This is a genomic window from Aliiglaciecola sp. LCG003 (assembly GCF_030316135.1).
GTDB lineage: Bacteria > Pseudomonadota > Gammaproteobacteria > Enterobacterales > Alteromonadaceae > Aliiglaciecola.
Genome location: NZ_CP128185.1, coordinates 3,806,318 through 4,267,690, shown reverse-complemented (window position 1 = coordinate 4,267,690; position 461,373 = coordinate 3,806,318). Strand labels below are relative to the sequence as shown.

Here is a 461,373-nt window from a genome sequence, read left to right as displayed (position 1 = left end):
TGCGGATATATGTACCAGACCATCCTGATGAACACCTACATCAACGAAAGCTCCAAAGTTGGCAACATTGCTGACGACGCCCTCGAGGATCATGCCCGGTTTTAAATCAGATATTTTTTCTATACCTTCTTTGAAACTGGCGGTTTTAAACTCAGGTCGAGGATCGCGACCAGGTTTTTCAAGCTCTTTAATAATGTCGGTTACTGTGGGTAGACCGAAATTATCATTAGCAAAAGTTTCTGGATTTAATTTCTTCAATACATCACTGTTGCCAATCAAATCATTCACCGCACAAGCGGTGGTATCAACAATTGCATTCACAACTGGGTAGGCTTCAGGATGCACCGCTGAGGAATCAAGGGGGTTTGTACCATTAACAATCCGTAAGAATCCTGCTGCTTGCTCATATGCTTTGGGACCAAGTCTCTCGACTTTGAGTAGTTCATTACGCTGGCCAAAGGCCCCATTTTTGTCTCTAAACATCACTATATTATGGGCTAGGGTACGATTTAATCCCGACACATGCGACAGCAGCGCGGGTGAAGCCGTGTTGACGTCTACTCCCACCGCGTTTACACAATCTTCGATTACCCGTTCCAATGACTTGCCAAGATTACTTTGACTTACGTCATGCTGATATTGGCCTACCCCGATTGCTTTAGGTTCAATCTTCACCAATTCAGCCAAAGGGTCTTGTAAACGGCGGGCAATTGAGACCGCACCACGTATAGATACATCCATATCGGGTAATTCATTGGAGGCTAATTCGGATGCCGAATATACCGAGGCTCCAGCCTCACTAACTACAATTTTGCGTACCGCTAACTGTGGATTGGCTTTGATCATTTCAGCTACCAGCTTATCGGTTTCCCGTGAGCCTGTGCCATTACCAATACTGATCAACTGCACTTTATGTTGGGTGCATAAGGATGTCAGAGTTCTAAGTGCTTTGTCCCATTGGTTTTGGGGGGCGTGGGGGAATATCGTATTAGTCGCAACCACTTTACCGGTCGTATCCACAATGGCTACCTTTACGCCGGTGCGTAGGCCGGGATCCAACCCCATGGTAACTTTAGCCCCGGCTGGAGCGGCCATCAGTAAATCATTTAAATTACGCGCGAATACTTCTATGGCTTCTTCTTCAGCTTTGTCGCGCAACGCGCCAAACAGTTCGGTTTCCATGTGCAGAGAAACTTTTACCTTCCAGGTCCATTGCACTACTGTTGCAAGCCATGCATCTGCAGGCTTGTTGTTGAAGCTTAGGTTAAAGTGGTCGGCAATGATTTGCTCACAGTAAGAGCTGCGATCGCTTTCGTCACGCTCTGGGTCAGCATCCATACTTACCTGCAAAAACCCTTCGTTACGGCCTCTAAACATGGCTAAGGCGCGATGTGAAGGAACCTGACTGATTTTTTCATTGTGGCTGAAGTAGTCACTATATTTAGCGGCTTCGGCTTTTTTAGCTTCAATAAGTTTGCTACGGATGTGAGCATTTTTGCGTAAATGTTGACGTACTTTTTGCAGTAGTGCCGCATCTTCAGCAAATCGCTCCATTAGAATATATTTTGCACCATCCAAGGCTGCTTTTTCATCGCTAATACCAGCTTCAAGATTGATGTAGTCTTTTGCAACTAATTCAGGATCCAGTTGAGGGTCGCTGAACAATGCATCTGCAAGGGATTGTAAACCCGCTTCAATAGCGATTTGTCCTTTGGTACGACGCTTTGGTTTATAGGGTAAGTACAAGTCCTCTAACTCGGTTTTGTTTTCTACCGCTTTGATTTGTGCAGACAACTGCGGGGTTAACTTACCCTGTTCATGGATAGATTTTAGAATCACATCCCGACGTTCCTGCAATTCACGCAAATAGCCAAGGCGTTGCTCTAACGCACGTAATTGAATGTCGTCTAAGCCGTCGGTCGCCTCTTTCCGATAACGGGCGATAAAAGGCACAGTAGCTCCGCCGTCTAATAAATCTACAGCAGCTTGAATTTGTTTTTGCGCAACCTTTAGTTCGCTGGCAATTTTTTCGATGATCATATTTGACCCTTGACGTGGCCCTTTGGCCGAATAAAAAAGGCATATCTGCGGGATATGCCACTTCTGTACAATATGGCGCAACTTTACCAGTGCTGTAGAGGATAAAAAACAATAATCTTCAGCTTATTTGGCATATTCGATAGATTTGATCAGCCATAGGAACTCGCCGGCTTCAGTTCGCACTGTAGCCTCATCATCTACTTCTTTTTTGAGCAGTGCTCGTGCCATTGGAGAATCGATGGAGATACAATCTTTTCGAGCGAAGATTTCATCGTAACCCACTATTTGTAGACGCAGAGTCTTATCTTGTTGGTTGGTAATTTCAACCCAAGCACCAAAGAAAACTTTACCTTCCTGCTGCGGCGAGTAATCGACTACCTTGAGGTTTTCCAAGCTTTTTTGTAAATAGCGGATTCGACGGTCAATTTCCCTTAAGCGTTTTTTATTGTACTGATAATCTGCGTTTTCACTTCTATCGCCAAGACTGGCGGCCCAAGTGACTTTTTTTGTGGTTTCAGGCCGGTCTACACGCCACAAATGATCAAGTTCTTCACTTAACTTTTGATATCCACTGCGAGTGATAAGAGGTGTTCTCAATGCCATAAACCTTTTTGCGTAGTTAACAGCCGACCATCTTACAACAAAGTGTCAAATAAGAAACTTAGGCCGCAAAGTTCTTTCGTTGGTTACTGGGCCCATTTCGGCGTCGAGGCATATTAATACTCTAACGCGAGTGGGATTTTTCCCTAATATATAGCAGGCCAGAAGATAAACCAGATAGCCAAAAATCAGTATTCAACCATTGAAATCCTATAATTGATTTATGAATCAATTGATTATCAATTGCGAGTGAGAGAGCGAATTAGCCTGTTAAAAAAAGAAAGTATAAACGCTATTTTATTAGTCCAAATTGTTCCTAGAAAGAGGCTACTTTGACAGGAAATATTCACAGCTTGCGCTAATATTAAGTTTAGTTAGACGACAACATGGTTAGCCAATTTCGCGCTGATAGTGTCGTTTAAAAAGCGCACTGCATCTGGCATTGCTGCCGACCAATTTGCAGTGATTTGTTATACAACGCTAAGTTGAACACTAACCCATTTGTTAGTTATTAAACTCTCAGCAGACGTTCGGATTGATCAACCACCGCGCGTTACCGTATACAGATAGGCAGCTTTATCTAAACAAAACCCGGAATATTTCTGGGCCTTAAGGTCAAATACGAAGACCAATAAAAGAGTGGAATTAGGTTCAGCAAGGATAGAGCTGATTAGAGTTTATAAAAGTGCTTTAAAAAAAGCCGGTAGACATCTGACTACCGGCTTTTTTATGGACCTTTTGTGGCGCTTAATTTGTAGCAGGCTTGCCAATAATATCCAATAATTCAACTTCAAAAATCAGGGCTGAATTACCTGGGATTTTACCCGTTGAACGCGGGCCGTATGCCAATTCTGATGGGATAAAGAATTTGAACTTAGAGCCAACATTCATTAGTTGCACGCCTTCAGTCCAGCCTGGGATCACTCGGTTTAAAGGGAATTCTGCTGGCTCACCGCGGGAGTAGGATGAATCGAATTCTGTACCGTCTAACAATGTGCCACGGTAGTGCACTCTAACTTTATCTTCAGCGACAGGCTTATCACCTTCTGCCTCGACTAGCACTTGATACTGCAGACCTGAATCGGTCACAGTAACCCCATCTTTTTTAGCATTTTCAGCTAACCAATCAATGCCTTTTTGAGTGTTTTTTTCTGCCTGCACCAAACGGGCTTCTTTGACTACTTTATCAAAATCACTGTTGAGTTGGTGAAGTGCCGTTGCGTCGAATTGCGATTTGCCCTGCATGGCTGCGATAAAGCCTTTAACAACTAGCGCGTTATCTAAGTCAATTTCTAAACTTTTGTTTTCGGCCAGTTGCTTTTCAACAAAAGAACCTACGCTTGCACCGTATGCGTACGCTTGTTTTTGCTGCTCTGTGTCAAGAGTAACCTCTGTTACAGCTAACGGATCTGCGTTTTGCTGCTGACAAGCAGTCATGCCGAATACCGATGCGACGACTAATGCAATTGCTGCCTTTTTCATTATAATTCTCCAAAACGTAAATAAATCAATAAGTTTGCTGCTCAGTTGAAGCAAATTGTGATTAGGTATTGTTATTTTAAAGGGCTTATACTAAACGAACTGAAGTAATACTCAAAGTCTGATTCACATTCAAAATTTAACTGGGGTAAAGATGAGATGACAGCATATAAAAAAGGCTTACTACTTTTTGCTGTACTGTGCTTGTTCAACTGCAGTGGTTCCGTTAGTACGCCGGTTGAATCTGTGCGCCATGCCGAAGTGGGTAGCTATGCAGCGGCGATTTCCAATGACAGCAGTCTAAGTGTGGTGTCCACTGCCCAGCAAGGGATTTTGGTTTGGGACATTATAAATAACCAGCAGATGTATACTTGGAGTCATCAAGCCGAAAAGGGCAACGAAGCTGGCAACTCAGTTGGCTTGGTCAACATTGCCCCAGATAATAGCCATGCGGTTACCGCAGACCGAGATGCATTTGCCATTTGGAGCTTAACTAGCGGCGAACCTGTTGGATTTTGGCGCATTGATGAATCCAGTATCAGAGATATAGCCGTTGCAAATAATGGCCGTGGTGTGTTGGTGGGGCGTGGCAATGGCAAGGTAATGTTCTTTGAGCCTGAATCGGGAAGACGCATAGAATTTCTAGGCCACCAAGAGAAAATCAATAGCGTGGATTTATCGCCGAATGGATTTTATGCCTTAACCGGGGGGAATGATTATATTGCCTACTTATGGGATACCCGAACGGGGCAGGTTATTCATCGCTTTAGTCATACCAGCCGTGTCACTAAAGTAGCCTTAGATAGTCAGGGGCGTTTTGCGTTTACCGCAGATAGCAAAAGAGACGCTCGGATTTGGAATGTACAGACCGGTGAGGAAATTAGCAATTTACGTTATCTGCAAAGACAAAAGATATTTAGCAGTGCGAAATTCTCCCCCGATGGTAAATATTTAGCCACAGGATCGCCCGGACGAATTATTAATCTTTGGTCACTAAGTGATGGTCGCGAAGTGGAAGAGTGGCGTGTCACCCCCAAAGAAGGCACCCAACCTCAAAGTGCTGTGGTATATGCATTGGGTTTTGTGAACGAAAATCAGTTATTATCGGAAAGTAGCAGCGGATTGGCCGAATTTTGGCAGATCTCCACAGATTAATCAGGACCCAACAGCAATATGAACGACGAATTACAGCATCAACTAGCAGATTTACAGACGCAAGTGGCGTTTCAAGAAGACACCATAGAGCAGTTGAATCAGGCTTTGGCTGACCAACAATTACAAATAGATCGGATTACTTTTCAGCTCAAGCATGTCACCCATAGGGTGAAACAAATAGAACCGTCTAATATTGCAGACCCTTCCGAAGAAGCCCCACCGCCTCATTATTAAACGAGCCATTTTGCAATTCGGCTGATTATTGCGAGAAGCCCGGCTGATGTTTGGCGGCTGAGCCAAGCTCTAGCCAGCTTGGCTGTTCTTGACAAAAAATATTACTTTGCGGCAAATGCAGAACCAGTGATTTGTTGGCATTGCTTACAGTGACAAAAATGAAATTGTTGAAAGTCATCTTTTGCACAAAATTTTACTGCGCCGCATAGGCACTGGCCGCTTATATGCTGATGCATAGTGAACTCCTCAACGAATAGGCTGAACTATTATGCTGTTCAATAGCTAAGACTTAGTAGAATGCTGAGTTATAAAAAACCGGACGACGCATTTTCAAAGCTAGCCTCGTTCTGATTCCCTATGGTTTAAACACTCCAATCACACTTTCATTGGCTCGTTTTGCTTGGTCTACTTTGTCATCTGTTTGCGTATCATGGTAATCACAGTTTACGCATTCGAGTTTTTCCACATTGTTTTCGAAAAATAGCATTATGGTGTCTTGGGCTTTACAAGTTGGACAGATAGCTCCGGCTACAAAGCGCTTTTTAGTTCTTTTAGTCATGTAAGTATTTACTCTGGTTCTGAACAAATGGTTTTCACGGGCTTGGCGATGGTATACTACGCCAATTATGGTGTATTTGATTAGTTTACCCTTCAGATGATTCAAATTTCTGACTTAACGTTGCTGCGCGGCAGCAAAATTTTACTTGAGCAGGCAACTGCAACAATTTTTCCTGGCCACAAAGTTGGTCTGATAGGCTCTAATGGTTGCGGCAAGTCTAGCTTGTTTGCGCTGCTACGCCAAGAATTACACCCTGATGCGGGTGAGTGTCAGATCCCGAAAAATTGGCAAATTGTGTCAGTGGCACAGGAAACCCCAGCTTCGGATCGCAGTGCATTAGATTATGTAATTGATGGTGATATTGCCTATCGTCAGTTACAGCAAAAATTATTGGTTGCCGAACAGCAGCACAACGGCGAGCAGATTGCGCTGTTACATAGTCAATTGGAACATGCAGGGGCCTACGATATGGAATCCCGAGCCGCGACTATTTTGGCCGGCTTAGGTTTTAGTCATGAAAAAATGCAGCATCCAGTAACGGATTTTTCCGGTGGCTGGAGAATGCGTTTGAATTTAGCACAAGCGTTGTTGTGCCATTCTGACTTGTTACTGTTAGATGAACCAACTAACCACCTGGACTTAGATGCAGTGATTTGGTTGGAGCGTTGGTTGGCTCGTTACACGGGCACCTTGATGTTGATCTCTCACGATAAATCCTTTTTGGATAATACCGTTGATGAAATTGTTAGTGTTGAGCAGCAAAAACTTATCAGTTATACCGGCAACTATGCTGCGTACGAGCGACAGCGTGCTGAGAGATTACGCTTGCAAGACCTCGAATATCATAAGCAACAGGCTAAAGTTGCGCATCTAGAGTCTTTCATTAATCGCTTCAAAGCCAAGGCTAGCAAGGCTAAGCAAGCCCAGAGTCGTATCAAACAGTTAGAGAAAATGGAAGATCTGCTGCCAGCTCATGCTGAATCACAGTTTTCATTTGGATTTTTCACACCCCCTAAACTGCCTAATCCATTGGTTAAAATGGAGCATGTTCGAGTCGGTTACGATGGCACAGTGATCATTGACAGCTTGCACTTAAACCTAGTTCCTGGCAGCCGGATTGGATTGCTAGGACGAAATGGGGCGGGTAAATCCACCTTAATAAAATTGCTAGCCAATGAAAAGCAGCCGATGAGCGGAGAATACATGACCTCTGCTGGCTTGCGTATTGGCTACTTTGCCCAACACCAATTGGAATTTTTACGCCCACAAGATTCGGCCATTGATCATTTATACCGTTTAGACAAAAAAGCCACCGAGCAAACCTTGCGCGACTACCTTGGTGGTTTTGGTTTCAATGGTGATCAAGCGTTAGGCAAGGTTGCACCCATGTCAGGTGGCGAAAAAGCACGCCTAGTATTAGCCTTATTGGTCTATCAAAAACCGAACTTGCTGCTACTTGATGAGCCCACCAACCATTTGGATTTGGAGATGCGTCATGCTCTGAATTTAGCCTTGCAGAGCTTTGAAGGCGCTATGGTATTGGTATCCCATGATAGATTCTTACTCACCTCAGTATGCGATGACTTTTACTTGGTTGATGATGGCAAGGTTGAACCCTTCCAAGGGGATCTAGACGACTACAAAGATTGGCTGCTAAAAGACTCATCAAAGCGCGCCCAAGGCAAAGACAGCTTAGATGGCGCTGCTAGCGAGAATGGCACAGTCAAGTTGGACCGAAAAAATGTGAAGCGACTTGAAGCGGAATTCAGGCAAGCCACACAGCCGTTGCGAAAAGCTATTCAGTCTGCCGAAAAACGTATGGAGCAATTAAGCCAGAAATTGGCTTTGGTGGAGCAGCAACTTGCGGAACCAGATTTGTATAGTGACGATAATAAAGCTAAGTTGAAAACCTGTTTATTGCAACAAGCTGAATTGAAAGGTGCGTTAGCCGACGCGGAATTGTTATGGCTCGACAGTCAGGAACAACTAGAAGTTAAACAACAAGAATTTAGTCAACAGCATGTTGCAAGCTGAACAATTTTGGCGCTATTCACTGAGGGTTTACGGGGCTAGCGATGTTAAGCAGCTTTGTTTGTCGTTGCAGGACCAACATGGCCTCAATGTCAATATGCTGCTGCTGTGTGGATTTTTGCATCAAGCTGATATTAGCTTGTCAGTCAAACAATTTGAGTCTCTAAACGCTGGAATGTCGCAACTAAATGCACAAACAAAAGCGTTGCGTAGTGAGCGTCAGAAAATTACTGATAAATCAGCCGTCGCTTACAAATCGTTATTAGCGCAAGAGTTATCGTTGGAACAACGACAGCAACATTGTTTAATTGAACAATTGAATGGGTTTTCCTTTGAACAGCATATGGGCAGTAATTTTGAGGTGTATGCACAAAGTTCAGGGCTACTCCTGTCACAAGCCTTGCAAACTAGTTTGTTATCCCTTCAGAAATTGTTATCACCACTAGAAGATCAGAATCGGGTACCTACGGACACATGAGTACAAAGCCAGCAAAGATGACTATAGCAAACGAAAATCGTCCCTCTAAAATCATTAAAAGTGATTATCAAGCGCCGTTTTGGGCTAAAAACAGACATCTTCAAACCCTTTGGCCTAGATTTATCAAACGCAGATTACCCTTGGCGGTGCGCTCTGAAAGTTTTGAATTACCTGACAACGACAGTATCAAATTAGTCTGGGGAAAACCTGAGAATATCCAAGCTTGTAAAGGTGTGGCAGTTATTTTCCATGGTTTGGAAGGCTCGGTAAAATCACATTATGCTAATGACATGATGGCACAACTGCAAAAAAATGGCTGGCAGACTGTGTTAATGCATTTTAGAGGGTGTGGCGGTGAGCCAAATCACACATCTAGGGCGTATCATTCAGGTGAAACCGCAGATCCTAGTTATTTTCTTGATTGGCTTGATAAAAAGTTTCCTGAGTTGCCTAAAGTCGCAGTGGGTTTCTCGTTGGGGGCCAATATGCTACTCAAATTATTAGGCGAGAACCCCAAGCAACGATTTTTGAAAGCGGCCGTGGCCATCTCAGCCCCCCTTCGCTTAGACGAATGCGCACGTAGCATTAATCAAGGCTTTTCAAAGGTGTATCAAAATTACCTATTAAAAAGTATGGTCAGCACACTGCGCACTAAAATGCGCTCAATTGATTACTCAGGGTTAATTCACATAAAAGATGAGCAAGTTGCCAAGTTGACTAACTTTCGTCAATTTGATCAGCACGTGACGGCCCCATTGCACGGCTTTAGTGGCGCAGAAGATTACTATCAACAGTGCAGTGCGATTCATTATCTGAAACATATTATTACCCCCACGCTAGTGCTGCATGCTGCCGATGACCCTTTTATGAATGAGGCGGTTATTCCGGTTGAAGATGAATTATCTGAAGCCGTGCAGTTCGAACTCAGTGAACGTGGCGGCCATGTTGGATTCATGCAGGGTACGCCTTGGAACACCACGGTTTGGTATCATCAACGTGTGGCACGTTTTTTCGAGCCTTTCTCTCGCTTTAAATAAGTTGAAACTATGATTATTCCAATTTCTGAAATAGCCAGCGATACCTTACACAGTTTAGTGGAGGCCTTTGTCTTGCAAGAGGGCACTGAATACGGTGAAGAAGACTTTAGCCTAGCGCAAAAAGTTAACCATGTGATGCTGCAATTACATAATGGTGATGCCGTTGTGCAATACTCAGAGCTACATGAGACCGTCAATATTGTCACCAAGGACCAGTTGGCTCACAATCAGCAAGCTCCCAATCTATGAGTTTGGGAGCGTGAAGCTCGCCCACCAGCTAGGCTGCGGAGGCAAATATAACTGAAAAAGTAACAGGCACGGTTAAACTGATACTAGTTAAACCGGCAAGTTTTTGCAGGGTTTCAATGCCAGTCACTAAGTTATGCTTGTTGGCGTCAATCAGTATCGGTGTGGAGGTGGTGGCCGCAAAACTACCGTCATTATTTTTGCTAATAGTTAAGCCAATCTTATAAGCTGCACTGGTATTTTTTATGCTGATATCGGCGTCTAGATCAAGGTGGATGGTTTCTCCACTTTGCATGTTCAAAACTGCTTTAGGTAACTGTGCGTTAAGCGTTGCCTGCGGGGTCTTTGTCACCTCAAACAACTGTGCTTGCATGCGTTCATCCCGAATCGGAATATTGGTGTTAACGGTTTTAAGGTCTACGCTAACCTGCACTGCACCGCTGTTAGATAGAGTGCCAGACAATGCTCCAAAATTGTGGAGCTCGCTTACGTTAACATTTTTGGTCGACACAAAATTCAGTTTTGATTCGCTATTATTAAGCTCCCAGTCGGCTTGAGCATGCAAACTCAATCCCATTAGTACTGCGCTAAGAGCTGTTATTCGGCTAAGCTTCATATATCTGTTCCTAGTTCATATTTTACGATATTTTGCCAATCAACTTGGCGATCCCCGAGGACGACAAAATTGGGGTTCTCGGTACTGTCACGCTGGTTGTAAGTTAAGGGTGTGAAATCTACCGATACAATATTTCCACCGGCTTCTTCCACTATGCATTGGGAAGCGCCAGTATCCCACTCTCCAGTTACTCCGATTCGCATAAAGACGTCGGCTTTACCTTCTGCAATGAAGCAAGCTTTTAGGGAGCAACTACCCAAGGGCAGAGTTTGGTAAGTGCGAATGTCACTCATCCGTGACATGACCTTTTCTCTGGATTGGCGACGGCTGATCGCAATCATCACCACATCTTCTTGAGGGTAATCAAATTGACGCACATGAATTTGTTTGTTTTCAAGAGGACTGGACTTAAATGCGCCGTAACCTTTGCTGGCATAATATAAGGTTTCGCCCGGTGGCCAATAAATCACCCCTAACACGGGCTGATTATTTTCAATTAAGGCAATGTTAACTGCAAAATCACCACTACGGGCAATAAACTCTTGGGTGCCGTCAATTGGGTCAATTAACCAATACTGCTGCCAGTCTTTGCGATGATTCAAATCGCCGTTATTTGATTCTTCTGACATGATTGGGATATGCGGGGTTTCTCTTTGCAATATCTCCAAGATGATTTCATTAGCTTTATAGTCTGCCGAGGTAACTGGAGAATCGTCGGCTTTTTCGTAAGCGGTAAAGTCGCCACTGTCGTATATACTTAAAACTACTTCGCCAGCTTTAATTGCCGCTTTTTTAGCTATTTCTAACAAGCTGTGGCGGGGATCATCTGCCATTAGTTTTCCTTTTTACGCGCATCGGCGAAATACTTTTGAACTAAGAAAAGAGCCGCAATACAGCGGGCTTCAACAAAATCTGCTCTTGCCAGTAATGCATCGATATCGTGAATAGACCAATGTATGACTTCCAAGGGTTCAGGTTCGTCTCCTTCTAATTTGCACGGATAGAGATCTTGAGCCAGTACTATATGCATTGTAGCATCGAAAAAGGTCGGTGCCATTTGTACGGTATGAACTTTTTCGAGTTGCCTAGCTCCAAAGCCGGCTTCTTCTTTAAGCTCACGCTGAGCTGCTTGCAACGGCGATTCGCCTGGGTCAATCAAGCCTTTTGGAAAGCCAAGGTGATAAGAATGGGTACCCGCTGCATATTCACGGATCAATACAAAATTTTCGTCATCAATGAATGGCACTATCATCACCGCGCCTCGCCCCGAACCAGCCATACGCTCGAACTGGCGGGTCGCGCCATTGGAAAACTCTAAATCCACACGTTCAATTCGAAACAGTGCGCTTTTTGCAACGATTTCGGCTTGATGTATTTGAGGCAGCAATTTGTTCGGATCTATTTTACTCATTAACCTATCACGTTAAACTATAAAAATTCTGGCAGAGATAGCATATGAGTGCCATTCTGCTTATTTGTTCGGCTACTTTAACCTAAGGACAACTACCTTGTCACTTCTACCCTGGACTCAGATTGAAACCGTTTTACTTGATATGGACGGAACTCTACTAGACTTGCATTTTGACAATCATTTTTGGTTGCATCATATACCGCAAAAAATTGCGCAAAAACGAGGTATTAGTTTAGACCAAGCGAAACAATTTATTCAATTGGAATACCAACAAGTGATAGGTACTATCAACTGGTACTGCCTTGATTTTTGGGCTGAAAAGCTTGATATGAATATTCTTGAAGCGAAGCGTGAAATCGAACACTTAATTAGCTTGCGAGAGGATACGCTACCCTTTTTAGATGCTTTGCATCAAAGTGGTCGCAAGGTAGTTTTAGTCACTAATGCCCACCCAGATAGTTTATCGTTAAAAGTAGAGCACACTCACTTAGACAGCCATATCGATTCGCTGATATCGACACACGAGTTCGGTGTGACCAAAGAATCACAACTGCTGTGGGAGAGATTGCACAACAGACTCAAGTTTAATCCTGCCACTACCCTTTTTGTGGATGACAGTCTAAATATTTTGCAGGCAGCCAAAGATTTTGGCATTGAACATTTACTAGCAGTGAAAAACCCAGATAGTAAACAGGAAACACGTCATATAGATGAGTTTCCTGCTATCGAAGACTATCGTACGCTTTTGGGCGAGATCACCACCCAACCTTTTAGAATTTGATTGTGTAGGAGCCTTGCGAACAGTGATCTAGCTCTACCCGCATTAGTAGATTAAATAATTGCAGTTGCCCAGTTTTTTAGCTTAAAACACTAAATACTAGGAAAACATAGTGCAAATATTCACGGAATTGGAATATGATGGGTAAATTAAACTTTAAAAATTAATTTGGTTTGAATGGTACTTAGGGTTGCAGGCGAGAGAATACATTTTATAGCGTCTGAGATCCCATTTGAATGGTAGATTGCACACTCTTTCCACTCAGGTATTCGTTGCTTACTAGGTTGGTTAATCTAGCTACATTTATGTGCATTCCCCCGAATTTCGTTGACATACTCGTCTACAACTTCCTAGAAGAGCCCGCGGACGTCCACTCATCAAAAATATTATCTTGAAGGTAAAACTGTGAATTTAGTACTCGTAGAAACATTAAAAAATGGCCAAGTCACACAAACCTTGCTGAGTGAAGTTCAAACTTTGCAAGTTAATCCTGAAGCGAGCTATAGCGTATTTGATCAAGCTACTATGGAGCCGCCAGAGGGTTTAACCATAAAGCGTAAAGGAAATACGCTGGAAGTAGAAGTCGAGCAGGAAGTTGTGCTCCAAGTGGAAGGTTTTTACGATGATGCTAGCCATGCTGTTTACAGTATTGACGGTTCTGTCAGCGAAGGAGTGATGCTCGACTCAACGGCAGCCTCGGTTGGTGTAGCCGGAGCTAGATCTGATACTGAATCATGGCAAGCTCCTGATGGTTCATCGCAAATTTTGAATGGCGCCTTGGTGTTTGGCGGAGCGGCTGCCATGTATGCCATTGGCAGCAACGATGATGACTCGACACCAGTAGTTAATACTAGCAGTTATACCGTCAGCGTTGTTGCTACGGCATCTCCAATATATTCAGTTGCGACCGTAGAAGTCTATGATCAAGAGGGGAATTTGCTAGCCTCTGCTGAGCATGATTTCTCCACTGGCCCGTTCGTGCTAACCATTGATAATGGCTACGAGGGACCCTTGTTGGCTCGCGTAGTGGATATCAACGACACTAATGATGACTTCATCAATGAAGCCAATGGTCTACCAACAAGTCTTGGCAGTGAAATTCGTGCAATGGCCACCGCCAATGGTGACGATAATGTGTCGATTAATGTGACTCCTTTAACCGAATTAGCTGTGCAGTTAGCAGAGATCACGGATAATCAAATCACCTCAGAAAACGTTGCGGTAAATCAACAGGTGGGTGAACTGTTTTCTGTCGATGATATCACCGGACCTGCGTTGACAGTATTAGAAGACGAATATGACGACAGTGACGGACTAAGCCCAGCGGAACAGTATGGTAATGTGCTGGCGGCCTTAGCCGGTGCAGATACTGAGTCTGGCAGCCTGTCAGAAACGCTGCAGACGTTAAAAGCAAACCTAACAGCAGATGAAGATGGAAAACTTAGTTTTAATCCAGTCGCGATTCAGTTACTGATTGCCGGTATCAATGCTTTTGAGAATGGCCCAAATGCTGATATAGCGATCCCGTTGAGTTCTTTCAATCTGGACAGTGAAGCCCCGGTTATCAGCTCGTTTTTCTCCTCCACGGCCGACGGCAGTTATGATTCGGGACAAGAAATCAGCATCACCGCGACTGTGAGTGAAACTGTTCAATCAGGCAGCAGTATGACGGTGGTTTTGGACACTGGAGCGAGTGTGCAATTGGTTGCGGCTGCTAACGGAAATACTCTGACAGGCAGTTATACAATTCAAGATGGAGATTCTAGTCAGGATCTTACGGTTAGCAGTTATACCGTAGGTTCGGTAGCGGACACTTCGGGTAATGTGATGACCAGTACGGCGCTGCCGGCCAGCAACATATCCGATACTAGTGAAATTTTTATAAGTACAGCCCCAACCATCAGTGCAGTGAGTATTCCGAACGCCGCAATGAACGTGGGTGACGTTGTTACTGTGTCAATCACTGCTAGCGAAGCAGGTTTGAGTTTAGCCAGCGGTACGATTAATGGCGTGGCCGTCACCGGTTTTACCGATAATGGTGGCGGCAGCTACAGCGCTACCTATACGGTGGCTGAAGGTCACACTGATATTGCAGCCGGAGCCGATATTCCGGTTTCATTTGTATTGACTGATGTAGCCGGTAACCCCAGCGCGGCCTTCACCACGGCGATTAGCCAAGCAGGCGATGCTATAGATGCTAATAGCCCAACTATAAGTGCTGTGAGTATTTCGAATGCAGCGATGAACGTCGGCGATGTGGTAACGGTATCTATTACCGCTAGCGAAGCAGGTTTAACTTTAGCCAGCGGCAGCATAAACGGTGTGGCAGTCACCGGTTTTACCGATAATGGCGGCGGCAGCTACAGCGCTACCTATACGGTGGCGGAAGGGCATACTGATATTGCAGCCGGAGCAGATATTCCGGTTTCATTTGTATTGACTGACGCAGCCGGTAACCCTAGCGCGACCTTCACCACAGCAATAAGCCAAGCAGGCGATGCCATCGATGCCAATAGCCCGACCATCAGCGCAGTGAGTATTCCGAATACAGCAATGAACGTGGGTGACGCTGTTACTGTGTCAATCACTGCTAGCGAAGCGGGTTTGAGTTTAGCCAGCGGGTCAATTAACGGCGTTGCAGTCACCGGCTTTACCGATAATGGCGGCGGCAGCTACAGCGCAACCTATACCGTGGCTGAAGGCCACACTGATATTGCAGCCGGGGCAGATATTCCGGTTTCATTTGTATTGACTGACGCAGCCGGTAACCCCAGCGCGACCTTCACCACAGCAATAAGCCAAGCAGGCGATGCCATCGATGCCAATAGCCCGACTATAAGTGCTGTGAGTATTCCAAATACAGCAATGAACGTGGGTGACGTTGTTACTGTGTCAATCACTGCTAGCGAAGCGGGTTTGAGTTTAGCCAGCGGCAGCATAAACGGTGTGGCAGTCACCGGCTTTACCGATAATGGTGGCGGCAGCTACAGCGCGACCTATACCGTGGCTGAAGGTCAAACTGACCGTGTAGCCGGGGCAGATATTCCGGTTTCATTTGTATTGACTGACGCAGCCGGTAACCCCAGCGCGGCCTTCACCACGGCGATTAGCCAAGCAGGCGATGCTATAGATGCCAATAGCCCGACTATAAGTGCTGTGAGTATTCCAAATACAGCAATGAACGTGGGTGACGCTGTTACTGTGTCAATTACTGCTAGCGAAGCAGGTTTAAGTTTAGCCAGCGGGTCAATTAATGGCGTGGCTGTTACCGGCTTTACCGATAATGGCGGCGGCAGCTACAGCGCAACCTATACGGTGGCTGAAGGCCACACTGATATTGCAGCCGATGCCGATATTCCGGTTTCATTTGTATTGACTGACGCAGCCGGTAACCCCAGCGCGACCTTCACCACAGCAATAAGCCAAGCAGGCGATGCCATAGATGCTAATAGCCCAACCATCAGCGCTGTGAGTATTTCGAATGCAGCGATGAACGTGGGTGACGCTGTTACGGTGTCAATCACTGCTAGCGAAGCAGGTTTGAGTTTAGCCAGCGGGTCAATTAATGGCGTGGCCGTCACTGGTTTTACCGACAATGGCGGCGGCAACTATAGCGCCACCTATACAGTGGCAGAAGGTCACACTGATATTGCGGCCGGGGCGGATATTCCTGTTTCATTTGTATTGACTGATGTAGCCGGTAACCCCAGCGCGGCCTTCACCACGGCGATTAGCCAAGCAGGCGATGCTATAGATGCTAATAGCCCAACTATAAGTGCTGTGAGTATTTCGAATGCAGCGATGAACGTCGGCGATGTGGTAACGGTATCTATTACCGCTAGCGAAGCAGGTTTAACTTTAGCCAGCGGCAGCATAAACGGTGTGGCAGTCACCGATTTTACCGATAATGGCGGCGGCAGCTACAGCGCTACCTATACGGTGGCTGAAGGTCACACTGATATTGCAGCCGGGGCAGATATTCCGGTTTCATTTGTATTGACTGACGCAGCCGGTAACCCTAGCGCGACCTTCACCACAGCAATAAGCCAAGCAGGCGATGCCATCGATGCCAATAGCCCGACCATCAGCGCAGTGAGTATTCCGAATACAGCAATGAACGTGGGTGACGCTGTTACTGTGTCAATCACTGCTAGCGAAGCGGGTTTGAGTTTAGCCAGCGGGTCAATTAACGGCGTTGCAGTCACCGGCTTTACCGATAATGGTGGCGGCAGCTACAGCGCGACCTATACCGTGGCTGAAGGTCAAACTGACCGTGTAGCCGGGGCAGATATTCCGGTTTCATTTGTATTGACTGACGCAGCCGGTAACCCCAGCGCGGCCTTCACCACGGCGATTAGCCAAGCAGGCGATGCTATAGATGCCAATAGCCCGACTATAAGTGCTGTGAGTATTCCAAATACAGCAATGAACGTGGGTGACGCTGTTACTGTGTCAATTACTGCTAGCGAAGCAGGTTTAAGTTTAGCCAGCGGGTCAATTAACGGTGTGGCAGTCACCGGCTTTACCGATAATGGTGGCGGCAGCTACAGCGCAACCTATACGGTGGCTGAAGGTCACACTGATATTGCAGCCGGGTTGGATATTCCGGTTTCATTTGTATTGACTGACGCAGCCGGTAACCCCAGCGCGGCCTTCACCACGGCGATTAGCCAAGCAGGCGATGCCATAGATGCTAATACACCTAATGCGCCTTCTACACCAGATCTTGCTGCTAGCTCTGATACAGGCATTTCTGCTACAGATAACTTAACTAGTGATTTTACGCCAACCTTTAACGGTACAGCGGAAGCCAATGCCGTAATTGAGGTATTCTCTGGTTCATCGTCACTTGGCACAACAACAGCCGACGGTTCGGGTAATTGGAGCTTTACTACCCCAACTCTAGCTGACGGGGGGCACAATATTTCGGCAACTGCTACTGACGCCGCGGGCAATACAAGTGCGGCTTCATCCGCATTGGCAATTACCATTGATAGCAGTGCGGCCAGCATCAGTGCTGTTAGCATCCCTAATGCAGCGATGAACGTGGGTGACGCTGTTACGGTGTCAATCACTGCTAGCGAAGCAGGTTTAAGTTTATCAAGCGGTACGATTAATGGCGTGGCCGTCACTGGTTTTACCGACAATGGCGGCGGCAACTATAGCGCCACCTATACAGTGGCTGAAGGCCAAACAGATATTGCGGCAGGGGCGGATATTCCAGTTTCTTTCGTGTTAGAAGACAGTGCAGGTAACCCCAGCGCGGCCTTCACCACGGCGATTAGCCAAGCGGGCGATGCTATTGATGCTAATACCCCCACTGTGGCTACACCAGATCTTGCTGCTAGCTCTGATACAGGCGCTTCTGTTACAGATAACTTAACTAGTGATTTTACGCCAACCTTTAACGGTACAGCGGAAGCCAATGTCGTAATTGAGCTTTTCATTGGTTCAACCTCAGTTGGTACCACAACAGCCGACGGATCTGGCAATTGGAGCATGACTCCAGTATCTCTAACTGATGGAACCTATAATGTTTCGACAACTGCCACCGACGCCGCGGGCAATACCAGTGCGGCTTCATCCCCACTTGAAATTACCATTGATGCCAGTGCACCCAGCATCAGTGCAGTCAGTATTCCAAATACAGCGATGAACGTGGGTGATGTGGTGACAGTGTCAATCACTGCCAGCGAAGCGGGATTAAACTTGACTAGTGGCACCATAAACGGTGTGGCAGTCACTGGCTTTACCGATAATGGCGGCGGCAGCTACAGCGCGACCTATACGGTGGCTGAAGGTCACACTGATATTGCAGCCGGGGCAGATATTCCGGTTTCATTTGTATTGACTGATGCAGCCGGTAACCCCAGCGCGGCCTTCACCACAGCCATCAGCCAAGCGGGCGATGCCATAGATGCCAATAGCCCAACCATCAGCGCAGTGAGTATTCCAAATACAGCAATGAACGTGGGTGACGCTGTTACTGTGTCAATCACTGCTAGCGAAGCGGGTTTAAGTTTAGCCAGCGGCAGCATAAACGGTGTGGCTGTTACCGGCTTTACCGACAATGGCGGCGGCAGTTATAGCGCTACCTATACGGTGGCTGAAGGTCAAACTGATATTGCAGCAGGGGCAGATATTCCGGTTTCATTTGTGCTAGAAGACAGTGCAGGTAACCCTAGCGCTACCTTTACCACAGCCATCAGCCAAGCAGGCGATGCCATAGATGCTAATACACCTAATGCGCCTTCTACACCAGATCTTGCTGCCAGCTCTGATACAGGCATTTCTGCTACAGATAACTTAACTAGTGATAGCACGCCAAACTTTAACGGTACAGCGGAAGCCAATGCCGTAATTGAGGTTTTCTCAGGTATAACGTCACTTGGCACAACAACAGCCGACGGTTCGGGTAATTGGAGTTTTACTACCCCAACTCTAGCTGACGGGGGGCATAATATTTCGGCAACTGCCACTGACGCCGCGGGCAATACAAGTGCGGCTTCATCCGCATTGGCAATTACCATTGATAGCAGTGCGGCCAGCATCAGTGCTGTTAGCATCCCTAATGCAGCGATGAACGTGGGTGACGCTGTTACGGTGTCAATCACTGCTAGCGAAGCAGGTTTGAGTTTAGCCAGCGGGTCAATTAATGGCGTGGCCGTCACTGGTTTTACCGACAATGGCGGCGGCAACTATAGCGCCACCTATACAGTGGCAGAAGGTCACACTGATATTGCGGCCGGGGCGGATATTCCTGTTTCATTTATACTCGAAGATGCAGCCGGTAACTCTAGCGCGACCTTCACCACAGCAATTAGCCAAGGTGGCGATGCTATAGATGCTAATACACCCACTGTGGCTGCACCAGATCTTGCTGCCGGCTCTGATACAGGCGTCTCTGCTACAGATAACCTAACCAATGATTTCACGCCAACTTTTAATGGTACAGCGGAAGCCAATGCCGTAATTGAGCTTTTCATTGGTTCAACCTCAGTTGGTACCACAACAGCCGACGGATCTGGCAATTGGAGCATGACTCCAGTATCTCTAACTGATGGAACCTATAATGTTTCGGCAACTGCCACCGACGCTGCGGGCAATACAAGTGCGGCTTCATCCGCATTGGCAATTACCATTGATAGCAGTGCGGCCAGCATAAGTGCAGTGAGTATTCCTAATGCAGCAATGAACATTGGGGATGCGGTGACAGTCTCTATTACCGCCAGCGAAGCGGGTTTAAGTTTATCTAGCGGAACGATTAACGGCGTGGCAGTCACCGGTTTTACAGATAATGGCGGCGGCAGCTATAGCGCTACCTATACCGTGGCTGAAGGTCACACTGATATTGCAGCAGGGGCGGATATACCAGTTTCATTTATACTCGAAGATGCAGCCGGTAACCCTAGCGCGACCTTTACCACAGCCATCAGCCAAGCAGGCGATGCCATTGATGCCAATAGTCCAACCTTTAGTAGCAGCTCACCCACCGACAATGCTACTGGCGTAGCCCTTGACGCCAATATCGTAGTTAATTTCAACGAGAGCATTGCGCTAGGTAGTGGCAACATTGTGATCAGCGATGGCTCACAAACCATCACTATCGATGTCGCGTCCCACGGCGGGCAGCTTTCAATCAGCAGTAACCAATTAACCATTAATCCATCTGTAGATTTTGCCAATACCAGTGCTAACTACAACGTCCAGATTGCATCAACAGCCATTGTTGATAGCTCAGGCAATGCCTATGCCGGGATTACAGATAGCACCACCCTTGACTTCACTACCGAAGCGCCACCAGTAGACACAACCATAGTCGTTTTCGATATGATCGCCGGTACGTCATCGAATCATTCTGGCAGAACGTTTGCAGCTGGTGTCACCTATGACATATATATTATAGTCGACTCGGATTCTCATTTGATGAGCCAATCTTCCCCTTGGGCTGGGGCAGATTTTCTCAGCAGCGACGATACCATACACCTTGTGGGTAATGGCAGCCCCATAGTTGGAGGGGCAAACGGCAACATCACTAGTACTAGAATTACAGCTAGCTCCATAACATACTCTACTGGTTTTGGTAGTTACGCCGTTTACATTCCAATCTCCGGCTTGATGCAACGCGCAGCCAACGGAGGCTTCAGCACTGTTGATATCTACGCTGGCATAGGATCTCATGGTAATATCGGAGCTGTTACTGCAGTCAATACGCTGCCCACCTCCATTGCGGCCACACAGGTTCTAAGCTAAGGCCACTATAGTGAACAACAGCTTAAGGTTGCTTAGGAAACTGGCGGATCAGCAGCAATATAGCGAGTTACGGGAATTGAGTCAGAGCATCTGGCATGAAACCCAAGACCCAGCGGTATTGCCGCTGTTGGCGCTGTCCCATGGTCTGTTGGGCGACACCCTCCAAGCTGAGCAAACCTTCGAACAGGCTCAGCTTTATCAGACAGAGCTTGACCTTGACAGTTTGGTGGATCTGGCCGCGGTATGTATTTTGATGCAACAGTTGGACAGCGCAGTTGCCCTGCTTGATCATGTCGTCACGCAACAGCCAGAGCATGCTTTAGCATTAGCGCGCTTGGGTCAGTGTCGTATGCATGAGGAAAACGCCGAGGCAGCGCAAAACCTATTTAAGCAAGCCTTTGAGCTTGAGCCCCAGCGCATTGCGGTTGCCATTCTTCTTATCCACTTACAGTTAGATGACTCACACTATGAAGCCGCACAAGCGACTCTGCATCAAGCATATGAAGCACTTGCACAGATTAGCGCCGAGTTGCCAGATGGGTTAAATCAACAGCATCTTCAGCAACTGCAAGACTTGCAGATCAGGCTCTGGGTTGAGCAGCAAGAGTATGCCTTTGCGGAAAGGTGGCTGCAGGAGCAGTTTGCAGCGCTGCAACAAGATGAGATCAGCAAAGCTGATTTTATTCATCGACTAAGTCACTACGCCCAACTATTAGCTGGACATGACTTACACCAGCAAGCGGAAGAAATCTTACGCGAATATTTAAAATCTTTACCGCACAATATTAGCCTGTGTATGCAGTTGTCTGAATTGTATCAGGTGCAAGGTCATTTTGTACAAGGGATCAATCTCGTCCGAAAAGCGCTTAAACTAGAGCCGGATAATATTGGCTTGTGGGTCAAGCTCGCACTTATCAGCATGCACAGGTTCGAAGGAAAAGCACGACACGCGGCGCAAAAAGCCGTTGCGCTGGCCGAAGTATTGCAACCTAATGAAGCCCATCCCGTTGAAGCAATTAGCCTGCAACAAGCTCAAGCTAGCAATGCCTTAGCCATGGTGGAAAGCCAAGAGCAAAACTTTGAGCTGGCAGAGCGCATGTTTCGCAAGATATTAATTGAAAGAAAAAACTTTATTCCTGCATTACAGGGTTTAGCTCAACAGCAGATGCAACGTGGCCAAATAGACGAAGCCATCGAATTATTCGAACGTGTTAAACAACTCGATCCAATTAAAGGCTATGCCGGCCTAATTAACGCAAGGCGTTTTCCAGAAGATGAAAGCGTGCTCGATAAACTCGCTAAAGCGGCCAAAATGCCAAGTTTAGAGGGCCCACTGTGCTCTGGTTTATTGTTTCAACTTGCTGCCGCGTGGGAGAAGCGGGGAGATTACCCACAAGCTTTCGAGTTTGCTAAGCAAGCAAATCAGGCCAGCAAAAAGTTCCTGCCCTATGATGCCAAGGCTCACCGCAACCAGTGTGCACGTATTCGCTACGGATTTTCTAAAGCGCTATTTGAACATCGTAGGGAACATGGGGTTCAAACTACCTTGCCGGTTTTTGTGGTAGGTATGCCACGCTCGGGAACGACCTTGGTTGAGCAGATTATTGCTAGCCACAGTCAAATCTTCGGCGCAGGGGAATTAGGCTTGATCCCGCAGGTGGCACAGGGCTTGAACCGTTGGGAGCGGCATGTGGGCTCGGGGCGCAGTTATCCAGATTGTGTAGACGATTTAACCCCTGAAGTCAGTGCGGGCATTGCGAATAACATATTAAAAGAAATGCAGGAGCTTGCCCCAGACGCCAAGCATGTGGTGGATAAATTACCGCATAATTTTGAACATATTGGTTTGATCAAATTTCTGTTCCCAAACGCCAAAATTATCTCAGTTCGCCGTGATCCGCGAGATATTGCTATTTCTAACTATTTTACGGACTATCAGGCGAAGCATGGCGGAATGGGCTTTGCTTATGATCTCACAGACATTGGCGAACAATTAGCTGATCACAACCTGATGATGCATCACTGGCAGCAGTTGTTTACTGGCGATATCTTAGAAGTAAATTATGAAAATGTGGTTGACGAGCTAGAAATTCATGCGCGTAAGATGTTGCAATTTATCGGGGTTGAATGGGAGCCTCAAGTGCTTGATTTCAACAAGCTGGATCGCACCGTAAAAACCGCTAGTGTATGGCAAGTTCGCCAGCCCATTTACAAAAGTTCCAAAGCGCGCTGGGTTCGTTATAAGGATTATCTTGCGCCGCTGATAAAAGGCACCAACGCCAAGTGTCAGCCTGATCCGATTAATGATATGCTCAGCTTGCCCGAGCCGGGCTTTCTTACCAATGGTGTTGAGCTATTTCATCAAGGAGACTTGGATGGGGCGGAGCTGAGGTTTAAAAAGATGCTGCATCACAACCCTGAACATGCGGCCTGCCTCTATATGACGGGTTTGGTGTACTTGCAAAAAGGTCATATGCAAGATGGCATTGCAATGATTGAAAAGGCCCTCGCCAAGGTGCCCTGGCAGCAAGAATGGCGGGATAACTTACAACGTGCGTATCGTGAAGTGGGTGAGCATGACAAGGCCAATAAACTGGACTCTAAAGCTGCCCGTCGCGCTCCCCTTGAGAAAACTTCGATAAAAGATAATGAGTACTGGCAAGATGACACGGCCCAAATCGGGGAGCCATTGTAGGCTCTCTTTACAGCACTTCAGGCAAGATGCCTTTAGCGTGAATCAATTTAATAAAAGGCTGCAAAAATTGTTGTTGAAGTGGCGTGTTTGGCACAAGGTGTTACTACTTATTCTGTTGGTATGGAGCACTCTGTCAGCAGCTGCGGAGCAAGATATGCAGCAGGGCTTGATTACTGCTTTGCGTGCTACCCTCAACCATCACCCCTTAGTCAAAAGCAAACAGTCTGAGTTAGATGCACAACATTATCGAGTAGATAGCGCTAAAGCTGGGCGCTACCCAACCCTATCTTTGCAGGCTAATAACCTCGATAACGAATATGATCGAGGTGTCCTGCGCTTACAACAACCCGTATGGACCTTTGGCAAAATTAGCAGTGCGATTGATTTAGCCGAGGCTGGCTTTACTGCACAGCAGTTAGAATTGTTACAGGTACAGCGTCAGTTGATGGAAGAAACCGCCGTGGTCTATGCCAAAATAGAAGGCATAAACCAACGAGGGTTAGTGGCTGATGATAATGTCGAACAACATCAAACTTTGTTTCAGCGTATTGAGCGCCGACAAAAGGGCTCCTTAGCCACCGAAGCAGACGTAAAACTGGCTCACTCCCGTCTATTGCAGGCGCAAGTTCAGCGCCAAAGTATCGGTGGCGAACTACTGGTGGCCTTATCCGAGTTACAGGGGCTAACTCAAATTTATGTAACTACAGATACGCCGGTTGATCCTCTTTTGGCCGAACTTCCTAGTGCGCAACAGGCCCAAACCCGTGCAATTAATAATAGCGCCGACCTTGAATTGAAGCGCCAGCGTTGGAACGTGGCAAAATTGGAAATTCAGAAAGAAAAAGTCGCCTCAACGCCGAATATCTATTTCCAAGTAGATCACGATATTGGCAGCTCACAGTTAAATCAAGATAGAACCCGTTACGGTCTGAATTTTGTGGCGAACTTCGATGGCATGGGCTTTACGTCACGCGGTCAGGTTAAAAGCGCTATCGCTCGCTCAGAAGCGGCTAAATTCGATCTTTATGCCACAAAGAGTGATGTTAAGCGACGAGTCAGTATATTGATGCTGAATCGAAAAGTGCAGGAAGATTCAATCGTGTCACAGCGTGAAGTGGTCGAATCATTAAGCGCAACGATGGCGTCTTTTGTGCGGCAGTACCAAAGCGGCCATAAAACATGGGTCGAAGTGCTAAATACACAACGAGAATTAACCCAGCAACGCATCCAACTCACGCAAATCGAAAATGACTGGCTGATCTTGTCACTACGGGTAGCGACCTTGATTGGCAAGCTTGATCAACTAGCAGGTATAAACACGTTATGACAACAAAAATAGCCCCTTCACAACCTACTGAAGCGGGGACAGCTTCTGATGATCTGCAACAACCGCTATCTGCTGGGGTGTTGAAGTTATTGTTGAAGCGTATCGGTGTTTCAGTTCAAGACGGGGCATTAAATAAAGCTTGCGGCCAAGTTGAACAAGAGATGCAAGGGGCGACTGCAAGCAAGCGTCTAACCGCAGTGATAAAAATGCTACAGCTAAAAGGCGTACAGGCCGCGCAGTTGAATTGGAGCCGTTTTGACCAACGGCGTTTACCTGCTATGGTGCTGCATCAGCAGCAATGGCAGTTAGTCGAAAAATCCGTTGATGGGTTACTGTTAGTCACCAATGCCAACGGCGATAGTAACGAGCTACAAAGTGAAGAACTAGATAACCAGTTATTACTTTGGTTGCGCAGTACGCCGCAGGCTCAACAAAAATCGGCATTTTTTTCTCGAGGTAATATCGCCGCGCGCTTGGTTCTGAACGAGGTGTTTAAAGAACGACGCTGGTTGCGTGACACACTGATCGCTTCTTTGGTGGTGAATATTTTAGCTATCGCTACCCCCGTTTTTGCCATGCAAGTCTATGATCGCGTGGTGCCTACTTTAGCCTATGCAACTTTGCATACTCTGGTGGCAGGTATGGTGATCATTATAATATTGAATTGGTTGTTGAAAACAGTGCGCGCAAGGATCCTCGACAGCGTATCTTGTGCGGTAGACAAGGCTGTTTCCCAACAGGTATTTGACCATGTAATGGGCTTGCAGTTGGACACTCGGCCGCGCAGTTTAGGTACACTCGCCGCGCAGGTTGGTGGGCTGGACCAAGTCAGACAATTTTTCACCTCCAGTGTGGTCTTCTCGTTAGTTGATCTGCCATTTGCTGTAATGTTTATAGGCTTCATTGCCTTAGTGGGTGGCCCTATAGCTTGGGTTTATGTTTTGCTACTGCCGGTGGCAATTCTTCTGGGATGGATGACCCAGCGCCGTTTGCGTCGACTAATGCAGCAGCAAATGATGCGCACCAATGAACGTCAAGGTTTGTTAGTTGATGCCATTCAAGGTGCAGAGTCTATTCGTAGTAACAATGCTGGCTGGCGTTTTTCCGAGCAGTGGAAAGATATAACCAAAACCATTTCACAGTACAATATTCAACAAAAAGCAATCAGTAACCAGGCTATGGTAACCACCAACAGCCTAGCGATGATAGCCTTTGTGAGTGCCATCGTAGTAGGCGTAGGGCAGATTGAAGCGGGTAACCTTACTATGGGCGCATTAATTGCTTGTAGTCTTCTAGGCGGACGTGTGATTGCGCCGATTGCGCAAAGTGTGCAGTTTTTCGCTCAGTGGCAGAATGTTAGCCAAGCACTGCAAATGGTCAATCAGGTATTGTTGCAAGAAAAAGAACGACCCTTGGGTAAAACATTGTTGTTGCCTGATCAAGCGCCGGATCAAATTGAACTTGAAGGGCTAACCTTCTCTTATCCACAGAGTCCAATAAAGCAGCTAAGTATTAGTCAGTTGAGTTTTAAACAAGGTGAACGTGTTGCGCTGCTGGGTCCTGTAGGCTCTGGCAAATCAACCTTGCTCAAAGTGCTGGCAGGTTTATATCGTCCTTCAGCAGGCCGAGTGCGATTGGGCAACGCTGACCTTTGGGAAATTGATCCCAATATTGTCGCTAACCATGTGGGCTATCTTCCCCAATCTGTGCATATGTTCAAAGGCACCTTGCGTTCTAATCTGGATTTATCTGGTGTGGCGGGTGATTCTCATTTGCTACACGTCTGCGAATTGTTGGGTATTGACAAGATTGCAGCGGACAACCCCTTGGGTATGGATTTAGAAATCAGCGAAGGCGGTGAGGGTTTATCCGGCGGTCAACGCCAGTTAGTCGGTCTTGGGCGGGTACTGCTTGGACAGCCCAAAATTTGGTTACTCGATGAGCCGACGTCATCGTTAGATGTTGAAACCGAAAAGCAGGTGTTTGAGGCCATTCAATCTCAGCTTAAGCCAGAGGATATTTTAATCCTTTCTACCCATCGCCCGGGCTTAGCCGCACAACTGGCTAATCGCGTGGTGGTAGTTAATCGGGGTGAAGTGATTGAAGATGGTAAACCCGACACTGTGATCCCGAAGCTAATGGCCAAGCAAAGTGCAAAAAGAGCCAAAAACCAGCAGGCAACCCATGCAAAACTGGCGCAAATGAACAAGGGATTACCGAATGTTATTTGATAGTTTTTTCCCCCTTGATGGTGAAGCAAATAAGAACGCGGTTGCGCATCTGGAGAATTACCATCGCCGCAAGTTTTCCGCTGTTTTATGGTTGCTGTTGCTTGGATTAATTATCTTTATTGGCTGGGCGTCTATCTTCCGTATTAATCAGGTGGCCCGAGCCACCGGTGAAGTTATTGCCAGTAGTCGCGTACAGGTTATCCAAGCCGTTGATGGTGGGGTATTGGCCAGTATTAACGTGCGCGAAGGTGACCGTGTACAAAGCGGACAAATTCTCGCTCAGTTGGATCAAACACGCCTGGGCGCAGCGGTTAAAGAAATCGATGTGCGGCTTTCCGCTCTAAAAGCAAAAGCGACCCGTTTACGGGCAGAGGTGATGGAAGAGCAACAGCTGACTTTTGCGCCAGATGTGCTGCGCTTTCCTGAACTGGTCAATGTTGAACAGGCATTATTCAAACAGCGGCGGGTTGGTTTGGCCGAAGAATTAAGAACCCTAACCGTTGCGGTCAATTTAACACGTGAAGAAACCGCGCTAATTGAAAATTTGGCTAAGTCAGGGGATGTTAATCAATCGGAAGTGATACGTGCTGCACGGGCCCAAAATGACGCTGAAGCAAAACTAATAAATAGACGCAATCAATATCTAGAAGATGCGCGTATCGAGCTAACCAAAACAGAAGATGCTATTGCGCAGAATATCCAAATATTGACCCAACGCCAGCAGCAACTCGAAGACAGTGTATTTACAGCCTTAGTTCCGGGTATTGTCAAAAATGTCCGCGTAACTACTGTAGGTGGTGTGCTGCGAGCGGGTGAAGAATTAATGCAGATCATTCCGGTTGGGGATGATTTAATTGTTGAAGCTAAAGTGCGCCCCGCTGACATTGCTAATGTGCAACCCGGTTTGGAAGCGACGATTCGCTTTGACCCATTCGATTACACGATTTTTGGTGCCGTCATCGGTAAAGTGGTGTATGTGAGTCCAGATACCCTTAAGAATGAAACTGCGCGGGGCGAAGAAATTTACTATCGCGTACACATTTCAACTTTTAGTTATCCGGCGATGACTACTGCAGGTAAAGAGTTGGCCATTTTGCCTGGCATGACCGCTCAGGTAGATATACGTACAGGCGATCGTACGGTAATGGAATACTTACTTAAGCCTTTACGAAAAACAACCACCGAAGCATTTGGTGAGCGTTAGTTGAGGTCACTTGGGGCTTCTGTTCAGATGCCCCAAAGTCATTTGTCATTATGTTTCTGCTGATTGCAAGAAATCAACCATCGTTTAGAATTTGATTGTGTAGTAACCTTGCGCATCGGTACGGCCGAAGAATTTGGCCGCTTCTTTGACTTGCTTTGGTAGGCTATCGTCCGGTTTGAACTTGCCATCGATCGACACTTTTAAGCTTTGCGGTAACCTAGCATCGGCAGACAGATTGAAAATATTTTGCGGGTCAATCGACACTAATACATCGTTTTCAATACAGCCTAACTGGGCACTGAAATTGCCTAAGGTGAGCGGCTCAGATAAGCCGACAATGCCATCCACACCAGCATTTAACCATTGGCCAGTGCCTTTTAGTGTAGTGCAAACGCTGGGGTAATCTAATTCGTCTATTTGTAGTTTAAAGCGCCCCTCTGCATCTACATAAATGGGCAATTTAACCTGAGCTAAGATCATACTGGCCGGCATATAAATCGAGAAGTTTTCCGCCTTTAAATGATTTTTATCTAACAAGTTGACGGTTATTGGGCCCTTGGCGGATATTTTATCGCTGGCTCGCATATCACCTGCGTCTATGTCCAGATGCAGATTGGCCGTCAACAAAGACCAGAATGACAATTGCCATTTGACGTTATCAATGGCGACATTATTAACCAAAACTTGGCTAGCTTTACCTTGCCAGATGGTGCCCCGCACTCCCACAATCGAAATATTTTTGGGTAACTCAATTCGATTAACCAATTGCTGGGCAGGCATTTTGGCAATTAGAAAACATAGATACGCGGCTATGCCTAGCACGGCCCATTTTAAAAACTGAATCATGACTTCCCTAGTTGTAAACTTCTAACTTTAACCATACCCGGCGCATTGGCTTCGGATAAATCGACATTGATAATCTTAATGCCTGAATTCTCCATACTTTGTAGCCAACTGATCACATCGTTGAACGGTGCTTGGTCAACCCAGACTTTGAGTTCATCGCCTTGAGGCTGCATACGTGATATTGCAATATTAATGCGACTGGCAGACTGGTTGACTGCCTGGGGTAAGGAGCCCGTAAATACCGATTTACTGCCTCCTGAGCCTCGCAGTTGGATAGCACGATTACTATTTTTTTCTATCCAGGCCATGTCATCTCGTTTACCTTCTACCGTTTTTTGGTGGGTAGCGAGTGCTGAGTTTATCGGTGACCACACCAACAGATAAAATAAAACGATGACAATGAGAACGACGGACGTCACGACTAGTATCTTCTCGCGATCAGTAAGCTGATGATATTTTTCTAACCAAATTTTCATATTAGCTCCTGATAGTTAACGAACCAATTAATTGGTTGTCTTTGTTATTAATAGCGCCTTGTTGGATTTCAAAGCCCTTTTCTTCAGCCAAACGTTTAAAGCGCTCTAATGCCTCGAAGTTTTTAGCCGCAACCTGCATGCGCAGTTCAGAGCGGTTGCTGTCGAAACGCAAGGTTTGTGGCTTGACCTGACTGCTCTCAAAGGCATCGCCTAGTTGGGCCAACATAGTGACCATTGAAATAGTGCCGCCACCGCTTTCTAAGCGTGTCATGCCTTTTTCCATCGCGGCTTTAACAAAACGAGGTTGCCCAGCATTAGGGAACGCGCGCTTGTACTCGGCTTGCATCTTAGCTGTTAGTGCTTTGCTTTCTTGCTGTAACTGCGTTAACTGCAAACTTTTATCTGTCACAGTGACGATTAAAGCCAATATGGCTAATACCGCGGCAACCTGCCATTGTCGCCAATTTCCGCTGCTCTTCTTCTTAACTTTAAAGTCCCCTTGCAACAAATTGAATGGGCTTTTGAGCGCGCCGGTAGCGAGCAGTTGCATAGGCATATCAAGTTGTTGGGGTAAATCTTCTACATTGGCTAAGTGAGACAGACTTTGGTCGCTATGATTGGCAATTTTTAAAGGGGTGGCTTGTTGTTTAGCATAGTGTTCAACTGCTGGCAATAACCAACTGATGTCACCCTGTAAGCCTTGCCATTCATCTTGCCGAATGATGCCCTGTTGACCCATGGTCAGCAAACTCCAGGTGTCTGCTTCAAACGGCACCGCCAATACGTCAGGTAGCAATTTATCGCAATATAAGCCTGCGTCTTTAATCGCGCTTAACCACGCATGCATTTTCTGTTTGTTGACTACTGCTACTGCTTGTAGAATGCCCTTTCTGTCACCCAAAGCAAAGAACTGTTGGCTGATATCGGTGCTGAGTTCCTCTTCTAAGATATAAGGAATGGCGCTGAGTGCCTTTCGTGATGCTTTGGCGGGCATGGTCACCCACTTGAGTAGCACATCGCAACCGGGAATTAATGCTGTGATAGGCCGTTGTCCTGCTCGCTCTGACAAAGAGGCGAGTTGGCTCGCATCATCCAATACCCCAGATGCAATAATTTCTTGTTGCTGAGCCGACCAAACCACCCAGTGTACATTATCACTGGGTGTCGATCCCAAGCGGATAACAAGATTTTCCATTAATGAACTCCTCCAAATTCTCGCCTGATCACGATCACTTTCTCATTGCTCTCTAGTTTTAATAGGGATGTCATGGCAAATGTGGCGTTATTGTAGCGGGTCTTGGTGTGTAATAAAAAGTATTCTGTTTTTACATCAAACCACTTCAGTTGGTCATCGCTCAAAGGGTAGTTGGCAAACAGACTTTCGCTGGTAAATTCTGCAATTGTTTTATAACCACTGGGCTGGCGATTATTGATAAGGCTTTGAATGTCTGATAACGGCGCGCCGGTTAACGCCGCAAGAATCGGCGCTTGTTCTGGTTTAAACGTGTTCACGTTAACTCTCATCTCGCTCAACTGAGGGATGACGCAGACAAGTGGTATCAATGAGTTTATCCATTGAGGTTGTACACCATTGACTAAGCGTAGCTCAGATTTACTTACCATTAATGAGTTTGCGGCCAAGTAAGGGCTCACTAAAGCAGAGTAATCCGGGTCTTCAGCGCCACTTTGGCTGAGCCTATCATCTTCATCCAACCAGTCTATTAATGAGTCGCGAACAACCTCTTTAGAGTAGTTATCTAAATCAGGAACCGCTTCATCTAGTAATCGATAAAACGCCAAAGCACTTTCTGACACGGCACCAACTTGGGCCCCACCACCGCTATTATTCTTGTTGTCATCTGAACCATTGGATGGGTTATTGTTAGGGCTTTTGATATTGCCATTCTGCTCGGAGGTATTATTTTGACGAGTGCTAAGGGCATTCAGATTGAAACAGGTTTGCATATCTGTAAGCTGAGCCTGAATGCCTCCGCCTTCCAATGGAAATGTAAATTCTTCAGACCAATCGCCTTCTAATGAAACCACCTCAGCGTCTTTTTTGATTAACTCCAAAATAGATTTTTTAGCAAATTGTTCGGCGCCCATAGCGTACCAATAGGCTTGGTTATTGTCTTTTATATTGGTGGCTCGAGACACCTGAAGTTGCAAGCGGCTGCCCATTTCCGTGGCGATAATAGCGACTAACGCAACAATCATGAGCACTATGATTAAGGCTACCCCCTGTTGCTTATAAATTGGTCCAGAAGTCTTCATCAATCTTGTGAACCCAGAATAAATTTACGCTGAATGAGGCCAAAATCTTTGCTATCAATAGTCACAGTTATGGCAATGGGTAGAATATTGCCAGAGTAGCTCTCTTCCCAATTTTCCGAATCTGCTGGATCTTCACCACTGTCGGTTAAAAAGGCCAATTGAAAATCATTGATTTCTGTTAGTAGCACCCTAACTTTTGGCTCAAAACCAATAACGTTGTCAACATAGTTACCATATAAGCGCTCTAAGCGGCCTTCTTGCATGCGGTAAGCAACGCCTTGCAAGGTACTGCGATGCAACATCAATTGCGGGTTTTGCCATCCTGCCCGAACAAAGCCAAGGCCATAGGCTTCGCTTTCGAACAGATTTTTCTGTCCGTTCATGACAATTTGGTTCTGCTGACCTTCAATACGAATCGCTCGAGGCACGGCCTGCAGTAAATCCCTTTCTATGATTAGCATGGCACGTTGCAAGGTTTGTAATTTATCAAAACGCTGTTCAGATAGTTTGTCACTATCGATTACCGCAGTCATCACACCAGTAGATGCCATGCCGATCAGGGTGAAAATGGCCACGGCGATTAATATTTCAATCAGGGTGAAACCCAGCGATGGCCGTTTCATCGGGTGGTGGCCACTTGTGGTTTGGTTAAGTAACTGGTGACGCTGGTCACGCTGCTTTGATACGTTTCATCAAGCCCAACGGTAATATCTATGCCGATGAGATCTTTATCTTGAGTTTTCAGGGTTTTCTGCTGCCAGTACCAGGTTCTACCAGCCATCTCTTCTGAGCCTTTGAGGTTATCTCTTGGTGGCCAAGTAGTTTGTATATTAAGTAGTGTAAGTCGATTATTGGCCACCCAAGTTGCAAAAGTGATGTCCTCAATCTGGGCAACGCCGGCTAGATGGTCGGTTGCTGCCTTCATTATGGCGGTGCCAGTGATGGCAAAAATTAACAACGCCAACATAACCTCCAGCAAGGTAAAACCTGAGGTGTGATGTGACTTATTCATCGGGGTTTCTCAGTGGTCCTAAGCGTTCGATAGGGGCACTATCTAAGGCATTGAGCTTGTAATATACGGGGTCATCTTCGCTAAAGTCTGGCTCATACATCATCAGTAAACTAAAAGGCGTGATATCACCACTGGAGAGCAACATGATTTGTGGTGGCGGTAGCTTTTTGTTGGTTTCATCCTGACCGATTTCGACTCGGTTCTGATCAAAGGACAGGGTTTCGTTAAACACTCCATCGCTAAATAAATTGTCTTCTTCTACCCAAGGTAAGTCTTCAAGTTCTAACTCAAGTTTAAATTTTTCAGGTAATTGGTAAGCAGAGAAAACTTTCTCTCCCTCTAGAAGTTGCCAGTTTTGTTCATCATCGAGCCACATAAATAGATATTCGTTGGTTTTAGGTTCAATTCTAATACCAAGTTCCTGCTGATTGAGAACAGCGAAATCCGATGCCATATCCACCACAACTTGAAAACGCTTAGCTTGCTTATCCAAGTCTTCAGCGGCAGAAGTGCCGAAATTACGAAAGGTCACCAGACTGACAACCAACCCCATAATAGCTAACACCGCCATGATTTCTATCAGGGTAAAACCCCGTTGTTGATTGAGCGCGCGTGTTAGCTTAGTCAAAGGTTTGATCCTAGTTAAGATATTCGCCTAAATTCCAATTGCCGATATCATCGTCTGTCCCTGGCTCGCCATCAGGTCCGTTAGAAAAAATATCGATAACACCCAACTCACCCGGACTGACTAATTGATACGGGTTATCCCAAGGATCTTTAGGTAATCGGGTAATATAGCCGCCATTTGGATAATTGCGTGGTATAGGATCAATAGTTGGAGCGCTAATAAGCGCCTCTAAGCCCTGCTCTGTTGTAGGGAATCGGTTATTGCTCAGCTTGTAGCGGGTTAATGCACTTTCAAGTGATTGAATATCGACGGCCGCGGCCTTACGCTGGGCTTCTTCTTGGGAACCCAGAATTTGCGGGGCCACCAGACCAGCCATAATGCCGATAATTAACAGTACCACCATCACTTCAATCAATGTGAAGCCGCGACTGAATGCGCGACGCGCCTGATTCATTGTTTTCATTACATATTCACCATGTTGTTTAATGCTAAGATCGGTTGCAAGATTGCTAATACGATGAACAGTACAATGGCTGCCATCGAAACAATTAATATTGGTTCAAACACCTTCAATGAGACACTGACTAAGGCCTCAAATTCCCTGTCTTGATTATCGGCTGCGCGTTTTAACATTTGTTGCAGTTCACCGCTTCGTTCACCAGATGCAATCATATGCATCATCATAGGAGGGAACATCTTGGTTTTATCTAGTGCCGCGCGCAAACTTGAGCCTTCTTTTACGTTGATTGCGGCCTCAGCTACGGCCTTCTTGATATGCAGGTTCTCCAACACATCACCAGCGATGCGCATCGCTTCCAATAGGGGGACTGCACTGGCAGTTAGGATACTCAAAGTACTGGCAAAGCGGGCGGTGTTAAGACCTTTAGACAACTTACCGATTAACGGTAGGGTTAAAATAAAACGATGGTAGCGCATCTTCATGGCCGGTTTTTGTAACAATCTTTGGGCGAGGACGACCAGAAGAATAATCACTACAAACATGATCAAGCCATAGTTCTGTAACCAATTACTAATAGTGATCATTATATTGGTAATAGTGGGCAGTTCTTGGCCCATATTATCAAACTGGCCAATAATTTTGGGTACTACTACAGTTAACAGCAAAAATACTATGCCAAAGGCGAAAAACAGCATGATGGCAGGATAAACCATCGCTTGAGTGATTTGGCTTCGGGTTTGTTGACGTTTTTCGGTGTAGTCTGCGAGTCGATTGAGCACGGTATCAAGGTGGCCGGATTTTTCTCCCGCTGCAACCATGGCACGGAATAACTCGTCAAATACATGGGGAAATTCTGCCATCGCATCTGCCAAAGAATGCCCTTCGACAACTTTACTGCGTACCGCCATCATCATATTTTTATGGCGGGGCTTTTCACACTGCTCTGCTACAGCTAACAATGCCTCTTCTAATGGTAAAGCCGATTCAACTAAGGTGGCTATCTGGCGAGTCAATAAAGCTAAATCGCCGGCAGATATGCCCCGCTTTAACCAACTAAAACTGGCTTTGTTAGCGGCTTTTTCTTTTTCACTGACCTGCTCAACCTCTAATGGGATTAGATCTGAGTCGCGGAGTTGCTGGCGTATGTGTCTGGCATTGTCCCCTTCTAGGACACCGCTTTTACTTCGACCATTTTGGTTGAGCGCTTTATAGGCAAAGGCTGCCACACTTAGTCCTCCCGCGTAACACGTAACACTTCTTCTAGTGAAGTGATACCAAGAAGTACTTTATCGCAGCCATCTTCACGGATACTAGGGGTGTTTTGTCGTACATATTTTTCGATCGCCTGCTCACCATGGCCATTGTGAACTAGGTCACGTATGGGTTCGTCGACAATTAGCAACTCATGGATACCGGTTCTTCCACGATAGCCCGTTTGATTACATGCTGCGCAACCCTTAGGGCTGCACACTTGACGACTTTGGTCATTTGGTTCAATCCCTAAGGCGACACATTCAGCTGCGGTGGGCAGGTGTGATATCTTGCAATCCGGACAAAGGGTTCTCACTAAGCGTTGGGATAACACCGCCAGCAAACTAGAAGATAAAAGAAAGGGTTCAATCCCCATATCTTCAAGGCGGGTAATTGCGCCGGCCGCGGTATTGGTGTGTAATGTAGATAAGACTAAGTGCCCGGTTAAACTGGCTTGCACGCCAATCTGGGCGGTTTCTAAGTCGCGAATCTCACCTATCATAACCACATCAGGATCCTGACGTAATATGGCCCGGAGTCCGCGGGCAAAGGTCATATCAACTCGCGGATTAACTTGGGTTTGCCCAATGCCCTGCAAATCAAACTCGATAGGATCTTCAACCGTTAAGATGTTCCGATCTTTGGAGTTAATCTCGGATAGTCCGGCATACAAAGTGGTGCTTTTACCTGAGCCCGTGGGGCCGGTTACTAGAATAATACCGTGAGGTTTACGAATGAGTGAGGAAAAATGCTTGCGGTTTTCAGCTGTCATCCCTAAATCAGTTAAATTTAGTCGCGCATTATTTTTATCCAGCAAACGTAAAACAACTCTTTCACCATGACTAGATGGCATGGTGGACACCCGCACATCTACCGCCCGTCCAGCAATCCGTAACGTGATACGTCCATCTTGCGGTACGCGTTTTTCAGCAATATCCAGTTTAGCCATTACTTTGATACGGGATACTAACATGGATGATAATTTACGATTTGGCCGCAAAATCTCTCGTAATACACCGTCGACTCGAAAGCGCACAATTAATTGGCTTTCAAAGGTTTCGATATGAATATCCGACGCACCTTCTTTGATGGCTTCGCCTAACATGGCATTGATGAGCTTGATAATCGGGGCGTCATCTTCATTTTCGAGCAAATCTTCGGTATCAGGCAGCTCTTCAGCCAGCGCAAATAAGTCACTTTCGTTACCGATATCTTCCATTAACTGCTTAGCGGCAGACGAATCTCGCTGGAATGCGCTGGTTAGTAACCCTTCAAATTTTTCTTCGGGTATTTCGCGCAATTGAAAGTCTGCACCTAGGAACCTGCGCACTTCAACAAACACTGAAAAATCGGTGCTCGGGGTATAGTACAAAACAGCCGGTTGTTCACCGGTATCCAATAGTACTTTGTGACGTTTGGCAAAGCCAAACGCCAACTGCTTATGCTGGTCTTCTTCTATCGGGGTGTCTAAGTCTAATTCCGGCTCGATTAGGTCAGAGTTTAGCGCTGTTTCATGTGCCGATTCCATCGTTATCAATCCTTGCTTTCCTGATCTTTCTTCATCAAATACTCTTCAAATGAAGGGGGAAGCTCTAGCGCTTCATTCCATTCAGGTAAAACTGGACTTTCCGTAAAGGGCATCAAAGAAATACCCTCTGATTGGCGCTTCAACTGCTCTGCACGGATAAAGTTATATTTTCTATGACTAATGGTATTCATGGTTGCACCGTCACGAACAATTGTCGGGCGAATGAAGACCATTAAATTACGTTTACGTTTGCTGGTGGTGGTCGATTTGAACAGGTTACCTAAAAACGGTATATCGCCAAGGAGAGGCACTTTGGAAATACTTTCCTGTACATCTTCATCGATCAGACCACCTAAGACTATAGTGCCGCCATCATCGACTATTACTGTGGTCTTTATTTCACGTTTATTGATAGCGATATCCACTGATGTCGCGCCGCTGACACTAGATACTTCTTGCTCAATCAGCATTTGAACTGCATCACCTTCGTTAATTTGCGGTGTGACTTTGAGTTTGATACCCACTTCTTTACGCTCGATAGTTTGAAATGGGTTGGCATTATTTGAGCCCGTTGAGGAACCAGTAATAATAGGTACTTCCTGACCCACAATGAAGAAGGCTTCTTCGTTATCCATGGTGGTAAGATGAGGAGCAGACAGTACATTTGAGTTTGTGTCTGTACTCACGGCTTGCAACACGGCTCCCCAACCATCTTTGACTACCCCGACCAAGAAACCGTTCACGCCGCCCAATAGAGACGCCAGACTGGTTAAGTCACCGGTAGTTGTGGTGTCATAAGAGTAGGGTTCGCCGTTATCATCAAAACCCGTAGTTGAAGTGGTCTTGTCTTCTGCTTGGTCTACAGCTACAGCTAAAGAACCTATGCCGACTACACCGTTGGTGAACTGTTGAGCGCCAAACTTCTCGCTGCCCCACTGCACACCTAGCGTAGTGCCGTCACCTTCAAATACTTCGACGATAATCGCTTCTACGGTAACTTGGGCGCGGCGAATGTCTAACTGGCGGATCACCTCTTCTAATGAGCGCATCATATCGGGTTCAGCTGTGATAACTAGCGCATTGGAGTCTGCGTGAGCGTCGATACTGACTTCTCGGTTGTTAGAGCCTCTGCCTCGGCTAGTACTTGCCGCTGCGCCTTGCTCTTCTGCTTGAATACTGGCACTGACACCCTGTAGCACTTTTACTAACTCTTCTGCCTTGGCGTAATTCACAAAAATTACCCGGGTATTACCATTGCTTTCCAGCTCTTGGTCCATTTTGGTGATCAGTTTAATTAGGCGCTGACGGGATTTGTTGTCGCCACTTACAATCACACTGTTGGTACGATCATCAGCCACTACTCGCGGGTCTGACTTGCCAGTACCAGCTTGTTTATTAGAGGATTTGTTGATGTTATCAATGATCCTGACCATTTCACCGGCAGAGGCATATTTAAGTTTTACTATCTCAACTTCTTCATCACCAGCTTGGTCAACTCGTTCGATAATCTCCACCAAACGATTCACAACAGCAGCTCGGCCGGTCAACATCATCACGTTCGATGGATCGTGACTGACGACGTTACCGCCGCCTGCTTGGTCATTAAGTTGACGTAGGATAGGCGCAAGTTCGCGTACCGGAACATTGTAAACAGGTACCACACGGGTGATCATTTCATCACCGTCAAAGGGCGTACCTTCAACTACTGGAATATTTGATGTTTTGGCGTCTTTAGAGCGCACGACTTTGAGAATTCCACTGGGCATTTCAACTACGGCAAAATCGTAGACCTGCAAAACGTTCATAAAGAATTGGTAATATTGCTCTTCCGTCAACAAGTCGTAACTGCGAACACTGATTTTGCCTCGCACGTTAGGGTCAACAATAATAGTTTTATTCAAGTTCCTACCGACGATATTAATAAACTCGGTTATTTCGGTATTTTTAAAGTTGGGTGAGTATTCCGCAGCACTCAAGTTTGCGGAAACTGACAAAATAGCTGCGCATGCTGCTAAACATAAGCCTTTAAATATACTGCGGCTTGTTTGCCTCATAGAGTTATCCTTATATATCCTGTTCATTGTCTTCCTCTGCTGGGAAGTCCAAATACAAAGTGAGTAATTCCTCACCTCGATTAATTGTCAATTGGAGTGCCTGAGCTTCGCTAAGTTCAGCCATTGCTTCTAAAGCTTGTTGTGGGTCGGTCAAATCTAAACCATTGATTTCAGTAACAATGTCACCCGCGACAAATCCAGCGCCTTTAAATAAAATTGGGTTCTTACCGGGTGCGATACGGTAACCGACTAATTGGCCATTTGGTGTGTGCGGAGTGATTTGGATGTAGTCCATGAAACTAGTCGGGCTACGTTGTAATTCTCGTGTTGATTCGGCAATCTCTGGTGAGAGTAACTTATACTCTTCTTTATCAATGGTTTCACCATCGGCGATACTGGTCATAGGCGGTTGAAATACTGGCTTCTCAGAGCCGTATTCTATGCCGTCTAACATTAAGGTTTCTCGGCGCGGACCGTTCTTAATAATAACGCGGTCTGCATAGACTTCATGTAATGTAGCATTAGTGCCATCGATTTCGTCCTCGATGCCGTAGGTATTCTGTAAGCCTTTATTTTGGATAATAGCCGCGGAGATGTTCGCGTCGTCGCTGGCAACTACACCGGTTAGAGTTAGGTTTAATTTGGTTTCAGGCGCGTCTGTCACCTCTTCCTTAACCTCTTCTGGCGTTGCAGTTAGATCACCAAACAAATTGAGACTCTTTAATTGGGCTAAATTAATTCTACCGTTATCGGTTTTCTTCTGCGGTAAGTTTGTATTTGTTTGGGTCGATTGTGCAAATGAGGATTGCGGGCTAGGGATAAGACGCCAAGTCATATCTGCAAGGAAGGCCAGAAGATATAAAACTAGCAAAATTACCACCACAAGGCTTAATTGTGATTGATATTTACTAATTTGCAGCCATATATGGCTAAGGTTGGTACTACCGACAGTCATTCTTTGTCACTTCTGGGTCATTATATGCACGGTTAATCAGGTCAATGATAACCAGTAGACTAGAGGGCCACAACTATTAAACACTAAAATTACATTTGAAAAGTATGAAAAACGTTAAAGATAACCAATCAAAAGAAATTATCAGGTTGGATAAGTGGTTATGGGCCGCCCGATTTTTTAAAACTCGTTCCGTTGCACGAGACATGGTGCAATCCGGTAAGGTGCAATATAATGGGCAAAGATGCAAGCCAAGTCGCAATGTTGAGTTAGGTGCGACTATCATTTTACCCTCAGGTTATGACAGTAAAGAGGTCGTAGTAAAAGAGCTCACTGAACACCGACGGGGTGCGCCTCAAGCGCAAAATCTCTATGCAGAGACCGAACAAAGTATTGCCCAGCGAGAGAAAAATGCGCAAGCACGCAAACTGAGCGCTTTTCATAGCCCTAAGCCTGATACGCGGCCGGACAAAAAAGCACGGCGTAAAATCATTCAATTTAAACAGCAGTAAGAGAAAATTATGTCTCATTTTGATCAGCTACACCGCTATGTATTTAATAAAGCTAATGTTCGCGGTGAACTTGTGCAGTTACAAGAAAGCTTCGCCGCGATTCTAGCCTCTGATGATTATCCTCCAGTGATCCAAACCCTACTCGGTGAATTAATGGCAGCTACTTCATTATTGACCGCTACTCTAAAATTTAAAGGTGATGTCGCGGTTCAGCTGCAAAGCGAAGGGGTGGTCAAATATGCCGTGGTCAACGGTACCGAAGATCAAAAGCTACGTGGTGTGGCGCGCTGGGACCGTGCGATTACAGAATTGCCTGAATCATTAGCAGAACTGATGCCTAAAGGAATTTTGGTGATTACTATCACGCCCACCGAGGGTGAACGCTATCAGGGAATGGTTGCACTAGACAAACCCACCTTAGCAGAGTGCTTAGAGGGCTATTTTAATCAATCTGAGCAATTGGCCACTCGGGTTATTCTAAAAACCGACATTAAAGGTGACAAGCCAAGCGCCGGTGGATTGTTCCTGCAAGTTCTACCAACTAGTAGCGAAGCCAGCCAAGTCGCTATGCGCCCAGAGTTTAGCCATTTGGCTACTTTGAGCGAAACTATCACCACAGACGAATTGTTGCGTCTGCCAGCTAGTGAAGTGCTGCATCGACTCTATCATCAAGAAGAAATAGAACTGTATAAACCACAAGGGATCCAATTTAAGTGTACCTGTAGCAAAGAGCGCAGCTCCTTGGCCATTGCTAACGTTGATAAGCAAGAGTTGTTAGATATTGTCGCGCAAGAGGGAGCCGTAAAGCTCAACTGTCAGTATTGTCATCAGGAATACAGTTTTGATGCCATTGATATTGAGTCGATTCATAGTGGGGCTTACCCTCTGCCTGACCAAGCCCAATAGGAGCAGCTTAGATATATGAGAGTTTGAGTCATCATTTTAACCAAGCTGATGGCTCAGACTATATTTAGTGTATGCCTTGCCAATAATTTAAAGCTTTCCCTCCAATATTCGACTAGCTTGCACAGCCTGAGTCGCTGTCCAGCATTAATGAAAATTTTACATGCCGGCTTAACCATATGACAAAAAACGTCCGTTCATTAAATTAGATTGCCCAGAGTTTCTTAGTGAAACCTGCATTTTTATTGGGCTGGATGCAGAATCCTCAAGTGGTATAGGTGTTGCTTGTTTAAATGTGAATCAAACGGCAGTTTCGATGAATCATATTTGACTGCATAACCGGAGGAATCATGTCAAACAGTACAATGTTAAAGAATAAAACACTGGCAATTATTGCTACTAATGGTTTTGAGCAAAGTGAATTGCTAGAGCCAAAACGTGAGCTAGAGGCACGTGGGGCTAAAACCCAGGTTATTTCAATTAATGGAAATGACAGTATCCGTGGATGGGATGAGAAAGATTGGGGCGATAGTGTGAGTGTCGACAAACAAATTGAAGATGCGAACCTTGCTGATTATGACGGCGTGATTCTTCCGGGTGGGCAGATGAATCCGGATATTCTGCGTACCGATGAAAGCGTTGTCGCCTTTATAAAATCCGCAGCGCAGCTGAGTAAAATCAAAGTGATAGCCTCTATTTGTCATGGACCTTGGCTTTTAGTTGAAGCTGGTTTAGTAAAAGGCAAGCAAGTTACCTCTTATCCTAGCATCCGTACTGATTTGAAAAATGCGGGGGCCAATTGGCAAGATAACACTGTAGTGACGGATGGAAAGCTGGTGACCAGCCGTAACCCTGATGATATTCCAAACTTTGTCGATGCTATCAGTCAAAAATTAACCAGCTAATCTAGGCTGGATTAAGGATAAATCGAATGAACGATGAAAAAGTAGTATTGATCACTGGGGCCTCAAGCGGCATAGGAGCCGCTACTGTTGATAAAGTCATAGAAGCCGGTCACAAAGCTGTTATTACAGCTCGCAGCACCGACAAACTCAACGAAATAGCCCAGCGTTGGGGTGCAGATAAGGTATTGCCAGTAACGGCCGACGTGACTATTCTTGAGGAAGTTGAAAACGTAGTTGCAAAGGCCAAAGAAAAATTTGGTCGTATCGACGTGGTTTTTGCCAACGCAGGCACGGGTGCCAAAAGTGCAGGTATTGAAGAGGGCGATCCACAGGAGTGGAAGACAATGTTGGACGTCAACATCAACGCCCTATTGTTTACTGCCAAAGCGAGCTTGCCGTTGTTAAGAGAAGTGCAAGGTCACTTTATTATTACCAGCTCTATTGCTGGTAAAGTAACTCTAAAAGGGTCTGTATATGGTGCTTCAAAGTGGTTCGCCTATGGATTTGGACAAAATCTGGCAGCAGAAATGGCTCAGTGGAACGGACGCTGCACAACGATATGCCCTGGCATGGTAAACACGCCTTTCTTTGACGAACCTAAGCCTGACAAGCTAGATCCTAGCGATATAGCTGATGCTGTTGTCTATGCCATTTCAGCAAATCCTCGATGTGATGTAAGAGAGATCACTTTGATGCCCACAGGGTAGAATGGAACAATAGCAAGGTTTTCGATTCACCTCGCCCGAGCGCTTGTATACAACAAGTGTTCGGCAATTTTTAACAAGTTAACATTCATCAAGCTCCAATCACCAACCGCAAAGCTCTATTAAGTGATTGGTGATAGTTCTAATCGCCTAGACTAAAGCGCTATAAAAGCGGCGCAACCTTAGATGTAAAAACACCTACTTTTGGCTAGAGCTTGTTAGGTATTATCTGTGTGCTATTGAAGTGGTAAATAAACACAGGCTTCGAGTCCGCCTTCGGGATGATTGCTGAGTTTTATGCTGCCGTTGTGCAAACTAACAATGCGCTTGATAATCGCTAAGCCCAAGCCGGAACCGACGCTTCCTCGGGCTATATCACCTTGGGTAAAAGGTTGAAACAGGTTTTCTATTTGATCTTCAGGAATACCCTTCCCATAATCACGCACACTAAAGAAAATCTTTTGATGGGCTTTATCCACACCACTGCTGATTAAAATGGTTTTGCTACCATATCGAAAAGCGTTTTCGATCAAATTGTCTAACACTCGCTTAATTGCTACTTTCCTGATCATGATGTTTGGCATGGGCGTTAAAGCCGTGTCTATGTGGTGATGCTCTTCAATGTTACGGGCTTGTACCACATCTTCTATCAGCTCGTTGAGGGGTAATTTCTCCCGCCTCTCCCTTGTATCTTGTCGGACGTAATCAATAAACTGATCGATAATGTCATTCATATCTTCTATATCGTGAACAATACCGTCTTTGATCCAATCCTGTTCTTCCGGCAGCATCTCAGTGGCCAGTCTAATCCGGGTTAAAGGCGTACGTAGGTCATGGGATATTCCCGCGGTGAGCAATGCGCGGTCATTCTCAAGTTGTTTAATTCCTTTGGACATTTGGTTAAAAGCACTGGTCACCGCTATGATTTCAGTTGAGCCCTGTTCAGCAAGTGGTGCAGGAACATTGCCTCTTCCTACCTCCAAAGCGGCGACCTGTAGGGCATGTAAGGGCTTATTTAAACGTCGCACAAAAATCCAGCCGCCGGCCACACTCAAAATACCAATAACTAATAAGTAAATGGTAAGCGGTGAAATATCTCCTTCGGTGGAGCTGACCATGGGGATACTGATCCATATATTTGGGTCTTGCGGTGGATTCACCCAAATTAAAAATGGCTCGGTTGCAGAAATGCGCACATCGGCTTCGCCACCCAAGTGCTCGGATATCTGTCGAGATACAAACTGATAATAGACTGCCTGTTGCAAGCCATTTTCGATTGCTTCTGAGTCTGAATAAATTTTAATCTGGGTGGCTGAGTATATGTGCCTTTGCGTAGCAGGATCGTGGTAATCTACCTCATCCAGAAAGACCATATTGATTTGATTAGCAATTAGCGAATTAATTTGCTGGTAGTTTGGGCGGATGAAATAGTAAGTTACCGATAAATAGGACACTACCTGATTAATCAGCAGCAAAATACCAATCAATAAGACCGTTTGACCAAAGGCACTTTTGGGTAACATTTTCACAAGCTAAATCAGGCTGTCAGGTTACTGGGCTTCACCATCGGGCACAAATACATAACCCAAACCCCATACCGTTTGAATATAGCGAGGGTTAGCCGGATCCACTTCTAGCATGCGTCTGAGTCTAGATACTTGAACATCAATACTACGCTCCAAGGCACTGTAATCGCGGCCTCTTGCTAGATTCATAAGTTTATCCCGAGATAAGGGCTCACGAGGATGGGTGACCAAAGACTTTAACACGGCAAACTCGCCGCTGGTAAGAGTGATAAGTTCACTACCAGACATCATTTCGCGAGTAGCTAGATTAAGTTTGTATTTACCGAACTCAATAATTTGCTCTTCCATCGAAGGAGCACCGGGCGCTTCATTCACTTTGCGGCGCAGTACGGCTTTGGCACGAGCCAGTAATTCCCGAGGATTGAACGGCTTGGGTAAATAGTCATCTGCACCCATTTCCAAGCCAATAATACGGTCCACTTCATCGCCCTTGGCGGTCAGCATAATAATCGGGATTTCATTTTCTTTTTGGCGTAAACGACGGCAAATTGATAAACCATCTTCTCCGGGTAACATTAAATCTAGAACTAGCAAATGAAAATTTTCACGCTCGAGTAATCGATCCATTTGTTCAGCATTTGCGGCACCACGCACTTGGTAACCTTGTTCTGCAAGGTAGCGCTCTAGCAGACTACGTAGACGCATATCATCATCTACCACCAATACCTTTTGTGTCTCATGTCCCATTGTGTGCCCTTTACAAATACCATTGTTATGATTGCACTATAAATCAAACAATTGGAATTCAAAAGGCTAGACATTCAGATTCCCTTGATGCTTTGTTACAAATTGTAATCGGTTAATATCGACAAATGCTTGCGAGATAGCAAGCTGCCTTTAGTGGTTGGGCGAAAGGCAGCATGGTGTAAATGCAATGGTTCGACTATCGCTGTATTTGTTGTGGTTTATCGGTGGCGCTATTTTCCTTAGGGTTAGATTCAAGCTGCTGTTTTCTTTCCAATAACAGCTGTTTGTCATATTTTAATCCTTCAGCTGTAAAGTTGTATTCAGGTGCCTCATAAAAATGCGGGTCATCCTCTTCGTCATAGGCTCCTATTGCCTCATTTAATGCCACGTCGGCAACGAAGCCTATGGCAGTGCAACCAGTTAAACTAAATCCAATTGGGGTCATTAATAAAAATAGCGCTATAGATTTTTTCATTTTAATTTTCCTTTGCCAAACAATGTTAGACATACTATCGGGAAACGTTTCGACGAACTGTTCGAGTTTGTAGGGCATTCTTAACAATTGTTTACATAATCATTGGCTTATTGAGCTTATGTAATTTATAAATGAGCAGCAAATACGGCAGAAAGAGTGATACCAATGAAATATAAGAGTCTACCTCCCAGCTTTTTGGAGTTACTACGTACCCTGATCCGTTATCCTAGTGTGGTGAGTGCGGAGCATGCATTTTTTCGAGTTTTACAACGAGAGTTGGAAGAGCGAGGGGCCAAAGTGAGCTGGTACGAAGGTGTGCTGGTGGCCCAGGGTAATGATCCTATGTCGACCATGTTTTCTGCCCATATCGATAGGCATGGGCTTATTTGTACCGGTCCAAATGAATTTCAATATGCCGCTTTTGTTGCTGGAGCACGTTCTGATTTATTAGGAAATTCGGTTAGCGAAATGCTGATGCAAAAAATAGTCGAACGCTTTGATACCGAAGACGTGTTTGCTTATGAGCCTTGGTCTGGGGTATATCGTGGTAAGGGAATGATTGATGGTGCTTATATATGCCCATACCGAAACAACCTAATATTCTCAGTCACTGGCTTAGAGCACATGGTCGCTGGCACCCCTGTGGCATTTACTGACAAACTAACGGTGACAGATAATGCACTTGTTGGACAACTTGATAATGTGCTTACCGCTGCGGCCTTGGTGTATATGTTTGAACGAGGCTTCCAAGGCACAGCATTTTTCACCGCCCAAGAAGAAGCTGGCAAAAGTTGGCGTTACTTGTTGGAGTGGTTTCGCCGGTTTGGGGGCTCTACTAACCAACTTTTTGTGGTGGATACTAGCCCTTACCCAGATTTTCACACCGCTTCCCAACAGGATTTGGTATTGCGCAACAAGGATGCCAATGCAGAATTTAATCCGCAACTTAATCATAGATTAGTGGAAGTGTGTCAATCCTTAGGGTTTAGCTATCAATTCAAAGATAGCTACGTTGATGAACAAAACAGGATGCTTCAGGAAAAGGGCTTACCGCTGGCGTCGTTAGGCTCGACAGAAATGGGCCGGATCATAAATGCATCCAACGAATTAGTTGATGGTACGACCCTACAAATTCCCTCTTCTGGCTACCATACCATGTCAGAATCAGCGCCATTAAAATCGGTAGCGGCCTTTTTAGCTGTGTTGGAGCGTTTAGGGAATATTACCTAAAGGCGATTTAGTCAGAAAAAAGTGAGTAACTAGGATAAAGGATTGAGAGGCCACCTAGAGGTTTATGGAATGAATTACAATTGCTGTTGAAATTTCACCACAAAACCTTGATTCGTGGTGGAGCTTACGCTTACCACCAACTCGTTATCTTGGTTAATGTGATATTCAAGAATCTGTGGAAAATCATGCTCGAAATTAACAAACTTAGCGGTGCGCGACTCACAACTTTCGAGTTTAAAAGCAACGGGTAGGTTATTACTTGGGACTTTGGCCAAGTAAAATATTTCGCCGTTCATGTTGATTAAGCGAAGCTGCTCTTGATGAATGGCAGCGGCAGAGTGGGTTTCACCCTTGCCTTCAAAGGTGTTATCGGTGGCCCGCTGCCAAGTTTCCCAAGTTTGATCTTTCTCGGTTTGGCTGTGCCAGGTACCCAAGATCCAATCCAGCGAATCTAATGAATTACATTGAGCTTGAAGATCAGATGTGATTAGTAAACACAAAAGCAGGGAAAATCGGAGGGCCATCAATCTTACCTATTTAACTTGGTTAGTCGTGAGTATAGCATCCATTACCCAACTGGTATGCGCGGCGCTTTGGCCAAGACTCGGGTGAGCATGAATACCCGCTAAGTGATCGGCTATAGCTTGCACAAAAGGCAGTTGAATAGGTGTGGGCTTGGGCATTTGCGCGCTTGCACATCCATCTTGAGCGAGTAAGCTAGCAGGCATATCAGAGAAAATACCAAAGCGGATGCTGCCTTTGGAGCCGAGGATTTCCATTTGGTCCTGATAGCATTCACTGGCAAAATTCCAACTTCCTGAACCAGTAGCACCACATTCAAACAACAGGCTCGCCACTATAGCGTCAGATGCACTGTAGAGTGCTTGTTGATTGGTGGCAAAGCCCTGAGCTTTGCGCACATTCCCCAGTAAAAACGTCATGATATCAATACCATGGCTGGCTAAATCATCAAAGTATCCGCCTGGCGCTACATGCTTGTCAGTGCGCCAGTTTGGCCTGCCGTCCAAGTCAATCTGGCTAGGGGGCCGAGAGTAGCGCCAATCGATATGTCTGACTTCTCCAATTACACCCTCGGTAATCCAGTTTTTTATTTGCACAAAGCCAGGCAAGGAACGGCGATAGTAAGCGACAAACAAGGGTAAATTGTTAGTGCTAAAAGCATCTAAAATTTGTTCACACTGTTGATGGTTGACCGCCATAGGTTTCTCAATACAACAGATTTTGCCAGCGTTAGCGACTTCTAGGGCGAGCTCTAGATGGCTATCTGGCGGCGACGCTATGTAGACAGCATCTACGTTAGGATCATGTATTAGCTTGCTGGAGTCAGTATAATAGCAAGGTACATGGTGTCTTGTAGCAAAGTCTTGGGCCTTGCCAGGTGTGCGAGCACTTACTGTATGCAATTCAAAGCCGGGAACTTGTTGATAAGCAGGACCACTTTTAACTTCGGTAACGTCACCGCAACCTATTAATCCCCATCTAATCATGTTGCACCCTAATAGCTATTTTTCAGTTACCCAATCCATTTGAAAACCCGCTTTACGCTTACGTTCAAGTAAATCTTCAAGTAATGGCGACAAAATCAATTCCATAGCTAATCCCATTTTTCCACCAGGTACCACAAGGGTGTTAATCCGAGACATAAAGGCACCGTCAATCATCGTCAACAGGTATGGAAAGTCAACATTTCGCATTTCACGTCGGAATCTAACTACCACGAAACTTTCATCTTGGGTGGGAATTTCTCTGGCGCTAAACGGATTCGATGTATCAACAGTGGGCACCCGCTGAAAATTAACGTGAGTATTGGAGAATTGCGGCGTGATGTACTGAAAGTAATCATCCAAGCTACGCACAATACTACTCATCACCGCTTCGCGGGTGTGACCGCGGTCTGTGGTGTCGCGAATGATTTTTTGAATCCACTCTAAGTTAACTATGGGTACCATGCCGACCAACAAATCAACATGCTTGGCCACATCGGCTTCAGGTGTGGTTACACCACCATGTAATCCCTCATAAAATAATAAGTCAGTGTTTTCAGGTAAATCTTGCCATGGTGTAAAGGTGCCGGGCATTTGATTAAAGGGGACGGCTTCATCAAAGGTATGTAGGTATTGGCGATGCTGGCCTTTTCCCATTTCACCATATTGTGCAAACAACTTTTCAAGCATCACAAAATCATTAGCTTTGGGACCAAAATAGCTAATGTGCCGACCCTGTTCTTGGGCTTTGCGGATCTCTACTTCCATCTCTGGACGGGTAAAACGGTGAAAACTGTCACCCGCCACAGAAGCAGCATTGACATTTAAATTGCGAAAAATATGTCGGATCGCATTTGTAGTGGTTGTTGTGCCAGCACCAGAAGAACCGGTGATCGCAATAATGGGATGTTTAATTGACATAGTGAACGCTTTGCGGCAAAAAGAGCACTAGTTATAAGCAAGCCCAACACAATGGTCAAGCGATTTGCTACTAAGTTTGCATTAAAAGCCGGTTGTGGAATGGTTATTTAGTTGCTGAAAATGGGTTATTTAAGCCGACTTTTGCCCCAAGTGGAAATCATCAACTCTACTAAAAATGCGGTATTTAAACCGAATACAATAAGGCCGTTAACTGCGCTCAACGAACCTAGTATGCGCCATTTTTCGCTCATCAAAATATCGCCATAGCCCAAGGTTGTAAAAGAAGAGATGGCAAAATAGACTGCTGTTTCAATATCAGCAAATTCACCTATATAGATGAATGTTAAGGCCCAAATCCAAGTGTTAATGGTAATACCTAACACCAGCCAGAGTACCGAAACCACCATAATCGTAATATTTCTGATACTGCGAGTCACATCGGATACAGCATGTTTAACCCGCGCAAAAAAATATGCCAGCACACCTAAAATAACGACCTGCACGATGATGGTTAGGGTAATAATGGCTGCACCGAGTAAAAGTTGGACTAACATAGGGGCATGGATTCTCCATCTAAGAGGTGCTGAAATTTAGATAAACACTTAGTCATTTGAAATGACTTAAAGTCTTCACTATAAGTCATTGTATTAGCAATGCAACCCTTTGCAAAAGAGCAATTTGGACAGGTTATGGCAACCTAATATTAGCCGCCAACCGTCTAGGAGATACTGGCCTTTGATGGGAATGCTTTGTGGATATAAATTAGCCTGTGCAGTCTAGACATGACTGCCCAGTTATTTGCAAAAGGTTGACAGGTACAAGGCCTCTACTTTCTCCCGTGCCCAAGGTGTGCGACGTAAGAATTTCAGACTGGACTGAATACTGGGGTCATGGGTAAAACACTTTATTTTTATCCGCCAACCCAAGCCCTCGAATCCATAATGGTCGTGGAGCTTTTCGAGCATCACCTTTAATGTGATCCCATGTAGGGGATCACTATGGGCACCATTGCTACTATCAGATTGTTCAGTCATACCGATTTCTACTTGTTTTTTTGTTCACGATCAACTGCGCGATAAGCAATGTCATGGCGATAAAACCCGTCATTCCAGCTGATTTTTTCAGCCAGTTTGTAAGCGTTCTGCTGCGCTTGGGTGACCGACTCTCCTAGCGCTGTAGCACACAATACGCGTCCGCCATTGGTAGTTACCTGGCCATTTTTCATTATTGTACCAGCATGAAATACCTTGCCTGGTAATTGAGCCGCTTCGACCAACCCATGAATCGGGTCACCTTTCGCATATCCAGCAGGGTAACCGCCTGCGGCTAAAACAACACCCACAGCCGCTTGAGAACTAAATTCAATTTCTGCTTGGTCTAATTTTGCCTCAGTGGCCAGTAAACACAAATCGACTAAATCAGATTGCAAGCGCAACATAATGGGTTGGGTTTCCGGATCGCCGAATCGACAATTATATTCGATTACCTTAGGCGTACCGTCGGCCATAATCATCAAGCCAGCATAAAGGAACCCTGTGTATGGATTGCCCTCGGCAGCCATGCCGTTCACCGTTGGATAAATGACTTCGTTCATGATGCGCTGATGAATTTGCGCTGTGACTACAGGTGCGGGTGAATATGCGCCCATGCCACCGGTGTTTGGACCTGTATCTCCATCCCCAACTCGTTTGTGGTCTTGGCTGGTGGCAAAAGGCAAAACATTTTTACCATCAACCATCACGATAAAGCTGGCTTCTTCACCATCCAAAAACTCTTCGATGACCACGCGACTACCGGCATCACCAAAAGCATTGCCAGCTAGCATATCGCGAATGGCGGATTCAGCTTCTGCTTCGCTCATTGCTACAATCACACCTTTCCCAGCCGCTAAACCGTCGGCTTTTACCACTATAGGCGCGCCTTGTTGTTTAACATAAGCCAATGCAGGTTCGATTTCAGTGAAATTCTGATACTCCCCTGATGGGATCTTGTGTCGTGCCAGAAAATCTTTAGTAAATGCTTTAGAGCCTTCTAATTGTGCGGCAGCCTGAGATGGGCCAAATATGCGTAAGCCTGCGGCTTGAAATGCATCAACCACGCCCAATACCAATGGGGCTTCAGGGCCAACAATGGTGAGGTCAATAGCATTATCTTTGGCAAATTTTAGTAGGCCAGTAACATCTTCAGCCTGAATTTCGATATTGAAAACTTTGTCTTCTGTTTGCGTGCCGGCATTTCCCGGTGCAACAAAGACTTGTGTTACTTGATTAGATTGGGCTGATTTATACGCTAGGGCATGTTCGCGGCCACCGCCGCCGATGATAAGTATTTTCATAAGTCGGGAATTTTCTGACTAGTTGGGAACGCTATAATGTGGAGATAGATTGTACAGAATAATTAGTCAAAAAGCGTGTTTAATTGACACGCTTTTAGGTCTGTTTGTCAGCAAGTTAAGATTGATGGTCGCTTTTCAATTTCGACAACTCTTGGTTAAGCTGATATTTGTCATCTGTGACTATCGCTTCCAAGGTGTTTAAACGCTCTTTCACCGCCTGCAACTCTTTGGCAAGGTCGTCGACTTCTGTGGAACCAGATTGTAATTTAATTTTGGCTTCAGCCATTTTTTGTTTATGACTAAATACCATACCAATAATGACTATCGGCAAAACAAAAACGATCAAAATGGGTAATGCATCTCCCATAGAATTTCTCCAGTTATTAGTTGAGTACAAGCTAACTTGTTAATTTAATATGATTGAAGCAAAAAGAATACCAAATATAAATGCTTAAAAAACAGTAAGTTAAACAATCAGTGTAAGGTTAAGTTGGTTATCCCAACCATTGATTGGTCAAAAGTACTATCAACTAAAGGTTTTTGCAATTTAACGGTGGTAAAGAGTTTAAGGATAAGTGATTTGTAGATAGAGAAGTGACGTTACTGCAATGTAAGGGGGATGGCACAGGGAGATGCAGGTAGAGGCTAAAGGGGCGCACCCACGGCATCATGTATTACAGTGAGCGCTCTTGCTGTTAGCTCAAAAAAAGCCCGGCTAAAAATAGTGCCGGGCGAGTTGAACGATATGTTAGAGCAGTAAAGCTTAGTGTCTGAAATGGCGCATGCCAGTAAACACCATGGCAATATTGTGCTCATCAGCAGCCGCTATAACTTCGTTATCACGCATCGAACCACCGGGTTGGATAACCGCAGTAATGCCCGCCGCAGCCGCGGCATCAATGCCATCTCTGAACGGAAAGAAGGCATCAGAGGCCATCACCGAGCCCTTGACTTCAAGGTTTTCATCAGCGGCTTTAATGCCAGCAATCTTGGCTGAATAAACGCGACTCATTTGTCCAGCACCCACCCCAATCGTCATACTATCTTTGCAATATACGATTGCATTTGATTTAACATATTTGGCAACTTTCCAGGTAAAGAGTAAATCTTTAATCTCCGATGGAGTTGGTTTGCGCTTACTAACAACGGTCAAGTCTTCTTCATCCACCATACCGAAATCGCGTTCTTGAACTAACAAGCCACCATTAACCCGTTTGAAATCAAAGCCGTCGGTAAGCTGACCGTGCCAATCACCACATTCTAATAGGCGAACGTTTTGTTTCGCAGCTACAATGTCTACAGCTGCTTGGCTAACGGATGGGGCTATGATCACCTCAACAAACTGGCGGTCAACAATAGCTTGAGCTGTCTTGGCATCTAGTTCACGGTTAAACGCGATGATTCCGCCGAAGGCCGATGTGGGGTCGGTTTTATATGCCCTGTCATAGGCGTCAAACAAATTGTCACCCAAAGCAACCCCGCAAGGGTTGGCATGCTTGACGATGACGCAAGCAGGCTGGTCAAACTCTTTGACGCATTCTAAAGCGGAATCCGTATCGGCAATATTATTGAAAGATAGCGCTTTGCCCTGTAGTTGCTTAGCGGTAGCCACAGATGCTTCTTGAATGTCATTTTCAACATAAAATGCCGCTTCTTGATGACTGTTTTCACCATAACGCAAGTCTTGCTTTTTACTGAACTGCATATTAAATGTGCGAGGAAACTCACTGTGCTGATGACCACAATCTGATTCACATTCTGAAGAATCAATACGGGCGCCAAAGTAATTGGCAATCATACCGTCATATTCAGCTGTGTGTTCAAATGCCGCAATGGCTAAATCGAAGCGGGTCTTGTAACTGACAGAACCTTGGTTGGTAGACATCTCGTCAAGCACTCGGGTGTAGTCTTTGGCGTTAACTACAATAGTCACGTCTTTGTGATTTTTCGCCGCTGCACGAACCATAGTCGGACCGCCGATATCTATGTTCTCAATCGCATCTTCCAGATCACAGTTTTCATTGGCAACAGTGGCAGCAAAAGGGTAAAGATTAACCACTACTAGGTCGATCGGCTGGATGTAATTTTGCGCCATTACAGCTTCGTCAATACCTCTGCGTGCTAAAATTCCCCCATGAACTTTGGGGTGAAGTGTTTTAACCCGACCATCCATGATCTCAGGGTGTCCCGTGTAGTCAGATACTTCAGTTACCGTCAGGCCAGCATCAGCCAGTAATTTTGCTGTACCACCAGTTGAGAGTAGCTCCACACCTAGTTGGGAAAGTTGGGTCGCGAATTCAACGATACCGGATTTATCAGAAACACTTAGCAGTGCGCGACGGATAGGATTTGCAGATGTCATGCTTATACTCGCAGTAAAATATCTAATTTGTTGACCAAATAGTCAGGTGTCTTCTAAACGAAAAGAGCACCCTAAGGTGCTCTTTCAATGCCTGGGAATTCCCAAACAATTAATTCATGCCGTATTGCTTTAACTTCTTGCGAAGTGTACCACGGTTGATTCCCATCATGATAGCTGCACGAGTTTGGTTGCCACGTGTGAAAGTCATGATTTCTTCCAACAAAGGTGCTTCAACCTCTGCCAGTACTAATTCATAGACATTTTCAACATCAGTGTTGTCCAACTGCTTAAGATATTTATTAACAGCTTGTTTAACGGAGTCTCTCAGAGGCTTTTGAGCCTGAGTTTGAGAAGGCGTAGTCACCGTAGTGGTGAAAGGAGAAGTCACATTTTGATCGAACATAAACATCGTGCTCTTTAGTTAATAAAAATTATGCAGCAGGTGGAATCGAAAGATTCGAATTACCCTCTGCCAGTTGCTCAAAATAGGTATTCAACACATCGACTTGCTGTTGGGCATCCTCAATGGCATTGAATCTGGCTCGAAACACACGCTCCTTGTCGTGATCCGCTAAATACCAGCCCACATGTTTGCGGGCAATTCTGGCTCCCATGAATTCACCATAGAACTGGTGAACATTACTGAGATGTTCGAGTAACATATCTCGAACCTCAGCTATTTTTGGCGCGGGTAGCTCTTCGCCGGTTTGCAGATAATGTAATATTTCACGGAATATCCAAGGGTTACCTTGGGCACCGCGTCCAATCATCAGACCATCTGCTTTTGTGTACTCCAATACCTGCTTTGCTTTAACAGCACAGGTAATGTCACCATTAGCTACCACCGGGATAGATATGGATTGCTTAATGAGCGCAATCGTATCGAATTCGGCTTCACCTTTATACATACAAGCTTTTGTGCGGCCATGCACGGCTAAGGACTGAATACCATTGTCCTGAGCAATCTTAGCGATTTCGACACCGTTTCGATTGTCTTGGTTCCATCCTGTACGAATTTTAAGTGTTACTGGGACATCCACAGCCTTTACCACTGATTGAATAATCTCTTCCACCAGTTTTGGATATTGTAAAAGTGCTGAGCCGGCCATTTTCTTGTTGACCTTTTTAGCAGGGCATCCCATGTTGATATCAACAATCTGGGCACCGTTACTAACGTTTAACTGTGCAGCTTGCGCCATAAGATGAGGGTCAGCCCCCGCAATTTGCACCGAACGAATTCCAAATTCGCCCGAATGATCCATGCGTTGACGTGATTTTTCCGTATTCCAAACTTTCGGATTAGACGACAACATTTCTGACACCACAAGCCCAGCGCCTAAGCGCTTACACATTTGCCTAAAAGGTCTATCTGTGACACCTGCCATAGGTGCCAACATGAGATTATTGTCTAGTACATATTGACCAATCTGCATGAGCTTAATAAGACCTTAAAATAGAACAAAAAATGTTCAGCTAGCCAAAACGGCCGCTATATTACGGTTTTTTGAACGCTTTGAAAAGGCTATTATTTAAACAAATTTGTCTTTTATTTGCTTCGCAGGCCTTGACAGCCGTGGATTCACATGGTCTGAGTGCTAACTGTCCGAATTTTAAGAAAATTGTAACAACAAATAATCATATAAATAACATTGTGTTATCTTTAGTAACACTGTGCTACGAAAATCGACTAAATTGTTTTTTTCTGTCCGGACACTCTTGCCCACTCACCCTCAATCGCAATAGGTTGCATGACAAAGTCTTGGGCATACAGTAGATTAATCTCTTCGGCTTGATTAGCAAGAATGCCTGACAGCACTATCAAGCCACCGGGCTTACAATAATCTGTAATAACTGGGCGCAATTCTCTTAAAGGGCCAGCTAGGATATTGGCTAAAACCACGTCCGCTTGGGTTTGCGGTTGATCTTTGGGTAAAAAAACAGTCAGTCGGTCAGCAATATTATTGCGACCAGCATTGTCCATGCTGGCAAGTAGAGCTTGAGGGTCGATATCAATTCCAATCACAGATTCGGCACCCAACTTTAATGCTGCGATACCTAAAATACCTGAACCACAACCAAAATCCACTACCGTTTTATGCTCAAGTTGCAGGCCATCTAGCCATTGTAAACAGAGTGAGGTAGTGGGATGGGTGCCAGTACCAAAGGCAAGGCCAGGATCTAACATAACATTGACTGCATTTGGGTCAGGGACATCTCTCCAGCTAGGGCAAATCCACAGGCGCTTACCGAATTGAATAGGATGAAAATTCTCCATCCACTCTCTTTCCCAGTCTTTATCTTCCAAGGGATCCATCTTGTGAGTAAAGTTTTTGCCCAAGATCTTAGATTTTTCTAGTTGAGAAATGACCCGTTTCATGTCAAATTCAGCATCATATAGACCCACCACCTGTGTATCTGGCCATAACATGACTTCACCGGGTTTAGGTTCATACATCGGAGTATCTTTAGCATCGACGAATGTGACTGCTTGGGCACCATTTGCAGATAGCATGTCACCTATTTGCTCGGCAACTTCTGCTTGGGTATTAATTTTTAACTGGATCCACGGCATAAGATATTCCTGATTTATAGAGGGGCAATAGTATCAAAAAATTCCTAATTCGGCTTGCCAAAAAGTATTTTATCCTTGTATTTAGGGTCATAAGTCGAATCAGCATTGGGCGGAAGTTCCTTGGGGTAAGCTTGTTTTTATTTGCTAGCCCAATGGTCTTGGCCAAACCAGAGCCGGTTTTGGTTGCAGTAGGATGGAATAAGCCCCCTTATGTTATTCAGCAAACCCAAAGCGGGTTTGAACTAGAGCTTGTCAGCGCGGTGCTAAAACAAATGGGTTACGAAGTGAAATTTGTTTTTGTACCCTACGGCCGTTCTTTTGAGTTGCTCAGGCGCGGAAATGTCGACGCGGCTATTACCATGAGTGACAAAATAGCGATGGAAAACGTGTTCTTGACTGACCCTTATGTTGCCTATCAAAACGTCGCAGTAAGTTTACTCGAAGAAGAATTAACGATTCATGATGTGGATGATTTAAGGCCCTATTCAGTGTTGGCATTTCAAAATGCGCAAAGCTTGCTAGGAGATAAATTTTTTATGATGGCAAGCAATAACCCGTTTTATTCAGAAGTACCGGATCAGCTTCGTCAGGTGAAAATGTTGTTCGGTCAAAAGGTTCAGGTGATTGTGTTAGATGTCAATATTTTTAGCTACTTTAGCCGTCAAAAGTCCCTTTCTAAGCAATTTCGGAAAGTCTCAATCCATCCGCTTTTTGAAATCAATCGCTATCGAGTGGGTTTCGGTAAGGCCGTTTTACGTGATCAGTTCAATTTGGTCCTGGCAGCTTACACCCAATCTCCGGAATACCGTAAGCTGCAGGAAAAATATTCGTTCTAAAGCTTTACTGGGTTAAAAACTCGCGGATGTCTTTGACTAAAGCTTCTAATGAGGGTTGATGAATATACATCATGTGCCCTGCTTCGTAATATTTCATGGTGACGCGGTTTAAATCAATGCCATTGTGATTCATTGAATGCTCAGTTGCGAAAAATGGTGTAGCTAAATCATAGTAACCGTTGGCCACGAACACCCTAAAATCTTTGTTTTGGCGCATGCCCGTTGCAATGAAGGGTGTGACATTTAAAAATCCCTGACTGCGGGCCGAGCCACCATATAGCCAATTCCAATTACTAAACACTTCTCCACTGAGGATATTATAGGGTTCATCCCGTTTAACATTGATTTCATTGGCGAAGTAATATTGGGTGGCTGCGGTATAAGCGCCATCTATTGCATAGGATGAGGGGTCTGCTTCCATACTATCGGAGACCGCATCTGCATCTTCACCCAGATAACGACTATCCAATCGACCAATTACTTTGCCTTCATCTCGGAGTAGCTCTTTCATAAAAAAGAATTCTTTGATACGCAGATCGGTTTGGCGAATGTAACTTTTTTTCAAACCGGTGAATGAATGCAGCTTTTCCACTACGTCATTCACTTGCTGTGTGGTGGCTAACGCGCCTTTAAGTAAGACGCTGGCATATTCGTTCAGGGCAAAATCACGACTATCCTTGATAAAAGCATCTAAGGTTTGCCATTTGGACTTATCTGGTACTTTTCCATGATACCAGGCCGTAGCGGCATAGGTAGGTAGAAAGGTCACATAAGGTAAATCGTTGCCTGGAGTAAAGTCGCCGGTTTGGAAGTCAACAATGGAAGAAATAAGCATAATGCCGTTCAGATCAATTGATCCCCAACCTTCTTGTAGTTCTCTGACCATAGCCCCTGCGCGGGTAGTGCCATAGCTTTCACCAACTAAATACTTAGGAGAATTCCAGCGATTATTCTGGGTGATATAAATGCGGATAAACTCAGACATAGCTTGGGCATCTTCTTTCACTCCCCAAAACGTCTTGCCTTCGTTGCTGCCCAAAGGCTTTGAATAACCTGTACCAACGGGATCGATAAAGACTAGGTCGGCACTATCTAATATACTCAGTGGATTGTCGGCTAAATTAAAGGGAGCCGCGCCTACACGCTCTGCATCACTTGGTAGGACTACACGTTTGGGACCGAAAACACCCATATGTAACCAGACAGAAGACGATCCTGGTCCGCCGTTGAAAACGAAAAGCAAAGGTCGACTGGTGCTATCTTTAGCGTTAGTTCGAGTGTAAGCAACATGGAAAATACTGGCTTTAGGCTTGCCTTTAGCATCCTTTAAATAAATGTCTCCAGCGCTAACCTGATAACTTACGCTGCTGCCATTAAATTTGCCTTTGTGGTCCGTCACACTTATGAGCGGCTCGGGGATCTCAAGTTCCACTTTATTTGCTTCATCTGGAGCGCTAGTGGCGGCGGCGCTAATCAACAGCAGTAAACTTAGTAGCAGAGCAGGATATCTCATTGTCTTAACCTTTATATAGACATGCGTAGGCACGTTTCATCAAATTAATACACCAACAGCACGCCCGCTTGTAACGACCTATGATGAGGTGAATGGCATCTGAATGTATAACATCACTCTAAGGAAGCGACAACTAAGGAGCGATATGTCGTGCAAAATTCGGGGCAAAACATCATTCGCCCCTGGTTGACGCAAGGATTTACTGTGCCGACGTAGTGGTAAAACGGTTTTTTTACGGCTGTAAAATACAGGATGGTAAAAATAAACACCTTTGAATTGGCAAGGTGGAAACGCTGAATATTTCTTGTTGGAGTTGATAATGTCAATAATTTCATGTCGTTAGGTGTATTTTGGGGGTAAAGGATCCAATAATATTGTCAGATATTATTTAATTATTTGTAAAAATTAGTTTGACTCTAGCTGAAAGTGGTGTATTCTTCGCCCCAGCTAAAGAAAGCCTAGTTACAGATCTCCATTTCGTTGTTATATCGTTGTTCTTCGTCCTGTAGTTTCTAAGTCCCGGTCTATTTTATGCTAAACCCGCCAAATTTTTGGCAATGTTAAATTAATTACAGGAATATACACATGTCTGATAAAGTTGTAGGAACAGTTAAGTGGTTCAACGAAGATAAAGGTTTTGGTTTTATTGAGCAACAGTCTGGTCCAGACGTTTTCGCTCATTTCCGTTCAATCGTTGGTGACGGATTCAAAACTCTTAAAGAAGGTCAAAAAGTTGAGTTCACTATTGGCCAAGGCCAAAAAGGTCCTCAAGCTGAGAACATCCAAGTTCTTTAATTAAATATTTTAACTGATTTATCAGTTAGTATTTAAGACAAATTCTTAAAAAAGGCAATCCATGGGTTGCCTTTTTTTTATGCTTTGAAAATCCCTTATTTAGCTAACCAACACACTAAAGTCACCGTCCAACGCTGAATATTATTTCCGTATAGTCTGCACTGCATAATCATTGTGCCATCCCAGTCCTGAGTTATTTACACTCAGCTTGATTTATACACACACCTTCGCGATTAATATCAATGGATGCCTTGGCTATTTAGAATTCTAGCACTAAGGCCCAAGATGAGCTTTGCCCCAAATGTGGTACTTGCCCATGACAGCCATTTTAAGTGTGTTGATCAGTTTCAGGTGATTCAACATTGCGGTTTGAAACGGCAAGAATTGTTTGCTGCTAGTATTGAGGTTGTTTAGCCAGGTTTTTGATAAGCCTGCCAGTGGTTAAACCGGCAGTCTAAGGGGACTATGAAAACGGCGGTCCGTTTCGAAATCCTTAAGTCGTATATAAGTATGGTTACTTAAGCAGCACAAACGGATGTATAGCCCATATTTATGCTGGCTTGAGTTCTAATAGGTTATCTAACAGTTGCATAACAGAACGGCTAGCGTTCTCCATTGCTTTTAGATGTTCTATGCCTTTACTAAGATTTCCAGCCTGAACCTCTTTAATAGCAGCAACACCATTTCGATGGACTTCTGAATGAGGCCTATCGAGATCTCTAAATGCTTGATTGTTGCTGAATTTTGATCGACCTTCGGTCTGATACCATTCACCTAGTCGACACATAGTGTGATCGGAAAAATCATCGGCAGATTTGTTATTTGATCCAAATAGCAAACCGTATACATCACTTTTCCAGACGATGTGATCGAGTTTAACGGTTTGGATAAAGGAACGATGTGATGAATCTGTAATTGCTGATTTCATGATCGTGCTGAAATCAACTATGGACAGGTAGTATTCGTTTAACTGATTGACGTTTAGGGAAAGTTGTTGATTGTTATCTTTTATTTCATCAACTGAGCCAACCGCTTCTTTGGTCGATTTGATGATATTACTAACTAATTCTGCGACTTCGCTGGCAGACTTGTTGGTTTCATTGGCTAACGAACGAACTTCATCGGCTACCACGCTAAATCCTCTACCGGCATCCCCAGCCCGTGCAGCCTCAATGGCAGCATTTAGGGCTAGTAAGTTGGTTTGGTCTGAGATGCTGGTAATAGTAGTCACAAACTTATTGATGCTATCGGCAGTATCGGACAAACCAGCAATGCTGCTTGTCATCCCGCCCATCTTTACACCCATTCCATTCATGGCCTGAACTATTTCATTCAAGGAAACCGATGAAATATCGAATAATTCATTCATTTTCTGAATAGATTCGGATTCCTGTTCAACTTTTTGAAACGACTCTAAAACAGTTTGTCTGATCCCTTCAACCTGTGACAGTGAATCAATGGCGCATTGTGCCAGCAAAGTTTCATATGTGTCACCGCCTCTATCACTGTCTTTTTGGGCATCAGATCGCAACTGGTGATTTTCTGCTGTTAAGCCATCGACTTGCTCTAATAACTGCTCAACGCGCTTTTCTAGCGTCTGTTTTTGTTCTTCACATAATTTATACTTAGTGGCCATTACGAACATGTTTTTTGTCCTTGAGGTTCAGGGTTCTATTGGGAACAATTTGTGATATAGATTACCAGCCTTGAAGGCTTTGTCCAATTATGCTTCGCATATTAGTTAACCCTTGTGAACTTTAACCTGATTGGGAATATATTTTTCGATCTTTTGCCATACTTCACTGGGTTCAAAACGAGATTTACTGCCCACTACACAAAAAAGTCCTGGGCATTGGGAAGAAAAGCTTCTAGCGGTATCCCAATTTTCAAAGGGATGTGAGTCATGTACTAACAGTAGTTGAGGATGGGCTTGAGAGCCAGCAGTAACATGATATTGGCTGAGATTTTTGTGCTTCATTGAGGATAAATAATACAAAGAGTATTCAGTCCATTTTAGTTGAAGAAAGCGAGATATACGCCAATTTTTAGGATGTCTTGGATTGTGAAGAGAGCAGATGGTGTCGACCCAATTCCCTTTCCACAAGCTGGCTATTTCTTCTGTCAATTGCTGCATCAAATCAGTTGATAGTATGGCTGGCGTAACATGCATACCTTTTTCCGTATCACCCACATTAGGTGACATTTTTAGCAGGCGGGCAGATGACTTCCACCATTTAGGATGGAAACTACGGGGCTCGTACTGTAATAATGCTTTGCCATCTATGATTAATTTGTCCAATGTAATTGGTTTCAAGCAAATAACATCTGCATCAAAGGTGAGATAAAAGGCATCTGAAAATTCTTTATATGCGGCAATTTTGACAATTTGTTGTTTACGCCAGCCACGCATTTTGGGGTACTTCTTAAGCTCTGGGACCAGTTCATCTTCAGACATGACCACTGGATTTAAATGAGCCCAAGGTTGCATCCGTTGCCGCACAATCTCTACTTCATCATCAGGAGTGACGACTAAAAATTTAGAGAACATGCCAGGTTCAGAAAAGGCGCTTAAGGTTTTGAACAGAATTTCTGTTCTACCTAAGTCGTCTACATCGTAACTGCCCCGCACACTCAGCGGTAACACTGCGCCAATTGTCATTATTGTCCTTTGTCATATTGGTAGTTTGTATTGGGATAAAAGTGTACCGAGAGTACTGCACTTTTGCCATCAACTTGAGTCGATTGCGCGCCTATATTTGTCATATCAGCTTACCAGAAGCACCAATAAGTCACATCTTGCTGTTCAAGGAACGCCTCGGCATTGTGGCCATGTAACAGAGCTAAAGTTGCCAGTAAGCCGCTTTGAATACATTGTGGTGCTGCTACCGTGACTGATCTAGGCCCTTGCATGATGGGATACCCGGTTTTGGGATTAAGAATATGTCCGTAGCGTATACCGTCTTTTAATAAAAAGCGGTTTGCATCGCCGCTGGTAGCCAATCCTCCCGCAGCGATGTTGACTACAACCGTATCTTTGCTGGATTGGCTGGGGTCTTCTATTCCTACTTGCCAATATGCATGCTTAGCTCTGGGACGAGTCACCTGAATGTCGCCCCCAAAGTTGACCAGAACCGAGACATCTTTAGCAATCTGTTGGCACTGTTGGGCAACACTATTAACCGCATACTCTTTGCCAATTCCACCAAAATCTAACTCAAATCCGATGGGCAAGGTGATCTTTTCTGCGTCGAACTTAACCTGCGGCCAGCCAATAAAGGGTAACAATTCTGTGATTTGCTGCTTGCTGGGCAGCTTATCTGATTGATCAAATCTCCATGCTTTACGCAATACACCTGAGGTGATGTCGAACATGCCATCGCTCAGTTGATAACAAGTATCGGCAAAGGTCAGTAATTTATAGGTTTCATCATCAATTTTAATGGACCGACCCTTGCTGTTATTGATACCTGCCATTAAATTGTGTTGTTGATAGCGACTAAATTTATTTTCAATCCGTTTGGCTTCAACAAAAGCGGTTTGACATAACTCAGTCGCCAGGTGAATATCTTGGCTATCGACTAATATCTCGCAAAGACTAGCCATTGAACGAAAGCGACCACTGATGTGATCGCCTTTTGGCTCTATACTGACTTGAGGAGATAAACTCATTTATGTTTAATATGCGCTATGGGATTAAAAGCTATAGCTTACCTGCGCTATGACTGCTTTAACAGATGGATAGAGTTCAAGATTAGCCAAGGCACCCGGTGCGTCAAATCCAGCATTGTCTGAATCCTGTTGATAATACTCAATCCGAAAAGCCAATTCATGGCCATTTTGTAATTGCATACCATATTTCAACCCTAGGGTGATGGCAGACATTTCACCTAAACGATAGTCAGCACTTGCAAACTCGGGAAGTGGCGCACCTTCTATTAAAAATGGACTATAGAAATCTGCTTCTGTCTGCTGGTAATATCGAAAGTGAGGCTGAATATAGCTGGTTTCGGATAAATTATAGCGAAATCTGGTGTCAAGGGTATGGGAGTTGATATCCCAGTCATCAGTGGCAAAACGGTAAGACACATCTACCACTCCAGAATCCAACGCATACTTTGATTGCAAATAAACACTGTGCTTGGATCGCTCAGTAGGCCGCGATTCATGCAATATGTCCTGGGTTAGCCCTTGTTGATTTACTACGCTGAGCACTTTATACGGGTCATTGTGATAACCATCCGAAGTTGAGAAGCTGTAATTCAACTGCATTAACATACGCTTATTGATGATTTGAGTTACACCTAACAACAAATCAATCGTATCCTTATCCTGACTGCCACTAGTGCGAGTGGCATCAAAATCTTGTCGATATGCTTCATCAGTGGCGTATTGCCCACGGTCAATGATCATGCTTGTAAAATCAACCGGCGCGCCGCCCACAGGATCGATAGTATCTAATGCGTAAGATATTCCTGCTGAAAGTGTCGTATTCTTTTTGTTGAAGTCATAGGCCAATGAGCCGTTGCCCACAATAGACAGGTAGTCGTATTCTTTTGAAACTTGCAAGCCGGTGCTAGCGCGCATATTTTCTGCCAAAGGTTGAGTCCATTGACCACTTAGTTGAACTCGGGTATCACGGAATGTATCGTCTAGTGGGGTTTCTCCAGCGCTGACGGTGTAGCTTGCATTGCCCGATGGGCGAGTAAAAGTTTGCACTCCGGGTTGGGCGACTGCACCGGAAGCTGATGCGCCGGTTAGCGTATCGATTACCATTTTTCCATTGAAGATATTTTCGTCGCCAAAGTCTTTTTTAGCATTGAATACCCCTTCGACCAATTGAACTCGATCTGACTCTCCATAATATAAGATTGCGGTGTCAAACTGCCATTTCTCCGCATTTTCATCTGCTTGCACTGTTGTGCCTAACAGGGCGCAAGATGCAGCTGCCAGCAAGGCGGTTACATTTGTTTTAGGTGTTAATTGCATCCGCAACCTCCACCGGCAAATGAACGCCCGCCACTGGTGGCTTCTTTACTAAAATAGATGTGGTCATCTAAACCTATGTCAACGCCTTCTGAATCCAACGCCATAGATTCTTGTGCCAGCAAATCTCGCTCCCAAGGTTCAACACCCAATGAAGCGCATCCGGCTAATTGCACTACCGTAAGGGTGACCAATATATTTTTCATTTTGCAATTCATCTGTTAGTTCTCCTATTCTTTTAACAGCGAAACGAGTTCACTTTCATATTGTTGGGTTTTATCCAAATGGAAACCTTTGTGAGCAACGCGTATTTCGCCACTCTTATCAATGATGTAACTAGATGGCATGCCGGGAAGTTGATATTGCTTTGCAATACTTCCGTCTGGGTTATAGACGATTTGGAACTGCGCGGGGATTTTGGCTAGAAATTGATTTGCTAAAGTCGCATCACTGTCTAAGTTGACCGCAATGACCTTAAGACCTTCAGTGCCGTATTTTTCGGTCATCCGATTCATCCAAGGAAAAGACTTCCTGCAGGGTTTACACCATGAGGCCCAAAAATCCAGATAAATAACCTGTCCTTTTAAATCACTCAATTGTTTATCGCCCACAGAGAATTCAGGGGCCGGCAAAGCAGTGCTCAAGCCACTGAAGAACAGACAGAAAACACATAAAATTAAAGACTTCATACCACTCGCAATTCAGACTATTTTGTAAAGCATAAATCGCGAAACTTAAGTGAACCTTAAAAGAGCGGAATTGAATGAATAAACAGCAGAATAGATACTGGGCTAGAATTCGTATTCTAAGGCAAAGCGCAACGTATGATCTTTGCTATGGCCATTCAGGCCAACAATAAAACCTAACTCCCATTTTAGCTGCTTTTGTCCCTGATACCTATGTATCCCCATGAATGCAGGACCAACGCCAATGAAATCTTCACCGGTGTAAACTTCAACGGCGGGTTGCAGCCAAGGTTGCCAGCGGTAGCGATACTTCAGGCGGAATTGGCTTTCAAATTCGTTGCGCACATCATTGCCATATACATAAGTGAGCAGAAAGTTAGTGGTTAAACTAGACTGACCAAACTCTTTTTCCAGTAACAAGCCCGAAGTTGCTTCCCAAATATCGGCGTTGTGTTGTTTGTCAATTTCAAACAATGCTCCCCAATCCGCCCAATATTGACCTTGTTCGGTGATCATCCAGCGGGCTTCTAGTTCATAGCCTTGCAGGCCAAAATCGTCGTTGCTATCTCTTGCGCCGATAAAGTAGGCTTCCACGGTTACACCTTCAGAAATAGCATGACCAAATGCGATTCGTTGGGTGAGTAAATTGCCTTCATCATTTTGACGGGAAGCAAAGCGCCATTCCACTTCCCGTTCATTGGGCAACACATAAGGATGGTAGACCTTATCTACCGCGCCTTCATTTGCAAATGATTGCAGCATCGGCAGCATCCATAAAATAGTGCAAAAAAAGAATTTAAGCCTCATAACCTAGGTTCCAAATTAGTGTGTGTTGTTCGATTTAGCAAAAGGCTAACAATTAAGGGCGCAATCAAAGCAATCAGATAGATAGATAAATAAGCACTGGTTGGAGATGATTCATAGCCGAATAAGGTTGCTAAAAACTCTCCCACTTCATTTTCATCCGATATTATCTGGCTACTATTCCAAAGTTGTTCTGAGGTGATCCAATTAATTTGTTGCAGCAAATTGGCTATATGGGCCACCTGACCGCTAACAAATAACAATAAAAGTCCTTTGCTAACAGTGAAGCTGGTGAGTGGCTTGAGTAAAAGTACTAACAAGGTAGCGATACTGGTACAAATACCTACACCCAATGCAAGGCCGATAAACAAGGAGGAATTATTGCCATCTAGTCTCCAGAAACTAGAGAAAAATACCATCGCATTTGTAGTGTTCAATACAATTATACAGGTGGATACCGCTGCAGCCATTAACAGTAAGCTAGTCTTGTTTTGCGTGGTATTAACGAAGCAATAAATGCCAGCAAATATAAGGTAACTCAATATATGCAAACTGATTTGGAAAAATTCGTAGCCATTTCCGTCGAACCAAGAGGAGACAGTGCCAATCTCTTGAAACACTAAGAAACTTAAAATTAGGCCAACAATGGAGCCTGGTACCAGCCACTTAGGCCATTTAGCAATTAGCACCACTAAAAGTGCCAATGACCAGAAAATGGGCAACGCATCTCTTAAAAACAACACCACAGCATTACTCAGCATCTAAGTTCTCCACAACCTGCACGAAACCGACCGCGCTGTTTGGGTGATACTCGCCGAAAAAGCGGTAGCGTCCGGCCTTCAATGGTCCAACAAAGATGCTCGCGCGACTGTTACCAAATATTACTTTTTCACGGTTTAGGTCAAAACTATCAATTTCTTCTGGTGTAGCATCCTGATTTATAAAAGTTACTTTAACTTTTTGATGTGCAGGAATTTGTATTTCTGCGGGATAAAAAAGATGGTCTTTAATGTAGACTTCAACTTCTTTCATCGCGTAACTGGTAAAAGGCAGTAATCCTATAACCAGGAATAAAGTCGCTTGCACGGCGACTAGCGCTGGGAGGTTAGTGATTAGTCGAGTCATAGCGGATTCAACACCACGGATACATGCAAGCCGCCAAGTTCAGAAGTGCCCAAGCTCAAACGTCCTGTATGCATTCTAACAACTTGTTCCACTATGGATAAGCCTAGCCCGCTACCTTCTATCTTACTTTTGTTGTGAATTTTACCGCGAAAAAAACGCTCTGTGGCAAGGGCCCGTTCATCTTCTGGCATACCAGGCCCTGAATCTTCCACGTCTATCATTAAAGCTCCATCGATGAGCTGGATTTTGCAGTGAATTGCACCATTCTCAGGTGCATATTTATTGGCATTCGCGATTAGGTTTTGCAATAAAGTATAAAGTGCAAACTCACTGCTTTGGAAGTTATCAGCTCCCCCATTCAGTTCAATCACTTGGTTTTTTCTGTCAATATTAGGATAAATATCAGAAATCACTTTTTGCGCGACGTTATAAGGATTGCAGATCTCAAAATCTGTTTTGGTTAGTTCTGGATTGGTCCGACTGAGCAACAGTATCTGATTAACCACGTGGATCATTCTATCTGTATCTGCTTGTAGTTGAGTAATGTCATCATGATGATCTAAGCAAGCCTGCTGCAAATTATGCAGATTGATCTTTAGTACACTCAAAGGTGTGCGTAATTCATGGGCGGCATGACTGGCAAATTGTTTTTCTCTGGCAAATGCAGCATTCAAACGGTGTAAAAGCGTATTTAGGGTGAAAACCGCTGGTGCCAATTCCTTCGGAGTACGAGACAATATGATAGTGCTGAAATCATTGTCTGGGCGTCGCGACAACTGTTTGGTTAGCTCTCGAAGAGGAGCAAGGCCATAGGTTACCAAGGCAAATATGGCCAAGGCTAAAAATGGAATGCTCACTAACAGGGGAGTCATCGCTGCAAACATCATCTCTTCAGTTAATTCAAAGCGAGTTTTCAACGGCTGAGCAACGAATACCCATTTACTGGTTACATCATCGAAAGAAGCATACACCCGCCAACGTTGAGCATTGAAATTCTGATCAGAATAACCTTGGGAAAAACCACTGATTGGTTGCTGCGGGGCATTGCTGGTGCGCACCAGAAGAGTGTCATTATTCCAGTGCTGAATAGCCAAATCCTCGTTACTCGCCAAAATTGTCTGTTGTTCGGTATTGGGCAAGGAAGACATACTTTTTGCAATGGTTCTGAGTTCGGCATCGAATAAACGTGAGGACATTTCCATGCCTGAACGATAACCCTGCAACGCGGCAATAAAGCTGATAAGCGCGATGGCTGAAATCAGCAGCAAGGTAAGATATTGACGAATAGAGCTCATTAAGCGGTATAGGCCCGTTGATTTACGCTATAGCCAACGCCCCGTACTGTTTTGATGAAATCCGCCGGTAGTTTTTTGCGTAAGTTATGGATATGGACTTCTATAGTGTTACTCGCAACTTCATCACCCCATTCATACAGCTTGCTCTCAAGTTGATGTTTAGATTGGATTCGACCCACGTTTTCCATCAGTGATTTTAACAGGGTAAATTCTCGTCTGGAGGTTTCTACAGACTCTCCATCGATTAATAACAGATGATTTGTCGCATCTAATCGCACTGGGCCGCATTCAATGACGGATTGTTGTGAGGTGCCTAAACGACGTTCCATTACTCGTAATCGAGCTAATAGTTCGTCCATATCAAAAGGTTTAGCTAAATAATCGTCGGCGCCTTTATCCAACCCTTCTATCTTGTCTAGTAAAGTGTCTCTGGCGGTTAAGATTAAAGTGGGTATGGTATTTTTGTTACGGCGAATGGTGTCCAGTAACTTCAATCCATCCATATCGGGTAGCCCCAAATCGAGCACCAATAAGTTACTTTCATTGTCAGCCAGTGCTAGCAAAGCATCTTTACCATTGTGGACGCAATTTACCGCATAGTTTTGCTGGCGCAAAGACTTACTCAGCGCTTCGGATAGGGCTAAATCGTCTTCAACTAATAGTATTTTCATGATGTTGCTAACCCCTGGTGACGATAAACAGATTATATTATTAAATTGCATCTAATATAACCTTGTTTACCTTAAGGCTTCCTTAATTAGCACGGGTTTTATTGACCCAATGTTTTAAGTTCCAGTTTTCGTATAAGGTCCATATATGGTTTTCAGTGGACGTATCGCGCAGCATATGTAATTTTTGATCTTTTAAGCGTGACATAAAGCGGTCAAATTCCCGTTGGTTGGCAAATTCCATCACCAACATATGTTGCCGTGAATTCCCCTTAATACTGCGGACTGGATTGGTACCAGAGCATACCGGCCTAGCATCAAGATCAATAAGTTGTTGGGTGGCAAGTTTGACATATTGCCGATATGTATCTTCTTCACCCTCGACAATGTCATACAGGTTTAAGGCATATATCATTATGGTATTCCAATTCTGATGGCTAATTATTAGATCTGTTCGTAGTATTTGGGGTAAATACACGGAATGAACTTAGCCTTCAATATAAAATGGCTAAATATAACAAGAGTATAGGTTAAATAGCGCTTGGCGGCTAAAATAGAAAAAGGCGCCGCAGCGCCTGACATTTTAATTATTAGCAGATTAAAACTTATAGCCAACGGTTAATGAATATACAAAGGGATCAATATCAACATCTACACTGCCTTTGCTTCCGTTCAAGTCGAAAGTTGCCTGTGTATTTATGTCGATATATCGCACCGATGCATTTACTAGCCAATTGTCATTTAATATATAATCAAAGCCCGCTTGGGCAGACAAGCCGAAGGAGTTATCTAATTTCAACTGACTGAAACCAGCCTGTCTGTTTGCTCCGGTAAATTCCTCATCAAAGAACACCGTATAATTTATGCCTAAGCCGACATAGGGTTGGAAGCTATCCATTGCAGACCCAAAGTGGTAGTTGGCGGAAAGTGTTGGAGGTAAATGCTTACTACTACCTAAGGATCCTACTGTATCTAGGGTAATGTCATGCTCGAAGGGTGTTGCAGCAAGTAATTCAAGTGCCCAATTAGGGCTTAAAAAGTAAGCGATATTCAATCCCAATTGGGTATCATTGTCGACCCCTACTCCTACACCTAAATCACTGTTGGCGACATATACATTGGAGCTAGACTCATCCGGTGCAACAGTGGTTAGACCGGCCCTAACCACAATGTCGCCAGTGTTGTATGCGCTGGCGATGGGAGCAGAAGCTGCTAAGGCGCTTGCTAATAATAAGGTTTTTCTGTTCATGTATTTCTCCAAGCTAAATGTGTAAAAGTTCAATACCCATAGCTTATAGAAATGATTGCTGATGATATTGATCTGGCGCAACTTCGAATCAGCAAAAGATTGATGCAAATCAATTGAATAGCTTAATCAGTCTTTTATTACCCCGAAGTGAATTTGAGAACTATTTTTGTCACCACTAAAATGATAATTACCGTAAAATACCTTTATGACAATTGAATGGAAGTAGAATGGATCTTTTATCTGAGCAAATAGAATTTATCAATGAGTTGGACAAACTAAAAGCAGTGCAACGTAAAACCTTGGTTCAATCCGCTGATAATCGCCAAGAGAACAGTGCCGAACACAGTTGGCATATAGCTCTTGTTGCTCAAGTCTTTGCGGAACATGCTGAAGTAGGCACGGATATGCAGCGAGTTGTGTCGATGTTGTTAATCCACGACATTGTTGAAATTGACGCTGGTGATATGTTTGCCTTCGCCCATGATGATCATCACCAGGAGCAGGCGTTAAAAGAAATAGCAGCGGCTAATCGCATTTTTGGCCTACTACCAGATTCTATGGCAGAAACTTTTAAATCCCTGTGGTTTGAATTTGAGCAGGCAACTAGCGTAGATGCTCGTTTTGCCAAAGCAATGGACCGGGTCCTGCCAGTTTTCCAGAACATGTCAAATGGCGGTGGAAGTTGGAAAATACACGGTGTGGCAAAACAGCAAGTGCTAAAACGAAATGCCTATCTGCAAGACAGTGCTCCAGCCCTTTGGGACTATGTTAATCAACAATTGGATTTGGCCGTTTCGAAGGGCTGGTTAACTGAGTAAGGACTTACTAGTTGAATGGGGTGCAACAGTCAAATTTGTCCAAAAAAAAGCCCGAATGATTCGGGCTTTCAAATCTACTACGTCGACTAAGTTTCACTCAGGCCTAATTTCTTCTCTAGATAGTGGATGTTAGTTCCACCGTTAAAGAAGTTTTCATCCGCCATAATACTTTGTTGTAAAGGAATATTGGTTTTTATTCCTTCTATCACCAACTCATCTAATGCATGACGCATTCGGGCGATAGCAACATCACGATTTTCTCCGTAAGCGATTAACTTACCGATCATCGAATCATAATGCGGTGGTACGCTATAACCAGCATAGATATGAGATTCCCAACGAATTCCGAATCCACCTGGGGAATGGAACATATTGATTTTTCCGGGACTTGGCATAAAGGTCTCAGGATCTTCAGCATTAATTCGGCACTCGATGGCGTGTCCGCGCAAGTGCACATCTTTTTGCTCAATGGACAAAGGTTGCCCTGCGGCTATGCGCAGTTGCTCTTTAATTAAGTCAACGCCGGAAATCATCTCAGAAACCGGATGTTCCACCTGAATTCGGGTATTCATCTCAATAAAGTAGAAATCGCCATTTTCATATAGAAATTCAAAGGTCCCGGCGCCACGATAGCCAATTTCGATACAGGCTTTACGGCAACGTTCACCAATTCTTTCCCTAGTTTCAGAATTAATTCCAGGTGCCGGGGCTTCTTCCACCACTTTTTGGTGACGGCGCTGCATCGAACAGTCCCGCTCTCCTAGGTGAATCGCATTGCCTTGACCGTCTGAAAGCACCTGTATTTCGATGTGCCGTGGATTTTCTAGGAATTTTTCCATGTATACCACATCATTGCCAAATGCCGCACCCGCTTCAGCTTTCGTCATAGCGATGGAGTTGATCAGTTCTTTTTCAGACCTCACCACCCGCATCCCTCGACCACCACCACCACCGGCAGCTTTAACGATAATCGGATATCCAATACGTTTAGCAATTTTTTTGTTACTTTCAGCATCTTCAGTCAATGGACCGTCAGAGCCTGGAACACAGGGCACACCGGCTTTCTTCATGGAGTTTATAGCTGAAACTTTGTCGCCCATGAGCAAGATAGTTTCTGGCTTTGGACCAATAAATATAAAGCCGCTTTTCTCCACTGCCTCAGCAAACTCGGCATTTTCGGCTAAAAACCCATAGCCAGGATGAATCGCCACAGAATTAGATACCTCGGCGGCAGCAATAATTCTAGGAATATTGAGATAGCTTTCGGTGGCTGAAGCACGACCGATACAAATGGATTCATCGGCCAGCAACACATGTTTGAGATCTTTATCGGCAGTTGAATGAACCGCCACTGTCTTGATACCAAGCTCTTTACAAGCTCTTAGAATTCGCAGTGCTATTTCACCACGATTAGCAATTAAAACTTTATCAAGCATGATAATTGGCCCGCTTATTCAATGACAAACATTGGCTGATCGAATTCTACAGGTTCTTGGTTGTCGACCAGAATCTGCTTCACTACACCGGCTTTATCTGCTTCTATTTGGTTCATCATTTTCATCGCTTCGATGATACATAAGGTATCACCAACATTGACTTTCTGGCCTACTTCAACAAAAGCTTTTGAGCCCGGTGATGAAGAACGGTAGAAGGTACCCACCATAGGTGACTTAAGCACGTGACCAGACACTTCTTCAGCAACTGGTGCAGCAACTGCTGCGGCTACAGGTGCTGCCGCAACTGCAACCGGTTGAGGTGCATATTGCATTGGCGCGGCAACGTGTGAACTACCGCGATGTATGCGAACTGATTCTTCACCTTCGGTAATTTCTAATTCAGAAATACCAGACTCTTCAACCAGCTCGATTAATTTTTTTATTTTACGAATATCCATTAATACTCTCTTTTAACTGTGTTTAAGTTATTTTTCACAAAACCGTTTAGCTGCTAACAATGCAGCTTCGTAACCATATTCGCCCAATCCGCAAATGACGCCTTTGGCCACATCTGAAAGATAGGAGTGTTGTCTAAATGCTTCTCTGGCATGGACGTTTGACAGGTGTACTTCAATAAAAGGAATACTTACACTTAATAATGCATCGCGGATAGCGACGCTGGTATGTGTAAATGCGCCCGGATTTATCAAAATAAAATCAACTTTGCCCATAGCTCCATGGATAGCATTGATAATTTCGTGCTCAGCGTTAGACTGAATATGCTGCAAAGCAATATTTTGCTGCTGCGCTATACTGGTCAGATGCGCCACAATATCAGCTAAGCTTCTGGAGCCGTAAATCTCAGGCTCTCGCTTACCTAACATATTTAAATTAGGACCATTGAGTAATAAAAATTTCACGAAAATGCCGCTATCTTCTGCTAAAAACTACATATGTGTACTTTTCACCGATTTTTCTTCAAAGTCAAATTATAACCGTTCAAAAAAGCATCAGCTGAAAGCTTCTTTTTCCAATTATAATGAAAGTTAGCGAATTAGCAGCAAAATACTGGTCTTATCAGCGACGATTGGCGATATTGGCTGTGATGAGATTTGTAACATGTTTATTTAATTCATATCGGTATAAACTTATCTATAACATGGGTTTACCATTGCGGACAATCGATTGAATTATCTTGCGCATATCCACTTAGGGCATGTCACTGCCACCAGTATGCTGGGTAACTTTTTGGGTGACTTTGTAAAAGGTAGTGACCTTAGTTACTTGCCCGAGAGCATCCGGCACGGAGTGTGGATGCATCGAAAAATTGATTCATACACAGACAGGCATCGCCTAGTAAAACAGTTGAAAGCTAGTTTTCCGCCTAACATTAGAAGGATGGCAGGGGTAATCATCGATATATATTTTGACTTTTTACTTTGCAAGCACTGGTATAGATACTGTGTAACACCCTTGTCGCATATTTTAGATAGGTTTTATCAGCAACTTGGCCAACAACCGTTAGCGTTAATTGGCCGCTATAATGCGGTGAGAGACAGCCTGTTAAGTAAACGTTGGCTGGCTGAATATCAGTCCCTAGAGGGCTGTGTTCGTGCCTTTAAGCAGATCGAAGCTCGCTTAAACTATAGAATTAAATTCTCGGAAGATGCACGGCAGTATCTCACTATCAATGGGGACCATCTTGAACAACAATTTTTGGAATTTTATCCAGAATTGCTAGAATTTACGCAAACTATTAATCGAAATTCAATATAGGTAGCTCGAAAATGTCGATACATGAAATAAAACATCCACTAATTCTGCATAAGATAGGCTTGATGCGAGCCGCCGGGGTGAGTAGCAAAGACTTCCGTGAGCTAGCCAGTGAAGTCGGTAACCTTTTAACCTATGAAGCGACCAGAGAACTTGAAACCGAAGTAGTGAATATTAAGGGTTGGTCAGGAAAGCAAATTAAGACCAACAAAATTAAAGGCAAAAAAATCACTGTTGTGCCTATTTTGAGAGCTGGCCTTGGCATGTTAGATGGTGTGCTAAGGTTGATTCCAAATGCCAAAATCAGTGTGGTTGGCCTGTACCGTGATGAAGAGACCCTGCAGCCGGTGGCATATTTTGACAAAGTGGTAAGTGATGTATCACAGCGAACGGCACTTATTGTTGATCCTATGCTGGCAACTGGAGGCACCTTAATCGCCACTATTGACTTACTCAAAAGTAAAGGATGTAAGCACATTATGGGCTTGTTTTTGGTGGCTGCACCGGAAGGAATTGAAGCGGTCACTAGTAAACATCCCGACGTAGATATTTATGTCGCGGCAATAGATGATAAATTAAATGAGCATGGCTATATACTTCCCGGCCTCGGTGATGCTGGTGACAAAATATTCGGTACAAGGTAAATCATTTAGGGACTTATCCATAATAATCACTCAAGACTAATTAGCGATCCCTTATTTATTAGGTTAATCAGTCGGTTACTCTTTGGTTTTAGCTAGATTAGGTGTAAGCTGAATACTTCCTGCGCACAGCTATCTAATAATAGTTGAAACGAATTTGACAGTATCATTTTTTGGAGTGCTTTTTAATTTTGTTTGAAAAGCTAAGTTTTTCGTTCGTGTTAAATCGGTTCACATGCTGCAAATGCATGTGGATTTCGATGCTTTTTATTTGGACACTATTCGCCAGTGCGCTAGCTGCACCGCTTATCAGTGAACCTAAGTTTATTCAATTATCTACCTCGCAAGGTCTTTCCCAAGACACGGTGAATGATTTATTGCTAGATACTAATGGCTTTTTATGGATTGCCACGGTTTCCGGCTTAAATCGATTTGATGGTTATCGAGTAAGTCAATTTGATGGAAATCAGCAGCAATTAGCTGACTTATCAATTGAAGTGGTGTTTGAGGATATCGATGGCAACATCTGGGTAGGCTCGTCCCATCTAGGTCTATACAAAATAGACACCTCAACTGGCAATACAATTTTGATTGAGCCCTTTGCTGAGGAAGGTGCTGATAGATCAGATCCCATCACCAGTATCAGCCAATTCTCTTTCAATCAGTTGTTGGTAACGACCCAAAGAGGCGTGGCGCTAGTTAATACCGATGTGGCTACGGTATCCTATTTGTATGTCTTACCAGAAGCACAGCAAAAGTCTCGGTTTAGAATCAATCAAGCGCTGTTTGTGGATAATAAATTACTATTAGCCCGGCAAAATGGCTTATTTTGGATTGACCTGCAACAGCAAACTGAGCAACAAATTACTTTGGCTAGATTGTCACAGGCTGAACCTGTGCATAGCTTGCTACTAAAACAAGATGGTCAAATATTAATTGGCTCTCAGGCGGGTTTGTTCAGTACCAATGTATCCATGTTAGCGAATAATCAAGTTGAAGAGCATGCCTTAAATACGGCGGTGCTGAGTATGCATGATAGCCCGTCAGGCCTTTATTTAGGCACAGAAGATGGATTATACAGTTATGATCTAGCCTCCCAGCAATTACAGCACTTCTTCAGACCAAGTGATAGCCGCTACTACTTGTCTTCGGACAATATTTCTGCAATGCAACTAGATAAACGAGGCAATTTGTGGCTCGGCTCGCAGTTTGAAGGAGCGTTATATTGGTCAACGAAAAGCGTAAAGTTTGAGAATGTCAGGCAGCGACCAGATGAAGAAAATCAATTAAGTAGCAACAGTGTCACCAGTTTTGCACAATTTGATGACGAAGGGTTATGGGTTGGCACTCAAAACGGATTAAATTATTATGATTTTGCTGAACATGAAATAACTGGTTACTGGATGTTGGCGAATGAGATCGGGAGGGAGCATGCGCTGATCCGCCATCTGGTCAAATGGAGCGAAAACTTATTATTAGTTAATACGGCAAATGGCCTGTTCTCGTTCAATATCAATACAGGTAAAGCTAGTTTACCCTCGGCAATAGATGCAAATACTGCCGATATTCTATCTCGGCGGTTGACCAGCTTTGTCAAAGGTCCTTCAAATAGTATCTGGCTGAGTAATCCAAAAGGATTCTACCAGTACTCACCTGATACTGGGCTGCTCAAATCACTCGATACCCTGAATGAAAAAATCGCCAGTAAGCTTGCCTATGGATTCATCGGGGTAAGCGAAGTGCACCCAGAAGTATTGTGGATAAGTGATCAGGAACAATTATGGGCATATAACGCTAATACAGGTTCTCTGCAATCTGTTCACACTTTGAACCGCGCTAGCATGGGTCAACCCGTTTACCCAGAAAGTGTATTACAGGATAAAAATAACATTTTGTGGATTGCTTACCCAGGGGCAGGTTTGATTGGCGTAGACGCCACGATTTACACCCCAGTGTATACAATAAATAAAGACTCGTTGTTACCCAGCGATGTCATATATGGTTTGAAGCAAGATAACAGTAACGCAATTTGGTTAAGCTCCCACGCGGGCTTATTAAAATTTGATCCAACTGGACCCTACTTACAACAATACGGTATAGCCCAGGGGCTAGACGGCAAAGAATTCAATACTCGAGCACACTTAACCCTGCAAGACAAACGGCTAGTGTATGGTTCACAAAAGGGTTTTACCATTTTTAACCCTGCTGAATTTGAATCATATGAAGGTGTGCCACCAGAAGTTGTTATAACCTCTATTAAACTTTCTCAGAACAACTTGTCTTTTCCTTTAAAAAACTTAGATATGTCGACAGTTAATTTGGGTTATAAAGATGTAGGCTTGACCATAGAATTTTCGACCATGGCATTTGAACATCAAGCTTCAACTCAATATCAGTATCGTTTAGAAGGTCCCAATAGTTATGTTTCCCCTGCCACTACCGATTCCCAAGTTACATTTCCAAAATTAGACCCCGGCGATTACGTGTTTTCTGCGGTGGCGTTTGATCCCATTACAGGAACAGAAAGCAAACCAGCCAAAATTTTTATTCAAGTACAGTATGCGCCTTGGTTATCACCCATGGCATATGCGGTATATATTTTAAGTTTTGTGTCGATAGTTTTGCTGTGGTGGTATCGACGCGACATTCAGAACAAGCAAGTATTGCAAGCCCATTATCAAGCACTGGCAAGTAAAAATAGACTGTCACTGGCACTCAAAGCCAGTAACAGTAATGTGTGGGAATGGACAGCAAACACTGGTAAATTTTACTATCCTCGCTTGGCCGATGAGTTAGGGTATAAATTTGACGGAAATTTTATTGATTATGAAGCACATTTGTCGCTTATTCATGCTGAAGACAGAGACATGTTTAATGCCCATTGGAACGCTTTTATTAGCAAAGACAACGACGGACTTGATGTTACTTATCGTATAAAAGCAAATGATCAGCGTTGGTTTTGGTATCGTGATGTAGGCAGCGAAGTGGTTAGCCAGACAGATCAGCAAAGCTCTGTAGTAGCTGGGACTTATAGCAATGTAACTGAAAGTGTCGCCGATCGCGAGAAAGTTAGATTATTCGGTGAGGCATTTAAACACACTCGCGATTGGGTGGTGATCTTTAATACTAAGATGCTCCCCGTTGCGGTTAATCCAGCATTTTCCGATGCATTTAACATCGATGAAAGTGAGGATTTAGCCGATCAACTGGTCCGTCTCTTTAATCTAAACGCAGAGTACCCCCCGAAATTCTGGAAAAGGTTATCTGAGCTCCACAGTACTATCCATTGGAAAGGCCAAGAACAACTCGTTTTAGATGACGGTAAAGTGCTGAATGTATTAATTAATATGACTTCCGTGGCCAGCACCCGTGCCCAAGGGGAAATTGATTATTTCCTGATGATCATGACAGATATCAGCGAACAAAAAGAAGCAGAAAATGAGTTACGTAGACTGGCAAATTATGACAGTTTAACCAACTTGCCAAATCGGACTCTGCTGCTTGACCGTATTAAACATGGAATCGACCATGCCAGTCGGCACAAAAGCAAATTAGGCTTATTCTTTATAGATTTAGACCGCTTTAAACAAGTGAATGATAGTCTCGGTCATAAAGCAGGGGATGAATTGCTAAAAGTGGTAGCGAACCGCCTGACCAATTTACTTAGACAAGATGATACTGTAGCTCGCTTGGGCGGCGATGAATTTGTCGTAATGGTTGAAGAGGTTAAGTATCCAGATCGATTAAGTATATTGGCTCAACAATTAATAGAAGTGCTCGAAGCGCCTATCCAGTTAGGCAATCAAACCGTTAGTGTGTCATCCAGTATTGGCATAGCTATTTTCCCGGGGGATGCGAATAATTCAGAAGAGTTACTGCGCAATGCAGACCTCGCCATGTACCACGCAAAAGAGCAAGGGCGCAGCAATTTTCAATACTTTACTGAGCACATGAATGAAAAGGCCCAGCAACGTTTGCGGATGGAAAACAGACTGAAAAAGGCTCATCAAAGTAAAGTTTTCATCAACTACTATCAACCCATAGTTAACAGTTCGACTGGATTACTGGAAGGTTTTGAGTTGTTGATGCGTTGGCCGGATGAGGGAGGTATGATTCCTCCAGATCAGTTTATTCCCATAGCTGAAGAACTTGGCCTGATTGAAAATATGACTTGGGATGCACTAGAACGGGCAATGTTAGTGCTGAGTGAATGGCAAACTAAAGAGCGACAGGTTTACTTATCGGTCAATTTATCCGCCCGCCATTTTGAACGACAAACCTCGATTGATCATATCGTTTTATTGCTAGAACAATATGGATTGCCGGTGTCAGCTCTGCGTTTTGAGATAACTGAAACGGCATTAATGAAAGATTATGAAAGAGCATTGGAATACATGCAGAACATGCGCAAACATGGCTTTGTGATCGCACTGGATGATTTTGGCACCGGCTATTCTTCATTAAAGTATCTGAAAGAATTCCCCATTCAGGTACTCAAAGTTGATAAAAGTTTTGTAGATGATATTGGCAAGGATAAAAGTAATGAGGCTCTGGTGCTGACAACCCTCAGAATGGCTGATTGTCTCAATATGTATTGCGTTGCAGAGGGGATTGAGCATGCAGAGCAAATCGAATTTTTTACTTTGCATGGTTGTAATCATTTGCAAGGTTACTATTATTCAAAACCTGTTCCTGCCGATAAAACGCAATTACTTATTGAAAAAAATTGGTTAAAGTAAGCTAAAATAATCATAAACTTAAAGATTTTTGGCAAGAATTAATTAAATACATGGCAGTTAAGAAAAGAACATCTAAACTAAATATGACTACTAGATTTGGATAATATGGAAATAACTTTAAAACAAAAACTTACAGAGTTCCGTCAGCAGTTTGTACAAGATTACCCTGACATGTTGGCAAAATTAGTTAAGTTATGGCAAGCCGCCAGAGTTAGTGTGCAAGTCGAACCGATTGCAGAATTTTTATTTGAATTAAACAAAATGAAGGGGGCAACAGCAGCCCTTAATTTTTTAAATTTAAGTGACCGGTTAGCTATCATTGAACAGGAACTCGAAGAAAGCAAGCATGCTATTGCGCAGCTAAGTGCTGAACGCATACGCTTCGTCGATCGACACATCAACGCGTTGGCTAATTCTGCTAAAAAACGACCTGATCCTGTTCTGCGTATTGTTCAGCGAGACAAAATAGACCGCTCACAGGAGGTGTCCTCTTATCCGCCTATTGAAGTACTAAAAAGCAAGCGTTATACAGCTAAAGATAGTTACCATGATATTCATATTGCGTTAGTAGATTCAGATGTCGCATCGGCTACAGCGTTGCAAAAGCTATTAGACGGATTCGGTTTTAAAGCAAAGATTTTCAATTCAATGGATAATTATCTCAGTCATACTAACCCTAAAGACTTCAATTTAGTGTTGTTAGAAGTCGACAAAGATGACGATGATTACTTGGCTATATTTGTCGTTGCCGCTGAGCTAGTAAGTAAAGGCATAGCTGTATTTATACTTTCGAATTGGAACTCGTTTGAACCACGTTTACTAGGGGTAAGAGCTGAAGTAAGTGAGTATTTACTCAAACCTGTTGATATTGCCTCCTTAGTATCAAAAATTAGAAGCACATTCAATTTAGATACAGGTGATACCTACAAATTAATCGTCCTTGATGATCAAAAAGTAGTGGGAGAATTTTACAAAGCCTTATTTGAGAACAAAGGCATTGAAGTCAAAGTCTATACTGATGCGGTCCAACTGATGGACGAATTGGAATCATTTTATCCAGACGCCTTTTTACTCGATATGCACATGCCAGACATTAATGGCTTAGAAGTGGCTAAAGTGATCAGGCAACAGTCAAAGTATAATTATGTGCCGATTATTTTTCTAACTGCCGATACCGACATGCAAATCAAGCTCAATGTGCTGCAATGCGGTGCGGACGACGTTATCCACAAAGACACCTCTGCAGGTATGATAGTGGAACAGGTACAAAGTCGTATTGAAAGGGGTCAAGAAATTCGTTATCTGGCATCGCGAGATAGCCTCACGGGTATCCTCAATCATGGTCAAATAATGGATGCAGCCGGCCAAGCATTTCGCTTAGCGCAAAGACACGATTCTACTGTAGTAATCGCAATGGTTGATTTGGATAACTTCAAAGAAGTTAACGATGAATGTGGTCATTCTTGTGGCGACAAAGTGTTGTTATCTGTTGCGCAGTTAATATTGAACTCCATCCGTGATACCGATTACGTCGGCCGCTATGGTGGTGAAGAGTTTATGGTTGTATTCGGTGACGGCCAAATGGATGCCATTGAGAGTAAAATGCAGGATATTCTAGATGCCTTTAACAAGATTGAATTTAGCGATAATGATCGAATTTTTCATTGCAGTTTTAGTGCGGGTTTGTGCAGCTCTGCAGATTTCGACAAGTTGAGTCTACTAATTGGTGCTGCGGATAGAGCCTTGTATAGAGCTAAGGATGCTGGTAAGAATCAAATATGTATTAATGGTAAAGATTGAACTTAGCCACGGTAAAACCAGTATACCGTGGCTGTCATTATTGCGCTGATTAGAATATTTGTTTTACATGCTGTGCAAATGGCTCTGCGCCCATAAAACCTGTCACTCTAGCAGACGAAAGCTCATTCCCCTGCAGGTCAAAAAACATGATAGTAGGTAGTCCGAGTACTCCAAACTCATCTTGAAAAGCCAGATTAATTGGGGTGTTGTCTGTTAAGTCAATTTGCATCCAAACCGTGTTGCTCAACGCATCAATCACCGCCGCATCAGGAAAGGTATATTTCTCAAATTCTTTGCACGCCGAACACCAGTCAGCATAAAGATCAACCATCACCGTTTTGCCCTGAGCATTGGCGGCAGCTAACTTGGCACTAAAATCATCTAGATCTTTAACTACCATGAATTCAGGATGACCGGCTTGATGCTGTGCGCTGTTATAGCTGGTGGCCGACGAATAATTAACCGAATACTGGTGATAAGCGTAAAATGCTGAGGCGAATAAACCCATAAAAATGAATAAGCTACGAACACCTTTCCACAGGCTCACTGGACTATTTTGATTCATCACAAACAAGTATGTGAAGGTGGATAAGCCCAAAGCAGCCCATGCAAACTCGAGCCAAATACTAGATACTATGCGTTCTACAAACATCAGTGCAACGGCCAACATCATAAAGCCAAATGCCACTTTTACCACGTTCATCCACGCGCCAGCCTTTGGCAATAATTTTCCACCTGTGACCCCAAACAGAATAAGCGGAATACCCATCCCCAGGCTCAGTGCATACAAAGCAGAGAAACCAAGTAACATATCTCCTTGCTCGGCTAAGTAGAGCAAAATAGCGGTCAGCGGGGCAGTAGTGCAAGGCGATGCTACTAAGCCTGAAATCGCACCCATCAGCAATACGCCTATGTAGCTGCCGCTTTTCTGATTGTTGCTGACATTATTTAGTTTCTCCTGCCATTTAGACGGCAGCTGTAACTCATAAGCACCAAACATCACAAAAGCAAGCAGTACAAAAATACCGATCAGAACCGATAGGATAATAGGATTTTGGAGATAAGCAGTAAACTGCGCGCCAGCCGAAGCTATTACCAAACCGAGCAAGGAATAAGTGATCGCCATTCCCTGCACATACACAAATGACAGGCTCAGCGCCCTAGACATAGTGATTGACTTACCTTGACCTACTACAATGCTGGATAAAATCGGATACATAGGAAATACACAAGGGGTGAAAGCCAGACCAATACCTAGTACCACAAAAGCGAGCAATTTTAAGCCCAAGCTGTCATCGCCAGTGAGCATTTCAAGCAACTGAAATTGTTCAGAAACTGCTCGTTTGGCCCCGCTTTGTTTCACACTGGCATCGAGGTTTTGTTGTAGATCGGATGGTGCTTGTGCCACTTTATCCAAATACACTACTTGAGTCGTGGGTGGATAGCACAAACCTGCTTCGGCACAACCTTGAAATTGCAGTTTCAACACACCATCTTGCTTTGCCCAAATCACCGGATAAGTGATGTCTACTTGCTGATAAAATACAGGTTGCGGCTCATCAAAAAATTCATCTTCCTTAATTTTTGCCTCAGGATAAATGGGTTCAGCAACCTCAGCATTTTTGACCACTGTTTTGAACTGGTTTTGATATAAATAGTATCCATCGGCAATCTTAAAACTCAGTATTAGTTGATCACCTTTTTGGTCAAAGTCGAATTGAAAAGCCTGCTCTACATTTAAGAATTCAGTTTCGTTGGAGAAAAGATCTTGGAAGGCGTCATTGCTCTGCGCCATGCATGACCATGGAAATGCGATACAGGCGACAAATAAAAATAATACTAGGTTTTTAAACTTCATTGCAGGCTACTTTTTATCCAATTCAAATAAGACGGACTGCCAGATACAGAATCCAGCACTATCCATTGAGGTATATCATACGGATGTAAACTTAAAGTCAGCTTAAATGCTGCGTCAAGTTTGTCTTCCATGGTTTTTATTATGACCTGCATTTCAGCATCAGTCACAATCTCATCTTCCCAGCGGTACACCGAAGTTACCGGTTGGGAAATCTGTACACATGCCGCTAGCTTAAGGTTGATCAATTCTGCAGCTAATTTTTCAGCCTGCTTTTTGGTCGGGCAAGTGGTCAACACAATACAAAATTCACTGTTCATTCGTTACCTTAAACGTCTGGCCATACTGGACCTACATAATAGAAGATGTATTTCATTAAATAATCAGTTTTTCTACTGCCAGTGTATGAATTTCAATACTTGCTGCGGGTTTCTTGATTGGCGCAACGGACTTGTCTTGCTATTACCAAAGGAAATACCCAATCATGCAAAATGACATCACTAGTTGCATCTTTCCTTAGTATACTGTTATCCATAGCGAAGGATTTGAATTATCTTAACCCTAATAAATTTATAAGGCGCTTTTTTTCCTAGTCAGGGTTAAACATTCTGAAATTACCCTTGTGATATGGGTGAAACACCCCAGATCTACTTTTTGAGGAGTGAAATGTGTTCGGAAAACTATTTATTCTTTTTGCGATTTTACCTATCGCAGAAATCGCATTATTAGTAAATGTCGGTGAGCAGATTGGTGGCTGGAATACAGTGGCTATTGTTATACTGACTGCATTTATTGGAGCTTACTTGGTTCGCCAGCAGGGGATTTCAACCCTTCTGCAGGCCCAACAAAAAATGCAATCAGGTGTCATGCCAGGCCAGGAAATGGCCGAGGGCCTGTTACTAGTTGTGGCCGGTATATTACTTGTTACACCGGGATTCATAACAGATTTCTTGGGCTTTATGTTCTGTCTGCCTATCACTCGGCCCTTTATAGCCAAAGGTATCATGAAACATATCAAAGTAGGCGTGGTAGCAGGGCAGCAGGGATATTCTCAACAACAGGGGGCAGCGCAGCAATGGTCTCAGTGGCAACAATCTAACCGAGATGGTCAAGATGGAGATGTAATCGAGGGCGAGTATGTTGATAAAGATGCATCAGATGCTAGAAAAAGACTGGATAATGAGTCGCCAAAAGACTAATACAAATTAGTTAAATAAGCTTGGCGTTAACGTACTTTGCTAACGCCAATTTATAGACTCAGTCTAGGTTTTTTTGGCCTTGACCCCACCGGTCAACGCGATGCGCATAGCTTCTTCAACGCCTATATCGAGCTTAGTTACTTGCGAGCGATTTACATACAAAGTGTATCCTCCTATTTGATAGCTCAGCGGAATATACACACCGATCTTATCTGCCTGCTTGAAAAGTTCGGTAGCAACCTGATCTGCGGTAACAAAACCGATTAAGTGCATATCGGGTTTAATTTCCACCGACACCACAGCTTTACTGCTGTCTTTTTCACTGATTTTGAACACCGTCATAGTATCTCTGATGGCGCCAAAAATAGACTTAATTAGTGGGATCTTTTCTACCTGACGGTTTGCTGTGGCAACTATCCATTTTACGGCATAAACATTAACCAATAGCCCAGTAACTAAAAATACTCCTACGGCGGTCAGAATCCCTAAGCCAGGGAAATAATATTGTTGGGGTACATATGGGATTAACAGACTTTCTGCCCCTGTCATAAACCAATAGATGAAATACAAGGTTAGCGACAACGGTAAAATAGCTGCCAGGCCTTGAATAGATAGTGAAATGATCTTCTTTAACACAAAGGATACCGATACGATTAAACAGATACGCGCTATAATGACAGCCTCAGGCAATAACAATCAATGTATTTATAGGTGAAGTATGAAGGCGGGAGTCTGTCATATATTAGTTAAAAGTAAGCCATTGGCAGAAGATCTAAAACGCCAATTAGATAAAGGCGCTAATTTCCAGCAATTAGCCAAACAGCATTCGTTATGCCCTTCAAAAAAGCGCGGGGGCGATCTTGGTGAAGTTAAGCCGGGGCAAATGGTCAAACCGTTTGAGAATGTAGTGTTCAAAAAGCCACTTCTCACCGTGCATGGTCCAATCAAAACTCAGTTTGGATTTCATCTAATCAAGACGCTCTATCGCAATTGATTGCTTTTTTGTGATTTAAATCAAAAATATTCACTTTTTTTCACTCAATGCCCTTGAAGTCAGTAAGGCTATCCCCATCTTTGCACGCAGACATTATTTTGAATCGGTGTCTGTGATACCGGCTCTTACAACTTCCCTATTACTTGGGAATATTAACTTTATCATTGGAATTTTCAGGAGATTTGAAAATGGCAATTCGTCCTTTACACGATCGCGTTATCGTTAAGCGCCAAGAACAAGAAAGCAAGTCTGCTGGTGGCATCGTGCTTACCGGTTCTGCGGCTGAGAAATCAACTCGTGGTGAAATTGTTGCTGTAGGCAACGGCCGCGTTTTAGACAATGGCGATGTGAAAGCGCTTGATGTAAAAATCGGTGACATTGTAATTTTTAATGATGGTTATGGCGTAAAAACCGAAAAACTAGATGGCGAAGAAGTGCTTATTATGAGCGAAGGCGACATCCTAGCGGTTGTAGAATAATAGCAATAATCAACATAGACAGAATAAGAGGAAATTAAACATGGCAGCTAAAGAAGTACGTTTTTCTGATGACGCTCGCACAAAAATGCTTGCAGGCGTAAACATTCTTGCTAACGCAGTAAAAGTTACATTAGGCCCTAAAGGTCGTCACGTCGTTTTAGACAAGTCTTTCGGTTCTCCTACTATCACTAAAGACGGTGTATCCGTGGCCAAAGAAATCGAACTTGAAGATAAGTTCGAAAACATGGGCGCGCAAATGGTTAAAGAAGTGGCATCTAAGGCAAATGACGAAGCCGGTGATGGAACGACTACTGCAACGGTACTTGCACAAGCCATAGTAACTGAAGGTTTGAAGTCAGTTGCCGCTGGTATGAACCCAATGGATCTTAAACGTGGAATCGATAAAGCAGTTGCGGTAGCGGTGGAAGCCCTTAAGTCTCTTTCTACTGAGTGTGCTGACAGCAAAGCGATTGCACAGGTTGGTACTATCTCTGCAAACTCTGATAGCGAAGTTGGTGATTTAATCGCTGAAGCTATGGATAAAGTTGGCAAAGAAGGTGTTATCACTGTTGAAGAAGGCCAAGCACTTCAGAACGAACTTGAAGTGGTTGAAGGTATGCAGTTTGACCGTGGTTACTTATCTCCTTACTTCATGAACAACCAAGAAAATGGCACTGTTGAACTAGACAGCCCTTACATCTTATTGGTTGACAAGAAAGTGACTAACATTCGTGAGTTGCTTCCAACTCTTGAAGCTGTTGCTAAAGCCTCTAAACCTCTACTTATTATTGCAGAAGATGTTGAAGGTGAAGCACTAGCAACTTTGGTTGTAAACAACATGCGCGGCATCGTTAAAGTTGCAGCGGTTAAAGCACCAGGTTTCGGCGACCGTCGTAAAGCTATGTTGCAAGATATCGCTACATTAACTGGTGGTACTGTTATCTCTGAAGAGATTGGTCTAGAGCTTGAAAAAGTTCAGTTAGAAGACCTAGGTACTGCTAAGCGTATCGTTATCAACAAAGACAATACTGTTATTGTTGATGGCGCTGGTGATGAAGACGCTATCAAGGGTCGTTGTGCACAAATTCGCGCACAAGTTGAAGAATCTACTTCTGACTACGACAAAGAAAAACTTCAAGAACGTCTGGCTAAACTAGCTGGCGGTGTAGCGGTAATTAAAGTTGGCGCTGCGACTGAAGTTGAAATGAAAGAGAAAAAAGCGCGGGTTGAAGATGCACTTCATGCAACACGTGCTGCGGTAGAAGAAGGCGTAGTTGCTGGTGGTGGTGTTGCTTTAGTTCGCGCAGCTGCAGCAGTTGGCAATCTTCAAGGCGACAACGAAGACCAAACACACGGTATCAAATTAGCCCTACGTGCAATGGAAGCTCCACTTCGTCAAATCGCTGCTAATGCCGGTGCAGAAGCATCTGTAGTGACAAACGCAGTGAAAAATGGTGAAGGTAACTTCGGTTACAATGCTGGCAACGACACTTACGGCGATATGCTAGAGATGGGTATTCTTGACCCAACTAAAGTAACTCGCAGTGCCTTGCAATTTGCAGCATCAATCGCAAGTTTGATGATCACCACCGAAGCTATGATTGCCGATGCGCCAGTAGATGCATCAGCTGGTCCTGGCATGCCTGATATGGGCGGCATGGGCGGCATGGGCGGCATGATGTAAACGCATAGCCGTGCATAGCATTGCATAAGCTTGCAATGTGACACTTTTAAAGCCCGCAGGTTTTTAAACTGCGGGCTTTTTTAATGGATTAAAGTAAGTCAAAATCTTATTTTCTCTTTGTTTTTTTAAGATTCATCACTGCGGTTAACTAGCTTAGTCTCGCCTGAACTCAATAATCTATATTCCGAAATATAAGTAGTTAGATTCCGTAATTTACGTTAGTCTAATCCCAAATTAGCGCGAAATGTTATTGTGGATAGACTAGATATGTATTCTCGACTCATCAAGCCTCGTTTACTCGAAGCACAGCAAGATACACCCGTTACTTTACTAGCAGGACCGCGTCAGGCTGGTAAAACAACCCTAGTTAAGCAAATAGCGGTTGAGCAGGGAATGAAGTACATGACATTAGATGATCAGTTAACACTTCTTTCCGCTAAAAACGATCCGGTAGGCATGATAAGAGACTTAGATAGAGCTGTTATTGATGAAATTCAACGCGCTCCAGAATTGCTATTAGCGATTAAAAAGAGTGTAGATGAAGATAGGCGTACAGGACGATTCTTGCTTACAGGCTCTGCAAACATAATGGCAATGCCAAAGGTTGCTGATTCGTTGGCCGGACGAATGGAAACGTTATCTTTATTACCTCTGTCTCAAAGCGAAATAGAGCTACAAACTGCTAATTGGATCGATAACGCGTTTAAAGGGCACATTCTCGAGGCTGCACAGCTATCAGTTGGTGCTGAGCTTATTGATCGTGTTCTAAAAGGTGGTTATCCAGAATCGGTGGCACGACAAACAAGTCGCAGACGAGCTAAATGGTCACAACAGTACATTGACGCTATTATTCAGCGGGATGTTAGAGATATTGCTAATATTGATAAGCTTGATCAATTACCTCGTTTTCTAAGTGCGCTGTGCCAGACCGTGGGCCAAATGTGTAATTATAGTAAGCTTGGCGGTCAAGTCGGCCTTGATGGCAAGACAACATCCAGATATATCGGCATTTTTGAGCAAATGTATTTACTAAAACGAATAGACGTTTGGTCTCGTAATCGGCTCAATCGTGTCGTCAAAACCCCAAAGCTACAATTTATTGATTCAGGTTTGTTGAGCACACTGCTTGATTTAACAACAGATGAAATTCAACTAGATAAAACTCGATTTGGCAATGTACTTGAAACATTCGTTTTTGGCGAACTTCTCAAACATACTACAAATTCTGACGGTAATTATCGCATTATGTATTACCGAGATGCTGATAAAGTTGAAGTAGATTTTGTAATTGAAAATACGATAGGAGATATTGTTGGGGTTGAAGTCAAAGCGTCTGCTACTGTTACCGAGAAAGACTTAAGAGGATTAAAAAAGTTGGCAGGGCTCGCTGGTAATCGTTTTAAAACAGGCCTGTTGTTATATGACGGTACCGAAACTATGCCACTCGGTGAAAACATTTGGGCAGCACCGTTATCATCGTTATGGGGTAGATAGTCTAATGTGATAGGTACTTTATTGCCAGATTTGCATTATCATCAGGTTGCATTATTGAAGGGGGTATAAAGCGGGGTACCGTTTCCAAAGCTTTATGTTTTTCATTTATTATCAATGGTATACATCCCAATGGGCGGCATGATGTAGTAGAGTTTTCACGCTACAGTTGTAGCTCCAGCCATTTAAATAAAAGCCCAAAAAACAATGTTTGGGCTTGTTTATTCTATTTTTTACTTATCTATTTCTTTTTTTCCGCATAATTAAGCGCGTCTTTTCAGTTATCTCTAATTGAAGTGCTACCTAAATGAATATCTTGTTTAAATCCTTTATGGATTTCACCATTAGTTAGTTAAATTCAGCACTATCTGTAAATACTTCAGCTAATAAAATTTTAACTATCTGAATTTAAATGGTTTTATTGTGGCGTCATATTTGCTTTGTAATATCATCTTGAATTATAAGGGAAGTACAACGTTGTTGGATATTCAATCACTAAGCCATCAATATCAAAGTGGAAAAAATTCTAAATTTGCAATCAAAGCTCTGTCGATGCAAGTTGAGCCGGGAATTTTGGGTTTATTAGGTCCAAATGGTGCAGGAAAATCTAGCCTGATGCGTATTCTCGCAACAATAACAAAACCCACTCAAGGCAACATCCTCTGGCAAGGGCAAGATATTGTTAAATCAGCGCAAATATTGAGGGAAGAACTGGGTTACTTGCCACAATATTTTGGGGTATATGATCAGTTATCAGGCATCGAATTTTTGCAATACATCGCTAGCTTAAAAGGATTAGATAAATCAGCTGCGGATCAGAAAATAGAAGACTTACTGAACAAACTCAATCTAACCCACGCTGCACATATGGCACTTAAAGGTTATTCTGGCGGTATGAAGCAGCGTATTGGCATTGCGCAGGCTTTACTAAATGATCCCAAGTGACTTATTATTGATGAACCAACGGTGGGTCTTGACCCACAAGAGCGTACTAATTTTCGCCAGTTATTAACCGAGTTGGCAGGTGAACGATGCATACTATTCTCAACTCATATAGTGGCTGATGTTGAATCCATTGCAGACCGCATTGTTATTATGCATTCAGGGCATTTAATTCAATCAGGATCACCACGTGCACTGCAAGATAAAATATCTAATAAATGCTGGAAACTAACCGCCAATATTAGTGAACTTAAACATATTCAGCATAAATTTATTGTTAGCCATAGTGTGCGTAAAGAAACTATGGTTGAACTAAATATTGTTGCTAATGATTGTCCCGATGCAAGAGCGGTGTTGAGAGCACCATCATTAGAAGATGCTTATCTGTATTTTACTAGCACCTTGCAACCTCAAACGGACTTTGAGAGGGCAAGCTAATGAGTCAAGTTTGGCAATGCATTATCGCTGATTTTAAACAAAGAACGCGCCAGCAAAGTTTTGTAGTAACACTTCTGGCAATGTCAGTATTAACCTTACTTTTTTTTCCTTCACCCGATGCCCATTATCAAACACTGGTGATTAATGGTTATCGTGGCATCTATAATAGCGCTTGGATTGGTGTATGTTTAGCCATGTTAAACGTTTTATTTTTACCGCTTATCTGTTTTTATCTCGTAAAAAATGCCCTTGAATTAGACCGACAGTCAATGACCAGTGAACTCATCGCTGCAACGCCTATTAGCAAGCTGATTTTTTTGTTTGCAAAATGGTGTACTAGTGTCGTTATTTTGGTTTCTATTGTGTTGGTGATGTTATTAAGTAGTATTTTGATTCAATTTTACTATGGCGAAAGTTATCAAATAGATCTTTGGGCGTTAGTTTGGCCACAATTAGTTTTCGTATTGCCTTTGCTGTTAGCAATTGCTGCTATTGCATTAATGTTTGAATCAATAACGTGGCTCAAAGGGGGATTAGGTAACGTTGTTTATTTTTTCTTGTGGATTGGCTCCATAGTTCAAACCATCGAAAGTGTTACTGGGGTGGGAGCAATACTCGAACATTTGGAAGAGGAAGTTGCAGAACGTTTCCCATTGAACCAAGGTGGCACCAATATAGGTGTGAGCATCAGTAATGAAACAAATGAAATAAATACTTTTGTGTGGCAAGGGATAGAGCCAACAATGATGCACCTGCAGGGAGCATTACCTTTACTTTTTATTTGTCTAAGTTGTTTAGTGCTAGCGTTTATATTTTTTGATCGTTTTAGCAAAAACGCTGTTCCTGAAAATAAACGTACTTTATGGTTAACTTTTCCATTAAAAACTAAAGTCGATAGCCTACTTGATACCTATTTTGTTGCATTAACCAAGCATTTTGCTTTTACTCGTTTACTACGATTAGAATTAAAATTAATTCTTAAAGGCCGCTCAGCGTATTGGTTTATTGGTCTGCTGGGGTTAAACATTATTCAATTGTTTATCAGTCAGAATTTACTTATCAGTCTATTTTTACCCATTTCATGGTTGTGGTGTGTTTTAGTAATTTCACAATTAGGTCAATTAGAAAAACAGTCTAATACTAAAGAGTTAATTATTTATAGTAAGCAATCTCCAATTTTACAAAGCTTGGCCAGCTATAGCGCAGCGTGGATTTTATTAGCCTTAGCAAGTATCGGCAGTGTGCTCCGTTTTAGCGGAAGTGCGCAGTGGTTGTTACTTGTTCAATTGATTATCGCCATTTTATTTACAGTATCACTTGCTTATTTTTGTGGCACTTTTACTGGAATAAAACGAATGTTTGAAGTGCTTTACCCTGCACTTTGGTACATAGGACCAATTCAAAGCGCATTGTATGTAGATTTTTTTGGCGTTAATAGCCAACTAAGTTGGGAGGCAGGCGTACCCTATTATTTTCTGGCAATTTCAATAGGTTTGTTAACATTAGCAGTTAGAGCTAAAAGTACAGGCTAGCGTAGCCACATCAATATGATAATCAGACGGTGGCCGGAGAAAGTTTATTTTTTCTACTCGGACGTAAATGAGACCTGACTCAATGTTTTGTGAGGGTATAAAATGGGGGCACCACTAGCTCCGATGGTATTAATTTACTAGAAGCAAATGGTTTAAGGCTGCGTGCAATGAATGATGTAATCATCAACCGGCTTCATAGCCGGTTTTTGATCACTATTTAAGGTAAGCCAGCCCAACAAATTTAGTGGTCATTCAAATATCCCGAATATAGCTTATTAATGAGATTATCAATTCAAACCCAATTAACTAGCTAGCTGCATATTCTCGAGGGCGGGCAATTATCCGTCAAATTAACCTAGCATAATTAATTACTGAATTTGCTTAAGCTTGGTCAAGTTAATCTGACCCTTTTGATTTTACAAAAAAGCCCAAATGATACCATTTGGGCTTAGTCTAAGTCGGAGGTAGCGGGTTGGGTAGAGACTACATAAACCTGACAGCCATTAAGATCATCTGGGTTAGACTCATTGAAGAGCTAGAACATTGCTTGTCATCCTTATCAGCAAAGGCTTCTTTGGATACGCCTAAACCAAACAATGTTGCCAGCACAGCTGGGCGTTTGAGAACTAAATCTCTCTGAAGTTTCAAGGCTTCGCCACGTTTGGCTGCTACAAAGCGGTCGACCTGATACTGGCCGCTGCGTTGCAGCATGATTGTTTTGTGATGACCAATTAACTTTTCTTCCAACCAATCAATCATTTTCATCCTCCAAACCTATTTCTTTACTGCTTTGCATAAATAATTGTAGCGCGCGGTTCATGGTGATCTGCTGACAAACTCGTTTGAGAACCTTCCAACAAATCATAACTGCGACTACGTCTAAACAAAATAAGGCTAGAAACACTAAAGCGAGATGGACTCCAAGAGTGTATAACCCCACACCAATGGCTACATTGACCAGCACAAAGGTGGTTGACAGCACAGCGCATAACAGTAAGCCCAGCAGCAAGGACATTCCCAGTGAGCGCTTGGTCAAACTCCACTCTGCTCCTACAACGTCCTTACCCGCGGCGTATTGCCTACGTAGCGATAACAACCACTCCTCAGCTAGAGGCGCTAAATGTTTTAGCTCCTCTAGCGTAGATGTGGTTTGTTCATCTGGTTTATTAGTGTCCTGCTGTGCTTGCATAATTTAGCCTCATCCCTTAGCGGCGTATAATTTTACCGAAAAGTGCACCGGCAAGAAATACCATGCCAGCTGTGGCAACTGGATTTTCAATAGCATACTTACGGATTGAAGATGCTTCCCAACTGGCCTGAATTTGCTGTTGTTTCTCAGTAAGCGTTTCGGCAGAATGGGTCGCTCCGCTACGAATGGCTTTTTCAGCTGATTCTGCACTATCTGCAAATTTGTCTACTGTATTGTGCAAAGAGTCTTTCAACTTTTCTGCAATGGGTGTCTGAGACTGACCAGCTGTATTGGCTGTTGTCGATGACTTAACATTTGTAGGTTGAGTGGTGTTTGCGTTACTCATAATCTAACTCCTTTTTACTTGCTAAAAGACATCAGGCTCCGTGTGAGCAGCACTGATATTACTTATGTTGCTATTCACTAATCATTACAGCAATACTGATGCCATAAATTAACTCATTGAAATTGATGGTAAAAATATTTTTTTGCATGTATCTGAAGATTTATTCAAGTAAGATTTTCACACTATGTACAAATGTTACATTGGCGATCCATTTGCAGTCGCATGGGAATATCAATTTCGCTGAATAGCTTGTAGGATGCAGAGACATAATTTTTGTGGGGGGCTTAATCTTTGATTTAGTTATATTAATTGGTATTTAAGTGCTGTTTTTTTTTAATCATATGGACTAATCTAATGCTCTTCATAACAAGGAGTAACTAACTATGGAAAACAACGAAAATAGTCCTTATCAAGCACCCGAAGCCGATCTTACTGCTACCACAGAGACAAACGCCCTATTTGCTTACACTGGCCCGAAAAATGTTGGCGCTGGCGCCGGGTTAGAGTGGATTTCAAAAGGCTTTAGTCTTTTTAAACAAGATGTCGGTATGTGGATAGTGACCATGATTGTGGGCTTTTTAATCATGCTGGTGTTTAATTTCATCCCATTGGTTGGTCCCATTGCCAGCATGTTCCTTACTTACGTTTGGCTAGGCGGGTTGATGTTGGGTTGTCAGGCCGCGTCTGAGGGTAAACCATTCGACGTAAAATATCTTTTCGCTGGGTTTACGTATAAGTTTGGAAGCTTGGTATTATTGTCCGTTATTGTAGCCGTGGTGTCGGTGGTTATTATGCTATTAACCATGGGCTCTACCTATTTCAGTTTGCTAACCTCTTCTGGTGATCCTAGCGGCATGCCAGAGATTGGAACCGGCTTTTTCTTGTCTTTCCTAATTGCGATAGCGTTAATGCTACCCTTAGTGATGGCTGCATGGTTTGCTCCTGCCTTGATTGTTTTACAAAACATGCCAGTAGTTACAGCGATGAAAGAGAGTTTTAGCGGCTGTTTGAAGAATATGATCCCGTTTTTAATCTACGGTATTATTATGTTTGTACTCTACATACTTGGTGCCATTCCGTTACTACTTGGTTTATTAGTAGTAGTACCGTTGGTTTTTACATCAATGTTTGCATCCTATCGCGACATTTATTTAAATCAAGACTAAATCTTACCATTCGAACTGGAGCGCTAAGCGCTCCAGTTTTTTGTCTCACTCAATATTTCTTACCCTGCGATAGCCATTGTCGTGGTATCTCATACAACGGTTAATCTATAGCCTTTGTAACTGCTGGTTAGTCATACCGCTCAAACGGACAGACTGACAAACAGCGTTATGGCAATGATTATTAAATGAGGCCCCAAAATGGTAGGCGATAAACCGCTTTTAAGGTAATCGGCAGTTAAACCAAATGCATTCGGGCGATTCGCTAACCAAGCGGTATTGTATTGCATTGGGCTTTGAATTCGCGACCCTGCAAGACCGGCCTCGATAATTAGCAGACGTTGCGAAATTCGATGTTGGAAGGTCTTCCAAATAGCATCTAGCATCCATAGTAAGGTGCATAAAGCACTAATGATTAAATCTAATTTTTGATGGAAGACGAGTAGGCTACATACCGCGACACTAAACAACTTGATTAGCATTGAATATTTTTCGTAGCTGTCGTATTGATTTTGCAACGTGATCCATTCACGTTCGAATCGGTTGGTGTCGTATTTTTCCATGGGGGGCGTCCGTTAATATGTTAACCGACAGTATTGCAGACAAAAAAACGGCTCGCAATGGAGCCGTTCAGTACAAATTGAGTATTTAGACTGTTTGAAGGTCTAGTCTGGCTTAGATGCGCTCGTTTAGCACAGATGCGATAGGAGAATCCATGAAGCCATTCTCAGAAACCCAAGCACGTAAAGTCTTGCCATCACCTTCAGGTGCATTCAACTGACTCTTAGGCATTTTTTTGACTAACAAAGTGCCAGACTCAACTGCGTTGCTCTTAAATGCAGTACGGATCAAGCTCTCACCACCACAAGACACACCTGTGTAGTAGTCTTGCAATTTCAGTCTGAAATCAGATTCAACAAGTTTCATTTTTTTACGTAATTCGCTCTTATCATCCGCTTGTACGATAGTGCAGATATTTTGTAATGCATCGTTCACGTCAGCTTGCGCTTGACCAGTATAGATGAAAGAAGCAGTAGCGATTAGGATAGAAGTTTTAACTATTTTCAACATGGTTATTTCCTCAAAATTTAAATTAAATTGGTGTCGTTCGATGGAGCGCATTAGACGGGATTTTTGAATACTTGGATATAATTTGGTCGATACAAGGGTATGAATTCATGTACCTAAAAAATTAGTTATTGGCTTTTAAAGCTAGGGGATGTCTGTTTAAGATAGTCAGCATTTTTTCTAACAAATTGTTCTATATAAAGTTTTTATAGAGATAAATCTTGGTATTAGACAATAGTATAAGAGCAGTAGTGATATAGAATAATATGGTTTGATTATTATTTAACCGGCCTGTTTTTGAAAAATAATCGACTAATGACTCTGCTATTGATTGGTATATTTTCAGTTTTTTATAGGGAGGTGATAGAGATGGATGAGGATTGTTAGTTTGCATTCGAAACTGATCTACCGAGGGTGCGGCCAATTTCTTGGACGGGTTTATATGACATAACCTGAAGCCTATCAGTACGGTATTGTTCGGACATCTGTTACGAAAGAATGCAAACTGCTGCTGAGTAACCAATGCGAAGTCCTAGCCGGAAAACGGGGTTTGAATAAGCTTAACGGGAGAGCCTAATGCCTGAAGAGGGCTAGCAAAAGTTTGCTGATTAGATTGTGGATGTGAATGAATTTAAACTTGTTCGTGTCTGACGTGGCGATAACCCAACTGGAAATATGTTAACTAACCATATCCAAAACAAAAAAACGGCTCGCAATGGAGCCGTTCAGTACAAATTGAGTATTTAGACTGTTTGAAGGTCTAGTCTGGCTTAGATGCGCTCGTTTAGCACAGATGCGATAGGAGAATCCATGAAGCCATTCTCAGAAACCCAAGCACGTAAAGTCTTGCCATCACCTTCAGGTGCATTCAACTGACTCTTAGGCATTTTTTTGACTAACAAAGTGCCAGACTCAACTGCGTTGCTCTTAAATGCAGTACGGATCAAGCTCTCACCACCACAAGACACACCTGTGTAGTAGTCTTGCAATTTCAGTCTGAAATCAGATTCAACAAGTTTCATTTTTTTACGTAATTCGCTCTTATCATCCGCTTGTACGATAGTGCAGATATTTTGTAATGCATCGTTCACGTCAGCTTGCGCTTGACCAGTATAGATGAAAGAAGCAGTAGCGATTAGGATAGAAGTTTTAACTATTTTCAACATGGTTATTTCCTCAAAATTTAAATTAAATTGGTGTCGTTCGATGGAGCGCATTAGACGGGATTTTTGAATACTTGGATATAATTTGGTCGATACAAGGGTATGAATTCATGTACCTAAAAAATTAGTTATTGGCTTTTAAAGCTAGGGGATGTCTGTTTAAGATAGTCAGCATTTTTTCTAACAAATTGTTAAATATGATCTTTTTTGGGTAAATACAAACCGGCCGTAACCCACGCGTTGGGGCTCAGCCTTTTTGTGTTGACTAAGAGTTAGTGTTATTTTTAACCGATACTGGTTTTATTTCAGTATCAATGGTTGAGTTTGCGACCTATAGGCGGCATAACAGCTGAAGATAAACACCAATACGAGAATACAATGCAGCTTAATGCGAATTTTAGCCAGCGGGTGATTGTGCACACTAGTCAGCAGCCTTGGCAACCGTCTCCTATTAAAGGAGTTGACAGGCGACCTTTGGATCGAGTTGGAGACGAGGTTGCACGTGCTACTAGTGTAGTGCGTTACGCACCGGGTAGTCAGTTCGCCCCTCACGTACATAGAGGTGGAGAAGAGTTTCTGGTCCTTGAAGGAATTTTTCAGGATGAGTTTGGAGACTATCCAGCCGGCACTTACGTGCGCAATCCTCCCAATACTAAACATCAGCCAGGTTCAGCGCAGGGATGCGTCATTCTAGTCAAGTTGTGGCAATTCGAACCCGACGACAATATACAACTGGTTATGAATACTCGAGATGCATCATATAGTGCTGATGCTGAGCAATTAGGCGTCGAGACGGGCAACCTATTTGCTAGTGATTATGAACAGGTTCAGGTTGTGAAACTCGCGGCCAATCAGTCATTTCAGCTATCAACTCCAATGGGGGCCGAGCTGCTTGTATTACAAGGTGAATTTATCGAGCAACAGCAAAACCTGAACCAGTATAGCTGGCTGCGCACGCCAATAGGGGATGAAATCCAAGGTGTATCCGGCGGCCAAGGGGCAGTTTTTTGGCTGAAGTTAGGCCATTTAGGTCAGGTAGAGAAGCAGTTACAACGCTTGGGGATGTTGGACTAATTTTGTACATTTAACGCATTTTCAGATCTGTAATTATATACAGTATGTGCTATGCTAATGTAATACATCGCAGATGATTAATGATCATGTTCAAAAAAACCTTAGCCGCAATGTTTATTCTTATAGTGGGTAACGAACTTGCTGCTGCCAACGATATGGTACAAACCCGTTCAGGAGAGCCAAGCATGCAATCAATAAAAGGTAGCTTTGAAGTCAGCATGTTACCGCAACAAGATAACGAATTTAGTGTTGGGCGAATGACCTTGGATAAACAATACCAAGGCCCAATGGATGGCAATAGCAAAGGGCAGATGTTGAGCTTTATGAGCGGTGTAAAAGGCTCTGCTGGCTATGTGGCGATAGAAGTATTCACTGGCAAAATAGCGAATAAACAAGGCTCTGTGGCTTTGCAGCACTTTGGGAGAATGGATAAAGGTGCCCAAGCCTTAACGATTAGCATCATACCTGACTCAGGAACAGACCAACTTACTGGTATATCCGGAAGCATGGAAATCGAAATAGTCGATGGTAAGCACCTTTATAATTTGAACTATCTGATAAAATAACCCTCAGTTGCAAATACTGCCTAAATATAACTACTTGTCTAACATGTTGATTTTATATATAAGTAGTTATATAAATGATTATGTTGATTGAGGGTTTAATATAACAGCTGACTTTTTGGATGAATTGGGTGAACTCGCGCTAGGCAGTCGCTTGAAGCGCATAAGTGAACGCATGCTGGCGGAGGCTGGTTTGGTCTATCAGCATTACGCTATGGACGTGCAACCCAAGTGGTTCACCTTGTTGGCGCTGCTGGATAATAAGCAACAGGTGAGTGTGGTGGAGGCATCAGAATACTTAGGATTAAGTCAACCTGCTTTAAGCCAGTTTTGCCGTCAACTTGAAAATAAAAAACTCATCAGTTTAACAACCAGCAGCGTGGATTCACGGAAAAAAGTCATAGCTTTATCCGACTTGGGTAAAGAGCAAGTTGCGCGTATGAAGCCTATATGGAAAGCGGTTGATAGTGCAGCCAAACAACTATGTGAAGCCTACGACAATCAGTTTTACCAATCCCTTTTACAATTTGAAAAAGCCCTTGATGAGCAATCATTGTTAGCCCGTACCCATCACTTTTACAATGCCGAGCAGGACACGACTATGCAGCCAAACCGTATTTCGATTGTTGACTATACCCCCCAACGTGCGGCCTTCTTTGAGAGTATTAATACGCAATGGATCGAAGCTATGTTTGTGTTGGAAGAGGTTGATAAACAGGTGTTGCGTGATCCGCAAAAATTTATCATAGACCCAGGTGGTAAAATTTGGTTTGCGCAACACCCAGAATTTGGCATAGTTGGGGCTTGCGCGTTGCTTAGTAAAGGCGAAGGGGCTTACGAGCTTACTAAAATGGGCGTGCTGGAAAATGCCAGAGGCCTCAAAGTAGGCGAAATTTTACTCCAGTACGTTATACAACAGGCCAATAATTTGCCACTGGACTGCCTATTTTTGTTAACCAACAAGAAGTGCGAAGCAGCCATTCATTTGTATGAAAAAAATGGCTTTGTACACGATGCTGACATTATGGCCAAATATGGAGCCAGTTATCAGCGATGCAATGTTGCAATGCGCTGGGTAGGCTAAATGAGCCTAGCTTCAGGCTGTCCCACTTAGGTTGCTGCGCCATTCAGCTAATTCTTTTACCACAGGTTTATTGTGTTGGCCAAGAAAATCCAAAAATGTACCTGCGTCGCGATTAACAATTCGCTCTAACGGAAAACCAATTCGCTTAGCATGGGAAATACTTTGGCCATACTCGCCCAAATTGTAAGCGATATGAGCGTCACTTGAGAACACCACTTTCCAATCTAGCTTGTCGATAAGCTCCATTAATTCGATACAATGGGGCTCACTGCCTAAACGAGAGTGTGTGAATGAACTATTATTAATCTCCAATAACACATTGTTATCTTTGGCGGCGATAATCACTTGTTCAAAATCAATGGGATAATTAGGGTTGCCAGGATGCCCAATGATTTGGCACTCACCGGCTTGAATAGTGTTAATAAGTGCTTTTGTATGCTGTGCCCGACTGGTAGGCGGAATTACCGGTTCGTGGAAACTGGCAATAATGAAATCGAGATAGGGCATCATGCCTTGGGGCACATCTAAACCGCCATCGGGGGGCATAATGTTGGCTTCAATGCCTCTTAGACAAGCTACATTGTCAATTACTCTGGGGATCACATGGCGGTTGCCGAAATGCCATGGATGAGGAGAGTCCGGCATTTCGGGCCCATGATCTGTAAGTGAAAACATTTGCATGCCCTTCTCTTTTGCCTGCACAAAGTAATCATGAACGTTACTGTAGGCATGAGTACTTGCAATGGTATGAGAATGGGTATCTACCAGTATTTTCATAATTAACTGTTTCACTCCTCTTATTATGAATGGTTTTTGAGTCCACGCACTTCAATTTGTTTATACCAGGCCATTCTATCAAAAGTAGCTAAGCAAGAAGCTAATTTATTCGAGAGTGCTGATGTTGGATATCATTCGGTTAATTTTAATCGACTACACAATATACGCTGAATACAACAAACCAGTCTGAGCTATTTGATATTTCTGTCGATTAAATCCTTATCTGCTAGGTGTATCATACTGCCTGGCTATGGTACTTTTGTTATGGTCTGCTTTAATCACCTTGCTGCTACCACTGAATATATTCTGTAATAAGCTAGGCGCGATATTCTGTACACAGCGGTGTAACAAATAAGTAATCATCATCGGTTACCCTTCAAATAAAAAAGGAGTGATATTTTGGACATTTTTATGCAAGCAGCCATCGACGAAGCAGCAAAAGGCCGAGATGAAGGTGGTATACCCATAGGTTCGGTTATCGTCTATCAAAATGAAATTATTGGACGGGGTCATAATCGACGGGTTCAATCCGGTAGTCCGATTTTACATGGTGAAATGGACGCTTTCGAAAATGCCGGTCGCCAACCGGCTCATGTATACAGAGAATGCACTTTGTACACTACGCTATCCCCTTGTTCTATGTGTTCAGGGGCAATCTTATTGTATGAAATACCTAAGGTAGTGATAGGTGAGAATCAAACCTTTATTGGTGAAGAAGATTTACTCAGACGCCGAGGTGTCAATATAAAAGTATTACAAGATCCCACCTGCATAGCAATGATGGAAAAATTCATTATCAATCAGCCAGAATTATGGAATGAAGATATAGGCACAGAGTAATACACGCTATAATAGTTATAAATTAATAACATAATGTTAATAATATTTGACATGATGTTATTTGGAGCATACATTTGTCTTTCTGTCACATGGAGGACACAAAATGGACATGTCATTTAAAGAAAAAAGCACTTGGATCTCATTGATCAGCACCTTGGCTATTTTTGGCAACTACTTTTATCGTGTCTTTGAACTGCAAGGCGTACCCTTGGAAATAAGCAAAGTTGCGATCGTCGGTTTAATGATTAACACCGTGGTTTTAATCATTATTGTCGAGGCGCTGTTTCACTCTATGTTAGCCGCAACCAATTATAAAGCGGCTAAAATGGGCGCTGACGAGCGAGATAAATTGATAGAATATCGCGGTAATAGCATTGGCTACAGTGTATTAGTTGTGGGCGTGCTAGCAACACTAATTCGAATGATTGCGACCGAGTACAACCCCGAAATCGCCAGCAATGAGCATTCATTCGGGATCCCAATGTTGACGGCTCATATCTTAATGCTGACGTTTATATTGTCGGAAGTTGCTCGATTTTCTGGTCAAATATTTTACTATCGCAGAGGTTACTAGCGATGGCTGCTGTACCAATTATTAATAAGGTCAAAGAGAAACGCTTTTTTGCTGATGAGATGACCCAACAAGCATTGGCAGATTTGGTTGGTGTTACACGGCAAACCATAATGGCGATTGAAAAAGGCAAATATTCGCCTTCATTGGAAGTGGCTTTTAAAATAGCCCATGTATTTAACACTAATTTAGACGATATATTTCAATATTCGCCTGAAGATCCAGTAAAGGGCTGTTAAAAAAGGTACACTTTATTGTCATCTGCCAAGTATAATAGCTACAAATAGAGAATACATTTCAATAGGGCAATTCATTTAGAATTGCCCTTTTCAATTAAATAGCAATCGGATGCGCTCACCGGAGTATATGAATGAGTAATAGCGATACATGGTCAATTGACGATGCCGAAAAATTATACGGCGTCAAACGTTGGGGTGGCGGTTATTTTGAAATTGGCCCTAATGGGAATTTGCATGTTACGCCTGATGTTAACAATGAGAAGATGCGCATTGATATCAAAGATGTGATTGATGAAATTCAGCAAGAAGGAATTCAGTTTCCAATCGTGCTGCGTTTTCACGACATATTGCGTTCTCAGGTGGCCTTGCTAAACGAAACATTCATTAAAACCATCAAAGATGCTGACTATCAAGGCAGTTATCGAGGGGTTTATCCGGTTAAAGTTAACCAGATGCGTGAAGTGGTTGAAGAAATTGTCGATGCTGGCCAGCCTTATAACTATGGATTAGAAGCTGGTTCAAAAGCCGAGTTGTTAACCGTGTTGGCATATAATACCGATCCCGAAGCCTTGACTATTTTGAATGGATATAAAGACGAAGAGTTCATTCGTTTGTCTTTGTTGGCACGCAAGCTAGGTCGCAAAATCATTGTGGTCATCGAAAAATTCTCCGAACTGACCATGCTAATTCGATTATCCAAAGAATTAGACATAGAGCCGCTTATTGGTCTGCGTTCAAAAATGACGGTGAAAGGAAGAGGAAAATGGGAAGGATCCGGCGGCGATAAAGCTAAATTCGGACTGACCATTACTGAAATTATTAATGCCGCTCGTTTGCTCGAAGCCGAAGGCATGGGCCACTGTTTCAAATTATTGCACTTTCATATTGGCAGCCAATTGACCGATATCCGTGCGGTAAAAGAAGCCATCAACGAAGGCGCAATGATTTACGCCGAACTGCATCATTTAGGTTTTAAACTTGATTACGTAGATGTTGGTGGCGGCCTGGGCATAGACTATGACGGCAGCAAATCGACTAACGATTCGTCGATGAATTACAATATTCAAGAATATGTGGCCGATATTGTGTTTGGCATGAAAGAAGTCTGTGACTTAGAAAAAGTGCCTCACCCGACTTTAGTTAGTGAAAGTGGTCGAGCGATCACTGCACACCATAGTTGTGTTATTGCTGAAATTGTTGGCGAGATCCGCTCCAACAGTTCACAAATGGATACTAGCGTCGTTGATGATGAGCATATTCTACTTAAAAACATGCGTTATCTAACTGAAAGCATTGAGAAGCAAGAAAATCTGCAAGAGATTTTCAATGATGCGGCGCAATACAAAGAGCAGGCTATCTCAGCATTTAAGCTACGGGTTATTAGCCTGGAAGAATTAGCCAAGATAGAAACATTATATTGGCAAATCATGGAAAGCTTGCAGGTGCTTATGCAAACGGCAGAGTTTGTGCCAGAAGATATGCGTGAATTAGACTACGACTTGTCGTCTCAGTATTTGTGTAACTTTTCGGTATTCCAATCTGCTGCGGATACTTGGGCAATCGATCAGGTTTTACCCATAGTGCCATTAACTCGAATGAATGAACGCCCTACGGTGAACTGTTCTTTGGTTGATATTACCTGTGACAGTGATGGTAAAATTGATCAATTCGTTTTGGAAAAAGGTATTTCCGACGTATTGCCGATAAATAAAATCAACAAAGGTGAAGAATACTTCTTAGGAATGTTTCTTACCGGCGCGTATCAGGACGTGATGGGCGATATGCATAACCTGTTTGGTCGTTTAAATGAAGTGCATATCTTTAGCCATGATGATGACCCATTGGATTTCTACATTGAAGAAGTGGTGACAGGTTCATCGGTAAATGATGTGCTGTCCATTATGCAATATCATCCTAGTTCTATGGCTCAAGCTGTGAAGAAGTTGATTGATAGTAATATTGCTAAAGGCAATATGAAGCCTCGTGAAGGGGTGAAGTGGACTGACTTTTATGAAGATTGTCTGAAAGGCTATACTTACCTAAAAACTTCCAAATAAATCGCTATGGCTAGATGTAACCAAAAGGGCGCTATTTAGCGCCCTTTTTAATGTTTTTTTGCGCCGTCAGCTGTTGCTGATTATGATTATTGAAATACTGTTGCCAAAATTGCGCGGTGAAACCATTGATCAGATTTGATTCTGCATTCATTAACATTGCATAACCTACTTCTTCATCTGGCGCGAAAGATACATCCGCTCGATAGCCTTTAACCCAGCCACCATGATAATTCAATTTATGCCCGTCGAAATCGTAGATCCGCCAACCCATTCCATAATGAGCATCTTTTAGAAACGTACGCCAATCTCTTCGTCGCAATTCTTTAGTGGTTTTGATTTGTGGCGTAGTCACGGTTTCAACCACACTGGGGGGGACAACATTTGGGTATTCTCCCAACATGGCTCTAATCCAGATTGCCATGTCAGCGATACTGGCGTTTACGCCTGCTGCTGGGGTGAAACGATAGTAATCATCTTGTACTTTGGTTTCCCGCCACTTCCTACGAGAGATGGCGACATGGGGTTTAGCCCATTTTTTAGAATTCTGTAAATTCAGCTTACCAGTACTGGCGTTTGGCATCCGCAATGGTTGGATTATTTGGCTTTTAAGCACATCGCTATAACTGCTATGTTGATTGAGATAATAATCTTCCAACACACCAAATAACGCATTTTGATAAGTGTAACACTTGCCGGGCTCGCACAATGGCTCTAATTTGGCTAACTGCCCTAGCACTCGCTTTACAGAGTAATTAGCTTCAATCAGATTATCGTAGGAATTAGGCATGTAGCCACTGGATTGGCTCATGAGATGGGCTAGGGTAATCGGCTTAGGCTCTAAGCGGTTAAAGCCATATTCAGGGGCGATTTCTAACAAAGGTGTTTGCCAGCTTAAATCGGTTTGCTCAACCATTTTTGCCATTAATACACCAGCGAAGGTTTTGGATACCGACGCCAAACGAAAAACCGTGTCACTATCAATCGGCTCGCCACGTTTTTCGGTGCTACCAAAGCTAACCACTTTGGCGGTTTCACCTTTGCGTACAAAGACGAAGATGTATCCGGGAATATTGTGTTTCTGGGCCTGCGCTTGAGTCTTGGCTGCAAAATCATATAGCCAAGTTTCGTCACTGGCAGCGATCCCCGAGCAACTTAAAAAGGTGAGGCAATACAGCCAGTTGGATAATATTTTTTTCATAGGTTGCAGAATAGTAAACAACTCAGCCGCTTTTGGCTACTTTTCGCCAAGAATTTACGAGTATTCACTTCCGTTTTCCGCGCGTTTTTAGGCTCAAGACAGAGTAGACTATCGCTATTCAATAGAGCATAAGAATGCAACATGACGGATACGCAATTATTCCAACAAGCCCGACAAGCCCGCGATAGCAGGTTTGATGGAGTGTTTTTTGTGGCGGTGAAAAGTACCGGAATATTTTGTCGACCTATTTGCCCAGCCCCAGCGCCTAAAGAGCAAAATGTGGAATATTTTTCGTTGGCACCTCTGGCGATTCAAGCCGGCTATCGACCTTGCTTACGTTGCAGGCCAGACAGTGCGCCTGGCTCTTATGCGTGGAAAGGGGTTGACACTACCGTAGAACGAGCCGTCACATTATTAACCTCTTTTCCTGAGTTGACTGTGATACAAATATGCGAAAAATTAGGTGTCAGTGACAGGTATCTACGAGATCTATTCATTCGCAAACTGGGTATCGCACCGAAGAAATTTCGCCTTTATGATCAGTTGTTATTTGCTAAAAACTTGTTGCATAACAGTGGACTCAATATTGAACAAGTTGCGCAAGCAAGTGGTTTTTCCAGCGCTAGACGTTTGCAAGATAACCTTAAAACAAGTTTGCAATTGACCCCGTCGCAAATTCGCAAAAGTGATAATAGTGATTTGACCCGGATAAAACCTACCAACTTACAGCGGCTTTCTATTCGCCTAGCCTTTAGGCAACCCTATCACTGGCCACATTTACGAGATTTCTTAGCTATTCGAGCGATACCCGGTGTGGAAGAAGTCACACAGGGAAGCTACGCCAAAAACTTTAGTTTAGAAGGCGTACAAGGGCATTTTACCGCGATATTTGAGGCGCAAAAAAACAGCTTCTTAGTAGAATTACAAATAAGTGATTTACGTCAAATTAAGGCCGTGGTCTATCATATTCGGCGGGTATTGGACTTGGATTGCGATCCGGATTTGATTCGACAAGGATTATTACAAGCGGGTATCAAGCCCGAGGATCTTCTCGAAGGTATTAGGCTGCCAGGGGTTTGGAGCCCATTTGAAGCGGGTTGCAGGGCAATTCTTGGACAGCAGATTTCAGTCAAAGCAGCTATCAACTTAGTCTCATTGTTAGTGCAGAAGTTGGGTATTCAAGCTGATAGCCTGCTGTACTTCCCCTCGCCACAAGCGGTGGCAGAGTCCGATTTAAACTTTTTAAAAATGCCGGATAAGCGGCGGCAAACATTGCGTGATTTTGCCCGCTATCAGATAGATAATCATGAGCAGTCAGATTTGTCCCAATGGTTAAGAATTAAAGGCGTTGGCCCTTGGACTGTTGCTTATGCACAGATGCGCGGTCAATCTCAGCCCGATATTTGGCTTAATACTGACCTGGTTGTTAAAAAGCAGATAGTTAAAAATGCCCTCAACGATGAGCAAGCTGCACCTTGGCGAAGTTATTTGACATTTCAACTCTGGAGTATGGCATGAGCGAAATAAACGCTTTATATTACCAATATATAGGTACACCAATTGGTGAGTTGGAAGTGTGCAGTAGCCAAACTGCTATTCGGTCTATCTATTTTGTTGATAGCCATCGCCAGCAACAAGAGAATGATATTACCCAAGAAGCGTGTCGTCAGTTACGGGCATATTTTGGCGGCGCATTGACCTGCTTTGACTTGCCGCTTCAGGCCCAAGGCACACCATTTCAACACAAGGTGTGGCAAATGTTAGCGAAAATTCCCTATGGCACCACCTGCAGTTATGCAGATATTGCTCAGCGAATGGATAACCCTAAAGCGGTTCGCGCCGTTGGAGCAGCCAATGGGCGCAATCCATTATCGATTGTGGTTCCCTGTCATCGTGTCATTGGTGCCAACGGCAAACTCACCGGCTATGCAGGTGGATTACCGCGAAAGTCGTGGTTATTAAACTTAGAACACGCTCAACAACAAGGTAACTTGCTCTAATGAGATTACAAGACATCTTCGAATTGGTATTGCTGGCTAGTGTCTGGGGAGCATCGTTTTTGTTCATGCGCTCGGCCACGCCTGAATTTGGTGCATTTGGCTTGGTAATTGTGCGCACAGGGATCGCCGCGTTGTGCTTACTACCCTTATTACTTATTAGTCGTAAAACCGCTATTGTTAGACAACATTGGCGGCCAATATTATTTGTTGGGCTGGTAAATACCGCCATTCCATTTTGTTTATTCAGCTATAGCACAGTGCTGCTGGGTGCAGGGTTAGCTTCTATTTTAAATGCCACCGCGCCAATGTTTGGTGCCATAGTGGCGTATTTATGGTTGAAAGAAAACTTATCCAGCTTGGCTGTTTTTGGTTTGTTGCTGGGCTTCTGTGGTGTGGCCGTTATTAGTTCGGTGCGCACCGGAGTTGAGGTGACAACCGCATTACTGCCGGTCGGTGCGGCGCTGTTGTCAACCTGCGCGTACGGTATTGCAGCCTGCTACACCAAGCAGTTTTTATCAGGGGTGAACACTCTGGCTATCGCAACGGGCAGTCAAGTTTTTGCCACTTTGGCGTTAGCGCCCTTTGCGCTTTATTTCTGGCCAGACACTATGCCGTCCAATGATGCCTGGTTGCAAGTAATAGCATTGGGGGTGTTCTGCACCGGCTTTGCTTACATCTTATACTTTCGCTTAATTGCTAATGTTGGCGCAGCTAAAGCAATTACAGTCGCTTATTTGGTACCGGTGTTTGGCGTGCTGTGGGGCGTGGTATTTCTCAGTGAAGCTGTGTCGCCGCTCATGTTTGTGGGTGCCATGCTGATTTTACTCGGGGTGAGTTTAACCACAGGTGTGGTTAAATTTAGATTGAAAGTCGCTTAAAACAGAAAACTAACAACTTCTAAGCGGCTTTACTCAGTTGCATTTTGACCATGTTACGACCATCTCGTTTAGCTTGATACAGCGCATCATCAGCATAAGCTAACACATCGGTTAAAGGTTTATCGACAGCAGTATGAGATACTCCAAAGCTGGCGGTTACTTGCAAATTTACTGAGCCAGTCGATGCTGTCATGCCGGCTAATCCAGTACATAATTTTTGCGCAACTTCAAATGCTTGTTCAGGTGTGGTGTCCGGCAACAGTAATACAAACTCTTCTCCACCCCAGCGTCCAACGACATCACCGTCACGAAGGTGAGATTGTAGAAACTTGGATATCTGCCTTAACACATCGTCGCCGGCGTTGTGTCCATAGTTATCATTGACGCTTTTGAAATGATCGATATCAATCAAGACTAAACCCACATGACGCTTTTCATCTAACATTTCTGAATAGCGCAATTCTACTTTGTTACGGTTGGGTAAACGTGTGAGGGGATCAGTCTGAAAATTCTTTTGCATATCTCGTTTGAAATAGTAAAGCAGGTGATAAATCATCAAAAACAGTACAAAGATAATAACCAGCAAGGTAACCACACTGATAATGAAACTGCGGCTGATTTCGGTTTGTCTGGCCTGCAGTGGTGTCAGTAAATACATGGTCCAACCGAAGGGATCTACCCCAACCTCAGCAACCAGTACGTCTTTGCCGGCAATGGTTACCAAAGCATTGTTTAGTGACCCGCCGGGTAACTTACTGACATCAAGACTTTGATACCAATCGAGACTCTGTAACGTTTTAAAGGTAGTTTCATCGACGATCAAATCAGGATCCGATGAAAGCGCTATGTTGTCGTCTTGATCGACAAAGATAAAGTCATACCCGTAGCGGCTTTTGTACTGGTCAAAGATCTCTACAAAGCTGTCAAGACTCTTACTGACGCCAAAAAAGCCTAAAAAATTACCATTATCGTCATATACTTTTAAATCGATATAAAAGTGAGGGTCTTCCCATTGGCCGATATCGGCAATGGCATCTTGCTGCCAATCTTTGTATCGGAAATACCAGTCTACCTTTGCCGGATCCAAAACTAATTTGCTGCCATTTGAATTGTATTGCATGCGGCTAATGTCGCTGGCGAAGAAAAACGCCATGGAAAATTCCCGCTCAAGACGTTTTAGCATAGTAAAAACGGCTTGCTCATCAATTTCCTTATATTTCATTAATTCTTTGAGTTCTTTTGCTTTAGCCAATGTTTCAGAAACATGTAGCGGCTTGAGTAATTGTTCGCCAATCAGGGTAATCGCAGGGGAAATGGATTGTTGTTGGGCGCGGCTTTGTTCCGCAACAATCTTAGAAACACTGAAGTGCACCAGAGTGACAATAGAAATGACTACTACACCAAACAATATCAGAATACTACGGTGTAAAGATCGAAAGGCGTTCAAGAGATTTCCATTGTGTATAAATTCCTGCCGTTATATTAACTGGATGAGAGAGAGACTTCTATGCCTAAAATTCAAACATATTTGTAAATTTGAATTTAATTTTAGTCATATTCCAAAACCCGTTGAGAAAACTACTCGCAGAGTACCCATCTGCCCTAACAGGCCTTCAGATAGGGCTTACACATTGGCTGTAATAAACTCTAGATTGGCGTTTAAACTGCCTGCTCAATTTGACTTGCGACCATCTAGTACTTCAACTTTAGTACGTTATTTGAGCGTATTTGGTTTGGCAGGGTTTAATTAAGTTTAAATGTTGAATGACTAAAGTGATTTACGACTAATAAAAATCACTGAAAACGCCTGCTTAGACTAGACCTTTTTGGCGGCTAACGTAGAATAGCCTAACTTTTTTAATTTTAGGATTTGACATGACGTTATCAGTGGTAGTGCTGGCTGCAGGAAAAGGCACACGAATGAAATCAGCGCTCCCTAAAGTGCTTCACCCTGTTGCAGACAAGCCTATGGTGCAACATATTATCGATACGGTGACCACGCTTGGTGCCAGTCAAATTCATCTCGTTTATGGCCATGGTGGTGACCAACTGAAATCAGCTTTGGCTCACAACCAATTGAATTGGTGTTTGCAAGCTGAGCAGCTAGGTACAGGGCACGCGGTGCAACAAGCGGCCCCTTTCATTAAAGACGATGAAGATGTTTTGATTTTAGTCGGTGATGCGCCACTGATAAAACCCACTACTCTGCAACAACTAATAGATGTGAAACAGCAAGCGGATTTGGCCTTACTGACGGTTGAACTTGAGGATCCAACCGGTATGGGCCGGATTGTACGTTCAGGTGATCAGGTGCAAGCGATAGTCGAGCATAAAGATGCCAGTGATGAACAACGTCAGATAAAAGAAATTAATACTGGAATGATGATCATGGGCGGGGCCGATCTTAAGCGGTGGCTGGCAGCCTTAAATAGTGACAACGCCCAAGGTGAATTTTACCTTACCGATGTGATTGAAATGGCCGCCAAAGAAGGCAAGGTTATTAAAGCATCCCATCCTGCTAGTGCTGTTGAGGTTGAAGGGATTAATAATCGTAAGCAATTGGCAATGATTGAGCGAGCTTATCAATTAGATAAAGCTCAAGAATTGTTGATGGAAGGTTTGTACCTACCGGATCCTAACCGCTTTGACTTACGCGGTGAAATTGAGTTTGGCCAAGACTGTAGTATTGATGTGAATGTGATCATCAAAGGAAAGGTCAAATTAGGTGATAATGTGGTGATTGGTGCCAACTGTATTCTAATTGATTGTGAAATTGGCAGTCATTCAGTAATTGAAGCCAATTCGATTATTGAGCAAGCACAGTTGCATCAAAACTGCACCGTAGGACCATACGGACGCCTAAGGCCAGGGGCGGTGATGCATGACAATTCCAAAGTCGGCAACTTTGTCGAGATGAAGAAATCTATTCTTGGTAAAGGCTCAAAAGCCAATCATCTTAGCTACTTGGGCGATACCCAAGTTGGTGAAGGCGCCAATATCGGTGCTGGCACTATTACGTGCAACTATGATGGAGTGAATAAGTTCAAGACTACCATTGGTGATGGAGCCTTTATCGGTTCAAATAGCTCTTTGGTTGCACCAGTAAATATCGGTAATATGGCCACAGTAGCGGCTGGCTCTGTGGTAACCAAAGATGTAGTGGATGCAGAGCTTGCCATTGCGCGGGGCAAACAGCGAAATATCGAAGGTTGGCAGCGTCCCCAGAAAAAATAATCGTTAGAAGATGCCGTTACAGCATAAGGACTGCGCCATGGCTCAGTCCTTTGCTATGTGAATTGGAGGGTGGTTCATAGGGGCAATCCCTGCTTTAACCCAAGGTGCAAAAGCTATTTTGTGCTGCACTAAGGCTTCAATCCACGCTTATGCCATTCACCGCATTCCAAACTGTGGCTAAAATATACCCAATCATGAAAAAATATACTTGCTTTTCGAAATTTAATAACTAGAATTCCTTTCGATTTGAAATTTAAGGCCTTTCGATTTTGCAGAAACGAAACACTCAACAGCGTCGCAGAGCGATTATTGAACGATTAAATGATCGTCATGAAGTGGCTGTTGATGAATTAGCCAAGCTATATTCTACTTCGGAAGTCACTATCCGTAAGGATCTCGCCGAGTTAGAGAATAATGGCTTGTTACTCCGTCGCTTCGGCGGGGCGGTATTGCTGCCTGCAGAATCTTCAGAGCTTTCAAGTGAAAAGCTTTCGAGCCGAAAGAAGGCAATCGCTGGTTTAGCCGCAACCCTTATTCAAGATCACAACCGTATTATTATCGACAGTGGCAGCACTACCTCGGCGTTACTTCCCCATCTTCCGAAAAAACTTGGGTTGGTGGTAATGACCAATTCCTTACAGGTGGCCAATGTACTCTTGGAAGGTGAAAATGAACCCCAGGTGTTAATGACCGGTGGCACTTGGGACGCACAGTCCCATTCGTTTCAGGGGCAGATGGCCGAACAAATGTTGACCGCATATAATTTCGATCAAGCTTTTTTAGGCGCGGCAGGGATTGATATCAACCGAGGTTCGACTACTTTCAATGAACTAACTTCATTGAGTCGCACTATGGCTGAAGTGTCCAAGCAAGTGATAGTGCTGGCAGAATCAGAAAAATTACAACGTAAAATACCCAATATAGAGCTGCCGTGGTCGCAGATTTCTATTTTGGTCACAGACGATGGCATCGAAGATGATGCCAAACGTCAAATCGAACAACATGGCGTAACTGTACTTTGCGCCACAACGTTAGAATCAGTTTAGGAGACAGGTATGTGTGGGATCGTAGGCGCAATAGCCGAACGTAATGTAGTAGAAATTTTGCTCGAAGGACTTAAAAGACTAGAGTATCGTGGTTACGATTCAGCAGGCGTGGCTTTGCTTGATGGTGAAGGTAACCTAACCCGTGAACGTCAGGTGGGTAAAGTGCAAGCGTTGCGTGACGCAATTGAAGCTAACCCTGTGAAAGGCTTCACCGGAATCGCTCATACCCGTTGGGCAACCCACGGCGGCGTGAATCAAAAGAACGCCCACCCACATTTTTCTGATGAGCGTATTGCGGTAGTGCACAACGGCATTATCGAAAACTACGAAAGTATCCGCACTAATTTGGTAAACAAAGGTTATGTGTTTACTTCAGACACTGACACTGAAACTATTGCTCATACCGTGCACGAAGAAATCAAAAAAGGTAAAGATTTACTCCAAGCTGTAGTCGATTCAATTAAGCAATTCCATGGTGCCTATGGTACTGCGATTATGGACAAAGAAGATGCGAACCGCGTAATTGTTGCTCGTTCAGGTAGCCCACTGGTAATTGGCTTAGGCATTGGTGAAAACTTTATTGCCTCTGATCAAATGGCTTTATTGCCGGTAACGCGCCGCTTTATGTTCCTTGAAGAAGGTGATGTTGCAGAGGTCACCCGCACCAGTGTGACGGTTTATGACAGCAACGGTGATGTGGTTGAGCGTGAAGTGTTTGATTCTGAAATCGAGCATGACGCAGGTGATAAAGCCGGTTATCGCCATTACATGTTAAAAGAGATCCACGAACAGCCAACAGTAGTGCGTAACACCCTAAAAGATCGCTTGGGCGAGCACGATTTGGTTGAAGGAATATTCGGTGCTGGCTCAGAAGAGATTCTAAAAGGCATCAAGCACGTGCAAATCATTGCTTGTGGTACCAGTTATCACTCAGGAATGACAGCACGTTATTGGCTAGAGCAGTACGCTAATGTGTCGTGTAATGTAGAAATTGCGTCTGAATTCCGTTATCGCAAATCAGTGGTTCATCCAAACAGTTTATTAGTTACTATTTCCCAATCTGGTGAAACTGCCGATACCCTTGCTGCCCTTAGATTAGCTAAGCAACAAGGTTATACGTCAAGCTTAACCATTTGTAATGTGCCGGGCTCCTCTTTAGTGCGCGAATCTGATATGGCGTTTATGACCCTTGCAGGCGCTGAAATTGGTGTTGCCTCGACCAAAGCCTTCACTACCCAGTTGACCGCCTTTTTGATGTTGACTCTAGCGCTAGGTAAATACAATGGTATGTCTGCGCTAGATAAAAAATCGATTATCGATGGACTACACAGCTTGCCAAGCAAATTGGAAGAAACGTTAAGTTTAACCGCCGGAATCGAAGATTTGGCCGAAGAGTTTGCCGACAAACATCACAGCCTGTTTTTGGGTCGTGGCGATCAATATCCGATTGCAATGGAAGGGGCGCTTAAGTTAAAAGAGATTTCCTATATCCATGCAGAAGCCTACGCCTCCGGTGAGCTAAAACATGGCCCATTGGCGCTGATAGATGATGAGATGCCGGTTATCGTTGTTGCGCCTAACAACGAATTGCTAGAGAAACTCAAATCTAACGTAGAAGAAGTGCGTGCCCGTGGCGGTATCATGTATGTGTTTGCCGACAAAAATGCCCACTTCGCCAGCGATGAAACCATGCGAGTGATCAACGTTCCTCATTGCGAAAGCCCAATAGCGCCCATCGTCTACACGATCCCGCTACAATTGTTGTCCTACTACGTGGCCGTAATAAAAGGCACCGACGTAGACCAACCACGTAACCTAGCTAAATCCGTTACGGTTGAGTGATGAGGTAAGGGCCGTAAGGCCCTGTTGTGGTATTCAAATAATGTTGGAACTTCTCAAATAAAGATGGAAATTCTTAAATAAAGTTGGAAACTGGCTTAAACTTTTAAAACCCGCTTTTGAGCGGGTTTTTCGTATGACTGTTTTATTTGAGAGAATTCAATCTCAAAATTGTCACCGTCCCATAAGATTATTTTTCCAATCCAATCTTTTTTGGGATGGAACGTATTGCCGAGATTGGTGGCAGCCCCCCCCCCTGACGCAACAATTTCTGGTTTCTTTGTTTTAGCAATAATCGCCCTCACTGGCAGGTTGCCTTTATCGGCCAATGTAATATTACGAATAAACTCCGTATTACCTGCTCCTTGCCATCGAGAAACTCTGTTGACATATGTCATTGTGTTTTTACTTCGTTTCTCAAAAAATTGTTCCCAAAGGCTTGCGACCAACTCTCCATTTTCGGTGATTGCAGAGACCGACCATTGGACGTTTGTTTGAGTAGCTTTAAAAAAACTGAATGCTTCAGAAATTAACATTTTCATCATTTACCTTGCGATCAGCGTATTTAAAAAATCAGATATCTCAGCGAAATCAGAAGAGACTTGTATTCGATAGGCTGCGCCAAATGGCTCATTCGATTCAAGTTCCGGGCAATCTCCAACGTTATCAAACAACTTATAATTAGAACTTGAGATATAGCGGGTGGATTTTCCAACACTAATGCTGATATTGTCCGAAGTGTCTATTGTCTTATCGACTTTCAAAGCTAAATCGGGGTGGATAACCACCACCATCTGACCTTTAGTTAATCCTGTTTTTCTGCTGATGTAACAAAGAATATTGCTGTTATTGAAGACAGCTAACTCTTTTGAAGATCTCTTTGTTACTGACCCTGTTGTCAATCCTAAGGTTTCAATAATTTTATGTAATTTTCGTTCATTATGATCCGAAATAAACCCATCTGCTGAAGTTAGGTTATTTCCCGACTTTGCTGCTTTGGGTAACGTTTTACTTGGTGCTTTTTTACCTGGTTTCATTTTTGTCTCTATAGAAGTAGTACTAGATTTCAGTAGTACTTGGTTTTCAGCAGATGATGAGTTTGGGGACAAATTTGGCACAGCATTAAACAGAGCTGTTTTCAATTGCTTGGCATTCAATGCATATGACTGATATTTGGGCTTAGCTTTTAAGATAGCTTCAAATTCCTCTTCAGAACTACAAAATAACTCTCGTTGCTGAAAGTTTTGTGCAAAATGAGGGAAGTTTAAGACTATTTTCCCTTGAGATTCTAGGTATTCCTTAATGGTTTGCCCGTTTAGATAGATACCATTTATTGCTTCCCAACTTGGTTGGCCAAATAACGCTATAAACCGAATTGAAAGATATTTATTTAGGTCATTTAAAAACTTGTTTTTTATACAATACACAGCCTCTTCTGATTTTAAAATGTCAGGCGCTTTATAGAGATAAGCGCTTTTGCGCTTTAAACAACATTTAACGAGTGATGTTGTAAAAATAGCTTCTGAATCATTGATATCACCAGAGAGATCAATACCAATCGAATTAGCAAAACCATGAGCACTCAGCATTTTTTTTATTACATTTTGCGCTCCAGCAAAAGCAGCCTGTTTTGCCGCTTCTTCAATCGACGTTGTTTTAAGTAATTTCGCAAATTCAGTGGATTGACTGCCCGGTGTTATACCAACCACCGCAATAATTGGCGCAGATGGTCGATTACCCAATGGAGAAAATATAAGCTCTCCATCAGCTGTTGATTTAAGGATCAGATCCTTGTCCTCAAAACGAGATAGATCGAGATTGAGTCCTGTTGCCTGACAACAGTATTGTTAATTTTCCAACTTCAAAGCCAAATTCCTTGAATGTCATTTTTGGTATCGACTTGTTAACAATATTAACCGCAGCCTGCCCACTAATAATTCCGTGATCGCTATGCGCTATAGCGTTACTGCAGATCATCACACTGCAAAACGCTAAGACAGATAGTAGTTTTTTCATTCTTTCTCCAATTATTGTTATTTTGCTTATTGTTTAAGGCCAATCACTTCATACTGACCTTTCACCATGAGTTGCACAGCGACGGGTTTGGCTGATTCATTTTTCCAATACCAGCCATGAGAACCATAAAAGGGCGCAGTAAAGCTGCCTTTCATTTCACTTAGGCTTGCAATGGCATAGCTTTCAAAATAGCCACTGGTATCGCCCTGCGGCTCTCCGTGTAAATCAAAATACAGCGAATCACCATCGGTCAGCCATTCATAAGTCATTTTGTCATATTGTTGCATACTGAATTTATACTCAACTCCCCGCATGGGAGGTACTATAACCTCAATAATCTGGAATTCATCCGTTCCAATTTGTACTGGTATATTTGGAGTTTCAGCTTCAGATGTTGTGGCGAGTACCGTTAAGCCTAGCTTGTGCCCAATACCTGTGGGATCAATGTTGTACTCAGCAGGCAAAATGAGGGTAACCAAAGCTACGATAGCGACTAGGATGGCTGATGCTGCAGCTTTTATGAGTGTCTTACTACTTACAATGTGTTGCATTTTCTTCTCTTTCTAATTAATTTATGACAAAACCAGCGAGCTGATAACCCATGAGCATCAGCCCACTACTCATCAATAAAGTATTGGTTAGGGTGGAAAACCTTTGGAAGGATGGAAGTTTTCGCCAAGCATTAATGGCAATGAGAATAAAAACCAGTGCCGCGAATTGTCCCAACTCCACTCCTATATTGAATGCGATCAAGTTAGTAATTAGGCCTTCATTGGGAAGCTGGAACTCCTGCAATTTTGTCGCTAGACCAAAACCGTGGAACAGCCCGAAAATCAGCACTGCCCATTGAGTATTCGGTTGCCAATTAAAACAACGTTTAAAGCCACCTAGATTATCAAAGCCTTTGTACACCACCGACAGGCCAATGATTGCATCAATTAAATAAGCATTGACCTGAATATCGCTTAATACCCCCAACAACAAAGTTGCACTGTGACCAATAGTAAACATGGTGACATACAATAATACGTCACGACTTTTGTATAGGAAGAAGATCACTCCAACCAGAAACAACAAGTGGTCATAACCGGTGATCATGTGCTTAGCACCAATGTACAAGAAAGGTATAAATTGAACGCCCGTATTCTGCTGCAAAAAAGCACGGGTGTTATCATCTACACCATGAGCAACTACATCGCTGCTTAAGCCCATCAAGCACAACGAGAAAGTAACTAAGCTAAATTTCAGTAAATTAGCTAGCATTAGATGACCCCAACAACTCAGACTTAGCCAAAATTGCTTCCGTTTCTTTATGTAAAATACGATATAACGCAGGTATGACAAACAGAGTTAATAGGGTTGATGAAATAATTCCCCCAATAACCACGGTAGCCAATGGACGTTGTACTTCAGAGCCTATCCCCGTATTAAGTGCCATTGGTATAAACCCAAGTGCGGCAACCAAGGCAGTGGTCAATACTGGTCGTAGACGGGTTGTAGCCCCTTCAAAGATGGCTTGGTTCAGCGAGACATTATCTTTACGAAGTTCGCGTATGAAAGATACCATGACCAGTCCGTTCAAAATGGCAATACCGGATAAAGCAATAAATCCAACAGCAGCTGAAATCGAGAACGGAATATCTCGCAGCATCAAGGCGGCAATCCCCCCGGTTAGCGCCAATGGCACGCCGGCAAATATAATCATGGCGTCTTTAAATGAACCCAGTGCTAATACAAGCAAACCAATGATCATAACTAACGTTATTGGTACCACAACACTGAGTCGCTGCGATGCTGATTGTAACTTTTGATAGGTGCCACCGTACTCCACCCAATTGCCTGCTGGCACATCAACATTGTCGCCAATAGCTTGTTGAACATCCGCTACAAAACTCCCTAAATCACGTCCTCTGACGTTTGCAGTAACCACTATTCGGCGTTTTCCGTTTTCACGGTTTATTTGGTTAGCACCATCAACCAAATTTAGCGTGGCGAGTTCTTGTAGTGGTACGGCATGACCATCAGGTAATTGAATAGGTAAATAAGCCAGTCCATCTAAATCTGTTCGCAAGTCTTCAGCCAAGCGAACAACGATGTCGGAGCGAATATCTCCTTGGTAAAACTTACCTGCTACAGTACCGCCCATTGCAGTGGCTAATTGTGTCTGTATCGCAGCTTTGCTTATGCCGTACTGAGCAAGCTTTTCAAGCTTGGGTTCAATACTCAACATGGGCAATCCGGTCGTTCGCTCTACTTGGATGTCGGCAATACCCGTCACGTTACTTATCGCAGACTCAATCTCTGCTCCTAACGATGTTAAAGTGTCAAAATCATCACCAAATACCTTTATGGCAAGTTCTGCACGAACCCCTGCTAGGATTTCATTAAAACGCATTTGTATCGGTTGCAGGAATTCATATCGATTACCCGGAACTGGGGCAACCATAGCCGCTAATTCTTCCACCACTTGCTCTTTAGATTTATTAGGATCAGGCCACTGCTCACGTGGTTTAAGAATAATGAAGTTATCTGCCACACTTGGCGGAACAGCATCTGTTGCTACATCTGCTGTGCCTATTTTTGCAAAAACACGTTCTACTTCCGGCATCTGCTTAATTTTTTCTTCTAATACCTCTTGCAATACAATGGCCTGACTCAGTGATGTCCCCGGTATCCGTAAAGCATGCATCGCTATGTCGCCTTCATCTAAATTTGGCGCAAACTCACTACCTAAACGTGTCGCCTGAAATCCAAATATGATGACCAGTAGACTCGCCGCAATTACTATTAACCATCGACCTTTAAGCACCCAAGTAAGCGCAGGTTGATAAATAGCAGTTGCACCTCGAATGATAAAATTATGTTTTTCTTGCACTGGCTTTTTGAAAAGCAAAGCAATCATGGCAGGCACAAAGGTAATTGATAAAAACATGGCGCTAAGTAAGGCGATCACTACCGTTATTGCCATTGGATGAAACATTTTACCTTCAACGCCTTCGAGGGCAAAAATAGGCAAATATACAGCCGTTATGATGAGTACACCGAATAACGCAGGCCGAATAACTTCCCGTGTTGCGTCAAATACCAACTCCAAACGTTCTTTTAATGGCAAAGTGTGGTTTGCTGAACCGGCCTGACTCAAACGACGTAAGCAGTTTTCAACAATGATAATGGCACCATCAACTAGCAAGCCAAAATCAAGTGCCCCTAGGCTCATAAGATTGGCGCTGACATTGCTCTTCACCATACCAGTAATAGTCATCAGCATGGCGAAAGGGATGACAAGTGCTGTAAGAAACGCCGCCCTGAAATTACCCAATAATACAAACAATACAACGATGACTAACAATGCACCTTCAAGCAGGTTGGTCTGGACGGTGTGTAATGTTTTATCTACTAACTTAGTGCGGTCATATACAGCGGTTGCAACAATCCCCTCAGGTAAGGTGTTATTAATTTCCGTAAGCTTTTCGCCAACTGCATTTGCAACGGTACGGCTATTTTCGCCAATAAGCATGAATACTGTGCTCATCACCACTTCGCGACCATTTTGTGTCGCAGCCCCGTTTCTAAGTCCCTTACCGTTACTGATATCAGCAACATCCTTGATCCGTATTGACGCACCACTATTACTGCGCAAGGGGATTTGACCTACACCTTCCAAGTCTTCAATCTGACCGGGCATGCGTAATAACCATTGAGCACCGTTTTGTTCGATAAAACCTGCTCCCTGATTACTGTTATTTTGTTCAATTGCTGTAATTACATCCGCCTGCGTCAACCCATAGGCCAGTAATTTGTCAGGCTTAAAACCCACTAATATTTCTCGCTCATAACCGCCGATCGGGTTAACTTCCACAACGCCCGGTACACGCATTAATTGTGGGCGAATAGTCCAGTCATGCACGGTACGTAAATCCATTGGTGTGACTGGGGTGCCATCATCGTTGGTTGCGCCCGGCTCTGCATCCACGGTAAACATGAATATCTCGCCCAAACCTGTTGCTATAGGGCCAAGTTGAGGCTCTAGTCCAGAAGGTAATTCAGCACGAGCAGCAGACAAGCGTTCGTTGACTAACTGGCGAGCAAAATAAACATCAGTGTCATCATCAAAGATGGCGATAACTTGTGACAGTCCATAGCGAGACACCGAACGCGTGTAAGCAAGTCCAGGTAATCCTGCTAGGGCATTTTCCAAGGGAAAGGTCACTCGTTGTTCTATTTCCAGCGGTGTATAACCTGCGGCCTCAGTGTTTATCATGACTTGTACATTGGTAATATCAGGCACTGCATCGATAGGGAGTTTAGTGAAATTCCATATCCCAAGGCCTGCAAAACTCAATACCATTACCATAATGAGCAAGTTCCGCTTTATGGAAAAGCGTAAAATCGATTCTAACATTACGTGCTCCTAGTGGTCGTGGGATGCGCCAGACTTTTCAATGTCGGCTTTTAGAATGTAACTATTTTCGCTAACGTACTCAGTGCCCTGATCTAAGCCACCTAATACTTCAATCCACTCTTTATCCTGACGGCCTAACTCCAGCATCCGTACTTCATATTGCTCACCTACTTTGGCATACACCACAGTGAAATCACGGAAGGCCTGTAAACCAGTACGCTTAACAGCTAGCGGCACATTAATAGTAGCGATTTCAATCGCAGCGTTAACAAAACTGCCTGATGTTAACCGTCTTTTTTCATCGTCAACATATACCCACACCAGCCTAGCTTGGTCGTCTCGTACCGCCGGTTCGATATAGGCGATGTTGCCACTAAAAGCCGAACTATAACCGTCGATATTCAAGGTAACAGGTACGCCTACTGACACCTTTTGGTAGTCAATGGAGTAGACGGCTAGCTGTGCGATATAGCGTGAAGTGTCGGTAATAATTAGTAAGGTGCGTCCGCCAGTTTGTTCTCCGGCATTTGCGTGTTGTGCAGTAATAAGTCCATCTGAGGGAGAGGTAATTTGGAATGACTTCAAGCTCTCGTTACTTTCAACGGTAAATAACAATTGCCCCTTTTTAACTTTATCGCCTTGTTTTACGTGGAGCTGTTTGATTTCGCCTTCAAATCTCGCTTTGATAATACGATTCGCACCGGGTGGTAATATTAATGTACCGTATGCGGGAATAGTTTGGTGAAGTGTGACCGCGCTAGCAATATCGGTTTTAATTTCCATAGCATTAGCAACTGCCTGCTCAATGGTGGTGCGTCCTTCGAAATTGTCATATTCCCAGCGATGGGTTTTCCCCTGATGCTTGGCGGTTATCGTCACCACAAAGGAATGTGGCTCGTAAATCACCATATCACCGCGCAATAAATCATTTTGTTTAATGAACTGAATATCATCCACTATGCCCCCAAGTCGGGTGAGCTTTATATTAAGATCAACTTTATCTGGTGATACCGCTTCTCCTTTATATGTTACCCAAACTCGAAACTCTGGCGGGACACCAGTTTCAAAAATAGCTAACTCTATCGCAAATTCATCGTCACGCAACATGCGTCCACGATGGGGACCTTTTTCGGGCTCGGCCTGTTCATTCGCAGGGCTTGATTCTGCTAATGCAGGTAGTGATGATAAAAAAGTTAGCCCCAATAAACAGGCTGTAATTACTGAAATGATGTTTTTGTTTTTCATAAAATTTCTCATTGGGAAATGGATGAACCAGTCAGTCGTTGAATTTCAATATGTTGCAGGTGCAAACTTTCATAGGCGTCTAATAAGCTTGATTTAGCCGCCAGTAACTCCTGTCGAACATTGTTCCATTGGGTATAATTGAGTTGTCCCATGTCATAAGCATGGGTTGCATCAGATAGGGCATTTTCTAAAAGCGGTACAATGCGTTGCTGCATTGTGTCGATAACATGTCGTGAATGCTCCATCTCTTGAAGAAGAACATAGAGTTGTGCATCAAGCTTTTGTAACAATGCGTTGGCCTCATCGGCAAACACATCTTGCTGTGCTTGTAGTGCGGCAATCTTACCAGCATTGCGGTTGTCGCTTCCCAAAGGGATCGAAATCCCGGCTACCAAACCAAAATCATCAGTCGCTTCATAACGGCGTACACCTGCCGATAATTGCCATTGTGGTTTAGCCTCAATACGAGCCAATTCTATTTGAGCTTGAGCGATGCGTTGTTGTGTCGCAAATTTTGCCAATAGAGGCTGTTTTTTAAGACGCTCTAGTTGTGATTCAACAGATGGATTCGCAGGTAAAGCCATTAAATCGCCACTAACATGATAGCTTTTACCCGCCTCGCCCCACATGGAAGTTAATTGATAATAACTGGCTTTTAATTCATGTTCTAAATCCTCAACGGCCAATTCTCGACGTACCTGTTCTGCTTGAGCTTGCAATTTTTCAACGTTTGAGCTTTTCCCTGCATCAATTCGCTCGCTTATGGCTTTCACCACATCTTGTGCTTGTTGCAGCGCTATTTTGTTGAGTTTTAAGCGCTCTGTTTTAATGAGAATTTGAATGAATTTCTTTGCTGTATTGGCTGCTAAATCTAGCGAGGCTATTTGCTGCTCTATCTTAAGTTGTGCGGCTTGAGATTTTACGGCGGCTATACGGCTATCTATCTGCTCTTGTTGTAGTATCCATGCATAAGTCAAGGTTGTTTGCATGTTTCGCAAAGCACTATGTTCTCCATTACCCAAGGCATCTTCAATGATCAATCCCACCTGAGGACGCTCCCCAACCCCAGCCTGCTGAACGTAACCTTGTTGCGCCATATTGCGAGACACAAAAGCTTTAAACTCTGGATGCTGTTTCAGCGTTAATGATACAGCCTGCGGCAATGTTAATACCTGAGGGGACGCTTGGAAAATCTCCGCCGTGGCGCAAAAAGTCAGTGAGAGACTCAGTGCCCCAGCACAAAACCGACTGGCGGTCGGTTTTCTTTGTGTGCTTTTTAAATAAAATGGCTTCATGCCCAATCCTTATTTAGTGGGTAAAAATGGTTTCAATAAAATGGTGAAAACTATCTACAGTAGATGCAGCTATAAGTGGTGCACCAATAAATGCGACTATTGTAATGATTAATATCAATACAGAAGGTTTTTCAAGTGTAGAAATTAGTCGGTGAACTCGCTGGCTTACTTGCTCATTTCCAAAATAACTGAGTTGAGTCCCATTACAGTTAATGGGAAGTTTTTGGTGCAATCTAGCTACGTTTATCAAGGTCTGTGCTATATCCAAGTTGTCGTAATAATAGGTAGCCGCACTATCCGCCATTTGTTCGATCAAAAGGCTATAGTGTTGCATTAAAATATTACTGATTGGCTTTGGATAGAAACGACAAAACACGCTAAATATCACGTTAAATAAGGGATCATAGGCACGTACATGGGCAAGTTCGTGTTGGATGATTATATCTAGTTGCTGCTGATTCATTTGCTTCAATAAAGCAGAGGTTAAATAAACCTTGGGTGACAACATGCCTGAAGTAAATGCTGAAGGTATATTTGATTGAAGTAAATAAACCTTGTGACTCATATGATTTTGGAGTTTTTGTGTATTGGAAAGATCTAGCAGGCAGCGCATAGAAAGAGACTTTTTCCAACTCTGAACTGAAATAACTATCAGTAACCAAATTAAAACTAAACTACAAACTAATAAAGTTAAGCCATGCCAACTGGTAAAATTAAATAGGTTAGCATGATGCCAATGGGCAAAATTTGCAATCCAAGAAAGCGATAGTTCACTCTCCATACGAGGCCAAAATAACGCAACACAAATTGCTCCGATCCACCAAGGACCGGTCACCAACAACCAAAGTGAAAACTTACGAGTAGCAAAGTTGAAAAAGCTCAATTTAGGGAAGAGCACAGGAGTCAGCAATGAAAGTAACACGAGCCCAATAAAACAAGCCAGTAATGCCACACTCGTGAGGTTCAATGCAATTGCCAAATTACCTGCGAACATATTTATTGCAGTCCTTTACGCAGTTTTCGTTGTTGCTCGATAAGTTGTTCCAATTTATCGAGTTGAGCATCATTCAAATTTGCAGACGCTGAACTAAATGCCGCAATCAAACTATGTTCACCTTCCTCAACAAAGTCACTAGTGACATTGGTGATCAATTTGGCGAGTAAGGCTTCACGATCAACCTTCGTTCGGTATAAATAAGCATGTCCTTGCTTAGTTCGACTCAACAAATCTTTTTTAAACAATCTGTCTAAGGTACTTTGTATAGTATTTACTGAAATACCACGAGTTTCACCAAGTACGTTATGTACTTGTTTCGCATCTGCTTCTATACCTGCCCACAAATAGTGGAGCACCAATTTTTCCAATTCACCTAGCTGCATGAAATATTTCTCTTAACTCTATGGACATTATTGTGTCAAAATAAAAACCGATAGGCAATCGGTTTTATTTAAATTAAAGATAAAGGCAATTTATGACATGGTTAATAACCAAATATTTGTTCACCGCAGCTATTGTTGTAGCGGTTTCTGAAATTGCGAAAAGAAGTGATAAATTAGGCGCACTGCTTGTGGCATTGCCGCTAGTTACTATTTTAACTATGGTTTGGCTGTACATCGAAAAACAACCAATAGAAAAAATTGCCAATCACGCATGGTATACATTTTGGTATGTAGTGCCCACACTGCCGATGTTTTTGATATTTCCTGCATTATTAGAGAGATTTAGCTTTTGGCTCACTTTGATTATTAGTGCAATGTTTACTGTGATTTGTTTTTGGCTTTTTGCCTTAATTGTTAAGAGCTTTGGAATTGACTTGCTGCCATAATTGCGGAGTAATGGGGTCGGGTTGAATTGATATATTGTTATCAGATTTCGGCGACTGAGGCATAAGCTGAACCCCAAACATGGGTGACTAAGAGGCCAAAATTCAACTTTAAGATTAGAGCAATTTTTGAAATTATCGGGTTGATAAATAATCATGTTCGCAACTGCTTAGCTCGCCACCTCAGCATTATTAAGTCCATTGGTAAAGGCGATTTTTTCACCTTATATTTCTGAACTATTTCATCCTAAAGCCAGAGCAAATCATTGTTGTCGAATTAGTACGGAGTGGTGATCTCGACTGAGTTCACAGTCTTAAGAACGTAAAAGTTATGCTAATTGTGTCGTTGTTTTAACTGTCGTTGTGAGTATTTTTGCGCATATCACCTATGACTTGTTCACAACATTTACACTGCTGCAAAATTACCGTAAAGGCGTGCTTAATTTCCTCAGTGCTGGCCTGGTTTTCGATGAGCATTTTACCTAACTCGGCATGTAAAGAGATGCTATTTAATGGATTTCTGACACTGTGGATAAATTGGTTAAATTCCGCTTCTTCAATACTTTTCATGGTGCTATTTGCCTAGGATTTCTGAGATACTTCTGTGTTAACCGTAACCTGGCTAACACAGTTTTTGCCACTATGTTTGGCCACATACAATTGCTTATCGGCTTGATGAATAAATTCTTCTAAGCTTATCTCCTGATGATCGCAAGCTTTCGCTTCGAATACCGCCAACCCTATGCTGACGGTGACTATTTTGCTAGTGGGGTTACCACTATGTTTGATGTTCAAATCCCGTATACGTTTTAGTAATTTGTTAGCCACCACTAGGCCTCCCTCCACATCGGTGTCAGGTAAAACAACGGCAAATTCCTCACCGCCGTATCGGCCCACTATATCGGTTTCTCTACGCCTTACCGACATAATAGTTTCAGCAACTTGTTTCAAACACTGATCACCTTGTGTGTGCCCATAGGTGTCGTTATATAGTTTAAAATTATCAATATCGATCATTAGCAGGGCCAAGCAATTACCGTATCTGATGGTAGATGCATAATGCTGTAGCAACATGGTGTCTAGTTGCCGACGATTAGAGGCGCCAGTTAAGCCATCGACGCAGGATAACACTTCCAATTTTTTACGATAATGGACTAACTCCATATGGTTTCTTACTCTTACCCGCAAAATGGAAAGATTCAATGGTTTGACGACATAATCAACCGCTCCAAGCAAAAGTCCTTTTTCCTCTTCGTCTGGACTATCGGCGGCGGTAACAAAAATAATTGGTATATGCGCAGTCATCACGTTTGACTTAAGTACCGTACACGCCTCATATCCATTCATTTCTGGCATATCCACATCCAACAGTATTAAGTCCACGTCTTGTTGAATTGCATAGTTAATGGCGTCTTTTGCGTTGTCCTTTAGTACCACTTCGTATTGATATCCAAATAGGGCGTTCATGGCGTCTAAATTACTCTGGTAGTCATCCACAATCATAAGGGTTTGTTTTTTCAATTCACTGTTGTCAATTGACGTCCCTAAATTCCATTGCGAATGTGCGCTGGATAATTCAGGATTGGGCATATAAGTACTCTCCATGATAAACGCTGACTATTATGATAGGCTTTTAGTTAATAACCTTACCTTAAGCAGATAAAGTACCAACTTTACGGAAATATACTAACAATATGATTACTATAGCTTTTAATAATTATTTGCCGAATATTGATGGAAGCAATTTAACTTTGTATAACATTCTGTCGGTAAGCAGGACATGCTTAGTGTAGCCTTTACAAAATAGTTGATACAGGTTGAATATTCTTTATTCAAAATATGCGCTGACCTATTGTAAGATTTTTGACAGTAATAAAATCTATGCTTCGGCTTACAGGGTTGCAGTCAAACAGCAACCCTATGGAATATATTCCTTTATATCACCGATAAAATTTAGGAAAATGTTGCCAATTTCTTACTTCAGAATTCAGTCAATTGTTGGAAAGCCTTACTATGCCTGACGGGTTTAGTTGCACACGTGAACTTACCGGACCTCTTGCAACCTATCAAGAGCAATTGGGCGGCAAGCTTGTTTATGATTCATCCCAACTGCCAGCTATAAAAGCGTTAGATTCACTTTTTCTGCAGTTGTGTGAGCAACACGCAAACCCAGCTGAGCCCATCAAAGGGTTATACCTTTGGGGTGATGTAGGCCGTGGTAAAACATTTTTGATGGACTTGTTTTACCACTGCTTACCGCAAGAAGGGAAACTAAGGCTGCACTTTCATCACTTTATGGCTCGCATTCACAAGGCCCTCGAAGCTCATTCTGGTCAACAAGATCCTCTTGTGATAATTGCTAAAGAGCTAGCCTCAGAATGCCGTATATTGTGTTTTGATGAATTTTTCGTGTCTGATATAGGCGATGCCATGCTTTTGGCGGGTTTGTTTGATTGCTTATTTAAACAAGGGGTGGTGCTAGTTGCTACTTCGAATATTCCAATCCAGCGTTTATATGAAAATGGTCTCGCCCGACATAAGTTTTTACCCTGTATTGCTCTGCTGCAACGGCATACACACAGTTTGCACCTTGATGGTGAGCAAGATCACCGTTTACACCTACTTCATACAGATCCCCATGAAACTAGGATTAAGCCAAGATCTAAATATGTGGGTATCAGTGGTGAATTGGATTTTTCGACTATTTTTACTGAGCTAACCAAAAATACTCCAGCAACGGTTATTCGCGAAAACAGTATCAACATCTGCCATCGTGATATCCCGGTGATCCGCGCCACGGACATCCACAGCGAAGACTCCCTTGTTTGGTTCGATTTTTACGCTTTGTGTGAAGGCCCCCGTTCGCAACTAGATTATATGGAAATTGCTGCTAGCTTTAACACTGTGATGCTAAGCGGTGTGCCGCAACTCGGCGGGCAAGTAAGAGGGTGGATCAAGGCCCGTGGCACTGAAGATGGGATAGGTGACAACCAGGCTGCCAGCACTGGTGAACGTATTGTATCTTATGCGGTTGATGATGACATGGTTCGGCGTTTTATTAGTTTAATCGATGAGCTATATGAGCAAAAAGCAAGCTTGTATTTAACTTGTGATGTGCCCTTGGCAGAGTTGTATTTAGAAGGTGCACTGATATTTGAGTTCCGCCGTACATATAGCCGCCTAATTGAAATGAGTCAATATCAAGACCCATTATCTAGCAGATAATAACTGAATCACTGTCACTTACAGGCCAACTGCAAAACATTCAAAACTCTATAGCCGATTGGTTAACTCATTCTGCTGGGATAGAAAATGAATATTGATACTGCAAGTAATCGTTGCCGAGATTCTTTATGAAGGGGTTTTCGAGTTCAAGTACGTGCCTATTTTGCATTTGTAGCTTTTCAATGCCTTCTGCATAGTATTCATTCCATAATTTGATAAAACTACCATCTTCAAAAGCTAACTTGAGACCAGTTTCAACTCGTTCGGCATTGGTTGTATTATCTTTATAGGTTACAAAAAAGCGAGGTAGCGGATAGTGCACTAATAGACACGGCTCCAGAGCGATTGACGGGTAATTATTCTTGATCAACTCCATTTCAACATCAATTTCGTTTATGCCCCGCAGAAACAGGTCAATTCTATTTTTATCCACCATGCCAAACATCTGCTGGTATTCGGAAATATCATAAACTTTGAGCCCGTTATATTTCAAAATATCAGTGTCCAGCCAGCCAATACCCTGCACTATGCTGAACTTTTTCAATTGATTTTTATTTGTGACAGGGCAGAATTTACGAGCCACACTGCTATGCACGAAGGCTACGCGATAGCCTGTAGCTCCCCGGTCAACCGGAAAGGGAATAACGTGATATTGCTCTAATAATTCATCGGTAATCGACATTTTAAAAAAAATATTAGGATAGAGTTTCTGTTCCATTTGCAGCGTTAATCTGCCGACATTTACATTTGGAGCTGTCGGCTTTAATTCATAATCGCCGTATTCAGCGCGAGTCTTTTCTAACGCCAACTCCAATACTCTTTTAACATAATACACGCGGGGATCAGCATTGGACTCAGGGCCAATGTAAGTGAATACAGTCTTGCAATACGCACTGCTGAAGCTGACAATCAAGGTAAAAAATAATATGTATTGCTTGATTTGCATAAAATACAACCAGTCCGATATAGTCTTTTGCCGGTATTATTTTGGCATTATAATGATCAGTATAAAGGATTTTTGTGAGGTTAAAAGTCCCCGAATCAACCAATAGCATTTTGTGGGGCGTTATACATTATATTGGTCTTGAAGAAGCGAACACCGGGAAATATTTAAAACCATATCTGACACCCGGTGAAAAGCACACAACAGGTGAAAGCCATTCCTTTTTTTCTTAACTTCCCTCAGATATTTTTTGCAACAATGATTTGAGCTGTTGATAATCAATAGGTTTGGTTAGATGTTCATCAAACCCTGCATCCTTGGCTAATATTTTATCTTTTTCTTGCCCCCAGCCAGTGGTGGCAATGAGGAAGATTCTTTTGCTCCACTTTTTTTCGCGGATCCGCTGGGCTACTTCATATCCATTGATGTCTGGAAGGCCAATATCCAGCAATATAACATCAGGACTAAATGCATCTGCGACTTTAACAGCAGTCAAGCCCGAGTGAGCGTTGCGGGTAATATGACCACTGTACTCTAACAAAACCGCTAAGCTCTCTGCAGCATCGATGTTGTCATCAACCACTAAAATACGTTTGCTATCAGCCACCTCAGAAGGCGTGGGTTGTTCAACTGGTACGGTTTCTACCTGAGAGTTGGAAATCGGTAACCGAACGGTAAATTCACTACCTTTACCTTCACCCTCACTATGAGCAACAATAGTTCCACCATGTAACTTAACCAGGCCATACACCAATGCCAGTCCAATTCCTAAGCCACCTTGCGCGCGTTCAAGGGCAGGCGTCAGCTGGGAAAACATATTGAAAACGTTGGAGAGTTGCTCTGGGGGAATACCGATACCGGAATCCACAACCGATATCACCGCTTCGTCGTCATCTTCGACAATGCGCAAACAAATATTGCCGCCGTTTGGTGTATATTTAGCGGCGTTGGTCAGCAAATTAGACACTATCTGGATGATCCGAGTGGAGTCAGCATCAATAATAATCGGCGTATCAGGGAGCTCCACCGTGAAGTTATGTTGTGATTCTTGCATCACCGGATGAGATGATTCAATCGCATTTTGGACTAATTCGACAATATTAATGTGCTGTTTTCGTAGCTCTAAACGCCCGTGAGAAATCCGCGATGCTTCCATCAAATCATCCACTAGGTGGGTCATCTGAGATATATGTCGCTCGAGCATTTCCCGAGACCAAAGTATAAAGGAGTCATTGCTTTCCTTTAAGCGCATAATCTCCAGTACATTGCGCATTGGTGCTAATGGATTGCGAAGTTCGTGGCCGAGGGTTGCCAGAAATTCGTCTTTACGGCGACTGGCAATCGATAGCTGCTGATTTAATTGTTGTAATTTTTTCTCTGCTGCTTTGCGCTCAGAAATATCAATAAAAATACCAAATATTGAAATCACTTCACCGTTATCAGCATAGGTAGCATGCCCGCGTCCTTCCATTGTTAGCCACTTTCCGCTTACATGCTTAAGGCGAAACTGAGTGTCGTAGTCTGATATTGTAGCAATTGCTTTATCTAACTCGGCAGTAAAATTATTGCGATCATCAGGGTGGATCAAAACTTTAAAGTCTTCTGCTGTCGCCCAGTATTTACGCTCAATTAAGCCTGTCAATTGCTGCAGTTCCGGGCTCCACACGACCTGATTAGTTTTCAAATCTTGTGACCACACACCCATTCGCGCACTGCGGATGGCAATACTCAAAAAGTCACGGCTTTCTTGCAGCTTTTTTTGGGTGTTGCGCAAATCAGTTAAGGACTCTTCAACTGATTTGCGGGCAGAAATCAACTCACGCTCATAGTTCTTACGATCCGTAGCAACGAAGAACGCCAGTTGGTCATAACTTGTATCGCCATGTTGTTGTCGCACAACGTTGACAAGCATGGGTAATGCTTCGCCACTGCTCGCCACTAAATCCATTTGAACTTCTGCGACAGAACCCTGCAGTTGCAGCAACGGAGCCCAGTGGGTGTGATGGAAAAATCGTCCACCAACGGTAAACAGTTGCTGGATCTTTTTCTTGCCAAGCAACTCAGTAGGGTCGAAACCTAGCCAATTACAAAAAGTTGTATTTGCTCTGACGATGGTGCCGTTAGTGTCAGTGGTAACCAAACCACAAGCGGCATGTTCAAAGGACGATAATGGGTCTGGAATAGTATCCATTATCGCTTTATCTTAACCATCACTGCTGAGATAGTTCTCGATGGCTTTGGTACTTGCATCAGGAGAACTAAGATGAGGACAATGGCCCACATTATCAATAATGCAAAGTTCTGCATCAGCCATTGTATCGTGCATGTACTGTCCGACCGTGCAAGGTGCAATGAAATCATCACTGCATTGGAGTATTAACGCTGGAGTGGTGGATTTTGCTAAAGCATCTCTATGGTCGGATAAAAATGTGACCCGTGCGAAATGTTTGGCTATTTCCGGATCGGTTCTGCAAAAACTATTGGTTAGCTCAACGCCAAGCTCTGGTTGATCCGGCGCGCCCATTATTGCTGGCGCCATGCTGCTTGACCAACCTAGGTAATTGCTATCAATGGTATCGCAAAGCTCTTCAACATCGGCACGTGAAAAACCACCAATATAATCACCATCATTGATGTAGCAAGGAGATGGGCCAATCATGATCTGACATTTAAATTTTTCAGGGGCTTGCACAGAGGCTAGTAAGCCTATAGTCGCGCTGACGGAATGACCTACGAAAATCACTGGCTGATCGGTAACCTCTTCAATGATTTCAATTAAATCAGTTGCATAGCCTTTTAAAGATGAATATTTTTCGAAATCATAAGCGGTCAAATCGGATTTGCCGCTGCCGACAAGATCAAAAAGTACAATCGTATACCTATCTTCAAATGATGGAGTGAGATAACGCCACATATTTTGGTCACAGCCAAACCCATGTGCAAACACTATGGGGACAGGGCCCTTACCAAGAACTTGAATGTTATTACGTAAGTATATGCTCATAATCGTTCCGTCAATTTTCAGCACGCGCTAGTAAAATTATCGATTTACTAATTGGCAAATAAATGGGTAATTGACACTAGGCTGAATATATTTTGTTAAAGGTAAAGTACAGTTAAATCACGCTGATGTACATAAGTTGAGCTTTGTTCGAGAAAACTGCAGGTGCGCAACAGTTCAAAGCTCAAAACTAAATATTGTTTTTACGCTGATTTCAGTTAATTAGGCCTGAATCTTCGAGGCGGGTCAATTTATTCTAAGGGAAATTTGCAGTTTATTCGGGGCCTACGGATAAAATGGACGAGTGTTGGTGCAGCCACGCCTGTAAGAGGTCAAGATTTTCAATATGAATCACCCCATAGGCGGTTTTAATCAACTGTAACTGTTGGATCTTTTTTAAGGCTTTATGTGCCGATAACGTGGTAACACCTAGCAGTTGTGCGCATTGATTCTGTCGCAATTTAACCGTTAGGCTTTGTTGTTGTTGACTTAAATTAAACAGTATCTTGGCTAAGCGGACATGGGTCGGTAATCGTTGTATGTCATCTAATCTTTCGAGGGTCTGATGTAGCTTATGAGCCAAGCCTACTAATAATATTTTTTCGGCTTGTGGAAAGGCCTTGATAAAGGCGTTGTACTGAATCAGGTTCATTTGGATCACCCGAGTTTGGTTAACGGCTTCAGCATTGTGGGTGCGGGGTAAATTGGCAAACAAAGTAAATTCACCAAAGGTTTCACCTTCTCCTAAAATAGCGGTCAATTGGTAACGGCCATCAAGTCCATAATTACCTACTTTTACCTGCCCAGAATAGACAATAGATAGGCCGGTTAATAGATCGCCACGGGTATGTATGGTTTCATTGTCTTGATATTCAATGCAACGACCAAAGGCTAATGCGCTATTTAATAGGTCGGAATGAATGGTCATAAAATATACAATAAAAATTTAAGGTAAAAATATATTAGTATATTTTCATTCCGTTCGCACCTTGCTAATTTGTCTTTATTGTAGTCATTTACCTATGGCAGCTTCGATGAACTATCAGATCGTTATTCTTATTGTATTTGCATTATTCGCGTTAAAAGAGGCGATACACTTTGGGCTATTTAATAAAGCAAGTGAGGATCGCTCAGATGGAATTGTGGAAATCGCTAGTACTATTTTGTTGTTTGCATTTTCACAGCCGCTAATCTTGTTTCTCGCGGCTTTGTCAATGAACGTGATATTTCCTGAATATGAAGGTGCACTAGCAAATACTGCTATCGGCATACAAATATTACTGTTGCTTATATTTGACGATTTAACCCAGTATTGGTGGCATCGATGCTGCCATTCATTCCGCTGGTTATATAATTTACATCGAGCTCATCACAATGCTAAATATATGAGTGTGCGGATTGTGTTTCGCAATAACTTTTTTTATTACGCCATCATGCCGTCTCTATGGTGTTCTGGGATATTGATTTATTTAGGTTTAGGCTGGGTATACACCTTTTATCTCGTGGTAAAACTAACCGTAATAATAGGCGCTCATGCTGAGTGGAAATGGGATAAAGCCTTGTACCAAAATAAATATACCAGCAAACCCATGTGGCTAGTGGAGAGACTCATCTCAACACCATCTACCCATAGCTCCCATCATGGTTACAATGATGAAGATGGCATCACAACCTACAAAGGTAACTATGGTAATTTACTGTTTTTTTGGGATGTGTTGTTTGGCACGGCTAAAATTACCCGCGGTTATCCTAGTCAATACGGTGTTAAAGGAATGCTTAAGGCAACTTGGCCGGAACAACTCTTCTGGCCTGTAGTGCCATCAGCCCTGGACAAAAAGAAGCGTTTGGCTAAGCAAGCAGAAACCATCCAATAGCGCTTTACACTTCCAAATAACAGCCCTGTAATCTGATTGATCAGAGGGCCAAACCCTAAGATTATTTTGATTGCTGCAATAATTGTTGGACGGCGCTGGCGACAAAGATATAGCTGGCGCCAACGTTAATCACATATTCATTTTGCCCCCATAGGAACGGCCAGTCTTCTTTGTTTTCTGGTAGATCTGGTTTGAGGATCAGCACGCCTGGCACAACGGCCCCAGAGATAAACGAAAAGTCAGCACGGTTCATCCCATAAGCCACTTTTTTAGAAACGGTGCCGACATTGGATACAAAAGAGATATCAGAGTCAGGATGGGTTCCGTACAGATAATGTAGTGCTTGAAAGACTAACTCAGCTTCAAATAAATCGGGGTAGGCTTGGTGTAAATAGTAATTGGTCATTGCCATATTCAAGATAGTACCGTTGCCTGCCCAACCGCCTTCTGTAATCAATACGCCATAGGGATTATTACTGGTGATTTCACCGTACTGCTGGCGATATTGCTCTGCTAGCTTGCGCAAGGTGGCGCGATAACTTTTTTCCATAAAGGGTAAGGCCCGTAGAGCCATAACCGCACTTTGTGAAAAGTGTTCGCTGATCTCGGGCAGCAAAGATGTCACGGCTTGGGCAAAGCGTGGCTCGCCGGTAGTAACCAATAACTCTACGGCTGCTTTGAGTTTCTCTGCCTGTAAACGACCGCCAGTGGTATTGCCGTGGCGAAACACTAGGGGGCCTGTGTCTTGTTCTGTTTGCCAAGCTTGCAGCGCGGTATCAAGTGCTTCTTTAGCCAACGCATCGTTGTAGCCTTTTAGTGCCCGGCTGGCCGCAGCGAGTGCCGCCATAGAGCCATAATCTAATGCTGAAGATTTACTGGTAAACGCCCAGCGGTCATCAAATTTTCCACTGCGGATGCCATCGGATTGGTTAACCTTCATTTTGTCGCTATAAATGAGATTATCCGTCATCGTCAGGCCATCACCTAAATGGGTGTATTGTGAAATATCCGGAACAATAATGCCCGGAATGGCATGGCCTACCGCCCGATATTGGGCCAATAACGCCAAACTACCATGTTCAATTTGTTGTAGTAAATCTGGCTTGCCATCAGGCACATGAATATCAACATATTTGGCGTCATAGTCTACCAAGGTGGTATCTCGCTTGGGGGCAAAGTTGTCCCACACGGCAACTAAGTTTTGTACCGTTTGATATTGGGTTTGGGTGCGAATATCGTAGTCGCCCGCGTCATACCAGCCGCCAATATTTAACCCAGGTATATGCTCACCGGGTTGGTACTGAGTATCTGTTGTTGGCCCTTGAGCGTATAAATCAAAATGCTCAATATCAACTGGGGCCTGCAGTGCATCATCAAGGTGAGAGGCACCGTGCCACACACGATATGCTTCATTTATCAGCATGTGATCCATTTGCACCGGAAAATAATGATCCAATGTAGGATGCCAAGCCTGAGCATAAACCTCTGCTGAAATACTGAATGCTGCCGTGGTGGTATCACCGTAGCGCAACAGATAAACACCCGACTCGGTGACTGATGAGAAATCAAAGCGGCCATACTGGTATCTGGTGTAGTTTCCCCATAGTTCAGGTTTGGCGGATTGAACGACCTGTTGAGAGCCGTCGGAGTTTACTCGGATCAATTCGGCTAAGTGGTCGAACTTTGCATGTTGGTCCAATTCAATCACAGCGACTTTTTGTTGTTTTGGATGATAGCCCACCTGTGAATGGCCGATGACTGGCGAACGCTGCCACTCTTGAACAGTAGAAGCTGAGAGTGACCATTTTAACACTTCTCCGCTTTTGCCTTCAGGCAGCAGACCACGCACCACGAACCAACCATTTTGTGCTTTACTACGTCCATCAAACAGGGCGATTTGACCGCTTTTAGTTGAAATAGAAACCCGATGTTTTTCATCTTCAGGGGCCAATACCAGATGTTGTCCCGCTGCCAATGGTGGGGCCGTTGTTTGTCCATTAACTTCTTTTATGCCTGTGGGGTATAGCGGGAAATGACCAGGAGATTGGTCAACAATAAATGATTTCTCGAAGTAAGTAGAGGGTAAGAATTCCAGATTTAGCCCGGCTTTGCCACTTAGCGCTTGTGGCAAAGGTTGTGGAAGATTTACCGTAATATCAACGCCCTGTGCAGTAGGTGTAACTTTTATTGAGTAGTTAAATTTATGCTCGGGGTAGTGCAAAAAGGCTTCAATACTATTGTCGCTGGAATGTACTTCTCGCTTGATAAACGCAGGTATTGCGTCCCACTGCTCAGGGGTGTCGTTTAATCGCACATCACCATTGGTAACCGTGCGCACACCATGGTGCACCAGCTCAATTCCGCTAATTTTTGAGTCGCTAAACAGACCGTTATACCAATTGTTAAACACCAATACGTCTAAGCCAGGCTGTGACAAGTACTCCTTTTCTGTCATTTTCAGCGGGCTATTCTCAGCGCTATATGACACTGAGGTAATTAACATCGAGCTTAGTAGTATGAGCAAACGCAACTTCATAAATTAACCTATTTACTGATTGTCAAAAAATACACAACTGCAGGCTAGCATGTTAAATAAATATTAAAATTATGGTTTTGCCGCTAACAATTATTGAATTTGCCAGCATCCTTTAATTCAACATCTAACCATCACAATCTATTGATTGCGACTCTATATGTAGCGCGGGTAAGAGCAAAGTTAATCCAGTTCATCTGGATTTAAAGTACTAAATCGAGTGGTTAATTCCTGCTCACCTCTTCGCTATACCCACTTCAGCGCAAAGCCATATCTTAATTTAAGTATGTAGGGCTATGCTGGTATTTGTTAAACGGATGTTAAAACTAGGTGGCGTCGATATAGCCTCACCGTTAGTAAAAGTTACCGCTAAAGATGAAATTTATCTTAGGTACCTTGCGCTAGCCATTGGAGCTTATTTGCGCAGGGAACAATCTGTCGGGTCTCTTAAAACTGGAAAAATGGTTATGAACAAAATAATGAAAACCACTATCGCTGTGTTGGCACTGTCTAGCACCCATGCCTTTGCTGCGATGATCTCAAATGGCGACTTTTCATCCTGCGACTATAGCGGTTGGCAAAAAGACACCGATGGGTTTGGCGATATTTCCTTGGGCAATGACTTTGCTATTGATAATAATGCCGGTAACTGCCGGGCCGCGATTAATGTTGATCATTTTGACCCTGCAGGCGACCTTGCCGGTGCGCCTGTGGACGAGGCCTTTTTTGCCAATACATTGTTTCAGCAATTAGATTTTTCTGGCTCTGGCACAAAGGGTTTTACCCTTGAATTTAGCTATGCGGTAAGTAGTGAATTATCCAGTCAAGATCCGCTATTTATCGCAGATTACTTTCTGGTTGGGCTAAATGATGGCAGTGGTAATTACTTTAATCAAAATGGTGATTTGGGGTTTTTAATAGAGCCAACCGAGATTGACGGTCAATTCGCACAAACCATCAGTTTTGAGCTGGATAGTTCTTTTGCTAACCAAACCAATTGGTATCTGGATTTTCAGCTGAACATAGGTACGGACATAAATGGTTTACCCGATGCCTTTGGCTCAAGTCTATTTATCGATGACATCTCGCTGAGTGAAATTGGCGGTGATGTGGATGTTAATGAGCCTGCTGTTATGTTTCTGTTAGCGGCGGGTTTACTTGGCTTTAGAAAACGAAAAATCAATTAATCTAAACACTCGCGTTGCGCTGGTGGTCTTCACGCTTTTCTGGCGTTTTGTCAGCGCACCCAATTAATCTTAAGTTATCATCCTGCATAGGTATCCCATGAAAAATGTTAACCTCATCCGGGGGTTGTGTTTTACCCTGTTTACACTTATCACCCTCAATTGCCAAGCCGATTGGCAGAATATTCAAGCTGACATTCGGGTGAGCCAATCCCGACCGGCGCTCGATCGAGTTAACCGTGTATATTTCTCCTATCTGACGATTGAGAATATGAGCGATCAAACCAAAACCCAATCCATGCGGGTGCTGATTGCGAATTCCACATTACCTGTGCTGAACGCCGCAGGCGAAGATGCTCAAGGTCAGCCCTACTTTTTGTTGGGCGACTCCGAATTTGCACCGGGTGCGAGTGTTAGGGTCAGAGTTGATTTCGCCTTACAGCGGGCTCGTTTGTCATTCGACTCACAGATTCAGCAACTCAGTCCGTGGGATTTGGTCTGGCAGGATGAATTTTCCAGTAACGTCATAGACCAAAGTAAATGGTCCTATGATATTGACTGTAATGGTGGGGGCAATCAGGAGAAGCAGTGCTACACCGATGACCCTGAAAATGCCTTTGTCGATAACGGTATACTCAAAATTGTGGCAAAACCTGCCGACGGCCAACCCTTACCCTATAGCTCTGCTCGCTTGGTTACCAAAAATAAAGCCGAATGGACCTATGGTCGTGTGGAAGTCCGCGCTAAAGCGCCCCGTGGACAAGGTGCTTGGCCAGCAATCTGGATGTTGCCCAATGACAATGTTTATGGTGGATGGCCACACTCGGGTGAAGTTGATATTTTTGAAGCGGTCAATCTTGGCGTTCCTCGCACACCTTCTTCAGATCAAATTCAAACCGATGTGTATGGTACTTTGCATTATGGTCAGACTTGGCCGAATAACGACAGTTCAGGATTAAACTATCTGTTGCCTGATAATCAAAATCCAGCCGATGATTTCCATGTTTATGCTATTGAGTGGGAAGAGGGTGAAATTCGCTGGTACGTTGATGGTGTGCTGTATCAAACACAGCGTCAGTCGTTAACCGATTATGATCAAAACGGTAATCCTGATGGTTTGATCCACAAAGGTTGGTACACCGAAGTGGATGGACAACTGGTATGGACCAGCGCGCCGTATGATGAAAGGTTCCATCTTATTCTGAATTTTGCAGTCGGGGGGAGCTGGCCTGAAGGAGTTAATTTAGGTGGTATTGACCCCAGTGCATTTCATGCTAATAACCCATTTGAGATTGATTATGTCAGGGTGTATGAATGCTCGGTTGCCCCTGCTAGTGGTCAAGGCTGTGCAACTGTCCATACAGGCTATGATGAACTTATTGCCGATGGCGGCACACTCAATTTAGGTAAAGCGCCTATCCCAGTTCCGCCTTCGGATGGGATCCCAACTGAGCTTATCGTGTTTGACAATAGCATTAATCCAAGTTGGCCGGCATGGGATTGCTGTGGAGGCTCCACGCCGAGTATTGAACTCGATGATGCACAGCACAATGAAGTGGTTGAGTTTAGCATTGGTGCCACACCAACTGTGGTGGGTTTCAACACCAATGAATCAGACTCTCCGCAACTTTATGATGGTTCGCCACTGCTGGCCAATGGTGTTTTAGAATTTGACTTAAAATTGGTCACAGCGGCTAACAATGCAGATGCAGGTTGGAATTTGAAAGTTGAGCAAGGCGGTGCCAGAACCGAGGCGGTGGTTTCAATTGCTGCACCAACTGAGCAGTGGCAACACTATTCCATCCCACTGCGCACATTGCGTGGAGCTGGACTGGATCTAAACGGCATAGATGTGGTGATGATATTCCCAGATTGGGGACAAGGTGAAGGAGCTGTTTTTCGGGTCGACAATGTTATCTTCAAGCAAGGTGATGAAACACCGCCTAGTGAGATGCCAAATTCACGAGTGCTGGTAGATTTCGAACAAAGCCCAGATAACTATTCCTTTGTAAATTTTGATGGTGGCGTGTCAACACTCGTTGCCAATCCTGATGTATCGCCTAATAACAACAGTGCACAAGTGGTGCAAATGCAGAAATTCTTTGGCCAACCATGGGGTGGTTCAACTTTAACCTTGGACTCACCAATGGATGTACAAGACAGCCAATTTAGCATGAAAGTGTGGTCAGACCGTCCGGTTAATGTGCTGTTTAAATTAGAAGGTATGAACGTCGAGCGCAACGTTGTGCACACAGGGTCTGGATGGGAAAATTTGTTATTTGATTTTACCGGAGATGTCGGAACAGGCGTGTCTCAAGTCACCATTATTTTTGATTTGGGCGTGATGGGTAATGCAGCCAATGATCCTGAAAACTGGACATTTTATTATGATGATATAGGTATTGTTGAGCCGTTAAATTCGGTGGATTTTGAAGGACCAATGGATTCCTACTTGTTTACTAATTTTGATGGTGGTGTGTCTACTGTGCTGGCCAATCCTGTGCCAGCAGGCATAAATACCAGCGCTCAAGTGGTGCAAATGCAAAAGTTTGCAGGCCAACCCTGGGGCGGCTCTACGTTTACTCTGGACGCTGCAATAGATGTGGACAGCACGGTTTTCAGTATGAAAGTGTGGTCCCCAAGAGCAGTCAATGTATTGCTCAAATTAGAGGGCATGAATGTAGAGCGCAATGTTGCTCATAGCGGCGCAGGCTGGGAAACCTTATCTTTTGATTTCAGCGGCGAAACCGGCACAAATGTATCTCTGATCACCATTATCTTTGATTTAGGTGTGATGGGCGACGCAGCGGGTAATCCTCAAGATTGGACTTTTTACTACGATGACCTTGTATTACCGAATGAGTTGGATATTCCTGACGAGCCTGAAGAACCCACGCCTAGTGCTCTGCTAATTGATTTTGAGGGTGCCATCGAAAGTTATGCCTTGGGTAACTTCGATGGAGGTCTTTCTACTGTCCTATCAAATCCACATCAAAACAGCCAAAACGATAGTGCTCAAGTGGTACAAATGCAGAAATTTTCTGGCCAGCCATGGGGCGGTTCAACCTTAGCATTAAGCGCACCCATCGATGTTGATAGCACAGTGTTCAGCATGAAGGTGTGGTCTGCTCGTGCTGTCAGCGTGTTATTCAAGTTAGAAGGAATGAATGTTGAACGTAGTGTGATTCATGGCGGCACGGGATGGGAAGTTTTATCTTTTGATTTCGCGGGCGAAACCGGCAGCGCTGTTAATCAAGTGACGATTATTTTTGATTTGGGCGTAATGGGTGACGCAGCCAATGACCCTGACTATTGGACTTTTTATTATGACGATATCAGTGACCAGGATATGTCTGAGCCGCCATTTATCACCGAAGGCTTTGAGAACCCTGCTGAGCAATATAGTTTTAATAACTTTGATGGGGGTCAATCAGTCATTGTGAGCAACCCTGATAGCTCAGGTATTAATACCAGTGCGCAAGTTGTGCGCATGCAAAAATTTGCGGGTCAACCTTGGGGCGGCTCTACAATTACCCTTGATAGTCCTATCGACGTGGATGGCACTAGTTTCAAAATGAAGGTTTGGTCAAACCGCTCGGTTAGTGTGCTGTTTAAGCTCGAAGGTATGAATGTCGAGCGCAACGTTATTCATTCTGGAGGAGGCTGGCAAGAGCTAGTGTTTGATTTCAGCGGTGAAGTTGGCACAAATGTCAGCCAGATCACGGTAATATTTGATTTAGGTGTGATGGGAGATGCTCCAACCAGAAAGGGAATTGATTTTGATAGCCAAGCCGGACAGATTATTCGTATTGATCCGATAAGCGGTACAGTCAGTCTGGTGCTTGACGGGTTAACCGCACCAACGGGTATTGCGCTGGCAGCGGATAATATCCTTTATATCTTAGAGTTATGCGCGGACTTCCTCGAGCCTTTGCAAAACGACGACGATACGAAAGCATGTTTGCATGGCGGCTTTCAACGTCATTCTGGCAGACTGTTAACCTGTAACCTAGACAGTATCGAAACCAAGGAGATTATCGATAAATTGGATACGCCTTCGAACATCGCAGTGCATCACAATCAAATCTATATTAGTGAAGGGATGGGCATGCCCGGCCGGACTATCCCCGATGAAAATGGTCAGAAAACGGTTGTAAATGGCTTTATCCGCCGCTTAACGATTCAGTAGTTCCGATTAGACCGCATATCTGGCTAAGAACATTTTAGCGGTTTCTGATGCTATCATTTGCTTTTGACTAGTCGATGGAGGTGATTCTACTTGCAGCAGCACTGGCCAGAAACAGTTGCCTTTAATTAACTTATGCAGTTGCTCGGTGGCAAATTCTATATCGTCCACTATTACTTTGCCACTGTCGATAGCGCTTTTTAACCAACGATCTATGATGGTTTCTTGAGCGGTAATTTGGTCAACGTGTTTTTTTAGCTCTTCCGGATGATAAAAATAGTAACCCAATGCCATTCTGGCTAGTTCAATATAGTCCTTGTCAATCATCAGCTCGATTTCTTGTAAAATAAGCGGGGTTAACTGCTCTTCCAGGGAGGCGAGTGGGTTATAAACTGCGTCTACTTTTACTAAGGTTTCTGTCCATTTATCTGTGAGCAAAAACATTACTAAGTCTTGTTTGGTGGCGAAGTGGTTGTATACAGTACGCTTAGAAACTTGCGCTAACTCTGCTAATTTGTCCATGCTAGTCGCTTGAACACCATCGGTTAAGAATGCGGTTTTTGCTGCGTTAACAATAGCCTTGCGTTTTAATTCACTGCGAGACATCTTCTTTTCTGTCATTGGATTGCAATCTACCTCTGCTAAAAACAAGGTAACTTTACACTAAGCAGTTTACTTTTTCCATGAACAAAGTAAACTGCACTGGTCAGTATACTTTTTTTGCTGGATGGCGAAAGAATCACCCCAATGAGCTCGCATTATTCTCATCCAATCACTAAATTTACTGATGCGTATACATTTTTTACGTTAGTCATTAGCAAAATCCGAGAGACCGAAACTAGATGAATAATTATTTTTGCATTCCAACCCGTGCACTTCTGCCATTGTTACTTGTTACTTTATTGGTCGGCTGTAGCCAACCTGAAGCCCAAATGGAAAAAGAAGTTGCCCCTACGGTAGTGAAGTTAAGCGAAGTCATCGCTATTCCCGAGCTAAATGAGTTCACCTTCCCTGCAGTGGTTTCAGCGGTGAAAACCGTGGATGTTCGGTTCGAAGTTTCCGGTCGTATTGTGCAAATGGATATGGTGGCGGGTAAGGATGTGAGCAAAGGTCATCTGCTTGCTACTATCGATCCACAGCCCTTCAAGCGTCGTGTGCAAGAGCAACAAGCACGAAGAGACCAAGCTCAGCGTGATATGCAGCGCACAGCTCAGATGTTTGAAAAGGGCTTGGTGGCTCAAAGTAGCCTCGATAGCGCTAAAACAGAATTTGAACTTGCCGATCTGGAACTGGGTAATGCATTACAAGATTTAAGCTATACCAAACTTTCTGCTCCTTTTGATGCCCAGGTATCGCAACGTTTAGTTGAAAACAACAGTTTTGTATCCAAGGGTGAAACTATTGCAAAACTGCAAGACGTCTCGCGTATTTTCTTTACAGTTAATGTGCCCGAACGTTTAGTCACAGCCAATGCAGGACGAGGCATCGACTCTGCCAAAGCCGCAATTTTAACCATGCCTGATCAATGGTTCGATGTGGAATATGTTGAATATTCTGCTCAGCCAGACCCTGTTACTCAAACCTATGAAGTGAAATTCGCCATGGCCCCGAATGACGAATTAAACTTGACCCCAGGTGCCAGAGCGGTAGTTAAAACGAGCGTTAATTCAGAGCTGAAAGATTCGGGTGTACTGATCCCAATTAATGCTTTGGTAGGTAACAATGACCAAGGTTTTCATGTCTGGAAATACACACAAAATCAACAGTCTGTGATAAAAGTCGGCGTAGATGTATTACAGATGAAAAACGAACTTGCTTTGGTCAGTGGCGAACTGATGCCGGGCGATTTCTTGGTCTCGGCTGGCGCATCTAAAATGTTTCAAGGTATCAGTGTTAAACCCTATACGGCGGAACAGTAAGCATGGATTTCGCACGATATTCGATTAAAAATCCAGTCAATGTATGGTTGCTGGTTGTAGTCTTTTTGATTGGCGGTGCAATAGCGCTGAGCAACATAGGTCGGCTTGAAGATCCTGCATTTACTATCAAACAAGTCAAGGTGATCACTCAATTTCCTGGTGCCGGCGCTCAGCAGGTTGAAAGGGAAATTACCGAACCGCTAGAAATTGCGATTCAACAAATGCCACAGCTTTATTTGATTACGTCTGTGTCATCTCCTGGTGTGTCAGAAATCACTGTAGAAGTGCAGTCCCATTATGATAGCAATCTGCTCCCGCAAATTTGGGATGAGTTGCGTAAAAGGCTAAGGGACGCAGCGCCAAGCTTACCCACGGGTGCCCAAGATCCGGTGGTTTACGATGATTTTGGTGATGTGTTTGGCTTATATTACGCATTAAGTGCCACTGAATTTAGTCCCCATGAAATGCGTGAATTTTCTCGTATTATCCGTCGTGAATTATTGACCACAGATGGCGTAGCCAAAGTAGAAGTCAAGGGTGTACTACAAGAACAAATAGTAGCCTACATTAACCCGTACCAAATCGCCGGATTGGGTATGTCATTTCCCGATTTAGTTGGCTTATTTCAGGACAATTTACGTCCGTTTAATGGTGGCCGAATTTTAGTCGACGGTAAGCAGATACGTTTATTAGTGGAAAATCCTGCCGATCGAATTGATGAATTAAGTAACCTTTCTCTGGTTATGCCTGGCACCAATCGCTCAATTAAAGTCAAAGATGTAGCGGAATTGAAATTGGAGCCGGCGGACATCCAACCTTCACTTATTCGCTATCAAGGCAATGATGCAATCACATTGGCTGTGTCTGCTCTTGAAGGGGTCAATATTGTTGAGGTTGGTCAAAATGTTAACAACAAGGTAGCCGAATTATTAACGAAACTGCCGGTAGGTATTACATTGACTCCTATCTACGATCAAGCAAAAATTGTTGACGAGTCAGTGGATGGTTTCATTCTAAATTTAGTTTTATCAGTTACAGTGGTGACCTTAACCTTATGCCTGTTTATGGGTTGGCGCTCGGGAATCGTTGTGGGCTCAGTTTTACTGGTAACTGTGATGGGAACGGTACTATGCATGTGGTTGATTGACATCCAACTGCAACGTATCTCTTTAGGCGCTATGGTAATTGCGATGGGGATGCTGGTGGACAATGCGATAGTCGTGGCTGAGGGCATGATGATCCGTATGAGTCAGGGAAAAAGTGCCAAAGAAGCGGCAAGTTTTATCGTTAAAAGAACCCAGTGGCCGCTGCTCGGGGCCACTATCATTGGTATCGCAGCCTTCTCTGGAATTGGCTTATCAGATGACTCTACCGGTGAATTCCTTTATTCACTATTCGCCGTTGTGTTGATATCACTAATGTTAAGTTGGATATTGGCAGTTAGTGTTGTACCCCTGCTAGGCTCCTATTTTTATAAGCAATCGAGTGACAATCAACAAACACCTAACCCTTCTCGTTTTCAGAAGGGATTTGTAGCTGTCTTGGGATGGGCGTTGCGCTTTCGATGGATCAGTATTGCTGCGTTATTGTTGATTACTATTGTTGCGTACGCCAGTTTCGGGATGGTCAAACAAGGTTTCTTTCCTTCTTCCAACACGCCAATTTTCTTTGTTCACTACTGGGGACCTCAAGATCGCGATATCCGCTACACAGAGCAACGAGTCAAAGATGCCGAACAGCGTATCCTTAAACACGCTGAAGTTGAGGCATTAACTAGTTTCATCGGACGGGGGGCGGATCGTTTCACCTTAACTTACGGCCCACAAACTGCTAATGAAAGTTATGCATTGCTGATGATAAAAGTAAAACAAAAAGACCAAATCAATGGGCTTGCCCCTACCTTACTGGCAGATTTAGCCGATGTTGACCCTGATGCGAGTTTTTATATAGAGCGTCTGCAATTTGGACCTGGTGGTGGGGCTAAATTAGGTGCCAGATTTTCCGGTCCTGATGCAACTGTCTTGCGTGGATTAGCCGATTCGGCTGAAGCAATTTTGCGTGAGGACGGAAACATCCGTGACATTCGGCATAACTGGCGGGAGAAAGGCCTTGCCCTCAATGGGCATTATGATGAGCTAAATGCGGGAGTGTCAGGGGTAACTCGCTCCGATTTCAGTGATGCCATTCAATATGCTAGCAACGGTTTGAAGTTGGGCAGTATTCGGGATGGGGATTATTCATATCCGATTAAAGCGAAGATGTCAGTGACAGGTGATTCCACCATTGATGCCATCACTAATAATCAAGTTTGGAGCTCGCAACAACGTCGCTATATACCTTTTCAACAGATATCCAAAGGAGTTGAGCTAGTTAATGAAGAAGTGTTAATCCACCGACGTAATCGGGTTCGAAACATCACTGTGATGGCAGAACCAGGATTTGACGAAACTGCAGCGAATGCGTTGGCGCGTATCAGACCTCAGATTGAAGCCATCGAACTACCTGATGGTTACAAACTTGAATGGGGTGGGGAGTTTGAAAATGCTAATAAAGCTCAAGCGGCACTGGGTAAAAGTCTGCCGGCGGGATTCTTAGTGATGTTTTTAATCTCGGTGCTGTTGTTCGCAAAGGTTCGCCAACCGCTGATCATCTGGTTAGTTGTACCCATGGCTGTAGTGGGCGTGGTGTCAGGATTACTCGTCACTGACATGCCATTTGGCTTTATGTCGCTACTGGGCTTCCTCAGTCTATTCGGCATGTTGATCAAAAATGCCATAGTATTGATTGAAGAAATAGATTTACAAATAGCCGAAGGATTGGTGGCTAGAAGAGCGATTATTGAAGCAACCCTAAGTCGTCTGCGGCCCGTAGCCTTGGCGGCAATTACCACTATTTTGGGGATGGCACCGTTGTTATTTGATGCATTCTTTGCCGATATGGCGGTCACTATTATGGGCGGCCTTACCTTCGCTACCTTATTGACCTTAGTCGCTGTGCCGGTGCTATATAGCATTTTCTATGGGGTTAGTTTTAACGATAAAAGTACCAGCTAAGCCACGCTCTCATATAACACTGCTTTTGATATTCGCAATATCTGAGGTTAGGATTCTCTAGCCTCAGTGTCTTAAATTATTGCGAGTAATTATCAATAACAAAACTCTACCTGTTAGTGTTAAAGTGTCACTATCCCAGATTTCCCCGTACGATGAATGAAATTACGCGGCAACAGTTTGAGTAAGCATAACTGGCTGGTGATTTGTAAGCTAACCCTTTATTAGCATTGGAATAGGAACAAGTACAACTATGTATAGCGACTTTACTGGCAGCGCAGTTGAGCTCATTCAACTTGCTTTAACCCCGGTGTTTTTAATCGTCGGTATTGGCCAAATGGTTAATGTGGTAACTGGTCGCTTAGGCCGAATTATCGATAGAGCCAGATGGTTTGAAGATCTGAAATATCATAATCCGCGGCGAATTGATCAGGCCAGTATGTACGAATTGAAATCGTTGAAAAGACGTATGCGCTTGGCAAATTGGGCAATTACGTTTTTAACCGCAGCGGCGGTAATGATTTGTTTGAATGTAGTCTTGCTGATCACTAATGGATTAGTGGAGTATAATTTAGATCCGCTGATACTCACCATGTTTATTATTGGCGTGAGCTTTATCACTGGCGGGCTGATCGGGTTCTTTTTAGAGGTCAGTGTGGCGACCGCAACACTGAGAATTATGCCTTATCATCTTAGCAATGATCACGATATTGAAGATTAGACTTTCTCGCTATTCATCACTCTCAAGACGCTAAATTAACCATTTTGGTAGCTAGCGATAGCCTTCAAAGCCTATCGCGCGCCACCTTACTCATAACTCGATTAAAGCTTGCTCTCAACTTTTTGTAATAACTCGTTAATTTCCCCTTGTCTACCGGTGTCTGCTAACGGACGCTCAGGTCTAGGCGCTGCTTGCTTAGCAATTAACAAGCGCTCTTTAGCTTGGGAATATTGTCTGTCATCGTATAAGAACTCAGCATAGAAATAATTAGCATCAATACCTGTAGGGTTCAGCTCTAAGGATTTCTTCAATAGCTGCTCGGCCTTCTTATCACTGCCAAAGCTGATGGGCCAGCCTGGTAATTTATGATAAAGCACACCCAAACTGGTCATCGCTGAACCTTGCAATGCATGGGAGTCAATACGCATGGCTGCTTCAAAGTGTTTTTTAGCCGCCTTAGCATATTTCAGTGCGCCAACGCCGCCTTTTGCCCCTGCCATACTGGATTGCACAATACCAAGCCAAATATGCCCTTCGGCACGGTCTTGATGTTGTGTAGTAAGTTTTTCAGCCTGCTTAATTAGGCTTTCAAATGCATTCTCTTTATTATCCTTTGGTAGCTGATAATTAACCACTGCCCACTGCTGTTGGACCATTTTCAGTTCAGGCCAATTTATATCCTGCGGATCTTGCGCAGTGGCGTTGAACGCCACTGCAGCACTTAAAAGTATGCCGTAAAATAATGATTTCATGAGATCGCCTCCTTTGACGAAGTAGCTGCAAAGCGTTTGATAATTGGCAGCTTTTTAAAAAGCGCACTGTCTACAAGGTGTGGAAATGCACCGTTAATTTTGACAAATAATTTTTCAGGAAAGCCTAGAAACATTCGAGTTTGTCGCTTCTCGATTTGTTTGAGCAACTGCTTAGCTACCCACTGTGGATCGTCTGTTTTATTGCTCAGAGCACGATTCATTGCCACTACCTTGTCTGAATTAATTGCTGTATTGGTGGCCCGTGGTGCGAAATAGAGCACGTTAATGCTACTGCCTTTAAACTCGCGCTGAAGGGATTCCGTAAAACCCCGTAAGCCGAATTTGCTGGCACAATATGCACTGTGACAAGCAAAGCCAATACTGCCGAAGGTAGAGCCAATATTGATGATATGGGCATTCATGTTTTGCTTTAATAACGGCAACAACATGCGCGTGAGCAATATCGGCGCGGTTAAATTCGTTTCAATCAGGCGTTGTAATACAACAGTGTTAGAGTGTTCGAATTGATTAAATTCAGAGATCCCAGCATTGTTGATCAACATAGTGAGGCCTCCCCAGTTACCGATGTGTTTTACAATGCGGTTTCGATCGTTTTGGTTATTAATGTCTCCAACCAAAATGTCATGCTGCCCGGGCAAGCTGTTAACCAGTTGAGTTAATTTCTGTTCATTACGGCCTTGTAAGATGAGACGCACGCCTTTTTCGGCCAACTGTTGAGCGATTGCTTCACCAATCCCTCCTGTTGCCCCTGTTAGTAAACAAGTTTGCTGTTGCCAATTCATTGATTTCTCCTTATGCGACTAGCGCAAGGCCATGTTCAGTGCTGAGTTCACGAAAGATATTGGCATACAATCTGAAGAACATATTGGCACTATGAATAATCAAATCTTGCTCAGCTCTATCGTCTATTTTATTCATTAGATTTTGATAAAACACTATGTGTTCTTGATCGAGTGACCCGTGGGAGCTCAGATAACTAAAGGCCTTTTTAGGTAAGTTAAGTTTTTCGGCTATGGTCAGCGCAGCGTTGTCGGCTAAGGCAATACTGGTGCCTTCCAACACAAATACCATTCCAAAAAAGCACAAAGCATCCTTGCGTCTAATGCAATCATAGGCATAGGCAATCATTAATTCTGTTGCGGCTGAAGGTTGGCTACGCCGGGCACTTTGTTTGTCGACACCACAAGCGGCCAAGTCATTTAGGATCCACTCTTGATGGCCCATTTCCTCGTCAATATATTCACCTACCGCTTCGCGTAACCATTCTTTACTTTCCGGTAGCTCGCTGCCGGTAGCCATAAGCAACGGAACCGTGTGCTTCACGTGGTGATAGGCCTGTTGTAAAAACGCGATGTAATCATCTAAGATAATTTCGCCGCTGAAGCATCGCTGTATGACCGGAGAGCTAACTAGATAGTCTCGTTGGGACTGGGTCTCTTGTTGCAAACGTTGATATAAATTCATCTTAATACTCCACTTCAAATTGATTATCAGACTGATAAAGTGATTCAACTAATCTCTGGTACGTGTGGCTAATGTTAGCTCTTTGCAGTTTTCCATTGGCGGTCAATAGGCCTGCTTGGTAAGTCATAGGTGAGATGCAAGACCAGGCTTTTATCTGGCCATAATCTGGCAGTGCTGCGTTGATTTGGCCTATTGCAAAAGTAATTTGGGCTTCGCTAATTTGCTTGGAGATAGGTACCAAGAGCGCTACACAATGTGGCCGGGCTTCACCAAGTACTATGGTTTGGGCAAATAGGCCACTGGCGATAAGCTCCGCTTCAATCCACTCTGGTGAGACATTACGCCCAAATGAGTTGATAATAAGGTGCTTAGTTCTTCCCTCCACATACACATAGCCATCCTCTACTCGACCACGATCACCGGTGAGTACTTGTTCGGGATGGAAGGTCTCAGGTTCATCCAAGTAGCCCAGAAACAAGTTACCCCTTACCACAATTTCTCCTGATTGTTGGGTGATTTGGTTGTGTGCTAGGACCTTTCCTACCGATTGAAAGATGTCATGTTTAGCTGTATTTAGCGCAACAACCGAGACACATTCGGATAGCCCATAGCCTTGATAAACCGGCAATCCTGCTTGCTTAGCTTGATTCAACAAACTGGCTGAAACCTTTGCGCCCCCCACGGCAATAAACTGCAATGAAGCTGGCACCTGCCAACCCTGCTGGCAGGCTGATAGCAACACTAAGAGCAGTTCTGGAACCAAAATGAGGGTATTAGGCTGACTGTGTTGGATCAGTGCCAGCATGGCGGGTATATCGGTCAATCGACTGCCTTTAAAACCCCGTTGTGCGCTTGTTGCTAAGATAACGGTTCCACCGGCAAGTAAAGGGGCGTATACCCCCGCGATGTTCTCTAATAACGTTGCAAGAGGTAATAAACACAAGTGACGAGGTTGCTGTATTCCTATGGTCTCAACCAGAGACTGAGCAACCACATGTTGGGAATGATGGCTCAGACACACCCCTTTCGGCGTGCCGGTTGAACCTGAGGTAAAGGTGATTTTTCCGGTATTATTTGGCATAGCACAAAGCTGCTCAATAGGATTCAACTGATAATAAATATCAGTAAAGGGCGTGTTGTGTAATTGCTCAGCGGCAACATCACTAATTAGCAAATCGGCTCCACTTTTTTGTAACAGATGAGCCTGCTGAGCGGGGCTGAAAAAACCAGGAATCGGAATGATGCATATATCTGCCGCTGTACAAGCCAAGTCGAAATAAACCCATTCCAAACCATTATCGAGCGCCATTGCCAGCCTTTCGACGCCATTGGCTTTAAGCCAGTTAACTCGCACAGTGATATTGTCACCAAGTTGCTGGTAAGAAATCTGATTTTGGCCACAAACCAAAGCGATTGCAGAGGGCTCTGCGGAGCTTAAAATTGTTTCTATCATAAACACCTCAATTGTTGATGAACGCTGGTTAACTCGCCGTCCAATGAGTCAAACAATGCGCTCAGTGCGGGTCGCGCCATAATGGCGGCAATCACATCATTGAGGTTGGCTAACATGACTATGGGATAAGCCGAGTAATAGCTTCCCCAATCATCTTTGCCTTGTTCTACTTTTGCTTGCTGGGCTTGAGCAAGGGCGGTTAATTCGACTCCGTAGGAGGTTAGAATGTCATTCACTTTTGGCGTACCTGTGAAGATTAAGTGGGTGTAATCATTCATAACCAGAGCCAGCGCAGCACTTATCATTAACGGGATAGAAAACCGCTGAGAAGTACTGTACAGGTTACCTATTTCTGCCAGTTTTAGTTCGGCAGATTGCAAGTTGCGCTGGGCTAGCACTTGTTCTAGAGGTTGCTCAAAATATTGACTGACAAAAAAGCCACTCTGTGCATTTCTAATCCCTAGGGCTGCATGAATCTGCTGGCTTTGAGCGGCTAATAGAATAGGTGCAAATGAAGTAACCTGAGCTTTATATGAGCGGTAAAACCCCTCTGCTATAAAAGATTCCACTTCTTCACGGCGCGAATGTATCGCACTCAGTGCAATAGTGTTTATCTTATTCGCGCTTGATACGCGCGCTTTTGGTAGCGTGATGCTGGACGGATTTAGCCATGCCTGTTGCATATTTGCTCACTTATTTAAATGAAACCAAAAAGGGTTTCCTTATCGTGAGCGTAACTTTAATTGATTAAACTTAACGCAATCTTAAATTGAGGATTTAAATTTTTAGCTACATAATTGCCCATCCAAGCACCAGCATATTCGCTACTCTAACGCCTTAGTGAATAAACTTGGCAATGCTCAACCCATATCATTCACCACTTTAGGACGAAGATGTACATACCAAAAAATATGCAGCTCAATGACGATGAGGTCATTGTCCGCTTTATTCGGCAATATAGCTTCGGTCAACTTATTACCAGCACATTGGATGTGACTTATTTGCCTCTAGTATTAGAGTCGGATGAGGCTGAAAAAGGCGTGCTTTATGGGCATATGGCCAGAGCCAACTCACAGTGGAAAAATCTTCAGGATCAGCGGGTACTAGTTGTATTCAATGGTCCCCATAGTTATATCTCACCGACTTGGTACCAAACCACTCCGGCGGTTCCCACCTGGAACTATGCTGCTGTGCATTGTTATGGCAAGGTTGAGCTACTTGATGACACACAAAGTAGCATTGCGCTGGACAAATTGGTCGCACAATTTGAACCTGCACTACTGCAAAATACTGAGGTTATGCCCAAAAGCTATCAGCGGAAATTAGATCAGGCGATTGTCGGTTTTAAAATAGTCATCGATGACATTCAAGCTAAAGAAAAGCTCGGTCAGCATCGCAGTGCCGCAGACCAGAATAGTGTTTTTACTGCGTTGCAGACAAGTCCTCACGCTGATGCGAGGCAATTAGCCAGTTACATGCAGTTGCGTAACTTGGGTACTGGCAGCGAATAGCATGATTGGGTTTATTTATTACCCGCAAGTGTGTAATTATATCCAAAGTTGAATGTCGCCATTCCGAAACAGGTTCTATTCAGTGCGTACTATTTACCCAAAATCTAATTAATTTAAAGATTTAAATCAAAAAGTTATGTCGAAGGATGATCGCATTTACAAAAGCGTTTACTATCCTCATCAAGTTAACTCTTCAGCTTCTGTATCGAACAAAGATTCGGTACTTACAAAGGAAAAATGTGGTGAATTTAAAGAATATTTTGTGTTGTGTTGCGCCTTTGTATGCCTGTTCACTGATGGCTCAACCCGAGATAGAAACCCTCCAAGTAACGGGAACGCGAATTGCCAAACAAAGCCAAGGCAGTTATTCGTCGCTTTCTAGAAGCCAAATCGAAGCCTTCAATCCTGCGTCTACTTTGGATTTGTTGCGTCGTATTCCTAACATTATTATTGCTGAAAATGGCGCCGCTGGTGGAATTCCTTTTGTCTCTTTACGAGGAGGAGAATCCAATTTCACTCTGGTATTAATTGACGGTGTTGCGGTCAATGATCCAACCAATAGCCGGGGTGGTGGTTTCGATTTTAATCAAATTAATCCCAGTGCTATCGATCGAATCGAAGTCTATCGTGGCGGCATTAGTGCGGTCTATGGTGGGGAAGCCATCAGCGGTGTTATCCATATAGTTACCCGCAGTTCTGCGCCCCAGTCGATTGGGGTTGAATTTGGCACCGATGAGCAATTAAATGCCAGCGGAACATTTTCCACCAGTTTAGATAACGGCGTGGATTTATTAGCCAGTGTTTCTAGTCGTAAGCGTAAATCATCTGATTTCGCTAGCATTGATACTCAGCAAGGCTTATTTAAGCTTGGCTTTGATACTGAAAAAGTCAGTAATGAGTTGCTGATAACCTTTAGCAATAGCGACAATGTTGGCTTTGCCGAAGATTCCGGTGGAGAAGAATATGCGCTGCCACAAATTGCAGAAACCCGTGACAGTGAACAATGGTTGGTGGGCCTCAGGCATGTCTATGCGTTGTCTGACAAAACTAGCCTCAGTGGCAATCTTTCTTGGTTAAATCGTCAAGAGTCTTCCAATAGTCCAGGTATTGCAGAAGGCGTGCTGTCTGGCGTGCCTGCTAGCATGGTGGATTCTGAATTTGAGCGCTTCGAGGTAGAAGTCTTCGCCAAGCATCAATTGAATCAATCCACTACCTTGGTGTTTGGAGTGAATGGTCGAAATGCAGAGGGCCGCAACGATGGTTCAATTGATTTTGGTTTCCCTTTGCCAGTAGATTTTGTGTTGCAGCAAGATACCCGCAGTGCATTTGCCGAAGCGCAATATGAGCAAGCAAATTATACCCTTGATATGGGCCTCAGATATGATAAATCTGACAATTTCGACAGTGAAACCTCATTGCGGATCGGTGCCGATTACGCCGTGTCCGAAACAATCCAGTTGTTTGCGGTTTATAACGAAGGGTTTAAGTTACCGAGTTTCTTTGCATTAGCTCATCCACTGATTGGTAATGCTGATTTGAAACCTGAGCGCAGTGAAAATGCCGAAGTCGGGATGAAAGTAGCCTCACAAGATAGTCAATTTTCCATACTCTATTTTGATAACCACTATTCAGACTTAGTTGATTTTGACGCCGAATTATTTACCTCAGTGAATCGCAGTAGCGTTGATGCAACCGGGATTGAACTCAGTGCCTTTGGCAAAATTAATCAGTGGTTAAGTCTATCTGCTGATGTTACCTATACTGAGCTTGAAGTTGATGACGGCCCAAGTCAGCTGCGACGCCGCCCTAAATGGTTTGGTGGTGTGGCCTTAGATGGAAGTTGGGACACTGTTACCCTTAGCCTGTTTGCGGACTTCAGAGACAAGTATTTAGATAGCTCAATAGCTACAGGTTTGGTGGAATTAGGCGGTTATGCAAAATATGGATTGTCAGGCCAATGGCAAGTGACCGAACAATTGACAACCTCATTCAACATTGAAAACCTGTTGGCCAAAGAATACCAAGAATCAGTCGGTTTCGTGAATGATGAAGCCAACATGCGTATTGGCATGCAATATACTTTTTAAGGCTAGTTGCGTATCTAACTTAAATTGAACATAACATTCGACTCAGTGACAACAGGCTTGTTGTCACTGAGTCTTTTTATATGGTTTTGTAGCCGCCACAAAAGCGCACATATACTGCTCAACTAAATTTACTAAATAACCCGTTTACTTTGCGCACCATCCATCGCGGATAATGGGTAGCCCATTGCACCAATAATTTATTGGCTAACTTATCTAAAAATACCACTTCACCTTTCATCAGCGCGTTATATGCTTCGCTGGCTAGACTATCAGGGTGTGCCTTCAAAAATCTTGGGATATACTTTTCAACACCTTGGGCCTGATGCAACATATTGGTTTGGGTAATACCGGGACAAACACAGGTAACGGTCACGCCTGTGCCGTTTAATTCTTCTGAGATGCCTTCTGAAAAGGAAAGAACAAAGGCTTTGCTTGCACCGTAGGCACTGAAATTAGGGGTAGGCATAAAGCTTGCGATTGAACCGACATTTAGCACTTTACCAGCCTGTCGAGCCACCATGGGAGGAACAAATTGACGAGTCATATTCACCAGGGATTGAATGTTGAGTTGCAACAATTGATTGAGCTTTTCGGTATCTGCCAAATACAACTTCTCTATCTGCATCATGCCTGCGTTATTGACCAAGATGTCTATTGGGATTTTATCTTTGGTCAATTGAGAAAATAGCATCTCGGCCGAATCTACTACACTCAGATCCGTTGGGTAGACGTGGCAAGTTACTGCATATTTGGCATTTAAATACATCGCCAGCTCATTCAATTTTTGCCGATTGCGCGCCACTAGAATGAGTTCATGGTTATGCTTGGCAAATACTTCAGCCAAGCTACGCCCGATGCCCTCTGAGGCACCGGTAATTAACACATTTTTCAAAAAAGACATGATTTTTCCAACGGGTTCATCTAGCAAGATTAGCAGTTTGTTACCATTTAGCGAATCTGTGAGGGTTAAAGCTAAGTCGCCGCTTTACCCACAAAGCGTTTCAATAGCGCTGGCAGTAGAGTGGAGTCTGTCAACAGTGCTATTAACATGGCTAAACCCGTTAATAAACCAAATAAAATGCTCGGTACAAAGTCAGAAAAGCTAAGTAGCGCGAAACCTATGGCGATGATTAAGGTGGTGTATAGCAACGCATAGCCAACACTATCAAAAGTATTGCGTACCGCTTGTTCGGGGTCTTGATGGGGTGACTCTTCAAGATAGCGATGCACAAAGTGAATAGTATCATCCACCGCTATGCCCATGGCAATAGCCGAAATTGTGATGGTCATCAAGTCTAGTGGAATATTCAACCAACCCATCACACCCAAGATTATTAAAGTGGTGAGTATATTAGGGGTGACCGCAATCAAAGCCACTGTAAACGATTTGAAGATAAAGAATAGTACTGCAAATAAACCAATATAAACCAGTCCTAATGTTAGGATTTGCGAGCTGAACAAACGCTGTAAAATGTCCTGATACAAGACGAATAAATTGGTCAAAGAATACTGATCCTCCTTAACGTTTATGGCTTGCATATCTGCCCGTAAGGTTTCTAGAAATTCGGCGCGATTGAACTCAGGAGTGCTGTCTTGTATTCGCGTACTAACTCGCAGTTGATGAGTGTCGGGATCAAAATATGCGCCTAGCAATTTGTCTTTTAGCGAATCGTCTAACAGGGTGTAAATTACGGTTAGTTCATACTCGGTCAAAGGCTTGTTATTGTTGATTTTCATCGCCAGTTCGGTGAAATTGAACACCGAAGTGATATTTCCTGTGGCTTCGTAGCTGCTTAACACGGCATGGATCTTTTGCAGGGTTTGTACCGTTTCGGCGCTCAAAACTAATTGTTTATCTTGTTGCTGTTTAGGAATGCTGAAAACCAGATCAAGAGGGGTCGAGCCGCCGAATTCTTGGTCAATGAAGGTTAATTCCTGACGAACTTTGGTTGATTCCTTAAAGTAGTTTAAGAAGCTATTCTCTACGTCTAAACGCAGGATACCCAAAACCGATATAACGGCTATGACAGCTGCGGCAGCAAAAATTGATTTACTGTACCCCAGACTTATGGCGGTGAAGCGTTTAACCATCCAAGTCGTGATGGATGTCGCGACCTTTTCTTGTTTATGCTGCAATAACGTCATGAAAGCTGGAAACAACAACAGACTTACTAAGATGGAAATTGTCATAGCAACTATCATCATCCAGCCGAAGCTTACTACTGGCTGAATGCCACTGAATATAAGCGATGCAAAACCAACCGAAGTTGTAAGGCCTGCATATAAACAAGGTTTAAACTTCGAATTGAGTGTTTTTTCTAACAATACAGCTTGGCTGTCTTGCTTATTCTTCAAAGCAAGCTGTCGGTACTCAACAATCAAATGAATGACTACCGCCAAAGTTAAAATTAATTGCAGGGCGACAAAGTTGGAAGAAATAACGGTGGTGCGCAAATCCAATAGACCGAATATTCCGATAGTTATCAGTACACTAAGGGAGCAAGCCAATACCGGTAATACGACCCAGCGAAGGCGCTGAAACAACAGAAACAACATGATGACAATGGCGGCACCAATAGCACTGCCAAAAAACAACAAGTCTTGGGTAATAATTTCGATCATTTGCTGGCCCAATACATAAGCCCCGCCTAAGTAAAAGTTTGCGCGACTCTCATACTCTTCAGTAATTTGATAGATTTTATCAATCTCTTGTTGGCGTTGTTGCTTTAGCTGTTGCTCGATAGGGTCGGCCTGGGTTTTAAGTTGTTCTATTTGCGCTTGTTGCTCATCAGTCAACTCTTTGTCTAAGGCAAGTTGTTGAATTTCGATGATTTGATCATTTATCTTGCTTAGTGCAGCATCCTTTTTAAAGACAATTTGCAGGGCTGTAGCGGTTTGGTCTTTGTTAACTAACAAGTCGGTAAATAATGGATGCTGGTCAAAAAGTTGCTGCATTTTTTGCGGGGAATACTGTTGATTTAACCAAGTGAAGTTGTCAGCATCCACATTGGGGCTGAGCTCTGAGGCGTTACCGAGCAGCGGGACATTCAATATATGAGTAACAGATTTGACTCGCGGCAAAGCGGCGAAGGCCTTGCTCAGTGATTGCAAGTCATTGAAAGTAGTTTCGGAAAAAACATCATGTTGTTTGGGTTGATAAGCCACCAAGATAAATTCGTCCGGCGAAAAGCGTTTGTTCATCACCTGAGTCTGGATGTACATCTTGTTGTTCTTCAGTAATAAGGTTTCTGCTGATGCATCTATCTTAAAGCGCTGAGCAAAATATATTGATGCTACGGCAAGGATTGTAAAAAGAACCAGAATTAACTTAGCGTGGCGTATAACCATTGCGGCGTAGTTATTTTTCACGACTTATTGCTCCTGCTCGTCATCTTGCTTAGCTTGGTTTTCATTGACTTTGTTTTTGTTGGAGTGCTTGCCCTTTACATTTGCGGGCGAAGGCGAAAGTTGCTGGGGGGCGCTTTGAAAGTCAGCATCACGCTTGAGTGATTGCAGATAGAGGTTTCTAAAAAATGTATAAGGATCGTCTGATTGTGCTTGTAACTCTTCATAACTCGGGGCGCTAGGTGCAAATTCGTTAAATCCATCCAAACCTTGCAAATAAGCGGTTTGCGGTGCGTCAGAGATCACCCGAACAGGGCTCAATATAGACTCACCGATGGTGGAAAAAGCATTACGAAAATCTGATTGGCCTAAGATTGGTAACACAAGATAATTACCGTAGCCCACTTGGTAAGATTCTAAGGTATCGCCGATGGTCGCGGTGTCTTCTTCAATATCAAACCAAGCCTCGGCAGGATCGAACAGTCCCAACAGACCGATAGTTGAATTAATCAAAAACCGAGAAAGATTGGTTCCGGACTTTTTACCTTCCCCTTGTAAGGCATGGTTTATCAGGTTCAGAGGTTCACGAATATTGCTAAAAAAATTGCCGATGCCGGTTTGTACCGGGTCTGGAATGACTGCGGTATAGCCTTTACTGACTGGGATCATCACATATCGATAGAGCACATCATTAAACGCGAAAATCGGACGGTTAATAAATTCAAGTGGATCTTCAAAGGTTTCAGGATCATAAGTGACAACTGTAGGGCTCAACGTTTGTGTACCTTGAGAGGTGGTAATAGTAATCGCCTTATTTGCCTCCGGCGGCTGTTCATTAGCAACTTGTTGGGTGCTATTGTTTGTGCTGCATGCCGTTAGCATAATCACACTCAACATCATTAACATTGTGGCACTGCGAGTGGTAACACTTTTCATAATGGCTTCCTGAAATCTCGATAATTTGAATTGTTAAATGGCATGCCCAATTTGGCCGACACAATGATAATTCGACACCAGTACAACACAATTCTGCACACTCAAAAATATATTTGTCATGGTGAAAATTTATTCACTTGTGTTGATTGACCATACGGTGACATTTTGTAGTTCTGTGAACGATTCTGTCATCTACTAAGCAAATAGGTTGCCATGTCTTTGGGCGGCCCTATCATAGTGTCCAATTGAAAGAGCTCAGGTATCAAAAGACTATTTTCCGCTGTTAGCATTTTGCCTGTTTTTAAAGGTCTTCAGGGGATTTATGCTCTCGAACAACAAATATTCGATGGTCGTGATGGGATACTCGGTTTATCATGTTCAGCCAGAAAGTAAGCCGCAAAATTACTTGCCATCTATCATGCAGAACTGCAAAAACGACACTGGTGAATGTAAATACTACTTGTTTGGGCGAACACAATGACTACCCAAAGTACCTTTATAAAAATTGTCGGCGGGGATGTTAAATCTCTAAAATAACCCTGGATAGCTGTTTTAAAGCCTATGTATAGCGCCTATAGCATTTCCTCAGCAAGGGACAAGTTTTAATAGTCATCCTATTAATCTAGTTAAAATTGCTATGTGGCGCATACATTGCTTAGCTCGAAAGTATCAATATTTTTCAACGTGAATTTAGAGCATTATGGGTACAAAACATGTGATTATGGGAATAGCCAGAATTGGATACGCAGCCAAGTGTGTGGTGTATTGTATTCTTGGAATGCTAACCTTGTATGTTGCTTTTACCGCTGCTAATACCGAACAAGTGTCTAAAAAATCTGTCTTTCAAGAAATACTCAACTCTCCTTTTGGCTCAATCTCTTTAACTGCGATAATTGCGGGGTTTAGTTGTTATGTTGTCTGGCGGTTTGTGCAAGGGATCACCAATCCAGATGATTTAGACATGTCCAAAGTGAAAGATGTACTGATACGACTATTCTACTTCTTTTCAGCAATCGCTTACACGTCAGCGACCTATGTTGCATTCAAAGTACTAATGGGGTCGCCAGACGATCAGCAGGACAAAAAACAGCAAGTGGGAGACAGTATCATGCAGGAGACATGGGGCGTGCTGCTTGTCGGTTCAATCAGTATCGCTGTGGTGGTGTTTGCGTTTACTCAGTTTAAGCATGCAATTAAAGGCGATTTTATGGATAAATTGGTCAATGACATGTCTCACACCCAGCAAAAAATAGCCAACCTGTGTGGAAGAATCGGCTTTACCGGTAGAGGTATCGTCTATTTGCTGGTGGGCGGCTTTTTCATGAATGCATCATTAACGCAAAACTCGGAAAAAGCGGGCGGACTGTCAAAAGCCTTATCAACCCTTCTGGTACAACCCTTTGGCCCTTGGATGGTGGGAGCGGTTAGCGTGGGGTTGATAGGGTTTGGTATTTTTTGTGGGTTTGAAGGCAGATATAGGAAAACTAATTAAATTCCAGTAAGTATATGTATTTTTACTTACTGGGCCAGCGACACCGATTAAAAATAACCATAATTCACTACGTCTGCTGCAGCTAGTTCGCTAACTATATTGATTAGTTACTGCACTATTTAAACTATGTGTGCGTACATTTGGTTATTCTTACATCACAGACAATCAATCCAATCGAATTTAATAGTTCGCTTCCCAATTGCTGAAAGAATTTTACTATTTAATATCAGAAGCTTAATTAAACATTTTGTATAAATGTCGCGCTTAAAATTTATTGGCATTATATTTGCTTTAATGGTGCATAAACTACAGGTTAACTGATTCAATAACATCAGTTCGTCTTACACCCCTTAATAGGGCAATAAGACATTAACTTTTCTTTGTACTTTTTCGGAGTGAAAAAAGAATGAACAGTAATATGACATCCGCTACTAGAGCGCAAAATTCCAAATCAGATAATTTATTAAAACGAACATCTCACGACGCTTTATCGTCTAAAGTATCAGTACTGGGTCGCTTTAAACTAACGGGTTGGTTAAATCTTGATGCTGTAGTGTTTGACCAAAATTCGTGTATCTCTCAGATTGGCTGTGAAAGGAATCAATAGCCAACCTGAGGAGATAATTCTCTATGGGCTCTGAGTACTTTGATTTTTTTCTTTTAACTGTTTATTAGTGGGCAGAAATTCAGCTAAGAATGACTCCACTTCAGTGTAGATATCTTCGATGTCTTGCTTATATTTGAATGCACTGTGTCCGGTTTCTTTTAAGGTGATCATACGTACCCATTTACCCTGATCTTCTAATGCATCGAACATCATTTCAGACTGATCATAAGGTACGACTTCATCCTCGTCGCCATGGATAAGCAGCACTGGGATGGTGATTTTGTCTGCATGTAACGCCGGAGAGCGTGCTTTTAACATGGCCATGTCGGTGGCCGGATCGCCAATACTATCTTTGATATAAGTTTGCAGTCTCGCAGATTCAAACTTGTCTAAATCAAACTCGACTTGATCAGGCAGGTGAGTCACGCCGTTGATGCTGACACTGCACTGATACATGTCGGGGGTTTTTACCGGACCCATGAGTGCGGCGTACCCGCCATACGAGCCTCCTATGATACAAACCCGTTTTTTATCAACCAAGCCTTCACTAACTAAAAAGGTCACTAGATCTTCTAAGTCTTCCTGCATTTTGCCGCCCCACTCTTTGTAACCGGCTTCTTCAAACTTTTTACCATAACCGGTTGAGCCGCGGAAATTCGGTTGCACCACGATATAGCCACGGGTGGCAATAAATTGAGCAAAATCATCGTAACCTAGGAAATCTCTTGCTTGGGGTCCTCCGTGAGGCATGACAATTAAAGGCATAGCAATCGACCCATCGAATTCGTTGGGGAGTAAAATATATGAATTGATTAGGGTTTTATCACGGGCTAAATATTGAATTTTTAAACCTGTGGCTAGCTTTTCTTTTGGTAGGCTGGCGAAGGAATAGCTCAGCGGAGTCATAGTATCTGTTGTCATTTCATAGGTGAAATAGGTTACGGGGTTATTCGGACCGAAAGATTTTATAACGGCGCGCTCTCCATTTTCTGAAATGTTGCTGAAGTAGAAGTTTTCCCCTTCAAAATGTTTAGCTGCCGCATCATATTTGGCTTGACGTGTCTTATCAAAATAGTGGGAACGATATATGTCCGTAAGGGTGCGATAACCAATTACTTCATTGTTGATACCTTTGGTCAAGACACCGACGATATCTTTGTTTGGAACGCTCACTAGCACTTCTTGCTTACCTTCATTTAAGGTTAACAGTTCATGATAGCCTGATTCATCGTTAAGCTTACGATAAACCAATTTACCTTCATAAAGGCCAACTAAATCTTCTAATTCAATCTTGTTTTTGCTTTCGTCGTCTTCATCAAAATAAAATTCATCGACAAGATTCCAGTCTTTCTCATCTGTATATTCAAATATCTCAAGTAGTTTAGCGATGGGTTTATAATCGTAACGGAACAACACTTTGCCATTGTCGTCATTTATAAAAGCGATAGTGAATTTGCCGGCGGTGACAACCAAATCAGATTGTCCAGTGTTCACGTTGACTTTGAAAAGAGAGAGTCGCTCATTGCGAATCGACGACATCAAAATATGCGCTTTGTCATTAGGCAAATAATGTGGAATACGGGCAAGGTTGACGTTACGCTTGGCTGAACGTTCATCGTTCATCAGTTCTACCAAACTATCGCCTAAGATATCGGTGGACACGATGCGACCAAACATGAAGTAATCGTCTATATCAAAATCATCTTTGGTCCGAGCATCACGTCTGACCTGAGAGGTTTTATATGGGACTAATAACTTCACTAATAGACGTTCGTCATTTGCCCAAGATGCGTAATAAGGACGAATAATATTATCGCCAAATTTGTTGACCACTTGGTTCTCATCGAGGTCGTAAATCATTACGGTGCGCTGATCTTCTAGGTTCCAAACGGTAGCAACATGCTTGCCATTGGGGGAAATGTTCGCTGAAATTAGACCAGGTTTGGCTAAAAAATCCTGAAGGGTGAGTGAGTTAGCGAGAGTTTTATGACTTTGGGAAAATAAACTGAATAGAAACAGCACAAAAACAGCGCTAAGTGACTTTGGCATATCAGTCCTTTGAAATTTAATTACGACCATAAAATTACCCGAATTTAAGCATAAATATTGTAACTTGTAAAAATTAGCTAGGTGATTATCAAGATAGAGCGTTATTTTCTGCAGAAAATGATTGAGGGGAGCACCGAAAAAATACTTTCTCAGAGGTATTCCTATGAGTTTATAGCTTAACAATAGGCTATGGCTCTGTTCATGCCATTAATTGTTCGAAACTTGAGCAGGGTCAAAGTTGTAGGTAACTACTCATTTAATATCCTGAAGGTATTGACTTGCCATATTCTAAAAAGATTATTCGGCAGGTTGAGTTTCCAACGAGTGGGGGATGCGCTTTGAATCAATCTAATTTTTTACCGCTTTGGTCGGTGCATAGAGGTAGTGGTCCTGTGTTGGCAACTGCAGTCCATGCAGGGCACGAAATAAGAGCAGAACTGGAAAGTATACTAGCCCTCGAAGAGGCTGATAGACTCAGGGAAGAAGATCCTTACACGGATGTTTTCACCAAGGTGGTCGAAAATAGAATTATTCCGATTCGTTCACGATTTGAGGTCGATTTAAATCGACCTCGCGATGAAGCGGTTTATGTATCGCCCGAAAACGCTTGGGGTTTACAGGTTTGGGAGCATCCACCGGATAAGAAAATGATCGAGCGTTCTTTACGTGAATTTGACCTTTTTTACGCAAAAACTAAATCATTGCTCACGCAGTTGGAAACTGAGTACGGTCAATTTGTGGTTTTCGATATACACAGTTACAACTATCGTCGAAACGGACCGAATGAAGCTCCTGCAGATCCAATTGACAATCCCGACATCAATATAGGTACAGGCTCTATGGATCATGATAGATGGGCTGATTTGGTTGCTCATTTTATCCGGGACCTCAGAGCATTCGACTACTTAGGGGGACATCTAGATGTGCGTGAAAACATTAAATTTAGAGGACGTCAGTTTGCTTTATGGGTCCACACGCATTTTCCGAAAAGTGGTTGTGTTCTTTCAATTGAATTAAAGAAAATCTTTATAGATGAGTGGACTGGTAGAGTAGACATTAAGATACTGCACTTACTCGTAGACGCTTTGAAATCGACTCTGCCTGGTATTGCGGAGGAGTTGCAACGGTTATGACTACTAAAAATGCCAAGATTGATGAGCAATTTATTCAAAACGTGTGCAACGCCTTGGATAGCGAAGGTCCGGTTAAACGTATGTTTTCGCCTTGGGGAAGGTTACATATCGATAGACGTTTGCCGTTTATGTGTATTTATCGAAAACCAGATGATGTTGAAGACAAAAAAACGGCCCATTTATTGCTCGGCCAAGCCAGCTATATCATTGTAAGAGAGCAGGATGCAAATCACCCTTGTTTACGGCTCCTACTTGAGCAGATAGCCAATAAGTTGCAAAAACTATTTGGCAGTTTTTTATTTTTCGAAATGTGGACTTCGAGATCCACTATTTCCGATATTGAATCCCATGCCAAACTGCAATTTGATATTAAAACCTCTGAGCGCAATCCGCCGCTAGATATTCTCGAAGAAATGGAAAATGCCTTATTAGATATTGATTTAGGTGAAATTGACATACAACTGAGCCTAGATTATGCGGGTCAACCTCATGCTGAAAATATGTCAGTTTTGCTACCTAAAATTCAATCTAGCACTTCCCATCAATATTGGCTGGGTTTAGCGGTTAGTCCTGTATTTAGGCAGCAAGGCCGTGTTTTGCCTTACCAATTAAGGTTGCTTCAAGCCGGTTTGACTAAAGCGCTACGCAGAACCTTTTTTGCTTTCATTCGGCAGTATACCAGCCATGCCCCGGCGCATTTTCATGAACTTGGGCATCGCTCTATTACACCCCAAGTACTTGAGATAGATAAAAAAATTGCTTCGGTTAAAGACCAGTTTGATATCTTGTTTCATGTTACACCGGTAAACTCAGATGAGGCGTGGCAAGACTTTAGTGATAATAGTTATCGTAAAATTCCCACGTTTAAATACCGTCCTCGTCCAATAGATCCAGATCTACTTAAACGTCAATTATATGCAATTGAAATTGAGCAATTAGAAGACCCTACATTAGTACATATTTTTCAAACCCAGCGCGATGAAATAAGTCGCCTGCTAAGTATGATAGATGATCGCGGTACGGCTAACTTCTTATATGGAAGCATGCAAGTGTATGGTGGAGTAGATAGCTCACTACTGTTAGCTGCAAGATTGATTTTGCAAAATTTGGATGTATCAACAGAAAGTGAGCAAAGCCCTAGAGTTTCAGCTGATGAATTCGCCAATAGAGCACGAGCTTTGATTAAACGTTATCAACAGCAACACGCTGAATTTTGTTATGAGGTTGAGTTGCGTACAGATATTCCTGGCGTGCTGGTGTCCAACGGTAAATTAATGATAGGCCATGCCGCTGTTTTTTCACAAAATACCGTGGACGCGACCTTGGCACACGAAATTGGCACCCATATGGTTACTCATTTCAATGGTAGTGCGCAGCCGTTTCAGCAGTTTCATTCGGGTATGCAGGACTATGAGCCTTTACAAGAAGGATTGGCGGTGTTGTCTGAGTATTTAGTGGGGCAACTTCATGCCAGTAGATTGAGAACTATCGCTGCAAGAGTATCTGCAGTTCATGCGTGCATTCAAGGAGCAGATTTTATCGAGGTGTTTACTATGCTGCACCTTGAGTATGATTTTAGCCCTGAAAATGCATTTCGAATTAGCATGAGAGTGTTTCGTGGTGGAGGGTTTACAAAGGATGCTATCTATCTTAAAGGTTTGTTGCAGGCTACTGAATACTTAAAAAATGGTGGAGACATAGGCATTCTCTTCATTGGTAAAATTGCCTTAAAGCACCTTTCTTTAGTGGATGAACTCAGGTGGCGAAAAATGTTAAAAGAATCCTTAGTAGTACCACATTTTTTGCTCGACAAAATGTACCCCAAAAGAATTAATAACCTGAGAGAAATAAATACTTTTACTGATTTGGTAAATGGAGATAGATAGTGAAGTTGGGATTGTTAGTAAATGATATATATACGGAAAAAGTTAACTATAGCACCACATTAATTGCAATGACTGCCACTAACATGGGACATGAAGTCTGGTATATCAGTCTCGAGCAGCTTTCTTATGCAGTAGAGGATTACGTTTATGCCAAAGCGGTAAGAGTAACGGATAAAACCTATCGAAATTGCAGCACCTACCTCAAAAATTTACACAGTAAAAAAGCTTTTCAGCAAACCATTACACTAGATCAGCTAGACGTTTTAATGCTAAGAAATGACCCAGCTGAGGATGCCAATAACCGGCCTTGGGCGCGGCTGGCGGGTATTAATTTTGGTCGTCTGGCGATGCGCCATGGCGTGTTGGTGTTAAATAATCCAATGGGACTCAACGAAGCTGTCAACAAAATGTATCTGCAGTATTTCCCCGAGGAAGTCCGTCCGCGAGCAATCATCACGCGAAACGCCGACGATATTAAGCACTTTATAAAGCAAGAAAGGGGATATGCGGTACTGAAACCGTTATCAGGCTCAGGAGGACGGAATGTATTTTTAATTCAACCACAAGAGCATGCCAATTTAAACCAGATTATAGAATCCGTATCACAGGATGGGTTTATCATCGCTCAGGAATACTTACAAGAAGCTAAAAATGGTGATGTCCGTTTATTTCTGCTAGACGGCAAGCCATTAGTGGTTGACGGTAATTATGCTGCAATTCATCGGTTTCGTTCAAATGAAGAGGACATGCGCAGTAATTTAAGTTCTGGTGCTATAGCAAAAAAAGCAAAAATCACTCCTGCCATTCTTGAGTTGGCAGAAATCATTAGACCCAAACTGATACGAGACGGAATGTTTTTGTCAGGTTTAGATATTGTTGATAACAAATTGATGGAAATTAATGTCTTTAGCCCCGGAGGATTAGTAGGGTGTGAACGCCTGCATAAGCTAAATTTTGGTAAACTGATTATTCAGTCCCTAGAACGCAAAGTAGAATATATACATCATCAAAATCGCCATTTTGACAATGCGGAAGTGGCAACATTCTGAGACTAACAAATATTCAAAATCGAAGGCTAAACACACATTTATTTGATTTGAGTCAAACTTAACTAATCCAAGCGATTTAACATAAAATTATAAATCACTTTGGAATTCAATTATGCGAGTCGGCGATATTTGCGAGAAAAGATTCATATATGCCTCACAAAGTGAGTCATTGTTAAATGTTGCCAAACTAATGCGGACTCAGCATGTAGGCTCGGTAATTATAATAGATGGCACAGATGGGAAAATTAAGCCTGTCGGCATTATCACTGATCGGGATTTAGTAGTTGAAGTATTAGCAGCAAATATAGATGCAGCAACCCTAACCGCTTTAGATATTGTCAGTTCAGATTTGGTTAGTATTAGTGAATCTGAAGAATTAAGAGATGCTTTGAATCATCTACGCTATTTCGGTGTTAGACGAGCACCTGTAGTAGATCATGAGGGGCACTTGGTAGGAATATTTAGTATTGACGATTCGTTGCCAATATTGTCGGAAGAATTCAGTGAAATTGTAAAGTTAATGAGTAACGAACTTAGCAATGAAATAAATCAAAGAGGAGATTCTTATGACTACGAACAAGATTGAAGCCACACAATGGTCTGACTATTTCAATCAGCTTAGTAAGGAGTTTTCAGGTAGAAAAATTGAAATAGAAGTTGATAGCCTTGAACTAGGCTCACAGGTTCAATCCAAATCGTTATTACTTAATGGTATTACTTTTGATAGCAAAGACAATGCACTGCAAATAATGACTAAGAATCTAGTCCATGTAATCCAGCAGCCATCGGCAATTTATGTGGAGAGTGACGGCGAAATTTTATTTCATATTGGCGTGCTTTCAGAAGATGGAACCGAGCAAATCATTAAATTTTTAGCGCCGTTGGCACTAACCCATATGAAGTAACTTTCAAGGACAGAATTTTCATGGACGAACTTTCATGGACAGGCACTAATCAATCCAGAGAAACACGAACTTTCATGGACAGACACTAATCAATCCGGAGAAAGGCATTAAACACGTATTTTGCATGTGGAAATTTTTACAAGATTGGTTTTTAGTTTCTGCCTACAATAAAAAGAGGCTGCGCTGGAAGCGCTATTTTTAATTGTTGCAGGTAGAATTATTCGGTTCTTTCTCTTCAGCTGGTTGGAAATATAGACCCGTACTTACGTGGTGATAAATGAAGTGACTTAATTAAAAAGTAGTGATTTTCGTATGTTTTTCATCTTCTTTCGGTTGGTCGATTCCTTATACTGTTCCATAGACATTGTTTGACCTGCAGCGACGCTAAAAAATTTTTCAAACCCGCGGCTTAATTGTGACCAATTTTCTTCGTTTAGGCCTAGACGCTTTATTATAGGCGATTGATTAAAATCAACACCAAGGTGTTTCTGAGAATTAATACTGCCAGCTGTTAGTTCCACTAATTGAATATAATCATGTAAGTCGAAATTCAGACCTTTAGATTGAGTTTGATGACCTACAAAGGGCATAAGTGTTTGAGTCTGACAGCCTTTTTTTAGATCTAGTATGCGCCGTTTGATACTGGTATGTTCAGAATTGTCTATTGTCGAAGCTAGCTTTGCTCGGATTGGATTTAGGTCAACATATACCAAGCAAGCTGCTAATGCATGCTTGTCCAACAAAGCTTGTGATTTAAATCGCCCTTCCCAAAAGTGCCCTGTGCATTGATCCTCTGCGTTGGCTTGGCGTGCTATTGGCTCGTTCAATTCCTTCATAAACCAACTAATGTCAAACAATCGTTTACGGTACACTTCAATACTAGATTTTAGAGTAGGCAATTCATCCTGTCCTACCGATTCGAGTTTTGACTGCGCGAACTGCTGAATGAGCAAGGTTCCTTTATGCAGTTTTTGCCATCGCCTAACAACCTCTTTGTCTGACCAATTTTGAGGTGCGTCACAATCAACATGCAGTACAACATGTATATGATTACTCATAATTGCATAGGCACACACGTCAATAGCAAAAGTGGTACACAGAAACAGAAATCTATCCTCAATCCATTGCTTGCGATGCTCAAAACTTTTACCACTAATTTTATCTGTGCCACACAAAAAAGTTCGTCTGACGCATCTTGAAATACAACGATAATAAGTTGTATCAGTTAAACTTATTTGTCTTTTTCTAGCAAGAGGCATGTCTATTCCTTAATAATCGCCATTTAGACAGTATAAACACTGGAAAGTAAGAGGTAGTACAGTTTTTGCCCTATTTAGGTGCCTGTCCATGTAACACCTGCGTAAAGATGCCTTTCCGCGTATCAGTTTCATCAAAATCGTAGTGGTGCCTGTCCGCATATCAATATTAATGCTATTTGACGCACGTCAATTTTAATTTACTCAGTCCCGATATTATCAAGCACGAATATTTTTGCAGTTGCTTAAATGAGCAAAACTAAATGTTAAAAACCAGTAAATTCTTAATGATGCTTGCGGCAAGTGCTTTATTCGTGCTTTTACTATTGGGTATTTTGTTTGGAATGGGCTTTCAATATGAGGTATTGGAATTGCTCAGATGGGTTGACTCATTAGGGTTATGGGCTCCCTTAATATTTATTGGTATCGACTTACTATTAATGATTTTTTTGTTACCTAGCATTTTATTTACCCTTGGTAGTGGTTTTCTTTTTGGATCAATAAATGGTGGAATTTATATCATTATTGCTACTAGTTTAGGCAGTTTATGTGCGTTTTCGATTTCACGATACTTTTTTGGCCTGCGAATTCGTAATTACTTAATTAAACATGAAAAATATCAATTCGTTAATAATGAATTATCGGCTCATGGTTGGAAAGCCATTTTGGTCTTACGTTTAATTCCATTTTTTCCACTTAAGCTTTCTAACTACTTTTTAGGCTTAACTAATTTTTCTGCTAAGCATTTCCTAATAGGAACTATTTTAGGAATTGCTCCAAATACATTTTTGATTACTTATGCAGGTTCATTGGCTGCAGATTTGACCCTTTTGGCAAGTGGACAACTGCTGCGTTCTCCCTTTATGTGGGCACTGTCAATATTAGGCTTTGTTTTGTTGCTAATCTCGGTGGCTTATATCATGCGTTTAGCTCAGGTAGCTATGAACGAAATTGATCCGAAACATAAGCTGGATAATACATAGGATATTGCTAATATGCGACTTACATGGCTGCCTTGGAAATTCTTTCTAACCCGTTTTGCACGCGCTCACGGCTTTCTGGATCCAATAGTGTTACTTGAGCAGTTACAGCGTTTTTTACAACCATCAGAAATCAATGAGCCAATTGAATTATTGAGAGCTGGTGCCCATATGCACGCAAGAGGACTCATTAACAGTCGCGTCATACAGCACAACCTCGATTGGGTTTGGCCTTACTGGATTGAGTGTCAGTTTGACCCAAGTAATAAGGCGTTTATTCCTCGTGCATTTTCGTTAACTCACATCAACCTCACTCATCGCAATTGGACTGCAGTTGGACTTCCTGATTATGCCAATTTACCTATTGTTGACCCTCGTGGTTTGGTCACACCATTTATTGATAAATGGTCGTTAGATTTCTGGCTTGTAACAGATAGCGGGAAGTCAATATTACCTTCAAAGTGTGACTCTACGATTCAAAGCATTCATTTTGACCTAGGCCTAAGCGTGAAAACTATCTCACAAAATGATGGGCTAAATGTAGCGGTGACTGTTGAAGTCATATCAGAACTAAATCAACCAGTTTTGAGTATTGATATTGAGGCCCAAAGCAACGAACCCGCGTGGCTCGCTGTTGCACTACGCCCATATAATCCAGAGGGTATTAGCTTCATCTATCAAATGCAATTTGATGCACAATCATCGACTTGGACAATTGATAATCAACATAGTATAAAATTTAGTGAGCCTCCCGACAGGCATCATATATCTGACTTTCGGCATGGGGACGTCTTTATTCACTTGCTGGAACAAGCCCAACAGTTAGAGGGGGAATGTCATATTGGCATGCTAACGGCTGCCGCTTTATTTGAAGTGAAAGGCTCGCAGGCCAAGCGCCTTGTTAGATTAGAAATTCCTTTAGAAAAACCCCAGAAGTTAAAAAATTTGTATTCATGGGAGCATCACCTGCAAAGTATTAGTAATTTACAACTCCCAAATGCTACCTACACATTCTTGTATGATGCGGCCATTCGGACCTTGCTACTTCATTCTTCTCAAGAAATTTATCCCGGACCATTTACCTACAAGCGGTTTTGGATTCGTGATGCGGTATTCATTATAAATGCAATGCTCTGCGCTGGTTTACATACGCGCGCAGAGGAGGCTATTGACAACTTTTCCAGTAAGCAAAAAGCATCAGGTTATTTTCATTCTCAAGAAGGAGAGTGGGATTCAAATGGTCAGGTTTTGTGGATATTAGATCGCTTCTGTTTGCAAACCAATAGTGCTCCAAAACAAAGCTGGTTAAAAATGATTATTGCAGGGGCTGATTGGATCTTAGATAAACGCTTAACATCTAGACAAGATGAACGACATCAGGGCTTGCTACCTGCTGGATTCAGTGCCGAACACCTTGGACCGAATGATTATTATTATTGGGATAATCTATGGGCGATTTCAGGATTATTTTCCGCTTCGTCAATGTTAAAAAAACTAAACCGGCCTGAGCTCGCCGAAGTATATTACAACAAGGCAACCAATTACTTAATTACAGTGAAGACCTATTTGGCTGCCTCAAAGCACAGGAAGCACCAACATGCTATGTCCGCTTCACCAAACAGGCGTTTAGACGCAGGGGCCATAGGGTCTCTGGTAATGGGGTTCCCTCTACAGCTTTGTCATGAACAAGATTCGTGCTTAATCGATACTACTAATTATTTATTGGAATACTGTTGTTACGACAACGCTTTTTTTCAGGATATGACCCATTCCGGTATAAATCCCTACTTGACGTTGCATATGGCACAGGTGCTGATGCGGGCAGGTGATTGTCGTTTTCAAAACCTAGTTGATAAGGTGGCAAGTTTGGCCTCTCCCGCTGGGCAGTGGCCAGAAGCTATCCATCCTCACACTGGAGGTGGTTGCATGGGTGACGGGCAGCATGTGTGGGCTGCAGCCGAATGGATAGTGATGATGCGGAATAGTTTCGTTCGTGAGGAGAGCGAATGCCTAGTTTTAGCGGCGGGGATTTCCCAAGATTGGCTTGATGCGTTACAACCTATGAAATTTGGCCCTGTAGCGACAGAGTTCGGAAAGATAGAGATCCTTATTGAACCCCTAACATTTGATGGCGTTTCTCAGCAATGGCTCATTAGTTGGCAAGCGCAGTGGTTTGGTCTTCCTCCGAAAATAGAAATCCGATTGCCAGGCAGGGCAACCATGCGGCCCGAAAAGGACGCTAATCAACATCAATTTGCGAATCAAATATGAATATTTTGATGATGACTAATACTTTTACTCCTCATGTTGGCGGCGTGGCCCGTTCAATTGAGTCATTTACCAAGCATTATCAGCAACAAGGACATAGAGTACTCGTTATTGCCCCTGAGTTTAGCGAGATGCCGGAGAATGAGCCTCACGTGCTGCGGATACCAGCAATGCAAAAATTTAATGGTAGTGATTTTTCAGTCATGATCCCACTTTCCCGTTTTTTGGGAGATGAAATAGATGCATTTGAACCCGACATAGTGCATTCCCATCACCCGTTTCTAGTTGGTTCTGTCGCTATCCGCGTGGCACAGACTCACAAAATACCACTAGTGTTTACACATCACACTATGTACGAGCAATATACCCATTATGTGCCAGGTGATTCACAAGTCATGAAAAGCTTTGTCATGAAATTGGCAACTGCATATGCAAATATGTGTGATGCCGTTATTGCACCCAGTCAGAGTATTGCCGAGGTGCTGGCCCAAAGAGGTGTTACTGCATCAATCTGTGTTGTTCCTACAGGCGTCAACGTTAAGGCTTTCTCAGTAGGAAGTGGGAATGGGTTTAGAGCTGCAATGGGTATACCTGAAAATGTATTTTTAGTGGGCCATATAGGACGTCTTGCAGCAGAGAAAAACCTAAAATATTTGTCTCAAGCCTTGATTCAAGCGATGCAAAAAAATAAACAAATACACTTTTTATTGGTTGGCTCTGGCGATTTACAATCCAAAATGATGGATTGGTTTTTACACGCTGATGTAATGGCTCAAGTCCACAGTTTAGGGTTTTTAGAACAACCTTTGCTTGCCAGTGCTTATCGTGCGCTAGACTTGTTTGTTTTTGCGTCTAAAAGTGAGACCCAAGGCATGGTGATTACAGAAGCGATGGCGGCATCAGTGCCGGTTTTTGCGTTGGATGCACCTGGGGTACGCGAGGTGGTGATTGATAATGTTAATGGGCGTCTGCTAGATACCAATATTAATTACCATGTTTTCGCCAAGGAGTTACTTCTTTTCAAAGCTCAGTTGGAACAAAATAATCTTCAATACAAACAGGCAGCCATTAAAACTGCGAACCAATTTTCAATTGAAAATAGTACCAAAGCGGCTTTGAAAATATACACAGATCTTTTAGGCAAAGATTATGTTCACCGTTCAGCAGAGCAACAACGTTGGGCCGATTTACTGCCGTTAATTCGGTCAGAATTTAAAATTATCAGAAATTATCTTCAGTCCGCTGCAGATGCAATGAGTGAATAGCGAGTCATGACAAGCTATTTGGGTGCAATGCGTGCTGCATAAAATTGAATTTTCAATTAAGAAAATCTTATTATTATTTAGCCGCAGCGAATGGCTGTTGCGCTTGCTGTGTCGTACTAAATTGGATACTCAGGGAACGGAACCTGGGCTAATCATTATTCAAATAGACGGGCTGTCTTTAGCTGAATTGCGAAATGCATTCAATAAACATCAAATGCCATATCTTGCCAAACTTATACACTCTGAACATTACATTTTACATTCTCTATATTCAGGATTGCCTTCCAGTACACCAGCGTTTCAAGGGGAGTTATTTTATGGTGTAAAAGGTATTGTTCCGGCTTTTAGCTTTATTGATCGCGATGATGGAAAATTGGTTCGTATGTATGAGCCCAATGCTGCTATTAAAATTGAAAAAGAGCTAAGTAAACAAGCAGAAGGTTTGTTAAAAGAAGGTAGTTCCTACTCCAATATTTATACCGGTGAGGCTTCGGAAGTGAATTTTTGTCCAGCATCAATGGGTTGGGACAGTTTATTTAACAATGCGAATCCTTTCGCTATTGTTGCCTTTGTAATACTAAACTTATATAGCTTTATTCGAGTGCTGGTCTTGTTACCACTAGAGTTTCTCATTGCCTTTATTGATTTCTGCCGAGGTATTATTGCGCGGAAAGATTTTTTAAATGAGCTTTTGCAAATCCCTAAGCGTGTGGGAATTTGTATTTTATTGCGCGAGCTTATTGTTATTGGGACTAAATTGGATATTGCCAGAGGGCTACCGATAGTGCACTTAAATCTGCTGGGTTATGATGAACAATCCCACCGTCGAGGGCCTAATTCAGCGTTTGCTCATTGGACTTTGAAGGGCATCGATGACGCGATTTCACGAATTTCAAATGCTGCTTTTACCTCTCAATCTAGAGACTATGAAGTATGGATACATTCTGACCATGGCCAAGAGACCGTCACCCCCTACGCTAAAAAATTTGGTAATGAAATTGAAAGTGTTGTGGCCAAGGCTTTTGAAAATGTACGAGTGGATATTCCTGTGGTCCAAGCCTCAAGTCACGTTACAGGCGTCCAAGCCCAAAGGTTTCTATGGCTAAGTGATTACTTGAGACGTAAGTTCTTAACTCAATCTGGCACCTCTGCAATTGAGCATAAAAAAGATGTCCACGTGACTGCGATTGGCCCAATTGGTTTTATTTATTCACAGGATTTATGTGATTTAGCACAACGTGATAAGATTGCTAAATGGCTGGTGAGCTATGGTGACATTCCATTAGTGCTAGTAGCAGACGGTAAAGACAAAGCCAAAGTATGGTCCAAATATGGTGTGTTCCAACTGCCTAAGGATAAACAAAGTGTATTTGGGGCGGTTCATCCTTTTTTAGAAGAAGTTAGTATGGATATGATCGCACTATGCCAGCATAAGAGCTCTGGGCAGATGGTCTTATGTGGTTGGTGTAATGAGGAGGTAAATGTTAGTTTTGCTACAGAAAACGGTGCGCATGCAGGACCTGGGAAATTTGAGACCCACGGATTTGCTTTACTTCCTAAAGATGCACAGGTTGAATCGGCAGACCACACATTCCTCAGAGCTAAAGACCTCTATAAAGTAGCCAAACAAAAGTTGGGAAGGTCAAGTGTCAAAACATCTACTGAGTACGTATTCAGTCTAAATAACAAAATTCGTCTACTAACCTACAATGTGCATAATTGTTTAGGTATGGATGGAAAAGTCTCACCTCGTCGTATCGCCCGAGTAATAGCTCAATACAAGCCTGACATTATCGCTCTGCAGGAATTAGATATTGGCAGACAGCGAAGCTTTAATGTGAATCAGGTTAGAATAATCAGTGAATACCTCAATATGTATTTTCATTTCCATCCTTCGATGCACTTTGAGCAAGGAAGTTATGGCAATGCTATTTTAACTCACTTACCAGGTAAGTTAATCAAAGCCGAGGCCCTTCCTACATGGCATTCAATTAGAAAATGTGAGCCACGTGCGGCAATCTGTGTATCAGTTAACGCAGGTGGGCGGATTGTGAATATAATTAATACCCATCTGGGCCTGCAATCCGCGGAGCGAGTGGCACAAGCCAAAGCGCTAATGGGACATGAATGGTTAGGCAATTCGGCACTAAAAAAAGACACTACCATATTGTGTGGTGACTTCAATGCTTCTCCGCGCTCAGTCGCCTATAACCTGTTCACAAAATATTTGCATGATGCACAGACCCAACTTATCGGCCATCATCCTAAAAAAACTTTCTTACCCCGCTTTCCGATAGCTCGGATTGATCATGTTTTTGTGCCAAATGATGTAATTGTCAAAGAGGTTAGAGTACCTCGGACACAGTTAACGAGAGTTGCCTCAGACCACCTACCTCTCATTGTTGATTTGTATTTGAAGTCAGACAAAGAGAGTTTTGCTGTGACACTCTAGCCTAGCCTTTTTAGGTAATTCAAGTACAAGGCATCTCTTGCTATTTGAGTGAATTTTCAGAACGTTTGAGCTCTTATTAACATGCCGTCCATGCAAGTATTTAAGTCAAAATGTAAGCTAAAGGTGCCTGTCCATGTAAGTCAAAATGTAAGCTAAAGGTGCCTGTCCATGTAAGTCACCAACTCTAAGGTTGTGCGAAAAATGTGCGTTTGACTATAAGCCCATCAGGTAATCCCCTATAAACAAAGTGAATTAGTTTTGTCATTATTTGAATCCGGATTGTTGTCATCAATTCCTTAAGGAGCTGATGATAGTCAGTAACAGGAAATTACAATGTCGAGAATAATACCGCTTAGACAAACTAAAGCATGCCAGAATTGTGTTATAAAAAGTGTCTGTCCATGCAAGTCATCAGTTGCTCCTCTGCCAAGTAGTCGAACTGGCTTTATATTATCTTCAATTAAACCAGTTCAGAGAATATATCATCGACGCGAAGTTTTATTCTCTCCTGGGGATGATTTTAGAGGATTATATATTTTACATTCCGGCTCAGCCAAAACCAGTATCATTACCGCTGATGGAGAAGAACAGGTTTCTGCTTTTCTTAGACCGAATGATTTAGTCGGATTTGATGGCTTCGATCGAGGAGTTCACGCATGCCAGGCTAGTATTCTAGAAACCAGTTGTATATGTTTTATTGATGCTAATAGTTTACATAATGTATTAGGTGAATCGGAAGATTCAGGTAAACAATTGCTGCAAAAAATTAGCCATGCGTTAGTGACTGAATATTATACAAGGTTAGACTTAAATAATCACAATGCCGAGCAACGATTAGCCGCATTTTTACTCAGTCAATCCGATGCTGCAAGTGCTGAAGGATTGAAAAATAATAGGTTTTCGCTGAGTATGACACGCAGAGATCTCGGGAATTATTTGGGCATGGCTATCGAAACAGCTAGTAGGCAACTCAATAAGCTACAATGTGAAAATATTATTAGAGTTAACCACAGAACCATTGAAATTCTTGATATGGATAGCTTGAAACGAATCTGCATGGATAGAATTTTACAGGATAAAACTGGCTGAAAAATCATCCGTGAATCCAAAACCAAATCTGAGCGCTTTCAGGTTTGGCATGCAAAGCCGTGCTACATCCTGACGAACTACTATAGTCTGCAGCTAATTTCAGTGCCTTTTTTTGTAGAGCTTATTTCTAAACGAGCATTAATGGCAGATGCCCTATAACGCATAATTTTAAGGCCAATTCCCCCTTGGTTAAGTTGTTTGCCAACATCAAACCCTTTTCCATTGTCTCGTATAGATAGGGCTGGGCGGCCCTCGTTATAGGATACTTCTAGATCAATTTCAGTGGCATTTGCGTACTTAATCGCATTATTAGTCGCCTCCTGAGCGATTCGGTAAAATTGAATTGCTACCACACGTTCTTTGATTTTGACCCTAGGGTCACATTTGAAACTTGCCAATAAACCAGCTTGCTCAATTTGGTTGGTCAGTGCACTTAATGCAACTGGTAAACCCTGTGGGTTAAAGGTCAAAGGCGCGAGTCCATGGCAAATGTTGCGAATATCACCAATTGTATTGCTCAACTGGCCAACGATGTGATCAATATTCGTGCCTAGGTCGCCAGCCCCATTATTAATTTGGCGTTTGAGATTTCCTGCAAGCAAGCTAATACCGGTTAATTTTTGGCCTAAACTATCATGTAATTCAATTCCAATTTTTTCCTGTTCGTAGGAGCTAATATCGACGATCGCTTTTTTTAAGGCTTTTTGTTCAGTCAAATCTTGCACAGTAGCCAAATAAGAACCCGTATCGTCAATCTTAGCGATCAATAAATCCAGTGGGATTTGCCTGCCATTTTTACAACATCCGGTAAATTCTCGAGGAAATTTGCGTTTATTTGTTGATCGAAAAAAGTGATTCAGCGAATAGGTGTCTTTTTCACTGAATAACTGGCTAAGTGGCTTACCAATGATTTCACTGTGAGCATAGCCAAAGGTACTCTCTGCGGCCACATTGAAATCGGTAATTATTCCCTGCTTGTCTAATACAATAAGCCCTTCAAAGGCAACTTGCATAATAGACTTGAGGCTCTCTTGGTATAAATATTGTTCCTTGGTTTTCTCCGCAACCTTTTTCTCAAGTTCCCGTCGCTGGTTGTGCAAATGGGTGACATCAGTAAAGGTGACTACAACACCTTCAATCTGATTTTTAGCGGTACGATAGGGCACAATACGCCGCAAAAATATTTTCTGGTCATCGACTCCTCCGCGTTGTAAAGATACTTCACGATCTATCGCTGATAAATTTTGAATAACCTGCCTGCAATCATCCAGCAAACTCTTATCCTCAAATTTAAAAGAAAAGTCACTAATCTGCCGACCTATATCATTTTTTTGTAAACTGAGTAACTGGGTCGTCACTGGATTAAACAAGATAATTCGCATATCTATATCCAGAAAGAGTGTGGCTATATCGGTACTACTGAGAAGGTTATTAACATGGTCGTGACTTTTTTCGAGTTCTTCAACTTTCCAAACAAGTTCAGTATTAACCGTATTGAGCTCTTCATTCATAGACTGCAACTCTTCTTTAGAAGTTTCTAATTCTTCATTGGCAGATTGCAGCTCCTCGTTCATTGACATAACTTCTTCGTTTGAAGACTTTAAATCTTCATTAGATTGCTCTAACTCTGCAATCGATGTTTGCAGCTCATCGCTTGTGGCATTTAATTCATACTCAAGTTGTTCAATAATCTTGTTAGTTTCCTGAGAGCCAGTAAGGGATACTTCAGCAGAATCAGCAAATGGCGAACCGTCAATCTTCAGTGGCTGCTTTTTTTCAAAGGTAATTAAGAAGTATTGCTCGTTATTACGGGAGTCGGAAATCGGTCTAACAGTTAAGATACAAGGCTTGTAATGACCTTCAATTTTAACTCTTGCATCACTATCTATATAGGTACTTTTATCTTCAATGGCACGATGAACAGCTGTTCGTACTCGAGTGCGTAAGCCATCTCTGAGCAATGTTAAAAGATCATTAGAAGGTGCACCTTTTGGAAACTCGAGATAGTCAGATGCAGGCCCATGAAATTGCAGTATATGATAAGCGCGATTGATCAGCACTGCAGCGGGGGCGTAAGCATCAATCAATTCACGTTGAAACAAATTGGCAAAATTTGTAGGTAAATATGATTTCGTTCGACTTTCTTCCATTCCAATTCCAGATAATGAGGTAAATGCGCCATTTAACAGCAAATTGAATGGCTTCTTTTTGCTCGTGGCGACATGTTGAAATATCCGCCATTTTTTGGAGATAACTTGATAGTTTTCACTATGTTGCCCAAGTGACTCAGAAGGGCCTAAAACTAAATAACCTTGTGGATTCAAGGAAAAGTGAAACACGTCCAGTACTTTTCTTTGGAGTTCTGGTTGCAAGTAGATTAAAAAGTTCCGGCAACTTATTAAGTCGAGCCGTGAAAATGGCGCATCTGCAATAATATTTTGACAGGCAAACACTATATTTTCACGTAAAGAATTAATTATTTGATACCTGTTGTCATCTGTCTTTTGAAAAAAACGTTGCCGTCGGCTTGAAGATATTCGTGACATTGCCTCATAGGAGTATGTGCCTCGACGGGCGCGATTTAACGATGCTTTATCGATATCACTGGCAAAAATATGAATAGCTAACTCTTTTTGCTGCTTTTCGATTTCTTCACAAATTAATATAGCAAGACTATAAACCTCTTCCCCACTTGAACAGGCAGGTACCCAAATTCTAATTGAATCCCCATTTTTTTTGTTGCTCACCAAATCAGGTATCACCCTTTCCTCGAGTACCGAAAAGGCGTCTTTGTCACGAAAAAATGCAGTCACACCTATTAATAATTCATTGCTTAAGGCATTTGCTTCATTAGGGTGATTGGATAAGTAGTGAGTATATTCGCTAATAGTAGCACTGTCGGTTACATGCATGCGCCGCTGGATCCTCCTTAGCAGCATGTTTTTACGGTAGCCGCTAAAATCATATTTCACAACTGACTTAAGTATTTCTAAAATCGGCGAGATATTTTCATTGACTAATAGAGTCTCATTTTTGCCAGTAATATTTAGATAGGGATGGCTTATGTAACTCAATATGGTAGAAGGCATTTTTTCCGGAGCAAGCACCATGTCAACTAAGCCTGTATCAATTGCACATTCTGGCATTTGGCTAAATTTCGTGGTTTGCGGATCTTGCGCAATGATCATTCCACCTGCTAATTTTATTTCTTCGAAACTTAAGGTGCCGTGATTACCTGTCCCAGACATGATTATTGCAATACAGCGCTCGCCATATGCAATTGCCATTGAAGTGAAAAAGCGATCAATTAACAACCACTGCTGTTCGTTTTGGTCTATAGATTTAAGTTGAAGCAGCCCATTTTTAACGCTCAGTTGCTTGCCCGGTGGCAGGACATATACATTGTCTCCTAGCAGAGGCATATTATTAACAATTGTATTTACTCTTAAGCTAGTTTGCTTAGCAATCAAAGAGGTTAGAATGCTAGGGTGATCTGGGGCTAAATGGGGGAGTAAAACAAATGCAATATGGGAGTCATTTGGCATGTTTTGGAAAAATGTTGTAAATGCCTCCAGACCACCAGCGGACGCGCCAATGCCAACAACAGCTACGGGTGATCTATTTTCTTGATTCGGCATAAACGGCATTTCAACTTTAACTATGGAGACTAATTAATAATGCCACTTTTATCCACCCAGAGCACCACAAAGTAGGAAACTTATTATGATCTATTATCAACTTTCTACTGACCACAGAATGGCGGCCCGAGTTAATTCCTCGCCGGATTGTAAATTCAGCTTTCTTTTAATATTACTTTTATATGTCTCAATTGTTTTAATGCTAAGATTCAGATCTGCAGCAATAACTTTAGTTTTTTTGCATCGACCTATGCCTTCGAACACTTGCAACTCTCGATCTGATAAAGACGTTAATGGGGACAGGGAAGTACAATCAGTTTTACCGGTAATCCTTCTGAGTAACCTCTCGTTAATCAAGGAACTAACGTAAATTTTATTGTTGAGGACTTCTCTTATTCCTATAAGTAATTTTTCCGCCGAATTTTGCTTGTTAATATAAGCAAGCGCACCAAAATTCAGAGCCCGTTCGGCAAATAATTCATCATCATGCATTGACAGCACTATGATGGGCATTGCGGGACGCCAGCGGCGCAATTGTTTGACTAAGTCAAGTCCATTACCATCAGGTAAGGATATATCAACAATAGCTAGATCGGGTTTCACTGTTTTTTTTAACTTGGATACTTCTTTCACACTGGCGGCTTCTGCGCAAACTTGCAGATCCGGCTCACCGTTTATTAGTTGTTTTAACCCTTGTCGTACTAGTTCATGGTCATCTATCACAAACACTTGTTTTTTGGTTTGTTCCATAATTTGACACTCCAGATATAATGAGTGACAACACCATTTATCCACAGATTGAGTTGTTCTTAATTTTTCAGCTTAACTCAATTAACTGCTCAAATAGTGTAACGATTGGAACAAGTATCATAATTTACTTTGCTCAGCAGATAGTTGACCTACATCAATTTACTCAACTATATAGCAATTGTATGTTGTGGAAAAGACAGGGCTTTCTTATCAAAACGCTAATAAAGAGCTTGTAAATGACTTGCAATAACCGGCAACGCAATTGCGCGAATCTATTATTAAGCAGATGATAGTCTGCTGTATGTTCAGCTACTGCGCCTAGTTAAGTAACTTAGCACCTGTTCATCGTTGAGTTGGGGAAAAGACTGATACCAATTACCTACAGCTTGAAACATCTCCGGAACAGCCAAGCATATGACTTCATCAACTTGCTTTTCTACCTGTTGCAGAGCCGAATCTGACGCCACCGGAACTGCGATTACAATTTGCCTGGCCAGTTGTAATTTCAGCGAGGAAATTGCGGCTAACATAGTCGCTCCAGTTGCGAGGCCGTCATCAACCAAAATGACCACTTTGTCATGTATATCCGGTGCGGTTGATCTACCTCGATATAATTTTGTACGCCTACTTAATTCATCTTCCGCGAGTCTTTTTTGATGGTTCAGTTCGCGCTCGCTGACTCCAAGAGATTCAATTAGTGAAGAATTAGCAAAGAATATTCCTCCTTCGGCAACGGCGCCTATCGCGAGTTCGCTTTGGTATGGGGCTGATATTTTACGCACTAAAATAATATCAAGTGGAGCCGTCAGCGCTTGAGCTACCTCAAAGGCGACTGGCAGTCCGCCACGAGGCAATGCAAGCACTAGGGTGTCAGGGCGGCCAGCATGGGACATGAGTTGCTTTGCCAATAATCTACCTGCTTCTCCCCTATTTACGAAAGGTAATGATATAGTTTCCTTGGAGTTGTTTTTATGTTGTTGTATCAATGTACTTTACCTTTTGCTGAGTCAAAGCAATCAGAACGCCAAATACAATCGAGCTGGTCACAGATTCCCGATTGCGCGGTCGCAAAACAGTCGAAGTTACCTTCATTTAATTGAATTGCCTTAATTAGTCGTGTTTTACTCATTTTTGTACGAGAGATGCCACGCTCTTTTGCTATCGCAGTAATGTCTTTTATTTTCATTTTTCGATCACCATCAACACATTAATCATTGAACATTATTGCGCTTATGTGGCAAATACATTTGACTTCGGTCAAGTTATTGTTGGGATTTTCGGAACTCCTAGTTTTGCTGATAGGTGATTAGGTTTAACAATAGGAAATAAAGGAAAACGAAGATTTTTAACTCATTCATTTTACAGAGATATGAGCTCGGTGGTGAAAAAAAGCATTGCCCAAAATGTTGTGGCGGTAATAAAGATCTGTACCAAGAATCCTCTTTTGGTCTTCGCGGGTACTAATATCAACCAGCCAATCAAACACCCAGTCAAAAGAAGTTGTTGTGTAAATATAAATAAATTCATATCTTCCACGCTAGCATTCAGTGACTTTACATTCGGTATATTTAAACTTCATGGTTTTGATTCGGACAAGGAAAAATCTTTCACCCATTTAACAATATCCTCGGTTGTTGCTAACGAATTGGAACGCGCAACCTCGTGGTTATGATGAAATATTGTGATAGTGGGAGTCGTTTTTACACCTAGCAACCAGGCCAGTTCTTTGTCTTTATCAATATTTACCTTTGCAAGCCGAATATAGGGCTCTAAAAAGCTAGCACATAAATCATAAGACAAAGATATATTCTTTTTTGGGTCACTTTTTGGGGCGTAAAAAATGATCACAATTGGCATTTCATTGCGCTCTAAAAACATCAGGATATTCAAAGACGACAGGCTTAGCGGTTTACCATTAAATAACTTGGTATTACACCTTCCACACATTGGCGAGTGTTCAACGAGTGCCAGTGGAACACGATTCACGCACCAACATGCAGGACAAACTAAGTGAGTTTTTTCGCGCATATGCTTATGTCCTATCAATCAAATTAAACTGCTATTAGATAACAACCTAAAGAGGCTTTTGGCGCTAGGCTCGACTGATGTATCGTCGGCTTGTTGGTATGAAGGTATAGTGTATATCTGAAACAGGTTTGACCGAGGTCATGTTTTTGACGTGTTTCAACTTAGCGGGAATTTGCTCTTGGTACTCACAAGTCCCATTGTTACCATAAGCGTAAGGAATGTGAGGAAGCTTGATTTTGTTGTGCTAGTGCAGTATTTATTTACCTAGATATCGTTTTATTTGGCGCAGAGATAAGGTGTTCAAAATGTCTGCTTTTTCCAGCCAACCGCGTCTCGCTTGACCAATGCCAAGGGATAAATAATTCAACTCTGCGACGTGTTGTGCGTAAGAACTGACGCATATTTTCACGCCTTCACTTTTGGCCATTTGGCAGTATAATTCTGAAAGATCTAATCTATCAGGATGAGCGCTAAGCTCTAATGCACAACTTTGTTGCCTAGCATGCTTGATGATTTTGTACATGTCAGCATCGAAGGCTTCACGTTCTTTTAGCAGTGCACCAGTTGGTTGAGCCAATATAGAAAAATGCGGATTGTCCATCGCTTTTACTATTCTTGCCGTTTGCCTTTTTTGCGACAAATTAAAATGCTCATCAATCACGGCTATCACAACATCAAATTTAGCTAAGGTGGAGTCTGACATGGGAAAGGTGCCATTTTCCAATATACCTATCTGTAACGTTTTTAACAGTGTGACGCTATTTGTTTGATTAATAATGTCAATTAATTCTAGCTGTTGGTCAATGAAGTATGGATCAGTTTTTGTGTGCTTCAAAACCGCCTGTGCGCTTAGGGCCAAACCTAAAAAGTTGAAATTTTGTTTGCTAGCTTGCCTTGTCATCTGGTTGATATATTGATGATCGAGTGGCACCGTTGGACAAATATGCATGTCACCTTTAAGTTGGTTAAAATCAACTAACACTGGCAGTTGTTTTTTCTCAGCCGCTTCAATTTCTCCATTATTCTCGCGCAATTCAGCTGGGATCCACGGTAAGTTAACGGCTTTTAGAATGGATGATTCCGTTTTTCCGGCGATTTTCTTTCTCCCCTTGAACACGCCATATTCATTTATTTTAAGCCCAAGTTGCTTTGCCCGCTGGCGTAGCGCGATATTGTGGGATTTTGAACCAGTAAAGTGGTAGAGCGCTGAGCCATAGCTATTTTTATCAATGGTACGTAAATCAACTTGTATTTTTTGCTCCAGAACAACACTGCAGCGCTTAGCGCCCTTCGATAGCACTTGGCTCACCTTAGGGTAATGCACCAATTTGTCTATCACCTTTTCAGGTTGCTCGGTGCAACTTAGAATATCAATATCATGAATACAGGCCTTCTGGCGTCGATAGCTGCCCGCGATGATGACATTTTCAACAATCCCGGATTGCTGCAGATAAGCTAGCAATGGCTCAGCATAGGTCGCTGCTAATGCTAGCTTGAAGCTTGGTTTATTGCGCAGGTTGGCTTCCAGGGTATTGATAAGCGTCTTTTCGCTTTTAACCCCAAAGCCAGGAAGCTCCCGTACCTTGTTGTCTTTCGCCGCCCTTAATAACTGTTCAGGCGTATGCACACCTAATTCATAGTATAAAGTATGAATGCGCGAGGGCCCCAAACCAGGAATATGCAATAAATCAATTAAACCAAGTGGAGCGTCTCTTAGTAACTGGGTGAGCGTATTGCACGACTCGGTTTCAAGTATTTCGATAATCTTATTTGCCAAGCTAGCTCCGATAGTGGGTAAGGCTTTAAGATCTTTTCCCTGTATCACATAGGCCCTGATATCCTGTTTAAAATCGGATAAAAATCTGGCTGCACGACGATAAGCCGTTACGCGATAGCTATTCTCGATTTCCACACTGAGAATATCTGCAATCTGATTGAATATTTTTGCAATTTGTAAATTGTGTTCAAACATGTTTGTGTCACTATAAGTAAGCAATGTTCACCTTAGTAACTGATTATCTGCAAACTTTTTTGATAGCCGTCAATGAAAAGGTCAAAAATGCTGTTTATTTCTATTTGATAGAGATCAAATTATTGAACATATACTTGCTTATTATTAGAGAGGTTTTCGTGAGAGCTCACTAATGAAATTATTGCTGATTTTGGGAAGTTTAATTGGTCTAATTATGCCTTTGCCAGTTAGCGGGCAAAGTCAAGCTACTGACTATAAAGCTCAAGATCAATGTTTTACCGTTGAGGTGTTTTCAAAAAAATCCTGTCCTCATTGCCAAGATGCCTATCAATTTCTTGAAGATATAGCGAAAACTTACCCTCAGCTAACCGTTGTCAAGCGGGATGTCGAAGACAATCAGGACAATTTACAGCATTTTATCTGGCTTAACACTCGTTACCAAATAGATATGCCTGGGGTACCTTCGTTTTATGCTTGTGGGCAGTTTTGGGTTGGCTTTGAGCCGTCTGTTACCCTGAATAATCTGCTTCTTCATACCGATCTTGCTGGCAAAGCGCCGCTAAATCAGCACAGCAATCCAGAGCAATCCATTAGCCTGCCTTTTATTGGCCAAATAACGGCGGGACAATATGGATTACCGCTATTTACGCTAATGACAGGATTGCTAGATGGGTTTAACCCCTGCGCAATGTGGGTGCTGATGTTTCTTCTTTCGTTGTTAGTTAACGTCAGAGATCGCAAACGTATGCTTTTGATTGCAGGTACCTTTGTGATAGTCAGTGGCGTGGTATATTTTGCGTTTATGGCCGCGTGGTTAAACCTGTTCCTGATTATCGGTATTTCAAGAAACATCCAAGTTGTGATTGCACTTGTCGCACTAATTGTGGGAAGTATAAATATTAAAGACTACTTTGCTTTCAAACAGGGTATAACCTTGGGGATCCCTGAATCATCAAAAGCAGGATTGTATGAAAAAGTGCGGGGTATTGTACAGGCTAAAAATATATCCACTGCGCTGTTCGCAGTGGTGGTCGTAGCAATACTTGTAAACTTACTTGAATTGATTTGTACCGCTGGGTTACCGGCAATATATACCCAAGTTTTAACCTTGCAACAATTGCAACCCATGCAATATTACGCCTATTTACTGTTGTATAATCTGGCCTATATTTTTGACGATGCATTGATGGTGGGTGTTGTGGTATTTACTTTACAAAAATACAAATTATCTGAGCGACAAGGACGCTGGCTAAAATTAATTAGTGGCTGTTTTATTTTGGCGCTAGGTGGATTACTGTTATTAAAACCTGAATACTTATTTTAATGCTAGCTTAATTTGCCAGCTAAAAACCAGCCTCGCAAATCAAAGTAATGGCTAGCATCTGGTGGATAAAGTCAGTTTACATGAAGGCGGGGAATAGAGGGGTGTTAAATAATTAAAGCTCTAACAACCCTCAATTATGTTGATTATGACAATAATAAACTAGTAATAATATTTGACAGAAACTCCTATTCCAAAATCTGGACTGCTGTCACTTAAGCCCGCATAAGAGTAAGCCGAAATTCCCCAGGAATTTTCAAGTCGATGATAAACAAATGCACTTAGTTCGCGAATGTGTTCACCATCATAAAAAGAAGATTGTCTAAAATCAAATGCTAGACCTACCTTTGTTTTACTTGAATAAAGATATACCGCTCCTACAGATCCAAACCATACGTCTTCAAGGTCTAATCCATCAGGCTCTCCTCTAACTTTGTATCCAAGGGTACCGCTGAGATAGTAATCATCATAAAATTTAAACAAATTAATTTGCAGTGAATAGTCTGTTTTTCCCGTTCCTAAGCCTTTTTCTTCGTCTGCTGTTCCGAGTTTGATCTTTGCTCCTAAATCTACTGCAATGTCTAAATCATCATTTCTGTAAACGTCAAAAAAGGTTATTCGGCCGATAATGTCTCCTATCCCACTTTCGGTGCGTTTTTCACCGCCACCAATAACAATCTGTCCATCGGTGTCAGTAACCACAGTACCTTTTGGCGCACGCACCGAAAGATAAGGTATCGTAACTCCGTAACTCATCGTATCTCCAACATATTTTAGCGTAACGGGGACATACCATTCTTCAATCGTTTGATCACCTCCATAGTCACCATTTGAATAATCCGCACCCGTAGAAAAAATTAGATTATTATCTGTGGCCAAACTGCAGGTGCTGCCGCAGACAAGAGCAACTGCCAGGGCAACCTTGAAGGAGTTCTGAAGTGAATTCATGTTAAACCTCCAATTATGGTTGATTTAAAGGAGATTTATCTGATAAACGTTTTTGCATTTGTTGTTGATGCTCCATCCGAATCTGATTTCGCTGTTGTTCAGATGTCGCTGATTTGAGCTGCTCTCTATAGCGATTACGCTCTTGCTCAGTCATTTGATTTCCAGCAAAAATAGTACCTCCAATGCCATCGTCAAACTGCGGGTCATTTTGTTGTTTCGCCTGAATACGCCGCTGATGCTCCATTCGAATTTGATTTCGTTGCTGCTCAGATGTTGCTGATTTGAGTTGTTCTCTATATTGATTTCGTTCTTGTTCTGTCATGGCTTCGGCACCGTATATCATACCGCCCATACCATCATTAACGTGATCTCGGTCCCTGTCTCTGTCGCGCTCTCGGTCTTGATCTCCATCTCTATCCATTATTCTGTCGCGATCTCTGTCTTGATCGCCATCTCTGTCCATAATTCTATCGTGATCTCTATCTCCTTCTCGGTCACGATCTGATTGATGCTCTCGGTCAACTTGACGAACAGTATCGCGGTCTCGATTTTGATTTTGAGAAAAAGCAGGTAAAGAGGTGCTTACTACTAGGGCTGCTGCTATCGCTAAAGAAATATGTTGGTGTTTCATAGTTATCTCCAGATGTAATTAAAGCTAAAATAGCGTGCGTACGTCTTAGGATAAAATCACATATTTAACGCTTTGCAATTTGACTAGGGTCAAATTAGCTATAAATAGTCATACAGTAGTTGACCAATTCATCTGTCATGGGTTGGAACAATTGTCGTGTTTAGTGGGTTTTAACCGTCAAGTTTTAAAAGTGAATTTTGATGCTGAATTCTCCTTGCAATGGGCTATTTACCAGCAATGGAGAATAGAGTGGAAGTTAGCTCAAATTTTTTGAACTTAAAGTTCAAAATTGTCCGATTTCGATTACTTAAAAATATCAATATACTCATCATAAATGTAAGTAAGCAGCTTCTCAAATGGGGTTGTGAAGCTTTTTGGTTCAAAAATTTTGAGGATTATGTTGTGAATAAATTATTTTTAGGAAAGGTATTGGCTTCTGATGCGGGGTTTGGCCCATTGGCGTTACGTGTTCCGGTTGGAATTATATTTATCGCCCACGGTGCGCAAAAATTATTTGGTGCCTTTGGTGGGTATGGATTGGAAGGTACAGGTCAATGGATGGCATCCATTGGCATGCAGCCAGGATATTTGATGGCATTGCTTGCCGGTAGCGGCGAGTTTTTCGGTGGCTTATTTATATTGCTGGGATTGCTAACTCGGCCGTCGTCAGTAGTACTAGCGATCACTATGTTAGTGGCTATTTTTAGCGTACATTTTCAACATGGTTTGTTTATGTCTAACAATGGCTATGAATATGCCTTAGCCCTGCTGGCTGCTTCCGTTTCTTTAGTCTTCTCAGGCTCAGGAACGCTAGCATTTGATAAATTCATCGCAGATAAAATTAATGCATAGGAGGTTGTAATGATTACGCTCAGAAAAGCCAGTGAACGCGGTAAAGCCAATTTTGGTTGGCTCGACAGTAAACATACTTTCTCTTTCGGTTCCTATTATGATCCACAACACATGGGGTTTTCGGTTTTGCGGGTGATCAACGACGATGCTGTAGCAGCAGGCGCAGGTTTTGGCACCCATGGGCACCGTGATATGGAGATTATTAGCTATGTGACCAAGGGCGTAATTGAACATAAAGACAGTATGGGGAATGTGCAGTCTTTGCCTAAAGGTGAATTCCAACTGATGTCAGCTGGTCGCGGCGTGCAGCACAGCGAATACAACGGTTCTAAAACCGACGTGTTAACTTTTTTACAGATTTGGATAGAACCAAATGAGAAGGGCGGCGAGCCAGGCTATCAGCAAAAACAGTTTGGTAACAACCCGGGTCTTACGACTATTATCACGCCTACGGGTGAAAATGGCACCTTGAAAATTAAGCAAGATAGCCGTTTGCATCAAATTATTTTGTTGGCGGGTGAGACGCTTACCTTTGCTGCCAACGAGGGGCGAAAATACTACGTGCACCAAGTCGAAGGTACCATGTCGGTCGTTGGTGAAAGCCTCGAACAAGGAGATGGCGCCAAAATAGAGCAAGAATCGGCTCTTGAGTTGTTCAATCACTCAGCACAAACGGCTAGCGCATTGCTATTTGATTTACCTGCGTAGGCCAGCCTAGCTTAGTGAGTTGTGTAAAGTGGGGAGTTTGCTTAGTATTGGGTGGACTCCCTTTTTTAGTATCGAGTAATGTTAAATGCATCATGCCATCACACTGGACGCCTTGCGTGTGTTAAACGCTATTCAGCAAAAAGGTAGCTTTGCTCAAGCGGCCAAATCCCTTTTCAAAGTTCCCTCAGCTTTAACTTACACCATGCAAAAACTCGAAACGGATTTAGGGGTTGAGCTGTTCAATCGAAACGGCCAACGTGCCGTGCTGACCGAGGCTGGTGAGTTATTGCTTGCTGAGGGGCAAACGTTACTTGCGGCAGCCTCAAAGCTTGAGCAAAAAGTACGACAAGTTGAATCCGGCTGGGAGACCAAGTTGGTAATATCCAAAGATACTATTATTGCCAACCAGCCAGTGCTGGATGTTATGCAACGGTTTTGCTTAATGGACAAACATGTGGAGATCAGTTTGTTTGAAGAAGCCTTGGGCGGCGGTTGGGATGCTTTGCATTCACAACGCTGTGATATTGCCATTGGGGTAACCGGTGAGTTGCCCAAAGGCCAATACGAAGTGCATAAAATGGGTGAAGTAGAATTTGTATTTGCGGTGGCTAATCATCATCCTTTGGCGAATTATGTCGGCGTACTGGAAGCCGAACAGATGTTTGATTTTCCGGCGGTGGTGGTAGCCGATAGCGCGCGTATTTTACCGGCTCGATCCCATGGCCTATTTGAAAGTAAGCAAATTATCAGAGTGCAGAATATGTCCGCAAAGATTGATACGCAAGTGTCAGGTCTGGGTATAGGCTTTCTGCCGCGGCATTTAATTCAGCAGCAGGTCGAACAACAGCAATTGGTTATAAAAACCACCTATCTGCATCGCCCACTAATACCCGTTTATATTGCATGGAACAAACAGCAACCGGGCAAAGCCCTTAACTGGTTTATCCAACAATGCAAACAGCAAGATTGGTTGCTATAACGGGTTGATTGGAGTCTATGTCTTGCGCTTCAACTGACATCAGCTATCAAAGCTGATAGTGACCTCAACACCTGTTTTATCGGCTTGATTGTTGATGCGTATGGTACCCTTGTGATATTCAGCGATGATTTTAGCGATATATAAGCCTAGCCCTAAATGTGTTTCTCCGGCGTCTTGTTGGCGACGCACAGATACCATGGAATCGAGCAACTGTTCGTGCATATTCTCTGGTAGTAATGGGCCTTGATTGGCAATGCTAAGGTAAACTTGGTTATGTTTAACCGTTAAGCCGATGCTTATAGGCGAGCCAGGTGCGCTAAACTCAACGGCGTTGGCGATAATTTTATCTAGCATCTGCGAGAAAAGCTCCGGTGAACCAGTTAGCTTATGTTGAATATTGCCAAAAGAGGTTTCAAACTGATGTTGCGGGTACGCAGCGCCATAGCCTTCGCTGCAACCTCTCAATAATTCACTCAATTCAAATTCTTCCCTATCACTATATTGAATCGCTTGCTCTAAACGAGTCGCTTCACTCATGTTACTGAGTATTTTACTTAGCCGATTAATCCCAGTTTGAGCCCGTTCAATATATTGCTGTTTTTCATTATCGTCATTGGCGCCATTGGCGCCATTGGCGCCAGATTGTTCTAATGACAGGTTCTCTAAAGACGATTTAACAATGGCAACAGGGGTGCGCAACTCGTGGGACAAACGAGCGCTCATGTTTTCTAAGTAGCTATTATATTGTTGTAATTTGTCCAATACAGTATGGAAGGTTCGAGACAGATCACCGATTTCGTCTTTGGTTTCGGAGCGGGGAATATTGGTTAAAATTTTGCCATTTTCGTCTATCGCAGACTCGGTTTGATTGCGTAATTTACGGATCCGAAATGAAATACGGGATGCGAATAAAAATAAAGCGCTCGTGCCTAAAAATACCACCGCGAGTATCACATGAAAAAGTTGCTCCAAAGCTCGATTTCGCAGCGTCCGAATACCGTGAGTGGTCTGTTCAACCACCACTGCGCCCATCACGGTGTCATCGATAAATATTGGATGAGCCGCTGACAAAATCACCGCCTTGTTGTCAGGTGTGAGTCGCCATTGAGAGCTGGCCTTGCCTGTTAGCGCGTCCGCTAGATCCTTACCTTTTAACGCATAAGCATTTTCAAGCTCATCAACAAAATCTGCCGGCGGCTTGGTTAAGACGTGGTAGTAGAGGGGAAATAACCAATTTTGCTCAAACCGTTGCCACCAATCATTTGTGCGACCATTTACCGGCGCTGATCGTACGCCTGTTGCGGCCTGAATACTGCCAGAACGAGCCAAAACCCGCATGTGCTTGTCTACTACCCACACTCTGGCGTTTGAATATTTTAAGCCTTTGAGTATTTTTTCAATCTCTGGAGAAGGAATTAACACCGTCCCCAAGGAATCCGGTTGATTGGGGTTGGCGGTACCAATAATATATTTTCTTTCACGGCTTTGCAGCGTATCTACATCAGTGATGGCAAAGGCTATTTTGCTAGACATGATATCTAGTGGAAAACGCAGTTCTATGTTGTATCCGCTGGGCGTTTGTTGCCAAAAACCTTGAATGGCGGTTTCTAGATTTTGGGGCCGATAAGATTCGGGATTGTCATCGAGTAAGTAAGCGTTCACCCAACCCGATTGTTGTGGGGCTACAATATAGCGACGAAAAACCCCAATAGGGTCGGTCACAGCAATCAGTAAATAGTCATTGCGGTCAACCCGCAAGCTATTGTTGGGTCGGTAAATCAGCGTGTCATCGGTGACTTCAAACATGGCATACAAGTACTGGTTGTATTGCCCAACCATATGCTCGAACTGCAAGCTTTGCGGGTCATAAGCAGTAGTTTGCTCAATTAGTTGCATTTGAGCATAGCGCAAAGACAAGTGACGGTAATCTTGCCAATCATCAAGTTTGCCGTCCAGACGGATCGGGTCGATTATTTTATGGGCATACAGATCCGTGCCCGGTTTCACATCTTGCAAATAGGAAGATTGGCTATCAAATAACGACGGGCGTTCGTGCAGGGCGGTAGCCACCGCTCTAGCAGTACCTTCCATGGTTTGTTCTTGGCCGATACGTAAGTAACTTTCTAGTTCCCAGACATATTTGTATCCTAGCCAGGGAATCGCGAATAAAAACAGCGACAAGAATAATAGTTTAAGGCGAATACCAAAGCGTAAGCGAAACATGAGCTATTGGGCTTTCCAGCGGTAACCCATACCATAGACAGTTTCGATCCGGTCAAACTGAGAGTCTATCTGCACAAATTTTTTGCGTATGCGCTTTATATGGGAGGTGATGGTGGTGTCGTCGACCACCATCTTCGATTCATCCATTAATTGCTGGCGACTTTTCACGTGTCCCGCGTATTTCGCGATGGCATGTAGCATCCAAAACTCGGTTACAGTCAATTCGATTGGTTGCTGCTGCCACCTTACTGTCATGCGGTTACTGTCCATTAGCAAATGCCCTGATTCAATCAAGTCGCTAGCGAGTTGCGGTTGATTAAGCAATGCAGTGCGGCGAAAAAGCGCGGCAATTCGTGCTAGCAAATGCGGTAAGCTGATATCCTTGGTGAGGTAGTCATCTGCACCCATGCGCAGACCGCAAATGGTATCGTAATCATTATCTCTGGCGGTAAAAAAGATGATTGGCAGCGTTTTGGACAAAGATCTTAGTTGCTGGCACAACATAAAACCACCATCTATTTCTTCGTTCAAACCTATATCCACAACTGCCAAGTCGGGTAAGCGCTGGGTAAACGCACGCTCAGCATCAATTCGACTGCTATAAGTGAGTACTTCATATCCTTGTTTCTGCAGAGCAGATGCATAATTTTCCCGAATGGCTGGGTCATCTTCCACAATGGCTATACGTTTTGACATAGGACTACCGCTTAAGTTGTTATCAACAACTATATCGTAAAAAATTCTTCAACCCATGCCCTTTTGTCGGCTATGCGGTAATTTCCATTTTTTCGCCACATTTGCTCACCACATTGCCATTATTGCTCCCACAATTCGCCAGAAAATCGCGTTTTACTTATCTGCAGTGAAACAACAACGATATCTTAATCCCTGCCTACCTTTGGAGAACACTAATGAAAAAACGTATTATATTGCCACTGACCCTGCTGGCATTAAGCCTGTCAACATCCTCTTTCGCCTCTTCCGCGAGCAAAGAAGAACAAACCAATCAGATGTTCGGATTCGGATCCGGTGCGGCTGCGGGCGCTCTGGTCGGCGGCCCCGTTGGTGCAATTGTGGGCGGGATAATGGGTATTTTAATCGCTGAAGATGTCAATAATGATGAAAAACTTGATTCTGCGGCCGTTGAATTGGCCCAAACCCATGCCCAGTTGTCCCGTCGAGATAGCCAACTAGTGGCATTGCAACAACAATATGAACAGGCACAAAGTGCTAGTCAAATGCAGTTAGTCGCGATGGATCACGAAATTGAACGAGTGATGCAGGATATCGAGTCAAACATTCAATTTCGAACCGGTTCCTATGTTTTGGAAGAACACTTCAAAGGTCAGTTAGATTTGGTCGCTAAGGGTCTCAACGGCAATCCAAAGTTGCAGGTCACCCTTACAGGTTTCGCTGACGCTCGTGGTGACGATGTTTACAATCAAGGTTTGTCCCAACAGCGAGTATTGAGTGTCAAAAGCTATCTGGAAGGTAAAGGAGTGAATGGTAAGCGGGTACTTACTTATGCTATAGGTGAGGCACAGCCGGTATCTGCCCAATCATCTAACGAAGACTTCTTTTTTGACCGCCGTGTATTAGTAAGAATTGCTCAGGGTCAGGTTTCAATGACTGCAGCCAATCAGTAGGGGAAGGACCGTGATCAAGCGCATGAGGTTTGTCATTGTGCTGTTGTTATTATTGTTAATCGGGGCATTGCAATATGCAATGCCGCTGTTACTTAACAATGAAAACAAAGCGCAGGATTCGTCCCAGTCTAAATTAAATATCAACCTTTCCTACGAAGCCTTTAATGGGCATACAGCACAACAATCTCTACCAAATGTATATGTAGAAAACTATCAGCACGTTGAGCAAGGTAGTATGTTTCTTCAAAAAGAAGGTCAAGCAGGGTATTTACTCTCGCCGTTATTAGATACGCGTGTGGATATCAACATTAGCGGTTTGGTTGCACGGGCAACGGTGACGCAAGTATTTACCAATACCAGTGATGATTGGGTAAATGGTATCTATGTATTTCCGCTGCCTGAAAACGCTGCGGTGGACCATCTGCAAATGCAGATAGGTGAACGCACTATAGTTGGACAGATTCATCCTAACAAAAAAGCCAAAGAAATTTATAAACAGGCCAAGCGCGAGGGCAAAAAAGCCAGTTTGTTGGAACAACAACGGCCGAACTTGTTTAAAAACTCGGTGGCCAATATTGGTCCGGGTGAATCGATACAAGTGACTATCGAATATCAACAAGGGGTTCAATATCAAGGGGGGACGTTTAGTCTGCGCTTTCCAACCACGATCACTGAGCGCTATTTGCCCTCCAATGAAACGGCTAGTGATGGTGCTGAAATCGGTCATAGCGGGTGGGCATTAACCCAGCCAAGTTATAAATCCCCCTCCACAACCGGCGTGGCGAATGAGGATCATATTGAAAGATTAAACAAGGTATCGATAGATGTGCGGCTTAACCCCGGTTTTGAGCTTGAGCAGATTGACAGCGAATTCCATCCTATACACACCGCAGAGAAAGGACAGGGCCGTTACGAAATCTCATTGCAGCAAGATATGATAGCTAACCAAGATTTTGTGTTGAGCTGGCAGCCAAGCCCTAGTCAATTGCCTAGAGCAGCGCATTTTATACAGCAAGGAGAAGACGGATTTTATGGCATGGTAATGATGATGCCTCCCGATGTTGATGCTCAGGATACCAGTATCGCCAGAGAGGTTATCTTTGTGATTGATACTTCAGGCTCTATGTCTGGAGAATCAATGCAGCAAGCCAAGCAAGCGCTTTATTATGCGGTTGAACACCTACCAGAAACTGACAGTTTTAATCTGGTGCAATTCGACTCTACAGCGAGCAAAATGTGGAATTCGGCTAATTTTGCTAGTACGGAAAACAAAAAGCGAGCACTTACTTACATTAATGCTTTGAGCGCTGATGGTGGTACTGAAATGTTGGCTGCGCTGCAATTGGCATTAGGTAATCAGCCCGAGCAAACAGAGCGAATTCGCCAAGTGATATTTATTACCGATGGCTCTGTGGGTAACGAAAATCAACTATTTGAATATATTCATGCAAATCTACAAAAAAGCCGCCTGTTTACGGTTGGCATAGGTTCAGCGCCAAATAGCTTTTTTATGACTGAGGCCGCCAGAATGGGCAAGGGCACTTTCAGCTATATTGGCTCTATCGATAATGTGCAGCAAAATATGCAGCAGTTATTCAGCAAATTGACTCACCCTGTGCTGGCAGACCTATCGATGAATTTTTCTACAAACGTAGAGGTATATCCGAGCAACTTACCTGACTTATATAAAGGCGAACCTGTGATGGTGAGCTATAAATCGGCTCTGCCGTTGGATAATCTCAAGCTCACTGGCAGTTTAAAACATCAATTTTGGCAGAAGAGCTTGTCGTTGCAACAAAGTGCCAACCAAAGGGGGTTAGATGTTCTCTGGGCTAGGCGCAAAATAGCTCAACTTGGCAGGGATAGAGTATTTGGAGGGGAAGCAGAAGCTATAAATCAACAAATTGAACACCTTGCCATGGCTCATCATTTGGTCAGTGAAATGACCAGTCTGGTGGCGGTAGATGTGACCCCAACAGCATTAGATATCAGCCAAGACACTACGGTTAAGTCCCATCGGCCTAAAGGCCAACTTCACGCTGTAGGGTCGTTGCCACAAACTGCTACATCAGCGCAACTGCAATGGATGTTAGGTCTATTATTATTGAGTATGGGTATATGTACGGTCATTTTCACAAAAAGCCACTAAGGGTTAGACTTCGGCAGGGCATGTGGCGTTACAAATGGGCGCTGTGCTGCTTTGTCGCCAGTACATATTTGTTTGCCGCTAGCGGCTACATTCATGTCAAAGCAGTGCTTGCCCAATATTTGATAGAGGATGCTTGGAATCAAAGTCTTGCCTCTGGCCAGCCGGTATCCCCTTGGGCGTGGGCCGATACCTATCCGGTAGCTAAACTAACTCTGGCGCAGGAAGACTTCTATGTATTGTCGGGAGCATCTGGACGGGTTTTAGCTTTTGGTCCCGGTCATATGAGCAGTACTTCGATGCCTGGAGAACAGGGTAATGCGGTAATTTCCGGACACCGTGACACCCACTTTGCGATATTACAAAAGCTACAAGTGGGCGATGTGATCACGACCGAAACCGCCAAGCACAAAAGTCGTTATGAAGTTGCCGATATTCGCATCGCCCATCAAAGCCAAGTGGAATTGACTGAATCCACAGGAGATAACGTGTTGACCTTAATTACCTGTTATCCATTTGCAGGTATAGAGCCTAACCCAGAACTCAGGTACGTGGTGAGGGCCGTTCTGTTGTGAAATAATGCCAATGTTGTTAGGTCATCCCAACTGTTTTGCTGGGATGACCTTCGGCGTTACTTTTGGCGTTCTAATAGATAATCTAAGCCACCAACAATGGCGGCAACTTGCGCGTTTATGCAGTTTTCAGCATCAGAATTTGGACTGTCAGGATAAACTTCGGTGGTGGTAACAAAGTCACCGCCAGCAAATCCGCCACACAAATGTAGCTTCCGTTTGTCATAATTAATTACGCCATGTTGGGCCAATTCAACTCCGATTAACTTACCATCAGGATCCGCGGGCGCAATATGGGTTACTTTCGCCACGGAATCAATAATGGCTTTTTGAAATTCAGGAACAGGATTGCTGGTATCCCCTACGCCATAGAAACCATCAGGAATATTCCAATTGTGATTGGTCACACCGTCGCGGGCTGCTAGTGCCGGGCGAAATTCAGAGTTATCTGAATCAGTGGTTTCATGTAAGTCAAAATGGGCCAGTAGTTCAATATCCAGACTCTTCACATAGGCCATTGCTAACGCGGATTCTGGTGCCGGTGAGTCGGGATAAAATGACCGGTTGGGATCCAGCGCATAAGGACCCCAACGGTTTATGGTTTCATAACCCCAAGGGCTAATACATGGCAAGATGACAAAATTAAATGCTGACGAATAATGCTGAACTTGAGTTAAAGCGAAGCGAATTGCACCTTGAACACCACTGGTTTCATAGCCATGAACGCCGCCGGTAATCATGATATTTGGTTTGTTCGTGTCCCAGTTGGCTGATATGAGGGCAAATACTGGATAGCGCGATTCATCATAAGGTAAGGCACCATATTGAACCATTTTAAGTTCACTGGGCAGATTTGTTAGCTTGTCTAACACTTCTTGTTGATACTCACGTTTAACTTGCTGGGCCGCGAGCCATTCGAGTTTGTTCTGTTCGTCCCAGGCTTCGCCTAGGGTACCGATAGGGTATTGAGTCATGTTTCACCTTGAACTGCTATGAAGTGGAATGCCGTATTGAAGCTATGCGCGCTCAATCAATATTATATACGTTATCTGGCTGCACGTTAACATTGTCATGCTGAGGTTATCAAACCTAAGTCGTGACTTGAGTGCAGACAAACCCAAAAGATCACTGCTCCATGCAACACATTCACTAACACAGGTTCATTCAGACTTGATTTATGGCAAAATGACGCCACATGTACAGCAAAAATAAAATCCACTATTGGGAAGTTAAATGAAAGCTTTGGATATAAGCGGCCTTACCAAAACCTATAAGGGTGGTACCAAGGCGTTGAAAGGTATTAATCTAGAAGTGCAGGAAGGGGATTTCTTCGCCTTGCTCGGGCCTAACGGTGCTGGGAAATCAACCACTATTGGTGTGATTAGCTCATTGGTCAATAAGTCTACGGGAACGGTCAAGGTATTTGGTCATTCACTAGATGACGCCTTAGTAGAGGCCAAATCTTGCATAGGCTTAGTGCCACAAGAGTTTAACTTCAATCAATTTGAAACCTTGCTGCAAATCGTGATTAATCAAGCCGGTTATTATGGGGTACCCCGTGGTGTGGCTAAACAGCGCGCGGAAAAATACCTCAAGCAATTAGATTTATGGGAAAAACGCAATGAACCTGCCAGAGAGTTATCTGGCGGTATGAAACGGCGCTTGATGATCGCCCGAGCATTAATGCATGAACCCAAAATGTTGATCCTCGATGAGCCCACCGCAGGTGTCGATATCGAAATTCGTCGCTCCATGTGGACATTCTTGAAAGAAATTAATAAGCAAGGCATAACAATCATTCTAACCACCCACTATCTGGAAGAAGCCGAAATGCTATGTCGCAATATTGCCATTATTGACAAGGGCATCATTGTAGAAAATACCAGTATGAAAGCCCTGTTATCCCAATTGAATATGGAAACTTTTGTACTTGATTTGCCGGTGCAAAGCACACCGCCTAGTTTAACGGGCTTTGAATATCGCAATGTCGACGATCACACTATGGAAGTAGATGTAAAAAAAGATGTTGGCTTGAATGACGTCTTTAGGCAATTGACCGAGCAACAGGTTTCGGTTCTGAGCATGCGTAACAAATCTAACCGATTAGAAGAGTTGTTTGTCAGAATGGTTCAATCAGGCAGAAAAGAACAGGCAGGAGCAGCATAATGGCAAGTCGCAATTTTACCGCATTACGCACTATTTGGATAAAAGAGTGTACTCGCTTTCTGCGCATCTGGATCCAAACGTTGGTACCTCCAGCCATTACCATGTCATTGTACTTTGTGATTTTCGGAAGCTTGATTGGCAAGCGAATCGGCGATATGGGGGGCTTTTCCTATATGGAGTTCATTGTCCCTGGACTGATCATGATGTCAGTGATCACTAACTCCTATGCGAATGTGAGTTCGTCTTTTTTTAGTGCTAAGTTCCAGCGCAATATCGAAGAGTTGTTAGTCGCACCCGTACCTAATTGGATCATCGTGTTAGGTTTTGTTGGCGGCGGTGTGGCCAGAGCTATTCTGATCGGGATTATCGTCACTTGTGTGTCTATGTTGTTTGTGGATATTCAGATATACAACTTAGCGATCATTATTGTCACCCTGATTCTGACTTCATCCTTGTTTGCCACTGCAGGTCTTATCAATGCCGTGTTTGCCAAAACATTTGACGACATCAGTATGGTTCCGACATTTGTCCTAACACCCTTAACTTATTTGGGCGGTGTGTTCTATTCGTTAACTTTATTGCCAGAGTTCTGGCAGATGGTTAGCAAAGCCAACCCTATAGTGTATATGGTGAATGGTTTCCGTTATGGGTTTTTAGGTGTTTCTGACGTGGATTATATGACGTCATTGGCATTGTTGGTTGGTTTTAATGTAGTGCTATTTACGGTCGCATACCAACTGATAAATCGCGGTGTGGGTATTCGTAGTTAATGAAGAGTATTTACTAAATGAGCCACCACAGCAATGAAAGTGGTAATTCACGTAGGATTACCACTAACCAGCTTGGACCCCATGAAAAAATTCCACAGTTGGTTAATCGTCATCTGGCAAACACTAGTCAGAAGCCATTCAATCAACATACGATGGAAGCCTTCAAACAAGTGGTAGCGTGGCGAGATAAAATCGACCCAACGGCCGCACGGCCATTGATTTTCGATTCATGTTGCGGGGTGGGAGAAAGTACCGCACGCATCGCAGAACGTTTTCCCGACGCGCTAGTGGTCGGCATTGATAAGTCGGAGCTACGAACCCTTAAGCATGATCACTATGCACAGAATACCGCCAACTACATGGTCGTTCGAGCGGACGTGAATGATTTTTGGCGTCTAGCTCATCAAGCCAATTGGCAGTTGGCACAGCACTTTTTGCTGTATCCCAACCCTTATCCAAAGTCAGCACATGTGCAGCGCCGCTGGCACGCCTGTGCAGCGTTTAAAGACATTATTTTACTGGGCGGTTGTTTGGAAGTTCGCAGTAATTGGGATATGTATGTGCAAGAGTTCGCTATCGCATTACAAACCGCCGGTTTTCCGGCCACTACGAAAGAATACAGTGGCGCCAAAGCGGATACGCCATTTGAGCGTAAATACTGGGCTAGTGGCCAACAAAGCTGGCGTGTTACCTGCCAATTATCACCACTGGACCAATAACGGCAGAGTTATATAGATTGAGCCTCGGGTTTTGGTTGGCTAAAGTAAAAGCCTTGCGCATAGCGTATACCCATATCTTGGATTTTATCCAGAGTAGCTTTGTCTTCCACATGCACGGCAACGACAAAAATACCTTTTTTATTGGCCAATTGGGTTAAATGGTCCACAAATTCGTAAGTTTGTTGATTTTCCATCAGTTGGCTAATTAGTTTGCCGGCAATTTTGATCCCGTTCACCGGTAAATTTAGGATGCTATTGATATTTCCTGGCGTGGCGCCAAAGTGATCAATGTAAATTCCCATATTCATTTTTTGACATCGTTCAGCAAAGTGATGAAACACCTCAAGGTTGTCCAATACTACCGCAGCGGTCAACTCTAAACTTACCCGGCTTGGGTTTGGGTAAAACTGTAATACCTCGGCGAGGTTATCAAGTAAATTGGGGTTGAGAAGGTCTTGCACACCAATATTAATATTCCAGGCTGCATTGATATTGCGAAAATAAGCGGCACTTTGATTGAAAATAGTCTCAGTTAAGCGCTCGACTGACTGATGGCGCTCGGCAAGATAGAGGAACTCACTGGGTAAGAAGGTTTGTTCACAGGGTGTGACTAGCCGAGCAAGGCATTCGAAACGCCACACAGTATCATGGGAAATATCCATTATGGGTTGGAAAAACGGCACAACCCGGTCCAAATCAAAATGCTCGGTTACTTCTTTAATTTGCATCTCTATCCTCACAGCCTAGTATCATTTAACCATAGCACTTCTTTACCCTTGTGGAGAAACAATTAATCCTTAGTAGCGCGGTTTTCGGCTATTTTTACCGGTGTAACGGGTAACATTTGCCAGGCCCATAGGGTATTAGTTGGCCCAAAGGCAGAAGTGGGTTAAAGTCCGCCCCTGAAAGTTTTCAACCGAGGTTACGAAGAGTGGGAAAAGCCTCTGCCAGTATAGAGCATTTATACCGAGTATTTACCAAGCCAGAAGGTAAAGATTCAAAACTTGCGCAAATAGAAGAACATTTATCAGACAATTTGTCTGATTTTTTGTCTCAGCATGTGGTTACAAAAGCCAAATCGCTAGAAGATATCGAAAAGCACTTTTGTGATTATCAGGTTCCCGAGTCGCCGGAATTCGTATCCGAGCACGCGGAAAAGTTGTTAGATAAACTCGTTGCTCACTCAGTCAATACTTATTCGCCAACCTTTATTGGCCATATGACCTCTGCACTGCCATATTTTCATCTGCCGTTGGCGAAATTGTTAGTTGGGTTAAATCAAAACCTAGTAAAGATTGAGACCTCCAAGGCGTTTACTCCCCTTGAGAGACAAGTTCTAGGAATGACCCATGAATTAGTCTACGGTCAATCAGAAGTGTTTTATAATCAATATTTACACAGTGCACGTCAATCTTTGGGGGCTTTCTGCTCTGGCGGCACCATCGCTAACATTACTGCTTTATGGGTGGCTCGGAATAAAGCCCTGCGTGCTGAAGGTAAATTTAGAGGTATTGCACAACAAGGTTTAGCTGCTGGATTAAAGCATTACGGTTATCAGAGCTTAGGTATTTTATCCTCCAAGCGGGGCCACTATTCGTTATCGAAGGCAGTTGATATTCTCGGTATTGGCCGCGAACAAATGCTGATGATTGATTGTCCTACCCAGCGCCTATCACCAGAGAAAGCTTTGGCTTTAGGTCAAGAATTTCAACAGCAAGGGAATAAGTTACTTGCCATAGTCGGCATTGCTGGTACGACGGAGACGGGTCATATTGATCCCTTGGATGAATTAGCTGATGTGGCAAAGGAACTGGACTGTCATTTTCATGTTGATGCTGCATGGGGTGGAGCGACCTTATTCTCTAGACAACACAGGCAAAAACTAAAAGGTATTGATAGGGCCGATTCAGTCACCTTAGACGCCCACAAACAAATGTATGTGCCTATGGGCGCGGGCATGGTGGTGTTTAAGGATCCAGGAGACAGCAACGCGGTACGGCATCATGCTCAGTACATTTTACGGGCAGGCTCTAAGGACTTAGGTGCGACCACATTAGAAGGGTCGCGAAACGGCATGGCAATGATGGTGTATGCCTCATTTAATATATTTGGTCGCCAAGGCTATGAGTTGCTAATCGACCATAGCATCAAAAAAGCTAATATATTTGCCGAGATGATAGAACAGCATCCTAATTTTGAGCTGGTTACGGCCCCCACATTGGCGCTGTTAACTTATCGTATCAAACCAGAGTTTGTGGTTGAACCCTCTGAGGCAGAAAATGAGATTTTAGACCGGTTAACCGTGATTGTGCAGAAACAGCAGCGTGAAGCGGGTAAGTCTTTTGTATCGCGAACGCGCTTAGCAGTTGAAAAGTATGGTAGCCAGATTATAACGGTCTTTAGGGTCGTTCTCGCTAACCCCTTAACCACCAAGCAAGATCTGAAAAACATTTTACAAGAGCAGTTAGATTTTGCGAAAAAAACCAAAGCGTGGAAAGAGCTAAAAGCGGGCCGAGATTTGATGGTTGATGACAAAAAGCAGTCTGTCGGTTAGCCGCCAGACTGCTGATATGCATTTATACGTTGAGCGATATTTGGATATTATCGATTAATCGCGTGCGGCCCAAAAAGGCGGCGGCAAGCACTACCAGTTCAGTTTCTTCATGGCCAGGACTGAGTAATGTTTCTATCGAGCGGATCTCAATATAATCCACTTTCATATCAGCTTCTTTGAGAACTTGCTTTGCCTGTTCAACTAGCACACTGAAATCTCTGCGTCCTAACTGAATACTCTCGCGCAAACCTTGTAATACCTGATACATCGCAGGTGCTTTGAGGCGCTCTTCAGCGGTCAAATAATGATTCCGTGATGACATAGCAAGGCCGTCTGTTTCGCGCACTGTGGGTACACCGAAAATTTGCAAATTCATAGAAAGGTCAGTGACCATCGCTTTGATGACTTGTAACTGTTGAAAGTCTTTTTCGCCAAAAAACGCCATGTTCGGCTGCACCATATTGAACAGCTTACACACTATAGTGGCAACGCCTCGGAAATGACCTGGGCGACTCGCCCCACATATCATGTATGACAAACCTGGTACTTCTACATAGGTTTGCTTTTCTAAACCGCGAGAGTAAATATCGTCTGCATGAGGCGTAAATAGCACATCCACGCCCAATGCTTGCAACGAAGCTTTATCTTGTTCCAATGTTCGTGGATAGGCGGCTAAATCTTCATCAGGACCAAATTGTAGTGGATTCACAAAAATTGAGACCACTACTATTTCCGCGTGCTGCTTGGCTTGTTCAACCAAGTGCAAATGGCCCTGATGTAAATTACCCATGGTGGGCACGAAAGCAATAGTTTTGCCGCTGATTTGCCACTCACGGCGCAATTCACGAAGGGGGGTTATATCACTAATTTGCTGCATCAAATTTCCTTTATTCAAAGTGCTAATTGAAGCTGTGCAGCTCGCCAGGAAAGGCGCCAGACTGGACTTCTTCGATATAAGATTTGACGGCTTCGCGCATATCGCCAGTTTGCTCTAAATAATTCTTTGAAAACTTTGGCATATAGTTAGCGCTGATGCCAAACATGTCATGCATAACTAGAATTTGGCCGTCAGTTTTTGCCCCCGCACCTATTCCAATGACTGGAATATTTACCGCTAGAGTTATTTTTTCAGCCAAACTGGTTGGAACACATTCCAATACTAACATTTGAATACCGGCATGGGCTAAGGCTTGGGCTTGCTCAAGTAGTTGCTCGGCTTGCAAATCACCACGCCCTTGGACTTTGAATCCACCAAAAACATGTACAGATTGAGGGGTAAGCCCTAGGTGACCACAGACTGGGACGCCACGTTGATTCAGCCCTTTAATGGTTTCTAGTAACCAGTCACCGCCTTCTACCTTCACCATACTTGCGCCAGCAGCCATCAATTTAGCTGCATTATGGTAAGTTTGCTCTGAGTTGGCATAGCTCATAAAAGGCATGTCAGCTATCACAAAAGCTCTTTGTGTGCCTTGTCTGACGGAACGTGTATGGTAAACAATGTCGTCCACAGTAACAGTTAGTGTGTCTTCACTACCTTGTAAAACCATACCCAGAGAATCACCAATCAACATCACATCGATGCCTTGTTCATCGAACAATTTTGCAAAACTGGCATCATAAGCGGTTAGCGCAGTGATTTTTTGACCTTGTTGCTTCATGCTTAACAAGGTTGATGTGGTTACTTTTTTATTCATCTCTTATCACCTTTTGCTAACTCAAATAGCGCAGTGTCCATAATTAGGAGCTTACTGCGAACCTATTTCATTCCCAAGTTACATCCTGTTGGATAATTTGGAGTCCATTCCTAGAAATATTGTTTAGTACAGAAATCAATGAATTACCACAAGGCAATAGCAGTTGTGGATTGATTTCGTGCAGTGGGTACAGTACGAATTCGCGCTCTTTCATACCATAATGTGGAACTGTCAGTAGAGTAGAATTAATCTGTTGTTGGTCGAACAACAAAATATCTAAATCTAAGGTACGTGGCCCCCAATGTTGATTTTTCCGTTGTCGTCCTTGCTCATGTTCAATTTTTTGCAAGGCTTCTAATAATTCAAAGGCCGTTAACTGGGTATGGATCTCTGCCACTGCATTGACGTAGTCCGGTTGATCTTGCGGGCCCATCGGCTTGCTAGCGTAAAATGACGAACATTGGGTCAGTTGCGTCTGCTCAAGCTTAGAAAGCGCGCTTAACGCCTCACGCAATTGTTCTGTTGGCTTGGAGAGGTTGCTGCCCAAGCCAATGTAACTAATATGAGGGGTCATTGCGGCGAAGGATTAGATGCTGTTGATTTCGGTTTTTTATTAGTCCGCCGTTTACGCGGACGACGGACAGCACCGCCTTCTTCATCTCGTAACTTAATTAACATGGTTTTACGCTGTTCGACACTCGCTTCTTGGAAACTTGTCCACCAATCGGCTAGCTCAAGTAATTGCCCACCTTCGATTTGACCTCGCAATAACAGAAAATCGTAGGCCGCACGGAAGCGCGGATGCTCTAACATTTGATAGGCTCTGCGACCAAAACGCTTGGGTAGACGCAATTGCAATTGCCAGATTTCACGCATGGTCGTGGTAAAGCGTTTAGGGATCATGATGCGCTGTACTTGGCGATGTAACACATCATTGATGGCAATATTGAATGCATCAAAATGATTCAACCCAGCTTCATCCATCATTTTCTGACAATATTCTTCAATCGGATACCACAAAAATGCGGCATATAGAAAGGCCGGTGTAACGCGCATGCCAGTATTAATGCGGTTGTCAGTATTGATCAACACCTGGCGGATAAATTGGCTTTCTCGACTCTGCGCATCGACTAGTAAAGGGGCTAATTGTGGTAGCAAAGGTTGAATAAGGTCGTATTTATTCATCAAGTCATAGGTTTGTAATCCTTGACCTGAAATGAACAGTTTAAGGACTTCTTCAAACAGCCGTGCTGGTGGGATATTACTTAGCAATGAGCCTAAACGTCTGATTGCTTCAACAGAATCATCGCTAATGGTCATATCTAGTTTGGCTGCAAACCTTACCGCTCTTAACATTCTGACGGGATCTTCGCGATAGCGAGTCTCAGGATCACCAATCAATTCAATGCGCTTATTTTTGATTGCATCCATACCATTGGCAAAATCAGTTACAGTAAAATCCGTCACGCGGTAATACATAGCGTTAACGGTAAAGTCACGGCGTTCGGCATCTTCTTCTATACTACCGAACACGTTGTCTCGTAAAATCTGCCCTTCTTGGCTTTGTTTGCCCAGAACTTCCTTATTAGATTTTTTGTCTGATTTTTTATCGGATTTTTCTGGTTCGCTTTGGTGGTGTCCGCGAAAAGTGGCTACTTCGATGATTTCACGACCAAAAACCACATGGGCGAGGCGAAAGCGTCGACCTATTAAGCGGCAATTTTTAAATAGCTCTTTTACTTCATCTGGCGTGGCATTGGTTACCACATCAAAATCTTTAGGGTGTAAGCCGACGATCAAATCTCGTACGCAACCACCTACCAGATAAGCCTCGAATCCGGCGCTATTAAGACGATATAAAACTTTAAGGGCATTATCACTAATCCCTTTTCTGGAAATACCATGCTCACCGCGGGTCAATACTTTAGGATTAAGCAAAGTAGATTGCGGTTTTTTATTATTTGCAGTCAAAGCACTTTTGACTTTTTTGATCACGCGGGAAATGATTGTTTTGACTCCTGACTTTCCAGCCCATATTAATTCTGGTGGTTTGGCGCGCAATAATATACTGGATAAAGACTATTTTCTATCTATTGGCTCAGCAAAAATGCTTTGTATGCCATTTTTCTATTGCCCAGTGTAATACTTCATTGACGCCTGAGTGAACGATTTCAACTGGAACCTGAAGATTTAGGTAACTCAATGCTTCAGTTAGATTCTGAGCTGCACAGTTGTTATCCAGCGCTGGTGCGTAATTTTGCTTACTAAACTTACGGCCATCTGCAAAGGTAACTAGCGGCAAATGCATGCATTGCGGAGGTGTTTTTTGTAGCGCTCGAAATAAACTCCATTGGCATGCTGTCGGTAACAGTAAGTCTTCGCCCCTGACAATTTCGGTTATACCCATGGCAATATCATCTGCGACTGAAGCCAGATGATAGGCATAGAGGCCATCTTTCCGCTTCACAATGAAGTCTTCTCCTGTGGCCACTGGGTCGGTGGAAACTGTCCCAAGTCTATTATCCTCAATTGAGCAGACGCCACCGGGGTTGTTAAAGCGCACAGAATAGGGAGGAGTTAGGTTGGTTTTATATTTGCAAGTTCCAGCATAGTAGGGCCCTTTAGCTTTGATTTGCTGACGAGTGCATTCACAAAAATAGACTAAACCTGATTCGCTAAGTTGATGTAAAGCTTTCTGATAGCGTTGCTGATTATGGCTTTGCATAACAACCTCATCCTGCCATAGCAAACCGTGGGCAATTAAGCTGCTTTGAATAGACTCAACTGCGCCAGGCACAATTCGTGGCGGATCGATATCATCTATTCTAAGTCGCCATATACCATTGTGAACTTTAGCTTGCAGAAAACCACCCAGCGCTGTCACCAATGATCCCATATGCAGAGGGCCGGAGGGGCTAGGAGCGAATCTACCTATGTATGAAGAGGTTGGTTGCATAGTGAACTCTAAAAAACGACAAAAGCCGCTACAGCGGCTTTTGAATTACAATTTAGCAGAAATTAGCCCTGCAATTGTTTTTCTTTGATCTCAGCAAGTGTTTTACAATCGATACATAAATCGGCAGTAGGGCGCGCTTCAAGGCGGCGTACACCAATTTCGATTCCACAGGCATCACAAAACCCGAAGTCGTCATCTTCAATACGTTTTAGGGTTTTCTCTATCTTTTTGATCAACTTCCGCTCGCGGTCGCGGGTACGAAGTTCAAGACTAAACTCTTCTTCTTGAGCAGCACGATCGACTGGATCAGGGAAGTTAGCTGCTTCATCTTGCATATGGTGCACAGTGCGGTCAACTTCTTCACGTAGTTGCGAACGCCATGCAGACAAAATTTTACGAAAATGCTCCATCTGAGCTTCGTTCATGTATTCTTCGCCAGGTTTTTCCTGATATGGAGTCAAACCAGCGAGTGCCATTAACCCTAATGCTTTTTCTTTTCCTGTTGGCATGTGCCAAATCTCCTACACTACGACGCAAACAGTGCTTACTAGGAATCCATCTAAAGAAGAAGGTGATAAACCTAGTAAACCTAGCCTGGTCGAAAATATGCAATGACTGTTATTACAATCTGTCAAAGTCGGTACGATTCTAGCCGACTTGCCCTACAAAAATCTACGTGGCTGTTTTTTACGACTGGCAAACATAGGCTCCTAAAATAAAAAATCAACCCTTTTTTTTGCAAATGAATTTTAACTCTTGATTTAGCTCGACTTTTTGTTGACTAATATGGCAGCCATAAGCGTAAATTTCCACTCCTACTTGTTTAGCTGTGTGTAAAGTCTGAGCATATTCCGGATCTATCTCTGCTGCGACCCGCACTGTACTGATAGCAGAATGTTGTACGCAATAGAGTAAAACAGCGCGTTTTTGTTGTTCGACAATCTGCATTAACTCCCGTAAATGTTTACTTCCCCGCGCCGTTTTGGCATCGGGGAAAAAGCCATCTTGCCCTCTTGCTAAAGTGACAGATTTAACCTCGACATAACAATCTGCTCGATCTTCGCTTTGGAGCAGCAGATCGATGCGACTATTTTCCGCACCGTATTTCACTTCTGCTGTACAACTGGAATAGCCACTGAGTTCGCTAATGCGATTGTCATTTATGGCTTCGCTAACCAGCTTATTGGCGTTATGGGTATTTACCCCAATCCAATCACCACCAAAGGTTTGTGCTAACTCCCAAGTATAGCCAAGTTTACGTTTAGGGTTAGTTGAAGGGCTCAACCAAACTGTATATCCGGGTTCAGCGCAGCCCGTCATGGCACCTGTATTGGGGCAATAGGCAGTGACCAGTTCTCCATTCTCTAACTCAATATCGGCTAAAAATCTTTTATAGCGTTTTATCAGTGTGCCCTTGATAAGTGGTGTCTGGAACTGCATATTACCTCTATTACCTGAAGCTATTAACTTAATAGCCTTTCATCTTGGAGCGTTGAACAGTGCAACGCTGTGACCCATCTAATCGAATTAGGAATGACTTAGTATGCCACATCTTTTAGTCGAACTCAGTTATCAAACTGCAGCACATCATTGGGGCGACCCTGCTCTGCTTAGCTTTGACGCAGACAAAGCCACTATTCACCTGGACCCAAATCAATCGTCTGACGAGCAAAATATGGCGATTCAAAAAGCAGCTAGAAAGATAGATGGATTAGATTTACAAGGCATTAAATTTGCGGGTGAATGGCAATTAGAGCAGCAATGGATGTTCGCCTTTAGTTTCCGTAGGCCCCGTAATGCACAGCCAGTTGTGTGGCTAGACAACGACGATAAGGAAACTTTAGAACAGCGCTATGCTGCTCTAGAGTTCACCCGTGACATGGTCAATGCCACGCCAGAAGAACTCTCGCCAGAAGCCCTGGCTAAACGCAGTATAGATTGGATCACTTCGTTGGCTAAAGACGCGGTAAGCGTCAAACAATGGGTTGGCGAAGAACTGGCTGACGCTGGTTGGACGGGGATTTACAATGTCGGCCGAGGCAGTGTTAGACCACCGGTATTGCTAGAACTAGATTTCAATCCTGGTTTGAACGATCAAGAACCAGTGGCCGCTGCACTGGTTGGAAAAGGGATTACCTTTGATAGCGGTGGCTACAGCATTAAAAGCAGCGAAGGCATGCTCAATATGAAATGTGACATGGGGGGCGCTGCAACTGTAACTGGCGCACTCGGTTTGGCGATAATGCAAGGTTTGAATAAACGGGTTAAATTGTTTCTATGCTGTGCGGAAAACCTGATTAGTGGCCATGCCTATAAACTTGGCGACGTACTAACTTATAAAAATGGTGTGTCGGTAGAAATAGTCAACACTGATGCCGAAGGCCGACTCGTTCTGGCGGATGGTTTGTTAGCCGCAAGCGAAACCAAAGCCCCAATTATCATAGATGCAGCGACACTTACTGGCGCCGCTGTTGCTGCTACTGGTGGTGATTACAACGCCTTGTTCGCCTTAGATAAAGCCGCTTTGAAAAACTTTATGGGTTGCTCAGAGCAAGAAAATGAAATGGTCTGGCCGCTACCTCTTGAAATCTGGCATCAAGACAAATGTCCTTCAAATTTTGCAGACACGGCTAACAGTCGAGCGCAAAAAGGAGGTGGCGCAGGCGGTGCATCCAATGCAGCTGGATTCCTGTCTCGTTTTGTAGCCAATCAAGGCGATGGGTGGGTACATGTGGATTTGGCAGCCGCATACAACTCAAATGCTAATGCTTTCTTACCTGCAGGTGCCACAGGCATTGGTTTCCGTGGAATTGCCAAAGTGCTACTTGACGCTTAAAAAACTGATGTGGGTCGACCAAGTTGTCGATCCACCTGTCAATTTTATCAATTCATTATGTTGTGAATTGATTAAATACCACCAATGCGTTCTGCAAATTCTTTGTATTTTTCAACATCAGATTTGTCGAACAAAGGCTTACCCTCGGCATCTTTGTCTTTAGATATAAGTAGGCTCTCTCGTTCCAATCTCTCTACACGTAGCTCTTGTACGCCCAAAAACTCAGCGACTTCTGTTACTGACATCAAACTCATCAATCTTTCCTCTTAGTTACTTTTAGATATTTTCGTTCTGCTACTATTAAAGCGCAACTTGCTTAGATTGCTAGTTTCGAAGCTACTTTATATGCAAATTTTTATTTGAGCATCTAAAGTAAATTAACTCCTACCTTGGTGCAAGTAATTGATTTAGCTTTTATTCTAGATAGGGTTATGGAATTAGTCGGATTCGGTTTACAATTCCACGGAATTTATTAATGGAGGTGGAATGGATATTTGGTCTGCGGCAGTCATGTTATTTTTAATTATGGACCCTTTGGGAAACCTGCCAATATTTATGTCTATTCTGAAATCCATAGAGCCTAAGCGTCGTCGAATTGTGCTGGCAAGAGAGCTGATATTTTCTCTGCTAATTATGTTTTTGTTTTTATTTAGTGGTCAGGCAGTGCTTGATTTTCTCAACGTCAAACAACAAGCAGTAAGCATTGCCGGTGGAATTATCCTATTCCTGATTGCCATACGGATGATCTTTCCGCAAAAGGGGCATCATGACGATGACATAGGAGAGCAGGAACCTTTTATTGTACCTTTGGCGATCCCGATGATTGCCGGCCCATCTTTGCTAGCCGCATTGATTCTATTGGCCAATCAGGATCCGTTAAGAATGTTTGATTGGTCGATTGCCGTGGCATCAGCATGGCTGGCATCGGCTGCTATTCTAATGTTTTCAGGGTTATTGTTTAAAATTTTAGGTGAGCGTGGGTTAATTGCTATTGAACGTTTGATGGGTATGATTTTAATCATGCTAGCCATTCAAATGTTTCTTGATGGCGTGGGTAATTATTATGCGTTTGGAGCGAGTAAGTGAACACTAAGCTAAACACCTTTCAACGAGTTCGAGAACTTACCGGTTGGCATGCGGTGGCATTTGCAGCCACCTTAGTACAGCGTATGCAACCCAATTATCAGCTTTTTTGTCAAGCGACGGAATATTCCGATGCCGAACAGTTTCGAAAATCATTGGAATCTATTTGGCAGTGGTTAGGCCGTAGCGGAACGAAAATTAATTTTGCTTTGCAACTGGATAAAGTTGAAGAGGCGACTCCGGATGCCGCAGATTTTGATAATTATGGTGTCTATCCTGCAATTGACGCAGCAATCTCCTTGGCGGCGACTATATCATTGATTATGAACGACGAGCCGCAAGGTGCCGTAATGGTCAGTAAACTCTCGCAAGGCTGTGTGGAAGCCTTTGTAGAGGCTGTCGCGGGTGAATCCTTGTCGGCAGAAGAGATTAAACAACATCCTTTGATGGCCTGGGAAGTTGAATTTCAAACTGAGCTATTAGACGCTTTACACAATATGTCCCCCTCATCTGACAGTATCAAGCTGCTTAAAAAGCTGGCCGTTGAAGAAGGTGTTTCCAATATAGGCATCGAAATCTAATCTTGGTTTAGCGCAGTTACTTGAAAAACACGGCTACTGACTTGCTGGGTTTGTTTGTCCTTAATACACTGCCAATTGGCTGGCACCGCATAATTGGCATTTTCTCTTTCACATTCGATATAAATTAGACTGCCTGAATTGACCAATTCGGCCGCCACTAATTGGCTAATAGATTTCGCTACTAGCCCTTGGTTGAAGGGCGGATCGATAAAAATGATGTTGAAATTATTTTGTAACTTGGCGCTTAGTGTAAGCGCATCACCATGCAGGACAACGGCAGCATCGGCTGAAACCGACAGGGTTTTGAGGTTAGTTCGGATGACCTCGCATGCCGCTTTATTTTGTTCGATGAAAGTGACATGTGCGGCATATCGAGACAAGGCTTCGAGACCCAAACTTCCGCTACCTGCGAACATGTCCAAACAGCTACTGTCAGTCAAATAAGGCATCAACCAATTATACAAGGTTTCCTTCGTTCGATCTGTCGTCGGCCGAAGACCCTCGACATCGATTACCGCTAATTTACGGCCACGCCACTTGCCACTGATGATCCTCAGTACCCCTGTTGGGGAAGAATGCTTTTTTACGCCTCGCTTCATGAATCCAAGAAATGCTATGATTGTCAAAATTGGTTGATAGTGTAAACCTTTAGGCGTTTTTCTGCACTCGTGAGTTTTGAAAGGCGCAGTGAAGTATTAAATTTGAGTAATTGAGAGAACAGAATTTCCCATGTCTAAATTTTTCCGTTGGTTTAATAAAAGCAAAGAAGAACAGCAGGAAACGCCCACCCAAAGTGACGCGTTGCCAGATGATAAGACGCTGCCTGTTGAACAAAAGCCCACTTCTAATCAACCGCAAGAGCGACAAGATGATGCAGTTGAAGTTGAATCAACCCAAGAATCCATAGCCGAAGTAGTTGTGCAACAGCCTGTTGATGTGCAGGCGGATATTGCAGCAGAACTGACTGCTGATTTAACTGAAGTGAATCCACAAGTAAATTTAACCGTGGACACAGAAAAACCCCTAACAGACACTCTTAGAGAGCCAGAGCCAGAGCCAGAGCCAGAGCCAGAGCCAGAGCCAGAGCCAGAGCCAGAGCCAGAGCCAGAGCCAGAGCCAGAGCCAGAGCCAGAGCCAGAGGGGTTTTTCACTCGTCTCAAGCGTGGCTTATCGCGAACTAAAGAAAACCTCGGTAGTGGGATTATCAGTCTATTCAAAGGTAAAGCCATTGATGATGAGTTGTTCGAAGAGCTTGAAACCCAATTGCTGGTTGCTGATTTGGGGATGGATACCACCAACAAAATTATTACTAAACTGACCGAGAGTGCTAAACGTTCCCAACTCAAAGATGGTGATGCGCTCTATCAATTGTTGAAGCAGCAAATGGCGGATATATTGGGCAAAACCAGTCAACCGCTGGCTATTGAGAAAAGTGACGGCCCTTTTGTCATATTGATGGTCGGTGTGAACGGGGTGGGTAAAACCACCACAATCGGTAAGTTAGCCAAGCAATTTCAGCAGCAAGGTAAAAAAGTGATGTTAGCGGCCGGTGATACTTTCCGCGCGGCGGCGGTTGAACAATTGCAGGTTTGGGGAGAACGCAACAATATACCTGTTGTGGCACAGCAGACAGGTTCAGACAGCGCTTCGGTTATTTTTGATGCGTTTCAATCTGCCCAAGCGAAGAATATAGATATCTTGATTGCTGATACTGCTGGTCGTTTGCAAAACAAAGAGCATTTGATGGAAGAGCTTAAAAAAGTGGTACGGGTGATGAAGAAAATCCATCCAGATGCCCCTCATGAAATCATGCTAACCTTGGACGCAGGCACTGGCCAAAATGCGATAAGCCAAACTAAACTATTTAATGAAGCTGTGGGTTTGACTGGGATAACCTTAACTAAATTAGATGGTACCGCTAAAGGTGGCGTTATATTTGCCATTGCTGATAAATTTGACATTCCTATCCGCTACATAGGTGTAGGGGAAGGCATAGATGATTTAAGGCCTTTTGACAGTGCCCAGTTCGTTGAAGCATTGTTTCAAGATGGTGAGACTAGTCCTCAGTAGAGGTCAACGATGTAGGTAAAATATCCGGTGATAAAGTTTGACAAAGTAAGCAAAACTTATGCTGGTGGCCAACAGGCGCTGCGTAAGGTGAGTTTTCACATTGAGCCAGGCGAAATGGCCTTTCTCACCGGCCACTCTGGGGCGGGCAAAAGTACATTGCTCAAGCTGATTAGCATTATGGAGCGTCCAACTGTAGGACAGGTTCTGATCAACGGTCACGATCTGAATAAGATCCAGCGCCGACAAATTGCTTACATCAGGCGCGATATTGGAATGATTTTCCAAAGTCACCAATTATTGATGGATAAAACAGTATTCGACAATGTCGCCTTACCATTAGTTATTGAAGGCTATTCACACAAAGAAATCACCAAACGAGTGCACGCAGCGCTTGAGATGGTGGGGCTCAGAGATAAGATCCGCAACCTACCGATTATGCTATCCGGTGGTGAGCAACAGCGGGTTGGAATCGCCCGTGCCGTGGTAAACAAACCTCCGCTATTGTTGGCCGATGAGCCCACCGGAAACTTAGACCCGAAACTATCGATGGAAATTATTCGCTTGTTTGAAGACTTTAATCAAGCAGGCGTATCAGTGTTTATTGCTACCCATGATCTTGGCTTGATTGCACGCATGAAGTACCGCACCCTAACCCTCAAGCAAGGCCAAATGATCACAGATGGTTTAACCGATGAATGGGACGGGACATCACCCAAGGAGTACAGTCTCTAATGAGTATTCTGTTTACGGGCCGTTCTCATGGCGCACAAACCACTCAAGTCGGGCTTGTACAGCGCATCTTAATGTTTTTTGTTAGTCATGTGCGTCAAGCGCTTAGCAGCCTAGGCGAGTTGTGGCGAGCCCCTGTGGCATCTTTAATGACTATAGGGGTGTTGGGGCTGAGTATAACCTTACCCAGCACCTTTTATATTCTGGTCAAAAATGCTGAGCATATTGCTGATGGGTGGGAGCAAGCATCTGAGATTACCTTGTTCTTGCAAAAAGACATTAAACCAAAAGATAGCGCTCAACTGGTCACACGACTGGGTCTGTGGTCTGAAATTGACAGCGTAAGCTTTATTCCTGCAGACCAAGGTCTCAAAGAGTTTCAACAGCTATCAGGCTTAGGGGACGCGTTAGATTACCTATCTGAAAACCCGCTACCCGATGTGGTGCTGGTTAAACCTCTTGCGAAATATAGCTCGCCGACGGCCGCTAAGCTGTTGCTCGAAAAACTGCGCAATGAGCGGTTCGTTGAACAAGGAAAATTGGATATTAAGTGGCTTGAAAGATTGCATGGTTTCTTGTCTATAGCTAAAGAGCTGATATATGCAGTTGCCTTGCTATTATTTCTAGCAGTTGTGCTGATCATTGGCAACACCATCAGATTGAATATTCTCAGTCGTCGCGACGAAATATTGGTCATGAAGCTAGTGGGGGCAACGGATGCTTTTATCCATCGTCCGTTTATGTATACCGGCTTCTGGTATGGTTTGTTGGGCGGCTTGATGGCGTGGTTCGCGGTCCTAATCTTACTTTGGTGGATGGGCGGCAGTATCGATGCACTCACGGCTAAATATGACAAAAATTTCGATCTCACTGGTATGAATCTAGAAGCCTTGCTAGTGATGTTGGGGGTCTCCGTATTTTTAGGTTTAGCAGGCTCGATGATTTCAGTTCACCGCCATGTTAGAGGTATTGAGCCAAAATAACTCGCGCTCTTGAGCAATACCTCTGTGCATGGCAGTGGACCGCTAGGGTAAATTAAGCGACGGTTCTTGGATAATGCGGCGAAATGGAATGTCTGACGCCGTTACCCCACAAAATCGCTTCATTGAATAAACCATGTACAAACTTTTGCTCCAGCTTGAGGGCATCACAGATACGTTTTACTTTCAGCCAGGTACCACTTTCAAATGCTCTGGCTAACATAATGTAAAGTAGCAAATCGTTCTGGCCGCCGCATAAAGCAAATTTCACTTCATCAACAATTGGCATTTTTGTGACCAATTGCTGCATTTCTTGGTCTAGTAATGCATCCAGTAAGGAAAACAACCCAGTCATAAAGCCAGTGGGTGGATTGTCACCCACCTTACGCTCTTTGGCTAACAAATCACAAAATTTAGCCCGTACCAAAGACATATGGAGTAATTCCATCGGTTTGTCATCCGCTAAATTTGCAATTGCCAGCAGGGCTATAAATTTCTTAACCTCCACTTCACCCATGTAATTTAACGCATGTTTTAAAGAGGTAATTTTAAAGCGCTTGTTGATCATGGGGTTATTGATGAAACGCAATAACATATACGATAGACCCACATCCCGCTCAATGATGTCATTGACCCGATCGATTGCAAAATTATCATTATTGGTCTCACTAATGAGTTCAATCATTGACAGTTTGTTTACAGGCAGGGGAGATTGGGTAAAGGACTCAGGCTTGGAAAAGAAATAACCTTGAAAATAATCAAAACCCATTTCACTAAATTGTTGAAAGCTCTGCTGAGTATTAACGTTGTCTGCTACCATTTTAACGTTTGCGTTATTAAAGCGCGGTACTTGCTTAGCAATACTCGGAATAGCGTGACGCAAGGTATCAATTTTGACGATATTGACTAAATTGAGTAGATCACTGCTGGTGGTTAATTTAGGTTCGGCTAAGGCGATCTGAAAACCCATTTCACGAATGTTTTCACAGGCTTTGACGAGATTCATGTCTCCTACGTCGCCATCGGATACTTCAACTACCACCGTTTTAGGGTCTAAACTTTTCGGAAGGCCTTTGTACAAGGTTTCATTAGTAAAGTTGATGAAGGAAGTCTTCTGACAAGAAATATCGTCAAGGGCGAGTTTTTGCGGCGAATAATTCGCCGTTGATGGTTCATCAGCATCTATATTATATTCTGGAAAGCAGTTCTTTATACCGTCTCTAAATAGCAGCTCATAGGCAAACACATCCTTTTCTCTGTCTAATATCGGTTGCCGAGCGACGAAAGCAAACATTTATTAATCCTCAATTTTGATTTTAGTTTTTTAGAGTTAAATCAATATATGGCTATTTTTTAATAGAATCTGTCATTGATGCGCCCCAATTCATCGCCTCATTATAGAAACTATGCAACAAGCGCTGATCTAGTTCAAGCTTTGTAGCAAGCTGTTTAACGCCTTTCCAGTCAGTATATTCGAATGCTCTGGCCAGTGATAAATAATCTCTAAGTTGAGATTCTATACCACATAAAGCATTTTTTAGGTCATCTATCAGTGGTAATTTCTCCATCAATTGCTGCATTGATTGGTCTAACAATGCGTCTAGCAACGATAACAAGCCCACCAAAAAGCCCATGGGGGGATTGTTTGCCGCTTTTTTCTCATTACCCACTAGTTCACAAAATTTAGCTCTCACTAAGGATAAGTGCACAAGCTCTGGGGGTTTATTTTCTGCCATATTGGCTAATGCGACCAAGGCGATAAATTTCCTAATTTCCACTTCACCCATATAGGTTAGTGCGTGGTTCAATGAAGTGATTTTATTGCGCTTGTTGAGAATGGGGTTGTTGATAAACCGTAGCAACATATAAGACAAGGAAACATCTTTGGCAATAATGTTATGGATTTTTTCAAAATCAAATAAAATTCCACTGCTCGCACTGATAAGCTCAAGCAAGACCAACTTTGAAGAAGGAATATTTCGGTGTTTAGTGATTTCAGGTCTGGCGAAATAGTAACCTTGGTAAAAATCAAATCCTATAGCCTTACAGCGCAGAAATTCCTCTTGTGTTTCAATTTTTTCAGCAACTAATTTAATTCCCATTTGCTGATATTTTGGAATTAACCGCTCAACTGTAGCAAATTCCACTTCGGCCAAATCAACCTTTATTATGTGAATATAAGGCAGTAGTGGATCCCATTTAGGATCAAAGTCGTGATCGTCCAGCGCGACCTTGTAGCCCAAATTGGAAATATGTTTACATGCCGCGATAAGTTCTGAGCTGATGTCGACCGTCTCAACAACTTCAATCACCACATTTTGTGGATTTAATGAGGTCGGGAAGCGATAAAGAAGCGTATCAGTATGGAAATTTATAAAGGCTATTTTGCCAGCCGTTATCTCCTCTACACCCATAGATAGATGACTACCGGTGATCAGTTTAGAGGTTGCCTCATCAGGTCCGATTTCAGGGAAACAATTACTTTTTCCGTCTCTAAAAAGTAGCTCATACGCATATACTTCAGAATTATTATCAAAAATAGCTTGTCTTGCGACGTATGCAAACATCTAAACCGGCCCTATAATATAAAAAATATTTATGTTTTCTAACCTGAGTTGAAATTCAGCAAACCTGAGACTTTTCAACCTCTCTAGCTAGTTTTATAATCAGCGTTGGCATTCTGGAACAAAAACTTAACAATTCATATCTTTAAATGTTTAGATATGCCCCCATTAAGCTCTATTGACTAAAAATAACTAGTTTTTATAAAATTTATTGAATTATTTGGTCGTTCTGACGGTCTTACAACGTATAGACGAGTAGCGTCACCCAATAGTCTTTGGTAGACTACCAGGTAGTAACAAATTAAGGGGTTTACATGAGCACAAATATGCGAGCTTTAGCATTGAGCGTCCCTCAAAGTGGAAGCATCGAAACCTATATTCAAGCGGTCAGCACTATTAATATGCTGACGGTTGAAGAGGAGCGTGCGCTTGCCGAGCGTCTTCAGCAAGATGATGACTTAGAAGCTGCACGTAAACTGGTTATGTCTCACTTACGTTTTGTTGTCCATATAGCTAAATCTTATTCTGGCTATGGATTGCCACAAGCGGATTTAATTCAAGAAGGTAATATCGGTTTGATGAAAGCGGTTAAACGTTTTGATCCAACAGTTGGTGTTCGCCTAGTCTCCTTTGCTGTGCATTGGATTAAAGCCGAAATTCATGAATTTGTCTTAAAAAATTGGCGCATAGTGAAAGTTGCAACCACTAAAGCCCAACGTAAGTTATTTTTCAATCTACGTAAGAATAAGAAGCGTTTAGGTTGGTTTACCCACGATGAAGTGCAAAAAGTTGCAAAAGAACTGGGTGTGAGTACCAAAGAAGTACTGCAAATGGAAGCTCGTATGAGTAGCCAAGATCAGGCTTTTGACCTATCAGCTGATGATGATGAAAGTGGAAGCTTTGCTCCCGTCCAATTTTTGGAAGACAAATCTGCCGATGTTGAAAGCGAAGTATTGGATGCCGACTATGATAAAAACGCTAGTAAGCGTTTATACTCGGCGATCAAAACCTTAGACGAGCGCAGCCAACATATTATTCAAACCCGTTGGTTGACTGACGATAAACTTACTTTGCAAGAACTTGCTGATAAATACCAAGTGTCAGCTGAGCGAGTTCGTCAAATTGAAAAGAATGCAATGAAGAAATTACAGTCAGCGATGGTTGCTTAATATCCTTCAGAGCAAAAAAAGCGCGTATATCGCGCTTTTTTTTATATCCGTAATTTGGGAGTAGCTTAACCCTCGGCTTTAGCGCTAGGTAACACCCAAAATACGCCTTTGAATTCAGCCACTGGCATTTCGCCATCAAGAATGTCCACTTGCAGTTTGATGGCAGTTTTCTTGTCACGCTCGAGTAATTCAAACTTCCCTTCTAGGGTTTCTATGTTGCATTTGGCTCTAGGTTGCATGGTGATGGGTTTGTGATAATGAATGTCACCGTCCCCCAAAACTATCTCACCTGACAATGATTTTTCTTTTAACTTAAGGTGGATCATGCCCCAGCCAGTCAAAGTAGCCAAAGAAAATATACTGCCGGCGAACATGGTTCCGTGAAGATTAATATTTTTGTTTAACGACGCTCTGGTTTCGAGAGTCTTGCCTGTATATTGATAAAGCTGAATGCCCATTTGCTCACTGATCGGAATAGTTTCATACCATGTATTTTGCAATTCCTGACACCATTTTGGGTGGAGCATTACTTGATTAACATCAGAGAGTTTTTTGATCATTTGGGTGCGCTTAAGCTTACCCATTTCGGCAGAGACTTCTTTTTCTATTTCAAAACCGCAGGCAGTAAAAAACTCGATAGACACTTTACGGCTGTTTGTGACTAGACGTTTTGCGCCCTGTTGGCGAGCTACCTCCTCCAGCGCGGAATAAATTAACTTACCCACTCCTTTGCCTTGATGCTCTTTAGAGACCGCTATATGGCGAATCTGCGCTTCTTCAGCCATGTTGAGATGTACACGGCCCACAGCGATGACCTTTCCTTGGCTGTCGACTACCATACGATGTTCTCCCACTTGCTCATATTCATCTTTCTCTGAGCCAAGCGGATGATTCCAAGGTTTTCTGAGCATTTCCCAACGAAATAGGAAATAAGCAGCTAACTGTTCATCGGTTTTTGGTATTTCAATTCTGTACATAAAAGTTTGGATCTCTTGTTATCAATCGTCTTTCGTTTGCTATCTATGCATACATATGGTGTCACATCATGGATGTGGGAGTGCAGACAACGCTAACCATTAAAACCTAATCAGAAACAGGGCACAATAGACAGACTAATTTATTTGAAGGTGGAAGGTGACCGGACCATCATTGACCAGTGACACTTGCATATCTGCACCAAATTGACCGGTTTGACAATTAATCCCAGCTTGTCGGCAGTGCTCAACAAATGCTAAATACAGCGATTTCCCCTGCTCTGGGGAAGCTGCATTTGAAAAACCGGGTCGATTACCTTTTTGGGTATCTGCTACTAAAGTGAATTGCGAAACCACCAATATTTCGCCTTGGGACTGACTGATGTTCAGGTTCATTTTACCGTCGCTGTCATTGAATATACGCAGCTTGGCAATTTTACCCATGAGTTTCTGAGCTGTGGCCTGGGTGTCAGACTTCTCCACACCTAAGAGCACCAGCATACCCTGTCCAATCTGACCAACTGTTTGCTGATCTACTCTTACCTTTGCTTGGGTTACCCGTTGAATTAATGCAATCATCTTTAGCTTTCTTGCAGAAACTTGGCCATAGCATCAGTTGCATGACAAATAGCCTCACTGATATTTGGGTCGGAGGTACTGTGTCCCGCTTCAGGTACAATTAACAATTGGCCAGCACGCCAAGATTGACTTAGTGAATAGGCGTTTTCTAGCTTGCAGACCATATCGTAGCGGCCATGGATGATAGTGCCAGGAATGCTATTGATCTTATCGATGTTTTGCAAAATGTAATCTTCGTCAATAAAACAATTATGTTTGATAAAGTGACACTCCAACATCCCCAGACTGATGGCTCGATTTAAGTTTTGACTCATATCTTGCTCGATGATTGAATTGTTCATCAAAGATATTCGTTCTTCCCACATGCACCAAGCCTTAGCTGCATGAACCTTGGTAAGCTCATCACCTTGGGAAAAAATTTGATAAAAAGCCTCCGCCACCGACATCTTGCCCAAACGGTCTTTTACAATTTCTATAAATGAAGCATAGTGGTCTGGAAATATTTGAGCCGCACCACCATTGCCGTGCAAAAACCATTGCATATCTTGCTCACGGGCTAAGAATACCCCTCTAAGTACAATCGAGCTGACATGTAAAGGATATTCAATGGCGCTTAATAGAGCCAGGGTGGTGCCCCAAGAGCCGCCGCAAAGCATCCACTTGGAAATCTGCAAATGTTCCCGTATTCGTTGGATATCCGCGAGGATATGCGCAGTGGTATTGTTAATTAGGCTGGCAAAAGGAGTAGATTTTCCGCACCCGCGCTGATCAAAGCCTATAATTCTATAGATGTTGGGATCAAAAAAGCTACGGTAAGAGTCAGATAATCCAGCCCCTGGGCCACCGTGTATATATAACACGGGAATGCCGTCTGGGTTACCAGATTGTTCAAGATATAATGTGTGTCCGTCACCTACATCAAGCAATTCAGAATAGTATGCTTTCAGAGGCGGATATATATGATGCATAAACTCCGCTTTTTTGTTTGTGAATTCCATCGCTTTGCTTTAATTTAGCACTTAATACTTGAAAATAAACATTTGTTTCCACAAATCGATTTAAATGGAGAAAGTTATGGCTGGACAAGGTTCAGGCGGCAATGTGTTAGCCGCGATTTGCAGTTTTTTTATACCTGGTTTAGGACAATTGGTGCAAGGGCGTATTTTCAAAGCACTGTTGTTCTTTGTAATTGCAACGGTAAGTTATGCGTTGACGGCTACTGTTATCCTCTTTTTCATGTGGATAGTGGGCGCAATATTCCATCTATGGTCAATCATCGATGCGGCTACTTATAGAGGAAATCAGCTATGAAAAGCCTTGTTATCGCTTTGCTTACATTGTCATTATTCGGCTGTCAAAGCGCTTATTATGCAGCCTGGGAAAAACTCGGGGTGGAAAAACGCGATATTTTGGTCGACCGCGTGGAAGACGCCAAAGACTCCCAAGAAGATGCTCAAAAACAGTTTGCTTCTGCATTGGAAGAATTTAGCCATTTAATCAATTTCGATGGTGGGGATTTGCAAGATGTCTATGAAAAGTTAAATAGTCAGTTTGAAGCCAGTCAGGCTGCTGCAAATGACGTTAGCAATCGGATCGATAAAGTCGAAAGCGTAGCCGAAGCATTATTTGACGAATGGAATGATGAGTTGGAAAAGTACAGTAACGCCAAGCTCAAAAATGATAGTAAAAGACAGCTAAACGACACCCAAAAACGTTACAAAACGTTAATTACCGCCATGCGCAAGGCTGAATCTAAAATGGCTCCGGTATTAACGGCTTTGCAAGATAATGTGTTGTATCTTAAACATAATCTTAATGCCAATGCAGTGGGTGCACTGCAAGGTGAATTTAATCTCATCAAGAAAGACATTGATTTGTTGATTAAAGAAATGAACAGTGCAATAGCTCAATCAAATGACTTCATATCAAGCATAAAAAGTTAATTGTTGAGGCAAACATAAAGTCCTTCCATTGACCCAGACTATTCCTCTGGGTCAATGATATTTCGCTCTTTTCCAGTATCTTCTTCCGGCAATAAACGTTCTAAAGCTCGGGTGAATTCTGCCCCTATTAAGACTAAAATCCAGCTTAAATATACCCAAACAAATAGTATGGGAATGACTGCTATGGCGCCGTAGATCATTTGATAGGACGGAAAGTGTTCAATATACAAGGCAAACATTTTCTTAGAAAGCTCGAACATAGATGCGGCGAGCAGCGCTCCGCTAATGGCATGCTTAGGACTAATGCGTTTATTAGGCACCACCATATACAGAATAAAAAAGGCGATGACGGAGGTCACAAAGGGTACAATTTTAAGCAGTATGGTGGATATGCCAGGGGTGTATTCCTCTGCATAATTAGCCAAACCAACCAAATAGGTGCTGACCAACACACTTACACCAATTAGCAATGGTGCCAAGGTAAGCACCATCCAATACACTGCAAAAGTATAGATCCGTGGCCTTTCGCTTTTCGCTTGCCAAATATTATTAAGGGTTTTATCAACATTGGAGATAAGTGCTAGCGCTACGGCCACTAAGAAAAGGATACTCACTGCACCCATTTTGGATGCATTGGCCACAAATTGAGACATGTGCTGCTGCAACACATCGCCGGAGGTAGGGATCAGATTGCTGAATACAAATCCTTGCAATTGTTCTCGGACTTCGGAGAAGGCCGGGAAGGCTGACAAAATACTGAAAAAAACTACGATAAAGGGAACGATCGATAATAACGAGACATAGGCTAGATGCCCAGCAGAGGTGGTTATCTTATCTTTTTGGCAATGGTGAAACACATTGCTTAGCAGCGCCCCAGTATGAGCCAGGACGCTTTTAATTTTTTCCAGCGCAGAGATTTGAGTCATAACACCTACTATCACTATACATTGGTGTTTAGTTTATAGGGTTTAGCCGCGAACGCCTAGTAAATGACAAATTGCATAGCTTAATTCGCTACGATTTAAGGTATAGAAATGGAAGTCTCGAATTCCCTCTTTAGCCAAAACCTTGACCATATCCATGGCAATACTGGCGCCTAATAGATTTCGTGTTGTTTGATCTTCTTGGTCAAGCCCATCATACATTTTGTGTAACCAACTGGGCACATGTACGTTTGTGAAGCCGGCAAAGCGTTGTAATGTTTGATAATTGGTGACCGGTAAAATGCCGGGAACTATGTCTAGGTCTATGCCTGTCGCTGCCGCTCGGTCGCGAAATCGTAAAAATACTTCGGCATCAAAAAAGAACTGACTAATTGCCTGAGTCGCACCGGCCTCCGCTTTACGTTTCAGGTTGAGTAAATCAAATTGCGCATTGGGCGCCTCAGGGTGTTTTTCAGGGTAAGCGGCTACTGATACATCAAAATCAGCCACGTCTTTTAGCAGAGCAACTAAATCGGCAGCGTACATATCTGTTTTGGTCATGCCCTGAGGTAAATCCCCCCGCAAGGCTACAATTCTGCGAATACCACTATCCCAATAGTCTTGTGCGATTTGCACTAGTTCTTCGCGACTGGCGTCTACACAGGTCAAATGAGGTACGGCGGCCACACCGGTTTCCGCCTGAATACGTTTGACCACATCATGAGTCCGATCTCGTTCACCACTATTCGCACCATAGGTAACTGACATATATGCGGGCTTTAGCGGCGCTAGACGGTTAACCGATTTCCACAGGGTTTGTTCCATTTTCTCTGTCTTGGGAGGGAAAAATTCAAAAGACACATTTATTCCACTTAATTCAGCCATTGTCTGGTTAAGCGATTCAATACCCTGGGCGTAAGACACCATGTAACACTCCAAAATTCAATATAGTAAACAATTAGCCGTTTAGACGTCTAAACTAAACTGAGTTGGCTAAGCCGTCAAGATGTTTAGACATCTAACTGACTTACGGTTAGAATTTCCGTTTATAAGAAAGATTAAAAAGAGCATCAACATGGCAGAGTGGAACGGAAAATACATACATCCCTACGCTGAACACGGTAAAAAGAGTGAGTTGGTAAAGAAAGTCACGGTCTCAATTCCACTCAAAGTGTTAAAAGTATTGACGGATGAACGCACTCGTCGTCAAGTCAACAACTTACGGCATGCAACCAATTCAGAATTATTGTGCGAGGCATTTTTGCACGCATTTAATGGCCAACCCTTGCCCGATGATGATGATCTACGCAAAGATAACCCAAATAGAATTCCAAAAGTAGCCCGTGAACTGATGGAATCAATGGGTTTGGAGATTAAAGACAGTGAGGAATAAGCTGTAAAAGGATGTTTGTCGCACACGCTCCTGCTTATAAGGGCAATCAACAAGATTCAGAGCACTGCACCATAGTCTCATAGCACCACACCCCAAAGTGGTGCAAAAACTAGTCTTATCTCGGGTAGACTTTAGCCCGAGTTGAGATTATTGAGTATTTTCAAGCTTAACTTCATACTTTGGTCATTTTAGTCCCATACTATTATCTGGCAAGTACTTTGCATTTTATATGTAGCGAGTACCCGGACTATATTTAAGGATTATTTAAATGAGCAAAACGCCACGCATTCCCCGTAACACCATGAATGATTACAGTAACGAGTGGGCGCAAAAACGCAGAGAGTATCTCACTCAACAGACCGGCACTGAATTACCTCACACAGGCCACTACTCCATCGACCCCGCAGCCCTGCCTGGCAATATTGAAAACTTTATTGGCGTGGTACAAATGCCTGTAGGTATTGCAGGTCCAATTCAGGTCAATGGTGAATACGCCAATGGTTTATTTCATGTGCCATTGGCAACCACAGAAGGTACCTTGGTAGCCAGCTATAGCCGTGGTATGCGGGTGGTCAATGAGTGTGGTGGGGTGAATACCACAGTGGTTGAACAATTTATGCAACGAGCCCCAGCGTTTATTTTTGACAATGCTAGACAGGCGAGAGACTTTGGCGCTTGGGTAGTTGAGAATTTTCAAAAAATTAAGCAAGCTGCTGAAACCACTACCAGCATCGGCAAGCTAGACCACATCATGCAGTGGTCAGTATCTAAAACACGTTACTTGCGGTTTAACTACACAACCGGTGATGCCGCAGGACAGAACATGGTGGGTAAGGCCACCTTGGCAGCTTGCGAATGGATTTGCGCGAACTACCCAGGTGGTTGTCAGTACTTACTATCTGGCAATATGGACACGGATAAAAAACACTCTCATTTAAATATGCTGCACACCCGGGGTAAACGAGTAATAGCTGAAATTGTCCTCAAAAAAGAAGTGCTTAAAAAAATAATGAAGGTGGATACCAAGATGCTAGCTAAGGCAACTGTGTTGGCCAACACGGGGGCGTTAATGGCGGGCGCTGCGTACAATGGTCCCCATTCAGCTAATGGGATTGCTTCTATATTTATTGCAACGGGTCAAGATGAAGCCAATGTTGTAGAGTCCCATGCCGGGTTACTTTCCCACGAATTATTGGACAACGGTGACTTTTACTTATCGATTACTTTGCCATCTTTGATAGTGGCGACGTATGGCGGTGGAACCGGATTACCAACTCAAAAGGAATGTCTAGAACTAATGGACTGTTACGGTAAAGGCAAAGCTAACAAGTTAGCTGAAATCGTTGCTGCCACCGTGTTGGCCGGCGATATTTCGCTTGCTTGTGCTGTGATTGGTGGGCATTGGGTCAGCAGTCATGACAAGCTTGGGCGCAATCGAGACTAATGCAAAGTTGTTGTGTGGTAAAAGCTGCTTGGTAGGGCGAGTCTTACACCCTGCCAGCAACTATTGAACCGTCATAACTTGTCTAAATAATTAGCCGGTAAGCGGTCTAGCCGTGCAACGCCAGAGGCAATCGCTGCTTGTGCTACAGCAGTCGCGACTCGCTTGCAAAGTCTCGGATCCATAGGTTTGGGAATGATGTATTTGCGGCCAAACTCCAAAGCATCGATTTGACTTGCAGCCAAGACCTCTTGCGGGACGAGTTCTTTGGCGATGGCACGAATAGCTTCTACAGCTGCAACTTTCATCTCATCATTTATGGTTGAGGCTCTGACATCAAGGGCACCACGGAAAATAAATGGGAAACATAAGACATTATTAACCTGATTAGGATAATCAGAACGGCCAGTCGCCATTATCAAGTCATCACGCACTTGATGGGCCAACTCTGGTTTTATTTCCGGATCTGGATTTGAACAAGCAAACACTACCGGATTATCGTTCATTAGTTTCAGTGTTTCAGGGGGCAGTACATCTGGTCCAGACACGCCGACGAATACATCCGCATCTTCCATTACATCCTCTAAAGTACGTTTGTCGGTATTATTGGCAAACAATAATTTGTGTGGAGTCAGATCGTCTCTTCGGGTATGGATCACACCTTTACGGTCTAGCATATAAATACGCTCTCTTTGCGCGCCACACTTAATCAATAATTCCATACAGGCAACGGCTGCAGCGCCAGCGCCCATGCACACGATAGTCACGTCGTGAATAACCTTACCTTGGATTTCCAGCGCATTAAGCATACCCGCAGCGGTCACAATGGCGGTACCGTGTTGGTCATCATGAAACACTGGGATGGAGCAACGCTTGATCAGCTCTTGTTCTATCTCGAAGCACTCCGGAGCTTTGATGTCTTCAAGATTAATTCCTCCGAATGTATCAGCAATGTTAGCAACCGTATTGATGAACTCTTCGGTTGTACGGTGCTTCACTTCGATATCAATGGAATCAATGCCAGCAAAGCGCTTGAACAATAACGCTTTTCCTTCCATGACAGGTTTGGATGCTAAAGGCCCTAAATTACCTAAGCCAAGAATGGCAGTGCCATTGGTGATGACAGCCACTAAGTTGCCTTTGCCGGTATAGGTGTATGCGGCATTAGGGTCAGCAGCAATTTCTCTGACGGGTTCCGCAACACCAGGACTGTACGCCAAGGCCAAATCGGTGACACTTTCCGCTGGCTTGGTAAGCTCTACACTGATTTTTCCCGGAACGGGTTTAGCATGATAATCCAACGCTTTTTGACGAAAATCAGACATACGTGTCTTATTCCTTAATTTGTAGGGTGAGTATGTTGTTTTTTTGTTAGTGGTTTATTGTTTTTATTTTGGCCACTGCAGGCAAATGTAACATAGGCTTAGGCCGAAGACATATCAGACAAGAGAATAAATAACATTCACCAAACGCATGTTTATCTGCCATCTTATTCAAAGTACTGATATTCAACAGTAAACAAACACTGGATGCTGTGGGCAATAATGTCAGTTTAGCTGTTTTTTAGTGTGCTGGATGGCAGAATGAGGCTGTGATTATTTAATATTTAGCAGGTATAAAAAAAGGCGCATAATGCGCCTTTTTAACAATAGATTGACTGGACTTACTTCTTGCCCAATGCACCAAAACGTTTCTTGAACTTGTCAACACGACCACCGGTGTCAACGTTACGTTGCTTACCAGTGTAGAATGGGTGACAGGCTGAGCATACGTCAAGGTTGATGTCTTTACCTAAAGTTGAACGAACAACAATTTTATTGCCACAAGAGCAAGTTGCTGTCATTTCATTGTATTCTGGATGAATATCTTGTTTCATATGGATTACCTCATTTCTGGGCCGTATCGCTATACAGCCCGAAGCTGCACACCATACGCAAATTAAATTAAATAGCGGCTTGCCGCAAAGAGGCGCGCATATTAATGTAAAGAGCGAGACGGATCAAGGAGTTTTGCTTGATTGTTAACCAAAACCATTGCTTTGATATATAAAAATAGCCGGAATAGCCAAATTTAAACCATGCCGATTTATCAAGTTGCCCTAGCGTTACCCAAACGACAACTTTTCGATTACCTGAGTGATCAAACTGATATTCAAGTAGGATGCCGCGTGCGTGTTTCTTTTGGACCACGTTCGATGGTCGGAATAGTGACCGGAACTGTCGCTAGTTCGCCGCATTTTGCCAAGTTAAAAGCTATCTCACAGTTACTTGATCAGCATCCGGTATTGGACGAGTCATTATTATCTCTGTGTCATTGGATGGCGCAATACTACCATCATCCCATTGGTGAGGTGCTGCATGCTGCCTTACCAGTTGCTTTGCGCAAAGGTGAGTCAGACCAACCAAAACCAATTGACTATTTGCGTCTATTAGATGAAAGCCAACTGGAGGTGCCAGAGGCTATTAAGCGCGCCAAAAAACAAGTCCATTTGTTTCATGCCCTCCAAGAGGGGCCGCAATCCTTGACCGGACTTAAGCAACACTTCAGCGATAGTGTGATCAAGGGCTTGGTTGATAGGGAGATTGCCAAAATAGAACCTATCGCGGCTGAGATACAGACAAATTTGTGGCTCAAACTTGAGGTTGGGGACAAGCCTACACCCAATGTGGAACAAGCACTAGCAATCACTGCGATTACCCAAACTTTGGGACGTTATGCCTGCTTTCTACTCGAGGGTATTACTGGAAGTGGTAAAACAGAAGTTTACCTACAAAGTATTGAAGAGGTGCTATTAAACAAGCAACAGGTTCTGATATTAGTTCCTGAAATTGGTTTAACCCCCCAAACGGTCAAGCGTTTTGAAAAGCGTTTTGGCCTGGAAGTCGGGGTCTTGCATTCAGGGCTCAGTGACAATGAACGTTTAGTGGTGTGGCAAAAAAGCCGACGGGGTGAAGTGGCTATTGTGATCGGCACCCGCTCCGCTATTTTCACGCCTATGCTCAATCCCGGCATGATCATCGTAGATGAAGAGCACGATTCATCATACAAGCAACAAGATGGCTTGCGTTATAACGCGCGGGATTTAGCCGTACTAAGAGCAAAAGCGCATAATGTCCCACTGGTGTTGGGATCCGCCACTCCTTGCTTGGAAACATTGAACAATGCCCTCACCAATAAATATCAGCATTTGCAACTGATTAGGCGGGCCGGCAATGCGTTGCAAGCAAAGCAAAATGTATTGGATATTACTAACCAGCCTTTGGTTGCTGGCTTAGCTCAGGGCATGCTGCAGAGGATGGAGCAACACCTCAATGCGGGCAGCCAAATCATGTTATTTGTGAATAGACGGGGCTATGCCCCTGCTTTGTTGTGCCATCATTGTGGTCATATTGAAGAGTGTAAGCGCTGTAACAAGCCTTATACGGTGCACAAAGCATTACATAAAATACAGTGTCACCACTGTGGCTCCGCCCGCTCTTTGCCTTCTTCTTGTCAATCGTGCGGCCATCATGAGTTGGTTACCCATGGCGTCGGCACCGAGCAGTTAGAGCAAAGTCTTAAAAAGCGCTTTGCGCAATTTAGTTCAGTCCGAATAGACAGTGATAGTGTGCGCGGTAAAACCAAATTGAATGATTTACTGGAAGAAATCAATCGAGGCACCCATCATATTTTGATTGGTACCCAAATCCTCTCCAAAGGACACCATTTCCCTAATGTGACCTTGGTGGTGATCCTCGATGCAGACGGAGCCTTATTTAGCGCCGATTATCGTGCCCCAGAGCATCTAGCCCAACTTATCACCCAACTCTCCGGCCGCGCTGGCCGAGCGGAAAAACCCGGGGAGATGTGGCTGCAAACCCATCAGCCAGGACATCCACTGCTGCAAGACTTAATTCACAACGGCTATGGACATTTTGCCCGTCATGCCTTGTTAGAACGTAAACACGCTGGACTACCACCATTTTGTTTTCATACACTGTTTCGAGCCGAAGCCAGTCACATTGAGTTGGCCTTCGAATTTTTGTCCCAAGTGGGGTTAATGCTGACCTGCCTAGGGGTCAAAGTTATCGGCCCAATTCCTGCCATTATGGAAAAGCGTCAGGGCCGCTATCGTATGCAGCTGTTGCTGCAAGCCAATAGCCGTTCGTTGTTAAATAAAGTCATCGCCAGTCAAGTTAATCAGATTGAGTCTTTACCTATCACGCGCAAAGTACGGTGGTCGATTGATGTCGACCCGCAAGACTTCATGTGAGATGAAATAGGCCAGCGAGGTGAACCCCCAGTTGTGTGACTCAAGTGTCAATTGCCATATCAATAAACAAGCCGCCTATGCACTTTTCATCTTGGTTTCCATAGCCTATTCGCGTTACTATTTGGCTTAACTACAATCCTGATGTCAGATAGCATCAGGTCTTAAATGTTAAACGGTTTGACATAACTTCGCACCTCAGCAGTTTGGGTAAAAAAGCAATAACATGGCTCACAAAGATTTTGTAAAACGCGGCCAAGTGCCGAAAAAAAAACCTCAATCGAAAAACGCCCCAGCGCAGGTGAAATTGCCTTGGATACGTATTGTAGTGACCGTCTTATTGGTGGTGGGATTTGTATATTTTTTATGGTCAATAAGTCGCACAGATGTTGAAATCTCTGTGCCTGAGGCTGTCGAATCAGCGACTCCTGCCACAGAGCAAGCCACCAGCACAGATGATATAGAGCCGTTACCAGACATGCCTATTGAACGTTACAGTTACCCTGAAGAATTAAAGCATGGCAATGTCGAAATTGACCGCAAAGAGCAACAAAAGTCTGAGCGTCCCTACCTTATGCAGTGTGGTTCGTTTCGCAAGCAAACTCAAGCAGATGAAATGCGCGCTAAACTGGCCATGCAAGGCCTCGAATCTCAAGTGAGACGCAGTGAAGGTAAGAATGGTCTGTGGTATCGGGTGGTCTTAGGACCTTATGACTATAAACGTGATGCCGAGGCTGATCGCCATATTATCCAAAAAGTTGGTATCGGAAGCTGTCAAATCTGGTATTGGGATCTATAACAATACTGACTATGTTTTGTCCCAAGCCGATTAAAAGCTTGAAAATTTCGCGCCACTCCCCACATATACTTCATTGAAGTGCCAGCGACCCAGTTCTAGGGTGCTGGCTTACCCTATCGAGATCAAGGAGTCGCAGTGACTACAATTGTATCAGTACGTCGCAATAATCAGGTTGTCATCGCTGGAGATGGCCAAGTTTCATTGGGCAATACCGTTATGAAAGGTAATGCTCGTAAAGTACGTAGGCTATACAACAATAAAGTAATTGCCGGTTTTGCTGGTGGCACAGCTGACGCCTTTACGCTATTCGAACGCTTCGAAAGTAAACTCGAAATGCACCAAGGGCATCTAACAAAAGCCGCAGTTGAGCTAGCCAAAGATTGGCGCACCGACCGGATGCTCAGAAAATTAGAAGCATTACTGGCGGTGGCAGACCACACAGCCTCATTCATAATTACCGGAAATGGCGATGTGGTGCAGCCAGAACAAGATCTTATTGCCATTGGTTCCGGCGGTCCTTATGCACAAGCTGCCGCAACCGCTTTGTTAGCAAATACCGATTTGTCTGCTAAAGAGATAGCTGAAAAAAGCCTGAGCATCGCGGGCGATATCTGTGTGTTTACCAATCACAGCCAAACGATCGAAACACTCGAATACTAATTTTAATCGATAGTTGCATCACCGAATTATCGATAAACATGAAACAAGGTTGAGCCTATGTCAGATATGACCCCAAGAGAAATTGTCCACGAATTGGATAAACACATTATTGGCCAGCAAGATGCTAAACGTGCCGTATCTATAGCATTACGAAATCGCTGGCGCAGAATGCAATTACAGCCTGAGTTGCGTCAGGAAGTTACGCCAAAAAATATTTTAATGATCGGTCCTACAGGTGTGGGGAAAACCGAAATTGCCCGTCGTTTAGCCAAGCTTGCCAATGCGCCTTTTATAAAAGTCGAAGCGACAAAGTTCACTGAAGTGGGCTATGTGGGCAAAGAAGTTGAAACCATTATTCGTGATTTGGCTGACATCTCAGTTAAAATGACCAAAGAACAAGAGACTCAAAAGGTTAAATATCGTGCCGAGGAAGCGGCCGAAGAACGTATCCTTGATGCTTTGTTGCCACCTCCAGAAAATGCTTGGGGTGAAAAAGAGAAAGTTGAAGATAAAGGGACTCGCCAAGCATTCCGTAAGAAATTACGCGAAGGTCAGTTGGATGACAAAGAAATCGAAATCGATGTGGCATTACCTCAGGTTGGTGTAGAAATTATGGCTCCTCCTGGGATGGAAGAGATGACTAACCAGCTTCAGGGGATGTTTCAGAATCTGTCGGGTTCACAGAAAAAGAAGAAAAAGCTTAAAATCAAAGAAGCTTTTAAACTACTTATCGAAGAAGAAGCATCTAAATTAGTTAATCATGAAGAGCTCAAAGACAAGGCCTTATATAACGTCGAACAAAACGGCATTGTATTTGTTGATGAGATTGACAAAATCTGTAAACGAGAAGGTTCAGGCAGCGCCGATGTGTCACGAGAAGGGGTACAACGAGATTTGCTACCATTAGTGGAAGGCTCTACTGTTTCGACTAAGCACGGCATGGTCAAAACGGACCATATATTATTTATTGCCTCAGGCGCGTTCCAAATGAGTAAGCCGTCTGATTTAATCCCAGAGCTACAAGGCCGTTTACCTATTCGGGTTGAATTGTCAGCGCTGAGTGTGGGCGATTTTGTGCGGATCCTAACCGAGCCTAGTGCATCGCTAACCGAGCAATATATTGCCTTGTTAGGCACTGAGGGGGTAAGTGTAAGCTTCACCAATGATGGGATCAAACGTGTAGCAGAGGCTGCTTGGCAAGTTAATGAGCGAACTGAAAATATCGGTGCTCGCCGTCTTCATACTGTGATGGAACGTTTGATGGAAGACATTTCCTTTGATGCCAGTGAAAAGCATGGAACTGTCATTGAAATAGATGAGGCCTATGTGAACGAACATTTGGAACGACTAGTTGATAACGAAGACTTGAGTCGTTTTATTCTTTAGAATTTCGAGCCAATTTAATTTATAAAGCGCGAACTATTTCGCGCTTTGTTATCAATTTAACCGCAAGATAGGCTCAATTAGGGTCAGGATAATCCCGTCTTAATTGTATAAAGTCATCGATATTTTCTAATAAAGCATCCACCAGTTTCGGCTCGAAATGTTTACCCCGTTGTTGGGCCAACAGATCTAAAATCTGCCGAATTGACCAAGCTTCTTTATAGCAGCGTCTGCTGCCTAAGGCATCAAAAACGTCTGCTAGCGCCGTGATCCTAGCGGCTATGTCAATTTGGTTAGCTTTTAACCCTTGAGGATATCCACTGCCGTCCCATTTTTCGTGATGTTGATGGGCAATGGTCGCACCTAGCTTTAATATTGGATTATCTGATTTAGCTAGCATTTCATAGCCAATCATAGAATGAGTCTGCATGATTTCCCATTCCTGGGCAGTATGCTTTCCGGCTTTATTTAAAATCGCATCAGGAATACCTACTTTGCCCACATCGTGTAGAGGGGAGGCAAGCTTTATCATCTCGGCCTGGTGTTCAGGTATACCAATGTTTATCGCTAGCATATAGCTTGCACAAGCCACGCGCCTCACATGACTACCGGTCTCTTTACTGCGCATTTCAACCGCTTCACCGATGATATATGAAAGCTCTTTTTGCGATTCTTTCACGGTGTCACGTAGTTTTAGATTTTCATAGGCTACGGCAATGTTATTAGCAAAGAATTCTAATAAACTGTGCTGTACCGGCTCAAGATGTTGTTGATGAGAAACGTAGAGTAAATTTTCACTACCTCGTTTAGTGGTAAAGTACCCCACAAAATAGTCTTTCTCATTTACCGATTGCTTGATCCGTAATGCTTGCTTGAGTCGCGAGTTTACTTCTTCGGTGAGTATTTCATCGGCGTCATTAAAACAGCCTTTCTCGTTGTAATGATTGATGGCCAGAATATTAACTTTGTAATTCTGCTGTGCGGTATCAGTTGCTGCGGCGCAGCATATAATTTCTTCTTCGTCGATGCCCAGCACCAATACAACTTGCTTGAGAATGGTGGAAGCAAATTGCGGTAGCGTATCGCAGGCGATAAATTCTGAAGACGCAGCGATTATTTTTTCCAGACCTTGTCGATGTTTATCAATAGTGACGATGTCACGATAACTGCGTAACGAAGAATAGATGGAGGTCTTTAAGCGCAGAGCGGTCAGTTCGGTCTTATTTTTGTAATCATTAATATCATAATCACGGATTACACTTTCTTCTGGCGCTTCGCCGGGTTGTCCGGTGCGAAGTATCAGGCGAATCTGATGATTATTTAACTCTTCTCTGACCCACTTTACGAATTCTAGTCCCGCATGGTTGGTCTCCATCACCACGTCCACTAAGGCGACTGCAAACTGCTCATCGGTCTCGAGCATGATTTGCTTTGCTTCTTTGGCTGAGAACGCACTGTTAAATTCTACCGAGCCATTCTCAAAACTAAAGTCACTTAACACCAAGCGAGTGATATTGTGCACTTCAGGCTCATCATCAACCACCAGTATCTTCCACTTGGTGGCCAGAACTGGGGTGTCATCCTTAGTGTCTTCAGCAAAAATAAAAGTATCGTTCATTGTGAATGAAAATATTGTTAGGCATTGAGACTATAAAGATAGACCAATAACCCCAATATAATGAACGAAGTATCTGAAAAAAAAGATAAATTAACCCGAACATCTTTAGGTTTGTTCTTTGTAGGGTCACTAATCTTGGCGAAATCAAAGCCAAGTTGCTGCCAAACCTATTGAGTAGTGCACCCTACTGAGCCCCGTGCGGGTTCTAGGTGAGGCAGACTATGTTCGGCAGCTTCAAATTTGCCGTGGCGCATCAAAGATGCCAATTCACTTTAGTTCTGGGTCTTCTTTTTGCAACGAAATAGGGATTGGCTTTGACGCTTCACCTGAGTACAAACTCAAGTGAGGGAAAGGTATTTCAATGCCATTTTGGTCAAATGCCTCTTTTATAGTTTGATAGATTTCGTTTTTTAATAATAAAAAATTCTCTCTTTTTGACCAAACAGAAAACTGGATATCTACCGAGGAAGATCCAAATCCTAACAAAATAAAAAGTGGCGCTGGCTCGCTTAAACATAGCGGATTTTTATCTGCGATTTCGGTCAAGATAGCTTTTACTTTTGCGATGTCTTCTTTATAGGCAATACCGACTTTTAGATCTGCCCGCCGGATCGGAAATTTTGTCAATGTAGTGACTTGCGTCTTTATCATTGATTCGTTTGGCACTCGAACAAACAAATTATCAAAGGTTCTGATTTTTACCGACAACAAATCAATGGAGATAACTTCTCCTGTAGTCTGATCAATCTTGATCACATCGCCAATTGAAAAAGGTCTTTCCATCATTAAAAACAGGCCACTAATCAGGTTCGACGCGGAAGTTTGAGACGCAAATCCAATAGCGACGCTGAGTATACCCGCAGCGCCTAACACAACGCTAAGGTCAAATCCTAGTTCACGTAAAGCGGACATAAACATTAAGACCATGATGCCGTAAAAGACGCCTCGTCGAACTAATACCTGACTATGATTGGACATATTGGCCAGATTAAAGCGCATCACTAAATTGCTAAAAAATTTGGCGACAAAATACCCTACTATGAGAATGAAAAGAGCTTGGCCGATATCGAACACATGCAGCCTTTCTAATAGGTCTAAGGTTTTACTTTCTTCGTTCATTGGTACAGGTTCTCACTGTTAAACTTAATCTACTAGGCTTTTGATCGAGGACAAAAAGGATGATTTTTTACTCAGTTCTCGTGATTCTGATACTTGCAGCATGTTCTGAATATCCTCTGGTGGGGTATGGCGAACGTGTGAAACGGATTTTGCGTGTTCCATCCTCTGCAGAATAGAAATCTGATCGGTCCAAAATTCACCATCTTGGTCAACATACAGCTTGAGAGCGGGAACGGGTAAATTCAGTCTTTCTATTTTGAGAGGTTCTTCTTGGGCATTTTTCAGAATAACCATGGTCGAGGCTCTATGGGAGCGTTTTTCAAGTAAACTGCGATCCATTTTTGCATCGGTGTATTTTGAATAGCATATATCTCCTTTCATAGTATTGGGCCCAAACCAAGAATCAGAGGGACGCCAAAATGGAATGTCAGCGATTGGAACTTCGCGGTGCGGGATCAATATTGTCATCCATAGTGGTGTACTTACATATATCTTAATTTCTTCTTCCGGCATGATAATAAAGGGTCTACTTGGCCTAGCGACCATGGCTCGATCGGCTAAAGAAGGCTCAATTATGAGCGTTTCGCTGGTGTTGCTTAACATATATCTATTAAAGTCAACGTCTTGAAATGATTCTGTTGCCTTAGGTGCACCGGTTAAAATCGGTTTATCTAATTCAAATTCAGTTTCTTTATTCCAAATTGTCCACTCGTGACCACTGCGTTTTATCGCAATGACACGCTCAGCAATTCGCCAACACCTGGTCTGTGCTAGGTTGAAGTTAAACTCTCCCCACCAATCTTTTCTTTTAGTCATAGCCTATTTTTTATCTTATCTATCATATGTTTCAGAAGTATATTGCGATTGAAATAGTGCAGCGCTAGATTCTAATTACGCCTCGCAGACGAGAGGATAAAAAATATTTAACTAGTGTCAACGAAGATTGAATGCAACCTTGCCACAACCCGCAGTCTTGATGCTAGCAGCTATACATTCAAGCACATAGAAAACTTTTAAATAACCGATGAATAGCACGATTTTTCGCAAAATTGTCCTGTCGGAATGCTAAATCTAGCCTAATATCAATGGTGTAATTAGGCTTAATTTTTAAACCAAAGTCTTGATGCGTAAAAATTTCTGTCAGTAACTGTTTGATTATTTTAATCTGAAAACTTGATTCAGTTAGCTCGCAATGCCAGCTATTTTCCGCATAAGTTTAACCCTTTGTGACTAATAGAGTATGAAGCTCGTCTAAGTAACTATAAACACCATACAGGAAGTCAAAATGAAAATAGCAATTTTATCTAGAAACAAGAGGCTCTACTCTACTCGCCGCTTAAAAGAAGCAGGCCAAGCACGGGGGCATGAAGTCGATATTATCGATACGTTACACTGTTATATGGACATTACCAGTAGTCGACCCGTGGTTCGATATAAAGGTGCTGAGCTGCCGCAATATGATGCCGTTATTCCCCGAATAGGCGCATCCGTTTCTTTTTATGGTACGGCGGTGGTTCGACAGTTCGAGATGACAGGTAGTTTCTGTGTTAATGAATCTGTTGCTATTAGTCGTTCCAGAGATAAATTACGCTCCATGCAGTTGTTATCCAGAAAAGGCATAGGTTTACCCCGAACTGGTTTTGCCAATCGCCCTGACAATATTAAAGATCTGATTAAAAATGTAGGTGGTGCACCATGTGTGATTAAATTACTTGAGGGTACTCAGGGAATTGGCGTGGTACTAGCGGAAACGTCCAAAACAGCAGAGGCTATTGTTGAAGCATTCATGGGTTTGGAAGCTAATATTTTAATTCAGGAATTTATCAAAGAAGCAGGCGGTGCAGACATTCGTTGCTTTGTGGTTGGTGATAGAGTTGTGGCTGCTATGAAACGACAAGGTGCTGAAGGTGAGTTTCGTTCAAACTTACATCGAGGAGGCTCGGCAGTATTAATAAAACTTACTAAAGAAGAACGAGCAACTGCGGTTGCTGCCGCCAATATTATGGGCCTAAACGTTTGTGGTGTGGATTTACTGCGTGCTGAACGAGGTCCGGTTGTGATGGAAGTTAACTCTTCACCAGGTTTAGAAGGGATTGAAACCGCAACCAAAAAAGATGTGGCAGATCTAATTTTTCAATTTATCGAAAAAAATGCTCGACCCAACAGAAACCGCACTCAAGGTAAGGGGTAGTCCTAAATAGGCTGTTAATTGAACCACGCTTATTATTACAAGCGTGGCTCGCTACAATCTACCTTCGGCAAAATATACCAGTAGGAAAAACAGATGACAGATTGGGAAGTCGCACTCACGACAAATTATGAACAATTAATGGGTTATCTGGTGGCCTATGTTCCACAGATCCTGGGCGCATTAATTCTACTGATAGTGGGCTGGATTATAGCTTGGATCGTTTCGCGACTGACACATTCTTTAGTTTCTTTTGTCGGTCGTTTACTGAATAAATTAAGTAGTAAACTGTCTCTAGATAAACGTATTAATATCAAACCCCATCATTCGGTGCTCATTAGTCGCGCGACGTTTTGGGTCATTATGGTGTTCTTCTTTGCTGCGGCAATGTCCAGTCTCGGCGTTGATTTTATTGCTTCATGGCTACGAGAGTTGCTTGGATACTTACCCAATATTCTGGCAGGGATTATCATAGTAGTAGGTGGCTTTTTTATTGGCAATATAGCCAAAACGATGACAGAAGCCGCCGCGCAAACCACAGGTTTGAAATACAGTAGCCGCATTGGACTCTTCGTCAAGTGGTCCATTGTGGGTATCGCGGTGGTTATTGGTATTGAACAACTGGGCATGAATATTCAATTTGTTACTACCTTGGTAATAGTTGAATTAGCTGTATTCAGTTTTGGCATTGCGCTGGCTTATGGCCTGGGAAGCAATGAATTGGTTAAAAATTTAGTTGGTTCGCGACAAGCTATTAAGCATCTTAATGTGGGCGAAAGAGTCAGAATTGCCGGATTTGAAGGAAAAATTGTGGCTTTCACCCAAAGCTCGTTAGAACTGGAAACCCAAACAGGAAAAGTCTTTGTCCCCGCTAAACTCTATACCGAAACCCCTTGTGTTGTATTGGCGGAGTTAGAGCATGAAAAAGATCTGTAGAGCAGGCTTGTACTGGGGAGTACAATGAATCAGGTTCATTATAACTTAACCCTACATTTTATCGCCTCAGAGCCAATAGCTGCGGCGCGTAAACTTGAACTGGTTGACCCGGAGCATGCGGCGGCAATTCTTAAATCGGCCCCTATCTCGCCTGCGGTAAAGGTTTTAAAGTCGATGATCCCTAGTGTATCAGCCAAGCTTTTCAGCTTCTTTACCGAAGCGCAATGTCTGAAATTAACCGAGTATATGGATATTGCAGATTTAGCTGCTATCTTGCGACACGTCGATGCAGACACTCGTCAATCCGCAATCAAGCTGTTACCTTTGCGTAAACAAACCCTGTGTAAGATGCTGATCACTTATCCTGAATATACCATAGGCTCTATGGTCGAAACGGATGTCCTTATCGTTGATAACCACATGGAAATTGCAGAAGTGATGTTTCGTTTGAAAAAACGCTCCTACTCTTATTTGCAATCGCTTTATGTAGTTAATCAAGCTCGCCAATTCGAGGGCAAAGTGTTCATTGGTGACCTCCTACGTGGCGATTCGAATAGCGAAGTGACATCGCTGATCATTAGTAGTCAGCAGGAAGTCTGCAATGCCAACTCTGATATGATTGCAGCGATGGAGTGGGATCTATGGAACCACACAGACACTCTAGCGGTAGTGAATAAAAAGCACGAATTTGTAGGTGTGATCCACTACAGCCGGTTACGTCATTTCATGTCTATTCGGCACGCTCATGAATCAAAAAATGGCTCAGTCTCTTCGGACTTACTTGAAATATATGGTGATACCATAGTTAACATGGTCGACCTGATCCAACCCTTGGATACAAACAACTAAGGGGCGAATGCATCATAATTGGGAAAATCTATGTCAGTTAATAATATTGAATTGCGAGAAACGACTCAGAGTATCAATAGCGAATATTTGGCAAATTATCCTTACAAAAGTGTCAGGTACCTGGAATCTATTCCTGCAAAAGGTGCAGCGGAGATACTCAATTCTCAACCCGTTCCTGTAGTTGTTGCACTGTGGAAGTATTTTACCGCGGGGGTATCTGAAAGAATCCTCGCTGCGTGCACAGACCAGCTGGCGGTAGAGATTATTAAAGGGGTTGATAGTCATATCGCGATAGCCCTGTTAAGCAGGTTGGCAGAGAATGATTTCAACAGAATTATGCAAGTTTTCCGTCAATCTGATCATGAGTTAGCCAAAGAGTACACTGATTTATTGACCTATCCCGAAGACACTGCCGCTCGAATGATGACCACTCGTGTAAGCGCCTTCTACGCTGATACCGAAGTAGAAGATGTACTGAGGAAGCTCAAGCAGCAAAAAATCAAAGCCGAAGATATCATTTACGTTATCGACGAAAAGCAGAGCTTGTTGGGTGAGGTAACGCTATCCGAATTGGTCAGCAGCCAACCAGAAAAAACACTGATATCTATTTCCCGTCCCCTGCGCACTGCCTTTAGCGCATTGGACAGCAAAGATATGGTCATTGAGAAATTTGAAGGATACAGAAGCAGCGCCATTCCGGTGTTAGACCTGCAAAATCAGCTCATAGGCGCCATTCACTTTTTTGATATTTACCAGTCGACTAAAGAAGATTTAGCCACCGACATGCAAACCATGGTGGGTGTGAGTAAAGAAGAGCGAGCTTTATCCAGTAGTATCTTTGCGGTTAAAAAAAGGCTTCCATGGCTGCAAATTAATCTTCTCACTGCCTTTGCTGCGGCAGCAGTGGTAGGGGCTTTCGAAGGGCTAATTTCCGAAATTACCGCCCTTGCGATCTTATTACCTGTAGCCGCAGGACAATCCGGTAATGCAGGGGCGCAGGCACTGGCGGTTACCATGAGGGGATTAACCTTGCGAGAAATTACAACTCGGCATTGGGCAAAAGTGATGACTAAAGAATTACTTGCCGGAACCATGAACGGCTTAGCTATTGCGGTGACGTGCTCCATAGCCGTTTATTTCTGGAGTGGATCTTTTGGTTTGGCCTTGGTGATTTCTTTGGCGATGGTGTCTTCTCTAGCTATCGCCTGCACGGCTGGCGCTATAGTGCCGATAGCACTGAAGAAATTCGGCATGGATCCCGCTCAATCATCTTCGATTGTGTTGACCACCATAACCGATATTGCCGGCTTTATGTCATTTTTGGGGATCGCGACCTTACTATCGGACATGCTTCCTAGAGGGTAGTCGCGCAGGGCAACCATGTTCCCTGAGAACCTAATACCAATAAGTTATTAATCAAACAACCTACTAGCCTCTATCGGTGCAGTTGCACACGAATAGAACCTAGTAGGTTTGATAAGCCGTTAAGTAAGAGTAACGTACTCTTCTGCACTTGTTGGGTGTATTGCGACACAAGCATCGAAATCTGCTTTAGTAGCACCCATTTTCATTGCTACAGCAAACCCCTGCAAAATTTCGTCCATGGCAAAACCAATGCCGTGTAAACCGACTACTTTTTGTTCCTTACCCGCGCAAATCAACTTCATCTTTGTGGTTTGTCTATGCTGAGTGACTGCGGTATACATAGCCGCAAAACTGGAGTTGTACACGATGATATTGTCTTCTCCGTACTTCGCGATTGCTTCAGGCTCGGTTAGGCCAATGGTGCCTATTGGTGGGTGACTAAAGACAACAGTAGGGATTAGATCATAATCCATATGTGCATCTTGTTGGCCGTTAAACAAACGTTCTGACAATAGTCGCCCGGCTTTTACCGCAACTGGAGTGAGTTCAACCTTACCGATACAATCGCCTACCGCGTAAACATTCTCTACATTGGTATTTTGGTACTTGTCAACTTTGATATAACCTTTGTCATCTAGTTCGACACCAATTTTTTCCAAACCTATGTTATCATTGGCTGGTCGCCGCCCAATGGCCCATACCAAACAGTCAGTTTCAATTTGTTCGCCACCGGTCATCACCACACAAAGACTACCGTCTTCATTCTGTTTAACTTCTTGGATAACATGGTGGGTATGTAGCGTCGGTCCTTCTTGCTCAATGATTTCAGCGAGAGTTTCACTCAGCATAGGGTCGAAGTTACGCAGCGGCGCGTTATTTCTAACTAACAAGTGGGTCTCACTGCCTAGGCTATGCATCACCCCAGCAAGCTCCACAGCAATATAACCTGCGCCGGCTACAACGACTCTTTCAGGCTGCTCTTGTAATCCAAAAAAGCCATCTGAATCAATCCCCAATTCGGCGCCTGGCACATCGTCTTTGTTGGGACGGCCACCCGTTGATACCAAAATATGGTCAGCGCTGTAGTGCTTGTCTCCAACGGCAACGGTATTCTTATCGATGAAGGTTGCAAAGCCTTTGATCACAGTAATGTTGTTATTACCTAATACCCGATCATATGACGCGTGTATCCGTTCAATGTAGGCATCTCTACTGGCGATTAATTTTTTCCAATCGAACTTGTTTACCGTGACATCAAAACCATAATCTGGCGCGTACCTATGGATGGCTTCAGCTACCTGCGCGCCATACCACATGGCTTTTTTAGGGACGCAACCTACATTTACACAGGTACCGCCAATATCCTTCGCTTCAATAATTGCGACTTTCTTGCCATATTTGGCTGCTCGGTTAGCTGATGCGATTCCACCGCTACCTGCGCCAATACATATATAATCAAAATCTGCCATTTCTAATCCTGTTTTTTTACGCTTGCGATAACCCTAGCACAATTGTCGCTGTGAAAAGTATTCTAATCCTAAGAGCTTTTTTAAACAGAGCTACTAAAACGCAAGTTAATTTCAAGAGGAGGGCAAAAGGTGTAATTTTATTGTTTAACACCTTGCTTTTGTGCGGTTTTGCCCTTACCTAAGTATTCTAAACGTGAACATGGTCATCGGGACAGGAATTTATGAATCTAGATAATAACGCGGCTACAAAATCAGATATTGCAATATTGCCGCAATTTTCAAAAATTGATATTGAACAAGTAGCGAATAGAGTTAAACAAGCCATAGAGACCTGTAAGCATACAATCGATGAAGTATTGAAGCAGCCGGACCATAATTGGCAATCTGTGGTTGAGCCAATAGATGAGGTAGATGATGCATTAGGACGGCTTTGGTCTCCGGTTTCGCACATGAATTCAGTGGTCAGTAATGACAAACTGCGAGAAGTCCATGATGCTTGTCTGCCCCTGCTATCTGAATACGGTACTTGGGTAGGGCAACACAAAGGGCTATTCGACGCATACTGCCAAATTAAGCAATCGGCAGAATTTTCCAAGCTATCTATTGCTCAGCAAAAAGTCGTAGACAATGCTATACGTGACTTCACCCTCTCTGGCGTGGCGCTAGAAGAGCAGAAAAAACAGCGTTACGGTGAAATACAAAGTCGGTTATCGGAGCTGTCTTCGCAATTTAGCAATAATGTGATGGATGCAACTCTTGCTTGGAACAAACATGTTACTGACAAAACCTTGTTGTCGGGATTGCCGGAATCGGCTTTGGCTGCGGCCGAGCAACTGGCTAAAAGCAAAGAGTTAGAAGGCTGGCTATTTACTTTAGATATTCCTAGTTATTTACCTGTGATGACTTATGCAGATAATCGTGATTTGCGAGAAGAAATGTATGTGGCTTATAGCACGCGTGCTTCAGAGCAAGGGCCTGATGCGGGTAAGTTTGATAACTCAGAATTAATCGACGAAACCTTGAAGTTACGTCATGAAATCGCCAACCTATTGGATTTCCCAAACTACGCGCAGCGTTCTTTAGCCACTAAAATGGCTGAATCCACAGAACAAGTTACCGGTTTCTTAACCGATCTCGCGAGCCGCTCCAAACCTCAAGCACAGCAGGATTTAGAGGATATTCGAACCTTTGCACAACAGACTTTTTCGGTAACTGAGCTAAGTGCGTGGGATCTAGCCTACTACAGTGAAAAACTCAAAGAGCAGAAGTACGCCATTTCCGATGAGCAGTTACGACCTTACTTCCCCGAACAACAAGTAGTTGCTGGCTTGTTCCGTGTGGTGAAACAGCTTTATCGAGTGGACATCGTACCTAGAGATAACGTAGAGGTATGGCACAAAGATGTTAAGTATTTTGACATTCTCGATGAGCACGGCAAGTTACGTGGTAGTTTCTATTTCGACTTGTACGCCCGAGAGCACAAGCGCGGTGGAGCTTGGATGGACGAGTGTCAGGTAAGAAGAAAGCGTAGCGACGGTTCGATGCAATATCCCGTAGCGTACTTAACGTGTAACTTCAATGGCCCGGTGGGAGACAAACCAGCGTTGTTTACCCATGATGAAGTGATCACCTTGTTCCATGAATTTGGCCATGGTATTCATCATATGTTGACACAAATAGATGTGGCCGGGGTGTCTGGCATAAATGGTGTTCCTTGGGATGCAGTAGAGTTACCTAGTCAGTTCCTTGAAAACTGGTGCTGGCAACCAGAGGCACTAGCCTTTATCTCAGGTCACTATGAAACAGGGGAGCCATTACCCCAAGAGTTGCTAGACAAAATGCTAGCGGCTAGAAACTTCCAGTCTGCTATGCAAATGTTGCGGCAGCTTGAATTCAGTTTGTTTGACTTCAAACTGCATGAAGACTTTAACCCTGACACTAAGGTTCAAGCTGTATTGGATCAGATTCGAGAGCAAATCTCTGTGATCAAGCCGCCTAGCTTCAATCGTTTCCAAAATAGCTTTGGACATATTTTTGCCGGTGGATACGCGGCCGGCTATTACAGTTATAAGTGGGCAGAAGTGCTCAGTTCAGATGCCTTCAGTCGATTTGAAGAAGAAGGCATTTTTAATCCCGAAGTGGGGGCGGATTTTTTGCGTCACGTTCTAGAAATGGGTGGCAGCAAAGAACCGATGGAATTGTTTGTAGCTTTTAGAGGACGCGAACCCAGCGTTGACGCACTATTGCGCCATTCTGGTATAGCAGCTTAAATCCTAAGTAAAGGGGGAATTATCTTGGCACATCTTGAAACGTTTTCGCATTTATATCAGCGGGCCTGTGAGCGCAAAGGCGGCCCAAAAAGCGTCGAAATGTTGTTGAGTAAACCCCTTTCGCCACAACGTCTTCAACAAATTGGTGATGATCGTTTCTTGGCTGAATTTAGCAAAAAAGTCTTCCAATCTGGCTTTGTATGGAGAGTGGTGCGAGATAAGTGGCCGGGTTTTGAGCGAGTATTTTTTAACTTTGATATTGATAAAATCCTGTTGATGCCAGATGAAATGCTTGAAAGTAAGGCGCAAGACCCAAGCATTATTCGAAATTACAATAAGGTTAAAACCATTCGTGACAATGCACTGATGATAGATTCGGTCCGTCGGGAACAAGGTAGTTTCAGCAAGTTTGTGGCCGAGTGGCCAAGTCATGACATTATTGGCTTGTGGGCCTATTTGAAAAAACACGGTTCACGTTTAGGTGGGAATACTGGCGCTTATGGGCTAAGGGCGATAGGCAAGGATACCTTTATTCTCAGTCAAGATGTGGTGGCTTACTTTAGCCAGCGAGATGTTATCAGTGGTTCCCACAGCTCAAAGCGCAGCATGAGAGCCATTCAAGACGCCTTTAATGAACTTCATCAACAAAGTAATCGCTCATTCCAGGAGTTAAGTCAGATAATCTCTTTGAGCGTGGGAGATAACGCTGTGCAGGTGGAGCCCCAATAGTTTTTAGTGCAGGGCAATAAACCTGTCATTAATAGGGTTATAGAATAAATCTGCCAAGCTGACAAACACATTGTTGAGAACGTTGCCGGAGTGAATGAAAAGGTTTGATAGCTGATAGCGCTTAATTGATAAACCGGCTGCCGCAGGCAGAACTACGACTAAATGCAATTAGTGCGTTGGTAATCTATAGCTTTAACAAATATCTGAGTTTGGCTCTGTCGGTGCGCTTTAGAATTGGGTAAACTGCCCTTAGAAATTTGCAAGGAACGAAAATGAGCAAAAGGCAAGAACCAACTCAACAACAAAGCGAAGCGTCCTCATCAGAAGTCAATCAGACCCATTTTGGCTTTAAACAAGTAGCCACTGAGCAAAAAGCATCGATGGTGGCGGAAGTATTTCACTCGGTTGCTGCAAAGTATGATGTGATGAACGACCTTATGTCAATGGGTATACACCGTTTGTGGAAACGTTTTACTATCGATTGCAGTGGTGTACGAGCAGGCCATAAAGTATTAGATTTAGCTGGTGGCACAGGTGATTTAGCGGCTAAATTTTCTAAGATGGTCGGTCCAACAGGTAAAGTGGTTTTGGCCGATATTAACAATGCTATGTTGACTGTTGGTAGAGATAAACTTCGCAATCTTGGTTTGGTAGGAAATCTAGAATACGTGCAAGCTAACGCCGAAATGCTGCCATTCCCAGACAACACTTTCGATGTTATCACTATTGCTTTTGGTCTGCGCAATGTGACAGACAAAGACAAAGCCTTGGCCTCAATGTATCGCGTACTCAAACCCGGCGGTCGTTTGCTTGTGTTGGAATTTTCAAAACCGCAGAGTGAACTATTAACCAAAGCTTACGATTTGTATTCCTTCCACCTGTTACCCAAAATGGGCCAGTTGGTGGCCAATGATAGTGAGAGTTATAAATATTTAGCCGAATCTATTCGCATGCACCCTGATCAAGAAACCCTCAAGGGAATGATGGATGCAGTTGGATTTGAACAAACAAGCTTCCATAATTTAACTGGCGGGATCGTAGCCTTGCATCGCGGGTTCAAATTTTAATGCCTAGCGCGCAATTAGCCTCAGCAGCGATTGAACTGGTACTTAACCGTCTATTATCCTTAGATCCGTCTTCCTCCACGGATCTGCATAAAATCAATGGAAAACAACTGCAAGTCACAATTCGTGAGCTACCTTGGCCATTGATTTTTCATTTTTCAGATCGTATTGATGTGCTCATTGCCCAAACTGGCTTGACCAATGAGGTGGATTGTAGCCTTGTATTGTCCTTGGCAACCTTACAGAAATTATCGGACAGCAGCCAAATCACTCAACTTATTCAAAGCCAAGAGTTGCATCTGCAAGGTGATATCAATGTGGCCCAGGGATTCAGCCAGGTACTAACCAATTTAGACATAGATTGGGAAGAGCAGCTTTCGGTATATTGCGGTGATGTGCTGGCCCACAGTGTATTCTCAGCGGGTAAGTCAGTGATTGCGAAAACCAATCAAGCCGCCAAGCACTTATTCAAAACCTTGGCTGAGGGCGCAATAGAAGAGAAGAAATTGGCGCCTCATCCGATTCAGGTTGCCCATTATTGTAATCAGGTTGGTGTGCTGCGTGGCGATACCGACAGGCTAGAGGCTAAAATCAAATTGTTAGAACAAGAGTTCGCCCAAAAATGAATTTCAACAGATGGATGGTTAATTAAGTGCGAGCGCTACGCCTATATAAAATCAATAAAGTTTTGTTACAGCACGGGCTCGATGAACTGATCCCTGCTAAGTGGCTGCCTTGGTATGCCAAAGTAGGAAGACGTTGCCAATTTTGGTTGAGAAACCAACACCCGGACAAGTCGCAAGGCGCAAGAATTCGATTAGCGCTACAAACATTAGGACCAGTATTTATAAAATTCGGACAAATGTTGTCCACAAGGAGGGATTTGCTCTCTCCTGATATTGCTAACGAATTAGCTATGCTACAAGACAAAGTCCAGCCCTTTGATAGTGATATTTCAATCCAAATTATCAAAACATCCTTAGGCCTTCGCGATCTTGATGAACTATTTGATGACTTTCAGTCCCTCCCTTTAGCGTCCGCTTCGATTGCCCAAGTGCACAGTGCAGTTTTAAAAAGTAACCAGCAAGAGGTTATTGTTAAGGTAATACGTCCGGATATCGCCCGAACTATTCATGCCGATATTGAATTAATGCAAGCGCTAGCCGTTGTGGTACAAAAAGTATTGCCAGATGGCAAGCGCTTACGTCCCGTAGAGGTTGTTGAAGAGTACAAGAAAACCATAGTTGAGGAATTAGACTTACTTCGAGAAGCGGCTAATGGAATTCAATTAAAGCGCAATTTTGAAAACTCGGAATCTTTGTATATTCCTCATATTTACAGTGACTACTGTGCCAAAAATGTCATGGTTATGGAGCGTATATATGGTTTGCATATTTCCGACGTGGCTGGCTTGGCAGCGCAAAATACCAATATGAAATTGCTCGCCGAGCGTGGCGTGGAAGTGTTTTTCACTCAGGTGTTTCGAGATAGCTTTTTCCATGCCGACATGCATCCGGGCAACATTTTTGTATCTCAAGTTAATCCGCAAAATCCCAAATACATTGCCATTGACTTCGGCATTGTGGGTACCTTGAATCGAGAAGATAAACGCTATTTAGCCGAAAATTTCATTGCTTTTTTCAACCGTGACTATCGAAAAGTGGCTGAATTACATGTGGATTCGGGTTGGGTGCCCGTGGACACAGATATTGAAGCCTTCGAAGTGGCAATACGTACTGTCTGTGAACCTATTTTCCAAAAGCCGTTAGCAGAAATTTCGTTCAGCAATGTGCTATTGCAACTATTTAATACTGCCCGACGATTTAATATGGTGGTACAGCCGCAACTGGTATTGCTGCAAAAAACTTTATTATATATTGAAGGGCTAGGCCGACAGTTGTATCCCCAACTTGACCTGTGGCAAACCGCCAAACCTTTTTTGGAAAAATGGATGAAAGAACAAATTGGTTTCATGGCGATGGTAAGAAAAATAAATAATAATCTGCCGTTTTGGTCTGAAAAGCTGCCAGAGATTCCGGATCTTATCTACGACAGCTTGAAACAAGTGAAGCAATTACCCGCATTGCAACAAAAGCATTTTGAGCAGCAACAGCTTCAAATGAAACGCGCCTATAAGAATCAATTTTATACTCTTATTGGCTCAACATTATTTGTTTTAGCAGCAATACTTCCCCTATATAGCCTAAACATTTTGCCAAGCATATTGCTTGCCTCTGGTGGTGCTGTGTTGTGGTTGGCTGCATGGGCACGGCATTAGCAGCAGATATAGGGTGACACACTATCTTGGTGTCACCGCAAATTAAGCAAATTTTCCAGACTGATAATCTTTCATGGCCTGACGAATTTCCTCTTCTGTATTCATAACAAAAGGTCCATATTGGACTATGGCTTCGTTTATTGGCGCACCGGCTACCACTATGCAGCGGCTTTCGGCGTGACTGCTTATTGTGACGGTCTCTCCATCAGTTAATACGCCAAGCTGGCTCTTTTTCAAGGTATCAGCTTGGATATTGATTTCCCCCTCATAACAGTAAATGAAGCTGTTGTGGCCAGCAGGTATGGGGATATCCAGAGGTTCTTCTCCGTGCAATTTAATATCTAAAAATATTGGCTCAACGGCTTGGGTGGATACTGGCCCTGTGTGATTAGCAAAACTGCCGGCTAACACTTTAACTTCTGATCGACCCACATTAACGATAGGTACATCGGATGCGGGAATGTCCTGATAATTCGGCTCTGACATCTTTTCATTGGCGGGTAAGTTCACCCACAATTGAAATCCGCGCATTGCCACCTCTGAATGTTGTGGCATTTCTTCGTGAATAATCCCTTTTCCAGCATTCATCCATTGTATCCCGCCTTTTTCAATCAGGCCTTTGTTACCGACAGAATCTTGATGCTGCATTTTGCCATCCAGCATATAAGTGACTGTTTGGAAACCGCGGTGAGGATGGGGAGGAAAGCCCGCCAGATAATCGTTAGGGTTATCTGATCCAAATTCGTCCAACATGAGAAATGGATCGAGGTTACGCAGAGCGGGTTGACCTAACACACGCTTTAATTTAACCCCAGCACCGTCTTGCGCGGCGATGCCATTGACAACTTGCTTGATCATTCTACTTTGCATGAGTTTTCGTTCTCTCAAAAATTATGTCGATTATGCGCTTTGGTTAAATCCATGGCTGGTCCAGCTGGGATTACTTGGGACGGATTTATCATCTCGTGACTAAAATAATAATGGCGTTTTATGTGCACGAAATTAACCGTTTCGGCGATACCGGGCTGTTGGTAAAGTTCTCGTAAATAAGCAGATAAGTTAGGATAGTCCGAAATACGCTTAATGTTACATTTAAAATGGCCCACATAGACCGCATCAAAGCGGATTAATGTGGTAAACAAACGCCAATCTGCTTCAGTTATTTGTTTGCCAACTAAATATCTGTGCTTACTTAAGTGCAGCTCTAACCAATCTAGGGTTTCAAAAAGCGGAATAACGGCATCTTCGTAGGCCATTTGATTAGTGGCAAAACCGGCTTTGTAAACACCATTATTAACATTGTGGTAAACCCGATCATTCATGTCATCTATTTCAGTGCGCAGCTCAGCTGGGTATAAGTCAATAGAGTTGTTAGTTAACGAGTTGAATTCACTGTTGAAAATTCGCATAATTTCAGCAGACTCGTTATTCACGATACTATTGGTTTTGCTGTCCCATAATACCGGGACGGTAACGCGAGTCGTTACTTTAGGATCGGCTTTAGTATAAACTTGATGCATATAATCAAATGCGAATAGCTTGTCACCAGTAGCATCTGGAAAATCAGCAAATTCCCATCCATTCTCAAGCATGTCAGGTGCAACGATTGAGACGTCGATATGTTGTTCTAAGCCTTTAATTTTACGCATTATCAGCGTTCTATGCGCCCACGGACAGGCTAGTGACACATACAAGTGATAGCGGTTGGACTGGGGTTGATAGAGGCTCCCTTCTTGCTGGCTAATATTGTCTCTGAATTTAGATGCCTGACGCTCAAATTTGCCACCGCTTGCGCTGGTGTCATACCATTTATCTTGCCATTTCCCGTCAACTAATAAACCCATTCAATTATCTCCTGCTGATCAATCTGTAAGGCTTATACGTACTTGCAAGCAGATTGGATTCCGAGCTGGTGCACAATGACGCAAATCTTGGTGTCCCAAGGGTTAGCGCTCCCCGAAAAAGCCCTCAACTCTCAATGCCACACCGAATGAAGCCGAAAAGCTTTCTTCTCGACGCCATACAATAAAGGGTTCGAGATCAAAATATAACCATTGCCTAAAGGCATTTTTGCGCAATTTAACACTCAGTAAATATTTTTCCAGATGGTAGCTTGGCCGACTTAAACCCTCGATATAGTAGCCGAGGATCATCGCACTGCTGTCATCAATTTGATGCAACATTTGCCAACTGTGCTGCCATAGCCAATCGTCAGATTTTTCTCGAAAGTAAAAACGATTGTCAAAACGCAGCACAGTTTCTGGGCTGTAATCATAATTTAATGCAAGTCCCAAGTCGGTACCGAATTTATCTCTATTATAATAGTAAATCGAGGCATCGTAGCGCATCTCTAGGTTTTCATTGATATCTACTGCGTCCCGATAGCGAGACTTAGTAAAGTATTGGAATCGGCGGCCAAAACCAATCCTGTGTGAAAAACCACTGTCAGGCTTAGTCTTGTATCGCAGTGCCAATGAAAAGTTATCTTTGCGATCACGGCCATTTACTCGGCCCGCTCTTATTTTGTCTTCATCAGCATCGTCATAGTCAGACAGAATTAAATCGACTCGATTTTTCAAGTTAGGCAATTTTACGCGGATCCTGAGTTTTGCCTCAAACTCATCTAATTCTCGAGACCTAGGTTCCCAACCTAGTCTCACACGAATTTCGCCAAGGGCTTTTTGATCTTCCTGCTGGTTTTTAAGTGCAAAAAAGTTATCAAACCACTGGGCTGAGTCCATGACTGATTCTGAGATACTTTGATGCATGGTATCGAGCCATTCATCTTGCTTTTCTTGAGCTTTACAAGAAAGAGCAAATCCGACAACGGTGACAGTTAACGCAATAATTCCGATTTTTTGCAAACTAATAGCTCCAAATTAGGTCTATAAATCATGCTCTTTTTTTTTGATTGGATCAAATCCAGTGACGTTTGTGATTTGCTACGTATAATAGCCTTAATTATTTGTATGGAGTAAGAAAATGGGAAACATAGGTTGGGCACAATTACTGATAGTGCTAGTCATAGTGCTGCTGTTGTTTGGTACTAAAAAATTGCGTTCATTAGGCGGTGATTTAGGCTCGGCAATCAAGGGTTTTAAAAAGGCTGTTTCTGATAAAGATGCTGATTTTGAGGATGAATCCAACAAGAAAGTTGAAGATAAATCAACACAGGCGCCCATTCATCAAAAAGAAACTCCTAAACAGACACAAAAGCCGGAATAACTTGGTTGGTAAATTAAACTATGTTTGATATAGGTTTTCTTGAAATTATTGTTGTCGGTGTACTGGCCCTTTTAGTGCTAGGCCCAGACCGTCTGCCCGGCGCTATGCGCAGTGTGGCTAAGACCTTTCGCAGTGTGCGTAATATGGCGTCTGGCTTTAAGCAAGAAGTTGAAGAGCAGTTGCGGGTCCATGAGTTACATGAAAATCTCAAGAAAGCAGAGCAACAAGGGATGAAAAATTTATCTCCCGATTTGCAAAAGAGTGTCGATGAGCTTAAAAGTGCTGCTGAATCGGTGAAAGAACCTTATGACAAAGAAAAAATTTAATGTCTGAAACAAATAGTTTTGTCTCTCATTTACTAGAATTGCGCAGTCGAATTTTGAAGGCGTTATTAAGTATTCTGGTATTCTTTGTGCCCATGGCATTCTTTTCCCAAGATTTGTATCACCTGTTAGCTACTCCATTGCTAAATGCAATGCCAGATAATTCACAAATGATTGCAACCGACGTGGCTGCGCCATTTTTTGCGCCCTTTAAGCTGACCTTAGTGTTGTCTTTTTTCTTGGCTATTCCATTTGTGCTTTATCAAGTATGGGGGTTCATCGCGCCAGGATTGTATCGCAACGAAAAAAAGTTAATCGCTCCGTTGTTGTTGTCTAGTACCTTGCTGTTTTATCTTGGTATTGCCTTTGCCTATTTTGTGGTTTTTCCGGTGGTGTTTGCTTTTTTTGCCGGCATCGAAATTACTGGGGTGGCATTTACTACTGATATCAGCAGCTATTTAAACTTTGTGCTCAAATTGTTTTTTGCGTTTGGGATGGCATTTGAAATTCCCATCGCCATCATACTCATGTGCTGGGCCGGTATAACTGATGCCGCTACCCTGCGCAGTAAGCGGCCCTATGTGGTGGTAGGGGCGTTCGTGGTAGGCATGTTACTGACTCCCCCCGATATTATCTCGCAAACACTACTAGCGGTTCCAATGTTGATTTTATTTGAAGTCGGTATCCTTATTGGCAGTCTATATACCCGTAAATCTGAAGAAGAAGAACATCAGGAAGTTTCATGAAAAAAGTAAAAATTATTTTAGTTTCAATTTGTTTGATAGCTGGCGTTACGGCCGTAAATGCACAGGCTGAAAGTATTTCAGAGGCTATGAAAAATTGTGGTCAAGTACAAAATAGCCTCAAGCGTCTAGTGTGTTATGACAAGATTATAAATGACATGAACCGTTACGGTGGTTTAGATGATTTGATGAGTGTTCCTGCACCCTTACCCTCTCGCAGTAGCACTAAAATCCCAGAAAATGTTTCCGATGCTAAAGTTGCAGCGGTTGTTGCTCCTGTGGCAGAAAAAGATGACTTTGGTATGGAGCATCGACAGACAAATGAAAATAACCCTGACAAGATTTATGCAAAGGTTACTGGGCTTTCAAAAGGCGCCTATAAAAAATATGTTATCACGCTCGATAATGGACAGGTTTGGAATCAAACGGAAGGTGGTTCATTTTCGTTAGAAGAAGGCGAAGCGGTTTATATTGAACGCGGTGCACTTGGATCTTTTTACTTGAGTAAAGATGATATCAATCGCCGTCTTAGAGTAAAAAGAGTCAAATAATTTTGCCTCATTGGTTTGATATTGGCGTTAATATTCCAGACAGGCGTTTGCCTGTCGAGGAGACTATCAGCAGCGCCCTAGAATTAGATGTTACCGGATTAGTCAGTATCGGAACATCAATAGCTCAATCAGTAGAATGTGTAGCACTTGCCAAACAATTTCCCCACAGGATAGTCGCAACCGTTGGGGTACATCCGCATAATGCCAAAGATACCCAAGCCGGTTTTATTACTCAAATGAAGCATCTGGCTTTACAAGATCAGGTGGTGGCCATTGGTGAATGCGGTCTGGACTTTAACCGCAATTTCTCCCCAGCGGACACTCAGCAAATAGTATTCGAGCAGCAACTGCAGCTTGCATGCGAGCTGAATTTACCGGTGTATTTGCATGAACGGGATGCGTTTGAAACTCAAATAGCATTGCTTAAGCGCTATTCTGATGATTTATCGGGTGGTGTCGTGCATTGTTTTACCGGCAATCAACAGCAATTAGAACAGTATTTGGATTTAGGTTTCTATATTGGTGTAACCGGTTGGGTCTGTGATCCCAAACGGGGACAAGATTTACGTGAGGCGCTCCACTACTTGCCATTAGACAGGCTGTTGCTAGAGACCGATTCCCCTTACCTTAGACCAAAGAGTTTAAAGGGTAAATCTAGTAGTAATCATCCGGCAAATTTACCCCACATCGCCGAGTATATTGCTAATTTACTGCAACTGGATTTACAACTGCTGAAGCAAGCAAGTTGGTGCAATACTATGGCTGTTTTCGGACTGGAGGCACGCTTTGCTGATTAAAGGTCGATCGATTCGCTATCATCAAACGTGGTCCATCGCGGCGATTTGTATCGTGGCACTGCTGACTATATTAAGTGTTTCCAAGATAGGCACAGCGTCAACTTATTTGTATGAAATCAATAAGGGCACTCTGGTTTTAAAGGATTATGACGGTCAATATACTATAGAAACTATACAGAGCATTGATGACAGCCAATGGCAAATGGAAACAAGTGACGTTCTATCCTATGGCATGTCAACGCACCCATTTTGGTTCAAGTTCTCCATTCCTGTCTTTCCCAGTGAGAAATCGCGTTTATTAGAAGTCGACTACAGTATGCTGGATGAGGTGGATGTTTGGTTTTACCAAGGTGATCAACTCCTTTCAGAATATCATGAGGGTGACAGTTACGAGTTTGAACATCGTAATATCAAAACCGAACGATTACTTTTTGCCATCCCTACTTCGAAGCAGTCGCTGAATGTCATAATCCGCATGCAAACAGCTGGAACCGCTAAGCTACCTGTAAGGGTTTGGGGTGAAAGTGAATACTTACTCTATAATGGAGAGCACAATCTTATCTTAGGATTGTTTTTTGGCTTTATGGCAGCCATGACATTGAGTAACTTATTTTTCTATGTGACCACCGGCTCCCAGACATTCTTAACATACAGTTTATATGTTGTGTCTATGGCGGTCACACTGGCAACCCTGCACGGCCTTGGTTTTAAATATATCTGGCCAGATTGGGTTTGGTTGCAGAGCAAAAGTATCGGAATTTTTGCCACCAGCACAATCTTGTTCGTTACCATATTTAGTTTGCAACTATTGAATGTCAAAGCCAATAGTCAATTTATGTACAAGGTACTTAAGGCCCAAGCTTGGGTACTTGCATTGGCGTTAATTGGCAGTCTGGTAATTAGCTATTATCTATATATCAAGATCTTTTTGGTCCTGCTGTGTCTGTCTGTCACCATAGTATTTGCCACTGGCATCTTGTTGTGGATTAAAGGGGTTAAAATAGCCCGCTTCTATTTACTAGCTTGGTCTGCGCTGTTGGTCAGTGGGTTTTTATCTAGCTTCGAAAGCGCCAACATTATCAAAGTAGACACGGCGGCCCATTATATGTTGATGTTAGGGGCGGCAATTGAAACCTTCATGCTTGCATTCGCCCTAGCTATTGTTTATGGGCAGCAGCGTGACGATCTGTTTAAGAAACAAGAATTAGCTTTGATCCATGAGCGGGTCAAACGTGAGAATCAAGAAGCGACCATCAAACGCAAGGAGGAAGCACAAGAAGACCTAGAATATAAGGTTCAGGAACGCACACTGGAATTAGAAATCGCCTTGAGAGAATTATCGGAAACTAACAATGAGTTAGAGCAACAAACACTGACTGACAGTCTCACTGGCATCCGTAATCGCAAACATTTTGATAAAAAATATCAAGCCGAAGTAAGGCGATGTCGACGAGAGCAAACAGAGCTTTCCGTGGTTATGCTAGATATTGATCATTTTAAAAAGATCAACGACAGTTACGGTCACGTGGTGGGTGATGAAGTGATTAAACACGTTGCCAGTGCGTTAAAAGCAAACTTAAAACGGGTGACCGATGATGCTTGCCGTTATGGCGGTGAAGAATTTGCATTGATATTACCTAATACTGATTTAGACGGCGCCATGCAATTGGCGGAAAGGGTTCGGCAGCAAATTTTTGATATGGTGATACAAGCCGATGATCTCAACCTAAATGTCACTGTTAGCGCCGGTGTGGCGACTACAGTAGTGACAAGTAATGAAGATGAAATGGGCTTGCTCGAAGGCGCCGATAAAGCGCTATATCAAGCCAAACGAAATGGTCGCAACCGAGTTGAAGGCTTTCACCTGCATGCTCGCGACAGTATTTAGTAAATAAGGTTACATCTGTATGTTCAAGCCACAATATCCAGCTAATCGCATGAGACGTATGCGTCAACATGAATACACCCGAGCAATGATGGCTGAGAGTGCTCTTAGTAGCAAAGATCTGATTTATCCTATGTTTGTATTAGAAGGCAACAATCGCACTGAAACCATTGAGTCAATGCCCGGCATCGAGCGCATGTCGATTGATCTATTGGTGAAAGAGGCCCAAGAATTGGTCGCCCTGGGTATTCCCGCTATCGCTATTTTTCCTGTCACCGCGATGGAGCTAAAAACAAACTGTGCCAGCGAAGCATTCAACCCTCAAGGGTTAGCGCAAAAAGCCGTGAGAGCACTTAAACAGTCAGTACCAGAGCTAGCGGTTATCACTGATGTGGCATTAGACCCTTTTACCTCTCACGGCCAAGATGGTTTAATCAACGAGCAGGGCTATGTGTTAAATGATGAAACTTGTGAAGTGCTTGTCAAACAAGCTTTATCTCATGCTGAAGCCGGCGCAGATATTGTTGCGCCATCTGACATGATGGACGGCCGCATAGGTATTATCCGCAATGCCTTAGAACAAGCAGGACATATCAATACATGTATAATGGCTTACTCCGCTAAATATGCTTCAAGTTATTATGGTCCTTTTCGAGATGCGGTGGGTTCAGCTGCCAACATCAAAGGGGGAAACAAAAAAAGCTATCAAATGGACCCGGCCAATTCGGATGAAGCGCTACGAGAAATTGCGCTAGATATTGAGGAAGGGGCGGATATGGTGATGGTGAAACCGGGTATGCCCTATCTGGATATTGTACGACGGTGTAAGGATAATTTTAAGGTACCAACCTTTGCCTACCAAGTGAGTGGGGAATATGCCATGCACAAAGCGGCATTTGAAAATGGCTGGCTTGAAGAAGAGGCTGTTATTATGGAATCACTGTTGGCTTTCAAACGAGCTGGTGCTGATGGAATATTGACTTATTTCGCAAAACAGGCAGCGCAAATTTTAGCAAAAAAATAGTGCGGCAGCAGAAGGTCAATGCACCTTCTGCAATTTCACGCTTTGAATCAATCCGAGCAACATAAAAAAACCCATTAAATAAATAATTTGCTCGCCCAACAACTGGTATATAAGGGCGTAGATGCCTCCTATTGTAAGTAAACTTAAGCCAACACAAGTGTTTGCCGCGGCGACATATTCGGTTCTATTGCTGCGTTCTGTTATATCCAGCAGATAGGTTTTACGGGCAGTACGGATGCCCGCATGGCCTAGCATCAAAATAAAAAATAGCAATAAGATCATATTGTCTGACAACTGGCCGAGACCATAAGCAACGACAAAACTGCTGATTGTGCAAATAGTAGCAGCTACTCGCAGGGTCAAAAGCGCCCCTTTATCTGCCAACACGCCCCAAATAAAGGAAGACAATAACGAAGCAAGGGCCGACAGGCCGATGAAATAGGGTAATGTTGATGGGGTGTCGCTGCTATCTCCCATAGAGGAAGCCGCAACCACATAGGGTACGATTAGCGCGCTATTCATCAGCAGGACGCGACTAATGACTATGTGTCTAAGGTTTGCCTCTTGGCTCAATAACGTTCTGAAACTGATAGGCTTATCTTTGTCTTGGGACTTTATCTGATATTGCACATGCAGCGGCATTGAAAGGGCGATGGAGGTGAGAAACAGACACCCGCCCAGCAGCAATATACTGTAAGCAAGAAGGTGGCTCTGAACATCGTTGATGAATACGAAAATCAAGGCCGAGATCAGCGTCAAGCCGCCTGATAAGGATGAAGCCAGTCCGATCAGCCGCCCTCGCCGACCTTTATCTATGGTCTCTGCTTGAATATCTTTCATGGTTAATGAGCAAATCGAGCGGCCGAAACTTGTTAGGAGTAGCAAGCTAAATACCGACCATGCCATGATGTTGCCTTGCAGCAGGGCGATCACCGGCACTAAACTTAAAATGCCAAGGCCTTGCATTGCTGCTCCGATGCGCCAAAACTGACTACGGTTTTCGAATTTATGGGAAACCCAAGTTTTAAGTATCCACTGAGGGATCATAGAGCCTGATTCTTTCACTGGGACCAGAATGGATATCAACCAAGAGGGGGCGCCGCTGGCGCTGAGAATATAAGGCAGTGTAGTTTTTGACGATGCCAACAAGTCAGCTAGCTTGGTGCAACTGGCGATACTTAGCAATAATCGAAAGGCGTTTTTGCTTGAGGTGTTTGGTTTGCTCAAAATAGTCACTCATGAGGTCGAATAGGGTTTATGGTCACGGCACCGAACAGAGCCTAAAAGGTTAACTAAAATTACGCAATCATGTGGCTTTTAGATCCCTGACCATGTGATTTTAGTGCATTGGAAACAAGACACAACAAAACTACCTTTTCAATCTACTTTTGGCTAATATTTAGACGAGCGAGTTGGACAGGGGCAATGTGATGGATCAGCGAAAAAAACAAGCAGTTGTATTAGTGCATGGCATTGGTGAACAAAGACCAATGCAAACGGTTAGAGAATTCGTCAAATCGATTTGGGTCAAAGATACCGAATTAAGTAATACACGTTTCTGGAATAAACCCAGTGAAGTGTCAGAGTCCTTTGAACATCGCCGATTAACCACAGATTATGCAAAAATTAAGCACAGTTCTGCGAGTAAAACCACATCTCGGGTTGATTTTTACGAATACTATTGGGCCCACCATACCGTTGGCACAACCATGGAACATTTGAAATCCTGGCTGTTTACCCTTTTGGCTCGTCGTCCGGCGGAATTTCCCAAGGCCCTCCAGCCTCTTATTTTCCTAGTCTGGGGCTTAATTTTTGCGATTTCATTTATCACATTTTTGATCTTAATAGGGTCAACAACAGGCGCCGAGTCGCAGCAACTAGAATATATGAGTTGGGCGCATGTTAAGAGCATCATTTACATCATGATAAAACCCTTATTACTAGCAATACTGGCTTGGGTATTGTGGAAAGTTGTGCGCTATTTGGGTGATGTGGCCCGTTATATCACTGCTTCGCCATCGAATATTAAGGTTCGCCAAGCGATTCGAGACGGCGGTGTAACCTTGCTTGAAAGTATTGTTGCCACAGGTAACTACGATCGTATTGTTTTAGTCGGCCATAGTTTAGGCTCGGTAATCGCTTATGATATATTGAGCCAGTATTGGGCTAGAAGTAATAAATTTAAAAATCAAAATGGCAAGGGACTGGCATTGACCGCTGAGGCACTGAACATTATTCATCAGATGGAGTCGATGGACAACCAACCCAACGCGCAGCAGTATCGCAGTTTACAAAATCAGCTATTCAACCAATTGCAAATAGATTGTGCCATGGCTGATAAGGCTAAACTTAAACATACACCATGGTTAATTTCAGATTTGATTACCTTAGGCAGTCCATTAACCTATGCTGACTTCTTGCTGTTCGAATCTAAACATGAATTTAATGATAGGAAGCTCGACCGCCAATATCCAACTTCCCCACCAGTTAAGGAAAATGAGCACTATTATTATCAAACAGACAAAGATAAGTATTTGCATCATGGAGCCGTGTTTAGCTTAGTCCGCTGGACGAACATTTATTCTAAAGCGTTCAAAATATTTGGCGGTGACTTAGTCTCTGGACCGGTCAGTCGCGCTTTCGCCAATCCTCAAATTACCGCAACTAGTCAGCAGTCTGAGGCGCAACCCGATACCCCCATAATGGATATCAATGTGCAGGCCGCCTACCCGGGGCGGTATCCAAGACTCTTCACCCATACTCATTACTGGCGCTGGCATACAGAGTTTGAATCTGCCTGTCCAGACCATATCACGGCATTACGTGAGGCCATTAATTTGAAAGGGCATATCGGTGTAACCAAGCTGAATCAATGAGATTTTATAAAAACTTCAGTTGAATCCCTAAACCTATGCGTTGCTGATGGCGGTTATAATCTATCAAGGAGTCACCATAGCCGTTAAAGTATTGGAGGATGACATCATATCGCTCAGATAGCGGGTAAGAAATGGTTAAGTCGATACTACCCTTATTGTCAGCTTTTAAATTGTTACGCAGTAACGCCAAGATATTGAAATTACCAACTTTTTTGCCATAACCGATCTCAAAATGACCGAGGTAATGGGTGATGTCGGGGTTGTCGTCTCCGTTGGCACTATTAGGATCGACTTTGTCGTCCTCTTTTAATCTATACCAAGTCTTTAAGTAATAGATTGAGTCCTCGTCACTGAACAAAGCCGATGCATACAGACGATTCCAACTGCGGGACCTCAATCCACTTTGGCCATTAGACTGGTGATTCAATCCAAAGTGGATCTGATTAAACTTAATGCCAAAGAAGCGGTAATTTGTTTGCCACGAATAGAACACTTCAGGTTCATAATTGGTTTCCCGGAAAGGTTTAGAAATTTCGCTGTTGTAAACCTGCCAGAATGATACAGCGGTAAAACCCAAGTACATCCCCGACGCATTTTCTTGATTAACATATATAGGAAGCTTCACGCTAATTTGGTATTTGGCCTCAATATTATCGATACTGTCAGGGTCTTCCTCGGCAAAACCTGATGGATTAGGGTCCTTGATATAGGATATTGGCACTAGGTAATTCAATCTATATTGAGAGAGAGTATAGGGGTCTTTGAGCGCTAGAGAATCGGACTTTTGCCGTTCTTCAAGGACGGTGACCATAGCCGCATAAGGCTGTTCTACAGCTTCTTTTACCTCTTCGGGGTCATCTGCTGAGGCGTCTTGGGCGAAAGCCATTGCAGAAACAATGCTCAGGATTAACATTAGTATGGTTAAGGATAAGTTATTAATAGATTTCACCCGTTGATCCTTGTGAGCGGAATTACGTTGATATTAGATAGGATGATTTCATTTATCCTGCTCCTTTAAAAGTAAATAATGTATCCATTTCAGCCTAAACGAGAATTAATTGTGAAAAAGTTCTTCATTTCAATGTTAACCGTGATACTTGCCTTCGTTATATTGGATGGTATCTGGCTGGGACTATTGGCTAAAGAAACGTACCTGCAAGCGATGCAAGGGTTGATGCGTGAAGACGTTTTGGTCGCACCCTGGGTTATATTCTATTTGATGTATAGCGCAGTGATCGTGTGGTTAGTCGTCCTACCTGCTGCTAACAAATCAGCTTGCAGGGCATGTTTCGATGGGGCATTGCTCGGTGCAGCCGCATACGGTGCATACAACATGACCAATTATTCTTTGCTTGAGGGTTGGCCCTTGGCTATTTCACTTCAAGACTGGCTGTGGGGTATCTGTGTGACTGGATTGTGCAGTGTGGCCGGTTGGTGGGGATTGAAAGCCTTTAACAATATATGCACTAGGGCCAATTAACCGGTTATTCAGTATCAAAACCCATTAGAGTCATGACACTGAATAAAAATTGTTTAGCGGCTATCTACTTGGATTCTTTGTCCGATGATTGCTTCGTTGTATCCCGTTCACCTAAGCTAAATTGATACTCGATTTTGACTTCGTCTTCAGCCCCACTGATAGCTTTTAAATATAAGCTAGGTAGTAACTGATATCTAAGACTTACCTGAGAGGTGGAATCGAATACGTTAACGCCGTAGCTTAATTGTACTCCTGGTGCGATATAGCCAGTAATGGAAACTTGAGTACCATTTTTATCATCACTTGAGGTGCCCAGCGCCAGATCTTCAATACCGAACTTTCGACCCAATTGATCGACTTTATTTTCGCTGCCTTTTAGACCCGCGCTTAGCAATACCGAGGCGAGCAGCTGGTCGTCTGCACTTTGCCCTGGTGCTCCTAAACTTTGTCCTCTCAATAGGTAGGATAAAGCCTCACTTTGCACCATAGTCGGTTCTGAATATATCTCTACTGATGGTTGTTCCGAGGGGCCATAAACTTTAATTCCGGCCAGTACACCATCCTGAGTTTTTTCCGGATTGCGAATGGCGATGATATCTAGGGTGGGGCTATCCATAGGACCGGAGAAGAGGATTTCACCTTTTTGGATAATTAAATCCTGGCCATAGGCACGGTATTTACCGTTAATTAAGCGTAAATCACCTACGCCTGTAAATTTATTCTCATATTGTTTAAGCTCCAGTGAGCCGCGTAAATCTGTCTTCAAACCAAAGGCTTCGAGCTTCACATCGTCTCTTCGCTGGGGATCAATATTGACTGTTAGACTGAAATCAAGCGGACGTCCCTCATCAACTTTTTTCGGTTGGTTGACGATAACTTCATCATCAGAAGGAGTTTGCGCATCCGGTGGTAGTTCCTTGACTTTAATTCTGGCGTAAAACACGTCAACTTTCCCATCAACTTTGATAGACTCCGGCTGCAATAACAGCTGAATTTGCGGAGAAAAACGTGCTCTGACGGTATCTCGATATTCAAGTTCAAAATTATCACCGGTAAGGCCGATATCACCGATCAATTGTTCAGACCAATCTATTGAGCCGGAACTTTTGCCTTTACCTTTGCCAAACAAAAATTCACCATTGAGTTTGGCTTTTTGACCGGCAAATTCCACTTCTTGTGTCCAGGCGTCAATTCTGCCGGGCAGAGCATCCCCTGCTAGCACTACATCTTTAACCAGTAGCTTTCCATTGAGCAGCGGTTTATCTAGGCTACCTGAGAGTGCCAAGTCGCCCTGAATTACGCCGTTTAGTTCTGTTAATTGTGGTACTAGCTCTTTATATGGACTCAAAAGCCAGTTATTGATACTCAGGGAGCCCTCTAGGCCTTTCGTTTGGGTGAGGTCCTGCAAATTGGCAGTCAGCATAATACTGCCTGACTGTTGAGTTCTAAGCTCAAAGGTCGATACGACTTGTTGGGTATCCGAGGTCAGATTGAATGCAAATTTCTGCATGTCAATCGGTCGCTTGAAACCGGTAAAGGTCAGTTGTGATGGGGTCAGATAGCTATCAATTTGAGCATTGGGCAATTCACCTTGGCGCCAGTTACCTTTGGCGTTAAAAAAGAATCGTGTATCTGAACTGATTTGTTTTACCTCAGGCAGAAATTGGCTGACTATTTGTAGTAACTCGAGCTTTTCTCCTGACAAATCGAACCTTGCCTGCTGATCTACAAATTCGGCTAAGTTCACACACAATTGGGCATCATCATCATGCCAACAATGGGGGGCAAGGCGATAAATTTGCTGGTGCCAATCAGCCAGAATCTGCGTGTCAGCCTGATTGAGCACATAACTGCCCCATTGGCTTTTAAAATGGCCTTTTTGCCACTCTCCTTGCCATTTACTCTCAAATAACTGACCACTTATCTGAGACTCCAACTTGATCACTGCAGAATCAATTTTAGTATTTAAAGTGTGCTGCTCGGCATTGCCCTGCAATGCAATTGAAATCGATTCTATGACTTCTTGATTGATTTGTAACTCGGATAACGCCAAAGCGATATCTATTTGTTTATCCTCGTCCCAGTTAATATCGCCTTTTCCGGTAACTGCCTGCAATGATATTTGCTCAAACCTAAGATCATGAGCAGCCAATTTATAATTTATTTGCGGATGTGCCACACTCCCAGTTATTTTGGCGTTTAACGAGGTTGTACCCTGAATGCCGGGGTATAACTGAGCCAAGTCATCACCATTGAACTCAATTTCTGCTTCAATTTGTTGGGAAGTATCCATCTTAGCAGTGACCGCAACACTATTATCTCCATTTGAAATCGTTAATTGCGGGATCTCTAGTCCTTTGACTGAGTCATATGAAGCCGTTCCTAATGCTTCCAGCGGGTAACCTAACCATTCGCCATTACCTGCTAACTGGGTTACATCAACCTTGAACCCTGTGGCCGAATATTCACCGTTGTGCTGAAGATTGCCGTTGATCACACCTTGCAATTGGGGCCAGAACGCATCGGGCTTCAATTTCGTTATCTGCGTCTTTGATTGCCAGACTAATTTGTTAGTCAGTTGCAGCGAACCTAGGCTATCTATCTGACCATTCAAGGTATGCACCGTGGCCTGACTGAGCTGAATATTGCGGTTATTGCCATCGGCTTTAAGATTGATTTTTACATGGGGCAAATCTGCTGTTTTGACACCTGTTTGCAAATCCAAGTTATAGCTATTTAGATCGCCGACCAGGGTCAGATTACCTGGGTCTATGCTTAGTTGCTGCTTGGCACTGTCATCACCGAATTCAACTTTTTGCCATTTGATTTTTATATCCGCGGGGAGGCGCGGATTGGCAAGTTGTAGACTGGCATTGACGCTACCAGCAATGTCCCCCTGCAACTCGGCACGCAATGACAATTGGTTTAGGTCACCATTAATAGCTGCTTTGAGTTCAATTGGCTGGGTTCCTAACAATGAAATACCAAAGGGAGCAGTGTTGGGATTATCTTTTTGTCCGCCACTTTTTAGTCGAATATTTGCCTTGGTAAGGTAATTGGAGCGTAAATCCAAATTGCCTTCGAGCCACCCCGTAGGATGATTAATCGTCAACTCAGAAATCTGAATATGGCTATTCACTACCGACAATTTCGAGGTTAATTTGTCGAATTCAAATTGAGTTTGCTGTTGTTGTGATACTTTCGCCTTAGTTATCAACATAGAATCTACTGATACATTCAGTGGAATTGTCAGTTTTGGCAAAACTAATGGCTCATATTGCCACTGCGAAATAGCGTTAATATCTAACCTGGGTTGCTGATTCTTAGTCGCGTCAGTAACTTTTACCGGCGCCAACACTATGCTTGGTTCGGTCAATAGCAAACGTTTAATCGCCAAGCGTTTGTGCATGCTAAAATCAGTTTGAAGTGATGACCAACTGATTTTAGCCACCTCATCAATGTTTACATTGACGTTGCCGATAGAGATATCGGGGCTGGAAACTGCGAACGGCAGTGTGATTTTTTCAGTAGCAGTGGATTGCTGTTCCGCAGTTGGCGGTTGTTGGCCCACAACTACGGTTACTTTACCGACGTGGAGTTTGTCTAAGCATAATTGATTAGGAAAACTGCACAGCCAACTAAGTTTTGTAATTATGTTTTGTGCTTTAACCTCAGTGCCTGGTACTTTCCACTTGACTGAACTTAGCTTAAGTTCACCCCACAGACCGCCAGAATCATGTTTGATTTCTAATCCATCCACTTGCGAATTCAAAATAGATAAACTTAGTGAGGTACCCCACGGAGAACTGACGAAAACCATTAGGGTTAGCATCAGTAAAAAGGTGTAACTGGCTATCTTAAGCCATTTCATAATACAGGGCCCATGGCAAAGTGGATCCGGTTAGCCGTACCATAATCACCAAAACCTCTGGCTAAATAAATCCGTATAGGTCCAACAGGAGACATCCAACTCCCCCCCACACCTACGCTGTAGGCCAGTTTTTCCAGTGGTTTGTTACTCGCGCCCCCGACATCGGTAAATACTGCTGCTCGCCATTTGTCAGCAACTGGATAGGAGTACTCTAAACTGGCTACATTCAGATATTTAGCACCGAGCAGTTCCCCTTCCACACCGTTTTCGTCGATTTCTCTTGGCGCCAAGCTTTCATAATCAAATCCACGCACACTTTGGTCGCCACCGGCGAAATATCGCAAGTTGGGTGTCACTTGATCGAAATTACTGCTGGTTAAGGCACCCACTTCTGCGCGGAATAGAAAACGATGTTCGCCTAGGCTACGTAACCATTTTGTTTGAAAGGTAATGCGCGCTAAATCGATGTCAGAAAGTAACGACTCGCGGGCAACTTCAATGGTCAGCATTTGTTGGTCGCCCCAGTTTACATCCAAGCCACCCCTTGTTCGGTGACGACTAAGGGTAAAACCTGGGATCAATAACCCAGTGGTTTCTCTAGGTAATTCCGCTTGCTGGAAGTGGGTAAGCTCATAACGTAAAAATGCAGTTTTGTTCCAATCCAACGCCTCAGAATCAGACCAATGACGCTGGGTGGCAACGGTAAAGGTTTCGAAATTGGAATCGTTATTATCTTTTGCTTTAAATCCTGTCTGGATAGAAAAGTAGTTATTCAAGGGATCTTCCAGCGGAATCTTATATTTAAAGCTTACGTCTTGTTCGGGAGCTGATACTGATATGTCGGCGCCTACGCTGTGACCAGCATTATTTACCCAAGGACGCTGCCAGTTCAAAGTTAACTTGGGGCCTAGGTTAGTCGAAGCGCCCACACCAACATTAAAAATATCTCGAGGACGACTTACGGCAATAATTTCGATGGGAATTTGATGATTTGTGGATTTTTGTAATAGTGGACGGGCGACAATTTGTTGAAAATAACCGGTCTGCCCAAGGTTCTGATTGAACTCGCCCAATTTACTGGCTAAATAGACTTCTCCAACTTTAAAGGGTAATACCGATGTGATTAATTCTGCAGCCCTTGAATTATCGGGCATAATCAATTCCCCAAAACGATAACGGGGGCCAGTGTCATATTCAAGATTAATAATCGCGCTGTTATTGAGTACGTTGACCACGATTTCACTGGTGACAAACTTGCTGTCAAAGTAGCCGCGGTTCAATGCCATGGAGTCAAAGCGACTTTTGCCGGTTTTATATGCGCTGTGTATCAGCGGCTGCTCAGCTTTTAAAGGAAAGCTCGCCAGCAACTCTTCAAATTTTCGGTCAGATTTGCCATCCCCTGTAATCTTTACATTTAACTCAGAAATCTTTACCCGTGGGCCCTCCTCGACATGGATGATGAGCTTGTCGCAATCTTTGCTGTCACTAAATGTAATCGAATCAACTTTTATTTGATAATAGCCCAAGGCTTTGGCTGCCAGCGCAATTTTACTCTCGATAGTATCTTGTGCATCGTTAGACAAACTGCATTGTTTAGGGGTCTCTAGCGCACTTAAATGAGCCTGTATATTATTTTCAAGCTCGCCGTTTTTTACCCCATGCAGGGTCGCATTTAATCCAAACACAGCAAAGGGGACTAACAGTAAAAGGGATATCGCAACTCGCAACAAATCTAATCTCACATCTTCAATGAATCGATAAAAACATCATGACTAAAGCAAAAATCGTGACACATCCAGCCAAGCAGGTCTGCTAAACGAGAAAAATAGAACCTAAGCCTAAAAATGCCACAAAGCCAACGATGTCAGTTACCGTGGTTAATACCACAGAACCGGACAGTGCAGGATCCAATTTAAGCTTATCCAACATCACAGGCACACCCACACCAGCCAGCGCCGCCGCACAAATGTTGATCAATATGGCGATACCTATGACTATTCCGAGCATGGCACTTTCGAACCAGAATGATGCGACTGTTGCAATAACAATAGCCCAGATCACACCATTGAGCCCACCCACTTTTAGTTCTTTGATCATTAAGGCTTTTAGGTTGGCCGAGGTCACCTGACCAAGTGCCAAACCTCTGATTATTAGCGTCAGTGTTTGGCTGCCAGCGATTCCGCCCATACTTGCCACTACAGGCATTAGGACAGCAAGGGCTACAACTTGTTGCAAAGTAACCTCAAATAAACCAATAAACCATGAGGCTAAAAATGCAGTAAGCAAATTAATTCCCAGCCAAAGGGCTCTGTTGCGGGCGCTTTTACGTACCGGTGAAAACAAATCTTCGTCTTCATCCATACCGGCACCCGCCATCAATTGACGTTCGTAAAATTCATTCATTAATTCACTAGCTGCGCCTATATCTACTCGCCCTAAAAAACGATATTCGTCATCGACTAATGGTAGGCTGGTATATCCAGAACGCTGTACGGTAAGCGCCGCACTTGCGCACTCTTCACTGGCTTTTATCGCACTAATATCTTCTTCGGCTAGATCCACCAGCGGGGTGTGATCTGGCGTTGAGTATATTTTGAATAATTTGACCGCTTCTGAAAATTGTCCGGCCCGATTGACCAGATAAATACAATCAGTATAAGTTGGCACTTCACGACGCAAAAATCGCTTAGCATCGCTGACTTTGGCAGTTAGCGGTAAGATTAGATTGTCACGATTACCCCAGTGGCCGATTTGCTCTTCGCTGTACTGATTCGCACCGGCAAAGTGAAGCTGCTGCTTCTTGTCCATCGCATCAACAGCTTTGTCGATAAGCTTGCTCGACATAGAATCAGACAGTTCAAGTAGGGTTTCAGCGTCAATGTCATTAAATAACTCATCCAAATCTTCATCTGAGGTGGCTTCTAATAATACTTCCCGAGGATCACCCCGCATCTCCACCAGTACTTCAAGTCGTTTGTGACGGGGTAATGTGTGCCAAATAGAAAGACGCTGCTCCAAAGGCAATGATTCGAGTAGTAGGGCGATATCGATAACATCTTGTACCGCTATTTTGTGACTCAGTGATTCTTGATCGATAGGATCGTCAGCGTTGACGACTTCTTGAATTAAATCTGAAAATTGCTCTGACATAATTAGCCTTTACATAATACTTTTAAGCAAGGGAGTCGAAAGCGGCTATAACCACTTTTTCCACATCATGCCTGCTAGCATAAGAATAGATACAATTACCATACCGGTAACTAGGTATTGGAATGCCTCCGGGTCTTCTGTGCCGGGTAAACCAGAAACATTCATTCCGAAGACGCCAGTTAAAAAAGACAAAGGTAAGAATATCGCGGTGACGAGAGACAGGACATACATGCGCATGCCTTGCTGCTCTGCTATTCGGTTACGCAGTTCATCTTGAAGCACCATGGCGCGTTCTTTGGCTAAATCTAAATCTTCCACGTAACGAGTCATGCGATCGGCAAGATCCCGCAGCTCATACGCCTGATTTTGGTTAAACACCCCAGGCATCCGATAAAGGTTGTCTAAAGCGTCACGTTGAGGGGCAAGATAGCGCCGCACTGCCGCAGCTTTACGTCGGACTAAGCTAAGTTGAAAACGGGCACTATTATCGATGCCCCCTTCAGCTTCAAATTCAGTCAACTCATCATCCAAGGCATCGACAACTTCACTGATACGGCTAGCAATCTTCGCAATAAGTAGCAATATAAGATTGCTGGACGATATCGGGCCCTCATTATTGTCGAGCAGTGCCTTAGCGTCCTGGACCGAGAGTAATTGTCGATTCTTTCGCCTAGCAGATATAACCGTGTGTTCATTGAACCAGATCCGCAAGGATACCATGTCTTCAGGATCAGCATCTGGATTTAGATTGATACCTCGTAGGTAAATCAAGATACCGCCGCCGATTTGTAGGGTGCGAGGACGAGTCTCTAGCGCTGATAATGAATCACAGATAGCATCAGATAAGCCTAATGATTTCATGGTGTCCCAAGCATCAGGTGTATCTGACTGCAAGTGCACCCATGAATAGCCCGTTTGAAGTGGCTGGGATAAAACATTTTCGTGGGCGCCGGGTGCAGTTTTGCCCTGTTGGTCGATTTGCAATGACCATAGCAAACTGGACGCGTTATTATTCATCTGTGCACTATTTTGTGTTGTCATAGTTTAGTCTCAATTAGGGTCTGACTGAACGGGATAGCTTAATTTCGCCGTCAATGTGCACATCTTTTTGTGGAAAGGCAATGACAACTTCATGTTGATTAAACAGTTCGTCAATTTTAAAGCGAATATTGCTTCTTATACTGCGTAGATCCCGCTCAACGGTAGCGTTTATCCAGAAAAATACTTCAAATATTAACGCGCTATCGCCAAAATCATCGAAAATGACTAATGGCTTGGGCTCGGTTAATACTTCATGTTGAGCAACAGTGGCCTGATAGATTAGTTCTTTTACTTTTGGGCAGTCTGAACCATAGGCCACTCCCACTCGGATGGATGTGCGGGTTAGCTGGTCGATTAACGTCCAGTTAACCACGGTATTTTCCAATAACTTACTATTGGGTATGAGCATGTGCACGCCATCTACTCGACGGACGCGGGTTGAGCGAGTGTTAATGGCTTCTACTCGTCCTCGTGCGCCGTCGACTTCTAGGAAGTCTCCTATGCGGATAGGCCTTTCCCACATTAATATCCAACCACTGATGAAATTATTAATGATGTTTTGTGCCCCAAAGCCAAACCCAATCGCGACTGCGCCAGATAAAAAAGCGAATGCAGTGATGGGCACATTGAGCATATCTAAAGTGGTAACGGCGAGCACCAGCAGGGCAAGTATGTATAGGATGCGCTTAATCAAATGCACGACATCCGGACTCGCCCCCTTGGCGATTAACCGAGTCACAATGAGTCGAATTAATTTGCGAGTTAGCCAAACGCCTCCAAGCAGCAGAATAGGCACGAAGAACAGTTCAAAAAACGTGAAACTATACTTGGCGAAAGTAAACGCCGGTGAGTTTAAAAATGAAATAATGTCGTTCATCTTGAGCCTTGACTGTTACCTTTGAAGCTAGCGCTTCGACACTACATGACCTATACCAATCGTGATAATTATCACGATTGGTATTATTAGTACGTAATCACTAATGATGCTGATAACATACCCTAACGGCGTATATTTTGCATTACTAATCAACCGCGCCGGGCAGTTTTAGAGTGGTATGAATTAAGCTGTTGGAACATCATTTATAGCCTAAATTGGTATTAACCCTAGTTATCTACAACGAGGACATAATGTGAGTCATATATTGGTTAAATTAAGTTTTTTAAGTTTATTGGTATGCTCGTTTAATAGTTTCGCGTTCGTTTTCACCATATCCGAAAAACAACTCAATACCATGCTGAATCTGACGTTTCCCATTGTGCGAGAGTACCAAGGGGTGCAAGCAACGTTTTCAGATCCCATGGTTAAACTTGATGCTTTAGATGACAAAGTAAGTATCTCAAGTACTATCACTGCAATCCAAAACGGCAAAGTCTTGCGAGCAATTGGCACCATTGAGGGGGAGTTTGGTTACCACCCCATTACCCAGCAATTACGCTTTGAAAAGCCAGAGTTGCAAAGTTTAAAGATCATCGAAAATCAATTTGATGGTACTGATGAGGTGGTGAGAACATTAAAACAAAGCATCGGTCGAAATTTGCCGATTATTATTCTGGTTGATTTTAACCAGTTCAATTTTGGCTTCGGTGATATTGCCCCAAAAGAAATTGATATCACGCCTTTGGGGCTCTCGATAACTTTGTAAGCTGGTTAATATTTGAACTCTTGTGGTTTATTGAATTCGGTGAACCACAGGTCCATAAACGACGCAATAATCTTTTGTTCAATTTCCAATGCTCTTTCGGTTGGACAAAAAATTGTGCAGCGAATTTGAGTATGGCCTACATCGTTAGTGGATACTTCAATGCGAGGTTCTGGCCCTTCGATTTTTACATCTAGTCGACGTTCAATAATTTGATTATATCGAGCTGCAACATCATAAAAATCAGCGCATTGTTCTTTTGCCCGTTGGCGTAGTTGCTCGATAATTAAATAGGGGTTAACGTCTTCATCGCGGGTAATAGTGAAATGGTGGGTGACGTAGCGCTTTAAGAAATTTAGATTTTTAATCGGGCTGGAAATTAACTTGTTGTTAGGGATGAAGAGGGTTTTTCCAGTATAGTGATAACGACTTAAATCCACCTCTAGCAAGGTGCTCTTGATCCAATCGGTAGCAGAAACCTCGCCAGCAAACCCATCCACTTGTATCCAGTCGCCAATGCGGAAAGGTCGGGTGGACATCAAATAGAAAAATCCAATGATGCACTGTATAAACTCACGAGTCGCCAGTACAATAGCCACGGCAAAGGCGGCGATTGACAAAGCAAAATTCTGAATTTCGTTTATCCAGAAACTTAATAACAAAACGATTAAAACAAAGTTGAGCAAATTTTTAATATTGCTGACTAAATAACGCTTGTCTTGCTTTTTCTTTTTAGCCCGTGAACGAACAAAACTTACCAAGGAATATTTGACTAAGATCATCAAGGTGGTTAAAGCCAGTGTCGACAGCAGTCGATTTTGATAAATAAGCTCGATCATGTTTTTGTTCGATTATCCTGTATTTACGCGCGAAAGTGCTTTGTGGTTTGCGTTTTGCTAAGTAGTATTAATAGTAACAATTTAACTGGAAAACCAGTATGAAAATCGCAATTTTATCTAGAAATCCAAATCTTTACTCTACCAGACGTCTGCGTGAAGCAGGTGAAGCCCGTGGTCATACGGTAGATATTATCGACACTATGCATTGTTACATGGACGTCACTAGCAGTCGACCTTCTGTGCGCTACAAGGGCAAAGCGTTACCTAAATATGATGCAGTCATCCCAAGAATTGGGGCATCGGTGACGTTTTACGGTACGTCAGTGGTGCGTCAATTTGAAATGATGGGAACCTTCTCTATTAATGAGTCGGTTGCGATTAGCCGCTCGCGAGACAAACTACGCTCATTACAATTACTTTCTCGTAAAGGTATTGGCATGCCGCGCACTGGATTTGCCAATCATCCAGATCGAATTGATGATTTGATTAAAAATGTCGGCGGCGCCCCTGTCGTGATTAAGTTATTGGAAGGAACCCAAGGTATCGGCGTGGTCTTAGCCGAAACTCAAAAAGCCGCGGAATCCATCATTGAAGCCTTTATGGGACTCAATGCCAGTATCCTAGTTCAAGAATTTATTAAAGAAGCAGGTGGTTCAGACATTCGCTGTTTAGTGGTGGGTGGCAAGGTGATTGCTGCTATGAAACGTCAAGCTGCTGATGGTGAGTTTCGCTCGAATTTGCACCGAGGAGGAACGGCGAAAATAGTCCGATTGTCACCTCAAGAGCGAAAAACTGCTGTGGATGCTGCAAAAACCATGGGGTTGAACATGTGTGGCGTAGATTTGCTCCGCTCTAACCACGGCCCTGTTGTGATGGAAGTAAATTCTTCGCCTGGTCTTGAAGGGATTGAAAATGCCACAGGTAAAGACATTGCCGGCATGGTAATGGAATTCATTGAAAATAATGCTAAGCCGCACAGTAATAAAACACGAGGTAAAGGATAGTGGATGTCTTAACCATTGGGGGGGTAGATATCAAGCCTGGTGAAAGCAAAAAAGTTCAGCTTGAAATGCCTCCATTGTATACGGATACGCACATGTCTATTCCTGTTTATGTGCAAAGAGGCAAAAAGCCAGGACCGACTTTATTTGTCAGTGCTGCCATTCATGGCGATGAGTTAAACGGTATTGAGATTGTCAGTCGATTGATTCGTTCTAAGTCAATTAGAAATCTACGTGGCACTTTAATCGCGGTGCCTATGGTTAATGTGTATGGAGTATTGAACCAAAGTCGCTATCTGCCTGACCGTCGTGACCTGAATCGGTGTTTTCCCGGTAGTAAAAAAGGCTCATTGGCCGGTCGCATCGCGCATACCTTTTTGACCGAGATTGTGGCCAAATGTGACTATGGCGTTGACTTACATACAGGCGCCATACATCGCAGTAATCTTCCTCAAGTAAGAGCTAACCTTGATGATGAGCAAACCCTAGTGCTGTGCAAAGCTTTCGGTCTGCCGGTGATGTTAAATGCAGATATACGTGACGGCTCCTTGCGCCAAGCTGCTGCCGATCTAGGCGTAAGAGTCGTGTTATATGAAGCTGGGCAGGCACTAAGATATGATGAATTTTCAATTCGCGCCGGTTTAAAAGGTGTGACTAACATCATGCGCGAAATTGGTATGCTGAATAAAAGTCGTTCGAAAAAGTATCACAGTATTGAGCCTTTCATCGCGCGACAAAGTGGCTGGGTGCGCGCCCATGAAAGTGGTTTAGTTCATCATATTGCGAGTCTAGGTGACCATGTGGTTAAAGATGGTGTGTTGGCTATTATCTCAAATCCTTATGGGGAAGAATTAGGTAAGGTGACATCGCCCGCTGAAGGTATTGTGATTGGCAAACAAAACATTCCTTTGGCCCAAGAAGGGGAAGCCATGTACCACATTGCCTATTTTAAAAAGCCCGATACCGTAGCTGAAAATATGGGATTGCTGCAGGATAATATGGTGCAGGATGACTTGGTGCAGGGCAACGCTCCTATGGTGTATTAATAATTGAATTGGTTTATTTCAAGGTGACAGAGTTATGCAAAAGTACCTAAGTAAAGTCATTGTAGGCTCATTAGAGCTATGTAACTTGCCGGAGTTAGGAATAGAAAACCTCAATATTCGTGTAGACACAGGGGCTGCGACATCGTCTTTGCATGTTGATAATATTGAAGAGTTCGAGAAAAACGGTGAATCATGGGTGAGTTTTGATATTCACCCAGACATTCATGACGTAAATGAAATTGTCAGATCCGAAGCCAAGATAATGGCGGTGCGTAAAGTTAAAAGTTCTACTGCAACACGGGAACATCGATATCTTATCGAGACACCAATAGAGCTTGCTGGAATGACCTGGAGTATAAATTTAACCCTGACAGATAGATCTGAAATGACCTATTTGATGTTGCTCGGTCGAGAAGCAATGAATGGCAGAGTTGTGGTCGATCCTGAATTAGAATATGTGATTCGGAAAAGCTAATTTAAGGTACGAATTTGATACCCAAAAAGTATTTAAGGTGACATAAATGAGCAGTAAAAAAATTTCATGGTTAGTTTCTGCTATTGTTGGATTGAGTTTGGATACTGCTTGGGCCGAGCAGAAAATTCGGGTGGTGAATCAAGATGGGCAGCCAGTCGCGAATGCGGTAATAAGCATCCCATTAACCCCCAAAATGACAACAGATAACTCATCTGTTGCCATTATGGATCAAATTAACAAGCAGTTTTCACCCCAGGTGTTAGTGGTCAATAAAGGTCAACAGGTCCGCTTTCCCAATAGTGATAATATCCGCCATCATGTTTATAGTTTTTCCGCCATTAAACCTTTTGAAATTAAACTATATAAGGGCTCTCACGAAGCCCCAATTGAGTATGATAAAGCGGGAGTGGCAGTGCTGGGATGTAACATTCATGACAATATGGTGGGTTATATTTACGTGGCTGAACGTGAATTGGCTAAAGTAACCGACGCTTTGGGACTGGCAATGTTTCAGTCTGAGCTCCCTGAGACCGTCACCATATGGCATCCGCTACTTAGTCTTAAACAAACGGAACGTATGCAGGTACCGGTAGAGCTGCATGCTGGTGAAGCTGTTGCACAGGTAATGCTGCTGAAAAAACCACCAACACCCTCCAGTACATTCGGTTCTAAGAAATTTGGTCAAAAAGGTTAAGCAGATGGCGATACGCTCACTTAACCAACACATTTTTAGACTCTCTGCAGGTTTAGTGGTGTTATTTGCTGTGGCCACACTGATTAATGTCTGGCTTTCCACCACCGAACAAGCAAAAGCTCAGCTCGCAAGCAATTTGCAGATTGCTCAATCCGTATTCACTCAAGCCTTAGAATCCAGGCAATCTCAGCTATTTAATTCAGCCGAGGTGCTGACTGCGGATTTTGGCTTTAAAGATGCGGTCAATAGTCAAGACAGCTTGACCATAGATAGCGTGCTGGAAAATCAGGGCGCGAGAATATCCGCCGATTTAATGGCGCTTATTTCACTCGATGGCATCACCATTAATAGTACCTCTGAGGTGTTAAAGGTGGATAGTCAATTTGCCTACAATAATCTGCTGGAGCAAACGTATTTCGAAGGCGGTGCAAACGCTATTTTGCTGTTGGACGGAAAGTTATACCAAACAATATTGCTGGTGGTGAACTCTCCCACACCCAGTGCATACGCTCTAGTCGGCTTTGAAATAGATAAGTTCTTGTTAGATAGAATGAAGAGTATCACTCAACTGGATGCAAGTATTCGGGTCAGTGACAAGCAATCTAAAAACCTATCGGATAAGTACATAGCGTCTACCTTAGATCATGCCACCATGCTAAAAGCAGTGCAGCAGACTGAAGTGGATATTTCTTGGTTTGATTTTACTTTGCACTCAGATACACGCTATATATCAAAGGCCTTTTTATTAGAAGAAACCGCACAAATTAAAATTTGGGTGGTACTTTCGGAAGATGTTGAGAGGCTCTTTGGTGAGTTCAACCAATTGCAAATCGAAGTGACTGTTATTGCGTTGTTGTCAGTGGCGTTATCTTTGCTGCTTGGTGCGTTAGTGGCCAAAAAATTGTCAAAGCCGTTAAAAAAACTGTCTCGAATCGCGCAAACTATAGCGTCAGGCGATTATGATCAGCAAATTACTATTGATTCCAGTACCACTGAAATTGATGAGCTATCGTCCTCTTTCGAGATTATGCAACGTAAAGTTCGAGAACGTCAGAGCCAGATTGCTTATCAAGCCAGCCATGATCTACTCACTGAGCTAAATAACCGCTATCAGATTAGCCATTTGATTACTGAAATGTTTAATCACGGCAAGGCATTTCAGGTCGTAGGTGCGAATATATTAGGTTTCCGCGGGGTCAATGATATTTTTGGCTATCACAATGGCGATCTATGCTTACAAGTTGTAGCGGCTAGATTCAAGCAGCTTGGTGGTATCAGCGCCCGTCTAAATGGTGGAGAATTTTTGTGGATCCCCACTAAGACATATACCGTGGAGCAATTAGTCGAAATCCAGCATCAGATTGAACTGCCTATTATTATCGAAGACGTGGTGATGAATGTTAAAATTGCCATGGGGTTGTTGACCTGTCCGCAAGATTGTGAAAATACCGAACAGGTACTGCGCAGATTAAATATATCCTTGGATGAGGCCCGTTCATCTCCAGATCTACTGGTGACTTATCACCAAGATTTTGAATTGCGTTATACGCGGCGGTTGGCGATTATCACTCAATTGAAAAAGGCCCTATTGGCTCATCATGATGAGTTGAAACTGGTGTATCAGCCTAAGTTAGAATTACACACAGGTGCGATAACCCACGCAGAAGCGTTGATTCGCTGGAATAATCCTTTGTTGGGATTTGTCCCACCAGATGAATTCATCGGAATTGCCGAACAAGCTGGTTTGATTGGGCAGGTCACAGAGTATGTCATTAAGACTGCAGTGAGAGACGCTAAAGCAATACAGTTAGCTGGGTTAAATATTTGTATAGCAGTTAACTTGTCTGCTAAAGACATACTTGACCCTAAAGTGTTGAAAACCATTCTGCGGCATGTGAAAAATAACAACTTGTCGGCCGCTTGTTTATCATTTGAAATAACCGAAAGTGACCTTGTGGCAGATCCAGTCAAGGCCGTCGTGGAGCTAGATAAATTTCGTGCTGCGGGATTCTCTATAGCAATTGATGATTTTGGAACAGGCTACTCATCCTTGGCGTATCTTAAAGAGCTGCCGGTAACCGAGCTTAAAATAGATAAAAGTTTTATTTTAAACTTACACGAGCAAGCCAGCGACCAAAAAATTGTGCAAACAATCTTAGAGCTGGCCAACAACTTTAATCTTGGAGTCATTGCTGAAGGGGTCGAAAATCAGCAGTCGCTTCAATTGCTGCATGATTGGGGATGCCGCTGGGTGCAGGGCTATCATGTGTGTCGTCCAATTCCAGTCGAAGATATGCTTGACTGGTGCAAAGACAATTTAGCAACAGAGTGGTTTGAACAATGAAATTAGCCAGCCGGATTTGTATTTTAATCATGTATTTGAGCGTATCAGCTGATCTACTAGCGGCAGATGGCAAATTAATTGGTACCGCAGGCCTGATACAAGTTGAAGGCAGTGGCGGCGGAGGCATAGTCCCGTGGGCCACTATCGCTGGTTATGACAGTCGAGATCAAATATCGGTTAACGTGGCCATAAGCCAAGTGGATATTGATGATTATCGCCTCAATACGCTAGCGGCGTCGGTATCTTTTTACGATAGATTGGAAATGAGTGTGGCACACCAACGCTTTGATTTGAAAACCTTAGGTGGAGATATTCGGCAAAATGTGGTCGGATTGAAATATCGCGTATATGGTGATGTGGTTTTTTCTGCTTGGCCCCAGGTGAGCGTGGGGATGCAACATAAACGGCTTGAAGATGGAGCCATTGCTGAGGCACTCGGAGCTGACTCATACTCTAGCGGCACTGACTTTTATGTCGCCATGACCAAAGTGCATCTAGCTGCCCTTGCCGGCTACAATGCGGTCTGGAACCTAACGGCCCGTGCCACTAGAGCGAATGAAATGGGCCTACTAGGATTCGGCAGTACGACCCAAAATGGGCATGAAGTCATGTTGGAAGCCTCAGCAGGGATTTTGTTTTCGCGGCATCTAGCCGTTGGCGTTGAATATCGCCAAAAGCCTGATAATCTTGGTTTGGGCGAGGACGATTGGTTTGACGTTTTTGTTTCTTACATCCCCAACAAAAATATCAATTTAACCCTGGCATGGGTTCAGCTAGGCTCGATTGCAGGGGCACAAGATCAATCTGGCCTCTATTTATCGGTCAATGGTCAACTATGGTGATTGGAATGAGAACAGTGATTTTACTTTTATCATTAGCAACGATACTAAGTGGCTGTGCCACCCAGCAACAAACCGTTTATCAACAGCTTGGAGGCAGTGACAAGGTGGCTGAAATTGTGGACAATTTTGTCACTGAAATCGAATATGACCCCATTATTTTAGGGTATTTCGAAGGCTCAGACATCGACCGTTTCAAAAAAAAATTGACCGAGCAAATATGTGTATTGACCGGGGGGCCATGTCAGTATTCAGGCGACACTATGGAACAAGTTCATCAGGGGATGAATATAACCGAAGGTCATTTTAATCGCACGGTGGATTTATTGATAAAGGCGATGGATAAAGCCGAGGTTTCCCATCCCATGCAAAACCAAGTACTCAAAGTGCTAGCGCCGACTCGCAAGGATATGTTGTACCAGTAGTTTTGACTTGACTGTATGATGACTACCTTAGTTAGGTGCTTATTTTAAATTCTATTTTTCAATTTTCCTCTTCCCTAAGGGACTATTTACGAGCCAATATTTGCTTGGATAGAATCGTATTCTTTTCGTGATACTTTTGCGATATTTGAGATCCACACTAAACCTCGTTGACTAACTAAATATTCTAAACGAGGGATTAACATGAAGAAAATTACTAGACTAGTTTCATCGACCTTACTCATCGCTGCAGCACAGCAAGCATCGGCAGCAGAGTTGACCATCGAAATTCAAAATTTAACACAAGGCATCTACTTTACGCCGTTGCTCGTAGCAGCGCATACCCCTGATGCCAGTCTGTTTGAACTCGGTGAAGCGGCCTCTGCAGAGATTGAAGCAATGGCTGAAGGCGGTGCGCTTGATGGTCTAATGACCATTGGCACTTCAATTAATGCCGATATGGTGGCTAATTCTGCTGGTGGTTTGCTAGTTCCATCCGCATCAACCTCTACCATGCTCACAAACGATAGCAGTAATTCAGTATTATCTATTGTAGGTATGGTGCTTCCCTCCAATGATGGGTTTGTAGGTTTGGGCAGTTGGCCCATACCGAGTGAGGTGGGCACCTATACCATTTACCTCAACGCTTATGATGCAGGCACCGAAGCGAACGATGAATTGCGCACCAGTATGCCAGTACCACCGCCACTAGATCCGCTCTTAGGTAACGGAGGCTCAGGGGTAACTAGTACCGAAACCAATGCAACTGTGCATATTCATCGAGGCAACTTTGGTGATAGTGATATGGCCGCTGGTAGCAGCGACATGGTAAACAGCGTACATCGTTGGCTGAATCCTGTCGCAAAAGTGGTCTTAACGGTAAACTAGGAGGTTATCATGTATAACTACACAAAAAGATATTCTTACCATTTTGCCACTGTTGCAGTTTCTACTTTACTGTTAAATGCCTGTGGCAGTGACGATGACAATGTCACTCAGCCTCCTCCAGCGCCAGTGAATTATAGCTATGAAGTGACAGTGACAAATCTAACCAATGCTCAACCCCTATCACCACTGACACTTGTGTTACATCGCGACGGCAACCTATGGATGGTGGGAGAGTCTGCATCTGAAGCACTCGAAATGATGGCCGAAGGCGGAGATAATTCTGCCTTGCTAGCGCTACCTATGGTCGACGCAGGCGCGTCTGGCGCAGGTATTCTTGCACCGGGAAGCACTGAGTCAGTAATGGTAACCATTGAAGACATCGATGATGCTAAATTATCACTCGCCACTATGTTAGTGAATACCAATGACGGCTTTACCGGTCTAAATGCTTGGCAGCTAAACCAGCTTTCAGTGGGACAGTCTTGGTCAACTCCATTGATGGCCTATGATGCCGGCACTGAAAAGAACACTGAAGCTAGTGGCTCTATTCCTGGACCAGCTGATAGCGGGGTTGGATTCGACGCTGCTCGTGATGATTTGGATTTTGTTGCTGATCATCCAGGTGTGGTTACCGCTGCTGATAATTTGATTACCTCAGTACTTGATGCCCAGCATACGTTTGATAATCCCGTGGCTATACTTACGGTGAATCGAATTGAGTAATTAGTTCAACCTCTCACTTTGGCCGGCTTGTACACAGTGAGAGTTTTAAATTGATAAGGTAAATAATGGACAATGTGTTAGTGGTTGAGGATGATTTAGACATTGCGGAATTGATCCGGGTTAATTTGGCCGAACTGGGCGTCGAAATAGTGCACTTTGCTAGTGGCGAACCAGCATTAACCTCAGCTCTTGAAGATGATTTTGCGCTAATGCTACTCGATGTGATGCTGCCAGGAGTCAATGGCTTGGATATTTGTCGTCAGGTCAGAGAAAAAAAGCCGCAACAGGCCATCATTATGTTAACCGCGAAAAGCTCAGAAACAGATCGGGTATTAGGTCTTGAACTCGGTGCTGATGACTACATCACCAAGCCTTTTAGCGTCCGTGAGTTACAGGCCCGAGTGCGTTCTCAATTGCGCAAAGCCAATAGTTTAAAACAAGTGTATAGCCCTCAACTGGCAAATGCGGATACCCCGTTAAATATTGGCGCTTTACAGATCAATCAGAAGAATCATGTGGCGACCTTTAAAGGTGTGATTCTAGACTTAACCGCTACTGAATTTGAGTTACTGCTGCATCTAGCCAGTCATCCTAATCAGGTTTTTACCCGCAGTCAGCTACTTGAGTCTGTATGGGGGTATCACCACAGTGGTTATGAACATACGGTAAACTCTCACATCAATCGACTTCGGGCGAAAATTGAAGATGACGCCACCAGTCCATCTATAGTTCAAACCGTTTGGGGAGTGGGATATAAATTCAACCCAGCAGGCGTTGCGTAAATTCAGTTATTTAATTTTTTGCCTCTCCTAGCATCTAGCCAATAGACTCGCTGTAATCCTATTCCTTAATGGGATTGTGTTAATTTTGCGACTACAAAGCATACCAATTTTCGTGAATTGCGGCATACTATAGCGCGATTAACATACAATGCTGGGGAGATATACTGTGGGGCAAACGTTACTGGTGGCGCTAGCTATGGTGTTCGTCATTGAGGGAATTGGACCCATGCTTTTCCCCAATAGCTGGAAAAATTACCTGAGTCAAGTGGCCTCTCAACCAAGTGAACAGCTACGCACAATTGGTGGAGCTATGGTAACAATAGGCTTGGTAGCATTGTTCTTCTTATTGCCTGAGTAGTCAGCTTTACAAACATTAATAGTCTCTCTAAGCCCTTGCTAGGCAGAAAGTCTGATTGCGACTCAGGTTTTGGATCCATCCGTACCTGTAGAGAAAATCGGCTATGAGTATAGATAATTCGATAGGTTGTTATCTAAACAACTAACTTTGTTGTTGTGAAATCTCGTTCAAAGCGCCTTTTTAGCCTATTGTTCAGCTTTTATTCTATTTTGGCATGAATAAAGTGAAAAAACGGGTGATCTAGTGGGCTGCTTTTTGATAGAATCCTCGCCTAATTTTCTGACAGTTTTTATTCATGGCTAAAAATGTAGTAGTACTCGGCACTCAATGGGGTGACGAAGGAAAAGGTAAAGTAGTAGACTTACTTACGGATCAGGCAACCTACGTTGTGCGTTATCAAGGTGGTCACAATGCTGGCCATACATTGGTAATCGATGGTGAAAAAACCGTCCTGCATCTAATCCCCTCTGGCATCCTGCGCGCGAACGTTACCTGTGTTATTGGTAATGGCGTGGTATTGAGCCCAGAAGCTTTATTAACTGAAATGCGCATGCTTGAAGCTCGCGGTATTCCAGTACAGGAAAGACTGGTAATCAGTGAGGCCTGCCCGCTAATTCTGCCTTATCATGTTGCGCTAGACGTTGCTCGTGAAACCGCTCGAGGTAACAAAGCGATCGGTACCACCGGGCGCGGCATTGGCCCCGCCTATGAAGACAAGGTTTCTCGACGTGGTTTGCGTGTGGGCGATTTATTTGATGCTAAAGAATTCGCAGTTAAGCTGAAAGAAATTCTTGAATACCATAACTTTGTTCTGACTCAGTACTATAAAGCAGACCCTGTTGATTTTGATACAGTATTGGCGGATGCATTAGCTGTCGCTGACTTGCTTAAATCTATGGTAGTAGATGTGACCGATGAGCTAGATAGAGCTAGACAACGTGGTGATGCCATCATGTTTGAAGGGGCTCAAGGTACACTCCTTGATATCGACCACGGTACTTATCCCTATGTCACATCGTCAAATACCACCGTTGGCGGCGTGGCCACAGGCGCGGGTTTTGGACCTTTGCACTTGGATTACGTACTAGGTATTGTTAAGGCTTACACCACTCGTGTTGGAGCAGGTCCATTCCCCACGGAATTAGATTGTGAAGTGGGCCAGCATCTTGGCGTTAAAGGTCATGAGTTTGGTGCCACTACAGGCCGTAAGCGACGCACTGGTTGGTTTGATGCTGTTGCAATGAAGCGTGCGGTGCAAATTAACTCAATTACCGGTTTTTGCCTAACCAAATTAGATGTGTTGGATGGCCTTGAAGAGCTGAAAATATGCACTGGCTATAAGCATGCTGACGGCACCATTAAAGACGTGCCGCCTATGGCCGCTGATGGCTATGATATTATTACGCCAGTTTATGAAAGCATGCCTGGATGGAGTGAAAACTCCTACGGTGTAACAGTCTATGAAGACTTACCGGTAGCAGCGAAAAATTACATTAAGCGTTTAGAAGAACTGACAGGGGTACCAGTAGATATTATCTCAACCGGGCCTGACCGCAATGAGACAATAGTATTGCGTCATCCCTTCGAAGTTTAATCCTAACCTTCATACTAAATAAAAAAAGCCGCTAAAAAGCGGCTTTTTTGTTTTTCTAACTCAGCTCAAAACCCTTCTCAGCAACTCAATTTGTGTAATAATGATTTTAGATTATATGCCCAAGGTGAATTATGAGTGATCTAAGCCCGACTGTTGAACAGCCTTCAGAACTATCGCAAATCGCAACTATCGTCGCGGGTTTACGGGATACCTTTTCATCAGGATACCCCCGTGAGTACTCGTGGCGTGTGGAACAGTTAAATCAGCTCAAGCGCATGACATTGGAGCAACAAGATAAGATATTGGCTGCTTTGCATGCTGACTTAGGCAAATGTAAAAGTGAATCTTGGCTATCCGAGATCGGTTTTATTGTCGGAGATATCGAACACACACTTAAGAAATTAAAAAAGTGGATGAAACCTCGCAAAGTCAGCACGCCTATAGCGGCGCAACCAGGCTGCAGTTATCAACTGCCTGAGCCATTAGGTACTGTATTAATCATCGGTGCTTGGAATTATCCTTTTCAGTTAGTTTTTGCTCCTCTTATCGCGGCTATTTCGGCTGGGAATTGCGCAGTGTTGAAACCTTCAGAACTGGCTTCCCAAACCTCTAAATTAATAGCCGAAATTGTGCCCCAATACCTTGATAGCAATGCTATCGCTGTGGTTGAGGGTGCGGTAGATGAAACCACAGAATTACTCAAACAGCCTTTTGAACATATATTTTATACTGGCGGTGAAACGGTAGGTAAGATAGTCATGCGCGCAGCAGCGGAGCATCTAACGCCTGTCACTTTGGAGTTGGGCGGAAAAAGCCCTTGTATCGTTGAATCCAGTGCCGATATTGAGGTAACTGCCGCTCGGATTGTTTGGAGTAAGTGGATGAATGCTGGGCAAACCTGTGTTGCTCCTGATTATGTTCTAGTGGAAAAGTCACTCTCCAGTCAATTAATCGCGGCAATACAGAAAAAGCTCCAAGCCTTTTATGGGCAAGATATTAAATCTAGCAAAGACTATGGCCGTATCGTAAATCAACGCCATTTTGCAAGACTAAGTCACTACTTAGAAGGTCAAAATATCGTATTTGGTGGTGAACAAGATTTGGATAAAAAGTACTTTGCTCCGACTATCGTACTTGACCCGGCACTCGATAGTGAATTGATGCAACAGGAAATATTCGGCCCTATTTTGCCGATTATCACCCTAAATAATATCAATGAGTCAATTCCCTTTGTGAATCAGCGAGCGAAGCCATTAGCACTTTACGTCTTCACTGCAAACAGTCAATTTGAACAAAAAGTACTGAATCAAACATCCGCAGGCAGCACCTGTGTCAATGATGGATTCATGTTTATGTTGAACCCAGAATTGCCGTTCGGTGGTGTGGGGCATAGCGGAATGGGTAACTACCATGGAAAATTCGGCTTTGATACCTTTAGTCACCTTAAAACAGTAATGAAACGCAGCTTTAAGTTTGATGTGAGTTTACGTTATCCGCCGTTTAGTGCACTCAAATTATCCATTCTTAAAAGGTTGTTGTGACAATGACTGCAAATATTCAGCCTTTTCATTTAGCTATTCCGGTAGATGATTTACCTGCAGCCGAAGACTTCTATTCCAAAGTGCTTGGATGCGCACAAGGTCGTAGTTCAAGCCATTGGATTGATTGGAATTTTTTTGGTCATCAGTTGGTAACCCATTTAGTCGCTGATATGCCAAGTCAACCCGCCCCCAATGAGGTAGACAATAAAGCAGTGCCTGTCCCACATTTTGGCGTGGTACTTGAAATGCATGATTGGCACTCACTGGCACAGCGAGTCAAGGCCGCTGGGGTTGAATTTGTAATTGAACCTTATGTTCGTTTTGCCGGACAAACTGGTGAACAAGCCACTATGTTTTTTCTTGACCCTTGCGGCAACGCCCTTGAATTTAAGGCGTTTAAAGACATTAAACAGTTATTTGAAAGTTGATGAGTGGATATCTTTGTTGACGTATTCAGTGCAAACCTTTAGGTTTTAGCTCAAGTTATTTGGCGGTATTTAACAAACTATCGTCAATATCGGCTTGAACCTCATCACTTTTTACATCTAATGGTTTTTTAACATTCCCTGCCTGATAACGGCCGGGTTTATGATTGACTGCAATCAGTAGATTAAGCGTGATCGCCCCAATCACTGACAGCATGACTAATTCAAAACTAAAAATGAATATCGATCCCGTCATTATAATTGAGTCCACTAACAAACCAAAATTACCGGCTCGTATCGTATATTTATTTTGCAGGTAGAGTGCCAAAATACCCAAACCGCCCAAACTTGATTTGTGCCTAAACATGATAAGCAAACCAACGCCTATTAGCATTCCGCCAACCATTGCAGAAAACAACGGATGGACCTGCTGAATTTGAATGACTTGACTCATCTGTTCGGTCATCAATGACACCATAGTGACTGAAATAAAGGTATTGATAGTGAAGCGCTTGCTCAACTGAGACCAAGCAAGGTAATAAAACGGAATGTTAACCACAAAAAACATGATACCGAAATTTACCGATGTCAGATGACTGCCAATGATAGCAATGCCTGCAGTGCCGCCAGTTAACATTCCTTGGTGATCAAATAGAACAATACCTAATGACACCATCGTACAGGCACAAAATAGTGCTAAAACATCTTCGTAAAATCGGTGTGTGGGGAATGGCATGCAATACAACCTTTTGCTGGCAATCAATTGGAAAATAACGGTCGCGGAGTGTAACGGAATGACGCTCTTGTGTATCGCTGGCGGGATTGAAAATAACCCCTGCGCAGCCGCTGATAGTAGTGCTTTCTTTACGAGTCTTTAGCAGTGAGTGAATAGCCTGTTACAGAGTTGTAAGCACAGGCGTAAATGGTGGCAAGCGGGTTAAATCTAGCTGGCTGATTAGTGTTGATTTTCGAGGGGCAATACTGCCGTTAAGCAGTGTATCGCGACATTTTTTACAGTCATAAATTTTACTTTTTAATCCAACGAACATACTCACTAGGCGACATGCCATACCAGCGTTTAACTGCTCTATTTAACGAAGCTTGTTCACCGTAACCCAGTAAATCCCCCAACATTTGTTTACGCATTGTATGTACAAATTGTTGAAAGCGTCTTTTGCGCTCATCATCAAGCAATTGGCTAAAGCTCATGTGATTTAATTTTAACCGCCTTTGTAGTGTTCGAGTCGACATGCAAAGCACTTCTGCTAGGGTTGATAAAGTCAAATTGTGTAGATCGGCACTGTGCAGCACAGGTTGTAATTGGCTCAACCAACCATGTTCATTAACATAAAGCTGTTTTGCTTCTTTTGTGGCTAAAAGTAAGTGACTATTTACTAATTCGTTGCGAGTGAGAATCGGCGTGTCTAATAATGCTATATCAAACTCTATGACATTGCAGTTTCTTGAACCTTTGACCACACAACCAAACCAAGCTGCTAAGGTGTTTAATTCATGAGCAGTGAAATTATCTTGTAAGTTGACGCATCTGGGAGTTACCAGTTTGCCGGAAACTCGACGAACTGTTGCTAGCCATGCTGTCATATTACGTAGCACCGCATGACGGTTATGGAAATAAGGCTGCCATATCAAAGTTGCCACCTTACCATTGTGGTTAAATTGGGTTTGACCGATATCTGCAACGGTTTTATCAAACTGCAACAAAGCTTCTAGGGCCGCTTGCAAGGTATCACATGATTCAACCAAGTAACCGAGCAGCCCATACTCCGCACTCGTTATACCTTTGCCGATATTGAAGCCCCATAAACTATCTTGGTTTGCTTTTGCTGCTGCATCTAAACCTTGTAGATAAACTTCCATCGGCACACGCAGATGCTCTTTCCACATCGACGGGATGTAGGCTTCAATTACGTGGCAATACTCACGACTGACGTCTGACATGATGGCGCCCTAAGACAAAAAAATGACATATTCAGCCAAGTATGCCCCGATAAGAAAGGTTAAGCTAGAATCACTTTTCATTGTCATAACTTACCCACATGCCTTTATTAGATATAACAATCCAACTTCCTCAGCATACGAAATTCAATATGCAACGGCTCACTGACTGTACACTATTAAGTAAGATCTTCGCTGCAGAGATTATTGAACTAGAAAAAAGCGGCGGGGACCGGCGACGTTCGGTCAACATGCGGGGCCATCAGTTTATCGAAAGAATTACTCATCTAAGTGATACCGAAATTGTTTATCAAATAGAAGGCAATGGCCCGGTAAAAAATCATCAAGGGCAGATTGTATATATTGAAAGTAGTGATGGACCCTATTTACATTATCAGATCCATGGTCAAAGTAATTCGTGGGTGCCTACATGTTTACTAAAGGTTGTGATGAATTACGATTTTAAACTGGCTGCAAAACGACTGAAGGAATCCCTAAGTGAGCGTTGAATATATATTGTTATTGTTGAGCCCGTTATTTCTTATTGCAATAGCGGTAGAATTGCTTAAGAAAAGAGCAAGTTATTCAATAAAAGAGTTTAGCTTAAACCTTGGCTTAGCCTTATCTCACCAAGCGACCGATATCATCGCGATGCTGGCACTTATGCCACTGTTTTTGTGGGTGCATACATCCTTTGCGCTATTTACCTTTGAGTTAACTGCTTTTATGGTGTTCTGCGCGTTTATCTTGCAAGACTTTTTATATTACTGGTTTCATAGGGCTAGTCATCAGTGCAACTGGCTGTGGGCAGCGCACATTGTTCATCACAGCTCTATGAATATGAATTTTTCTACTGCGCTTAGACAAAGTCTTTTTTATCCAATCGTTGGCATGTGGGTGTTTTGGTTACCCTTAGTCATTTTAGGTTTCCCGCCTGAGTTAGTATTTGCCACTGTGGCAATAAATTTAGCCTTTCAATTTTTTGTGCATACCGAACTGGGTCCAGAATTCAAACTGCTTGGAAAGGTTTTGAATACGCCTAGGCACCACTGCCTTCATCACGCCAGTAATCCACAATATATTGATAAAAACTATGCTGGGGTGTTGATCATTTGGGATAAACTATTTGGCACTTTTGCCCAATTCGATGGGGAAGCCCCGCGCTATGGTGTAGTTGAGCGTCACTACGAACTATCTTTTCTTGATGTGGTATTTACCCCTTGGCGCATATTGTTCAAGAATCTAAAACAGCAACCAAACCTTGCTTCTGCGATAAAGTTGTTATTTAACAAACCTAGTAAATTAAGGCCATGATCGCAGTGGCAGGGCGAAATAAATATAGCTATTTTTGTACGTCTTTAATTTTGAATGCTATATTAAATCTATCGATTTAAAGGACTAGGCTTCAGCGGTATTCTCACAGGAATTGATCTAGCATAAACAGCTTATAGGCGAGCCTTTATGACTAACACGCTCTTAACTTCAGACATCAATATGGTAAGGGTAACGAATATGCTTCGCTCTGCCTGGCAGGTGATTCAAATTTGGTCTGACCTCATTCTCGTTATGCTACTACTGCTGCTTTATTTTGCCTATGGTGAGTATCAGCATCAAAATCGAATGCAACTTATCAATGAGCCGAAAATCAATGACTTCTACTTTGTAGACTATCATTTGATTGAGCCTGCTTCAGACGTCAGATTTCGTTATATTCCGCTAAAAGTATCTTCTATTGATGGTGACTTAATTACTTTCAAACTTGGCAATATTGGTCATTCTACCCAAGTCTCAGCCACTGAGCATGTCAAATATGATATGGCATTAAAGCGTATATTTTTTAGACCAGACGATCTAGTGGTGAGTCGCCAAACTATATTTAATTGGGCTGATGAAGGAATAATTTACGATATCGCCAGGCCGACTAATATCTTCATTAATGGTTGGATAGTGATGAACCTGAGCGATTTATCAACTGATTAAAACTGCAGTAGCAGACTACTTAATTGATGTCTAAATAAAAGCCTCCGCATTTGGAGGCTTGTAGATGAAGAAATGGAGCTATGCCTGCCTGTCATGGCCCCTAAAAATTTATTTTTTGTTTCTTTTTATTCTTACAAAGCCAAGCAAGCCTAAACTTAATACCATAAGTGTAGATGGTTCAGACACTGCTACTCTGTCACTCCAAGACCACTCGCTACGCGTGTAGTCGTTGCCGTCCCATGTATAGCCAATTGAAAACTCACTACGCGGAAAATCCCATATATCCATTGTTTGATAATCAAAATTACTACCTGATCCATCAGAAATTCCTACAACACCTTTATCTGGATCTTCATCAGGATCTACACCATCTATTGATAAGAAATTAAGTTGGATATCACCATTTGCAGTAATAATAGCTTGAAAGGTGTTTAACAAGTCATTGTCTTCATAATCTGGAACTTCGAACCAAGTAAAAATATAGGCATCTTGACCACCAAAGACTCCCGAGTTTTGATAAATGCGAGCATCATAATTTTCTTCTAGGTCCAAGTCACTCCAAAATGCAGCAATGGATACACCATAATCATCCTCAAAATCGTCTTCAACATCATACTCATCGTTGCTGTAAGTGAAATTTAAAGAGCCATTTGTATTGACCGAAACACTGTTATATAAGGTACCGTACACACTCATTGATGGGCTTAAGGCAACTTCTTGATTATCATCATCTTCATCGGTTAGATCGGCTAGTTCTGCACCAAAGTCGCTATACTAGTTTGGGATTACGCCCGCGTGTGTGTTTAAACTTAGTCCCAAAAATACAGTACTGAGAATAACGGCTAACTTTTTCTGTCGCATATTTTACTCCATTAAATGTTCTATTTTTCATTCGATAAAGCGAAATTGAAGCCAAAATTAAACTGTTGATTTTAATGGGTAAACTAAGATATTTGTGAGGGGAATATATTAGGTGTTAAAAATATGGACATTTATTCTACTTAAATAGAATAAAAAGAAGGTCAAATTAATCTGACCTCTTTTGCTGATTGACGAGACTTGGTTAATCCCGTTCGAGACGCCTATTCAGTCTAAGCCTCGTCATCAAATATATCTTCGATCGACATTTTAAACAGCTTCGCTGCTTTGAATGCCAAGGGTAAGCTAGGGTCAAACTTACCTTTCTCAATGGCATTCACCGTCTGTCGAGAGACATCCAATGCTTCAGCTAGATCAGCTTGTGTCCAATCTCGTTCTGCCCGAAGTACTTTTAAACGATTCTTCACATGTACCTCCGATGACCCAAAGCAATACCGATACCGTATGATATACCCATCACAAACAACAAGTTTGAGGGTTCAGTTTCTGAAGAGATCAGTCTGATATGGTCCATTAAACCGTAGATGGCACCAAAGACCATGCTTACCCCTAAAGATAATGCCATTGCTTCCAATTGGATACGACGTTGCAATTCATCCATCACTTGCAGGTGGTTTTTATTGGCGATTATCATTTTTGCACCAAAACCAATGTTTACAATTGTCATGATAAGGGTGATGTTGGTGTTGAAGTCCCACCAAAATTTGGGACCAAAGGCCACCACCGCTAAGCTTATAAGCCAGCCAAATGTCCAAATCATTAAACTTTTTGAAGTTCGTCTAGTGCGTTCACACAAATTTTCTGATTTTATATTTTCATCTGTCATAAGTCTTCATCCTTTGTCATAAAGTAAAGTTATATTTACTTTATGGAAAGGTTAGGTGTCTTTTTGTTTCATGTCAAGTGTATCTTACAAAAAGGATCTGAAGCTTTACTTTATGTCGACTTTTATGCTCTTTGTAAGCCACAAAGTGGTAGTGGGGTGAAGCGTTGATAGGTGTTCTTGAGCATAAAAAAGCCCAGCGATAGCTGGGCTTTTTAGTTACAAATTTGGCATTAAACCCGTTCGAAAACCGTCGCTATACCTTGGCCTAAACCTATACACATGGTGGCTAAACCAACAGATTTGTTGTTCGCTTCCATGAGATTCAGCAAGGTGGTAGAGATACGCGAACCAGAGCAACCCAATGGATGTCCTAAGGCAATCGCACCACCGTTTAAGTTCACTTTATCTTCATAGGTATCTAACCAGCCGAGCTGCTTGATACAAGATAAAGCTTGGGCGGCAAACGCTTCATTGAACTCAGCAAGCTCAATATCAGCCATGGTCATACCCGCACGTTTCAGCGCTTTTTGGGTGGCAGGTACAGGGCCAAAGCCCATAATAGCGGCGTCACAACCGGCAACTGCCATTGAACGGATTTTAGCTCTTGGCGTTAAGCCTAGTGCTTTTGCACGCTCGGCAGACATCAACAACATGGCTGAAGCACCATCTGAAATTGCCGATGATGTACCTGCGGTTACAGTGCCGTTGACCGGATCGAAAACCGGACGCAATGCAGCCATTGTTTCGACAGTAGAATCAGGACGAATAACTTCATCGGCCTTGATCAGTTTCAGCACGCCATTAGCATCATGGCCCTCGATTGGAACAATCTCATTATCCCATCGACCTTCTAGATGCGCTTTGTGGGCACGTTGATGAGAGCGAGCTCCAAAGGCGTCTTGCATTTCGCGAGTGATACCGTTTTGGCGACCAAGCAACTCAGCTGTCATACCCATATTACCTGAGGCTTTGGCGGTATGTTTTGCCAGACCAGGATGAAAGTCTAAGTTGAAGTTCATCGGCACATGGCCCATATGCTCAACACCACCTATCATGTACACATCGCCTTGCCCCAGCATAATGCCTTTAGCGGCATCATGTAGTGCTTGCATTGACGAACCACATAAGCGGTTTACGGTTACAGCAGCGGTAGAACGAGGAATATCGGTCAACAGTTGGGCGTTACGCGCTATGTTGAAGCCTTGTTCTTTAGTTTGTTGTACACAGCCCCAAATAATATCTTCTATCTCAGCAGGATCGACATTTGGATTGCGTTCCAGCAACTTAGTCATTAGATGTGCAGACAAAGTTTCTGCACGAACGTTACGGAAAATTCCGCCTTTAGAACGACCCATAGGGGTACGAATGCAATCAATAACGACTACTTCTTTCATGTTTATCTCCTCGGGTCTGAATTAAGCGGATTGTGAAAAATAAGATTTACCTGAAGCGGCCATCTCGCGCACGCCATCAGAAATCTGATAAATCGGACCCAAATCAGCATATTTGTCAGCTAATGCGACGAAATTGCTCAAACCCATTGTCTCGATATAACGGAATATACCGCCTCTAAAGGGAGGGAACCCAAGACCATAAAGCAATGCCATATCGGCTTCTGCAGCACTAGCAACAATGCCCTCTTCTAAACAACGGATGGCTTCGTTCGCCATAGGTACCATCACTCGCGCAATAATTTCTTCGGCATCGAAGTCACGTTTATCGGCACAGTGCGGTGCAAATAATTCGTAAGCTTCTGGCGCAGGAGTTTTGCTGGGACGTCCGCGTTTGTCGACGCCAAAGTTATAGAAACCTTTGCCATTTTTCTGACCAAGACGATCTGCACGATATAAGCAAGTTACCGGATCATTATCAATCTTTTGCATGCGCTCAGGAATACCATCGGCCATCACGCTAGATGCGTGATCAGCTGTATCCATTCCCACTACATCGAGTAAGAATGCGGGTCCCATCGGCCAGCCGAAAATTTTCTCCATAACCTTGTCAACGGCTACAAAATCGGCACCATCAAGGATTAGCTTGCTGAATCCAGCGAAGTAAGGAAAGAGCACACGGTTAACTAAGAAGCCTGGGCAGTCGTTTACTACGATAGGGGTTTTACCCATTTTCAAAGTCGCAGCAACAACTGCAGAAATAGTTTCTTCTGAGGTGTTTTCACCACGAATGATTTCAACCAAAGGCATCTTATGCACAGGGTTGAAGAAATGCATGCCGCAGAAGCGTTCGGGTTTATCCAAACTTTTTGCTAACTGGTTAATAGAGATAGTTGAGGTGTTGGAACAAATAATGGCGTCTTCTGCCACATATTGCTCAGTCTCTTTCAATACAATTGCTTTAACCTTAGGGTTTTCCACAACCGCTTCGATGACTAAGTCAGCATCTTTGATGGCAGAATATTCTAGCGTAGGCACAATATTGTTAAGAGTAGCAGCCATCTTGGCGGCATCTACCTTGCCACGTTGCATACCTTTACCAAGGATTTTCGCAGCCTCATTTAGGCCTAAGTCCAATGCAGGTTGGGCGATATCTTTCATGATAACGGGGGTGCCTTTAACGGCAGACTGGTATGCGATGCCACCACCCATGATACCCGCGCCTAACACTGCAGTTTGCTTAATTTGCTTGGTTGCAGCTTTAGCCTGTTTTTTACCTTTACTCTTAACAATTTGATCGGCTAAGAATATTCCAACTTGGGCTTTAGCAGCATCAGATTTGGCTAGTTTGGTAAAACCTTGATTCTCAAGTGCAAGGGCAGCGTCACGATCTAATCCAGCCGCTTTCGCTACTGTATCGACCATGATATGCGGGGCAGGGTAATGTTTTCCAGCTTGCGCGGCGACCATCGCCTTAGCTGTGGAGAAACTCATAGTGGCTTCATTCGGGCTAAGGGTTAGCGGCGCTTTTTTCTGTGCCCGGCGAGCTTGCCAATCAAAATCGCCAGCAATAGCATCGGTTAGCATGCCGATGGCTGCGTCGACTAAATGTTCTGGGGCTACCACGCTGTCAATTGCACCTTCAGCTAGGGCTTTGGCCGCTTTGCGATCACGTCCGGTAGTCATCCATTCTAATGCGTTATCAGCACCAATCAGTCGTGGTAGTCTTACTGTACCGCCAAATCCTGGCATTAAACCTAATTTAACTTCTGGCAAGCCGATGCTGGCATTGGTGTCTGCAACACGTAAATCACAGGCTAGGGTCATTTCACAACCGCCACCTAATGCGAAACCGTTTATTGCAGCGATAGTCGGAAATGGCAGATCTTCAAATTTATCAAAAACCTGAGACGTTTTAGCAACCCAAGCCAAGACTTCTTCATCTGCTAATGCAAATAAACCGGTAAATTCGGTAATGTCAGCGCCTACTATAAAAGTAGATTTCGCGGAGCGAACTACCACACCTTTAACGTTGCTGTTAGCAGCAAGTTTTTGAGTTGCTTGTTCAAGTTCAGAAACGGTCTGCTGGTCAAATTTATTCACCGAACCTTGTGCATCAAACACTAATTCTGCTATACCATTGTCCAGTAATTTTGCACAAAGGCTTTTGCCTTCAAATATCATTATTATCTCCTTCAACTGAGTAAGGATGGTGTGTGAGACTATAATATAGTCGAGACACATTTGTAGGGGATTTAAATATTGTTGAACAGATTTGAAAGCGCAACCTAATTTCAACAGAATTTAACAAGAAATATGGGTAGATAAGTCAGTTTCAAGTGAAACTTGTCAACTAAGTCGCCGTCTAACCCTGTATCATAGTGTGACTATCTTCAATCTAGAGGGCCCGTTTGTCAGGATGATTGCCGTTGTTTCTTAATAAAGCCAAGATATTGTCAGTTAAATTATTAATATTATGCTCTCTGCTTAACCACAGCACAGTGGTATGGGCCACAGTGGGTGATAAACCCAGTTCCCCATCGGCCCAACAACGAGAAGCGTTCGAAAGGCTAGAATTGTTGGTTTCCAAGCCAAACTCGACTGAATATAAAAAGCTGCGGGAACAAATAAGGGGTTATCCGCTAGAGCCATATATCGAACAATTGACCCTTAGAGCTTTTCCTTATAATGGTAATCAACAAAAGATAACTGAATTTCTTCGCCTCTATGAAGGCACCCCGCTAGATTGGCCGCTAAGGCGCACTTGGCTAGAGCAATTAGCAAAAAATAATGATGCAGAGCGATTTATTCAGTTTTTCAAGCCTACCGCTAACGTAGAGCTGACTTGTCAATTTCTGTCTTTTAAATTGCTACGTAAAGACGACATCCAGAGCGTCTACAATCAAGCTGAAAAACTTTGGGTGGTGGGTGAATCTCAACCTAATGAATGTGATCCTGTGTTCAAAGCTTGGACTCAAGCCGGTTTGCGCACTGAAAAGCATGTCTTAGCGCGATTAGCCTTGGCGGCGGACGGTGGCAATCATACCTTGATCCCGTATCTTAAGACGTTGCTCAGTGAAGATAAGCAGTACTTAGCTGATCTATGGCTCAGTGTGCGTCGAAATCCCGGTTATGTCAGCCGTTTATCGAAGTTTCCTGGCACTCATAAAGAATTAGAATTAGCCATTTTGCAATATGGTTTAACGCGCCTGATTTGGCGTGATGATGATTTAGCCTTGAAAAGTTGGCAGAAAGTATTGGCCAAATACAATGTGCAACCTACTAGTCAACTGAAAATGGCGGAGACATTTGCCATTGCATTAACCATTAATGAACATCCAAAAGCGTCGGAGTGGTTAGAAAAAGCCAGTCATGAAAACGCAGAAGAACAGTTATTTCGCTGGCATTTGGCCTATGTAATTAAGTCGGGCAATTGGCAACATGCGTTGGAAGTGATTGATTTGTTACCTAGCCAAATAGCCCAAGATCTGAGTTTTCAATACTGGCAGGCGAGGGCGTTCGAACAAATCAATGAATCCAACAAAGCCAACTTGCATTATCAGCAGATAGCTAAAAATCGTCACTATTATGGCTTTCTTGCCAGCGGGAAGTTAGCACTTACTCCTAATATGGTAGACAAACCGTTGGAGTTTGATCCCATGACATTGTCTCAAGTGGCCAACATGCCTGCGGCTAAACGCGCCCATGAATTTTTGCAACTACAGCGCTATACAGAAGCTCGTCGAGAGTGGTGGTACTTACAATCTCAACTGAGCCCTCAACAAGAATTGGTATCTGCAGTACTGGCTGACAGTTGGCAGTGGCATGATCGTGCAATTACCGGTTTTTCAAACACCGGATACCTCGATGATATAAAACGACGGTTTCCGATGGCCTATAAAGATCAGTTGTTAAATCATGCTCAAGTTAATCAAATTGACCCGGCATGGGCGTTTGCCATTGCTCGTCGCGAAAGCTCATTCATGTCAGACGCGAATTCAAGCGCTGGTGCTAAAGGTTTAATGCAATTGTTACCAGGAACCGCTCGATATTTGGCCAAGAAAAAAGTGAGTAACCAAGTGTTATTTGATCCTGACAGTAATGCTGGCTATGGCACTCAGTATCTGCGTTACCTCATGGATAAAATGGATGACAACCCAGTGTTAGCGACAGCGTCTTACAATGCTGGTTGGCGACGAGTACAAAGTTGGGTGCCTCGGAAGCAAAGTATGCCCGTCGACATTTGGATTGAGACGATTCCCTACAAAGAAACTCGCAATTATGTCAAAGCAGTACTGGCATATCGCCAAATTTATGCCCAACAATTAGGCCAGTCAACAGGTCTGTTTGAAGACCTAGTGAATATGAAGTTAGGTGGCGTGGTGATTGAACCCCCTGCCACCCGGAATTAGCAGCACTTGGGCGGGGTGAATAGGTCGTTAATCACAGCTTAAACTTGACGTTCAATAAGTGGCTAGTTCGGTGTAACTATTGACGATACCCCCTTATTCCATGATAGTGTAATGCCCATAAATACTCATGTTTTAGTAATTAGTGGTGCTATGCAAACCTTACCGAATCTATATCCACAACATATTGAAGAAATGCAAACCCGTACCAAAGAAGCGTTATTGAGAGAAGGGATTGAAGGTCTAATTATTCACTCTGGTCAAAGCAAACGCATGTTCTTGGATGACAATCACTATCCTTTTCACGTGAGTCCCCAATTTAAAGCCTGGGTTCCGGTCATTGACAATCCGAATTGCTGGTTGGTGGTAAACGGTGTTGATAAACCTAAGCTTATTTTTTATCGACCTAAGGATTTCTGGCATAAAGTACCGCCAGAGCCCTATGAATACTGGGCGAAGGAGTTTGATATTGTTTTACTTTCTCAGGCTGATGCAGTGGAGAAACATTTACCCTACGACAAAGTAAAATACGCTTATATCGGCGAATACCTTGAAGTAGCCCGCGCCTTAGGTTTTGATTTGGTCAATCCAGACCGAGTGTTGCATTTTCTGCACTACCATCGAGCTTATAAAACTGACTATGAGTTGAGCTGCATGCGCGAATCGAGCAGTATAGCTGTTGCAGGACATCAAGCCGCAGAGCAAGCATTTAGGCAAGGGTTGAGCGAGTTTGATATTAATCTAGCTTATTTAAAAGCTACCCGCTTAGGTGAAAACCAGGTTCCCTATAACAACATAGTTGCGCTGAATGAAAACAGTGCCATCTTGCACAATATGATTACGGAAACTCAGGCTCCGGCGGAATCCCGCTCTTTCCTTATTGATGCGGGAGCGACCTGCAACGGTTACGCGTCTGACATTACCCGTACGTATAGCGCTAAACAAAATGAGTTTGCTGCATTAATTGATGCCATGGACAAGGTCACCCTAGATCTAATTAACATGCTTAAACCTGGTGTTCCTTATCTTGATATTCATTTGGCGGCGCACGCTCACATTGGTCGACTTTTGAACGAGTTTGGAGTGGTTAATTTGTCTGCAAACGATTGTGTTGAAATGGGTATTACCAAAACCTTTTTCCCCCATGGGATTGGCCATTTCCTTGGCCTGCAGGTACACGATGTAGCGGGTCATGCTGCAGATGATCGGGGCACACCGAATCCACCACCGGATGATCATTCCTTCCTTCGCACCACGCGTACAGTGGAAGCCAGACAAGTGTTTACCATAGAGCCTGGTTTGTACTTTATTGATAGTCTGTTGAGGGATTTAAAGAGTACTCCCGAGTCAAAATTCATCAATTGGAATATTGTTGATCACTTTAAACCCTTTGGTGGTATACGCATTGAAGATAACATCATTGTGCATCGTGATCGTAACGAAAATATGACGAGGGATTTGGGTTTAAATTAGAAGCTAAATCAGCGCTTAATTTTTAAAATGAACAGGCTGGTATGGCATCACTTGTTGGTGCCTGAGCCTGAAGCTTATCTATCTGATCTACAGAACTACGCAGGGTTAAATTCTCAGGCCACTTATTGATAGATCGTTGCAAAATTAACTGTGCTTGCTCAAAACAACCCGCATTAGCCAATGCATAACTGTAGTTATTCAGATACTCCGCATGCTCAGAACCGCTTTCAAGCCCTCTAGTGAACCACTGCAGCGCCATCTTTTGGCTGTGTGGGTCATCGCCAACTTGCATGTAGTAGTTTCCCAACAGGAAATATCCTAACCACTCATCAGGCCATTGGGACGTGGCGGTCTGTAGGCCGTTAACGCCTTGCTCGGTTTTACCAATAGTTATCAGTTCATGAGAGGCTTTGATATACAGGTAAGAATCAAACTGCTCACTACTTTGAGTAGGGGGTTGCAATGCCAGTAACCAGTAGTTGCCCCTTTGCCAAGTGCGTTCAAATACTTCAAAGCCAACTTTTAGATTAGCCGTTTCACCGCTATGCAAGATCAATTTGTGTTGAGTTAAATCGTAACCTATGACAACCGCATAATGCCAAGCAGGTATCCAGGATATCCCTAAATTTTGAAATACAATAACCGGTTTATTTTCGCCAACTAAACGTATTAATTGCTCCAATGTACCGCGTTGAGTGTAGGGTACAACGCCAAAACTTCTAGCGGTTGATACCATCTCAAGTTGCAAGGTGCCATGGCGCTTAGGAATGACAGTATGAGCTGCTATATCATCCGGACGGGTGTTAAATTGATAAAAATTGAGTACCTCTGCAAGCACAGTCGGGCCACAGTAATACTCTTGCTGGGGATAAAAGGGAACGTCAGTAATTAGATGCTGTGCTGCAATATCCTGGGGTGGATTATTAACTAGCGCCTGTGTCTGTTGCATAGTTTGACAACCTTGTATCAAAACTATGCAACCGACTAGCAGGCACATCCTGACGATGTGCATCACTGAAAATTACTCACCTACAGGACGGATAAACGGGTAGGCATCAGTAACACCTAGTAAATCTAATACCGCCACCACTACCAACACAGTAACTACCACACCTATAAGACCGGCACCTGCTGGGGCATCATTGAGTTGCTGGTTCAAAGCATTCACTTCATCGGGCGTCATGTTGTTGATTCTAGCAATCGCATCTGCTTGACTAACACCTAGGCTAGCCAACTTGTTTTGGACTTCCGTATCAGACACCATGGCTAGTATTTGCTGTTTGTTATAAGCAACACCACGCTCGGCCAATATTGAGTCTGACGTGACTACATCCGCGTGAACAAAAGGGGCGGCAGTTAGTGTCAAACCGACAGCAAAAGCAATAGATTTAGTATAATTTTTCATGGCTTACCTCATTAATGAATGTATCCGCATTAGTTGCGAATTTGTATTATTGATAATGCTAATGCAAATATTGGACCAGATTCTACACTTCGGCTTGCAGGCCTTTAAAAATAGCACTTACATTGTTAATGAATATCTGTTCACTAAATCTTTAAACCATTGTCAGTTGTAATCTGTGTAGTAATTTCACGGTATACATGAACATTTTTACCTGTACTTGCTAGTTGTTCGAATCTCAACCGGCTAGGACCCATTGCACCAATGAAAACCTAAAAACATTCAAGATTATTAGATAGATGTCGATAACATTAGCGATAATAATGAGGAAATGAAGTATGTTTGCTAATGATCAAGAAATATTTTCAGCCGAAAAAGTAACGCAACAGTACACTGAGAATGAAAAATCAAACACTGCTGACTTACCTATTTTATCAGGTATGAAAGATGCCTATAATTCCAGTTTAGATTTAGGCTTGAGTAAAGAAATGTTGGATAAATTACGCCAATACTGCGCTTAGCTTAACCTCATCACCATAGTGCCGCATCCCTGCAGTCACCATTAAGCTGCTCGCTCAACTGAAATATGTGCAAGACTGATCAAGGCGTCTTTATAATCTGAGTCTGGTAGTATTTTAAGGGCATCTATGGCTTTGTCGGCCGCATTTAAAGCTTGTTGGCGGGTGTAGGTTAACGAACCCGTATCTTCCATTGCTTGCAAAATCTGATCTAGATTTTCCATACCATTATTGTGCTCTATGGCATCTTTGATCAAAGTTTGCTGCTGTTGTGAACCCTTCCACATTGCGTAAAGTAACGGCAACGTAGGCTTACCTTCGGCCAAGTCATCGCCCACATTTTTGCCCATCTCTTGGCTATCAGCCGCATAGTCTAGAATGTCGTCGACTAATTGAAAAGCGGTACCCAAATATCGCCCATAGTCTTGCATGGCTGATTCAATTTCTGCTGGTTGATCGGTTAGCACCGCGGCAAGCAAAGTGGCAGCTTCGAACAAGCGTGCAGTTTTGCTGTAAATTACCTCCATATAACTTTCTTCACTGGTGTCAGGGTCATTGCAATTCATTAACTGCAACACCTCACCTTCGGCAATCACATTTGTGGCATCAGAAAGAATCTCCATCACTCGCATGCGTTTTAAATCAACCATCATTTGGAAAGAACGGGTGTAGAGAAAATCGCCAACTAAAACACTGGCTTGGTTGCCAAAAACTGCATTCGCTGTTTCTCGACCGCGGCGCATGGTGGATTCATCTACCACGTCATCATGCAGCAAAGTTGCAGTGTGAATAAACTCAATAATGGTCGCTAATGTGTGATGCTGGTCTGATTGAATACCGACTGCTCTGGCAGCTAAAACTGTTATCAGGGGTCTAATTCGTTTACCGCCACTGTTGACGATATAAAAACCCAATTGATTGATCAGAGCAACATCGGAATTAACCTGTGCTTGAATGAGTGCGTTAACTGCTTGCATGTCAGTGTCAGCAAGGCGACGGATCTGTTCTAAGTCCATTATTCGGAAACTGGCTCTGTGTCGAAGTAAGTATGTGCGCGCAATTCTACATAAATAACGCTATCTATCCAATCAACACATGGATTAAAATAGCGATATTGGTACTTAAGTGTGAATTTACAATAATAATTTGCGTTTAGGGGTTGCTTGGATAGGTCAGTTCACGTACAATTCGCGCCCTGTTTTTGAATTGTAGCGCCGTGGGCGCAGAGCGGAGTTAAATATGTACGCGGTTTTCCAAAGTGGTGGTAAACAACACCGTGTGGCCGAAGGTCAAACCGTTCGTCTTGAAAAAATCGAAGTCGCACCAGGTGATGCTGTTGAATTCGATAACGTCTTGATGGTTAGTAATGGTGATGATGTTAAGATCGGTATGCCTTATGTTGATGGTGGCAAGGTAACTGCTGAAGTAGTTACTCATGGTCGCGGTGACAAGATTAAAATTGTCAAGTTTCGTCGTCGTAAGCATTCTCGAAAAACTCAAGGTCATCGTCAGTGGTTCACAGAAGTGAAAATCACTGGCATTAGCGCTTAATAGGAGTACGAACTAATGGCACATAAAAAGGCGGGTGGTAGTACTCGTAACGGTCGTGACTCAGAAAGCAAACGTTTAGGTGTTAAACGTTTTGGTGGTGAGTCCGTATTAGCAGGTAATATTATTGTTCGTCAGCGTGGAACTCGTTTTCACCCTGGAGACAATATGGGTATTGGTAAAGACCACACTCTTTTTGCATTGTCTGATGGCAAAGTGCAATTCGACGTGAAGGGCCCTAAAAACCGCAAATTTGTAAGCATCGTTGCTGAATAAGAACGAGCTTAACAAGCGTTACAAAAAAGCCCCGCTTTAGCGGGGCTTTTTATTGCTAGAGAAAAAATCTGTGTCGGAGTAAACTGAGGACAAGAGGGGTCAGAGTAAATTAAAATTTTAAGTTATGTGTGGTAACTTGTCTTTAGCAACTATTATTTAATTTACTCTGACCCCTTTTTAATAATCCTTTATTAGAGGTATGAAATGAAGTTTGTAGATGAAGCTGAAATACGCGTTGAAGCCGGCGACGGTGGTAATGGTGTAATTGGCTTTCGCCGTGAAAAATATGTTCCTCGTGGTGGTCCTGATGGAGGTGACGGTGGAGATGGCGGCAGTGTCTATTTAGTTGCCGACGAGAATCTAAATACGCTTATCGATTATCGCTTTGAGCGCTTTCATCGCGCTGAACGTGGGAAGAATGGTCAAGGTAGTGATTGTACCGGACGTGCTGGAGAAGATCTCGAGCTTAAGGTCCCTGTCGGAACCCGTGCTACTGACAAAGATACTGGTGAGCCACTAGGTGACTTAACCCATCACGGTATGCGCTTAAAGGTAGCCCAAGGTGGTTTCCACGGCCTAGGCAATGCTAGATTTAAAAGTAGTACTAACCGCGCACCTCGACAAAAATCAAATGGAACACCTGGAGAGATCCGTTGGTTGTCGTTAGAATTGATGTTGTTGGCTGATGTTGGTCTGTTAGGGCTACCTAATGCAGGTAAATCCACTTTTATTCGCTCGGTTTCTTCTGCCAAACCTAAAGTGGCCGATTATCCTTTTACCACTTTGGTACCTAATTTAGGGGTAGTGCGCCAAGACGCTCAACGCAGTTTCGTCATTGCAGATATTCCTGGTCTAATTGAGGGTGCCGCCGATGGCGCGGGTTTAGGTATTCGCTTCTTGAAGCATCTGGAGCGTTGTAGAATTTTACTCCACATGATCGATTTGTTGCCCGCGGACCAATCTGACCCTGTCGAAAATGCTAAAGCGATTATCAAAGAGTTAGAAAAATACAGTCCAAAACTTGCCGCTAAACCACGCTGGTTAGTGTTCAACAAGATAGATTTATTGTTGGAAGATGAAGCTCAAGAAGTCTGCGATAGTATTATCGAAGCCCTTGAGTGGGATGGTCCGAGCTTCCAAATATCAGCATACCAGAAGAAAAATACGGATGGATTGTGTCGTGAAGTAATGAACTTTATTGAGACACTGCCAAATGATATGGAACTGTTAGCTGAATCTCCGGAAGAGATAGATTTCAAGTGGGACACATATCACAGTAAATCTCTTGATGAGCACTCGAGTCATGAAGACTTTGAAGACGACCTTGATGATGAGGACGACGACGATGATGATTATGATGTTGAAGTGATTTATACTCGCGAGTAATTAATTTTTAGGGCTTACCCACAGGTAGGCCCTTTTTATAGCCAAAAGAACCGACTCTATGCTTATATCTATGATTGCCGCAATGGCAAATCAGCGCGTTATTGGCGCTGATAACAAGATGCCTTGGCATTTACCCGCTGATTTAGCTCATTTCAAACGTATTACTTTAGGCAAGCCTGTAGTCATGGGCCGTAAAACCTATGAATCAATTGGTAAGGCGCTGCCTGGGCGTTTAAATATCGTGGTTAGTCGAGACCCAAGCTATAGTCTAAAAGACGCTACCGTGGTGCTAAGCTGCGAGGATGCGATTGACGTTGCAGGTACAACAGAAGAATTGATGATCATCGGTGGCGGAACCCTCTATCAACACTTTTTACCATTGTGCCAACGCCTTTATCTGACCGAAATTGGTTTGACTACTGAGGGCGATACCTACTTCCCTGACTATTTACAATCAGGCAACTGGCAACAACTCGAAGTCGTCTCTCATCAAGCTGACGACAGAAATCCCTACCCGTATACATTTAAAACCCTGCAAAGAATTATTTAGATCGCCTAAACCAAGTTAGCCAACTTAGAGGGTAAATTGGATGAAATATTACAATTTGAGGCCGCAAGTTTATTTGTCACTGACCAACGCACTTTCAGCATCCCTAATTTTAATTTTACGAGCAGTAGAGTCCATTCCGGTTAAGGCGATATATGGGAATATGGCTAAATAGTATATTTATGCTAACCAAGTGAGCGATTCATACTGTACTTTGGTTATGCAGGTTTACAGTTAATCTACCACTGCCTATTGTTTGGTCAATCGTTTCATTGATTGGATCAAGCCATGAAAGCAATTTTTCCATTATGTTTACTACTTTCGAGCGTATTTGCACATCAGGCACAGGCAGGTAAAGCGATAGAGCATAGCCTACAAGCCAGCAAACATTCTGTATTGGCCGTTGCAGATGGGGTCGGGTCAGTTGCTGTTGTGGCTTCAGCTGTGGTTGCTGTACCTATTATTATCGCAGGACAAGCGGTCGCCGCCAGCGGCCAATTTGTGGGGGGCGCTTTGCAACACGAGCATACATACCCATCATCAAAACTGGTCATCACCGAACTTATTATTACTGCAGATCCCGCACCTAATCGGGTAATTGAGCTGACAAGCCAAACGACTAAAGCTAACTAATCTGGATTAAAAGGAGAGAGATGATGAAAGTACTGATTCTGCTAATTGCGACCACATTTTTGGCTAGTTATAGTTTTGCTGGTAGTCCGGCTCAAACTGAACCAAAAATAGCCGCGGATCGGATTATGAAGTTCGCTAAAAATGTAGAAAAGTATGCCGCAGCCAATGGGGCAAGAGCCTTTATTTTGTCCCGAGTGGGGCGGCCGCAAAAAGACTTACCTAAATGGATTGAATATACCCACACTGCTATAGCAATCTATTCTGATATTCAGTTGGCTGATGGAAGCGAGGTGCAAGGTTATGCGATACATAACCTTTATCAAGATAGCAACCGTCCAAATCGGAGCGTGCTAGTGACCGATTATCCGGTGGATTTTTTCTGGGGGGCCTATTCGCTTAAAACGGGCATTATCATCCCCACCGAGGAAGTGCAGACCAGAATAATTGACTTGATTGCCAATTCAAAAGATCAAACATTGCATAATCAGCGCTATTCAGTGATATCAAATCCGAATAACTCGCAATTCCAAAATTGTACCGAATATACTTTGGATATTGTCAATGCAGCCATTTACCAGACAACGGATATAGAGCGGCTGAAACTCAACGCTCAGGCATATTTTTCGCCGCAACGACTACATGTCAGCAGATTAAAGCTAGCGTTGGGCTCGATATTCAGCGACGAGCTAACCACCAAGGATCATAATGGCAAAGTCTACACCGCCACCTATGGCTCAATTCGTCGCTATATGCAGGAGTATCAATTAGCCAGCGCTAGCATGACCTTATTCGAGGATGGCTCTGTGGTGTTGGATTGACCAGCATATTTGTTCCGTTTTAGGCTTTTTGAATTGCTTGCTTCGTGATATTTTAAAGCAACAAATTTAGTTAAGAGAATAGCAATGCCAAAAGCAAGTGAAATCAAGAAAAATGCCGCAATCGAACACAATGGTAAAGTGTATTTGGTCAAAGATATTAGTAAGCTGACGCCAAGTGGAAGAGCCGGCGCAAGTTTGTATCGGATGCGTTTGTATGAAGTGGCAACAGGCACCAAAGCCGATGAGAGCTTTAAAGCTGATGATATGGTTAATACAGCTGAGTTTTATCGTCGCAAAGTGATGTTTTCCTATGTGGATGGCACTGAGTATGTCTTTATGGATAACGAAGACTACACCCCTTATAGCCTTGATAAACAGACTATTGAAGACGAATTGTTGTTTATTACTGAAGAAACCAGTGGCCTGCAAATCTTAATTGTAGATGGTAAACCCGTTGGCATTGAGCTTCCAGCATCGGTAGATTTGGTTATTACCGAAACTGATCCTTCAATTAAAGGCGCGTCTGCCAGCGCAAGAACTAAACCAGCAACCTTGTCTACTGGTTTAGTCGTACAGGTACCTGAATACATCGCTAGTGGCGAAAAAATTAAAATAAACACTGTTGAACAAAAATTTACTAGTCGTGCATAAACTAGATCCAACCTTGGTTTAGGCTTGTGACCAAGGTTGGATTATCTGTCGTTTTTCATTGATGCAGTAGCGGAAGGTGCGCTAAATAATGCCACTAATCCGTGATACCAGGCCAGCATTTGGACTGTTCCATGTCTTTGTTTCGGAAAATAATCGGAATAAACGTGGAAATTGTCAGATCGAATAGCATTTAGTCTGGCGATAAACCCATTTCCCCATGCACGATTAGCTACCCCATGCTCACCAATATGGTCGTTATTGGCTAAGGCTAGATACACACTTAGACGCTTTTGTTTAAGTCTTTCGATCTGCCCAAGGGCGATTCGATTGAGGTAATTGTCATCCCATACATAGGTGGCATCAGCAATCAAATAGTGACTAAACATCTCGGGCCTGGTTAACAATGCGTGACCGGTAAACAAGCCGCCAAATGACATCCCAACCAACACCTTAGTTTGGTTCGTACGATAACTTTTTTCAATTTGTGGCATCAATTCGTTTTGAATAAAATTTAGAAATTTGTCTGCCCCACCGCTACCTGGGATTTTTGCTAACTCTTTGCCTTTATAAATTAAGTCAGTTTGGGTGGGTGTTAGGTCTCTGGAGCGATTTGTATTGGGGATGGCAACAATTATAAATTGCGGGATTTGATTTTCCAACTCTTCGGTACTTAAGGCTTGAACAACACCACTGATACTTAATAGTTTCGATTGATCACCATCCAATACATAGATAACAGGGTAAGACTGTGTTGAGTGTTGCGTATAAGAAGGGGGTAGATAAACACTATATTCCCGCTCTTCGGCCATGATTTTAGATGGGTAAGTATACTGTTTGGCAAATTCAACAGGCGTTGCTGAAAAACAGCAAAAACTGAATAAAATTAGTAATGAGCCGCATAGACTAACGAAGGGATAGGGCATAAATAATTTCCTTTTAGACACCTTATTAATGAGTCTATGCTAGTCAATCAATGTCAGCCCATCCTCAAAAATACTAGACTAGCATAAGGCTTAGCTTTAGGAACAGAGACTAGACAAGGCTGTTAGTCTTTATAAGTAGAATAAATGTGTAGCTAAAACCATAAATGGCAAAGAATAAGATGCTACGTGCTACCGTAAGACACAGATTCGAGGTCTGGTCGAGTAAACCTGAAATACCTAAGGCATAGGTGGCCACTAATGTAATAGTGGCACTCAAAGTGCTTTGCACTATCGCGCAAAGCAGCACCGCACTAGCATCATTAGAGACCCTATTATTAGCGCCGCTAAAAACCAAGGTGCATGGGATGATATAGATTAAAAAATTTCAGTTTGGCTAGGATTTAAACTGCTAATTATTTGTAACTTAGACCTTAATAGTTTAACCACTGTTCCATTAACGCTGATCCTTTAACAATATATATGTCTATAATGTATGCTCAATTCAGTTGATTATTACAATGGAGTATCAGATGGCAAAAGTTACCTTACAAGGAAATCCTTTTGAGACAGTCGGCGCTTTACCTGACGTAGGTTCAAAAGCCCCAGAATTTGATTTGGTCAAAGTGGATTTGTCCACAGCGTCTTTACATGATTTTGCAGGCAGTCGGGTCATTCTTAATATTTTTCCTTCAGTCGATACAGGCACTTGTGCGACATCGGTGAGAAAGTTTAATGATAAAGCGAGCAAATTAGATAACACCAAAGTGATCTGTGTATCTGCAGACTTACCTTTCGCGGCTGCGCGTTTTTGCGGTGCAGAAGGAATTGAAAATGTAATCACCGGTTCAAGTTTCCGTTCAAGTTTTGGAGATGATTACGGAGTCAGCTTTAAAACCGGACCACTAACGGGCTTATTATCTCGCTCAGTAGTAGTGATTGATGCCGATGGTAAAGTAGCTTACACCGAGCAAGTTGCAGAAACGGCTGACGAACCTGATTACGACGCGGCCTTAGCAGTACTATAAGCACCGAAAATTCGGTTTGCAGTACAAAATAAAAAGCCTCATCTAAATATTCCTAGTGTGCGGAAATCATTTACCTGAGGCTTAGCTGCTGCTACTTAATCGATCTTATTAAATAGAGCTTCAAGGTTTAAACCTTGATGTCCCAACATATCTCGCAAGCGACGTAAGGCTTCAACTTGAATTTGCCTTACTCTTTCACGGGTCAGTCCAATTTCAGCACCAACATCTTCAAGGGTCGATGGTTCATAGCCCATTAAACCAAACCGTCTGGCAAGCACTTCACGTTGTTTAGGGTTGAGTTCTTCTAACCAGCGCACAATACTGCACTTAATGTCTTTATCTTGCAGATCCTCTTCGGGGCCATAGCCTTTTTCATCGGCAATAATATCTAACAAGGCTTTGTCATTGTCACTGCCAATCGGCGTATCCACAGATGTAATGCGCTCGTTTAAACGCAACATTTTAGTGACATCTTCTACGGGCTTATCTAAACACTCAGCAATTTCTTCTGCTGTGGGCTCGTGATCAAGCTTTTGAGCTAATTCTCGGGAAGTTCTGAGATACACATTCAGCTCTTTTACCACATGGATAGGAAGACGAATTGTGCGAGTTTGATTCATAATGGCGCGTTCGATGGTCTGTCTAATCCACCAAGTCGCATAGGTTGAAAATCTGAAACCCCGTTCAGGATCGAATTTTTCAACTGCTCTTATCAGGCCTAGGTTGCCTTCTTCAATTAAGTCTAACAATGCTAATCCGCGGTTGTTGTATCGGCGTGCGATTTTAACCACTAAGCGTAAATTGCTGACAATCATCCGTTTACGGGAGGCTTCATGTCCTTTAAGGGCGCGGCGGGCAAAATAAACTTCTTCTTCGGCTGATAGTAGTGGCGAGAAACCAATTTCTCCCAAATAGAGTTGGGTCGCGTCAAGATTTTTGTGAGTTTCTTCCTGATTGGCTAAAATTTCTTCCATGGAACTTTTATCATCAGCTTCAATTTCAGAAAGTTCTGCATCGATATTTTGATCATCGTCTTTTGTATTACTTTGTTTAGCTTCGACGGTATGTGTAGCACCCATAACTGCGTCTCCTGTATGGATTTGTTTTTACCTATAGTTCACCTCAATTTCCTTTTTTATAATTATTTATTGTTATTATTGGGTAGGCAGATACTTCATAGGGTTAACAGATTTACCCTTGTACCTAACTTCAAAACGAAGCTTAACTTGGTCGGTCCCAGTACTGCCCATCGAGGCAATCTTCTGCCCCGCTTTGATCCACTGCTGCTCATTAACAAAAACAGCATCATTGTGTGCATAAGCACTCAAAAAAGAGTCAGAGTGCTTTATTATGATCAATTGACCATAACCTCTCAAAGCGTTGCCTGTATAAACGACTTTTCCATCCGCAGCGGCAACTATGTCGTTACCTCTATGTCCACCGATTTCTATGCCTTTATTGCCTTGCTCTGATAGTGAAAATTGCGATATTAACTTACCTTGTGCCGGCCAGATCCATTTATTGATTCTCTCAGGGAATTCAATGGTTTTTGACCGCTTGTCATCTTTGTTAACACCTTTGTTACTTTCACCATACGCCTGCTTTTGAGGCCGGTCAACAGTCCTTTTTGGTTTTATATCCTTGGTCTGACCAGGTGATTTTTGTGTTCCTTGTGCATAGCTAGCATTATCTTTTTCAAGTAATAACTGTTGGCCTGGATAAATTGAAAACGGCTTGGAAATACCATTGATATTTGCAAGGTCACGGTAATCATTGCCTGTATACCAAGCAATAGAAAATAACGTATCTCCTTTTTGTACCACATAGTGCTTACCGTCAAAACCGTCTTTCTTAAAGTCGTAAAAATCCTTGCCTTGATATAACTCGACCACAGGGGCTGGAGTTGGACGACTAGTGCATGAGATGCAAAATTGGCCCGCTACCAAAAGCACTAAACTAACCTGCAGTGCAAACTTGGTGGGCTGCATTCTCGTGCAAGCAATAAAGGCCGTTAACCGTTCGGCAATCATTACTTACTGACCTGTTTTATTACCTAGTTTTTCTAATAATAACACCATGATTACACCAAAAAACATTAGACCTATGGATAACACTATATGTGTCGGTTGGTTAGTTGCTGACTCAAAAGTTTGGGGGAACACATTGCTTTGAACCAAGGGGACTACTTTGCCATGGCGATCAGTGATGGATTCTAAAGTAAGCTTCCAAGGCCATACTTTATTCAATGAACCAAGCATAAATCCTCCTAGCAGGGCTAGAGTTAGGGTCTTATACTTCTCGAACATCCAATTTAATACTCTTGAAAAAGACAGCAAACCCACAACGCAACCAGCTGAAAAAATGGCTAGTGTCTGAAACTGCAATGCTTTTACCGCGTTTAGCATCGGAGCATACATACCCAACAGCAATAAAATAAAGCTGCCAGAAATGCCGGGTAGAATCATTGCGCAAATGGCTATCATTCCGGATAGAAAAACAGTCAAGGGGGTAGCTTCAATACTCGTTGGGGTAATAATAGTGACGTAGAAAGCTATAATAGCGCCCATAGCAAAAGCCGCCATGACCCCAATTGACCAGCGCTCGATATGCCGCACTACTGACCAAACTGCCGCCGCGATGAGTCCAAAGAAAAAAGACCAAAGTAGATCTGGATAATACTCCAATAAATATACGACAAAGTGTGAAATAGTCACAATACTGGCGATGATGCCGCCGAAAACACATAATAAAAATGTACCATTGATGTGCTGCCAAGCCGCCTTAACCCCATCAGAAAATAATATTTTTAACGCTAAAGGACCGCACTGTTTGAGGGAGTAAATAAGCTCTTCATAGATACCCGTCATAAACGCAATAGTGCCGCCTGAAACGCCAGGAACAGCATCCGCCGCACCCATCAGTAGGCCTCTTAGGCCAAGCCCTATATATCCTTTGCTATCCCGCTGTGTTGGCTTCAAGTTAGTAACATCCTAGGTGTAATGAAAATTAAATAATATCACCAGCGACAAGAGGCACGAATCTTACCGCCTCAATCACTTGGCTAGTAAACTCGTCACCATGACGGGTAACGCAGTGTAGTTTTTGTTCGTCGGTGCCAATCGGGATCACCAGCATTCCGCCATCGTTTAATTGCTGGTACAAGTCAGTTGGCATGTGACTGGCTGCAGCGGTTACTATAATGCCGTCAAATGGTCCCTTGTTGGCCCAACCTTTCCAGCCATCGCCATGCTTCATAGATACATTGTGCAAATCGAGTTGATTCATACGGCGTTTGGCCTGAAATTGTAAGGCTTTGATCCGTTCAACACTGAATACTTTGCTGAAGATCTGCGCCAAGATGGCCGTTTGGTAGCCAGAGCCCGTGCCTATTTCTAGTACTGACTGATTGCCAGCATCAGAATTGAGTAGTAACTCGGTCATTTTAGCCACTATATACGGCTGCGAAATGGTTTGACCTTGGCCAATGGGGAGCGCAGTATTTTGGTATGCCTTATGATGTAATGCATCCGGCAAAAATAGCTCTCTTGGTGTGGCAGCAACAGCCTGCAGCACCCGCGGTTCTTTTATCCCTTCTGCTTTTAGTAACTGGGCGAGGGATTCTCCTTTTCTGGTCACGCGAGTCATAGCTGTCCTTGTGGTTCGTTAATAATATTCATATGTTTAACTTTTAATTTTCTTATTTAACCAGTTTTTCATTTCTTCAAGGCTATGATAAGCCGTCATGTCCACGCTCAATGGTGTCACTGAACACTGTTGATGAGCAATAGCATGAAAGTCTGTGCCTGGGCCGGCATCTTGCTCAAGTCCCACTGGACCGTACCAATAAATGTCATTACCGAATGGGTCGGTATCTTTTATCATGGATTCTGCGCGATGGCGACGACCCTGACGGGTGACTTCTATGCCTTGAATGGACTCATAAGGGAGATCAGGTACATTTACATTCAGAATTTGGTTCGCTGCGAGCGGGTGTTGTTGCAAGTGTTTGACTATATCTAACACTATGCGTGCCGCACTATCGAAGTTCTCACAACTATCCCCCGCTAGCGATACTGCGATGGCCGGTAAGCCCATGTAGCGTCCTTCGGTTGCGGCGGCAACTGTGCCCGAGTAAATCACATCATCTCCAAGATTTGGGCCATGATTAATACCCGATATCACCAATGCAGGGTCTGTTTGCATAAATTGATTAATGCCTAAGTGCACACAATCTGAAGGTGTTCCGTTAACTGAATAAAAACCATTCTGTTGCTTTTCGATACGCAGCGGTTTGCGGATAGATAAGGCATTGCTTTGCGCACTGCAATTGCTTTCTGGGGCGATAACGGTTACGTCATAATGTTGGCTCAATTGGGCATATAAACTCGCTAAACCCTGTGCGAATACGCCGTCATCATTACTTAATAAAATATGCATAATTAACTCGTCTCAGCGGTATTAATGACTTCGCGCAATACGGATGTTGCAAAACATCCTGCGGGTAACATAAATTGGACCTTTAGCGTATTCGACTCAATTTGCCATTGCAAATCTTGCGGTTTAAGTACTATGGCCCGCCGCTCTTGTTTAAGTCCCAAATCAGCTAGTGCACTACAAACTTCGGGGTATTTAGCAGCTACCCCTAGCTCATATTGCTTAGCCTGCTGCTCACTGGCCAATTCACCAGCTCCCCACATCGGCGCTGATAATTTTATATCGTCGCTAGCAAGCCTTGCAGCAATATCGGTGTCTTGTTGCTGGACACAAAAAAAGCTATTACTGCCGGATAAAATACACACATCACCTAGCAATGCTTGATCTAATTTATTTTCACTGCGTCGCTGTTCGACATACTGATTAAATAGCCAAGAGCGCAAAGCTGAAATTGCCATTGAGCGTTTATTGCGATTACGTACGGGTTCCCCGTTGAGCATGCCTTGTGCAAGGGCAAGATTTCCTCCTTGTGAATGATGGCGTGTCTCGCCAAAACGCTGGGGTCCGAAGTAATTAGGCACGCCATGCTGTGCGATAGTTTCCAGACGCTGTTGTATTTGGTCGTCACTACTTAGGTCACGCACAGTTAACTCGAAGCGGTTGCCTTTGAGATTGCCGACCCGCAGCTTTTTAGAATGACGATGTACTTCAAGGACAATTAATCCAGCCAAATTTAACTTGTCCCAATCGAACCCTTTTTTGCCCGGCATATGCACGCCAAACCATTGCTGGGTCAGAGCATGTTTGTCTTTGCGTCCGGCATAGGTAATGGCTCTTAAAGGAAGTTGGCAAAACTTGGCCAACTGTTCTGCGACATACGCAGTATTGAGACCGCTTTTTTCCACCCACAGATAAATATGTTCCCCTTGACCATCGGGTTCATAGCCCAATACTTCTTTAACCACGAAATCTTCTGGGTGAGCTTTAAGTGCTCCTGTTGCTGGGGGTTTTCCTTGCCAATAACCCCAGTTGTCGATACTCAGCTCAACCATGCTGCGTCGCCTGTAAAAGCACTACAGCGTGACAGGCGATGCCTTCTTTTCGGCCCGTGAAGCCTAGTGTTTCTGTGGTGGTGGCTTTCACGTTAACTTGGCTTAATTCAGCATTCAAATCTTGGGCGATATTTCGACACATGTTATTTATGTGGGGTACCATTTTCGGCGCTTGAGCAATAATGGTTAAGTCCACATTACCCAAGCGGTAGCCTTTTTGTTTAACCAATAGATATACGTGCTTGAGTAATGCTCGACTATCAGCACCTGCGTATTGTGAGTCGGTGTCTGGAAAATGTTTTCCGATGTCGCCTAGTGCTATCGCGCCTAACAGCGCGTCACACAAAGCATGCAGCGCAACATCTCCATCTGAATGAGCCACTAGACCGAATTCAAATTCAATGGCTTCGCCACAAATTGTTATCGGGCCTTTGCCACCGAATTTATGTACGTCGTAACCATGACCAATACGAATCATTTTTTGTCCTGTGATAAATAAAATGAGGCCAATGCTAAATCATTTGGCCGGGTAATTTTGATGTTGCGATCACTGCCTTCAACTAGCTTGACGTCAAAACCTGCCCATTCCATTGCAGAGGCTTCATCGGTAATATTGACGCCTTGGTGTAAACTGCTAGAAAGTGCCTGAGTTAACTCTGCTAAAGGAAAGAGTTGTGGTGTCAATGCGTGCCATAACCCTTCTCGGTCAACAGTACTGGCTATCGTGGCTGAATCGCTTTTGGCTCTTTTCATGGTATCCCGCACCGGGCAGGCTAAAATGCCGCCTTGCTGTTTGTGTGTGAGTGCAAGTAGGCTGTCCAAATCCTGATGACTAACACAAGGTCTAGCTGCATCGTGGACTAACACCCAAGGTTGTTCAGTGAGGCTCTTTAACCCAGCGAGGACCGAATCCGCTCGTTCTTTGCCGCCATCAACACGGCTAAGCCAAGGTGCATCTTTGCAGGGCAATGCATCAAAATAAGGGTCTAGTGGATCAAGCACCACCACTACATGTGCTATACGGGGGTGACTGATAAGTTTATCCAAGGTGTGCTCAAGCACCGTTTTATCCTCAATCATCAAGTATTGCTTGGGCCGATCGGCCTGCATTCTTTTGCCCACACCCGCGGCGGGAACTATAACGGTGAAGTGGGGCAATATGGACATATAAGATACTACTCTTGAGAGGGCAAGATTCGGTAAAATGTTTCACCTTCTTTGATCAGGCCGAGCTCATTTCTCGCTCGTTCCTCCATCGCTTCAACACCCATTTTTAAATCTCTAATATCGGCGATGAGCAAACTATTTCGTTGTTGCAGATTGCTATTGTGCTGTTGTTGTTCGGTGACTTGTTGCTTTATCTCAACATAATCAGGAATGCTATTTTTGCCGAACCACAGGCGATACTGAAGCAATACTAATAAACTCAGTAGTGTAATGGTTAGCCATTTCACGAAATGTTTGCCTCATGCCTGCTGAAAAGAAATCTTATTATGCCGAGATCTGCGCGGATACGCCAGTGCAACTGACGTATCCTGAAGGTTTAGGGTTAGTTTTCAGTTGCTAAATTAATTGCCGAATAACTTATCTTTTAATTTATCCTTCAACTTGTCTTTGATCTTATCTTTTTGTTCGTCAACGACGTTATTAAATTGCACACCTAGCATGGTCTCTATGCTAGCCATATCACCGTCAGCCAACTTTTGCCAATCAAGCCATTGGTTTAGTTGACCGTTTTTTTTACCTAATACGCCTTTGGTTTTATCTTCCAATTTAACTTTCAACTCAGATAATTTACTTTGCTGATCACCAGTTAAGCTCGTAACCATTGCTTGGCCAAGACGTCTATCCAAATCAGAACGGAATGACACCTCGGGATCGTCAAAATTTCCGCTAATATTAGTACTGATTTTTAGCCCATTGAGTCCTGTCAAAGTTTCTGCGATCACCTTAGTTAAATTGTTGCTACCCTCGGCACTCATTGCTAATTGGGATAAATCAATAGTACCAGCGCCGTTCATTAGCCCGTTTTTGACCGATAGTGAACCTGCGCTACCTAATAATGCGGAGTCAATTTTGGTAGTCAGTCTTTGCTCATCCAGTAACGGTAAGTCAGCTAATCTAATGCCTAGTAAATTCCATTGCTGATTCGCTTCAACCCCTAAAGCCGACAACCTAAAGTCTCCCTTTACTTTTAATGACTGCCACAACGCACTTGATGCTGAATCAATTTTAAAAGTAGTCGGTAAACCAATAATGTCGTGTTGGTGGGTAATGTTGTGCCATTGTGATGCGATGTTTTCTTGTTGCCAGCGCATTGAAATATCTGCATTTTTAATCCAAACATCCGGCAGCTTTGCTTGGTCGGAAAATGCTACCCACCTGCCGTTCAGGCGTTGTTGCTGTTGTTCTTGGCGATCTTTGAGCATCGGCGCTGCAACTTTATATGCGCTCAGAAGGTAATCACTCCACAGGGCCGCTTTATCCCCAAAAATCATTCTTGTTACATCTTCTATGGCAGCTTGATCGCCTGCAATCAACCTTTTCAGCTGTTCATAGTCCGTTGCTGGTGCGGCTTTCAAATCCGCGACCTTAGTGCCTAAATCTTGTCTTGCTTGAGTCACCGCTTGCTTAAAATCAATCAGCCTTTGTCGATCTTGCTGGAGTTCTTCGCTCAAGGCATCAAATTGTTTTTTGGCGGCGGCTAATTCAAGGGGGTTTTTATAGTCTGTTTCAGTCAATGCTTCAACACGGCCTTTATACTCTTGGATTTTTTCCTTCGGCGGCAGCGCAGCGTATTGGGCTTGCAAGATGGCATTGTGCATCTCATACGCAGCTTGGGTCTGCTCAATCGCAGTGGTTGTTTTTAACCCGGACCGAGCCAGTAGTTCATCTACGCTGGGCAGGTTATTCGGATCTAAAGCAGGAACCTTTATCCAAGACTCGCCAGGCTGACGATAGACATCACCGGTTGACTCCCTCGCTTGACTAAAGGCCACACCCGTTACCGTCATATCATCGATAATGATTTTGTTTAGTAACAGCGGCATAAGGTCAATCAGCGCGGTTATTTCATCCGCTTGGAATTGATTGTGACTGGGGTGCTTTGGATCAGTTAATTGCACCTTGTTGAAGGTTACACCAAAAGGTGAAAACTGATGTGAAACACTGCTAATGTTCACCTCAGCCCCAGTAACTTGTTCTAACCCTTTGGTCGCAGCGAGTCTTATCCAAGTGTCTAAAAAGACAATTAAGATGGCGGCGATAAAACCGACCACTACAATGAAGCCAATCAGTCCCGGCCAGCGAATAATTTTTTGCATTGTTAGCCCCCGAATCCTTGGTATATTTGATAAACCTTGCTGCCTTTGATAATTTCAACAATACGCCATTGTTCAACCCAAGCGAGAAAATGTACGCGATATCGAACTACTAATATTTTACTCAAAAATAGGACACCAGGTGCCAACCCTAAGCTAAGTGCCAAACTACCCATGGTTAGAGTGTGATAAAACTGACTCAAGCGGCCAATACCAGTATTGTATAAAGCAGTCCACATAGGCTGCAGACTTTGATTGGTTAAAATAACCTCACCTAGGAGATCCATTACTGGATCCAAGCCAAATGCAAGCAGCGAAAAGGCTCCCCATGAAACGAGAAACGTAGACAAATTGACTCGAAAAAACAGCACAAAAAATAAGATGAATAGATTATGTAGTTTGACTAGAGGCGTTAAACCAAAAATCATGCCCAATACGATCCCAAAGGCTAGAGACCATGGACCAGCATCTGAATGAAGGGCTTTTAACAATTTGGCAAGAATGACCATAGGTAAACTCCTTGTATTGCTTGGCGGTGGCATGTTGGCCAACTGGACTAACATAACATGAAAGAACAAGACCTAAAGCCTAGGGTAAGTTGTATCGCATTTTACGGCTAGTTTTGCACCCGCTCAATTGCAGTTAGATAAAAAAAGCACTGCAATATGGATGTTGCAGTGCTTGTTATGCTTAGACTTGAACCTTTATTTTAAAACTAAATTGTAATGCCATTAACACACTGTACAACCTAGTCGTCACTTTCCTCTAAGGTCATTAATTTAGTATTCCCACCAGATGCGGTAGTGTCTACGCTAATAGTTTTCTCAGTAAGCAAGCGCTGGATCAAGTTGTCTTGATATTCGGCCGTGATTACCGGCAATATTGCCCCATCTCTTTGGGCCAATTTTTGTGACATAAATGCTCTGCTATGACTCTGGCTATCGAGCACAACGCCAGCCAATTCCGGTGCCGCTAAAAGCGTTTCCAAATGAGACAACTTAGCAACTTGCAAAGCGGCATCTGGCGCACCCAATGAGGCCCATTTGTTTTTAAACTCATTGGCTTCATCGAAGAACAGGTCAGACACTACGGCTATTACCACATTACCAGTGGCAAGGGCAGTCACGATTGACAGCGTCCAATATTCAAAGGTTACCTGTTCATCCGCGAAACACACTAGCACACCGCGCGGCTCTAAATACAGGGTATTAGATTCACCGGTTGGCCCAGGTAAATTTTTGGGGTTTTTCAGCATTTTCTCGATTTTACTTAACTGCGCACGAGAAATTGCTAGCGTTTGATCTAAATTATCCGCTAACTCATCGATAATATCGACACGGGCTAATTTGGCCAGCAATTGGCGCACCCAAGACACTCTGGCAGTTAGGTCTGTTTCACGCCAGCTCGCTTCTGTTGCAACGGCATTTTGCATCAAAACTGCAGCCGCTTTTTGGTCGGCTGCGGTGCTAGCAATGTTGACAAGGGTATGACTGCTGGAGCTCGCTTTATCAAAAGAAGGCGTCGCATTTTCAAGCATTAGGCGAGGCAAATAGTTAGGACCACCAGCTTTGGGGCCCGTACCAGACAGACCACGGCCACCGAATGGTTGCACACCTACAATCGCGCCTATCATATTGCGGTTAATATAGACGTTTCCGGCGCGGGATAGTTTGGCCAGTTCCTGCGCTTTTTCATCTATCCGGGTGTGGATCCCCATAGTTAAGCCAAAACCAGTGCTATTGATACCTTCAATTACATTCTGTAAGTACTTATCTTTGAAGCGAACAATGTGAACACAAGGTCCGAACACTTCGCGGCTAAGCTTGTTAATATTATCAATTTCGTAAAGACGCGGCGCAAAGAAGTATCCTTGTTGGGCGTCTTCTGGAAGTTTACTCTCAAACAGTAACTTGGCTTTATCTTGCATGTCTTCAACATGTTGTTGCAGACTGTCTAGGGCTTTTTTATCAATCACTGGCCCTACATCTGTAGATAGCAGCGCAGGGTCTCCCAGACGCAGTTCACGCAGTGCGCCCGTTAGCATGTTGATAATAGTATCGGCGATATCTTCTTGCACGAACAACACTCGCAATGCTGAGCAACGTTGACCGGCACTTTGAAATCCCGAAGCAATTACATCATCAATGACCTGTTCAGGTAAGGCCGTTGAATCGACGATCATGCAGTTTTGACCACCAGTCTCTGCAATTAAGGGCACTTGTTCGTTGCCGCGCTTGGCCAACTCTCTGGATATTAAGTTGCCGGTAGCAGTAGACCCGGTAAATATTACTGCTTTAATACGTGGGTCTGGTAGTAAGGTCTCGCCCACTACTGATCCGACGTTTATTACACTTTGCACTACCCCTTTAGGTAAGCCGACATTTTCCATCAGCTCAGTGGCACGCAGGGCAATTAGACTAGTTTGTTCGGCAGGTTTAGCTAGCACAGTGTTTCCGGTAACCAGCGCAGCAGCGACTTGGCCCAAGAATATGGCCAATGGGAAGTTCCAAGGGCTAATACAAAGCACCACGCCCCGTGGACTCAGTCTAGTGTCTTCGCTAAGCTCTTCTGCTCGGGCGGCATAGTAGCGACAAAAATCGACTGCTTCTCTGATTTCATCTACTGCATCTTTGGCAATCTTGCCCGCTTCTTTAATACACAGCGCAATTAATTCGTCAGTGTGACGCTCTAATATGTCTGCGGTCCGTCTGAGAATATCGGCGCGCTCAGTCACGGGAGTATTTGACCAACTCAAAAAGGTTTGATCAGCAACGTCAAGTTTGTGTTTGATCTCATCGGGCTGGTCAAATTTTAAATAGCCGACGACTTCGTCGTGGTTAGCTGGATTACGTACTGCATGCAACTGGGCGGTATCTGCTGCTAGACTACAGTTCTCTTCCTGCCAACGATCTAAGGCTAATTTCAATGGCGCAATTTTATTAATATCGGTTAGATCTAAGCCTTTGGAATTGTTGCGCTCTTGGCCGTATAAATCGATAGGCTTTTGAATTTGATCATTATATTTGAATTTTAGCCGTTGGGTTTTCTCAACTGGATCTTCGAGTAAGTCTTCAACTGGCTTAGTATCATCTACTATGGCATTCACAAAAGAAGAATTTGCCCCATTTTCTAGCAATCGTCTTACCAGATAAGCCAACAAATCTTCATGTTCACCTACGGGTGCATACACTCGGCATTGTACTTTTTCTTCTGTGACGATTTGATCATAAAGACTGTCTCCCATGCCATGTAAGCATTGAAATTCAAATCCTTCTTTATCTTCACCGGCTAATTCGAGGATCACTGACGCACTGTAGGCGTTGTGAGTGGCAAACTGTGGATAAATAGTATCGCGGTAGGCGAGTAATCGATTAGCACATGCATGGTAAGATACATCTGTAGAAGACTTGCGGGTAAACACCGGGAAATGTTCTAAACCTTCTTTCTGGGCATTTTTGATTTCAGTATCCCAATAGGCTCCTTTGACTAGTCTAACCATCATAGTGCGATCTGTTTTGATGGTTAAATCTCGCAACCAGTCGATGACGTAAAGTGCGCGCTTTTGATAGGCCTGTACGGCAAGTCCAAAACCAGTCCAGCTCTGCAACTCTGGATCGCTGAATACAATCTCAATGATATCCAATGAAATATCCAAGCGGTCTGCTTCTTCAGCATCGACCGTCAAACCAATATCATATTGCTTGGCTAGCAAACATAATGATTTAAGCATCGCCGGTATCTCACGTAGCACTTCTTCACGGTTAGTGAATTCGTATCGGGGATGTATAGCTGAGAGTTTTACCGATATTCCTGGGCTGCGTTTAGGTCCTCGTCCCTTGGCGGCTTTGCCAATGGCGTGTATGGCCGTCACATAAGCATCATAATAACCTTGGGCATCTTCGCGGGTGCGAGCACCTTCTCCAAGCATATCGTAGGAATAAACGTAACCTTGTTGTTCTTTTTCTGCTGCACGGTCAAGGGCGTCATCAATATTTTCGCCCATCACGAATTGTTTGCCCATCACTTTCATGGCGATGTTCATGGCTTTACGGATCACGGGTTCGCCCATTTTTCCGAGGGTTTTTTTAAGTAAACCTATACTGTCCCGTTTACGGTGGTCTGTGTATGTCACCATATTACCGGTTAACAGCAAGCCCCAGGAGGAAGCATTTACAAACATTGAATCGCTGGTGCCTAAGTGAGAACTCCAGGAACCTTTGGATAACTTGTCACGGATTAATGCATCCTGCGTTTTTTTATCTGGAATACGCAAAAGGGCTTCAGCCAGACACATCAGTACCACGCCTTCGGCAGAAGATAATGAGTATTCATTCAGCAAAGCATCGACGCCGCCATGGCCTTCTTGCTCGCGACGAATGCGCAGCACCATCTTTCTGGCTCTTTCCCATGCGCGGCTGCGGGCACTAACAGACACCTCAGCGTCAGGTAATATATGATCGACCGCCAGATTTTCATCAATTCGATAAAAATCGCGAATCTTCTGACGAATCGGACAACTTGTAACTAAATTACCTTCAAAAAGCATGAAAAACCCCTGGGGAAAAAATGATGAGTAGGTGCAGCGTGAGTGTAATTGCCGGATAGCGTTTCGACAACATCGAATGATGATTTAATCAGTAATTAAGCACAGTATTTTTGCCTAATTTTAATCTCACTGTTGCGATACATTTACGCTTGCCTGTGCAGACTGGTTAAGCTCTGGTCTACGCAGGCAAGTTTGATGAACTAAATTTTACATCCACTGGTCATTGCGACGGCGTTTCTTCGGTAAGTAAGCGATGATCACACCTAATAACATGCCAACCACAGCGATGATCCCGCCACGAGTAAGCCATTGCATTTGTTCGCTTTGGTCTTGGGCATCCAGTTCACGTTGAATCCGCTCGTTATCTTTTTTCAATGACGCTAAATCTTTTAAAAGCAACGCATTGCGGCTGTTGATATCGCTCAATTGTTGATTCAATAAATCGTCATTTTGTTGTTCTTGAGTCAGTTGTTCTTTGGCTTGCTGCAAACTTTGTTGAAGACTAGGTACTAATTCGCGCACACTTCGCTGAGAAACAATGAGCTTGGCATCTACCCAACCCGTGCGTTGTTTATCGTCAATAATTTCGATAAACCCAGTTTGCTTGTCTTCCTGTAATACCGATACGCGACTGCCTGCCATGACTGAACCTAAAATGCGGTAATCCCGACCAGGTCCCGAGTGAATAAAAGTGTAAAGGTCATCGGTAATATAACGAATATCTCCAGAGCCATCATTAGGCTCTTGCTGTGCGTTTGCACTTGCTAGCATCATTGTGAATATAACCAGTAGTGCTGTAGTTAGTTTGCCCATAATAAATCTGTGTTGCTGATAGAATTGCTCAAATGGTATGGCTTAGCGAAACTAAAGGCAAGTCGGTTTGTTAGATTGCCTTGCTTAGTGCTAAAGAGTATCGTGTAGGCATTTGAAATTTAGTGGGTTTTGCTAGCCAATATGGAACAAGAAATAGAACTTAAATTGTTACTACCTCAGGGGTTGGACGAGACAGCATTGTTATCTGCTATGAGTAGTTTTTCTGCCAATATTGAAACTGCACAGTTTTCTCTTTTTAATCAATATTTTGATACCGCCGATTGGATTCTCAGCGCTCACAGCATAGGTCTGCGAGTGCGTAGCAGTGAACAAGGTATTGAGCAAACGATCAAAACGGCCGGTAAGAGTGTCGGTGGGCTGCATCAACGTCCAGAATACAATGTTGCTATAAACTCGTTGCATCCGAACTTATCTTTGTTTAGCGATAAAATTTGGCCACAAAACCTATCTGTTAGTTATTTGCAAGAACACATCGAGCCTATCTTCAGCACGGATTTTAAGCGCAAAGCATTTGTACTGCGTTTGTCTGATGGCTCTGATGTAGAGTTGGTTTATGATTCAGGCACTATCAGCACCGGCAAGGATCACACCCAGATCAGTGAAATTGAGCTGGAATTAAAACAAGGTAGTGTAGAGACGCTATTTCAGTTAGCCGAAAAAATTGCCGCAATAGGTCCAACTCAGTTATGTAATATTAGTAAAGCTGGCCGTGGATTCTTACTCGTTAAACATGCGTTAGCGCCAGCTAAAAAGGAATTGCGTTTTGTTGAGTTGAATAGTCGAGACAGCGTAGAACAAGCATTTATTAAAGGTTTAGAATATACCTTGACCTATTGGCAGCAAGCCGAATATCGTTACATGCAAACTAAAAAAATCAATGATCTGGTTGATGTCTATATTGGTTTGCGTGTGACCTCTGAGTGTATAGCAACCTATCGTAATATATTGCCTTGTAATGCACTGACTGATTTGCACAATGCATTGGCAATTCGACTGCGAAAATGGTCGTGGATTGAGCAACTGAAAAGCCTTAAAATTCTGCGTTCTAAACGGGGTGCTTATAGTAAGCGATTGTCCCAACATGACGCGCTAGTCAGTTATATTCGAGGTCTACAAGATGGCACTATTAATTTATCTAGACCCGACTTTTTGATTACCCACAAAGACAACACCCTCTTACAACTGCGTCTATCGAGTTTATTGATTGAAAAACCTTGGCGGAATAATGTCGCGAATGACAACATCAACCGAAATAAATTTTTCAGTGCGAATCTTGATGTAAAGTGGCAAGGCGTGTTTGCACAGATAACCCCTGAGTTGGATACATCTGAAGGCTATCTTCAGCAGCAGGACGCACTACGTTCAGCCCTGTTCACCGATCTTTTGTTAGGCGCAAGCTTTAGCTCCGCTAGACGGGATGCATTTCGTTTGCCTTGGTTAGACATGCTCGATGGTATGGACGAGTTGCAGACCTTAAAAGTCTTGCGAACAAAATTACAAGATTCAGATGTCGATGACAAAGCCGATTTAATTGCATGGTGTGAAGTTAAGAAAAAACGACTATTGACCGTTATAGAACAAACCAAGTCTGTTGCTCTATCTATGGAAACCTATTGGTAATTGTAAATGGATAATATGAGTCTCTATCAAATTACTATCATCGTGATGTTGGTAGGATGGTTTGTTGCACTCATTTTAATTTGGGTAAGATTTGATAGCTATCCCCATGGCAAACTAATGCTCACGGGTATCCTGTTGTGGCCATTATTGATGATAGATGAGTGGCTTAAGCTATCGGGGTACTTCACGGCACTGAGTTTCTTGATTGGACTATTTCAATTTGTTCCAGCGATTATTGCTGCTACACTGGTATTGAGTGTGCGTAGACTGACAGTTGAAAAAGTAGCCGCTAACCACCTACTGTTTTTTCTCCCTGCGGTAATTATGTTAGTGGCACAAATTCCCGTAATGATCCTCCCCACGCAAGATAAAATCAGCATGTTGTTTGCTCCGCCGATTGGCGATTTGCTGGGTAATTGGCCGATTTATGCCGCCCACTTACTGTCTGCATTTATCATCTTAGGTTATGCGGTGCATAGTGCCGAGTACTTCGGTAGTTACCACTATCATCTTTCTGATCAGGTAGTGGATGTAGATATTTACCAAATGAAGTTCGCCGCCAATGCCTGCTGGGTGTTGATTGTGGTCGCTTTTATCGACATAGCCATATTGACAGTTGTGGCCTTCGACTTATTGCCAATCGGACAATGGAATTTGCTGTGTTCAATGTTAAATGCTGCTGGGTTACTGTTACTGCAATTAGTTTTGTTGGAAAAAAGGCGCTATTCCCCCACACCCTTTAGTGACCACCAATTAAGCCACAAAGCCTTTACTGACGACTACCTGCGCCATGCTCTAAAACAAGCCGAAGTGGCCATTATTCGTAACAAGGCCTATAAGCGGAAAGGTTTACGAATACGTCAGTTGGCCGACGCGGCTGAAATTGAACCGGCCGCCCTAGCGATGGCAACACGTTTTATACTAAAGCGAAACTTCCGTGCCTTCATTTATCACTATCGCTTGGAATATGCCAAAAAAATTCTCATGCGCACAGACCAGAAAGTCACCACTGTGGCTAAACGCTTAGGTTTCAATTCTGAAAAGTATCTCAGCGAAATGTTTGTAAAATACATCAGTGTAATGGGCAGTAAAAGTACCGACGACAAAGACATCCGCTAACACATTAGACTAAAACGATTAATCTAATCACTTTTAAGCATTTATCATCAAAGCGGAGCCTGTGTAGACTCATTCTGTGCCTGTACGTTAATTAATCGGACCTATCACACAGATTTACCGACCTGTCTTTGGATATACGCTATCTTTAGTCAATGGCTATGCAAGGGTGTCGGCCTTGTATTTGATAGATATAAACTTTTAGGGAAACATATGAAAGCATCAGATCTATTCGTCAAAGCGCTCGAAGCGGAGGGAGTGGAGTACATATTTGGTATTCCAGGGGAAGAAAATTTAGATCTGTTGGAATCCTTACGTAGTTCCTCTATCAAGCTCATCTTAACCCGTCACGAGCAAGGCGCAGGCTTCATGGCTGCGACCTATGGTCGATTAACCGGCAAAGTGGGGGTTTGCTTGTCTACATTGGGACCAGGGGCCACCAATTTGGTTACGCCGGCAGCTTATGCACAGCTAGGTGCCATGCCAATGTTGATGATCACCGGCCAAAAACCGATTAAAACCAGCAAGCAAGGCCGATTTCAGGTTATCGATGCAGTCGATATGATGCGTTCGTTGACCAAATATACTACTCAAGTGGTCAGTGGCGACCGCATTCCATCGATAGTGCGTGAGGCCTTCAGACTAGCCCATGAAGAGCGTCCTGGTGCAGTACATATCGAATTACCTGAAGATATTGCAGATGAACAAACCAGCGCGCAACTTTTAGAGCCGAGTATCGTGCGCCGCCCCATTGCAGAGTACAAGTCGATTGCTCGTGCCATCGAGATGATTGAGCAAGCGAAATCGCCAGTATTGCTAATTGGAGCAGGGGCAAATCGTAAACTTACGGCCAAAATGTTGAAAGAGTTTGTCGAAAAAACAGGTATTCCTTACATCACCACACAAATGGGCAAAGGCGTATTAGATGAAAGCGGTGATTTGTTCATGGGTAATACCGCGCTATCCGATGGCGACTTTGTTCATCGGGTTATATCCAGAGCGGATCTAATTATCAATGTAGGCCACGATGTGGTTGAAAAACCGCCATTTTTTATGAGCCATAACGGCAAGAAAGTCATCCATATTAATTTTGACTCTGCGGCGGTGGATCCCGTGTATTTCCCCCAATTGGAAGTGGTGGGTGATATTGCCAATAGCATCTGGCAACTTAAGCAAAATTTAACTCCGCAAGAGCACTGGAAGTTAGACTTTTATAGTGATGTGCACGACGCATACATTTCCCATCGCACCCTATCTGAAAATGATGATAGGTTCCCTATTTTACCTGAGCGCTTCGTTCGAGATATCCGTAAAGCAATGCCTCGAGATGGTATTGTCACCCTTGATAACGGTGTCTATAAAATTTGGTTTGCCCGAAATTACCCGGCCTATTTGCCTAACACCTTGCTACTCGACAATGCGTTAGCCACCATGGGCGCAGGACTACCTTCAGCAATGGCAGCGAAAATAGTGAATCCAACCAAATCGGTTATCACTGTCTGTGGTGATGGCGGCTTTATGATGAATAGTCAAGAAATGGAAACGGCGGTTCGGCTCAAGCTGCATATTGTGGTGATAATTTTACGTGATGATGCTTACGGTATGATCAAGTGGAAACAAGCCAATATGGAGTTTGAAAACTTTGGTTTAGATTACGGCAATCCGGATTTCGTCAAATATGCTGAAAGTTACGGTGCAAAGGGCTGGAGAATAGCCTCAGCGGCTGAGTTATTGCCTAGAGTAGAGGCTTGTTTGTCTGAGCCTGCAGTGCATTTAATTGATGTACCAGTTGATTATTCTCTTAACGACCAAACGTTAAATAAGACTATCCGCGAGCTTAGTCAAAAACTGTAGGAGCGAACATGTTACAAAAAGCTTATCCATATTATCTTGCCAACAAGGCGATATACGCCAATCAGGATTTGGTTGTTACAAATAAGTATACAGGTGAAGCCGCTACGGTGGTCGCCATGGCCCAAGCCGATGTGATTGACAAAGCGATTGCTGCTGCTGAGAAAAGTCAACCAGCATTGACGGCGATGAAACCCTATCAGCGCCAACAAATTCTGAATCATTGTGTGAAACGTTTCGAAGAACGCTTCGAAGAGCTCGCCTATGCACTGTGTATAGAAGCGGGCAAGCCGATTAAAGATGCTCGTGGGGAAGTGACTCGTTTAATTGATACTTTTCGGATAGCAGCCGAAGAGTCTGTGCGTATTCAAGGTGAAGTATTGAATCTTGAAATCACACCGCGGGCCAAGGGCTACCAAGGTATGACCAAGAAGGTGCCTATCGGTCCTTGTTCATTTATTTCGCCCTTCAATTTTCCTTTGAATTTGGCCGCGCATAAGGTTGCTCCTGCTTTAGCCGTGGGCTGTGCATTTGTGTTGAAGCCCGCCAGTCGCACCCCGTTAGGGGCGTTGATAATAGGTGAAATACTGGCCGAAACGGATTTGCCGGAAGGGGCTTTTTCTATCTTGCCTTGTAGTCGTGATGGTGCAGATCTATTTACCACTGACGATAGATTTAAACTGCTGAGCTTTACGGGCTCGCCAGATGTCGGCTGGGATCTTAAATCGCGGGCAGGTAAAAAGCCGGTGATCTTGGAATTAGGTGGTAACGCTGGATGCATAGTTGACCATGATAGCGATTTAGATGATGCCATCGAGCGCATAGTCTTTGGTGCCTACTATCAATCAGGCCAAAGCTGTATCAGCGTGCAACGTATATTCGTCCATGAATCTATTTATGCTGAGTTTAAACAGCGCTATGTGGATAAAGTATCGAGCCTAGTTCATGGCGATCCACTTGATGAAAACACCTTTATCGGGCCAATGATTTCTGAATCCGAAGCCAAACGATTAGATGATTGGATAGAGCAAGCTAAGGCCAAAGGGGCAAAAGTCTTGTGTGGTGGCAAGCGAGATGGCGCTATGCTACAAGCTACCATACTTGAAAACGTGCCCGATGATGCCAGCGTAAACGCAGATGAAGCCTTCGGACCTGTTTCTACCATTGCTTCATTCAGTGATTTTGATGATGCGTTAGAAGCTGTTAATAATAGTCAGTTTGGCTTACAAGCCGGAGTATTCACCCGCGATATCTACAAAGCTCACAAAGCTTGGGATGTGTTGGATGTGGGGGGTGTAGTCATTGGCGATGTGCCAAGCTGGCGCGTAGATAACATGCCATACGGCGGAGTCAAGGAATCTGGTTTAGGCCGTGAAGGCATTCGGTATGCTATTGAAGATATGACCGAATTACGTTTGATGGTCATTCGTACTCCTCAATAATTAGATAGACTAATTATCAGCGGAACCCTTTGGTGGGGGTTCCGCTAATCTTGCTAACAATCAGAAACAGATTAATTCTTCATTCAGTTTGCTGTTATTTCAATCACATTCTAGGCTTTGGTTTGCAATCCAATGGAATTCAACCAACGAGAATGAGAAACGCATGAAAACAATTATGTTAAGCAGTGCTGTAATTATCGGGTTAGTCGCGCTGGTAAGCTGTAAATCAACTTCTCCACAAAAATCTTATCTACCACAAATTTCGGCAGTGGTAGAAGCCCGCAGTAGCGAAGAAAAACAACGTGATGTTTATCGCCATCCTGCTCAAACCCTGGCCTTTTTCAACCTTGAGCCCGGCATGACTGTGGCTGAAGCCCTTCCCGGCGGAGGTTGGTATTCTAAAATTCTAGCCAATTACTTGGGAGTGCAGGGCAAGCTTTATGGGATTAATTATGCCGATGATATGTGGCCGCGCTTTGGATTTTTTGACCAAAAAACCATAGATAATTTTGTTGCAGGCACTGCTAAGTTCAGTCCTATGGTCGCCGATGCCACAGACAATGGCATAGCTACCCAAGGGTTCACCTTTGCAACTATGCCTATGGATCTCGAAGGGAGTGTCGATAGAGTCGTGGCCATCCGCGCGTTGCATAATTTAAATCGATTCGAGGCTGAGGCCGGAACCATGACTCAAGCGTTAAGTGTGATGCATAAGCTATTAAAAAAAGACGGTATGGTCGGCGTGGTGCAACATCGACTGCCTGAAAGTGCCCCCGATGCTGGTTCTGATGGAAGTCGGGGTTACTTAAAAGAGTCGACCGTGATTAAAGCGTTTGAACAGGCAGGCTTTAAGCTGGTGGCTAAATCAGAGATCAATGCCAATCCAAAAGATCAGCCTAGTGCTAGTGATATTGTCTGGCGTTTACCGCCTAGCTACAATGGAAGCGGCGATGACCCTCAAAAAAGAGCGGCCATGGACGAGATTGGTGAGTCTGATCGCATGACTTTGCTGTTCAAGAAAAAATAGATAACTAATCCTTATCGGGCTGTCGACATATTTGCGCAATTGAATATCGTATTCAGCCTTGATTTTGTTCTGATTAATAGCATATTGACTTATCTGGCAGGCGAGAGTTGGAAGAACTCGATTGAACACCAAGCTTTTGAAAATATTGTTGATCCTAGTCGCAGCATGCTGTGCAACGCTGCAGGCGCAGGCATTCACATCTTTTTCAACTGATACGCTAGCTAAGCCGGCTTTTCAGGTCGAATGTCATAGCGCGCCTTATGCGTCAAACTCATCTCAGCAACACTACCGCGATACAGATTCTCAAGCGCACCATAACCTCGAACATATACAGTTTTCGTGGGTTAACTTTACCGATTTCATTGGACAAGAGTTAGCTGTGTTTAGCTATTTTCAAGCACAACAAATTCAGTTGTTATGGCAGGTGCAACAGGATCTTGAACAAACACTAGAGCCTCTTCAATTGCTGTTGAAGCCTCGAATTCCCGAATCAGACGAATCTCCTTTCTCACTCCTTTAAGTTTTTAAATGCAAATCCTTATGGCATGCCGTTAGGCAGCCTGTCGTTTAATCTGTGAGAGAGAGAGTTTTATGAATTTAGTTGAATTAGCTTTGGTATTACTGCCATGGATGGTGCTAGTTGGTATTGTATTAGTTTTTGCTACTTTGGTTAAATTGGCAAAAAAACGCAAATCAGCTGTGGTAGCGTTTGGCGTATTGGTGCATATGTTTCTGCCGGATCCCTATGTGCAGCGCACTATTGAAACCGTGGCAGAGGCGAAGCAAGAAGTGAGAAAGCAACAAGATGAGGATGAGAATTTATTGGAGCCAGATGAATCCTCAGAAACTTAGATAAAGCGCTTGATGGCACTAACTTATGGGTCGTAGGGTAGTGGGCGCTAGTTGAAGTGGGTCACTATTCGATGGCGGCTCTATTCACCTGCAAATGCATTAAGCAAAATTTGTTGGGTAAATTGTTTGCGTAAATAAAAGCCTCTAGGGCGAGTTTTCATCAGTGCACCGTCAGCGCCAATAGCGTCGGTGAGTACGCTACCGTCAGCGGCTTTAGGGCGAAGTTGTAATGCCTGTCCATGTTTGGCAGTAATATTCTCAACTTCCCCTAGTGCGATCATATCGAGTAATTCTTCCCAGTCTTGCTGCAATAATTCCAACTGTTGGGATGACGGCTGCCATAAAAATGCAGTGGCAATGCGCCTTTGTGCCGGAGGGATGTCTCTGTCACCTTCGATGGGGATCCACAGTACGCAGTTGAGTTTATTGCGTACGCTGCTGGTTTCCCATTGTACACCAGCGATTTGCGTTAATGGTGCGTAGCAGACATAGGTTGTTTCTAATGGCTGTCCTAATTGTCCAATTGGGATGGTTTTTAGCTCTACGCCGATTTCAGGGAAATCTTGTTGAGGTTTGGAACCAGCTTGAGCACCCAAGTAAAGTTCTAGCAATTGTCCGGTCCAGCCTTTCTCACGCTTGAAATTGGCTGGTACTCTAATATCAGCCCATAGGGCCAATTCACCAAGCGTCAACCCAGCCAATAACAAAGCACGGTCTAATAGCTGTTGAACTGAGTGTGGAGCAGTTTTGGCTGGTGTTATCAAAGGGAACCTTTAGGGTATTTTAATTTATTAGGGTGACAATGAAATATTCATCGAGATTATATTGCTTTGCTTGATCCCTAGTTTATGGAAGAATGGGGAAATATAAAAGAAATCAATCCCCCCGGGAGTCAAAGTGATTGATACCGAAGGTTTCCGCGCGAATGTCGGTATAGTGATTTGCAATAAAATGGGGCAAGTATTTTGGGCAAAGCGCTATGGGCAACATTCATGGCAGTTTCCACAAGGCGGAATAGATCAAGGTGAAACTGCTGAACAAGCAATGTACAGAGAACTTAATGAGGAAGTAGGGCTACATCCAGAACACGTAAAAATACTAGGCGTCACCAAAAATTGGGTCAGATACAAACTTCCTAAACGTCTTATACGTCAGGGGAGTGATCCCGTTTGCATTGGCCAAAAACAAAAATGGTTTTTATTGCAGCTTGAATGCAAAGAGACGGATGTGAACGTGCTAAGTTCAGGGCACCCTGAATTTGATGACTGGCGCTGGGTGAGCTTTTGGTACCCAGTGCGTAATGTGGTGTCGTTTAAACGGGAAGTTTATCGACGAGTCATGAAAGAGTTTGTGCCTTTTGCTATGCCAGCCAACTTTAAATCTCAGCAATCTCAACCGTCTAATCGGAGTCGTCGTCGCAGAAGACAATCATAGGAAGCCATGCTAACTACGTTAAAACGCATTGTACAGGAGGTCAGTAAAATCCCCATTTTGGAGGAGGCGCTGGCACATCTGACAAGCAGTTTAAAGCAGTCGCTAGGGGTTGACTCCAGCTCCGTATACCTTGCCGACTATGAGAAACAGCATTTCTTATTAATGGCTACCGATGGTCTTGATAATACCGCTGTTGGAAAAGTTGCTATCGGTTTTTCCGAAGGCTTAATTGGTCTCATTGGTCAACGAGAAGAGCCCCTTAATATTGTTGATGCCCAAGCACACCCGCGATTTAAGCATTATCCTGAAGTAAAGGAAGAAAAGTACCATGCTTTTCTAGGTGCACCGATTATTCACCAACGAAAAGTGTTGGGAGTACTCACCCTCCAACAGAAAAAAAAGCGGCGTTTTAGTGAAGATGAAGAAGCGTTTTTAGTTACCCTAGCCACCCAGATTGCACTTGAAATAGTGCATGCAGAAACCCGAGGATTCTTGTCCTTTGTAGACGACAATAATCGCAATAAATGGCAACGTAAAATTTCAGGGGTTCCCGGTTCCGCTGGATTAGGCATGGGCATCGGTTTTGTGCCTGATTTCAAAGTTAGTCTTGGCAGCCAGGTTGCCAAGCGTTCTGTAGAAAAAGATAAAGAAATTAGTCGGTATCGTGCCGCGGTTGGCGTGACTCGTGGACAAGTTGACGAGTTGTCGCAACGGGTAGCGGGGCAAGTTCCCGAAGATGTTCAGGCTATTTTCCAAATATACAGCCATTTACTCGATGCCAACAGTTTAGGCCATGAAGTTGAAGCGCGCATTCGTGAAGGATGGGATGCGGCAAGTAGTCTGAAGTTTGTAGTTGAGAATTATATTCAGCAATTTCGTAGTATGAGTGACCCTTACATGCAAGAAAGGGCGGTGGATATAGAAGATTTATCCAATCGGATCCTTGCTAACATCTTGGGTACAGAAAGCCCTTCTTTGCGACAAATCGATAAAGATAAAGATGCGATTTTAGTGGCCGAAGAAGTGACCGCAACCATGTTGGCTGAATATTCTACGCTACAGTTACGGGGCATTATTTCGGTGCGTGGTTCGAATAATTCCCACGCAGCTATTCTGGCTCGGGCGATGGGCTTACCTGCCGTAATGGGCCTATCCGATGCACCCCTATCTTTATTGGATGGCAAAGAGTTGCTAATTGATGGTTATTCTGGCGAAGTCATAGTGTCACCATCAAAGAGTGTCTGTAAAGAATTCACCCAGTTAGTGATTGAAGAACAACAGTTGTCAGATTTGGTGCTTGAACAGGCCCACTTGCCTTGTGTAACCCAAGACTCACATCCCATGGGGTTGTTTATCAACGCCGGCTTATCAGCTGAGATGGAAAACACTAACTTCACACACAGTGAAGGAGTTGGATTGTATCGCACTGAGGTGCCTTTTATGCTCAGAGAGCGATTTCCATCTGAGCATGAACAAATGCAATTGTATCGACAAATGCTGGAGTCTGCCCCCGATAAACCCATTACTATGCGGACACTGGATGTCGGCGGCGATAAGCCCTTGCCGTATTTTCCCATCAATGAAGAAAATCCATTTTTGGGCTGGCGTGGGGTTAGATTGACACTCGATCACCCGGAGATATTCCTGGTTCAGATACGTGCAATGTTGCGGGCCAACATTGGCATAGGTAATTTGCATATCATGTTGCCAATGATCACCACAGTTACTGAAGTAAGTGAATGCCAACGATTGATCCGGCAAGCTTTTCACGAAGTCTCTGAAGAGGTGAGAGATGATGGTATTTTACTTGAAATGCCTAAAATCGGCGTGATGTTGGAAGTACCTGCAGTGCTTTACCAGATTCCACAGTTGGCCGAAAAAGTGGATTTCTTCTCAGTAGGTAGCAATGACTTAACCCAGTATCTGTTGGCGGTAGATCGCAATAATGCAAGAGTGTCGGGCCTCTACGATAGTTATCATCCCGCAGTATTATGTGCTCTACGAACAATAGTTGAACAGGCCGATCAGTACCGAGTACCTATTACCGTATGCGGCGAGATGGCGGGAGAGCCGGGCGGCGCAATATTGTTAATGGCGATGGGATACACCAAACTGAGTATGAATAGCCACAACTTGCTGAAAGTGAAGTGGGTGATCCGCAGTGTCACCTTAGCCCAATCTAAGCTATTGCTAAAAACAGTACTTACCTGTGAAACCCCAGCTCAAGTCAAAGAAGAGTTGAATTTTTACCTCGAATCCATAGGCTTGGGTGGATTGGTTAGGGCAGGTATTTAGTTGTTTGAGCCGTCCACATTTTTTATCATATATCTGGCATTGGGTTTGGTGGTGGGGCTACTGGCCGGCCTGTTAGGTATTGGCGGCGGCCTTATTATAGTGCCAGCTTTACTGTATATATTCGTGGAACACTTAGGCATGTCACTTGCCACAGCAATGCCAATGGCGATAGCTACGTCATTATCAACCATAGTGTTGACCGGCTTTTCTTCAGCGTATGCACATTTTAAATTGGGTCATATCCAGCCTCCTATTGTGATTTGGACGGCCTTAGGTATTGCGGGAGGGGCCTTAATTGGCCCTCTAATAGCGACCAGTATTGCTGCCCAGCAATTAAAAATGATTTTTGCCATACTGGTTTTCGCGATTGCCGCTCAGATGATATTTATGCACCCCAAAACGTCGGATAAACAGATCTCCAAGCCTACGCTGTTAGTGATTGGATTTGTCACTGGAATTGTCTCAGCATTTATGGGCATTGGCGGAGGAGCATTAATGGTACCTGCTCTGGTTTGGTACAGGATTAATATCAAACATGCCATAGGTTGTGCAGCATTTTGTGGTTTAGTCATTGCCGTGTTTGGCTCTGCCAGTTTTGTCGTGGCGGGCTGGTCGTTGCATGGATTACCCCAAGGAGCAGTGGGATACGTATACTTACCAGCCGCAATCGGAATTGTGATTACGTCTGTATTTACTGCACGGGTCGGGGCTAAAATAAGCCATCGGCTCGATACACAAAAATTAAAACAAATATTTGCAGGTTTTCTGATATTGGTCAGCTTGCGTATGTTACTAGGATAGAAATAATTATGTCGAACGGCCATTACACCCTCCCAGAAATTAATCCTGCAATATTTGACTGGGGGATAATCAGTCCGAAATGGTACGGTATGATGTATCTAATTGGATTTGTGGCAGCTTGGTGGTTAGCCAATCGGCGTATCGACCGCGTCGGTTGGAGTAAGGATCAATTAAGCGATATGCTTTTTTGGGGCTTTATGGGAGTGATCCTTGGTGGCCGAATAGGCTATGTGTTGTTTTACCAATTCTCCGAGTTTTTAGCCGACCCTATGTATTTATTTAGAATCAATGAAGGCGGAATGTCCTTCCATGGCGGATTACTCGGTGTAGTGCTTGCGTTGTGGCTAAGTGCACGTCGCTTAAAAGTCCCATTCCTAGTAGTTGGCGATTTTGTTGCACCCTTGGTTCCTATTGGTTTAGGGGCGGGGCGGATTGGTAATTTCATCAATTCTGAATTATGGGGAAGAACGTCAGATGTGCCTTGGGCTATCATTTTCCCCAATGCAGGGCCAGAGCCTCGTCATCCCTCGCAGTTATATGAATTTGCCTTAGAAGGGCTTGCACTGTTCGTTATACTTTGGCTATATTCGAAAAAGCCAAGGCCAATAGGTGCACTCAGTGGTGCTTTTTTAATGGGCTATGGTTGCTTCCGCTTTTTCATTGAATTTTTCCGCCAATGGGACAGCCATTTAGATCTTTATCTAGGATTATTCAGCCGCGGACAAATATTATCTTTGCCGATGATTATAGGCGGTTTGGGCTTGATGGTTTGGGCCTATAAACGGCATGTAATCTATACACCTCAACCCCTTAAACAAAAAAAAGCAGGGAAAGCCTAAATGCGACAATATCTTGATTTAATGCGCCATGTGCTTGAAAACGGGACAAAAAAAGAAGATCGCACTGGCACGGGAACACTGAGTATCTTCGGTTATCAAATGCGCTTTGATTTGGCTCAAGGCTTCCCGCTGATCACCACCAAAAAGTGTCACCTTCGTTCGATAATTCACGAACTATTATGGTTTATAAAGGGCGAGACTAATATTGCTTATTTAAAACAAAATGGTGTGAGCATCTGGGATGAATGGGCCACCGATGACGGCGAATTGGGGCCAGTATATGGTAAGCAATGGCGTAGTTGGGAAGGTGCCAATGGTGAAGTCGTTGATCAATTGGTTGAGCTGTTGCAGCAAATCAAAACTAATCCAGACTCCCGTCGGCTGTTACTTAGTGCTTGGAATCCTACTGTATTGCCAGATTCATCAATATCACCTAAGGAAAATGCGGCGGCCGGTAAGCAGGCATTACCGCCTTGCCATACCATGTTTCAGTTCTACGTAATCGATAACAAGTTGTCCTGCCAGCTCTATCAGCGCAGTGGTGATATTTTTCTAGGTGTTCCATTTAACATTGCTAGCTATGCATTATTAACCATGATGGTGGCACAGGTGTGTAATCTTCAACTAGGCGATTTTGTGCATACTTTCGGGGACGCTCATCTCTACACAAATCACCTCGAACAAGCCGAAATGCAACTAAGCCGGACCCCTCATGCATTGCCCCAGATGAAGCTCAATCCTAAGATAAAATCGTTGTTTGATTTTACTATTGATGATTTTGAGTTAGTCAATTATCAGGCTTACCCCCATATTAAAGCCCCCGTCGCTATATAACTGAAGGGCGTTTACATGCTTACTAAAGTGCTTATTTGTGATGACTCCAATTTCGCCAGAAAACAGATGGCTCGGTCAATACCTGATGGTTGGAAAGTAGAGCTGAGCTTTGCTGAAAATGGCCAACAAGCGATAGAGCAGATCAAGCAAGGCAAAGCTGACGTAATGTTTTTGGATCTTAATATGCCCGTGATGGATGGTTACCAGGCCATGCAAATCATTAAGGACCAAGATTTACCAACATTGGTCATAGTGGTGTCTGGCGATGTGCAGGCTGAAGCGCGCACCCGTATGCTTAAAATGGGAGCGTTGGATTTTATCCGCAAACCAGTGGATAACGACAAGTTAACCACTATTTTGACGCAATATGGTCTCTATTCAGGTGAAAAAAGTGCTGAGAAACGTTCATCGTCGGTACCAATACAGCACACGGACAGCGATCCTTTAACAGAGAAGCTTGACGCCTATCGAGAGATGGCCAATATAGCGATGGGACAAGCTGGGGAAAAGCTCGCTCACCTGTTAAATGAATTTATCGATTTACCTATCCCTAATGTCAATTTGATCGAGACCACAGAGCTACATATGGCCATTGCTGAAATTAGCGGAGGTGATCGGGTTTCCGCCATTTCTCAAGGTTTTATCAGTGCAGGAATAAGCGGCGAAGCTTTGTTGATTTTCAATGATTCCAACTTTGCAAACATGGTTAAGCTGCTAAATTATAAACATAAGGCGTTTTCTGATCAGTTAGAACTGGAAGCCCTTATGGACGTCACTAATATCCTCACCAGCGCATGTTTAGTGGCACTATCCGAGCAGTTGAATGTGAATTTTACCCACAATCATCCTATTGTGTTAGGGCAACATTGTGGATTGGATGAGCTACTAAATAAAAATGTGTCCCGTTGGAATAGAGTCTTGGCAATTGAAATTGGCTATGCGATTAAGAGTCAATCGATCAATTTTGATTTATTGTTGTTGTTCCCTGACAAGTCCATAGACTTGATGTTTGAAAAACTCGTGAAGGTAGTTTCCTAAGGTATGACAAATTATTTATCAGATATTAACTCATTGCATTCACAATTAAACTTATTGGGTTCGATTGAAGTCGGTATTACAGTGTTGGACCGCAATTTCCATGTGCTAGCATGGAATCAGTTTATGGAAAACAACAGTGGTATTTTACCTAGCGCTATTGAAGGTAAGAGTATCTTCAGTTTTTTCCCTGAGATTGATAAAGACTGGTTTACCATCAAGACCGAACCGGTGTTTAACCTTAAAAGTCCGGCGTTTATTATTTGGGAACAACGGCCTTACCTGTTTAAATTTGATACCAGTCGGCCTATCACCTCAGCTTCAGATTTCATGTACCAAAATGTTACCTTGTTTCCACTGAAATCCGCTGCGGGCGAGGTCGAACAAATTTGTTTAGTGGTCTATGACGTTACCGATGAAGCCCTTAACAAAAAGGGCATACAAGCTTTAAATGAGCAACTTGAACAGATTAGTCGTATTGACGGCCTGACAGGCGTTTATAACCGAAGGTACTGGGAAGAAACCTTTGCCCAGGAACAGAAACGTATATTACGCAGTGGCAGTAACGGCAGCGTGATTATTTTGGATATTGATCATTTTAAAAAGGTCAATGACAACCACGGTCATCCTGCAGGTGATTACATTATAAAGACCTTAGCCAACGTCATAAAACAAACGGTACGAGAGACCGATATTTGTGGACGCTATGGAGGAGAAGAGTTTGTTGTACTCTTGCCGGACACTGATTCAGACAGTGCTCAGTTTGTTGCAGAGCGGATCCGAGCAGGCTGCGAAGACTTGCTGCCCAATTATGAAGGCTCTGAAATTCCGTTTACGGTAAGTTTAGGTTTAGCGGATTTCTCTAAGCAATACCCTGATCATATGGCATGGTTGGAAAAAGCTGACCAGGCATTATACATTGCTAAAAATAATGGCCGTAATCAGTTACGGGTCTATCAGAAACCCCCAACGAATGAAAGTTAGCTGGGGTTGAACATCTATTGTAAAGCGTCCTCAGTGCCTTTTTGGCAATCAAGATTGTGGATACTCGCGACGTTCTAATGCGTATATATGATCCTTTAAGGTCCATAAGAAGATCAAACTGGGGATCACCATCACCGCAGTTAGTACGAAAAAGGCTGCCCAGTTTCCCCCCATCCAATCCACTAAAAAACCGCTACCAGAGGCCATTAGGGTGCGGCCAAAAACACCTAAGGATGCCATCAGGGCGTATTGGGAGGCTGAAAAAGCTTGATTACACAGCAGTGAGATAAATGCGACTAGCGCGACTGAACTCCACGCCGCAGTGAATCCATCTACAAAGACGGTTGCGGCGAATAGTGCCTTGTCAGGGCCTACAATCGACATCATCGCAAACATCAAGTTACTGGTGGCCATGGCGATTCCACCGATCATTAAGCCGCGATAAATCCCAAAGCGAATGTTAACCATGCCACCAAGGACAGCAAATATAATGGTGACCCACCAATTGAGCAGTTTTGAATAACTACCAATATCACTGTTGCTAAAGCCTAATTCTTTATAGAAGACTATGCTCATTCGGCCTAAAAAGGCCTCGCCTATTTTGAACAAAAAGATGAATAGCAATATAGATAGGGCCAATTTAAAGGTATTGCGGGTAAAGAAATCGCGAAACGGCTCAACCACAGTGACGAGCAGCCAATTCGCTATTTTTCCACCTAGATTGAGAGGCCTATCCCCCACCATAGCATTGGCGTACATGGCGCTTGCCGCAGCTTGCCTTGCCTCTCGGTCTGTGACGGGTTCTTCACTCAGAAAGACAAAAAGCATTAGCATTGCCATGATGCCTGCCAAAATGAAATAGATTTCGGACCATTGCCAATTGGGCAAGTCGGCAATGAAAAAAGGAATGGCGCCTAGCCCGCCAAATCCAGTCCACCACCCGGCGGTAGCCATCGCAGAAGCGGCAGCTAGTTTGTCTTTCTCATGGGGCTTAATGATATCCACTCGATAGGCATCTATTGCGATATCCTGGGTGGCCGAAAATACGGCTATGGAAAAGCCGATGATTCCGGCTAAAAAGAGTTCTTGTTGCACCGGCACTACGGCTAATCCGATGCAGGCTAAGACGATGCAAACTTGGGTGCTAACAATCCAGCCTCGTCTTTGGCCTAGTACCGGAGGTTTGACGCGGTCCAGTAACGGTGACCAGAGAAAGTTTATGGTGTAGGCAACAGTTATAGAGCCGAAGAGACCGATGGACGAGCGACTAAGCCCTGACTCTTGCAGCCAAGCAGATAAAGCTGAACCGATCATCACCCACGGAAATCCGCTGGCTACGCCAAATAAGAAAATAAATAACAGGCGCTTGTCTTTGTAGCACATCAAGGTGTCTTTGATGGTTTTATTCACGTGGCTTCAGTACTGCAAGTAAAACCCTATTGGATCACGTATGGGGCTTATCTTCAATGGTTAAATAGGGCCAATTGTTAGCTTTGTGGATAATGTTGAGCAAAGGATGGCAAAAATCACAAGCAAGCTAAAAATACTCCGACAAGTCGATAACAACAAACTTCCATCAAATGAGCATTATTGAGGTCGCAAACTAAAACAGCGCTTTGCGCAACAAAGGCTATGGCTTAGTATTGTCCTCAGTTAAAAATACAGTGGATAACTAGACCCCAAGTGACGAATTTATGCAACGCAGACTAATTGAGCACAGTAATTGAAATGTTGAGAGTAATAAGAATATTGTCGATTAGTTTTCTGCTATTACTAGCATCGCTTTTAGCTGTGCTATTTACTGTAATTGAAACCCGGCCGACAGTGATTGTAGCCGCTGACCATCAGGTTAATGAAGCGGACTCTATAGCAATTTTATTGCAACAAGCCAAGCAAATAACCCGCCATAGGTTTGTGGAACAGGAGATTGAGTTTTCAAAGCAGCAAGTTAATAGTGTAGTGGGATTTATTCAGCGAGCATTGCCGAATTTTGCTGGTGAATTAGACACTCAATCGGGTACATCAACCATTAAGGCCAGTTATAAGTTACCGGTAGATTGGTTTAACGCATACGTTAATGTTTCGGCGCAGCTTGTTTCCGCCAATCAGATTCAACTACAACAGGTAAAGCTGGGAGATCTACCTATATCGGGTGATCTAGCAATGTCACTTTTGATTAGCGTAGTGAACTGGCGTACCCATAGTGATCTTGGTGACAAAGCCCTTGCGCAGGTGTCAAAAATCGAGGTGTCAGATCACGCCATTAAAGTGACATTAATCCCTATCCATGATTTCCTTATGAGTCTTAACCAGATCAAAAATGGCTTATCAGGTGTGGAGGATGAAGCGTTAAGAGCAAAGGTTGCCTACTATTTGGCCTATCTTGCTGAGCTAGATATTCCGCAACACTCGTTGGGGTTATCCTTATCCGACTTCATCCAACCTCTTTTTGCCCAAGCCATGCACCTGAGCGTTAATTCCTCTGCTGATAAGGAAAACGAAGCTGCTATTTTGGCCTTAGCCATCTATACAGGACATCATCGATTAGCCAATTTTGTAGGCGATGTACAACCTATGGCGGGTAAGGTTGTAATGCCAAAATACCGGCCAATGTTGGCAAAACGGTCAGATCTGACTCAGCATTTTATCATCTCAGCAGCACTTAAGATTTTATCTGAACAAGGTATTAGCAGTGCGATTGGTGAATTTAAAGAACTCATGGACAGAGGCAAAGGAGGTAGTGGTTTCAGTTTTGCAGATTTGGCTGCCGACTTGGCAGGCATTGAGTTTGCAATTGTAGCCTCAGATATTGGCACTGCCGATGCAGTGCAACGAACATTATCTCAGATAACTGACGAGCAAGATTTTTTTCCAGACATAAGCGATTTACCCGAAGGCTTATCTAAGCAAGCTTTTGAGGTTCAGTATCTAAGTGTTGAGGGGGACGAGTATTTGTCACTGGTTAAGCTGATTAACGACAGGATCGCCAACTTGCCATTATACCAATCCGTTCATGGGACTCGCTAAGCATAACTGTTTTTCGCAAGCCCCATGCGCTGCCTGAAGTATGCCTTAGAGTAATTCTTGAATCGAGCGGTAGACTTCGGTTGCTTGTTCAGAGGTGAGATTATTTTTTGCCGCAGCGCCTACACTACTTGATACCCGGATAAAGTCAGTCCTCGCTAACTCTTCAACGCTTTCCGGTTGTTTTTCAGCCTTTTTATCTGCAGTTAAGCTTTCTGCCCGTTGATTCTGCGTCTGTTCATTTTGTTGCAAAATACGGGCTTGTGGAGAAAGTTGGACTTCCGGCTGATTGGCGCTGCCAATCCCATAGGCATTTAAAGCGCGCGTCTGTCCCTGTGACGCATTTGAAGGTGCATCATTTGAAAAATTAATACCGCGACTTGCTACTCCAATTTCCACCTAATCTCCTATGATATTGCATCGGATAAATTGCAGTTTGCTGGAGTTATAATTATGGTACATTTTGTTCAAAAAACAAGCTGCTGTGTTTAATGCCTTTTAGGTTAAAACCTAAAGGGTGACTTTGAATTGGTTAAGGGTGGTTAACAACAGCTCCATTTTTTTCACGATATGGGGTAGCGATTGTTGTAAGCTCTGCTGATTGGCATTTTCCAATTCTGTGATGTCTTTTGCCAGTTCCTTTACATAAGGCATAAAGCGTTTGCTCTGCACCTCAAAGCCCGCATCCGGAGTGAAGATATGGTTAAACTTACCTTTGCCAGACTGCATTAATTTAGCTAAAGCATCATCAGCATCAATGGCTTTTCGATATATCAATTGCATGGTTTCAGTAAGTTTTTCGAACAAAGTTTGGTTAGGTATTTCAGAGGTCGACATCAATAGGTCTCAAAAAGTAAAAAAAAGCTCAAGAAAAGTTAATTTAGGCCGATAATGACCGTAGACGGGTAATTCTGCCTGTTTTTTTAAATTGCTACAAGCAATGAGGTAATTGGTATGGAACTTCAAGGTGTAAACTCATCTGGAACTGCCGGTGCGTCGTTAGAAGTTAAAGCCTTGCAACTCGCTAAGTCAGATCAAGAGATAAAAGGTCAAGCGACGCTTCAGCTACTGGATTCAGCAGCTGACGTACCAAGGGTTTCATCTAATCCGGCTGTAGGCTCGAACGTGAATACGTTTGCCTAATTAAGGATGTAGATGTAAATCAAGTGGCGTTTTGCCAGGTTGTCCACCAATCTCTCTGACGAGCTTGGGGACTAAAAAGCCTGGCAAACGTTTTATTGCAGCGCGCATTATTTCTCTGGCTTGCTGTTCACAAACATCGAAATGCGCAGCGCCCGCCACCTTATCCAACATATGTAAATAGTAGGGTAGTACCCCAACGTCGAACAAGCGTTCACTTAATGTGACCAAAGCATCCGCACTATCATTTATGCCTTTCAACAGGACCGACTGATTCAACAAGATGACCCCCAACTGCCGAAGTGTGGCGAGTTTTTCCTGCAATACCTGATCTATTTCATTAGCATGATTAATATGTAGCACCATCACAATCTGTAGTCGACTTTGTTGAATCCAATCTAGCATCTGCGCATCTATTCTGTTCGGAATGACTACAGGTAACCGCGTATGGATACGCAACCGTTTTATATGCCCAATATCTTCAATTTGGTTGGTCAACCATGCCAGAAAATCATCCTTGGCCATCAAAGGATCACCGCCAGAGTATATGACTTCATTGATATTTTTATCCTGGCGAATGTAATCAAGGGCGTCAATCCAGCCTTGTTTGTTTAAACTGTTTTGTTCGTACGGAAAATGGCGTCTGAAGCAATAGCGACAATTCACCGCACAACCGCCACGCACCATCAACAATGCTCGTGATTGATATTTATGCAGTATTCCTTGTTGGGGGTTCTGTTGTTCCAGCAGCGGATCTGCAACAAAATTTGGGTGAGCGCCAAATTCATCAGACATTGGAAAAACTTGTTTAAACAAAGGATCGTCGCGGTCTTGTTTACACATCTTCTGAGCAAACGCTTTAGGTACACGCATGGGGAAAAGCTTGCGAGCTTTTATGTCTTGCTCAAAGTCATGGATGGGAAATTCGAGGTATAACAGCAACTTTTCAGGGTCAGTGAAACACTGTGCTAGCTCTTTTTGCCAGTTAGTCTCTACAGCAACGAGTTTTTTAGGTATTATCTGCGTCAAACGATTACTCAATATTTTTAATTCAGAGGAATTATGGCTAATTACAGCACAAATGAATTTAAAGCGGGCCTTAAGATAATGCTCGACGGCGAACCTTGCAACATTCTTGAGAACGAATATGTAAAACCAGGTAAAGGGCAAGCGTTCAGCCGGGTCAAAATTCGTAAACTTATTTCCGGTAAAGTGTTAGAAAAAACTTTCAGATCAGGTGACTCTGTTGAGAGCGCTGATGTGATGGATACCGATCTTTCCTATCTTTATACCGATGGTGAATTTTGGCATTTTATGAACAACGAGACCTTTGAACAAATCGCCGCTGATGAAAAAGCCGTAGGTGAAAATATCAAGTGGTTGGCAGAAAACGATACTTGTACTATCACTTTGTGGAATGGTAGTCCTATTGTGGTTACGCCACCGAATTTTGTTGAGCTAGAGATCACCGAAACGGACCCTGGTCTAAAAGGTGATACCGCTGGAACGGGCGGCAAGCCAGCAACCTTATCCACAGGCGCCGTGGTGCGAGTACCGCTTTTCATCCAAACTGGCGAAGTGATCAAAGTTGACACCCGCAGTGGTGAATATGTGTCACGGGCGCAAAAATAATTTTGAAATTCCTATGTGGCTCTAGTTCTGGGGCCACATTTTTTCTAGGTAGCAATGCCAATGTCTCAGTCACACCCATGGCAACCCTCAGCCAGCCTTCATATGCTCAAGCACCGAGCGACTATCCTGACACAAATCCGTCAGTTTTTTCAGCAACGGGATGTGATGGAGGTTGAAACGCCTGCTTTAGCAAACTTCAGTGTCACCGATATTCATTTAAGTGCTTTTCAAACTGAATTTATCAGTCCTATAGCCACTGGCAGTAAAACACTCTATCTACAAACCTCACCAGAATACGCCATGAAACGTTTATTAGCGGCGGGCAGCGGCTGCATCTATCAAATATGTAAATCCTTTCGAAACGAAGAAGCCGGTCGCCATCATAACCCTGAATTTACCATGTTAGAGTGGTATAGAGTCAACTTAGATCATTTACAACTGATAGATGAAGTAGACGCTTTATTACAACTGACTTTGGGCTGTGATCCGTTAGAGAAACTAAGCTATCAAGACGCTTTTATTCGGTATTGCCAACTCGACCCTCTGTCGGCAAATCTTAATCAAATTAAAAAAACAGCATCTGAGCTAGGGTTTGCTAATATTGCAATAGGTGAAACATCAAAAGACACTTTGTTGCAACTTCTGTGCAGCCAAGTCGTAGAGCCACAAATTGGGCTGGACAGACCGGTAGCTTTGATCAATTTTCCCGCTTCCCAGTCGGCCTTAGCACAGATTGATCAAAGTGATACGCGGGTAGCGCAACGATTTGAGATTTACTTTAAAGGAGTTGAATTGGCCAATGGTTATCATGAGCTAACCGATGCGGATGAGCATTTGCAGCGTTTCAAGCAAGATAATCTGATGCGCGCAAACAGCGGAGCGGCTGAGATCCCTATCGATGGTTATTTTATTCAGGCCATAAAGCATGGATTACCCAATTGCGCAGGTGTTGCACTAGGGCTCGATCGATTGATGATGTTGAGCGCTAATTGTGCAAATATAGGCGCTGTAATGTCATTTACAGTAAATCACGCTTAACGAAAAGTTTTAAAAGTTATTGTATGGTAAGCGCTTTTTGCTAAACTTAAGTCGTCGAACGGCGTTCCGTTTGAGCCTATAGGAAAGGATATAGTCTTTGGGCTGCTTTGTGAGTAATCAATGTCTCTGATTTTCCCCAAGCCTCACCCTGCTTTTGAAGTGGAATATGAGGTGTATTGCAATAACAATAATTTAAAGTATGTCATGTACTTTTCTTTTCTGGCATGTATCGTTTTTGGAATTCATTTAATTCATCACTTTCGTTTGGGAATGGGAGCTTTTAGCACCGAAATGATGCCCTATACACTGCTTTATTCATTTGCAGTGTTATATTCAAGCTTAAATATATTTCTCCTTAATAAATTAAAAGACGCTCCAGCACTGATTGCCATAGCAAATTTCATCGAACTGGTTTTTCCCTTTTTTATGGCATCATTGGCGGTAATGTTGTCGGTACTGAGCGCAGAATTCGGTTTAGGGGTGACTCCATTTGCGATCATTATGATGACTATGTGCTTTACCCTACATGGTCAGTTTGTGCTACTTAGTTCAGTGGTAGCCATTGCGTTTTGGGTACTATCAGTGATCTTGGTGATCAATGTGCCTCCCGAGGTGTATTCGCCCCTGATCGCCATCAGCTTAACCACCACCATTGCATGTTTAGTCATTTGTAATTTCACCGAACAAGCACGAATTAGACAGTTTGAAACTTTTACTGAGCTCACTAACAACAATAAAAAACTAAAAATGTTGTCTCAGCAAGACCACCTAACAGGATTATTAAATCGTCGTACCATTGATAATTTTCTTGAAAGAGAATTATCCCGTAGCGAAAGATTCAACCACTCGTTGTCATTGTTGATTATAGACATTGATGATTTTAAGTTGATTAATGACAGTTTCGGTCATGTGTTTGGCGATAGGGTATTAGTAGAGGTGGCCGACGCAATCAAGAAACATGTCAGAGATATTGATTATGTGGGCCGCATAGGCGGCGATGAATTCATTGTTATTTTAGTCGAAACGGCTCAAGCGAATGCAATGCAAGTAGCTGATCGGATGCGAGGCGAAGTGTTTAAGCTCAATAAAATGTATGAAAGTACAGCAATTTCTATCAGTGTAGGCCACGGTCTTAGTGAAGGAGAAAGCCACATTGCATTGATTGAAAAAGCCGATAAAGCCTTATATCAAGCCAAAAAAGCAGGTAAAAATAAAGTTCGCTCTATTTCCTCCAGTTTGCCTTTGGCGTAACTCATGTCCCAAGTCAATATTATCCTTAGCACTGAACGCACTATAGTCCGGCGGATTGCTTTGTCAGATGCAGAATTCATTTTACGTCTGGTCAATGATCCCAGTTGGTTGAAGCATATTGGTGACAGACAAGTGCATAGTCTTAACGATGCCGAAACTTTTATCCAGCAAGGCCCGTTAGACTCATATCAAAAGAATGATTTCGGCTTGTATGTTTATGCCGATAGGACTAGTTTGCTGCCAATGGGTCTTTGCGGATTATTACAACGGGATTATCTGTCTGCTCCTGACATTGGCTACGCCACACTTGCGGAGTACCGAGGTCAAGGATTGACGTTTGAAGCGGTGCAAGCCGTGCTTGATTATGAAGTGAAAAAAGCTCAACTGCCTTATGTATATGCTATGGTTTCTGCACATAATCCTAGCTCAATTTCCCTTTTGAAAAAGCTAGCGATGCAGCCACAAGGCGAGTTTAGTCATGATGGCAAAGAGTCACTGTTATTTCGCCTTGCGATTTGACATTTACACTACAGCGGTGGCAACAGAGTAGTTTTAATTAATAACACTGGCTCAATTGGAACATCGGCCCAGCCCACAATAGCATCGTATTGGGTGGGAACTTGCGAAATGGCATCCAGTACATCTGTGCCTTCTGTGACATAACCAAACACTGCGTACCCCCAGTCCTTGCCAGGATCTAAACTCTCATTGTCATTTAAATTAAAGTAAAATTGCCGATTGGCGGAATGTTCGTCATTGGAGCGCGCCATGGCAATGGTGTAAAGCTGGTTTTTGAGGCCATTACCAGACTCATTATAAATTTTAGGAAATTTGGATAGCTCTCTGAAATCTTTGTCATAGCCACCACCTTGCACCACAAAATCTGCAATCACTCTATGAAAAATGGTGCCTTCGAAGCTACGTTTGTCTACATAGCGCAAAAAATTATTAACTGTGAGAGGCGCACGGGTGCGGTCTAATTCAACCGTAATATCACCCATGGTTGTGTGCAACATCACCCGTGGATAATAGTTGTCTGGCTGGATGTGTGAGCCATCATCTTTATTTTTAGCCACAGTAATGGGACTGAGCAAAAACAAGATAAAGGCAAAAATGGTGTAACGCATAGTTAGCTCCCCTAAAGTGAAATTACAGGTTTATTTTATCGAGGATAAAATACTAAATTTTCTGTCGCTGGCAATCACTTGATAACCACCAAATAATTTTTTTAGCTTGTGTGGATATTCTAGGTGTCGATTACCAATGATCCTTAATTCGCCACCTCTTTTCAATTTTGATTTCGCATCTTCAAACATTTGAACAGCTATATGGTCGGTGACCGTATTTTGTTGATGGAAGGGAGGGTTGCACAACACTATGTCGGTTTCCCAATCTGAACTGACTTGTTCTAAGCAATTACTCACCACGAATCGGCATTGGGAAAGTTTATCTTTCAGGTTATGCTCAACATTATATTGTGCCGAAGCAATGGCCATGTGAGACTCATCCACAAAAGTGACTTTACAGTTGTCGAAATTTTTCAAAATGTACAAACCCAAAACACCGTTTCCGCAACCAAGATCTATTACATGCTTGTTGCTGCAATCCGGTAAGTGGTTGATCAATAAACGTGCTGCTATGTCCATCTGCTGTCGAGCAAAGACATTTGCGTGATTAGAAATCTCAAATAGTTTATCGTCTGTATGCCAAATTGTGGGATAGGGTGATTTGAGCATTTTTGCTGGCAACCTTGGTTGGCAAAACACCAGTCTGGATTTTTTCTTAGCCAACGAAGTAGTGGTTACGCCTAAATATTTTTCAAATAGAGTAAGGGTCGACTTTTGGATCGACTTAACCTTAGCGGCTGCTACAATTCGGGTATTGACTGAAATGATGGACTGTAACTGCGCCAATTGGTGCTCAAGTAACGCCAAGGTTTTGGGTATTTTTATGACGACCCAATCTGGTTGCACAGCTGGAATAGCAAGGCTATCTATAAATTGCACCGAAGTAGTTGGCAATTGATTCTCTTCGAGATTTAATTGGGCAGCCCGCTGGGCCACATAAGAATCGCTAATATGACAAATTTGCGCTGAGTTAAACCAAGATGTTAATGCCCCAAAATCGTCGTTCAAGATAAGCATCTGGGCTTGCTCTATGTCACCTTGATGCTCGTTGATATGCTCTATCAATAATTCATCCGCAGCATCCCACGCCTGCCAGCTTGGGTGGGTAAATCGTTTAGGAAAGCGGTATAATTGCAGGGACTTTCCCTGAAAATCAAAACATGTATTCATTTAAATAGGATTCAATTAAGTATTAAGTTTATGCAACAAGATTTATTTGCGATTCCAACTCACTCATTTGAGACGCTGCCGATGGAGGACGCATTCATTCGCTATTGGCCGAGTTTTATCGATTCAGCGCAAGCGTTAAGATTGTATCAGAAACTGCGAGATAGTTTGTCTTGGCAGCAAGATTTCATTCGAATGTACGGTAAACAGGTGAAAATTCCCCGTTTACAATCTTGGTACGGAGATGAAGACGCTCATTACCGCTACTCAGGCTTGTCCATGCAACCGCAACCTTGGACCGGAGAACTGCGGGATTTGCGCCTGCAGGTTGAACAGGCTTGCGATGCTCAATTTAACTCTGTATTGGCCAATTGGTATAGGGACGGGCAAGATAGTATGGGCTGGCATGCTGACGATGAAGCTGAATTGGGTAAGCATCCTTTGATAGCGTCCGTGACTTTAGGTCAAACACGGGACTTCGATTTTCGGCATAAACAGTCGGGCAAAAAAGTCAGAATACCCTTACTAAGCGGCAGTCTATTGGTGATGGGGGGCTGCACTCAAGAGTTCTGGCAGCATGGTATCAGCAAAGGCGCAGGAGCGCTTGATGGACGGATTAATTTGACCTTCCGCAAGATCTATTCTCAAGATACAACGTTATAACAGTCGGTGTTTTTCATTAGATAAATTATATCTAGTTGACTCAACTACTTAGTAAATTGACACAATAAATTCATGTTTAAACTGCCAATAACAAGCTAAATTTAAACTTAGACACACATTCACAGGGACAACATATGAACATTCAAAATAATATAGAGCAAAAATTGCTAGCGCATTTTGACCCAGCGCATTTAGAAGTGACGAATGAGAGTTTTATGCATAATGTACCTGCTGGCTCTGAAACGCATTTCAAGGTGGTGTTAGTCACGCCCAAGTTTAGTGGCGAGAGGTTAATCAACCGACATCGTTCGGTTAATGCAGTCTTAAAAGAAGAGTTGGCTGACCAAATACATGCATTGGCGCTACATACTTATACTGATGCTGAGTGGCAGAATTTATATGGTAATTCACCAAACTCACCGAATTGTTTAGGTGGTATGCGACAAGCAGTATCTTAATGATAACGGCCATAGCGCAGCAAATCGTTATGGCCCCGTTGTTGATATGTTTTAGCTAAATACAGGCCTGGTTCTTCAGGTTGATGGAAGGAAGTAATGCTGCCGCGCCTGATCTATTTCGTTACACAGACTGGCTACCTCATCTAATACACGTAGCGTCATGCGATAGACCTTGTCTGCATTGGGGTGAAAGATAAAGTTATTTTCTACCGCAGGCACAAAGCTATATTTTTGCCAATCGAGATCGTGGAATATCAGGTTCTGCGGCGAGCGGGGCTGTATAATAACTTGTGGTTTTAAGGTTAGCACTTGTTCTAGTGATACTGACGGATAGTCTTCATCAATGTTGCTGAAAATATTGTTGGCAGCGCATATGTCTAGTTGTTGTTGTGGCCAAGCTTTCCCTGCAATTGTTTGCAGCGGGTTTGACCATATTTCATAGAACACAGTTACCTCAGGTCTATGTTGATACCTTTGTGTTAACCTTTGCAGTCTAAATTTATACTCTTGAGCTAAAAAATTGGCCGCTTCCTCTCTGCCGGTCAACTCACCCAGCCAAACCAGCTCTTTAGCGACGTCGGCCAACTGGATTGGATTTGAGTAAACTACTTTTAAACCATATTGCTGCAGCCGGTCTAGGTCAGCTAATGGATTGCCACTTTTCCAAGCAATGATTACATCCGGTTGGAGTTGTACAATCTTTTCTATCTGTAATCGACTGTGATCTCCCACCTGAAGTAGCGATTTGGCATCAACGGGATAATCCGCATAGGAGCTGGTGGCAATAATTTGTTTTTCGGCTCCAATATCAAACAGCAACTCAACTATATGTGGGGCTAAAGCTATGATCTTCAAATTCTGCTTTTGCAGTGAAGACTGACTTTCAACCTGACTGGCAAAGGATACACTAATTAATAGCCCTAAAAGGAGGGTAAAAACACTAACAAATATTTTCATAGCTAAAGATTATCCATTTCAGAGGATTGATTGCCGATTAATAGCGATTTTTGCGTAACCCCACCAGAAAGAAAATACTGCCAATTGCAGAGGTGATGATGCCAATAGGTATTTCTTGTCCCGCCAGCAGCATTCGGGCAGCAACATCTACCCATATAAGAAAACTGCCACCAATCAACACACAACCTAAAATCAAAGTTCGACTGGTTACACCAAGCCAACTTCGAACAATGTGCGGGATCATTAATCCCACAAAACCGATACCGCCACAGTAAGCCACGATACAAGCGGTTAATGCTGCGCAAATCATCAGTACCAGTGTCCTTAAACCATCTACTTTGACACCTAAGGCTTTGGCACTTTCATCTCCAAGCAGCATTGCATCCATATGACGACCATATAGCCACAATATTCCGACACTAACCATTACTACTGGCAGCATCACCCAAACAAACCACATTTCAGATCTGGCTAGACTGCCTAGTAACCAAAAAATCACTTTATTTGCCGCGAAAGGCTCTGCCAAATATAGCAATAAATGACTTACCGAACTGAGCATAAAAGATACAGCGACTCCAGCCAATAACAGCAGCTCAGTGCGGTTTCCAAACAGTCTACTGGCAAGCATTTGCACAATCAGCACAGCAAAAATCGCCCCTAAAAATGCCGCAAGAGGCAATGCAATGGAAAAAGGTAACAACGCTAACCAAGACAAAATAGGCATGTTGGCAACCGTTGAATGGCTGGTAATCAGCGTCGCTATACTCGCACCTAAGCCTGCGCCCGACACGACACCAAATAAATAGGGGTCGGCTAAACCGTTTCTATAAACGTTCTGCAGGGTTGCCCCGGCCACAGCTAATCCGGCTCCCACAAGAAAGCCGACCAAGATCCGAGGCACGCGAATTTGCCAAAATATGACCTCGTTGATAGGTAGTCGGCACTGATGAACAACACACTGGTAGATTTCGGCGGTGGAGATGTCTGCCGCACCAAACAACAAGCCACTTACTAGACTGGCAATCGAGACAATCACCAGCGCGCCCCATCTCAGCTTATTCATTTGCTGTCCTTTGTGGATAAAACTCGACACGCAGATGCTCATTGCTGTCATGTTTGAATACATGGCAAGGCGTTCTAAATACTCGTTGCAAGCGTTTTTCACACAACACAGCATGCGGATTGCCCTGTGCAACCATGGCTCCATCATCTAACAGGCACAAGTGATCGCAGTAGGCTGCCGCCAAATTAAGATCATGCAAGCTCATTACTACAGTGAGGTTGAATTTTTTTGCAAGCTGGCGCAACAGCTCGAGTATTTGATGCTGATAAAAAACGTCAAGATGGTTAATCGGTTCATCTAATATTATCAGTGATGCACGTTGTACAATGGCTCTTGCGATAAGAGCCCTCTGCTGTTCCCCCCCAGAAAGAGTATTAAACACTTGGTGACGTTTATCGAGAAGTCCGACTTGTGTAATTGCCTGTGTAATAGCAGCGTGTTGGAAGCTTTTTACTTTGCCGAACATGCTTTGATGAGGAAGTAAGCCCATACTAACTATGTGTTCGACGTTTAATGAAAAAACCGGATTGTTAAACTGATTTACCACCGCTATTTGTTTGGCTCGGTCAATTAGCTGATAGCTTTCAACCGGTTTATTTTGCCAATAAATCATTTTTTCGCTGGCTATTTGTCCAGACAAGATTTTTAGTAGAGTGGTTTTACCCGCACCATTGGGACCTAGCACTCCCAATATTTGACCCGGCACAACGTGGAAATTGATCCCGTTGAGAATGGTCTTGTTATTTGTCTGATAATTGACATTACGTGCTTCAAGCATGGCGAACTTTGGCTACTCTTTTTCAAGGGGCAATATATTGAACATCACATTGCCTGCAGAATTTTTCTTAGAACGGGAATTGGCAACCGTATACTTGAAACTAGAGCAAGGCGGTATCGGCATATCGTGTATTCCCGCACGACAAGTTTATAAGGTGAAACCAAAGAGCTGGTTATCGGCTGGTATCTGACTCTGTCACGTCAGCTTTACTGAGGTGAACAATTACAGTTGCGGGCACAGTTCTGGAATTTCACCAGATTCCCATTTACTTCCTGCAGCTTACTAAATGAGCCACAGAAAACCGACGGTCTCACCGGCAATATAGCAAGCTTTATGGAGCCGGACTAATTAATTTTGGAACATTAGTGCTTATTGAACCTGATGATTGGAGGAGTTTGCATAGCGGGTTAGCAGCAGACATTTGATTGCCAATATCTAATTGACCCGCAGAATCACAGACCAAAACAAGTGGACTTGATTAGAATCGCTAGCCAATCACTAGCGTTCTTTGTTAAAAAAACGTTTAATACGGGTTAAATTAGAAAAATAACAAAAACAGGATGGGAATGGCTGTTACTCAATCTATCGTTCACTTTATCAATAGGTTAAATGATAGCCTGTGCAGACTAGTTAGCTGGTTAACCCTAGTGATGGTAATCGTTACCCTACTCATAGTGGTGCTGCGCTATGGATTTGATATTGGCTGGATTGCGATGCAAGAGTCTGTCATGTACATGCATGCAATGGTATTCCTGTTAGGCTGCGCACATACCCTGAGGGTGAATGAACATGTGCGAGTAGATATTTTTTATCGTGGTTTTTCTGCCCAAAAACAAGCAAAAGTAGATGTGTTCGGTACCTTATTATTTTTGCTGCCGGTGAATATTTTTGTTCTTTTGATTAGCTATAATTATGTCAGTATGTCTTGGACACTGCTTGAATCATCTCAGGAAGCAGGAGGATTGCCTCTGGTATTCTTACTGAAATCATTGATGCTGATTTTCGCCTTGCTGATGTTATTGCAGGGGATCGCCGAGTTACTGATGAATATCGCGAAAGTAAAAGATGCTTCAGCATCTAGTTCAGGCGGAGACTATTAATGGAATATCTCTCGCTGGTGATGTTCGCCGTAGTCTGTATCACCCTGTTATATGGTTATCCGGTAGCTTATACGTTAGCCGGTACTTCACTTATCTTTGCCGGTGCTGGTGCCGTTTTTGGGGTATTTGACACCTCTTATCTACAAGCCGTACCCAGTCGTCTGTACGGTATCATGACCAATCAAACATTACTGGCCGTGCCTTTATTTGTTTTTATGGGGGTGATGTTAGAAAAATCTAAAGTCGCGGAAAACTTGTTATTGGCAATGGGGCAGGTATTTGGCAAATTGCAATCTGGCTTGGCGGTGTCCGTGGTCTTGGTCGGAATGTTGTTGGCAGCGAGTACCGGAATTGTCGGCGCCACTGTGGTCACCATGGGATTATTATCCCTGCCTACCATGCTAAAACAGGGTTATTCTCCCTCATTTGCCAGTGGCGCAATATGCGCAACCGGCACCTTAGGACAAATCATCCCACCTTCAATTGCATTAGTATTACTCGGTGATGTGCTATCGAGTGCATTTCAACAAGCGCAATTGAACATGGGAATTTTTTCGCCTGAGTCGGTGTCAGTTGGCGATCTGTTTGTGGGAGCGTTGGTGCCAGGGCTGATACTGGTGACCCTGTATTTAATCTATGTAATTATTTTTGCTGCACGAAACATAAAACAAATTGAGCCCGTTGAGGTGCATACTACCGATAGCAAAGTGAGTTTGTTCTCTGCCTTATTCCCGCCTCTAATATTAATAGTGATGGTGTTAGGCTCAATCCTAGGAGGCTTTGCAACGCCTACAGAGGCCGCCGGGGTTGGTGCTTCAGGAGCGTTAGTTTTGGCTTTGGTTCAGCGTCAGTTGAGCGTAGAAAAGTTAACAGAAGTTTTAATGTCGACCACAAAAGTCACCTCAATGGTGTTTCTAATTTTAATTGGCGCATCTATATTTTCCCTAGTTTTTCGCGGCTTTGGTGGCGAAGAGCTGATCCATAGTTTATTTGAACAACTCCCCGGCGGAGTATTCGGCGCTGTTTTATTGGTGATGGTTGTTATTTTCCTACTTGGTTTCATTTTGGATTTTATTGAAATTACCTTTGTGGTTGTGCCTATAGTAGCACCCGTGTTATTGACCATGGGAGTAGACCCTATTTGGCTGGGGATTATGATTGCGGTGAATTTACAAACCTCGTTCTTAACTCCACCATTTGGCTTCGCCTTATTTTATTTAAGGGGAGTCGCACCGCAGGAAGTGCGAACCAGCCATATTTATCGTGGTGTTGTTCCCTTTATAGTGATCCAAGTATTACTGCTGATCGGATTGGCAATTTGGCCAAATCTGGTAACGTGGTTGCCCTCTATGCTTTAGACTTAGTTAGGATAAGATTCATGAATTTGATTAAACAATTTGTACTAGTTTCTGTTGCTACGCTGGTGATTTCTTGTGGTGGAAAAACGCAGACCCCAGAAAACAACGCTGAACCACAGCAAACTTACGAATGGAAATTAGTTACCTCTTGGCCGAAGAACTTTCCAGGATTGGGTAAAGCCCCTGAAACCTTTGCCAATTATGTCGAGCGGATGTCAAACGGTCGACTCAAAATTAAAGTGTTTGGTGCCGGACAAATGGTGCCGGGTTTTGAAGTGTTTGACACCGTATCTAGCGGCGCGGCGCAAATGGGCCATTCTGGTTCCTACTATTGGAAAGGAAAAGCGCCTGCCGCGCAGATATTCACTGCGATACCTTTTGGTATGAATGCAACAGAATTTAATGGTTGGTTACATTACGGTGGTGGAATGGAAATGTGGCGTGAGCTCTATGCGCCCTTTAATCTGATTCCATTTGCTGGTGGCAACACGGGTGTGCAAATGGCTGGCTGGTTTAAAAAAGAAATCAATAGTGTAGAGGACTTAAAAGGGCTGAAGATGCGTATTCCTGGCCTCGGCGGGGAAGTGCTGAAAAAAGTCGGTGGCATTCCTATTGCGCTAACCGGTGGTGAATTGTTTACTTCGCTCCAATCCGGAGCGATTGATGCTACCGAGTGGGTCGGACCTTACAATGACTTATCATTTGGTTTATATAAAGCAGCCAAGTATTACTACTATTCTGGCTGGCATGAGCCCGGAGCAAGCTTGGAGTTTATGGTAAATAAACAGGCTTATGAGAGTTTACCAGCCGATTTACAGGCTATTATAGAAGTTGCAACACGGGCGGTGAATCAAGATATGTTGGATGAGTATACCGCTGCCAATAAAGACGCAATGGAAGCATTGGTCAATGTTCACGGTGTGGATATGCGTCCGCTTCCTGATGATGTAATTGATGCATTGCGAAGCGCTTCAGCTGAAGTGATGCAAGAGCAGTCCGCAGCCGACCCTACCTTCGATAAGGTCTATAAATCTTATCTTAAGTTCCAAGAAGGGGTGAAAAATTACCACAAAATCTCAGAGTTGGAATATTATTTAAATCGCGATAACAATTAATTGTTATTTTGATTTTTAATTTTGCCAAGAAAAGGGACGTCAATTGTATGGATAAAATAATATTTGCAATAAACCTAGGGTTGTTAAGCCTAGGTTTGACTGTCTGTACGTCAGTGTTTGCTGAGCAAGATCCCATCGAGCAGCAATATTTAAACGTCCAACAAAATGTGGTTTTAATGATTAAGCGACATGCCAAATTAGGTATGCGCGCGGTTTGGCAACAAGATGCCAGCGCATGGCGGGCTCACATGCAGGCGCTAGCCTGTGATACTAATGAGGATAATAGTCGACGCTTATTCAACACTCAGCTAGCCGGATACGCCACCTATAAAAGTGCGTTAATAGAGAATTTTACGCCTTTGGCTCCAGAATCCACTGACGAGCAACAACTTTTGCTCGACAAAATACAGGCCGATATCTTATACCTATCTTACCGTGTACTGTCTAGCGGATATTCCAATGCATATGTAAAGCGGGTGCACATATTGTTTAATTACCACCCCGAATTTAAAGCGGATTATTGCCAACAGGCCCAGGAAATGGCAGAGCAAACCCAAGAGGTTTTTCCCAATCCAGTACTTCAACAGCTACAAGGTGGGGATGTGAGTCACAGTGATGCATTAAGTAGAATATGGCGTGAGATTGGGCTGAATTATCACTATTCGGCGGCGGCTTATTATCAAGCTAAGACAGGTAAAGCGCGCTTCGATGATGCTCAAATATATGCTTTTTTGTTAAAAGATAAAGTTGCCTATCGAAGTATATCTCAGGCAAATGCACACAAAATCGACTACCAAGCCTACCAAAGGGCGCTGTTAGGATTGGCACAAGCAGATAATAAAATGGCCAAAGAACCTATAAACATCTCGTTTAGCCCCATCACCAGTATGACGTTAAAGCTGAATGAAAGCATTTATCCAATGAGTACATTTTCAGCCTTAAACTTTGTTTTAGAGCAACACGATAATGTCAAAGACACTATCAATACTCACATGCAAGCTTATGTTTCCGAATCCGTCGAGTTGTTAGATCAATCCAAAAGCGCTGAATCAATGGCTTTTTAGGCGGAAACTTAGCTGCTCAGATTTGTTAATGGGCATTGTGGCTTTACACTATGCGCACTTTTTCGTTGAGGAATATAAATTATGGTTATCAAGCCAAAAGTACGCGGCTTTATCTGCACTAATGCGCATCCAGTTGGATGTGCTGCAAGTGTGCAACAACAAATTGATTTTGTAAAAAGCCAAGGTGACTTAGGTGATGGTCCTAAGAATGTACTTATTCTAGGTTGCTCAACCGGCTATGGACTGGCATCGCGGATTGTATCCTCTTTTGGATATGGTGCTAAGACATTGGGTGTGTGTTTTGAAAAGCCACCATCTGAGCGTAAAACGGGCACCGCGGGTTGGTACAATACTGCAGCCTTTCATCAACAGGCTGAAAAGGCTGGAATTTATGCGCACACCTTAAATGGTGATGCATTTTCTAACGAGCTCAAACAGCAGGTTATTGAGCAACTTAAGGCCAATATGGGTAAGGTGGATTTAGTTATCTATAGCTTGGCTTCACCGCGCAGAGTGGATCCCGAAACCGGCGAGGTCTATAAATCAACCCTCAAGCCAGTGGGTCAAAACTACAAAACCAAGACTTATGATACCGACAAAGACTTGGTTCATGAGATTGAGTTAGAAGCTGCCAGTGAAGATGAAATTGCCAATACTATCAAAGTCATGGGCGGTGAAGACTGGGAGCTTTGGCTAGAAGCCCTCAATGAGGCTGATGTATTGGCACAGGACTGTAAAACCACTGCTTATACTTATATAGGCAAAGAATTAACTTGGCCTATTTATGGCCAGGCGACCATAGGAAAGGCCAAAGAAGATCTAGACCGTGCAGCAACTGCGATCAGAAGTAGCTTGAAAGACAAGAATGTGCAAGCCTATGTATCCTCATTGAAAGCACTGGTGACTCAGGCAAGCTCCGCGATTCCGGTTATGCCTTTGTATATCTCGCTGATTTATAAAGTGATGAAGCAGGAAGGCACCCACGAGGGCTGCATCGAGCAAATTGCTGGATTATTCGAGCAGAAATTACTGGTAGACAACCCCGATACGGACGAAGCAAATCGCCTACGCATGGATGGCAAAGAAACCAATGAAGCCACTCAAGCTAAGATTAAATCCTTGTGGGATCAAGTCACACAGGAAAACTTCCATGAATTAAGTGACTATGCTGGTTATCACCATGAATTCTTAAAGCTGTTTGGCTTTGATATTCAAGGGGTTGATTATGATGCTGATGTCGATCCACTAGTCAATTGGTAGTAAATAAACCAAACAACCGCATAACAGCGGTTGTTTACATTTAGGGCGAAGAATTAATTGAATCGATATTTTAAAGCCTTAAAATACCTAACTGACGTAAAAAAAACGTTTTAACCACAAATTGCATAGCGCAAACTGTGTGAATAATGCTAAAATTCCATAGTTAAGTGACTTGGATTTCGATTGTCTAAGTGTCGAAACCCTTTTACCCATTCATTTTCTAGCGAGGTGTTGAGCCAATGCAGCATAGGTCTGTTATCACCGGGTTAAGAATTCACTGTCGGAACAAGAAGAAACAATATAGCTGATAAGAGCGATCACCTTTAGGTTTTCGAGCTGAAGTGCGGTTAAAAACAAATATTTCACTCAGTAGAATCTAAAATTGATATTTCTTTCATTTTAATTTTATTTTTACAAGACTGCGGTTGCATATGATAAAAATCAAAAAAGGGTTAGACCTTCCTATCGAAGGAGCTCCTAACCAAACAATCCAAGATGGTCCTAGCGTTACGCGCGTGGCTGTGTTGGGGGAAGAGTATGTTGGTATGCGTCCCACCATGTTTGTTCAGGTGGATGACGTTGTGAAGAAAGGTCAGCCTCTTTTTGAAGACAAAAAGAATCCTGGCGTAATATTTACTGCACCAGCAGCGGGTAAAGTCGTTGAGATCAATCGGGGCGCAAAACGTGTTTTGCAATCTGTTGTGATTGAAATAGACGGTGATGAACAAGAACAATTCGCTAAATACGATGCTACTCAACTGAGTTCGATAGCGCGGGATAAAGTTGAAGAGAACTTGATCAAGTCTGGCTTATGGGTTGCGTTTAAAACTCGTCCTTACAGTAAAGTGCCAGCCATTGGTTCTGAACCTAGGTCGATTTTTGTCAATGCCATGGATACCAATCCATTGGCGGCTGATCCACAAGTTATCATCGCCCCACGAACTACTGATTTTGAGAACGGGTTGTCAGTGCTTAATGCATTAACCTCTGGTACCGTTTTTGTATGTAAAGCGCCTGGCGCAGCTATACCTACTGGTAGCGCTAGTGTTCATGTGGAAGAATTCGATGGCCCCCATCCAGCTGGCTTAGCCGGTACTCACATTCACTATTTGAATTCAGTGGGCGCAGGAAAAACAGTTTGGACCATTGGCTACCAAGATGTCATGGCGATTGGCGCATTGTTCACCACAGGTCAACTAAATAACGAACGTGTGGTAGCCATTGCAGGTCCTGCAGCTAAAAACCCACGCTTAGTTAAAACCTTGTTAGGGGCAAATACAGACCAATTGACTCAAAATGAACTGAATGGTGAAGATGTTCGGATCATTTCTGGCTCCGTACTCATGGGTACTCATGCCCATGGCGTACACGGTTTCCTTGGCCGTTACCACACTCAAATCAGTTTGTTGAATGAAGGCCGAGAGAAGAAATTCTTGGGCTGGTTAGCACCTGGTAGCAACATGCACTCGGTGACTAGAGCATATATTGCTCACCTAACACCGAAAAAATTATTCAATATGACCACATCAACAAACGGTTCTGATCGTTCTATGGTGCCGATTGGTAATTACGAGCGTATTATGCCGCTGGATATTTTGCCTACCTTGTTACTTCGTGATCTTATCTCAGGTGATACTGACAGCGCTCAGACCCTTGGTTGCTTAGAGTTGGATGAAGAAGATTTGGCATTGTGTACGTATGTGTGCCCAGGTAAATACAATTATGGGCCGATTCTGCGTGAGTGCCTCACCACTATCGAAAAAGAGGGTTAAGAGATGGGATTAAAAACCTATTTAGAAGATATTGAACCGAATTTTGAGCCCGGTGGAAAATACGAAAAATTCTATGCGCTGTATGAAGCGGCTGCGACGATTTTTTATACACCCGGTAAAGTAAATAAAGCTAACACCCATGTTCGCGACAGCATCGATTTGAAGCGGATAATGATCATGGTGTGGCTAGCAACTTTCCCTGCAATGTTTTACGGCATGTATAACATTGGTGCACAAGCCCATGAGGCAATATTAGCTGGCGCCGGTACCTTGCCTGATATTTGGCAAGCCGCTTTATTTAGCGCCTTTGGTGGTGAACTAGGCGTGGCTGGTACTGGCTGGATGGCTATGATGGCCTACGGTGCGTGTTTCTTTGTTCCTGTGTATGCCACGGTATTTATTGTTGGTGGTTTCTGGGAAGTACTATTTGCCTCTATTCGTAAACACGAAATCAATGAAGGCTTCTTTGTTACATCAGTATTGTTTGCATTGACATTACCAGCGACTATCCCTCTGTGGCAGGCCGCGTTAGGTATTACCTTTGGTGTTGTTATTGCAAAAGAAATATTTGGTGGTACAGGTCGTAACTTCTTGAATCCTGCATTATCAGGACGTGCATTTTTGTATTTTGCCTATCCTGCACAAATCTCTGGTGACCAAATTTGGGTTGCTGCAGATGGCTATTCTGGTGCGACATGGTTAAGTAAAGCCGCTGCTGGTGAAATGGATTACAGCAACATGGATTTATGGTGGAACTCGTTCTTTGGCAACATGCCTGGTTCTGCTGGTGAAGTATCAACCTTAGCTATATTGCTAGGTGGATTGTTCATCATTTATATGCGTATCGCGTCATGGCGAATTGTGGCCGGTGTAATCCTTGGTGTTGCATTCTTCGCCTCGCTATTGAACTTTGTAACCAGTGACACTAACCCTATGTTCGCTATGCCGTGGTATTGGCATATGGTAATTGGCGGATTAGCCTTTGGTACCTTCTTCATGGCAACTGACCCGGTATCCGCGTCATTTACCAATAAAGCGAAATGGGCTTACGGATTTTTAATCGGATTTATGACGGTAATGATCCGTGTCCTAAATCCCGCCTTCCCAGAAGGGATCATGTTAGCAATATTATTTGCCAACCTGTGGGCGCCATTATTCGATTATTTCGTGGCGCAAAGTAATATCAAGCGGAGGGTTGCTCGTGTCAGCTAAAAAGGAAACCTTAGGAAAAACACTCGGTGTAGTAATCGCCGTATGTTTAGTGTGTTCGATTATTGTTTCTGGCGCTGCTGTTGGGTTGCGCGACTTACAACAAATCAATGCCGCTAAAGACAAACAAACTAACATTCTTGAAGCTGCAGGTATTGCAGTAACCGCCGACTGCGACGTGATATGTACCTTCGATAAATATGTAGATGAACGTCATATCAATATCGCCACCGGTGAATATGTAGAAGTCGAAGACGGCTTTGATATGTATAAAGCCGCCAATGATCCTAAATACACTGTTAAAGTTGAAAACAGTAATGTTGGATTTCAACGCCGCTCGAGTGTTGCCAGTGTTTACATTGTTAAAACTGAAAATGGTGCTGTAGACCGTATAGTCTTGCCAGTGCATGGCAGTGGTCTTTGGGATTTGATGTATGGCTTCCTAGCAGTTGATAGCGATGGCAATACCATTCGTGAATTGGTCTATTATCAACAAAAAGAAACCCCAGGATTAGGCGGTGAAGTCCTTAATCCAGGTTGGAAATCTAAATGGGATGGTAAGAAATTATACAAAAATGGTGAAGTAGCCATTGATGTTCAAAAAAATGCCAATCCAAATAACGAGTATGCTGTTGATGCACTATCCGGCGCTACACTAACCAGTAACGGTGTTGAGAATACATTGGTTTACTGGGCTGGTGAGAATGGCTACGGACCGTATCTGAAAAATCAGAATTGGAAATCATAAGGGTTAGGGCAATGGCTGAAGTAAAAGAAATGAAACAGGTCTTGTTCGGACCTATTCTAAGTAACAACCCCATCGCATTACAGGTACTTGGTGTCTGTTCTGCCTTGGCTATCACCACCAAATTAGAAACCGCATTAGTTATGTCATTGGCATTGACTACGGTAGTGGCGTTTTCGAATTTGTTTATCTCTATTATTCGTAACCATATACCTTCTAGTGTGCGGATCATCATTCAGATGACCATTATCGCTTCCTTGGTAATTGTCGTTGACCAAATCCTGAAGGCTTATTCTTATCAGGTGGCAAAAGAGCTGTCAGTATTTGTTGGCTTGATTATTACCAACTGTATCGTAATGGGTCGAGCCGAAGCTTATGCTATGAAGAGTCCGCCTCTTATGAGCTTCCTTGATGGTATTGGTAACGGTCTTGGTTATTCTTTCGTACTTATTATTATTGGTACCATAAAAGAGTTGACCGGTTTCGGCACCATTTTAGGTTTTGAGATCCTGCCACTGATTCAAAACGGTGGTTGGTATCAAGGTAACGGCCTGCTAATTTTGCCATTCAGTTCATTCTTTTTGATTGGTGGTTTAATTTGGTTTATCCGAACTATACGTCCAGAACAAGTTGAGCCGAAGGAGTAACTTATGGAACATTATCTTAGTCTTTTTGTTCGCTCTGTTTTTATCGAAAACATGGCACTATCACTGTTCCTTGGAATGTGTACTTTCTTAGCCGTATCTAAAAAAGTCAAAACAGCCATGGGCTTAGGTGTTGCGGTTGTGGTTGTGCTAGGTATCTCAGTACCGGTTAACCAAGTTATTTACGTCAATATCCTTGCCCCAGGAGCCCTCGATTGGGCTGGTTTTCCTGATGCCGATTTGAGCTTCTTAAACTTTTTGACTTTCATTGGGGTTATTGCAGCGTTAGTACAAATTCTGGAAATGAGTTTAGATAAATTCTTCCCGGCACTGTACAACGCTCTAGGTATATTCCTACCTTTGATTACCGTTAACTGTGCAATCTTTGGTGGCGTAGCTTTTGCGGTTCAACGTGAATACAACTTCAGCGAAAGTGTCGTGTACGGTATAGGTAGCGGCTTGGGATGGGCAATTGCCATTACCTTGCTTGCTGCGGTACGGGAAAAATTAAAATATGCTGATATGCCTGAAGGCATTCGTGGCTTAGGCTCGGTTTTCATGATCGCGGGTCTAATGGCTCTAGGTTTCCAGTCATTCACTGGCGTAGCGCTTTAAGCGACGGCACTAAGGAGTAATAGTAAATGAACCAAACTGAAATTTACCTTGGTGTAGGTATGTTTATTGCCATTGTATTGGCATTAGTACTTATCATCATGTTCGCGAAATCTAAGCTAGTCCCATCCGGTGATGTGACTATATTAATTAACAACGATCCTGAAAAAGCGATTACCACCTCACCAGGTGGAAAATTGTTGGGTGCGTTAGCCGATTCGGGCATTTTTGTTTCTTCAGCTTGTGGTGGCGGTGGTTCTTGCGGTCAATGTCGTGTTGATATCAAAGAAGGCGGTGGTGAAATACTGCCAACTGAATTGGATCACATCAGCAAGCGCGAAGCTAAAGAGGGCTGTCGTTTATCTTGTCAGGTTGCGATTAAACAGGACATGAAAATTGAATTGCCAGAGGAAGTTTTTGGTATCAAGAAGTGGGACTGTGATGTTATTTCTAATGATAACAAAGCAACTTTCATCAAAGAGCTTAAATTAGCGATTCCGAATGGTGAAAGCGTACCATTTCGTGCCGGTGGATATATTCAGATTGAAGCTCCACCTCATCATGTTAAATATAGTGACTTCGATGTTCCTGATGAATATAGAGGGGATTGGGAGCGTTTCGGTTTCTTCAATATTGAATCTAAAGTTGAAGAAGAAACTATCCGCGCTTATTCGATGGCTAACTATCCAGAAGAAGAAGGTATTATTATGTTGAACGTGCGAATCGCTTCGCCGCCACCTAATAATCTAAGCCTTCCTGCTGGTAAAATGTCGTCTTATATTTGGAGTCTAAAGGAAGGTGACAAAGCGACGATTTCCGGTCCTTTCGGTGAGTTCTTTGCAAAAGATACCGATGCTGAAATGGTCTTCATCGGCGGCGGTGCTGGTATGGCGCCAATGCGTTCACATATCTTTGACCAACTTCGTCGAATCCATACGGATCGTAAAATTACCTTTTGGTATGGCGCAAGATCACTACGTGAAATGTTCTACGTAGAAGATTTTGATATGTTGCAAAAGGAAAATGAAAACTTTAAATGGTATGTGGCCCTTTCTGATCCGCAGCCTGAAGATAATTGGACGGGTGATACCGGATTTATCCACAATGTATTGCTTGAAAATTACCTTAAAGATCACCCTGCGCCGGAAGATTGTGAATTCTACATGTGTGGGCCACCTATGATGAATGCAGCGGTTATCAATATGCTGAAAGAATTAGGTGTAGAAGACGAAAACATCATGTTGGATGATTTCGGCGGCTAATTAAGACAACCAGCGTTAAAAGTAGAGGGGCATTTATGTCCCTCTTTTTTTGGTTCAAGAGTGACTGTTCATGGCAAAATCAAAACTACTGATAATCTTGTTGATAGTGGTTTGTGCAATTATTTATTTTGTGCAAAAACCTATCACAGCTGAAGATATTCATCTAAGCGGTGCTACTATGGGCACAACTTATAATGTTAAGTACCACCCTGATATTGGCCCTTCTGCGGCAGAGACTCAGCGTCAAATAGATGCTTTGTTGGTTCGCGTAAATAAGCTAATGTCTACCTATGACCCAACCTCAGAATTATCACTGTTTAATGCCCATCAAAGCAGCGAGCCTTTTGCACTGTCAAGTGAAACTATCTTTGTACTCAAAGAAGCACAAAGATTAGGTGAACTAAGTGAAGGCGTGCTAGATGTAACTGTTGGACCTTTGGTTAATTTATGGGGGTTCGGACCTCAAGCACGTCCCGACAAAGTACCCTCTGAGCAGACAGTCGAGCAGATTAAGTTACAGACAGGGTTGGATAAGCTTATGGTATCCAATGATTCTGCAACAAAGCTAATTCCTAATCTGTACGTCGACCTATCGACCATCGCAAAAGGTTATGGTGTGGACGTGGTTGCCGAGTTATTGGCATCATTAGGGCATACTGACTACTTAGTGGAAATTGGCGGGGAAATGCGCGTGGCAGGCGTTAAAAGCAGTGGGCAACCATGGCGTATAGCGGTGGAAAAACCGGTTAGCAATGAACGGGCAGTACAGACTATCTTAACCATCGGCAACAATGCGGTAGCGACGTCTGGTGACTATAGAAATTATTTTGAAGAAAACGGGGTCAGATATTCACATCTTATCGATCCGCGAAGCGGCATGCCGATTCAGCATAATTTAGTCGCAGTAACAGTTATCCATCCTTCTTCAATGACGGCGGACGGATTAGCAACTGCATTGAATGTGATGGGCAAGGATGATGCCTTGCGGATTGCACAGCAATACGATCTCGATGTGATGTTAATTACCCGAGAAAATAATACCTTTAAAGCGTATACTACTGGTAGATTTGATCAATTTGTTAATGCGGCGAAGCAATAGCTTCACCGCCCATACTTGTTAGGAATTGTTGTGAGTACATTCATCTTAGCTTTTGGCTTTTTCTTGGTAGTGGTATTGGCCATGGCCATTGGGTATATCGTTCAGCAGAAGTCAATATCTGGCAGTTGTGGCGGGCTAGGTGCACTAGGTATTGATAAAGCTTGTGATTGTCCTGAGCCCTGTGATCGTAAGAAAGCGCGACTCGAAAGAGAAGCCATACGACAGAAAAAATTACAAGAGTGGAAGCAGAACCAGATAATTTAGGGCTTCTAATTAGTTCACCTATGAACGTCTGCCTAATCCTCAGGCGTTTTTTATGCCCGCATCTTTATTCATCACAGCCACAGTGAAGCCTAATAGCAATCTGTGGAGTGGGTATTCTTTCGAAAAAGACTCACTTTCTGTACGCGTGTTAGCTAGTTTTTGTATGTAGTTGTTGAATTGGTAATATTGTCGGTTACTGTATATAATCCCAGTCATTTGGGCTTTTGGCTATTTTAGTGCGTAAGATTATTCACATCGATATGGATTGTTTTTATGCTGCGGTTGAAATGCGTGACAACCCAGCATGGGTTCATGTGCCAATCGCCATTGGCGGGAGCAGAGAGCGCCGAGGTGTTATATCCACCTGTAACTATCCCGCCCGTAAATTCGGCATTAAGTCAGCGATGGCCACGGCTCACGCTTTGAAGCTATGCCCAGACTTGGTGTTGGTACCTGGTCGTATGGAATTATACGTCGAGGTGTCAAAGCAAATTCGCCAAATTTTTGAGCGTTACACGGACAAAATTGAACCCCTGTCACTGGATGAGGCCTACCTCGATGTATCTGACTGTACGTTGTTTGGCGGCAGTGCAACTCTAATCGCTGAAGATATACGCCGCTCAATAGTAGCCGAAACCGGCTTAACGGCTTCCGCTGGCATATCCTCATGTAAGTTCGTGGCAAAGATTGCCAGTGATGAAAATAAACCTGATGGTATTTGTGTGATTACCCCAGACAATCTTGATGGATTTGTACGGGCTTTGCCGCTGGGGAAAATTCCCGGTGTCGGCAAAGTTACCGTACAGAAACTCCATAACTTGGGCTTGTATACCTGCCAAGATGTGCGTGATTACCCACTCGAGCAACTAGTTAAACGTTTCGGTAAGTTTGGCCCTGTGATCTGGAACAGAAGTCATGGGATTGATGACCGAGACTTGAGTTTATCGCGGGAGCGCAAGTCTGTAGGGGTAGAGCGAACACTTTCTGAAGATATTCAAAACAAAGATGAATGTATTGAAATGGTAGAGAAGCTGTATCCAAAGCTTGTACAACGCTTGCATTCGGCCCGAGGCAACAAGCAAATTCAAAGTCAGGGTATAAAGCTTAAATTTAGTGATTTCCAACAAACAACAGTTGAACACAGATGCACTGAATTGAACAAAGCGTTTTTTATTGGCTTACTCGACGAAGCATTTGGCCGTGCCAAAAATCGCGGTATTCGACTGGTTGGATTACACGTAGGCTTGCCAGCAAAAACTAAATTCCAACAATTGCACCTCCCCTTTGAAGGGAAAGACTAGTAACGAGTTAGCTCTTCCTTCATCATGATTATCGGCAATATGCTTTGGAAAGACTATATAATCATTATGGACATTATTACATGGACAGGCATCTTTCATTATCATTATTACATGGACAGGCATCTTTCATTATCAGACTACGAATATGGACAGGGATCTTTTAAGGTAGTGAAAATTGAGGCCTATAATTTTTACTGTAGGCTGATGAAAAGTATTAATGCATTCGTAATTTAGGTAAATACCTATGCAATCATCGTTTTCTGGCGAATGAGAGTTATTGAGAAGAATTTAGTGTGGGATTAGGCTTGCCTCTTGTAAAAAGAAACGATTGAAATGAAAAGTGATTTTAGGAGAGACGTTAGCCTAATGAATTCTTTTGCCGACGTTTTCGCTTGTATCGTTTCAAGGTGTCTGATTGCCCAGCAGCCACGCTAAACGTGGTTTCAAACTCTAAAAACATATTTTGCCAAGTGTGTTCATCTAGCCCTAAGCGCTGCAATATGGGCGATTCATAAATATCAATTGCGCCTCGTTTGTTAGGTGCAATACTGCGACCAGATAGGTCAACCAATTTCATATAGTCGATTAAATCGAACATTAACCCTTGCGGTTGTGGCTGCCTAGGGTTGCCGACAAAGGGCATTAACGTAGATGGTTGATAACCTTTCTTAAAATCGTTTATACGGCGTTTCACACTGGTGTGTTTAGATGACTCTGGGGTGGTTGCCATCTTCGCTCGTATAGGGTTTAAATCTACGTACACCATACAAGCTGCCAATGCATGTTCATCTAACAGAGCTTGTGATTTGAATCGTCCTTCCCAGAAGTGACCGGTACAGTTATCTTCTTGATTGGCTTGCCGGGCTATAGGCTCATTCAATTCTCGCATGAACCAACTAATATCGGTTAATCGACTTCGATAAACCGACAAGGTTGAATGGAGTGTAATTTTTTCAGCGTCGGTGAACACTGATGCTTGCTTATTTGCTAGGGTTTGTGAGAGCAAGGTACCCTTGTGAAGCATGTGCCAGCGCTGCGCAATCTCTTTATCCGACCAGAGTTTTGCTTTGTCACAATTAACATGCAATACCACATGGGTATGATTGCTCATGACAGCATAAGCACACACTTCGATTGCAAAGGCTGTAGTCAAGAACAACAACCTGTCTTCTACCCACTGGCGACGATGCTCATAGGTTTTCCCCGTCAGTTCATCTTCCCCACACAAAAAGGCACGTCGAACACAGCGAGATACACAGTGATAGTAAGATGTGTCTGAGAGACTGATTTGGCGCTTCCTTGCCAGTGGCATAATTCACTCCTTGAAACAGAATACTAAAGCATAGCTGATTTGGTATTCTTAGGAGTCTAGTTTGTGGCTATCCATGTATGATTTGTTTGTGGCTGTCCATGACAATACAATCCATGTATGATTTGTTTGTGGCTGTCCATGACAATACATGACAATAAAGGGGTCGGAACAAATTAGTCGTGGTAGATCACAGAATAAGCCATAAAGCCTCGCATTAGCGGGGAGCATTGCTGTTCACTTTGGGTTGGAAAGGACTGATGTTGGTCAGTTTTCTGATAATTTGTTTACATATATTCATTTTAATCTGGCAAGCATACAGATTAAAAAGGTCACCACAATTAAGTGCTATTGCAGAGGTTATGAAGTGATTAAAGTTGGAATTTATCAACATTATAAAGGCAATCAATATGAAGTTATTGGTGTGGCTCGTCATTCAGAAGATGAATCTGAATTGGTGGTCTATCGGCCTATGTATGGAGCCCGTGGCTTATGGGTTCGACCGTTGCAAATGTTTACTGAATCGGTGACTGTAGAGGGGCAGTCTGTGCCGCGATTTGCATTTGTTAGCGAAAATGAATAAAAACGGGGCTAAACGCCCCGTTTGAATTACTACTGCAGTGTTTCTAGAACTTGAAGTTTAGGCCGGCTTTATAAATACGACCTAACACGTCATAGTTGCTTGGGAAGGTATTACCAGAGTTAGAACTAGTATCACCTACATCATTACCCAATACAGGTGGCTCTTTATCCAATAAATTGTCTACGCCAAATGTGATAGTTACATTATCGGTAGCTGCATAGCTGGCAAATACATCAAAGTAGTCATAGGACTCGATACTTCTGAACGCTTCGAATCGTAAATCACGTTCAAGGGGCTCCACTTCTACCGAATTAATATGTCTCCATAATAATGAAACCGTCAAGTCATCATAAGACCAGGTGGTACGCTGGATCCAGCGAAGGTCAGACAAGGGATCACAACTGGTGCCGTAATAGCCTTTACAATCTAGCACTGGCACTGTGTTTGAGCTTTGTGATTCCTGAGTCAGGTACTTATTAATATTACCTGAAAACGCCAAGTTACCCATATCGCCAATATCCAAATTGAAGTTAAAGCCAATTTCGATACCTTCAGCTCGCAAGAAGCTCAGGTTTGTGGTGAACTGGTCAACCCCAGCGGCTGAGCCAGTTAAATCGCCGCCGATTCGGTTGATCTTGGAACATTCGTTAACGTCACCATTAACATAGCAAGAATCAAGGATCTCCTGTGCAGAGAAAGTACCTATAATATCTTGGATATCAATATCATAGTAATCCACTGAAATAGTAAAGTCGTTGGCCCAATCAAACTCCGGCGTCCATACGAAGCCTGCTGTAAAGGTATCGGCTTCTTCTGCTCCAGGTGGATTGGTCGGGTCGCTGCCATTGAAAGTATTAATTTGACCGGAAATAATGTCTGGAATAACCCCAACTTGTGCATCGGTCATACCGGTAGAAATACATAGCTGACGAAGTGAGGCATCGATGTTTGCGGCGTTTGCTACAGAGCAGGGATCTAACACAGCGTTGTCTAAGCCAGAGGTAACTGGCGATGCTATTTCAGCGACATTAGGTGCGCGATTAGCTTTCTGTTGCATTACTCTGAGTAATAACGGCTCAATGGGACGCCAGTTAAAACCAAGCTTCCATGACTCAGTCGTGCCTACGGTATCAAAATCTGAAGAGCGGTAACCAAATTCCAAATCCACCGATTCGGCAAATGCCATTCCGTCAAATATAGGTAAAATACCTTCGAAGTAGAACTCGTCTACTTTGTATCCACCGTTAATGGGTAGCAAGTTACCACCGGCGCCACCTTGACAACTAGCGGGTGTTTCTTTTAAACATTCATCAGGTTCAAGCAATCCTGTTTCGGTGCGTTTTTCTAAACCAAAACTCATTGACAATGGCGCGCCTGCAGTCGGCAGCTCAATAACATCAATCGGTCCGGTTAAGAATAAGGCGATGATCTCTTGTTCGTATTTTTGCTGTTGCAAAGCGATGGCTTGAGCATAAGCTGCCATTTCAGGGGTAATGGTGCCAAATCCACCGAATAAGTCTATCGGTACACAATTACCACCTACTGCACAGGTAACGCCATCACGGGTATCTAAGGCATTGTTAATGTTACCAACATTGGTGTAGCCACCACGCACTGTTGTGCGGTTCGCTTCACCGTACTGATAAGAAAAGTCGAAATCCCAATCAGCGTAGAAGTTGCCCCGTAATCCGGTATTTATTTGCCAAATTTCAGAATCGTAACGTTCTGTTCTGGCACCCAGTTCCAGTGTCCGTCTTCTTAATCGCACGGCAATTGAATCTTCGGTATCTACCACACCGTTGGCGTTCGCGTCTGTCCAACTTCCGCCGTTGACTAACGAGCCGTCTTGTACTGCGCCATTAGCGCCGTCTAATATAAAGTTCAACGCTTGGTTACCCAGTAACGGGTTGTATAGGGGTAATACAAAGCTGGTGCCAAATGTACCTGAGGGTGCGACCTGTTGTACGACTGTTGTATTGGTAAAATTAAATGATGAATAAAACTCGATTTTGTCATTTATTTCATAGCGAGCAAGGGCCGTAGCACTGTAACGTTCAGCAGGGGTTTGATAGTAATTGAATGGATTGAAGTTAAATAGGCTACAATTTTCACCTATAGTTCCGTCTTCTCGGAACTGGCCATTTACCCCTGTACCTATTAATTCAAAGCGGGTGGGTATAGCGGTCGTGGAACCACTGCCGTCAATATCGACTACGTTGGGCCCACCGCAACCGGCAGGCGGCAAAGCAGCTTGTTCACCATTGAGATATTCGGTCAAACCTGAGCCTGAGTTAGAATTTATACCGAATAACCCTAGGCTTCTATCGCCAAGCAGTACAGGGTCTCTTTCCATCCACGCCACAGATAGCACTGCATTGCCGCGACTGTCATCGAAGTTCGCCCCTATGGTCACTGAAAAATTGTCTTGATCGCCATCGCTTTCACCACTTTGCGAATGGTTCATATCAATAGCAACACCTTGGAAGTTGTTTTTTAAGATAACGTTAACGGCACCAGATACAGCATCAGAGCCATAAACGGCGGAGGCTCCACCTGTTACCACATCGATCCGGTCGATTAATGCGGTTGGGATATTGGATGTATCTATCTGACCATTAAAGTTGAACGGCACCATACGTTTGCCGTCAAGTAGGACCAAGTTACGTTGAGCACCAAGGCCACGTAAGTCTATGGTTGCAGCCCCTGAAGTGCCGTTGTTTACATTACCGCCATCGGCTGGAATGGTAGAGGGTAAAGAACGAATGATTTTTTCAAATTCAGGGGTTTGTAAATAGCCTATTTCTTCTTCACCAAGTGAAAATATAGGACTTGATGATTCCACACCAGGTGCCCTGATACGACTACCAGTAACGGATATTTTTTCGACATCATTCGCTGCCGTGTCAGTAGTCTCTTGAGCAACTGCATACGAACTGCCAAGACCAGCCAGAGCACTCGCGCAGAATGCCAATTTTATAGAGTGTGCAAGTTTGGAGTTTAAAAACATATTGTTCTCCCGTGTGCGATGACAATTCATGGCCACCGCCATTTTTGTGATTGTAGTTTTGGGCATGACTCATGCCTCAGGCTAAAATTAGGCGTAAAGGCGAGGGACCACTAGGGACTATCCACCAAGGGGTGATTCAGAGTGACTAAAGGCTTGTTTTAAATGATAAGCGGGGGGAACTTCTGACCAATCGATTGCGAAATGGCCTTTGGTTAGTTACTCCTCATAGGAACATAGTTAAATAAATATATGATTTTAATAGTGAAAGTTTGTTTTTGCAGGCTCTAAATTAGGAATTCTAGCAGATTTACAATATTGATATTTGTGGTGCCAATAGGGGGGATGGATATTCTGGTAGAAAAATTTCTCATTCATTTTAACAGTGGATTATTGGACAAAACCCCGATATGTTAAAAGAATAGTTACTTTTGAATACCCGATATATTTATGCGTAAGTCCACCTTAGTGCTTAATCGATATTTTTGGCTCGCCAATATATTTTTTTGGCTGGCGGTACTTTCGGTGTTTACGCAATTCCAATATGTAGCAGATTTAAACACTGACAATGAGTCCAGTTGGATTTGGACTTGGACCCTAATGAGCCCTTGGTTTATTAATTGGATCCCAGTAACAGCATGCGTTTTTCTGGTGGTAAGACTTAACGATGAGCCTGATAGGTCGATATACCGCAAAGTATTTAGCCATTTTATTTGGATGATGGCGTTATTGACCTACTATTGGGTCACCACCATATTTGTAAGGGAATTTCTTGAAGGTGATGATATAGCTCAGTTTTTTGATACTCTGCTGCGTATTGTCTCTACAACCTCGCAATTAGATATTTTTATCTACCTTGGAGTATTAACCGCCGCCTTAGGTATACGTTTTTATCATAATGCCGTTCAAGAAAGCATTGAGTTAAAACGCATGCACCACGCCCTAACTCAAGAGCAATTGAAGACTCTACGCTCGCAACTTAATCCACATTTTTTATTCAACGCATTAAATACCATTGCAAGTTTGGTTCGCCTTAAACGCGAAAAAGACGCGGTAACCGCATTGTCTGAGTTGAGCTTAATGTTGCGTAAAATTTTGGAAAACAAAAATCATAATAATATTAAAGTAAGAGATGAAATTGCCTTTATTAACAGCTATTTAGCAATTCAAAAAATGCGTTTCTCAGAAAAGTTGGATACCCATGTGTCGGTTCAACCAGATTGCTTGGAGTTAGACATTCCAAACATGTTATTGCACCCATTGGTTGAAAACGCAGTACAACATGGCTCTCAACTTGAATCCAACCGTAACCTACTTAATTTGGTTATCAGCCGGAATGACAAAGAATTGAAAGTGGTTCTTACCAATAAAATTGCCATTTACGATACCCACTCTGGATTTGGCATTGGTTTGACCAACACCCGAGAGAGACTTTCACGATTGTACAGTCATTTTCGGCTTGAACTTCATCCCCTTAATGACGGTTTATTTGAAACTCTGTTAGCGATTCCCATAGGAGAACCGGATGCTTAGTGTGCTGATTGCCGATGATGAACATCTCGCCCGTGAAACAATCAAGTTGTTGTTAAAAGAACAAGCAGATATTACCGACGTGTATGAAGCCGAAGATGGCAATCAGGCGTTAATGTTCGCCAAAGAATTATCTCCCAATATTATCTTCTTAGACATCGAAATGCCGGGTATTTCAGGTATTGAAGTAGCAAAACATATACCTGAAAACTGCGTGATAATATTTGCCACCGCATACAACGAACATGCTGTTGAAGCCTTTGAACTAAATGCAATTGACTATATTTTAAAGCCCTTCGATGATGAGCGTTTTTACACTGCATTAGAACGAGCGCGACAAAAGATAAAAGGCGGGCAACATGACGATTACGCTAAGCTCAGCGAAATCATTCAGCAGATGATGGGCGAGCTGCAAAAGGGATATCGTGAACGCTTGGTCATTAGGGACCCAGGACGGATTCGTTTGATAGATGTTGGCAATATTAACTTCATTACCGGTGCGGGTAACTATGCCGAAATCCACCTTAATGATGGAAAACACGTGCTGCATCGAGAAACCCTAGCTACTCTTGAAGATCAGTTAAATCCCGCCGAATTTGTGCGTATTCACCGCTCATCTATTGTGCGTCGTAGCGCGATTGTGGAGTTGCGGCCTAATGATAAGGGTGACTATTCAGTGATCTTACAAAATGGCGATGTGCTGACGCTGTCCCGCCGCAACCGGGCAAAGTTAGATGAGTTGACCAATTAACTGAAAATTAACGCACTGAGAGTCCACAGGATCCCAGCAAGGATAGCAGCATAACTTGCTGGTATTATTTGTGTTTTGACGTGATCCATCAAATCACATCCTGTCGTCATTGAACTTAAAATAGTAGTATCTGAAATGGGTGAACATTGATCACCAAATACACTGCCATTTAATACCGCGGCGAAACAAATCATCATGAATACCTCAGGATTGGCCAACATTTCATTTTGGGCAATGATCCACATCAATGGCATCGCTAATGGGAATGCAATAGCATAAGTCCCCCAACTGGTGCCGGTTGAAAAGGCAATTACGATAGTAAGCAGTTGTAAAACCATAGGCAAAATCCAGTAGGGTAACTCTTCGCCGAGCAGTTCAACTAAGTAAATGCCCCCGCCTAACTGCTTGCTGACCGCGCCAATTGTAATTGCTAACATGAGGATCACAGAAGCGACAACGACTCCTTTCCAGCCAGTACCTAATCCTTCAAGTATTCCTCTAAGGCCCATGCCTTTGCCCATCGCCATCGCGATAGCAAGAAATAATGCGGCACCAAACGCCCAATGTATTTGCGGTGAGCCAGTGAGAACAAAGGTCAACACTGCCACTAAGATCAAACTGACTAGAGGTAAAACAAACTCCAGCCAATGAGGAAAATAACCTGCAGGCGTATCAACCTGTCGTAGCTCTTTTGCGCTAATAGGCGCTGCATTGGGTGCATCCAATTGTCCGGTAAGACGAGCTCTTGCAATTGCTTTTTGCATAGGACGACCGGAAAAACGAGTGAACTCCAAACTTAATAGCAAGGTGCCCACCACGGCGAATATTCCATAGAAACTAAATGGGATGCTGGAAAAGAAAAACTGAATGCGGTCAGCTTCCGTGGCCAAGAAAGCCACGCCCGGTACAAATATAAAGGTTTGTATATATGCAGGCCAAGCATTAAAAGCAATAACTGAAGCAATAGGTGATGCAGTGGAGTCCACCACATAACTGAGTTCTTCATGACTGACATTGGCTTTGTCTGCCATGGGTTTTACCGTGGTGCCAACTAACACCGTACTCATAGTCCCGCCTTGGAAAAATAACACTCCGAGCATCCAAGTGACCAATTTGGCCGAGCGCGGTCCCTTTACAAAGCGACGACTCATCATTTCTGCAAATGCAGCAGCTGCGCCGGTTTTTGCCCATATCCCCATCAATCCACCCAAAAGCCATAGATACAATATGAGAATTGAGGCCGCATCGGCCGTAGCCATGTTAGGGATGAGGATGTCCGCACTGATATCGAACTTACCTATCATGAAACCTCCCACTACGATTCCGCTAAATAATGCCAATAAAGGCTCGCGGCTGATTAGACATAGTGCGATGGCAATAAAGGCGGGCAGCAAAGACCAGATACCATAGTGGTAATCGGCCTTCAGTAAAATCGGATTGGTGTTGTCACCATCGAGTATTACCCATTGCTGTTTCAATGTTGGGGCTTCGGTGAGTGTGTCTAAATTGCGCTGTCTAAGTGGTGAGTCTTGATAGGCTACTGGCGTTCCAATGGCTTGCTCTTTGCCTCTGCTAATATAGACGATTTGCCCCTGTGCATTTTCAAAGGTTTGATATTGCAATCGAGACTCTACCCAAGAGGCTGACAAATTAAAATTGACCCACAGCCCAGCGATCAGACCAAAAATAATGCATACCAAGGTCAAAATATTTTGCATTTTACTCATTAAATAGACACTCTTAATTCAGCGAATGAAATAAATTATCATATTTGTGATTCTTTATGATCTGTTCATCACGAAAAACGGTAATTTTACTGAAGTCAAAACAAAACAATAGGATAGAATTATGCGGATAATTTCACTTTCGGCGCTGATAATAGCTGCTGGATTTCTCAGTAACTTAGTATCTGCACAGGATAGATTTGCGGATGTAGAAATTCAATCACAACATTTAGGCGGCTCAGTGTATATGATGACCGGCGCAGGTGGAAACATTGGCGTGTCTGCCGGCGATGAAGGCTTGCTGATCATCGATGATCAATTTGAACCTTTGGCCGAAAAGATTTCCAATGCGTTGGACCAAATTGTTAAAGGCAAACTCCGTTATGTGATAAATACTCATTATCACGGCGATCACACAGGTTCGAATGTGTATATGCGTGAAGTTCGCGATGCGACGGTGTTCGCACATGACAACGTGCGCACTCGGTTAGCTTCAAAGCCCGATCATAAGCATGCAGAACTTCCTGTTGTTACTTATGCGCAAAGCGTCAATATACATTTCAATGGTGAAACCCTAGATGTGTTCCACCTCTCCTATGCCCATACCGATGGTGACAGTGCGGTTTATTTTAAACAGGCCGACGTGTTACATGCCGGTGACGTGTTCTTTAAAGATAGATTCCCATACATAGATCTTGACGCTGGCGGTTCGGTGGCAGGCTATATAGCCGGTGTTGAACATTTGTTAACCTTAGTTTCAGATCAAACAAAGATAATTCCAGGGCATGGCGACCTTGCTAATAAAGCTGATATGCAGCGTTTCGTCGATATGATTAAAGCTACATCGGCCGAAGTAAAGCAGCATAAAATTAATGGCATGACGGTTGATGATATCGTTGACGCTGGCTTAGACGAGCAGTGGAAAGATTGGGCTTGGCAATTTATATCTGAAGAGAAATGGATAAAGACCCTTTATCAATAGAGCTTGTCAGCGCCGGTGAAGCAGATATGCCTACACTGCATAGTTGGTTCGACTCGGTAAAAACCATTCGTGACTGGGGTGGTCCTAATATGGACTACCCTTTGACGCTAAAAGCACTTGCATTACAAATTCAGTTGCATGACTTACACTCCTTCAAACTCGAAGATTCAGCGGGTAATATGTTGGCCTTTGGTCAATGCTATATACGCTGCGGTCGAGCACACTTTGCACGTCTGGTGGTGGCACCAAGTAAACGGGGTTTAGGGTTAGGTGGCTTGCTGGTGCTTAAATTAATCGAGCTAGCACCGAGCCTATTGGAAACTAACGGGTATTCACTATTTGTTGCTAAAGATAATAAAGTTGCCGAACAACTTTACCGTTCCTTAGGCTTCCTGCCAACTGACTATCCCGAGACACCATCGGCTGAAATGGCCTGTTACCTATATATGACCCGCAAGTAAAGCTGGCGAGTCTATGCACATTAGTTGCCACTGGATGCGCCCCAAGCTTGTGCAATTCGCACCAAGCTGGTTAACTTCTACTGATTACCCGTTGTGAACAATATGTTAAGTGACTGATTTTAATGAATAATAAAGTTGGCACCAAGTCTGCAATGATAAACGTGCTGACGCATTAAAATGATAAAAACATCAAATGCGCAACACTGAATAATAATAAAAATATAAAGTTAAAAAAATTTTTAGATACCTAAGTGATCTAAAAATAAAGGCAAAGTCGCCCACGCAAACTTTCGTGTCCTGTAGTTTGCGTGGGTTTTTTTTTGGAAAAAAAGGAGCCAGACCATGCTATCTTCACCTCTTTCTGTCGCAGTCAAAAGTGTCAAACGCACAGCATCTAAGCTGGTTGCTGTGGGACTAATAGCTGGGTTGTTGTCGACAACGTCACAGGCCGCAGAATTGGGTTGGCCTGAAAAAGAAGAGCTCAAAATTGGTTTCATAAAGCTGACCGACATGGCGCCTTTGGCCATTGCTTATGAGAAAGGATACTTCGAAGATGAAGGCCTTTATGTGACTTTGGAAGCGCAGGCCAATTGGAAAGTGCTATTGGATAGAGTCATTGATGGTCAATTGGATGGCGCTCATATGCTTGCCGGCCAACCGCTGGGTGCGACAATCGGCTATGGCACTCAGGCACATATTATTACCGCATTTAGTATGGATCTGAACGGCAACGGAATTACCGTATCCAATGATATTTGGCAGCAAATGAAAGCCAATATCCCCCATCAAAATGGATTGCCAGTACACCCCATCAAAGCTGATGCGCTAAAGCCTATAGTTGAGAAATATCAGCAAAGCGGTAAGCCTTTTAAAATGGGCATGGTTTTTCCGGTTTCCACACATAACTATGAATTGCGTTATTGGCTAGCAGCAGGGGGAATTCACCCGGGTTTCTACGCCCCGCATAAAGGCGACACCAGTGGTCAAATTGATGCGCAGGCTTTGTTGTCGGTTACGCCCCCGCCACAAATGCCTGCAACTATGGAAGCTGGGACGATCCATGGCTACTGCGTAGGGGAACCATGGAATCAGCAAGCTGTATTCAAAGGTATAGGTGTGCCGGTAATAACCGACTATGAAATTTGGAAAAACAATCCAGAGAAGGTTTTTGGTGTTAGCAAAGAGTGGGCCGATAAGTATCCGAATACGCATATCAGGGTAGTAAAAGCGATGATCCGGGCGGCTAAGTGGTTGGATGAAAACAACAATGCTAACCGCGGTGAAGCCGTAAAAATACTAGCCAAGTCTCAATACGTGGGAGCTGATCCTGAGGTGATTGCTAATAGCATGACGGGAACCTTCGAATATGAAAAGGGTGATAAAAGAGAGGTACCTGATTTCAATGTGTTCTTCCGTCACAACGCCACCTACCCCTACTACAGTGACGCAATTTGGTACTTAACTCAGATGCGTCGTTGGGGACAGATCTCTGATGCCAAATCAGATGATTGGTTCATGCAAACCGCCAAGAGTGTCTATCGTCCGGATGTGTATGTTCTAGCAGCGAAGTCGCTCATCGCAGAAGGTAAAGCAAACGCTTCTGACTTTCCAGATTTTAACCAAGAAAGTGGTTTCAAACCCCCTCAATCGGATTTTCTAGACGGTGTGACTTACGACGGCACAAAACCCAATGCCTATTTGGAAAAGCTGGCCATTGGTTTGAAGGGCGACATAAAACTTTAATTTTAAATCCAGCATAGGTTCGCGCTTGTGCTGAATATTACTTTGATAAACCGGATGAGCATTAATGATTAAATCCACGCGCTTTCCAATTATGTCGCCAAACGTAAAGTTTGGTTTTGACAAAAGCCAACTGACCAACTTTGCGACAGGCTTAATTTTACCCACGTTAGGCATCATATTCTTTTTGCTAATTTGGAATGTGGCAGCTAGAAATATAGATACTTCTTTGGGGCAATTTCCAGGCCCTGCACAAGTCTGGGAGCAAACGAATACTTTGCTAGACGAACATTACGCTCAACAATCTAAAGCGGAGGAATTCTATCAGCGCCAAGAGGTACGTAATGCGCAGCGAGTGGCGGCCGATCCAAGTTATAAGCCTAAAATTCGTAACTTCACTGGCGCACCGACATTTTTCCAACAGATATGGACCAGCTTATACACGGTTATGATTGGTTTTATTATTGCCTCTTTGATTGCTGTACCGGTCGGAATTGCCTGCGGTTTGAGTAAATCCGCTTATGCGGCAATGAATCCATTGATTCAACTATTTAAACCCGTGTCACCCCTAGCATGGTTACCCCTAGTAACCATGGTGGTCAGTGCAGTCTATGTGAGTGACGACCCGATGTTTTCTAAGTCATTTATTACCTCTGCTGTGACCGTGTCCTTGTGTTGCTTGTGGCCAACGTTGATCAATACCGCAGTGGGCGTTTCATCGATTGACTCAGACTTAATCAATGTGAGTAAGGTATTAAGATTAGGGCCTATCACGCATATTGTCAAAATCGTGTTGCCTTCCTCAATCCCGATGATATTCACCGGATTGCGTTTGTCTTTGGGCATAGGTTGGATGGTATTAATCGCTGCTGAAATGTTGGCGCAAAATCCCGGATTAGGAAAGTTTGTTTGGGATGAGTTTCAAAATGGTAGCTCAGAATCCTTGGCGAGAATTATGGTGGCAGTACTCACTATTGGGCTTATTGGCTTTATTTTAGACCGTCTTATGCTGATATTACAAAGGCAGGTAAGTTGGGATAAGAATGCAATTACTCGTTGATCCTGCGAAAATAAGGAACCCTTACAATGACTAAACAACATCATTTAGAACTCACTCAAGTAGGAATTGATTTTCCCACCCCGACAGGAGTGTTTAATGCCCTTACTGACGTGAACTTGAGGATCAAAAAGGGCGAATTTATTTCGTTGATTGGACACTCTGGATGTGGAAAATCAACGGTGCTGAATATTGTGGCTGGTTTGCTGCAAGCCACCACCGGAGGTGTGATCCTAGACCAGACTGAAGTGAACGAGCCAGGCCCTGAGCGGGCGGTGGTGTTTCAAAATCACTCTTTATTGCCTTGGTTGTCAGTCTATAAAAATGTTGAGCTTGCAGTAAAACAAAGTCAACAGCCACGTAGCAAACAGCAGATTCGCGAATGGGTGGAGCATAACTTGGACTTGGTACATATGAGTCATGCTAGAGATAAATTACCTGCTGAAATTTCCGGAGGTATGAAACAACGGGTGGGAATAGCCCGAGCTTTGTCGATGCAACCAAAAGTCCTGTTGATGGATGAGCCTTTTGGCGCATTGGATGCGCTAACACGTGCCCACCTGCAAGATTCATTGATGGAGATCCAAGCAGAGTTAGGTAATACCGTCATTATGATAACCCATGATGTGGACGAAGCCGTGTTGTTATCAGATAGAATTGTAATGATGACCAATGGCCCGTCGGCCACAGTGGGGGAAATATTGTCAGTGGACTTAGAAAGACCACGCAATCGTATCGACTTGGCAGATAATGCCCAATATAACCATTATCGCCATGAAGTACTTAGGTTCTTATACGAAAAACAACGTAAAGTGGAAACGGTAACCCCTCGATCCGCAAAAAAAGCACAACAAAGTAAAGCGAATATCAATAGTGATGCTGCCTAATTATTTAAGCAGCATCATAAGTAAGTGCTATTGGGCGCTAAATACTTGAGACCCAGCAACCCACGTTTCTAATACTTGGGTTTTCCAAATATCCTCAGGCGGGATGCTAAAGATATCTCGGTCAATTAGAATAAAATCGGCCCATTTACCTTCGGTCAAGCCACCTAGTTTCTGTTCTTGATGAGCCGCGTAAGCACCGTCAATTGTGAAACCTTTAAACGCTTGTAGTAGCGTTAAAGATTGGCTAGGTATCCATCCATCATCTGGCTGATTGTTTCTATCTTGACGAGTAACTGCTGCGTGCAAACCGTAAAATGGGTTGGCTAGCTCTACTGGGAAATCTGAACCTAGGGCAAGGGGTGAGCCTTGCGCAACGAATCGTTGCCAAGCATAAGCGCCACGTAAGCGGTCTTTACCAATCCTATCCTCGGCCATATTCATATCGCTGGTGGCATGAGTAGGCTGCATTGCTGGAATGATATTTAGCAGTTTAAAGCGAGGAATATCATCAAGGCTAATGACTTGTGTATGCTCTACGCGATTGCGTAAATCTTCGCCGCCTAGAGATTTAAAGGTTTGTTCAAAGTTGTCCAGTGCCAAGCGATTTGCTCGGTCACCAATGGCATGATAATTAAGTTGGAATTTGCTGCCCAAGACTAAATCAAACAATGGTTTAAGTTGATTTTCTTGAGTCACCAACAAGCCGCGATTATGCGGCGCATCTGAGTAGTCTTCGAATAATGCGGCCCCACGACTGCCTAATGCGCCGTCGCCATAAACTTTGACGCTTCTGATAGATAAAAAGTCATTTTGGGCATTAATGTAACCTGCTTTAAGCATACTTTCTATATTAGGATCAGTGGCCGCTAACATAGCATATATGCGCACTTTCAATTGATTTTGAGCCGCTTGATTTTGGTAGAAATCATATACAGATTGGCTAATACCAGCATCATGCATGCTGGTAATGCCCAGCGATAATAGATGCGCCGTCGCTGCATCAAGACTGGCCTGATAGAAGACAGTATCGGCCTTTGGTAAATATTTTTCGACCAATGACATAGCCGTGTCAATCAGTACACCAGTCGGATTACCCTGTTGATCTTTTACTATCTTACCACCGGGTGGATCTACGCTGTTTCTATCTACTCCAGCGAGCTCGAGGGCTTTGGAATTTGCCCAACCCGCATGGCCATCCACCCGCTCAAGCCAAACTGGAGTATCGCTTATGTATTCATCCAATTGTTTGGCGGTTGGGAAGGCTTTATCTGGCCATAAGACCTGATTCCAGCCGCTACCTATTACCCAATTTAGTTGCGGGTTTTTCGCTGCATAATCGCGCACATGCATGGCGGCTTTTTGGGCACTAGCATCTTCTCTGACATCCACTTGCAATAGAGTAGCCCCTAATCCCAACATGTGTCCGTGTGAATCAATCAAACCAGGTATTAGGGTTTTCTGCTTTCCATCGATGAAAATATTATCTTGAAACTGGTTTAATAGCGTCGGATCGCCGATGGCTAATACTTTTCCACCCTCGAAGGCGATATGACTAAACTGTATTAATGCCCCTGAGTTCGACAGGGTATAACCCTTTACATTTCCCACAATAGTAGGTTTTGCTTGGGCCAAAAAGCTAAGGGCAGAGATTAATAAAATTGCTAAGGTTTTCATCTACGTTTCCATTGATTATGCTCATTTTTCACCTTTAAAAGTGACCTAAATTTCGTGCTTTTGCAATGCTAGTTGCGGTAATTCATTTAGATAATCCACTGACCACAAGCGTGACATCATGCTTTGATCTATGTTGCCGCCGGAGAGTAAGACTAAAACTGTTTGGTTTTTAGCAACACTGCCAAGCCACTCTGCAACAGCTTGCATACTCATCGCGCTGGTCGGTTCCACATGGATTTTCAGCAGGTGTTGTAACCATTGACTCCAATAGGCAATTTGCACTTCACTGACTTCGAAGAATGCATCAAGTTGCTTTAAAATGGGGAAGGTATGATGACCCACAGATGGTGTTGCTGCACCGTCTGCTAGCGTTATTGGGGCTTGCCCCAAAGTGATTATTTTACCACTACGCAAAGACTGGGCTGCATCGTTAGCAACCAAGGGTTCGGCGCCTATTACTTTAGCGTTAGGGCATAATTGCCGCGTTGCTATTAATGTACCTGAAAGCAAACCCCCGCCACCACAAGGGGCAAAAACAGCATCTACGTCACCGGTTTGAGCTAGCGCATCAAACGCTAAGGTGCCTTGCCCTGCGATGATATCGGGGTGGTTAAAAGGTGGGATCCAAAGGGTTCCCTCCTGCTTAGCTGCGTGTTGCACTGCAAGGTCAGCTTCTTTACGAGTATTAAACAATTTTAATTTAGCGCCGTAGTGCTTGGTGGCTGCTGCCTTTACGGCGGACACATTAACAGTAGAGTATATAGTCGCTGGTATGTTGTATTTACGTGCAGCATAGGCAACGGCTTGAGCGTGATTGCCAGAGCTATTAGCGACAATGTGCTTAGGTAGCTTTCCTTGTTCAGCTAACCTGGTTAGGCAATTAAGAGCGCCCCTGACTTTGAATGCCCCTGTGCGCTGCAAACACTCGGCTTTAAACAAAATGCGACTGCCTAAGCATTCATTTAGCATAGACGATTCTAAAATAGGGGTTTGATGTATCATCGACGATATACGCTTATGTGCGGCATCTACATCTGCAAAACTAATCATGATAATCCGTAATTTAGGCTGAATCATTCAATCCAATAGTGAAGCATATTTTTGGCCGTTTTAATATCGTTCAGGAAAACTTGCTGTTGTGTTTTATACCGGTTCCCCTATGCTTGGTGCCACACAGAATAATTAATAGATATTGCATAAAGGAGTAATGGAATGGGATTGTTAGACAAAATTATGGGTAATGCATCCGAGATAGATGTAGCCGATGTGAGTGAAGAGCTGGCACCTATTATTGGTGTTAATGAGACTGTTGAAAGAGTCTTCAAGGAAGTGCGTGATATGTATGTGTTTACCAACAAACGCTTAATCTTAATAGATAAACAAGGGCTGACAGGGCGTAAAGTCGATTATCACTCTATTCCATATCGTGCTATCACCCAGTTCAAACTTGAGTCTGCGGGACATTTTGATTTAGATGCTGAGATTAAAATTTGGGTGTCTGGTCAAGACGAACCAATTGAAAAGCAATTGAATAAACATGTAGTGGTAGGTATTCAGAAAACCCTTGCAGACTCCATGTTCTAATCAGCCTTGTGCGAAGGCGTAATCATTCAGTGGTTAAAATGCTTCTATGCTATGAAAAAAGGGATGGGTCGTTTGGCGACGCCATCCCTTTTGGTTTACAACTTACTTAGCGCCAATAGTTCGGTCAAAGAAGTTGGTAATGGTTTTATATAAATGGATACCAGTATTTTTACCACGGATGCTGTGTTTCTTGCCCGGATAATCCATAGTTTCAAATGGAATAGCCAAGTCCTGCAGGTGCTTGTACAGTTTAGTACTGTGCTTGAACAATACATTGTCATCAGCCATACCATGATAAATCAACAGAGGCTTTTTCAAGTCTTTTGCATAGGGGAAAACTGAAGCGGCTCGGTATGCGTCAGCAAGCTGCTTGGGGTTGCCCATGTAGCGCTCTGTGTAGTGGGTGTCATATAGCTGCCAATCGGTAACCGGTGCACCAGATACGCCTGCGCTAAACACATCACCGGCTTTAAACATGGTCATCAACGCCATATAGCCGCCATAACTATGACCATAGATGCCAATTCGTTGTTCATCTACATAGCCCAAAGACGCGAGGAATTTCGCTCCGGCAACCTGATCGTCAACTTCAACACTGCCCATTTTAGTATATAAAGGTTCTTCAAAGGCTTTGCCACGGAAATTAGAGCCTCGATTATCCACAGTAAAGACGACATAACCCTTGTTTACCCAATATTGCATCAGCAGACCACGGTTTGCGTACCATTTGTCCTGCACAATTTGTGCATGAGGGCCGCCGTAAACAAATACGATGGCAGCATGCTTACCTGCTATCTTCTTAGGTTTGAAAAGACGGTAATGTAAGTCGACACCGTCGTTGGTTTTGAAGGTACCAAACTCGGGTTTAACCCAATCAGATTGATAGGCATATAACGGATGATCTTTATTAATTTGATTTTGCTCTAGCCAAGTTAGTCGGTTTCCGTCATTGCTATGCAAACTAACCTGCCATGGGGTATTTACGCTTGAGTAGCGGTCTACATAAATAGATGCATCTTCGCTGAAGGTAACTTCATGAAAGCCTTGGCGTTGACTAACTTTTTGAATTTCGCCACCTTGGAGTGATACCTGGTAGAGATGTTTTTCGATAGGAGTATCTTTGCGTCCACTGAAATAGACCAATTGATTATTTGTATCTATGGCCTCTACCTGATCAACCACCCAGTCTCCCGCTGTGAGTTGCTCAATTAGCTTGCCTTGCTTATCGAATAAATACAGGTGCTTGAAACCATCCCTTTCGCTGGCCCACAAGAATTGGGTACCATTATTAATGAAGTACAGATCGTCATGCAAATTTACCCATGTATCACTTGTTTCTTTCAGTAAAACCGTTTGCTTAGCCGTTTTGCTGTTGTAAGCCCGCAACTCAAGGATCTGTTGATTGCGGCTTTGCCACTGATAAGTTAGGGTTTCGCTATCAGGCATCCATTTAGCTCTGGCCAAATAAATGTCCTTTTCTTCACCCATATCAAGCCACTGTGTTTTGCCATTAGCTAGATTGTAAACTGCTAACTCAATGGCAACATTTGGTGTCCCTGCTGATGGGTAACGTTGGCTTATCATCTTGATTGAATCAGCGTAGATTTCACTACGGGTAATGACTTCAACGGGTGACATATCGACTTTGGTTAAGGCTATTTTAGTTTCATCAGGAGACCACCAGTAACCGGTCATACGGCTCATTTCTTCTTGTGCAACAAATTCGGCCATTGCGAATTTAATGTTTCCGCCGCCTTCAGTAGTAATAGCTGTTTCTTTGCCAGTTGCGATATGTTTTACATATAGGTTTTGTTCCCTTACATAAGAGATGAAATTACCTTTGGGTGAAAAACGAATATCGGTTTCAAATGCGTCGGTTGCCAATAATTGACGAGCCTTGGATTCGCCTAATTTTAAATAATATGCATCTCCACCCAATGGAAATAGCAAAGCACTGCCGTCATCAGACCAAAAGTATTCGATGATCCCGCTGCCGCTTTCGCGCATGCGTTCTCTTCTGGCTTTTTCTTCGTCTGAGAGCTGTTCGGTGCCACTGATAAGATCATTGGAATTAAACAGCATTTGGGTTTTGCCAGTTTGTACGTCATATTCCCACAAATCATAACGTTCGTAATCTGAGGTTTTGCCTTTTAAAAAGGTGACACGTTTTCCATCAGGGGAGACTTTAAGTTTTTTAGGCGCAGAGCCGTCCAGCGCGGGAGACTGGAAAATGCGTTCAATGCTAAGAGATTGTTGAGCAATCGCGGTTGAAGCTATCAACGTAAGAATGCTGAAAGCGGTAATAGATAAATATTTTTTCATTATTAGGATTATTCTGTCGTTCGAGATAGGTTATTGTAAACCTATCAAGGCATAAATATACAGCGGCAAGTATGACAAATAAAATTGCACTCGTTCTTGGGGCCACAGGGTTAGTGGGTGGTGAGGTACTTAAAGCGCTTGTCAAAGACAGTCGTTACAAGCAAATTAATTGTATTGTTCGACACCCCGTAGGGCTTGAATCAAATAAGATTCGGCAGAGTATAATCAAGCCCTCAGCTGAGCGTTTTGAATGGCATCAATATGCCGAAAGCTTTGCAGTTGACCATGTTTATGTTTGCTTGGGTACAACGATTAAAAAAGCCGGCAGCAAGAAGGCATTCCGTGAAATTGACTTCGATTTAGTCTATCAAGCAGCGTTAATCTCGATTGAGTATGATGTACGTAGCTTTGTTTGGGTCTCTTCCGTCGGCGCAGATGCCAGTAGTCATAACTTTTATTTGCAAGTTAAGGGTGAACTAGAGCAGGCGATATATCAGCTCGAACAATTAAATGCAGTAGCGGTAAGACCATCGCTATTGCTAGGAGATAGGCAAGAAAGTCGTCCAGCGGAACAAATTGGCAGTTTTTTAGTTAAGCTTGTTTCACCGTTCTTAATTGGCAGTTTGGCTAAATATAAACCCGTTCAAGCATCCGAAGTGGCTAAACAAATGATTGAATTACAACGATTCTGATGACGAAAAAATTAGACGGTTTTCGCTTTAAGCAATTCCAAATTGAGCATTCCCTATGTGCCATGAAAGTTGGCACCGATGGTATTTTGCTAGGCAGTTGGGCTGAGCCTGGCCCCTCGACGAAATTACTCGACATTGGCACAGGTAGTGGTTTATTGGCCATAATGCTGGCGCAGAAGTCCCCTTGTGAGGCGAAAATTTATGGAATTGATATAGACGCAGCGGCCATTAAGCAAGCCTGTCACAACGCCGCAGAATGCCCATGGCCGAGTAAATTGTCCTTTGATGTTCTGCCAATACAGTCACTACCCGCCAACCAGCAATATGACTTCATTATCAGCAATCCGCCTTTTTTCGTAGCCAAGCGCGGAGAACTAGCACCTGCTGATGCTAATTATATGACAACGACTCGACGACAAGCTCGTCACTTAGATAGTTTAAACCTAGACCAACTTATGCAAGCAGTGAGGGGCTGTCTTAGTCCACAAGGGCAATTTAACTGTATTTTGCCCGCCCAAGCAAAACAAATCGATGAGCTTGCCGAGGCTCATGGATTGTATTGCCAGCGTAGAACCTGGGTTTTTTCCAAAGCCAATAAGCCAGCGATTCGTCAACTACTGTGTTTTAGCAAGTTCCAAAATGATATCTTGCAGGATAATCTCGTAATTCATACTGATGCTGGTGGCTATTCAGATAGTTATAAGCAACTTTGCCAAGGCTTTTATCTGAATTTCTAATCGCCCTAATATTCATGCTCATCGCTTATTTAAGATTATTAGTCTCGATAACCCTCTGTATTTGAATTTAATTGCTATATTTAATCTAGACTAGTTTCAGAATGTGGTGGGATATGCGAGATTTAGAACTGCCGGACGCTATCGCCAGTTTGATAGACGAATTACAGGTTGTGCAAGTGACTTGGCTGGGCATTCCGCTGCAGCTACCCAAATTTGCGGTGTATAGCATTGTTCCTAACCCGGTATTTGATCGACATTTCTACCGCAATGGTAGGCGTATGGCGATGGTTAGACTGGGCCGCTACGAGGTACCAGTTATAGACCCATTTCGGGGGCACATCGACCAGCCGCCTAAATATCTAGTGATTATAACTCACAGCAAAGAAAATCGTTTTGGTCTGTATGCTTACCCTGCAGATCATGTGGAAGACAATGTGCAAGTTCCTAAATATCATCGCTCGGTGCGCAGAATTGTGCAGGATTTCATTTAAGCTAAAATTTAGATACAAAAAAGCCCTTACAAGTAAGGGCTTTTCATTTTATCCAAGTCGGTAAACAGGGCTAGCCTTCTTTTACCAAAATAGATACTTTGTCGATTCCTGCTTCTTTAGCTTGGTTCATCACTTCAACCACAACACCATGTTTGGTTTTAGGATGGGCCTGAATTGCAGCAGAGTCAGTATTGTTTTCAGCTAAAAAGCTTTGGATGTTTGCTACTACGCGACGAATATCAACTTCACGATTGTCCATGACGATAGTGCCATTTTGGTCAATACGAATAGCCAATGTCTTAGCATTACTTGGCGGCGGCGGTGAGTCCGGCGCTTTTGGTCGATTAGCAATTAAACCTTTCTCTTTAACGAATGAAGTTGTCACAATGAAGAATATCAACATGATGAAAACAATGTCTAACATTGGTGTCATGTCGATTGCTGCTTCGTCATCAGCCGAGCCGTGTTTCTTTTTTCTCATAAATAAAACCACAGTTATAAATCGTGAATTCCCCTAGTATAGAATTACTTTGGGCCCTGAGTAAATGCGTTATGTCGAATTCATTTACAATTTTGTACAAATAATCGGTTTTAATAGCCGTCGTAGCAGTATTACAACTCAAAAGTGCGAAAAATATAACCCATCCGATTAATATACGTACTGGCACTACCAGTTACTGAGGAGCTAGGACTCTTCCTAAAATGTCAAAATAGCGCAATATTAGCTGATTTCCCATAGTCCGATGAGTCCCCAGTGGATAAATCCCTAACTTTGCTTCCGGGCTGAGTTTAGTGCCTTGAACTAAAAATGCATTTTTGATCGGATGATCTTGAATTGTTGCTTCAAAAGCACGGGCTGCCATTTCTTGTGGTTGCGCGTAGTAAAAGAATTGCATAGATTTGTCGGCAAGAGAACTCAGTCTGACATATTCGCTCGGCTCATTGCCTTGTTCGTTTAAATACAAGTGCTCAAACCAATCGGCTAAACGCTCATTTAGCGGATGCGAATATTGCTGATCATCCTCAAGCCATAGTTGGGAAGCAAACGAAAGCCGTGAGGTGTTGATAAACATTTTCGGACAAATATAGTGGTCGAATGCATGAAACCATTCGTGGGCAAGGGCGCCACCTCCAGCATTCTTGGCTAAACATAGTTGTCGGGTTTGCACTTCATAGTGGGCGCTACTGTGTTTTTGGCCGCCGACACCAAACGCTAAGGACAAAGTACCATTGAGGGAAATCACTTGTTCGGGTACGTGTAAAATATCCATCAGGTCGCAAAAGGCATCGAAAAACAAATTTGCAGCGATCTGCTGTTCCTCTTTAGTTACCCATTTGCCCACCGAAACTCGTTTAAAACCGAACATTTTATTGATGTCCGCGAAGCTGACATCTGCGCCACTTCGATGTTCGCTGCCATTGCGATAAAAAGGACGCTGAATACGAGGTATGGGTTCAGGCATGAGCTATTACTTAATGATCTTCTAATTCACTTAGCAATTGCTCACACCATAGTTCGATCCGCTGTTCGGACTGATCATATTGATTTTCATCATCCAAAGATAAACCCACAAAGTGACTCTTGTCTTCTGTTAGGCCTTTGGAGTGGGTGAATTGGTAACCGCTATTCGGCCAGTAACCGATTATGTCGCAGCCTAACACCGCTAATTCATCGTGCAACATTCCCAAAGCATCTTGAAACCAGTCGGCATAACCAAGCTGATCTCCTAGGCCGAACAGGGCCACTGTCTTGCCCTTTAAATTTAGTTGCTTAATATCGTCCCAACTCGACTCCCAGTCTTCTTGCAGTTCGCCAAAATCCCAAGTAGAAATACCAAAAATTAATACATCGAACTGCTCAGTTTTTTGCAGTGAAACATCCTTGATATTAAACAATTGCGCGACTTTATCGGCAAAGAGGTCGTCTAATATGGTCTGGATTTTTTCGGCAGCCATTTCGGTATAGCAGGTGGTTGATCCATAAAATAGACCAATTGAAAAAGATTTCTCAGACATGATTTTGCCTATTCAACTACGTTTGTCGGTATTGTCTATGGATGGGCGAGATTGATCCAGTGTTGGCGTATATTTTTTATGGATTTGATCAAAACAAACTGTTCGCGAGCATTTAAAATATCTACTCGAGCGCTTACAATTAAGCAGTGGCGTGAAATGGATTGGTCGCTGATAATTGTGACTCACAATAACAGCGAATTTAAAAAGAACTACAATGCGATGTTGAAAAATACTAACCATTGCCACCTTATTTTCCCGGAATTTATAGCAGATTTATCAGATTGGCGGTAATACTCTGGAATTACCGGATATTACTTGACAAGTGAAGTTATCAGCTCTTATTGTATACGTATACATTTGTTATCAAAATATCATCAAAAAGTAATAAATTTGTTATCTTTATACCAGCTAGGGTAAATTATGAGAACTCAATTTAAAAAGAAAACTAACCTTATTGCCGCAGCCATCATAGGATGCACAGTAGGTGTAATCCAAGTAGCTAGTGCCAATGTTGGAGACTCTTCGCTTAAAGGTCATGTTAGCCTAGCGGGTCAATCTGCTAACGAGGGTGTCAATATCACCATTATTAACGTTGATAATGGCAATAAAATAAACGCCACCACCAATCAAAATGGTAATTACACCTTGACCGGTTTAAAACCCGGCAATTACAAAATACAAATTGGTGATTCAAATCGCCAAAGTGAAGTTTTTAATATTCAGGTTGGTCAATCAAAAGTAATGGACCTGGATGACTCTGTGACCTCTACCAATGCACAAGACATTGAAGTTATCAGTGTAGTGGCAAACTTCAACAATTTTGATGTGAGCTCTGAAGTTGGTACAGGTGTCTCCGCCATCCAAATAGAACGCCTACCGCAAATAAACCGTAACTTTTTAGCTTTTGCGGACCAAGCCCCAGGAGTAAACTTAAGTGTAAGCCAAGCTGATGGCAGTGTTAGTGTCACCAGTGGAGCGCAGACCGCCAGTGCAGTAAATGTGTTCATTGATGGTATCGGTCAAAAGGACTATGTCTTAAAGAGTGGAATATCTGGCCAAGATAGTAGCCGTGGTAATCCTTTCCCGCAAACCGCGATTGGCGAGTATCGTATTATTTCGTCTAATTACAAAGCTGAGTTTGATCAAGTCTCCAGTGCAGCTATAACTGCGGTAACAAAGTCAGGTACTAATGAATTACATGGCGGGGTGTTTTATGATTACACCGATTCAGGCATGCGCGAAAAGACTCCCATTGAAGAAATGAGTGGCGACAAAGCGGATAGCAAACAAGAGCAATTCGGCTTCTGGTTGTCTGGCCCAATAATTGAAGATAAATTACATTATTTTGCGACCTATGAGCGTAAACAGAATGATGATTTGCGTGAAATAAGAGTGAATCGACAGGACCTGATCGACAATTACCCGCAATTCTTGCAAGACGCCATAGCGCAAAATGTTGGCGCCACTACGGCTAAATTCGAAGAAGATTTATTTTTTGCTAAGTTGGATTGGAACATCGACGATGATCAAAATTTATCTGCATCCGTTAAATATCGAGATGAAGTAGAAGTAACCGGCATCGGTGGCGAAAATACTCAGGAATACGGAACTGATAAAGAAAACGATGATTTACGTTTTACCGTGAATCATCAATATTGGGGTGATTCTTGGTCTAATAATTTAGCCTTTACTTATGAAGATGCAGTGTGGAGCCCACATGCTAGAACGTCGGGAGCAGGTGCTAGATATTTTATTGGCACCAATGATCAGATCTCAGGTTCTATTATAAACTTGGGCGCAGGACCTGACTTTCAAGAGAAAGGCCAAAAAGGCTGGTCGATTAAAGAGGATTTAACTCTCACCGACATCATTTGGAATGGTGAGCATACCATCAAAATGGGCTTTAAATATAAAGCGGTAGAGCTGACAGCTATTGAGAAAAATCCTGCCAATCCGCAAGTCTATTATGTTTTAGATGCTACTGACATCACCGAGGACAGCACTACAATTATGGCCGCTGTACCTTATAAAGTAGAGTACGGACAAGCACTTGATTCAATCGGTAATGGTGCTGCGGTATCAAAAAACAAACAGTTGGGTTTTTATATTCAGGATGATTGGGCCGTCACCGACCGTCTGGAATTGAATATAGGCTTACGCTTGAGCTTTGAAGACTCACCACTTTATACCGATTACCGCACCCCCGACGATGTAGTGGATGCGGTAACAAATTGGTCAAATATCGAGAATGCTGATTATGAAATCAGTGATTACATAAGCACTGGCAATGAGCGCAGCAGCAACGATGCACAGTGGGAACCTCGAATCGGTTTTTCTTATTTGCTAACTGAAGACTCTATGCATTTGTTGTTTGGTGGATATGGTCGTTCTTACGATCGAAACCGTTTTGATAACTTGCAACTAGAAACCACCAAAGGGACTTTCCCTAAGCGTACCGTTTACTTTTCCGGTGATCACTCGCAACCCTGTAATGCCCCTTGCATCCCCTTTAGTGAAGACTTCTTAACCACTCTGGATCAGCCCACGGCGACAGGTAGCAGAGAAGTGTTTATGTTGAATAACAATCTTAAACAGCCTTATGCGGATCAATACAGTATTGGTGTGCGTAGCACCTTTGAAGACTTTAGCACTGAAGTTGGTTTTACTCGCGTAGAAACCCGTGATGGCTTTATGTATCAAATCGGTAATCGTCGAGCGGATGGAACCTTTTTCGCGCCTGGCACAACTTGGGGTGTTCCTTGGGGAGATGATATCCCGGGTGACGGCTTGAGCCACTTATTGTTGGGTAACAATGGTTTGGAGTCAGACCGTGACTCAGTACACTTTAAATTGAATAAAGAACATACCCGCAATTCCAATTGGGGCGGGGCATTAACTTATACCTATACTGATGCTACCGAGAATCGCCAGTACGGTGAAATCTTTTCATTGGATTACCCGACCATTGATGGTTTTGGCACCAACGCATCTGCCGGAGTAAGCGATCATGTGTTAGTGGCAAGTTTGACCTATGACCTACCTTGGCAGATCAACTTTGCGACCAAAGTTACCCTTAAATCAGCAGCACCATTTTACGGTACTGATTGTCGAGCGGGATGGTCTGATTGTAAATATTCCATTGGCTATCAACAGGAAAAAAGTTTTGCTATAGGAAAATGGGCCTATAGACAAATTGACCTGTCTCTATCTAAAGATTTCAATCTTGGCGATGGCGCTATGTATGTTCGTCTAGACGTATTGAACCTGCTTAACACTCGAAACTACGGCGTTTCTGATAACTGGTTTGGCGGTGCGGGGGAAGAGCTTCCTGCCAACAACGGCGCTCATAACGGTGTGATCGTAGGGCCGACTCGGACCTTGAAATTATCCGTAGGGTATAACTTCTAGATAGCACTACAGTGCCATTTAAATCTCGGTTGAGGAGTTTAAATGGCACTTTTTTCTTTTAGAGCCTAACAGTTTGATTAGGCTCGTGATTTACGGAGACTGAGAATTCAAATGATAGTTTTGAAAAATTATCCCTTTTTGATAGGTATAGCTGTTTTATTAATATCGATGTTCAGCAACACTTCTAGTGCCGCTGAGGTACCAGTGTTAAACGGACAGGCCTATGACCAACATGTAGAACTGCACTGGGATAAGGCACAAAAACAAGACGCTACCTATAATATCTATGTCTCAGTAGCAGGACAAAAATGGCAACTGCGACACACCACGCAGGCCACAGCCTTGCTTGATTTTGTCGGTGAACTAGGCAGTGATCTGTCGTTAAAGTACAAATTAACTCTACAACAGGGTGATGATGAAGTTGAATTGGCCGAAATTAGTTTAGCCACACACACTTTCACTGACGATGAATTATTAGAGATGGTACAGGCCTATACTTTTCGTTATTTTTGGCCTGACGATGAAACCGCCACTGGGTGGGCGAAAGAGCGTATTCCCAACGGCGACGGAAATATAGTTACATCTGGCGGGACTGGGTTTGGCATTTTAGCACTCATTACCGGAGCGGAGCGCGGCTGGGCAAGCCGTGAAAGAATCGTAAAACAATTACTTAGATTAACCGAATCGTTAAAGCAAGCCGAAACATTTCACGGCATGTGGGCGCATTGGTATCGCGATGGAGAAGTTTTTCATTTCAGTAAATATGATGACGGTGGTGATATTGTTGAGTCTGCATTTTTAATTCAAGGTCTACTAACGGCTCGCCAATATTTTGCAAATGACAACGACGCAGAAAAACAATTAAGAGCAGACATCACTCAGTTATGGGAGAGCATGCAATGGGATTGGTACACTCGCTATGAACTAGGTACGCCAGAGAAAGTGCTGACTTGGCATTGGTCAAAGAAGCATGGCTGGAAAATGGACCACCATATTCGTGGCTATAACGAGGCACTGATTGTTTATATACTTGCGGCCTCTTCTCCAACTCACAGTATTGATGCCGATGTTTATCATCAAGGCTGGGCTGCAGGTGAACCGGGTCATCAAACTTTTGAAAATGGTCAAGGGTTCTATGCCAACCAGCTTCCCCTTGGGCCAGCGAAAGAATTAGGCGGCCCCTTGTTTTTTGCCCATTACTCCTACCTTGGATTAGATCCTCGAGGTTTAAGTGACCGCTATGCCGATTACTGGCAGCAAAATAAAAACCATGCCTTAATCAATCGCGCATACGCTATCGATAATCCCAAGGGGTGGACTGGCTATGGTGAGGATTTCTGGGGTATTACCGCCGGAGACATGCTACCAGATGGCTATTCAGCGCACGCCCCTGGTGAAAGAGACCAAGGCACCATCAATCCTACAGGCGCACTATCATCTATGCCCTACACGCCAAAAGAATCGCTGAAGGTCCTCAGGAATTTGTACTACAAGCATGGAAAAGAAGCCTTTGGCATGATGGGATTTTACGACGCGGTTAATCTGTCAGTTAGTGACGACCCTAAGAAGCAAGTTAGAAAAACTTACCTCGCGATAGATCAGGGGCCGATAGTGGCCATGATAGAGAATTACCGCTCGGGACTCTTGTGGAAGCACTTTATGCAAGACAAAGATGTCCAACGAGGCTTAGCAAAACTCGGATTTACTGTAGATAGTAATTCCGCTCACTAGAATTTCCTTTTGTATTAAATTATTTATTAAGCAGCAGATCACATCATGAAAAAATATTTATTGGCCATGGCTGTCATTAGCCATTTTACCCTTGTCGGCTGTAATTCTGAGGCAGACCGCACACTTACTACTCCCAATAAGGATGTCTCTCGGACATCTGTATCCAATACCCTTTGGCACGACGATAAAGCGAAAATGGACGCCTTTATTACTGAGCTAATGGCCAAAATGACTCTCGAAGAAAAGATTGGCCAAATGACGCTGTTCTCCAGTGATTGGGATGTTACCGGTCCCTCTCTTCGAGGTGATTATCAGGATAAAATCAAAGAAGGCAAAGTAGGCGCAGTATTTAATGCTTTTACCGCAAGCTACACTAGAAAATTACAGAAAATGGCGGTGGAAGAAACTCGCTTAGGGATCCCACTATTGTTTGGCTATGATGTAATTCATGGCCATCGTACCATTTTTCCGATCTCCTTAGGTGAGTCGGCTAGTTGGGATCTTGACGCAATTGAGTTGTCGGCGAAAGTTGCTGCAGCAGAAGCCTCAGCAGAGGGAATTCACTGGACATTTGCGCCTATGGTAGATGTTGCTCGGGACCCTCGTTGGGGTAGAATTTCTGAGGGCTCTGGAGAAGATGTCTATCTGACTACCGTAATTGCACAAGCGCGCATTAAAGGCTTCCAAGGAGATGATTTATCCAAGCCTGATACAGTTCTAGCAACGGCTAAGCATTTTGCCGCTTATGGACAAGCCCAAGCGGGCAGAGATTATCACACCACAGATATGTCTGACCGGGAACTGAGAGAAACCTACTTGCCGCCATTTAAAGCCGCGGTAGATGCGGGTGCAGCAAGCTTTATGACATCTTTTAATGAATTGAACGGTGTGCCTGCTTCGGCAAATAAGTATTTACTTCAAGACATATTACGTACCGAATGGGGTTTCGAGGGTTTCGTTGTTACAGACTACACCTCTATCAATGAAATGGTGAATCATGGTTTCGCTGAAAATGATGAAAAAGCCGGTGAGCTTGCCGTCAACGCCGGTGTCGATATGGACATGCAAGGTTCTGTGTATTTCGACTATTTAGCCAAGCAAGTCGAGCAAGGTCTTGTTTCAATGCAACAAGTCGATAAAGCCGCCCGTCGCGTGCTCGAAATGAAGTATCGATTGGGCCTATTTGAAGACCCTTATCGTTATTCAAATGAAGAACGTGAAAAAGCCGAAATATACAAAGACGAGAATCTGCAGGCGGCGCAAGATGTGGCACGTAAATCAATGGTGTTACTGAAAAATGACAAGCAACTATTACCCCTAAGCAAAAGTGGATTGAACATAGCGGTAATCGGACCCTTAGCCGACAGTAAGGAAGACTTGATTGGCAGTTGGTCTGCTGCCGGAGACCGTTATGAAAAACCCATCTCTTTGTTATCCGGCATTTTGGCCAAAGTCAGCGAGCCAGCTAAAGTGCAGTATGCCAAAGGGGCCAGTTATGAGTTTAACAATCAAGACGATTCAGGCTTTAGCCACGCGATAACAATTGCTAAACAAGCTGATGTGATAGTTATGGCTATGGGTGAAAAATGGGACATGACCGGCGAAGCCACCAGTCGAACTAAGCTTGATTTGCCGGGTAATCAACAAGCGTTGATGGAGCAGCTCAAAGCACTGGGCAAACCTATGATTTTGGTACTCATGAATGGTCGCCCCATGACAATAGAGTGGGCCGATCAAAATGTCGATTCCATATTGGAAGCATGGTATCCGGGTACTATGGGTGGGCCAGCGATAGCCGATGTATTATTCGGTGATTATAATCCGTCGGGTAAGTTACCCGTTACATTCCCCCGCAACGTCGGCCAAGTACCCTTGTACTACAATATGAAAAATACTGGGCGTCCTTACAGTAAAGATAGTGCTGAACAGAAGTACCTTTCACGCTACATTGATTCCTCCAATACGCCACTTTATCCCTTTGGTCATGGTTTGAGTTACACCACTTTTGCTTACTCCGCGATAAGCCTAGACAAGTCTACTCTTGCAAGTGACGGGTCCCTGACGGCCAGCGTAGAAGTTACTAACTCGGGTAAATATGACGGTGAAGAAGTGGTGCAACTTTACATCCGTGATAGAGTGGGTTCGGTCACGCGTCCGGTCAAACAGTTGAAAGGCTTTGAAAAAATATGGTTAAACAAAGGTGAAACAAAAACGGTCAGCTTTACCATCAGCGCTAAGGATTTAGCTTTTTATCGTCAAGATATGAGTTATGGCGCGGAAGCGGGTGAGTTTGACTTATTTATCGGTACAAGTTCCGATAACCTGCAAAAAAGTGAATTCACCTTAAGTGCTAATAGCGACTTGTGATATAGGTCATCTTTTTACCAATGGCAAAAACAATTTTTGTTAAGCCTATGTTTAAACTTGGGAGCTGCTGAACCACAGCACTCCATTGTAGTGAGGATATTTAATGATCTTATCCACTTTAGATCTCGCCATTATCGCGTTTTATTGTACCGGATTGATTGGCTTGGGGTATTGGGTGTCGCGGGAAAAGCCGGGACATGAAAAAAACAGCGCTGACTATTTTATGGCAAGTAAATCGCTGCCGTGGTGGGCAATAGGGGCGTCGTTAATCGCCGCAAATATTTCCGCTGAGCAAATCATTGGTATGTCCGGCTCTGGCTATGCCTTAGGCTTAGGGATCGCGGCTTATGAATGGATGGCTGCCATAACCTTATTGTTGGTTGGTAAGTATTTCATTCCGGTCTTCCTGAAAAAGAACATCTACACCATGCCGCAGTTTTTGGAGCAACGTTTTGATTCCAGAGTAAGGTTAGTGACGGCGGTGTTTTGGTTGGGCGTTTACGTTTTAGTTAACTTAACTTCAGTGCTCTACTTAGGCGCTTTGGCCATCAATACCATTACCGGCTTAGCGATTACTCATTGCTTAGTATTCTTAGCCTTGTTCTCAGTGGCTTATTCCATATACGGCGGCCTAAAGGCAGTGGCACTGACTGACATCATCCAAGTGGTGTTATTGGTATTTGGCGGTTTGCTGGTATCGTATTTATCCTTGGATAAAATTGCAGACGGCGCGGGGATTTGGAGCGGATTTCAAACCTTATTAACTGCCGTACCTGAGAAGTTTGATTTGATTCTAAGTCCCGATAATCCTCATTATATGAGCTTGCCTGGCATTTCTGTATTGATCGGTGGAATGTGGGTGATGAATTTCTCTTACTGGGGTTTTAACCAATACATCACGCAACGGGCGCTAGCGGCTAAGAATTTAAAAGAAGCGCAAAAGGGCATCGTTTTCGGTGCTTGCCTGAAGTTATTGATGCCATTGATCGTTGTTGTACCAGGCATTGCTGCAGTGGTTTTGGCACCGGAATTAACGCGTCCCGATGAAGCCTTTCCAGAGATGATGAAACTCGTACCTAGTGGTTTGCTGGGCATTGTTTTTGCTGCGCTCATTGCAGCCATAGCTTCATCCTTAAGCTCAATGACCAATAGTATATCCACCATCTTTACAATGGATATTTATAAGCCTTTGATAAACCCAGAAGCCAGTGAGCATAGGTTGGTGATTATAGGTCGCAGCGTGGCCATCTTAGCAATGACTATTGCAGTGTTGATTGCTCAGCCTCTACTCGGCAAATTCGATCAAGCTTTTCAATATATTCAGGAATTTACCGGATTCTTTACTCCAGGTATTGTGGTCATCTTTGCCTTAGGTATCTTTTGGAAAAAGACCACTGCAAATGCTGCGCTAATCGCAGCAATATCATCCGCTGCACTGTCACTTGTATTGAAAATATTCTGGCCAGAACTGCCCTTTATGGATCGAATCGGCTTGGTATTTTTACTCTGTGCTGCGATTGCCATTATAGTGTCCTTGCGAGAAAGTACAGGCCCACACCCTAATGCGATTGATTTAAACGACATCAATTTCAACACTTCGACGAGTTTTAATCTAGCCTCAGTCGCTGTCATATTGATATTAATAGGTCTGTATTCTACTTGGTGGTAAATAGATAAAGACTAAGTTAGCTAACTTAATTGATCTGCAAGGTGGCTTAACTTAGTCTTAGCATAAACTCGCCATGGGTAAGCCTATGAATAATCAATTTTTGCGCATGCACATCAAGCCATACTGCCTGCCTTCAATATGACAGCAAGATTAGATTTTTTGTTGCTCAAAGTACACAACTTACCCTACTGGCGGCTATCCAGTGTGTACTTCTTCAATTGCGTGGTATTAGGGCTGGTATTACCATACTGGGGCCTATATCTGGATTCCCTTGGGCAAACTAGCAGCGAAATCGGTATCAGTAGCGCGTTGTTGCTGCTGTCTAATATTGTCGCGCCGTTCTTTTGGCAAAAGTTGAATCATAGGGTCAAGAATTCGATAAAGGTCATACGGCTAGGTATTGTCTTGGCCTTTATATGTTCGTTTAGCCTGTTTGAGATCAATAGCTTTGTAGCTACATCATTATTTATTTTTGCGCTGAGTTTTTGTTGGCAGGGCATAAACCCTCTAGTTGAATCCCTAACCTTGTCTCATTTAGGGACTTTTTCCCATCACTATGGGCAAATTCGATTATGGGGCTCGATTGGTTTTGTGGTTTCTGTTTCAAGTCTTGGCTTAGCTTTGGATTACTTTTCTATTGGCAACTTTCCATTGATGCTGACGTTTTTTATGTTGCTGATGCTGATCAGCACACAAACCGTGCCCAATCGAGACTATGTAGAAAAGCCTACTGAGAGCATTAACTATTTCAATATTATTAAACGCAGTGGTAGTGCAGGCTTATTTGTGGCTATTTTCCTGTCACAAATCAGTCAAGGGGCCTATATAGGCTTTTTTAGTTTGTATTTACAAGAGCATGGTATAGGTTTAGAAATGACCGGAAATTTATGGTCAGTTGCGGTTATCGCCGAAGTCATTATGTTTTTGTTTGCTTATGGGTTAATCGCCAAACTTGGCGCCGATAAACTGCTAATACTTAGTCTGGCGGCTACCGCTGTTCGATGGTTGCTCATTGCATTTTTTGTTGAATTGCTTCCAGTCTTAATACTTGCCCAGTTATTTCATGCCTTTACGTACAGCGCTACTCATTCATCAGTATTGGAGTTGATTCGACAACAATTTTCAGATCAACATCAAGAGCGAGGCATTGTGATTTATTGCACTCTTTGCTTAGGCGGAGGGACGGCTATTGGTTCAGTCGTGAGTGGCTATATTTGGGCATCCAATCCAGCAAATACCTTTATTTTTTCGGCCACCATCGCTGGTTTATCGGTATTGATAGCGGGTTGGTGGATTAACAAAAGAGATTGTTCAATAAGGCTTATTGATTAGGGAGCTAATCATCATCCTTAGGCTTTTGGTATTGAGTTGTGCTTTCACGACGCACCAGTTTGTGCGGCAAAATAGAGAGCTTATTTTGCGGCGTTTTTTTCTCTATTAAGTCGATTAATGTGGACATGGATAACTCGCCAATTTTGTCCATTGGCTGAGCAATAGTTGTGAGCGGTGGAGTACAAAATGGTGCCAGAGCAATGTCGTCTACACTGACCACCGAAATTTTATCAGGGACTTTATAGCCCAATTTATAAAGCATATGCAGAACGCCGATGGACATTAAATCGCCAAAACTAAAAATGGCCGAAACATCTGGATAGTCAGTGACAATCTGTTTAGCGGCTTGTGCACCGGTTTCTGCAGAATATTCTGCGTAGTAAACTAGCTTCGGATCGTATTCTATTCCTGCTTCTTCTAGTGCCAATTGATAACCAGCCAAACGTTCATTACAGCTTTGCAGATTTTTAGTCCCGCTGACCACGGCGATCTTGGTATGACCTAACCCTAACAGGTGGGATGTGGCTAATTTACCAATAGCGATGTTGTCGACACCCACTCGGTAAATATCCTCGTTTTTGACCAATTCAGAAACACTCACCACTGGCGGCAAGTCTCGATTAGAATTCAATTCAAATGGGAATCGTTCGGAATTAATGATGATACCATCGGCTTGTTTGGACTCGACCATTTTAGCGTATGACTTCTCTAATTCTGGTGAGTCGAGGGTGTCACCTAACAAGACGGAATAGCCGCGAGAATTTGCGGTTTTTTCCATAGAACGGACAACCGGGGAAAAATAGGGATTAGTAATATCCGGAACCAGCACAACAATATTAAACGTTCGACCTTGCTTTAAACTAGCGCCTAAACGACTTGGCGTAAAACCAAGATTATTTGCCGCTGTCATTACCTTGTCGCGGGTTTTTTGTGAAACTTTTTCGGGTTCTCTAAATGCTCTGGAAACCGTAGCATTACTGACGCCGGCAATTAATGCAATGTCATTTACATTTAATTTGGCCACAAATTATTTATCCAATTAAAATGACTTTCTAGGCAGTCACTATAACATTTGGATAAATGTGATTCACCAATTCATATGTAAATAATCAAGTTTAATTGAGTCGATATCAGATGCATCTTGTTGGGTTATACATAGTTTAAAATGAGCTTGCAGATTAATACAGCCATGCAGATATAATCTTATCTTCATTTAATAAAGAACAGAACATTTTTGCGTAATGTTAGGATTTTCTGGTGGTTTTCGTCGACTAGATTTTAGATCATAAAAGCGGGAGGTTAGGGGCGAATACCGACACAATCTAGAGGATATTGACCGGCGCCCTCAAGATATTCTAAACAGGTCTCTAATTCATCGCGAAGGTAGGGGTCTTTAAGCAATTTGTGCTCTGGCCAGAAGTGTAATTGATGGAGTAGATGCCAAAATACGCGCTCTTTCTGACTATAGGGTTCGTGATCGGTTTTCTTGATCGTCGTCCACTCTTCCAAGGTATCCCAAAAATAGAGATCTACTTCCAGATACGGGATCCTGTTTGACCAATAAGCACGCACGAAATAGGCGAGTTGTTTGGACTTGAGGTTAATAAAATTCTGTATATTCACTTAATATAAAAGCACGGTTAATAGTTGAACTAGACTAAAGTATAGTATCGAATTCAACTCTTGCCGTCTTGTCAGATTACAAAATAATTATCCTTTTGAAATTATAAGACATTATCTTTGCTTATAATGATTTTACCAGCCTAAATGGGTCAGCCAGCCGTATATTTCCTTACCCAATCGCACCAACTGCTGTTGGTCCATCTTTTGGCCAGTAAGCTCCCGTTGTCGGTACATTAGCTTGAGTCCTTTCACGGCAGCAATTTTACGCGGCCCTACTGTCATCAGAGACCATTGGGGATCAAAAGGGGTAAATATGTCTAGATAAGGCATTTCAGTTTTGGCTATCCACTCAGGCAATTGTTTGTTGTAATCTCGTTGCGGCCAATAAGGGCTGACCGCCACCATACCATCAGGCAGATCTAAGACTTTTTCGGCATAAATTTTAGTTAGCCAAGCAGCGCTAGTACCTTGGGCTATAACCAAGAAAAACCCCGGATATTGGCGAGTTTTTTGGGTGACCGCTCGTAATTGTAAGATTAATTGTTGCTGGTGGGCTGAGAATTGTTCGGTGGCTATGTTTTGTTGGCCACTTCTGGGACTCACTGTCTCTTGGTTAGATGGATTCTGCTCCGTTTGGGAGGTCTCTGGGGCGGGAGCAGGTTGTTGATTCTGTTGCTGTGCATCGTCGTTTTGTGACGGAGCAAAGCCGGCAACAGGAGCGGGCATTATCATAGTTACCCAACCCACTTTGTTGAGCTCTATAGCTAGTTGATTCAGGCCATGTTGGCTGAATGGGCCGCGGCCGGATTCGCTGATCATCACGGCTACTCCGCGGGTTATCGGCGTGCTGGACTCTTGTATAATTAACGGCAGTTCTGCTTCGCCTACCAGTAGCACATCGAAGCTATCTGCAAACTGCTGATGCTGGATATCTTCCATGGCGATGTCAAGGTCTGCGCTTTGAGCTAGCCCAAGCCGAATCGTCGCGCATAGAAGTATCGTCAATAGCAGAAACTTTCGAGCAAAGTGTATTTTAGTCACGGATAACCTAATCATATAGCGTGTTATCCTTATCGGTCTATTTGCCTTCACACTTTAATGAAAAGGGTGCTGGACAATCAAATACCAAGGCTTGTTCAGTTTGTGGATGGGTAAATCCTAACGATTGAGCATGCAGTTGCAATCGACTCGCTGCTGCAAGTGCATCTTCATGGGCATACAAGCGATCACCTAAAATTGGGTGACCGATGCTTAACATATGTACCCGTAATTGATGGGAACGGCCCGTCACCGGGGTGAGTTCTACCAATGACTCATCGTTATCGGACACCACACAACGCCAGTGGGTTAAGGCGGATTTGCCCCGCTCATGGTCAACCATTTGTTTGGGCCTATTGGGCCAGTCACAAATCAGCGGTAAATCAATACTGCCAGTGGATTGACTGAGCTGACCATAAACTCGGGCCAAATAACTTTTCGAGGTTTGTCTTAATTCAAATGCCTTAGACAATTTCCTGTGGGTGTCCATATTCAGCGCTAGCACGATCAAACCTGAGGTGGCCATATCCAATCGATGGACTATAGTCGCTGTGGGATAGACACGCTTTACTCTTAGTTGCAGGCTGTCCTTATGTTCCAATGCTTTGCCCGGTACAGTTAACAACCCACTGGCCTTATTTATCACTATTAAATCGTCGTCTTGATAAACGGTCTCAAAATAGGGATACCGCGGCGGAGCATAATTTAAGATGGCCATTTACTGCATTCTCATATTAATGATTATTGACCACTAGACGCACCGCTTCAAGATGTACCTCTGCTTGTCCGATCGCTTGTGTTAAGGCTTCAATTTGATTGGACAGAAAGTCGATTTCTTCTTGACGAATTGATGGATTTATCGCACTCAGACTGGTTAAGCGGAGCAACTCTTCCGTTAGCAGCTCGCACATATCGTCTAAACATTGCTGTTTAGTTGTTTGGGCCAGATTGGAAGCGATATCAGTAGCTTGTGACACTCCCTTTTCAATATGGCTTTGTAATGCACTGATCAATTTAGAGGTCATTTTGGCACCGACTCTATCCAATTGAAAAAATACTTTATCTATCTGTTGTCCTTTGGGATCGACAGTCACTTTTATCGGTGTAGGGGGCAAAAAGCGGTTAATTTGCAATTGCTTGTCAGCTTTTGTCGACAATACAAACAGACACTCAAGCCAGTAGAGGCCAGCCGGCAAGTTTTTATCACGATTCATTCCAATAGCACTTTTTCCGTGAACATCGGTAGTCACCGTATCCATGGCATGTTGGATCATCGGGTGATCCCAACTGAGAAAGTGCACGTGCTCCATGGTGGTGGCAGTACTGCGCTGATAGGTGATGGTCATACCTTCTTCTTCTAGACCGGGCAGTTGAGTATGCATTGACTCGGTTTGTCGAAGTAGATAGCAATCGTCATCTTTTTCTTCTTGCAACACGCCAATGGTATCAAACAATTGCGTCATGAAACGCTCTAAGCGAGGCGAGTCTTCGGCGTCTTGAATCTGGCTTACAAGGCCGTCAATTTTGCCTTTTCCGGAGGAATTAATCTCTAATAGTTTATCCCTTCCCTGTTCCAATTTGTAACGCAAATCCTGATTGATAGTTTGAGTGCTTTCAATCAATTGACGTTTTGCCAGTTCATCATGTGGGTTTTGCAATGCTTGTAATAACAGTTCTTCTACTTCTTCATAAACTTGGGTACCCACAGGGCAAGTAAGTTCGAATGCGTTCAAACCATCGTGATACCAGTCCAGCATAACGTGCTGAGAAGAGTTGACGAAAAATGGTACGTGGATTTTCACATCATGTTTTTGTCCAATACGATCTAATCGTCCTATTCTTTGTTCTAACAAATCGGGCACCCGAGGCAAGTCAAATAAAACCAGATTGTGCGCAAATTGGAAGTTACGTCCTTCACTACCAATCTCGCTGCATATAAGAACCTGCGCGCCTTCTTCTGATTGGGCGAAGTAGTTGGCAATCCTGTCACGCTCGACAATACTCAAACCCTCGTGGAAGACGCCAGCACGAATGCCTGATTTACGTCTGATGGCCTCTGAGAGCATCAATGCGGTGGAAGCTTTAGCACAAATGGTAAGGACTTTTTGCCCTTTGAGCTGCTGCAGGTGGTCAATGAACCAGTCTACTCTTGGATCAAAATCTACCCAACTATCAACAAATTCAGGGATGCGTTCTGGGCTTAGAAGGCGGCTTGGTTCTAATTCTTCAATCAGAAAATCCGCGTATTCTTCTGGCAACGATAATGGGTAAGCAAGTAATTCACGTTGCGGGAAGCCGCTCACGCCTGCTCGACTATTTCTAAATAATAGTCTGCCAGTGCCATGTCGATCGAGCAACTGATAAATAAGCTTATTACGCTCGCTAAAAATGGATAAATCAGTATTAGCTAATAACTCTTCGCCAGCAAAATTAGCAATATCTTGGCGGGCAGAAGCAGAGATAGCTTGATTACCATTTAGCAAGGGCTCTATAGCCTGGGCTAGTTGGCTATAAGTTTGTTCTTCCTCGACAAATGCTTGGTAGTCATGAAAGCGAGCAGGATCTAAAAGTTTTAGACGGGCAAAATGACTTTCGTGGCCTAATTGATCCGGTGTCGCTGTTAGCAACAACACACCTTTAGTAACCTGTGCCAATTGTTCTATTACTTGGTATTCTTGTGATGGCTGTCCTTTTGACCATTTTAAATGGTGGGCTTCGTCTACTACCATAAGATCCCAAGGTGCTTCACATGCTTGCTGAAAGTATCGACTGTTATGGGTTAGAAAATCTAAACTACATAAAATTAACTGTTCTGACTCGAACGGATTGCCGCTTTCCTCAGACATTGACTGACAGCGCTCTTCATCAAAAATAGAAAAGGCTAAATTAACCCGACGAAGCATTTCGACCAACCACTGGTGAACCAAGCTATTCGGCACAACAATCAACACCCGTTGTGCTCTATTGGTAAGCAACTGTTGATGGATGATTAGCGCAGCTTCAATGGTTTTACCCAAGCCTACTTCATCCGCTAACAAAACCCGCGGCGCGTGACGACGACCTACTTCAGCGGCAATATGCAATTGATGGGGAATAATATCGACACGAGCACCTAGAAAGCCTAATAAGTCAGAAGTAGCATGTTGAAATTGCTGTGAAATACATTGTTGACGGATATCAAACCACTTAGGTTCGTCCACTTGTCCAGCTAATAAACGCTTTTGTGGTTGATTGAGCTGAAAGTGGTGGTCAACAAATGTTTCTTTTAGATTGACGGTCTCGCCATTGTCAATTCGTTGACCAATATAGGTCAACATACCGTTATCTTCTTGTACTTGTGAAACAATTATCTGCCAGTCAGCATGACTTTCAACGGTATCGCCTACCTCAAAAGTTACTCTAGTTAGCGGGGCTGACGCGGGCGCGTAGGTGCGAGTTTCACCTATAGCAGGGAAAAGTATCTCAACAGTACGTTGGTTTACCGCGATAATTGTGCCTAAACCCAATTCAGATTCAGTGTTGCTTAACCAACGTTGCCCCAATGCAAAGTGGTGTGGATTTGCCATAGTCTAGTTCCAAATGCGAGCATTGCTTGATGTGTCTCAAGCACTCGTGTGTTTGGCAGCAAGAATTTCGAACTCGCTGCACGGATAATATTCTGTAAGGCGGCAATTATATACGTTCTAGGCATATCTTGCAGTGTAGTTTAACCGCTGTTGGGCTTGAATCTTATTATTCGAGATCAAAATGGTGTTGATGAGCGCTGGAAATATGACACCTTTGTGACTTTACTAAAAGTAGATGAAAGTCGCTAAAAAGTGTTTTATGGTTGAGTGGGGAAGTAATTATTTTAGGGCTAAATGCATTTCAACCAGTTACAGCAAATTAGCCCATCATCACCGGCAACTTTAGCTAGAGCAGTTGTCATACGGAGTAGCGGATGCCAGAAAAAAAAGTAGTTCAAACTAAGATTTACGTTTTAGATACCAATATCCTGCTTCACGAACCTCTTGCCTTTTTATCCTTCAAAGAACATGACGTAGTGGTTCCAATGACAGTGTTAGAAGAACTGGATTATATTAAGGACAGCAAGAAAGATGTGGCTCGCGATGCCCGAGTCTCGATTCGTGCAATGGAAGACCTCCTGCATGAAGCAACACCGGAAGATATGCTCGCGGGAGTGTCCATGCAAGGACTCGGTTCCGGACCAACGGCACCTACGGGGAGTCTGTCGATATTTGCCGACCATGGTCTGCCCATTGATGTGCAGGTATTTACCAGTAACGAAAATGACAACCGCATCATTAATGCATCCTTACATTTACAGAAAATTAAGCATCCCCGCCAAGTTGTGTTGGTCACCAAAGATATAAATATGCGACTTAAAGCCAAGGGCGCGGGACTGGCACATGTTGAGGATTATCGAACCGACCAACTGATCAGCGATATCAAATATTTATCCAAGGGATACCACACTTTCCCCGGTGAATTTTGGCAAAACGTCAATTCTGTTGATAGTCGTACTGAAGGCCGGGACACTATTCATGTGATTGATAAAAAGGTTCTGCCTGAGGCTTATATTAACGAATTTTTAATTGATGAAGAGCGGCAGTTTGCTGGCATAGTGGAGTCTATGACAGAGGACACTATAGATGTCTTAGACTTGGGCTTCGAGCGGCTCATGGGGCGCTCTGCTTGGGGGATCACGCCGAAGAATATTGGTCAAGGCATGGCGTTACATGCCCTGCTTGATCCCCATATTGATTTAGTTATTTTAACCGGTCCTGCCGGTAGCGGAAAAACCTTACTCGCACTGGCGGCTGCACTGGAAATGGTGATTGAAAAAAATATGTACGACAAAATCATCGTGACCCGAAGCACGCCAGAAATTGCAGAATCCATAGGATTTTTACCCGGTACCGAAGAGGAAAAGATGGCGCCATGGTTAGCAGCCATCACAGATTCATTGGAGGTGCTGCATAAGAATGATGAAAACGTCAAAGGCTCGATGAGTTACATCATGGAGAAAGCCAATATTCAGTTTAAGTCAGTCAACTTTATGCGTGGTCGCAGCATCCAGAATGCTATTGTTATTTTACAACCCCGAATTGCAAAAAAATTAAAGTTTTTATCCCTGTATTTTTATTGGCCTGTAGGGAAAGTAAAAAGAATTACCAAAAAAATTGATTTTCTTAACTACTCTAAGCAGCCTTACAATATCAAACCTTTACTAAATATTTGTAATTTACAAGAAGAGTACACCACAAAGTCTAGTAACGACTCAATTTGGGGAGTAGCAGCATAATGAAAAATTCAAATGAAAATAGAAATCCCCGCATACTAGATACTTCTGCTTTAGTACATGACCCCAAAAGCCTTCTTGCATATAAAGATGATATCTATATTTGTTTAACTGTTCTTGAAGAGCTAGATAATTTAAAAGAGCGAACTGACAAAAATGTTAGTCAAGATGCTCGTGCTGTTATTAGAATGCTAGAAGATATCATTAACGGTCATACATCTGAAGAAATGGAAAAAGGCATTGAATTGCCGTCAACTGAATCAGCTAAGCGTGGTAAATTATTTATTGGAATCGATACTCAAATAGATTTTGCAGATGAGTTGAAACATGCAATAGGTAGTGATGCAGACAATCGTATTATTAATTACGCGCTGCATATGCAGAAAGAGCTTAAGCAAAGTGTCACAATAGTTAGTCGTGATATTAATATGCGTCTTAAAGCTCGAACAATCGGAGTCGATGCAGAAGATGTTTTAGTTGATAACCAGATTTCTGATGTTGATTTATTGTACACAGGTGTCCAATCATTTGATGGTGATTTATTTGATCGCTTAAAGTCTGATAAGGACTTTAAATTATCTGGAGAAGTATATAAATTTCCTGCAAGTTTTTTTAATGACGAAGTGCAGGAGAATATGTATTGGTATGATGAAGCTGGACATGTTGGACTTGTTACCGAAGTGGCTGACGGAAGTGTTTATACTAAATTATTACCAAGACAACAGGGAAAAATTTGGGGGATTTTACCCAAAAACCCTCGACAATCTGTGGCTCTTAGTCAATTAACAGACCCATTCTATGATTTAAATATCATCCTTGGCCCTGCTGGTTCTGGTAAAACTTTTTTAGCGATTGCGGCTGGATTGCATCAAGTCTTGGAGTCAAAACAGTATAAAAAGATTGTTGTTGTAAGGAGTCGAGACTTTATGGACGATGACCCCGGATTTTTGCCGGGGGATTTAACTGAAAAGTCATTACCACTTTTAGCTGGTGTTACAGATGCATTGATCTCAATGCATTCAGGAGATGGTGATGATGAAAAGAGTACTCGCGCTACGGTTGAGCATATTATTGATAGAGCTAATATAGAATTTACATCTATGGCGTATTTTCGAGGACGCTCTATAGATGATGCCGTTTTAATTATTGATGAGGCACAAAATATGACTAGAGTGCAAATGAAGGGAATGCTTAGTCGTGGTGGCAAAAACTGTCGAACAATTGTATTGGGTAATTTAGCTCAAATTGATGATCGCTTTGTGACTCCAGCATCGAGCGGGGCTAGTGCTGCTGTGAATATATATAGAAACTATGAGAAAGGAAGTATCTTAATTTTTGACGAGGTTGAACGAAGTTCATTGGCTGAGTTTACTGAAAAGCATTTTTAGAAGACCTATGTGTAGATAAGCATGTTCAATAAGGCCTATTCTTTTATTTGAGTAGGCCTTATTTTTTTCAATCTAACCCACCACACGCCTCCACCGTAAACGTCCACCAATCCCACCTAGCGTTTAGCAAATTCCCATGGTAGCAATGGCTCGATGGTGTGGTCTGGCTGGCTTATTTGCTCTAGCAAGTACATCGTGTAGTCGAATGGCGTTATGCCATTGGCCTTGGCGGTTTCGATAATGCTGTAAAGGGTAGCGCTGGCCTTTGCACCTTTTGCAGTATTGCTAAATAACCAATTTTTCCTGCCAATCACGAACGGTTTTACCGCGCGTTCAGCGCGGTTATTATCGATGTTAAGATTGCCATCTTCAATGTAACGAGTCAGTTTAGGCCACTGATTCAAACTGTAGGTGATGGCTTTGCCTAATGCCGTTTTGGGCGGTATCTGATTGGCCGATTTGTCTAGCCGAGTTTTAAATTGCTCTAGCAGCGGTTCGGCTTGTTGTTGTCGGATAGCTTGTTTGTCGAGCGCTGTTTTGTCTTTGATTTGGGTTTCAATTCGGTAAAGCTTTTGAATATGGTTCAGTGCCCAATTCGCTTTACCGACCTTACCCTTTGGTTGAGCAACGTCTGGACTTCCCAGCTTTTACTAGACAGTCTGTTGTTCCAAAAAATACGCTTCTTCGAATTTAGCAGGTGATACACCGCCTGTATGCGAATGACGTTTTTTCGGATTGTAAAACATTTCTATAAAGTTAAATATCTCAGTTTTCGCTTCGTCTCTTGTTGAATATATCTTCTTTCTGATAACGCGTTTCTTAAACGTTGCAAAAAAGCTTTCAGCTACTGCATTATCATGGCAATTACCGCGACGACTCATTGAAGGTTTTAGGTTGTGCTCTTTCATAAAAGCAAGGTAATCGCTACTGCCGTATTGGCTTCCCTGATCACTGTGCACCAACACGGACTCTTTAGGTCGTCGTTGATAAACGGCCATCAATAAAGCGCCAATAACAAGATGCTTATCCATGTTTTTGTCCATCGACCAACCCACGACGCGACGAGAGAACAGATCAATAACGGTTGCTAAGTACAAGAATCCTTCGTAGGTTCGAACATAGGTGATGTCGCTTACCCATGCTGTGTTGGGCTTAATCGGCGCGAAATCGCGTTCTAACACGTTATCAGCAATCCGTGACGGCTTACTGCCTTTGATGTATTTGCGCTTGTAACCGATCTGCGCCTTAAGATTGTTCAGCCGCATAATTTTAGCGACACGATGAACGCTGCAAAGCTCACCAGCTTCACGAAGGTCACGATGTATCCATGGACTACCGTATGTTCCACCACTGGCAACATAGAACTCTTTAATTCGCTTAAGCAAGCGATTATCTTCGATAGCCCTAATACTCAACGGTTGCTTCAGCCACGCATAAAACCCGCTACGATTGAGCTTCAATACACGGCACATGGCTAACACGGAGAACTGTTGTTGGTGGTCAAGGATAAAGGCGTACTTCACTCTGGCTGGCTTGCAAAGTACCTTGCGGCCTTTTTTAATATGTCCCGTTCCTCCGTAACCCGTTTCAACTCAGCCTCTAATTTGGCTATTCGAACCGAATCATCTGACGATGGCCGAGGTGTTTTATTACCTGTTAACTGGCTGCGCCAGTTATATAACGATTTAGTTGTAATCCCCAGCCGCTCAGCGACCTCCTGAACAGAATAACCACGATCAGTAACTTGTTTGACCGCTTCGATTTTAAACTCTTGGGTATACCGTTTGCCTTTGCTCATAAACACCTCTAGTTGAAGTTACATTGTAACTGTTAAAAGTGTCTAGCAAAATCTGGGAAGTCCATAGCGACAACACTGTTCAAATTCATCGAGGGTCAAAATTTTAAAATAATAATCATGGTAAAGTTCAAGGATTAAAGGATAAGCAACATCAACCTTGTACGCATTGATATCTTTAAATACCTCCAATAATTTTGGCTCAGTTTCCAATTCCCTAACAATCGCAATATAAAATTTAGCATGTAGGTGAACGTCAGCAACTACTTCACTAATGTTGGACTCTAATGAAGACGCATATTTTTTAAAACCTTCATATACATCGCCAACTCTTGGCGGTTTTCCCGTTTTTACGGTTAAGTAATCACGCATAAATTGGTTAAACAGCCAACTATATTCACCGTGCCCAAATGCACTTTCCATCGGGTACCAATGGTCATTGTAAAGTTGGTTTTGCTGCTTAGGCTCTAAGCCCATTAGTACATAATTTCGAATCAGGTCGGCTTGGCTTAAATCTAAACCAGTAGAGTTTAGGCTTTCAAAAATAAGCTGCGGGTTGTCTTTTTCTCTGTCGAGTGCAATGTCAACAATGATCAACTTTTGTAAGCCAAGATATATTTGGTTTAATTGCTTTTCACTCGCACTTTGTAATTTCCGTTCAAACAACAGGTAATTTTGGATCACTCTTACCGCAGAGTCTTCATCTTGCATTATCTTACCATCGACGATATTGCGCAGTGCTTCATCATCAGCCTTTGTTAGAATAAGCTTATAGAACAAATCACCGTCTTCCGCATCGTTGCACAAATAATACATTTTTAACTTTTTAGCGTTAGTACCATCAACAACGTTTGCGATACCATTATCAGCTCTTTTCAGTATTTCCCGTGTTAATGCCGCAATTAACAACGTAGCGGATGTTAAACGCTGTTGCCCATCAATAACTAATAATTGCGGTACGTCACTATGGCTGTACAACCCACGCTCTACATATACTACCGAGCCAATAAAATGAGCTTCTAAGTCCGTAGATCCCGCTCGTTCAATATCTTTGAACAACTGCTCACACTGATTATGTGTCCAACTATATTGACCACCCAAACACTATTTAAGCTAAATCGTTATTAAACACAAAAAACATGAGAATAGTTTCTCCATTATCGTAATGGCCTCCCTATCCATTTCTTACAAATAGAATAGCCAGAGTAGATGAAAATTTGTTTTGGTAAATACTTGAGACAATTAAATAGTGTTATCAAGTATCGATTAATTCTAATAGCTAGCGGTTAACTTTCTGCATTATGTACTTAAAACGATATCAAATCTGCCAGACAGCTAATTCCCTCATTATATAATAATCACATTGTAATTTAACTAATCGACACTTGATTGTGAGTTTTATCTATTTCTCGTTTGCCGAGTTAGTAGCAGCAGGAAGCGACTTTTAATGGGGTACACAGTAAATTGCAAAGGTGAGCGATTTGTAGACAGCGCAAAGGATATTGTCCAATTACATTCAAAAGCCTCACACCATGAAACTCACAGGCAGTTCGTGCGGAAACACTGTGAAATAAACTTCGAATAGAGGTTGCACATTGTGTCAAAAAACAAAAAGAGGTCGTTAAAGTCATCAATTCATTTAGTGCACTTAGACGACGAGCACCAATTGTAAATAAGATTATATCAGAATTAGGACTATAAAAGTTATCTGCATATAGGCTTATTTAATTTCTCAAGATAGTCGAGAACACATCAATTTCCCTTCCATGATAAAAAATTACTCTGGATTTCTTGACTAATAAAGTTACTGAACTATTATGAGTTTGTCCATGGGTAATAATATTGGGCAGGTAAATCATTCTCAATCTGTTTTTGATTTTTAAAAGGAATTAATATGAAACAAGTAATATTTCTATTTTTTATTTTTGCGTCCTCGAACGTTTATGCATCAATTAATGCAGAAATTTCAATTTGCAATACTTGCACTTCAACTAATCAATTTGAATCCAGAGCTCTTCATAATGGCGAAGGAGAATATCTAATTGTGAATTTAGAAGCAGGCACAGCTAAGCGTTATAGAGTTGTTGATGAACGTTTCGAATCACTTGCAATTATCTTACCTTTGCCTACAGGCTTTGAAGAAGACCTTCTCACAATCATACAATTAAAACAAGCGTTTGACGTTCATGAAGCAAACAGTAACTCATCAACATATTCAGCAGATGGACTATCAGCAAAACCAGATTTATTACGAAGCCTCTCAAATGGTTGCGGAACAGGCGAACCCTGGTCGCCTGGAAACGTAGCCATTCCAGATTTCCCCTTTGCTACCGCTTGTAATAACCATGACATTTGCTACGCCGGTAACTCCCCAAAGTCCCTTTGCGATGCACAATTCTACTATGACATGAATACAGATATTGAATACATCTTAGATCATATGGGACTAACAGAGTATGGTCAGATTGTTGCGGAAATAGTATTTCAAGCTCAGAGGGATATCTATTATTACGCAGTAATTAACAGTCAAGAGTCTGTCGATGCATATTGCCAAAGTACACTTAACACATCGGATCCACTTTGCAATACTCCAGACCCAGTGCCGCCAGCTTTGATTTTTGACCGCTTACAACTAGAAAATAGGTCGCTAACCAATAGCAGATATAACTCTACCGGTACTATTACGGCCACTTGTGAATTGTGGAGTTTCCCTAATGGATGGGGAGGCGTCTACTTCCTTCAAAGAAATTGCACATTCAGGTATATACCTTAATGTCAGGTTTCATTTTTTTAGTAGTAAGCTACTTTACCTATGCGACTGTAGCTTACTATGCGGGTAAGAAAAGCAAGAAAGCGATTTTATATGCTGGCTTTCTCTTGCCCGTATTTACAGTATTGCTTTTGCAAGTTGTATATCGAAATAACCCTGATCCATTACCGATATCTATTGCATATTTTACGCATAGTTTACCAGCAATTATTTTGATGTGCTTTTGCTATTTTGTGGGCTCTTTGAGAAGGAGGTAGCTATAATCAAAAATCAAACATATATCCGAACTATTCGATACGGCATGATTTTGTAGTTCAGGCCGTTATCCTCAGACTATTTTTCACATTTAAAAGGCATGAACATGAAACAGGTTATATTCATATGTTTTGTATTTGTATCGACGAACGTTTACGCAACGGTTAGTGCAGAAATTTCATTTTGCAATACTTGCACGTCGACTGCTCAATTCGAATCTAGAGCACTGTATAGTGGCGAGGGAGAACACCTAATTATAAACTTAGAAGAAGGTATAGCTAAGCATTTTCGAGTTAAGTATGAACAATCCGAATTGCTAGCAGTCAGCCTGTCGTTGCCTGTTGGTTTTGAGGAAGACCTTCTCAAAATCATAGAGATAAAACAAGCGTTTGATCAACGTCAGGGCGATGATATTCCGCCACAAAAATCAAACCAATTATAACTACATCAGGGCAGCAATATCATTATTCAGAGGTCACAGACGCAACACAATAATGATTTTTCCCGCCCTGTGAATACTCATTCTCAAGTAGAATTTCATTCCTACCAATGCGCCCATTTTTCGAAATAAAGACATTCTAGCCCTATCTTAAGCAACAGATTTGGCATCAATTCTATCCTGAATAGTTTTCGCAGTATTTCCCATACTGCGTCCCCTAATGATTTGTTTCGTACAGTAGAGCTGCACCCAGCCTGGTGTAGTATTCAAATAATGATGGAAAGTAGAGTTGAGTACTTAAAACCATTTTTACAAATAAAGTTAGATCTTTTGGAAATATAGTTGGAAAACGATAGTTATTTTAATGTAGTTAGTAAGCGCATTTTTATAAATAAAATTGGAAAATTAGGTTTTGGATCTATCGCCATAAAGCTAATCATTACTCCCGTACAGCTAGGTGCTTTGACTATCATCGGTAAGCAACACATCTATCATTCGTATACCTTGAGAAATTCAATGAAAGAAATAAATGATTTACAAAAATTATCAATATGAACGGCTTCGTCAATCTTTTCTTTTAAATCAATAACTTACGACAACTAATGCTTCCATTCCCTTTTTTTTTGGTTAATATATAAACACTTCAATTAGTGAGAATTTACATTATGGTAAGCGATGCGGTGACAAATTTAATTGAACTACCCACACCTGTAATGGTCAACTCTTCTTGGACACTTTATTAGGCACTTTTCATTAATTTCATCTCATATTCAACTGGTGAGATGTTTCCCAGTTTATGGTGTCGTCGTTTCTGGTTATAAAATGGTTCGATATAATCAATAATATCCGCTTGGGCCTGGTGACGAGTTTGATACCTTCGGTAGTTAACTCTTTCAGACTTTAAACTTCTAAAGAAACGTTCCGTAACGGCGTTATCTAGACAATTTCCTGCTCGACTCATGCTTGCCTGGATTCCAAATTCACTCAAACACTTCTGGAACGAATCACTGGTGTATTGAGCCCCCTGATCCGAGTGGAATATGACTCCTGTCATAGGCTCTCTTTTATTAACTGCTAAACGTATAGCGCGGGTTGTTAACTCAGTATTGGGTTTATCTGAGAATGCCCAGCTAATAATCTTTCTCGAGCATAAATCTACTATTACTGCTAAATATAACCATCCTTGGCCTGTTCGGATATACGTGATGTCACCTGACCAATGGGTGTTAAGTTGTTCAGGGTTAAACTGCCTATTTAAATAATTAGGGGCAATGATAGACGCCTTTCCTGCATAGGGATAACGATGTAACCGAGGCCGTTTCGCTATCAATTTAAATTTGCGCATCAATCGTCGTACTTTATAACGACCCACTTTATACCCCTGATGATTAAGTTCTATCATCATTCTTCGGCTGCCGTAAGTGGCGTCCATTTCATTGTGAATATGCTTCACCGCTGCCTCTAAGTGAATATCGCCAGCCTTAATTCGCTTTGGTTTAGCATGAAAATAAAACGAGCTACGGGGTACATTTAAACATCGACAAATATGCTGAACATTAAACCCTGCCTTCTTCAACTCTAGCGCGACTTGCCGCCTTTGTTCATTTCTATTGCGAAGAAGGCCGAAGCTTTTTTTAACAGGTTATTATCACTTTCTAATTGTTTAACTTGCTTCTCTAACGCTTGAATTCGTTTTTGTTCATCAGTGATGGCAGACGCTTTAGGCGTAATGCCTACTTGTTCTTCGCGATACTGTCGTACCCATTTTTGTAAGGTGGAATATCCAACTTCCATTGCATCGGCAGCTTGCCTAACTGGATAACCTTGAACAGTGATCAACTCAATACATTCTAATTTAAATTCGGCTGTGTACTTCTTCATTCTTACCTCATTGGTTTTTGATATCATACCTCCAACAAAGTGTTTTGAATAATTAGACCATTACAGTTTTAGCTCTTCAACAATTACGATGCTTGTCGAGATTCGCATTTGCTGGCCTTACCATCATCCCTAGCGCCATCACCGCTTACGGCTAGCAGTTTCGGTATCACCTTCACAGGTTACACCTACGGTTTCCCGTGGCTACATTGTCCTCAGCGCTTTGCACCTAGACGTTACCGTCAACGCACAGCTAAATAGGGAACTACTGGTGAGACAGTAGCTTTAACATCCAATCCTTTGGATTAAACAATCACAGGAGCAACATCGTGTCGCACCACAAAATTAGTTACAGTCTCTTAAGTTCCGGTTTAATAAAATTCATTCTTTACGCTTCGTGCTTGAAACTAATTCAATAATTTCTCCTGTAGATTCGTCCACTCTTATTTCCCTCTGTTGTCCTGAGTGAACTAATTGATTTTGTAAATCTGCATTTATTAGTTTTAGCTTGTCTATCTCCGCATACATTTCTTGCAGTAATACCAGCAGCTTCTCTATTTTTTTGTCATAAACTTTTGGATCAATTTCATTTTTATGTTTTTCGTTTGCCAGTTTACTTTTGAGATTAGATACGTTGGCTTTAAGCTGTTTGATTAACTCATCTTTGGTAGTTTCTTCCTTTTTTCCCTCCCAATTTAATTGAGCATCTTCAATTTCTACTCGTAAGTTTACCCATTTTTCTTCTATTTTCGATAGGTTTGCAATATTCCTTTTTGCTCTCGTAGCAACAGCGTTTTTGGTTATTTTGCTACCATCTGACTTCATTTCATCAAAGGCTCGTTTAATATCGTCGTAAGCGCTACTCATGCGCGTGCCCCTTTGTTATTCTTATATTGTGAAGCGCTATCAAGTACATAATCGGCGGCTGCTATGTTGTTTTTCCAGTGAATAGCAAATAGCTCGTACTCTTCCTGCTCTTCTTTGGTCGATGCAGCATATATCTCTAGTTTCTTAGTCGCCTCTTTTTTTATTATTTGCCAATTCATCTTATGGCGTCTGCTGATAATTTTGCTGCCGCAATATACACAGCCACTAGGAATACCAGCTCCTTTTATTTTGCAGGCTTCTCCAGCCGTACAGTAACCCGTAGGTAAGCCGCGAATGTTTTGAATGTTCTTCACAAGGAATTTTTTCAGCTCTTCAATCGAACTAAAATGGATCTGCTTGATCACTGTCGAATCTTTGCTTTGGCTATCAGTTATTCCTATTATGAGATCTTTAGATGTTTTATTAATTTGCTCACCAGCACCACCCTTTAGCGATTGTGACTCGGCTTCATCAATTAACTCTTCCGCGATACGTTCAATTAAAATATCACTAAATTCTTCTGTAGTTTTAATTAAAGTGCTGGAAGCCAAAAATGCTCTTCGCGTATATACAAATGTCATTAGGCTAGTTAAATGCTTAAATTGATATCTAATATCATCAAGCTCACCTAATTTATTTGATATGACAAAGTACGCTAATGTATGTCGGAACATGTGAGCTGTTAGTCTTAGTATATCTCCTTCTTCGTAAGGGATTCCTCTATTTTCACCTCTGACTGCTTTGTAGTTCGACTCAAGACGCTCAAGTTCTGCTATATCTTCGCTATCTAGTGTTAAGTCAAATAGCTCAGCGTATTCGTTACTTTTGATTTCAAAATCAGTAAATCTTCCAGAATTGCTAAAACTAACACTACAGCTACTGTGTGAAACACCAAAGAGACGATTTTTCTTCAATCCTTCTTCCAAATTGTGTGCTTGGCTGTTTTTAATGTTGGCTCTGCATGAGGAAAGAACAGTTTGTGCGCGTTCTTGCATGCCAGTCACATATTTCTCATATAATTCAATAGACTCAAATACCTCAGCGTTAGAAAACCACTCCATCTCTACCTTACTGTTGTCCGTCTTGGTCATTGTGGCCGTTAGGTAGTAAATATCATCTTTATAATTGGCACATCCAACTTTACACGTAAGAACTTCGTTATATCTCATACCTGTATAGGCTAGGATGTTGATAAAGGTAGCTAATTTTAAATCTTCCAAGTCTTCAGATAATTGAATAAATTCTTTTTCATGGGGTAAGTTTTTAACGTGCTTTGCGATTAATTCGCACGTATCATTTTTTGGAGGTGGTTCAATCAAGCCCTCATTTAAACTCTCAATTAAACGCGCATTTAATTCGAGCCATCGGTCGATCTTTTCTTTCGATTTTTCAACTATTTTAGTTGTAAATTTCAGAATTCTTTTCATCTGCTTAGTAGGAATGACAGGATGTGAGTAGGTTACAGGTCTAGGATGATGTAACTCGTCTAGTTGGCTAAGAACATCACAAAAAATACTGCATACTTTAGGACCAAAAAGTCGAAAGCTTCGCTGTGGAGCAAATAGCTTCGTAAATGAGTGGGTCTGTCTATATATAGCTATCTTGCCGACTTCGTATAAATAGTCTTTTATCAGGTTTCTGATAACTAGATCAGATTTAAATTCCAACTCATGAAATGAATTATATCCTCTCTTTCTGATGAAACCCGCAATCGAATTTAAATACTGCATATTCCGGTCCATCGGGATCACCTTTTCTGGCTATTCGGGATCACTGATTCTGATTTCATCGGGATCATCTATTCCGGTTTCATCGGGATCACTTTTGGGATGTCACCAGAATGATGACTTCTACCTAATAGAATCTTAATTGACGCGTTGATATTCAACATATTTGCTAGCCTAGTTCCTTTTTGTCTGGAGCAGTCATGGCTACAAAGAGGTTTACAATGCGTAATATCAGAGAAATCCTACGACTTCATTTTGAAGCCCAGCTCAGTCTACGAAAAATCAGTATCTGCACGAAAGCCAGTATTGGTGGTGTGCAAAAGTTGCTTGCTAAAGTTAAGCACTGCGAACTTACTTGGCCGTTACCCGATGATATGGATGACGTTGCGCTGGCAAGATTGTTGTATCCACAATCAGACCCTAGGCCGTCCCGCCACTATCAGTTGCCTGCTTGGACTGAAGTGCATCAAGAACTCAAGGGCAAAGGCGTGACCAAGCACCTGCTGTGGGAGGAATATACCCAGCAGTATCCTAATCGCAGCTATAGCTACTCGCAATATTGCCATCATTATGAGGTATGGCGTGCTAAACAGCGCCGTTCCATGCGCCAAATCCATAAAGCGGGCGAAACTCTGTTTGTCGATTATGCTGGGCAGACGGTGCCAATTGTCAGCGGTAGCTCTGGTGAAGTACGCACCGCACAGATATTCGTTGCGGTGATGGGCGCAACCAACTATACCTTCGCTGAAGCGACCTATAGTCAGAGTTTGCCCGACTGGCTGAATAGTCATGCCAGAGCCTTTAACTTCTTAGGCGGTGTGCCACAAATGGTGGTGCCAGATAACTTAAAAAGCGGAGTAACTAAAGCCTGTCGTTACGACCCTGATGTGAATCCGGCGTATCAACAACTGGCCGCTCACTATGGGGTGGCTATTGTGCCTGCCAGGCCGTATAAACCTAAAGATAAAGCCAAGGCTGAAGTGGGTGTGCAAATCATTGAGCGCTGGATATTGGCACGCTTACGTCATCACACCTTCTTCTCATTGGCCGAGCTAAACACCTGCATCAAAGCCTTACTGGTTGAGGTGAACAACAAGCCCTTTAAACAGTTCAAGGGCAGTCGCCGAACTTGGTTCGAGTCCATTGATAAACCGGTGCTCTTGCCGCTGCCTAAACACACCTACCAGTACACCGATATCAAGCAGGTCAAAGTCAATATTGATTACCACGTCCAGTATGATGAGCACTTGTACTCGGTGCCCCATCATCTGGTCGGCGAGCGCATTGAGCTATATGCCAAGGCCAATGTGATTGAATTACTGTTCCACAACAACCTCGTTGCTAGTCACGCTAGACAGTATCGCGCAGGCATGAGTACCACACCCAGTCACATGCCGACCCAACATGAAAAACATCATCAATGGTCCAAAGGCAGACTCATGAATTGGGCCAAAGATATCGGTGGCGAGGTGCTTGCTTGGGTCAAAACTCAGCTCAACAGCAAACAGCATGAGCAACAGGCTTATCGTGTGTGTTTAGGTCTACTGAGCCTGTCTCGCCAATATCCACCACAGCGCATCGACAAGGCCTGCGCCATTGCCAACCAACACAGTCTTTATCGACTCAAGCACATCAAAGATATCCTTAGTAGCAACCAAGACAAACTGCATCCTGATACACCGGAACAGCCCTCACTGCTACCCCAATCCCACGAGAATATCCGTGGCCCACAAAGCTTCCACTAATCAAGGAGACATCATGATAAATAATACTCTCACCCAACTACGCCAGCTCAAACTCACCGGCATGGCAAAAGCTCTGACGATGCAAACTGAACAACCTGGCAACTACGATGCTTTAAGCTTCGATGAGCGACTCCAACTGATGACCGACTGCGAACAACATGAGCGGGAGCAGCGTAAACAACAGCGATTGCTCAAAGCCGCCAAATTGAAAATCAACGCCACTGCACGGGATATAGATTACAGCCAGCCAAGGGGACTAAAGCAAGCTATGATGGCCTCTCTGTTGCAATGTGACTGGGTAAACAAGCACCAGAACCTGCTACTCACCGGTCCTTGCGGCAGCGGTAAGACTTATCTGGCCTGTGCTTTAGCGCACACCGCTTGCACCAAAGGTTACAGCGCGAAATACTACCGACTCTCTCGATTAATGCTAGAACTGACCCAAGCAAAAGCTGATGGCACCTACAGCAAGGCGCTACAGCATCTGGCCCGCATGAACATGCTCATTCTGGATGACTGGGGGCTGGAACCACTTAAAGCCGCACACCGGAACGATCTGATGGAAATCATGGATGATAGAAACGGCAGCTCATCGACTGTGATCATCAGTCAGTTACCGACCGATCAGTGGTATCAGTCTATTGGCGATAATACGTTGGCAGACGCGATTCTAGACAGGCTCATGCACAACGCTCACCGGATCAATTTAAAAGGGGAGTCGATGAGAAAAATACAATCTGAGTTGACCCATCGGGATCACTTAGGGTAAAACACAGACTCGTCCAATGCGTCAAAGATTAGTGATCCCGATGAAACCGGAATGACTGATCCTTATCACCAGAATATGCAAATACGTTGCATCATTTTGGAGTGTAGATATTTTAAGTGGTTTACCGCCTACTACATCACCGTGTGTGAGCTTAAGTAGTGAATAAATACGAATTTGATACGTTAGTTCATCTTCACCGCTAAAATTGAGATTTCTTTGTGCTTCTTCATAACTATGCCAAGTGTTATCACCAAAATGAACTGTGCCATGCTTGGCAATATTTAATGCTGTGTTTTCCCACAAAGGGATATTAATGAACGCGCTAGGGTCATTAACTTTAAGATCTTCCAATACTTGAGCTAAAGGTTTTATAGTGATGTACCCTTTATGTGTATTAACTACAGCATGGTCTAATAGTATTGTTTTAGTTATCTCTGTTGTCATAGCAAACCTGTGTCTTTCCAATGAGGATGTAGACCCTCAGTTCTCAATAGCTCTTTTCCATCAATGACTGCCTGTACATTTAGCTTGGAAATATCATTTAGTACTTTATTTACTCGACTTTTTAATTGCTCGATGTTTTCTAATTGCTCAGTAATAGTGTCGAATGTTGCGGCAGAGTTTTCCATATCAGCAACAACAAAATCCCGATATGACAATAGCTTCCATACATGCAGTGCGTCAGCAACACAGCGATAAAACGGACACCATAGACATGCGTTAAAATCTGCACATGCTTGCTCGTCTGCTCCTCGCTGGTCTAATAATTTTCTGTTTTGCGATTCGAATGCTTTTACTGCTGATTCATCTTTAGAATTGATGCATACGCCATTAGGGACTTTTTTACCGTCGTCTGGTGGAGTCAGCAAAATAATTACATTGTCGGTAACATCGCGAACAAAATAGTCGGACATTGTTTTTGTCGCTCTATTGATTGTTTTTGCTACGTCTTTGCTGTCTTGCATTAAATAATGACGCAAGAATGTTTCATAAGAGTGTTTGCCTGCTTTTTGATACCACTTGAATTCTTTAGAGACCTTCCGATATATATAGTTAAGACCTGTTTTTCTGACCTTTTGTGAATTAAACGCAATATCACAACCAAGATTAGTTAAAATTCTATCTATAGCTGTCTTGAAACGGTTAGCCGTTAAAACTAGTACGTCTGTCGCTCCTATATTGTTAGTTTCGGGGTAAACAAAGATTCTCTTGGATAAATTGTCGCTAGAAGGGGGGTAAGGGGTTGTCAGTTTGATTGCTGATTTTATATCAAAAACAACAGGTGCAACTTTGTCTCCAACTAAGATACCTTCGTTTTCTAAGCCTTCAGCTTTTATCTCAAATTTATACCATTGAGTTTGATAATTAGATCTGCGTTTAAATAAGCGAATAGCAGGTGTTTTGCTACCGTGTAACGGCGTGTCTAAGAAAAACAAGTCGTTCGTATCAAGTTCTAGTGTAGGAGTTAGGTTCCAGCCTGTTTTCAACAAAATTTTTGCCGCATAAAGTACGACTTTATCTTTAATGGCCAGTAATGTGTTTGAGAGTCCTATTTCAATGAAGTAGGCTAATTGGACGACTTCCCGGTACGAGTAGAGCTTATCTTGATTCTGTGAAAGTTGATTCTGATGTTGTGATCTTAATTCTGTGCTCACAGGAAAGCTGTTAATTGTATCTAAACCATAAAAACTCAGTAATTTATCAATAGCACTCTGGTATTGCTTTGCTACGACTATCGATAGAGTATCTTGTTTTGATTTTAGTTGAATAGACTCTCTAACAACCTTCAAAATTTCAAAATTATTTTCTACGAAAGCGTCGATACCATTACTTGCAATTCGTTTTATTTGTCTGTCTGTTAGTGATGGCGCGGTTTCTTTTAATGCGGAAGCCATATAACCTATATAGCATTTGAGTGTGATAATTCCTATCCTTTCTCCATCAACCCGCTTTGTAAAGACGTCATGGAGTTCAACTAAGTTTTGATAAAATTTATTGGCATTATCATACACCCATTTGTGTTTTTGCCATTGGGTCGTATCACTCTCTTTTAAGTAATAGCCCATTGAGTAAGGTAATAAACTATCCTTAACAATTTTTTCGTCAGTTATGAAATGATAAAGATTTAACGCTGCGTTTAGTGCCGGTATAAATTGTCGATTATTTTGAGTACATTCCTCTTGGTAAAGTTTATAAAGGAATTTAAATCCTCGATGGCCATTTTTTACTAGCCCTGAAATGCCGTACTCACTGAGTAACTCGACTATTGGGTAAGCAACATTACCAGTACTATGTAACCATCTTGGAAAAGATAATGTCTTAGATCTAACTCCAGCTTTATTGGCTTCTGGAGTGTTTGCAAACTGGTTTTTTAAAAAAGCATCCATTTCTTCGCCAAATTTGGGGGATATGCTATATGCATATTCAATAACTTCGACTTCTGTTCTAAATTGATTGACTCTAGCTTTACCCCATATATCGGGTAATAAAAACTTTAAAAAAGTGCGGAAATTGTGATTGCTTATAAATGATGATACGAATGCTTTATCTTGTAATGTTGCTATCAAAGGTAGTTTGGCGCGTTCAGCTTCTTTAAAGCTATCGTGCTGAAAAAGGGTTAGAATAGCCGAAGATGTTTTTAGAATGTTGTCTCTAATTGTAGAGTCTTTAATATTTAACTCAGGTATTACAAGATAATCTAGATATCCTTGAAGTAATGCTCGAACCTCTTTAAGTTGATGAAATTTAAGTTCGTGCAATTTGATAATATCAATTGAAATAGATTCATTGGCTAGCCGAAATGGGGCGTTGATTTTGTTGTCTTCAAGATGAAATTGAGCTAGATTCTCTAGAGCTTCTTCTATACGCGTAGCCCAAGTAGGTAACTTGACATTGTCTATTTGATTAACACAGTAGTATTCTAATTCTTGCCAAATTTCAAAGTCTAATAGAGCATTTAATCCCGAAGTTTTAATTGTTGTCGCTGTATCAGCACTCACTTTATTTAGTGCGAGTGGAAGAATGTGCTGTAAACTGACACAAGCATTCCGCAAGCGACTCATTGAAATTGCAGTGTCGTCATCTGTGCAAATGTTGTTTGCTTTGTCATACGCTCTATTAAATAGCTCTTCCAACTGTTCGGCTAGAACAGTTGAGTAAGGAATGAACCTAGCTGGAATGCGATTGGATTTACGCTTTTTAATTTGCTGTAGCATTTTCAGCCTCACGCACTAAAAGAGCATCAACATCACCGTATATGTCTTGTACCCATTCTGACATTGCTCCGTATGCATCGACTCCAACATTTTTGGCAAAATCGATGTAACGCTTGGTCGTTTTGAAACTCTCATGACTCATCAACGTCATTAATATCTGCCGAATTGAACTTTCCGACTCTCCTTTTTCTATTAAATATTTGGCAACGTAAGTTGCGAAAGTAGCTCGTAAATCATGAAATGTGCGCGATAGTATTTCCAATCCCAGCTCTCTTTGCTCTTTTCTGACAATGGATATAGTATTTCCCGGTGTTTCTTCATTTATCCGTTCTCCTGAGCTATTCATAAACAAAGGGAGCTGATGTTCGCTATTGTTCATACCGTACGTAGTTTCGTGTTTGGTACGCTGCTTCTTGTTCATTGGCAGCAGAGTGTGAAGATATAAAAGCTTCATTAATACTCTAGCTATTGTCAGTCTTACAGGTTTATGCCCCTTGCGAACAATGTTTAATTTCGGGATGCGTTTTTTGTTTTCTATTTTGTCTGGATCAAAAATATCACACTGGTCAATTGCGGAGACTTCAAAGGAACGTAATCCACCCAACAGCGCACACTGTAAGTAGATTTTGTAAGGACTCTTTTGTGCAGTAACCGTCTGTAATAGTTGTTTAAGTTCTTGCGGTGAGTATGGTTGAAGCTCTTTGTCAGACGAATCTTCTTTTTGTTTTATGGTTTTAGGAATGCTCAGGTTACTGACCCATTCCCATAAACCACCTGAACGTGTTGTGCTAGTTGGCAACAGAAACAACGAGCTTTCACTAGGCTTAGTTTTGGACTTTATACGTACTTGCTCATATTCAAGCGAAAAGGGAAGGCTATCAATAGCGCCTCGCTTATGACTCCAAATATAAAATGTTTTTACCGCTCTTATTCGTTCTTGAGCCGTGTTGTAACTTAGCCGTTTGGCCTTATCATTAGTAGCTACTCGATCACATAAGTATTTGTGATAACGCCAAACAGGCAGTTGTGAAATATTATCGTCTACAGATTGTCGAGAGAGGGGAGCCGCTATGACTTCGAAGTAAGAAGCCTCATCTTTGGCTAACCAGTCTAAAAAGGCTTTTAAATGCTTAGCTATACTACGAACAGTTTTTACGTTTAACTGTTTTCCAGGTTGACTTGCATAGTAAGCATCACTGAAAGCTTCGCTCTCTTTTATGTTCTTTTTGAGGCTGAAGTGACCTTCGAATCGGTGCATTAAGAACAAGTTCATTTCTTGGCATTCGGTAATACGATCTGGGTGATAAAGTAGAGAGAAATTAGGCTCTACTTTATTATGACGATATGAATGGGTTCTGATGCCCTCTTCCGTTTCAATAGGTTGCCCTGATTCATTTAGGTGAAAAGACATTCCTTTTCCCAAATTGACCGCTGTTTTTATTATTGTCGATTTTGCTTTTATTCGTACTACCATATTAATCCACCTCTAAGAATACCTTATGTGTAAAAACTTTTTTAATCAAGTTTCTTTGGGGTATGATAGTATGGTATCACTTCGAGGGTGATTTTAGATGAGTCGCAGAATCTCACTGCTTCCCAACTGAAGACAATAATCACCCGATGTGGCGAGGGGACTAAATTGATCTGTGGGGGTAATTTAGCCCAAATTGACAGTAACTACTTGTCAGCTGTAACCTCTGGTTTAACTTACTTGGTGGAAAAGTTTAAAAACTTTTCAGGCAGTGCAACTATGAATTTAGATGGTGTGGTGCGCAGTCGTTTAGCAGAATTTGCCGAAAAACAGTTATAGCGGGGGAAGCTTGCTCGTTGCTTTGCCTAGGGCACCAGTATATAGGTGTAACTACCATTAGCGATGTGACGAGCAGTTTCATCAGAAACCCTACCGATACTGACTTTCGCTGGACCGGTTGGTTCGATCAAAACATGATCAGTACCGGCGATTGTTAAAATGTGTTCATCGATGCGATGGCTAAGGTTAACTGCGAGCAAGGCATGTCCGGGTAAATAGACTATCGCCATACTCAACTCAGGAAGCAGAGAACGCATCAATGCGGCTGTGAGAGTGGCCTTGCTATCACAATCTCCCCGATTATTTATCAGCACTTCCACGGGGGTAAAAAAGCCCGCGCCATTTGAACTTATGCGGTTTTCCAAAGCGTCATAGGGAATGCTCTGAATCCAACTCAATAACAAATTAACATAGTCACGAGTATCACTGCCGGGATTTAGCTTATCGTATATAGCTTGGGCGACAGGTAGCATAAGACTATGGCTTTCCTTAACATAGCGTAAGTGATCCGGCACTACCCCTGTTTGACCAGAGTAATCGGTAAATGTGGAATAGTGATTATCAGTCAGATATTGCTGAAAAGCGCTATTTTGTTTGTCGCTCATTAGTTGCCGCCACTTGGCAAGCATCTCGTTTGAACGACTGGAAACTTTAAACTCTAATCTGCTGCCCCGTTGGATAACATTTACCCGGGCTTCGCGAGGATTAATTTGCTGTGCTTGCTTCATTAATTCAACATAAACATAACGTTGTGCGATGTCTGGCTTGTAATTAGTCTGGTTGGAATAAAGCGCATGAGTCATGTCTTTGTCTAGAGAAAAGGTGATCTCGTGAGTTTGATTGAATTGATCCAACCAAAGGTAACTCATAGCAATACTATTGCCTTGCACATTTTTCACGAACTTCAATTGTTCAGCAAATATCGATGGGCTCGATAACACGAGTGCAAAAAATATTAATACAGGGCGCAAAGTACTTACCTAAAGTGACTAAAAGCTATCAAATTAGATTGTATATTAGCCACTTTTGGTCGCGATGTTAAACCTTTGTTAATCTGTCTTGGGAGAGAAGAACAATTGTTCGACTTTTAATCAGCTTGAAACCCCTGATAATTCCGTTGTTTGCTCGAGCTGGTACCAGTTCAGGGAATCTCGCAAGGTGACAACACTGCCGATGATTATCAGTGAGGGCGGCTTAATCTGCGCTTCTTCAGCTATGTTCTGTATGGTCTCTAGCGTGCCTGTCACCACCCGCTGAGTGCTTAAGGTGGCGGATTCAACCATCGCAATGGGCGTATCTTTTGACATGCCGTGTGCTATCAGGTTGTGACATATTATCGGCAAGCCGGTCAGGCCCATGTAAAACACCACGGTTTGGCTTTTTTGCACAAGCGCAGGCCAATCAAGATCTATGGTATTGTCTTTTAGGTGTCCGGTGGCAAACACCACTGACTGTGCGTGATCTCTATGGGTTAGCGGAATGCCCGCATAACTGGCGGCTCCGGTAGCGGCTGTGATGCCCGGCACTACTTGGAAACGAATATTGTGTTTAACTAAAGTTGCTAATTCTTCACCACCACGGCCAAATATGAAGGGGTCTCCTCCCTTGAGCCTAACCACTCGGTTTCCTTTCAAGGCTTCTTGAGCGAGCAGTTCGTTAATCTCTTGTTGCGGCAGAGTATGTTTACTTTTCGCCTTGCCCACATATATCTTTTCAGCGTCTCGACGGACCAATTCCAATATCTCTTTAGAGACAAGACGGTCGTATACAACCACATCTGCTTTTTGCATCAAGCGTAGCGCTTTAAAGGTAAGAAGATCTGGATCGCCAGGTCCTGCTCCTACAAGATAAACCTCTCCTTGGGCTTGGCTATTTCCATGGGCGTGCAAGGTTTGGACAAACATTTCCTCGGCTTGCTGGTGGTTACCATTTAGGACCTGTTCGGCGATGGGGCCGTCCATAACTTCTTCCCAAAAATATCGGCGTTCAACCACGGATTTCAGCTTCAGCTTGACGGTTTCACGAAATTTTTCTGAAAAGGAGCCTAAACGAGAAATATTCTGCGGGATCCAGGATTCAAGTTTCTGCCTCAAATATCGCAATAAAACTGGCGCAACCCCGCCGCTACTTATGGCGATAACAATTGGAGAGCGGTCAATGATCGTTGGGGTAATAAACTGACACAAAGGGGTGTTATCGACTACGTTGACCAGTATTTTTTTGGCGCTGGCCATCTGATGAATTGATACATTTAAGGCGCTATCATCGGTGGCAACAAATATCAGGTCTTTATGCTCAATATCGGTCTGCTCAAAGGGGCGATTGAGCAGATTGATACGCCCTTCATCGGCAAATCTCTGCACGGTGTTACAAACCCAAGGCGCTACAACGGTAATGGTTGCTGAGGTTTTTAGCAGTAACTCAATTTTGCGGGCGGCCACTTCCCCTGCACCGACGACGAGGCACTCTAGCTTCTGAGTATCAATAAAGATTGGGAAATAACGCATCGTCATACCTTTGTTTAGGACAATTCCTAAGGGACCATATTGGCTGAATTTTGCCGTATTTTAAATATAAATTAAAAGTATTAAAAAATAATTTATATCTCTATAAGTTATAAAAATGGCGGAGTATACAGTAGCTTTAATTATCCTTGGCCTAAAAGAAAACCCGCTACTAGTAGCGGGTTTGTTGTTATATCTCACTGTAAAGCTAGCTTAGCTTTTGTCAGTTTTACGTGGTTTGCGCTTAGGTGGCTCGTCTTTCCACTCACGTAAACCTAAACGTTGACCGGCTACGCGCGTTTTCTGCAATACACCAAAGGTGTCGGCAGGCATACCTTGTGGAAGATCTACCGTACTGAAAGTATCGAAAATCTCAATCGCCCCAATGTTTTTGCTGCTGATGTTAGCTTCGTTAGCAATAGCACCAACTATGTTACCAGGCTTAGCACCGTGGGTATGACCTACGTCAATACGGTAGCGCTGCATGCCTTCATCAGGCTTAGAGCTGCGATTACGTGGTTTTGCAGGCGCACCGCGTCTGTCATCTCTATCTCTTGGACCGCGCTCTCTGCCAGCACCGCGAGGAGCTCTATCACGCTCCCGATCACTATGAGAAGGTTTGGCGTTTAAGTCAGGTCTGTCACCTTCACGCAAAATCAAGGGTTCGTCACCCTGAGCAATTTTCGCCAAAGCCGCCATGATTTTTTCAGGAGAGGCTTCAGTTTGTTGCTGAATAGATTCAACGATAGGGATTAATGTTTCAATGGAATCATCTTCCATCGCTTCAATCACGCTTGCCTTGAAGCGAGTTAAACGAGTTTCATTGATTTCCGATATAGATGGAATCGGCATAGATTCAATAGCTTGATTCGTGGCTTTTTCAATGGCGAACAACATGCGCTTTTCACGATGTGAAATAAACAATATTGCATCACCTTGTCTGCCAGCACGTCCAGTTCTTCCAATTCTATGAACATAAGATTCTGTGTCATAAGGCACATCATAGTTAATAACATGACTGACACGTTCTACGTCTAGGCCTCGGGCTACAACATCGGTCGCAACCAATATATCGATTTTGCCTTGCTTCAATTTATCGACAGTTCTTTCACGTGCATTCTGTGCGATGTCACCGTTTAACGGCTCTACGTCGTACCCACGAGCAGACAACTTGTCGGCTAATTCAACCGTAGCAGTTTTGGTCCGCACGAAAATAATGACGCCATCAAACTCTTCAACTTCCAAAATACGGGTTAGGGCTTCAAGTTTATGATGCCCTGCAATTTGGCAGTAACGCTGACGAATTGTGCTTGCAGTGCTGACTTTAGACTCGATTTTGACATGTTTAGGATTATTCAAATAACGTTGCGTGATCTTTTTGATCGGCGCAGGCATTGTCGCTGAGAATAACGCTGTTTGACGTGTTGCTGGAGCGTGGCTCAAAATCCACTCAACATCGTCAATGAAACCCATACGTAACATTTCATCAGCTTCATCCAGTACCAAGAAACGTAACTGGTCTAATTTTAATGTTCCACGTTTAATGTGGTCAATTACCCGTCCAGGGGTACCTACGACTACTTGAACGCCACGTTTAAGCTGACGAATCTGGTTATCGTAAGATTGGCCGCCATAAATTGGTAACACGCGAATTTTTTTAGAAAAACTTGCATAGACTTGAAAAGCTTCTGCAACCTGAATAGCTAGTTCACGAGTAGGCGCCAAAACCAGTAATTGGGTATAGTCTTTATCGATATCCAAATTAGCTAGCATTGGAAGAGCGAAAGCACCGGTTTTACCCGTACCTGTTTGTGCTTGGCCTAACAGATCGTGTCCTGCCAAAATTAATGGAATACTCTCAGCTTGAATAGGAGAGGGTTTTTCGTAACCTACTTTTTCGATTGCCTGTAATAAAGCTTCAGGCAAATTTAGGTCTTTAAAAGTGATGTCTACATTGGTGGTCATTTAGGATCCCTAGTTACCGGCAGAATAGTTTGCTGATATCAGCAAATTTTTGTTTCAAAGGCAACGTTCGGAAGCGCCTAAAGGCCGGTATGGCTTAAAAGCGGTATTATATTAGATAACCCAGATATATACCAATAAAGCTGAAGATCTAAGCTGTTTTTTTGGCTATATTGGGTTTTAATAGGCTGAAATGGCACTTTTGTACGATACAAGGTAGATTGCAATTCAAAATACTATTAATAATATGTTAACACTTGTAGCATAGAGTTAATTAAATAGAAGGAATCGTTAACATATGAGAAGTTTATTTTTGGCAGTTAGCCTTAGCCTCATTTTAGGATGTTCACAAAAAAGCAGTGAAGAGCACCTTCAGTCAGCACAAGATTTTGTAGCACAAAAAAAGTTTAATTCAGCCGTTGTCGAATTAAAAAATGCCGTTCAGATGGAACCCAAAAATCCCGCCGCACGTTTTGCTTTAGGTAAAGTCTATTTAATGCAAAAACAATATGAAAGCGCTGAGAAAGAACTCAATCGTGCATTGGAATTTGGCCAACCCGCTTCAGACGTGATCCCCTTATTATCGATTGCCTATCAAAATACCGGCGCCTATGCAGAATTGAGTCAAATTGACCACAAAGAAGCGGGTATGACAGCTGAGCAAGAAATCGAAGTAGGCTTTTTTAAAGTTCAATCTCTGGTGCAGTTAGACAAACTAGAAGAAGCAAAAACCTTAATCGAAGAACTTAACGGCATAGATGTTGATACGGTGTATAAAGGATTGCTTGATATATACGGTTCGATTTTGAATCAAAATACCGAGGGTGCCGCAGATAAAGCCCAGCAGTTAGTCAGTCGATTTCCCGATAATGCCGATTTACTAAAATTACAAGGTCAATTGTACCTGCGCCTCAATCAGCCAGGAAAGGCCACAGAAGTTTATACTAAGTACATAGAAACTTATCCTGATGACACTCAAACAGTATTCGTGTTAGCTAAGTTATTGGTAGATTCAGGCAAGATACTCGAAGCGGAACCTTACATCGATCAGTTGTTAACCATCAATCAAGACAACGCCCTGCTGAATCAATTAAAAAGTGTCGTCAGTGCAGCAAAAGAGCAACATGCTGATGCACAAAAATATGCAGAAAAAGCCATTCAGAATGGTCGGGGCGATCCGGTATTACGGATGATTGCAGGGTATGCAGCTTATATACTAAAAGATTTTGAAGCTGCAAATACCCATCTTTCATATATCGCAAGCTCATTGCCTGCGAACCATCCCGCTTTGAAAATGCTCGCCGCCAGTCAATTGCAGTTAGGCATGTCAGGTGAAGCCACTGACGTGCTGAATAATTTAGGAGAGGTGAGCGAGAAAGATGCCAAGTTATTTTCTAAAGCCGGTTATGAATTGATCCGTGCTGGCAATATTAAAGATGCTAAACAAGTGGTAGAACGTTCTGCCAGTATTAGCCGCACTGCTGAAGATCTAACCCGACTTGGGGTACTGCGTCTTTCCTTAAATGATGTCAGTGGGATTTTGGATTTGGAAAAGGCACTAGAGCAAAGTCCAGAGCTGGAAGTGACACGAGCAACATTAGCTAATGCTTATTTATCTACCAATGACTTAGACAAAGCTGAAGAGTTAGCTAATGATTGGAAAACAGCGTCACCACAAGACATCAAAGCGTATATACTTGCCGGTGAAGTGAGGTTGAAGCGCGAAGAATATGACGCTGCGCTGGCAGAGTTCAATAAGGCTAAGGAGTTGGAGCCCGACAACGGCCTTATCGCACTAGCCATTGCCAACATTGATTTAACCCAAGGCAATTTTGCTGAAGGTGATAAGAAGCTACTCGCCATATTGGAGAGAAAATCTGATTTCATCCCTGCTCTTGCAGCGTATTACCTGTCCAAGCGTCAGCAAAAACAAGGCGAAGCGGGCATGCAGCCATCCTTGGCAGCCTTGAAAGCTAAGCCGAACGAGACTGGTCTGGCAATGTTAGTCGCTAGGTTATATTTATCCGAACAAAAATGGCAGAAAGCCATCGACGTGGCCAATAGAGTACCTGAAGACGAGTCAACACCTATGTCCTATTGGAACTCCAAGGGCAAGGCGCTCTTAGCCCTGCGCGGAGTGGCGGATGCCAATCAACACTATGACCGTTGGTTGGAGAGATACCCTAACAGCCGCGATGCAAACCTAGGTAAATTGCTTTTGTTGGATGCTAAAGCTGACTTTAAAGAAGGGGCAAAACGGGCTGCGGACTTCTTGCTGATAAGAGATGATATTTCGATCAAAATGCTGCATATTCACTTTTTAGTGATGTCTGGGAAGATCAGTGAGGCTAAGGTAGCCTATGCAAGTTTGCCTGACGAATATAAGCAACTGCCAGTAGCTCAGGGCTTTATGGCTAGGATCATGCTGTCAGAGGGTAAGTTTAAAGAAGCGCTTCCTTTATCCCAAGTGACGTACAAAAATATTCCTAATGATCGCAACGTCGTGCTACTTGCAGCTAATTTAGAGCGAGTGGGCGATAAGAGCGAAGCATTGTCAGTTCTGGAGAACCATTCCAAACAATATCCCAATGACTTGGGAGCGAAGATGATGCTCGCAGAACGTCAAATTAGTGGCGACCAAAGTGAGGCTATCGCTACCTATGAGAAATCATTGCAACTTAACCCCAACAACTTTGTGGTGTTGAATAACTTGGCTTATCTGTATACCCAGACGGGGCGTTTAAGGGAAGCAGAGCAATACGCTCGTAAAGCGGTATCGCAGCGGCCTAACAATGCTGATGCCGTTGACACCCTGGCTCAAGCCTTGGTTAAACAAGAAAAATATGAAGAAGCGTTGAAGTTTTATGACCGGGTTATAAATCAAGACATGAAAAAGAATGAAATATATTTAAACTATGTTGAAGTGTTGTTTTCCAATGGCAATAACGCTTTAGCCCGTCGCAAGCTGACTGACAGGAAGTTTGAAGGGGAAGATGCAAAGCGTGTTGAGAAGATTAAGGCGCAAAATGGTTTATAACTTCTGATAAAGCTATCCAGAACTCAAAGGCGATAATCTATATTATCGCCTTTTTTATTGCCAGAATTAACCTAAGGACGGAACGGCACCTTTTCGATAGTCGCTAATTTGCACCACGTTATCTTTGGTGACAGCTTTTCTTTTGGCTCTATGTAAACTCACGTCAATCAATTTTATTGGCTGACCAGACAAATGTTTAAACGGCTCAGTGACTTTTCGAATTCTCATATTCTGCTCTCCTAATCGTTAAAGTGAATGGACTACCGGTTGACTAATATCAATAGCGGTAGCGAATTCTATGCCACATTGTGAACGGGAATATTAGCCAAATAAGTGACGTTCAGGGCATGTCAAACCCCGATTCAAAGTAGGGAGTAAATCCTTTCGGTTACTTTTACCGATTAGAGTGTAATATATACAGGGCGGCTGAAATTGATTTAGCGACCCTTGATAGTTGTAGGAGTTGCATTTGCACCTCCAACTTTGCCGGACCGCTAAAACGGCCCCCTTGTTTTACTTTTTAGTTAACTCTGCTAACTGCTGTTGAATTTGAGTTAACTGCTTCGCTAAATCAGCGATAGTGGGCTCGCCCATCAACTCCATTTTTTCCTGTCGGGCCTTTACGTTTTCTTGTTCCATCACGTTGACCACTATCCCGATAACCATGTTCAAAAAAGCGAAGGCACTTAAGAATATAAAGGTTAAGTAAAATATCCAGCTAAGGGGATAGACCTCCATGGTTTCGTACATGACGTCTGTCCAATCTTCAAAGGTCATGACCCTAAACAGCGTTAACATAGATACGGTGATGTCTCCCCATAAAACTGGATTGATGGTTTCAAACAGCGTACTACCTATGGCTGCATAGATATAAAAGATGATAAACATCAACAGCATCACGTAGCCTAGTTGTGGCATGGCTTTGACTAATGAAGTTAAGAGTAGGCGCAACTCTGGGATGATTGAGATCATCCGTAATACTCTAAATACCCGCACTAAGCGAGCAATCAATGCCATATCGGTGTTTTCGGCAGGGATCAAACTAACAAAAACAATAAGGGTATCGAACAGGTTCCAGAAATTTTTAAAGAAATCACGCTTTCGCGGTTCAGCTACAAATCTAATCGTAATTTCGGTTAAGAAGAAAATGGTGATAAACCAATCAAGAAAGATTGAAACAGATATTAGCGTTTCAGACATTTCGTAGGTTTTGGCACCTACTAACAAGGCTGAAAAGATTATGACTGCAATAACGACGAGTTCGAACAGTTTGTTTGAACGTATTTGTACAAATTTACTTTTTAAACTAGTGGCGCGCATCTTATCTGAGATCCATTATTTGGTTTAGCAGTTGAGAAATCGATAGCATGATAATGAGCTTGAGGACAAGGCAAAAAAAATCTGCTGAAACCCTTGCTCCAACAGATTATACCTATCATTCGACAATATCTTAAGATTGAACGGGCGGGCGCAATCCTCGGTTGATGTCGACCACGTCCTGCTCGGTTAGATTACCCGCTGCACGTTTTAAACCTAGCACTGCGGTAATAAAATCATATCGTGCACTGGCTAAGTTTCTTTTCGCATCAAACAAGTTACGCGTGCTGTTTAGTACATCTACAATGGTCCGCGTACCCACATCAAAACCAGCTTCTGTTGCTTGTAATGCACTCTCTGCAGAAACGATAGCTTGTTCTAAGGCCCGAATCGTCGAAGTGGCAGCAATCACATCATTATATGAACTGCGCACAGAGCGAATGGCTGAGCGATGAGCCAGCTCAAGATTTTCGCTCGCAGCTATGTATCTATACTTCGCTTGTGCTGTCTGGGCACTGGTTGCGCCACCAGAATAAATAGGTACATTTAAATTAAGGCCGATGGAGTTATTATCTCGCGCTGGGAGTCCACTATTACCATTAACCTCAGTATCATCTCTACCAACTGATGCTCTTAAAGTAAGTGTGGGGTAATGGCCTGCTCGAGCAGAAGAAATATCATCTTTGGCGATTTCTTTGCTTAGTTTGTTGACCATTAACTCAAGGTTTTTTTCTTCAGCAATACTTAGCCAATCATCGACTATTGCGGGAACTGGACGAGATGCACTAAATGTTTCAGTGTTCAGTACAGATAGATTGTCATGATATTTACCAGTGATCTCACGCAACTCTTCTAAGCGCAGTTCCACTAGATTCTCTGCAACAATTTCTTGGGCTACAGTATTATCAAAATTGGCTTGTGCTTCGTGCAGGTCGGTAATTGCTGTTAAGCCCACGTTAAAGCGCTGCTTGGTTTGTTCAAGCTGACGTTCAATCGCGCGTTTTTCGGCTTGTACGAAAACCAAACCGTCTTGAGCCCTTAGCACGGCTAAATAGGCACTAGTGGTTCTGACGATTAAATCTTGCTTGGAGATGGCGTAGTTAGTATCACTTTGTTGAGCTTGTTTCTCTGCGCGATCTAAACCCACCCAATTTTTGTGGTCATATACCGACAAGGATAAATTTATGTCCCAACCTAAGTTGGTGGTATCGCTGCTGATAACGGATACCGTTGGTGGCGCTTGTTCGTCTTCACCTGCTTGATAATCAAATTGATCTTGGGAGCTGTCGGTATAGCTGATTACGCCGGACACTTGCGGCAGTAAATTTGCACGACTAATTTCAATCCCTTCAAAAGCGGCATCTCGATCAGCTTTTGCACGGTTAATCGTCGGATCCTGTTCAAGTGCACGTTGATACACCTGGTAAAGATCATCTGCAAAGGCTTGTGAGGCCACGCTAAAGCCGACAAGCAGAGACAGAATGGTTTTTTTCATTTGCTTTCCTATTTTAGTTCCGTATCGTTACGCGTAGTTAAAACATGATATTACGCGATTCTACACACATTTATGTTCGTTTTTGTTTAATTCAAAGTCTAAGGAAATCAAGCGCTAACCGAAAACATTTTGTGGTAACACCGACCGCTCAAGTGTAACAGAATATTTTTGCGAAAGTCTTAAATCCAGTACAGTATTTGAAAATAACTTACCTTAGCACTGATTAATTTAACTAGGCACACCGTTCCCAGCGACTTGGAGTCTTAATTGAAACCTTACCCTTTTTTCAGCAAAAAAGATCTTAAAATCAGCGAAACCAACAAATTATATGATGGTTTCTTTAAATTGATAGGATTTAACTTCAGCCACCGATTATTTGATGGCGGCTGGAGTAAACCAATTCATCGAGAAATCCTAGAGCGTGGTCATGCGGTAGCTGTGTTGTTATATGATCCTAAGCTAACTGAATTCGTAGTTATTGAACAATTTCGTATTGGAGCCTTACCCACCAGTAAATCGCCTTGGTTAATCGAAATTGTTGCAGGCATGATAGAGACAGGCGAAGCGCCGGAAGACGTATGTCGCCGTGAGGCAAAAGAAGAGGCTGGTGTAGACATCAAACGTTTATACAAGGCTTTGAGTTACCTTTCCAGTCCAGGAGGCACCACTGAAAGACTGCACATTTATATCGGCGAGGTTGATGCCAGTGGTGCAGGGGGTGTGCACGGTTTAGATGATGAAAATGAGGACATATTGGTCCGTCGAATAACTAAAACCCAAGCTGTAGAATGGCTAGATAGTGGCAAAATTGATAACGCCGCTGCGGTTATCGCGCTACAATGGTTCCTAATTAATGAACAAAAACTACTAAATGAGTGGCATGGGACAGACTAATTCACAACGTAAATATGTACCACACTTACCAAGCTTATTGGCCGTTTGTGAGAGTAATTATGCCCGCCTGTTACGGCTACTTCCTGATTGCGATACCTTAACATTAAGTTACATAATCGGAATTAATAAAGGGCTAGATTATCGAGTTAAGATACTGGATAGCAGTAGATATACCAGCACAGTTGAGCTGGCTCAGTTAGCCGATAATACCCCTATCTATCTGCGCCCAGTGATGCAAGTCCGCTTGTATCATGATGCTAAAGTAGCTGAAGTGTTAAATGCCCAACATGTAGGCTCGCTCAAACCTAGTTATGTTTATCCAAATGTGAAAATGCATCAACCCAATGAAAAAGAAATGACCAATCGCTTTCTATCTGAATGGCTGGCATTTTGTTTACGTCATCGTGAAACTTTGCGTTCGTCTGAAACTTAATTTATGCCTGATGCTTCCAACAATCATTATCAGTCTTTACTGCAATTAACCGATTGCCATTTATTTTCTGATCCTGAAAAAATGGCGTACGGGGTGAATCCACTAAAAAGCCTGAATGCGCTATTAGCACAAGTCGCGGCTATACAACCTGATGCGCTGATTGTAACGGGAGATATTTCAGCTGATGATAGCAAGCACAGCTATCAGTTGTTCCTCGAGAGCATTCATCAGTATGGTCTGGCTGACAAGCTTAAAGTGATTGCCGGTAATCATGATCAATCCCCTTGGTTTGCACATTATATGGCGGGATTTGATTTGACATTTCAAGCTCCCCTAAATTTAGGGAACTGGCAAATCCACGGCATAGATACACGACACAAAGGAACTTTAGGTTACCTTCACCCTAGTGACTTACAACAACTTCTGAACAATATCGACAGTCAGCCACAGTACTACCATATGATTGCCTGTCACCATAATCCAATACAAACAGGTAGTTGGATGGACAAGCACGAATGGTTAAACCGTCAATCGTTTTTAGATGCTATTGCTAATCGAGAAAATATCCGGACTGTTATTTATGGGCATATCCATAGTGACACCACACACATTTTTGAAAATTGCTTGCTTCAATCATGCCCATCAAGCTGTTGGCAGTTTGCATTGTGCGAGGAATTTAAAGTAGCAGATGAGCAACCAGGCATGCGTCATATCCTACTGGGTGACGAAGGTCAGTTGCAGTCGCAAATCTACAGGGTGAGTTGAGCTCAGAATTTGCTGCTAATTGGCAAGCAACTGGATTTTATACTTTTCCGTTTTATATTCGTTAGGGAATACTGTTCAATGCAAGACGTACTAATTTATATCCATGGCTTTTTGAGCTCCCCACAATCGGTTAAGTCTCAGCAGACTGTAAAATATATCAACGAGCACTATCCAAATTTGCTATTCGAAGCACCGCAAGTTCCTAATTATCCTGATCAAGCAATAGCGCTATTGGAGGATATTGTTAGCGCTCACCAAGGTAAAAAACTAGGATTTATTGGTAGTTCTATGGGGGGATTTATGGCTACCTACTTAGTTGAAAAATACGGTGGTAAGGCGGTTTTGATTAACCCAGCCGTTAAACCATTTGAGCTGCTCATAGACTATTTGGGTGACCATGTAAATCCCTATACCGGGATGAAATTTACTCTTTCGCCTACCCATATCGATCAATTAAAAGCTTTAGATTCGCCTATTATTCATAACCCTAGGAATTATTGGGCACTGTTACAAACAGGTGATGAAACGCTAGATTATCGTCAGGCACAGAAACGCTACGCTAACAGCAAGCTGACTATTGAAGAGGGTGGTGATCATAGCTTTACTGGTTACCCAGACTACTTGGCAGACATCTTTACTTTCTTATTCGATAAAACTTAGCAGCCATAGGTAATATTTATATTGGCTGTGCAATATTTTCATGTATAGAGCAGTCTTTAATCGGTGTTATATAAAGTAACAACCGGATTTATGTAATTAAATCATGTGATTAATGGTTTTCTGTGTGGATGGCATGGCTTCTGCAATAGTTTCTTCACTATTTCTATTACGGAGAACCTTATGTCTAAAAAATTAACTCAGATTATGTGGAAAGCAATGGCTGACAGTCCATACGTGATGGTTGCACTTACCGGTCGTGTCGAGCACAGCGAGCCTATGCGTGCTCAATTGGATGAGGATGCCAATGATTGTTTTTGGTTCTACACCACCAAAACGAATCGAATTGCGCCTGGCGGAAAAGCCATGATCCAATTTGTCAGTAAAGACCATAAGGTGTTTGCATGTATTAAAGGTAGTCTTAGCCATGAGACTGACCCTGCCATTATTGATAAATATTGGTCAAGACAAGTTGAAGCTTGGTATGAAGATGGCAAAAAAGATGACTCCCTAAAAATGATGCGCTTCGATCTTGTCGATGCTGAGATCTGGGAAGTAGATCCTGATTTGACCGGCATGCTTAAATTGGCAACCGGCGTGACTATTAGCCCAGATGAAATGGGTAGTAGAGAAAAAGTCAATTTTTAATCATTAGTGAAACAACATAAGACCAGCCTGACGGCTGGTTTTATATTTTACACAAGGTGAAAAATGATTTTTCGGCATCGCTAAACTATTATAAAGGTATCCAAGTAGGAGAGCGATTATGAAAAAGAAGCCGGTTACGTTGATGGACCAAGAAAGTAATATTGATATGACTTCAATGCTAGACATTGTATTTATCTTACTAATCTTCTTTATTGTGACCACTTCCTTCACAAAAGAGCGAGGCTTGGATATCAATAGACCCGTTGCTTCCTCAATTTCCGGAGGCGCCAATCTGACTATTCACATTCAACAAGATGGTTCCATTCGAATGGATAATCGCTTGATTGAATTGGAACGAGTGGTAGCCAATATGCAGTTATTATTATCTGAAAATAATACTAATAGTTTGTCTGTATTTGCTCACCCGAAGGCTAAACACGGTGTGGTAATGGCCGTTATGAATAATGCTAAACTGGCGGAAATTGAGCGTATATCAGTACTAATCGCCAAGAATACCTAGGCAGTTTGTATTCTGCTTACAGTACCTTGTGAGTTACTATTCCCGCCTTTATTGCGGTGCAAGAATTCAATTATTAATTTTTGGTGAGATATGGGCAGAGCTAAGGTGGCTGTAACATTGATAGCGATTTACTTCACCCAAACGATATACTCATCTTAGTTACAGTGTTAAAGTAAATTTGTGTGAAGTGTTGATTATCAAGCGCGTTGCTCAACGCCTAGCTAGTTGGTAACATCAAACCCATCATGGGTGATCAAATTCACCCCCTATTGGCAACATAAATCGAACTATAAAAATGTCAAATCAATATAATTCTGATGCTATTGAAGTCCTTAACGGTTTAGATCCGGTTAAACGCCGTCCTGGTATGTACACCGATACCACCCGACCCAACCATTTGAGTCAAGAAGTAATAGACAACAGTGTCGATGAAGCTTTGGCGGGGCATGCGTCAAATATTAAAGTTACCCTGTTTGAAGATCAGTCTATCGAAGTGACTGATGATGGTCGAGGCATGCCGGTCGACATTCACGCTGAGGAAGGTATTTCCGGCGTTGAATTGATCATGACCAAATTACATGCCGGTGGTAAGTTTTCAAATAACAACTATCAATTTTCTGGTGGTTTGCATGGTGTGGGTATTTCGGTTGTAAATGCCCTTTCAAATCGAGTTGAAGTGGGTATTCGCCGAGATGGCAACGTCTATCGGATGGCCTTTGAAAATGGCGACAAAGTTGAAGAGTTGCAAATTGTAGATAGTTGTGGAAAACGAAACACTGGCACCACGGTTAAGTTTTGGCCGAATCCTATATATTTTGATTCTGCTAAGTTTTCAGTTACTAAACTTCTGCATGTTCTACGTGCCAAGGCTGTTCTTTGTCCAGGCTTGCGCATCAAGTTTGACAATAAAATTAATAAAGAAGTTAAAGAGTGGCATTATGAAGATGGCTTAAGAGACTATCTTTATCAGTCGGTCAGTGAGTTTGAAACCTTACCCGAAGATGCTCCTTTTGTTGGAAAATTTTCTGGAAATAATGAAGCGGCCGATTGGGCAGTTATGTGGTTACCAGAAGGTGGTGACATGGTGACTGAAAGTTACGTTAATTTGATCCCCACCGCTCAAGGCGGAACTCATGTTAACGGTTTACGACAAGGCTTGCTCGAGTCAATGCGAGAGTTTTGTGAGTTCAGGAATTTGCTGCCCCGCGGAGTGAAGCTGTCTCCAGAAGATATCTGGGATCGTTGTGCCTATATTCTATCTACTAAAATGCAAGATCCACAGTTCGCAGGCCAAACCAAAGAACGTTTGTCATCTAGACAAGCTGCAGCATTCGTATCAGGTATTGTTAAAGACGCATTTAGCTTATGGTTGAACCAACATACTGACATCGCTGATGCCTTAGCCGAGATGTGTATTAACAATGCACAGAAGCGACTTCGTCAAAGTAAAAAGGTTGCCCGTAAGAAAGTCACTCAGGGCCCAGCCTTACCAGGCAAGCTGACTGATTGTACTAACCAAGATATTGAACGCTCAGAGTTATTCTTAGTAGAAGGTGATTCTGCTGGTGGTTCTGCAAAGCAAGCCCGAGATAGGGTTTTTCAAGCGATTATGCCCCTCAGAGGTAAAATATTAAATAGCTGGGAAGTGGACTCATCACAGGTATTAGCATCCCAAGAAATTCATGACATATCCGTGGCATTGGGAATCGATCCAGACTCAGATGACTTGTCAGCGCTACGTTATGGCAAAATTTGTATTCTGGCTGATGCTGACTCAGACGGTTTGCATATCGCCACCTTGCTGTGCGCCTTATTTGTTAAACATTTTAGAACTTTGGTAAATCGTGGACATGTTTATGTCGCGATGCCGCCGTTGTTTAGAATAGATGTTGGTAAAGAAGTTTACTATGCGCTGGATGAAGGTGAAAAGCAGGGGATATTAGATCGTATTGTGGCTGAGAAAAAACGAGGCAAAGTGAATGTGCAACGCTTTAAAGGCCTGGGCGAAATGAATCCTATGCAGTTACGAGAGACCACTATGGACCCAAATACTCGTCGATTGGTTCAACTGACTGAAGGTGATGCGGAGCAAATGTTAGAGTTAATGGATATGTTGCTATCCAAGAAGCGTGCGCCGGATCGTAAAATTTGGTTGGAATCTAAAGGGAACATGGCCGAAGTGTAATGGACTTTGGGTTAGCTGTTCTCTAATTGCGAGTATAAGTTAACTATTAGGGGTAACTTATAGAGAATAAAGCAGACACATCTGAATAGTGTGTCTGCTTTATATAAGCAGAAGGTTTTATTCTTCTTCAACTTTCTCTTTTGCTAAACGAACCTTTAAGGTTCTTTCTTGAAATTCAGTGTCATTAAGCTTGTGGATCATTTTATCCGCATTCTTACTATCTACTTCAACGAAGCCGTAACCTTTGCGCTTGCCGGTTCTACGATCTTTCATTAGACGCACAGAAGCAACATTTCCGTAAGAGGCAAAATGCTCACTGACTGATTGCTCATTCGCTTTATAAGGAAGGTTACCTACATATAAAGTTGTCGTTGTGTTGCTAATGGTTAACGACTCAGTAGGTGCTTCGCTAATGATTTTGGATATTTGCGGAATGATAATTCCACCAATCACAATACCAATTACAAAAGCGAGTTGAACGGACATAAGGTCATCAGGCAAAAGAAAGTATGCAGCAACTGCAACAATGACTGTAAGAATAAGATTTAATATAGAAGGAGATTTCATTTAACTACCTAAAAATGTGTTGTTATAAGTTTATTGTTATTGGAAAAAATATTACATAGCTATGGTACGCATAAAACCGATAGACGCCAACTTTGATTATCAAACCTAGCTTCGCGCTACTATATAAGCAGACAATAAAGCACTAATCCACTTTATATAGCGCTATAACTATTACTTTTCGCAGTAAAAAAGACCAATCGGCTCATATTTCGAGCAAACGATCCTCTATATACAATTAATTTCAAATAAGCCCTTGACGTTCATCTTGGTAACTGTAGAATGCGCCCTCGCTTCGGGGAGTTCTTACAAGAACACTCATTCACAGAGAGTCAAATGACAAATCTGTGACACAGCTCTAGGGCAGGTATGAAGCGGGGATCAACCAGAAACGTTTCGAAAATAAATTAAAATTTTCTAAACAAAAAAGGTTGACACCGAATCCGGAGAGTGTAGAATACGCCTCCCGCTTGAGAGAGACCTTAGAGTCAAACTTCAGCAAGGAAAAAGATTTATCGGGTGACGTAAAATGCGACGCTTACCTTGAGCAAGAAAGCCGAGTGATAATGTTTACATATTTGCTGGCAAGATTAGCTCAAAATGTTCTTTAACAATTGATAACAAGACAATCTGTGTGGACACTCATTATAAGAGTGTTTGCCAAAAAAATTCATATTTCGAAACTTTAATTGAAGAGTTTGATCATGGCTCAGATTGAACGCTGGCGGCAGGCCTAACACATGCAAGTCGAACGGTAGCAGAACTAGCTTGCTAGTTGCTGACGAGTGGCGGACGGGTGAGTAATGCCTGGGAATTTGCCTTTGTGTGGGGGATAACTATTGGAAACGATAGCTAATACCGCATAACGTCTACGGACCAAAGGGGGCTTTTAGCTCTCGCGCAAAGAGAAGCCCAGGTGAGATTAGCTAGTTGGCGGGGTAAGAGCCCACCAAGGTGACGATCTCTAGCTGTTCTGAGAGGAAGATCAGCCACACTGGGACTGAGACACGGCCCAGACTCCTACGGGAGGCAGCAGTGGGGAATATTGCACAATGGGGGAAACCCTGATGCAGCCATGCCGCGTGTGTGAAGAAGGCCTTCGGGTTGTAAAGCACTTTCAGTTGTGAGGAAAGGTTGATGGTTAATACCCATCAGCTGTGACGTTAGCAACAGAAGAAGCACCGGCTAACTCCGTGCCAGCAGCCGCGGTAATACGGAGGGTGCGAGCGTTAATCGGAATTACTGGGCGTAAAGCGCACGCAGGCGGTTGTATAAGCTAGATGTGAAAGCCCCGGGCTCAACCTGGGACGGTCATTTAGAACTGTACGACTAGAGTCTTGGAGAGGGGAGTGGAATTCCAGGTGTAGCGGTGAAATGCGTAGATATCTGGAGGAACATCAGTGGCGAAGGCGACTCCCTGGCCAAAGACTGACGCTCATGTGCGAAAGTGTGGGTAGCGAACAGGATTAGATACCCTGGTAGTCCACACCGTAAACGCTGTCTACTAGCTGTTTGTGGATTTTATCCGTGAGTAGCGAAGCTAACGCGATAAGTAGACCGCCTGGGGAGTACGGCCGCAAGGTTAAAACTCAAATGAATTGACGGGGGCCCGCACAAGCGGTGGAGCATGTGGTTTAATTCGATGCAACGCGAAGAACCTTACCTACTCTTGACATCCAGAAAATTTGGCAGAGATGCCTCAGTGCCTTCGGGAATTCTGAGACAGGTGCTGCATGGCTGTCGTCAGCTCGTGTCGTGAGATGTTGGGTTAAGTCCCGCAACGAGCGCAACCCTTGTCCTTAGTTGCCAGCATTTAGTTGGGCACTCTAAGGAGACTGCCGGTGACAAACCGGAGGAAGGTGGGGACGACGTCAAGTCATCATGGCCCTTACGAGTAGGGCTACACACGTGCTACAATGGCGAGTACAGAGGGAAGCGAGACAGTGATGTGGAGCGGACCCCTTAAAGCTCGTCGTAGTCCGGATTGGAGTCTGCAACTCGACTCCATGAAGTCGGAATCGCTAGTAATCGCAAATCAGAATGTTGCGGTGAATACGTTCCCGGGCCTTGTACACACCGCCCGTCACACCATGGGAGTGGGATGCAAAAGAAGTAGTTAGTCTAACCTTCGGGAGGACGATTACCACTTTGTGTTTCATGACTGGGGTGAAGTCGTAACAAGGTAACCCTAGGGGAACCTGGGGTTGGATCACCTCCTTACACTATAGGTATCACTTTTGTGATGCAGTGTTCACACAGATTGTTTTGTTGTTAATAAAGAAGAACGACGGCCTATTGGGGCTATAGCTCAGCTGGGAGAGCGCCTGCCTTGCACGCAGGAGGTCAGCAGTTCGATCCTGCTTAGCTCCACCAATTGCTGTTAGACTAAAGCAAGAATAGGCTTGTAGCTCAGCTGGTTAGAGCGCACCCCTGATAAGGGTGAGGTCGGCAGTTCAAGTCTGCCCAAGCCTACCAAATTCACGCCTATGCTGCGTTATTTGACTCGTCGTGTACAAAAGCGGTACACGTCCTCATCAAATGCCTTGCCTAGCCGCGAATTGCGCGTAAATAGTTGGCTCGTCGTTAAAAGGAAGTAAGCACCTTAATCAATATGTGTAGTAATAGCATAAATTGATTAGGGTTTTTTAAACCTTAAAAGTGCATTGTGTAAGCGACGTCATGTAATGATAGTCACCTTGCGCAAATGTTATCTCAAGAATCAGTGTTCACTACGTTCACGTTTCTTGTTTCGATAATTTTGCACGAACGTTCTTTAACAATTTGGAAAGCTGATAAAAGTAATCAAAACTAAGAGTAATAATTGAAGAGTAATCTTCAAGCGTACTCTATCTGATTTTGTGATTAGTACTTGTCACGCATACACAAGCTCTTAAATGAGCACCTATGATTTGTGAATAAAAAGGCGCAAATCAAACCAAAGAATATACCGTTAATCATTCATGTCTTTAACGGAATATTCAACGATTTGGTTTCTAGGCAAGTGGATACGAAAATCGAATGAGGGCGCATACGTATTTGTATGTAACCGAGTGAGATTGAAGAGCCACGCAGCATAGGAAGCAAAGCGGTAGGATATTTGGGGTTGTATGGTTAAGTGACTAAGCGTATACGGTGGATGCCTAGGCAGTTAGAGGCGATGAAGGACGTGTAAGTCTGCGAAAAGCTGTGGTGAGTTGACAAAACGCATTTGAACCACAGATATCCGAATGGGGAAACCCACCGCTTCGGCGGTATCATTAACTGAATACATAGGTTAATGAGGCAAACGAGGGGAACTGAAACATCTAAGTACCCTTAGGAAAAGAAATCAACCGAGATTCCCCTAGTAGCGGCGAGCGAACGGGGATTAGCCCTTAAGCTAATTGTAAGCCAGTGGAATGTGTTGGAAAGCACAGCGATACAAGGTGATAGCCCTGTACACAAAGGCGAACTTTAAGTGAAATCGAGTAGGTCGGGACACGTGTTATCTTGACTGAAAATGGGGGGACCATCCTCCAAGGCTAAATACTCCTAACTGACCGATAGTGAACCAGTACCGTGAGGGAAAGGCGAAAAGAACCCCTGTGAGGGGAGTGAAATAGAACCTGAAACCGTATACGTACAAGCAGTGGGAGCAGACTTGTTCTGTGACTGCGTACCTTTTGTATAATGGGTCAGCGACTTATATTTTGTAGCGAGGTTAACCGATTAGGGGAGCCGTAGTGAAAGCGAGCGTTAACTGCGCGTTTAGTTGCAAGGTATAGACCCGAAACCCGGTGATCTAGCCATGGGCAGGTTGAAGGTTGAGTAACATCAACTGGAGGACCGAACCCACTAACGTTGAAAAGTTAGGGGATGACCTGTGGCTGGGGGTGAAAGGCCAATCAAACCGGGAGATAGCTGGTTCTCCCCGAAAGCTATTTAGGTAGCGCCTCGGACGAACACCATTGGGGGTAGAGCACTGTTAAGGCTAGGGGGTCATCCCGACTTACCAACCCTTTGCAAACTCCGAATACCAATGAGTGATATCCGGGAGACACACGGCGGGTGCTAACGTCCGTCGTGAAGAGGGAAACAACCCAGACCGCCAGCTAAGGTCCCAAAATATTGCTAAGTGGGAAACGATGTGGGAAGGCTAAGACAGCTAGGAGGTTGGCTTAGAAGCAGCCACCCTTTAAAGAAAGCGTAATAGCTCACTAGTCGAGTCGGCCTGCGCGGAAGATGTAACGGGGCTAAGCAATATACCGAAGCTGCGGATGTCTACTTTGTAGACATGGTAGGGGAGCGTTGTGTAAGTGGTTGAAGGTGAGCTGTGAGGCGAGCTGGACATATCACAAGTGCGAATGCTGACATGAGTAACGATAATGGGGGTGAAAAACCCCCACGCCGGAAGACCAAGGTTTCCTGTCCCATGCTAATCAGGGCAGGGTAAGTCGGCCCCTAAGGCGAGGCAGAAATGCGTAGTCGATGGGAAACGGATTAATATTTCCGTACTTGGTATATCAGTGAAGGGGGGACGGAGAAGGCTAGGCAAGCTTGGTGTTGGTTATCCAAGTGAAAGTGCGTAGGGTAGAATTTTAGGTAAATCCGGAATTCTATTAGCCTGAGACACGAGACGAGACACCACGGTGTTGAAGTTGTTGATGCCATGCTTCCAGGAAAAGCCTCTAAACTTATGATATATCGAACCGTACCCCAAACCGACACAGGTGGTCAGGTAGAGAATACTAAGGCGCTTGAGAGAACTCGGGTGAAGGAACTCGGCAAAATAGTACCGTAACTTCGGGAGAAGGTACGCCCCTGTTTGTGAAGGACTTGCTCCGTAAGCGAATGGGGGTCGCAGTGACCAGGTGGCTGGGACTGTTTATTAAAAACACAGCACTGTGCTAAATCGCAAGATGACGTATACGGTGTGACACCTGCCCGGTGCCGGAAGGTTAATTGATGGGGTTAGCGTAAGCGAAGCTCTTGATCGAAGCCCCGGTAAACGGCGGCCGTAACTATAACGGTCCTAAGGTAGCGAAATTCCTTGTCGGGTAAGTTCCGACCTGCACGAATGGTGTAACCATGGCCACGCTGTCTCCACCCGAGACTCAGTGAAATTGAAATCGCAGTGAAGATGCTGTGTACCCGCACCTAGACGGAAAGACCCCGTGAACCTTTACTACAGCTTGGCACTGAACATTGAATCTACATGTGTAGAATAGGTGGGAGGCTTTGAAGCACAGTCGCTAGATTGTGTGGAGCCACCTTTGAAATACCACCCTTGTATATTTGATGTTCTAACATAGGTCCCTAATCGGGATTGTGGACAGTGTCTGGTGGGTAGTTTGACTGGGGCGGTCTCCTCCCAAAGAGTAACGGAGGAGCACGAAGGTTAGCTAATCACGGTCGGACATCGTGAGGTTAGTGCAATGGCATAAGCTAGCTTAACTGCGAGACAGACACGTCGAGCAGGTACGAAAGTAGGTCATAGTGATCCGGTGGTTCTGTATGGAAGGGCCATCGCTCAACGGATAAAAGGTACTCCGGGGATAACAGGCTGATACCGCCCAAGAGTTCATATCGACGGCGGTGTTTGGCACCTCGATGTCGGCTCATCACATCCTGGGGCTGAAGTCGGTCCCAAGGGTATGGCTGTTCGCCATTTAAAGTGGTACGCGAGCTGGGTTTAGAACGTCGTGAGACAGTTCGGTCCCTATCTGGTGTGGGCGTTGGATGATTGAGGGGAGCTGCTCCTAGTACGAGAGGACCGGAGTGGACGAACCGCTGGTGTTCGGGTTGTTTTGCCAAAGGCATTGCCCGGTAGCTACGTTCGGAATCGATAACCGCTGAAAGCATCTAAGCGGGAAGCGAGCCCCAAGATGAGTCATCCCTGACAGTTTAACTGTCCTAAAGGGTTGTTGAAGACTACGACGTAGATAGGCAGGGTGTGGAAGCGTTGCAAGGCGTTAAGCTAACCTGTACTAATTGCCCGTGAGGCTTAACCATACAACGCCCAAATGTCTTTGACATTGGTGTTGAATGAGTGACAAGACAACACAAAACAGGCTTGGTAAAACAAGCAAGAGTACGCAACTCGATTTGATTACGATATCGCTTTTCCAGATTTGTTAATGTTTGGTTTAACTACAACGTTAAACGAGACAACCAGTTTATGCCTGGCAGCCATAGCGATACGGTACCACCTGATCCCATTCCGAACTCAGAAGTGAAACGTATTAGCGGCGATGGTAGTGTGGGGTTTCCCCATGTGAGAGTAGCACACTGCCAGGCTCCCATTTAGAAGAAAGGCTACCTATTTAGGTAGCCTTTTTTTATGACTGCGATTTAGCTAACGAAGTGCCTTTATGGGGTGGAGTTTTCTCGATTCTCTAGTAAAGTAATCACGCTTTGCGCCGTCAGATAGCCAGCCTCACCTTGCGCAAACATAACTCAATAATTAGAATTCGCTACGCTCAGCATTTTGTTTCGTTAATTTTGCACCACCAAACCTAACCCCTCAAATGTCATGCAATGCCTGTCCACGTATCAAACGGCTAGGTGTCAACCTTCCAAGGTGGTATCTCCAGTGCAGCATCCATGCTGCCCGTTCAGTCGGCTAACGCTTCTTCGAAGCTAACAGCAGCCTCCATCACCCCCATGTGAGAGCCTTACGAAAATAGCGAAAAGCTTATATCAACCGAATGCTTAGATGTTCACAATAAGGAATACTGAATAAGTGCCACGACATATCGTTTTCTCGGATGAAAACGCTAAGCGTACAGGGATGTATTTACCGCGTGGTCGTGGGGCTTTTTCAGTGTTACTTCCCTGCAGTGTTTTATGCCTGTCCAGATAATATTAGCATAGCTTCAAGTTACTCTGACCCTGAGGGATCCCCACGAAATTAGAATTCGCTACGCTCAGCATTTTGTTTCGTTAATTTTGCACCACCAAACCTAACCCCTCAAATGTCATGCAATGCCTGTCCACGTATCAAACGATGCAATGCCTGTCCACGTATCAAACGGCTAGGTGTCAACCTTCCATGGTGGTATCTCCAGTGCAGCATCCATGCTGCCCGTTCAGTCGGTTAACGCTTCTTCGAAGCTAACAGCAGCCTCCATCACCCCCATGTAAGAGTAGTATTCACGCAGACGGCCAGTCTGCCAGGCTCCCATTAGAAGAAAGGCTACCTATTTAGGTAGCCTTTTTTTATGCCTGAGATTTAGCTAACGAAGTGCCTTTATGGGATGGAGTTTTCTAGATTCTCTAGTAAAGTAATCACGCTTTGCGCCGTCAGATAGCCAGCCTCACCTTGCGCAAACATAACTCAATAATTAGAATTCGCTACGCTCAGCATTTTGTTTCGTTAATTTTGCACCACCAAACCTAACCCCTCAAATGTAATGCAATGCCTGTCCACGTATCAAACGGCTAGGTGTCAACCTTCCATGGTGGTATCTCCAGCCCGACATCCATGTCGGTCGTGCGCTCGGGCGGAACTTCGTTCCTAAAACATCCTCGCTTACCCCCATGTGAGAGCCTTACGAAAATAGCGAAAAGCTTATATCAACCGAATGCTTAGATGTTCACAAGAAGGAATGCTGAATAAGTGCCACGACATATCGTTTTCTCGGATGAAAACGCTAAGCGTACAGGGATGTATTTACCGCGTGGTCGTGGGGCTTGTTCAGTGTTACTTCCCTGCAGTGTTTTGTGCCTGTCCAGATAATATTAGCATAGCTTCAAGTTACTCTGACCCTCTTGAAAAGAGAAATATTATTGTTTACGTAACAAACCAAACATATCCATATCGTGGAAGTCACCATTCCAGTAACACTTACCTCTTAAGGTGCCTTCAAATTCGAAGCCGAGTTTTTTTAATAGCTTTTGTGAAGGTAGGTTACTTGGCAGAGCAAGTGCTTCGATGCGGTGTACGTAGAAATGAAACTGTTCTGATAGGATAAACTCAATAATGCTCGAAACAGCCTCAAATGCGATACCCTTTCCCCAGCAATCCGGAGATAATTCATAGCCTATAACAGCACTATGATCATATTGATTCCAATGGGTAAATCCACAAGTGCCAACTAATGTGCCAGACTCGTTGTCACGAATGGCCCAACGAATACCAGTGTCGCTTTCAAACCTAGCATCAAAATAAGATACTAGGTTATCAGCCTCTTCTATCTTAGTGAATTTCTCCACATCATAGTGTTCTATGACTTTAGGATCAGAGAATATAGCAAATAAGGCATCACGATCGCTGACAAGCAACTGATTGAGCTTTAAGCGCTGTGTGGTCAAAATGGGGAAGCTTTGTTTTTGCATGGTAGGTAAGGTTAAGGCATTTTGCTTATTATTACTTATCACACAGCTTTTGCAACGAAGCTGTTTAAAACAGATAGGCATAGAAAAGCCGGCTTGCGCCGGCTTGTTTATATTTTGCTATGACTATTCTTTTGATCGACCCGCACGCTTTCTTTCATTTTCTGTTAGAAGCTTCTTACGGATACGAGTACTGATTGGAGTCACTTCTACAAGTTCATCGTTATCGATAAACTCCAAAGCTTGTTCCAATGTCATTCTAACCGGTGGCACCAAAGTTTGGGCCTCATCAGTTCCAGAAGCACGTACGTTAGTTAACTGCTTACCTTTCAATGCGTTAACAGTTAAATCGTTATCACGACTGTGGATACCGATAACCATACCTTCATAAACTTCAACACCGTGTCCAATAAATAGGCGGCCACGTTCTTGTAAGTTGAATAAGGCATTTGTTAGTGCTTTACCCGTTGCATTGGCAATCAATACACCGTTTTTACGTTGACCAATATTGCCACCTTTATGCGGTCCGTAATGATCAAATGAGTGATAAATCAAGCCTGAACCAGAGGTCATTGTCATGAAATCTGTTTGGAAACCTATCAAGCCACGGCTAGGGATCATAAAGTCTAAACGGATACGGCCTTTACCATCAGGAGACATGTTAGTGAGTTCACCTTTACGTAAACCAATTTGTTCCATGATTGAACCCTGATGCTGTTCTTCAACATCAATAGTTACTGTTTCAAAGGGTTCGTGAGTAACACCATCTACTTCACGAAGAATTACTTCGGGACGAGAAACGGCAAGCTCATAGCCTTCACGACGCATATTTTCGATTAATATGCCTAGGTGTAATTCACCACGACCAGAAACACGGAATTTATCAGGATCGGTCGTTTCTTCAACTCGCAATGCTACGTTATGTACTAATTCGTTTTGAAGACGCTCTAGAATATTTCTAGAAGTAACATACTTACCTTCTTTTCCTGCGAAAGGAGAAGTGTTGACTTGGAAAGTCATGGTTACAGTTGGTTCATCAACTGATAACTGAGGTAGCGCTTCTACTTTACTCGGATCACAGATAGTGTCTGAAATTTTAAGTTCGCCCAAACCTGTTATTGCGATGATATCGCCAGCTTGTGCAGCATCAACTTCATGACGAGCCAAACCAAGGTAACCTTGTACCTGACCTACTTTAGCATTTCGCTTACTACCATCAGCCATAACTACTGTTACTTGCTGGTTAGGCTTGACGCGGCCGCGAGTTATACGGCCTATACCGATTACACCAACATATGAGTTGTAATCAAGTTGAGAAATTTGCATTTGGAAAGGACCATCTGGATCCGCATTTGGTGCTTCAACTACATCGACGATAGTTTGGAACAGTGGCGTCATATCGTCAGATTTAACGTCCGCGTCACGAGACGCCCAACCGTTTAGTGCTGATGCGTAAACCACTTCAAAGTCAAGTTGGTCGTCAGTTGCCCCAAGGTTGTCAAACAAATCAAAAACTTGATCCATAACCCAATCAGGACGAGCACCAGGCTTATCAATTTTGTTGATAACTACGATAGGTTTTAGGCCTTGAGCAAATGCTTTTTGCGTTACAAAGCGAGTCTGTGGCATTGGGCCTTCTTGAGCGTCTACTAACAATAAAACAGAATCCGCCATCGACATTACACGCTCCACTTCTCCACCGAAGTCGGCGTGTCCTGGGGTGTCTACAATGTTAATGCGGTAATCGTTCCAGTTGATCGCAGTATTTTTTGCAAGAATGGTAATTCCACGCTCTTTTTCGATGTCGTTAGAATCCATCACGCGCTCTTCAACTTCACCGCGACTTTCCAAGGTGCCGGATTGCTGCAACAATTTATCAACCAAAGTCGTTTTACCGTGGTCAACGTGAGCTATGATTGCAATGTTGCGTAACTTTTTGATATCGTGTGACAAAATAGTAGCCTTTACTGGTAGTGAGCATGCTGCCAATGACTAATTCACCGGCAGCACTAAAAAATATTGATTTACAAAACAATGAAGTTGCGTAAAAAATGGTGCCGCATTGTACACGTTCTTTGATTAGTTTAAGAGAGATATTTTGGATTTGTTTAAAAAAACATCCAAATTACGCAAAGACGCTTAGTCAATCTTGTCTTTTTCCCTAAGCTCCAACAAATTTACTGTCTATATAAGTCAGTTTATGGGATAAACGTGTCATTAATAAGACTATTTCGCGAGTGCACCTTTTTGTACATAGGGGTGCACTATAATGATCCGTATTGAACCAATATGGTGCGTCTTTGTCTGACAGTAACGATTCCTAACAGTTTATTTTGCCTAGAATAGCGGTTTAACACAATGTTGCTAGATGGCATGATAATCGCTTATGCAAATGCAGTATTATAATTTTTATACCCTTTAATCTTTGATTAATTTTCAGGAGGACACAATGTCAGTAGAAAAGGCTTTAGACCTTATCAAAGAAAGCGATGCGAAATTCATCGACTTACGTTTTACCGATACCAAAGGTAAAGAGCAACACGTATCCATTCCAACTCATCAAGTAAATGATGATTTTTTCGAAGAAGGTAAAATGTTTGACGGTTCGTCCATTGCCGGATGGAAAGGGATCAATGAATCTGACATGGTGTTAATGCCTGATCCAGACACAGCCGTACTTGACCCATTTGCTGAAGAAACTCAAATAAATATCCGCTGCGATATTCTTGAGCCTTCAACTATGCAAGGTTACGAACGTGACCCACGTTCTGTCGCCCGTCGTGCAGAAGAATATTTAAAATCTACAGGTATTGGTGATGAAGTTTACTTCGGCCCAGAGCCTGAATTTTTCTTATTCGATGACGTGAAGTTCCATACTGATATGGCGGGTTCTTTCTACAAGATAGATTCAGCTGAAGCTAAATGGAACTCAGGTGCTGATTTCGAAGGCGGCAACATGGCCCACCGTCCTGGTGTTAAAGGCGGTTATTTCCCAGTTCCTCCTGTTGATTCCGCCCATGATACTCGTGCTGCAATGTGTATGGTCATGGAAGAAATGGGACTAACGGTTGAAGCTCATCACCATGAAGTAGCGACTGCCGGTCAAAACGAAATCGCTTGTCTGTTCAATACATTGGTTAAAAAAGCGGATGAAATTCAGATATATAAGTATGTGGTGCATAATGTGGCACATGCTTATGGTCAAACAGCTACCTTTATGCCTAAGCCACTAGTTGGGGACAACGGCTCTGGTATGCATTGTCACCAATCTATTAGCAAAGATGGCAAAAACGTTTTTGCTGGTGATAAATATGCAGGCATGTCTGAAGAGGCTCTTTTCTACATTGGTGGTATCATCAAGCATGCGCGCGCTATTAACGCCTTTGCAAACGCTTCAACCAACTCTTATAAGCGTTTAGTCCCAGGGTTTGAAGCACCCGTTATGTTGGCTTATTCTGCCCGTAACCGTTCAGCTTCAATTCGTATCCCGCACGTGACAAGCGAGCGTGCCCGCCGTATCGAGGTTCGTTTCCCTGATCCAACTGCCAACCCATACTTAGCCTTTAGTGCTATGTTGATGGCTGGTCTAGATGGGATTAAAAACAAAATTCATCCTGGCGATTCAATGGATAAAGACTTATACGATCTTCCTGCTGAAGAAGCGGCTGAGATCCCAACGGTTGCAAGTTCACTTGAGCAAGCCCTTGATGCACTTGATACCGATAGAGAGTTCTTAACTGCCGGTGGTGTAATGACTGACGATATGATCGATGCTTATATCGATTTGAAACGTGAAGAAGTTACTTTGCTAGCCATGACAACTCATCCGATTGAGTTTGACATGTACTACAGCGTTTAATCGTTAAGTTATAGATTTTCATACAAGCCCGCTTATTGCGGGCTTTTTTTTGTGTGGGAAACGGCTACAATCACAATATGAAAATACTTTTTGTTGTTTCAATTGCGCTAGTTGCAGCCCTGGCTAATGCCGGGACATTATATAAAATCGTTAATTCTGACGGGTCAGTTACCTATACTGATTCGCCCCAAGCTGGTGCCGTGGAAGTTAATATGGAGCACAGTAACAGTGCCGTGATGCCCTCGTTATCAGCAAATAGCAACGCAGCGCAAAAACGTCTAGCTAAAGCACAACCCTCATACCAACTTTCAATCTCTTCGCCGTCCGATCAAGAAACCATTCGCAATAATTTAGGCAAGGTGAGTGTCACGGCAAAAATATCACCAATCGGTAATGGCAAGTTCCAATTGTATTTGGACGGAACACTGGCACAGACGAGTCCAGCCCCTTCATTTCAGTTACAAGATGTTGACCGTGGAGAGCATTCTATTCAGGTCAAATTTGTAAGCCATAAAGGCAAGATCCTTGCATCTTCTCAATCAATTGTTTTCTTTTTGCATCAAGCATCGATTCTGATTAACTCAAACTAGCCAAATTGCTGGGTTAACCCGCTAAAAATGCGAATGTAACAAGATTAAAAAGTTTAATTGCACTAAAGTAGTGCGATGTAACCTTGTAGGTTGAAGTGATTGATTGAAAAACTAGAATATCTACTAGACAGCCTAGCCACTGCGGTTATTGTCATCGACGACAAGTTGAGAATTTGTTACGCAAACTTATCGGCCCAATCGGTGTTAGAGTTAAGTGACAATCAATTAGTTGGCTTTCCGGTTAGTCAATTCATCTCACATGACAGCCTATCCTTAGACCGGCTAGGGGCCGCTTTAAAGAGTCATGAAGGCTTTTCTGACAGCGAAATACTATTAGCTTTTTGTGACGGCCGTCATATTCTTGCCGATGTAACCGTTACCTGTTTCGAGCGTAATAATAGTGAAGGCCTGTCCATTGAAGTTAAGGCTATCGACCAACAAAAGCGTATCAGTCAAGAAAGTCAGCAATGGGCTCAACAACAAGCCGCACGCGAACTGGTACGAGGGTTGGCCCACGAAATTAAGAACCCATTAGGGGGAATTCGTGGCGCCGCGCAATTACTTGAAAAACAACTGCATAGTTTTGAACTAGAGGAATTCACCCAGGTTATCATTGAGCAATCTGATCGCCTAAGCAATTTAGTCGACCGTCTTTTAGGGCCAAACTCACCGCCCAATTTTCAATGGTGCAACATCCATCAAGTTCTCGAAAAAATTCGAACTTTGGTACA

413 protein-coding genes, 2 tRNA genes, 3 rRNA genes, 3 pseudogenes and 1 riboswitch (2 of these 422 only partly in view) are annotated in these 461,373 nt (G+C 43.2%); of the genes and pseudogenes, 218 read left to right on the top strand and 203 right to left on the bottom strand.

What is annotated here, in order from left to right; genetic code table 11:
- From QR722_RS18645 to bamJ, 3 genes are all read right to left on the bottom strand, one after another.
- Positions 1-2,040 carry the 5' portion of a Tex family protein gene (locus QR722_RS18645; RefSeq protein WP_286284507.1) on the bottom strand. Its footprint begins 291 nt before the window's first position, so 2,040 of the gene's 2,331 nt are visible here — the first part of the coding sequence; its start codon is at positions 2,038-2,040; the stop codon falls past the left edge of the window.
- Between the two features lie 123 nt (positions 2,041-2,163).
- Positions 2,164-2,637 (bottom strand): transcription elongation factor GreB, encoded by a 474-nt coding sequence (greB, locus tag QR722_RS18640; protein WP_286284506.1) that lies wholly within the window; start codon positions 2,635-2,637, stop codon positions 2,164-2,166.
- 750 nt (positions 2,638-3,387) lie between these two features.
- Positions 3,388-4,122, bottom strand: a complete 735-nt coding sequence (gene bamJ / locus QR722_RS18635) for a BamJ family beta-barrel-assembly machinery protein (RefSeq protein ID WP_286284505.1) — start codon at positions 4,120-4,122, stop codon at positions 3,388-3,390.
- 156 nt (positions 4,123-4,278) lie between these two features.
- Here bamJ and QR722_RS18630 point away from each other — a divergent pair, with 156 nt between their 5' ends.
- Complete coding sequence (locus tag QR722_RS18630) at positions 4,279-5,274, top strand: WD40 repeat domain-containing protein (RefSeq protein ID WP_286284504.1); 996 nt, start codon at positions 4,279-4,281, stop codon at positions 5,272-5,274.
- A gap of 18 nt (positions 5,275-5,292) precedes the next feature.
- Positions 5,293-5,508: a SlyX family protein gene (locus tag QR722_RS18625; protein ID WP_286284503.1), complete on the top strand. Its 216-nt coding sequence runs from the start codon at positions 5,293-5,295 to the stop codon at positions 5,506-5,508.
- A gap of 101 nt (positions 5,509-5,609) precedes the next feature.
- On the opposite strand, the gene QR722_RS19445 is transcribed toward QR722_RS18625, so the two are convergent.
- Together QR722_RS19445 and QR722_RS18620 are read right to left on the bottom strand one after the other, a co-directional pair.
- Complete coding sequence (locus tag QR722_RS19445) at positions 5,610-5,744, bottom strand: GFA family protein (protein WP_502872446.1); 135 nt, start codon at positions 5,742-5,744, stop codon at positions 5,610-5,612.
- A gap of 119 nt (positions 5,745-5,863) precedes the next feature.
- A complete protein-coding gene (locus QR722_RS18620) occupies positions 5,864-6,067 on the bottom strand; it encodes a YheV family putative zinc ribbon protein (RefSeq protein ID WP_286284501.1) in 204 nt (67 codons plus the stop codon).
- Between the two features lie 96 nt (positions 6,068-6,163).
- On the opposite strand from QR722_RS18620, the gene QR722_RS18615 reads away from it, so the two are divergent.
- Genes QR722_RS18615 through QR722_RS18600 form a run of 4 tightly spaced genes read left to right on the top strand, consistent with a single transcriptional unit; the run spans position 6,164 to position 9,862 of the window.
- Positions 6,164-8,101, top strand: a complete 1,938-nt coding sequence (locus QR722_RS18615; RefSeq protein WP_286284498.1) for an ATP-binding cassette domain-containing protein — start codon at positions 6,164-6,166, stop codon at positions 8,099-8,101.
- Positions 8,088-8,576, top strand: a complete 489-nt coding sequence (locus QR722_RS18610) for a TIGR02444 family protein (protein ID WP_286284494.1) — start codon at positions 8,088-8,090, stop codon at positions 8,574-8,576. The genes QR722_RS18615 and QR722_RS18610 overlap by 14 nt, the downstream gene beginning before the upstream one ends.
- Positions 8,573-9,613, top strand: a complete 1,041-nt coding sequence (locus QR722_RS18605) for a hydrolase (protein WP_286284492.1) — start codon at positions 8,573-8,575, stop codon at positions 9,611-9,613. Before QR722_RS18610 ends, QR722_RS18605 begins: the two co-directional genes overlap by 4 nt.
- A gap of 9 nt (positions 9,614-9,622) precedes the next feature.
- Positions 9,623-9,862 (top strand): YheU family protein, encoded by a 240-nt coding sequence (locus tag QR722_RS18600; protein WP_286284491.1) that lies wholly within the window; start codon positions 9,623-9,625, stop codon positions 9,860-9,862.
- Positions 9,863-9,890: 28 nt separating this feature from the next.
- Here the strand turns inward: QR722_RS18600 and QR722_RS18595 are convergent, their stop codons facing one another.
- From QR722_RS18595 to nudE, 3 genes are read right to left on the bottom strand one after another with little or no spacing between them, the layout of a single operon-like run.
- Positions 9,891-10,475 carry a YceI family protein gene (locus QR722_RS18595; RefSeq protein ID WP_286284489.1) on the bottom strand — a complete coding sequence of 195 codons (585 nt, stop codon included), beginning with the start codon at positions 10,473-10,475 and terminating at the stop codon, positions 9,891-9,893.
- Positions 10,472-11,308, bottom strand: coding sequence for a 3'(2'),5'-bisphosphate nucleotidase CysQ (cysQ, locus tag QR722_RS18590; RefSeq protein WP_286284487.1), 837 nt, complete (start codon positions 11,306-11,308; stop codon positions 10,472-10,474). The genes QR722_RS18595 and cysQ overlap by 4 nt, the downstream gene beginning before the upstream one ends.
- Positions 11,308-11,886 (bottom strand): ADP compounds hydrolase NudE, encoded by a 579-nt coding sequence (gene nudE / locus QR722_RS18585; RefSeq protein WP_286284486.1) that lies wholly within the window; start codon positions 11,884-11,886, stop codon positions 11,308-11,310. Before nudE ends, cysQ begins: the two co-directional genes overlap by 1 nt.
- Before the next feature lie 97 nt (positions 11,887-11,983).
- On the opposite strand from nudE, the gene yrfG reads away from it, so the two are divergent.
- From yrfG to QR722_RS18555, 6 genes are all read left to right on the top strand, one after another.
- Positions 11,984-12,667 carry a GMP/IMP nucleotidase gene (yrfG, locus tag QR722_RS18580; protein WP_286284485.1) on the top strand — a complete coding sequence of 228 codons (684 nt, stop codon included), beginning with the start codon at positions 11,984-11,986 and terminating at the stop codon, positions 12,665-12,667.
- A 402-nt stretch (positions 12,668-13,069) separates the two neighbouring features.
- Positions 13,070-20,917: an Ig-like domain-containing protein gene (locus QR722_RS18575; protein WP_286284484.1), complete on the top strand. Its 7,848-nt coding sequence runs from the start codon at positions 13,070-13,072 to the stop codon at positions 20,915-20,917.
- A gap of 10 nt (positions 20,918-20,927) precedes the next feature.
- On the top strand, positions 20,928-23,612 hold the full coding sequence (locus QR722_RS18570) for a sulfotransferase (protein WP_286284483.1): 2,685 nt from the start codon (positions 20,928-20,930) through the stop codon (positions 23,610-23,612).
- Between the two features lie 37 nt (positions 23,613-23,649).
- A complete protein-coding gene (locus QR722_RS18565; protein WP_286284482.1) occupies positions 23,650-24,939 on the top strand; it encodes a TolC family protein in 1,290 nt (429 codons plus the stop codon).
- A complete protein-coding gene (locus tag QR722_RS18560; RefSeq protein ID WP_286284481.1) occupies positions 24,936-27,170 on the top strand; it encodes an ATP-binding cassette domain-containing protein in 2,235 nt (744 codons plus the stop codon). The genes QR722_RS18565 and QR722_RS18560 overlap by 4 nt, the downstream gene beginning before the upstream one ends.
- Positions 27,160-28,374 carry a beta-barrel domain-containing protein gene (locus QR722_RS18555; protein WP_286284480.1) on the top strand — a complete coding sequence of 405 codons (1,215 nt, stop codon included), beginning with the start codon at positions 27,160-27,162 and terminating at the stop codon, positions 28,372-28,374. The genes QR722_RS18560 and QR722_RS18555 overlap by 11 nt, the downstream gene beginning before the upstream one ends.
- 84 nt (positions 28,375-28,458) lie before the next feature.
- On the opposite strand, the gene QR722_RS18550 is transcribed toward QR722_RS18555, so the two are convergent.
- From QR722_RS18550 to gspC, 12 genes are read right to left on the bottom strand one after another with little or no spacing between them, the layout of a single operon-like run.
- Entirely contained in the window at positions 28,459-29,220 is a 762-nt protein-coding gene (locus QR722_RS18550) for a type II secretion system protein N (protein ID WP_286284479.1), read from the bottom strand.
- Positions 29,217-29,696: a type II secretion system protein M gene (locus tag QR722_RS18545; protein WP_286284478.1), complete on the bottom strand. Its 480-nt coding sequence runs from the start codon at positions 29,694-29,696 to the stop codon at positions 29,217-29,219. Before QR722_RS18545 ends, QR722_RS18550 begins: the two co-directional genes overlap by 4 nt.
- Position 29,697: 1 nt before the next feature.
- Complete coding sequence (gene gspL / locus QR722_RS18540; protein WP_286284477.1) at positions 29,698-30,891, bottom strand: type II secretion system protein GspL; 1,194 nt, start codon at positions 30,889-30,891, stop codon at positions 29,698-29,700.
- The gene (gspK, locus tag QR722_RS18535) at positions 30,891-31,970 is read right to left on the bottom strand and encodes a type II secretion system minor pseudopilin GspK (RefSeq protein ID WP_286284475.1); all 1,080 of its coding nucleotides are present in this window, start codon (positions 31,968-31,970) and stop codon (positions 30,891-30,893) included. Before gspK ends, gspL begins: the two co-directional genes overlap by 1 nt.
- Positions 31,970-32,593 carry a type II secretion system minor pseudopilin GspJ gene (gspJ, locus tag QR722_RS18530; RefSeq protein WP_286284473.1) on the bottom strand — a complete coding sequence of 208 codons (624 nt, stop codon included), beginning with the start codon at positions 32,591-32,593 and terminating at the stop codon, positions 31,970-31,972. The genes gspK and gspJ overlap by 1 nt, the downstream gene beginning before the upstream one ends.
- Positions 32,590-32,982: a type II secretion system minor pseudopilin GspI gene (gspI, locus tag QR722_RS18525; RefSeq protein WP_286284471.1), complete on the bottom strand. Its 393-nt coding sequence runs from the start codon at positions 32,980-32,982 to the stop codon at positions 32,590-32,592. Before gspI ends, gspJ begins: the two co-directional genes overlap by 4 nt.
- The gene (gene gspH / locus QR722_RS18520) at positions 32,975-33,610 is read right to left on the bottom strand and encodes a type II secretion system minor pseudopilin GspH (protein ID WP_286284469.1); all 636 of its coding nucleotides are present in this window, start codon (positions 33,608-33,610) and stop codon (positions 32,975-32,977) included. The genes gspI and gspH overlap by 8 nt, the downstream gene beginning before the upstream one ends.
- Before the next feature lie 10 nt (positions 33,611-33,620).
- Complete coding sequence (gene gspG, locus QR722_RS18515; RefSeq protein WP_286284468.1) at positions 33,621-34,073, bottom strand: type II secretion system major pseudopilin GspG; 453 nt, start codon at positions 34,071-34,073, stop codon at positions 33,621-33,623.
- The gene (gspF, locus tag QR722_RS18510) at positions 34,073-35,296 is read right to left on the bottom strand and encodes a type II secretion system inner membrane protein GspF (RefSeq protein WP_286284467.1); all 1,224 of its coding nucleotides are present in this window, start codon (positions 35,294-35,296) and stop codon (positions 34,073-34,075) included. The genes gspG and gspF overlap by 1 nt, the downstream gene beginning before the upstream one ends.
- A gap of 2 nt (positions 35,297-35,298) precedes the next feature.
- A complete protein-coding gene (gene gspE / locus QR722_RS18505; RefSeq protein ID WP_286284466.1) occupies positions 35,299-36,849 on the bottom strand; it encodes a type II secretion system ATPase GspE in 1,551 nt (516 codons plus the stop codon).
- A gap of 5 nt (positions 36,850-36,854) precedes the next feature.
- Complete coding sequence (gene gspD / locus QR722_RS18500; protein WP_286284464.1) at positions 36,855-38,903, bottom strand: type II secretion system secretin GspD; 2,049 nt, start codon at positions 38,901-38,903, stop codon at positions 36,855-36,857.
- A gap of 10 nt (positions 38,904-38,913) precedes the next feature.
- Positions 38,914-39,858: a type II secretion system protein GspC gene (gene gspC / locus QR722_RS18495; RefSeq protein WP_286284462.1), complete on the bottom strand. Its 945-nt coding sequence runs from the start codon at positions 39,856-39,858 to the stop codon at positions 38,914-38,916.
- A 104-nt stretch (positions 39,859-39,962) separates the two neighbouring features.
- On the opposite strand from gspC, the gene hslR reads away from it, so the two are divergent.
- The 4 genes from hslR to QR722_RS18475 all read left to right on the top strand — a co-directional run bounded on the left by hslR (position 39,963) and on the right by QR722_RS18475 (position 42,882).
- On the top strand, positions 39,963-40,367 hold the full coding sequence (gene hslR / locus QR722_RS18490; protein ID WP_286284461.1) for a ribosome-associated heat shock protein Hsp15: 405 nt from the start codon (positions 39,963-39,965) through the stop codon (positions 40,365-40,367).
- 9 nt (positions 40,368-40,376) lie between these two features.
- Positions 40,377-41,273: an Hsp33 family molecular chaperone HslO gene (gene hslO, locus QR722_RS18485; RefSeq protein ID WP_286284460.1), complete on the top strand. Its 897-nt coding sequence runs from the start codon at positions 40,377-40,379 to the stop codon at positions 41,271-41,273.
- A 347-nt stretch (positions 41,274-41,620) separates the two neighbouring features.
- A complete protein-coding gene (locus tag QR722_RS18480) occupies positions 41,621-42,175 on the top strand; it encodes a type 1 glutamine amidotransferase domain-containing protein (RefSeq protein ID WP_286284459.1) in 555 nt (184 codons plus the stop codon).
- A 26-nt stretch (positions 42,176-42,201) separates the two neighbouring features.
- A complete protein-coding gene (locus QR722_RS18475) occupies positions 42,202-42,882 on the top strand; it encodes an SDR family oxidoreductase (RefSeq protein ID WP_286284458.1) in 681 nt (226 codons plus the stop codon).
- Positions 42,883-43,115: 233 nt separating this feature from the next.
- Here QR722_RS18475 and envZ read toward each other — a convergent pair whose 3' ends face one another.
- The 3 genes from envZ to QR722_RS18460 all read right to left on the bottom strand — a co-directional run bounded on the left by envZ (position 43,116) and on the right by QR722_RS18460 (position 45,627).
- Positions 43,116-44,408: a two-component system sensor histidine kinase EnvZ gene (gene envZ, locus QR722_RS18470; RefSeq protein ID WP_286284457.1), complete on the bottom strand. Its 1,293-nt coding sequence runs from the start codon at positions 44,406-44,408 to the stop codon at positions 43,116-43,118.
- A gap of 21 nt (positions 44,409-44,429) precedes the next feature.
- Positions 44,430-45,152, bottom strand: a complete 723-nt coding sequence (gene ompR / locus QR722_RS18465) for an osmolarity response regulator transcription factor OmpR (RefSeq protein WP_286284456.1) — start codon at positions 45,150-45,152, stop codon at positions 44,430-44,432.
- Positions 45,153-45,348: 196 nt separating this feature from the next.
- Positions 45,349-45,627 carry a hypothetical protein gene (locus QR722_RS18460; RefSeq protein WP_286284455.1) on the bottom strand — a complete coding sequence of 93 codons (279 nt, stop codon included), beginning with the start codon at positions 45,625-45,627 and terminating at the stop codon, positions 45,349-45,351.
- A gap of 165 nt (positions 45,628-45,792) precedes the next feature.
- Here QR722_RS18460 and QR722_RS18455 point away from each other — a divergent pair, with 165 nt between their 5' ends.
- Positions 45,793-46,857: a peptidase M42 gene (locus QR722_RS18455; protein ID WP_286284454.1), complete on the top strand. Its 1,065-nt coding sequence runs from the start codon at positions 45,793-45,795 to the stop codon at positions 46,855-46,857.
- Between the two features lie 74 nt (positions 46,858-46,931).
- Here the strand turns inward: QR722_RS18455 and QR722_RS18450 are convergent, their stop codons facing one another.
- From QR722_RS18450 to prmA, 11 genes are all read right to left on the bottom strand, one after another.
- Entirely contained in the window at positions 46,932-47,381 is a 450-nt protein-coding gene (locus QR722_RS18450) for a DUF6265 family protein (RefSeq protein ID WP_286284453.1), read from the bottom strand.
- A 9-nt stretch (positions 47,382-47,390) separates the two neighbouring features.
- On the bottom strand, positions 47,391-48,365 hold the full coding sequence (locus QR722_RS18445; protein ID WP_286284452.1) for a Gfo/Idh/MocA family protein: 975 nt from the start codon (positions 48,363-48,365) through the stop codon (positions 47,391-47,393).
- Between the two features lie 15 nt (positions 48,366-48,380).
- Positions 48,381-49,283 (bottom strand): phosphoribulokinase, encoded by a 903-nt coding sequence (locus QR722_RS18440; protein ID WP_286284451.1) that lies wholly within the window; start codon positions 49,281-49,283, stop codon positions 48,381-48,383.
- Positions 49,284-49,408: 125 nt separating this feature from the next.
- A complete protein-coding gene (locus tag QR722_RS18435; protein ID WP_286284450.1) occupies positions 49,409-49,837 on the bottom strand; it encodes an ion channel in 429 nt (142 codons plus the stop codon).
- A gap of 240 nt (positions 49,838-50,077) precedes the next feature.
- Entirely contained in the window at positions 50,078-50,317 is a 240-nt protein-coding gene (locus tag QR722_RS18430) for a VF530 family protein (RefSeq protein ID WP_286284449.1), read from the bottom strand.
- Between the two features lie 8 nt (positions 50,318-50,325).
- Positions 50,326-51,618: a phosphoribosylamine--glycine ligase gene (gene purD / locus QR722_RS18425; protein ID WP_286284448.1), complete on the bottom strand. Its 1,293-nt coding sequence runs from the start codon at positions 51,616-51,618 to the stop codon at positions 50,326-50,328.
- A 115-nt stretch (positions 51,619-51,733) separates the two neighbouring features.
- Positions 51,734-51,985, bottom strand: coding sequence for a hypothetical protein (locus QR722_RS18420; RefSeq protein ID WP_286284447.1), 252 nt, complete (start codon positions 51,983-51,985; stop codon positions 51,734-51,736).
- 396 nt (positions 51,986-52,381) lie between these two features.
- The gene (gene purH / locus QR722_RS18415; RefSeq protein WP_286284446.1) at positions 52,382-53,980 is read right to left on the bottom strand and encodes a bifunctional phosphoribosylaminoimidazolecarboxamide formyltransferase/IMP cyclohydrolase; all 1,599 of its coding nucleotides are present in this window, start codon (positions 53,978-53,980) and stop codon (positions 52,382-52,384) included.
- A 109-nt stretch (positions 53,981-54,089) separates the two neighbouring features.
- A complete protein-coding gene (gene fis, locus QR722_RS18410; protein WP_286284445.1) occupies positions 54,090-54,383 on the bottom strand; it encodes a DNA-binding transcriptional regulator Fis in 294 nt (97 codons plus the stop codon).
- A gap of 28 nt (positions 54,384-54,411) precedes the next feature.
- Positions 54,412-55,413: a tRNA dihydrouridine synthase DusB gene (dusB, locus tag QR722_RS18405; protein ID WP_286284444.1), complete on the bottom strand. Its 1,002-nt coding sequence runs from the start codon at positions 55,411-55,413 to the stop codon at positions 54,412-54,414.
- 254 nt (positions 55,414-55,667) lie between these two features.
- Positions 55,668-56,552, bottom strand: coding sequence for a 50S ribosomal protein L11 methyltransferase (prmA, locus tag QR722_RS18400; RefSeq protein WP_286284443.1), 885 nt, complete (start codon positions 56,550-56,552; stop codon positions 55,668-55,670).
- 131 nt (positions 56,553-56,683) lie between these two features.
- On the opposite strand from prmA, the gene QR722_RS18395 reads away from it, so the two are divergent.
- A complete protein-coding gene (locus tag QR722_RS18395; protein ID WP_286284442.1) occupies positions 56,684-57,388 on the top strand; it encodes a substrate-binding periplasmic protein in 705 nt (234 codons plus the stop codon).
- A 4-nt stretch (positions 57,389-57,392) separates the two neighbouring features.
- Here the strand turns inward: QR722_RS18395 and QR722_RS18390 are convergent, their stop codons facing one another.
- The gene (locus QR722_RS18390; protein ID WP_286284441.1) at positions 57,393-58,901 is read right to left on the bottom strand and encodes a S10 family peptidase; all 1,509 of its coding nucleotides are present in this window, start codon (positions 58,899-58,901) and stop codon (positions 57,393-57,395) included.
- Between the two features lie 585 nt (positions 58,902-59,486).
- Here QR722_RS18390 and QR722_RS18385 point away from each other — a divergent pair.
- Positions 59,487-59,696: a cold-shock protein gene (locus QR722_RS18385; RefSeq protein ID WP_286284440.1), complete on the top strand. Its 210-nt coding sequence runs from the start codon at positions 59,487-59,489 to the stop codon at positions 59,694-59,696.
- 550 nt (positions 59,697-60,246) lie between these two features.
- Here QR722_RS18385 and QR722_RS18380 read toward each other — a convergent pair.
- The 13 genes from QR722_RS18380 to QR722_RS18320 form a co-directional block, all read right to left on the bottom strand.
- Positions 60,247-61,341, bottom strand: coding sequence for a methyl-accepting chemotaxis protein (locus tag QR722_RS18380; RefSeq protein ID WP_286284439.1), 1,095 nt, complete (start codon positions 61,339-61,341; stop codon positions 60,247-60,249).
- 96 nt (positions 61,342-61,437) lie between these two features.
- Positions 61,438-62,355, bottom strand: a complete 918-nt coding sequence (locus tag QR722_RS18375) for a DUF6492 family protein (protein ID WP_286284438.1) — start codon at positions 62,353-62,355, stop codon at positions 61,438-61,440.
- Between the two features lie 110 nt (positions 62,356-62,465).
- Positions 62,466-63,365: an FAD:protein FMN transferase gene (locus tag QR722_RS18370; protein WP_286284437.1), complete on the bottom strand. Its 900-nt coding sequence runs from the start codon at positions 63,363-63,365 to the stop codon at positions 62,466-62,468.
- 24 nt (positions 63,366-63,389) lie between these two features.
- Entirely contained in the window at positions 63,390-64,682 is a 1,293-nt protein-coding gene (locus QR722_RS18365) for a DUF3570 domain-containing protein (RefSeq protein ID WP_286284436.1), read from the bottom strand.
- A complete protein-coding gene (locus QR722_RS18360) occupies positions 64,673-64,897 on the bottom strand; it encodes a DUF4266 domain-containing protein (RefSeq protein ID WP_286284435.1) in 225 nt (74 codons plus the stop codon). Before QR722_RS18360 ends, QR722_RS18365 begins: the two co-directional genes overlap by 10 nt.
- A 12-nt stretch (positions 64,898-64,909) precedes the next feature.
- A complete protein-coding gene (locus tag QR722_RS18355) occupies positions 64,910-65,368 on the bottom strand; it encodes a TlpA family protein disulfide reductase (protein ID WP_286284434.1) in 459 nt (152 codons plus the stop codon).
- 102 nt (positions 65,369-65,470) lie between these two features.
- Entirely contained in the window at positions 65,471-66,127 is a 657-nt protein-coding gene (locus tag QR722_RS18350; protein WP_502872445.1) for a hypothetical protein, read from the bottom strand.
- 41 nt (positions 66,128-66,168) lie between these two features.
- Positions 66,169-66,930, bottom strand: coding sequence for a hypothetical protein (locus tag QR722_RS18345; RefSeq protein WP_286284433.1), 762 nt, complete (start codon positions 66,928-66,930; stop codon positions 66,169-66,171).
- Positions 66,920-67,201 carry a cupredoxin domain-containing protein gene (locus QR722_RS18340; protein ID WP_286287731.1) on the bottom strand — a complete coding sequence of 94 codons (282 nt, stop codon included), beginning with the start codon at positions 67,199-67,201 and terminating at the stop codon, positions 66,920-66,922. The genes QR722_RS18345 and QR722_RS18340 overlap by 11 nt, the downstream gene beginning before the upstream one ends.
- Positions 67,202-67,290: 89 nt before the next feature.
- Positions 67,291-68,589 carry a sensor histidine kinase gene (locus QR722_RS18335; protein WP_286284432.1) on the bottom strand — a complete coding sequence of 433 codons (1,299 nt, stop codon included), beginning with the start codon at positions 68,587-68,589 and terminating at the stop codon, positions 67,291-67,293.
- Positions 68,589-69,260 carry a response regulator gene (locus QR722_RS18330; RefSeq protein ID WP_286284431.1) on the bottom strand — a complete coding sequence of 224 codons (672 nt, stop codon included), beginning with the start codon at positions 69,258-69,260 and terminating at the stop codon, positions 68,589-68,591. Before QR722_RS18330 ends, QR722_RS18335 begins: the two co-directional genes overlap by 1 nt.
- An 82-nt stretch (positions 69,261-69,342) precedes the next feature.
- On the bottom strand, positions 69,343-69,672 hold the full coding sequence (locus QR722_RS18325) for a hypothetical protein (protein WP_286284430.1): 330 nt from the start codon (positions 69,670-69,672) through the stop codon (positions 69,343-69,345).
- A gap of 183 nt (positions 69,673-69,855) precedes the next feature.
- Complete coding sequence (locus tag QR722_RS18320; RefSeq protein WP_286284429.1) at positions 69,856-70,506, bottom strand: OmpW family outer membrane protein; 651 nt, start codon at positions 70,504-70,506, stop codon at positions 69,856-69,858.
- A gap of 227 nt (positions 70,507-70,733) precedes the next feature.
- Here QR722_RS18320 and QR722_RS18315 point away from each other — a divergent pair, with 227 nt between their 5' ends.
- Positions 70,734-71,324 carry an HD domain-containing protein gene (locus QR722_RS18315; protein WP_286284428.1) on the top strand — a complete coding sequence of 197 codons (591 nt, stop codon included), beginning with the start codon at positions 70,734-70,736 and terminating at the stop codon, positions 71,322-71,324.
- Between the two features lie 86 nt (positions 71,325-71,410).
- Here the strand turns inward: QR722_RS18315 and accC are convergent, their stop codons facing one another.
- From accC to aroQ, 3 genes are read right to left on the bottom strand one after another with little or no spacing between them, the layout of a single operon-like run.
- On the bottom strand, positions 71,411-72,760 hold the full coding sequence (gene accC / locus QR722_RS18310) for an acetyl-CoA carboxylase biotin carboxylase subunit (RefSeq protein ID WP_286284427.1): 1,350 nt from the start codon (positions 72,758-72,760) through the stop codon (positions 71,411-71,413).
- 14 nt (positions 72,761-72,774) lie between these two features.
- The gene (gene accB, locus QR722_RS18305; protein ID WP_286284426.1) at positions 72,775-73,218 is read right to left on the bottom strand and encodes an acetyl-CoA carboxylase biotin carboxyl carrier protein; all 444 of its coding nucleotides are present in this window, start codon (positions 73,216-73,218) and stop codon (positions 72,775-72,777) included.
- 27 nt (positions 73,219-73,245) lie between these two features.
- The gene (gene aroQ, locus QR722_RS18300; RefSeq protein WP_286284425.1) at positions 73,246-73,680 is read right to left on the bottom strand and encodes a type II 3-dehydroquinate dehydratase; all 435 of its coding nucleotides are present in this window, start codon (positions 73,678-73,680) and stop codon (positions 73,246-73,248) included.
- Positions 73,681-73,945: 265 nt separating this feature from the next.
- On the opposite strand from aroQ, the gene QR722_RS18295 reads away from it, so the two are divergent.
- The 4 genes from QR722_RS18295 to QR722_RS18280 all read left to right on the top strand — a co-directional run bounded on the left by QR722_RS18295 (position 73,946) and on the right by QR722_RS18280 (position 81,713).
- Complete coding sequence (locus QR722_RS18295) at positions 73,946-74,536, top strand: acyl carrier protein phosphodiesterase (RefSeq protein WP_286284424.1); 591 nt, start codon at positions 73,946-73,948, stop codon at positions 74,534-74,536.
- 11 nt (positions 74,537-74,547) lie between these two features.
- The gene (upp, locus tag QR722_RS18290; RefSeq protein ID WP_286284423.1) at positions 74,548-75,177 is read left to right on the top strand and encodes a uracil phosphoribosyltransferase; all 630 of its coding nucleotides are present in this window, start codon (positions 74,548-74,550) and stop codon (positions 75,175-75,177) included.
- Between the two features lie 257 nt (positions 75,178-75,434).
- A complete protein-coding gene (locus QR722_RS18285; RefSeq protein WP_286284422.1) occupies positions 75,435-79,913 on the top strand; it encodes an EAL domain-containing protein in 4,479 nt (1,492 codons plus the stop codon).
- A gap of 105 nt (positions 79,914-80,018) precedes the next feature.
- Complete coding sequence (locus QR722_RS18280) at positions 80,019-81,713, top strand: diguanylate cyclase (RefSeq protein ID WP_286284421.1); 1,695 nt, start codon at positions 80,019-80,021, stop codon at positions 81,711-81,713.
- 49 nt (positions 81,714-81,762) lie between these two features.
- On the opposite strand, the gene QR722_RS18275 is transcribed toward QR722_RS18280, so the two are convergent.
- Together QR722_RS18275 and cutA are read right to left on the bottom strand one after the other, a co-directional pair.
- The gene (locus QR722_RS18275; protein ID WP_286284420.1) at positions 81,763-83,571 is read right to left on the bottom strand and encodes a protein-disulfide reductase DsbD; all 1,809 of its coding nucleotides are present in this window, start codon (positions 83,569-83,571) and stop codon (positions 81,763-81,765) included.
- Entirely contained in the window at positions 83,568-83,888 is a 321-nt protein-coding gene (gene cutA, locus QR722_RS18270) for a divalent-cation tolerance protein CutA (RefSeq protein ID WP_286284418.1), read from the bottom strand. Before cutA ends, QR722_RS18275 begins: the two co-directional genes overlap by 4 nt.
- 348 nt (positions 83,889-84,236) lie before the next feature.
- On the opposite strand from cutA, the gene QR722_RS18265 reads away from it, so the two are divergent.
- On the top strand, positions 84,237-84,767 hold the full coding sequence (locus tag QR722_RS18265) for an FxsA family protein (RefSeq protein WP_286284417.1): 531 nt from the start codon (positions 84,237-84,239) through the stop codon (positions 84,765-84,767).
- Positions 84,768-84,830: 63 nt separating this feature from the next.
- On the opposite strand, the gene QR722_RS18260 is transcribed toward QR722_RS18265, so the two are convergent.
- Entirely contained in the window at positions 84,831-85,403 is a 573-nt protein-coding gene (locus QR722_RS18260) for a DUF502 domain-containing protein (protein WP_286284416.1), read from the bottom strand.
- 82 nt (positions 85,404-85,485) lie between these two features.
- On the opposite strand from QR722_RS18260, the gene QR722_RS18255 reads away from it, so the two are divergent.
- The 7 genes from QR722_RS18255 to QR722_RS18225 all read left to right on the top strand — a co-directional run bounded on the left by QR722_RS18255 (position 85,486) and on the right by QR722_RS18225 (position 92,327).
- Positions 85,486-85,761, top strand: coding sequence for a peptidylprolyl isomerase (locus QR722_RS18255; RefSeq protein ID WP_286284415.1), 276 nt, complete (start codon positions 85,486-85,488; stop codon positions 85,759-85,761).
- A gap of 188 nt (positions 85,762-85,949) precedes the next feature.
- On the top strand, positions 85,950-86,240 hold the full coding sequence (locus QR722_RS18250) for a co-chaperone GroES (protein ID WP_286284414.1): 291 nt from the start codon (positions 85,950-85,952) through the stop codon (positions 86,238-86,240).
- 40 nt (positions 86,241-86,280) lie between these two features.
- Entirely contained in the window at positions 86,281-87,924 is a 1,644-nt protein-coding gene (gene groL / locus QR722_RS18245) for a chaperonin GroEL (protein ID WP_286284413.1), read from the top strand.
- Between the two features lie 267 nt (positions 87,925-88,191).
- Entirely contained in the window at positions 88,192-89,418 is a 1,227-nt protein-coding gene (locus tag QR722_RS18240; protein ID WP_286284412.1) for an ATP-binding protein, read from the top strand.
- A 474-nt stretch (positions 89,419-89,892) separates the two neighbouring features.
- Positions 89,893-90,360, top strand: coding sequence for an ATP-binding cassette domain-containing protein (locus tag QR722_RS18235; RefSeq protein ID WP_286284411.1), 468 nt, complete (start codon positions 89,893-89,895; stop codon positions 90,358-90,360).
- Positions 90,361-90,381: 21 nt separating this feature from the next.
- Positions 90,382-90,795, top strand: a complete 414-nt coding sequence (locus QR722_RS18230; RefSeq protein ID WP_286284410.1) for a hypothetical protein — start codon at positions 90,382-90,384, stop codon at positions 90,793-90,795.
- On the top strand, positions 90,795-92,327 hold the full coding sequence (locus QR722_RS18225) for a hypothetical protein (RefSeq protein WP_286284409.1): 1,533 nt from the start codon (positions 90,795-90,797) through the stop codon (positions 92,325-92,327). Before QR722_RS18230 ends, QR722_RS18225 begins: the two co-directional genes overlap by 1 nt.
- 483 nt (positions 92,328-92,810) lie before the next feature.
- On the opposite strand, the gene QR722_RS18220 is transcribed toward QR722_RS18225, so the two are convergent.
- From QR722_RS18220 to QR722_RS18210, 3 genes are read right to left on the bottom strand one after another with little or no spacing between them, the layout of a single operon-like run.
- Positions 92,811-93,086 (bottom strand): hypothetical protein, encoded by a 276-nt coding sequence (locus QR722_RS18220; RefSeq protein WP_286284408.1) that lies wholly within the window; start codon positions 93,084-93,086, stop codon positions 92,811-92,813.
- A complete protein-coding gene (locus QR722_RS18215) occupies positions 93,079-93,516 on the bottom strand; it encodes a hypothetical protein (protein ID WP_286284407.1) in 438 nt (145 codons plus the stop codon). Before QR722_RS18215 ends, QR722_RS18220 begins: the two co-directional genes overlap by 8 nt.
- A 16-nt stretch (positions 93,517-93,532) precedes the next feature.
- Positions 93,533-93,862: a DUF883 domain-containing protein gene (locus QR722_RS18210; protein ID WP_286284406.1), complete on the bottom strand. Its 330-nt coding sequence runs from the start codon at positions 93,860-93,862 to the stop codon at positions 93,533-93,535.
- 383 nt (positions 93,863-94,245) lie between these two features.
- Between QR722_RS18210 and QR722_RS18205 the strand changes: the two genes are divergently transcribed.
- Positions 94,246-95,028 carry a BPSS1780 family membrane protein gene (locus QR722_RS18205; RefSeq protein ID WP_286284405.1) on the top strand — a complete coding sequence of 261 codons (783 nt, stop codon included), beginning with the start codon at positions 94,246-94,248 and terminating at the stop codon, positions 95,026-95,028.
- Between the two features lie 140 nt (positions 95,029-95,168).
- On the opposite strand, the gene QR722_RS18200 is transcribed toward QR722_RS18205, so the two are convergent.
- The 3 genes from QR722_RS18200 to QR722_RS18190 all read right to left on the bottom strand — a co-directional run bounded on the left by QR722_RS18200 (position 95,169) and on the right by QR722_RS18190 (position 97,259).
- A complete protein-coding gene (locus QR722_RS18200) occupies positions 95,169-95,588 on the bottom strand; it encodes a hypothetical protein (protein WP_286284404.1) in 420 nt (139 codons plus the stop codon).
- A 112-nt stretch (positions 95,589-95,700) separates the two neighbouring features.
- On the bottom strand, positions 95,701-96,096 hold the full coding sequence (locus tag QR722_RS18195; protein ID WP_286284403.1) for a DUF3718 domain-containing protein: 396 nt from the start codon (positions 96,094-96,096) through the stop codon (positions 95,701-95,703).
- Between the two features lie 767 nt (positions 96,097-96,863).
- Complete coding sequence (locus QR722_RS18190; protein WP_286284403.1) at positions 96,864-97,259, bottom strand: DUF3718 domain-containing protein; 396 nt, start codon at positions 97,257-97,259, stop codon at positions 96,864-96,866.
- A gap of 375 nt (positions 97,260-97,634) precedes the next feature.
- Here QR722_RS18190 and QR722_RS18185 point away from each other — a divergent pair, with 375 nt between their 5' ends.
- From QR722_RS18185 to QR722_RS18175, 3 genes are all read left to right on the top strand, one after another.
- The gene (locus tag QR722_RS18185) at positions 97,635-98,330 is read left to right on the top strand and encodes a cupin domain-containing protein (RefSeq protein WP_286284402.1); all 696 of its coding nucleotides are present in this window, start codon (positions 97,635-97,637) and stop codon (positions 98,328-98,330) included.
- Positions 98,331-98,410: 80 nt separating this feature from the next.
- Positions 98,411-98,896, top strand: a complete 486-nt coding sequence (locus QR722_RS18180) for a DUF3224 domain-containing protein (RefSeq protein WP_286284401.1) — start codon at positions 98,411-98,413, stop codon at positions 98,894-98,896.
- A gap of 115 nt (positions 98,897-99,011) precedes the next feature.
- Positions 99,012-99,977 carry a bifunctional helix-turn-helix transcriptional regulator/GNAT family N-acetyltransferase gene (locus QR722_RS18175; protein WP_286284400.1) on the top strand — a complete coding sequence of 322 codons (966 nt, stop codon included), beginning with the start codon at positions 99,012-99,014 and terminating at the stop codon, positions 99,975-99,977.
- 12 nt (positions 99,978-99,989) lie between these two features.
- Here the strand turns inward: QR722_RS18175 and QR722_RS18170 are convergent, their stop codons facing one another.
- Positions 99,990-100,754: a phosphatase gene (locus QR722_RS18170; RefSeq protein ID WP_286284399.1), complete on the bottom strand. Its 765-nt coding sequence runs from the start codon at positions 100,752-100,754 to the stop codon at positions 99,990-99,992.
- A gap of 399 nt (positions 100,755-101,153) precedes the next feature.
- Between QR722_RS18170 and QR722_RS18165 the strand changes: the two genes are divergently transcribed.
- From QR722_RS18165 to speA, 4 genes are all read left to right on the top strand, one after another.
- On the top strand, positions 101,154-101,594 hold the full coding sequence (locus QR722_RS18165; RefSeq protein WP_286284398.1) for a nucleoside deaminase: 441 nt from the start codon (positions 101,154-101,156) through the stop codon (positions 101,592-101,594).
- Between the two features lie 109 nt (positions 101,595-101,703).
- A complete protein-coding gene (locus tag QR722_RS18160; RefSeq protein WP_286284397.1) occupies positions 101,704-102,168 on the top strand; it encodes a hypothetical protein in 465 nt (154 codons plus the stop codon).
- Positions 102,169-102,170: 2 nt separating this feature from the next.
- Complete coding sequence (locus tag QR722_RS18155; RefSeq protein WP_286284396.1) at positions 102,171-102,404, top strand: helix-turn-helix transcriptional regulator; 234 nt, start codon at positions 102,171-102,173, stop codon at positions 102,402-102,404.
- Positions 102,405-102,535: 131 nt separating this feature from the next.
- Complete coding sequence (gene speA / locus QR722_RS18150) at positions 102,536-104,461, top strand: biosynthetic arginine decarboxylase (RefSeq protein WP_286284395.1); 1,926 nt, start codon at positions 102,536-102,538, stop codon at positions 104,459-104,461.
- Positions 104,462-104,492: 31 nt separating this feature from the next.
- Here the strand turns inward: speA and QR722_RS18145 are convergent, their stop codons facing one another.
- Positions 104,493-105,659, bottom strand: coding sequence for a serine hydrolase domain-containing protein (locus QR722_RS18145; protein ID WP_286284394.1), 1,167 nt, complete (start codon positions 105,657-105,659; stop codon positions 104,493-104,495).
- A gap of 141 nt (positions 105,660-105,800) precedes the next feature.
- On the opposite strand from QR722_RS18145, the gene QR722_RS18140 reads away from it, so the two are divergent.
- Genes QR722_RS18140 through QR722_RS18130 form a run of 3 tightly spaced genes read left to right on the top strand, consistent with a single transcriptional unit; the run spans position 105,801 to position 108,537 of the window.
- Entirely contained in the window at positions 105,801-107,177 is a 1,377-nt protein-coding gene (locus tag QR722_RS18140) for a DNA-3-methyladenine glycosylase 2 family protein (RefSeq protein WP_286284393.1), read from the top strand.
- Positions 107,174-107,659, top strand: coding sequence for a methylated-DNA--[protein]-cysteine S-methyltransferase (locus QR722_RS18135; RefSeq protein WP_286284391.1), 486 nt, complete (start codon positions 107,174-107,176; stop codon positions 107,657-107,659). Before QR722_RS18140 ends, QR722_RS18135 begins: the two co-directional genes overlap by 4 nt.
- The gene (locus tag QR722_RS18130; protein ID WP_286284389.1) at positions 107,659-108,537 is read left to right on the top strand and encodes a DMT family transporter; all 879 of its coding nucleotides are present in this window, start codon (positions 107,659-107,661) and stop codon (positions 108,535-108,537) included. The genes QR722_RS18135 and QR722_RS18130 overlap by 1 nt, the downstream gene beginning before the upstream one ends.
- Before the next feature lie 19 nt (positions 108,538-108,556).
- Here the strand turns inward: QR722_RS18130 and QR722_RS18125 are convergent, their stop codons facing one another.
- On the bottom strand, positions 108,557-109,984 hold the full coding sequence (locus QR722_RS18125) for a sensor domain-containing diguanylate cyclase (RefSeq protein ID WP_286284388.1): 1,428 nt from the start codon (positions 109,982-109,984) through the stop codon (positions 108,557-108,559).
- A gap of 428 nt (positions 109,985-110,412) precedes the next feature.
- Between QR722_RS18125 and glmU the strand changes: the two genes are divergently transcribed.
- From glmU to glmS, 3 genes are all read left to right on the top strand, one after another.
- Positions 110,413-111,771, top strand: a complete 1,359-nt coding sequence (glmU, locus tag QR722_RS18120; RefSeq protein WP_286284387.1) for a bifunctional UDP-N-acetylglucosamine diphosphorylase/glucosamine-1-phosphate N-acetyltransferase GlmU — start codon at positions 110,413-110,415, stop codon at positions 111,769-111,771.
- A 269-nt stretch (positions 111,772-112,040) separates the two neighbouring features.
- On the top strand, positions 112,041-112,817 hold the full coding sequence (locus QR722_RS18115) for a DeoR/GlpR family DNA-binding transcription regulator (protein WP_286284386.1): 777 nt from the start codon (positions 112,041-112,043) through the stop codon (positions 112,815-112,817).
- Positions 112,818-112,826: 9 nt separating this feature from the next.
- Positions 112,827-114,659, top strand: a complete 1,833-nt coding sequence (gene glmS / locus QR722_RS18110) for a glutamine--fructose-6-phosphate transaminase (isomerizing) (protein ID WP_286284385.1) — start codon at positions 112,827-112,829, stop codon at positions 114,657-114,659.
- Between the two features lie 95 nt (positions 114,660-114,754).
- Here the strand turns inward: glmS and QR722_RS18105 are convergent, their stop codons facing one another.
- The 9 genes from QR722_RS18105 to QR722_RS18060 all read right to left on the bottom strand — a co-directional run bounded on the left by QR722_RS18105 (position 114,755) and on the right by QR722_RS18060 (position 124,994).
- Complete coding sequence (locus QR722_RS18105) at positions 114,755-115,192, bottom strand: hypothetical protein (protein WP_286284384.1); 438 nt, start codon at positions 115,190-115,192, stop codon at positions 114,755-114,757.
- 9 nt (positions 115,193-115,201) lie between these two features.
- A complete protein-coding gene (locus QR722_RS18100; protein WP_286284383.1) occupies positions 115,202-116,398 on the bottom strand; it encodes a hypothetical protein in 1,197 nt (398 codons plus the stop codon).
- Between the two features lie 300 nt (positions 116,399-116,698).
- Positions 116,699-117,223: a hypothetical protein gene (locus QR722_RS18090; protein WP_286284381.1), complete on the bottom strand. Its 525-nt coding sequence runs from the start codon at positions 117,221-117,223 to the stop codon at positions 116,699-116,701.
- A gap of 16 nt (positions 117,224-117,239) precedes the next feature.
- On the bottom strand, positions 117,240-117,935 hold the full coding sequence (locus QR722_RS18085) for a HupE/UreJ family protein (protein ID WP_286284380.1): 696 nt from the start codon (positions 117,933-117,935) through the stop codon (positions 117,240-117,242).
- Entirely contained in the window at positions 117,925-121,074 is a 3,150-nt protein-coding gene (locus QR722_RS18080) for an efflux RND transporter permease subunit (RefSeq protein ID WP_286284379.1), read from the bottom strand. Before QR722_RS18080 ends, QR722_RS18085 begins: the two co-directional genes overlap by 11 nt.
- A 9-nt stretch (positions 121,075-121,083) precedes the next feature.
- Positions 121,084-122,319, bottom strand: coding sequence for an efflux RND transporter periplasmic adaptor subunit (locus QR722_RS18075; RefSeq protein WP_286284378.1), 1,236 nt, complete (start codon positions 122,317-122,319; stop codon positions 121,084-121,086).
- An 8-nt stretch (positions 122,320-122,327) separates the two neighbouring features.
- A complete protein-coding gene (locus QR722_RS18070) occupies positions 122,328-123,614 on the bottom strand; it encodes a TolC family protein (RefSeq protein ID WP_286284377.1) in 1,287 nt (428 codons plus the stop codon).
- Between the two features lie 13 nt (positions 123,615-123,627).
- Positions 123,628-124,608 carry a M56 family metallopeptidase gene (locus QR722_RS18065; protein WP_286284376.1) on the bottom strand — a complete coding sequence of 327 codons (981 nt, stop codon included), beginning with the start codon at positions 124,606-124,608 and terminating at the stop codon, positions 123,628-123,630.
- A gap of 2 nt (positions 124,609-124,610) precedes the next feature.
- On the bottom strand, positions 124,611-124,994 hold the full coding sequence (locus QR722_RS18060; protein ID WP_286284375.1) for a BlaI/MecI/CopY family transcriptional regulator: 384 nt from the start codon (positions 124,992-124,994) through the stop codon (positions 124,611-124,613).
- A 92-nt stretch (positions 124,995-125,086) separates the two neighbouring features.
- Here QR722_RS18060 and QR722_RS18055 point away from each other — a divergent pair, with 92 nt between their 5' ends.
- On the top strand, positions 125,087-125,440 hold the full coding sequence (locus QR722_RS18055; RefSeq protein WP_286284374.1) for a DUF3147 family protein: 354 nt from the start codon (positions 125,087-125,089) through the stop codon (positions 125,438-125,440).
- Positions 125,441-125,788: 348 nt separating this feature from the next.
- On the opposite strand, the gene QR722_RS18050 is transcribed toward QR722_RS18055, so the two are convergent.
- Complete coding sequence (locus QR722_RS18050) at positions 125,789-126,007, bottom strand: histidine kinase dimerization/phospho-acceptor domain-containing protein (protein ID WP_286284373.1); 219 nt, start codon at positions 126,005-126,007, stop codon at positions 125,789-125,791.
- Between the two features lie 12 nt (positions 126,008-126,019).
- A complete protein-coding gene (locus QR722_RS18045) occupies positions 126,020-127,027 on the bottom strand; it encodes a GGDEF domain-containing response regulator (protein ID WP_286284372.1) in 1,008 nt (335 codons plus the stop codon).
- A gap of 423 nt (positions 127,028-127,450) precedes the next feature.
- On the opposite strand from QR722_RS18045, the gene zapE reads away from it, so the two are divergent.
- Positions 127,451-128,662 (top strand): cell division protein ZapE, encoded by a 1,212-nt coding sequence (gene zapE, locus QR722_RS18040; RefSeq protein WP_286284371.1) that lies wholly within the window; start codon positions 127,451-127,453, stop codon positions 128,660-128,662.
- A gap of 67 nt (positions 128,663-128,729) precedes the next feature.
- On the opposite strand, the gene QR722_RS18035 is transcribed toward zapE, so the two are convergent.
- From QR722_RS18035 to QR722_RS18020, 4 genes are all read right to left on the bottom strand, one after another.
- Positions 128,730-129,608 (bottom strand): transporter substrate-binding domain-containing protein, encoded by an 879-nt coding sequence (locus QR722_RS18035; RefSeq protein WP_286284369.1) that lies wholly within the window; start codon positions 129,606-129,608, stop codon positions 128,730-128,732.
- 226 nt (positions 129,609-129,834) lie between these two features.
- Positions 129,835-131,796: a PAS domain-containing hybrid sensor histidine kinase/response regulator gene (locus tag QR722_RS18030; RefSeq protein ID WP_286284368.1), complete on the bottom strand. Its 1,962-nt coding sequence runs from the start codon at positions 131,794-131,796 to the stop codon at positions 129,835-129,837.
- 12 nt (positions 131,797-131,808) lie between these two features.
- The gene (locus QR722_RS18025) at positions 131,809-132,609 is read right to left on the bottom strand and encodes an alpha/beta fold hydrolase (protein ID WP_286284364.1); all 801 of its coding nucleotides are present in this window, start codon (positions 132,607-132,609) and stop codon (positions 131,809-131,811) included.
- A 271-nt stretch (positions 132,610-132,880) separates the two neighbouring features.
- Positions 132,881-133,534: a Crp/Fnr family transcriptional regulator gene (locus QR722_RS18020; RefSeq protein ID WP_286284363.1), complete on the bottom strand. Its 654-nt coding sequence runs from the start codon at positions 133,532-133,534 to the stop codon at positions 132,881-132,883.
- Positions 133,535-133,640: 106 nt separating this feature from the next.
- On the opposite strand from QR722_RS18020, the gene QR722_RS18015 reads away from it, so the two are divergent.
- The gene (locus QR722_RS18015; RefSeq protein WP_286284362.1) at positions 133,641-134,480 is read left to right on the top strand and encodes a sterol desaturase family protein; all 840 of its coding nucleotides are present in this window, start codon (positions 133,641-133,643) and stop codon (positions 134,478-134,480) included.
- 61 nt (positions 134,481-134,541) lie between these two features.
- On the opposite strand, the gene QR722_RS18010 is transcribed toward QR722_RS18015, so the two are convergent.
- On the bottom strand, positions 134,542-137,016 hold the full coding sequence (locus QR722_RS18010) for a glycoside hydrolase family 9 protein (protein WP_286284361.1): 2,475 nt from the start codon (positions 137,014-137,016) through the stop codon (positions 134,542-134,544).
- Between the two features lie 293 nt (positions 137,017-137,309).
- Here QR722_RS18010 and QR722_RS18005 point away from each other — a divergent pair, with 293 nt between their 5' ends.
- Positions 137,310-138,200 carry a hypothetical protein gene (locus QR722_RS18005; protein WP_286284360.1) on the top strand — a complete coding sequence of 297 codons (891 nt, stop codon included), beginning with the start codon at positions 137,310-137,312 and terminating at the stop codon, positions 138,198-138,200.
- Between the two features lie 97 nt (positions 138,201-138,297).
- Entirely contained in the window at positions 138,298-142,386 is a 4,089-nt protein-coding gene (locus QR722_RS18000) for a family 16 glycosylhydrolase (protein WP_286284359.1), read from the top strand.
- A gap of 6 nt (positions 142,387-142,392) precedes the next feature.
- Here the strand turns inward: QR722_RS18000 and QR722_RS17995 are convergent, their stop codons facing one another.
- Positions 142,393-143,004, bottom strand: coding sequence for a TetR/AcrR family transcriptional regulator (locus QR722_RS17995; RefSeq protein ID WP_286284358.1), 612 nt, complete (start codon positions 143,002-143,004; stop codon positions 142,393-142,395).
- Between the two features lie 221 nt (positions 143,005-143,225).
- Between QR722_RS17995 and QR722_RS17990 the strand changes: the two genes are divergently transcribed.
- The 3 genes from QR722_RS17990 to QR722_RS17980 all read left to right on the top strand — a co-directional run bounded on the left by QR722_RS17990 (position 143,226) and on the right by QR722_RS17980 (position 148,073).
- A complete protein-coding gene (locus tag QR722_RS17990; RefSeq protein ID WP_286284357.1) occupies positions 143,226-144,302 on the top strand; it encodes an efflux RND transporter periplasmic adaptor subunit in 1,077 nt (358 codons plus the stop codon).
- Positions 144,303-144,304: 2 nt separating this feature from the next.
- Entirely contained in the window at positions 144,305-147,355 is a 3,051-nt protein-coding gene (locus tag QR722_RS17985; protein ID WP_286284356.1) for an efflux RND transporter permease subunit, read from the top strand.
- 250 nt (positions 147,356-147,605) lie between these two features.
- Positions 147,606-148,073, top strand: a complete 468-nt coding sequence (locus QR722_RS17980; protein ID WP_286284355.1) for a DUF2721 domain-containing protein — start codon at positions 147,606-147,608, stop codon at positions 148,071-148,073.
- Between the two features lie 101 nt (positions 148,074-148,174).
- On the opposite strand, the gene QR722_RS17975 is transcribed toward QR722_RS17980, so the two are convergent.
- The 5 genes from QR722_RS17975 to QR722_RS17955 are packed head-to-tail and all read right to left on the bottom strand — an operon-like array spanning position 148,175 to position 152,446.
- Positions 148,175-148,825: a tetratricopeptide repeat protein gene (locus QR722_RS17975; protein ID WP_286284354.1), complete on the bottom strand. Its 651-nt coding sequence runs from the start codon at positions 148,823-148,825 to the stop codon at positions 148,175-148,177.
- Positions 148,822-149,628 carry an SDR family oxidoreductase gene (locus QR722_RS17970; RefSeq protein ID WP_286284353.1) on the bottom strand — a complete coding sequence of 269 codons (807 nt, stop codon included), beginning with the start codon at positions 149,626-149,628 and terminating at the stop codon, positions 148,822-148,824. Before QR722_RS17970 ends, QR722_RS17975 begins: the two co-directional genes overlap by 4 nt.
- A gap of 10 nt (positions 149,629-149,638) precedes the next feature.
- Complete coding sequence (locus QR722_RS17965) at positions 149,639-150,310, bottom strand: iron-containing redox enzyme family protein (RefSeq protein ID WP_286284352.1); 672 nt, start codon at positions 150,308-150,310, stop codon at positions 149,639-149,641.
- 1 nt (position 150,311) lies between these two features.
- Positions 150,312-151,763: an AMP-binding protein gene (locus tag QR722_RS17960; RefSeq protein WP_286284351.1), complete on the bottom strand. Its 1,452-nt coding sequence runs from the start codon at positions 151,761-151,763 to the stop codon at positions 150,312-150,314.
- Positions 151,760-152,446 carry a thermostable hemolysin gene (locus QR722_RS17955; protein ID WP_286284350.1) on the bottom strand — a complete coding sequence of 229 codons (687 nt, stop codon included), beginning with the start codon at positions 152,444-152,446 and terminating at the stop codon, positions 151,760-151,762. The genes QR722_RS17960 and QR722_RS17955 overlap by 4 nt, the downstream gene beginning before the upstream one ends.
- Before the next feature lie 210 nt (positions 152,447-152,656).
- On the opposite strand from QR722_RS17955, the gene QR722_RS17950 reads away from it, so the two are divergent.
- Together QR722_RS17950 and QR722_RS17945 are read left to right on the top strand one after the other, a co-directional pair.
- A complete protein-coding gene (locus tag QR722_RS17950) occupies positions 152,657-153,274 on the top strand; it encodes an FMN-binding negative transcriptional regulator (protein ID WP_286284349.1) in 618 nt (205 codons plus the stop codon).
- Positions 153,275-153,516: 242 nt separating this feature from the next.
- Positions 153,517-155,361: a TonB-dependent receptor plug domain-containing protein gene (locus QR722_RS17945; RefSeq protein WP_286284348.1), complete on the top strand. Its 1,845-nt coding sequence runs from the start codon at positions 153,517-153,519 to the stop codon at positions 155,359-155,361.
- 118 nt (positions 155,362-155,479) lie between these two features.
- Here the strand turns inward: QR722_RS17945 and QR722_RS17940 are convergent, their stop codons facing one another.
- The 3 genes from QR722_RS17940 to QR722_RS17930 all read right to left on the bottom strand — a co-directional run bounded on the left by QR722_RS17940 (position 155,480) and on the right by QR722_RS17930 (position 159,642).
- Positions 155,480-156,262: an SDR family NAD(P)-dependent oxidoreductase gene (locus QR722_RS17940; protein WP_286284347.1), complete on the bottom strand. Its 783-nt coding sequence runs from the start codon at positions 156,260-156,262 to the stop codon at positions 155,480-155,482.
- Positions 156,263-156,333: 71 nt separating this feature from the next.
- Positions 156,334-158,730 carry an efflux RND transporter permease subunit gene (locus QR722_RS17935; RefSeq protein WP_353506891.1) on the bottom strand — a complete coding sequence of 799 codons (2,397 nt, stop codon included), beginning with the start codon at positions 158,728-158,730 and terminating at the stop codon, positions 156,334-156,336.
- Positions 158,731-158,733: 3 nt separating this feature from the next.
- A complete protein-coding gene (locus tag QR722_RS17930) occupies positions 158,734-159,642 on the bottom strand; it encodes an MlaA family lipoprotein (RefSeq protein ID WP_286284346.1) in 909 nt (302 codons plus the stop codon).
- 700 nt (positions 159,643-160,342) lie between these two features.
- On the opposite strand from QR722_RS17930, the gene QR722_RS17925 reads away from it, so the two are divergent.
- On the top strand, positions 160,343-161,134 hold the full coding sequence (locus QR722_RS17925) for a DUF1206 domain-containing protein (RefSeq protein ID WP_286284344.1): 792 nt from the start codon (positions 160,343-160,345) through the stop codon (positions 161,132-161,134).
- A gap of 628 nt (positions 161,135-161,762) precedes the next feature.
- Here the strand turns inward: QR722_RS17925 and QR722_RS17920 are convergent.
- A complete protein-coding gene (locus QR722_RS17920; protein WP_286284343.1) occupies positions 161,763-163,790 on the bottom strand; it encodes an alpha/beta hydrolase family protein in 2,028 nt (675 codons plus the stop codon).
- 338 nt (positions 163,791-164,128) lie between these two features.
- On the opposite strand from QR722_RS17920, the gene QR722_RS17915 reads away from it, so the two are divergent.
- From QR722_RS17915 to QR722_RS17895, 5 genes are all read left to right on the top strand, one after another.
- Positions 164,129-164,923, top strand: coding sequence for an N-formylglutamate amidohydrolase (locus tag QR722_RS17915; protein WP_286284342.1), 795 nt, complete (start codon positions 164,129-164,131; stop codon positions 164,921-164,923).
- A complete protein-coding gene (locus QR722_RS17910) occupies positions 164,920-166,809 on the top strand; it encodes a peptidase MATCAP family protein (protein ID WP_286284341.1) in 1,890 nt (629 codons plus the stop codon). Before QR722_RS17915 ends, QR722_RS17910 begins: the two co-directional genes overlap by 4 nt.
- A gap of 5 nt (positions 166,810-166,814) precedes the next feature.
- A complete protein-coding gene (locus tag QR722_RS17905; protein ID WP_286284340.1) occupies positions 166,815-167,858 on the top strand; it encodes a glutathione synthetase in 1,044 nt (347 codons plus the stop codon).
- Between the two features lie 112 nt (positions 167,859-167,970).
- Positions 167,971-168,444 carry a CBS domain-containing protein gene (locus QR722_RS17900; protein ID WP_286284339.1) on the top strand — a complete coding sequence of 158 codons (474 nt, stop codon included), beginning with the start codon at positions 167,971-167,973 and terminating at the stop codon, positions 168,442-168,444.
- The gene (locus tag QR722_RS17895; RefSeq protein WP_286284338.1) at positions 168,425-168,763 is read left to right on the top strand and encodes a DUF5335 family protein; all 339 of its coding nucleotides are present in this window, start codon (positions 168,425-168,427) and stop codon (positions 168,761-168,763) included. Before QR722_RS17900 ends, QR722_RS17895 begins: the two co-directional genes overlap by 20 nt.
- Positions 168,764-169,050: 287 nt before the next feature.
- Here QR722_RS17895 and QR722_RS17890 read toward each other — a convergent pair whose 3' ends face one another.
- Positions 169,051-170,022: a transposase gene (locus QR722_RS17890; RefSeq protein ID WP_286284337.1), complete on the bottom strand. Its 972-nt coding sequence runs from the start codon at positions 170,020-170,022 to the stop codon at positions 169,051-169,053.
- 260 nt (positions 170,023-170,282) lie between these two features.
- Between QR722_RS17890 and QR722_RS17885 the strand changes: the two genes are divergently transcribed.
- From QR722_RS17885 to QR722_RS17865, 5 genes are all read left to right on the top strand, one after another.
- On the top strand, positions 170,283-171,002 hold the full coding sequence (locus QR722_RS17885) for a TVP38/TMEM64 family protein (RefSeq protein ID WP_286284336.1): 720 nt from the start codon (positions 170,283-170,285) through the stop codon (positions 171,000-171,002).
- 12 nt (positions 171,003-171,014) lie between these two features.
- On the top strand, positions 171,015-173,270 hold the full coding sequence (locus tag QR722_RS17880; protein ID WP_286284335.1) for a hypothetical protein: 2,256 nt from the start codon (positions 171,015-171,017) through the stop codon (positions 173,268-173,270).
- 8 nt (positions 173,271-173,278) lie between these two features.
- Positions 173,279-174,532: a glycosyltransferase gene (locus QR722_RS17875; RefSeq protein ID WP_286284334.1), complete on the top strand. Its 1,254-nt coding sequence runs from the start codon at positions 173,279-173,281 to the stop codon at positions 174,530-174,532.
- 31 nt (positions 174,533-174,563) lie between these two features.
- Positions 174,564-176,984 carry an endonuclease/exonuclease/phosphatase family protein gene (locus QR722_RS17870; RefSeq protein ID WP_286284333.1) on the top strand — a complete coding sequence of 807 codons (2,421 nt, stop codon included), beginning with the start codon at positions 174,564-174,566 and terminating at the stop codon, positions 176,982-176,984.
- A gap of 333 nt (positions 176,985-177,317) precedes the next feature.
- A complete protein-coding gene (locus tag QR722_RS17865; protein ID WP_286284332.1) occupies positions 177,318-178,073 on the top strand; it encodes a helix-turn-helix domain-containing protein in 756 nt (251 codons plus the stop codon).
- Positions 178,074-178,153: 80 nt separating this feature from the next.
- Here QR722_RS17865 and QR722_RS17860 read toward each other — a convergent pair whose 3' ends face one another.
- The 6 genes from QR722_RS17860 to QR722_RS17835 all read right to left on the bottom strand — a co-directional run bounded on the left by QR722_RS17860 (position 178,154) and on the right by QR722_RS17835 (position 186,461).
- On the bottom strand, positions 178,154-181,711 hold the full coding sequence (locus QR722_RS17860; protein ID WP_286284331.1) for a CheR family methyltransferase: 3,558 nt from the start codon (positions 181,709-181,711) through the stop codon (positions 178,154-178,156).
- A gap of 96 nt (positions 181,712-181,807) precedes the next feature.
- Positions 181,808-182,461: a response regulator transcription factor gene (locus QR722_RS17855; protein WP_286284330.1), complete on the bottom strand. Its 654-nt coding sequence runs from the start codon at positions 182,459-182,461 to the stop codon at positions 181,808-181,810.
- Between the two features lie 305 nt (positions 182,462-182,766).
- Complete coding sequence (locus QR722_RS17850; protein ID WP_286284329.1) at positions 182,767-183,369, bottom strand: phosphoribosyltransferase; 603 nt, start codon at positions 183,367-183,369, stop codon at positions 182,767-182,769.
- A 74-nt stretch (positions 183,370-183,443) separates the two neighbouring features.
- Positions 183,444-183,647 (bottom strand): hypothetical protein, encoded by a 204-nt coding sequence (locus QR722_RS17845; RefSeq protein WP_286284328.1) that lies wholly within the window; start codon positions 183,645-183,647, stop codon positions 183,444-183,446.
- 389 nt (positions 183,648-184,036) lie between these two features.
- Positions 184,037-184,489 carry a thioredoxin domain-containing protein gene (locus QR722_RS17840; RefSeq protein ID WP_286284326.1) on the bottom strand — a complete coding sequence of 151 codons (453 nt, stop codon included), beginning with the start codon at positions 184,487-184,489 and terminating at the stop codon, positions 184,037-184,039.
- Positions 184,490-184,745: 256 nt separating this feature from the next.
- On the bottom strand, positions 184,746-186,461 hold the full coding sequence (locus QR722_RS17835; RefSeq protein WP_286284325.1) for a DNA polymerase/3'-5' exonuclease PolX: 1,716 nt from the start codon (positions 186,459-186,461) through the stop codon (positions 184,746-184,748).
- A gap of 172 nt (positions 186,462-186,633) precedes the next feature.
- Here QR722_RS17835 and QR722_RS17830 point away from each other — a divergent pair, with 172 nt between their 5' ends.
- Positions 186,634-187,785 (top strand): thioredoxin family protein, encoded by a 1,152-nt coding sequence (locus tag QR722_RS17830; protein ID WP_286284324.1) that lies wholly within the window; start codon positions 186,634-186,636, stop codon positions 187,783-187,785.
- Positions 187,786-187,944: 159 nt separating this feature from the next.
- Here QR722_RS17830 and QR722_RS17825 read toward each other — a convergent pair whose 3' ends face one another.
- Both QR722_RS17825 and QR722_RS17820 read right to left on the bottom strand, forming a co-directional pair.
- Positions 187,945-188,730: a hypothetical protein gene (locus tag QR722_RS17825; protein WP_286284322.1), complete on the bottom strand. Its 786-nt coding sequence runs from the start codon at positions 188,728-188,730 to the stop codon at positions 187,945-187,947.
- Between the two features lie 13 nt (positions 188,731-188,743).
- Positions 188,744-189,361: a hypothetical protein gene (locus QR722_RS17820; protein WP_286284321.1), complete on the bottom strand. Its 618-nt coding sequence runs from the start codon at positions 189,359-189,361 to the stop codon at positions 188,744-188,746.
- A gap of 402 nt (positions 189,362-189,763) precedes the next feature.
- Here QR722_RS17820 and QR722_RS17815 point away from each other — a divergent pair, with 402 nt between their 5' ends.
- From QR722_RS17815 to QR722_RS17805, 3 genes are all read left to right on the top strand, one after another.
- Positions 189,764-190,213: a DoxX family protein gene (locus QR722_RS17815; RefSeq protein ID WP_286284320.1), complete on the top strand. Its 450-nt coding sequence runs from the start codon at positions 189,764-189,766 to the stop codon at positions 190,211-190,213.
- Between the two features lie 9 nt (positions 190,214-190,222).
- Positions 190,223-190,921 carry a pirin family protein gene (locus QR722_RS17810; RefSeq protein ID WP_286284319.1) on the top strand — a complete coding sequence of 233 codons (699 nt, stop codon included), beginning with the start codon at positions 190,223-190,225 and terminating at the stop codon, positions 190,919-190,921.
- An 85-nt stretch (positions 190,922-191,006) separates the two neighbouring features.
- Positions 191,007-191,900: a LysR family transcriptional regulator gene (locus QR722_RS17805; protein WP_286284318.1), complete on the top strand. Its 894-nt coding sequence runs from the start codon at positions 191,007-191,009 to the stop codon at positions 191,898-191,900.
- 39 nt (positions 191,901-191,939) lie between these two features.
- On the opposite strand, the gene pdsS is transcribed toward QR722_RS17805, so the two are convergent.
- Positions 191,940-194,123: a proteobacterial dedicated sortase system histidine kinase gene (gene pdsS, locus QR722_RS17800; protein WP_286284317.1), complete on the bottom strand. Its 2,184-nt coding sequence runs from the start codon at positions 194,121-194,123 to the stop codon at positions 191,940-191,942.
- Between the two features lie 3 nt (positions 194,124-194,126).
- On the bottom strand, positions 194,127-194,819 hold the full coding sequence (gene pdsR, locus QR722_RS17795) for a proteobacterial dedicated sortase system response regulator (protein ID WP_286284316.1): 693 nt from the start codon (positions 194,817-194,819) through the stop codon (positions 194,127-194,129).
- Between the two features lie 215 nt (positions 194,820-195,034).
- Between pdsR and pdsO the strand changes: the two genes are divergently transcribed.
- From pdsO to QR722_RS17780, 3 genes are read left to right on the top strand one after another with little or no spacing between them, the layout of a single operon-like run.
- Positions 195,035-195,769, top strand: a complete 735-nt coding sequence (pdsO, locus tag QR722_RS17790; protein WP_286284315.1) for a sortase-associated OmpA-like protein PdsO — start codon at positions 195,035-195,037, stop codon at positions 195,767-195,769.
- Positions 195,770-195,806: 37 nt separating this feature from the next.
- Positions 195,807-197,918 (top strand): marine proteobacterial sortase target protein, encoded by a 2,112-nt coding sequence (locus tag QR722_RS17785; RefSeq protein WP_286284314.1) that lies wholly within the window; start codon positions 195,807-195,809, stop codon positions 197,916-197,918.
- A 20-nt stretch (positions 197,919-197,938) separates the two neighbouring features.
- Positions 197,939-198,490 carry a class GN sortase gene (locus tag QR722_RS17780; protein ID WP_286284313.1) on the top strand — a complete coding sequence of 184 codons (552 nt, stop codon included), beginning with the start codon at positions 197,939-197,941 and terminating at the stop codon, positions 198,488-198,490.
- Between the two features lie 56 nt (positions 198,491-198,546).
- Here QR722_RS17780 and QR722_RS17775 read toward each other — a convergent pair whose 3' ends face one another.
- Complete coding sequence (locus QR722_RS17775; RefSeq protein ID WP_286284312.1) at positions 198,547-199,461, bottom strand: M14 family metallopeptidase; 915 nt, start codon at positions 199,459-199,461, stop codon at positions 198,547-198,549.
- Between the two features lie 259 nt (positions 199,462-199,720).
- Between QR722_RS17775 and QR722_RS17770 the strand changes: the two genes are divergently transcribed.
- Genes QR722_RS17770 through trmB form a run of 3 tightly spaced genes read left to right on the top strand, consistent with a single transcriptional unit; the run spans position 199,721 to position 202,142 of the window.
- Positions 199,721-200,653, top strand: coding sequence for an ABC transporter ATP-binding protein (locus QR722_RS17770; RefSeq protein WP_286284311.1), 933 nt, complete (start codon positions 199,721-199,723; stop codon positions 200,651-200,653).
- Positions 200,653-201,423 (top strand): ABC transporter permease, encoded by a 771-nt coding sequence (locus tag QR722_RS17765; protein ID WP_286284310.1) that lies wholly within the window; start codon positions 200,653-200,655, stop codon positions 201,421-201,423. Before QR722_RS17770 ends, QR722_RS17765 begins: the two co-directional genes overlap by 1 nt.
- A gap of 17 nt (positions 201,424-201,440) precedes the next feature.
- Complete coding sequence (gene trmB / locus QR722_RS17760) at positions 201,441-202,142, top strand: tRNA (guanine(46)-N(7))-methyltransferase TrmB (RefSeq protein WP_286284309.1); 702 nt, start codon at positions 201,441-201,443, stop codon at positions 202,140-202,142.
- A gap of 8 nt (positions 202,143-202,150) precedes the next feature.
- Here trmB and QR722_RS17755 read toward each other — a convergent pair whose 3' ends face one another.
- A complete protein-coding gene (locus QR722_RS17755; protein WP_286284308.1) occupies positions 202,151-202,870 on the bottom strand; it encodes an EAL domain-containing protein in 720 nt (239 codons plus the stop codon).
- A 203-nt stretch (positions 202,871-203,073) separates the two neighbouring features.
- Between QR722_RS17755 and panP the strand changes: the two genes are divergently transcribed.
- The gene (gene panP, locus QR722_RS17750; RefSeq protein WP_286284307.1) at positions 203,074-204,696 is read left to right on the top strand and encodes a pyridoxal-dependent aspartate 1-decarboxylase PanP; all 1,623 of its coding nucleotides are present in this window, start codon (positions 203,074-203,076) and stop codon (positions 204,694-204,696) included.
- Positions 204,697-204,718: 22 nt separating this feature from the next.
- Here the strand turns inward: panP and panC are convergent, their stop codons facing one another.
- The 7 genes from panC to sfsA form a co-directional block, all read right to left on the bottom strand.
- A complete protein-coding gene (gene panC, locus QR722_RS17745; protein ID WP_286284306.1) occupies positions 204,719-205,573 on the bottom strand; it encodes a pantoate--beta-alanine ligase in 855 nt (284 codons plus the stop codon).
- Positions 205,574-205,595: 22 nt separating this feature from the next.
- The gene (gene panB, locus QR722_RS17740) at positions 205,596-206,393 is read right to left on the bottom strand and encodes a 3-methyl-2-oxobutanoate hydroxymethyltransferase (RefSeq protein ID WP_286284305.1); all 798 of its coding nucleotides are present in this window, start codon (positions 206,391-206,393) and stop codon (positions 205,596-205,598) included.
- Positions 206,394-206,460: 67 nt separating this feature from the next.
- Positions 206,461-206,967: a 2-amino-4-hydroxy-6-hydroxymethyldihydropteridine diphosphokinase gene (gene folK / locus QR722_RS17735; RefSeq protein WP_286284304.1), complete on the bottom strand. Its 507-nt coding sequence runs from the start codon at positions 206,965-206,967 to the stop codon at positions 206,461-206,463.
- Positions 206,964-208,313, bottom strand: a complete 1,350-nt coding sequence (pcnB, locus tag QR722_RS17730) for a polynucleotide adenylyltransferase PcnB (RefSeq protein WP_353506913.1) — start codon at positions 208,311-208,313, stop codon at positions 206,964-206,966. The genes folK and pcnB overlap by 4 nt, the downstream gene beginning before the upstream one ends.
- Before the next feature lie 178 nt (positions 208,314-208,491).
- On the bottom strand, positions 208,492-209,349 hold the full coding sequence (gluQRS, locus tag QR722_RS17725) for a tRNA glutamyl-Q(34) synthetase GluQRS (RefSeq protein ID WP_286284303.1): 858 nt from the start codon (positions 209,347-209,349) through the stop codon (positions 208,492-208,494).
- Positions 209,350-209,411: 62 nt separating this feature from the next.
- Entirely contained in the window at positions 209,412-209,858 is a 447-nt protein-coding gene (gene dksA, locus QR722_RS17720; protein WP_286284302.1) for an RNA polymerase-binding protein DksA, read from the bottom strand.
- Positions 209,859-210,072: 214 nt separating this feature from the next.
- On the bottom strand, positions 210,073-210,789 hold the full coding sequence (gene sfsA / locus QR722_RS17715; RefSeq protein ID WP_286284301.1) for a DNA/RNA nuclease SfsA: 717 nt from the start codon (positions 210,787-210,789) through the stop codon (positions 210,073-210,075).
- Positions 210,790-210,892: 103 nt separating this feature from the next.
- Between sfsA and pepB the strand changes: the two genes are divergently transcribed.
- Complete coding sequence (gene pepB / locus QR722_RS17710) at positions 210,893-212,185, top strand: aminopeptidase PepB (protein WP_286284299.1); 1,293 nt, start codon at positions 210,893-210,895, stop codon at positions 212,183-212,185.
- Between the two features lie 71 nt (positions 212,186-212,256).
- Here the strand turns inward: pepB and QR722_RS17705 are convergent, their stop codons facing one another.
- The gene (locus QR722_RS17705) at positions 212,257-212,439 is read right to left on the bottom strand and encodes a helix-turn-helix domain-containing protein (protein WP_286284298.1); all 183 of its coding nucleotides are present in this window, start codon (positions 212,437-212,439) and stop codon (positions 212,257-212,259) included.
- Positions 212,440-212,671: 232 nt separating this feature from the next.
- Here QR722_RS17705 and QR722_RS17700 point away from each other — a divergent pair, with 232 nt between their 5' ends.
- Positions 212,672-213,271: a YhgN family NAAT transporter gene (locus QR722_RS17700; RefSeq protein WP_286284297.1), complete on the top strand. Its 600-nt coding sequence runs from the start codon at positions 212,672-212,674 to the stop codon at positions 213,269-213,271.
- Positions 213,268-213,849 (top strand): YjaG family protein, encoded by a 582-nt coding sequence (locus tag QR722_RS17695; RefSeq protein ID WP_286284296.1) that lies wholly within the window; start codon positions 213,268-213,270, stop codon positions 213,847-213,849. The genes QR722_RS17700 and QR722_RS17695 overlap by 4 nt, the downstream gene beginning before the upstream one ends.
- Here the strand turns inward: QR722_RS17695 and rsmD are convergent.
- On the bottom strand, positions 213,846-214,448 hold the full coding sequence (gene rsmD / locus QR722_RS17690) for a 16S rRNA (guanine(966)-N(2))-methyltransferase RsmD (protein WP_286284295.1): 603 nt from the start codon (positions 214,446-214,448) through the stop codon (positions 213,846-213,848). The two genes, QR722_RS17695 and rsmD, sit on opposite strands and share 4 nt — an antisense overlap.
- A 130-nt stretch (positions 214,449-214,578) precedes the next feature.
- On the opposite strand from rsmD, the gene ftsY reads away from it, so the two are divergent.
- The 3 genes from ftsY to ftsX are packed head-to-tail and all read left to right on the top strand — an operon-like array spanning position 214,579 to position 217,631.
- Entirely contained in the window at positions 214,579-215,919 is a 1,341-nt protein-coding gene (gene ftsY, locus QR722_RS17685) for a signal recognition particle-docking protein FtsY (RefSeq protein WP_286284294.1), read from the top strand.
- 27 nt (positions 215,920-215,946) lie between these two features.
- Positions 215,947-216,651, top strand: coding sequence for a cell division ATP-binding protein FtsE (gene ftsE / locus QR722_RS17680; protein WP_286284293.1), 705 nt, complete (start codon positions 215,947-215,949; stop codon positions 216,649-216,651).
- Positions 216,651-217,631, top strand: coding sequence for a permease-like cell division protein FtsX (gene ftsX, locus QR722_RS17675; RefSeq protein ID WP_286284291.1), 981 nt, complete (start codon positions 216,651-216,653; stop codon positions 217,629-217,631). Before ftsE ends, ftsX begins: the two co-directional genes overlap by 1 nt.
- Positions 217,632-217,683: 52 nt before the next feature.
- On the opposite strand, the gene QR722_RS17670 is transcribed toward ftsX, so the two are convergent.
- On the bottom strand, positions 217,684-218,922 hold the full coding sequence (locus QR722_RS17670; RefSeq protein ID WP_286284290.1) for an EAL and HDOD domain-containing protein: 1,239 nt from the start codon (positions 218,920-218,922) through the stop codon (positions 217,684-217,686).
- A 52-nt stretch (positions 218,923-218,974) separates the two neighbouring features.
- The gene (locus QR722_RS17665) at positions 218,975-220,195 is read right to left on the bottom strand and encodes an EAL and HDOD domain-containing protein (protein ID WP_286284288.1); all 1,221 of its coding nucleotides are present in this window, start codon (positions 220,193-220,195) and stop codon (positions 218,975-218,977) included.
- 311 nt (positions 220,196-220,506) lie between these two features.
- On the opposite strand from QR722_RS17665, the gene rpoH reads away from it, so the two are divergent.
- Complete coding sequence (gene rpoH, locus QR722_RS17660; protein WP_286284287.1) at positions 220,507-221,361, top strand: RNA polymerase sigma factor RpoH; 855 nt, start codon at positions 220,507-220,509, stop codon at positions 221,359-221,361.
- A gap of 65 nt (positions 221,362-221,426) precedes the next feature.
- On the opposite strand, the gene QR722_RS17655 is transcribed toward rpoH, so the two are convergent.
- The 3 genes from QR722_RS17655 to pip form a co-directional block, all read right to left on the bottom strand.
- Positions 221,427-222,338, bottom strand: coding sequence for a bifunctional GNAT family N-acetyltransferase/hotdog fold thioesterase (locus tag QR722_RS17655; protein ID WP_286284286.1), 912 nt, complete (start codon positions 222,336-222,338; stop codon positions 221,427-221,429).
- 135 nt (positions 222,339-222,473) lie between these two features.
- Positions 222,474-222,914 carry a D-aminoacyl-tRNA deacylase gene (gene dtd / locus QR722_RS17650; protein WP_286284285.1) on the bottom strand — a complete coding sequence of 147 codons (441 nt, stop codon included), beginning with the start codon at positions 222,912-222,914 and terminating at the stop codon, positions 222,474-222,476.
- Positions 222,915-222,916: 2 nt separating this feature from the next.
- Complete coding sequence (gene pip / locus QR722_RS17645) at positions 222,917-223,912, bottom strand: prolyl aminopeptidase (protein ID WP_353506890.1); 996 nt, start codon at positions 223,910-223,912, stop codon at positions 222,917-222,919.
- A 76-nt stretch (positions 223,913-223,988) separates the two neighbouring features.
- Between pip and QR722_RS17640 the strand changes: the two genes are divergently transcribed.
- Both QR722_RS17640 and QR722_RS17635 read left to right on the top strand, forming a co-directional pair.
- On the top strand, positions 223,989-224,225 hold the full coding sequence (locus QR722_RS17640; protein ID WP_286284284.1) for a hypothetical protein: 237 nt from the start codon (positions 223,989-223,991) through the stop codon (positions 224,223-224,225).
- On the top strand, positions 224,222-224,857 hold the full coding sequence (locus tag QR722_RS17635) for a DUF2959 domain-containing protein (protein ID WP_286284283.1): 636 nt from the start codon (positions 224,222-224,224) through the stop codon (positions 224,855-224,857). The genes QR722_RS17640 and QR722_RS17635 overlap by 4 nt, the downstream gene beginning before the upstream one ends.
- Positions 224,858-224,895: 38 nt before the next feature.
- Here the strand turns inward: QR722_RS17635 and QR722_RS17630 are convergent, their stop codons facing one another.
- Together QR722_RS17630 and metF are read right to left on the bottom strand one after the other, a co-directional pair.
- Positions 224,896-225,783: a virulence factor BrkB family protein gene (locus tag QR722_RS17630; RefSeq protein WP_286284282.1), complete on the bottom strand. Its 888-nt coding sequence runs from the start codon at positions 225,781-225,783 to the stop codon at positions 224,896-224,898.
- Positions 225,784-225,825: 42 nt separating this feature from the next.
- Positions 225,826-226,707, bottom strand: a complete 882-nt coding sequence (gene metF, locus QR722_RS17625; protein WP_286284281.1) for a methylenetetrahydrofolate reductase — start codon at positions 226,705-226,707, stop codon at positions 225,826-225,828.
- A 148-nt stretch (positions 226,708-226,855) separates the two neighbouring features.
- On the opposite strand from metF, the gene metJ reads away from it, so the two are divergent.
- Complete coding sequence (gene metJ, locus QR722_RS17620; RefSeq protein ID WP_286284280.1) at positions 226,856-227,173, top strand: met regulon transcriptional regulator MetJ; 318 nt, start codon at positions 226,856-226,858, stop codon at positions 227,171-227,173.
- Positions 227,174-227,441: 268 nt separating this feature from the next.
- Positions 227,442-228,617, top strand: a complete 1,176-nt coding sequence (locus QR722_RS17615) for a hydroxymethylglutaryl-CoA reductase (protein WP_286284279.1) — start codon at positions 227,442-227,444, stop codon at positions 228,615-228,617.
- A 71-nt stretch (positions 228,618-228,688) separates the two neighbouring features.
- On the opposite strand, the gene QR722_RS17610 is transcribed toward QR722_RS17615, so the two are convergent.
- Positions 228,689-229,939 carry a malic enzyme-like NAD(P)-binding protein gene (locus QR722_RS17610; RefSeq protein WP_286284278.1) on the bottom strand — a complete coding sequence of 417 codons (1,251 nt, stop codon included), beginning with the start codon at positions 229,937-229,939 and terminating at the stop codon, positions 228,689-228,691.
- Positions 229,940-230,277: 338 nt separating this feature from the next.
- The gene (rpmE, locus tag QR722_RS17605; RefSeq protein WP_286284276.1) at positions 230,278-230,490 is read right to left on the bottom strand and encodes a 50S ribosomal protein L31; all 213 of its coding nucleotides are present in this window, start codon (positions 230,488-230,490) and stop codon (positions 230,278-230,280) included.
- A gap of 201 nt (positions 230,491-230,691) precedes the next feature.
- Between rpmE and priA the strand changes: the two genes are divergently transcribed.
- From priA to hslU, 4 genes are all read left to right on the top strand, one after another.
- Positions 230,692-232,866 carry a primosomal protein N' gene (gene priA, locus QR722_RS17600; RefSeq protein ID WP_286284275.1) on the top strand — a complete coding sequence of 725 codons (2,175 nt, stop codon included), beginning with the start codon at positions 230,692-230,694 and terminating at the stop codon, positions 232,864-232,866.
- A gap of 223 nt (positions 232,867-233,089) precedes the next feature.
- A complete protein-coding gene (locus QR722_RS17595; RefSeq protein WP_286284274.1) occupies positions 233,090-233,662 on the top strand; it encodes an SPOR domain-containing protein in 573 nt (190 codons plus the stop codon).
- Between the two features lie 135 nt (positions 233,663-233,797).
- Positions 233,798-234,322, top strand: a complete 525-nt coding sequence (hslV, locus tag QR722_RS17590; protein WP_286284273.1) for an ATP-dependent protease subunit HslV — start codon at positions 233,798-233,800, stop codon at positions 234,320-234,322.
- 57 nt (positions 234,323-234,379) lie between these two features.
- Positions 234,380-235,708, top strand: coding sequence for an ATP-dependent protease ATPase subunit HslU (hslU, locus tag QR722_RS17585; RefSeq protein WP_286284272.1), 1,329 nt, complete (start codon positions 234,380-234,382; stop codon positions 235,706-235,708).
- Positions 235,709-235,781: 73 nt separating this feature from the next.
- Here the strand turns inward: hslU and QR722_RS17580 are convergent, their stop codons facing one another.
- From QR722_RS17580 to QR722_RS17570, 3 genes are all read right to left on the bottom strand, one after another.
- Positions 235,782-237,323: a response regulator gene (locus tag QR722_RS17580; RefSeq protein ID WP_286284271.1), complete on the bottom strand. Its 1,542-nt coding sequence runs from the start codon at positions 237,321-237,323 to the stop codon at positions 235,782-235,784.
- A gap of 267 nt (positions 237,324-237,590) precedes the next feature.
- Positions 237,591-238,442, bottom strand: coding sequence for a mechanosensitive ion channel family protein (locus QR722_RS17575; RefSeq protein WP_286284269.1), 852 nt, complete (start codon positions 238,440-238,442; stop codon positions 237,591-237,593).
- Between the two features lie 24 nt (positions 238,443-238,466).
- On the bottom strand, positions 238,467-239,258 hold the full coding sequence (locus QR722_RS17570) for a DUF432 domain-containing protein (RefSeq protein WP_286284267.1): 792 nt from the start codon (positions 239,256-239,258) through the stop codon (positions 238,467-238,469).
- A gap of 469 nt (positions 239,259-239,727) precedes the next feature.
- Between QR722_RS17570 and rimK (QR722_RS17565) the strand changes: the two genes are divergently transcribed.
- From rimK (QR722_RS17565) to QR722_RS17550, 4 genes are all read left to right on the top strand, one after another.
- The gene (gene rimK, locus QR722_RS17565) at positions 239,728-240,633 is read left to right on the top strand and encodes a 30S ribosomal protein S6--L-glutamate ligase (RefSeq protein ID WP_286284266.1); all 906 of its coding nucleotides are present in this window, start codon (positions 239,728-239,730) and stop codon (positions 240,631-240,633) included.
- 93 nt (positions 240,634-240,726) lie between these two features.
- Positions 240,727-241,566 carry a mechanosensitive ion channel family protein gene (locus QR722_RS17560; RefSeq protein WP_286284265.1) on the top strand — a complete coding sequence of 280 codons (840 nt, stop codon included), beginning with the start codon at positions 240,727-240,729 and terminating at the stop codon, positions 241,564-241,566.
- 24 nt (positions 241,567-241,590) lie between these two features.
- Positions 241,591-242,415 carry a magnesium transporter MgtE N-terminal domain-containing protein gene (locus QR722_RS17555; protein WP_286284264.1) on the top strand — a complete coding sequence of 275 codons (825 nt, stop codon included), beginning with the start codon at positions 241,591-241,593 and terminating at the stop codon, positions 242,413-242,415.
- 30 nt (positions 242,416-242,445) lie between these two features.
- The gene (locus QR722_RS17550; RefSeq protein WP_286284263.1) at positions 242,446-243,780 is read left to right on the top strand and encodes a magnesium transporter; all 1,335 of its coding nucleotides are present in this window, start codon (positions 242,446-242,448) and stop codon (positions 243,778-243,780) included.
- 119 nt (positions 243,781-243,899) lie between these two features.
- Here QR722_RS17550 and gorA read toward each other — a convergent pair whose 3' ends face one another.
- Entirely contained in the window at positions 243,900-245,249 is a 1,350-nt protein-coding gene (gorA, locus tag QR722_RS17545; protein ID WP_286284262.1) for a glutathione-disulfide reductase, read from the bottom strand.
- 221 nt (positions 245,250-245,470) lie between these two features.
- On the opposite strand from gorA, the gene prlC reads away from it, so the two are divergent.
- The 5 genes from prlC to ubiB all read left to right on the top strand — a co-directional run bounded on the left by prlC (position 245,471) and on the right by ubiB (position 251,590).
- Complete coding sequence (gene prlC / locus QR722_RS17540; RefSeq protein WP_286284261.1) at positions 245,471-247,519, top strand: oligopeptidase A; 2,049 nt, start codon at positions 245,471-245,473, stop codon at positions 247,517-247,519.
- A 24-nt stretch (positions 247,520-247,543) separates the two neighbouring features.
- Positions 247,544-248,248: a DNA-3-methyladenine glycosylase I gene (locus QR722_RS17535; protein ID WP_286284260.1), complete on the top strand. Its 705-nt coding sequence runs from the start codon at positions 247,544-247,546 to the stop codon at positions 248,246-248,248.
- A gap of 272 nt (positions 248,249-248,520) precedes the next feature.
- Positions 248,521-249,315: a bifunctional demethylmenaquinone methyltransferase/2-methoxy-6-polyprenyl-1,4-benzoquinol methylase UbiE gene (gene ubiE, locus QR722_RS17530; protein WP_286284259.1), complete on the top strand. Its 795-nt coding sequence runs from the start codon at positions 248,521-248,523 to the stop codon at positions 249,313-249,315.
- Positions 249,315-249,938: a ubiquinone biosynthesis accessory factor UbiJ gene (locus QR722_RS17525; protein WP_286284258.1), complete on the top strand. Its 624-nt coding sequence runs from the start codon at positions 249,315-249,317 to the stop codon at positions 249,936-249,938. Before ubiE ends, QR722_RS17525 begins: the two co-directional genes overlap by 1 nt.
- 26 nt (positions 249,939-249,964) lie before the next feature.
- Positions 249,965-251,590 carry a ubiquinone biosynthesis regulatory protein kinase UbiB gene (gene ubiB / locus QR722_RS17520; protein ID WP_286284257.1) on the top strand — a complete coding sequence of 542 codons (1,626 nt, stop codon included), beginning with the start codon at positions 249,965-249,967 and terminating at the stop codon, positions 251,588-251,590.
- A 42-nt stretch (positions 251,591-251,632) separates the two neighbouring features.
- On the opposite strand, the gene QR722_RS17515 is transcribed toward ubiB, so the two are convergent.
- The 3 genes from QR722_RS17515 to QR722_RS17505 form a co-directional block, all read right to left on the bottom strand.
- Complete coding sequence (locus QR722_RS17515) at positions 251,633-252,460, bottom strand: pirin family protein (protein WP_286284256.1); 828 nt, start codon at positions 252,458-252,460, stop codon at positions 251,633-251,635.
- Between the two features lie 14 nt (positions 252,461-252,474).
- The gene (locus QR722_RS17510) at positions 252,475-253,434 is read right to left on the bottom strand and encodes a glutathione S-transferase family protein (protein ID WP_286284254.1); all 960 of its coding nucleotides are present in this window, start codon (positions 253,432-253,434) and stop codon (positions 252,475-252,477) included.
- Between the two features lie 102 nt (positions 253,435-253,536).
- Positions 253,537-254,454 carry a hypothetical protein gene (locus QR722_RS17505; RefSeq protein ID WP_286284253.1) on the bottom strand — a complete coding sequence of 306 codons (918 nt, stop codon included), beginning with the start codon at positions 254,452-254,454 and terminating at the stop codon, positions 253,537-253,539.
- A 118-nt stretch (positions 254,455-254,572) separates the two neighbouring features.
- Between QR722_RS17505 and tatA the strand changes: the two genes are divergently transcribed.
- Genes tatA through hemB form a run of 7 tightly spaced genes read left to right on the top strand, consistent with a single transcriptional unit; the run spans position 254,573 to position 260,138 of the window.
- Entirely contained in the window at positions 254,573-254,815 is a 243-nt protein-coding gene (tatA, locus tag QR722_RS17500; protein ID WP_286284252.1) for a twin-arginine translocase TatA/TatE family subunit, read from the top strand.
- Positions 254,816-254,835: 20 nt separating this feature from the next.
- Complete coding sequence (gene tatB / locus QR722_RS17495; protein ID WP_286284251.1) at positions 254,836-255,141, top strand: Sec-independent protein translocase protein TatB; 306 nt, start codon at positions 254,836-254,838, stop codon at positions 255,139-255,141.
- Positions 255,141-255,884, top strand: a complete 744-nt coding sequence (tatC, locus tag QR722_RS17490; RefSeq protein ID WP_286284249.1) for a twin-arginine translocase subunit TatC — start codon at positions 255,141-255,143, stop codon at positions 255,882-255,884. The genes tatB and tatC overlap by 1 nt, the downstream gene beginning before the upstream one ends.
- The gene (locus QR722_RS17485; protein WP_286284248.1) at positions 255,881-256,432 is read left to right on the top strand and encodes a hypothetical protein; all 552 of its coding nucleotides are present in this window, start codon (positions 255,881-255,883) and stop codon (positions 256,430-256,432) included. Before tatC ends, QR722_RS17485 begins: the two co-directional genes overlap by 4 nt.
- Positions 256,433-256,434: 2 nt before the next feature.
- Positions 256,435-257,229, top strand: a complete 795-nt coding sequence (locus QR722_RS17480) for a TatD family hydrolase (protein WP_286284246.1) — start codon at positions 256,435-256,437, stop codon at positions 257,227-257,229.
- Positions 257,219-259,117 (top strand): sensor domain-containing diguanylate cyclase, encoded by a 1,899-nt coding sequence (locus QR722_RS17475; protein ID WP_286284245.1) that lies wholly within the window; start codon positions 257,219-257,221, stop codon positions 259,115-259,117. The genes QR722_RS17480 and QR722_RS17475 overlap by 11 nt, the downstream gene beginning before the upstream one ends.
- Positions 259,118-259,136: 19 nt before the next feature.
- Complete coding sequence (hemB, locus tag QR722_RS17470) at positions 259,137-260,138, top strand: porphobilinogen synthase (RefSeq protein WP_286284244.1); 1,002 nt, start codon at positions 259,137-259,139, stop codon at positions 260,136-260,138.
- A gap of 15 nt (positions 260,139-260,153) precedes the next feature.
- Here hemB and QR722_RS17465 read toward each other — a convergent pair whose 3' ends face one another.
- Positions 260,154-261,365 (bottom strand): MFS transporter, encoded by a 1,212-nt coding sequence (locus QR722_RS17465; protein ID WP_286284243.1) that lies wholly within the window; start codon positions 261,363-261,365, stop codon positions 260,154-260,156.
- Positions 261,366-261,568: 203 nt separating this feature from the next.
- On the opposite strand from QR722_RS17465, the gene QR722_RS17460 reads away from it, so the two are divergent.
- Complete coding sequence (locus tag QR722_RS17460) at positions 261,569-263,014, top strand: hypothetical protein (RefSeq protein WP_286284242.1); 1,446 nt, start codon at positions 261,569-261,571, stop codon at positions 263,012-263,014.
- Positions 263,015-263,018: 4 nt separating this feature from the next.
- Here QR722_RS17460 and QR722_RS17455 read toward each other — a convergent pair whose 3' ends face one another.
- On the bottom strand, positions 263,019-263,963 hold the full coding sequence (locus QR722_RS17455; protein WP_286284241.1) for a phospholipase A: 945 nt from the start codon (positions 263,961-263,963) through the stop codon (positions 263,019-263,021).
- A 111-nt stretch (positions 263,964-264,074) separates the two neighbouring features.
- Here QR722_RS17455 and QR722_RS17450 point away from each other — a divergent pair, with 111 nt between their 5' ends.
- Positions 264,075-264,494: a DUF2177 family protein gene (locus QR722_RS17450; protein ID WP_286284240.1), complete on the top strand. Its 420-nt coding sequence runs from the start codon at positions 264,075-264,077 to the stop codon at positions 264,492-264,494.
- A gap of 64 nt (positions 264,495-264,558) precedes the next feature.
- Here the strand turns inward: QR722_RS17450 and tamB are convergent, their stop codons facing one another.
- The 5 genes from tamB to QR722_RS17425 form a co-directional block, all read right to left on the bottom strand.
- Entirely contained in the window at positions 264,559-268,365 is a 3,807-nt protein-coding gene (gene tamB / locus QR722_RS17445; protein ID WP_286284239.1) for an autotransporter assembly complex protein TamB, read from the bottom strand.
- A complete protein-coding gene (locus QR722_RS17440) occupies positions 268,362-270,107 on the bottom strand; it encodes an autotransporter assembly complex protein TamA (RefSeq protein ID WP_286284238.1) in 1,746 nt (581 codons plus the stop codon). The genes tamB and QR722_RS17440 overlap by 4 nt, the downstream gene beginning before the upstream one ends.
- Before the next feature lie 70 nt (positions 270,108-270,177).
- Entirely contained in the window at positions 270,178-271,515 is a 1,338-nt protein-coding gene (locus QR722_RS17435) for a magnesium transporter (RefSeq protein WP_286284237.1), read from the bottom strand.
- A gap of 45 nt (positions 271,516-271,560) precedes the next feature.
- Complete coding sequence (locus QR722_RS17430) at positions 271,561-272,556, bottom strand: zinc transporter ZntB (protein ID WP_286284236.1); 996 nt, start codon at positions 272,554-272,556, stop codon at positions 271,561-271,563.
- Between the two features lie 13 nt (positions 272,557-272,569).
- A complete protein-coding gene (locus tag QR722_RS17425) occupies positions 272,570-273,433 on the bottom strand; it encodes a mechanosensitive ion channel family protein (protein WP_286284235.1) in 864 nt (287 codons plus the stop codon).
- A gap of 253 nt (positions 273,434-273,686) precedes the next feature.
- Between QR722_RS17425 and QR722_RS17420 the strand changes: the two genes are divergently transcribed.
- Positions 273,687-274,199: a hypothetical protein gene (locus tag QR722_RS17420; protein ID WP_286284233.1), complete on the top strand. Its 513-nt coding sequence runs from the start codon at positions 273,687-273,689 to the stop codon at positions 274,197-274,199.
- A gap of 5 nt (positions 274,200-274,204) precedes the next feature.
- On the opposite strand, the gene QR722_RS17415 is transcribed toward QR722_RS17420, so the two are convergent.
- Positions 274,205-275,035, bottom strand: a complete 831-nt coding sequence (locus QR722_RS17415) for a mechanosensitive ion channel family protein (RefSeq protein ID WP_286284232.1) — start codon at positions 275,033-275,035, stop codon at positions 274,205-274,207.
- Between the two features lie 98 nt (positions 275,036-275,133).
- Here QR722_RS17415 and rimK (QR722_RS17410) point away from each other — a divergent pair, with 98 nt between their 5' ends.
- The 14 genes from rimK (QR722_RS17410) to QR722_RS17345 all read left to right on the top strand — a co-directional run bounded on the left by rimK (QR722_RS17410) (position 275,134) and on the right by QR722_RS17345 (position 288,170).
- A complete protein-coding gene (gene rimK, locus QR722_RS17410; RefSeq protein WP_286284231.1) occupies positions 275,134-276,039 on the top strand; it encodes a 30S ribosomal protein S6--L-glutamate ligase in 906 nt (301 codons plus the stop codon).
- The gene (locus QR722_RS17405) at positions 276,039-277,082 is read left to right on the top strand and encodes a succinylglutamate desuccinylase/aspartoacylase family protein (RefSeq protein WP_286284230.1); all 1,044 of its coding nucleotides are present in this window, start codon (positions 276,039-276,041) and stop codon (positions 277,080-277,082) included. The genes rimK (QR722_RS17410) and QR722_RS17405 overlap by 1 nt, the downstream gene beginning before the upstream one ends.
- Positions 277,083-277,116: 34 nt before the next feature.
- Positions 277,117-277,557, top strand: coding sequence for an ATP-dependent zinc protease family protein (locus QR722_RS17400; RefSeq protein WP_286284229.1), 441 nt, complete (start codon positions 277,117-277,119; stop codon positions 277,555-277,557).
- Positions 277,558-277,603: 46 nt separating this feature from the next.
- Complete coding sequence (locus tag QR722_RS17395; RefSeq protein WP_286284228.1) at positions 277,604-278,251, top strand: methylamine utilization protein; 648 nt, start codon at positions 277,604-277,606, stop codon at positions 278,249-278,251.
- A gap of 4 nt (positions 278,252-278,255) precedes the next feature.
- Entirely contained in the window at positions 278,256-280,595 is a 2,340-nt protein-coding gene (locus QR722_RS17390) for a putative bifunctional diguanylate cyclase/phosphodiesterase (protein WP_286284227.1), read from the top strand.
- Between the two features lie 29 nt (positions 280,596-280,624).
- Positions 280,625-281,437, top strand: coding sequence for a DUF3034 family protein (locus QR722_RS17385; RefSeq protein ID WP_286287723.1), 813 nt, complete (start codon positions 280,625-280,627; stop codon positions 281,435-281,437).
- A 5-nt stretch (positions 281,438-281,442) separates the two neighbouring features.
- On the top strand, positions 281,443-281,859 hold the full coding sequence (locus QR722_RS17380) for a group I truncated hemoglobin (protein ID WP_286284226.1): 417 nt from the start codon (positions 281,443-281,445) through the stop codon (positions 281,857-281,859).
- A 201-nt stretch (positions 281,860-282,060) separates the two neighbouring features.
- Positions 282,061-282,744, top strand: a complete 684-nt coding sequence (locus QR722_RS17375; protein WP_286284225.1) for a spondin domain-containing protein — start codon at positions 282,061-282,063, stop codon at positions 282,742-282,744.
- 9 nt (positions 282,745-282,753) lie between these two features.
- Positions 282,754-283,467, top strand: coding sequence for a spondin domain-containing protein (locus QR722_RS17370; RefSeq protein ID WP_286284224.1), 714 nt, complete (start codon positions 282,754-282,756; stop codon positions 283,465-283,467).
- A gap of 62 nt (positions 283,468-283,529) precedes the next feature.
- On the top strand, positions 283,530-284,249 hold the full coding sequence (locus QR722_RS17365; protein WP_286287721.1) for a winged helix-turn-helix domain-containing protein: 720 nt from the start codon (positions 283,530-283,532) through the stop codon (positions 284,247-284,249).
- A 166-nt stretch (positions 284,250-284,415) separates the two neighbouring features.
- On the top strand, positions 284,416-284,607 hold the full coding sequence (locus QR722_RS17360; RefSeq protein WP_502872443.1) for a DUF2065 domain-containing protein: 192 nt from the start codon (positions 284,416-284,418) through the stop codon (positions 284,605-284,607).
- 295 nt (positions 284,608-284,902) lie between these two features.
- The gene (locus QR722_RS17355) at positions 284,903-286,201 is read left to right on the top strand and encodes an adenylosuccinate synthase (protein ID WP_286284222.1); all 1,299 of its coding nucleotides are present in this window, start codon (positions 284,903-284,905) and stop codon (positions 286,199-286,201) included.
- 131 nt (positions 286,202-286,332) lie between these two features.
- Positions 286,333-287,742, top strand: a complete 1,410-nt coding sequence (locus tag QR722_RS17350) for an aldehyde dehydrogenase family protein (protein WP_286284221.1) — start codon at positions 286,333-286,335, stop codon at positions 287,740-287,742.
- Between the two features lie 2 nt (positions 287,743-287,744).
- Positions 287,745-288,170, top strand: a complete 426-nt coding sequence (locus QR722_RS17345) for a VOC family protein (protein WP_286284220.1) — start codon at positions 287,745-287,747, stop codon at positions 288,168-288,170.
- A 55-nt stretch (positions 288,171-288,225) separates the two neighbouring features.
- Here the strand turns inward: QR722_RS17345 and QR722_RS17340 are convergent, their stop codons facing one another.
- Together QR722_RS17340 and QR722_RS17335 are read right to left on the bottom strand one after the other, a co-directional pair.
- Complete coding sequence (locus QR722_RS17340) at positions 288,226-288,903, bottom strand: YitT family protein (protein ID WP_286284219.1); 678 nt, start codon at positions 288,901-288,903, stop codon at positions 288,226-288,228.
- A gap of 290 nt (positions 288,904-289,193) precedes the next feature.
- The gene (locus QR722_RS17335; RefSeq protein ID WP_286284218.1) at positions 289,194-290,126 is read right to left on the bottom strand and encodes an AraC family transcriptional regulator; all 933 of its coding nucleotides are present in this window, start codon (positions 290,124-290,126) and stop codon (positions 289,194-289,196) included.
- 149 nt (positions 290,127-290,275) lie between these two features.
- Here QR722_RS17335 and QR722_RS17330 point away from each other — a divergent pair, with 149 nt between their 5' ends.
- The 3 genes from QR722_RS17330 (at position 290,276) to QR722_RS17320 (ending at position 292,103) form a co-directional block, all read left to right on the top strand.
- A complete protein-coding gene (locus QR722_RS17330; protein ID WP_286284217.1) occupies positions 290,276-290,632 on the top strand; it encodes an SRPBCC family protein in 357 nt (118 codons plus the stop codon).
- Positions 290,622-291,437, top strand: a complete 816-nt coding sequence (locus QR722_RS17325; RefSeq protein ID WP_286284216.1) for a sterol desaturase family protein — start codon at positions 290,622-290,624, stop codon at positions 291,435-291,437. Before QR722_RS17330 ends, QR722_RS17325 begins: the two co-directional genes overlap by 11 nt.
- 147 nt (positions 291,438-291,584) lie before the next feature.
- Positions 291,585-292,103 (top strand): hypothetical protein, encoded by a 519-nt coding sequence (locus QR722_RS17320; RefSeq protein ID WP_286284215.1) that lies wholly within the window; start codon positions 291,585-291,587, stop codon positions 292,101-292,103.
- A 108-nt stretch (positions 292,104-292,211) separates the two neighbouring features.
- Here the strand turns inward: QR722_RS17320 and QR722_RS19440 are convergent, their stop codons facing one another.
- From QR722_RS19440 to fadB, 6 genes and pseudogenes are all read right to left on the bottom strand, one after another.
- Positions 292,212-292,391, bottom strand: coding sequence for a PEP-CTERM sorting domain-containing protein (locus tag QR722_RS19440; protein ID WP_502872484.1), 180 nt, complete (start codon positions 292,389-292,391; stop codon positions 292,212-292,214).
- 30 nt (positions 292,392-292,421) lie between these two features.
- Positions 292,422-292,847 (bottom strand): annotated as a pseudogene (locus tag QR722_RS19435) (nidogen-like domain-containing protein); the annotation flags it as partial.
- Between the two features lie 347 nt (positions 292,848-293,194).
- The gene (locus QR722_RS17310) at positions 293,195-293,389 is read right to left on the bottom strand and encodes a helix-turn-helix transcriptional regulator (RefSeq protein ID WP_286284213.1); all 195 of its coding nucleotides are present in this window, start codon (positions 293,387-293,389) and stop codon (positions 293,195-293,197) included.
- Entirely contained in the window at positions 293,386-293,808 is a 423-nt protein-coding gene (locus QR722_RS17305; protein ID WP_286284212.1) for a hypothetical protein, read from the bottom strand. Before QR722_RS17305 ends, QR722_RS17310 begins: the two co-directional genes overlap by 4 nt.
- A 230-nt stretch (positions 293,809-294,038) precedes the next feature.
- Positions 294,039-295,202, bottom strand: a complete 1,164-nt coding sequence (gene fadA / locus QR722_RS17300) for an acetyl-CoA C-acyltransferase FadA (RefSeq protein ID WP_286284211.1) — start codon at positions 295,200-295,202, stop codon at positions 294,039-294,041.
- A gap of 21 nt (positions 295,203-295,223) precedes the next feature.
- Positions 295,224-297,383, bottom strand: coding sequence for a fatty acid oxidation complex subunit alpha FadB (gene fadB / locus QR722_RS17295; protein WP_286284210.1), 2,160 nt, complete (start codon positions 297,381-297,383; stop codon positions 295,224-295,226).
- A gap of 245 nt (positions 297,384-297,628) precedes the next feature.
- Between fadB and QR722_RS17290 the strand changes: the two genes are divergently transcribed.
- Both QR722_RS17290 and pepQ read left to right on the top strand, forming a co-directional pair.
- Positions 297,629-299,611 carry a lytic transglycosylase domain-containing protein gene (locus QR722_RS17290; protein ID WP_286284209.1) on the top strand — a complete coding sequence of 661 codons (1,983 nt, stop codon included), beginning with the start codon at positions 297,629-297,631 and terminating at the stop codon, positions 299,609-299,611.
- A 150-nt stretch (positions 299,612-299,761) separates the two neighbouring features.
- On the top strand, positions 299,762-301,081 hold the full coding sequence (gene pepQ / locus QR722_RS17285; RefSeq protein WP_286287720.1) for a Xaa-Pro dipeptidase: 1,320 nt from the start codon (positions 299,762-299,764) through the stop codon (positions 301,079-301,081).
- A gap of 22 nt (positions 301,082-301,103) precedes the next feature.
- Here pepQ and QR722_RS17280 read toward each other — a convergent pair whose 3' ends face one another.
- Positions 301,104-302,030, bottom strand: coding sequence for a PA2778 family cysteine peptidase (locus QR722_RS17280; RefSeq protein ID WP_286284208.1), 927 nt, complete (start codon positions 302,028-302,030; stop codon positions 301,104-301,106).
- A gap of 72 nt (positions 302,031-302,102) precedes the next feature.
- On the bottom strand, positions 302,103-302,486 hold the full coding sequence (locus QR722_RS17275) for a PA2779 family protein (RefSeq protein WP_286284207.1): 384 nt from the start codon (positions 302,484-302,486) through the stop codon (positions 302,103-302,105).
- 335 nt (positions 302,487-302,821) lie between these two features.
- Between QR722_RS17275 and QR722_RS17270 the strand changes: the two genes are divergently transcribed.
- The gene (locus QR722_RS17270) at positions 302,822-303,004 is read left to right on the top strand and encodes a hypothetical protein (RefSeq protein WP_286284206.1); all 183 of its coding nucleotides are present in this window, start codon (positions 302,822-302,824) and stop codon (positions 303,002-303,004) included.
- A gap of 41 nt (positions 303,005-303,045) precedes the next feature.
- On the opposite strand, the gene ispB is transcribed toward QR722_RS17270, so the two are convergent.
- Positions 303,046-304,017 (bottom strand): octaprenyl diphosphate synthase, encoded by a 972-nt coding sequence (gene ispB, locus QR722_RS17265; RefSeq protein ID WP_286284205.1) that lies wholly within the window; start codon positions 304,015-304,017, stop codon positions 303,046-303,048.
- 223 nt (positions 304,018-304,240) lie between these two features.
- Here ispB and rplU point away from each other — a divergent pair, with 223 nt between their 5' ends.
- The 7 genes from rplU to efpL all read left to right on the top strand — a co-directional run bounded on the left by rplU (position 304,241) and on the right by efpL (position 308,860).
- A complete protein-coding gene (gene rplU / locus QR722_RS17260; RefSeq protein ID WP_286284204.1) occupies positions 304,241-304,552 on the top strand; it encodes a 50S ribosomal protein L21 in 312 nt (103 codons plus the stop codon).
- A 15-nt stretch (positions 304,553-304,567) separates the two neighbouring features.
- The gene (gene rpmA, locus QR722_RS17255; RefSeq protein WP_286284203.1) at positions 304,568-304,825 is read left to right on the top strand and encodes a 50S ribosomal protein L27; all 258 of its coding nucleotides are present in this window, start codon (positions 304,568-304,570) and stop codon (positions 304,823-304,825) included.
- A 204-nt stretch (positions 304,826-305,029) separates the two neighbouring features.
- The gene (cgtA, locus tag QR722_RS17250) at positions 305,030-306,211 is read left to right on the top strand and encodes an Obg family GTPase CgtA (protein WP_286284202.1); all 1,182 of its coding nucleotides are present in this window, start codon (positions 305,030-305,032) and stop codon (positions 306,209-306,211) included.
- Positions 306,212-306,269: 58 nt separating this feature from the next.
- A complete protein-coding gene (folA, locus tag QR722_RS17245) occupies positions 306,270-306,761 on the top strand; it encodes a type 3 dihydrofolate reductase (RefSeq protein ID WP_286284201.1) in 492 nt (163 codons plus the stop codon).
- A gap of 285 nt (positions 306,762-307,046) precedes the next feature.
- A complete protein-coding gene (locus tag QR722_RS17240) occupies positions 307,047-307,391 on the top strand; it encodes a hypothetical protein (RefSeq protein WP_286284200.1) in 345 nt (114 codons plus the stop codon).
- 23 nt (positions 307,392-307,414) lie between these two features.
- The gene (locus QR722_RS17235) at positions 307,415-308,209 is read left to right on the top strand and encodes a DUF2145 domain-containing protein (protein WP_286284199.1); all 795 of its coding nucleotides are present in this window, start codon (positions 307,415-307,417) and stop codon (positions 308,207-308,209) included.
- Between the two features lie 84 nt (positions 308,210-308,293).
- Positions 308,294-308,860 carry an elongation factor P-like protein EfpL gene (gene efpL / locus QR722_RS17230; RefSeq protein WP_286284198.1) on the top strand — a complete coding sequence of 189 codons (567 nt, stop codon included), beginning with the start codon at positions 308,294-308,296 and terminating at the stop codon, positions 308,858-308,860.
- 41 nt (positions 308,861-308,901) lie between these two features.
- Here the strand turns inward: efpL and QR722_RS17225 are convergent, their stop codons facing one another.
- A complete protein-coding gene (locus QR722_RS17225; RefSeq protein WP_286284197.1) occupies positions 308,902-309,783 on the bottom strand; it encodes an alpha/beta hydrolase in 882 nt (293 codons plus the stop codon).
- Between the two features lie 530 nt (positions 309,784-310,313).
- Between QR722_RS17225 and tpx the strand changes: the two genes are divergently transcribed.
- Positions 310,314-310,808, top strand: coding sequence for a thiol peroxidase (gene tpx, locus QR722_RS17220; protein WP_286284196.1), 495 nt, complete (start codon positions 310,314-310,316; stop codon positions 310,806-310,808).
- A 95-nt stretch (positions 310,809-310,903) separates the two neighbouring features.
- On the opposite strand, the gene rpoS is transcribed toward tpx, so the two are convergent.
- The 13 genes from rpoS to QR722_RS17155 all read right to left on the bottom strand — a co-directional run bounded on the left by rpoS (position 310,904) and on the right by QR722_RS17155 (position 324,973).
- Positions 310,904-311,887 (bottom strand): RNA polymerase sigma factor RpoS, encoded by a 984-nt coding sequence (gene rpoS, locus QR722_RS17215; RefSeq protein ID WP_286284195.1) that lies wholly within the window; start codon positions 311,885-311,887, stop codon positions 310,904-310,906.
- A gap of 75 nt (positions 311,888-311,962) precedes the next feature.
- On the bottom strand, positions 311,963-312,838 hold the full coding sequence (locus QR722_RS17210) for a peptidoglycan DD-metalloendopeptidase family protein (RefSeq protein ID WP_286284194.1): 876 nt from the start codon (positions 312,836-312,838) through the stop codon (positions 311,963-311,965).
- A gap of 3 nt (positions 312,839-312,841) precedes the next feature.
- Positions 312,842-313,786, bottom strand: coding sequence for a polyprenyl-phosphate transporter (locus tag QR722_RS17205; protein WP_353506889.1), 945 nt, complete (start codon positions 313,784-313,786; stop codon positions 312,842-312,844).
- Positions 313,787-313,814: 28 nt separating this feature from the next.
- Positions 313,815-314,453, bottom strand: a complete 639-nt coding sequence (locus tag QR722_RS17200; protein ID WP_286284193.1) for a protein-L-isoaspartate(D-aspartate) O-methyltransferase — start codon at positions 314,451-314,453, stop codon at positions 313,815-313,817.
- 36 nt (positions 314,454-314,489) lie between these two features.
- Positions 314,490-315,245: a 5'/3'-nucleotidase SurE gene (gene surE / locus QR722_RS17195; RefSeq protein WP_286284192.1), complete on the bottom strand. Its 756-nt coding sequence runs from the start codon at positions 315,243-315,245 to the stop codon at positions 314,490-314,492.
- A gap of 2 nt (positions 315,246-315,247) precedes the next feature.
- The gene (gene truD / locus QR722_RS17190; RefSeq protein ID WP_286284191.1) at positions 315,248-316,294 is read right to left on the bottom strand and encodes a tRNA pseudouridine(13) synthase TruD; all 1,047 of its coding nucleotides are present in this window, start codon (positions 316,292-316,294) and stop codon (positions 315,248-315,250) included.
- Positions 316,287-316,772: a 2-C-methyl-D-erythritol 2,4-cyclodiphosphate synthase gene (ispF, locus tag QR722_RS17185; protein WP_286284190.1), complete on the bottom strand. Its 486-nt coding sequence runs from the start codon at positions 316,770-316,772 to the stop codon at positions 316,287-316,289. Before ispF ends, truD begins: the two co-directional genes overlap by 8 nt.
- Positions 316,769-317,461, bottom strand: coding sequence for a 2-C-methyl-D-erythritol 4-phosphate cytidylyltransferase (gene ispD, locus QR722_RS17180; RefSeq protein WP_286284189.1), 693 nt, complete (start codon positions 317,459-317,461; stop codon positions 316,769-316,771). Before ispD ends, ispF begins: the two co-directional genes overlap by 4 nt.
- 8 nt (positions 317,462-317,469) lie before the next feature.
- The gene (gene ftsB / locus QR722_RS17175; RefSeq protein WP_286284187.1) at positions 317,470-317,748 is read right to left on the bottom strand and encodes a cell division protein FtsB; all 279 of its coding nucleotides are present in this window, start codon (positions 317,746-317,748) and stop codon (positions 317,470-317,472) included.
- 114 nt (positions 317,749-317,862) lie between these two features.
- The gene (locus QR722_RS17170) at positions 317,863-319,617 is read right to left on the bottom strand and encodes a TIGR03545 family protein (protein WP_286284186.1); all 1,755 of its coding nucleotides are present in this window, start codon (positions 319,615-319,617) and stop codon (positions 317,863-317,865) included.
- 2 nt (positions 319,618-319,619) lie between these two features.
- A complete protein-coding gene (locus QR722_RS17165) occupies positions 319,620-320,123 on the bottom strand; it encodes a TIGR03546 family protein (protein WP_286284185.1) in 504 nt (167 codons plus the stop codon).
- A 239-nt stretch (positions 320,124-320,362) separates the two neighbouring features.
- Positions 320,363-324,160 (bottom strand): bifunctional proline dehydrogenase/L-glutamate gamma-semialdehyde dehydrogenase PutA, encoded by a 3,798-nt coding sequence (putA, locus tag QR722_RS17160; protein WP_286284184.1) that lies wholly within the window; start codon positions 324,158-324,160, stop codon positions 320,363-320,365.
- A gap of 207 nt (positions 324,161-324,367) precedes the next feature.
- The gene (locus QR722_RS17155) at positions 324,368-324,973 is read right to left on the bottom strand and encodes a TIGR04211 family SH3 domain-containing protein (protein ID WP_286284183.1); all 606 of its coding nucleotides are present in this window, start codon (positions 324,971-324,973) and stop codon (positions 324,368-324,370) included.
- Positions 324,974-325,114: 141 nt separating this feature from the next.
- On the opposite strand from QR722_RS17155, the gene QR722_RS17150 reads away from it, so the two are divergent.
- The 7 genes from QR722_RS17150 to QR722_RS17120 all read left to right on the top strand — a co-directional run bounded on the left by QR722_RS17150 (position 325,115) and on the right by QR722_RS17120 (position 332,902).
- The gene (locus QR722_RS17150) at positions 325,115-326,614 is read left to right on the top strand and encodes a CYTH domain-containing protein (RefSeq protein WP_286284181.1); all 1,500 of its coding nucleotides are present in this window, start codon (positions 325,115-325,117) and stop codon (positions 326,612-326,614) included.
- A gap of 6 nt (positions 326,615-326,620) precedes the next feature.
- The gene (locus QR722_RS17145) at positions 326,621-327,733 is read left to right on the top strand and encodes a helix-turn-helix domain-containing protein (RefSeq protein WP_286284180.1); all 1,113 of its coding nucleotides are present in this window, start codon (positions 326,621-326,623) and stop codon (positions 327,731-327,733) included.
- A 210-nt stretch (positions 327,734-327,943) separates the two neighbouring features.
- Complete coding sequence (locus QR722_RS17140) at positions 327,944-329,584, top strand: acetolactate synthase large subunit (protein ID WP_286284179.1); 1,641 nt, start codon at positions 327,944-327,946, stop codon at positions 329,582-329,584.
- 8 nt (positions 329,585-329,592) lie between these two features.
- Entirely contained in the window at positions 329,593-331,023 is a 1,431-nt protein-coding gene (locus QR722_RS17135; protein ID WP_286284178.1) for an aldehyde dehydrogenase family protein, read from the top strand.
- 163 nt (positions 331,024-331,186) lie between these two features.
- The gene (locus tag QR722_RS17130) at positions 331,187-332,050 is read left to right on the top strand and encodes a class I SAM-dependent methyltransferase (protein WP_286284177.1); all 864 of its coding nucleotides are present in this window, start codon (positions 331,187-331,189) and stop codon (positions 332,048-332,050) included.
- A 121-nt stretch (positions 332,051-332,171) separates the two neighbouring features.
- On the top strand, positions 332,172-332,570 hold the full coding sequence (locus QR722_RS17125) for a hypothetical protein (protein WP_286284176.1): 399 nt from the start codon (positions 332,172-332,174) through the stop codon (positions 332,568-332,570).
- Between the two features lie 71 nt (positions 332,571-332,641).
- Complete coding sequence (locus tag QR722_RS17120; RefSeq protein WP_286284175.1) at positions 332,642-332,902, top strand: hypothetical protein; 261 nt, start codon at positions 332,642-332,644, stop codon at positions 332,900-332,902.
- Positions 332,903-332,982: 80 nt separating this feature from the next.
- On the opposite strand, the gene mutH is transcribed toward QR722_RS17120, so the two are convergent.
- Complete coding sequence (gene mutH / locus QR722_RS17115) at positions 332,983-333,663, bottom strand: DNA mismatch repair endonuclease MutH (RefSeq protein WP_286287718.1); 681 nt, start codon at positions 333,661-333,663, stop codon at positions 332,983-332,985.
- Between the two features lie 136 nt (positions 333,664-333,799).
- Between mutH and rppH the strand changes: the two genes are divergently transcribed.
- From rppH to QR722_RS17080, 7 genes are read left to right on the top strand one after another with little or no spacing between them, the layout of a single operon-like run.
- Positions 333,800-334,336 carry an RNA pyrophosphohydrolase gene (rppH, locus tag QR722_RS17110; RefSeq protein WP_286284174.1) on the top strand — a complete coding sequence of 179 codons (537 nt, stop codon included), beginning with the start codon at positions 333,800-333,802 and terminating at the stop codon, positions 334,334-334,336.
- Between the two features lie 6 nt (positions 334,337-334,342).
- Positions 334,343-336,631: a phosphoenolpyruvate--protein phosphotransferase gene (gene ptsP, locus QR722_RS17105; RefSeq protein WP_286284173.1), complete on the top strand. Its 2,289-nt coding sequence runs from the start codon at positions 334,343-334,345 to the stop codon at positions 336,629-336,631.
- Entirely contained in the window at positions 336,632-337,432 is an 801-nt protein-coding gene (locus tag QR722_RS17100; protein WP_286284172.1) for a sulfite exporter TauE/SafE family protein, read from the top strand.
- An 8-nt stretch (positions 337,433-337,440) separates the two neighbouring features.
- A complete protein-coding gene (gene lgt / locus QR722_RS17095) occupies positions 337,441-338,271 on the top strand; it encodes a prolipoprotein diacylglyceryl transferase (RefSeq protein ID WP_286284171.1) in 831 nt (276 codons plus the stop codon).
- Positions 338,272-339,105 carry a thymidylate synthase gene (locus tag QR722_RS17090; protein ID WP_286284170.1) on the top strand — a complete coding sequence of 278 codons (834 nt, stop codon included), beginning with the start codon at positions 338,272-338,274 and terminating at the stop codon, positions 339,103-339,105.
- 15 nt (positions 339,106-339,120) lie between these two features.
- Positions 339,121-340,143: a response regulator gene (locus QR722_RS17085; RefSeq protein WP_286284169.1), complete on the top strand. Its 1,023-nt coding sequence runs from the start codon at positions 339,121-339,123 to the stop codon at positions 340,141-340,143.
- A gap of 3 nt (positions 340,144-340,146) precedes the next feature.
- Positions 340,147-341,124, top strand: a complete 978-nt coding sequence (locus QR722_RS17080) for a sensor domain-containing diguanylate cyclase (RefSeq protein ID WP_286284168.1) — start codon at positions 340,147-340,149, stop codon at positions 341,122-341,124.
- Between the two features lie 48 nt (positions 341,125-341,172).
- Here the strand turns inward: QR722_RS17080 and QR722_RS17075 are convergent, their stop codons facing one another.
- Positions 341,173-342,507, bottom strand: a complete 1,335-nt coding sequence (locus QR722_RS17075; protein ID WP_286287717.1) for an AmpG family muropeptide MFS transporter — start codon at positions 342,505-342,507, stop codon at positions 341,173-341,175.
- Positions 342,508-342,852: 345 nt separating this feature from the next.
- Here QR722_RS17075 and QR722_RS17070 point away from each other — a divergent pair, with 345 nt between their 5' ends.
- On the top strand, positions 342,853-344,151 hold the full coding sequence (locus QR722_RS17070; RefSeq protein WP_286284167.1) for a YfiM family lipoprotein: 1,299 nt from the start codon (positions 342,853-342,855) through the stop codon (positions 344,149-344,151).
- Between the two features lie 45 nt (positions 344,152-344,196).
- On the opposite strand, the gene QR722_RS17065 is transcribed toward QR722_RS17070, so the two are convergent.
- Together QR722_RS17065 and QR722_RS17060 are read right to left on the bottom strand one after the other, a co-directional pair.
- A complete protein-coding gene (locus tag QR722_RS17065; protein WP_286284165.1) occupies positions 344,197-344,547 on the bottom strand; it encodes a hypothetical protein in 351 nt (116 codons plus the stop codon).
- Positions 344,548-344,658: 111 nt separating this feature from the next.
- Positions 344,659-344,985, bottom strand: a complete 327-nt coding sequence (locus QR722_RS17060; RefSeq protein ID WP_286284164.1) for a hypothetical protein — start codon at positions 344,983-344,985, stop codon at positions 344,659-344,661.
- A gap of 117 nt (positions 344,986-345,102) precedes the next feature.
- Here QR722_RS17060 and QR722_RS17055 point away from each other — a divergent pair, with 117 nt between their 5' ends.
- On the top strand, positions 345,103-345,291 hold the full coding sequence (locus QR722_RS17055; protein ID WP_286284163.1) for a hypothetical protein: 189 nt from the start codon (positions 345,103-345,105) through the stop codon (positions 345,289-345,291).
- Here the strand turns inward: QR722_RS17055 and epmB are convergent, their stop codons facing one another.
- Positions 345,292-346,317, bottom strand: a complete 1,026-nt coding sequence (gene epmB, locus QR722_RS17050) for an EF-P beta-lysylation protein EpmB (protein ID WP_286284162.1) — start codon at positions 346,315-346,317, stop codon at positions 345,292-345,294. It lies immediately after the preceding gene.
- 33 nt (positions 346,318-346,350) lie between these two features.
- Between epmB and efp the strand changes: the two genes are divergently transcribed.
- The 4 genes from efp to QR722_RS17030 all read left to right on the top strand — a co-directional run bounded on the left by efp (position 346,351) and on the right by QR722_RS17030 (position 349,728).
- The gene (gene efp, locus QR722_RS17045) at positions 346,351-346,920 is read left to right on the top strand and encodes an elongation factor P (protein ID WP_286284160.1); all 570 of its coding nucleotides are present in this window, start codon (positions 346,351-346,353) and stop codon (positions 346,918-346,920) included.
- A gap of 54 nt (positions 346,921-346,974) precedes the next feature.
- Complete coding sequence (epmA, locus tag QR722_RS17040) at positions 346,975-347,958, top strand: elongation factor P--(R)-beta-lysine ligase (protein ID WP_286284159.1); 984 nt, start codon at positions 346,975-346,977, stop codon at positions 347,956-347,958.
- A 120-nt stretch (positions 347,959-348,078) separates the two neighbouring features.
- Positions 348,079-349,209 carry a GGDEF domain-containing protein gene (locus tag QR722_RS17035; RefSeq protein WP_286284157.1) on the top strand — a complete coding sequence of 377 codons (1,131 nt, stop codon included), beginning with the start codon at positions 348,079-348,081 and terminating at the stop codon, positions 349,207-349,209.
- Positions 349,210-349,212: 3 nt separating this feature from the next.
- The gene (locus QR722_RS17030; protein WP_286284156.1) at positions 349,213-349,728 is read left to right on the top strand and encodes a GNAT family N-acetyltransferase; all 516 of its coding nucleotides are present in this window, start codon (positions 349,213-349,215) and stop codon (positions 349,726-349,728) included.
- A gap of 8 nt (positions 349,729-349,736) precedes the next feature.
- Here the strand turns inward: QR722_RS17030 and QR722_RS17025 are convergent, their stop codons facing one another.
- Both QR722_RS17025 and QR722_RS17020 read right to left on the bottom strand, forming a co-directional pair.
- A complete protein-coding gene (locus QR722_RS17025; RefSeq protein WP_286284154.1) occupies positions 349,737-350,336 on the bottom strand; it encodes a peptidylprolyl isomerase in 600 nt (199 codons plus the stop codon).
- A gap of 30 nt (positions 350,337-350,366) precedes the next feature.
- Positions 350,367-351,506 carry a methyltransferase gene (locus QR722_RS17020; protein WP_286284153.1) on the bottom strand — a complete coding sequence of 380 codons (1,140 nt, stop codon included), beginning with the start codon at positions 351,504-351,506 and terminating at the stop codon, positions 350,367-350,369.
- Between the two features lie 30 nt (positions 351,507-351,536).
- Here QR722_RS17020 and QR722_RS17015 point away from each other — a divergent pair, with 30 nt between their 5' ends.
- Both QR722_RS17015 and bolA read left to right on the top strand, forming a co-directional pair.
- Positions 351,537-352,166, top strand: a complete 630-nt coding sequence (locus QR722_RS17015; protein WP_286284152.1) for an alpha-ketoglutarate-dependent dioxygenase AlkB family protein — start codon at positions 351,537-351,539, stop codon at positions 352,164-352,166.
- Positions 352,167-352,300: 134 nt separating this feature from the next.
- Complete coding sequence (gene bolA, locus QR722_RS17010; RefSeq protein ID WP_286284151.1) at positions 352,301-352,624, top strand: transcriptional regulator BolA; 324 nt, start codon at positions 352,301-352,303, stop codon at positions 352,622-352,624.
- Between the two features lie 75 nt (positions 352,625-352,699).
- Here bolA and QR722_RS17005 read toward each other — a convergent pair whose 3' ends face one another.
- Genes QR722_RS17005 through QR722_RS16995 form a run of 3 tightly spaced genes read right to left on the bottom strand, consistent with a single transcriptional unit; the run spans position 352,700 to position 355,422 of the window.
- Positions 352,700-353,581, bottom strand: coding sequence for a cobalamin-binding protein (locus tag QR722_RS17005; protein ID WP_286284150.1), 882 nt, complete (start codon positions 353,579-353,581; stop codon positions 352,700-352,702).
- Between the two features lie 37 nt (positions 353,582-353,618).
- Positions 353,619-354,644, bottom strand: coding sequence for a FecCD family ABC transporter permease (locus QR722_RS17000; protein ID WP_286284149.1), 1,026 nt, complete (start codon positions 354,642-354,644; stop codon positions 353,619-353,621).
- A complete protein-coding gene (locus QR722_RS16995; protein WP_286284148.1) occupies positions 354,637-355,422 on the bottom strand; it encodes an ABC transporter ATP-binding protein in 786 nt (261 codons plus the stop codon). The genes QR722_RS17000 and QR722_RS16995 overlap by 8 nt, the downstream gene beginning before the upstream one ends.
- A 37-nt stretch (positions 355,423-355,459) precedes the next feature.
- Here QR722_RS16995 and QR722_RS16990 point away from each other — a divergent pair, with 37 nt between their 5' ends.
- The 15 genes from QR722_RS16990 to dinB all read left to right on the top strand — a co-directional run bounded on the left by QR722_RS16990 (position 355,460) and on the right by dinB (position 370,227).
- Positions 355,460-355,612 (top strand): hypothetical protein, encoded by a 153-nt coding sequence (locus tag QR722_RS16990; RefSeq protein WP_286284147.1) that lies wholly within the window; start codon positions 355,460-355,462, stop codon positions 355,610-355,612.
- A riboswitch (cobalamin riboswitch) is annotated at positions 355,583-355,743 on the bottom strand. Its footprint overlaps the gene before it by 30 nt.
- A 245-nt stretch (positions 355,744-355,988) precedes the next feature.
- Positions 355,989-356,522 carry a TRAP transporter small permease subunit gene (locus tag QR722_RS16985; RefSeq protein ID WP_286284145.1) on the top strand — a complete coding sequence of 178 codons (534 nt, stop codon included), beginning with the start codon at positions 355,989-355,991 and terminating at the stop codon, positions 356,520-356,522.
- Complete coding sequence (locus QR722_RS16980) at positions 356,522-357,880, top strand: TRAP transporter large permease (protein WP_286284143.1); 1,359 nt, start codon at positions 356,522-356,524, stop codon at positions 357,878-357,880. The genes QR722_RS16985 and QR722_RS16980 overlap by 1 nt, the downstream gene beginning before the upstream one ends.
- A gap of 20 nt (positions 357,881-357,900) precedes the next feature.
- Positions 357,901-358,995 (top strand): TRAP transporter substrate-binding protein, encoded by a 1,095-nt coding sequence (locus tag QR722_RS16975; protein WP_286284142.1) that lies wholly within the window; start codon positions 357,901-357,903, stop codon positions 358,993-358,995.
- Between the two features lie 47 nt (positions 358,996-359,042).
- A complete protein-coding gene (locus QR722_RS16970; protein ID WP_286284140.1) occupies positions 359,043-360,059 on the top strand; it encodes a hypothetical protein in 1,017 nt (338 codons plus the stop codon).
- An 81-nt stretch (positions 360,060-360,140) separates the two neighbouring features.
- Entirely contained in the window at positions 360,141-361,319 is a 1,179-nt protein-coding gene (gene fabV, locus QR722_RS16965; RefSeq protein WP_286284137.1) for an enoyl-ACP reductase FabV, read from the top strand.
- A gap of 431 nt (positions 361,320-361,750) precedes the next feature.
- On the top strand, positions 361,751-363,091 hold the full coding sequence (locus QR722_RS16960; protein ID WP_286284136.1) for a Na(+)-translocating NADH-quinone reductase subunit A: 1,341 nt from the start codon (positions 361,751-361,753) through the stop codon (positions 363,089-363,091).
- Between the two features lie 3 nt (positions 363,092-363,094).
- Positions 363,095-364,303: an NADH:ubiquinone reductase (Na(+)-transporting) subunit B gene (locus QR722_RS16955; RefSeq protein WP_286284134.1), complete on the top strand. Its 1,209-nt coding sequence runs from the start codon at positions 363,095-363,097 to the stop codon at positions 364,301-364,303.
- Entirely contained in the window at positions 364,293-365,048 is a 756-nt protein-coding gene (locus QR722_RS16950; protein WP_286284131.1) for a Na(+)-translocating NADH-quinone reductase subunit C, read from the top strand. Before QR722_RS16955 ends, QR722_RS16950 begins: the two co-directional genes overlap by 11 nt.
- Before the next feature lie 11 nt (positions 365,049-365,059).
- Positions 365,060-365,692: an NADH:ubiquinone reductase (Na(+)-transporting) subunit D gene (locus QR722_RS16945; protein WP_286284130.1), complete on the top strand. Its 633-nt coding sequence runs from the start codon at positions 365,060-365,062 to the stop codon at positions 365,690-365,692.
- Positions 365,693-365,695: 3 nt separating this feature from the next.
- A complete protein-coding gene (gene nqrE / locus QR722_RS16940) occupies positions 365,696-366,304 on the top strand; it encodes an NADH:ubiquinone reductase (Na(+)-transporting) subunit E (protein WP_286284129.1) in 609 nt (202 codons plus the stop codon).
- Positions 366,305-366,330: 26 nt separating this feature from the next.
- Complete coding sequence (nqrF, locus tag QR722_RS16935; RefSeq protein ID WP_286284128.1) at positions 366,331-367,563, top strand: NADH:ubiquinone reductase (Na(+)-transporting) subunit F; 1,233 nt, start codon at positions 366,331-366,333, stop codon at positions 367,561-367,563.
- Between the two features lie 70 nt (positions 367,564-367,633).
- Positions 367,634-368,662 carry an FAD:protein FMN transferase gene (locus QR722_RS16930; protein WP_286284127.1) on the top strand — a complete coding sequence of 343 codons (1,029 nt, stop codon included), beginning with the start codon at positions 367,634-367,636 and terminating at the stop codon, positions 368,660-368,662.
- A 30-nt stretch (positions 368,663-368,692) separates the two neighbouring features.
- Positions 368,693-368,926 carry a (Na+)-NQR maturation NqrM gene (gene nqrM, locus QR722_RS16925; protein ID WP_286284126.1) on the top strand — a complete coding sequence of 78 codons (234 nt, stop codon included), beginning with the start codon at positions 368,693-368,695 and terminating at the stop codon, positions 368,924-368,926.
- 236 nt (positions 368,927-369,162) lie between these two features.
- Positions 369,163-370,227, top strand: coding sequence for a DNA polymerase IV (gene dinB, locus QR722_RS16920; protein ID WP_286284125.1), 1,065 nt, complete (start codon positions 369,163-369,165; stop codon positions 370,225-370,227).
- Between the two features lie 358 nt (positions 370,228-370,585).
- Here dinB and QR722_RS16915 read toward each other — a convergent pair whose 3' ends face one another.
- Positions 370,586-371,539, bottom strand: coding sequence for a transposase (locus QR722_RS16915; RefSeq protein WP_286284051.1), 954 nt, complete (start codon positions 371,537-371,539; stop codon positions 370,586-370,588).
- Positions 371,540-371,906: 367 nt separating this feature from the next.
- On the opposite strand from QR722_RS16915, the gene QR722_RS16910 reads away from it, so the two are divergent.
- On the top strand, positions 371,907-372,119 hold the full coding sequence (locus tag QR722_RS16910; protein WP_286287716.1) for a DUF1653 domain-containing protein: 213 nt from the start codon (positions 371,907-371,909) through the stop codon (positions 372,117-372,119).
- A gap of 43 nt (positions 372,120-372,162) precedes the next feature.
- Here QR722_RS16910 and QR722_RS16905 read toward each other — a convergent pair whose 3' ends face one another.
- Positions 372,163-375,192 (bottom strand): TonB-dependent receptor domain-containing protein, encoded by a 3,030-nt coding sequence (locus QR722_RS16905; protein ID WP_286284124.1) that lies wholly within the window; start codon positions 375,190-375,192, stop codon positions 372,163-372,165.
- A 381-nt stretch (positions 375,193-375,573) separates the two neighbouring features.
- Here QR722_RS16905 and QR722_RS16900 point away from each other — a divergent pair, with 381 nt between their 5' ends.
- A complete protein-coding gene (locus QR722_RS16900) occupies positions 375,574-376,656 on the top strand; it encodes a sensor histidine kinase (protein WP_286284123.1) in 1,083 nt (360 codons plus the stop codon).
- Complete coding sequence (locus tag QR722_RS16895) at positions 376,649-377,404, top strand: LytR/AlgR family response regulator transcription factor (protein ID WP_286284122.1); 756 nt, start codon at positions 376,649-376,651, stop codon at positions 377,402-377,404. The genes QR722_RS16900 and QR722_RS16895 overlap by 8 nt, the downstream gene beginning before the upstream one ends.
- Here the strand turns inward: QR722_RS16895 and QR722_RS16890 are convergent.
- Complete coding sequence (locus QR722_RS16890; RefSeq protein WP_286284121.1) at positions 377,401-379,131, bottom strand: Na+/H+ antiporter NhaC family protein; 1,731 nt, start codon at positions 379,129-379,131, stop codon at positions 377,401-377,403. The genes QR722_RS16895 and QR722_RS16890 overlap by 4 nt on opposite strands.
- Positions 379,132-379,252: 121 nt before the next feature.
- Here QR722_RS16890 and QR722_RS16885 point away from each other — a divergent pair, with 121 nt between their 5' ends.
- The 5 genes from QR722_RS16885 to QR722_RS16865 all read left to right on the top strand — a co-directional run bounded on the left by QR722_RS16885 (position 379,253) and on the right by QR722_RS16865 (position 384,255).
- Complete coding sequence (locus QR722_RS16885; protein ID WP_286284120.1) at positions 379,253-380,110, top strand: MBL fold metallo-hydrolase; 858 nt, start codon at positions 379,253-379,255, stop codon at positions 380,108-380,110.
- Positions 380,086-380,571, top strand: a complete 486-nt coding sequence (locus tag QR722_RS16880; protein ID WP_286284119.1) for a GNAT family N-acetyltransferase — start codon at positions 380,086-380,088, stop codon at positions 380,569-380,571. The genes QR722_RS16885 and QR722_RS16880 overlap by 25 nt, the downstream gene beginning before the upstream one ends.
- A 342-nt stretch (positions 380,572-380,913) precedes the next feature.
- Positions 380,914-382,314: a CmpA/NrtA family ABC transporter substrate-binding protein gene (locus QR722_RS16875; RefSeq protein WP_286284118.1), complete on the top strand. Its 1,401-nt coding sequence runs from the start codon at positions 380,914-380,916 to the stop codon at positions 382,312-382,314.
- 91 nt (positions 382,315-382,405) lie between these two features.
- Complete coding sequence (locus tag QR722_RS16870) at positions 382,406-383,371, top strand: ABC transporter permease (protein ID WP_286287715.1); 966 nt, start codon at positions 382,406-382,408, stop codon at positions 383,369-383,371.
- 26 nt (positions 383,372-383,397) lie between these two features.
- Positions 383,398-384,255: an ABC transporter ATP-binding protein gene (locus tag QR722_RS16865; RefSeq protein ID WP_286284116.1), complete on the top strand. Its 858-nt coding sequence runs from the start codon at positions 383,398-383,400 to the stop codon at positions 384,253-384,255.
- Between the two features lie 27 nt (positions 384,256-384,282).
- On the opposite strand, the gene QR722_RS16860 is transcribed toward QR722_RS16865, so the two are convergent.
- Together QR722_RS16860 and QR722_RS16855 are read right to left on the bottom strand one after the other, a co-directional pair.
- On the bottom strand, positions 384,283-385,929 hold the full coding sequence (locus tag QR722_RS16860) for an amidohydrolase (RefSeq protein WP_286284115.1): 1,647 nt from the start codon (positions 385,927-385,929) through the stop codon (positions 384,283-384,285).
- A 45-nt stretch (positions 385,930-385,974) separates the two neighbouring features.
- Positions 385,975-386,979 carry a serine/threonine dehydratase gene (locus tag QR722_RS16855; RefSeq protein WP_286284114.1) on the bottom strand — a complete coding sequence of 335 codons (1,005 nt, stop codon included), beginning with the start codon at positions 386,977-386,979 and terminating at the stop codon, positions 385,975-385,977.
- 162 nt (positions 386,980-387,141) lie between these two features.
- On the opposite strand from QR722_RS16855, the gene QR722_RS16850 reads away from it, so the two are divergent.
- Positions 387,142-387,513, top strand: a complete 372-nt coding sequence (locus tag QR722_RS16850; RefSeq protein WP_286284113.1) for a PH domain-containing protein — start codon at positions 387,142-387,144, stop codon at positions 387,511-387,513.
- A gap of 102 nt (positions 387,514-387,615) precedes the next feature.
- Here the strand turns inward: QR722_RS16850 and QR722_RS16845 are convergent, their stop codons facing one another.
- Positions 387,616-389,835, bottom strand: coding sequence for a S9 family peptidase (locus QR722_RS16845; RefSeq protein ID WP_286284112.1), 2,220 nt, complete (start codon positions 389,833-389,835; stop codon positions 387,616-387,618).
- A 71-nt stretch (positions 389,836-389,906) separates the two neighbouring features.
- Between QR722_RS16845 and QR722_RS16840 the strand changes: the two genes are divergently transcribed.
- From QR722_RS16840 to QR722_RS16830, 3 genes are all read left to right on the top strand, one after another.
- Positions 389,907-390,527: an NAD(P)H-binding protein gene (locus QR722_RS16840; protein WP_286284111.1), complete on the top strand. Its 621-nt coding sequence runs from the start codon at positions 389,907-389,909 to the stop codon at positions 390,525-390,527.
- Positions 390,527-391,264, top strand: coding sequence for a tRNA1(Val) (adenine(37)-N6)-methyltransferase (locus QR722_RS16835; RefSeq protein ID WP_286284110.1), 738 nt, complete (start codon positions 390,527-390,529; stop codon positions 391,262-391,264). Before QR722_RS16840 ends, QR722_RS16835 begins: the two co-directional genes overlap by 1 nt.
- Before the next feature lie 113 nt (positions 391,265-391,377).
- Positions 391,378-391,755 (top strand): hypothetical protein, encoded by a 378-nt coding sequence (locus QR722_RS16830; protein WP_286284109.1) that lies wholly within the window; start codon positions 391,378-391,380, stop codon positions 391,753-391,755.
- Between the two features lie 70 nt (positions 391,756-391,825).
- Here the strand turns inward: QR722_RS16830 and QR722_RS16825 are convergent, their stop codons facing one another.
- The 3 genes from QR722_RS16825 to fldB form a co-directional block, all read right to left on the bottom strand.
- Positions 391,826-392,236 carry an ExbD/TolR family protein gene (locus QR722_RS16825; RefSeq protein WP_286284108.1) on the bottom strand — a complete coding sequence of 137 codons (411 nt, stop codon included), beginning with the start codon at positions 392,234-392,236 and terminating at the stop codon, positions 391,826-391,828.
- Between the two features lie 193 nt (positions 392,237-392,429).
- Positions 392,430-393,218: a CLCA_X family protein gene (locus QR722_RS16820; protein ID WP_286284107.1), complete on the bottom strand. Its 789-nt coding sequence runs from the start codon at positions 393,216-393,218 to the stop codon at positions 392,430-392,432.
- A gap of 10 nt (positions 393,219-393,228) precedes the next feature.
- Positions 393,229-393,771 (bottom strand): flavodoxin FldB, encoded by a 543-nt coding sequence (gene fldB, locus QR722_RS16815; RefSeq protein ID WP_286284106.1) that lies wholly within the window; start codon positions 393,769-393,771, stop codon positions 393,229-393,231.
- A 420-nt stretch (positions 393,772-394,191) separates the two neighbouring features.
- Here fldB and QR722_RS16810 point away from each other — a divergent pair, with 420 nt between their 5' ends.
- From QR722_RS16810 to QR722_RS16790, 5 genes are all read left to right on the top strand, one after another.
- Positions 394,192-397,179: a TonB-dependent receptor gene (locus QR722_RS16810; protein WP_286284105.1), complete on the top strand. Its 2,988-nt coding sequence runs from the start codon at positions 394,192-394,194 to the stop codon at positions 397,177-397,179.
- A gap of 111 nt (positions 397,180-397,290) precedes the next feature.
- Positions 397,291-398,910, top strand: a complete 1,620-nt coding sequence (locus tag QR722_RS16805) for a glucoamylase family protein (RefSeq protein ID WP_286284104.1) — start codon at positions 397,291-397,293, stop codon at positions 398,908-398,910.
- Between the two features lie 45 nt (positions 398,911-398,955).
- Complete coding sequence (gene bglX, locus QR722_RS16800) at positions 398,956-401,277, top strand: beta-glucosidase BglX (protein WP_286284103.1); 2,322 nt, start codon at positions 398,956-398,958, stop codon at positions 401,275-401,277.
- Between the two features lie 103 nt (positions 401,278-401,380).
- Complete coding sequence (locus QR722_RS16795; RefSeq protein WP_286284102.1) at positions 401,381-402,946, top strand: sodium/sugar symporter; 1,566 nt, start codon at positions 401,381-401,383, stop codon at positions 402,944-402,946.
- A gap of 138 nt (positions 402,947-403,084) precedes the next feature.
- Positions 403,085-404,278, top strand: coding sequence for an MFS transporter (locus tag QR722_RS16790; RefSeq protein ID WP_286284101.1), 1,194 nt, complete (start codon positions 403,085-403,087; stop codon positions 404,276-404,278).
- Positions 404,279-404,282: 4 nt separating this feature from the next.
- Here the strand turns inward: QR722_RS16790 and QR722_RS16785 are convergent, their stop codons facing one another.
- The 5 genes from QR722_RS16785 to rapA form a co-directional block, all read right to left on the bottom strand.
- Positions 404,283-405,302, bottom strand: a complete 1,020-nt coding sequence (locus QR722_RS16785; RefSeq protein WP_286284100.1) for a LacI family DNA-binding transcriptional regulator — start codon at positions 405,300-405,302, stop codon at positions 404,283-404,285.
- A gap of 275 nt (positions 405,303-405,577) precedes the next feature.
- Positions 405,578-405,901 (bottom strand): hypothetical protein, encoded by a 324-nt coding sequence (locus QR722_RS16780; RefSeq protein WP_286284099.1) that lies wholly within the window; start codon positions 405,899-405,901, stop codon positions 405,578-405,580.
- Positions 405,902-406,033: 132 nt separating this feature from the next.
- Positions 406,034-406,957 (bottom strand): DUF3530 family protein, encoded by a 924-nt coding sequence (locus QR722_RS16775; protein ID WP_286284098.1) that lies wholly within the window; start codon positions 406,955-406,957, stop codon positions 406,034-406,036.
- 22 nt (positions 406,958-406,979) lie between these two features.
- Positions 406,980-407,657: a pseudouridine synthase gene (locus tag QR722_RS16770; RefSeq protein ID WP_286284097.1), complete on the bottom strand. Its 678-nt coding sequence runs from the start codon at positions 407,655-407,657 to the stop codon at positions 406,980-406,982.
- Between the two features lie 16 nt (positions 407,658-407,673).
- Positions 407,674-410,505, bottom strand: coding sequence for an RNA polymerase-associated protein RapA (gene rapA, locus QR722_RS16765; protein ID WP_286284096.1), 2,832 nt, complete (start codon positions 410,503-410,505; stop codon positions 407,674-407,676).
- A 374-nt stretch (positions 410,506-410,879) separates the two neighbouring features.
- On the opposite strand from rapA, the gene QR722_RS16760 reads away from it, so the two are divergent.
- Positions 410,880-412,244 (top strand): PhoH family protein, encoded by a 1,365-nt coding sequence (locus tag QR722_RS16760; RefSeq protein WP_286284095.1) that lies wholly within the window; start codon positions 410,880-410,882, stop codon positions 412,242-412,244.
- The gene (locus tag QR722_RS16755; protein ID WP_286284094.1) at positions 412,244-413,629 is read left to right on the top strand and encodes a PhoH family protein; all 1,386 of its coding nucleotides are present in this window, start codon (positions 412,244-412,246) and stop codon (positions 413,627-413,629) included. Before QR722_RS16760 ends, QR722_RS16755 begins: the two co-directional genes overlap by 1 nt.
- A gap of 116 nt (positions 413,630-413,745) precedes the next feature.
- Here QR722_RS16755 and QR722_RS16750 read toward each other — a convergent pair.
- The 3 genes and pseudogenes from QR722_RS16750 to QR722_RS16740 form a co-directional block, all read right to left on the bottom strand.
- Positions 413,746-414,234, bottom strand: a pseudogene (locus QR722_RS16750) (IS66 family transposase); the annotation flags it as partial.
- 45 nt (positions 414,235-414,279) lie between these two features.
- Positions 414,280-415,427 (bottom strand): IS3 family transposase gene (locus QR722_RS16745; protein ID WP_286284093.1). Its coding sequence is split into 2 segments (ribosomal slippage): positions 414,280-415,190 and positions 415,190-415,427, totalling 1,149 coding nucleotides; the frame shifts between segments, so codons are not numbered across the junction.
- A 42-nt stretch (positions 415,428-415,469) separates the two neighbouring features.
- Positions 415,470-416,525 (bottom strand): DUF262 domain-containing protein, encoded by a 1,056-nt coding sequence (locus tag QR722_RS16740; RefSeq protein ID WP_286284092.1) that lies wholly within the window; start codon positions 416,523-416,525, stop codon positions 415,470-415,472.
- A 793-nt stretch (positions 416,526-417,318) separates the two neighbouring features.
- Here QR722_RS16740 and QR722_RS16735 point away from each other — a divergent pair.
- From QR722_RS16735 to QR722_RS16725, 3 genes are all read left to right on the top strand, one after another.
- Positions 417,319-418,197 carry a hypothetical protein gene (locus QR722_RS16735; RefSeq protein ID WP_286284090.1) on the top strand — a complete coding sequence of 293 codons (879 nt, stop codon included), beginning with the start codon at positions 417,319-417,321 and terminating at the stop codon, positions 418,195-418,197.
- 358 nt (positions 418,198-418,555) lie between these two features.
- Positions 418,556-418,891, top strand: coding sequence for a hypothetical protein (locus QR722_RS16730; RefSeq protein WP_286284088.1), 336 nt, complete (start codon positions 418,556-418,558; stop codon positions 418,889-418,891).
- A 339-nt stretch (positions 418,892-419,230) separates the two neighbouring features.
- On the top strand, positions 419,231-419,443 hold the full coding sequence (locus QR722_RS16725) for a hypothetical protein (protein ID WP_286284087.1): 213 nt from the start codon (positions 419,231-419,233) through the stop codon (positions 419,441-419,443).
- A 184-nt stretch (positions 419,444-419,627) separates the two neighbouring features.
- Here the strand turns inward: QR722_RS16725 and QR722_RS16720 are convergent, their stop codons facing one another.
- From QR722_RS16720 to QR722_RS16705, 4 genes are all read right to left on the bottom strand, one after another.
- Positions 419,628-420,464: an IS3 family transposase gene (locus QR722_RS16720; RefSeq protein ID WP_286284085.1), complete on the bottom strand. Its 837-nt coding sequence runs from the start codon at positions 420,462-420,464 to the stop codon at positions 419,628-419,630.
- A gap of 2 nt (positions 420,465-420,466) precedes the next feature.
- Positions 420,467-420,769 (bottom strand): IS3 family transposase, encoded by a 303-nt coding sequence (locus QR722_RS16715; RefSeq protein ID WP_008845171.1) that lies wholly within the window; start codon positions 420,767-420,769, stop codon positions 420,467-420,469.
- 378 nt (positions 420,770-421,147) lie between these two features.
- Complete coding sequence (locus QR722_RS16710) at positions 421,148-421,633, bottom strand: hypothetical protein (RefSeq protein ID WP_286284082.1); 486 nt, start codon at positions 421,631-421,633, stop codon at positions 421,148-421,150.
- Positions 421,630-423,363 (bottom strand): site-specific integrase, encoded by a 1,734-nt coding sequence (locus tag QR722_RS16705; protein ID WP_286284081.1) that lies wholly within the window; start codon positions 423,361-423,363, stop codon positions 421,630-421,632. Before QR722_RS16705 ends, QR722_RS16710 begins: the two co-directional genes overlap by 4 nt.
- 197 nt (positions 423,364-423,560) lie before the next feature.
- Here QR722_RS16705 and istA point away from each other — a divergent pair, with 197 nt between their 5' ends.
- Both istA and istB read left to right on the top strand, forming a co-directional pair.
- Complete coding sequence (gene istA, locus QR722_RS16700; protein ID WP_286282697.1) at positions 423,561-425,105, top strand: IS21 family transposase; 1,545 nt, start codon at positions 423,561-423,563, stop codon at positions 425,103-425,105.
- A gap of 10 nt (positions 425,106-425,115) precedes the next feature.
- The gene (gene istB, locus QR722_RS16695; RefSeq protein WP_286287614.1) at positions 425,116-425,874 is read left to right on the top strand and encodes an IS21-like element helper ATPase IstB; all 759 of its coding nucleotides are present in this window, start codon (positions 425,116-425,118) and stop codon (positions 425,872-425,874) included.
- A 21-nt stretch (positions 425,875-425,895) separates the two neighbouring features.
- Here the strand turns inward: istB and QR722_RS16690 are convergent, their stop codons facing one another.
- From QR722_RS16690 to QR722_RS16680, 3 genes are read right to left on the bottom strand one after another with little or no spacing between them, the layout of a single operon-like run.
- The gene (locus tag QR722_RS16690) at positions 425,896-426,318 is read right to left on the bottom strand and encodes a hypothetical protein (protein WP_286284079.1); all 423 of its coding nucleotides are present in this window, start codon (positions 426,316-426,318) and stop codon (positions 425,896-425,898) included.
- Positions 426,315-429,089 (bottom strand): hypothetical protein, encoded by a 2,775-nt coding sequence (locus QR722_RS16685; protein ID WP_286284078.1) that lies wholly within the window; start codon positions 429,087-429,089, stop codon positions 426,315-426,317. The genes QR722_RS16690 and QR722_RS16685 overlap by 4 nt, the downstream gene beginning before the upstream one ends.
- Positions 429,073-430,563: a tyrosine-type recombinase/integrase gene (locus tag QR722_RS16680; protein ID WP_286284076.1), complete on the bottom strand. Its 1,491-nt coding sequence runs from the start codon at positions 430,561-430,563 to the stop codon at positions 429,073-429,075. Before QR722_RS16680 ends, QR722_RS16685 begins: the two co-directional genes overlap by 17 nt.
- Positions 430,564-430,650: 87 nt before the next feature.
- On the opposite strand from QR722_RS16680, the pseudogene QR722_RS16675 reads away from it, so the two are divergent.
- A pseudogene (locus QR722_RS16675) lies at positions 430,651-430,899 on the top strand (PhoH family protein); the annotation flags it as partial.
- Between the two features lie 26 nt (positions 430,900-430,925).
- Here the strand turns inward: QR722_RS16675 and QR722_RS16670 are convergent.
- From QR722_RS16670 to QR722_RS16660, 3 genes are all read right to left on the bottom strand, one after another.
- Positions 430,926-431,870 carry a transglutaminase-like domain-containing protein gene (locus QR722_RS16670; RefSeq protein ID WP_286284073.1) on the bottom strand — a complete coding sequence of 315 codons (945 nt, stop codon included), beginning with the start codon at positions 431,868-431,870 and terminating at the stop codon, positions 430,926-430,928.
- Between the two features lie 120 nt (positions 431,871-431,990).
- Positions 431,991-433,406 carry a siroheme synthase CysG gene (gene cysG, locus QR722_RS16665; RefSeq protein WP_286284072.1) on the bottom strand — a complete coding sequence of 472 codons (1,416 nt, stop codon included), beginning with the start codon at positions 433,404-433,406 and terminating at the stop codon, positions 431,991-431,993.
- A 210-nt stretch (positions 433,407-433,616) separates the two neighbouring features.
- Positions 433,617-435,368, bottom strand: a complete 1,752-nt coding sequence (locus QR722_RS16660) for a DEAD/DEAH box helicase (protein WP_286284071.1) — start codon at positions 435,366-435,368, stop codon at positions 433,617-433,619.
- 295 nt (positions 435,369-435,663) lie between these two features.
- On the opposite strand from QR722_RS16660, the gene prsT reads away from it, so the two are divergent.
- On the top strand, positions 435,664-438,402 hold the full coding sequence (prsT, locus tag QR722_RS16655; protein ID WP_286284070.1) for an XrtA/PEP-CTERM system TPR-repeat protein PrsT: 2,739 nt from the start codon (positions 435,664-435,666) through the stop codon (positions 438,400-438,402).
- A gap of 66 nt (positions 438,403-438,468) precedes the next feature.
- Here the strand turns inward: prsT and QR722_RS16650 are convergent, their stop codons facing one another.
- From QR722_RS16650 to tolC, 3 genes are all read right to left on the bottom strand, one after another.
- Positions 438,469-438,630 (bottom strand): hypothetical protein, encoded by a 162-nt coding sequence (locus QR722_RS16650; RefSeq protein ID WP_286284069.1) that lies wholly within the window; start codon positions 438,628-438,630, stop codon positions 438,469-438,471.
- Positions 438,631-438,915: 285 nt separating this feature from the next.
- A complete protein-coding gene (locus QR722_RS16645) occupies positions 438,916-439,722 on the bottom strand; it encodes an ion transporter (protein WP_286284068.1) in 807 nt (268 codons plus the stop codon).
- Positions 439,723-439,852: 130 nt separating this feature from the next.
- Positions 439,853-441,214 (bottom strand): outer membrane channel protein TolC, encoded by a 1,362-nt coding sequence (gene tolC / locus QR722_RS16640; protein WP_286284067.1) that lies wholly within the window; start codon positions 441,212-441,214, stop codon positions 439,853-439,855.
- Between the two features lie 267 nt (positions 441,215-441,481).
- On the opposite strand from tolC, the gene nudF reads away from it, so the two are divergent.
- The 7 genes from nudF (at position 441,482) to parE (ending at position 447,316) form a co-directional block, all read left to right on the top strand.
- Positions 441,482-442,108, top strand: coding sequence for an ADP-ribose diphosphatase (gene nudF / locus QR722_RS16635; protein WP_286284066.1), 627 nt, complete (start codon positions 441,482-441,484; stop codon positions 442,106-442,108).
- Complete coding sequence (locus QR722_RS16630; protein WP_502872442.1) at positions 442,086-442,541, top strand: DUF1249 domain-containing protein; 456 nt, start codon at positions 442,086-442,088, stop codon at positions 442,539-442,541. Before nudF ends, QR722_RS16630 begins: the two co-directional genes overlap by 23 nt.
- Before the next feature lie 3 nt (positions 442,542-442,544).
- Positions 442,545-443,306: a metallophosphoesterase family protein gene (locus tag QR722_RS16625; RefSeq protein WP_286284064.1), complete on the top strand. Its 762-nt coding sequence runs from the start codon at positions 442,545-442,547 to the stop codon at positions 443,304-443,306.
- Positions 443,307-443,384: 78 nt separating this feature from the next.
- The gene (locus QR722_RS16620; RefSeq protein ID WP_286284063.1) at positions 443,385-443,966 is read left to right on the top strand and encodes a YqiA/YcfP family alpha/beta fold hydrolase; all 582 of its coding nucleotides are present in this window, start codon (positions 443,385-443,387) and stop codon (positions 443,964-443,966) included.
- Positions 443,967-444,146: 180 nt separating this feature from the next.
- Positions 444,147-444,611 (top strand): pyridoxamine 5'-phosphate oxidase family protein, encoded by a 465-nt coding sequence (locus tag QR722_RS16615; RefSeq protein ID WP_286284061.1) that lies wholly within the window; start codon positions 444,147-444,149, stop codon positions 444,609-444,611.
- A 118-nt stretch (positions 444,612-444,729) separates the two neighbouring features.
- Positions 444,730-445,131, top strand: coding sequence for an ExbD/TolR family protein (locus QR722_RS16610; RefSeq protein ID WP_286284059.1), 402 nt, complete (start codon positions 444,730-444,732; stop codon positions 445,129-445,131).
- Positions 445,132-445,426: 295 nt separating this feature from the next.
- Positions 445,427-447,316: a DNA topoisomerase IV subunit B gene (gene parE, locus QR722_RS16605; protein WP_286284058.1), complete on the top strand. Its 1,890-nt coding sequence runs from the start codon at positions 445,427-445,429 to the stop codon at positions 447,314-447,316.
- A gap of 117 nt (positions 447,317-447,433) precedes the next feature.
- Here parE and QR722_RS16600 read toward each other — a convergent pair whose 3' ends face one another.
- Positions 447,434-447,883, bottom strand: a complete 450-nt coding sequence (locus tag QR722_RS16600) for an RNA recognition motif domain-containing protein (RefSeq protein ID WP_286284057.1) — start codon at positions 447,881-447,883, stop codon at positions 447,434-447,436.
- 683 nt (positions 447,884-448,566) lie between these two features.
- Here QR722_RS16600 and QR722_RS16595 point away from each other — a divergent pair.
- The 5 genes from QR722_RS16595 (at position 448,567) to rrf (ending at position 454,156) form a co-directional block, all read left to right on the top strand.
- Positions 448,567-450,100 (top strand): 16S ribosomal RNA (locus tag QR722_RS16595).
- A gap of 77 nt (positions 450,101-450,177) precedes the next feature.
- A tRNA-Ala gene (locus tag QR722_RS16590) sits at positions 450,178-450,253 on the top strand.
- Between the two features lie 25 nt (positions 450,254-450,278).
- Positions 450,279-450,355 (top strand) — tRNA-Ile (locus QR722_RS16585).
- A 634-nt stretch (positions 450,356-450,989) separates the two neighbouring features.
- Positions 450,990-453,871: ribosomal RNA gene (locus QR722_RS16580) — 23S ribosomal RNA — on the top strand.
- A gap of 169 nt (positions 453,872-454,040) precedes the next feature.
- A 5S ribosomal RNA gene (gene rrf, locus QR722_RS16575) occupies positions 454,041-454,156 on the top strand.
- Together the 16S, 23S and 5S rRNA genes with 2 tRNA genes alongside form the textbook arrangement of a ribosomal RNA operon.
- Before the next feature lie 1,488 nt (positions 454,157-455,644).
- Here the strand turns inward: rrf and QR722_RS16570 are convergent.
- Positions 455,645-456,238, bottom strand: coding sequence for a GNAT family N-acetyltransferase (locus tag QR722_RS16570; protein ID WP_286284056.1), 594 nt, complete (start codon positions 456,236-456,238; stop codon positions 455,645-455,647).
- Positions 456,239-456,319: 81 nt separating this feature from the next.
- The gene (typA, locus tag QR722_RS16565; protein ID WP_502872441.1) at positions 456,320-458,146 is read right to left on the bottom strand and encodes a translational GTPase TypA; all 1,827 of its coding nucleotides are present in this window, start codon (positions 458,144-458,146) and stop codon (positions 456,320-456,322) included.
- A gap of 496 nt (positions 458,147-458,642) precedes the next feature.
- Between typA and glnA the strand changes: the two genes are divergently transcribed.
- The 3 genes from glnA to glnL all read left to right on the top strand — a co-directional run.
- A complete protein-coding gene (gene glnA, locus QR722_RS16560; protein ID WP_286284055.1) occupies positions 458,643-460,052 on the top strand; it encodes a glutamate--ammonia ligase in 1,410 nt (469 codons plus the stop codon).
- Positions 460,053-460,129: 77 nt separating this feature from the next.
- Positions 460,130-460,642 (top strand): DUF4124 domain-containing protein, encoded by a 513-nt coding sequence (locus tag QR722_RS16555; protein ID WP_286284054.1) that lies wholly within the window; start codon positions 460,130-460,132, stop codon positions 460,640-460,642.
- A 99-nt stretch (positions 460,643-460,741) separates the two neighbouring features.
- Positions 460,742-461,373: the 5' portion of a nitrogen regulation protein NR(II) gene (gene glnL, locus QR722_RS16550; protein WP_286284053.1), read on the top strand. It continues 439 nt past the right edge of the window; the window shows 632 of its 1,071 coding nt (coding positions 1-632); the start codon lies at positions 460,742-460,744; the stop codon falls past the right edge of the window.

What these genes read in the sequence shown, in the direction of transcription:
- QR722_RS18055 (WP_286284374.1), top strand. Translation starts at nt 125,087, where the DNA reads ATGACATGGTTAATAACCAAATATTTGTTCACCGCAGCTATTGTTGTA.
- QR722_RS16775 (WP_286284098.1), bottom strand. Translation starts at nt 406,957, where the DNA reads ATGATTAGGTTATCCGTGACTAAAATACACTTTGCTCGAAAGTTTCTG.
- QR722_RS18145 (WP_286284394.1), bottom strand. Translation starts at nt 105,659, where the DNA reads ATGAAAAAAATATTATCCAACTGGCTGTATTGCCTCACCTTTTTAAGT.
- QR722_RS17880 (WP_286284335.1), top strand. Translation starts at nt 171,015, where the DNA reads ATGCGACTTACATGGCTGCCTTGGAAATTCTTTCTAACCCGTTTTGCA.
- QR722_RS18065 (WP_286284376.1), bottom strand. Translation starts at nt 124,608, where the DNA reads ATGTTCGCAGGTAATTTGGCAATTGCATTGAACCTCACGAGTGTGGCA.
- QR722_RS16840 (WP_286284111.1), top strand. Translation starts at nt 389,907, where the DNA reads ATGACAAATAAAATTGCACTCGTTCTTGGGGCCACAGGGTTAGTGGGT.
- pdsO (WP_286284315.1), top strand. Translation starts at nt 195,035, where the DNA reads ATGAAAAAACGTATTATATTGCCACTGACCCTGCTGGCATTAAGCCTG.
- QR722_RS17270 (WP_286284206.1), top strand. Translation starts at nt 302,822, where the DNA reads ATGTTTGCTAATGATCAAGAAATATTTTCAGCCGAAAAAGTAACGCAA.
- pip (WP_353506890.1), bottom strand. Translation starts at nt 223,912, where the DNA reads ATGGAATTCACAAACAAAAAAGCGGAGTTTATGCATCATATATATCCG.
- rimK (WP_286284231.1), top strand. Translation starts at nt 275,134, where the DNA reads ATGAAAATCGCAATTTTATCTAGAAATCCAAATCTTTACTCTACCAGA.
- folK (WP_286284304.1), bottom strand. Translation starts at nt 206,967, where the DNA reads ATGACCCCTCATATTAGTTACATTGGCTTGGGCAGCAACCTCTCCAAG.
- QR722_RS17155 (WP_286284183.1), bottom strand. Translation starts at nt 324,973, where the DNA reads ATGGGCAAACTAACTACAGCACTACTGGTTATATTCACAATGATGCTA.
- QR722_RS17200 (WP_286284193.1), bottom strand. Translation starts at nt 314,453, where the DNA reads ATGACTCGCGTGACCAGAAAAGGAGAATCCCTCGCCCAGTTACTAAAA.
- QR722_RS18610 (WP_286284494.1), top strand. Translation starts at nt 8,088, where the DNA reads ATGTTGCAAGCTGAACAATTTTGGCGCTATTCACTGAGGGTTTACGGG.
- prmA (WP_286284443.1), bottom strand. Translation starts at nt 56,552, where the DNA reads ATGCCGTGGATCCAGTTAAAAATTAATACCCAAGCAGAAGTTGCCGAG.
- QR722_RS17570 (WP_286284267.1), bottom strand. Translation starts at nt 239,258, where the DNA reads ATGACTAAAAGAAAAGATTGGTGGGGAGAGTTTAACTTCAACCTAGCA.
- zapE (WP_286284371.1), top strand. Translation starts at nt 127,451, where the DNA reads ATGCCTGACGGGTTTAGTTGCACACGTGAACTTACCGGACCTCTTGCA.
- QR722_RS16820 (WP_286284107.1), bottom strand. Translation starts at nt 393,218, where the DNA reads ATGCCTGAACCCATACCTCGTATTCAGCGTCCTTTTTATCGCAATGGC.
- nudE (WP_286284486.1), bottom strand. Translation starts at nt 11,886, where the DNA reads ATGAGTAAAATAGATCCGAACAAATTGCTGCCTCAAATACATCAAGCC.
- QR722_RS16620 (WP_286284063.1), top strand. Translation starts at nt 443,385, where the DNA reads ATGCAAGACGTACTAATTTATATCCATGGCTTTTTGAGCTCCCCACAA.
- QR722_RS18170 (WP_286284399.1), bottom strand. Translation starts at nt 100,754, where the DNA reads ATGAAAATACTGGTAGATACCCATTCTCATACCATTGCAAGTACTCAT.
- QR722_RS16895 (WP_286284122.1), top strand. Translation starts at nt 376,649, where the DNA reads ATGCTTAGTGTGCTGATTGCCGATGATGAACATCTCGCCCGTGAAACA.
- QR722_RS17770 (WP_286284311.1), top strand. Translation starts at nt 199,721, where the DNA reads ATGAAAGCTTTGGATATAAGCGGCCTTACCAAAACCTATAAGGGTGGT.
- QR722_RS17910 (WP_286284341.1), top strand. Translation starts at nt 164,920, where the DNA reads ATGACTACTAAAAATGCCAAGATTGATGAGCAATTTATTCAAAACGTG.
- QR722_RS18035 (WP_286284369.1), bottom strand. Translation starts at nt 129,608, where the DNA reads ATGCAAATCAAGCAATACATATTATTTTTTACCTTGATTGTCAGCTTC.
- QR722_RS17070 (WP_286284167.1), top strand. Translation starts at nt 342,853, where the DNA reads ATGTTGAGAGTAATAAGAATATTGTCGATTAGTTTTCTGCTATTACTA.
- QR722_RS17705 (WP_286284298.1), bottom strand. Translation starts at nt 212,439, where the DNA reads ATGAGTTTGATGTCAGTAACAGAAGTCGCTGAGTTTTTGGGCGTACAA.
- QR722_RS18450 (WP_286284453.1), bottom strand. Translation starts at nt 47,381, where the DNA reads ATGGCCCTCCGATTTTCCCTGCTTTTGTGTTTACTAATCACATCTGAT.
- QR722_RS17980 (WP_286284355.1), top strand. Translation starts at nt 147,606, where the DNA reads ATGTATAGCGACTTTACTGGCAGCGCAGTTGAGCTCATTCAACTTGCT.
- QR722_RS17035 (WP_286284157.1), top strand. Translation starts at nt 348,079, where the DNA reads ATGTCTCTGATTTTCCCCAAGCCTCACCCTGCTTTTGAAGTGGAATAT.
- QR722_RS17370 (WP_286284224.1), top strand. Translation starts at nt 282,754, where the DNA reads ATGTATAACTACACAAAAAGATATTCTTACCATTTTGCCACTGTTGCA.
- putA (WP_286284184.1), bottom strand. Translation starts at nt 324,160, where the DNA reads ATGCTTTTTGAAGGTAATTTAGTTACAAGTTGTCCGATTCGTCAGAAG.
- QR722_RS18025 (WP_286284364.1), bottom strand. Translation starts at nt 132,609, where the DNA reads ATGAGCATATACTTACGTAATAACATTCAAGTTCTTGGTAAGGGCCCT.
- QR722_RS16995 (WP_286284148.1), bottom strand. Translation starts at nt 355,422, where the DNA reads ATGCTTGAAGCACGTAATGTCAATTATCAGACAAATAACAAGACCATT.
- QR722_RS18195 (WP_286284403.1), bottom strand. Translation starts at nt 96,096, where the DNA reads ATGTTGAAAATAGTTAAAACTTCTATCCTAATCGCTACTGCTTCTTTC.
- gspI (WP_286284471.1), bottom strand. Translation starts at nt 32,982, where the DNA reads ATGAATAAGTCACATCACACCTCAGGTTTTACCTTGCTGGAGGTTATG.
- QR722_RS18000 (WP_286284359.1), top strand. Translation starts at nt 138,298, where the DNA reads ATGAAAAATGTTAACCTCATCCGGGGGTTGTGTTTTACCCTGTTTACA.
- QR722_RS16600 (WP_286284057.1), bottom strand. Translation starts at nt 447,883, where the DNA reads ATGAAATCTCCTTCTATATTAAATCTTATTCTTACAGTCATTGTTGCA.
- QR722_RS17060 (WP_286284164.1), bottom strand. Translation starts at nt 344,985, where the DNA reads ATGTCGACCTCTGAAATACCTAACCAAACTTTGTTCGAAAAACTTACT.
- fabV (WP_286284137.1), top strand. Translation starts at nt 360,141, where the DNA reads ATGGTTATCAAGCCAAAAGTACGCGGCTTTATCTGCACTAATGCGCAT.
- QR722_RS17930 (WP_286284346.1), bottom strand. Translation starts at nt 159,642, where the DNA reads ATGAAAAGTGTTACCACTCGCAGTGCCACAATGTTAATGATGTTGAGT.
- tpx (WP_286284196.1), top strand. Translation starts at nt 310,314, where the DNA reads ATGGCAAAAGTTACCTTACAAGGAAATCCTTTTGAGACAGTCGGCGCT.
- QR722_RS16760 (WP_286284095.1), top strand. Translation starts at nt 410,880, where the DNA reads ATGCCAGAAAAAAAAGTAGTTCAAACTAAGATTTACGTTTTAGATACC.
- QR722_RS16890 (WP_286284121.1), bottom strand. Translation starts at nt 379,131, where the DNA reads ATGAGTAAAATGCAAAATATTTTGACCTTGGTATGCATTATTTTTGGT.
- QR722_RS18385 (WP_286284440.1), top strand. Translation starts at nt 59,487, where the DNA reads ATGTCTGATAAAGTTGTAGGAACAGTTAAGTGGTTCAACGAAGATAAA.
- cysQ (WP_286284487.1), bottom strand. Translation starts at nt 11,308, where the DNA reads ATGGCAGATGATCCCCGCCACAGCTTGTTAGAAATAGCTAAAAAAGCG.
- QR722_RS17170 (WP_286284186.1), bottom strand. Translation starts at nt 319,617, where the DNA reads ATGCAAAAAATTATTCGCTGGCCGGGACTGATTGGCTTCATTGTAGTG.
- QR722_RS17275 (WP_286284207.1), bottom strand. Translation starts at nt 302,486, where the DNA reads ATGAAAAATTATACTAAATCTATTGCTTTTGCTGTCGGTTTGACACTA.
- QR722_RS16915 (WP_286284051.1), bottom strand. Translation starts at nt 371,539, where the DNA reads ATGCCACTGGCAAGGAAGCGCCAAATCAGTCTCTCAGACACATCTTAC.
- QR722_RS17145 (WP_286284180.1), top strand. Translation starts at nt 326,621, where the DNA reads ATGGATAATATGAGTCTCTATCAAATTACTATCATCGTGATGTTGGTA.
- QR722_RS17975 (WP_286284354.1), bottom strand. Translation starts at nt 148,825, where the DNA reads ATGAAATCATTATTTTACGGCATACTTTTAAGTGCTGCAGTGGCGTTC.
- hemB (WP_286284244.1), top strand. Translation starts at nt 259,137, where the DNA reads ATGTTCAAGCCACAATATCCAGCTAATCGCATGAGACGTATGCGTCAA.
- QR722_RS17985 (WP_286284356.1), top strand. Translation starts at nt 144,305, where the DNA reads ATGGATTTCGCACGATATTCGATTAAAAATCCAGTCAATGTATGGTTG.
- QR722_RS17395 (WP_286284228.1), top strand. Translation starts at nt 277,604, where the DNA reads ATGAGCAGTAAAAAAATTTCATGGTTAGTTTCTGCTATTGTTGGATTG.
- QR722_RS16610 (WP_286284059.1), top strand. Translation starts at nt 444,730, where the DNA reads ATGAAAAAGAAGCCGGTTACGTTGATGGACCAAGAAAGTAATATTGAT.
- rpmE (WP_286284276.1), bottom strand. Translation starts at nt 230,490, where the DNA reads ATGAAACAAGATATTCATCCAGAATACAATGAAATGACAGCAACTTGC.
- QR722_RS16650 (WP_286284069.1), bottom strand. Translation starts at nt 438,630, where the DNA reads ATGAGAATTCGAAAAGTCACTGAGCCGTTTAAACATTTGTCTGGTCAG.
- QR722_RS16680 (WP_286284076.1), bottom strand. Translation starts at nt 430,563, where the DNA reads ATGGTAGTACGAATAAAAGCAAAATCGACAATAATAAAAACAGCGGTC.
- ftsY (WP_286284294.1), top strand. Translation starts at nt 214,579, where the DNA reads ATGTCTAAATTTTTCCGTTGGTTTAATAAAAGCAAAGAAGAACAGCAG.
- QR722_RS17090 (WP_286284170.1), top strand. Translation starts at nt 338,272, where the DNA reads ATGCGACAATATCTTGATTTAATGCGCCATGTGCTTGAAAACGGGACA.
- QR722_RS18545 (WP_286284478.1), bottom strand. Translation starts at nt 29,696, where the DNA reads ATGAAAATTTGGTTAGAAAAATATCATCAGCTTACTGATCGCGAGAAG.
- QR722_RS16865 (WP_286284116.1), top strand. Translation starts at nt 383,398, where the DNA reads ATGACTAAACAACATCATTTAGAACTCACTCAAGTAGGAATTGATTTT.
- QR722_RS18275 (WP_286284420.1), bottom strand. Translation starts at nt 83,571, where the DNA reads ATGAAGTTTAAAAACCTAGTATTATTTTTATTTGTCGCCTGTATCGCA.
- prsT (WP_286284070.1), top strand. Translation starts at nt 435,664, where the DNA reads ATGAGAAGTTTATTTTTGGCAGTTAGCCTTAGCCTCATTTTAGGATGT.
- QR722_RS17135 (WP_286284178.1), top strand. Translation starts at nt 329,593, where the DNA reads ATGTTACAAAAAGCTTATCCATATTATCTTGCCAACAAGGCGATATAC.
- QR722_RS18015 (WP_286284362.1), top strand. Translation starts at nt 133,641, where the DNA reads ATGAACTATCAGATCGTTATTCTTATTGTATTTGCATTATTCGCGTTA.
- gorA (WP_286284262.1), bottom strand. Translation starts at nt 245,249, where the DNA reads ATGGCAGATTTTGATTATATATGTATTGGCGCAGGTAGCGGTGGAATC.
- QR722_RS17555 (WP_286284264.1), top strand. Translation starts at nt 241,591, where the DNA reads ATGAATCAGGTTCATTATAACTTAACCCTACATTTTATCGCCTCAGAG.
- speA (WP_286284395.1), top strand. Translation starts at nt 102,536, where the DNA reads ATGAGTAATAGCGATACATGGTCAATTGACGATGCCGAAAAATTATAC.
- pepB (WP_286284299.1), top strand. Translation starts at nt 210,893, where the DNA reads ATGCCACATCTTTTAGTCGAACTCAGTTATCAAACTGCAGCACATCAT.
- tatC (WP_286284249.1), top strand. Translation starts at nt 255,141, where the DNA reads ATGTCTGAAACAAATAGTTTTGTCTCTCATTTACTAGAATTGCGCAGT.
- rimK (WP_286284266.1), top strand. Translation starts at nt 239,728, where the DNA reads ATGAAAATAGCAATTTTATCTAGAAACAAGAGGCTCTACTCTACTCGC.
- QR722_RS16630 (WP_502872442.1), top strand. Translation starts at nt 442,086, where the DNA reads ATGAGTGGCATGGGACAGACTAATTCACAACGTAAATATGTACCACAC.
- QR722_RS16985 (WP_286284145.1), top strand. Translation starts at nt 355,989, where the DNA reads ATGGCTGTTACTCAATCTATCGTTCACTTTATCAATAGGTTAAATGAT.
- QR722_RS18370 (WP_286284437.1), bottom strand. Translation starts at nt 63,365, where the DNA reads ATGAGTTTATCTCCTCAAGTCAGTATAGAGCCAAAAGGCGATCACATC.
- QR722_RS16860 (WP_286284115.1), bottom strand. Translation starts at nt 385,929, where the DNA reads ATGAAAACCTTAGCAATTTTATTAATCTCTGCCCTTAGCTTTTTGGCC.
- QR722_RS17385 (WP_286287723.1), top strand. Translation starts at nt 280,625, where the DNA reads ATGTATTTGAGCGTATCAGCTGATCTACTAGCGGCAGATGGCAAATTA.
- fadA (WP_286284211.1), bottom strand. Translation starts at nt 295,202, where the DNA reads ATGAAAGAAGTAGTCGTTATTGATTGCATTCGTACCCCTATGGGTCGT.
- QR722_RS18200 (WP_286284404.1), bottom strand. Translation starts at nt 95,588, where the DNA reads ATGGAAAAATACGACACCAACCGATTCGAACGTGAATGGATCACGTTG.
- hslU (WP_286284272.1), top strand. Translation starts at nt 234,380, where the DNA reads ATGTCAGATATGACCCCAAGAGAAATTGTCCACGAATTGGATAAACAC.
- QR722_RS17920 (WP_286284343.1), bottom strand. Translation starts at nt 163,790, where the DNA reads ATGCCAAAGTCACTTAGCGCTGTTTTTGTGCTGTTTCTATTCAGTTTA.
- QR722_RS18335 (WP_286284432.1), bottom strand. Translation starts at nt 68,589, where the DNA reads ATGAGCTCTATTCGTCAATATCTTACCTTGCTGCTGATTTCAGCCATC.
- tatA (WP_286284252.1), top strand. Translation starts at nt 254,573, where the DNA reads ATGGGAAACATAGGTTGGGCACAATTACTGATAGTGCTAGTCATAGTG.
- QR722_RS17235 (WP_286284199.1), top strand. Translation starts at nt 307,415, where the DNA reads ATGAAAGTACTGATTCTGCTAATTGCGACCACATTTTTGGCTAGTTAT.
- QR722_RS18220 (WP_286284408.1), bottom strand. Translation starts at nt 93,086, where the DNA reads ATGATTGATTGGTTGGAAGAAAAGTTAATTGGTCATCACAAAACAATC.
- groL (WP_286284413.1), top strand. Translation starts at nt 86,281, where the DNA reads ATGGCAGCTAAAGAAGTACGTTTTTCTGATGACGCTCGCACAAAAATG.
- QR722_RS18020 (WP_286284363.1), bottom strand. Translation starts at nt 133,534, where the DNA reads ATGACCATTCATTCCGACCTATTAAATAGCGCATTAGCCTTTGGTCGT.
- QR722_RS18355 (WP_286284434.1), bottom strand. Translation starts at nt 65,368, where the DNA reads ATGAAGTCTTTAATTTTATGTGTTTTCTGTCTGTTCTTCAGTGGCTTG.
- QR722_RS17015 (WP_286284152.1), top strand. Translation starts at nt 351,537, where the DNA reads ATGCAACAAGATTTATTTGCGATTCCAACTCACTCATTTGAGACGCTG.
- fis (WP_286284445.1), bottom strand. Translation starts at nt 54,383, where the DNA reads ATGTTCGATCAAAATGTGACTTCTCCTTTCACCACTACGGTGACTACG.
- QR722_RS16825 (WP_286284108.1), bottom strand. Translation starts at nt 392,236, where the DNA reads ATGAGAAAAAAGAAACACGGCTCGGCTGATGACGAAGCAGCAATCGAC.
- QR722_RS17380 (WP_286284226.1), top strand. Translation starts at nt 281,443, where the DNA reads ATGAGAACAGTGATTTTACTTTTATCATTAGCAACGATACTAAGTGGC.
- QR722_RS17580 (WP_286284271.1), bottom strand. Translation starts at nt 237,323, where the DNA reads ATGAACGATACTTTTATTTTTGCTGAAGACACTAAGGATGACACCCCA.
- QR722_RS17810 (WP_286284319.1), top strand. Translation starts at nt 190,223, where the DNA reads ATGATTACGCTCAGAAAAGCCAGTGAACGCGGTAAAGCCAATTTTGGT.
- QR722_RS17925 (WP_286284344.1), top strand. Translation starts at nt 160,343, where the DNA reads ATGGGTACAAAACATGTGATTATGGGAATAGCCAGAATTGGATACGCA.
- glnA (WP_286284055.1), top strand. Translation starts at nt 458,643, where the DNA reads ATGTCAGTAGAAAAGGCTTTAGACCTTATCAAAGAAAGCGATGCGAAA.
- QR722_RS18345 (WP_286284433.1), bottom strand. Translation starts at nt 66,930, where the DNA reads ATGCTGAGTAATGCTGTGGTGTTGTTTTTAAGAGATGCGTTGCCCATT.
- parE (WP_286284058.1), top strand. Translation starts at nt 445,427, where the DNA reads ATGTCAAATCAATATAATTCTGATGCTATTGAAGTCCTTAACGGTTTA.
- QR722_RS17775 (WP_286284312.1), bottom strand. Translation starts at nt 199,461, where the DNA reads ATGACTCAATACCCTATCGGTACCCTAGGCGAAGCCTGGGACGAACAG.
- QR722_RS17835 (WP_286284325.1), bottom strand. Translation starts at nt 186,461, where the DNA reads ATGTTTGAACACAATTTACAAATTGCAAAAATATTCAATCAGATTGCA.
- QR722_RS16735 (WP_286284090.1), top strand. Translation starts at nt 417,319, where the DNA reads ATGAAACAAGTAATATTTCTATTTTTTATTTTTGCGTCCTCGAACGTT.
- rsmD (WP_286284295.1), bottom strand. Translation starts at nt 214,448, where the DNA reads ATGAAGCGAGGCGTAAAAAAGCATTCTTCCCCAACAGGGGTACTGAGG.
- gspK (WP_286284475.1), bottom strand. Translation starts at nt 31,970, where the DNA reads ATGAAGACTTCTGGACCAATTTATAAGCAACAGGGGGTAGCCTTAATC.
- QR722_RS17610 (WP_286284278.1), bottom strand. Translation starts at nt 229,939, where the DNA reads ATGTCTGATTTTCGTCAAAAAGCGTTGGATTATCATGCTAAACCCGTT.
- QR722_RS17460 (WP_286284242.1), top strand. Translation starts at nt 261,569, where the DNA reads ATGGATCAGCGAAAAAAACAAGCAGTTGTATTAGTGCATGGCATTGGT.
- QR722_RS17005 (WP_286284150.1), bottom strand. Translation starts at nt 353,581, where the DNA reads ATGAAAATATTTGTTAGTGTTTTTACCCTCCTTTTAGGGCTATTAATT.
- QR722_RS18225 (WP_286284409.1), top strand. Translation starts at nt 90,795, where the DNA reads ATGAGTCAAGTTTGGCAATGCATTATCGCTGATTTTAAACAAAGAACG.
- QR722_RS18085 (WP_286284380.1), bottom strand. Translation starts at nt 117,935, where the DNA reads ATGCTAGCTAATTTACTGAAATTTAGCTTAGTTACTTTCTCGTTGTGC.
- QR722_RS17635 (WP_286284283.1), top strand. Translation starts at nt 224,222, where the DNA reads ATGAAAAGCCTTGTTATCGCTTTGCTTACATTGTCATTATTCGGCTGT.
- pdsS (WP_286284317.1), bottom strand. Translation starts at nt 194,123, where the DNA reads ATGTTTCGCTTACGCTTTGGTATTCGCCTTAAACTATTATTCTTGTCG.
- QR722_RS18605 (WP_286284492.1), top strand. Translation starts at nt 8,573, where the DNA reads ATGAGTACAAAGCCAGCAAAGATGACTATAGCAAACGAAAATCGTCCC.
- gspD (WP_286284464.1), bottom strand. Translation starts at nt 38,903, where the DNA reads ATGAGGCAAACAAGCCGCAGTATATTTAAAGGCTTATGTTTAGCAGCA.
- QR722_RS16755 (WP_286284094.1), top strand. Translation starts at nt 412,244, where the DNA reads ATGAAAAATTCAAATGAAAATAGAAATCCCCGCATACTAGATACTTCT.
- QR722_RS17560 (WP_286284265.1), top strand. Translation starts at nt 240,727, where the DNA reads ATGACAGATTGGGAAGTCGCACTCACGACAAATTATGAACAATTAATG.
- QR722_RS17025 (WP_286284154.1), bottom strand. Translation starts at nt 350,336, where the DNA reads ATGCGTTACACCATTTTTGCCTTTATCTTGTTTTTGCTCAGTCCCATT.
- QR722_RS17515 (WP_286284256.1), bottom strand. Translation starts at nt 252,460, where the DNA reads ATGCAAAGTAGAATGATCAAGCAAGTTGTCAATGGCATCGCCGCGCAA.
- QR722_RS17900 (WP_286284339.1), top strand. Translation starts at nt 167,971, where the DNA reads ATGCGAGTCGGCGATATTTGCGAGAAAAGATTCATATATGCCTCACAA.
- QR722_RS17640 (WP_286284284.1), top strand. Translation starts at nt 223,989, where the DNA reads ATGGCTGGACAAGGTTCAGGCGGCAATGTGTTAGCCGCGATTTGCAGT.
- QR722_RS17630 (WP_286284282.1), bottom strand. Translation starts at nt 225,783, where the DNA reads ATGACTCAAATCTCTGCGCTGGAAAAAATTAAAAGCGTCCTGGCTCAT.
- QR722_RS17940 (WP_286284347.1), bottom strand. Translation starts at nt 156,262, where the DNA reads ATGTCTTTTTTGAAAAATGTGTTAATTACCGGTGCCTCAGAGGGCATC.
- priA (WP_286284275.1), top strand. Translation starts at nt 230,692, where the DNA reads ATGCCGATTTATCAAGTTGCCCTAGCGTTACCCAAACGACAACTTTTC.
- prlC (WP_286284261.1), top strand. Translation starts at nt 245,471, where the DNA reads ATGAATCTAGATAATAACGCGGCTACAAAATCAGATATTGCAATATTG.
- ispD (WP_286284189.1), bottom strand. Translation starts at nt 317,461, where the DNA reads ATGTCCATATTGCCCCACTTCACCGTTATAGTTCCCGCCGCGGGTGTG.
- QR722_RS18050 (WP_286284373.1), bottom strand. Translation starts at nt 126,007, where the DNA reads ATGAAAAGTATTGAAGAAGCGGAATTTAACCAATTTATCCACAGTGTC.
- QR722_RS18185 (WP_286284402.1), top strand. Translation starts at nt 97,635, where the DNA reads ATGCAGCTTAATGCGAATTTTAGCCAGCGGGTGATTGTGCACACTAGT.
- QR722_RS18005 (WP_286284360.1), top strand. Translation starts at nt 137,310, where the DNA reads ATGCTGGTATTTGTTAAACGGATGTTAAAACTAGGTGGCGTCGATATA.
- QR722_RS17320 (WP_286284215.1), top strand. Translation starts at nt 291,585, where the DNA reads ATGACTAACACGCTCTTAACTTCAGACATCAATATGGTAAGGGTAACG.
- ispF (WP_286284190.1), bottom strand. Translation starts at nt 316,772, where the DNA reads ATGATTCGTATTGGTCATGGTTACGACGTACATAAATTCGGTGGCAAA.
- gspG (WP_286284468.1), bottom strand. Translation starts at nt 34,073, where the DNA reads ATGAAAACAATGAATCAGGCGCGTCGCGCATTCAGTCGCGGCTTCACA.
- QR722_RS17150 (WP_286284181.1), top strand. Translation starts at nt 325,115, where the DNA reads ATGGAACAAGAAATAGAACTTAAATTGTTACTACCTCAGGGGTTGGAC.
- QR722_RS18060 (WP_286284375.1), bottom strand. Translation starts at nt 124,994, where the DNA reads ATGCAGCTAGGTGAATTGGAAAAATTGGTGCTCCACTATTTGTGGGCA.
- QR722_RS16850 (WP_286284113.1), top strand. Translation starts at nt 387,142, where the DNA reads ATGGGATTGTTAGACAAAATTATGGGTAATGCATCCGAGATAGATGTA.
- QR722_RS18550 (WP_286284479.1), bottom strand. Translation starts at nt 29,220, where the DNA reads ATGATTCAGTTTTTAAAATGGGCCGTGCTAGGCATAGCCGCGTATCTA.
- QR722_RS16855 (WP_286284114.1), bottom strand. Translation starts at nt 386,979, where the DNA reads ATGATTAGTTTTGCAGATGTAGATGCCGCACATAAGCGTATATCGTCG.
- QR722_RS17510 (WP_286284254.1), bottom strand. Translation starts at nt 253,434, where the DNA reads ATGGGTTTATTAGTTGACGGGAAATGGCAAGATAAATGGTATGACACC.
- panC (WP_286284306.1), bottom strand. Translation starts at nt 205,573, where the DNA reads ATGCAGCAAATTAGTGATATAACCCCCCTTCGTGAATTGCGCCGTGAG.
- istA (WP_286282697.1), top strand. Translation starts at nt 423,561, where the DNA reads ATGGCTACAAAGAGGTTTACAATGCGTAATATCAGAGAAATCCTACGA.
- QR722_RS17765 (WP_286284310.1), top strand. Translation starts at nt 200,653, where the DNA reads ATGGCAAGTCGCAATTTTACCGCATTACGCACTATTTGGATAAAAGAG.
- QR722_RS17080 (WP_286284168.1), top strand. Translation starts at nt 340,147, where the DNA reads ATGACAAATTATTTATCAGATATTAACTCATTGCATTCACAATTAAAC.
- QR722_RS18215 (WP_286284407.1), bottom strand. Translation starts at nt 93,516, where the DNA reads ATGCAAGCACAGCAGGACACTAATAAACCAGATGAACAAACCACATCT.
- gspJ (WP_286284473.1), bottom strand. Translation starts at nt 32,593, where the DNA reads ATGAAACGGCCATCGCTGGGTTTCACCCTGATTGAAATATTAATCGCC.
- QR722_RS18280 (WP_286284421.1), top strand. Translation starts at nt 80,019, where the DNA reads ATGGAAATAACTTTAAAACAAAAACTTACAGAGTTCCGTCAGCAGTTT.
- QR722_RS18130 (WP_286284389.1), top strand. Translation starts at nt 107,659, where the DNA reads ATGAGATTACAAGACATCTTCGAATTGGTATTGCTGGCTAGTGTCTGG.
- QR722_RS18375 (WP_286284438.1), bottom strand. Translation starts at nt 62,355, where the DNA reads ATGACAATTGGCGCAGTGTTACCGCTGAGTGTGCGGGGCAGTTACGAT.
- bglX (WP_286284103.1), top strand. Translation starts at nt 398,956, where the DNA reads ATGAAAAAATATTTATTGGCCATGGCTGTCATTAGCCATTTTACCCTT.
- QR722_RS18595 (WP_286284489.1), bottom strand. Translation starts at nt 10,475, where the DNA reads ATGAAGCTTAGCCGAATAACAGCTCTTAGCGCAGTACTAATGGGATTG.
- QR722_RS16770 (WP_286284097.1), bottom strand. Translation starts at nt 407,657, where the DNA reads ATGGCCATCTTAAATTATGCTCCGCCGCGGTATCCCTATTTTGAGACC.
- surE (WP_286284192.1), bottom strand. Translation starts at nt 315,245, where the DNA reads ATGCATATTTTATTAAGTAATGATGACGGCGTATTCGCACAGGGTTTA.
- QR722_RS18460 (WP_286284455.1), bottom strand. Translation starts at nt 45,627, where the DNA reads ATGAAAAAATCTATAGCGCTATTTTTATTAATGACCCCAATTGGATTT.
- dtd (WP_286284285.1), bottom strand. Translation starts at nt 222,914, where the DNA reads ATGATTGCATTAATTCAACGGGTAACCCAAGCAAAGGTAAGAGTAGAT.
- QR722_RS18365 (WP_286284436.1), bottom strand. Translation starts at nt 64,682, where the DNA reads ATGCAATTAACACCTAAAACAAATGTAACCGCCTTGCTGGCAGCTGCA.
- fadB (WP_286284210.1), bottom strand. Translation starts at nt 297,383, where the DNA reads ATGATATTTGAAGGCAAAAGCCTTTGTGCAAAATTACTGGACAATGGT.
- dksA (WP_286284302.1), bottom strand. Translation starts at nt 209,858, where the DNA reads ATGCCAACAGGAAAAGAAAAAGCATTAGGGTTAATGGCACTCGCTGGT.
- QR722_RS16980 (WP_286284143.1), top strand. Translation starts at nt 356,522, where the DNA reads ATGGAATATCTCTCGCTGGTGATGTTCGCCGTAGTCTGTATCACCCTG.
- truD (WP_286284191.1), bottom strand. Translation starts at nt 316,294, where the DNA reads ATGGTTGAGCTGAGTATCGACAACTGGGGTTATTGGCAAGGAAAACCC.
- QR722_RS17280 (WP_286284208.1), bottom strand. Translation starts at nt 302,030, where the DNA reads ATGCAACAGACACAGGCGCTAGTTAATAATCCACCCCAGGATATTGCA.
- gluQRS (WP_286284303.1), bottom strand. Translation starts at nt 209,349, where the DNA reads ATGCAACCAACCTCTTCATACATAGGTAGATTCGCTCCTAGCCCCTCC.
- efp (WP_286284160.1), top strand. Translation starts at nt 346,351, where the DNA reads ATGGCTAATTACAGCACAAATGAATTTAAAGCGGGCCTTAAGATAATG.
- upp (WP_286284423.1), top strand. Translation starts at nt 74,548, where the DNA reads ATGTCGATACATGAAATAAAACATCCACTAATTCTGCATAAGATAGGC.
- epmA (WP_286284159.1), top strand. Translation starts at nt 346,975, where the DNA reads ATGCCAATGTCTCAGTCACACCCATGGCAACCCTCAGCCAGCCTTCAT.
- QR722_RS18080 (WP_286284379.1), bottom strand. Translation starts at nt 121,074, where the DNA reads ATGTTAGAATCGATTTTACGCTTTTCCATAAAGCGGAACTTGCTCATT.
- QR722_RS17995 (WP_286284358.1), bottom strand. Translation starts at nt 143,004, where the DNA reads ATGACAGAAAAGAAGATGTCTCGCAGTGAATTAAAACGCAAGGCTATT.
- QR722_RS18135 (WP_286284391.1), top strand. Translation starts at nt 107,174, where the DNA reads ATGAGCGAAATAAACGCTTTATATTACCAATATATAGGTACACCAATT.
- QR722_RS18330 (WP_286284431.1), bottom strand. Translation starts at nt 69,260, where the DNA reads ATGAAAATACTATTAGTTGAAGACGATTTAGCCCTATCCGAAGCGCTG.
- QR722_RS17345 (WP_286284220.1), top strand. Translation starts at nt 287,745, where the DNA reads ATGACTGCAAATATTCAGCCTTTTCATTTAGCTATTCCGGTAGATGAT.
- QR722_RS18615 (WP_286284498.1), top strand. Translation starts at nt 6,164, where the DNA reads ATGATTCAAATTTCTGACTTAACGTTGCTGCGCGGCAGCAAAATTTTA.
- QR722_RS18210 (WP_286284406.1), bottom strand. Translation starts at nt 93,862, where the DNA reads ATGAGTAACGCAAACACCACTCAACCTACAAATGTTAAGTCATCGACA.
- QR722_RS17140 (WP_286284179.1), top strand. Translation starts at nt 327,944, where the DNA reads ATGAAAGCATCAGATCTATTCGTCAAAGCGCTCGAAGCGGAGGGAGTG.
- QR722_RS18455 (WP_286284454.1), top strand. Translation starts at nt 45,793, where the DNA reads ATGAAATATAAGAGTCTACCTCCCAGCTTTTTGGAGTTACTACGTACC.
- rapA (WP_286284096.1), bottom strand. Translation starts at nt 410,505, where the DNA reads ATGGCAAATCCACACCACTTTGCATTGGGGCAACGTTGGTTAAGCAAC.
- QR722_RS16810 (WP_286284105.1), top strand. Translation starts at nt 394,192, where the DNA reads ATGAGAACTCAATTTAAAAAGAAAACTAACCTTATTGCCGCAGCCATC.
- QR722_RS18030 (WP_286284368.1), bottom strand. Translation starts at nt 131,796, where the DNA reads ATGGATACTATTCCAGACCCATTATCGTCCTTTGAACATGCCGCTTGT.
- QR722_RS17400 (WP_286284229.1), top strand. Translation starts at nt 277,117, where the DNA reads ATGCAAAAGTACCTAAGTAAAGTCATTGTAGGCTCATTAGAGCTATGT.
- QR722_RS16835 (WP_286284110.1), top strand. Translation starts at nt 390,527, where the DNA reads ATGACGAAAAAATTAGACGGTTTTCGCTTTAAGCAATTCCAAATTGAG.
- QR722_RS19445 (WP_502872446.1), bottom strand. Translation starts at nt 5,744, where the DNA reads ATGCATCAGCATATAAGCGGCCAGTGCCTATGCGGCGCAGTAAAATTT.
- metJ (WP_286284280.1), top strand. Translation starts at nt 226,856, where the DNA reads ATGGCAGAGTGGAACGGAAAATACATACATCCCTACGCTGAACACGGT.
- QR722_RS17355 (WP_286284222.1), top strand. Translation starts at nt 284,903, where the DNA reads ATGGCTAAAAATGTAGTAGTACTCGGCACTCAATGGGGTGACGAAGGA.
- QR722_RS16845 (WP_286284112.1), bottom strand. Translation starts at nt 389,835, where the DNA reads ATGAAAAAATATTTATCTATTACCGCTTTCAGCATTCTTACGTTGATA.
- QR722_RS17885 (WP_286284336.1), top strand. Translation starts at nt 170,283, where the DNA reads ATGTTAAAAACCAGTAAATTCTTAATGATGCTTGCGGCAAGTGCTTTA.
- panB (WP_286284305.1), bottom strand. Translation starts at nt 206,393, where the DNA reads ATGAATAAAAAAGTAACCACATCAACCTTGTTAAGCATGAAGCAACAA.
- QR722_RS16960 (WP_286284136.1), top strand. Translation starts at nt 361,751, where the DNA reads ATGATAAAAATCAAAAAAGGGTTAGACCTTCCTATCGAAGGAGCTCCT.
- QR722_RS17550 (WP_286284263.1), top strand. Translation starts at nt 242,446, where the DNA reads ATGTCAGTTAATAATATTGAATTGCGAGAAACGACTCAGAGTATCAAT.
- fldB (WP_286284106.1), bottom strand. Translation starts at nt 393,771, where the DNA reads ATGTCTGAGAAATCTTTTTCAATTGGTCTATTTTATGGATCAACCACC.
- QR722_RS17330 (WP_286284217.1), top strand. Translation starts at nt 290,276, where the DNA reads ATGCAACGGCTCACTGACTGTACACTATTAAGTAAGATCTTCGCTGCA.
- QR722_RS16705 (WP_286284081.1), bottom strand. Translation starts at nt 423,363, where the DNA reads ATGCAGTATTTAAATTCGATTGCGGGTTTCATCAGAAAGAGAGGATAT.
- hslR (WP_286284461.1), top strand. Translation starts at nt 39,963, where the DNA reads ATGAAAAACGTTAAAGATAACCAATCAAAAGAAATTATCAGGTTGGAT.
- QR722_RS16900 (WP_286284123.1), top strand. Translation starts at nt 375,574, where the DNA reads ATGCGTAAGTCCACCTTAGTGCTTAATCGATATTTTTGGCTCGCCAAT.
- QR722_RS16660 (WP_286284071.1), bottom strand. Translation starts at nt 435,368, where the DNA reads ATGACCACCAATGTAGACATCACTTTTAAAGACCTAAATTTGCCTGAA.
- QR722_RS17890 (WP_286284337.1), bottom strand. Translation starts at nt 170,022, where the DNA reads ATGCCTCTTGCTAGAAAAAGACAAATAAGTTTAACTGATACAACTTAT.
- QR722_RS16930 (WP_286284127.1), top strand. Translation starts at nt 367,634, where the DNA reads ATGGCAAAATCAAAACTACTGATAATCTTGTTGATAGTGGTTTGTGCA.
- rplU (WP_286284204.1), top strand. Translation starts at nt 304,241, where the DNA reads ATGTACGCGGTTTTCCAAAGTGGTGGTAAACAACACCGTGTGGCCGAA.
- QR722_RS18090 (WP_286284381.1), bottom strand. Translation starts at nt 117,223, where the DNA reads ATGCAACACATTGTAAGTAGTAAGACACTCATAAAAGCTGCAGCATCA.
- QR722_RS17525 (WP_286284258.1), top strand. Translation starts at nt 249,315, where the DNA reads ATGCCTAGCGCGCAATTAGCCTCAGCAGCGATTGAACTGGTACTTAAC.
- QR722_RS17350 (WP_286284221.1), top strand. Translation starts at nt 286,333, where the DNA reads ATGAGTGATCTAAGCCCGACTGTTGAACAGCCTTCAGAACTATCGCAA.
- QR722_RS17240 (WP_286284200.1), top strand. Translation starts at nt 307,047, where the DNA reads ATGAAAGCAATTTTTCCATTATGTTTACTACTTTCGAGCGTATTTGCA.
- QR722_RS16645 (WP_286284068.1), bottom strand. Translation starts at nt 439,722, where the DNA reads ATGCGCGCCACTAGTTTAAAAAGTAAATTTGTACAAATACGTTCAAAC.
- bolA (WP_286284151.1), top strand. Translation starts at nt 352,301, where the DNA reads ATGAACATTCAAAATAATATAGAGCAAAAATTGCTAGCGCATTTTGAC.
- glmU (WP_286284387.1), top strand. Translation starts at nt 110,413, where the DNA reads ATGACGTTATCAGTGGTAGTGCTGGCTGCAGGAAAAGGCACACGAATG.
- QR722_RS17165 (WP_286284185.1), bottom strand. Translation starts at nt 320,123, where the DNA reads ATGGTCATTCTTGCCAAATTGTTAAAAGCCCTTCATTCAGATGCTGGT.
- QR722_RS17335 (WP_286284218.1), bottom strand. Translation starts at nt 290,126, where the DNA reads ATGTCAGACGTCAGTCGTGAGTATTGCCACGTAATTGAAGCCTACATC.
- QR722_RS18625 (WP_286284503.1), top strand. Translation starts at nt 5,293, where the DNA reads ATGAACGACGAATTACAGCATCAACTAGCAGATTTACAGACGCAAGTG.
- cgtA (WP_286284202.1), top strand. Translation starts at nt 305,030, where the DNA reads ATGAAGTTTGTAGATGAAGCTGAAATACGCGTTGAAGCCGGCGACGGT.
- QR722_RS16830 (WP_286284109.1), top strand. Translation starts at nt 391,378, where the DNA reads ATGCGAGATTTAGAACTGCCGGACGCTATCGCCAGTTTGATAGACGAA.
- QR722_RS17875 (WP_286284334.1), top strand. Translation starts at nt 173,279, where the DNA reads ATGATGACTAATACTTTTACTCCTCATGTTGGCGGCGTGGCCCGTTCA.
- QR722_RS17860 (WP_286284331.1), bottom strand. Translation starts at nt 181,711, where the DNA reads ATGCCGAATCAAGAAAATAGATCACCCGTAGCTGTTGTTGGCATTGGC.
- nqrF (WP_286284128.1), top strand. Translation starts at nt 366,331, where the DNA reads ATGAACCAAACTGAAATTTACCTTGGTGTAGGTATGTTTATTGCCATT.
- QR722_RS18240 (WP_286284412.1), top strand. Translation starts at nt 88,192, where the DNA reads ATGTATTCTCGACTCATCAAGCCTCGTTTACTCGAAGCACAGCAAGAT.
- QR722_RS17340 (WP_286284219.1), bottom strand. Translation starts at nt 288,903, where the DNA reads ATGCCATTCCCCACACACCGATTTTACGAAGATGTTTTAGCACTATTT.
- QR722_RS18360 (WP_286284435.1), bottom strand. Translation starts at nt 64,897, where the DNA reads ATGAATTGCAAAATGAAAAATATATTGGTCACCCTTACGGTAGTGCAA.
- QR722_RS16790 (WP_286284101.1), top strand. Translation starts at nt 403,085, where the DNA reads ATGACAGCAAGATTAGATTTTTTGTTGCTCAAAGTACACAACTTACCC.
- QR722_RS18420 (WP_286284447.1), bottom strand. Translation starts at nt 51,985, where the DNA reads ATGGGAGATGCATTACCCATTTTGATCGTTTTTGTTTTGCCGATAGTC.
- QR722_RS17435 (WP_286284237.1), bottom strand. Translation starts at nt 271,515, where the DNA reads ATGTCAGAGCAATTTTCAGATTTAATTCAAGAAGTCGTCAACGCTGAC.
- pdsR (WP_286284316.1), bottom strand. Translation starts at nt 194,819, where the DNA reads ATGTCAAAACGTATAGCCATTGTGGAAGATGACCCAGCCATTCGGGAA.
- QR722_RS18140 (WP_286284393.1), top strand. Translation starts at nt 105,801, where the DNA reads ATGACGGATACGCAATTATTCCAACAAGCCCGACAAGCCCGCGATAGC.
- pepQ (WP_286287720.1), top strand. Translation starts at nt 299,762, where the DNA reads ATGCAAACCTTACCGAATCTATATCCACAACATATTGAAGAAATGCAA.
- QR722_RS19440 (WP_502872484.1), bottom strand. Translation starts at nt 292,391, where the DNA reads ATGGATATATGGGATTTTCCGCGTAGTGAGTTTTCAATTGGCTATACA.
- QR722_RS18155 (WP_286284396.1), top strand. Translation starts at nt 102,171, where the DNA reads ATGGCTGCTGTACCAATTATTAATAAGGTCAAAGAGAAACGCTTTTTT.
- tatB (WP_286284251.1), top strand. Translation starts at nt 254,836, where the DNA reads ATGTTTGATATAGGTTTTCTTGAAATTATTGTTGTCGGTGTACTGGCC.
- QR722_RS18315 (WP_286284428.1), top strand. Translation starts at nt 70,734, where the DNA reads ATGGATCTTTTATCTGAGCAAATAGAATTTATCAATGAGTTGGACAAA.
- QR722_RS18475 (WP_286284458.1), top strand. Translation starts at nt 42,202, where the DNA reads ATGAACGATGAAAAAGTAGTATTGATCACTGGGGCCTCAAGCGGCATA.
- gspE (WP_286284466.1), bottom strand. Translation starts at nt 36,849, where the DNA reads ATGGAATCGGCACATGAAACAGCGCTAAACTCTGACCTAATCGAGCCG.
- QR722_RS17665 (WP_286284288.1), bottom strand. Translation starts at nt 220,195, where the DNA reads ATGTTTGCATACGTCGCAAGACAAGCTATTTTTGATAATAATTCTGAA.
- QR722_RS18600 (WP_286284491.1), top strand. Translation starts at nt 9,623, where the DNA reads ATGATTATTCCAATTTCTGAAATAGCCAGCGATACCTTACACAGTTTA.
- QR722_RS18075 (WP_286284378.1), bottom strand. Translation starts at nt 122,319, where the DNA reads ATGAAAAACAAAAACATCATTTCAGTAATTACAGCCTGTTTATTGGGG.
- QR722_RS17955 (WP_286284350.1), bottom strand. Translation starts at nt 152,446, where the DNA reads ATGCAACAGGCATGGCTAAATCCGTCCAGCATCACGCTACCAAAAGCG.
- QR722_RS17430 (WP_286284236.1), bottom strand. Translation starts at nt 272,556, where the DNA reads ATGACAACACAAAATAGTGCACAGATGAATAATAACGCGTCCAGTTTG.
- QR722_RS18435 (WP_286284450.1), bottom strand. Translation starts at nt 49,837, where the DNA reads ATGTTAGTCCAACTTTTACTCGGTGCAGCCATTATTACCCTAACCATC.
- QR722_RS18250 (WP_286284414.1), top strand. Translation starts at nt 85,950, where the DNA reads ATGGCAATTCGTCCTTTACACGATCGCGTTATCGTTAAGCGCCAAGAA.
- QR722_RS18180 (WP_286284401.1), top strand. Translation starts at nt 98,411, where the DNA reads ATGATCATGTTCAAAAAAACCTTAGCCGCAATGTTTATTCTTATAGTG.
- QR722_RS17000 (WP_286284149.1), bottom strand. Translation starts at nt 354,644, where the DNA reads ATGAATAAGCTGAGATGGGGCGCGCTGGTGATTGTCTCGATTGCCAGT.
- QR722_RS16555 (WP_286284054.1), top strand. Translation starts at nt 460,130, where the DNA reads ATGAAAATACTTTTTGTTGTTTCAATTGCGCTAGTTGCAGCCCTGGCT.
- accB (WP_286284426.1), bottom strand. Translation starts at nt 73,218, where the DNA reads ATGGATATTCGTAAAATAAAAAAATTAATCGAGCTGGTTGAAGAGTCT.
- metF (WP_286284281.1), bottom strand. Translation starts at nt 226,707, where the DNA reads ATGGTGTCTTACGCCCAGGGTATTGAATCGCTTAACCAGACAATGGCT.
- QR722_RS17950 (WP_286284349.1), top strand. Translation starts at nt 152,657, where the DNA reads ATGTACATACCAAAAAATATGCAGCTCAATGACGATGAGGTCATTGTC.
- QR722_RS18630 (WP_286284504.1), top strand. Translation starts at nt 4,279, where the DNA reads ATGACAGCATATAAAAAAGGCTTACTACTTTTTGCTGTACTGTGCTTG.
- QR722_RS17960 (WP_286284351.1), bottom strand. Translation starts at nt 151,763, where the DNA reads ATGATAGAAACAATTTTAAGCTCCGCAGAGCCCTCTGCAATCGCTTTG.
- rpoS (WP_286284195.1), bottom strand. Translation starts at nt 311,887, where the DNA reads ATGGGTGCTACACATACCGTCGAAGCTAAACAAAGTAATACAAAAGAC.
- QR722_RS16955 (WP_286284134.1), top strand. Translation starts at nt 363,095, where the DNA reads ATGGGATTAAAAACCTATTTAGAAGATATTGAACCGAATTTTGAGCCC.
- QR722_RS17655 (WP_286284286.1), bottom strand. Translation starts at nt 222,338, where the DNA reads ATGTACAGAATTGAAATACCAAAAACCGATGAACAGTTAGCTGCTTAT.
- QR722_RS16730 (WP_286284088.1), top strand. Translation starts at nt 418,556, where the DNA reads ATGAAACAGGTTATATTCATATGTTTTGTATTTGTATCGACGAACGTT.
- cutA (WP_286284418.1), bottom strand. Translation starts at nt 83,888, where the DNA reads ATGAACAGTGAATTTTGTATTGTGTTGACCACTTGCCCGACCAAAAAG.
- QR722_RS18105 (WP_286284384.1), bottom strand. Translation starts at nt 115,192, where the DNA reads ATGTTAATTTCTGAAGCATTCAGTTTTTTTAAAGCTACTCAAACAAAC.
- QR722_RS18350 (WP_502872445.1), bottom strand. Translation starts at nt 66,127, where the DNA reads ATGCTGCAATCATTTGCAAATGAAGGCGCGGTAGATAAGGTCTACCAT.
- cysG (WP_286284072.1), bottom strand. Translation starts at nt 433,406, where the DNA reads ATGCGTTATTTCCCAATCTTTATTGATACTCAGAAGCTAGAGTGCCTC.
- QR722_RS17970 (WP_286284353.1), bottom strand. Translation starts at nt 149,628, where the DNA reads ATGAATTGGCAACAGCAAACTTGTTTACTAACAGGGGCAACAGGAGGG.
- QR722_RS18070 (WP_286284377.1), bottom strand. Translation starts at nt 123,614, where the DNA reads ATGAAGCCATTTTATTTAAAAAGCACACAAAGAAAACCGACCGCCAGT.
- QR722_RS18560 (WP_286284481.1), top strand. Translation starts at nt 24,936, where the DNA reads ATGACAACAAAAATAGCCCCTTCACAACCTACTGAAGCGGGGACAGCT.
- QR722_RS17075 (WP_286287717.1), bottom strand. Translation starts at nt 342,507, where the DNA reads ATGTGCTACAAAGACAAGCGCCTGTTATTTATTTTCTTATTTGGCGTA.
- QR722_RS18045 (WP_286284372.1), bottom strand. Translation starts at nt 127,027, where the DNA reads ATGCCCAATCCTGAATTATCCAGCGCACATTCGCAATGGAATTTAGGG.
- rpmA (WP_286284203.1), top strand. Translation starts at nt 304,568, where the DNA reads ATGGCACATAAAAAGGCGGGTGGTAGTACTCGTAACGGTCGTGACTCA.
- QR722_RS18190 (WP_286284403.1), bottom strand. Translation starts at nt 97,259, where the DNA reads ATGTTGAAAATAGTTAAAACTTCTATCCTAATCGCTACTGCTTCTTTC.
- QR722_RS17780 (WP_286284313.1), top strand. Translation starts at nt 197,939, where the DNA reads ATGTGGCGTTACAAATGGGCGCTGTGCTGCTTTGTCGCCAGTACATAT.
- QR722_RS17830 (WP_286284324.1), top strand. Translation starts at nt 186,634, where the DNA reads ATGAAATTATTGCTGATTTTGGGAAGTTTAATTGGTCTAATTATGCCT.
- QR722_RS18430 (WP_286284449.1), bottom strand. Translation starts at nt 50,317, where the DNA reads ATGACTGAACAATCTGATAGTAGCAATGGTGCCCATAGTGATCCCCTA.
- QR722_RS18440 (WP_286284451.1), bottom strand. Translation starts at nt 49,283, where the DNA reads ATGTCAATTAAACATCCCATTATTGCGATCACCGGTTCTTCTGGTGCT.
- QR722_RS18555 (WP_286284480.1), top strand. Translation starts at nt 27,160, where the DNA reads ATGTTATTTGATAGTTTTTTCCCCCTTGATGGTGAAGCAAATAAGAAC.
- QR722_RS17855 (WP_286284330.1), bottom strand. Translation starts at nt 182,461, where the DNA reads ATGGAACAAACCAAAAAACAAGTGTTTGTGATAGATGACCATGAACTA.
- QR722_RS18255 (WP_286284415.1), top strand. Translation starts at nt 85,486, where the DNA reads ATGAAGGCGGGAGTCTGTCATATATTAGTTAAAAGTAAGCCATTGGCA.
- QR722_RS17895 (WP_286284338.1), top strand. Translation starts at nt 168,425, where the DNA reads ATGACTACGAACAAGATTGAAGCCACACAATGGTCTGACTATTTCAAT.
- ompR (WP_286284456.1), bottom strand. Translation starts at nt 45,152, where the DNA reads ATGGGACATGAGACACAAAAGGTATTGGTGGTAGATGATGATATGCGT.
- QR722_RS17990 (WP_286284357.1), top strand. Translation starts at nt 143,226, where the DNA reads ATGAATAATTATTTTTGCATTCCAACCCGTGCACTTCTGCCATTGTTA.
- ubiE (WP_286284259.1), top strand. Translation starts at nt 248,521, where the DNA reads ATGAGCAAAAGGCAAGAACCAACTCAACAACAAAGCGAAGCGTCCTCA.
- purD (WP_286284448.1), bottom strand. Translation starts at nt 51,618, where the DNA reads ATGAAAATACTTATCATCGGCGGCGGTGGCCGCGAACATGCCCTAGCG.
- QR722_RS17840 (WP_286284326.1), bottom strand. Translation starts at nt 184,489, where the DNA reads ATGCGCGAAAAAACTCACTTAGTTTGTCCTGCATGTTGGTGCGTGAAT.
- QR722_RS17825 (WP_286284322.1), bottom strand. Translation starts at nt 188,730, where the DNA reads ATGAATTCACTTCAGAACTCCTTCAAGGTTGCCCTGGCAGTTGCTCTT.
- QR722_RS16615 (WP_286284061.1), top strand. Translation starts at nt 444,147, where the DNA reads ATGTCTAAAAAATTAACTCAGATTATGTGGAAAGCAATGGCTGACAGT.
- QR722_RS16805 (WP_286284104.1), top strand. Translation starts at nt 397,291, where the DNA reads ATGATAGTTTTGAAAAATTATCCCTTTTTGATAGGTATAGCTGTTTTA.
- QR722_RS17055 (WP_286284163.1), top strand. Translation starts at nt 345,103, where the DNA reads ATGGAACTTCAAGGTGTAAACTCATCTGGAACTGCCGGTGCGTCGTTA.
- QR722_RS17030 (WP_286284156.1), top strand. Translation starts at nt 349,213, where the DNA reads ATGTCCCAAGTCAATATTATCCTTAGCACTGAACGCACTATAGTCCGG.
- efpL (WP_286284198.1), top strand. Translation starts at nt 308,294, where the DNA reads ATGCCAAAAGCAAGTGAAATCAAGAAAAATGCCGCAATCGAACACAAT.
- QR722_RS18620 (WP_286284501.1), bottom strand. Translation starts at nt 6,067, where the DNA reads ATGACTAAAAGAACTAAAAAGCGCTTTGTAGCCGGAGCTATCTGTCCA.
- QR722_RS18480 (WP_286284459.1), top strand. Translation starts at nt 41,621, where the DNA reads ATGTCAAACAGTACAATGTTAAAGAATAAAACACTGGCAATTATTGCT.
- QR722_RS16625 (WP_286284064.1), top strand. Translation starts at nt 442,545, where the DNA reads ATGCCTGATGCTTCCAACAATCATTATCAGTCTTTACTGCAATTAACC.
- QR722_RS17375 (WP_286284225.1), top strand. Translation starts at nt 282,061, where the DNA reads ATGAAGAAAATTACTAGACTAGTTTCATCGACCTTACTCATCGCTGCA.
- QR722_RS17305 (WP_286284212.1), bottom strand. Translation starts at nt 293,808, where the DNA reads ATGACAGATGAAAATATAAAATCAGAAAATTTGTGTGAACGCACTAGA.
- QR722_RS16870 (WP_286287715.1), top strand. Translation starts at nt 382,406, where the DNA reads ATGTCGCCAAACGTAAAGTTTGGTTTTGACAAAAGCCAACTGACCAAC.
- QR722_RS17210 (WP_286284194.1), bottom strand. Translation starts at nt 312,838, where the DNA reads ATGATTGCCGAACGGTTAACGGCCTTTATTGCTTGCACGAGAATGCAG.
- QR722_RS17700 (WP_286284297.1), top strand. Translation starts at nt 212,672, where the DNA reads ATGGATATTTGGTCTGCGGCAGTCATGTTATTTTTAATTATGGACCCT.
- gspC (WP_286284462.1), bottom strand. Translation starts at nt 39,858, where the DNA reads ATGACTGTCGGTAGTACCAACCTTAGCCATATATGGCTGCAAATTAGT.
- QR722_RS18160 (WP_286284397.1), top strand. Translation starts at nt 101,704, where the DNA reads ATGTCATTTAAAGAAAAAAGCACTTGGATCTCATTGATCAGCACCTTG.
- QR722_RS16710 (WP_286284082.1), bottom strand. Translation starts at nt 421,633, where the DNA reads ATGAGTAGCGCTTACGACGATATTAAACGAGCCTTTGATGAAATGAAG.
- QR722_RS16880 (WP_286284119.1), top strand. Translation starts at nt 380,086, where the DNA reads ATGGATAAAGACCCTTTATCAATAGAGCTTGTCAGCGCCGGTGAAGCA.
- ftsX (WP_286284291.1), top strand. Translation starts at nt 216,651, where the DNA reads ATGAGTATTCTGTTTACGGGCCGTTCTCATGGCGCACAAACCACTCAA.
- nqrE (WP_286284129.1), top strand. Translation starts at nt 365,696, where the DNA reads ATGGAACATTATCTTAGTCTTTTTGTTCGCTCTGTTTTTATCGAAAAC.
- QR722_RS16945 (WP_286284130.1), top strand. Translation starts at nt 365,060, where the DNA reads ATGGCTGAAGTAAAAGAAATGAAACAGGTCTTGTTCGGACCTATTCTA.
- ptsP (WP_286284173.1), top strand. Translation starts at nt 334,343, where the DNA reads ATGCTAACTACGTTAAAACGCATTGTACAGGAGGTCAGTAAAATCCCC.
- QR722_RS18325 (WP_286284430.1), bottom strand. Translation starts at nt 69,672, where the DNA reads ATGATATATGCCTTAAACCTGTATGACATTGTCGAGGGTGAAGAAGAT.
- QR722_RS16885 (WP_286284120.1), top strand. Translation starts at nt 379,253, where the DNA reads ATGCGGATAATTTCACTTTCGGCGCTGATAATAGCTGCTGGATTTCTC.
- tolC (WP_286284067.1), bottom strand. Translation starts at nt 441,214, where the DNA reads ATGAAAAAAACCATTCTGTCTCTGCTTGTCGGCTTTAGCGTGGCCTCA.
- QR722_RS17755 (WP_286284308.1), bottom strand. Translation starts at nt 202,870, where the DNA reads ATGCAAATTAAAGAAGTAACCGAGCATTTTGATTTGGACCGGGTTGTG.
- QR722_RS16715 (WP_008845171.1), bottom strand. Translation starts at nt 420,769, where the DNA reads ATGAAGAAGTACACAGCCGAATTTAAATTAGAATGTATTGAGTTGATC.
- QR722_RS16905 (WP_286284124.1), bottom strand. Translation starts at nt 375,192, where the DNA reads ATGCCCAAAACTACAATCACAAAAATGGCGGTGGCCATGAATTGTCAT.
- dusB (WP_286284444.1), bottom strand. Translation starts at nt 55,413, where the DNA reads ATGCAGATTGGTCAATATGTACTAGACAATAATCTCATGTTGGCACCT.
- rpoH (WP_286284287.1), top strand. Translation starts at nt 220,507, where the DNA reads ATGAGCACAAATATGCGAGCTTTAGCATTGAGCGTCCCTCAAAGTGGA.
- QR722_RS18205 (WP_286284405.1), top strand. Translation starts at nt 94,246, where the DNA reads ATGGAAAACAACGAAAATAGTCCTTATCAAGCACCCGAAGCCGATCTT.
- purH (WP_286284446.1), bottom strand. Translation starts at nt 53,980, where the DNA reads ATGACATCTGCAAATCCTATCCGTCGCGCACTGCTAAGTGTTTCTGAT.
- lgt (WP_286284171.1), top strand. Translation starts at nt 337,441, where the DNA reads ATGTCGAACGGCCATTACACCCTCCCAGAAATTAATCCTGCAATATTT.
- hslO (WP_286284460.1), top strand. Translation starts at nt 40,377, where the DNA reads ATGTCTCATTTTGATCAGCTACACCGCTATGTATTTAATAAAGCTAAT.
- QR722_RS18010 (WP_286284361.1), bottom strand. Translation starts at nt 137,016, where the DNA reads ATGAAGTTGCGTTTGCTCATACTACTAAGCTCGATGTTAATTACCTCA.
- QR722_RS16685 (WP_286284078.1), bottom strand. Translation starts at nt 429,089, where the DNA reads ATGCTACAGCAAATTAAAAAGCGTAAATCCAATCGCATTCCAGCTAGG.
- QR722_RS16975 (WP_286284142.1), top strand. Translation starts at nt 357,901, where the DNA reads ATGAATTTGATTAAACAATTTGTACTAGTTTCTGTTGCTACGCTGGTG.
- trmB (WP_286284309.1), top strand. Translation starts at nt 201,441, where the DNA reads ATGAGCCACCACAGCAATGAAAGTGGTAATTCACGTAGGATTACCACT.
- QR722_RS17615 (WP_286284279.1), top strand. Translation starts at nt 227,442, where the DNA reads ATGAGCAAAACGCCACGCATTCCCCGTAACACCATGAATGATTACAGT.
- QR722_RS17390 (WP_286284227.1), top strand. Translation starts at nt 278,256, where the DNA reads ATGGCGATACGCTCACTTAACCAACACATTTTTAGACTCTCTGCAGGT.
- QR722_RS18380 (WP_286284439.1), bottom strand. Translation starts at nt 61,341, where the DNA reads ATGTTCGTAATGGCCACTAAGTATAAATTATGTGAAGAACAAAAACAG.
- QR722_RS18320 (WP_286284429.1), bottom strand. Translation starts at nt 70,506, where the DNA reads ATGAACAGAAAAACCTTATTATTAGCAAGCGCCTTAGCAGCTTCTGCT.
- QR722_RS17415 (WP_286284232.1), bottom strand. Translation starts at nt 275,035, where the DNA reads ATGATCGAGCTTATTTATCAAAATCGACTGCTGTCGACACTGGCTTTA.
- QR722_RS17965 (WP_286284352.1), bottom strand. Translation starts at nt 150,310, where the DNA reads ATGAATTTATATCAACGTTTGCAACAAGAGACCCAGTCCCAACGAGAC.
- accC (WP_286284427.1), bottom strand. Translation starts at nt 72,760, where the DNA reads ATGCTTGATAAAGTTTTAATTGCTAATCGTGGTGAAATAGCACTGCGA.
- ispB (WP_286284205.1), bottom strand. Translation starts at nt 304,017, where the DNA reads ATGGACTTAGAACAGATCCGTCGCCTTGCTGACACTGACATGCAAGCA.
- QR722_RS16970 (WP_286284140.1), top strand. Translation starts at nt 359,043, where the DNA reads ATGGATAAAATAATATTTGCAATAAACCTAGGGTTGTTAAGCCTAGGT.
- QR722_RS16690 (WP_286284079.1), bottom strand. Translation starts at nt 426,318, where the DNA reads ATGACAACAGAGATAACTAAAACAATACTATTAGACCATGCTGTAGTT.
- QR722_RS16875 (WP_286284118.1), top strand. Translation starts at nt 380,914, where the DNA reads ATGCTATCTTCACCTCTTTCTGTCGCAGTCAAAAGTGTCAAACGCACA.
- QR722_RS17485 (WP_286284248.1), top strand. Translation starts at nt 255,881, where the DNA reads ATGAAAAAAGTAAAAATTATTTTAGTTTCAATTTGTTTGATAGCTGGC.
- QR722_RS17575 (WP_286284269.1), bottom strand. Translation starts at nt 238,442, where the DNA reads ATGAACGAAGAAAGTAAAACCTTAGACCTATTAGAAAGGCTGCATGTG.
- folA (WP_286284201.1), top strand. Translation starts at nt 306,270, where the DNA reads ATGCTTATATCTATGATTGCCGCAATGGCAAATCAGCGCGTTATTGGC.
- QR722_RS17085 (WP_286284169.1), top strand. Translation starts at nt 339,121, where the DNA reads ATGCTTACTAAAGTGCTTATTTGTGATGACTCCAATTTCGCCAGAAAA.
- glmS (WP_286284385.1), top strand. Translation starts at nt 112,827, where the DNA reads ATGTGTGGGATCGTAGGCGCAATAGCCGAACGTAATGTAGTAGAAATT.
- QR722_RS17225 (WP_286284197.1), bottom strand. Translation starts at nt 309,783, where the DNA reads ATGCCCTATCCCTTCGTTAGTCTATGCGGCTCATTACTAATTTTATTC.
- QR722_RS17425 (WP_286284235.1), bottom strand. Translation starts at nt 273,433, where the DNA reads ATGAACGACATTATTTCATTTTTAAACTCACCGGCGTTTACTTTCGCC.
- QR722_RS17595 (WP_286284274.1), top strand. Translation starts at nt 233,090, where the DNA reads ATGGCTCACAAAGATTTTGTAAAACGCGGCCAAGTGCCGAAAAAAAAA.
- QR722_RS17845 (WP_286284328.1), bottom strand. Translation starts at nt 183,647, where the DNA reads ATGAAAATAAAAGACATTACTGCGATAGCAAAAGAGCGTGGCATCTCT.
- QR722_RS17805 (WP_286284318.1), top strand. Translation starts at nt 191,007, where the DNA reads ATGCATCATGCCATCACACTGGACGCCTTGCGTGTGTTAAACGCTATT.
- QR722_RS18285 (WP_286284422.1), top strand. Translation starts at nt 75,435, where the DNA reads ATGCTTTTTATTTGGACACTATTCGCCAGTGCGCTAGCTGCACCGCTT.
- QR722_RS17670 (WP_286284290.1), bottom strand. Translation starts at nt 218,922, where the DNA reads ATGTTTGCTTTCGTCGCTCGGCAACCGATATTAGACAGAGAAAAGGAT.
- QR722_RS17820 (WP_286284321.1), bottom strand. Translation starts at nt 189,361, where the DNA reads ATGAAACACCAACATATTTCTTTAGCGATAGCAGCAGCCCTAGTAGTA.
- QR722_RS17120 (WP_286284175.1), top strand. Translation starts at nt 332,642, where the DNA reads ATGAATTTAGTTGAATTAGCTTTGGTATTACTGCCATGGATGGTGCTA.
- QR722_RS18390 (WP_286284441.1), bottom strand. Translation starts at nt 58,901, where the DNA reads ATGAGATATCCTGCTCTGCTACTAAGTTTACTGCTGTTGATTAGCGCC.
- QR722_RS17020 (WP_286284153.1), bottom strand. Translation starts at nt 351,506, where the DNA reads ATGAATACATGTTTTGATTTTCAGGGAAAGTCCCTGCAATTATACCGC.
- QR722_RS16795 (WP_286284102.1), top strand. Translation starts at nt 401,381, where the DNA reads ATGATCTTATCCACTTTAGATCTCGCCATTATCGCGTTTTATTGTACC.
- sfsA (WP_286284301.1), bottom strand. Translation starts at nt 210,789, where the DNA reads ATGCAGTTCCAGACACCACTTATCAAGGGCACACTGATAAAACGCTAT.
- gspL (WP_286284477.1), bottom strand. Translation starts at nt 30,891, where the DNA reads ATGGAAAATCTTGTTATCCGCTTGGGATCGACACCCAGTGATAATGTA.
- QR722_RS18340 (WP_286287731.1), bottom strand. Translation starts at nt 67,201, where the DNA reads ATGAAAGAAGTTGAAGTCTACATTAAAGACCATCTTTTTTATCCCGCA.
- QR722_RS18445 (WP_286284452.1), bottom strand. Translation starts at nt 48,365, where the DNA reads ATGATTAGATGGGGATTAATAGGTTGCGGTGACGTTACCGAAGTTAAA.
- tamB (WP_286284239.1), bottom strand. Translation starts at nt 268,365, where the DNA reads ATGAAATGGCTTAAGATAGCCAGTTACACCTTTTTACTGATGCTAACC.
- QR722_RS17130 (WP_286284177.1), top strand. Translation starts at nt 331,187, where the DNA reads ATGAAAACAATTATGTTAAGCAGTGCTGTAATTATCGGGTTAGTCGCG.
- QR722_RS17865 (WP_286284332.1), top strand. Translation starts at nt 177,318, where the DNA reads ATGTCGAGAATAATACCGCTTAGACAAACTAAAGCATGCCAGAATTGT.
- bamJ (WP_286284505.1), bottom strand. Translation starts at nt 4,122, where the DNA reads ATGAAAAAGGCAGCAATTGCATTAGTCGTCGCATCGGTATTCGGCATG.